Annotated in this window: 410 protein-coding genes and 6 pseudogenes (2 of these 416 only partly in view); 219 read left to right on the top strand and 197 right to left on the bottom strand. The window is 42.5% G+C overall.

Features of this window, described 5'->3' with window-relative positions; all coding sequences use genetic code 11:
* Positions 1-557 carry the 3' portion of an SMP-30/gluconolactonase/LRE family protein gene (locus tag JJQ94_RS04505; RefSeq protein WP_099029801.1) on the top strand. Its footprint begins 343 nt before the window's first position, so the window shows 557 of its 900 coding nt (coding positions 344-900); its start codon lies beyond the left edge, outside the window; its stop codon occupies positions 555-557.
* Between the two features lie 82 nt (positions 558-639).
* Here the strand turns inward: JJQ94_RS04505 and JJQ94_RS04500 are convergent, their stop codons facing one another.
* From JJQ94_RS04500 to JJQ94_RS04480, 5 genes are all read right to left on the bottom strand, one after another.
* Complete coding sequence (locus tag JJQ94_RS04500) at positions 640-1581, bottom strand: PD40 domain-containing protein (protein ID WP_099029802.1); 942 nt, start codon at positions 1579-1581, stop codon at positions 640-642.
* Positions 1582-2124: 543 nt separating this feature from the next.
* Complete coding sequence (locus JJQ94_RS04495) at positions 2125-3354, bottom strand: ATP-binding protein (protein ID WP_099029803.1); 1230 nt, start codon at positions 3352-3354, stop codon at positions 2125-2127.
* 7 nt (positions 3355-3361) lie between these two features.
* Positions 3362-4051, bottom strand: a complete 690-nt coding sequence (locus tag JJQ94_RS04490; protein ID WP_010375648.1) for a response regulator — start codon at positions 4049-4051, stop codon at positions 3362-3364.
* Positions 4051-4440: a DUF3019 domain-containing protein gene (locus JJQ94_RS04485; RefSeq protein WP_010375649.1), complete on the bottom strand. Its 390-nt coding sequence runs from the start codon at positions 4438-4440 to the stop codon at positions 4051-4053. The genes JJQ94_RS04490 and JJQ94_RS04485 overlap by 1 nt, the downstream gene beginning before the upstream one ends.
* Positions 4430-5305, bottom strand: a complete 876-nt coding sequence (locus JJQ94_RS04480) for a MipA/OmpV family protein (RefSeq protein WP_236596443.1) — start codon at positions 5303-5305, stop codon at positions 4430-4432. The genes JJQ94_RS04485 and JJQ94_RS04480 overlap by 11 nt, the downstream gene beginning before the upstream one ends.
* 210 nt (positions 5306-5515) lie before the next feature.
* On the opposite strand from JJQ94_RS04480, the gene JJQ94_RS04475 reads away from it, so the two are divergent.
* Complete coding sequence (locus JJQ94_RS04475) at positions 5516-7519, top strand: beta-propeller domain-containing protein (RefSeq protein ID WP_099029805.1); 2004 nt, start codon at positions 5516-5518, stop codon at positions 7517-7519.
* 91 nt (positions 7520-7610) lie between these two features.
* On the opposite strand, the gene JJQ94_RS04470 is transcribed toward JJQ94_RS04475, so the two are convergent.
* From JJQ94_RS04470 to JJQ94_RS04455, 4 genes are read right to left on the bottom strand one after another with little or no spacing between them, the layout of a single operon-like run.
* Positions 7611-8864 carry a sensor histidine kinase gene (locus JJQ94_RS04470; protein ID WP_099029806.1) on the bottom strand — a complete coding sequence of 418 codons (1254 nt, stop codon included), beginning with the start codon at positions 8862-8864 and terminating at the stop codon, positions 7611-7613.
* The gene (locus JJQ94_RS04465; RefSeq protein WP_099029807.1) at positions 8864-9556 is read right to left on the bottom strand and encodes a response regulator transcription factor; all 693 of its coding nucleotides are present in this window, start codon (positions 9554-9556) and stop codon (positions 8864-8866) included. Before JJQ94_RS04465 ends, JJQ94_RS04470 begins: the two co-directional genes overlap by 1 nt.
* A gap of 8 nt (positions 9557-9564) precedes the next feature.
* Positions 9565-9936, bottom strand: coding sequence for a DUF3019 domain-containing protein (locus JJQ94_RS04460; protein WP_099029808.1), 372 nt, complete (start codon positions 9934-9936; stop codon positions 9565-9567).
* A gap of 10 nt (positions 9937-9946) precedes the next feature.
* Positions 9947-10738, bottom strand: a complete 792-nt coding sequence (locus JJQ94_RS04455; protein ID WP_099029809.1) for a MipA/OmpV family protein — start codon at positions 10736-10738, stop codon at positions 9947-9949.
* 246 nt (positions 10739-10984) lie between these two features.
* Between JJQ94_RS04455 and JJQ94_RS04450 the strand changes: the two genes are divergently transcribed.
* On the top strand, positions 10985-12142 hold the full coding sequence (locus tag JJQ94_RS04450; protein ID WP_099029810.1) for a serine hydrolase domain-containing protein: 1158 nt from the start codon (positions 10985-10987) through the stop codon (positions 12140-12142).
* Positions 12143-12188: 46 nt separating this feature from the next.
* Here the strand turns inward: JJQ94_RS04450 and JJQ94_RS04445 are convergent, their stop codons facing one another.
* On the bottom strand, positions 12189-15224 hold the full coding sequence (locus JJQ94_RS04445) for a TonB-dependent receptor domain-containing protein (protein ID WP_099029811.1): 3036 nt from the start codon (positions 15222-15224) through the stop codon (positions 12189-12191).
* Positions 15225-15563: 339 nt separating this feature from the next.
* Here JJQ94_RS04445 and JJQ94_RS04440 point away from each other — a divergent pair, with 339 nt between their 5' ends.
* The 3 genes from JJQ94_RS04440 (at position 15564) to JJQ94_RS04430 (ending at position 19222) form a co-directional block, all read left to right on the top strand.
* Positions 15564-17633, top strand: coding sequence for a winged helix-turn-helix domain-containing protein (locus tag JJQ94_RS04440; protein ID WP_099029812.1), 2070 nt, complete (start codon positions 15564-15566; stop codon positions 17631-17633).
* 119 nt (positions 17634-17752) lie between these two features.
* Positions 17753-18226: a peroxiredoxin gene (locus JJQ94_RS04435; RefSeq protein WP_099029813.1), complete on the top strand. Its 474-nt coding sequence runs from the start codon at positions 17753-17755 to the stop codon at positions 18224-18226.
* Between the two features lie 201 nt (positions 18227-18427).
* Positions 18428-19222 (top strand): phytanoyl-CoA dioxygenase family protein, encoded by a 795-nt coding sequence (locus JJQ94_RS04430; protein ID WP_236596442.1) that lies wholly within the window; start codon positions 18428-18430, stop codon positions 19220-19222.
* A gap of 63 nt (positions 19223-19285) precedes the next feature.
* On the opposite strand, the gene JJQ94_RS04425 is transcribed toward JJQ94_RS04430, so the two are convergent.
* Together JJQ94_RS04425 and JJQ94_RS04420 are read right to left on the bottom strand one after the other, a co-directional pair.
* Complete coding sequence (locus JJQ94_RS04425) at positions 19286-19726, bottom strand: GNAT family N-acetyltransferase (protein ID WP_099029814.1); 441 nt, start codon at positions 19724-19726, stop codon at positions 19286-19288.
* A 164-nt stretch (positions 19727-19890) separates the two neighbouring features.
* Entirely contained in the window at positions 19891-22632 is a 2742-nt protein-coding gene (locus tag JJQ94_RS04420; RefSeq protein WP_099029937.1) for a methyl-accepting chemotaxis protein, read from the bottom strand.
* A gap of 197 nt (positions 22633-22829) precedes the next feature.
* Here JJQ94_RS04420 and JJQ94_RS04415 point away from each other — a divergent pair, with 197 nt between their 5' ends.
* A complete protein-coding gene (locus tag JJQ94_RS04415) occupies positions 22830-23555 on the top strand; it encodes a YebC/PmpR family DNA-binding transcriptional regulator (RefSeq protein WP_010375669.1) in 726 nt (241 codons plus the stop codon).
* 72 nt (positions 23556-23627) lie between these two features.
* Here JJQ94_RS04415 and JJQ94_RS04410 read toward each other — a convergent pair whose 3' ends face one another.
* Positions 23628-24440 (bottom strand): hypothetical protein, encoded by an 813-nt coding sequence (locus tag JJQ94_RS04410; RefSeq protein ID WP_099029815.1) that lies wholly within the window; start codon positions 24438-24440, stop codon positions 23628-23630.
* A 178-nt stretch (positions 24441-24618) separates the two neighbouring features.
* On the opposite strand from JJQ94_RS04410, the gene JJQ94_RS04405 reads away from it, so the two are divergent.
* From JJQ94_RS04405 to JJQ94_RS04365, 9 genes are all read left to right on the top strand, one after another.
* Positions 24619-25545 (top strand): hypothetical protein, encoded by a 927-nt coding sequence (locus JJQ94_RS04405; protein WP_099029816.1) that lies wholly within the window; start codon positions 24619-24621, stop codon positions 25543-25545.
* A gap of 18 nt (positions 25546-25563) precedes the next feature.
* Positions 25564-25935, top strand: coding sequence for an SH3 domain-containing protein (locus tag JJQ94_RS04400; RefSeq protein WP_099029817.1), 372 nt, complete (start codon positions 25564-25566; stop codon positions 25933-25935).
* A 573-nt stretch (positions 25936-26508) separates the two neighbouring features.
* Positions 26509-26730, top strand: a complete 222-nt coding sequence (locus tag JJQ94_RS04395) for a calmodulin (protein ID WP_010375679.1) — start codon at positions 26509-26511, stop codon at positions 26728-26730.
* Positions 26731-26789: 59 nt separating this feature from the next.
* Positions 26790-27011: a calmodulin gene (locus JJQ94_RS04390; protein WP_099029818.1), complete on the top strand. Its 222-nt coding sequence runs from the start codon at positions 26790-26792 to the stop codon at positions 27009-27011.
* A gap of 79 nt (positions 27012-27090) precedes the next feature.
* Positions 27091-27312, top strand: a complete 222-nt coding sequence (locus tag JJQ94_RS04385; protein ID WP_010375681.1) for an EF-hand domain-containing protein — start codon at positions 27091-27093, stop codon at positions 27310-27312.
* 68 nt (positions 27313-27380) lie between these two features.
* Complete coding sequence (locus JJQ94_RS04380) at positions 27381-27602, top strand: calmodulin (RefSeq protein ID WP_017218753.1); 222 nt, start codon at positions 27381-27383, stop codon at positions 27600-27602.
* A 50-nt stretch (positions 27603-27652) separates the two neighbouring features.
* On the top strand, positions 27653-27874 hold the full coding sequence (locus JJQ94_RS04375; protein ID WP_010375683.1) for an EF-hand domain-containing protein: 222 nt from the start codon (positions 27653-27655) through the stop codon (positions 27872-27874).
* A 49-nt stretch (positions 27875-27923) separates the two neighbouring features.
* Positions 27924-28145 (top strand): crotonobetainyl-CoA--carnitine CoA-transferase, encoded by a 222-nt coding sequence (locus tag JJQ94_RS04370; protein ID WP_010375684.1) that lies wholly within the window; start codon positions 27924-27926, stop codon positions 28143-28145.
* 9 nt (positions 28146-28154) lie between these two features.
* Positions 28155-28361 carry an EF-hand domain-containing protein gene (locus JJQ94_RS04365; RefSeq protein WP_010375685.1) on the top strand — a complete coding sequence of 69 codons (207 nt, stop codon included), beginning with the start codon at positions 28155-28157 and terminating at the stop codon, positions 28359-28361.
* Positions 28362-28464: 103 nt separating this feature from the next.
* Here JJQ94_RS04365 and JJQ94_RS04360 read toward each other — a convergent pair whose 3' ends face one another.
* Positions 28465-28980, bottom strand: coding sequence for a hypothetical protein (locus JJQ94_RS04360; protein WP_099029819.1), 516 nt, complete (start codon positions 28978-28980; stop codon positions 28465-28467).
* Between the two features lie 92 nt (positions 28981-29072).
* Positions 29073-29516, bottom strand: a complete 444-nt coding sequence (locus tag JJQ94_RS04355; protein WP_099029820.1) for a GNAT family N-acetyltransferase — start codon at positions 29514-29516, stop codon at positions 29073-29075.
* 166 nt (positions 29517-29682) lie between these two features.
* Here JJQ94_RS04355 and JJQ94_RS04350 point away from each other — a divergent pair, with 166 nt between their 5' ends.
* The 5 genes from JJQ94_RS04350 to JJQ94_RS04330 all read left to right on the top strand — a co-directional run bounded on the left by JJQ94_RS04350 (position 29683) and on the right by JJQ94_RS04330 (position 34406).
* A complete protein-coding gene (locus JJQ94_RS04350; protein ID WP_099029821.1) occupies positions 29683-30714 on the top strand; it encodes an NAD(P)H-dependent flavin oxidoreductase in 1032 nt (343 codons plus the stop codon).
* A 157-nt stretch (positions 30715-30871) separates the two neighbouring features.
* A complete protein-coding gene (locus tag JJQ94_RS04345; RefSeq protein ID WP_010603886.1) occupies positions 30872-31834 on the top strand; it encodes an LNS2 domain-containing protein in 963 nt (320 codons plus the stop codon).
* Positions 31835-32076: 242 nt separating this feature from the next.
* Entirely contained in the window at positions 32077-32994 is a 918-nt protein-coding gene (locus JJQ94_RS04340; RefSeq protein WP_017218747.1) for an esterase/lipase family protein, read from the top strand.
* On the top strand, positions 32991-33839 hold the full coding sequence (locus tag JJQ94_RS04335) for a lipase secretion chaperone (RefSeq protein WP_099029822.1): 849 nt from the start codon (positions 32991-32993) through the stop codon (positions 33837-33839). The genes JJQ94_RS04340 and JJQ94_RS04335 overlap by 4 nt, the downstream gene beginning before the upstream one ends.
* Before the next feature lie 111 nt (positions 33840-33950).
* The gene (locus tag JJQ94_RS04330) at positions 33951-34406 is read left to right on the top strand and encodes a hypothetical protein (RefSeq protein WP_099029823.1); all 456 of its coding nucleotides are present in this window, start codon (positions 33951-33953) and stop codon (positions 34404-34406) included.
* A gap of 79 nt (positions 34407-34485) precedes the next feature.
* On the opposite strand, the gene JJQ94_RS04325 is transcribed toward JJQ94_RS04330, so the two are convergent.
* Positions 34486-35418: a LysR family transcriptional regulator gene (locus JJQ94_RS04325; protein ID WP_099029824.1), complete on the bottom strand. Its 933-nt coding sequence runs from the start codon at positions 35416-35418 to the stop codon at positions 34486-34488.
* Between the two features lie 111 nt (positions 35419-35529).
* Between JJQ94_RS04325 and JJQ94_RS04320 the strand changes: the two genes are divergently transcribed.
* Positions 35530-36639: a VarG family subclass B1-like metallo-beta-lactamase gene (locus JJQ94_RS04320; protein WP_141557604.1), complete on the top strand. Its 1110-nt coding sequence runs from the start codon at positions 35530-35532 to the stop codon at positions 36637-36639.
* 300 nt (positions 36640-36939) lie between these two features.
* Here the strand turns inward: JJQ94_RS04320 and katG are convergent, their stop codons facing one another.
* From katG to JJQ94_RS04280, 8 genes are all read right to left on the bottom strand, one after another.
* Complete coding sequence (gene katG / locus JJQ94_RS04315; RefSeq protein ID WP_172439914.1) at positions 36940-39162, bottom strand: catalase/peroxidase HPI; 2223 nt, start codon at positions 39160-39162, stop codon at positions 36940-36942.
* Between the two features lie 310 nt (positions 39163-39472).
* Positions 39473-40246, bottom strand: coding sequence for a class I SAM-dependent methyltransferase (locus JJQ94_RS04310; protein ID WP_099029827.1), 774 nt, complete (start codon positions 40244-40246; stop codon positions 39473-39475).
* Positions 40247-40317: 71 nt separating this feature from the next.
* Positions 40318-41787, bottom strand: coding sequence for an amidase (locus JJQ94_RS04305; protein WP_172439915.1), 1470 nt, complete (start codon positions 41785-41787; stop codon positions 40318-40320).
* A 4-nt stretch (positions 41788-41791) separates the two neighbouring features.
* On the bottom strand, positions 41792-43567 hold the full coding sequence (locus JJQ94_RS04300) for an NAD(P)/FAD-dependent oxidoreductase (RefSeq protein WP_099029829.1): 1776 nt from the start codon (positions 43565-43567) through the stop codon (positions 41792-41794).
* Between the two features lie 30 nt (positions 43568-43597).
* Complete coding sequence (locus JJQ94_RS04295; protein WP_099029830.1) at positions 43598-45226, bottom strand: FAD-binding oxidoreductase; 1629 nt, start codon at positions 45224-45226, stop codon at positions 43598-43600.
* A 1-nt stretch (position 45227) separates the two neighbouring features.
* A complete protein-coding gene (locus JJQ94_RS04290) occupies positions 45228-46088 on the bottom strand; it encodes a class I SAM-dependent methyltransferase (RefSeq protein WP_099029831.1) in 861 nt (286 codons plus the stop codon).
* 2 nt (positions 46089-46090) lie between these two features.
* Positions 46091-46984, bottom strand: coding sequence for an N-acyl amino acid synthase FeeM domain-containing protein (locus tag JJQ94_RS04285; RefSeq protein ID WP_039496296.1), 894 nt, complete (start codon positions 46982-46984; stop codon positions 46091-46093).
* A gap of 27 nt (positions 46985-47011) precedes the next feature.
* Positions 47012-47785 (bottom strand): DNA alkylation repair protein, encoded by a 774-nt coding sequence (locus JJQ94_RS04280; RefSeq protein ID WP_099029832.1) that lies wholly within the window; start codon positions 47783-47785, stop codon positions 47012-47014.
* A 323-nt stretch (positions 47786-48108) separates the two neighbouring features.
* Between JJQ94_RS04280 and JJQ94_RS04275 the strand changes: the two genes are divergently transcribed.
* Both JJQ94_RS04275 and JJQ94_RS04270 read left to right on the top strand, forming a co-directional pair.
* Complete coding sequence (locus tag JJQ94_RS04275; RefSeq protein WP_099029833.1) at positions 48109-48633, top strand: MarR family winged helix-turn-helix transcriptional regulator; 525 nt, start codon at positions 48109-48111, stop codon at positions 48631-48633.
* A gap of 3 nt (positions 48634-48636) precedes the next feature.
* Positions 48637-49260: an FMN-dependent NADH-azoreductase gene (locus JJQ94_RS04270; RefSeq protein WP_039496302.1), complete on the top strand. Its 624-nt coding sequence runs from the start codon at positions 48637-48639 to the stop codon at positions 49258-49260.
* Between the two features lie 181 nt (positions 49261-49441).
* Here the strand turns inward: JJQ94_RS04270 and JJQ94_RS04265 are convergent, their stop codons facing one another.
* Positions 49442-51460, bottom strand: a complete 2019-nt coding sequence (locus tag JJQ94_RS04265) for a S9 family peptidase (RefSeq protein WP_099029834.1) — start codon at positions 51458-51460, stop codon at positions 49442-49444.
* A gap of 166 nt (positions 51461-51626) precedes the next feature.
* Between JJQ94_RS04265 and JJQ94_RS04260 the strand changes: the two genes are divergently transcribed.
* Positions 51627-52040, top strand: a complete 414-nt coding sequence (locus JJQ94_RS04260) for a VOC family protein (RefSeq protein ID WP_099029835.1) — start codon at positions 51627-51629, stop codon at positions 52038-52040.
* Between the two features lie 43 nt (positions 52041-52083).
* Here JJQ94_RS04260 and JJQ94_RS04255 read toward each other — a convergent pair whose 3' ends face one another.
* From JJQ94_RS04255 to JJQ94_RS04230, 6 genes are all read right to left on the bottom strand, one after another.
* Entirely contained in the window at positions 52084-54795 is a 2712-nt protein-coding gene (locus JJQ94_RS04255; RefSeq protein ID WP_172439916.1) for an Ig-like domain-containing protein, read from the bottom strand.
* 108 nt (positions 54796-54903) lie between these two features.
* Complete coding sequence (locus JJQ94_RS04250; RefSeq protein ID WP_069019961.1) at positions 54904-55440, bottom strand: GNAT family N-acetyltransferase; 537 nt, start codon at positions 55438-55440, stop codon at positions 54904-54906.
* The gene (locus JJQ94_RS04245) at positions 55437-55970 is read right to left on the bottom strand and encodes a GNAT family N-acetyltransferase (RefSeq protein ID WP_099029836.1); all 534 of its coding nucleotides are present in this window, start codon (positions 55968-55970) and stop codon (positions 55437-55439) included. The genes JJQ94_RS04250 and JJQ94_RS04245 overlap by 4 nt, the downstream gene beginning before the upstream one ends.
* A 62-nt stretch (positions 55971-56032) precedes the next feature.
* A complete protein-coding gene (locus JJQ94_RS04240) occupies positions 56033-56761 on the bottom strand; it encodes a 5-oxoprolinase subunit PxpA (protein WP_099029837.1) in 729 nt (242 codons plus the stop codon).
* 9 nt (positions 56762-56770) lie between these two features.
* On the bottom strand, positions 56771-57571 hold the full coding sequence (locus JJQ94_RS04235; RefSeq protein ID WP_099029838.1) for a D-glutamate cyclase family protein: 801 nt from the start codon (positions 57569-57571) through the stop codon (positions 56771-56773).
* Between the two features lie 12 nt (positions 57572-57583).
* On the bottom strand, positions 57584-59380 hold the full coding sequence (locus JJQ94_RS04230) for a glycoside hydrolase family 3 protein (protein ID WP_099029839.1): 1797 nt from the start codon (positions 59378-59380) through the stop codon (positions 57584-57586).
* Positions 59381-59548: 168 nt separating this feature from the next.
* On the opposite strand from JJQ94_RS04230, the gene JJQ94_RS04225 reads away from it, so the two are divergent.
* The 9 genes from JJQ94_RS04225 to JJQ94_RS04185 all read left to right on the top strand — a co-directional run bounded on the left by JJQ94_RS04225 (position 59549) and on the right by JJQ94_RS04185 (position 75476).
* Positions 59549-59893, top strand: a complete 345-nt coding sequence (locus tag JJQ94_RS04225; protein ID WP_099029840.1) for a VOC family protein — start codon at positions 59549-59551, stop codon at positions 59891-59893.
* Positions 59894-60240: 347 nt separating this feature from the next.
* Positions 60241-62466: an EAL domain-containing protein gene (locus tag JJQ94_RS04220; protein WP_236596441.1), complete on the top strand. Its 2226-nt coding sequence runs from the start codon at positions 60241-60243 to the stop codon at positions 62464-62466.
* 110 nt (positions 62467-62576) lie between these two features.
* On the top strand, positions 62577-65105 hold the full coding sequence (locus tag JJQ94_RS04215) for a TonB-dependent receptor domain-containing protein (protein WP_099029842.1): 2529 nt from the start codon (positions 62577-62579) through the stop codon (positions 65103-65105).
* An 86-nt stretch (positions 65106-65191) separates the two neighbouring features.
* Positions 65192-67477, top strand: coding sequence for a beta-N-acetylhexosaminidase (locus JJQ94_RS04210; protein ID WP_099029843.1), 2286 nt, complete (start codon positions 65192-65194; stop codon positions 67475-67477).
* A 142-nt stretch (positions 67478-67619) separates the two neighbouring features.
* Positions 67620-70364: a family 20 glycosylhydrolase gene (locus JJQ94_RS04205; protein ID WP_099029844.1), complete on the top strand. Its 2745-nt coding sequence runs from the start codon at positions 67620-67622 to the stop codon at positions 70362-70364.
* 97 nt (positions 70365-70461) lie between these two features.
* Positions 70462-71037: an RNA polymerase sigma factor gene (locus JJQ94_RS04200; RefSeq protein ID WP_099029845.1), complete on the top strand. Its 576-nt coding sequence runs from the start codon at positions 70462-70464 to the stop codon at positions 71035-71037.
* 23 nt (positions 71038-71060) lie between these two features.
* Positions 71061-72104 (top strand): FecR family protein, encoded by a 1044-nt coding sequence (locus JJQ94_RS04195; RefSeq protein ID WP_099029846.1) that lies wholly within the window; start codon positions 71061-71063, stop codon positions 72102-72104.
* Positions 72105-72178: 74 nt separating this feature from the next.
* Positions 72179-74851 (top strand): TonB-dependent receptor, encoded by a 2673-nt coding sequence (locus JJQ94_RS04190; protein ID WP_099029847.1) that lies wholly within the window; start codon positions 72179-72181, stop codon positions 74849-74851.
* A 109-nt stretch (positions 74852-74960) separates the two neighbouring features.
* Entirely contained in the window at positions 74961-75476 is a 516-nt protein-coding gene (locus JJQ94_RS04185; RefSeq protein WP_099029848.1) for a hypothetical protein, read from the top strand.
* 246 nt (positions 75477-75722) lie between these two features.
* Here the strand turns inward: JJQ94_RS04185 and JJQ94_RS04180 are convergent, their stop codons facing one another.
* On the bottom strand, positions 75723-76133 hold the full coding sequence (locus tag JJQ94_RS04180) for a GIY-YIG nuclease family protein (RefSeq protein WP_172439917.1): 411 nt from the start codon (positions 76131-76133) through the stop codon (positions 75723-75725).
* Between the two features lie 194 nt (positions 76134-76327).
* Here JJQ94_RS04180 and JJQ94_RS24415 point away from each other — a divergent pair.
* A pseudogene (locus JJQ94_RS24415) lies at positions 76328-76501 on the top strand (IS110 family transposase); the annotation flags it as partial.
* A gap of 29 nt (positions 76502-76530) precedes the next feature.
* Here the strand turns inward: JJQ94_RS24415 and JJQ94_RS04175 are convergent.
* Positions 76531-77478, bottom strand: coding sequence for a hypothetical protein (locus JJQ94_RS04175; protein WP_099029850.1), 948 nt, complete (start codon positions 77476-77478; stop codon positions 76531-76533).
* Between the two features lie 2718 nt (positions 77479-80196).
* Here JJQ94_RS04175 and cspE (JJQ94_RS04170) point away from each other — a divergent pair.
* From cspE (JJQ94_RS04170) to JJQ94_RS04160, 3 genes are all read left to right on the top strand, one after another.
* The gene (cspE, locus tag JJQ94_RS04170; RefSeq protein ID WP_010375758.1) at positions 80197-80409 is read left to right on the top strand and encodes a transcription antiterminator/RNA stability regulator CspE; all 213 of its coding nucleotides are present in this window, start codon (positions 80197-80199) and stop codon (positions 80407-80409) included.
* Positions 80410-80751: 342 nt separating this feature from the next.
* The gene (locus JJQ94_RS04165; RefSeq protein WP_099029851.1) at positions 80752-80955 is read left to right on the top strand and encodes a hypothetical protein; all 204 of its coding nucleotides are present in this window, start codon (positions 80752-80754) and stop codon (positions 80953-80955) included.
* Between the two features lie 656 nt (positions 80956-81611).
* The gene (locus JJQ94_RS04160) at positions 81612-82505 is read left to right on the top strand and encodes an alpha/beta hydrolase family protein (protein WP_099029852.1); all 894 of its coding nucleotides are present in this window, start codon (positions 81612-81614) and stop codon (positions 82503-82505) included.
* 211 nt (positions 82506-82716) lie between these two features.
* Here JJQ94_RS04160 and JJQ94_RS04155 read toward each other — a convergent pair whose 3' ends face one another.
* From JJQ94_RS04155 to JJQ94_RS04140, 4 genes are all read right to left on the bottom strand, one after another.
* Positions 82717-83028: a cupin domain-containing protein gene (locus tag JJQ94_RS04155; RefSeq protein WP_099029853.1), complete on the bottom strand. Its 312-nt coding sequence runs from the start codon at positions 83026-83028 to the stop codon at positions 82717-82719.
* Positions 83029-83147: 119 nt separating this feature from the next.
* Positions 83148-83744: a hypothetical protein gene (locus JJQ94_RS04150; RefSeq protein ID WP_099029854.1), complete on the bottom strand. Its 597-nt coding sequence runs from the start codon at positions 83742-83744 to the stop codon at positions 83148-83150.
* Positions 83732-83908: a hypothetical protein gene (locus tag JJQ94_RS04145; protein ID WP_172439918.1), complete on the bottom strand. Its 177-nt coding sequence runs from the start codon at positions 83906-83908 to the stop codon at positions 83732-83734. Before JJQ94_RS04145 ends, JJQ94_RS04150 begins: the two co-directional genes overlap by 13 nt.
* Before the next feature lie 92 nt (positions 83909-84000).
* Positions 84001-84378 carry a helix-turn-helix domain-containing protein gene (locus tag JJQ94_RS04140; RefSeq protein WP_010603855.1) on the bottom strand — a complete coding sequence of 126 codons (378 nt, stop codon included), beginning with the start codon at positions 84376-84378 and terminating at the stop codon, positions 84001-84003.
* A gap of 402 nt (positions 84379-84780) precedes the next feature.
* Between JJQ94_RS04140 and JJQ94_RS24290 the strand changes: the two genes are divergently transcribed.
* Positions 84781-84906 (top strand): hypothetical protein, encoded by a 126-nt coding sequence (locus JJQ94_RS24290; protein ID WP_269092895.1) that lies wholly within the window; start codon positions 84781-84783, stop codon positions 84904-84906.
* A gap of 73 nt (positions 84907-84979) precedes the next feature.
* On the opposite strand, the gene JJQ94_RS04130 is transcribed toward JJQ94_RS24290, so the two are convergent.
* The 3 genes from JJQ94_RS04130 to JJQ94_RS04120 form a co-directional block, all read right to left on the bottom strand.
* Complete coding sequence (locus tag JJQ94_RS04130) at positions 84980-85348, bottom strand: VOC family protein (protein WP_099029856.1); 369 nt, start codon at positions 85346-85348, stop codon at positions 84980-84982.
* A gap of 129 nt (positions 85349-85477) precedes the next feature.
* Positions 85478-86290 (bottom strand): response regulator transcription factor, encoded by an 813-nt coding sequence (locus JJQ94_RS04125; protein ID WP_099029857.1) that lies wholly within the window; start codon positions 86288-86290, stop codon positions 85478-85480.
* A 316-nt stretch (positions 86291-86606) separates the two neighbouring features.
* The gene (locus tag JJQ94_RS04120; protein ID WP_236596440.1) at positions 86607-87482 is read right to left on the bottom strand and encodes a trypsin-like serine protease; all 876 of its coding nucleotides are present in this window, start codon (positions 87480-87482) and stop codon (positions 86607-86609) included.
* Positions 87483-87895: 413 nt separating this feature from the next.
* On the opposite strand from JJQ94_RS04120, the gene JJQ94_RS04115 reads away from it, so the two are divergent.
* From JJQ94_RS04115 to JJQ94_RS04100, 4 genes are all read left to right on the top strand, one after another.
* Complete coding sequence (locus JJQ94_RS04115) at positions 87896-88804, top strand: TolB family protein (protein ID WP_216360646.1); 909 nt, start codon at positions 87896-87898, stop codon at positions 88802-88804.
* 562 nt (positions 88805-89366) lie between these two features.
* Entirely contained in the window at positions 89367-89861 is a 495-nt protein-coding gene (locus tag JJQ94_RS04110) for a hypothetical protein (protein ID WP_099029859.1), read from the top strand.
* 5 nt (positions 89862-89866) lie between these two features.
* Positions 89867-90193: a hypothetical protein gene (locus tag JJQ94_RS04105; RefSeq protein WP_099029860.1), complete on the top strand. Its 327-nt coding sequence runs from the start codon at positions 89867-89869 to the stop codon at positions 90191-90193.
* Between the two features lie 261 nt (positions 90194-90454).
* Positions 90455-91873, top strand: coding sequence for an MFS transporter (locus JJQ94_RS04100; protein ID WP_099029861.1), 1419 nt, complete (start codon positions 90455-90457; stop codon positions 91871-91873).
* A 211-nt stretch (positions 91874-92084) separates the two neighbouring features.
* On the opposite strand, the gene JJQ94_RS04095 is transcribed toward JJQ94_RS04100, so the two are convergent.
* Positions 92085-93098 carry an AraC family transcriptional regulator gene (locus JJQ94_RS04095; RefSeq protein WP_099029862.1) on the bottom strand — a complete coding sequence of 338 codons (1014 nt, stop codon included), beginning with the start codon at positions 93096-93098 and terminating at the stop codon, positions 92085-92087.
* A gap of 269 nt (positions 93099-93367) precedes the next feature.
* On the opposite strand from JJQ94_RS04095, the gene JJQ94_RS04090 reads away from it, so the two are divergent.
* The 21 genes from JJQ94_RS04090 (at position 93368) to JJQ94_RS03990 (ending at position 115302) form a co-directional block, all read left to right on the top strand.
* Positions 93368-95932 carry a TonB-dependent receptor gene (locus tag JJQ94_RS04090; RefSeq protein WP_099029863.1) on the top strand — a complete coding sequence of 855 codons (2565 nt, stop codon included), beginning with the start codon at positions 93368-93370 and terminating at the stop codon, positions 95930-95932.
* Positions 95933-96001: 69 nt separating this feature from the next.
* Positions 96002-96895, top strand: a complete 894-nt coding sequence (locus JJQ94_RS04085) for a peptidyl-prolyl cis-trans isomerase (RefSeq protein WP_099029864.1) — start codon at positions 96002-96004, stop codon at positions 96893-96895.
* The gene (locus tag JJQ94_RS04080; RefSeq protein WP_099029865.1) at positions 96892-97905 is read left to right on the top strand and encodes a HupE/UreJ family protein; all 1014 of its coding nucleotides are present in this window, start codon (positions 96892-96894) and stop codon (positions 97903-97905) included. The genes JJQ94_RS04085 and JJQ94_RS04080 overlap by 4 nt, the downstream gene beginning before the upstream one ends.
* 2 nt (positions 97906-97907) lie before the next feature.
* Entirely contained in the window at positions 97908-99758 is a 1851-nt protein-coding gene (locus JJQ94_RS04075; protein ID WP_099029866.1) for a DUF3604 domain-containing protein, read from the top strand.
* A 3-nt stretch (positions 99759-99761) separates the two neighbouring features.
* A complete protein-coding gene (locus JJQ94_RS04070; protein ID WP_099029867.1) occupies positions 99762-100826 on the top strand; it encodes a zinc-binding dehydrogenase in 1065 nt (354 codons plus the stop codon).
* 9 nt (positions 100827-100835) lie between these two features.
* Complete coding sequence (locus tag JJQ94_RS04065; RefSeq protein ID WP_099029868.1) at positions 100836-101825, top strand: NAD-dependent epimerase/dehydratase family protein; 990 nt, start codon at positions 100836-100838, stop codon at positions 101823-101825.
* 13 nt (positions 101826-101838) lie between these two features.
* The gene (locus JJQ94_RS04060; protein ID WP_099029869.1) at positions 101839-102342 is read left to right on the top strand and encodes a 2,4'-dihydroxyacetophenone dioxygenase family protein; all 504 of its coding nucleotides are present in this window, start codon (positions 101839-101841) and stop codon (positions 102340-102342) included.
* Between the two features lie 89 nt (positions 102343-102431).
* Entirely contained in the window at positions 102432-103991 is a 1560-nt protein-coding gene (locus JJQ94_RS04055) for an AMP-binding protein (protein WP_099029870.1), read from the top strand.
* A 754-nt stretch (positions 103992-104745) separates the two neighbouring features.
* Entirely contained in the window at positions 104746-105384 is a 639-nt protein-coding gene (locus JJQ94_RS04050) for a thermostable hemolysin (protein WP_099029872.1), read from the top strand.
* Complete coding sequence (locus JJQ94_RS04045) at positions 105377-106852, top strand: AMP-binding protein (protein WP_099029873.1); 1476 nt, start codon at positions 105377-105379, stop codon at positions 106850-106852. The genes JJQ94_RS04050 and JJQ94_RS04045 overlap by 8 nt, the downstream gene beginning before the upstream one ends.
* Positions 106853-106865: 13 nt before the next feature.
* Positions 106866-107549: a TenA family transcriptional regulator gene (locus JJQ94_RS04040; RefSeq protein ID WP_099029874.1), complete on the top strand. Its 684-nt coding sequence runs from the start codon at positions 106866-106868 to the stop codon at positions 107547-107549.
* A complete protein-coding gene (locus JJQ94_RS04035; protein ID WP_099029875.1) occupies positions 107549-108340 on the top strand; it encodes an SDR family oxidoreductase in 792 nt (263 codons plus the stop codon). The genes JJQ94_RS04040 and JJQ94_RS04035 overlap by 1 nt, the downstream gene beginning before the upstream one ends.
* Positions 108337-108993, top strand: a complete 657-nt coding sequence (locus tag JJQ94_RS04030) for a tetratricopeptide repeat protein (RefSeq protein WP_099029876.1) — start codon at positions 108337-108339, stop codon at positions 108991-108993. Before JJQ94_RS04035 ends, JJQ94_RS04030 begins: the two co-directional genes overlap by 4 nt.
* The gene (locus JJQ94_RS04025) at positions 108990-109652 is read left to right on the top strand and encodes a response regulator (protein ID WP_099029877.1); all 663 of its coding nucleotides are present in this window, start codon (positions 108990-108992) and stop codon (positions 109650-109652) included. Before JJQ94_RS04030 ends, JJQ94_RS04025 begins: the two co-directional genes overlap by 4 nt.
* Positions 109652-110983, top strand: coding sequence for an ATP-binding protein (locus JJQ94_RS04020; protein ID WP_099029878.1), 1332 nt, complete (start codon positions 109652-109654; stop codon positions 110981-110983). The genes JJQ94_RS04025 and JJQ94_RS04020 overlap by 1 nt, the downstream gene beginning before the upstream one ends.
* On the top strand, positions 110970-111329 hold the full coding sequence (locus JJQ94_RS04015) for a cupredoxin domain-containing protein (protein WP_099029879.1): 360 nt from the start codon (positions 110970-110972) through the stop codon (positions 111327-111329). The genes JJQ94_RS04020 and JJQ94_RS04015 overlap by 14 nt, the downstream gene beginning before the upstream one ends.
* Positions 111319-112050, top strand: a complete 732-nt coding sequence (locus tag JJQ94_RS04010; protein WP_099029880.1) for a hypothetical protein — start codon at positions 111319-111321, stop codon at positions 112048-112050. Before JJQ94_RS04015 ends, JJQ94_RS04010 begins: the two co-directional genes overlap by 11 nt.
* Positions 112040-112747, top strand: a complete 708-nt coding sequence (locus JJQ94_RS04005; protein ID WP_088532862.1) for a hypothetical protein — start codon at positions 112040-112042, stop codon at positions 112745-112747. The genes JJQ94_RS04010 and JJQ94_RS04005 overlap by 11 nt, the downstream gene beginning before the upstream one ends.
* 112 nt (positions 112748-112859) lie before the next feature.
* Positions 112860-113690, top strand: coding sequence for an alpha/beta fold hydrolase (locus JJQ94_RS04000; protein WP_099029881.1), 831 nt, complete (start codon positions 112860-112862; stop codon positions 113688-113690).
* Between the two features lie 350 nt (positions 113691-114040).
* Positions 114041-114250: a cold-shock protein gene (locus JJQ94_RS03995; RefSeq protein ID WP_099029882.1), complete on the top strand. Its 210-nt coding sequence runs from the start codon at positions 114041-114043 to the stop codon at positions 114248-114250.
* Positions 114251-114732: 482 nt separating this feature from the next.
* Complete coding sequence (locus tag JJQ94_RS03990) at positions 114733-115302, top strand: DUF4879 domain-containing protein (protein ID WP_236596439.1); 570 nt, start codon at positions 114733-114735, stop codon at positions 115300-115302.
* Between the two features lie 63 nt (positions 115303-115365).
* Here JJQ94_RS03990 and JJQ94_RS03985 read toward each other — a convergent pair whose 3' ends face one another.
* Entirely contained in the window at positions 115366-115812 is a 447-nt protein-coding gene (locus JJQ94_RS03985) for a hypothetical protein (protein ID WP_099029883.1), read from the bottom strand.
* Positions 115813-115978: 166 nt separating this feature from the next.
* Here JJQ94_RS03985 and JJQ94_RS03980 point away from each other — a divergent pair, with 166 nt between their 5' ends.
* Positions 115979-116320 (top strand): zinc ribbon domain-containing protein YjdM, encoded by a 342-nt coding sequence (locus JJQ94_RS03980; RefSeq protein WP_099029884.1) that lies wholly within the window; start codon positions 115979-115981, stop codon positions 116318-116320.
* A 417-nt stretch (positions 116321-116737) separates the two neighbouring features.
* Here the strand turns inward: JJQ94_RS03980 and JJQ94_RS03975 are convergent, their stop codons facing one another.
* From JJQ94_RS03975 to JJQ94_RS03965, 3 genes are all read right to left on the bottom strand, one after another.
* The gene (locus tag JJQ94_RS03975; protein WP_099029885.1) at positions 116738-117085 is read right to left on the bottom strand and encodes a RidA family protein; all 348 of its coding nucleotides are present in this window, start codon (positions 117083-117085) and stop codon (positions 116738-116740) included.
* A gap of 176 nt (positions 117086-117261) precedes the next feature.
* Positions 117262-117987, bottom strand: coding sequence for a substrate-binding periplasmic protein (locus JJQ94_RS03970; RefSeq protein ID WP_099029886.1), 726 nt, complete (start codon positions 117985-117987; stop codon positions 117262-117264).
* A gap of 19 nt (positions 117988-118006) precedes the next feature.
* Entirely contained in the window at positions 118007-118732 is a 726-nt protein-coding gene (locus JJQ94_RS03965) for a substrate-binding periplasmic protein (protein ID WP_236596438.1), read from the bottom strand.
* Positions 118733-118993: 261 nt separating this feature from the next.
* Here JJQ94_RS03965 and JJQ94_RS03960 point away from each other — a divergent pair, with 261 nt between their 5' ends.
* The 7 genes from JJQ94_RS03960 (at position 118994) to JJQ94_RS03930 (ending at position 127042) form a co-directional block, all read left to right on the top strand.
* Positions 118994-119668: a GntR family transcriptional regulator gene (locus JJQ94_RS03960; protein WP_172439923.1), complete on the top strand. Its 675-nt coding sequence runs from the start codon at positions 118994-118996 to the stop codon at positions 119666-119668.
* A 14-nt stretch (positions 119669-119682) separates the two neighbouring features.
* On the top strand, positions 119683-120561 hold the full coding sequence (prpB, locus tag JJQ94_RS03955) for a methylisocitrate lyase (protein ID WP_099029888.1): 879 nt from the start codon (positions 119683-119685) through the stop codon (positions 120559-120561).
* 78 nt (positions 120562-120639) lie between these two features.
* On the top strand, positions 120640-121761 hold the full coding sequence (prpC, locus tag JJQ94_RS03950; RefSeq protein ID WP_099029889.1) for a bifunctional 2-methylcitrate synthase/citrate synthase: 1122 nt from the start codon (positions 120640-120642) through the stop codon (positions 121759-121761).
* Between the two features lie 74 nt (positions 121762-121835).
* A complete protein-coding gene (gene acnD / locus JJQ94_RS03945; RefSeq protein WP_099029890.1) occupies positions 121836-124430 on the top strand; it encodes a Fe/S-dependent 2-methylisocitrate dehydratase AcnD in 2595 nt (864 codons plus the stop codon).
* Between the two features lie 2 nt (positions 124431-124432).
* The gene (gene prpF, locus JJQ94_RS03940) at positions 124433-125608 is read left to right on the top strand and encodes a 2-methylaconitate cis-trans isomerase PrpF (protein ID WP_099029891.1); all 1176 of its coding nucleotides are present in this window, start codon (positions 124433-124435) and stop codon (positions 125606-125608) included.
* Between the two features lie 120 nt (positions 125609-125728).
* Positions 125729-126352, top strand: a complete 624-nt coding sequence (locus JJQ94_RS03935) for a LysE family translocator (protein WP_236596437.1) — start codon at positions 125729-125731, stop codon at positions 126350-126352.
* Positions 126353-126436: 84 nt separating this feature from the next.
* A complete protein-coding gene (locus JJQ94_RS03930; RefSeq protein ID WP_172439919.1) occupies positions 126437-127042 on the top strand; it encodes a GNAT family N-acetyltransferase in 606 nt (201 codons plus the stop codon).
* Positions 127043-127108: 66 nt separating this feature from the next.
* On the opposite strand, the gene JJQ94_RS03925 is transcribed toward JJQ94_RS03930, so the two are convergent.
* The 3 genes from JJQ94_RS03925 to JJQ94_RS03915 form a co-directional block, all read right to left on the bottom strand.
* The gene (locus tag JJQ94_RS03925; RefSeq protein ID WP_099029893.1) at positions 127109-128710 is read right to left on the bottom strand and encodes a sensor histidine kinase; all 1602 of its coding nucleotides are present in this window, start codon (positions 128708-128710) and stop codon (positions 127109-127111) included.
* Positions 128711-128887: 177 nt separating this feature from the next.
* Positions 128888-129901, bottom strand: coding sequence for an alcohol dehydrogenase AdhP (adhP, locus tag JJQ94_RS03920; protein WP_099029894.1), 1014 nt, complete (start codon positions 129899-129901; stop codon positions 128888-128890).
* A gap of 145 nt (positions 129902-130046) precedes the next feature.
* On the bottom strand, positions 130047-133550 hold the full coding sequence (locus JJQ94_RS03915; RefSeq protein ID WP_099029895.1) for a S8 family serine peptidase: 3504 nt from the start codon (positions 133548-133550) through the stop codon (positions 130047-130049).
* Positions 133551-134114: 564 nt separating this feature from the next.
* Here JJQ94_RS03915 and JJQ94_RS24115 point away from each other — a divergent pair.
* The 12 genes from JJQ94_RS24115 (at position 134115) to JJQ94_RS03860 (ending at position 143425) form a co-directional block, all read left to right on the top strand.
* A complete protein-coding gene (locus JJQ94_RS24115) occupies positions 134115-134369 on the top strand; it encodes a hypothetical protein (RefSeq protein ID WP_236596436.1) in 255 nt (84 codons plus the stop codon).
* Between the two features lie 32 nt (positions 134370-134401).
* On the top strand, positions 134402-134557 hold the full coding sequence (locus tag JJQ94_RS24110; protein ID WP_236596435.1) for a GNAT family N-acetyltransferase: 156 nt from the start codon (positions 134402-134404) through the stop codon (positions 134555-134557).
* Positions 134558-134643: 86 nt separating this feature from the next.
* Positions 134644-134844: a hypothetical protein gene (locus tag JJQ94_RS03905; protein WP_236596434.1), complete on the top strand. Its 201-nt coding sequence runs from the start codon at positions 134644-134646 to the stop codon at positions 134842-134844.
* Positions 134845-135024: 180 nt separating this feature from the next.
* Positions 135025-135186 (top strand): I78 family peptidase inhibitor, encoded by a 162-nt coding sequence (locus JJQ94_RS03900; RefSeq protein ID WP_099029896.1) that lies wholly within the window; start codon positions 135025-135027, stop codon positions 135184-135186.
* A gap of 71 nt (positions 135187-135257) precedes the next feature.
* Entirely contained in the window at positions 135258-135542 is a 285-nt protein-coding gene (locus tag JJQ94_RS03895; protein WP_099029897.1) for a hypothetical protein, read from the top strand.
* A 20-nt stretch (positions 135543-135562) separates the two neighbouring features.
* Entirely contained in the window at positions 135563-135766 is a 204-nt protein-coding gene (locus JJQ94_RS03890) for a DUF1289 domain-containing protein (protein ID WP_099029898.1), read from the top strand.
* 201 nt (positions 135767-135967) lie between these two features.
* Complete coding sequence (locus tag JJQ94_RS03885) at positions 135968-137218, top strand: efflux RND transporter periplasmic adaptor subunit (RefSeq protein ID WP_099029899.1); 1251 nt, start codon at positions 135968-135970, stop codon at positions 137216-137218.
* A 12-nt stretch (positions 137219-137230) separates the two neighbouring features.
* Positions 137231-137947 carry an ABC transporter ATP-binding protein gene (locus JJQ94_RS03880; protein ID WP_039496409.1) on the top strand — a complete coding sequence of 239 codons (717 nt, stop codon included), beginning with the start codon at positions 137231-137233 and terminating at the stop codon, positions 137945-137947.
* 1 nt (position 137948) lies between these two features.
* Positions 137949-140345 (top strand): ABC transporter permease, encoded by a 2397-nt coding sequence (locus JJQ94_RS03875; protein WP_099029900.1) that lies wholly within the window; start codon positions 137949-137951, stop codon positions 140343-140345.
* 4 nt (positions 140346-140349) lie between these two features.
* Positions 140350-141732 carry a sigma-54-dependent transcriptional regulator gene (locus tag JJQ94_RS03870; RefSeq protein ID WP_099029901.1) on the top strand — a complete coding sequence of 461 codons (1383 nt, stop codon included), beginning with the start codon at positions 140350-140352 and terminating at the stop codon, positions 141730-141732.
* A 13-nt stretch (positions 141733-141745) separates the two neighbouring features.
* Positions 141746-143002, top strand: a complete 1257-nt coding sequence (locus tag JJQ94_RS03865) for a sensor histidine kinase (protein WP_099029902.1) — start codon at positions 141746-141748, stop codon at positions 143000-143002.
* Positions 143003-143113: 111 nt separating this feature from the next.
* Entirely contained in the window at positions 143114-143425 is a 312-nt protein-coding gene (locus tag JJQ94_RS03860) for a hypothetical protein (RefSeq protein WP_099029903.1), read from the top strand.
* A gap of 111 nt (positions 143426-143536) precedes the next feature.
* On the opposite strand, the gene JJQ94_RS03855 is transcribed toward JJQ94_RS03860, so the two are convergent.
* Together JJQ94_RS03855 and JJQ94_RS03850 are read right to left on the bottom strand one after the other, a co-directional pair.
* Positions 143537-144145 (bottom strand): LysE family translocator, encoded by a 609-nt coding sequence (locus tag JJQ94_RS03855; protein ID WP_099029904.1) that lies wholly within the window; start codon positions 144143-144145, stop codon positions 143537-143539.
* A gap of 37 nt (positions 144146-144182) precedes the next feature.
* Positions 144183-145010 carry an AraC family transcriptional regulator gene (locus JJQ94_RS03850; RefSeq protein ID WP_099029905.1) on the bottom strand — a complete coding sequence of 276 codons (828 nt, stop codon included), beginning with the start codon at positions 145008-145010 and terminating at the stop codon, positions 144183-144185.
* Between the two features lie 309 nt (positions 145011-145319).
* Here JJQ94_RS03850 and JJQ94_RS03845 point away from each other — a divergent pair, with 309 nt between their 5' ends.
* From JJQ94_RS03845 to JJQ94_RS03835, 3 genes are all read left to right on the top strand, one after another.
* Positions 145320-145865, top strand: a complete 546-nt coding sequence (locus tag JJQ94_RS03845; protein WP_099029906.1) for a DUF4410 domain-containing protein — start codon at positions 145320-145322, stop codon at positions 145863-145865.
* A 113-nt stretch (positions 145866-145978) separates the two neighbouring features.
* A complete protein-coding gene (locus tag JJQ94_RS03840; protein ID WP_099029907.1) occupies positions 145979-146302 on the top strand; it encodes a hypothetical protein in 324 nt (107 codons plus the stop codon).
* A gap of 273 nt (positions 146303-146575) precedes the next feature.
* Positions 146576-147184 (top strand): hypothetical protein, encoded by a 609-nt coding sequence (locus JJQ94_RS03835; protein ID WP_099029908.1) that lies wholly within the window; start codon positions 146576-146578, stop codon positions 147182-147184.
* Between the two features lie 246 nt (positions 147185-147430).
* Here the strand turns inward: JJQ94_RS03835 and JJQ94_RS03830 are convergent, their stop codons facing one another.
* On the bottom strand, positions 147431-147838 hold the full coding sequence (locus tag JJQ94_RS03830; RefSeq protein WP_099029909.1) for a hypothetical protein: 408 nt from the start codon (positions 147836-147838) through the stop codon (positions 147431-147433).
* Between the two features lie 115 nt (positions 147839-147953).
* On the opposite strand from JJQ94_RS03830, the gene JJQ94_RS03825 reads away from it, so the two are divergent.
* Both JJQ94_RS03825 and JJQ94_RS03820 read left to right on the top strand, forming a co-directional pair.
* Positions 147954-148367, top strand: a complete 414-nt coding sequence (locus JJQ94_RS03825; protein ID WP_099029910.1) for a hypothetical protein — start codon at positions 147954-147956, stop codon at positions 148365-148367.
* 61 nt (positions 148368-148428) lie between these two features.
* Positions 148429-149094, top strand: coding sequence for a hypothetical protein (locus tag JJQ94_RS03820; RefSeq protein WP_099029911.1), 666 nt, complete (start codon positions 148429-148431; stop codon positions 149092-149094).
* A gap of 387 nt (positions 149095-149481) precedes the next feature.
* On the opposite strand, the gene JJQ94_RS03815 is transcribed toward JJQ94_RS03820, so the two are convergent.
* From JJQ94_RS03815 to JJQ94_RS03805, 3 genes are all read right to left on the bottom strand, one after another.
* Positions 149482-151515, bottom strand: a complete 2034-nt coding sequence (locus JJQ94_RS03815) for a S9 family peptidase (protein WP_099029943.1) — start codon at positions 151513-151515, stop codon at positions 149482-149484.
* 308 nt (positions 151516-151823) lie between these two features.
* The gene (locus JJQ94_RS03810) at positions 151824-152864 is read right to left on the bottom strand and encodes a methionine synthase (protein WP_099029912.1); all 1041 of its coding nucleotides are present in this window, start codon (positions 152862-152864) and stop codon (positions 151824-151826) included.
* 28 nt (positions 152865-152892) lie between these two features.
* Positions 152893-153870, bottom strand: a complete 978-nt coding sequence (locus JJQ94_RS03805) for a DUF1852 domain-containing protein (protein WP_099029913.1) — start codon at positions 153868-153870, stop codon at positions 152893-152895.
* Between the two features lie 465 nt (positions 153871-154335).
* On the opposite strand from JJQ94_RS03805, the gene JJQ94_RS03800 reads away from it, so the two are divergent.
* The 3 genes from JJQ94_RS03800 (at position 154336) to JJQ94_RS03790 (ending at position 156143) form a co-directional block, all read left to right on the top strand.
* On the top strand, positions 154336-155145 hold the full coding sequence (locus JJQ94_RS03800; protein ID WP_099029914.1) for a sulfite exporter TauE/SafE family protein: 810 nt from the start codon (positions 154336-154338) through the stop codon (positions 155143-155145).
* Between the two features lie 72 nt (positions 155146-155217).
* Complete coding sequence (locus tag JJQ94_RS03795) at positions 155218-155583, top strand: DUF7674 family protein (RefSeq protein WP_172439920.1); 366 nt, start codon at positions 155218-155220, stop codon at positions 155581-155583.
* A gap of 74 nt (positions 155584-155657) precedes the next feature.
* A complete protein-coding gene (locus JJQ94_RS03790) occupies positions 155658-156143 on the top strand; it encodes a GNAT family N-acetyltransferase (RefSeq protein WP_099029916.1) in 486 nt (161 codons plus the stop codon).
* Between the two features lie 32 nt (positions 156144-156175).
* Here JJQ94_RS03790 and JJQ94_RS03785 read toward each other — a convergent pair whose 3' ends face one another.
* Positions 156176-157039 carry a LysR family transcriptional regulator gene (locus JJQ94_RS03785; protein ID WP_099029917.1) on the bottom strand — a complete coding sequence of 288 codons (864 nt, stop codon included), beginning with the start codon at positions 157037-157039 and terminating at the stop codon, positions 156176-156178.
* A gap of 27 nt (positions 157040-157066) precedes the next feature.
* Positions 157067-157531 (bottom strand): hypothetical protein, encoded by a 465-nt coding sequence (locus JJQ94_RS03780; RefSeq protein WP_099029918.1) that lies wholly within the window; start codon positions 157529-157531, stop codon positions 157067-157069.
* Positions 157532-157829: 298 nt separating this feature from the next.
* Between JJQ94_RS03780 and JJQ94_RS03775 the strand changes: the two genes are divergently transcribed.
* The gene (locus JJQ94_RS03775; protein WP_099029919.1) at positions 157830-158822 is read left to right on the top strand and encodes an LLM class flavin-dependent oxidoreductase; all 993 of its coding nucleotides are present in this window, start codon (positions 157830-157832) and stop codon (positions 158820-158822) included.
* Positions 158823-158937: 115 nt separating this feature from the next.
* On the opposite strand, the gene JJQ94_RS03770 is transcribed toward JJQ94_RS03775, so the two are convergent.
* On the bottom strand, positions 158938-159120 hold the full coding sequence (locus JJQ94_RS03770; RefSeq protein ID WP_099029920.1) for a hypothetical protein: 183 nt from the start codon (positions 159118-159120) through the stop codon (positions 158938-158940).
* A 226-nt stretch (positions 159121-159346) separates the two neighbouring features.
* On the opposite strand from JJQ94_RS03770, the gene JJQ94_RS03765 reads away from it, so the two are divergent.
* The 5 genes from JJQ94_RS03765 to JJQ94_RS03745 all read left to right on the top strand — a co-directional run bounded on the left by JJQ94_RS03765 (position 159347) and on the right by JJQ94_RS03745 (position 162944).
* Entirely contained in the window at positions 159347-159757 is a 411-nt protein-coding gene (locus JJQ94_RS03765) for a nucleotide triphosphate diphosphatase NUDT15 (RefSeq protein ID WP_099029921.1), read from the top strand.
* Between the two features lie 20 nt (positions 159758-159777).
* Positions 159778-160218, top strand: coding sequence for a DUF2214 family protein (locus JJQ94_RS03760; protein ID WP_099029922.1), 441 nt, complete (start codon positions 159778-159780; stop codon positions 160216-160218).
* Positions 160215-160631, top strand: coding sequence for a VOC family protein (locus tag JJQ94_RS03755; protein ID WP_099029923.1), 417 nt, complete (start codon positions 160215-160217; stop codon positions 160629-160631). The genes JJQ94_RS03760 and JJQ94_RS03755 overlap by 4 nt, the downstream gene beginning before the upstream one ends.
* Positions 160628-161287, top strand: a complete 660-nt coding sequence (locus JJQ94_RS03750; protein WP_099029924.1) for a YoaK family protein — start codon at positions 160628-160630, stop codon at positions 161285-161287. Before JJQ94_RS03755 ends, JJQ94_RS03750 begins: the two co-directional genes overlap by 4 nt.
* A 520-nt stretch (positions 161288-161807) precedes the next feature.
* On the top strand, positions 161808-162944 hold the full coding sequence (locus JJQ94_RS03745; RefSeq protein WP_099029925.1) for an MFS transporter: 1137 nt from the start codon (positions 161808-161810) through the stop codon (positions 162942-162944).
* Between the two features lie 102 nt (positions 162945-163046).
* Here JJQ94_RS03745 and JJQ94_RS03740 read toward each other — a convergent pair whose 3' ends face one another.
* From JJQ94_RS03740 to JJQ94_RS03730, 3 genes are read right to left on the bottom strand one after another with little or no spacing between them, the layout of a single operon-like run.
* A complete protein-coding gene (locus JJQ94_RS03740; RefSeq protein WP_099029926.1) occupies positions 163047-163853 on the bottom strand; it encodes a heme ABC transporter ATP-binding protein in 807 nt (268 codons plus the stop codon).
* A 1-nt stretch (position 163854) separates the two neighbouring features.
* Positions 163855-164910, bottom strand: coding sequence for a FecCD family ABC transporter permease (locus JJQ94_RS03735; RefSeq protein WP_099029927.1), 1056 nt, complete (start codon positions 164908-164910; stop codon positions 163855-163857).
* Entirely contained in the window at positions 164910-165827 is a 918-nt protein-coding gene (locus JJQ94_RS03730; RefSeq protein WP_099029928.1) for a heme/hemin ABC transporter substrate-binding protein, read from the bottom strand. The genes JJQ94_RS03735 and JJQ94_RS03730 overlap by 1 nt, the downstream gene beginning before the upstream one ends.
* Positions 165828-165890: 63 nt before the next feature.
* Here JJQ94_RS03730 and JJQ94_RS03725 point away from each other — a divergent pair, with 63 nt between their 5' ends.
* From JJQ94_RS03725 to JJQ94_RS03705, 5 genes are all read left to right on the top strand, one after another.
* A complete protein-coding gene (locus tag JJQ94_RS03725; protein WP_099029929.1) occupies positions 165891-166631 on the top strand; it encodes an energy transducer TonB in 741 nt (246 codons plus the stop codon).
* Between the two features lie 14 nt (positions 166632-166645).
* Positions 166646-167149, top strand: a complete 504-nt coding sequence (locus JJQ94_RS03720; RefSeq protein WP_099029930.1) for a MotA/TolQ/ExbB proton channel family protein — start codon at positions 166646-166648, stop codon at positions 167147-167149.
* Complete coding sequence (locus JJQ94_RS03715; protein WP_099029931.1) at positions 167142-167549, top strand: biopolymer transporter ExbD; 408 nt, start codon at positions 167142-167144, stop codon at positions 167547-167549. The genes JJQ94_RS03720 and JJQ94_RS03715 overlap by 8 nt, the downstream gene beginning before the upstream one ends.
* A 150-nt stretch (positions 167550-167699) precedes the next feature.
* Positions 167700-169817: a TonB-dependent receptor domain-containing protein gene (locus JJQ94_RS03710; protein WP_099029932.1), complete on the top strand. Its 2118-nt coding sequence runs from the start codon at positions 167700-167702 to the stop codon at positions 169815-169817.
* Positions 169818-169826: 9 nt separating this feature from the next.
* The gene (locus JJQ94_RS03705; protein WP_099029933.1) at positions 169827-170894 is read left to right on the top strand and encodes a hemin-degrading factor; all 1068 of its coding nucleotides are present in this window, start codon (positions 169827-169829) and stop codon (positions 170892-170894) included.
* Positions 170895-170940: 46 nt separating this feature from the next.
* On the opposite strand, the gene JJQ94_RS03700 is transcribed toward JJQ94_RS03705, so the two are convergent.
* Entirely contained in the window at positions 170941-171717 is a 777-nt protein-coding gene (locus tag JJQ94_RS03700) for a 2OG-Fe dioxygenase family protein (protein ID WP_172439921.1), read from the bottom strand.
* 276 nt (positions 171718-171993) lie between these two features.
* Here JJQ94_RS03700 and JJQ94_RS03695 point away from each other — a divergent pair.
* Positions 171994-173072 (top strand): IS3 family transposase gene (locus tag JJQ94_RS03695; RefSeq protein ID WP_201435418.1). Its coding sequence is split into 2 segments (ribosomal slippage): positions 171994-172246 and positions 172246-173072, totalling 1080 coding nucleotides; the frame shifts between segments, so codons are not numbered across the junction.
* Between the two features lie 339 nt (positions 173073-173411).
* Here the strand turns inward: JJQ94_RS03695 and JJQ94_RS03690 are convergent.
* The gene (locus JJQ94_RS03690; RefSeq protein ID WP_099032007.1) at positions 173412-174488 is read right to left on the bottom strand and encodes a hypothetical protein; all 1077 of its coding nucleotides are present in this window, start codon (positions 174486-174488) and stop codon (positions 173412-173414) included.
* A gap of 386 nt (positions 174489-174874) precedes the next feature.
* Between JJQ94_RS03690 and JJQ94_RS03685 the strand changes: the two genes are divergently transcribed.
* The 8 genes from JJQ94_RS03685 to JJQ94_RS03650 all read left to right on the top strand — a co-directional run bounded on the left by JJQ94_RS03685 (position 174875) and on the right by JJQ94_RS03650 (position 184454).
* Complete coding sequence (locus JJQ94_RS03685) at positions 174875-175303, top strand: hypothetical protein (RefSeq protein WP_099032008.1); 429 nt, start codon at positions 174875-174877, stop codon at positions 175301-175303.
* A gap of 146 nt (positions 175304-175449) precedes the next feature.
* A complete protein-coding gene (locus tag JJQ94_RS03680) occupies positions 175450-177651 on the top strand; it encodes a hypothetical protein (protein WP_099032009.1) in 2202 nt (733 codons plus the stop codon).
* A complete protein-coding gene (locus tag JJQ94_RS03675) occupies positions 177644-179779 on the top strand; it encodes a hypothetical protein (protein ID WP_099032010.1) in 2136 nt (711 codons plus the stop codon). Before JJQ94_RS03680 ends, JJQ94_RS03675 begins: the two co-directional genes overlap by 8 nt.
* Positions 179769-180407 (top strand): glycine zipper domain-containing protein, encoded by a 639-nt coding sequence (locus JJQ94_RS03670; RefSeq protein WP_158299154.1) that lies wholly within the window; start codon positions 179769-179771, stop codon positions 180405-180407. Before JJQ94_RS03675 ends, JJQ94_RS03670 begins: the two co-directional genes overlap by 11 nt.
* Positions 180407-180895 (top strand): hypothetical protein, encoded by a 489-nt coding sequence (locus JJQ94_RS03665; protein ID WP_099032012.1) that lies wholly within the window; start codon positions 180407-180409, stop codon positions 180893-180895. The genes JJQ94_RS03670 and JJQ94_RS03665 overlap by 1 nt, the downstream gene beginning before the upstream one ends.
* A 9-nt stretch (positions 180896-180904) precedes the next feature.
* Entirely contained in the window at positions 180905-181891 is a 987-nt protein-coding gene (locus JJQ94_RS03660) for a Calx-beta domain-containing protein (protein ID WP_099032013.1), read from the top strand.
* Positions 181892-182458: 567 nt separating this feature from the next.
* Positions 182459-183697: a class I SAM-dependent methyltransferase gene (locus tag JJQ94_RS03655; RefSeq protein ID WP_099032014.1), complete on the top strand. Its 1239-nt coding sequence runs from the start codon at positions 182459-182461 to the stop codon at positions 183695-183697.
* Between the two features lie 10 nt (positions 183698-183707).
* Positions 183708-184454: an autoinducer binding domain-containing protein gene (locus JJQ94_RS03650; protein WP_099032015.1), complete on the top strand. Its 747-nt coding sequence runs from the start codon at positions 183708-183710 to the stop codon at positions 184452-184454.
* A 447-nt stretch (positions 184455-184901) separates the two neighbouring features.
* Here JJQ94_RS03650 and JJQ94_RS03645 read toward each other — a convergent pair whose 3' ends face one another.
* The 4 genes and pseudogenes from JJQ94_RS03645 to JJQ94_RS03630 all read right to left on the bottom strand — a co-directional run.
* On the bottom strand, positions 184902-185366 hold the full coding sequence (locus JJQ94_RS03645; protein ID WP_099032017.1) for a hypothetical protein: 465 nt from the start codon (positions 185364-185366) through the stop codon (positions 184902-184904).
* A 335-nt stretch (positions 185367-185701) separates the two neighbouring features.
* Positions 185702-186790, bottom strand: coding sequence for an IS91 family transposase (locus tag JJQ94_RS03640; RefSeq protein WP_099032018.1), 1089 nt, complete (start codon positions 186788-186790; stop codon positions 185702-185704).
* Positions 186787-187620, bottom strand: a pseudogene (locus tag JJQ94_RS03635) (tyrosine-type recombinase/integrase). The gene JJQ94_RS03640 and the pseudogene JJQ94_RS03635 overlap by 4 nt, the downstream one beginning before the upstream one ends.
* 380 nt (positions 187621-188000) lie before the next feature.
* Positions 188001-188330 (bottom strand): annotated as a pseudogene (locus JJQ94_RS03630) (tyrosine-type recombinase/integrase); the annotation flags it as partial.
* Between the two features lie 77 nt (positions 188331-188407).
* On the opposite strand from JJQ94_RS03630, the gene JJQ94_RS03625 reads away from it, so the two are divergent.
* A protein-coding gene (locus JJQ94_RS03625) for an IS3 family transposase (RefSeq protein WP_201435417.1) occupies positions 188408-189588 on the top strand; the annotation gives its coding sequence in 2 pieces (ribosomal slippage) (positions 188408-188666 and positions 188666-189588; 1182 coding nt in all).
* A 458-nt stretch (positions 189589-190046) separates the two neighbouring features.
* Here JJQ94_RS03625 and JJQ94_RS03620 read toward each other — a convergent pair.
* The 5 genes from JJQ94_RS03620 to JJQ94_RS03600 form a co-directional block, all read right to left on the bottom strand.
* Positions 190047-190727 carry a hypothetical protein gene (locus JJQ94_RS03620; protein ID WP_036973829.1) on the bottom strand — a complete coding sequence of 227 codons (681 nt, stop codon included), beginning with the start codon at positions 190725-190727 and terminating at the stop codon, positions 190047-190049.
* On the bottom strand, positions 190720-191760 hold the full coding sequence (locus JJQ94_RS03615; RefSeq protein WP_099031943.1) for a GmrSD restriction endonuclease domain-containing protein: 1041 nt from the start codon (positions 191758-191760) through the stop codon (positions 190720-190722). Before JJQ94_RS03615 ends, JJQ94_RS03620 begins: the two co-directional genes overlap by 8 nt.
* A gap of 790 nt (positions 191761-192550) precedes the next feature.
* The gene (locus tag JJQ94_RS03610; protein ID WP_201435416.1) at positions 192551-193189 is read right to left on the bottom strand and encodes a hypothetical protein; all 639 of its coding nucleotides are present in this window, start codon (positions 193187-193189) and stop codon (positions 192551-192553) included.
* On the bottom strand, positions 193186-193665 hold the full coding sequence (locus JJQ94_RS03605) for a hypothetical protein (protein ID WP_201435415.1): 480 nt from the start codon (positions 193663-193665) through the stop codon (positions 193186-193188). Before JJQ94_RS03605 ends, JJQ94_RS03610 begins: the two co-directional genes overlap by 4 nt.
* On the bottom strand, positions 193587-196274 hold the full coding sequence (locus JJQ94_RS03600) for a PKD domain-containing protein (RefSeq protein ID WP_201435414.1): 2688 nt from the start codon (positions 196272-196274) through the stop codon (positions 193587-193589). The genes JJQ94_RS03605 and JJQ94_RS03600 overlap by 79 nt, the downstream gene beginning before the upstream one ends.
* A 157-nt stretch (positions 196275-196431) precedes the next feature.
* On the opposite strand from JJQ94_RS03600, the gene JJQ94_RS03595 reads away from it, so the two are divergent.
* From JJQ94_RS03595 to JJQ94_RS03585, 3 genes are all read left to right on the top strand, one after another.
* Entirely contained in the window at positions 196432-197208 is a 777-nt protein-coding gene (locus tag JJQ94_RS03595; RefSeq protein ID WP_099031941.1) for a complement resistance protein TraT, read from the top strand.
* A gap of 669 nt (positions 197209-197877) precedes the next feature.
* Positions 197878-199989 carry a TonB-dependent siderophore receptor gene (locus JJQ94_RS03590; RefSeq protein WP_099031940.1) on the top strand — a complete coding sequence of 704 codons (2112 nt, stop codon included), beginning with the start codon at positions 197878-197880 and terminating at the stop codon, positions 199987-199989.
* Between the two features lie 117 nt (positions 199990-200106).
* Positions 200107-201273, top strand: coding sequence for a DUF1624 domain-containing protein (locus JJQ94_RS03585; protein WP_099031939.1), 1167 nt, complete (start codon positions 200107-200109; stop codon positions 201271-201273).
* 289 nt (positions 201274-201562) lie between these two features.
* Here the strand turns inward: JJQ94_RS03585 and JJQ94_RS03580 are convergent, their stop codons facing one another.
* The 4 genes from JJQ94_RS03580 to JJQ94_RS03565 all read right to left on the bottom strand — a co-directional run bounded on the left by JJQ94_RS03580 (position 201563) and on the right by JJQ94_RS03565 (position 204353).
* A complete protein-coding gene (locus tag JJQ94_RS03580) occupies positions 201563-202009 on the bottom strand; it encodes a hypothetical protein (protein ID WP_099031938.1) in 447 nt (148 codons plus the stop codon).
* Positions 202002-202487, bottom strand: coding sequence for a hypothetical protein (locus JJQ94_RS03575; RefSeq protein ID WP_099031937.1), 486 nt, complete (start codon positions 202485-202487; stop codon positions 202002-202004). The genes JJQ94_RS03580 and JJQ94_RS03575 overlap by 8 nt, the downstream gene beginning before the upstream one ends.
* 520 nt (positions 202488-203007) lie before the next feature.
* Positions 203008-203298 carry a hypothetical protein gene (locus tag JJQ94_RS03570; protein WP_201435413.1) on the bottom strand — a complete coding sequence of 97 codons (291 nt, stop codon included), beginning with the start codon at positions 203296-203298 and terminating at the stop codon, positions 203008-203010.
* A gap of 338 nt (positions 203299-203636) precedes the next feature.
* Entirely contained in the window at positions 203637-204353 is a 717-nt protein-coding gene (locus JJQ94_RS03565) for a type 1 glutamine amidotransferase (RefSeq protein WP_099031936.1), read from the bottom strand.
* Positions 204354-204451: 98 nt separating this feature from the next.
* Here JJQ94_RS03565 and JJQ94_RS03560 point away from each other — a divergent pair, with 98 nt between their 5' ends.
* The 4 genes from JJQ94_RS03560 to JJQ94_RS03545 all read left to right on the top strand — a co-directional run bounded on the left by JJQ94_RS03560 (position 204452) and on the right by JJQ94_RS03545 (position 209144).
* A complete protein-coding gene (locus tag JJQ94_RS03560; RefSeq protein ID WP_099031935.1) occupies positions 204452-205243 on the top strand; it encodes an AraC family transcriptional regulator in 792 nt (263 codons plus the stop codon).
* 121 nt (positions 205244-205364) lie between these two features.
* Entirely contained in the window at positions 205365-207269 is a 1905-nt protein-coding gene (locus JJQ94_RS03555; protein ID WP_099031934.1) for a S9 family peptidase, read from the top strand.
* Positions 207270-207436: 167 nt separating this feature from the next.
* Entirely contained in the window at positions 207437-207838 is a 402-nt protein-coding gene (locus JJQ94_RS03550; RefSeq protein ID WP_099031933.1) for a hypothetical protein, read from the top strand.
* 196 nt (positions 207839-208034) lie between these two features.
* Positions 208035-209144: an alpha/beta hydrolase-fold protein gene (locus JJQ94_RS03545; RefSeq protein WP_099031932.1), complete on the top strand. Its 1110-nt coding sequence runs from the start codon at positions 208035-208037 to the stop codon at positions 209142-209144.
* Between the two features lie 51 nt (positions 209145-209195).
* On the opposite strand, the gene JJQ94_RS03540 is transcribed toward JJQ94_RS03545, so the two are convergent.
* From JJQ94_RS03540 to JJQ94_RS03515, 6 genes are all read right to left on the bottom strand, one after another.
* A complete protein-coding gene (locus JJQ94_RS03540; protein ID WP_099031931.1) occupies positions 209196-211142 on the bottom strand; it encodes a winged helix-turn-helix domain-containing protein in 1947 nt (648 codons plus the stop codon).
* A 111-nt stretch (positions 211143-211253) separates the two neighbouring features.
* Positions 211254-212129: an HvfC/BufC N-terminal domain-containing protein gene (locus JJQ94_RS03535; protein WP_099031930.1), complete on the bottom strand. Its 876-nt coding sequence runs from the start codon at positions 212127-212129 to the stop codon at positions 211254-211256.
* Complete coding sequence (gene bufB, locus JJQ94_RS03530; RefSeq protein ID WP_099031929.1) at positions 212129-213079, bottom strand: MNIO family bufferin maturase; 951 nt, start codon at positions 213077-213079, stop codon at positions 212129-212131. The genes JJQ94_RS03535 and bufB (JJQ94_RS03530) overlap by 1 nt, the downstream gene beginning before the upstream one ends.
* 13 nt (positions 213080-213092) lie before the next feature.
* Positions 213093-215408, bottom strand: a complete 2316-nt coding sequence (locus tag JJQ94_RS03525; protein ID WP_099031928.1) for a ferritin-like domain-containing protein — start codon at positions 215406-215408, stop codon at positions 213093-213095.
* 497 nt (positions 215409-215905) lie between these two features.
* Positions 215906-217003 carry an ISAs1 family transposase gene (locus JJQ94_RS03520; protein WP_201435412.1) on the bottom strand — a complete coding sequence of 366 codons (1098 nt, stop codon included), beginning with the start codon at positions 217001-217003 and terminating at the stop codon, positions 215906-215908.
* Positions 217004-217037: 34 nt separating this feature from the next.
* On the bottom strand, positions 217038-217175 hold the full coding sequence (locus tag JJQ94_RS03515) for a hypothetical protein (RefSeq protein ID WP_172439973.1): 138 nt from the start codon (positions 217173-217175) through the stop codon (positions 217038-217040).
* Between the two features lie 51 nt (positions 217176-217226).
* On the opposite strand from JJQ94_RS03515, the gene JJQ94_RS03510 reads away from it, so the two are divergent.
* Positions 217227-218237 (top strand): alpha/beta hydrolase, encoded by a 1011-nt coding sequence (locus JJQ94_RS03510; protein WP_236596433.1) that lies wholly within the window; start codon positions 217227-217229, stop codon positions 218235-218237.
* 1123 nt (positions 218238-219360) lie between these two features.
* Here the strand turns inward: JJQ94_RS03510 and JJQ94_RS03505 are convergent.
* A complete protein-coding gene (locus JJQ94_RS03505; RefSeq protein ID WP_172439974.1) occupies positions 219361-222612 on the bottom strand; it encodes a S41 family peptidase in 3252 nt (1083 codons plus the stop codon).
* Between the two features lie 144 nt (positions 222613-222756).
* On the bottom strand, positions 222757-223560 hold the full coding sequence (locus JJQ94_RS03500; RefSeq protein WP_099031523.1) for a putative porin: 804 nt from the start codon (positions 223558-223560) through the stop codon (positions 222757-222759).
* A gap of 170 nt (positions 223561-223730) precedes the next feature.
* Here JJQ94_RS03500 and JJQ94_RS03495 point away from each other — a divergent pair, with 170 nt between their 5' ends.
* The 9 genes from JJQ94_RS03495 to JJQ94_RS03455 all read left to right on the top strand — a co-directional run bounded on the left by JJQ94_RS03495 (position 223731) and on the right by JJQ94_RS03455 (position 235467).
* Positions 223731-224117 (top strand): STAS/SEC14 domain-containing protein, encoded by a 387-nt coding sequence (locus tag JJQ94_RS03495; protein ID WP_099031524.1) that lies wholly within the window; start codon positions 223731-223733, stop codon positions 224115-224117.
* 142 nt (positions 224118-224259) lie between these two features.
* On the top strand, positions 224260-224952 hold the full coding sequence (locus JJQ94_RS03490; RefSeq protein ID WP_099031525.1) for an SDR family oxidoreductase: 693 nt from the start codon (positions 224260-224262) through the stop codon (positions 224950-224952).
* A gap of 102 nt (positions 224953-225054) precedes the next feature.
* The gene (locus JJQ94_RS03485; protein WP_099031562.1) at positions 225055-225711 is read left to right on the top strand and encodes an ABC transporter ATP-binding protein; all 657 of its coding nucleotides are present in this window, start codon (positions 225055-225057) and stop codon (positions 225709-225711) included.
* A gap of 4 nt (positions 225712-225715) precedes the next feature.
* Positions 225716-228169 (top strand): ABC transporter permease, encoded by a 2454-nt coding sequence (locus JJQ94_RS03480; protein ID WP_236596432.1) that lies wholly within the window; start codon positions 225716-225718, stop codon positions 228167-228169.
* Complete coding sequence (locus JJQ94_RS03475) at positions 228159-229226, top strand: lipocalin-like domain-containing protein (RefSeq protein WP_099031527.1); 1068 nt, start codon at positions 228159-228161, stop codon at positions 229224-229226. Before JJQ94_RS03480 ends, JJQ94_RS03475 begins: the two co-directional genes overlap by 11 nt.
* A 177-nt stretch (positions 229227-229403) precedes the next feature.
* Positions 229404-232682, top strand: coding sequence for an MHYT domain-containing protein (locus tag JJQ94_RS03470; protein WP_099031528.1), 3279 nt, complete (start codon positions 229404-229406; stop codon positions 232680-232682).
* Entirely contained in the window at positions 232682-233665 is a 984-nt protein-coding gene (locus tag JJQ94_RS03465) for an HD domain-containing phosphohydrolase (protein ID WP_099031529.1), read from the top strand. Before JJQ94_RS03470 ends, JJQ94_RS03465 begins: the two co-directional genes overlap by 1 nt.
* Before the next feature lie 172 nt (positions 233666-233837).
* Positions 233838-234533 (top strand): hypothetical protein, encoded by a 696-nt coding sequence (locus JJQ94_RS03460; protein ID WP_236596431.1) that lies wholly within the window; start codon positions 233838-233840, stop codon positions 234531-234533.
* A gap of 247 nt (positions 234534-234780) precedes the next feature.
* Positions 234781-235467, top strand: a complete 687-nt coding sequence (locus JJQ94_RS03455; protein WP_099031531.1) for an outer membrane beta-barrel protein — start codon at positions 234781-234783, stop codon at positions 235465-235467.
* Positions 235468-235518: 51 nt separating this feature from the next.
* On the opposite strand, the gene JJQ94_RS03450 is transcribed toward JJQ94_RS03455, so the two are convergent.
* Genes JJQ94_RS03450 through JJQ94_RS03440 form a run of 3 tightly spaced genes read right to left on the bottom strand, consistent with a single transcriptional unit; the run spans position 235519 to position 237942 of the window.
* Complete coding sequence (locus JJQ94_RS03450) at positions 235519-236049, bottom strand: GNAT family N-acetyltransferase (protein WP_099031532.1); 531 nt, start codon at positions 236047-236049, stop codon at positions 235519-235521.
* A complete protein-coding gene (locus JJQ94_RS03445) occupies positions 236049-237383 on the bottom strand; it encodes an NAD(P)/FAD-dependent oxidoreductase (protein ID WP_099031533.1) in 1335 nt (444 codons plus the stop codon). The genes JJQ94_RS03450 and JJQ94_RS03445 overlap by 1 nt, the downstream gene beginning before the upstream one ends.
* A gap of 1 nt (position 237384) precedes the next feature.
* Positions 237385-237942, bottom strand: coding sequence for a GNAT family N-acetyltransferase (locus JJQ94_RS03440; protein ID WP_099031534.1), 558 nt, complete (start codon positions 237940-237942; stop codon positions 237385-237387).
* 215 nt (positions 237943-238157) lie between these two features.
* Here JJQ94_RS03440 and JJQ94_RS03435 point away from each other — a divergent pair, with 215 nt between their 5' ends.
* The 3 genes from JJQ94_RS03435 to JJQ94_RS03425 all read left to right on the top strand — a co-directional run bounded on the left by JJQ94_RS03435 (position 238158) and on the right by JJQ94_RS03425 (position 241392).
* Positions 238158-239597 (top strand): chitinase, encoded by a 1440-nt coding sequence (locus tag JJQ94_RS03435; RefSeq protein WP_099031535.1) that lies wholly within the window; start codon positions 238158-238160, stop codon positions 239595-239597.
* Between the two features lie 335 nt (positions 239598-239932).
* The gene (locus JJQ94_RS03430; protein WP_236596430.1) at positions 239933-241132 is read left to right on the top strand and encodes an RsmB/NOP family class I SAM-dependent RNA methyltransferase; all 1200 of its coding nucleotides are present in this window, start codon (positions 239933-239935) and stop codon (positions 241130-241132) included.
* 8 nt (positions 241133-241140) lie between these two features.
* Positions 241141-241392, top strand: coding sequence for a DUF2999 family protein (locus tag JJQ94_RS03425; protein WP_010369956.1), 252 nt, complete (start codon positions 241141-241143; stop codon positions 241390-241392).
* A gap of 53 nt (positions 241393-241445) precedes the next feature.
* On the opposite strand, the gene JJQ94_RS03420 is transcribed toward JJQ94_RS03425, so the two are convergent.
* Positions 241446-241868 (bottom strand): hypothetical protein, encoded by a 423-nt coding sequence (locus tag JJQ94_RS03420; RefSeq protein WP_236596483.1) that lies wholly within the window; start codon positions 241866-241868, stop codon positions 241446-241448.
* A 387-nt stretch (positions 241869-242255) separates the two neighbouring features.
* On the bottom strand, positions 242256-243245 hold the full coding sequence (locus JJQ94_RS03415) for a WD40 repeat domain-containing protein (RefSeq protein ID WP_099031536.1): 990 nt from the start codon (positions 243243-243245) through the stop codon (positions 242256-242258).
* A gap of 140 nt (positions 243246-243385) precedes the next feature.
* Here JJQ94_RS03415 and JJQ94_RS03410 point away from each other — a divergent pair, with 140 nt between their 5' ends.
* Positions 243386-244270 carry a DMT family transporter gene (locus JJQ94_RS03410; RefSeq protein WP_099031537.1) on the top strand — a complete coding sequence of 295 codons (885 nt, stop codon included), beginning with the start codon at positions 243386-243388 and terminating at the stop codon, positions 244268-244270.
* A gap of 171 nt (positions 244271-244441) precedes the next feature.
* Here the strand turns inward: JJQ94_RS03410 and JJQ94_RS03405 are convergent, their stop codons facing one another.
* On the bottom strand, positions 244442-245665 hold the full coding sequence (locus JJQ94_RS03405; RefSeq protein WP_099031538.1) for a NupC/NupG family nucleoside CNT transporter: 1224 nt from the start codon (positions 245663-245665) through the stop codon (positions 244442-244444).
* Between the two features lie 12 nt (positions 245666-245677).
* A complete protein-coding gene (udk, locus tag JJQ94_RS03400; protein WP_099031539.1) occupies positions 245678-246307 on the bottom strand; it encodes a uridine kinase in 630 nt (209 codons plus the stop codon).
* Positions 246308-246615: 308 nt separating this feature from the next.
* Between udk and JJQ94_RS03395 the strand changes: the two genes are divergently transcribed.
* From JJQ94_RS03395 to JJQ94_RS03375, 5 genes are all read left to right on the top strand, one after another.
* Positions 246616-247827, top strand: coding sequence for a phosphopentomutase (locus JJQ94_RS03395; protein WP_099031540.1), 1212 nt, complete (start codon positions 246616-246618; stop codon positions 247825-247827).
* Between the two features lie 14 nt (positions 247828-247841).
* Complete coding sequence (gene deoD, locus JJQ94_RS03390) at positions 247842-248543, top strand: purine-nucleoside phosphorylase (protein WP_010369942.1); 702 nt, start codon at positions 247842-247844, stop codon at positions 248541-248543.
* A 194-nt stretch (positions 248544-248737) separates the two neighbouring features.
* On the top strand, positions 248738-249703 hold the full coding sequence (locus JJQ94_RS03385) for a hypothetical protein (RefSeq protein ID WP_099031541.1): 966 nt from the start codon (positions 248738-248740) through the stop codon (positions 249701-249703).
* Positions 249704-249772: 69 nt separating this feature from the next.
* Positions 249773-250513, top strand: coding sequence for a ferredoxin--NADP reductase (locus JJQ94_RS03380; protein ID WP_099031542.1), 741 nt, complete (start codon positions 249773-249775; stop codon positions 250511-250513).
* 4 nt (positions 250514-250517) lie between these two features.
* Complete coding sequence (locus JJQ94_RS03375) at positions 250518-251420, top strand: hypothetical protein (RefSeq protein WP_172439975.1); 903 nt, start codon at positions 250518-250520, stop codon at positions 251418-251420.
* Here the strand turns inward: JJQ94_RS03375 and JJQ94_RS03370 are convergent.
* Positions 251398-252225: a TPR end-of-group domain-containing protein gene (locus tag JJQ94_RS03370; protein WP_442960325.1), complete on the bottom strand. Its 828-nt coding sequence runs from the start codon at positions 252223-252225 to the stop codon at positions 251398-251400. The genes JJQ94_RS03375 and JJQ94_RS03370 overlap by 23 nt on opposite strands.
* A 140-nt stretch (positions 252226-252365) precedes the next feature.
* Here JJQ94_RS03370 and JJQ94_RS03365 point away from each other — a divergent pair, with 140 nt between their 5' ends.
* A complete protein-coding gene (locus JJQ94_RS03365; RefSeq protein WP_099031545.1) occupies positions 252366-253091 on the top strand; it encodes a substrate-binding periplasmic protein in 726 nt (241 codons plus the stop codon).
* A 51-nt stretch (positions 253092-253142) separates the two neighbouring features.
* On the opposite strand, the gene JJQ94_RS03360 is transcribed toward JJQ94_RS03365, so the two are convergent.
* The 5 genes from JJQ94_RS03360 to JJQ94_RS03340 all read right to left on the bottom strand — a co-directional run bounded on the left by JJQ94_RS03360 (position 253143) and on the right by JJQ94_RS03340 (position 259980).
* On the bottom strand, positions 253143-253466 hold the full coding sequence (locus tag JJQ94_RS03360; protein WP_236596429.1) for a hypothetical protein: 324 nt from the start codon (positions 253464-253466) through the stop codon (positions 253143-253145).
* Positions 253467-254065: 599 nt separating this feature from the next.
* Complete coding sequence (locus JJQ94_RS03355; RefSeq protein ID WP_099031546.1) at positions 254066-257020, bottom strand: TonB-dependent receptor; 2955 nt, start codon at positions 257018-257020, stop codon at positions 254066-254068.
* A gap of 283 nt (positions 257021-257303) precedes the next feature.
* On the bottom strand, positions 257304-258209 hold the full coding sequence (locus JJQ94_RS03350; RefSeq protein WP_099031547.1) for a histone deacetylase family protein: 906 nt from the start codon (positions 258207-258209) through the stop codon (positions 257304-257306).
* A gap of 39 nt (positions 258210-258248) precedes the next feature.
* Positions 258249-258875 carry a response regulator gene (locus JJQ94_RS03345; RefSeq protein WP_099031548.1) on the bottom strand — a complete coding sequence of 209 codons (627 nt, stop codon included), beginning with the start codon at positions 258873-258875 and terminating at the stop codon, positions 258249-258251.
* Entirely contained in the window at positions 258868-259980 is a 1113-nt protein-coding gene (locus JJQ94_RS03340) for a sensor histidine kinase (protein ID WP_099031549.1), read from the bottom strand. Before JJQ94_RS03340 ends, JJQ94_RS03345 begins: the two co-directional genes overlap by 8 nt.
* Before the next feature lie 229 nt (positions 259981-260209).
* Between JJQ94_RS03340 and JJQ94_RS03335 the strand changes: the two genes are divergently transcribed.
* Complete coding sequence (locus JJQ94_RS03335) at positions 260210-262975, top strand: methyl-accepting chemotaxis protein (RefSeq protein ID WP_099031550.1); 2766 nt, start codon at positions 260210-260212, stop codon at positions 262973-262975.
* 124 nt (positions 262976-263099) lie between these two features.
* Positions 263100-263582, top strand: a complete 483-nt coding sequence (locus JJQ94_RS03330) for a DoxX family protein (protein WP_099031551.1) — start codon at positions 263100-263102, stop codon at positions 263580-263582.
* Positions 263583-263660: 78 nt separating this feature from the next.
* On the opposite strand, the gene JJQ94_RS03325 is transcribed toward JJQ94_RS03330, so the two are convergent.
* On the bottom strand, positions 263661-264407 hold the full coding sequence (locus JJQ94_RS03325) for an alpha/beta hydrolase (protein ID WP_099031552.1): 747 nt from the start codon (positions 264405-264407) through the stop codon (positions 263661-263663).
* 63 nt (positions 264408-264470) lie between these two features.
* On the bottom strand, positions 264471-267059 hold the full coding sequence (locus tag JJQ94_RS03320) for a M1 family metallopeptidase (protein ID WP_099031553.1): 2589 nt from the start codon (positions 267057-267059) through the stop codon (positions 264471-264473).
* 732 nt (positions 267060-267791) lie between these two features.
* On the opposite strand from JJQ94_RS03320, the gene JJQ94_RS03315 reads away from it, so the two are divergent.
* The 3 genes from JJQ94_RS03315 (at position 267792) to JJQ94_RS03305 (ending at position 270958) form a co-directional block, all read left to right on the top strand.
* On the top strand, positions 267792-268694 hold the full coding sequence (locus JJQ94_RS03315) for a LysR substrate-binding domain-containing protein (RefSeq protein WP_099031554.1): 903 nt from the start codon (positions 267792-267794) through the stop codon (positions 268692-268694).
* 168 nt (positions 268695-268862) lie between these two features.
* The gene (locus tag JJQ94_RS03310) at positions 268863-270569 is read left to right on the top strand and encodes an alkaline phosphatase D family protein (protein ID WP_099031555.1); all 1707 of its coding nucleotides are present in this window, start codon (positions 268863-268865) and stop codon (positions 270567-270569) included.
* Positions 270570-270721: 152 nt separating this feature from the next.
* The gene (locus JJQ94_RS03305) at positions 270722-270958 is read left to right on the top strand and encodes a hypothetical protein (RefSeq protein WP_099031556.1); all 237 of its coding nucleotides are present in this window, start codon (positions 270722-270724) and stop codon (positions 270956-270958) included.
* Positions 270959-270992: 34 nt separating this feature from the next.
* Here JJQ94_RS03305 and JJQ94_RS03300 read toward each other — a convergent pair whose 3' ends face one another.
* Positions 270993-271316 carry an MgtC/SapB family protein gene (locus JJQ94_RS03300; protein WP_236596428.1) on the bottom strand — a complete coding sequence of 108 codons (324 nt, stop codon included), beginning with the start codon at positions 271314-271316 and terminating at the stop codon, positions 270993-270995.
* Between the two features lie 388 nt (positions 271317-271704).
* On the opposite strand from JJQ94_RS03300, the gene JJQ94_RS03290 reads away from it, so the two are divergent.
* Positions 271705-271863: a YqaE/Pmp3 family membrane protein gene (locus JJQ94_RS03290; RefSeq protein ID WP_010369885.1), complete on the top strand. Its 159-nt coding sequence runs from the start codon at positions 271705-271707 to the stop codon at positions 271861-271863.
* Between the two features lie 160 nt (positions 271864-272023).
* Here JJQ94_RS03290 and JJQ94_RS24095 read toward each other — a convergent pair whose 3' ends face one another.
* A complete protein-coding gene (locus tag JJQ94_RS24095) occupies positions 272024-272233 on the bottom strand; it encodes a hypothetical protein (RefSeq protein ID WP_236596427.1) in 210 nt (69 codons plus the stop codon).
* Positions 272234-272352: 119 nt separating this feature from the next.
* Between JJQ94_RS24095 and JJQ94_RS03280 the strand changes: the two genes are divergently transcribed.
* The gene (locus JJQ94_RS03280) at positions 272353-273705 is read left to right on the top strand and encodes a hypothetical protein (protein WP_099031557.1); all 1353 of its coding nucleotides are present in this window, start codon (positions 272353-272355) and stop codon (positions 273703-273705) included.
* A gap of 359 nt (positions 273706-274064) precedes the next feature.
* Positions 274065-274457: a GNAT family N-acetyltransferase gene (locus JJQ94_RS03275; RefSeq protein ID WP_236596426.1), complete on the top strand. Its 393-nt coding sequence runs from the start codon at positions 274065-274067 to the stop codon at positions 274455-274457.
* A 12-nt stretch (positions 274458-274469) separates the two neighbouring features.
* Here the strand turns inward: JJQ94_RS03275 and corA are convergent, their stop codons facing one another.
* From corA to JJQ94_RS03255, 4 genes are all read right to left on the bottom strand, one after another.
* Positions 274470-275426: a magnesium/cobalt transporter CorA gene (gene corA / locus JJQ94_RS03270; protein ID WP_010603700.1), complete on the bottom strand. Its 957-nt coding sequence runs from the start codon at positions 275424-275426 to the stop codon at positions 274470-274472.
* Between the two features lie 85 nt (positions 275427-275511).
* The gene (locus tag JJQ94_RS03265; RefSeq protein WP_099031559.1) at positions 275512-276003 is read right to left on the bottom strand and encodes a GNAT family N-acetyltransferase; all 492 of its coding nucleotides are present in this window, start codon (positions 276001-276003) and stop codon (positions 275512-275514) included.
* Entirely contained in the window at positions 276000-276623 is a 624-nt protein-coding gene (locus JJQ94_RS03260; protein WP_099031560.1) for a TetR/AcrR family transcriptional regulator, read from the bottom strand. The genes JJQ94_RS03265 and JJQ94_RS03260 overlap by 4 nt, the downstream gene beginning before the upstream one ends.
* A 3-nt stretch (positions 276624-276626) precedes the next feature.
* A complete protein-coding gene (locus tag JJQ94_RS03255) occupies positions 276627-277487 on the bottom strand; it encodes an alpha/beta fold hydrolase (protein WP_099031561.1) in 861 nt (286 codons plus the stop codon).
* A gap of 207 nt (positions 277488-277694) precedes the next feature.
* On the opposite strand from JJQ94_RS03255, the gene JJQ94_RS03250 reads away from it, so the two are divergent.
* From JJQ94_RS03250 to JJQ94_RS03225, 6 genes and pseudogenes are all read left to right on the top strand, one after another.
* Positions 277695-278726: an IS110 family transposase gene (locus tag JJQ94_RS03250; protein ID WP_201435411.1), complete on the top strand. Its 1032-nt coding sequence runs from the start codon at positions 277695-277697 to the stop codon at positions 278724-278726.
* Between the two features lie 1216 nt (positions 278727-279942).
* Positions 279943-280818, top strand: coding sequence for a helix-turn-helix domain-containing protein (locus JJQ94_RS03245; protein WP_099031994.1), 876 nt, complete (start codon positions 279943-279945; stop codon positions 280816-280818).
* A gap of 272 nt (positions 280819-281090) precedes the next feature.
* Positions 281091-281363: pseudogene (locus tag JJQ94_RS03240) on the top strand (helix-turn-helix domain-containing protein); the annotation flags it as partial.
* A 313-nt stretch (positions 281364-281676) separates the two neighbouring features.
* Positions 281677-282297: a hypothetical protein gene (locus JJQ94_RS03235; protein WP_099031995.1), complete on the top strand. Its 621-nt coding sequence runs from the start codon at positions 281677-281679 to the stop codon at positions 282295-282297.
* 250 nt (positions 282298-282547) lie between these two features.
* A complete protein-coding gene (locus JJQ94_RS03230) occupies positions 282548-283411 on the top strand; it encodes a helix-turn-helix domain-containing protein (RefSeq protein ID WP_069020382.1) in 864 nt (287 codons plus the stop codon).
* A 46-nt stretch (positions 283412-283457) separates the two neighbouring features.
* Positions 283458-284336 carry a helix-turn-helix domain-containing protein gene (locus JJQ94_RS03225; RefSeq protein ID WP_099031996.1) on the top strand — a complete coding sequence of 293 codons (879 nt, stop codon included), beginning with the start codon at positions 283458-283460 and terminating at the stop codon, positions 284334-284336.
* A gap of 71 nt (positions 284337-284407) precedes the next feature.
* Here JJQ94_RS03225 and JJQ94_RS03220 read toward each other — a convergent pair whose 3' ends face one another.
* Both JJQ94_RS03220 and JJQ94_RS03215 read right to left on the bottom strand, forming a co-directional pair.
* Entirely contained in the window at positions 284408-284995 is a 588-nt protein-coding gene (locus JJQ94_RS03220) for a Fic/DOC family protein (protein WP_099031997.1), read from the bottom strand.
* Positions 284985-285140 carry a hypothetical protein gene (locus JJQ94_RS03215; RefSeq protein ID WP_165384137.1) on the bottom strand — a complete coding sequence of 52 codons (156 nt, stop codon included), beginning with the start codon at positions 285138-285140 and terminating at the stop codon, positions 284985-284987. The genes JJQ94_RS03220 and JJQ94_RS03215 overlap by 11 nt, the downstream gene beginning before the upstream one ends.
* Positions 285141-285372: 232 nt before the next feature.
* Between JJQ94_RS03215 and JJQ94_RS03210 the strand changes: the two genes are divergently transcribed.
* Complete coding sequence (locus JJQ94_RS03210; protein ID WP_099031998.1) at positions 285373-285873, top strand: DUF7000 family protein; 501 nt, start codon at positions 285373-285375, stop codon at positions 285871-285873.
* Positions 285874-286019: 146 nt separating this feature from the next.
* Here JJQ94_RS03210 and JJQ94_RS03205 read toward each other — a convergent pair whose 3' ends face one another.
* Both JJQ94_RS03205 and JJQ94_RS03200 read right to left on the bottom strand, forming a co-directional pair.
* On the bottom strand, positions 286020-286253 hold the full coding sequence (locus JJQ94_RS03205) for a hypothetical protein (protein WP_010369844.1): 234 nt from the start codon (positions 286251-286253) through the stop codon (positions 286020-286022).
* Between the two features lie 88 nt (positions 286254-286341).
* Positions 286342-287241, bottom strand: coding sequence for a LysR family transcriptional regulator (locus JJQ94_RS03200; protein ID WP_010369842.1), 900 nt, complete (start codon positions 287239-287241; stop codon positions 286342-286344).
* Between the two features lie 110 nt (positions 287242-287351).
* On the opposite strand from JJQ94_RS03200, the gene JJQ94_RS03195 reads away from it, so the two are divergent.
* From JJQ94_RS03195 to rsgA, 3 genes are all read left to right on the top strand, one after another.
* Positions 287352-288215: a type 1 glutamine amidotransferase domain-containing protein gene (locus JJQ94_RS03195; protein WP_099031999.1), complete on the top strand. Its 864-nt coding sequence runs from the start codon at positions 287352-287354 to the stop codon at positions 288213-288215.
* Positions 288216-288225: 10 nt separating this feature from the next.
* The gene (locus JJQ94_RS03190) at positions 288226-289380 is read left to right on the top strand and encodes an iron-containing alcohol dehydrogenase (protein ID WP_099032000.1); all 1155 of its coding nucleotides are present in this window, start codon (positions 288226-288228) and stop codon (positions 289378-289380) included.
* A 389-nt stretch (positions 289381-289769) separates the two neighbouring features.
* A complete protein-coding gene (gene rsgA, locus JJQ94_RS03185) occupies positions 289770-290813 on the top strand; it encodes a ribosome small subunit-dependent GTPase A (RefSeq protein WP_099032001.1) in 1044 nt (347 codons plus the stop codon).
* A 174-nt stretch (positions 290814-290987) separates the two neighbouring features.
* On the opposite strand, the gene JJQ94_RS03180 is transcribed toward rsgA, so the two are convergent.
* Positions 290988-291506, bottom strand: a complete 519-nt coding sequence (locus JJQ94_RS03180; protein ID WP_099032002.1) for a thioesterase II family protein — start codon at positions 291504-291506, stop codon at positions 290988-290990.
* Positions 291507-291899: 393 nt separating this feature from the next.
* On the opposite strand from JJQ94_RS03180, the gene JJQ94_RS03175 reads away from it, so the two are divergent.
* From JJQ94_RS03175 to JJQ94_RS03165, 3 genes are all read left to right on the top strand, one after another.
* Positions 291900-292721 carry an efflux RND transporter periplasmic adaptor subunit gene (locus JJQ94_RS03175; protein ID WP_099032003.1) on the top strand — a complete coding sequence of 274 codons (822 nt, stop codon included), beginning with the start codon at positions 291900-291902 and terminating at the stop codon, positions 292719-292721.
* A gap of 61 nt (positions 292722-292782) precedes the next feature.
* Positions 292783-293172: a hypothetical protein gene (locus tag JJQ94_RS03170; protein ID WP_099032004.1), complete on the top strand. Its 390-nt coding sequence runs from the start codon at positions 292783-292785 to the stop codon at positions 293170-293172.
* Between the two features lie 215 nt (positions 293173-293387).
* A complete protein-coding gene (locus JJQ94_RS03165; RefSeq protein WP_099032005.1) occupies positions 293388-295376 on the top strand; it encodes a spermidine synthase in 1989 nt (662 codons plus the stop codon).
* Positions 295377-296513: 1137 nt separating this feature from the next.
* Here JJQ94_RS03165 and JJQ94_RS03155 read toward each other — a convergent pair.
* Positions 296514-297592, bottom strand: a protein-coding gene (locus JJQ94_RS03155; RefSeq protein WP_442960323.1) for an IS3 family transposase whose coding sequence is annotated in 2 segments (ribosomal slippage) — positions 296514-297340 and positions 297340-297592 — 1080 coding nt in all. Because the reading frame shifts where the segments join, the coding sequence is not laid out codon by codon here.
* 204 nt (positions 297593-297796) lie between these two features.
* On the opposite strand from JJQ94_RS03155, the gene JJQ94_RS03150 reads away from it, so the two are divergent.
* The gene (locus JJQ94_RS03150) at positions 297797-297937 is read left to right on the top strand and encodes a HAMP domain-containing histidine kinase (protein ID WP_201435409.1); all 141 of its coding nucleotides are present in this window, start codon (positions 297797-297799) and stop codon (positions 297935-297937) included.
* 186 nt (positions 297938-298123) lie between these two features.
* On the opposite strand, the gene JJQ94_RS03145 is transcribed toward JJQ94_RS03150, so the two are convergent.
* The 14 genes from JJQ94_RS03145 to JJQ94_RS03080 all read right to left on the bottom strand — a co-directional run bounded on the left by JJQ94_RS03145 (position 298124) and on the right by JJQ94_RS03080 (position 311610).
* Positions 298124-298897, bottom strand: a complete 774-nt coding sequence (locus JJQ94_RS03145; protein ID WP_099031225.1) for a M48 family metallopeptidase — start codon at positions 298895-298897, stop codon at positions 298124-298126.
* A complete protein-coding gene (locus JJQ94_RS03140) occupies positions 298860-299246 on the bottom strand; it encodes a hypothetical protein (protein WP_099031226.1) in 387 nt (128 codons plus the stop codon). Before JJQ94_RS03140 ends, JJQ94_RS03145 begins: the two co-directional genes overlap by 38 nt.
* Before the next feature lie 19 nt (positions 299247-299265).
* Positions 299266-299490 (bottom strand): membrane protein insertion efficiency factor YidD, encoded by a 225-nt coding sequence (gene yidD, locus JJQ94_RS03135; protein WP_083229856.1) that lies wholly within the window; start codon positions 299488-299490, stop codon positions 299266-299268.
* Positions 299483-299707 carry a DUF4177 domain-containing protein gene (locus JJQ94_RS03130; RefSeq protein WP_010369821.1) on the bottom strand — a complete coding sequence of 75 codons (225 nt, stop codon included), beginning with the start codon at positions 299705-299707 and terminating at the stop codon, positions 299483-299485. The genes yidD and JJQ94_RS03130 overlap by 8 nt, the downstream gene beginning before the upstream one ends.
* Positions 299708-299817: 110 nt before the next feature.
* Positions 299818-300534, bottom strand: coding sequence for an aspartate/glutamate racemase family protein (locus JJQ94_RS03125; RefSeq protein ID WP_099031227.1), 717 nt, complete (start codon positions 300532-300534; stop codon positions 299818-299820).
* Between the two features lie 63 nt (positions 300535-300597).
* Entirely contained in the window at positions 300598-301731 is a 1134-nt protein-coding gene (locus tag JJQ94_RS03120) for a PepSY-associated TM helix domain-containing protein (RefSeq protein WP_099031228.1), read from the bottom strand.
* 173 nt (positions 301732-301904) lie between these two features.
* Positions 301905-304010, bottom strand: coding sequence for a TonB-dependent siderophore receptor (locus tag JJQ94_RS03115; RefSeq protein ID WP_099031229.1), 2106 nt, complete (start codon positions 304008-304010; stop codon positions 301905-301907).
* A 64-nt stretch (positions 304011-304074) separates the two neighbouring features.
* Positions 304075-304917: a helix-turn-helix transcriptional regulator gene (locus tag JJQ94_RS03110; RefSeq protein WP_099031230.1), complete on the bottom strand. Its 843-nt coding sequence runs from the start codon at positions 304915-304917 to the stop codon at positions 304075-304077.
* Between the two features lie 93 nt (positions 304918-305010).
* Positions 305011-306870: a S8 family serine peptidase gene (locus JJQ94_RS03105; protein ID WP_099031231.1), complete on the bottom strand. Its 1860-nt coding sequence runs from the start codon at positions 306868-306870 to the stop codon at positions 305011-305013.
* A 570-nt stretch (positions 306871-307440) separates the two neighbouring features.
* On the bottom strand, positions 307441-308226 hold the full coding sequence (locus JJQ94_RS03100) for an HvfC/BufC N-terminal domain-containing protein (protein WP_099031233.1): 786 nt from the start codon (positions 308224-308226) through the stop codon (positions 307441-307443).
* Positions 308219-309049 (bottom strand): MNIO family bufferin maturase, encoded by an 831-nt coding sequence (gene bufB / locus JJQ94_RS03095; protein WP_099031234.1) that lies wholly within the window; start codon positions 309047-309049, stop codon positions 308219-308221. The genes JJQ94_RS03100 and bufB (JJQ94_RS03095) overlap by 8 nt, the downstream gene beginning before the upstream one ends.
* A gap of 85 nt (positions 309050-309134) precedes the next feature.
* A complete protein-coding gene (gene bufA2, locus JJQ94_RS03090; protein WP_099031235.1) occupies positions 309135-309584 on the bottom strand; it encodes a BufA2 family periplasmic bufferin-type metallophore in 450 nt (149 codons plus the stop codon).
* 125 nt (positions 309585-309709) lie between these two features.
* Positions 309710-310702 carry a helix-turn-helix domain-containing protein gene (locus JJQ94_RS03085; protein WP_099031236.1) on the bottom strand — a complete coding sequence of 331 codons (993 nt, stop codon included), beginning with the start codon at positions 310700-310702 and terminating at the stop codon, positions 309710-309712.
* The gene (locus JJQ94_RS03080; protein ID WP_099031237.1) at positions 310702-311610 is read right to left on the bottom strand and encodes a GGDEF domain-containing protein; all 909 of its coding nucleotides are present in this window, start codon (positions 311608-311610) and stop codon (positions 310702-310704) included. Before JJQ94_RS03080 ends, JJQ94_RS03085 begins: the two co-directional genes overlap by 1 nt.
* Before the next feature lie 349 nt (positions 311611-311959).
* Here JJQ94_RS03080 and JJQ94_RS03075 point away from each other — a divergent pair, with 349 nt between their 5' ends.
* The 3 genes from JJQ94_RS03075 to JJQ94_RS03065 all read left to right on the top strand — a co-directional run bounded on the left by JJQ94_RS03075 (position 311960) and on the right by JJQ94_RS03065 (position 317729).
* Positions 311960-314749, top strand: a complete 2790-nt coding sequence (locus JJQ94_RS03075; RefSeq protein WP_099031238.1) for a TonB-dependent receptor — start codon at positions 311960-311962, stop codon at positions 314747-314749.
* Between the two features lie 174 nt (positions 314750-314923).
* Positions 314924-316183 carry a metallophosphoesterase gene (locus JJQ94_RS03070; RefSeq protein WP_099031239.1) on the top strand — a complete coding sequence of 420 codons (1260 nt, stop codon included), beginning with the start codon at positions 314924-314926 and terminating at the stop codon, positions 316181-316183.
* A 139-nt stretch (positions 316184-316322) separates the two neighbouring features.
* Complete coding sequence (locus tag JJQ94_RS03065) at positions 316323-317729, top strand: hypothetical protein (protein ID WP_099031240.1); 1407 nt, start codon at positions 316323-316325, stop codon at positions 317727-317729.
* A 76-nt stretch (positions 317730-317805) separates the two neighbouring features.
* Here JJQ94_RS03065 and JJQ94_RS03060 read toward each other — a convergent pair whose 3' ends face one another.
* The 6 genes from JJQ94_RS03060 to JJQ94_RS03035 all read right to left on the bottom strand — a co-directional run bounded on the left by JJQ94_RS03060 (position 317806) and on the right by JJQ94_RS03035 (position 325761).
* Positions 317806-318408 (bottom strand): hypothetical protein, encoded by a 603-nt coding sequence (locus tag JJQ94_RS03060; RefSeq protein ID WP_099031241.1) that lies wholly within the window; start codon positions 318406-318408, stop codon positions 317806-317808.
* A gap of 33 nt (positions 318409-318441) precedes the next feature.
* Positions 318442-319416: a hypothetical protein gene (locus JJQ94_RS03055; protein WP_099031242.1), complete on the bottom strand. Its 975-nt coding sequence runs from the start codon at positions 319414-319416 to the stop codon at positions 318442-318444.
* Positions 319417-319426: 10 nt separating this feature from the next.
* A complete protein-coding gene (locus JJQ94_RS03050) occupies positions 319427-320368 on the bottom strand; it encodes a hypothetical protein (RefSeq protein WP_099031243.1) in 942 nt (313 codons plus the stop codon).
* A 13-nt stretch (positions 320369-320381) separates the two neighbouring features.
* A complete protein-coding gene (locus tag JJQ94_RS03045) occupies positions 320382-324290 on the bottom strand; it encodes a hypothetical protein (RefSeq protein WP_099031244.1) in 3909 nt (1302 codons plus the stop codon).
* A complete protein-coding gene (locus JJQ94_RS03040) occupies positions 324287-325312 on the bottom strand; it encodes a DUF4150 domain-containing protein (RefSeq protein WP_099031245.1) in 1026 nt (341 codons plus the stop codon). The genes JJQ94_RS03045 and JJQ94_RS03040 overlap by 4 nt, the downstream gene beginning before the upstream one ends.
* A 233-nt stretch (positions 325313-325545) precedes the next feature.
* Entirely contained in the window at positions 325546-325761 is a 216-nt protein-coding gene (locus JJQ94_RS03035; protein ID WP_236596425.1) for a heavy-metal-associated domain-containing protein, read from the bottom strand.
* Positions 325762-325944: 183 nt separating this feature from the next.
* Here JJQ94_RS03035 and JJQ94_RS03030 point away from each other — a divergent pair, with 183 nt between their 5' ends.
* Positions 325945-328323, top strand: a complete 2379-nt coding sequence (locus JJQ94_RS03030; protein WP_099031285.1) for a heavy metal translocating P-type ATPase — start codon at positions 325945-325947, stop codon at positions 328321-328323.
* Positions 328324-328328: 5 nt separating this feature from the next.
* Complete coding sequence (cueR, locus tag JJQ94_RS03025; RefSeq protein ID WP_010369762.1) at positions 328329-328739, top strand: Cu(I)-responsive transcriptional regulator; 411 nt, start codon at positions 328329-328331, stop codon at positions 328737-328739.
* 76 nt (positions 328740-328815) lie between these two features.
* Here cueR and JJQ94_RS03020 read toward each other — a convergent pair whose 3' ends face one another.
* Genes JJQ94_RS03020 through JJQ94_RS03010 form a run of 3 tightly spaced genes read right to left on the bottom strand, consistent with a single transcriptional unit; the run spans position 328816 to position 332288 of the window.
* Positions 328816-330111, bottom strand: a complete 1296-nt coding sequence (locus JJQ94_RS03020) for a pyridoxal phosphate-dependent aminotransferase (RefSeq protein ID WP_099031247.1) — start codon at positions 330109-330111, stop codon at positions 328816-328818.
* A 49-nt stretch (positions 330112-330160) separates the two neighbouring features.
* Complete coding sequence (locus tag JJQ94_RS03015; protein ID WP_099031248.1) at positions 330161-331369, bottom strand: cysteine desulfurase family protein; 1209 nt, start codon at positions 331367-331369, stop codon at positions 330161-330163.
* Positions 331370-331427: 58 nt separating this feature from the next.
* Complete coding sequence (locus JJQ94_RS03010) at positions 331428-332288, bottom strand: hypothetical protein (protein WP_099031249.1); 861 nt, start codon at positions 332286-332288, stop codon at positions 331428-331430.
* Between the two features lie 635 nt (positions 332289-332923).
* On the opposite strand from JJQ94_RS03010, the gene JJQ94_RS03005 reads away from it, so the two are divergent.
* Genes JJQ94_RS03005 through JJQ94_RS02995 form a run of 3 tightly spaced genes read left to right on the top strand, consistent with a single transcriptional unit; the run spans position 332924 to position 338316 of the window.
* Positions 332924-334798 carry a flavin monoamine oxidase family protein gene (locus JJQ94_RS03005; protein ID WP_099031250.1) on the top strand — a complete coding sequence of 625 codons (1875 nt, stop codon included), beginning with the start codon at positions 332924-332926 and terminating at the stop codon, positions 334796-334798.
* Positions 334785-336548, top strand: coding sequence for an alpha-keto acid decarboxylase family protein (locus JJQ94_RS03000; RefSeq protein ID WP_099031251.1), 1764 nt, complete (start codon positions 334785-334787; stop codon positions 336546-336548). Before JJQ94_RS03005 ends, JJQ94_RS03000 begins: the two co-directional genes overlap by 14 nt.
* On the top strand, positions 336541-338316 hold the full coding sequence (locus JJQ94_RS02995) for an FAD-binding oxidoreductase (protein WP_099031252.1): 1776 nt from the start codon (positions 336541-336543) through the stop codon (positions 338314-338316). The genes JJQ94_RS03000 and JJQ94_RS02995 overlap by 8 nt, the downstream gene beginning before the upstream one ends.
* Positions 338317-339333: 1017 nt before the next feature.
* On the opposite strand, the gene JJQ94_RS02990 is transcribed toward JJQ94_RS02995, so the two are convergent.
* From JJQ94_RS02990 to JJQ94_RS02965, 6 genes are all read right to left on the bottom strand, one after another.
* Entirely contained in the window at positions 339334-339891 is a 558-nt protein-coding gene (locus JJQ94_RS02990) for a hypothetical protein (RefSeq protein WP_099031253.1), read from the bottom strand.
* Positions 339892-339942: 51 nt separating this feature from the next.
* Entirely contained in the window at positions 339943-340386 is a 444-nt protein-coding gene (locus JJQ94_RS02985; protein WP_099031254.1) for a DUF2000 domain-containing protein, read from the bottom strand.
* Positions 340387-340484: 98 nt separating this feature from the next.
* Positions 340485-341498, bottom strand: a complete 1014-nt coding sequence (locus JJQ94_RS02980) for a DUF5924 family protein (protein ID WP_172439965.1) — start codon at positions 341496-341498, stop codon at positions 340485-340487.
* A 246-nt stretch (positions 341499-341744) separates the two neighbouring features.
* Complete coding sequence (locus JJQ94_RS02975; protein ID WP_099031255.1) at positions 341745-342209, bottom strand: hypothetical protein; 465 nt, start codon at positions 342207-342209, stop codon at positions 341745-341747.
* 149 nt (positions 342210-342358) lie between these two features.
* Positions 342359-342940 carry an FMN-binding negative transcriptional regulator gene (locus tag JJQ94_RS02970; RefSeq protein WP_099031256.1) on the bottom strand — a complete coding sequence of 194 codons (582 nt, stop codon included), beginning with the start codon at positions 342938-342940 and terminating at the stop codon, positions 342359-342361.
* Positions 342937-343512, bottom strand: a complete 576-nt coding sequence (locus JJQ94_RS02965; protein WP_099031257.1) for a GNAT family N-acetyltransferase — start codon at positions 343510-343512, stop codon at positions 342937-342939. The genes JJQ94_RS02970 and JJQ94_RS02965 overlap by 4 nt, the downstream gene beginning before the upstream one ends.
* 96 nt (positions 343513-343608) lie before the next feature.
* On the opposite strand from JJQ94_RS02965, the gene pdxR reads away from it, so the two are divergent.
* From pdxR to JJQ94_RS02950, 3 genes are read left to right on the top strand one after another with little or no spacing between them, the layout of a single operon-like run.
* A complete protein-coding gene (gene pdxR, locus JJQ94_RS02960) occupies positions 343609-345066 on the top strand; it encodes a MocR-like pyridoxine biosynthesis transcription factor PdxR (RefSeq protein ID WP_099031258.1) in 1458 nt (485 codons plus the stop codon).
* Positions 345059-345376: a hypothetical protein gene (locus JJQ94_RS02955; protein WP_099031259.1), complete on the top strand. Its 318-nt coding sequence runs from the start codon at positions 345059-345061 to the stop codon at positions 345374-345376. The genes pdxR and JJQ94_RS02955 overlap by 8 nt, the downstream gene beginning before the upstream one ends.
* Before the next feature lie 17 nt (positions 345377-345393).
* Positions 345394-345798 carry a lysozyme inhibitor LprI family protein gene (locus JJQ94_RS02950; protein ID WP_099031260.1) on the top strand — a complete coding sequence of 135 codons (405 nt, stop codon included), beginning with the start codon at positions 345394-345396 and terminating at the stop codon, positions 345796-345798.
* A 72-nt stretch (positions 345799-345870) separates the two neighbouring features.
* Here the strand turns inward: JJQ94_RS02950 and JJQ94_RS02945 are convergent, their stop codons facing one another.
* The 4 genes from JJQ94_RS02945 to JJQ94_RS02930 form a co-directional block, all read right to left on the bottom strand.
* Entirely contained in the window at positions 345871-346560 is a 690-nt protein-coding gene (locus tag JJQ94_RS02945; RefSeq protein ID WP_099031261.1) for a DUF4386 family protein, read from the bottom strand.
* 159 nt (positions 346561-346719) lie between these two features.
* Positions 346720-347859 carry a S8 family serine peptidase gene (locus JJQ94_RS02940; protein WP_099031262.1) on the bottom strand — a complete coding sequence of 380 codons (1140 nt, stop codon included), beginning with the start codon at positions 347857-347859 and terminating at the stop codon, positions 346720-346722.
* Positions 347860-348199: 340 nt separating this feature from the next.
* On the bottom strand, positions 348200-349963 hold the full coding sequence (locus JJQ94_RS02935; RefSeq protein ID WP_099031263.1) for a sensor histidine kinase: 1764 nt from the start codon (positions 349961-349963) through the stop codon (positions 348200-348202).
* The gene (locus JJQ94_RS02930) at positions 349953-350648 is read right to left on the bottom strand and encodes a response regulator transcription factor (protein ID WP_165384138.1); all 696 of its coding nucleotides are present in this window, start codon (positions 350646-350648) and stop codon (positions 349953-349955) included. Before JJQ94_RS02930 ends, JJQ94_RS02935 begins: the two co-directional genes overlap by 11 nt.
* 180 nt (positions 350649-350828) lie before the next feature.
* On the opposite strand from JJQ94_RS02930, the gene JJQ94_RS02925 reads away from it, so the two are divergent.
* The 3 genes from JJQ94_RS02925 to JJQ94_RS02915 are packed head-to-tail and all read left to right on the top strand — an operon-like array spanning position 350829 to position 355313.
* A complete protein-coding gene (locus JJQ94_RS02925) occupies positions 350829-352085 on the top strand; it encodes an efflux RND transporter periplasmic adaptor subunit (protein ID WP_099031264.1) in 1257 nt (418 codons plus the stop codon).
* A gap of 8 nt (positions 352086-352093) precedes the next feature.
* The gene (locus tag JJQ94_RS02920) at positions 352094-352849 is read left to right on the top strand and encodes an ABC transporter ATP-binding protein (RefSeq protein ID WP_099031265.1); all 756 of its coding nucleotides are present in this window, start codon (positions 352094-352096) and stop codon (positions 352847-352849) included.
* Complete coding sequence (locus JJQ94_RS02915; protein ID WP_099031266.1) at positions 352833-355313, top strand: FtsX-like permease family protein; 2481 nt, start codon at positions 352833-352835, stop codon at positions 355311-355313. The genes JJQ94_RS02920 and JJQ94_RS02915 overlap by 17 nt, the downstream gene beginning before the upstream one ends.
* Before the next feature lie 86 nt (positions 355314-355399).
* Here JJQ94_RS02915 and JJQ94_RS02910 read toward each other — a convergent pair whose 3' ends face one another.
* Positions 355400-355687: a type II toxin-antitoxin system RelE/ParE family toxin gene (locus JJQ94_RS02910; RefSeq protein WP_099031267.1), complete on the bottom strand. Its 288-nt coding sequence runs from the start codon at positions 355685-355687 to the stop codon at positions 355400-355402.
* Positions 355684-355965: a type II toxin-antitoxin system Phd/YefM family antitoxin gene (locus JJQ94_RS02905; protein ID WP_172439966.1), complete on the bottom strand. Its 282-nt coding sequence runs from the start codon at positions 355963-355965 to the stop codon at positions 355684-355686. Before JJQ94_RS02905 ends, JJQ94_RS02910 begins: the two co-directional genes overlap by 4 nt.
* Positions 355966-356389: 424 nt before the next feature.
* Between JJQ94_RS02905 and JJQ94_RS02895 the strand changes: the two are divergent.
* Positions 356390-356686, top strand: a pseudogene (locus tag JJQ94_RS02895) (ISAs1 family transposase); the annotation flags it as partial.
* Positions 356687-357014: 328 nt separating this feature from the next.
* Here the strand turns inward: JJQ94_RS02895 and JJQ94_RS02890 are convergent.
* Positions 357015-357986 (bottom strand): transposase, encoded by a 972-nt coding sequence (locus JJQ94_RS02890; protein WP_099031269.1) that lies wholly within the window; start codon positions 357984-357986, stop codon positions 357015-357017.
* Here JJQ94_RS02890 and tnpC point away from each other — a divergent pair.
* Positions 357946-359090 (top strand): annotated as a pseudogene (gene tnpC, locus JJQ94_RS24090) (IS66 family transposase); the annotation flags it as partial. The gene JJQ94_RS02890 and the pseudogene tnpC overlap by 41 nt on opposite strands.
* Before the next feature lie 42 nt (positions 359091-359132).
* Positions 359133-359207, top strand: a complete 75-nt coding sequence (locus JJQ94_RS24410) for a hypothetical protein (protein WP_442960324.1) — start codon at positions 359133-359135, stop codon at positions 359205-359207.
* A gap of 438 nt (positions 359208-359645) precedes the next feature.
* Here JJQ94_RS24410 and JJQ94_RS24085 read toward each other — a convergent pair whose 3' ends face one another.
* The 3 genes from JJQ94_RS24085 to JJQ94_RS02870 all read right to left on the bottom strand — a co-directional run bounded on the left by JJQ94_RS24085 (position 359646) and on the right by JJQ94_RS02870 (position 362982).
* Positions 359646-360797 (bottom strand): InlB B-repeat-containing protein, encoded by a 1152-nt coding sequence (locus JJQ94_RS24085; RefSeq protein ID WP_236596481.1) that lies wholly within the window; start codon positions 360795-360797, stop codon positions 359646-359648.
* A gap of 476 nt (positions 360798-361273) precedes the next feature.
* Positions 361274-361927 carry a hypothetical protein gene (locus JJQ94_RS24080; RefSeq protein WP_236596424.1) on the bottom strand — a complete coding sequence of 218 codons (654 nt, stop codon included), beginning with the start codon at positions 361925-361927 and terminating at the stop codon, positions 361274-361276.
* A gap of 167 nt (positions 361928-362094) precedes the next feature.
* The gene (locus JJQ94_RS02870) at positions 362095-362982 is read right to left on the bottom strand and encodes a LysR family transcriptional regulator (protein ID WP_099031272.1); all 888 of its coding nucleotides are present in this window, start codon (positions 362980-362982) and stop codon (positions 362095-362097) included.
* A gap of 133 nt (positions 362983-363115) precedes the next feature.
* On the opposite strand from JJQ94_RS02870, the gene JJQ94_RS02865 reads away from it, so the two are divergent.
* From JJQ94_RS02865 to JJQ94_RS02840, 6 genes are all read left to right on the top strand, one after another.
* Complete coding sequence (locus JJQ94_RS02865; RefSeq protein ID WP_236596423.1) at positions 363116-364249, top strand: MFS transporter; 1134 nt, start codon at positions 363116-363118, stop codon at positions 364247-364249.
* An 85-nt stretch (positions 364250-364334) separates the two neighbouring features.
* Entirely contained in the window at positions 364335-364862 is a 528-nt protein-coding gene (locus JJQ94_RS02860) for a GNAT family N-acetyltransferase (RefSeq protein ID WP_099031289.1), read from the top strand.
* A 142-nt stretch (positions 364863-365004) separates the two neighbouring features.
* Positions 365005-365475 (top strand): energy transducer TonB, encoded by a 471-nt coding sequence (locus tag JJQ94_RS02855; RefSeq protein ID WP_099031274.1) that lies wholly within the window; start codon positions 365005-365007, stop codon positions 365473-365475.
* A gap of 63 nt (positions 365476-365538) precedes the next feature.
* Complete coding sequence (locus tag JJQ94_RS02850) at positions 365539-366003, top strand: GNAT family N-acetyltransferase (protein ID WP_099031275.1); 465 nt, start codon at positions 365539-365541, stop codon at positions 366001-366003.
* Between the two features lie 51 nt (positions 366004-366054).
* Positions 366055-366555 (top strand): GrpB family protein, encoded by a 501-nt coding sequence (locus JJQ94_RS02845; protein ID WP_099031276.1) that lies wholly within the window; start codon positions 366055-366057, stop codon positions 366553-366555.
* Positions 366556-366672: 117 nt separating this feature from the next.
* On the top strand, positions 366673-367344 hold the full coding sequence (locus JJQ94_RS02840; RefSeq protein WP_039491289.1) for an SDR family oxidoreductase: 672 nt from the start codon (positions 366673-366675) through the stop codon (positions 367342-367344).
* Between the two features lie 66 nt (positions 367345-367410).
* Here the strand turns inward: JJQ94_RS02840 and JJQ94_RS02835 are convergent, their stop codons facing one another.
* Positions 367411-370017, bottom strand: a complete 2607-nt coding sequence (locus tag JJQ94_RS02835; RefSeq protein ID WP_099031277.1) for an ExeM/NucH family extracellular endonuclease — start codon at positions 370015-370017, stop codon at positions 367411-367413.
* 297 nt (positions 370018-370314) lie between these two features.
* On the opposite strand from JJQ94_RS02835, the gene JJQ94_RS02830 reads away from it, so the two are divergent.
* Positions 370315-371049 carry a substrate-binding periplasmic protein gene (locus tag JJQ94_RS02830; protein WP_236596422.1) on the top strand — a complete coding sequence of 245 codons (735 nt, stop codon included), beginning with the start codon at positions 370315-370317 and terminating at the stop codon, positions 371047-371049.
* 196 nt (positions 371050-371245) lie between these two features.
* Here JJQ94_RS02830 and JJQ94_RS02825 read toward each other — a convergent pair whose 3' ends face one another.
* On the bottom strand, positions 371246-372196 hold the full coding sequence (locus JJQ94_RS02825) for an MBL fold metallo-hydrolase (RefSeq protein WP_099031278.1): 951 nt from the start codon (positions 372194-372196) through the stop codon (positions 371246-371248).
* Between the two features lie 269 nt (positions 372197-372465).
* Here JJQ94_RS02825 and JJQ94_RS02820 point away from each other — a divergent pair, with 269 nt between their 5' ends.
* The 6 genes from JJQ94_RS02820 to JJQ94_RS02795 all read left to right on the top strand — a co-directional run bounded on the left by JJQ94_RS02820 (position 372466) and on the right by JJQ94_RS02795 (position 378973).
* Entirely contained in the window at positions 372466-374469 is a 2004-nt protein-coding gene (locus JJQ94_RS02820) for an alpha-amylase (protein WP_099031279.1), read from the top strand.
* A 179-nt stretch (positions 374470-374648) separates the two neighbouring features.
* Positions 374649-375203 carry a type 1 glutamine amidotransferase domain-containing protein gene (locus JJQ94_RS02815; protein ID WP_099031280.1) on the top strand — a complete coding sequence of 185 codons (555 nt, stop codon included), beginning with the start codon at positions 374649-374651 and terminating at the stop codon, positions 375201-375203.
* 62 nt (positions 375204-375265) lie between these two features.
* A complete protein-coding gene (locus JJQ94_RS02810; protein ID WP_099031281.1) occupies positions 375266-375730 on the top strand; it encodes a pyridoxamine 5'-phosphate oxidase family protein in 465 nt (154 codons plus the stop codon).
* Positions 375731-375946: 216 nt separating this feature from the next.
* The gene (locus JJQ94_RS02805) at positions 375947-376804 is read left to right on the top strand and encodes a mechanosensitive ion channel family protein (protein WP_099031282.1); all 858 of its coding nucleotides are present in this window, start codon (positions 375947-375949) and stop codon (positions 376802-376804) included.
* 9 nt (positions 376805-376813) lie between these two features.
* Positions 376814-377635, top strand: coding sequence for a magnesium transporter MgtE N-terminal domain-containing protein (locus JJQ94_RS02800; protein ID WP_099031283.1), 822 nt, complete (start codon positions 376814-376816; stop codon positions 377633-377635).
* 3 nt (positions 377636-377638) lie between these two features.
* Entirely contained in the window at positions 377639-378973 is a 1335-nt protein-coding gene (locus JJQ94_RS02795; protein WP_099031284.1) for a magnesium transporter, read from the top strand.
* 56 nt (positions 378974-379029) lie between these two features.
* On the opposite strand, the gene cspE (JJQ94_RS02790) is transcribed toward JJQ94_RS02795, so the two are convergent.
* Together cspE (JJQ94_RS02790) and JJQ94_RS02785 are read right to left on the bottom strand one after the other, a co-directional pair.
* The gene (cspE, locus tag JJQ94_RS02790) at positions 379030-379242 is read right to left on the bottom strand and encodes a transcription antiterminator/RNA stability regulator CspE (protein ID WP_010369631.1); all 213 of its coding nucleotides are present in this window, start codon (positions 379240-379242) and stop codon (positions 379030-379032) included.
* A gap of 415 nt (positions 379243-379657) precedes the next feature.
* The gene (locus JJQ94_RS02785; RefSeq protein ID WP_172439968.1) at positions 379658-379813 is read right to left on the bottom strand and encodes a hypothetical protein; all 156 of its coding nucleotides are present in this window, start codon (positions 379811-379813) and stop codon (positions 379658-379660) included.
* Between the two features lie 99 nt (positions 379814-379912).
* On the opposite strand from JJQ94_RS02785, the gene JJQ94_RS02780 reads away from it, so the two are divergent.
* Positions 379913-381010, top strand: a complete 1098-nt coding sequence (locus tag JJQ94_RS02780; RefSeq protein ID WP_201435408.1) for an ISAs1 family transposase — start codon at positions 379913-379915, stop codon at positions 381008-381010.
* Here the strand turns inward: JJQ94_RS02780 and JJQ94_RS02775 are convergent.
* From JJQ94_RS02775 to JJQ94_RS02755, 5 genes are all read right to left on the bottom strand, one after another.
* The gene (locus JJQ94_RS02775; RefSeq protein ID WP_236596421.1) at positions 381007-381468 is read right to left on the bottom strand and encodes a hypothetical protein; all 462 of its coding nucleotides are present in this window, start codon (positions 381466-381468) and stop codon (positions 381007-381009) included. The genes JJQ94_RS02780 and JJQ94_RS02775 overlap by 4 nt on opposite strands.
* A 58-nt stretch (positions 381469-381526) precedes the next feature.
* Positions 381527-381913 carry a hypothetical protein gene (locus tag JJQ94_RS02770; RefSeq protein WP_099031703.1) on the bottom strand — a complete coding sequence of 129 codons (387 nt, stop codon included), beginning with the start codon at positions 381911-381913 and terminating at the stop codon, positions 381527-381529.
* A gap of 34 nt (positions 381914-381947) precedes the next feature.
* The gene (locus JJQ94_RS02765; RefSeq protein ID WP_099031702.1) at positions 381948-382640 is read right to left on the bottom strand and encodes a hypothetical protein; all 693 of its coding nucleotides are present in this window, start codon (positions 382638-382640) and stop codon (positions 381948-381950) included.
* Position 382641: 1 nt separating this feature from the next.
* On the bottom strand, positions 382642-383175 hold the full coding sequence (locus JJQ94_RS02760; protein WP_099031701.1) for a hypothetical protein: 534 nt from the start codon (positions 383173-383175) through the stop codon (positions 382642-382644).
* A 141-nt stretch (positions 383176-383316) separates the two neighbouring features.
* Positions 383317-383574, bottom strand: a complete 258-nt coding sequence (locus JJQ94_RS02755) for a helix-turn-helix domain-containing protein (RefSeq protein ID WP_236596420.1) — start codon at positions 383572-383574, stop codon at positions 383317-383319.
* Positions 383575-383907: 333 nt separating this feature from the next.
* Between JJQ94_RS02755 and JJQ94_RS02750 the strand changes: the two genes are divergently transcribed.
* Positions 383908-384141 (top strand): hypothetical protein, encoded by a 234-nt coding sequence (locus tag JJQ94_RS02750; protein ID WP_010604282.1) that lies wholly within the window; start codon positions 383908-383910, stop codon positions 384139-384141.
* A gap of 80 nt (positions 384142-384221) precedes the next feature.
* Here JJQ94_RS02750 and JJQ94_RS02745 read toward each other — a convergent pair whose 3' ends face one another.
* From JJQ94_RS02745 to JJQ94_RS02730, 4 genes are all read right to left on the bottom strand, one after another.
* The gene (locus JJQ94_RS02745) at positions 384222-385091 is read right to left on the bottom strand and encodes an MBL fold metallo-hydrolase (protein WP_099031699.1); all 870 of its coding nucleotides are present in this window, start codon (positions 385089-385091) and stop codon (positions 384222-384224) included.
* 233 nt (positions 385092-385324) lie between these two features.
* Positions 385325-386266 (bottom strand): alpha/beta hydrolase, encoded by a 942-nt coding sequence (locus JJQ94_RS02740; RefSeq protein ID WP_099031698.1) that lies wholly within the window; start codon positions 386264-386266, stop codon positions 385325-385327.
* An 18-nt stretch (positions 386267-386284) separates the two neighbouring features.
* Positions 386285-387460 carry a GGDEF domain-containing protein gene (locus tag JJQ94_RS02735; protein WP_201435407.1) on the bottom strand — a complete coding sequence of 392 codons (1176 nt, stop codon included), beginning with the start codon at positions 387458-387460 and terminating at the stop codon, positions 386285-386287.
* Positions 387461-387553: 93 nt separating this feature from the next.
* Positions 387554-388351, bottom strand: a complete 798-nt coding sequence (locus JJQ94_RS02730) for a substrate-binding periplasmic protein (RefSeq protein ID WP_099031696.1) — start codon at positions 388349-388351, stop codon at positions 387554-387556.
* A gap of 430 nt (positions 388352-388781) precedes the next feature.
* Between JJQ94_RS02730 and JJQ94_RS02725 the strand changes: the two genes are divergently transcribed.
* The gene (locus tag JJQ94_RS02725) at positions 388782-388985 is read left to right on the top strand and encodes a hypothetical protein (RefSeq protein ID WP_099031695.1); all 204 of its coding nucleotides are present in this window, start codon (positions 388782-388784) and stop codon (positions 388983-388985) included.
* Between the two features lie 47 nt (positions 388986-389032).
* Here JJQ94_RS02725 and JJQ94_RS02720 read toward each other — a convergent pair whose 3' ends face one another.
* From JJQ94_RS02720 to JJQ94_RS02700, 5 genes are all read right to left on the bottom strand, one after another.
* The gene (locus JJQ94_RS02720) at positions 389033-391201 is read right to left on the bottom strand and encodes a S9 family peptidase (RefSeq protein ID WP_099031694.1); all 2169 of its coding nucleotides are present in this window, start codon (positions 391199-391201) and stop codon (positions 389033-389035) included.
* 115 nt (positions 391202-391316) lie between these two features.
* Entirely contained in the window at positions 391317-393269 is a 1953-nt protein-coding gene (locus JJQ94_RS02715; protein ID WP_099031693.1) for a methyl-accepting chemotaxis protein, read from the bottom strand.
* Between the two features lie 182 nt (positions 393270-393451).
* Entirely contained in the window at positions 393452-394780 is a 1329-nt protein-coding gene (locus JJQ94_RS02710; protein ID WP_017217572.1) for a sigma-54-dependent transcriptional regulator, read from the bottom strand.
* Positions 394777-395313: a hypothetical protein gene (locus JJQ94_RS02705; protein ID WP_099031692.1), complete on the bottom strand. Its 537-nt coding sequence runs from the start codon at positions 395311-395313 to the stop codon at positions 394777-394779. The genes JJQ94_RS02710 and JJQ94_RS02705 overlap by 4 nt, the downstream gene beginning before the upstream one ends.
* Complete coding sequence (locus JJQ94_RS02700; protein ID WP_099031704.1) at positions 395310-396680, bottom strand: sensor histidine kinase; 1371 nt, start codon at positions 396678-396680, stop codon at positions 395310-395312. The genes JJQ94_RS02705 and JJQ94_RS02700 overlap by 4 nt, the downstream gene beginning before the upstream one ends.
* A gap of 362 nt (positions 396681-397042) precedes the next feature.
* Here JJQ94_RS02700 and JJQ94_RS02695 point away from each other — a divergent pair, with 362 nt between their 5' ends.
* Complete coding sequence (locus JJQ94_RS02695) at positions 397043-397264, top strand: EF-hand domain-containing protein (protein WP_010369619.1); 222 nt, start codon at positions 397043-397045, stop codon at positions 397262-397264.
* 43 nt (positions 397265-397307) lie between these two features.
* The gene (locus JJQ94_RS02690; protein WP_099031691.1) at positions 397308-397529 is read left to right on the top strand and encodes an EF-hand domain-containing protein; all 222 of its coding nucleotides are present in this window, start codon (positions 397308-397310) and stop codon (positions 397527-397529) included.
* Between the two features lie 1049 nt (positions 397530-398578).
* Here JJQ94_RS02690 and JJQ94_RS02685 read toward each other — a convergent pair.
* From JJQ94_RS02685 to JJQ94_RS02670, 4 genes are all read right to left on the bottom strand, one after another.
* Complete coding sequence (locus JJQ94_RS02685; protein ID WP_010379331.1) at positions 398579-399025, bottom strand: Hsp20 family protein; 447 nt, start codon at positions 399023-399025, stop codon at positions 398579-398581.
* 256 nt (positions 399026-399281) lie between these two features.
* On the bottom strand, positions 399282-399494 hold the full coding sequence (locus JJQ94_RS02680) for a tautomerase family protein (RefSeq protein WP_099031690.1): 213 nt from the start codon (positions 399492-399494) through the stop codon (positions 399282-399284).
* A gap of 10 nt (positions 399495-399504) precedes the next feature.
* The gene (locus JJQ94_RS02675) at positions 399505-399873 is read right to left on the bottom strand and encodes a nuclear transport factor 2 family protein (protein WP_099031689.1); all 369 of its coding nucleotides are present in this window, start codon (positions 399871-399873) and stop codon (positions 399505-399507) included.
* Between the two features lie 7 nt (positions 399874-399880).
* The gene (locus JJQ94_RS02670) at positions 399881-400495 is read right to left on the bottom strand and encodes a glutathione S-transferase family protein (RefSeq protein WP_099031688.1); all 615 of its coding nucleotides are present in this window, start codon (positions 400493-400495) and stop codon (positions 399881-399883) included.
* 124 nt (positions 400496-400619) lie between these two features.
* On the opposite strand from JJQ94_RS02670, the gene JJQ94_RS02665 reads away from it, so the two are divergent.
* From JJQ94_RS02665 to JJQ94_RS02655, 3 genes are all read left to right on the top strand, one after another.
* Positions 400620-401501: a LysR family transcriptional regulator gene (locus tag JJQ94_RS02665; RefSeq protein WP_099031687.1), complete on the top strand. Its 882-nt coding sequence runs from the start codon at positions 400620-400622 to the stop codon at positions 401499-401501.
* A gap of 92 nt (positions 401502-401593) precedes the next feature.
* Positions 401594-401752, top strand: a complete 159-nt coding sequence (locus JJQ94_RS02660; RefSeq protein ID WP_172439981.1) for a hypothetical protein — start codon at positions 401594-401596, stop codon at positions 401750-401752.
* A 99-nt stretch (positions 401753-401851) separates the two neighbouring features.
* Entirely contained in the window at positions 401852-402064 is a 213-nt protein-coding gene (locus JJQ94_RS02655; RefSeq protein WP_236596480.1) for a TIGR03643 family protein, read from the top strand.
* Between the two features lie 44 nt (positions 402065-402108).
* On the opposite strand, the gene JJQ94_RS02650 is transcribed toward JJQ94_RS02655, so the two are convergent.
* The 4 genes from JJQ94_RS02650 to JJQ94_RS02635 form a co-directional block, all read right to left on the bottom strand.
* Entirely contained in the window at positions 402109-403029 is a 921-nt protein-coding gene (locus JJQ94_RS02650; protein WP_099031685.1) for an acetoacetate decarboxylase family protein, read from the bottom strand.
* 237 nt (positions 403030-403266) lie between these two features.
* The gene (locus JJQ94_RS02645) at positions 403267-403812 is read right to left on the bottom strand and encodes a GNAT family N-acetyltransferase (protein ID WP_099031684.1); all 546 of its coding nucleotides are present in this window, start codon (positions 403810-403812) and stop codon (positions 403267-403269) included.
* A gap of 62 nt (positions 403813-403874) precedes the next feature.
* Positions 403875-405929 carry a S9 family peptidase gene (locus JJQ94_RS02640; RefSeq protein WP_099031683.1) on the bottom strand — a complete coding sequence of 685 codons (2055 nt, stop codon included), beginning with the start codon at positions 405927-405929 and terminating at the stop codon, positions 403875-403877.
* A gap of 133 nt (positions 405930-406062) precedes the next feature.
* Complete coding sequence (locus JJQ94_RS02635; RefSeq protein WP_099031682.1) at positions 406063-406368, bottom strand: hypothetical protein; 306 nt, start codon at positions 406366-406368, stop codon at positions 406063-406065.
* A gap of 96 nt (positions 406369-406464) precedes the next feature.
* Here JJQ94_RS02635 and JJQ94_RS02630 point away from each other — a divergent pair, with 96 nt between their 5' ends.
* Positions 406465-407370 carry a LysR family transcriptional regulator gene (locus JJQ94_RS02630; protein ID WP_099031681.1) on the top strand — a complete coding sequence of 302 codons (906 nt, stop codon included), beginning with the start codon at positions 406465-406467 and terminating at the stop codon, positions 407368-407370.
* Here the strand turns inward: JJQ94_RS02630 and JJQ94_RS02625 are convergent.
* Positions 407353-409953 (bottom strand): TonB-dependent receptor, encoded by a 2601-nt coding sequence (locus JJQ94_RS02625; protein ID WP_099031680.1) that lies wholly within the window; start codon positions 409951-409953, stop codon positions 407353-407355. The genes JJQ94_RS02630 and JJQ94_RS02625 overlap by 18 nt on opposite strands.
* A gap of 99 nt (positions 409954-410052) precedes the next feature.
* On the opposite strand from JJQ94_RS02625, the gene JJQ94_RS02620 reads away from it, so the two are divergent.
* A complete protein-coding gene (locus JJQ94_RS02620) occupies positions 410053-412158 on the top strand; it encodes a winged helix-turn-helix domain-containing protein (RefSeq protein ID WP_099031679.1) in 2106 nt (701 codons plus the stop codon).
* A 35-nt stretch (positions 412159-412193) separates the two neighbouring features.
* Here the strand turns inward: JJQ94_RS02620 and JJQ94_RS02615 are convergent, their stop codons facing one another.
* The 4 genes from JJQ94_RS02615 to JJQ94_RS02600 all read right to left on the bottom strand — a co-directional run bounded on the left by JJQ94_RS02615 (position 412194) and on the right by JJQ94_RS02600 (position 419229).
* Positions 412194-413522, bottom strand: coding sequence for a TonB family protein (locus JJQ94_RS02615; RefSeq protein ID WP_099031678.1), 1329 nt, complete (start codon positions 413520-413522; stop codon positions 412194-412196).
* A gap of 259 nt (positions 413523-413781) precedes the next feature.
* Complete coding sequence (locus JJQ94_RS02610; protein WP_099031677.1) at positions 413782-416358, bottom strand: TonB-dependent receptor; 2577 nt, start codon at positions 416356-416358, stop codon at positions 413782-413784.
* 280 nt (positions 416359-416638) lie between these two features.
* Positions 416639-417865, bottom strand: a complete 1227-nt coding sequence (locus JJQ94_RS02605) for a threonine/serine ThrE exporter family protein (protein WP_083229862.1) — start codon at positions 417863-417865, stop codon at positions 416639-416641.
* A gap of 353 nt (positions 417866-418218) precedes the next feature.
* Positions 418219-419229, bottom strand: a complete 1011-nt coding sequence (locus JJQ94_RS02600) for a LacI family DNA-binding transcriptional regulator (protein WP_010379361.1) — start codon at positions 419227-419229, stop codon at positions 418219-418221.
* Positions 419230-419366: 137 nt separating this feature from the next.
* On the opposite strand from JJQ94_RS02600, the gene JJQ94_RS02595 reads away from it, so the two are divergent.
* The gene (locus JJQ94_RS02595) at positions 419367-421850 is read left to right on the top strand and encodes a S9 family peptidase (protein WP_099031676.1); all 2484 of its coding nucleotides are present in this window, start codon (positions 419367-419369) and stop codon (positions 421848-421850) included.
* A gap of 280 nt (positions 421851-422130) precedes the next feature.
* On the opposite strand, the gene JJQ94_RS02590 is transcribed toward JJQ94_RS02595, so the two are convergent.
* From JJQ94_RS02590 to JJQ94_RS02580, 3 genes are all read right to left on the bottom strand, one after another.
* The gene (locus tag JJQ94_RS02590) at positions 422131-422979 is read right to left on the bottom strand and encodes an EamA family transporter (protein ID WP_099031675.1); all 849 of its coding nucleotides are present in this window, start codon (positions 422977-422979) and stop codon (positions 422131-422133) included.
* 167 nt (positions 422980-423146) lie between these two features.
* Positions 423147-423947, bottom strand: a complete 801-nt coding sequence (locus JJQ94_RS02585; protein WP_099031674.1) for a Rossmann-like fold-containing protein — start codon at positions 423945-423947, stop codon at positions 423147-423149.
* A 297-nt stretch (positions 423948-424244) separates the two neighbouring features.
* Positions 424245-424598 carry a hypothetical protein gene (locus JJQ94_RS02580; protein ID WP_099031673.1) on the bottom strand — a complete coding sequence of 118 codons (354 nt, stop codon included), beginning with the start codon at positions 424596-424598 and terminating at the stop codon, positions 424245-424247.
* A 359-nt stretch (positions 424599-424957) separates the two neighbouring features.
* Between JJQ94_RS02580 and JJQ94_RS02575 the strand changes: the two genes are divergently transcribed.
* From JJQ94_RS02575 to JJQ94_RS02535, 8 genes are all read left to right on the top strand, one after another.
* A complete protein-coding gene (locus tag JJQ94_RS02575; protein ID WP_236596419.1) occupies positions 424958-425134 on the top strand; it encodes a helix-turn-helix domain-containing protein in 177 nt (58 codons plus the stop codon).
* A 63-nt stretch (positions 425135-425197) separates the two neighbouring features.
* Positions 425198-425485, top strand: coding sequence for a hypothetical protein (locus JJQ94_RS02570; protein WP_099031672.1), 288 nt, complete (start codon positions 425198-425200; stop codon positions 425483-425485).
* Positions 425482-426057, top strand: a complete 576-nt coding sequence (locus tag JJQ94_RS02565) for a hypothetical protein (RefSeq protein WP_045962037.1) — start codon at positions 425482-425484, stop codon at positions 426055-426057. Before JJQ94_RS02570 ends, JJQ94_RS02565 begins: the two co-directional genes overlap by 4 nt.
* Before the next feature lie 294 nt (positions 426058-426351).
* Positions 426352-430185: a contractile injection system protein, VgrG/Pvc8 family gene (locus JJQ94_RS24075; protein WP_236596418.1), complete on the top strand. Its 3834-nt coding sequence runs from the start codon at positions 426352-426354 to the stop codon at positions 430183-430185.
* A 10-nt stretch (positions 430186-430195) separates the two neighbouring features.
* Positions 430196-431050: an immunity 49 family protein gene (locus JJQ94_RS02550; protein ID WP_017217977.1), complete on the top strand. Its 855-nt coding sequence runs from the start codon at positions 430196-430198 to the stop codon at positions 431048-431050.
* 238 nt (positions 431051-431288) lie between these two features.
* Positions 431289-432287, top strand: a complete 999-nt coding sequence (locus JJQ94_RS02545; RefSeq protein ID WP_236596417.1) for a polymorphic toxin type 15 domain-containing protein — start codon at positions 431289-431291, stop codon at positions 432285-432287.
* Entirely contained in the window at positions 432287-432973 is a 687-nt protein-coding gene (locus JJQ94_RS02540; protein WP_010377850.1) for a GAD-like domain-containing protein, read from the top strand. The genes JJQ94_RS02545 and JJQ94_RS02540 overlap by 1 nt, the downstream gene beginning before the upstream one ends.
* Before the next feature lie 178 nt (positions 432974-433151).
* The gene (locus tag JJQ94_RS02535) at positions 433152-433610 is read left to right on the top strand and encodes a YrhA family protein (RefSeq protein ID WP_236596416.1); all 459 of its coding nucleotides are present in this window, start codon (positions 433152-433154) and stop codon (positions 433608-433610) included.
* Between the two features lie 103 nt (positions 433611-433713).
* On the opposite strand, the gene JJQ94_RS02530 is transcribed toward JJQ94_RS02535, so the two are convergent.
* From JJQ94_RS02530 to JJQ94_RS02520, 3 genes are all read right to left on the bottom strand, one after another.
* Positions 433714-434796: a methyl-accepting chemotaxis protein gene (locus JJQ94_RS02530; protein WP_099030776.1), complete on the bottom strand. Its 1083-nt coding sequence runs from the start codon at positions 434794-434796 to the stop codon at positions 433714-433716.
* A 174-nt stretch (positions 434797-434970) separates the two neighbouring features.
* The gene (locus JJQ94_RS02525) at positions 434971-435813 is read right to left on the bottom strand and encodes a GGDEF domain-containing protein (protein WP_236596415.1); all 843 of its coding nucleotides are present in this window, start codon (positions 435811-435813) and stop codon (positions 434971-434973) included.
* Between the two features lie 67 nt (positions 435814-435880).
* The gene (locus JJQ94_RS02520; RefSeq protein ID WP_099030777.1) at positions 435881-436303 is read right to left on the bottom strand and encodes a DUF3429 domain-containing protein; all 423 of its coding nucleotides are present in this window, start codon (positions 436301-436303) and stop codon (positions 435881-435883) included.
* A gap of 228 nt (positions 436304-436531) precedes the next feature.
* Here JJQ94_RS02520 and ahpC point away from each other — a divergent pair, with 228 nt between their 5' ends.
* From ahpC to JJQ94_RS02505, 3 genes are all read left to right on the top strand, one after another.
* Positions 436532-437101, top strand: coding sequence for an alkyl hydroperoxide reductase subunit C (ahpC, locus tag JJQ94_RS02515; protein WP_099030778.1), 570 nt, complete (start codon positions 436532-436534; stop codon positions 437099-437101).
* Positions 437102-437198: 97 nt separating this feature from the next.
* Positions 437199-438767: an alkyl hydroperoxide reductase subunit F gene (ahpF, locus tag JJQ94_RS02510; protein ID WP_099030779.1), complete on the top strand. Its 1569-nt coding sequence runs from the start codon at positions 437199-437201 to the stop codon at positions 438765-438767.
* A 667-nt stretch (positions 438768-439434) separates the two neighbouring features.
* Positions 439435-439833 carry a DUF4177 domain-containing protein gene (locus tag JJQ94_RS02505; RefSeq protein ID WP_099030780.1) on the top strand — a complete coding sequence of 133 codons (399 nt, stop codon included), beginning with the start codon at positions 439435-439437 and terminating at the stop codon, positions 439831-439833.
* A gap of 50 nt (positions 439834-439883) precedes the next feature.
* On the opposite strand, the gene JJQ94_RS02500 is transcribed toward JJQ94_RS02505, so the two are convergent.
* Positions 439884-440372, bottom strand: a complete 489-nt coding sequence (locus tag JJQ94_RS02500) for a DM13 domain-containing protein (RefSeq protein WP_099030781.1) — start codon at positions 440370-440372, stop codon at positions 439884-439886.
* A gap of 639 nt (positions 440373-441011) precedes the next feature.
* Here JJQ94_RS02500 and JJQ94_RS02495 point away from each other — a divergent pair.
* The 3 genes from JJQ94_RS02495 to JJQ94_RS02485 all read left to right on the top strand — a co-directional run bounded on the left by JJQ94_RS02495 (position 441012) and on the right by JJQ94_RS02485 (position 444748).
* Complete coding sequence (locus JJQ94_RS02495) at positions 441012-442586, top strand: lytic polysaccharide monooxygenase (RefSeq protein ID WP_099030782.1); 1575 nt, start codon at positions 441012-441014, stop codon at positions 442584-442586.
* Between the two features lie 365 nt (positions 442587-442951).
* The gene (locus JJQ94_RS02490; protein ID WP_099030783.1) at positions 442952-443446 is read left to right on the top strand and encodes a hypothetical protein; all 495 of its coding nucleotides are present in this window, start codon (positions 442952-442954) and stop codon (positions 443444-443446) included.
* 12 nt (positions 443447-443458) lie between these two features.
* Positions 443459-444748, top strand: a complete 1290-nt coding sequence (locus tag JJQ94_RS02485; protein WP_099030784.1) for a hypothetical protein — start codon at positions 443459-443461, stop codon at positions 444746-444748.
* A gap of 88 nt (positions 444749-444836) precedes the next feature.
* Here JJQ94_RS02485 and JJQ94_RS02480 read toward each other — a convergent pair whose 3' ends face one another.
* The 4 genes from JJQ94_RS02480 to JJQ94_RS24070 all read right to left on the bottom strand — a co-directional run bounded on the left by JJQ94_RS02480 (position 444837) and on the right by JJQ94_RS24070 (position 448548).
* Positions 444837-445037 carry a hypothetical protein gene (locus tag JJQ94_RS02480; RefSeq protein WP_045989286.1) on the bottom strand — a complete coding sequence of 67 codons (201 nt, stop codon included), beginning with the start codon at positions 445035-445037 and terminating at the stop codon, positions 444837-444839.
* Between the two features lie 177 nt (positions 445038-445214).
* Positions 445215-445751, bottom strand: coding sequence for a YaeQ family protein (locus JJQ94_RS02475; RefSeq protein WP_099030785.1), 537 nt, complete (start codon positions 445749-445751; stop codon positions 445215-445217).
* Between the two features lie 177 nt (positions 445752-445928).
* Positions 445929-447839 (bottom strand): hypothetical protein, encoded by a 1911-nt coding sequence (locus JJQ94_RS02470; RefSeq protein ID WP_236596414.1) that lies wholly within the window; start codon positions 447837-447839, stop codon positions 445929-445931.
* On the bottom strand, positions 447799-448548 hold the full coding sequence (locus tag JJQ94_RS24070) for a PKD domain-containing protein (RefSeq protein WP_236596413.1): 750 nt from the start codon (positions 448546-448548) through the stop codon (positions 447799-447801). The genes JJQ94_RS02470 and JJQ94_RS24070 overlap by 41 nt, the downstream gene beginning before the upstream one ends.
* Before the next feature lie 247 nt (positions 448549-448795).
* Between JJQ94_RS24070 and JJQ94_RS02465 the strand changes: the two genes are divergently transcribed.
* Positions 448796-449689, top strand: a complete 894-nt coding sequence (locus JJQ94_RS02465; RefSeq protein WP_099030786.1) for a LysR family transcriptional regulator — start codon at positions 448796-448798, stop codon at positions 449687-449689.
* Positions 449690-449873: 184 nt separating this feature from the next.
* Complete coding sequence (locus JJQ94_RS02460) at positions 449874-450671, top strand: hypothetical protein (protein WP_099030787.1); 798 nt, start codon at positions 449874-449876, stop codon at positions 450669-450671.
* A gap of 157 nt (positions 450672-450828) precedes the next feature.
* On the opposite strand, the gene JJQ94_RS02455 is transcribed toward JJQ94_RS02460, so the two are convergent.
* From JJQ94_RS02455 to JJQ94_RS02430, 6 genes are all read right to left on the bottom strand, one after another.
* Complete coding sequence (locus JJQ94_RS02455) at positions 450829-451965, bottom strand: hypothetical protein (protein ID WP_099030788.1); 1137 nt, start codon at positions 451963-451965, stop codon at positions 450829-450831.
* 123 nt (positions 451966-452088) lie between these two features.
* Complete coding sequence (locus tag JJQ94_RS02450) at positions 452089-453597, bottom strand: hypothetical protein (protein WP_099030789.1); 1509 nt, start codon at positions 453595-453597, stop codon at positions 452089-452091.
* 11 nt (positions 453598-453608) lie between these two features.
* Positions 453609-454448 carry a GEVED domain-containing protein gene (locus JJQ94_RS02445; protein ID WP_039491818.1) on the bottom strand — a complete coding sequence of 280 codons (840 nt, stop codon included), beginning with the start codon at positions 454446-454448 and terminating at the stop codon, positions 453609-453611.
* An 11-nt stretch (positions 454449-454459) separates the two neighbouring features.
* Positions 454460-455707 carry an internalin gene (locus JJQ94_RS02440; RefSeq protein WP_099030790.1) on the bottom strand — a complete coding sequence of 416 codons (1248 nt, stop codon included), beginning with the start codon at positions 455705-455707 and terminating at the stop codon, positions 454460-454462.
* 56 nt (positions 455708-455763) lie between these two features.
* The gene (locus tag JJQ94_RS02435; RefSeq protein ID WP_099030791.1) at positions 455764-457710 is read right to left on the bottom strand and encodes a Hint domain-containing protein; all 1947 of its coding nucleotides are present in this window, start codon (positions 457708-457710) and stop codon (positions 455764-455766) included.
* A gap of 10 nt (positions 457711-457720) precedes the next feature.
* Positions 457721-461373 carry the 3' portion of a PKD domain-containing protein gene (locus JJQ94_RS02430; protein ID WP_099030792.1) on the bottom strand. Its footprint extends 25 nt past the window's final position, so 3653 of the gene's 3678 nt are visible here — the last part of the coding sequence; its start codon lies off the right edge, out of view — the gene reads right to left on this strand; its stop codon occupies positions 457721-457723.

Raw genomic sequence — 461373 nt, 5'->3', positions numbered from 1 at the left:
ATTTGTCACAATCCGTGACGGTATTTGCTCACGATAATCGCATGGATCAACCTAATGACCTTGCTATCATGGACAACGGAATTCTTTTCGCCAGCGATCCTAATTGGCAAGCCAGCAGCGGTAACCTTTGGCGTATAAATACAAGTGGAGAAGTAACCTTATTGGAAGCGGATATGGGCACCACCAATGGCATTGAAGTTAGCCCTGACAATAAAACGCTTTATGTGAATGAAAGCGTGCAGCGTAAAGTATGGCGCTATGAGTTAGATGAACAAGGCAATATTAGTAACAAACAATTATTTATCTCGTTTACCGATTTTGGCTTAGATGGCATGCGTACGGACAGCCAAGGCAATCTTTATATCGCCCGTTATGGTGCTGGTGTAGTCGCTGTGGTTTCACCTAAAGGCAAGTTACTTAGAGAAATTAAACTGAAAGGCAAGCACCCGACCAATGTGGCTTTTGGTGGCGAAGAGGGTAAGCGCTTATTTATTACCATGCAAAAACGCGGCGCTATCGAGATGGCTGAGGTGGAGTTTGCAGGACGAGAGAAATAGTTCGGCTCAGTGTAAATTAGCCGTCACCGATTAAAATCGGTAACTGGCAGTTCAAAGCTGAGCTGCCACATCTAACAAGGTTCTAAATCTGCTTAGTCGACTTTCCCGTAAAATAAGCATCTTTTAGCTTGGTAATAACCTCAGTGCTTACCCAATATATGTTTGATATATCACCGGGTTCATTATATCTGCCAAAAAATAGGTATTTACCATCGGGTGTAATTCTTGGAACGGTTTCTGAGTAACGGGTATTAACCCCTTCACCTAAATTTATAGGGCTAGACCAAGTGCCATCTTGCTCCTTAAAATAGACATATAGGTCGTTGTCTTTTCGACTCTTATCGCCTCTGTGACGACTATTAACCAATAGGTAATCGTTAGCGGGCGAAATAAAACCATGAAATCCAAACTCAATATCAATGGCTTTGGGAGTCGTAAACGCGCCGTTTGTATTTTCAGCGGTATACATTTTGCGTTCTGACATATTGGAGAAAACAGCTTCGCCATTTGCGCTTTGGTTGAAGTCTGAAAACTTACCCGTGTTTATTGCTGAATCGAACCTTTTAGCCTCACTCCAGCCACCTTTGCTACGGGTAACGTACCAAATTCCGGACGCTTTGGGGTCATCTGAACGCGCGGTAAAGTAAATCCGGTTGTCGTTCAGGCTTACATGGGGGACCAGTTCATAACTCATTCTTCCACCAGTAAAATTTGCGGCTTGAGGTTGAGTCCACTGTGCATTTTCTATTTTTGAATACATGATCCGTGGGCCTGAATCCACATTTTCTTGCTCTTCAAAGGCAGTGAAATACACTTCTGTAAGGTCGGGAGAGAACGACACTCCGAATTCATAACGGCCGTCAATCGAGATGATATCGGGGGCAAAAAGCTGCGCGGTTAACCCAGGCGGTGTCTGGCCAAGCCAAGGTCCTTGTAGCCTTGGCAAGGCTTCGTTAGCATGAACATGATTGGTGAGCATGACGGCTGCAAAAAGTAAGGGGGTGGCGGGTTTTATAATATTCATGCTGTTCTCCTTAAGCGCTAGATAAACCTGCTTACAGTAGCAGGGGGGTAGCGATTTACATTATTCTTTTGAACAGAGAACACTGTATCAGCTATGGGGTAAAGCTACGTGTAAACTAATGTAAAACAATAATTAAATTGCCTTTAGGAATTCCGAGCCTCCGCCGTTAAGGCCTCTACAGTGGTTGCTTTTACAAGCAATAAGTACGGTGCCAGCCGCTCTAGGTTCGTTGTGAGTTATTCGTATTTATCTTCAGGTTATCGTATAACTAACCGCAAACTACCCAAGCCTGTCCTTGCATACACGTCGTCCTTGCATACACGTCATTTTAAGCAAATTTGAGTCGTTGCAGCCCTTTTAGAGATTAGTATCGACTTACTAACCTATTTCAAAGCCCTGCATCTTGTAGTACCACAATCGAAGAGTCAACAAATTTGGGTATGCTCAGTCTTATCACTGCACCATCAAATAAGCGTTTACTGTTATTAGTTTGATGATGCGAGTGTATATGAACTCCAGCACAATTATATAGATCAATTAGCTTTACAGTGGCAAAGTCAGAGTAAACTTAGCACCGCCAAGTTCGGAGAATCCAACATGGCAACTGCCGCGATGCCAAGTGGCGATTTTGCGTACGATAGCCAGTCCAAGGCCATAACCACCGTTATCTTTGCTGCGACTTTCATCTAAGCGTGAGAAGGGAATAAAAACCGACTCCCACTGAGATTTAGGAATTCCATCACCGTCATCCTCAATATGGATATAGGCATTGCTTTTGTCACACTCAATATTAATCGCTATGGTTGAGCGACCATATTTATCAGCGTTTTGTACGATATTTTGCAAAGCTCGAGAAAGGTAATGTAGGTTGCCAGAGATGATGACCGTATTACTCATTTTCTTGAACGTTATTTTTTTATCGGTAAGCTTATTGAGTTTGCTTATCTGATCGCTGACAAGTTCACAAAGGTCAATTGGCGTTATCTCAAGTTTCTCTACTTCAAATTCAAGCCGTGCGTAAGCTAGCATTTCATCAATCATCGCCTCCATTTCGACCACATCGTCCGCCATATCACTTGCTTGCTCACGGCTTTGCTCTGGCAGCATAGCTAAAGCAAACTTAAGTCTGGCAAGTGGGGTGCGCAGGTCGTGAGAAACCGCATTAACGAGTAGTTTTTGGTTTTCAATTAGCCTTGCGACTTGAGATGCCAAGTCGCGGATCTGCTCGGTTAAATTTGAAATGGCAGAAAACCGGGAATGTCGGGTCGCTTTGGGCAGTTGGCCTTGAGTGAGATTTTCGGTGATATATCTCAGTTGCAATAAATCAAGCCACAAGGGTCTTATCCACAGCATAAGTAAAAACGCGAGCACGGCATAAGAAAGCAATTTGATGATCCATTGTTTATTGGCGGCAGAAGCCGCCGGTGCCAATGGCCCTAATTGCAGCAGCAACGTTGAATCGGGTACTTTGAAAGTCAGCCAAGCGCGGCCTTCATCGTCAAAGCTCGTTAAAATACCACCTTGAACTAAAGCGCTGGCTTGCTCAGGCAGCCAAGCGACATCATCCATGTTGAGTATTTTGACAGTTTCTGACTCTCGGGGTAGCTGGTCTGAGGAAATCGTGGATTTCAGTGTGTTGGCAACCGCTTTTGCGTGACGCAACTCATCGGGCGCGGAGAGCACCCAATGAGACCAAATAGCTTCGCTCACTTGGTTGATGACGACAATACTGGTAAACACAGCCAAATAGAGGCTGAGTAATAGTTTTAGCACAAATACACTAGCCCCAAGCAGACTTAGAGCAGAGGTAGCCCTTACCCCACACGGTAATAAGCCTCGCAGGTTGCTCTAGATTGTCGCCAAGCTTTTTACGCAACCGGCTAATGCGTACGTCAACACTTCTATCTAATCCGTCATATTCGCGGCCAACAACATGTTTATAGATATAGTCTCGACTCAGCGTTTCGCCCGCATGGCCTGCCAACGTCTTTAGTAAATCAAATTCATAGCTTGTGAGCTCAACCTCATCTCCAGCCAAATAGACCTTACGGTCCGATTTATCTATTTGTAATTCGCCTAAGGTAATGGAGTCAGACTGAACTTCATCATTTTGTGTACGTCTTAATAGCGCATTCAAACGGGCAAGTAGTACGTATGGCTCAACAGGCTTGATAATGTAATCATCAGCACCGATTTCAAGCCCTTTTACATGGTCGAAGTCGCTGTCTTTGGCGGTAAGAAATAAAACCGGCCCTTTAAACTCACCGCGCGCAGCTTTGCAAATAGAAAAACCATCAAGTCCGGGTAGCATAATATCTAAAATGAGAATGTCAGGTTTTTCTGCTTCAATCGCTTTAATGGCGTTAATACCATTGTGTAATTGAACGACTTCAAAGCCATTATGGATTAAGAACTTTGCGGTTAACTCCGCTAGTTTTACATCATCTTCGACAAGTAATACCTTGGCCATTAAAACACACTCCAATCGCTTCTGAGTTTGCGTCTATATTGTTGGTTGACGCTTGTGTGTACTTCAATATTTTGTTTTGCAACAACGTTATTTTTAGCATCTTTTAGGGTAAAGAGCATGGACTTTGAGAGTTGGATAATTTGTGTTGATTTTGCCTCCTTGGCCTGCTCCCAGCATTGTAATTTTTGTTTTTCCTGAAATAAACATAGGTTCATTTTAGAGGGCGATTGCCAAGCAATTTTTGCCGTCATTTCACAGCGTTGCCCTGCTTGTTTCACCATACATGTAATCGGTTTTATTTCTAAATTAATGCCATTGTTGGGTTTGGTTAAAGCTCTACTTGGTGCGCTGAAAATTATAATTATGATTAAGTACAACCTAAAATTCATATTTTCCCCCGACAAAGACCGTCGCGGTATAGCTATCCTCGACTATCGGGCTATCTGTCATTGTGCTATCAAGTTGCTGATATTTGGCGTTAAATTTAAAGGTCCAAGACTCACTTACGGGATAAGAGTAAGCAAAGCTAACATAAGGCTGGAAGCTTGAGCTGCCTTTATACCATAGTTCACTATTCGGAGTATCCGCTTTGTCTATGCCGTAGTAATAGTCCACCAGTTGTCGACTTTTCCATTTTAGCCCCGCTTTAATAAACACATAAGTGTTAGGTGTATTATCGAATCTAAAACGATAGCTAACTCCAACATCAGCATTGTAACCTTGATAAGTGTTGGTGATATCTGTGAGCCATGATGCGCTGATTTTTACGCTATCACTCATTATCCAGTGGGCTAAAACGCCGCCATCTATGGCCCATTTTCTCGACTCGATATCGTCTAAGGAGATAGCGGTTTGCTCTGCGGCGAATTCTCCGCCAGGGAGCTCATTGCTGGCATCAAACCCCATTTTTTGCACGAATATATTGTTTGGGTGAAATTTCTCGAAATAAGCCTGCTCGGTATTAAATGTGCCGATCAAGCTAAGATCAAATTTATCAGTATAGTGAAAGGTATAGCCCAAAGTCCCATTATCAAGAAAGAGGTGTTCACCGTAATAACTAATATAGGGCACAACAACCAAGGGAATATTTTCACCGTCATGGAGTGGGTTGGAGATCACGCCGCCGCCAAGTGCAATGCCAAATCGCCATTCATCGACTGGCGTACACTCGCTGTCATTGGCGTCACATGGCACCGCCGTGGCATTTACCAGAGTGCTAATCAGCAAGGTTAAGGCCATTAATAACTTATTCAACTTGGAACTCCAGTTCTGAATTTGGGCTTTGCACTGGCTTTTTAGAGGTGTCAATCAAAGCGCATTATTACTACCAGTGTAATTTACCAGTCGCTGTACAAATTACCAGAAAGGGTAACATTAAATAACAAAACAAGTAGCGAAGATAACAGAAATTTTAGTGTGAAAGTTTAGGCTTACGTTGGCACTTAACTTACAAGGAAACATATCATGAGATGCAAAATTTGGCTCAGTCTTCCGCTTGCCGCTAGCCTTTGCGCATGTGGTGGTAGTAACGACAATGATGAAGATAAATTACCAGAACTTAACGCGCTTAATAATAGCTCTGCGCCGTTGAAGTCAGCTTCATCAGCTCAGTTTAGTCAGTTTATCAAAAACGGTATTTTCGTTGCCAGCGGTGGGTTGAATAATGGCGATGATTTGGAAAATCCATCTGCAACCACAGATAGTGCACCTTACTCAGGCACCAATCAACTGGTTGAAGGGGTATCAGAAAGCGACCGGGTTAAATTCGATGGCCGTTACTTATTTATCGGCGGCTCGACCAGCGTTGCATATGCGGATACTGACAGCAAAACCTTCGTTAGGATCTTAGATACAGAGGCTACGGATGTCCCTACACAAGTTAATGAATTAGCGGTATCAGATTCAGAGTTTGCAAGCCAAAATCTTTACCTTAAAAACAATCAACTCATCAGCGTATTAATGGACTATGAGTATGATTTTGCTGATGATATGTCATCGCAAGAGGTACAACCTGAGATCAATTATCAAGGCGTGATTGAGCTTGCTTTTAGTAACGTATCCCTACCCGCACAGGCTGAGGTCGAAAAGCGCTTTCAAATTGATGGTTCACTAGTTGGCAGCAGATTAATCGGTGACAAACTCTATGTTATCGCCGACCACACTATACGCTACAGTGGTTTTAATAGCGCTGACAAAGTAGCAAGCTACAATCGCTTAATGGACACTAACATTAACGATTTATTACCTCAATTTAGAAATTTAAAGCAAGGAAGTGTAGCGCCACTGGTTGCCGCAGATGGCTGTTATTTGCCAGCAGATGCTACCGCGCAAGATGGATATAATGGCTTAACAACAGTGACTGAGATTGACATTCGTAATCCTGATGAGGTGAAAACAACTTGCGTTAGTACGCGCACCTTTGGTTTTTATATGTCTGCAACAGCAGTGTATCTTTACAATTACTCGTTTAATGGCAGTGATGGTGATGTCAACACTTCAATCTGGGATCCATCAGGCATAGTATTACATAAGTTATTGTTAACGGATGAAGGGGTGACATACCAAGCAACAGGTGAGGTGGAAGGTCAACTTGCTCGTGTCAGCGATACGATGGCCGCGACTCGATTTGATGAAAAAGATGGCGTTCTGCGCGTAGTAACGAGTCAGTATGATACAGATATCGGTAATAGTCATAAGTTGTATATGCTCAAACCACAAGGGAATGAACTCAACACCGTGGCGACGCTACCAAATAGCCAAAATCCAACCCCCATTGGTAAAATTAATCCGGATACGGGGCTTGTGGATGAAGACATTTATGCGGTTAGATATTTTAACGATACCGCCTATATCGTAACCTTTAGACAAATAGATCCTCTCTACGTTCTGGATTTATCTGACGCATCACAGCCTAAAATCTCGGGAAGTTTAGAGATCCCCGGTTTCTCTTCTTATCTGCACCCTGTCGGTGACGGTTTGCTTCTAGGGGTAGGTCAGCATCTTGGAGACCCTGATGGAAACGTGCAGCCCGGCACCAAAGTGAGCTTGTTTGATGTTGCAAATCCTGCTGAACCCAAGCTATTAAAAGATCATACATTTGCAGGGGGATTTACACCGCTGGAATATGATTATCGCGCTTTGGCCATGCTAAAAGACAATGCCTCAGTAACCCGGTTCACTTTGCCGATTGTTTACTGGAATACAGAACAAGTGAATGAAAGTAGTTATAACTGGTATAGCCAAAACGATCTCGCCGCATTTGAAATTATCCACGGCGTGGACTCAACACTCACTTATCGTGGGAGTAGCCGTGCCGAGGTAGCAACGCCCATAGCGAGTGACAAAGCACTCGGATATACCGAAGCAGATAGAGGACTTATTCAGGCTGATAAACTGCTTTATATCCATGGTAACTACGTGTGGCAGAGCAATTGGCAAACGCCTGCTGACAACAGCGGACCACATTAACCTAACTCCCTTTGAATATTAGGTTGTTGTACACTGTTTCGTTGCCAAGCGGTGAACTGTAGCACTGCTTACCACAGCTTCAGAGTTAACGTTACTTTTGCTGAGTCTGTATCAGCGAAACAGTGATTTTGGCCCCGCCCAGCGCGGGGCTTTTTTGAATTACAATGGTACCGCCAAAGCGAGTGACTATACGTTGCACAAAGGCCAAGCCAATTCCATACCCTGATTGCGATTGAGAATCGTCGCGATAAAACGGTAGTAACACTTTGTCTCGAACCTCGTTACTTATACCTATCCCGTCGTCTTCAATAATAAACTTAACCTTGTCATTATCGACTCGGGTTTCTAGTGATATTTTACCGTTGGCATATTTTATCGCGTTAGATAATAAGTTATTGATTAGCATGCGTAAGTACTGACCTTCACCGATTATCCAGCAAGGTTTTGACGAAAGTTTTAGTGTTAAGTCATGGACGTGGGCGTTATTGGCTAACTGGCGAGCCATAGCATTCAAGTCAACAGGCTGAAGTTCCACGTCGTCAAGACGGTGCTGCAATCTTGCGTAATCTAAAATAGCATCAATCACTTGCTCCATTTCATCAAGGTTTTGGTTGATCCTATCTTCGTACTGTGCCCGAAGCTCATCATCATGAGTTTCAACCAGTGTATCTAGCCCCATTCTCACCCTTGCAAGTGGCGTACGTAATTCATGAGAAAGTCCGCTGCTTAATAGTTTCATGTCAGTCATTAACCCGGCTATTTGTCGTGCCATTTGATTAAACGCTTGCTCAATATCCTTTAAGTACCATACCGTACCGACTTGCACGCGGGCGTTGAGTTCGCCTTTACCCAGCTGATGTGCGGCATTTTTGAGCTTTAACAGCCTAGCAATAAATGGGGTTAAAAAGGCGACGACAACAACGATAACGATAGCGTAAAATAACAAGGTCATGAGCAGAGCATATTTAGTCTGTAATTGCTTTTTTATTGTCAAAATATAGACATTTTCTTGGCTTATAAGTATGCAAGCACTTACTGAAGATTCGCTTTCGAGGTAAATAAACCGCTGCTGAGAGAGTTTGCGGCTTAAGCTCACAGGAAGTGGATAGTCGGCTCTTGGTACAAGTTGAGCGGTTAGTGTTTGGTGCAGTGGGATCGCAATAATTTGTGATTCAGGTATGTTGTCTCTAGCCATTGCGGCAATAATGGGTGCGGTTGTGCTAAGTGGATCGTAGTGGGCTTCATTATTCTCTGAGGATGAGGCGATAAGCGTGTCAAATATCAGACCTGTGATGACGCTTGCGAGCGTTAAGATGATAAGCAAAGCAAACACGAAGCGCCACATTACCACACGTCCTTCGCTAACTGATATCCTTTACCCCATACCGTCTTTATTTTAAATGGGTTTTGGCCATCATCACCTAGCTTCTTTCTCAGTCGCGAAACACGCAAATCTATAGAGCGGTCAAACCCATCATAATCAAATCCTCTGAGTGCTTTAGTAAGCTCATCTCGGGTAACAATTTTTCCGGCTTTACTGGCAAGTACCCAAAGCGCATCAAACTCATTGCTGGATAAGTTAACGGGCTGCCCAGCAAGAGTAACGCTTCTGTCTTCTTTATTGATATAGAGAGCGCCAAACTCAAGTGTTTGTTTGGGAGTGGTATCTTGAGTATGATGGCGCCTTAATAGCGCTTTTATGCGAGTTTCTAATAACCTGCCTCTTACTGGCTTTTTGAGGTAGTCGTCAGCACCCATCTCTAAGCCGATAATTTCATCAATTTCCTCATCCCTTGCTGTTAGCATTAATATTGGAATGCTTAGCGACTGACGAAGTTGCTTGCAGACTTCAAAGCCATCTAAACTTGGCAGCATGCCATCTAAAATCACCAAATCGGGAGGACAGGCTAAAACGTGCTCCAGCCCATCTTGACCATCATGATATAGCCGCACTGAAAATCCCTTGGTAGAGAGGTAATCACTCAGCCACTGGGCCAATTCTTTATCGTCTTCTATTAGGACTAACTCGGCTACCACAACTACTCCTAGAAAAGTCGCCAACGCACGGCGTTACTTTTTTGTTGTTTAAACACCCAAGCATATTGCAGCGCATAGCTTGCGAGAATATCCTTGTTATCTTCTAAGGTAATGAGCAAATCTTTCTCAACTAAAATCTCGCCTTGCCAACTCGCGGTTTTTTGCTGCTGCCAACAAACCAGCTCTTTTTCATCGGCATGGAGACAAAAGTTACCGGTCACTGAGGTTTGCCAGGTCACTGAGAGGTCGATAAAACATTGCTGACCTTGTTCGAGCGCAACACATTGCCCTGGTTTTACGGTCCATACGGGGACGTTAATTTCTTCTTTCGCTTGAGTTTGCATTGCGAGTAGGGCTAAGCCAAATAGTCGTTTTTTCATATTTAGCTCCTTAAAATACGTAGCTAAGTGACAAGCCAATGCTTTCACCGTGCTCAATTCTATCGTTAAAACTGACAATTGCCTTGGTGATAGGGCTATCCATAATACCTGATGCATATTTGGTGTAGCTGACGTGGCCATCGACTATCCAATTTTCTGTTAAAGCGCGTGAAAACCCGAGCTTTACCCCAAGATTAGCCCCGCCTTTGGCATCGTAACCTTTAAATGGTGCGCCACCGTAGTAATAATCTAAAATGGCCGAGTTTCGGTATTGTGCACCGACTGCGCTATAAAAGTGCCAGTTTTTGTATTGCCAGGGTTTAGAGATCCATAATGAAGCGTAGCTACCATCTGAATAGTCTGAGTTAATCACTTTTGGTGCAACAATAGCTCTAATTTGTAAGCCAAATACATCCCCTGTTGCTCTTATCCCAAGATAAGACGAAGTGTTTCGCTCATAGCGAGTCCCGCCAAAACGGTAATTTATCCGCCCATGAGCGGTTGAGAGTAGGGCATCAAATTCCCAATTTTCTGTCTCATAAAACTGATAACCGAGTGCAAGTGCTGGGTCAAACTTTTCAGAGCGGCCCGGAAACTCGATAAATAGACCGTTACTAAAATAGTACGCACCATGTAAAGTGGTTAAGAAAGACGTCTTGGCATTACTATAAATACCGCTGTTGTAGTTTACCCCGACTCCAATCGCTAAATAGCCATGACTTTCTTTTTTCGAGTCAGTGTCTTTTGCTTGCGCTGAACTTGCGGCCATAAGTGAGGCCGCAATCAATAAATGTGTTTTCATAGCAATTTCTATTAGTTATTAATTTGCTAGTTACTGTAGTGAGTGTAAGCGAGTATAGCTGTATCGATTTTCTGCAAGTTGTATCGAATTGTATCAAGCTTGTTCTGGCCTTCCATAATGGTCTGACATTATGCATGAAAATAAAGGAAGTCGTTACCGTTTGATACATTTTGAAAAAGTCAGAGACAGCATGGCGTACATACCTTAGTTATTGTTTTGTCACTTAAACGAAACGAGGTATTTCTCATGAGAACACTAAAACTGGTCACATTATTGTGTAGCGGACTGTCGTTATTTGGCTGTAATGATAGTCAGTCGACGTCGAATGATAACCCGAACCCTGTCTCTCCTTCTGTTGCGGTAGTTGATTTTCAAGGAATGCTTGAACAAAGTGTTGAAGCGGGTATTCCTGGAATTGTGCTTTATATCGATTCGCCTTCAATTCAATTTCAAGGTGCTGCAGGGTTAGCAGATAAAGAAAACATTATACCCATGACCACGGACGCTAGGATCCCAAATGGCAGTGCGGGGAAAAAAGTAACTGCGCTCTTAATGGCGATGTTGCATGAACAACAGTTATTAGATCTAGATGCACCGATAAGTGATTATCTGTCTGACGAACTTTTACAACAGATAGAAAACAGTGACGAAATGTATGTTCGGCAGTTACTCAATCATACGGCTGGATTATATGATTATCTCAATGATGCTAACGGTGAATTTTTTGCTGCAGTATTACAACAGCCAGACTTAATAAAAACGGACAGCTTTGCACTTCGGTTTGCCCTCAATCAAGACGCCAATTTCAAACCCGGAGCTGCGTGGAAATATTCTAATACCGGGTATTTATTGGCGGGCCTAATTATGGATAAAGTTTTGGGGGAGCATCACTCAAAGGCGATGCGTGAGTATATCTTTGAACCATTTGGCTTAAGTAGTATGAGTTATGGAGGAATCGAAAAGGCGTTTGGTGAAATTGCATCAGGGTACTTTGTTGATGATGAGGGTAATGAAATTAATACGCAGCCTTACTATGCCAATATCGGTGTGGCTGATGCACCGATTGTATCGACGGCTAAGGACCTTGGTGACTTATTTAAAATCATGATAACGAGCCCAGATATTCCCGCTAAGGTGCGTGAGCAATTGCTAGGCGAATCTGTATGGGTGGATACTGATGTCACCGGACAGCAATACAGCATGGGTATCTTTAGCGAGCAAGTCGGAAATAAACCTGTTTATCATCATAACGGTGCAGAGCTTGGGTATGCGACGTTAAATTGGTATCTGCCGTCAGAAAACATGGTTATGAGCGCAATTATTAATTGCCAAGGCTACAATCAATGCAATACAGAGATTGATAAAATCTCAGATAAGTTACGCGATACACTTTTTGGTTTGTAAAGATAAGGGGCTACTCAGTGGTAGCCCCTCGGATCAATGCAGAAGTCTAAAACTGGTATTTCGCACCAATAAATGCAAAACGTCCTACACCTGAGCCATAGGCACTATCAAAATTACCAGTGCCACCGACGATAAACGGACCTTTTTCATCAAATAGGTTATTCACACCACCATAAACAGAGAGAGTGCGGTTATCGCCTAGCTCCATGCTGTAGTTTACCGTTAAGCTATGAGTCGTTACTGATGGCAGTGCACCTTGCCATAGCGGCTCTGGATTGGCGATACAGGTTGTTTCGCCTGTTGCACAGCGTTCATTATTCTTCTCGATAGCAGCTTGCCAGTCTTCATATCTCGAACGGCTGGCTTCCACTGCGCCTTTATATTTTGTGCTAAAGCGTACACGCCAATCATTTTTATACCAAGTCAGTGAAATAGCGCCTTTGTCTTCAAAGATATCGGTGCTGAGGTAGCCTTCATAAAGGTCTTCGTATTGTCCATCAGGACCCGTACTGGTGATTGAGTATTCGATCACGTGTGTCCAATCGGCTTTCACCTTAAAGCTACCGTAATCGCTAGCGTCATACACATACTCTAATGCGATATCGTAACCTTTAGTGCGGATCTCATCCGTGTTGATGACACGTTGATTGACTTCATAAATCTGCCCTTCTTCATCGCGTTTAATATCACGACAAAACTCGTTACTGTCACCGAATTCCATAGACGAAGCGTAACAGAACTTAATGATGTCTTCGTTAGCAAGTGAGCTTACCGCATCATCAATTTGAATGTCGTAATAATCTAGCGCAATTCTAAAATCCGGTGCAAAGGAAGGCGCTAAAGATAAACCGATGGTGATGGTATCTGCTGTTTCCTCAAACAGCTCGCTATTTCCTGAGTTGGGTGAGTAGCCGTTATTTTCGTCTTCAAAAGTACCTTCAGCGGCAATAGCGGCTTGTATTCCCGCATCTTTACGGCAATTGTCGTGGCCTGCATCTGTTGACGTCGCGGTAACACCATCACAGATATCATCAAAGCTATCATAGTCGCCACGAGGTGGTGACATAAGTTCAGTTATTGTTGGTGCCCTCATGGCTCGAGCCCAGTTTGCACGAATGGAATAACCTTCGATTGGCTCATAAATAAAGCCAGCCTTGTAACTTTGGATTAATCCCGTATTTGCCCAGCTGTAATCTGCGATACGAGCAGAGACCTCGGCGCTAAGCGATTTTGCCATTGGTGCATCTTTTAATAACGGTAACGATAACTCACCGAAGATTTCACGAACACTTACATCGCCTTCAAATGTGGGCACATAGTTAAACGTTACGCCACCATTTGGCACGTTGGTCGATACGCTCTGCGTATCTTTTCTGTATTCAAAACCAAAAGCTGAAGCAACGGCGCCTGCTGGGAGTTCAAATAAATCACCAGTAACAAATCCAGATACCGTCACCTGATCAATATCCGTTGTAATGGAAGGATTGGCGCGAATATAGTCTGCCGCTTCAGGTGTGATTGAGCCTTCACCGAATAAATTAATTGGTACACAGCCTTGGCTACGTGCTTGCTCATCTTTACACTGAATTGTACCATCAGCAAGGCGCTCAGCATTTAGCGCCTGTTTAACTCGAGCAACGTAAATTTCGTTACTGCGGGTTTGTTCTTGCTTAAATTTGCCGTAGCCAACAGAAACATCCCACTCCCAGTCATCCCAAATATAACCGCGTAGACCACCCCAAGTTCTGATTGTTGTTCTTTCATTGCTATTCACTATGTTACCGACCTCTGTGAATAGTCGGTCCCAGGTCACGCCTTTTGAGCTTGCTTTATCTCGAATTGCTTCTGGCATATATGGATTATCATAAGGAATACGGCCCATACAGTCTGAGCCAAATTGATTACTGTTTGGGTCATAGGTAACAATTGCGTCGCACTCATCTTCGCTTTCAGGCGACTTTACATTGCGAGAGGTATTGCGGCTGTACTGCAATTGAAAGTAAGCTTCCGTCCCCGAGTCAAACTCATACTCAGTTTTTACTGCCGCTGAAAGGTCTTTGTCAGGCACCTTCAGCATAGTAAATTGCTCAAAATCGATGCCGTGAAGTTCTTCTTGCCAATCATCCCTCAAGGTTGTGCCGTCATACCAAAAGCCTGAATCGGGTTTAAAGCTGCTTGATTCGTTAAATACGCCACCGGGAATTGAATCGCTTAGGCTGGTCCACTGGGATTTATCAATATCCCTCATACAATGATAGGCACTTTTTGTATCAGGGTCGTAGTTGGCAGTGAGCATCACGTTGCACATACGGTCGTCATCATAGTCCCAGCTATTTTGTTGCTGTGCACGCTTTCTATCCCAGTAGCTTAGTCCTTTTTCTTCGTCGTAAGTGGCACTGACAAATAAGTAGCCTTTGCCATTATCGTAAGTCGTACCATAATCAGCATTTACCGTATATTCACGAGCGCCGCCTTCGGTACTTTCACCACCTCGAGCACTAAATGTAGCCCCTTCTTGATCTTGCTGAGTAATAATATTCACAACACCTGCAACTGCATCAGAGCCATAAGCCGCTGAAGCACCACCGGTAATGATTTCAACTCGCTCAACCATACCTTTAGGGATGGTTGATAGGCTCACATAGTTGCCTGAATAGCTGTTTGATACCACTCTTCGGCCATCAATTAACGTTAATGTCCGACTAACCCCTAGCTCACGTAAGTCGATAGTTGAAAGCCCGGTATTTTGCACGCTGCTTTGCGAGTTACCATTCCCTGTACCTTCACTCACTTGCGGCATTTCTTCATAAAGAATTTCTGAAAGTGAACCAAAGCCTGCATCATTGAGAGACTCGGCCCCCATTGTGGCAATAGGAGTTGGCACCGAAAAGCTATCGCGCTTGATACGAGAACCTGTAACGACAATCTTTTCTAATGACTTATCTTCACTTTGGGCTTTAGCCACTGCATTACTTTGTTCAACTTGTTGACGATCGATTTGTTGCTCTTCAGCCATTGCCGTATTGCTGCAGGCGAGCGCGATAGATAGGGCGAGTAATTTAATATTGTTATTAGGTGACACGGGCGTCCCTCTTTTAATTTCTGATTGTTGTTTATTTATTAGGTATTAGGGCTTGTAGAAAGAAGTGCGTATCCTTTGTTCTGATCTAAGCAATAAAAAGTACTGCACCTCATTTTAGCCATTGTGACCGTCACTATGATTCATGCAACGAATTGGATATCTATTCTTTGACGTTTTTAACTCTATTTAATATCTATTTAAAAATAAGATTAAAATTCAATGATTTACGTTTTTTCTTTGTTGTGATTGCATTATTGTCACGATGTTTATCGCGTTACTTTTGTCTTTTGGTAACTATTTTAGGTATGATTTACAACGTATTTACTCACGGTTAGAAAAATGCAGCACAGTGCGTCGTATCAGTTATTAGATGTCAATATTGATCCTGTTGGACATATGCTGTCCAGTGCCGGACAGGTGTGCTGTGTCCAGCCTAAATTTATCGAAGTGTTGACGGTATTAGCGCATGCATATCCGAGTGTGGTTACCCGAGAGGAAATCATTGAGCAGGTTTGGGGGGGGAATCTATTTGTTGGGGAGAAAGCATTAACTAATGCAATTTGGCATCTTCGCAAAACCTTTAAAACCTTACTTGCAAGCAACGAAGAAGAGAGCAGTGCTGCTGATTTTGATGTGATCGAAACCATAAGAAAGTCGGGATACAGATTAAAAGTACAGCCTACCTTTATCGATATCAAGGTTTCACCAAGTAAATCCAGTGCGCAAAATTTACCTTTCAAGCTCAAAGTGGCAGGGATAGTAGCGACATTATTCATTCTACTTAGTGTCTTTGTATATTTCCTAGTTGAACAGTCAAGTCATCAACTCGAAGGAGTCACTGATTACCCGGGGCGTGAGCTTTTTCCTAGTGTCTCCCCGAATGAGCAGTACCTAGCATTTGCTTGGCGAAAGTTTGGCAGTCATGCAGGACTATATTTAAAAAATCTAAAACGTCCTGATGAACCCCTTGAAGTATTAGTAGATGGCCCTGGAAATGTGTCGGTATCAGTGTGGGGGCGAGATAATCGCACGCTCTTTTACATAGAGAAGCGCTCAGAAGCATGTACGATTAAGTCACTGGATGTAGTGACCAAAAAACAATCAAATATAGCTAGCTGTATTGCAGATACGACCACTACCTTAAGCTATTCAGCTGAAAAAAACCTCCTTGGATTTATCGCAAAGCAAGGCCCTACGGATCCTCCAAAAGTAACCTTGCTAAATTTAAACGATAAAACAGCGACAGAATTAGGTTGTGAGCTAGATTGTGACGGGAGTGGGCTTGAAAGTATTGCGCTTTCTCCCGATGCCAAGCAAATCGCGATTAGCCGTAACTTGCCGAATGGACTTGAAAATCTCTATTTGAAAAATCTGGATACTGGTAAGGAAGTTAAAATATTAAGTGGGCATGATGATCTACGCGGCGTGAGTTGGCATCCCACTGATGATTATTTGGTTGTATCGTCTATTGAACATGGCGCACGCAGCGCGTATAAACTTTCACTTGAAGGTAAAGTATTGGGGACATTGCCATTTGATGGGTTGAGTTACCCAAGTTTTAGTCAATCGGGGCGTTTATATTTTCATGACTGGAACATTAATACTTCTATTATGAAACTTGACCTCAACGCGCAGGTCGCCAGTTCACCCTTTCCATTACTACAATCACAAACTAGCTTCCGTTATCCCAGTTATTCACCTGTGTCTGAGCGTTTACTTTTTGTCTCCAATCAATCAGGATTTGATGAAATTTGGATGTCGAATTTGGAAGGTGATCAAAGAATACAGCTGACAGAGCTTGGGTTACAAGCAATGCACCCTGCATGGTCACCTGATGGCACTAAAGTGATTTTTACCACAAAGTCACACCAAGGAAGCCAACTTCAACTTTTGGATATGGCCACTAAACAAGTAACTCAACTAGAAACTGGGCTAAAGTATCACGGTAAACCCAGTTGGTCTCAAGACGGTAGCTCAATTTATATTTCTGATGACAATAATGTATTTCGCATTTTTCTTGATTCAAAAAGCGCTCCAGTGAAGTTAACTACTGGCACCACCGCGTTTGAACATGAAGGGATGTTGTACGTATATAAAAGCGAGATACAAGAAATGTGGCGTATCGAGCTGGCAACCGGGGTAGAAACGCTATTGTTTAAAAATGCACACTTGGCTTCTAGCGCAAGCTGGTCTGTGTCTAATGCTGGGCTTTACTATTTATATGTTCGTCGTGGGGACTTCCGCATTAGTTATTTTGACTTTGCCAGTAAAGCGCATAAAGATATTATTCGAGTCCCAGAACGTAGCTTTAGCCGAAGTCGCGGCCTTGCGTTTATCGCTGAAAAACAATGGCTGCTATTTACCGGTTACGAAATCCCACAAGTAGATATAAAACGAATCGAAATGTAGTCATGAGTCACAATTTCTCGACTATCATAACCACAGGTTTGGATAAGAAATTAGCTATCCCAAGCTCAGGTTATATAACAAACTCAAGGCAATTAGCCCTTAGATGAAGGATTTAAACAATGATTGAAGTTGGACAAAAATTACCACAAGCAGAATTGAGCGAACTTACCGCTGACGGCATGGTTAATCACGAAGTAACAGCGTTGTTCGCTGGTAAGAAAGTAGTGCTTTTTGCGGTTCCTGGTGCCTTCACACCGACTTGCTCAGCGTCTCATTTACCCGGTTTTGTCGTGAATGCAGATAAACTTGCTCAAAAAGGTGTTGATATCATCGCATGTGTATCGGTAAACGATGCTTTTGTAATGAAAGCTTGGGGTGATGCACAAAATGCAGAAGCAATTATGATGCTTGGAGACGGCGATGCGAGCTTTACCAAAGCGCTAGGGCTTGAAATGGATACCGGTTCATTTGGCGGTGTACGTTCGCAGCGTTACGCTATGATTATTGAAGACGGCGTCGTGACAACACTCAATGTAGAACAACCTAAGCAATTTGAAGTCAGTAAAGCTGAAGTTATTTTAGATGCTCTATGACTGTAAAAGTAAATGACCTGAAATTCGGGTAAATTGTACCAGTTCGCTTTGAATGGCCTAAAGGTGCTCTTGTCTGAGCGAATTGGTATGAAAAAGAACGACTATTTTTACTTTTAGAAATCATCCAAAAATGATTAGAAAACGTGCGCCATGGCTGGAGACGAAAGTTTTCCTACTCTTGTAAAAGGTTACATGGAATTAATGTCGTTACAGTATTTTTCCGGCAATGTCAGAGGTCAATGTGGGATGGTAAAATCAGCCCATGATTTTGACGAGTGTGGCTACGTTATAAAACACAATTTTATTCCGTCCGCCGAACTTAACAAAATAAAACAAGTCGTTTTAGCTTTTCATCATGTGTGGCGGACTGACAATAATGACTTTTATCAAAACAGAGCAGTAAATTCTGCCTACCTTACTGCACCAAAGTACCTAGGCGAACAGCAAAGGCTTGTCCTTTTTCAATTCATTGCCTCTACTCCTCTGGTGTCTCTAGCTGCATCCATATTTTCGGGTGAGTTTAGGTTTATGAATACTCAGCTATTTTTTAACCCAGTGAACACCACTCAACTCAATTACTGGCACCGAGATCCGCAATACCATTTAACCATCGAAGAGCAAAAACAAGCGTTGTTGTCGGGGCCTGAAGTGGTTCATTTTCGGTTAGCACTGGAAGATGAGCCCGGAATAGAATTGATACCAGGTACCCACAAGCGTTGGGACACAGTTCAAGAGTTAAATGTGAGGTTAGAGCAATCAGGACATCATAATCATGAAAGTCTGTCAGAAGGTAAAGCGATTCCACTGAAAGCGGGTGATCTTCTCGCTTTCTCAGCCAATATGATACATCGCGGTATTTATGGCAAAAATAGGTTGGCACTTGATATATTATTTTGTGAGAGTGACCCCAAACTCACTCAATATATTAATCAAGAGTGTTTACCTGAGGGAGAAATGCTGACGTTACTTGACGTACCACATGTTTTTCACGGTTAAGTAATTTATTTCAAGGTAAGTAAAGCTCAACACGATTAGGTCCTGTTGAGCTTAAAATATGAATTAATTAGATTCTATAAGTCGCATTCGCAGGATTGGAAAAGGCTTGCCCATATCGTCAGTTGGTGAGCGTTCATATACCTTAAAACCTTTTGCTTTATAAAAGCCGACGGCTTCTGGGTTTTGCTCATTGACATCAACAAACTGCACATTTTGTGTTTCAAGCGCAAAGCGAAGCAGCTCAGTACCGACACCTTGTCCTCTGCTTTTCGCGAGTACAAACAACATCTCGATTTTTTGGTCATGGACACCGATAAAACCGACAATATTCGCGTCGCTATTTTTTACACAGTGTAGCGTAACATTTGGAAACGCCTGTTCAATAATAATAGGTTTAAAATAAGCGATATCCGCCTCAGTGATAAAATCATGAGTGGCTTGCACAGAGTCTTCCCAAACCGCCAGTAGTTCTTGGTAATCGCTTGGTGTAACTGGACTTATCATCATTTTTCCTTTTGTCTAATAAAACTGTCTAAATGGGGTAAATTGATAAACAAAAAGTGAGACTAGCCAGCCGGACAAGCTTAACATACCCGATGCATTAAAGGTACAACGGGTATATTCAGATAAATTACTTGTATGTGGTCGTGTAGATAGTGCGTCCTTAATTATTCATCTAGTTGAAAAAATGAAACTTGATCGGTAAGCAGTTTGGCTTGATTTTCCATATTTCTACCTGAACGAGATGTTGTTTCAACCAGAGTAACGTTTTGCTGAGTAATATTATCCATTTGCGCGATGGTAGTGGAAACGGCGGCTATCCCCTCAGCCTGCTCTTTCCCCGCACTGTCTATGTCTTCCACCATTTTGCTGACCTCAGCGATCGATTGCATTAGCTCATCGAAAGTCGTGCCAGACTCATATACAAGTTTGCTGCCTTGCGCCACAGCGTCAACGCTATTTTTGATCAATGCTTTGATTTCTCGTGCTGCTGATGCACTACGTTGAGCAAGATTCCTCACCTCTCCGGCAACCACGGCAAATCCGCGTCCAGCCTCACCAGCCCTTGCCGCTTCAACGGAAGCATTGAGTGCTAAGAGGTTCGTTTGGAAAGCGATTTCGTCAATGACGCTGATAATGTCAGAGATTTTCGTGCTGTAGGATTCGATTTTACCCACTGCGGTAATTGCATCATCAATCGATGCTTTACCTGAGTGTGCTTTTTCCCTGACAATAGTCGCTTTCTCTGATGCATTGCTTGCGCTACTCGCATTCTTTTTAACCGTAGCGGTAAGCTCTTCCATAGTGGCGGCGGTTTCTTCTAAGCTCGCAGCTTGATTTTCAATGCGGCTATTGAGTTCTTCGTTGTTACTCGCTATTTGTTTAGCCACATCAAACACTTGCTCTGCACCGCTGTTTATGGTGTTAACTAAGTCGCTTAATTTATCGAATAAGCCGTTCATCGCTTGTTGCAGCACCGAGAACTCGCCACCTAAGTGGTGGGTGACTCTATGTCTTAAATCGCCTTGTTCCATTGCCAAGATAGCATTTTTAATATGTTCAACCGCCTGTTTTTGTTCTGTGATATCCGTTGCATATTTAACGACTTTAAAGGGGCGGCCTTGTTGATCGAGGATAGGGTTATAAGACGCTTGGATCCATACCTCTCGACCTTGTTTTGCCAGTCTTAAGTATTGTCCTGAGTCGAACTCACCTCGGTTGAGCTTTTGCCAAAATTGCTGGTATTCAGGGCTAGTGGCTTGTTCGTGTGTAGCAAAAATACGGTGATGTTTACCTTTGATTTCGTCAAGTGAGTACCCCATCGTATCTAGGAATGACTCATTGGCCCATAAAATAGTACCATCCATTGCAAACTCAATTACGGCTTGTGACTTACGAATGGCTTGAAGCTGACCATCAAAATCAGCAGCAGTGGCCTTTTGCTCGGTAATGTCCGTTGCGAACTTAACGACTTTTATCGGCTTGCCTTGCTCGTCTAAAATTGGGTTGTAGGTGGCACTAATCCAGATTGCTTTGCCACCTTTCCCTAAACGGTGAAACTCTCCAGCTTCAAATTGGCCCTGTTTTAAACGCTGCCAGAATGCTTTGTATTCACTGCTTTGCGCATAAAAGCTATCGACGAACATGCTGTGATGCTTGCCAATGATTTCTTCTTTCTTGTAGCCCATGACAGACAGGAAGTTTTCATTTGCTTTTAAAATATTACCTTGCAAATCAAACTCGATAACAGCTTGCGAGCGATTGATGGCTTTGAGTTGTCCAGCAAAGTCGAAAGACGCCAGTTTTGTTTGAGTAATATCGGAGGCATATTTGACGATTTTGTCCAACTGGCCATTTTCGTCATAGATGGGGGTATACGTTGCTTGGATCCACAGAGTTTTTCCTGATTTGGTTAGGCGTTTAAATTCACCTGATTGATGTTTACCTTGTCGTAAAGCGTGCCAAAAGTCTTGATATTCGCTACTCTCAGCGTCTTGTTGTGCCACAAATAGCTGATGGTGTTGACCTTGTATTTCACCTAATGTGTAACCAACCGCATTTAAAAATAGCGTGTTTGCAGTCTTTATATTGCCGTAAGGGTCAAACTCAATAACAGCTTGAGTTTGCTTTATAGCATCAACCTGACCTTGAAAGTCCGCGGCTTTTGATTTTTGTGCTGTAATGTCTGAGGCGTATTTTACGACTTTGATAGGCCTATTCTGTTCATCAAAAATAGGATTATAAGTGGCTTGGATCCATATAGTTTTGCCTGATTTTGTTTGCCTTGCGAATTCACCTTCAAAAAATTCGCCATTATTTAAGCGTTGCCAAAATGCTTGATACTCCTCACTGGCTGCGTATTCATCCTTAACAAACAGGCTGTGATGCTTGCCTTGTATTTCCTCTAGGCTATAACCCATGACAGACAAAAAGTTGTCATTGGCGCTTTGCACTCTACCGTGCATGTCGAACTCTATAATCGCGAAAGAGGCAGACAAAGCACGTAAATTGGCATTCATGTCAGCGATGGTTGCGAGATAATCACTGATGTCTGTCGCAATGACTAAAATTCTACCTTCTTGAGTACGTGATAGCTCTAGTAATAACTTCTTCGGCTTGCCGTTCGCTGTATTGAGAGAGAGTGCTATCTTTACATGTGCTTGGTGCTCAAGTTGAGCGAGCCCACGCTTAAGTGCGGCAGTATCCTTTGAGGTGTGACATATAAAAGCGAGTGATTTCAGAGCGTGGGTAACCGGGTATCCGAGTAAGCGGTTAAAGGCCGAACTAACCTGAAAAATATCTGTTTGATAATCCACTTCTAAGTAAGGGGTTGTTGCCTTAAAGTGTTGAAATAGCGCTGTATCTTGTCCATCTTGCTTTTTTGCTTTGCCCAAGCCAAACGTGATCATATATAAGCTACCCGTAGCGGTAAATTTTAACAATATTAACTATAGTAAAGTTGCTTAGGTCCGCCACAAAATAGCCGCAAAACAAGCATATAATCGTGCGACTTAAAGCAAATTATCATCACGGATAATAAGGGTATAGCCGTAACTCAAATGTCTTGGTAAAATCTTCGCCAATTTTTATAAAAACGAGCATTAAGATGGGCAGAGCATTTGAAGTCCGCAAAAACGCCATGGCAAAAACGGCGGCGGCAAAAACAAAAGTAAACTCAAAATACGGAAAAGAGATTTACGTTGTTGCTAAAAATGGCGGCGCAGATCCTGAAACGAACTTGTCACTACGTCGTTTAATCGACAAGGCAAAGAAAGATCAAGTTCCTGCACACGTTATTGATAAAGCTATCGAAAAAGCGGCAGGCGGTGCAGGTGAAGATTACACGCCAGCGCGTTACGAGGGTTACGGTCCAGGAAACAGCATGATCATCGTTGACTGTTTAACAGACAACATGAACCGTACTATCAAAGATGTTCGCTTACCGTTTACCAAAACTGGTTCAAACTTAGGTAACCCAGGTTGTGTGGCGCATATGTTTGACCACTTCGCAATCTTAGGATTTGCAGGTGATGACGACGAGTCAGTTTTGGAAGCGCTAATGATGGCTGATGTTGATGTTACTGACGTAGAAGTTGAAGACGGCCAAGTTTCTGTTTTCGCACCTCACACTGAATACTTCAAAGCGAAAACTGCACTGACAGAAGCGTTTGAGGGGATCACGTTTGAGGTAGACGAAATCACTTGGGTTCCGCAAACTCACGTAGAAATCGAAGATCCAGAAGCAATCGAGACATTCGAAAAGCTAATCAATATGCTTGAAGATGTGGATGACGTACAAAACGTTTACCACAATGCGATTGTCAAAAGATAAGCCGCTTATCGATATAGCGCAGCACATTGCGCAAAAATAGTTAAGGCCGACATCGTTCGGCCTTTTTGTTGTCTATATCTTAGGTGTAACAACATTAGTTTTTATCATGGCAACAGGAAACAATAGTAGTAGCGTTTGCGAGCCAATATAGATGACCCAATTAACGTGCCTTGCAATAGGAAAGTAACCATCCCCTTGGTTTGCGAACAGCCAAAATTGACCGATAATAGCATCCGCTAGCATTGCTAGGATAAAGCCGCTGGCGACTGCGTAGTTGGTTTTTTCATTGAGTTTAAGGTTTTGAATAATAAGCCAGAAACCAAAAACACCGAGCAGGGTCACCAATAAGCTATAACTTGCGCTCAACAGCAGGGAGTATTGGCTTATCGTGGGTAGGTACATCATTTGATAGCTAAGCGACGATAACGTAATAGACACCACAACCAATACGGCTGCGGTTGCTAATGTTAATGCAAATTCCCGCCTTAAAAATCGAATAAGCAGTCCGAGTAAAAGCCCATAACCAAGGGCAAAAAACCAAATAGAGTCGATCAAGTAATCATGCTTTATGGTTTGATCTTGACGATGATAAAGCTCAAAGAGATTGAAGTTGACGATATCTCCGCCAGTACATAAGAGCAGAGCAATCCAGCAGAGTTTTATGTCTTTGTGCAAAGGACTGGGACTAGCAGCCAAGCTGGTTTGACGAACATGCCACCCTAATCGCAACACAAGAAGTAGTGAGACTGATGGTAAAACCCATTGAAATAAGGCTTGGTGACTTTGCCAAAGTAGGCTGCTGCCAAGCAAAGACGTCAAGGTCGCAATGCCAAGTAAAAGCAATGTGATAGGTTTATAGTGGACGGTTTGCAGTATATTATTCACAGTCATTCCTTGTTGGCAATTATGGCAAGCTGTTTAGAGGCTCGTTTTTTCACCTTATGCAAAGTGTAATAATTATCTGCGTAATTGCCTCTTGCTGTATCAATTTACAGTACAATCATTTACAGTATTTGTCTTGTAGATCTATTACATTGCTACTTTTTATAAGGGTAACTCGTTCATGTCTAATCTTAAACTCAATATAGCGCTTTCATGCTCAGTTCTTGCATTGGCTTTTTCTGGGTTTAATGTCATTCAAACTAAATTAGCAACCTCTCCTGTGGCAACACACGTATATTCGAGTCCTACTCAACAGCCTCACTATAATGCAACTCAGTATACGCAAGGTACTCAGATTTCAACTGACGAGTCTGAACAAGTTGCTAAGTTAATGGCTCGGATCAATAAACTTGAAACGAGGTTGCAGGCATTGTCGATGGAAAAGTCTGATTTACTCTCTGAGCAGGCGCCAGATGAGTTTGAGTCTTTAATCTTTTCTTTGATAGAAAAGCGTGAACAGCAGAAAATCGACGAGATGAAAGCAGAAAACCCGATTTATGGCTTTTATGAAGACTTACCCGAAGACTACGAAATGCGGATCAAAACCGATCCTGAGTACGCAAGTCAAATCAGCAACGATTTAAAACAGAAAATTCTGAATAACAGTTTACCGGCAGCGGAGCGCTTAGCTGCAATGAGTCAGTTGCAAATGAACATGTTTATGCTAAATCGCAATGAGTTAGAGCAATATGATTATCAAGCTGTAGAATCTATCCTCAATATGACGCATAACATGAGTGATGAAAAGTTGAGGCTACAGGCGCTTGAGCTCGTGTCGCGTACACCTATCGTTGATGAGCGCTTGTCGCAGTCGTTTGTGAAAATGTTAGAGCAAGAACCTAATGATTACGTGAAAAGTCTCGCCGCAGAAGGGCTGATGTCACAATACTTCCAGTCAGGCGCCGATCCAAAGCAGCAACAAAGGATCGCACAAGATTTGCTGTCTCTCTACGAAAATGCATCGGATCCTAAGATTAAAGCCATCCTCAAAAACTTGATGGGCGATGAGCGTATGCTAGAAGAGCTAAAACGTCAGTCTAATGGTTGATGTACATGGAGTTAAAACTTGGAAAATAAGCAGTTAGATATCGAATATCAAGTAATCAAGGAACATATCAATGAGTTTCCGACCCCCATCACGTTTAAACAAGGTGCCAGTTTAACCGTTGGTGAAGAATATAAAGGCGAAGAGGGGTGGGACAATTGGTTTTTCTGTGAAACTGAGCAGCAAGTATCTGGTTGGGTACCTGCTCAAGTGTTTCGCTTAGTCAATCCCAAACAAGGTATCGCATTAATGGACTATACCGCTCAGGAACTATCGGTAGTTCAAGGTGAACACCTGTTGGGGCATAACCAAATCAATGGTTGGGTGTGGTGCTCAAGTAAAAAGTCAGAGCTGCAAGGTTGGGTACCGCGTCGTAATCTAACACAAATCTAGTATGTGTTGCTTTTTAGCAACACCGCTCTCTTTTCTCTGCTATTTTTTTAAAATACTTCTGTTTTTCGCCAGTTTCCTGCCCACTCCGTCACTTTTATAGCAATTTCCCCAAGATGAAAGTGAATTTTAATCTATTGATTTTTAATTGGTTTTATTTGTTTTCTGGTTTCTTAGAAAAGATCAGTAAAAATTTTCGATATTTTTATAAAAATTTTTTCTGGTAGCTCTACTTAACACCGAATGTGAATGATTGTCGCCTGAAACTTAACCGCTTTGGGCTGCACTTACATCCTAATTTTTTAAAGTGTTGCTTTTATGCGACAGTTTAACTTTTTGAAAATAAATAAGTTTTAATTTTATCTCAAAATCGCCTGTTGCTAAATGGCAACAATCTCACTGAATCCATCCTTAATGAAAATCCATCTTTATTTTTAACTTGTTGATTTTTATTGTCTTTTAAACTTTGGCATCAAAGTTGGAATAGTTATCTCGAAAGCAAAAAACATTCGCTTCAACGCAAACCAACGTAGAGAAGCAGAAACGACAAGTTTAGAAATATGAGAGGAACTGATTATGAAAACTTTAGCAATCGCACTATCAGCAGCTGTACTTTCTTTCGCATCAGTAGGTGCTCACGCAAACTCCGAGTTTGATAAATACGATGTTGATGGAGATGGTTACATCTCACTGGGCGAATCAAAAGCAAATCCAAATTTGATGGCGCAGTTTAAAGACCTTGACGCCGACCAAGACGGCCAATTAAGCCAGTCTGAGTTTGATAACTTTGAAGGCTAATCACAAGCCGACGACATAATAGCAAAGTTTTAAATATACCCCAATTTAAGGAAAAGATTATGAAAAACGTATTAACAGCACTATCAATCGCAGGTTTATCAATGGTTTCAGCGTCAGCACTCGCTGGTGATGACTTCGCAAAATTGGATACTGATGGCAACGGTTCAATCAGTGTAACTGAAGCAAGCGTAAGCGCATCATTGAGTGAGCAGTTCGCGGATTTAGACGCCAATGCCGATGGCGAACTAAGCAAGTCTGAATACGCAAATTACGAAGGCTAATTTGGCACTGAAATCAGCAATGAGTTAGGTAGAACACCTAGCTCACCAAAATAGAATGACACAATTGAAGGATTAGATTATGAAAAACGTACTAGCAGCACTATCTATCGCAGGTTTATCAATGGTTTCAGCATCAGCATTTGCTGGTGGTGATTTCGAAAAACTAGATACTGATGGCAACGGTTCAATCAGCGTTACTGAAGCAAGCGTAAGCACTTCGTTAACTGAACAGTTTGCAGACTTAGACACCAATGCCGATGGCGAGCTAAGCAAATCTGAGTACGCGAACTACGAAGGTTAATTGCTAGGTGGGCATAGCGCCCACTGCCTTTAACACCATTACGAAAACGACAGAAGGATTGGACTATCATGAAAAACGTATTAGCAGCACTTTCAATTGCAGGTTTAACATTCGCTTCAGCTTCTGCATTAGCTGGTGAAGATTTCACTAAATATGATACTGACGGTAACGGCACCATCAGCATGACTGAGGCAAAAGTAAATCAGTCCCTTGCAGAGCAATTTACGCAACTAGACAGCAATGCCGACGGTGAGTTAAGCGAGTCTGAATTCGCAAATTACCAAGGCTAATCAAGCCGTCAAAAAGCAAATCATATTTAGGAAATTTTAGGAGCAGAACGATGAAAAATGTACTTATCGCACTATCAATCACAGGTCTAACATTGGCGTCAGCAAACACTATCGCTGGTGAAGATTTCGCAAGCTATGACACAGATGGTAACGGTGCTATTAGCATGAGCGAAGCAAAAGTAAATACAGCGCTTATCGAGCAGTTTAAAGACTTAGATGTAAACGCTGACGGAGAACTAAACGAAACTGAGTTCTCTAACTTTAAAGGTTAATTTGCGACTAGAGCCGCAATGAGAGACGGGCATAGTGAGGAGAATGGCTATGAAACTTAGAACGGTATGCGCAACGACCATAGGTGTATTGGTGAGTACGATGGCACTGGCAGCAACCTTGTCATTTCAAGATGTAGACAAGGATAAAGACGGGCAGATCAGCCAGCAAGAAGCATCAGTATCATCAACACTACTTGGTCAGTTCGAGAAGCTAGATGCAGACAAAAATGGTCAGCTAAGCGCTTCTGAATTCTCTAACTTTAAAGGCTAGGAGGTCACAATGAAAAAGTTAGCAACAGCAATTACAGCCGCCACAGTACTTTTTGCCGGCTCAGCAATGGCAGCAGAATTTAACGATTTTGATTTAGACAAAGATGGTTTTATCTCTAAAAGCGAAGCGTCACTGTCAGAATCTCTTGCTTCAATCTTTGATAAGCTAGACAGCGACGGAGATGGCAAACTGTCTGAGAAAGAATTTAATCAGTAAGCAAGTGGCAATCCAAAGCGCCACGCCTCCCCAAGCTCGACTTTGTAGTCGGGCTTTTTTTATTCCGAGCTACTAGGCAGCTAAGGTTTAGATAGGGAATGGATTAACTTAATTCATTAATCCAGCGATGCTCTCTGATCCATTTTTGCATTTTAGGAAAGCCTTGTTTTGGGCAAGTCATATCCCATGCATTGAGTAATGGGTAGCCGAACCCTTTTCCTTCCTTAAAAGCACTTACGAAGCTATTGCTTGCGCCTTTATAGCCATCCTTATGTAATACGACCTCTAGAGGCAAGCCAATATATTGAATGGCAGCAACCGACCAAGCAATGGCGGCCATTTCTTCGCCTTGCATTGCCTGTTTTTCACGGCCATTTTTTAGGCCATTTTTATACACGTCTTCATGGAGTTGGTCGCGGAATATCGGCTCACATACGGCGATATGGCCAGCTTCGTGCAATATATCACCGGGGTATAGCAATTTCTCGTTATCTATATAAAGTGTACCTTTTACTGTTTTTAGACCAGGTAAAAACGTATTTTCCTCGACTTCATGAAATCGAAAAGGTAGCTGAATTTCGGTGAGAAAATCACAAATGCGTTTTGTATGCTCGTGCATGTTAACTCTACTTCCCTTGAACAACCCTACTTCATTCTTAGTGAGTTTAACCTACGCTTCCAATTGCGCAAATTACTGGAGATTACAACTTGTTAGAGAGGCAGTTTGATCACAGCAAGCATTTCACCATCCTCTTCATTGATTCCAATTTCTTCAAAGCCAAAGCTCGCATAAAACGATTTTGCAACGGGGTTGCTCGGTACATAACAGATTTCTATGGTGGTAAGGTTTGGTGTCTGCTTGATTTCTTCGAGTGCGAGGGTAAGCGCTTTACGCCCAATCCCTTGTTGCTGAAATTGCTGATCAACCATAAAGCGCCAAATGGAGATGCGCTCTATACTCTCTTGTACCCACATTAGCATCCCAACAACTTCATCATCTTGATAAATTGCGCGTGTGGTATAGCCATCATTAAATTTTGATTCCACGATGGAAAACATGTTGCAGGCTACCAAATCTTGCTGCTCAGGGCTGACATCTAAATCGCAAATGGCTTCGTAGTTTTGTTTATCAATGGTTCTTAGAGAGATATTCATCACTGCGTCCTTGTATTGTTATAGAAACACTATTTCAAATATGGTTGTTTTGGCAAGAGAAAGTTTGCTTTATTAGCCGCACAATCATTGACCGTTAAGCGCTTCTTCCCCACACTGGAAAGCACCTTCGGCTTTATGTCGTTTTGCCTAAAACAAGGACCTTGTGATGCAGCTTACCAGATTACTTAATATCTCCATTCCTATGATCCAAGCGCCAATGGCAGGTGTGCAAAATTGGCGCTTAGCGGTCGCAGCGACCAATGCCGGAATACTCGGTTCAATCCCTTGTGGGATGCTGAGTAAAGAGCAGGTCGTTGTAGAAATTGAGCATTTTAAAGCATATGCTTCAGGCCCATATAACCTTAACTTTTTTTGCCATGAGATGCCGGATCCTGATCCTTATCAGCAAGACAAGTGGAAGAAAAAGCTGGCTTCATATTACGATGAGCTTGAGTTAACACCTACTGATGAAGTGGGGATCTTAAGACGCCCATTTGATAGGGAAATGGCTGAGGTCATTGCGCCTTATAAACCTCCCGTGATCAGTTTTCATTTTGGGCTTCCTGATACTGAACTGGTCGAGCTCGTAAAATCGTGGGGGACGACTATTTTGTCTTCCGCAACGACCTTGGAAGAGGGAATATGGTTAGCTGAAAATGGTGCAGACATTGTGATAGCGCAAGGGATTGAAGCGGGTGGGCATAGGGCAACCTTCACCGAGACAAAACTTGAGTCTCAACTGCATACTCGACAATTGGTAACTATCCTTAGTGATGCGCTATCTGTGCCTGTAGTGGCTGCCGGGGGGATTGCTTCTCATCATGATGTTACTATGATGCACGAATTGGGTGCCTGTGGAACACAAATCGGCACCTGCTTCTTACTGTGTGATGAAGCAAGCACCTCTTTGGTGCATCGTGATGCACTTAAATCACTGGCTGAGCCGTCTGCCGTGACCAATGTGTTTTCTGGTCGCCCTGCCCGTGGGATTGAAAATCGGCTAATGATAGATCTTAACTTCATTAACGAAGACGTACCGACTTTTCCATATGCATCAGCTGCTTTGACGCCATTGCGCGCTGCTGCTGAAAAGCAAGGATGCGGCGATTTTAGCCCCCTTTGGGCAGGCGTTAACCGCCAAGGTTGCATGGAAGTCAGTACACAAGAGATGGTAGAACATCTATGGAATGTTAAATAAAACATTTAAGTTAACAAATTTGACATATTTCGAGTTTATGCTCTAGCGTTTTATGACAAGGCCAACTCTGTTGTGCCTTGCTCTTTGTTACCTACGTAAGTCGATTATTTGCTTGGGTGACGTATTCGTTATGACAATAATAAACACGGAGTCGTGCATGAGACATTCTATTTTAACCGCAGCGTTATTTGCCTCTTTTTCATCACTGGCAACCCCTACTTGCCCAAGTATTACCGCATTAGAAACCCATTATGCTGCACCTAATATGGTCAAGCGTAGCTTTTCTAGCTCGTTTAACAAATACTTATCTTGGTTGCCGAGTTACCATATGGTGCACGATCAAGTAACCGCTGCCGGTGCTTCAACTCAGATCACTGCTAAATTTGACTACGGTAGCATCACTCATAAAGACTTGGAATTCGAGTCGGTGGAGTTTTACTACCGTGCTGAGTCGGACACAAATTGGCAGTATCTTGGTGAGCAAACAACCAATGGCGATGGCAAGGCGTTTATCACCTTGCCCGAGTTATCGGCAGGTCAGTATCGTATATATGCAGGCGTACCAGCTGATGGCACCGGTGCACAAGGTTATGTCACGGTTGTTGAGCCAGGCACTCAAGCGGTCCTGTTTGACATCGATGGCACATTGACCGAATCCGATGCCGAGCAAATTGGCGACTATACCGGAATAGATCATGCCGACCCCAAAGATGGCGCTTATGATTTAGTTCGCCACTATCTTGATTTGGGCTATCAACCCGTATTTTTGACAGCCAGAGTGTATTGGTATGCTAAAGGGACGCGCGGTTGGTTAAATTGGATGGGCTTACCGCAAGGCTTTCTACGCACATCACTCAGTAATGAAACCAGTTTGTTTAAAACAGCAGAATATAAAACTGCGGAGATTAATCGCTTAAAGGCGCAGGGCATTGATGTCGTTCGTGCTTATGGCAATGCCAAAACAGATGCTGAAGCCTTTATCAAAGCGGGGATCCCAGCTTCAGAGGCGTTTACTATTGGCTCTGATGCCGGGTATTACGGTACCACAGCTATTACCGGCAATAGTTACCAAGTGCATTTAGGTGAGCTCACAACTTATCCTCATGCTGACTGCTTGTAGACCTTACCCTCGATTGAATCTAATTTTTAGAAATTCGCGAAAGGAGCCGTATTTTGGCTTCTTTTGGGGGTACCCTGTGCGTGCTAACCTCTGGGCCTAGGTACTAACTTACACTGCCATTATTTACTTTTGTTTACGTAACATTCATCAAAATTTCATTTTTCACACTATTCTGGCTTGACCTCTGACCATTGTAATCTAAAGTTTATTTGTTACTAAATTGTAATAATTGGAGCAAGTACATGAAAAGGTTAATTCTCAGCGCCCTGCTTGGGTTGCTATCGGTCGTTACCTCTCCCGCCCACAGCGGTGAGGAATTAGAGTATCCCGTGGTATTAGTTCACGGTCTGTTTGGTTTTGATAATCTGCTCGGAGTAGATTATTTTTATCGCGTACCACAAGTGATCCATGATGAAGGAGGGCAGGTTTATGTTGCAGAAGTATCATCAGCCCATAATTCAGAATTGCGTGGTGAGCAACTACTAGAGCAAGTTGCGTTGGTTCGAGCATTAACGGGTAAAGACAAAGTTAATTTAATTGGTCACAGCCAAGGCGCGCAAACTATTCGCTACGTTGCCTCAGTTAAACCTGAGTGGGTGGCCTCAGCGACTAGTATTGGTGGCGTAAACTGGGGTAGCCGTTTTGCTGATGTTGTTCGCGGTGGAGTAGACAGTGGCTCATTTTCGGAGCAGTTTTTAGCGTCGCTTGCTAACGGCCTTGCGGGATTAATTGATTTGTTATCTGGTAAAGCAACCGCACCAAAAGACGCACTCGAAGCACTAGGTGCTTTGACCACGGCTGGCACATTAGCATTCAACCAAAAATACCCAGAGGGTGTGCCAAGTCATTATTGTGGCGAAACGCAAAGTCTAGCGAGCAATGGCGTGCATTATTTTTCATGGAGTGGCAGCAAAGCATGGACCAACGTATTTGACCCCGCTGACAACGCACTTGCACTGTTCTCTCAAGTTTTTGATGAGGCCAACGACGGCCTAGTATCAGCTTGTTCTAGTAATTTAGGTCAGGTGATCAATAACCAATTCAAAATGAACCATTTAGATCAGGTAAACCACACCATTGGTATTCATCACTTGTTCGAAACAGACCCATTAACCGTTTATCGCCAGCATATTCGCCGCTTAAAAGGTTTGGCGCTATGAAAAAGTGGGGCCTTTTGCTAATCATTTTGACTATGCTGTCGCTGGTTTATATCGAGAGTGAACAGCAAGAGACGCCGCGTCATGTTCCCCGGTTCGCGGTGGTATCAGAGCAGCAAAGTGATGTGCATAAGGTCCCACAACCCACAAGGAGTGCATCTGCAAGCGTACATTGTGAGACCATTAATAAACAGCATAAGCACCAAATCGACGATTGGCTTTTTGAGCTACAAAACCATAACCAAGCCGAGCGGTGGCAAGCTTATCTGGAATTATTACCACAATGCCTTCACGAAGTTACAGGTCTCTACGTGCAATTTAAGCAGGCCTTAATTGATGTGGATACGCATCTTAACCTACTAGAACGTGTTGAGCTGCTACACGCACTGCAGCGGCAATTTTTTACGGATGAAGTGATAGCAGTTTGGTTTGAAGATGATAATGCGTGGGATACGCAAGCTTTGAGTCGCTGGCAAATTTTGTCAGACGCATCTATATCTGAATCGCAAAAGCAGCAATTAATTGAGACGCATATCAGTGGGCTTCCAAAGCGTGAACAAGTGTTATTTCAAACCTCAGCCCAGTTACACACCCTAAACGCAAATTGGCAGCAAAAACACTATAACGAACTAAGTGCTGAATATGGCGATAAAGCCGCAACGCGTATACTTGAAGTCCAGAAGCAACAACAGCATTGGCAGCAAAAACTACAAAGCTTTATGCTGCAAAAGCAAAATATTCTAGCCGAGCTTGGTGATAGCCAAATCGCAAAAGAAAGAGTCGAGTTACTACTCAAACAAACCTTCACGGAGAACGAGCAAAAGCGAGTTGCTGTATTGGTTAAGTGATAATTTTTTAGTTATTGATAAGATGTATAGGCCGGTTACATGGAGCAGCCAAACCTTCAGCCATGAGCCCATCTTGATAACTGGTCAATACAATCAAACAAGCAGTAAAACATGAAAATTGAACCAAACCTGTGGCAGCTTTATTTACAAGTATATTTTCAACCAATACAACCAACCCGCTTTGATACACGGGGCGCTATCTTGAGCCTTTGGAATCCACATGGAAAGGTACTTTGTGAAGATAAAAATCAGCGCTTATCACGATTTTGGCAAGGGGCTTTACAGCGCGCAAATGTGCCTTATCAGTTGCTGTGGGGCGGTGATAAACAAATGCAATATCGAGAGTTAAGTATTTATATAAAGTGTGATTTAGCATCGGGGTTTCGGTGGGCGGCACGATTAAACCAATTGGGATTTTATTTTGTCGAAAATAATCACTTGCACCTCTATAACAGTAGCGATAAAGCACAAAGCGATGTGGTGACGGATAAGTTCGCATCTCGGCTTTGCTTTGTAGCATTGCCTAAAAATAACTCTGGGTGTCTAGCTGCGCGAGGCGCTGTTTAGCCGTTTAATAACAGAACTATCGAAAGAGCTAATGCTCAGTTAGGAGCTTGTGTGAAAGAGGCGATCCAATCAAGTCGCCTCACGCCGTTTCACCGATTTCTTCATCCACCAAGCTTTTTATTTCCTGCCTCACCCACTGGTGGATTGGACTATTGTGATGAATGAGATGCCAAAATTGTTCAACTTGAAAATCGGCAGTGTGGAACGGTAAATCGGCCACCGTGATGTCATAACGTCTACTTAAATGAGTGACCAGACGTTTTGGTAAAGTGGCAATCAGATCCGTGTTAATCAATAACTCCGGCACCATCGAAAAATGTGGTAAAGATGCCACTACTTCCCGCTGAGCATCCAACCTTTTCAGCTCATGATCCATATCCGTTTTGCACAAGCCAGTACCAGAAATGATGAGATGTCGGCTCTGGCAATAGCGCTCTAACGTCATAGGCTGATGAGCCCATTTATGCTGACAACACATTACTATGGCATAATTATCATTAAATAGGCGTTGTTTAAACACGTTGGTGGGTGTCTCATCTGTGGAGTACAGTAATAAATCCGCCACCTTTTCCAAGTAGTCATGAAGCGGTATAAACGAGTTGTAAGACACAATTTGTAATTTCAAATTTGGAGCACGCTGTTGAAAACGCGCCAACAATTTCGGCACAATCATCATCATTTCGAAATCCAGCGCCCCTATAGTGAACACGCCTGAATATTGCAGGGGATCAAACTCGTCATCCACCAACATATGACGAATAGTAGTAAGTGATAGCTCGAGTTCGCTACGAAGGCGCTCACCTTTTGCAGTTAAACGGTACTCATTTTTCACCTTTACCAACAATGGATCGGCAAATTGCTTTCGCAAGCGCATCAGGGCTCGGCTCACTGCTGGCTGGCTCATGTTTAATGCTTGAGCGGCTTGACTAATATGCTTGTGGATCAACACCTTCTCTAAGATCGTTAACAGATTTAAGTCAATACTGCGTAGATTCATCTCAGGTACACCCATGCCATCACCGTATAAAATTATGCGTAAATGATCTACATACTATAACAAACATGCATTTTTGATATGTTTGTTTTTGTTTTATCTTTTTTTCATCTTATTGAGGAGAGAAAAATGAAACTATCCACCCTAGCTTTAACCCCTATTGCTGCAGTGTTTACTTTTAATGTCAGTGCGTTAGGCCATGGCCATAATAACCAACACGCGATTTTATTCCCTGGTGAAACGGCTCAAATCGAAGTTGAACCATCAGCAAAGCAATCGCTGAAAATCGGCCAAAAAATCAATAATCTTTATGAACGCCAGTTTGATGACAGTAAATTCACTGTGCAAAAATTGGGTAAAAACACCTACTGGATCGGAGTAAATTACTACAATGCTACCGTTGTGGTGTCCAAAGATTCGGTGTTGCTGATTGACCCTCTTGGTGATGGCCGTATTGATGCGCTTTTTCGAGGCATTCAATCCATCACCAATAAGCCGATCACCGCTATTATGTATTCTCACTATCACCTAGATCATGTAGGCGGAGGTAATCAACTTATTGACTTAATTAAGAAAAATTACCCGAGGGTGGGGCATGTCCGCGTTATCGCGAGTCAAACCGTTGCTGACAAGATCAACCTTCACGCTGAATTGAACGAAAACGGAGTGAGAACCCCTAAAGTTCCTGCACCAAATGAAGTGTACGATTTGAAAAAAGCTAGAACGGTCAAATTTGGCTCAATAAGGCTGAAGATGATGGCACCAGAAGGCTCTGGTCATACACCGGATAACACGATGATTCTAATTCCAAGCGATCGCGTGCTGCATTTCGCTGACATGATTAACCCTGATCAACTGCCGTTTTACAATTTCGCGGGAGCGGAAGATTTCCATGGTTACGAAGTGGATCTACAAAATCTTCTGAGGAAACCGCTCAGTAAGCACTGGAACTTTATTAATGGCGGTCATGGCAATATAGGTTCAAAAAAGGACGTAAAAGATCTGCTGGAATACATTGCTGATGTTAGAACTGAAGTCGGTAAACAATTAGAAGTTGCACCCTACACCCCAATTTTTAGTGACGGCAACCACTTCATTTGGTTCAAACGCTGGCAAGAAGAGATCATCAATAATGTGCATTCCGAGCTAACGAACAAATATGGGCACATGTATGGTTTCAATTCAGGCGCGGTGGAAACCCACGCAGCCATAATCTTGGCAGATATGATTGATCATTAAGTTCACTCGGGTCATTCGGCGCGCTAAGCGCCGATTTTTTGTGCACCACCTAAATTGAAGAATCGGCTCTCTACCTATTACATAAAGCCAACCTTTCATGGCTGATTAGATAAATTATCAACCATATTTGTCTACTCATGGGTCTTTAGTACCTGAAGCTAATTTATAAATTGTCTGGTGAAAACACTGTGGACATGTGGTGCGAAAACGCATATTGGTAATCTTTTGACCTTGCTAGGCTTCCTGCACGAATAAAAAAACAGGGCCTAAATTAGGCCCTGTTTGCTCTGCTTAATTGGTTTATTTTAAGTCAAAACGGTCTAGTTGCATTACCTTCACCCAAGCGGCGATAAAATCGTCTACAAACTTCTGTTTGGCATCGTCCGATGCATAGACTTCGGTAATTGCGCGAAGCTCAGAGTTAGACCCAAAGATTAAATCAACCGGTGTTGCCGTCCATTTTATCTCTCCGGTTTTACGGTCACGGCCTTCGTATAGGCCTTCTTGACCCTCTACCTTTGACCATTTGGTCGACATATCCAGTAGATTAACAAAGAAGTCGTTGCTTAACTGACCTGGTTTGTCAGTAAATACACCGTGTTTTGCGCCTTTGTAGTTTGCGTCTAAGCTGCGTAGGCCGCCTAATAGTACTGTCATTTCTGGTACTGACAGGTCTAGCATGTTGGCTTTGTCTACTAACATTTCAGCTGGTGACATAAACGCTTCATCACTGTAGTAGTTACGGAACGCGTCTGCTTTTGGCTCCAGGTAGCTAAATGATAAGACATCCGTTTGTGCTTGTGAGGCATCTGTACGACCCGGTTTAAACGCTACATTTACTTTGTAACCTGCGTCGTTTGCGGCTTTTTCAACTGCTGCAGAACCACCTAACACAATCAAGTCGGCAATAGAGACTGCTTTTTTGCCAGCGCGCTTATTAAAGCGGGTTTGAATGTCCGTCAATTTAGCTAGTACTTTGTTTACCTCGTCAGGGTTGTTGATCTTCCAACTTACCTGAGGCTCAAGGCGTAAACGGCCACCGTTTGCACCACCACGCATATCAGTAACACGGTGGCTAGATGCTGCCGACCATGCCGTTCTGATCAGTTCTTGCTTTGTTAGACCCGAGTTCAAGATTGATTTTTTCAGGGCGTTTATGTCCTTACTATCAATCATCTTATAATCCGCTTTTGGAATTGGATCTTGCCAAGTCAGTACTTCGCTCGGTACTTCTGAACCCACATAACGGGCTCTTGGACCCATATCACGGTGAGTCAATTTGAACCAAGCCTTCGCGAACGCCAACTCATATTGCTTTGGATCTTTGCGGAAGCGTTCAATGACCTTGCGATATTCAGGGTCAAATTTTAATGCCAAATCCGTGGTGAACATTATCGGTGCATGGCGTTTACCTTCAATGTGGGCGTCTGGCACTAGGTTTGCCGCAGCTTTGTTGTCAGGGATCCACTGGGTCGCACCAGCTGGGCTTTTTGTCATTACCCAATTGAAGTTCATTAGGTTGTCGAGATAATTGGTTGACCACTGCGTTGGTGTTACCGTCCAAGCCCCTTCTAAGCCACTTGTTGTGGTGTCTGCACCTTTACCCGTGCCGCATTTATTTTTCCAGCCTAGGCCTTGCGCTTCAATCGCTGCAGCGGCTGGTTCTTTGCCCACACAATCAGATGGCTTTTTCGCGCCATGTGCTTTACCAAAGGTGTGACCACCCGCGATCAGCGCGACCACTTCTTCGTCGTTCATAGCCATACGGCCGAATGACATGCGAATGTCTTTTGCGGCAAGTAATGGATCTGGTTTACCGTGTGGACCTTCAGGGTTGACATAAATAAGTCCCATTTCTACTGCTGCTAATGGGCCCTTTAGTTTGCCTTTTTTGTCACGACGCTCGTCTTTTAAGAAAGCATCTTCTGGCCCCCAATAAACTAAATCAGGCTCCCAATCGTCTTGACGGCCACCGGCGAAACCAAAGGTCTTAAAGCCCATTGACTCAAGTGCAACATTGCCCGCTAAGACCATTAAGTCTGCCCACGATAGGCTACGGCCGTACTTTTGTTTAATCGGCCACAATAATCGTCTTGCTTTGTCTAAGTTTGCGTTATCAGGCCAGCTGTTTAACGGATCGAAACGTTGTTGGCCACCTGCCGAGCCACCACGGCCATCGTGTACACGATAAACCCCGGCGCTATGCCATGCCATACGGATCATAAATGGACCATAATGACCCCAGTCGGCAGGCCACCAGTCTTGTGAGTCGGTGAGTGTTTGCTCAATGTCTTTTTTGACTTGCTTAAGATCTAATTTATTGAATTCAGAGGCATAATCAAAGTTTGCGCCGTAAGGGTTGGACTCTGGGCTGTGTTGTCTCAAGGGGCTTAGGTTTAGTTGTTCTGGCCACCAAAATTGATTGGTTTTTGCTTCACTCATTGCAGCAAAGCTCGGGGCTGATAGCGTTGTTGTGACTGCGAGCGCTACGGCGGACAACATCGTTCTAGATTTTCTATTCATGGGGTTTTCCCTCGTAATTAAAGTGTGTCTCAAACTGCGTGTTAACTTTAGTTCACAAATTAAAAAGAGAAAATCCAGAAAAATAAATTGGTATATTCGGAAAAATAAATCGATAAAAAGGTTTTTTTATCAAAGGTTTATAATTAATTTGTAACGATGATATTCTTGAAGTGAAACTTTAATTTAGTATTTTGCAATAATAAACTTAAAACAATTGTATTTAGGTAGTTAAGAGGACGTGCAAAAAATTGTGCTCAATGGTCTCGTGATTGTATTAGATATGGAAAAATATATGGCGGAGTAGTAAGTTCTACTCCGCTTTATTCGCTAGTATTGAAAATAGCAAAGGTACTTGATGCCTTTTACTCAATAACTGAAAGCCTTGTCCAGACACCGCCTCTAAACCTTCAAAGCAGTTATATGGACTAAAAGGGTGCTCATCGAAGTGGGTAATTGTGAGACCTGCTAGCATTAATGACTGCATCACTTCGGCGATTGAGTGCGGCCAAGTTGCAATGGTTTGTTTGCTATCTTGCTGGTTTTCGGTATAGGTTGATTCTTCGCTAATATCAGGCTGAGTTTGTGGGAAATAAGGGTAACCTAAATGAAGGTCAATACTTGGGTGAAACTCCACGAAACAAAACTGACCGCCGGGCTTCAGTGCACGGGCAATAGTGGCAGCCCATTGAGATAAATCTTGCAACCAGCAGATGGTGCCATAGGATGCAAAGACAATGTCGAATTGTGTGGTATTCTCAAGCCCAAATTGCGCGATGTCCTGACAGATAAAACGGGCATCAAGCCCAGTTTGTTGAGCCAATGTATTTGCTCGGGTAATAGCTTCTGTCGAAAAGTCGACACCAGTTACCTTAGCCCCCAGCCTTGCGAATGACAGGCTATCTAAGCCGAAGTGACATTGTAGGTGAAGCAGACTCTTGCCTGATACATCACCAAGTAGCTCACATTCAATGGGATTGAGCGAAGAGGTACCTTGCAAAAAGCGATTGACGTCATAAAACTCAGAGTCAAAATGTGCCTTGGCTCGTTCTTCCCATGCCGCACGATTGAGAGAGACGTAATCCATATTGAATTCCCTATTTTTGTGGATTTTCTTTAACAATAAAAAAGTTGGCTCTGTTAGTCTAGCAAAGCAGTCTAATCAGCCGATTTGGTTAGACTGCTTTTGTACTTTTCTTCAATCAAACAGGCGGCAGCGATACATAGATGGTCCATGTTTTTTGCTGCAATTATTTGTGCTGACTTTGGCAATCCGTTCTCATCAAAACCTAAAGGTACAGATGTAGCTGGTAATTCTAGTGCATTGAATAAGCCTGCGTAAGCGAAATCGGCGGGATGGAAGAGCATTTTGCCATGTTTTGGCGCCGCGCTTGGAAATACAGGCATAATCAATATACCATTGTCTCCAAGCTGATTTTCGATGTCTTTTTGTAACCCTAGTCGTGTTTTTGGATCAAGGCTGACGCACTTTTTGAGGGTTGGGAGTGAGTACTGATAAGTTAGTGTTGCTAAAATAGCAGGAAGTGAATACTGGCTTTTATGAAGCATGTATTTAACTAACTCCTGAATTGGACGGATTCCTTGACCATCTGATATAAGTTCGGCAATGGAAAGGTGCTGTACTGCTTCAATCCATATCATCAATGCATCTTTAATGGCATGGTGGTTCCATGATTGTACATTGGCCCCCATTGAAGCAAACATTTGACCCAATACATCAATAGGCTCACTCACGTTTGCGGCAACAGCTCTTGCAAAGGTAACCTTAGGTGATGAGCACATAAATACAGAAATTTCTGTTATATTAATGTCGCAGCTAGAAAAAGCGGGTAAATGTTTGACGTTCTTATCCAGGCCATCAGGGCCTGCCATGATCTTTAATAGCGGCATTAAGTCTTTAGCTGTTTTAGCTATTGGGCCTGCGCAAAAAAATGCTGCGACTTTTTGAGCATCCTGATTTTCTAGTCCAGTATCATGAAGAGGAGGGTGGCCTGTTAATGGAACTAGGCCTCCCGACGGTTTATGGCCATAGACTCCGCAAAAAGCCGCAGGGATCCTTATTGAGCCACCACCATCGGTTCCTACGCCAAAAGGTACGATACCAGCCCCAACTGCGGCAGCATCACCTCCACTGCTGCCTCCAGAGGTGTAGTTCAAATTCCAAGGGTTAGAGGTTTTTCCGTAGACTGGATTACTACATTCAGGCCACAACGCCATTTCTGAGCAGTTTGAAAGGCCAATAACAATAGCACCAGCCTTTTTTAAACGGGCGACAACAGTGGCATCATTCGATGCGTATTTTTCTATGCGTTTCATTGATCCCACTGTATGAGGAAGTCCTTCAAAGCCAAGACTCTCCTTTACTGTAAACGGCACACCATGTAAAGGTCCAACAACCTTACCTGATTGGATCATCAAGTCCGCTGCCTTCGCTTCTTTCAAAGCTAAAGCAAAACGCTCAATGACAACTGCATTGAGTTTACTGTTGCGTAGACATGTTTGAATGGCGGCCTGTACGACTTGGAATGAAGTCACCTTACCATTCAAAATGTCTTCGGCAATAACAAATGCACCTCGTTTCCAGCATATGTAAGGTGTATCAGACATATGTTTACATTTCCATTTCTGATATTTCTCTTGAGTCAACCTGAGCCGGTTGGTCGTCATTTTTCATCATCGACTGCAGAGGGGGGGTGTGCTTTTTATCGTGCGTTAAGCAACGTAAATGATCACCCATATTTGTGTACGGAGAAGAAAGTGAAGAGTTTACCTTCGCTTTCTTCACATAAAACGAGGGAATACAGAAAATTACAGTAGACTTTATGAGGTCTGAGGCAATTGCAATAAGACTCTTGGTCATGACTACTCCATGCTTTATGTTGAATTGCCATTTTACTTTTTTCATCACATATAGGCGAAGTCGAGCTAGTTTAAAGAAATATCGAGAAACGAATTGAGCGCGATCTTTATCGTTAGTCGCCCTGTATAATCTAAAATTTATTGTTTTTTCATAGAGGTTAGGTATTAATTCAGGATCTAGTGGTTGAGACGGATCTATTTGTTCAGTTATAAGCTCTAGTAACTCTGGAAAAGGGTAGCATTTAGGAGCATTTTCTTTACTAAAGCGGGGAAGCAATTTTGCAAAATGGTTAGCAGAGCGGCCATCTAGGTAACTACCGTTGATGAAATTAGGTAGTACGACATGGAAATAGCCCATATTGGCGACTTTAAGTGTCCAAGCCATTTTGAGAGGGTCGTTCATAATGAGATACCAATTACTCCAACTATCTTGGAGTGCTAATTGAGCTTTTACATGACGCTCCATTGCGTCAACATAATCCTGTGTAAGTTCATGATTTCGATCCTTGCTAATCATAGATGCTATCTGAGTGATTTCATGTGCAACATAAGCAAGACCTGCACTGTTTGCAGGGTCAAAAGTGAAAGCGGCATCTCCAAGTAAATACCAGCCGCTTTTTGAGTAATATTGCTCAGCTTCGTACATGTAGTTGTTGTAGCTACATGTATCATCTATGCTACCCGAACGTATCATGGCTGAAATGGAGGGATGGTCATTGTCTAGAATAGTTAGTAAGGATTCTAACTGAACATTTTTTTGTCCTAATAGCTCTGGCCGATAGGTTATGCCTATACTTACGTGATCTTTGCCTGTACTCGCTTTGAGAGGAATAATCCAAATCCAATATCCTTGGCCATAAAAATGATGGGTAACATAGTATGGATCATAGCAGTGGTGGTTAACTCGAGTATCCGTCATTTCAAACAGTTTTGTACGGTCAAACGAATTCATCCTGAACCAAAAAGAGTTGCGTTGATAAGCAGGGGCTTTATGCAGTTGCAATTGTTTGGCTAGTAGTCTTCGTCTTCCACTCGCATCAATAACCCAGTCAGCGTCAATGTGGGTGGTCTCTCCGTTTTGCCCTTTGAGAACAACTTGATGTTTATGGTCATTATTATCAGATAAAATAACCTCCTGTACATCTTGATCTATTCTACGTATTCCTAATGTCGCATTGATATCTCTAATATCTTGATCGAATACGTTGCGATTTAGATTAAAAGACGGGAGTCGGTTTATTCCGGGGGCTTCATGTACAACATATTTGTTACACTTTTTGTCGTAAGATTGTTTAAAGTAATAAGACAAACCATATTTATGATAATGTTTTTCTTCTAGCAGAGTACTTAATCCAATCGCATTTAAAAATTGGACGGTCACTTCTACAGTGGATTCCCCAACCAAAGGAGAACGTGACTTTTGCTTACCTACTAATGTTACATTTATATCAGGGAATTTCTTTCTGAAGTACATAGCAGCTAGGTTACCTGCAATACCGGAACCCATTATGATTAAGTCGCTTTTCATTGTTTTTCCTTAATTACGATCTAACGAAAGCTAAACGTATCTACCTGGAGAGATAATGTGATTTGGGTCGATACTAGATTTTATGTTTCTAGTTAGCTTATGTGCACTTAGCTGTCGTTCATTAAATAGTTGTACTTGCCCAGAGCCAATTCGATACGGTACAAACCCATTGCGTAAACCGGCCTCATACAAAGCTTTATAGCAAGCTATCGCTTGCTCACTTTCGGTTGTGCTGCTCGCTGAAAAGAGTATTGGAAGCGTGCTATCAAAAGCAAAAGGTGAGATGCTCGTTAAAGTGATTGGAGCATCAAAGCCATAAACGTTACATATATCTGTAACCATCTTGACGTAACGATCACAATCCTTCCCTGACATAGATACTATTGGTGCATACCAAAGCAGTCCACACTTATCTCTCGCAGGGTTGAGGTTTTCATCGGGTGGAGGATTTCTTGCTCTCCAATATGCTAAGGGGAGGGCTACTTCGTCTGGCTTTCCAGCCATCATTGATAGGCCTTTACCCATTTTTTCAAGGAGTGTAGTTACGTTTTCTGAGCAAACCTTAGGCAAGTAGCTTACGGCTGACTGCAGAAAACTGAGTTTTGCTTTATTGATAAAGAGAATTCTTACAGTACTAGGGGACAGCTGTTTTTTAATGAATTTTTTTGCTGACTTTACACTGTCTTTAGTTCCGTATATGGCACCAAACCCAAACCAAGATTTGATATTGTGTACCGATGCATATTTTTCTATCTCATTTGGATCTAGTGGGTTGGTATTTCTATTATTTCTTAAAGATGCTAGTGTAGAATTCATCGTGATTGTGCGAGTTGAATTAATAATGTTAATCCCACCAACTCCTAAGCTGGGAATTGACAAAATATTTCTAACTGAATTTACAATGCTTTCGAGGCTTTCTGACTCAGGCAGCCAAAAGTAAAATGACATTACCTCAGGTGTTCTGCGGGCTAGAGTGATTGTGGCACTAGTGACTATTCCATAATTACTTTGGCAAAATAGGCCGTCTGAATATGGGCCAATTCCCCATTTATATGCGGCATGATATCCCTTTTCCTCCAAAATTTCCGACATGGGAGATTTATATTCTTCCCCATTCGGCAACACTGCATTTATTGAGATTATGGACTGAAAATGGTCTGAAATCGGTGTTATTCCATAACCTTTTTCAAGTGCGTTACCAAGTATACTGCAATCAGGTCCAGCCCCTGTAACAGGAACTAAAAAGTCAGCGTTTCTATCTTGGAGAAATTTATACAATTGACCTTGAGTAACTCCTGGCTGAAGTTCTATAAGTCCTAGTTCGGCGTCGAAATAAACAATTTCGTTTAACTTGGATAAATTAACTATAATACTGATTCGGCCATCGCATTCCGTTGGAGGAACGGCGCAACCATATCCCCAGTTTTTTCCTGTACTCACAGGATGTAGTACGAGATTATGAGTGTTAGCTATCTTGACTATATCTTTAATTACCTCAACGTTAAGTGGGTAAACAACTCCTTGTATCGAGCTCGCTCTCTTAATTGTGTCTGCTATAGAGAGCTGATCGATGTTGTTACCAAAGTGAGCTTCGACAGAGTCTGACAGCTCATCGAATAACGTCTCGAGCAGATCTGTTGAGTTTGTAAAGTCGTTCATTTTAAAAATTTAACCCTGAAATACGTAGGAATAATTTAAGTTGATTAAAATCCGACTTTCTGTCCTTTGGTAAACGCTGATACATTTTAGATATTGAATTATCTAAGCTATTATTTTTCTTTTTTTTCCCGTTTGTAATAACTACAGATACTGGACTGATTGGTGTGGAAAAGACTTTAAAATCACTACTTAGGTTATCACTTACAACTTTTTTGAACTCTTCTATTGAAAATGCTGCTTTAAGTGAGTAATAGTAATCTTTTGCCAGTATAGAATTTTGTTCCAAGCCAGAGCGGGATACAAAATAATCTATAGATTTTTCTTTTTTTAATTTTCCGAAATCATTTATGTATAGAAATCCACCAGGCTTTAATGCTCTAGATATTTGTTTAAAAGTTTCATTTAAATGATGTAAATCGGGAAGGTGGTGTAATGCCATCGAAGAACATAAAACATCAATACTATTATCTTTAATAGTGCTCAATTGACAAATATCCTCCTCACGAAAACTAATGTTAAAAAGCCCTTTATCATTAGATATCTTCTTTGCTTTTTCAAGCATCGGGAGTGATAAATCAACACCTAAAAATTGACATTGCGGATTTAACTGCGCAATCATGCTTAGCAAAATACCTGAACCACACCCTAAATCTAGCACTCTATCATTAGGGGATAGTAAAGAGCATGTTTTGGATAAGTGATATAAATAAGTGCCAGACAGAGTTCCTGAATCTTTACCACCTTCAGTGTAAGCTTCCACAGCCGGTATATTATCCATAATTAATTCAGGTTCAGCCTCTCGAACAAAGTCTGAGTGTCCAAGTAGCTCTCTATATGCTGTTTTAATAAGCCCAATGTCCATTGTTATCCATTCCTATTCAATGATTTAAAACTTTCAAAATAAAAATCTTTTATTTTCGACATGTTTTCAAAATTAATTTGAAACTCACTTAGTGCAAGTTCAGTATCCTCTTTACTCCATTGTGGTATTTTTTGAAACTCAGGCTCAAATGGAGAGCTTTCAGGAATGAAAACGTTGTCAAACTTTTTCTCACAAAAAAATTCATAAAGATTTGTGTTGCTATTTATCATAAAACCTGAGCGATTATATATTTCTTTAAATTTCTGGATTGCATTAGGTACATCGAGAGTTAGAGCTACCGCTAGAGCATTATTATATTTAGGATGATTTTTTATTTTTCCTAGCTGACTGAATAACAACACATCTCTGAAAAATCTTAGACTGCTTGGGTGAACAGATATCGCGAGGTTATCAATATATCGAGAGCGCTTAGCCCAGCGAAACATAATGTTATACAGCATCAATGAAACGCCAAATCCTTTTTTAACTGCCAATGCACCTACTTCTGCAACTCTCCTTTCAGCTTGACGAATCGACAATATCTCTTGTTGGTGAATGCTCTCCATTGGTAATCCAATGTATGAGTCCTCTATTAGAGATAAAGTACCAACAACTTCATCGCCTTTCTTTGCGATAAATACAGTCGAACTTGAACTAAGATTGAAGGCTGTAAGCTCAGGCATAGGCTGGTTTTTAGGTATAATGCCTCTCTCTTTATACATGTAATCAATTAAGTTTATCGCTTGCTTTCTTTCGTCATAACTATTTGCAAGCTTATATATGACACCATTGTTTTCTTTTATTGATTTACATATTTTTTTAAATGCTAAAGAACGATAAACTGAAGTTGGTATTAAGTTTTCTAAAGACAGCTTTTTATATTTCAACGTGTCCATGTGATACTTCCTTTGGTATAAAAATATTTAGATTTTGATAGAGCGTGTAGCTTTTTCTAGTAATCTATGAGAGATAGGTGTCTCACTTTTCTGCCACTTATTACATATATTTAAAACCCAATTTGGATTATCTTTTGCACAGTCATTTAACCAGTTAGCAACAGAGTCTATGACATATTTGTCTTGGTCAGACTTAAGGTTATTTAGAATTACTTCGGCTAATTCAGGAGCTTTCTTTAATTCAGGTATATGTTTACACCATACACCGCGGGGCCTAATACTCTCTGATGCAAATCGCCTAATTCTAGGTGAGTCGGAATATGTTAATGGTTCCAGTACGCTAATTGCTGCTGTAATATCGGAAGCTATGTCCGCCCTAACAGCAAGCCAAGACCATTCACGAACACCAAAGTGATGGTCATCAATCAATGGTATAAGTGAGCCTATTTTTTGTTCTAGATTAAGGTTGTTATCACAGCCAATAGCGTAGGCAACCCACCCTCGAACTGAGTCGGAAGGATGTTTCTGTAGCGCTAATTTATCTTGCGGAGACAGTTTTGAATTTAACAACACTCCCATGGCTGACATTCTTTTCGTGATCCCTAAGTTTCTCGATTCAGATATAGAAATAAGGTCATCGGAAGTGAACAGACGCAAAGATGTTGCTAACTCTGCAAAATCAACCTCCAAGCATTCGACTAATGTCTTAGATTCCGTAATCCCATGATTTAATTTATCTAATTCTAATTGGGTTAGTTGTCCTTTTCGGCTAGCCCCTTTTTCCCTTGTTGCCGTATTCATTTTTCATATAACCTATAACTGTTTAGCTATCTAATAACTTGACATCTAACTATTTGGTGCTACAGTAAATCAAATTATCAACTCAATGTAAATAAAAAACAAAAAATGTTTCTTTGTGTGAATTTTTGTTTTATTTGACGTTGTGTTTTCGGAGGCGCCTCATCTCTTAAGTTGATTTATGCTTTAGTGTTGGTTATCCGCCGATATTTTAGCTGTTTCAAGGCTTGAATCGACTCGACTCATGGTAGAATGGGTGGTTTGTTAAAAATTTATTCTCTTTGTGATGCTTCGTGTTGTGTAAAGTTAAAAAATTGAGGTGATTTATGTCTGAAAATAAAGAGTTCAGCTTTTCTGAAAAATATAAGCTACTCCTCTCATTAGAAGGTCGAAAGACTGACATTATAAATATGCAGTCCGTTTTTATTATTTTATCGATGGCAAACTTAATTAATTTAAGTTGCCAGAAAGAATTAGGTAAATACGATATGCAGGAGAATAGACTTGTAATACTTTTAAAATTATACAAAGAAAAAAAATCTTTACAGGTCAGTGATTTTTCAAAGCTACTAGATATTTCCTCTGCTACGGCGACAAGCTTATGTAAACGTTTGGAGAGAGATGGGTTAATAACAAAAGTTCGCTCTGAAAGTGATAATAGGCAGGTTTATACCACGCTAACAAAAGAGGGAATTAGCTTTGTTGAATCAATAGCTTTTTCTCATAAAGACTGGATCGTAAATTTACTTGATGGAGTAAATAAAGACGAGCTTAGTCAGTTTTTTACTTTGGCAAAAAAAATTAGTGTTGAACTCAACAGTAATATTGAAAATATATCAAAAAAGGAATGATAGATGAAGATTCTTTATATTTCTTCAAGTGTTCGAAGCGAACAGTCACTTACTAATAAGCTTGCAAATGAGTTTATTGCGAAGTTGCAAACTCGATTCCCTGAAAGTGTGGTCGTTTCTAGGGACTTGGGAGACCATCCGGTTAAAGGGCCTGATCTGCAATGGACTCAATCAAATACAATTCCAGATTTGGATAAAAGTTCACATGATTGGGATGTGTTGGCTCAATCAGATGCGCTTATTGAAGAAATTGTAAGTGCGGACAGAGTTGTTATTTCAGCACCTATGTATAATTTTTCCGTCCCATGGACTTTAAAGTGCTACATTGACAATATCGTACGAAACGAGCGTACTTTCACAATTGACCCAGTAGAGGGCTTTAAACCAAAACTATCAGCGGATAAAAAACTGGTATTAATTACTTCAAGTGCTGGTAGCTATGAGTCAGGTACGCCAATGGAAGCCTATGATTTCTGTACACCTTATATTCGTTCTGTATTTGGGTTCATGGGACTCACGGATTTTCATGCAGTATCAGCAGTTAATCAATGGGCAAGCGAAGAAATGAGAAATGAGGCGATAAACGAAGCACATGATGCTTTGGAGGCGTTGTCGGTCTCTTGGTAATATGGATGAGTTTTGACTAGAGAAAAATTATTTAAATCTATTCACTGCTTACTCTCTAATAACTAGGCTATGAAACTGTTCTAAATTAATATTGGAAGTTATCGATATAGGTCAGTTTATTCTGACAATATCGATAACTTTATCACCCTCAGAATTGTTATGCGCCTGAGGAATAATTGTTTTATTTCTTCGGGTCGTGCTTGTCGAACCACCACTGAATATAAGCTACTTTGTTTAGCAGGTTAGATGGCCTTTTGGTTATTCCGTGTGAGGCATCTGGAATTCTGACCATAGCTGTTTCTACACCCTGTAGCTTAAGCGCTTGATAATACTGCTCAGTTTCTGAGATTGGCGTACGATAATCCGCTTCACCTGTCAGTAGCATGGTTGGAGTTTTTACATTACCCACATAGCTAATAGGAGAGCGTTTCATATAATGTTCCATATGTTCCCATGGTTTTCCTGGGAACCAGTAGTCCGCAAAGAATGGATAGAAATCTGCAGTTAACACAAAGCTATACCAGTTGATCACCGGCTTTGCTACGACCGCTGCTGCGAATCTATCCGTGTGACCGACTGTCCACGCGGTGAGTACGCCACCACCTGAACCGCCGGTAACAAACAAGCGGTCTTTGTCTATATAGCCTTCGCCGATCAGATGATCCACACCTGTCATTAAGTCGTCAAAGTCATGACTTGGGTAGTTGTGGTGGATAGTTTGAGCAAACTCTTTGCCGTAGGAGTCGCTGCCTCGTGGATTCATGTAAAGCACTACGCTGCCTTGGGCGGCAAAAAGCTGTACCTCGGCGCTAAAGTGTGGGCCATAGTTTGCAACTGGGCCACCATGGATCTCAAGTACGAGCGGGTACTTTTTAGATTTATCGAACCCTGGAGGGTAGGCGACCCAAGCTTGAATTGGCAGTTGGTCATGTTTCGACTTTAGCCAAACTTCTTCAACTTTTGCCAATGTTTTATCACCAAGGGCATCTTCGTTAAGCTTTGTAATTGGTCTTGGCTCGCCGCGTTTTACAATTGCAACATCGGCCGGGCGCTGGGTATCTGCGAGGGTAAAAGCCACTAATCCACGATCACTGATGGCATAGTCACCACCTGAATAGGGGCGACCAAAACTAACACTACCAATGGCATCTGTTATCTGCTCAAAACGCCCTTTTAACGGCTGATGGCCGAGTGTGGTTTTCCCTTCACTGTCGTAACTCACATAGACGCCACGGCTGTTGGCGGCCCAAGTGACAGAGGAAAGGCTTCTATCTAAATCGGCTGCATAGGTTTTGGTTTCGCCAGATTTGAGATCTTTGACATAGAGTAGGCTATTCTCGTAATTGGTTTTTTTATCATCATAACCAAGGTAAGCCAGATAGCGGCCATTAGGTGACACCTCAGGGTGATTGTCTGGGCCAACTCGGTCAGTTACCGCTGTGATTTCAAGCGAGTTTAGGTCTAGCTTATAGACTTCGCTGTTGGTTGGGTTTAACTGGTTATCCTTGTGGCGATTAGCCGAAAAATACAGTGCCTTTGCGTCATCAGCAAAACTCAGTTCGCCGCCATGATCAAAGTTGCCTGAGGTTAACTGTTTTGCATTGCCACCGTTGGCGTCAATTTTGAAAATATGATTAAAGCCCGGTTCGGTATAACCAGCACCGTCTGCGCGATAATATACCTCATCGATAAATACGGGTGGTTTTGCCCATTCTGCCCCTTTGGGTTTCCCTGCAACAGATACCGGTGGTGCCTTTTGGCTGGGAACAAACTGGCTAAAGTATAGGCTTTTACCATCTGGAGACCAATGTAGTCCTGATGGTCCGTGGGCTAAATTGCTGATCTTGGCAATGGCACCAGTTGCTAACCATTTCACATAAATTTGGCTACTACCGTCGCGAGTAGAAACAAAAGCGATGCGATCATTACTAGGCGACAGCACAGGAGAATAATCCATGTGCAATCCTGAGGTAACTGGCTGCATTGCGTTGGTAGCAAGGTCTACAGACCAAATATTACCGACTTTTCTATCACTTTTGATATCCATGCGGTTGCGCACGAAGAAGACTTTGTCACCGTCATTGGTGATGTCAATTTGATTAGCATATTCAAGATTAAATATATCGGTTGGCTCAAGCGATGCGGCTTGCACAGCGCAAGCTGAGCTTGCAATAGCAACGCCTGCTAGAAAGTATTTCATGACTCATCCTGTTTCTAATTATCATTTCCACTATGCGCCATATTGCAGCTTAATCAACTCTTTGCGGTGAACAAATTAAAAATCCATAAAAAAGTGCTTTACCTCAACTTAGCTTGCGGTTTTATCGTTGCCAGCAGTTAGCGAAATTTATAATGAAGAGGATGATATGTACTTAGAACACGTAAATTTGGTAGTTAGCGACCTAGAAGAAGTACTTCACTTTTATCGCGCCGCATTTCCTCACTGGAAAGTTAGAAGCAAAGGGCAGGGCGAGTGGTACGGGAAAGCACGAACATGGCTGCATTTTGGTGATGACTATCATTATATAGCGTTTAGCGATCACGGTGAGGGTCAAAACAGAGCACTCGAAGGCCACCAAGTCGGCTTGGCACATTTTGCCTATGTGGTTAAAAGTATCGAGCGTGTCGTTAACAGGCTAACCGAAGCAGGTTATGCAGTCGATAAAGTCGGGGCGCAGCATCCACACCGAAAAAACGTTTACTTTATCGATCCAGCCGGATATGAAATTGAGTTTGTGGAATATATGAGTGATCTGCCTTCTGAGCGTAATAGTGATTAATGTAAAAAATAGGCCCAAACTAGGGCCTATTCGTGCGTTATATCTATTGTTGATAGTTTGACCAATGTTTAATTTGTTCAAATACCGCTTTCGGTGGTGCCGTTTCCTCGTGCACTAATTGAATGTCGGTATGCATGATGGACCGTTTAGGACGCATTTCAGTCGTTTGATGCGAATGACCGCTGTTCGCACCGCTCCAGAAGCGTGTAAAATTCAGTATTAAACTTGACCATTCATCGTAGTCAGTCAAAATGGATGCGTTTTCGCTGTCATCATTGAGGTTAAAGTTCACTAAAACATCAGAAGTGCTGCCATTACAGTTGAAATCAATGGCTTCTGAGTTGGGATTATTAAGGCCTTTTGATTCGTCCAATTTGGCTTCGTCTAATGGCAGGTTTTTACCATGAGAATAGTCAATAACAAAGTTCTTAATGTCGTCTGTCGGGCCGTTTAAAATTGCTGTGCCTTCCGGAAAGCAGTTTTCGTTATTACGGAACCAGCGACGTAAGTATCGATCGCCTTCGTTATTGCCAATAGTTGATAAGCCACTGAGTTGGTACAAATAATTCATCACGCTAAAGTGATTTGGCTTAAAGTTAGTATTTTCATTGCCGCCGTGATACAAACCGAGGTTATGCCCCAATTCGTGCATAATCGTTCCTGCTTGGTAGTTGTAGGTCACATTGGTCATGAGTTCTGACTCTAAGTTCAGTCCCCAATTCCCCAGCGAGATAATAAGGTCGTTGCCAAATAACTCAGCTAAACCAGAAGATCCGCCACTGCCGTCTGCTTCTTGACTGTTTGCCATCAACATATAGTGAAAAATTGGCCGGCGTTTAAGATCAAAATGCTTGGCTTTGTGATCAAGAATACTCGGCGCTTGCTCTGAACTTGCAAAGGTTGTGGTTTGTACAAACGGGATCTGCTCGCCGCCACCTAAATCATGTTGTTCAGGTGATAAGCCTTCTGTTTGGTGATACAAGTTACCTACGTCAAAGTGCACTGCTATATTTTGAGCTGCAAACGCCGCTTTTACTTTGTCGAGTGCGGGTTTGTGAGGCGTAATACCTGCATCATTACTTTCCATATAGTCAACTTCTATGAAAATATCTCTGACGCCAGCTCTTGCACCCCATTCGTATAAAGGTAAGCCTGCGAATGTGCCACCAGGCTGCTCTGAACAATCAGGGATCCCATCTAAGTCCTCATCTTTATCACAGAGCACATCATTATTGCCGCCAGGTGTAAAAAAGGCGGCAGATTGCCAATCGTTAATCGAATTGGTATCTGTTAATAGGCTTGTTCTGACAAGGCTTTGACCTAGTTGATTTGAAACTGGTAGTAACTCGGCACTCTCTTGCCATTCTGAAGGCGTTGCTGGTACTTTATCACTTTCGCCAAAACGGACAAAATCAACCGTTTCACCTTGCTTGTTTTGTAATTCGACATACCCAGATATATACCATGCCGGCGCAAACTGTCCATCGCCGACTAGCATCAACTGATTAGAGCTTGTCACGCTGCGCTGCCATGTTTGAGGTCCATGTTCATTTTGCACTACGATATATTCGCCTGGTTCAAGTAGCTGTGACTTCAACGGAAAGGCTTTAGTGCCGCCATCATTGTAGTTTTCCAACTCGATGCTTTCGGCAACAAGTTGATAATTACTCAAATCGATAGTTTCGTCTGTACCGTTGTAGATTTCTACCCAGCGGTTATCATCGATATACCTAGACGATGAAATCTCGGTGATAAGTAAATCTTTCTGTCCAGTAACAAAAGTAAGCTTTTCAGCTTGGGCGATGGCAGTCCCATAAAAGTTGGTCACCGTTTCTGAGATGGTTAATTCATATTCAGTGCCTGCTTTAAGGGACTCCATTGGTGTTAAAGAAAAAGCGTATCCATCTTCTTGCTGTGTTTGTCCTACTGAAAATTCTACGCAAGTTTGATTACCAGATTCTCTTAGTTGAATTGCGCCATTACACTCTGAAGTACCAATTTCACTTGACCAAGACGCGGACATGTTGTCGTCAAAGTGTAACTGGATCTCACCTGTTAAGCTAACCCGAGTCGCTGAGGACTCTGGCAAACTTGTCATTAGTCGTGGTGCCGTTGTATCGATAATTTCTATCTGAACTTCTGCAGAGTTTGTGAGGTCGCCATCGCTCACGCCGAAGTGCAAAATCTCTTTAGTTATGTTGTTATGAGTTGGGGTATAGCTGTATGTCTGCGTTGTTGCATTAATTAATTCAACAACACCCGAAAGTGCCGGCTCGAAAGTGACCTCCAGTGCATCGCCATCTTCATCTTTTACATCCAAAGTAAATTCTAAGGTGTTGTTATATTCAAGGCTGTGTTCTGAACCTGTAATTAGAGGGGCTCTATTTATTTGTTTGATGGTGACAGAAACTTCTTTTTCTGTCTTATCACCATCATCATCTGTAGCAGTTATCAAGAAGGCTACTTTGGTATCTTCAGTGACTTCTGGTGCAGTAAAAGAAAGACTAGAATCGCCCAAGGTAAGATCGATGACGTCTGGTCCTGAAGTTTGTTTTATAGTGCGAGACGAAATTGATCCATCACTGTCTGAAATTGTAACCCCACCACTTAGGAAGCTCCGCTCCCCAATACTTGCTTCGATTGCGGTTACGATTTCTGGTGGAGTATTCTTATCATCACCGCCAAAAAGGTCACAAGCACTCAGGTGTACTAATCCTAAGCTGATTAAAGAGAGTTGAAATACTTTTTTATTCATTATTATTTTCTCTGATTGTTACAATATACTTACTAAAAACTTACCCTTTTTAGGGTCTTTAAGTACAGAGGTTGATGTTAATGAATGTAAAAATAGTCAACGCGGGGTTTATTCTGCTCTTAGCTTGGCTGTTAAAACATGATCTTCCCATTTTCCAGCAATGCGTAGATATTGCTTAGCATAGCCTTCTTGTTCAAAGCCTAGTTTTTGTAACACTCGCGCGCTTGCCACGTTGCTGGGCATATAATTTGCCATGATCCTATGCATGTTTCGCTGATCGAACATATGTGAGATTGCGGCTTCTAAGATCTCGGTCATATAGCCTTGGCCCGCAAATTGTGATGCTATGGAATAGCCTAAATAACAAGCTTGAAACGGACCTCGTGCAACTTGGGTGAAGCTACATAGCCCGGCTATCTGAGGCCGTTCTGGCAATAACGCAATAAAGTGATAAGCGGTATCGGATCGTGCGGCATGTTCGGCTTGCTCTGCATGAACCAACCAATAATCCATTGAGTAGTAGCTTTCTGGTCGAGTCGGCTCCCACGGTGCAAAGTAATCGCGATTCTCTAAGTGATAAGTGACAAGCTTCTCTGCATACACTGAAGTGAGTGCAACAAGTTTTGTTCTTGCTGTACGGATCATATCCTCAATAATCCGAACTTCTCGTCATTTACCCACTCGCCGTTAATTTGGAAGTTATGTTTTAGCGTGCCTTCAAGCTCAAATCCTAGTTTTTTGAGTAAATGGTGAGAGGCATGGTTTCCTTGGGTAACGGTGGCGATGAGCTTGTGGTAATTACATTCGTGCAAGGCAAAATCAATGATGGCTCTAGAAGCTTCAAAGGCGTAACCTTTTCCTTGAAATTCGGGGGAAAGCATAAAGCCTAACTCGGCCTGTTGAAACGGTGTCCACATACTTAAAAATCCATGTAGCCCGATTGGGGTTGCTGTGGCCGTTTCTTCAATCACTAAGGTGAGCCAAGAGTTATCTTCTTTGTGCCACTGCCCAAGTCCGGCGCTTAAACCACGATTAAACTTTTCACGCAGCGTAGCTTCATCGGTAATCTCACCGATGAAACGCATGACATCTGGTTGTTGATGAAGTTCTACCCAAAGCGGCCAGTCTGTATTAAGTATGGGTCTTAAGGTAAGTCTTTCTGTTGTGAACTGCATGTAAAGTCCTTTCGCTTAGTTGACTTTCACTTATTAAACATGTACGGCCAGACTATCACAAATTATTGATTTATCACGTTTCTTATTTCTTCAATTAAGGCAATGCTCGCCTCATTGTCACCGTGAACACATAAGGTGTCGGCCCGTAAGGAAAGTGACTTCCCACTTGCAGTTGTAACACTGCCTTGCTGGTGTAATTGCTTAACTTGCGCAAGTAGCGCTGATTTGTCATGCACTGCGCCCGCTTCAGAGCGGGGAGTAAGTAAGCCTTCATCGGTGTACAGTCTATCGGCAAAGGCTTCAAAAATCAGTGATACATTATAGTCGTCAGCGAGTTGTTGGTGATTTGCTTGTTGCGCAGTGGCTAACACCATCAACTTAAGCTCACTTGGGTAGTGTGAAATGGCCTTGATTACACAGCTTAATAACCTTTGTGACTTCATCATATCGTTATAAAGCGCACCGTGTGGTTTTACATAACTTAGCGTCAAGCCTTGCACCTTTGCCATCCCTTCAATTGCGGCAATTTGGTAATGTAAGGCGTTGATGATCTCTTGCTCAGAGAGCTGCATTGAGCGGCGGCCAAACCCTTGACGGTCTGGATAGCTTGGGTGTGCGCCAAGTGTCACTCGATGCGTGTTGACCAGCTGTAGTGTTTGCGCGAGTACATCAGGATCTCCTGCGTGAAAGCCGCAAGCGACATTGGCCATGTCGATATGTGGCATTACGTGTTCGTCTAACCCCATTTTCCAAGCGCCAAAGCTTTCACCCAAGTCGCAATTTAATAACATGCTTATTTCCTACTTCGTTACTGCAAGCTCTAAATCTTGTCTATCTGTCACCAATAAATGGTGTGGACTATTCATAATACAAAACTCAGGTGCTGCTTTTGCTATGGCTAACTGAGCTGTCAGACTGGAACCCCAAAAAACCGGAAGCTGCCCCTCTTTACAAGTCAATGGCTCGCCAAAATTAGGCTTACTAAGATCTTTGATCCCAACCTCATTTGGCTCACCAAAATGAAGTGGCAACGCATAGGGAAGCCGACTTAGTGTTGCCGCTTGAATGGCACTAATAAGATTTTGCTTGGTTAATGGGCGCATCGCCAGTATTTGATTTGCCTCGTACTTATCTACTGAGTTGCAAGGCAAGTTACTGATGTAAAGTGGTAAAGGCGTGGTTGGGTTCGCCGATGGCGGGTTTATTCCGTACTGCGCGAGTAAGTTATCAAAAGAAAGATAACTGGCGAAAGCAAAGGTAACTAAATCGTCACGCCAATGCTCATCTATATTATGGCACTCTTGGACGAGCTGGCCATGTTTTAAAATCTGATATTTGGGGAGGTGGTAGCGAATGTCTATATCTTTCCCCAAAGTGTCAAAGTGGTAGTTACCGGGCTCGCTGGGCGGAATAATCAGCTTGCAAACAGATTGATTACTCTCACAAAAACGAAAGAATGAATATGCTTCGCTTTGTGGCAAAATAATCACATTACATTGTGTGAACCCAGGCACGAACCCTTTAGTAGGGCCCGTATAATCACCATCCTTGATCATTTTTCTTATTGCATGTGGCGCACTTAAAGAAGCACTGGGATCCATAGATTCCTCCAATTAGTGGTTTACTGTAACAGGCAGTGAACCTTCCGCTTTCGCTATTCCTAAAATCACTTTGGCCAGCGCCGTGTAGGCAGGCCCAGCCACTTTTGTATCATGATTTATGTCTACATTATAGGCATAACTTGCTAATACTGCGTTACTAAAAGGGCTAAAGGTACTAATTTCGTATGGTGCTCTTAGGCTGATAAATAGCTGCTTTTTACCCAGTTGCTGACCGTATTGCAGTAATGCTTTCAGCGCTTCGGGTTGAACATTACGCGCCACACCATGCTCTCGTAACTTTTTCACATCGTCCATGCCGCCAATTTCTACCGCACTTTGCGGTGGCGATGCATGTGCGGCGATTATCACGTCGGCCTGTTTAATTGCATCATGTGCAATGTTCGGGTCGTAGGCTTGTAGGCTTGTACAAGAAAGTGCGAGCGAGTTTTTGCTGAATGTTTGTAATGCTTGCTCAAGCGCAAAACATTTTTGCCTATCAGGCATGATAAGGTGAACAACTTGTGCGTTATCTCTGAGCGGCAATACACCATCATTTTTTACTTCGGTGATAGCCGCTAGTGCAAGCTCTGCTTCTAAACGACGATGGCTTGGATTGCCCAGCGTTGAATTGGCAATTGCCAAAGAAGCACTTGATTGCGGCAGCTTTGTTTTGAGCTTAGCGATACGCGTCATAGAACTGCTAAGTTGTTCTTGGTTTAGTTTATTGGTATCAAGCGCTTCTGCTAGCTGAGCCATATATTGCTCAAAGCGTTTGATGTCTGCACGATTGCGAATGGCAATAGGCATAAGCGCGATATCCACGCCGGCATTAAATGTTTCAATTGTCGCATCGACAGGATTAAAAAAGTCGCTGATCCCAGCCATGTCTAGTGCATCTGTGACGGTCACGCCTTGGTATCCCAACTCGTGTCTTAGTAGTTTCGTCATGATCTGATAAGACATAGTCGCAGGCCTTATCATGCTCTCACCTTGAGAGTTAACGACTTTACTGTTGTCGAGCGCCGGATATTGAATATGAGCGGTCATTATCATGCCAGGAGGCGATGCTTTGATTATTTCGGCAAAGGGTAATAAATCTTGCTGATTAATTTTGTCGCGGTCGTGATCAACACGAGGTAGTCCCGTGTGGCTATCAACATGTGTATCACCGTGGCCAGGAAAATGCTTTAGCGCAGAGAGAACACCTGCGGCCTCAAATGCTTTTACCTGAGCAAGACCTAATTTGGCGACCACTTTTGGATTTTCGGAGAATGAACGTACATTGATCACCGGATTGTTCGGGTTACTGTTCACATCCACCGTTGGGGCGAAGTTTACGTTGATGCCTAAGCTATTTAGCTCCTTTCCAATTGCGCTTGCCACTTTGGTTGCGTAAGTATCGCCCTGTTTTGGATAGGTTGCCCCAATACTCATATTGCCGGTAAACGACGTTGCTTGTTCACGGTTTATTCGCGCAACACGGCCACCTTCTTGATCGATGGCAATAAATAAAGGAAGTTGACTTTTACTTTGCCGTGCCGCACTTTGTAAAGCATTAGTTAGACTGACGATTTGCGCGGTGTTTTGCACATTTTCGGCAAACAAAATAGCGCCGCCGATGTCGTATTTACTAATCAATTCGGACAGTTCAGGCGGTAAAGTTGTCATCGCTGCTCTACAATCTCCACTTGGCTTTTTGCTTTCACCGCAGTAATAGCGGAAATCGAGCATAAGCTTTTGTCCAAGCATTTGCGAAGTGGTCAGTGGCACTTGTGCTGCTGTTGCGTGAGCTGAAGTGATGAAACTCATGAATGTGATAGTTCCTAAAGTAGTGAGCAGAGATAATAATCGCACAATCAATAATAAACGCTGAATAAAATTGCCTACACTTTAACATTGATTTAGAAGCGACTACAAAATGCTTTCTATTAGGCGATAACAGCATAATAGAAGCACATATTTTAAAAGGAATGAAAAATGAACAATCATATAAACTATGTAGAATTAGCAGCAAAAGACTTAGTAGCAACACAAGCTTTCTTCGAGCAGGTGTTTGATTGGCAATTTGAATCTTACGGGCCAGATTATATTGCGTTTGCAAATTCAGGCCTTGACGGCGGCTTTTTCCGAGCCGATGTGTCTTCTAAACAAGCGCAAGGCGGTGCGCTAGTGGTGTTGTACAGCGATGAATTGGAAGCCGTGCAAAGCAAAGTAGAGCAAGCGGGCGGAGAGATAAGCAAGGCTATATTTGAATTTCCTGGCGGTCGTCGCTTTCACTTTTTTGAGCCGAGCGGCAATGAATTTGCGGTGTGGTCTAAATAACCTGGGTTTAAAAATAATTAGTTGACACATTCCTTATTCAAACCTCAGGTTAAATAAGGAATTAGTGTGTTGTAAAGCCCCTTTACAGATCACGTAAATACTGGGGTTTTACTGCAATAATCTTTCGTTTTCGGATCAGATAAAAACTTGAATTCGTTGCTATTGTGAACAATAGTTAGTAAACACTGATGCAAACATCTCTTTGTGTTTGATACCTGCTTACTGCGTAATCGCCAATAGACTTATCTAACGAGTTTAGATTCAGCGTAGACGTGCCGGTGGCAAGGGCAATCATTGTACAAAACACCGCTAAATGCATCATCACCATACTTAGGTTTGATTAGGCAATGAGACGGATATTCTTAGTTGTTGGTATTTTACTCTCCTTAACCATGCTTATGGCCGATAAATTGGGCCTATTCTTATTGTTGCCTGTTACTTTTATTGCCATCAGCGCTTTAGTTTTTTTGTTTGTAGCACTGCTTTGGTGGCAAGTACAAGATACTAAAAAAATTATGGTTGATGATGGCTCTAGCGTGCCACAAATGGTGTTAGACAGCGACGGCGTTATCCTACAAGCCAATGACCAAATGCAATCCATACTGGGTGTTGGCAGTTCAGTAATAGGGTTAAAGCTTGAAAATTTAATCGCTGTGAGCGGTAACATCCATAGCGAGGGCAAGAGTGGTGAAACAAGCATGTTCGAAGCGCTTGTTACGCAAAGTTATGGTAATTGCACGACCAAACACAGTGGCGAAGTTATTAGTCCTGTTGCTTTACCAATTAAAGTCGCGGATACCGTTACAGGATATCTCTGTTATTTTAATACTAGCAACAGAGAAAATCGCCTCGCTCAGGCACTAGAAGAAGAAAAAGAATTGCTCGAAGTGACGCTGAGCTCTATTGGTGATGGCGTGATCTGTACAGACGTAAATGGCGTGATCACTTATATTAATCCAGTCACAGAAGCCATTCTCGCGATGTTAAATGAAGAAGTGGTCGGGCGGCGATTTGATGATGTTATGTCTATGTATCACGAAGAAACCAAAGCTTCGGTGAATAAATTTCCTGAACTTTGCCTAAAGCAAGGCCATACCATTTGTTTACCTGAACTCACTTCCATTACCAATCATCTTGGTCTTACCTTTGCTATCCAAGATTCCTTCTCTCCTATTATAGCTAAAGACGGCAGTTACCTTGGCACTGTAATGGTCTTTCAAGATGTGACAGAGTCGAGATTGATGGCAAAAAAAATGAATCACCTTGCTCATCACGATGCATTAACTGGGTTACCCAATCGCTTATTGCTGCATGACCGTTTAGTGCAGGCTTGTAAACGAGCCAAGCGCATGAGTCACCAATTTGCTTTGGTATTTATTGACGTCAACAAATTCAAAAAAATCAACGACTCACTGGGGCACGATTATGGCGACTTATTACTCAAAGAAATTGCGAGTCGATTAACTCAGCAAATTCGAGGGTGCGACACCGTTGCCAGAATGGGAGGCGATGAATTTGTGTTACTCATTGACGGGATCCAAGATAAAAAATATGTACGTAAGGTAGTGAGTAAAGTATTGAGTATCGTTAATGGACAATATTGTTTGCGCCAAGTTAGCCTAAAAGCCACGGTGAGTGCTGGCGTTGCAATTTACCCTGATGATGGTGACAACACGGAAGCTTTGTTAAAGCATGCTGATACCGCAATGTATCGAGCTAAAAAAGCCACACAAACGGAATTTCAATTTTATAACGCACGTCTAGATCACGAGTCGGAACAGCGTTTAGTGCAAGAAAGTCGGATCATTCAGGGGTTAGATAATCGAGAGTTTATTCCTTATTACCAGCCTATTGTTGATGCGCATACACGCAAGATTAAAAAACTTGAAGTGCTCGCAAGGTGGCAACAAGATGAACAATTGTTGGTACCTGAAGACTTTTTTGAAACGGCATGTGATGGCGATCTAATGGTAGAAATTGGGCAGCAGCTCAGAACACTGGCCTTTCAGGCGATGAAAACATGGTTTTACGAGTACGATAATCTGGTGGTTAGCTTTAATTTTTCGCTTGCTGAACTCACCAATAAAACAGTAATAAAAAACTTTATGGAGCAGGCTGCACAACATCAGCTACCATCTCGGCAAATTGAAATAGAAATCAAAGAAGTTGACCTGATAGAGCTACTTGATAAAGCACCGGAAGTGATGGCGGAATTAGAGCAAACCGGCATGCGGATCTCAATTGATCATTTTGGTGTCGGGCATACCAGCATGCTGTACTTGCAGAAGCTCACGTTTGAAACCATTAAAATTCCACCTGCTTTCCTTGCGACCCCTCAGTCAGTTGCTTCACAAAATGATATTGCAAAATTGATTGTACAGATGGCAAAGAGCTTGGATGTAGAATGTGTAGCGGTAGGTGTTGAGACTGCGTTGCAAGCTAAGTCTCTCAATCTCAATGGCTGTCACCTTATCCAAGGCAACCACCTTTTTGCTCCCGCCCCAGAGTCCGAGATCACCCTGATTCTCAGTACCCACATGAGCGTAGAGAGGCGCAGATTAGGTCAAAACTAGTATTGATAAATTTATCTAAAAAATATTCCTAAAACTTTCCCTTCGTTCGTTTATAGATTTACAGAGCTTCACTCACTTGCTCTGCCAACAACAAGAATGAAGGGAATACCATGAGCAACAATACATCTCGTTATAACAAACACCTTATTGCGCTTGCTATCAGTGGCGCGTTATTGGGTTCGCACACTGCGGTTGCACAAACAAAAGCAAAAGAAACGCAAGAAAATACAGAAAAAAAGAAACTACTCGACCTTGAGCGAATTGTCGTCACTGGCAGCGGTGGGCGTGGCCAAACTAAGTTGGAATCATCGGTCTCAATTACCACATTAAATGCTGAACAGTTGGCGCGAGAAGCACCTTTAGGTACGGCGGATCTTCTGGAAAGTGTGCCAGGCTTTTGGGTTGAAGATTCAGGTGGTGAAACCAACAATAATGTTGCGCCTAGAGGACTACGTGGCGGTGAAGGCTTTCGTTATATCGGCGTTGAAGAAGACGGGCTACCTGTGGTGTACGACGGCGTATGGGTTGATTTCTATCAGCGTCAAGATATCACGATTGAACATATGGAAGCGGTTCGTGGGGGCACCTCAGGCCTACTGACCACCAATGGCCCCGCAGCGTTAGTAAACTTTATTACCCGTAAACCGGATGATATTGAAGAAGCGACGATCCGCTTAACTGCTGCTGATTACGGCATGTATCGCGGCGAGTTCTTTTATGGCACACCCATTAGTGACAATTGGAAAATGTCGATAGGTGGCTCTTATCGTCGTTCTGATGGCGTAAGAGACACAGAGTTTACCGCAGATCATGGCGGCCAACTTCGACTCAATTTAGTGCGTGAGTTCGACAAAGGCCAACTCACATTATCTGCCAAGCACCTCAATGACCATACCACTTTCTTTGTGCCTATTCCGCTTAGAGATCAAAGCGACCCTAAAGGCATTGCTGGTGTTGATCCACAGCATGGCACCTTAATTGGTAATGGTCAGCGCTTTTTACACTATTTACAGCCTGATGGCAGCTATAAAACACGAGACCTTAAAGATGGGCAGCATACCAAGTTTAGTACGCTAGGCTATCACTTAGATTGGGAGTTAAGCGACCGTTGGCTGCTAAATACAGCTGGCCGTTACTCACAGTTTGAAAACGACATGTATATTTTGCTTAACTTCGATAACTCGACGCTCGTCAATGCCAATACCCGACTTGGGCAGCAAGATGTGCAAAATATGCTGGACCAGTTTGCCGGTGATGGCGCCGTTGCCGCACGGTATCGATATGTAGATAGTGGTGAAATACTGACAGATGTCAGCAATTTAAACGGAAACGGCTTAGTCACCACAAGCTACCCGCTTTATTCGCGCTATGATGCCGAGCAGTTTGTTAATAAGCTCAATTTTACCTATGAAGGTGATCAGCACACGCTGACCATAGGGTGGTTATTTGCCTATGTAGATGCGGACTCCTTACCCGTTGATAAATGGGAATCGCAGTTTTTAACGGAAGTAAAAGACAATGCTCGATTACTCGATATTGTTGCAATTAACAGCAATCAGCAAGTGGTTGGTCAACTTACCGACCACGGCTCAACGGGTTATGCACCAGGTTGGGGTCAGGCAACCGCTTTTGGTACCAGTACTTCCAACTCTTTATTTATCAATGAACAATATCAAGCAACCGATAACCTTCGTATTGATGGTGGGGTTCGGGTTGAGTGGTTGGAGCTAGATAGCACCGCCTCCGCGACCACATTTGCACAGCCTGTTGCTGGTGCTTTTGACAGCGCTGGTAATGACATAGATAACAATCTTGCCAACAATTACGTCGACATACCGTCAAACAAATTCTTGTCAAAAACTCGTAGCGAAACCGAAACCGCGTGGACGGTGGGATTCAACTATACCTTCTCGGATGACGTGTCAGTATTTGGTCGTTATGCCGATGCCTTTGAAATGCCAAGGTTAATGAGCTTTGGTCAGAACATTCACTCAGGGGTTGATGCCGACTTTAATGACAGCGTTAATTTAACCTTTAGCGAATTGGGTACTCGCTATGCTGGCGATTCAATTGGCGCGTCACTGACCCTGTTTAGAACTAAATTTAATGACTTAGTGGAACGTAATTTTACCGGCAGCAATGGCGAGGTGGCGAATCAAACGATAGACACAGTCACCGATGGTCTTGAGTTTGAAACAGTGTGGCAGGCGCATGACAATTTACAGCTTGAGCTGACAGGCGTGTTGCAAGACCCAAAAATGGAAGGGTTTACCGGAGCATTTGCACATTGGGAAGGCAAGCAAGTGAAGCGCACACCCAAAGTGCAGCTTAGGTTAACGCCAACCTACTACTTTGACGATGGTGATATCTATTTAACTATTCACCATTTAGGAGAACGTTACTCAGATGGGGAGAACAAGTTTGAGCTCCCTGCCTACACCACAATCGATATGGGGGTGAATTATCGCTTTACCGACGCGGTTGCGCTGCATGTGAAAGCGACAAATATCAGTGATGAGCTCGGGTTAACCGAAGGAAACCCGCGTGCCATCAACGATGTTCAAGCAGGATACGACTATTACTATGCTCGGCCGATCTTAGGACGCACCATCAGCGCCTCGCTGACGCTTAATTTCTAGTATTTCCCTTGCTAATTTGCACACTGCCCAGTGCTCATTAGTTCACTCAAGCCCGCTAAAAGCGGGCTTTTCTCAGGAAGTTATTTATGAACCAGAGTGTCTTTTATACATTTTTGCAAAGCAGTTTATTACTGTTTTTTTTGTTGCTCACACCACTTTGTGCAGCGCTACAGATCACCCCAAAACCACTGAGCGCTAGTTTTGGTAACGGTCACTTTAACCTTACCCATGACAGTAAAATTACCTTTAACCAGCAGCAAGCTCAAAGCGTTGCGCAGCAATTAGCGACCTTTTTGCGCTCGCCTACGGGCTATCAGTTGCCAGTGTCTCAGGCTGATAACACAACTAAAAATAGTATTGCCTTCAAGATTGTCGATACACCGCTATCTCAAGAGGGATATGCGCTGAGCGTGACACCTGTAGGGGTTGAAATACAAGCTAATACTGCGACTGGATTATTTTGGGGGATGCAGTCGCTGCGACAATTACTCCCTGCTGAGATAGAGTCGCGTATGCCCATCAATCAGGCGAGTTGGGCAATACCTGCGGTAGAAATAAAAGATCAGCCTAGATTCTCATACCGTGGCATGCATTTAGATGTGAGTCGGCATTTTTTCGATGTGGCTTTTGTGAAGCGTTATATCGATTGGCTGGCGATGCATAAATTCAACGTCTTCCAGTGGCATCTAACCGATGATCAAGGCTGGCGAATTGCCATTGATGCGTACCCTAAACTAACCGAGATTGGGGCAACGCGGCCTCATACCGTGGTTGGTCATACCTATGATTATCAACCATTGTTTGATAATAAAACGGTATCGGGCTTTTATACCAAGGCGCAAATTAAGGAAGTGATTGAGTATGCGCAGGCGCGACATATTGAAGTGATCCCTGAAATTGATATTCCGGGGCATAGCAGTGCGATGCTTGCCGCATATCCAGAGTTATCTTGCCACCAGCGAGCAGTAAAGGTGCAGCCGCAGTTTGGGATTTTTGAAGATGTGCTATGTCCCCGTGAAGACGTGTTTGCGTTTCTTGGTGTTGTATACAAAGAGGTTGCCGAGCTATTTCCGAGCCAATATATCCACATTGGTGGCGATGAGGTGATAAAAAAGCAGTGGTTAGAAAGCCCCGAGGTGAAAAAGTTGATGCAACAGCATCAGTTAACCACACCTGAGCAAGTGCAAAGCTATTTTATTAAACGGGTCGCTAAAATCGTCCAAAATCTTGGCAAAACGGTGATTGGTTGGGATGAAATATTAGAAGGAGGGGTAGCGGATGACGCCGTGATCATGTCTTGGCGTGGCACGGAAGGAGGCATTCAAGCCGCAAAAATGGGTCATCAGGTGATCATGAGCCCTTATCAATATATTTATTTTGATGCCTATCAATCGCGCAATCTTGACGAGCCCAAAGCCATCCACGGGCTTTCAAGTTTAAAAAACGTTTATCAATATGAGCCACAGCCCAGCCACTTAACCGCTGAGCAACAAGCCTTTATTATTGGTGCGCAAGGGGCACTTTGGACTGAATATATAAAAACGCCTCGTCATGCCGAGTATATGCTGTTTCCGCGCTTGAGTGCGCTGGCCGAAACATTGTGGTCGGATAAAACACAAAAGTCGTGGTCTGATTACAGCCAATATCGTTTACCTGCGCTTTTAAAACGGTACCAGCAGATGCACCTTAATACCGCTTATAGTAGCCATAAGCCTATCATTTCCAGTGAGATTAATGGGCAGCAGCTCATCGCCACCATCACCTCTGAAATTGCCGACACGGCTATTTACTATACCTTAGACGGCAGCGAGCCAACGCTACAATCGCAGCAATATCAAAAGCCGCTAGTGATAACTGACGAAACGCAGCTTCGCGCCCGCAGTTATGTAAGTGATTTAGGGCAATTGGTAGGCGATGCGCGTTTAACGCTTTCACCTCATTTAGCGCTTGGAAAAGAAATAACGCTTGCCTCGCTAGCTGCCGAAGGCTCTGCGACTAAGCTGCAGGATGGTCAATTTGCCTATGACCAATTTTACAGCGTTGATGATTATGCGATTTTTTACGATACCGATCTTGAGGCGGTTATTGACTTAGATGCGTCAACGCAAGTGCAGCAGGTTAAGCTGGGCTTTGACAGCGGGCGACATAGACAACTGCACCCGCCAACACATATTCAAGTGCTGGGTTCAAGTGATAAACAGCAGTGGCAAACGTTAGCTGAGGTTAATAATCCGCGTGGGCCAATGTCGGTGTTGTCGTTTACTCCCGTAAGTGTGCGCTTTTTAAAGGTGGTGGCCATTAATAGTAAGCAATCTGACGATATTCAAATCCCCAAACTTCCCCTGTATATCGATGAAATAGCGGTATATTAATCACACAAGCCCTAATACTAAATACGTAATTAGGGCATTATTTATGATTCTATTCCCAACTTCCTCGGCTCAAACGTTTACATAGGTAGAGTGGCAGCAGTACGCGCTCTATCCGAACAATAACAATATTTTAGGAGCCAACATGTTTGCAAAAAAACAGATAATTACTGCCTCACTGTCAGGCTTAGCCTTGTTGACTGCGAGCCACTATAGCGTCGCACATCCTCACCCCGATAACTTAGCATTACGCTGGCAAGTCGTGGATCATGGCATTGGAGAGAATATCTTTCTTGGCAGTCTAACGATTACTAACAATGGTTTTGAGCCATTAGGGGAGTCTGGCTGGGCGCTTTATTTTAGCTCGGTAAGACCGCCTGCAAGCGTACTACCAGACTCAGATCCAAATGGTCAGTATGCGCGCCAGCATATCGCCGCGCAGAATCTAAGTTTAGAAAATGCCGATGAAGCAAAAAGTGGTGATTACTTTGTACTTAAGCCCGCAGTGGGTTTTGCCCCTATTCAACCGGGTGAGTCTCGTACTATTGAAATCGTTGCACAGTATTGGCAAATGCTGAAAAACGACTCACCATCGGGTTTTCACATTAGCTACAATAATCAAGCGCCTCAAGCTGTGCTGGTGGACGTGATGATGGACCCAAGCGATCCAAAACAAACAAAGCAAGCGGTTAACGATAATATGCCGGTGCAAACGTCCGCCATCCGATTCGCCGAAAACAGCGCAACGCACATGGCATTGCCGCTGAAAAATCGCTTGGTTCCGCAGCCCCATTCAGTGGTAACACCGAATGATGAATTCTTAACTTTGATGAGCCAATTAACCAGTATTTCAGCGCCAGCTTCATTGGCTAAAGAAGCCACCTTCTTACAAACTGCGCTGCGCGATATTCTGAGCGGCACATTTGCGATTAATAGTACTGTGCAAAATGGCCCGAACTTCATCAAGTTGCAGCTAGACCCAAATCTCGATACCAATCAAGACAATCAGCCGGACTCAAGTGGTTATAAACTTGAAGTCGATGCATTCTCGGGGATCACCATTACCGGAAGTGACGCCCAAGGGGTGTTTTATGGCATTCAAACACTTCGTCAAATGATCCCCACCACTGTGTATAAAACGGCTAAAAACTCAGCCACTTTGTCCGACAATGCCGTACTACCCGCTAGCACCATTTTGGATGCACCAAGGTTTGAATATCGAGGCATGATGCTGGATGTGTCGCGTAATTTCCAAAGCAAAGAAACGGTATTTAAGTTGTTGGACTTGATGGCATTTTACAAGTTAAACAAATTTGAAATTAACATTGCCAACGATGAAGGTTGGCGACTAGAAATACCGGGTATTCCTGAACTCACGGAGTTTGGGGCAAAGCGGGGATATGACCTGAGCGAAAGTACGATGCTGCATACTTTTATGGGAGCTGCCAATGGTTTTGGGCCAGGAGATGGGATTGAAAATAAACCCACGGATGAAACCGCAGCAAACTTAGGCACCGCGCCTAGTTATCAGGGGTTTGAAATTGCTCAGCAAAACTTTCTCGGTAAAGGCTGGGGCTACTACACGGTGAATGATTTTAAAGAAATTCTTCAGTATGCCGCTGATCGTCATATTGATGTGATCATCGAATATGATTTTCCAGCCCATGCGCGCGCAGCAATCAAAGCGATGGAATATCGCTACAACAAATACAAAGATAGCGACCCAGTTGAAGCAAATCGTTTTAGATTGATTGATCCGCTCGACCAGTCGCAGTATTACACCCCACAATTTTATACCGACAACTTTGTGAACCCGGCACTTGAGAGCACCTTTACTTTCCTAAACCATGTAGTGAAAGAAACACGCGCAATTTATGATGCTGTGCCCGATGCGACACTGACTCGGCTGCATGGCGGTGGTGACGAGCTGCCACATTTAGGCCCGAATGAATGGTGGGCGCAATCTCCAGCGGTCGATCAAAACCCAGCTACGTCGGGTAAAACGGATGCAGAGTTGTTTGACTACTTCTTTTTACGCTGGAAGCAGATAGTCAATCAGCATGGTTTTGATATGGCAACTTGGGGCGATGTGTTATCGCACAATGGTACGGGTAATGTAAGTTACGGTGAGATATTCCCCGTGTTTTGGAATAACGTGTGGGGTTGGGGCAATGAGCATCAGGCCTACAAATTTGCGAACCAAGGTCACAAAGTTGTGCTGGCCCACGCGACAAACTTGTATCTTGACCTTGCATATAACAAGCATCCTGATGAAATTGGCTACCACTGGGCAGGTTACACAGATACCAAAAAGGCGTTTGAATATCGTCCGTTTAATATCTACGCTAATGCCGAGCGTGACAAGCTGGGCAATCCAGTACCATGGGACCCAAAATGGGTGTTACTGAGCGAAGCGGGTAAACAAAATGTTCAAGGTATTCAGGCGCAACTATTTGGCGAAAACCAAAAGTCACCAGAAATTCTTGATTATATGACTTTCCCGAAATTACTGGGTGCTGCTGAGCGTGCTTGGGTGCAAGATATGCCAGCGCAAGGCGCAGCGACTACCGAGGCTTGGCACACCTTTACCAACACTTTAGGACAATACGCTCTACCACTATTGGATTATTACCAAGTGGTCGATATTAATGCTCAAATACCACAGCAGGTAGGGGTAAATTATCGTATTCCATTACCTGGAGGCGCGATTGAAGGTGGTAAGTTAATCGTCAATACCCGGTTTGTTGGCATGGCTACGGAGTATTCGGTTGACGAAGGCGTAACATGGCAGCGCTATGAAGGGCCTGTGACATTGACTGCGTCATCTAAAGTACAACTCAGAACGGTGAGTGATTCGGGCAAAGTAAGCCGAGTCGCGACGGTTAATTAAGCAAATTGGTTTAAGCAACGCCAGCGAACCCATTAATTTTTGGCTATTTATGGGTTCGCTGCACGCTAACACAAATGGAAGAGTAGGATGCGTATTCATGCCACCGTTATTATCTTTTAAGCGTAAAGCAGTCGATACCACTAAGGTAGCTGCAAACGACGACCTTGCACGTCGTCAGCAAGTAGAGCAGCTGTTTTTAAAACAACAGCAAAAGCTGATCCGCCACATTATGGGCAAAGGGTTAGACAAACGTGAGGCGGAAGATGTTGCCCAAGAGGCGTTTGTGAAGTTGCTTGGACTTGAGCAGGATAATGTCAGCAACTACATCGCCGCGTACTTGTATAAAATTGCAACCAATTTGGCCATTGATAAGCTGCGGCGCAAAGCGCGTAGCCCATTTGATGATCGTGAGCACGATAGCGATCGAATGCCACAGCCTTACGCAGGTGCTAACCCTGAACAAAACCACCACAACCAAGAGCTACTTAAAGAAATGGAAAAGTCTCTCGCAAGCTTACCCGAAAAATGTAGGCTGGCTTTTTTGTTGTATAAAATACGTGGTCAAAGCTATGAGGAGATAGCTTTGACCTTACAGATATCCCCAAGTATGGTAAGAAAATATGTATTACGTGCAGTTCGTCATTGCTACCAGCAGTTACAGCATGAGCTTTGATCATGAGTGTTAAGGATATAAACATGACTCCATTATCTGACGATTTAGCAATAATTGAAGAACAAGCCGCTGATTGGTTATTAGTCTTAGACGAGCAGCAGATCTCACCTCATGACAGCACTCAATATCCACAGCCGCTAAACGCTTGGTTAGCTGAACATCCGCAACACAGTGACGTGTTCAACAAAATGTTGGAGCTTTGGACGCTTTCAGCCCAACTTGACGATGACTATGTTACTCAGCAGCTTGCACAGCTGGATGCACAAAACACCACGGCTGTAACTGACATTAAGCCACCATCCAAACGCCGCGCTCAGCCTTGGTATCTTGCGATTGCCGCGACTTTGCTGCTGGTTGGTTTGGTGACTTTTATGGCACCAGAGCAGCCACTACAGCAAGCACCTGTTGCCAGTGCTAAGCCAGCACCAGTCGATACAGTGTACAGCGAGTTCTTCCAAACTAAGGTCAATGAGCATCGCACCATTACCCTTGATGATAATAGTCAGGTTGATTTAGGGGCCAATAGCCAATTGGCTGTACGCTACAGCAACACTTCAAGAGAACTACTGTTGTACCAAGGTGAGGCGCTGTTTAGCGTGAGTAAAGACAAGCAGCGCCCGTTTATCGTGCGCTACCAAAACAGCCAAGTTGAGGCGCTAGGCACAGTGTTTAATGTTCGCGCCAATCCGGCTTCAATTAGAGTCGATGTGCTTGAAGGCAGCGTGGCTGTGACTCAGCAACAAGCAATCAAATTGACCCAAGGGCAAGCGGTAGAAGTCACGCAGCAAGGCGAAGTTACCCGCAGTAAAGCCCAAGGTGAAGCGTTGACCATGGCGTGGCAGAAAGGCTACTTGGTGTATCAAAACGCACAGTTGGGCAATGTGCTTAATGATGTGTCGCGATATAGCGAAATCAAAGTGAAGTTAAGCGATCAACGCCTAGCAAAACTGACCTACAATGGCACCTTTTTAACCACTGAAATAGGCGATTGGCTCAGCAGTTTAGAAAAAATTTATCCAATCACCGTGATGCAAAAAGGCGAGGAATACACCCTAATCGCAAATTAGCTAAAAGTGTCATAGCAAAGTCACAATATAAGTGGTACAAAGTTTATACAATAATAAAGACATTGATTTAAACTATGTTATTCAAGCTATTAATCCCGCTGTTAGCGTGGTTAATATGGTTTGGTGGCGTTGCATTTGCTACCACGGATCATCAATTTAACTTGCCTAAAGCGACTTTGCAGCAGCGTTTACTCGATATTGCTGCGCAAAGTGGCTGGCAGTTAAGTGCAGCTGAAATTCCAGATAACATTAGCGTTGAGCAGGTAACTGGCCGCTTCACCCTCGAACAAATCTTGCTCACCAGCTTTCAACAAGCCGCCTACGACTTTTCCCTAGACCCAGAGCAGCAGCGTATTTTTGTGACTCCTAAAAAACTTGAGTCTGCACAACACTTTGAGCGCATTATCGTAACGGGTGTAAGCGGCAAAAACCGTAGCATTTTAAACTCGTCTATTTCAATCACTCAGCTTGCAAGCCTACAACTTGAAAAACAAACACCGTATTCCAGTGCAGAAGCGCTTAAAAATATCACCGGCTTTTGGGTTGAAGACTCGGGTGGTGAAACTAACAATAATGTTGCACCAAGGGGACTTAGAGGCGGCGAGGGGTTTAGATTTATCAGCCTGATGGAAGATGGATTGCCCGTGACCTATGACGGCATTTGGGGGGACTTTTTTTTACGTCCAGACTTAACCCATCAAGCTATTGAAGCGGTGCGTGGCGGCAGTAGCGGTATTTTTACAGTGAACGGGCCTGCGGCAATGGTGAACTATATCGGCAGGCGAGGCTCAGAAAATCCTTTTAATTTAGTGAAAGTGAGTCAGGGATTGAGCTATGACTACACTCGTTTTGATGGCGTGTTTAGCGGAGCTTTGAATGATGAATGGTTTTATACTGTAGGCGGGTTTTATCGTACTTCCGACGGTATTCGGGAGCCGGGCTATCAAAGCGACTTAGGCGGCCAGGTGAGTGCGCGCGTGAGCTGGTTAACCGATGCATTTGAGCTTGATTTTAGCTATAAACATTTAAACGATAAAACCAGCTTTTACGCGCCTTTAGTGATGCAAAACAGCGATGAAATTCGAGAGCTGGCGAGCCTGCCTTATGACGATGGAACCCTACTGAGCGACGACCTAAGGTCGCTCACCTTCTTCACTCCGGAAGGACGTGTGCAGCGTGACTTAGAAGACGCTCAGCAAACACGCCTAAATAGCTACACTTTACTGTTTAATACGCCGCTTTTTGAACACCTTAACCTGAGCAATCGTGCGCGATTTTCAAGCCTAAACAATGACTTGTATACCTTAATGAATTTGGGCAACCAAACCATAGTCGACGCCACAAGCCGATTGCAACACGCTGATATCATGGAATTTAAACGCCATTTTGCAAATAGCGCATTGCGTCCTCGATACTTACGTTATTCAGATAACACCTTAGTTGCCAACCCCGCAACGCTTAATGGTAATGGTCTCGTGACTGCTAGCTATCCTTTATATTCACGTTACAAGCAACAGCAGCTGGTAAATCATTTTAGTGTGGATTATCTCGACGCGCAGTGGTCACTGACCCTCGGCCATATTTACGCACGAAGTAATTTCGACGAGTTACCACTAGATAAATGGCTTGGCGCGTTACTAACGGATGTAAAGCATCAACCAGAGCGGCTGGACATCGTACTGGTTGATACGCAAGAAAAGGTGATTGCCAATTTTACCGAGCAAGGCTTTTTATCTTACGCCGGCCCCGTTTATTTAAGCGGTAGCGGCTTGTCTCAATCACATTCGCTGTATGCCAATATTGACTGGCAGCTCACTGAAAACCTTAGGGTTGACTTGGCGCTTCGTAATGAACACCTGAATCTCACCAGCACGCTACTAGAGGGGGTAAAGTCGTACACCGACTCATCAAAAGCCGCTTATTCTCACTATCTCCCGGCTGCCACTTTACGTGATTCCTTTACGCAAAATGCGCTCAGTATTGGCGCAAATTACCAAATCGGCGACGCTATGGCGATATTTGCACGTTATTCCGATGCCTTTGAAATGCCACGGCTCATTAATTACGGCAATGGCCGCGGGTGGGCCAAAAGTGAAGAAGCGCGCGTACAACAAGATTTTGGTCAACCCATTCGCTTGGCGTTAGGTGAAGTTGGACTGCGTTATCAAACCGCTGATTGGCAGTTTAGTGGTGCGTTATTTGAAACCAAGTTTGATCCGCTCCCGCTTACGGTATATCGCGGCGCGGCTACGACTCAACAAGCCGTTTCAATCAATACCCAAACACGAGGGTTGGAGTTCGAATTTGACTATCAATATAGTCCGGCCTTGCAATTTAGAGCGATAGGTGTGTGGCAAGACGCTGGGTTTTACGGTATTCCTACGCAATTGCCACAAAGCGAATTTAATGGCAATCAAATAACGCGGACGCCGGAGTTACAACTACGACTGACGCCGGAATACAAAGCAGGACCTATTACCGCGGCCATCACCTGGTCGTATGTTGGTAAGCGCTATTCGGATATCGCTAATCGGTTTGCCTTACCAGCCTATCAAACATGGGACTTATTTACCGAGTTGGCAATTAATGAGCAGCTCAGCGCACAGCTTGAGGTTAAAAACCTCACCAATGCTTTGGGATTGACTGAGGGCAATCCTAGGGACGATCTAAGCCATCAAGAGGCCATTTTTTACGCTAGACCTATTTTTGGTCGCACCATCAAACTTTCGTTAAGTTATCAGTTTTAAACAAAACCGCTCTTATTCGAGTGATTCTATTCCTTGACTTAAAGTGAACTTGAAGTTGTATGCTCCTCTTTAACGAATCACAGTGAACAAACGATAAGAGGCAGAGGCAATGCAAAATAGCTTAGATAAAATCGTCAATGATATAAAAGCCAACTGGAGCGGGTTAAATTCAAGCACCACAGTAACAGTACGTGAGTTGTTAAGCGAACTTACTCAGTCTTCACCGCACGAGCCTTGGCTTGCGAGCATTATGCGTGAAAGGCTGGCATCAAAAACACTCTACCAAGACCCTGAATATGGTTTTATGCTGCTAGTCCATGCCGAAGAAAAGGGCACGTACCGCCCGCCCCATGATCACGGCGCAGGTTGGGTATTTTATGCCGTGCAATCTGGTGAAATGAAAATGACAACTTACAAACCCATCACCACAGCAAACGGCGAAACCCACCTCGTATCCAGAGGAACAGACACGCTCAAAGCCGGCGATTGCCGAGTGTTTCTACCCGGCGATATACACGACACCCGCTGCTTAACAGATAACTTCGTTCAATATCGTTTAACCAGTTGTGACTTTAAAGAAGAGAAACGCTCAGGACGGATGATCCAGTATTTGAGTGAGGTGTAGTGGTTTGCAAAAACTCAAGGCGATAGTTGGTTTAATTGTCGTTGCTGACATCTAATCATGCAGTTTTGAAGGGGCTATAAACAATAAGTTGTATCTACTGATTTAGGTAGCGATTGGAACGCAATAGGAGATTATGGCGTAACGCCCCTATATGTGTTTGCCGTAAGCGATTTTAACGGCTAACTGACATAACGAAGTTGAACAGGTTTAAGCGTTGGCAACTTGACCGGAGAAGGTTCATATGTGTTAGGTTCTTCTGCTATTTTTCCCTATACTATTTGCTGGGGGTCGCAATAAATCAATTAAATACGCCTCGATAGCCACAATTTCAAACCACGAATCCCTTGGGACTGGCAGAATACCGATTGTTTTAACCTCATCATACCACTTAGAGTTTTTAGCGAAGTGCTTACTCATGCGGTAACCGAGGATCTCAGCTTTACCAATATACTGTAGTTCTTCTTTATTATTAAAAAAGAAATACACACAAGGCTCATCAGTATAAGTACGTAGTAATCCTTTATCAGCCCAAAGCGAGGACCAGTTGCTTTGAGTCACAGTAGTTGATTGAAAGCATTCAACTAGGGAATCTATCCCTGGACGTTTAAATTTAGTATCAAATTCAGCTATTGCTTCTTTTACAGACTCAACGTTCATTTTTGATTCCATGCTCCATGAATCTAAAGCCTCGCTTAACCGGCGCAAAATAGCAGGCTAAAATTAGCGACGAAGGAGCGCTAGCCTGCTGTTTTGCGTCCTTGGTTGAAGCGTTTGATACTTATTGAACCTTCTCCCCGAAGTTTAGCGAACAGCTAAACTTCAAGGCGACGAAACCCAAAGGAGAAAGCTCAATGAAATTCTATACTACTTTTCATAAATATTATTGTGGAATTGACCTTCATGCACGCACTTTATACGTTTGCATTATTGATGAGCGTGGTAATAAAGTTGTTCATCAGAAAATAAAAGCTGATAAACATGAATTACTTAGACTGATTTCGCCCTATCTCAAAGATATCGTTATGCTTACTTGACCGGATAAGGTTCATATGTGTTATGTTTCTTCTGCGATTACCTGTTTTGTAATTCTTCTACTTTTTAAGCTTTTAACCACTACAGGCATAGCAATTTGAAAGGAGCCTTCGGCATTTACTTCACTTATTGCTTTTTTAACGAAAGAAGTCATCTCGCTTTTTAGCGACAATCCATTTTCAATTGCTGATTTAGCAGCATCTTGCGCTAAATCACCAAATCGAGAAGTCATCCCAATCACTGCGACATCACCTTCTTGGATTTTCTCCCCCACAACATATACTTCAATCATCCCCTCAAGGGTTATCCGCTGCTTCATTGTGTATTTGATTAAAAGGTCAGATTCAGATGAAGGACAATTCACACCAAGAATGAACTCTGTGTACATTTCCTTCAGTGAGTTTTCATCTAGCTTATGTTTTTGAGCTGAACTTAAAGCCTTGTTTATTGAGTGCTCGACAACTTCAGCGATGTATTCTGCAGTCAATATACCGCGATAGTGTTTTTCAGGAATAAACATATTATCGCCATACACTGAACTACGAGCATTTTTTATTAAGTTATTGGAGTCACAGATTTTTTTTACAACATACTTACCATCGGTTTCAAAGTTTCCACTTTGAAAATCTATTCTTAATGTTGCTAAATGATTAGATATTAAATCAATCACATGCTGTGCAGTTAAGGTGCTCCCAGCGAAAGCGACAAAACATTCAAACTGCAAAAAAACATTGTTATATGACTTGAAGTTTTCCCCTATGAAGTAAGGCTGCCAAAGCTTGACAGGTATTTCTTTAATTTTTTTGAATCCAGATAATAGTGGAGAATGTCCATTTGAACTAAGGCTTGTAATTATACTGTCAGCTATTGCAAATAATCCTTCCTGCCTTACCCCTGTATTTTCTTTAATATTATCAATGCTTCGCCATGGGTTTTGATCAAAATTATATCCGGCAACAACTAATGTCATCGATACTCCTTAGAAACATAACATTTTAGTATTTATGCGACACGCAGTTTGTGTTGCATAATCGCTTGTTGGACTGAGCCGCTACCTGCTCGGTGTGTCAGAGTTGGTGTTGTTTATGCTATGGCTTACTTAGAAAAAACAGGCTTTTTGGAGGCTCTCACTTTCCTAGCTAGTGTAATCAGTTTAGCTAGTGTTATGTAAGCTTCCCTGCATCGCTCAGCGTTTGTTATGTATTCATTACACCTAAATTGGCCTTAATAAGCAATTATATTTTTTACGCGCACAGAGGCCGCTAGCCTGAGCAATTAAGTAGGTTAACTACTTGATTTTATAAAGCAGCCCTAATCAAGCATCCCCTCCTTGGCTAATATCAAAGCGCATCCATGCGCTTCTCGTTCATTCTTTTTAAACGACGAAAAAGAACGAACCAAGAAAACGTCGCCCCAGCATCACACTCAATCCTCAAATCCTAAGCCGATATAGTGCAACCGTCTTGTAAGGCACGTCCCTGTGCCAGACAAGACTTGGCCGACATCCTGTCGGCACATTGCATATCGGCTTACGCTTTTCGGGTGTGATGGAGGGGGAATAAGTTGCTTGTAAGATCTTCTACGTTTTTACGATGAAGCTGTTTGCAAGGGTTACAAAAACTATCAGCATAGTCTCCTAACTCACAATCTGAATCGTTTTGTGGGAGGCGGTTCACCCGCCGAGAAGTTACGCTTTTCGGGCGTGGTATTGACCGTTGTTTCTGGTTTTATCTACTAAAGCAGCAAATTTGCCTGCAAGCACCAAACAACACTATCAGCACCGTTTTCCTCCCTCATCACACCCGAAAGTAAAGTGCCAATGAGTCATTTCAACGCATGGATGCGTGAAAAGCTGTGACAGGGCCAAGGATGGCCCTTACACAGCGGTGACGTTCATATTGGCGATTTACTTGAGGAGTCAGTGTGATGTCGGGAGTGCCCTTTCTTTTGCATACTTGTTCTTTGGGCATCAAAGAAAAGTATGTCGTAGCCCATGGATGGGCGTCGAAACCAGTCAGGAGGACGGGCTGACTTAACTCGTCGTCTCGAGTCTTTTGGAAAAATCACCTTCCATGGCTCGTATCAAAGCGCATCCATACGCTTCTCGTTCATTCTTTTTAAACGACGCGATCGAGCGAACCAAGAAAACGTCGCCCCAGCATCACACTCAATCCTCAAATCCTAAGCCGATATAGTGCAACCGCCTTGTATGGCACATCCATGATGCCAGACAAGACTTGGCCGACATCCTGTCGGCACATTGCATATCGGCTTATGCTTTTCGGGTGTGATGGAGGGGGAATAAAGTTGCTTGTAAGATCTTCTACGCTTTTCGGGCGTGGTATTGACCGTTGTTTCTGGTTTTATCTACTAAAGCAGCAAATTTGCCTGCAAGCACCAAACAACACTATCAGCACCGTTTTCCTCCCTCATCACACCCGAAAGTAAAGTGCCAATGAGTCATTTCAACGCATGGATGCGTGAAAAGCTGTGACAGGGCCAAGGATGGCCCTTACACAGCGGTGGCGTTCATATTGGCGATTTACTTGAGGAGTCAGTGTGATGTTGGGAGTGCCCTTTCTTTTGCGCAACGATTCTTTGGGCATCAAAGAAAAGTAAGTCGTAGCCCATGGAGGGGCGTCGAAACCAGTCAGGAGGACGGGCTGACTTAACTCATCGTCTCGAGTCTTTTGGAAAAATCACCTTCCATGGTACGTATCAAAGCGCATCCATACGCTTCTCGTTCATTCTTTTTAAACGACGCGATCGAGCGAACCAAGAAAACGTCGCCCCAGCATCACACTCAATCCTCAAATCCTAAGCCGATATATAATACCAATTGCACTAAGTCTCCAATCAATTTGAAGGGTGAAATACCATATTAGCGTCGTTAAAAATTTCTCATTTAGAACAACTAAATAGCAAAATTTTTGCCTTGCCTATATGGATATAGGTACCTTGGCGGTAGCAGGACGCGAGAGCGGAGCTACTAAAGCTATTTCTCCGCTTCAAATTGCTCATTTACCTAATACAATTGGTATCGCAACCGTCTTGTAAGGCACGTCCATGATGCCAGACAAGACTTGGCCGACATCCTGTCGGCACATTGCATATCGGCTTACGCTTTTCGGGTGTGATGGAGGGGGAATAAGTTGCTTGTAAGATCTTCTACGATTTTTACGATGAAGCTGTTTGCAAGGGTTACAAAGGAAAATAACTGACACCCATCACAATTAGCAAACGGCGAAACCCACCCTGTATCCCGAGGAACAGACACGCTCAAAGCCGGCGATTGCCGAGTGTTTCTACCCGGCGAAATCCACGACACCCGCTGCTTAACAGATAACTTCGTTTAATATCGTCTAACCAGTTGTGACTTTAAAGAAGAGAAACGCTCTGGACGGATGATCTAGTATTTGAGTGAGGTGTAGTAAGCACCTATAGTCGAGAGTCTAATACTAAAGGTTTTGCTGTTGATTTTGTTGAATAAATAAAATAATAAAGAAACTTATATCTATTAGTTATATTTCGTGTATAGTGGGTGACTCAATAAGTTACCTATTAATGTAACATTTAGTTCAAGTTCTTCTCAGTTTCCTTTCGAACCAGTTCGTCATATATGCTCTGCGATATCTTTTCCTTTATTACATACTTAGTAACTAATATTTTTTAATATATCGAGGTATATATGTCTAACAAGATTTTAGGTTCAGTAAAATGGTTTAATGAGTTAAAAGGTTTTGGCTTTATTACACCTGAAAATGGTAGTCCAGATGTTTTTGTTCACTTTAAATCAATTGTAAGTGAAGGCTTTAAAACACTGAATGAAGGTCAAAAAGTGGCTTTTGATGTTGAGCAAGGGGCTAAAGGTCCAAATGCTGCTAACGTTACTTTGGTATAAGTAGCGAATAGACTGGAGAGGACTTCCAGTCAATATCCATCTCTCAAAGTAAAAGTCCATTTCAATATTAACACCATAATTTCATAAAACTCCATTTAATCGATGTGCGTTTTTTAACTCACATTGATAGGGAGTTTTATGCGTTTTTCGTTCATATTATTTTGTTTTGAGAGGTAGGATTTTAAATTGAAAAAACAGTCGAAAAAAAAGAGTGGCGAAGATGCGACTCTTGATAAAAGTAAGTCAAATAATATTCACGTTGTAAGAAGAAAAATCGAAGATATTCTGTCTGAACGAGAGCGAAAGAAATTATTGGGACTTTGATTTAAAGAGAAGTGAGCTATGGCTAGACCAAGAAGACAAAGTAGTAAAAGAACACGGAAAGAGGATTTTGAAGGTAAACTTGAACAAGTGGTAGGTGAATATCGTCAAGCAAAAGAAGTGCTTGATGCTCTTACGGAAGATTCGGTCGAATATAGCGAGCAAAAAGATAAGTGTGACAAGCTCTTTGCGCGTGCTGAACGTTTCATCAATAGACAGTCTTAAGACTCATAAACTTCAACATTAAAGCAAATGACAAGGCATGTATCTGCCTTTAATCCCGCTTTAAATTTGCTTACCTGAGTTGCAAAGTTCAAGGAATGAACCAAAAGCTAATATAGCAAAATTAGCGTTTATCTTAACTAATTCATCTGAACAAACCCTACATTAGTTCGCTCATCTAAACCACTTCTTTGTTTGTCTAAATAAAGGTAGTGGATCATAGCTACACTAATTTTTTATACACTTCCCTCTGATTCTATGACCAAAATTCTCGCCTTTCCACGAGGATGGGCAATATGCTCAGTGCCAAATGACGCATAAAAAAACCACCTGTGTGCAATAGGGCAAGTTAGTGGTGAGTGTCAGCGATTTCTTCTTGCTACAAAATCCGTTAGCATAAATGAACTAAGGGTCAGATTTGAGCAATGAACGGGCATTCAAAATATCCCTTCGTGTAGTTCATTTAGGCATGGACTTACATTTTCAAAAAACGACCAATTTCACACGGGTTTTCAATAGGTGGTCAATATGACTAATTAGTGGTTCTATTGAGTAATCTAGTCAAAAGTGAGAATGTTAACGTTATGAAATCATTGGTTTTTATGTTGGCGCAAACCTTGCTGTCTCAAGGTTTCTTTAATTTCATTATGGATTAAAAAATGAGAAACCTCGGATATTTTTTGTTTTTACTAATTTTTGCGTCAGGTTGTACTACAAACAATAGAGACCAAAGTCACACTCTCAACGAAGAAAAACACCAACCAAATGACGTTACTATTGTAGAAGAGGTCGTTTTTGAAAGCGAAGGTGTACAATTATCAGGGAGCATGTATATACCTAAAGATGCGCGAGCTGCGGTAGTATTAGTGCACGGCTCTGATCCTGTCCCACGAATGACTAAGTTAGCACAGTCACTGGCTAAGAGAGACTTACTAGTTTTGACGTACGACAAGCGTGGGGTTGGTGAATCTGGTGGCGTTTACGTAGGGCCTCAGGTGGGAACCAATAATATAAGTGTTGATAATTTAACTTTGCTTGCGAAAGATGCAAGTGCTGCGGTAGATGTCGTTCATGGCTATGACAAAGAGTTATCGATTGGACTTATTGGCGCGAGTCAGGCTGGCTGGATTATTCCAATTGCCGCACTCAATAATCAATCAGTAGAGTTTATGGTTCTCTTCAGTAGCCCTACAATCACAACTCTGGAACAACTTAGATTTCAGTTTTATACAAATGGTAGAGAAGACTTTTGGAAAACTCATACTGATGAAGAATCGCGTGAACATACTTTAAATGATCCTGACAGATATGATTTTAAAGCAACGGACCCGAAAATTTCTTTGAATTCTTTATCGATACCTGGGCTCTGGCTCTTCGGAGAGCAGGACATACAAGTCCCAGTCAAAATGTGTATCGAGCAACTGAATAGGATGAAAGCTAAAGGCAAGCCTTTTGAATATGTATTATTTCCATCGCTAGGCCACAATACTAATAAAGCAGAGCCTCTAGATATTGCGATACAATGGATAAAGCAAAATAATTTTTCCCACTAATTCGCAATTGTTGTTTTGCTGATGTTGATCAAATAGAAGAGCGTAGTTAACTAATGGCTCAAATGTGACGAAGCGGCTATGCCGAGCGTCACTGAGCTCTCTTGCTGCTAGGTCGACTATATGAGCACCCTAAATGAATCTCCGCTTCTGATAGTTCAAGTTTAGACTTGTCCAGTTTAACGGGTATCGGTGTTTAACACCGGCCCAAACCTTATACGCTACCTTCTGATTCTATGACCAAAATTCTCGCCTCGCCACGAGGATGGGCAACATGCTCAGTGCCAATTGACGCATAAAAAATATCACCAGTTTGCAATAGGGTTGATTGCTCAACGCCATTCTCTTTATAAAACATGTCAACCGTGCCATCTAACACGACAAAGACTTCTTCACCGTCATTAACATGCCACTTATAAGGCTGATCAGTCCAATGCAGGCGGGTTGTAATACCATTCATATTGGCGATGTCTTTTGCGCCCCAAGCGCGTTGTGCTGTGAATGTTTTGCTTCTAATTATTTCCATGATGCTTCCAGCTAACTATATGGTCTAAACCCATAATGACTCCCGTGCTGCGTTTAGTAGAGTAATGAGTCCTATGTGGGAGCCATTACTCTACTGTTTTTATATCGTGAGTAAGACACTTAACCTAAGCGTTTTTTGGCGTTTCTTTTCTCTTCCATCGCTCGCATTTTCCTAATGGCCCAGCCATCAATGGTCATAATAAATAAGATTAGTATTAGCAAATATGTAAGGGCTGTTACTATTAAAGGATATGAGTCGTACAGTAAACGAATTGGAATAGCCAAGCTTTCTGAGAGGCCTATCAATTCTGGATGCCTAAGAATATGTTCACCAATCATTCCAAGGCAGAGTATGGCGACAAAGCCATAAATATACGAGATCGCAATTTGTTCTTTGGCTGTATTATTGTTATTGAAAAGCTTGAATTTGAAAGGCGTGATACTGCGTAAATAATTAATGAGTGAAACACGATAAACAATTAAAAGCAGAGTCATGATGTTTAGAGAAAAATATACGCTTTGAGATATGATTAAATCCCATGGCAAAATAGGCTTTATCGATAGGTCGATAATCTTTTCAAAAAATAGCACCCAAGCCAAATATACTCTATGTCCATCTTTGCGGCATAGGATTATTATATTGATGAGTAAAATAAAGAAGATTATTTCAGTAACTGAAATTCTCGGACTGTCGAATAAGCTCGCTAAATATTGCATTTTTTATCCCACTGTACAGTTGGAAAGGTCACTGTTTCAGTCACTTTCTTGTAAACAGCTTGAGGGTCTCCACCGACATCTCCGCCGCCACCAACACCGCCAAATACATGTTTACATTGTTGTATGTTTAACTTTGTTTTTTCGTGTCTTGAATGAGGTTTCATTGCGGTAAGTCTCCATTAAACTCTGCAAAAACATATTCACATTGCCGCGCCTTTAGATTTTCTTGTTGGTTTTTACGCATGCAGTTCATCGCTTAGCGGTCTCCATCGTCTAGCTTATCTAAAAATTGTTGGCGTTCCTCTTTCGAAACCGAACTGAGTAACGATTTTAAGTATCGCACAGTAGCTGGGTTTAGTAACAGTACTCTAGCAGGGTTTTGTTTTACTTTATGTTTTTTAGCCAAATACTTGTTTACACACTCCTCATAAGCACCATGAGAAGGTTTGCAATATTCGTTTTCCCAATTACTGATTGTTTGGTGAGAGACACCCATATTTAAGAATTTAGCAAAACCTCGAAGACTAAGGCCGAGCGATAAACGCATGTAGAGAATATTTTCACCACTGAACTTAGAGCCAATTAAGCTAAGATCTTCGATCATTTTCGTCTTGCCTTTTTCCTGCTCTGTCATCGTCCTTGCCAAATTTATGAATGGGTGAATATGTATAATTGTGAAATTTATGTTTCTTACTGTCAATGTTTTATTTTTAACTGTAACCACTATGAATCGTCAAACACATTGGACAAAAGCTCATATATTCTCTTACTTCTAGAGCATGTGATAATTATTAGTGCAGGTGAGTGCAATATGCGTTCAAGTATTCATAAGACTATTTATTCACACTTTTTTAACTTTTAAGATGGTGAGCGATGAAGGAACAAACTCAGAAAGTAAAACCAAAAGAATCATACTTTAAGTTGCTGTACATCATGCTAAGCGGGCAATGCAATTACTTTAGTCTTGAGCGAAAACATGCAAATCTTCACTGCCCTTTATGTGCACTTCGAAGAGGTCATACTCGAGGGCACAATAATGATTAATCAAAGTCAACCAACAGAAAGACGGGAAAAAGTAGTAAAGCCCAAAGCGGCGCAAAAACAGCACTATCCAAGCAAAGTATTATGGGATAAGCGAATATGGCAAACTTACCTCTGTTAAAAATTAAACTCTGCTTATGGGCAGAGTTATATCGCAAGTATTAACTTATTCCAATTACCATGAAAGCGCGAATTCACTTCGGTGAGTGCAGACCTAAGCGATTACCTTCTGTATCTATAAATAACGCGAAGAAACCGCTTTCGTCTGCATGTGGGGTTTTGGGGGTCAGTATTTTCCCACCGCTTTCTTCTACTTTTGATAGCACTTGCTGTAAGTCTTCACCCGCGTTTAAATACAGAGTGACGCCAGTGCTGGAAGGAGTGTAACCTTCGCCTTGAACAATCACACCTACGGTAGATTGCCCTTCGTACGGGAAGAGTGCCATTGTCATTTCAGGCATATCTATGGTTTCAATGGAGACCGCAAAAATGCGGCTGTAGAACTTTACGGCGCGCGTTATGTCGGTTGCTGGAATTTCAAAAATTGATGCGAAGCTGTGCATGTTGTCGTCCTTATTTTCTATGTGTGTCGGCTAGCTATTGGTGATTAGGCTGGACTCGTTTAAGATTCAACGAGTTCGACTTTAAGATAGCGTGGGGAGACAACAATTAATTGTAAAAAAGCGACAGGACTATTTATAGAAAAGCCGTGAAAGCGTCATGCTTTCGTCATCGAGAAACTCTCGCGGGTTTACCCCTGTAAGCGCTTTAAAGTCCTTAATAAAGTGAGACTGATCATAATAATTGCTTTTATAAGCGATGTTGGTGAGATTGTCTTCACGATTTATGATGAGTGTTAAAGCGCTTTGCAAGCGCACAAGTTTACTTAAATGTTTTGGACTGATACCGACAAGGTCTAAAAACTTCCGCTCTAGTTGGCGCCTTTTATTGGGATTTGATTTGGTGATTGCATTAACCGATATATCGCCATTTTGTGCAAAGATAATGTCTACCGTTGCTTTTACAATGTGCTCAATTGTCCGCGGGTCGCTCAGCTTGTGAAGGAGAAAGGCCTCTAAAATCTCAATCCTTTGGCTTGTGTTTCGCGCTTGGATGATATCGCTTTCAAGCTTTGCGGCCTCATCGTGTTTAAATAATTCGTAAATCGATGTTTCCTGATTTTTTAAGTTTTTTATAGGTTTCGAAATAAAGTGGGAAAAGGCATAAGGAAAAAAGCTGGCTGCAAAGGTGTGAACGTATCCGGTTGGTTGAATATAAAAAGGTGAAACGGTTTGTCCTAGTACCATTGCGCGCGGTTGCAGTATGTAGTCATGTTCTGATGTATAGCGCTTAATATCGTCGCCCAATATAAAGGCCAGCTCAATGCAGCCGTCGGGGACAATGCGTTGCTTTGCAGCATTTTTATCTACAGTAATTTCCAATGTCCAAAAGCAATTGATAAATGAGGATAAATTTTCACTAGGTAAAAATTTTTTGTAATCCATAAAACCTCCGCATCTAGCTATGGACGGTTGAAATTTAGAGCAAATAAAAACTAACCTGAGGTTTGGATAAGGAATGAGCTAATTCATTGTTTTTAATATTACATTAAATTATTTCCTTATCTAGCCAGAGAGTTTTGGGGATAACAAGGCGAATTTACGTACCAATAGCTGGCTATTGGTACGTAAATTCAACGCTGTTAGCGCAAAAACTGGCTGCTAGAAAGGCATTAATTATCCGAAGCTCAGGTTAACTAGATTAGACTCTGGTACACTTAACAACCGTCTTATGGTCTGCTTTTTAGACGCGCTATACTTGCTACTGGCCTTTATTGATATGCTTATTTATCCAATCTTGGTAATAAGATACACGCGTTAATACTGCGGTTGACCCGTATTTGCCTAAAGTATAATTTTCCAAATCGCCTTCAATTTCTCTCCACGCTGCTAATCCAACCAATACCGGTGTTGAGCCTTGATAAATGATTGCTGCGCCGCCGCTATCTCCAGAACCGATGGTGCCTTCTAATGGCAACGCATCGGCTCCTTGTTCGAAGGTAAATCTGAGCCAGTGTGCTTTTGCTTCTGTGATCACGTTGTTGTAAACATGCATTTGATAGTCGTCTTGAGTGAAAGCCCAATCTGAGAAATATTTGGTGACTTGATACCATGCATAGGTAGTTAAGCTTGGTCCTTCAGAGTCGTGCTCTTCACCTGTTATCCCCGTTCCGATAGCGCCGCGACCAAACCCGGTTATTTCCATGCCTAACTCTTCATTTCCCTCATATATGGCGATGGGTTGAATGTGTGTTACCGGCTTACTTAAGCGAATTAATGCAATGTCTTTGGCGTTATTTAGCTGCTCCATAAGCGGTGCTGGGTCGCCTTCACTCCAATCACCTTCCACCTTTTTGTAATCCGGATGAATAATGATTTGTGCAATTTGATTTTCAACGCCATGCACCATGATAGGTTTGTCTTGGTAGTCATACATAAACGTATAAATTACGTGAGCTGGTGCCAATAACCAATGCTTATCGATTAACACCGATCCGCCTTGAAATGGCATATCAACATAAAACTGCGGGATGCTTTTAACCTTATACAAGTCAGGGTCAACATCATGTCTTTTGACAACCGCATGGTTCTGAAAAGAGGCAAACATGAGCAAAAAAATGGCAAGGTATTTCATCATTATTCCTTATTTATTATGTTGTTATTATTTCCAAAGAGGCCAATAAATCATCATACTGAAACTTTCTTTTCAATGCATTAATAAATGTACCTATTTTTTTATGATGCTCTCTCCTTCAAAAATATCTGTACGCTCACGAGATTAAAAGAAATAAAAACAAATGGTTATTGTCATGCTATGACGCCAAAAATATTGCAAATTAGTTGGGGGAAGTTAGCAATATGTTCTGCAACCAAACCAGCTACAGTGTCGATTTACACCTTACCCGTTGAATGTTGCCGTCAGGGAAACGTCAGCAAAAATCATGAAGAAATCACCAATATTACAAGTGCTTAAAGGTCGGTTTTATTAGGCTGAGCAGCAGCTTTTGAGGAAGCTTTACAAATAAACTCTATTAAATAAAGAGGCACGTTATGACCAATAAAATAGTACAAAAAAGCTTTGTCACTCTAGCCATACTTATGAGCAGCTGCGAAGTGGCAGAAGCTAAAGGACCGTTTGAAGCGACTTCTGGAATACTCAAAGGTCCTTATCTTGGGCAAACGCCACCAGGCCTAATCGCTAAGCCTTTTGCTCCTGGTATTGTGAATACCGAAGAATGGGGAGACTCTGGTGGCTTCTCTCTTGATATGAACAAATTCTATGTTAGCAGGTGGAAGCACACCTCTGATGCCAAAGAGCCTGAGTCTCTTGTTTTTACAAGAGTGGGTGATAGCTGGCAAAGGGCAGTGATGGCAAAAGGAGAGCGTAGGCCATTTTTCTCGCCAGATGGGAAAACGCTCCGTTATGGAGCCAAATATAAGGAGCGTACCGCTGAAGGGTGGTCCGAGATGAAAAGCTTAGGCCCCGAATTTGAAAAGTACCCCATCATGGGGCTTTCAGCATCGGCTAAGGGCACGCTAGTTTTTGATGAGAGAACTTCAGATGGCAATGGGGTGCTCCGTTATTCGCTGCTAATTGACGGGAAACGACAACCACCTGAACCGCTAAGTAAAGCAATCAATACAGGTAAATGGAATGCACACCCTTATATTGCGCCAGATGAAAGTTACATCATGTGGGATAGTGTAAGAGAAACTGGCTTTGGTAGTAGTGATCTTTATATTAGTTTTCGTGCAAAAGATGGCTCTTGGGGAGAAGCTATTAATTTGGGAGATAAAGTCAATACGGAAGCTGAAGAAGGTGGACCACATTTTACACCTGACGGAAAGTATTTCCTTTTTAGTAGAATGGTGCCGCATGCAAACGGTAAAAAAGGTTCTCAATCAGATCTTTATTGGATTGATGCGCAGTTTATAAAGGATCTGAAACCAATAGATTAAGTATTAAGCACTATATTTAAAGCTGCTTGACAACTCTTATATCTTTGTTCCTTCGTTATGATGTATTGCTAATGCTAAACTAAAAGGCTTGGGGGCTACTTACATATTACAAATGCGGTAGCGTACCCAAGCTAATTCCTTGTTAGTCTTTAACTTTCCGTTATTGTCGTTAGTTTAATATTCCCGATAGAATTAGAGCCAGTATGATAGCTATGTATGTTTTGTTATTTATATTGTCAGCGTACGGGTAAGCTGCACATACTGGATAAGGATAGTCAGGGCCTACCAATTGTGATTTTCCTAGTGATGCGGGTGGATCTATTCTAGGTGGTAATGGACCGATAAATAGCTTTCTAAAAAGGGTATCTCTCATATTTCCCTACCATGGAATAAAACCGAACTCTGAAGTGTCAGAACAGCATTAAGGTTAAGTTAATTTATGTGCTCATAGCATGTCAAAGTTAAGGTTTTTGTAATTAAGGGCGAGTTATTGATAGAGGAAAGTCAGTAACTCGTTAACCTAGCGCTATACTATTTTGAATTAATTTAAAGGAGTAATGGTATGATAAGGACCGTATTTACACTCATTTTTTTCTTTTGGGCAACCAGTCTTAGCGCTCAAGAGTTGATCCTATCGAAGGTCATCAAGTTAAATGTCGACTCACCTATTATTATTTCGCATGTATCTGAAACGTTAGTGTTGACGTTTGAAGATAATAAGTTGCTTCACGAAACGTTAGATCCGCAAAAATTTATACCTGCTGTTGATTTATCTGGGCATGAACATCAATTTATACGGAGTTTGTTTGAGGTCGATTCAAGAATGAAATTGCCTGCTTGGCTCCAGGTACTTTCAGAAGAGATCGCAAACTCTTTTCCAATACAGAATGTTCAGCAGAAATCAATTGACGATATTACGATATTTAGTAGTTACAACAAAGAGGAAGCGCATGGAATAGTGTTTGTTCTTGAAGCACAAGTTATTCATAAAATAGAGGTTTTTGGACAACAAATACAGTTTCAAAATGTGATAAACAAAATAGTTAAAAGGAGTTAGTAATCATGGCATTAAGTGATAAAGAAAAAGACAACTTGAGAACTTTTCTCTCAAGCCTTTATGGAGCACAAGTAGACAGCTGGGATATAAACGACGCTGTGTTTGATCAAACTGTTAAAATGCTGCAACAGTCGAAGAAGTGTTCCGATTTGATGGATTTGGTGCCTAGGCCAATGACCATAGGACAATCCCCAATTAATTATATTAAAAAGTCTGCGCGAGAGTTGTTACTCAGAAAACTAAAAAATGAAAAGCAACACTATAAAGTATGCGTGAGCGCAGTTGCGGTAAAGACAAAATCAAAAATGCATATGGCCGCAATGGGGTTGTAAAACTACTTTAATCTCAAAGTACCAACACAGTGTCATTTCTGTAGTTGCAAATAAGAAATGGCACTTGACCCACTCTTCATTATTTTTCGCCACTTTATCTAATAAATATCAAACTTCTCTTGTCGCTAACCTTATTAATAAGTTGTCAAAAACCTAATTCATACAAAAATGTGTAGGCTCCTACCACACTTGACCTCAAGTTCACTTGAAGTAGTACAGTCACCACTTGTTAGCATGGCACAATGGTAGGAGTGGTAACGCATGTTAGAAGATACGGTAAATACAGAGGATAAAACTGCCCTGGGAGCCGGACAAAAGCGGGTGTTGTTCAGCTTGGCTGTGGTACTCATTTTGCCAACGCTTGGCATGAGTAGTATCAATGTCTTATTGCCAACACTTGCGGAGGAGTTTGGCGTTGGGCAGGCATTGGTGAATTGGGTAGTTGTGGCATATTTGCTTTCGCTTACCGCGTTTATTCTTGGTGCTGGCGCTGTTGGAGATAGTGTTGGCCGAAAAAGGGCACTTCGCATTGGGATTGGTGTCTTTTGTGTGGGCTCCATTGTCGCTGGGCTGAGTGTAAATCTTTGGATGTTGATTGCTGCTAGGCTGTTCCAAGGCATTGGTGCTGCGCTGTTATTATCCCAAGTATTTGCACTGGCAAGCGTTGCGATGCCAAAGCGTAAAGTTGGACTTGCAATGGGGTTACTCGGTACTACCGCTGCAATTGGCACGGCACTGGGACCATTGCTAAGTGGCGCAATGCTAGAATGGTTATCATGGCAGTTCACTTTTTGGTTGATGATATTGCTCGGTGGTGCAGCTTACTTTTTAATAGCAAGGTTTCTGCCTGATGATGTCGCAAGTCCACCTGAGCTACAGCGTTTTGATGTTATTGGAAGCGTGTGGCTGTCGGCGTCATGCCTATTTTATGTGTTGGCTATGCCATCGAGTAGTTCGTTTAGTCTTGTCTTGCATAGCATATTTTTCTTATTTTCTGTGGCTTTTATCTACTGGTTTGTACAAAGCCAAAAGCGTGCTCAATTTCCACTTGTGAGTTTGGCTTTTCTTAAACACAAGCTACGCAATACCTCGTTAATCGTGAGCTTTATTGTTGACGCCATCGCGATGTCGACATTAGTTGTCGGGCCTTTTTATCTTACTTATGCGTTAGAGCTAAGCCCAGTCACGGTTGGTCTTATTGTGTCTATTGGACCTTGTATTGCTGCTGTTGCTGGTTATCCGTCAGGCGAGGTGGTTGATCATTTTGGTATCGCGTTTGCTATGTTTTTGGGCTTGCTGATGATCCTCATTGGGACAATTAGCTTTGCAATCTTACCTTCATTATTTGGACTTTATGGCTATGTTGTGGCGTTATTTGTATTAACTCCCGGAAGGCAGTTGTTTCTAGCGGCCCACCATACCTTTGTGATGACGACAGTAGCCGAAAAAGAAAAGGGCATGGGATCTGGGCTCATTAATTTATGTAAAAACTTAGGGCTAATGACCGGAGCCTCATTACTTGGTGGTGTATTTAGCGTGTTGTTGCAGGTAAAGAGTGCGGCCTTAGCAAGCTCTGCACAACTTAATATGGCATTTTCACTGACTTTTTTACTCGCTGCACTGTTTATTTTGGTTTCGCTCGTTGCCGTATTTGTGATTAGCCGAAAGCAAGCGTTTTAAAAGTAGAATTTAACCTAAGCTTCGGATAACTAATGTCCTTCTAGCTGCCAGTTTTAGCGCTAACTACGTAAATTCGCCTGGTTATCAGTAAAACTCTCTGGCTAGACAAAGATGTAATTTAAGGTGAACTTCAAAAACAATAATTTAGCTCATTCCTTCTCCAAACCTCAGATTAATTAATAACAGTTTTTTATCCGCTGATAGCTTTATTTTACTGGATATCCTTTACCCGGTTTTTATAATGATGCGGTGATACACCAAACCATGTTTTGAAGCTACGGCTAAACGCCGAGAGCTCGGAATAACCTAAGTTTAATGCCAATGTTGTCATCGAAACATCTCCTAATTGTAGCATTCTTAAGGCTATTTCCTTTCTCGTTTCTTCCAATAAACCTCTATAAGATGTTTGATGCTCTTGAAGTGTTCGTTCAAGTTTTTTTGGGTGTAATCCTAAGCTCAAGGCGATATTTTTCTTATTGCAATCTCCCGTAGATAGTAGCATGTTGATTGCATGACGGATCACGTCAATGTTAATCAGCTCTGTGGTGGGGCCATTTTGACGAAATTGATTGGCAACGATGTCATTTATCAAGTTTATCGGCATTTGAGGTTTGTACGTTAATACTTTTGACGGGAAGCGTAATGCATCCATTTCTTTCTCAAACTGAATTTTTTGTCTGCATACGGATAAAAAATCATGATTATTGAAAAAGGGATTTGGCTGGCGAAAATAAATGCAATCAGCTTTCCAATTGTTGCCAACCATATCTTGAATTACGCGGAAAATTAGACCCAAACTGAGTTGAACAAGCTGTGTGTAATGCTGTTCTTTATCTATTAGCAGCTCAAACTTAATCATACAATAGTCTGATGCCTCTTCTACGATATCAAAAGATGCACCTTGTGCATGCATATAAGTATATCTGCGTGCAACCCTTAGTGCGTCACCAATTGTATTCTGCTGACACATATAAGCACCGATTAGCCCTATGGTAGTGATATTTTGCTTTAAACTGAGTGCTGTACCAAAAGTAGGAGAATTGAGATGCTTTGCTGAGTTTTCAAGTAAATCACCAAGTTGGCGATACAAAATCATGTTGTCTGGATTATTTAACTGTGCAGGAATAATGTTAGCAGCAGTGAGCAGCGCGATGGGATCTCCACCCAGCTCATTGACCAATTCAACATAGCCAGATAGAGACGCTGATCTAACAAAATACTGCATTATCCCTCCTTATTTAGCAACCCTTATTTCTTATAATTAATATTATTTATCATTATATTTTCTAGTTTATTTATTTTAAGTTGCCTTTCTGTCTCTTAATGTCAATTTAATGTCTCAAATTGTCAAGTAATTATTGTGATATTGGTGCTAACAATAGAACCGTTGTCATTTTTAAAAAAATAAAACCAACTAATAAGAATCGCATCACTTTTTCTAGTGAAATAATGATGGCTACGTCAAATGCGAAAGACTAAGGTGGAGTAATTGCTATGATATATAACCAAGGTTTAATGGCTAGAAAGACATTAGCAAGTGCAGTAATTTTAAGTGCGCTGAGTCATAGAGTCATAAATGCTGAAGAGCTCGAAAACACCAAGTCTAATAAATTAGAACGGATCATTGTTACATCACAGAAGCGTGTCCAATCTTTGCGAGAAGTGCCCTTATCAGTTTCGGCAATGAATGCTGAAAAAATGGAGCAGGTAGGCATTGAGCGCATGGAAGATTTATCTTCATATATTCCCAATTTTAAAGTTGCAAAAGATTCCATCGCTGATCGTATTAATATACGTGGTATGCAGTCAGGTAACCTAGCAGGTTTTGAACAGTCAGTTGGTACGTTTGTTAACGGTATTTACAGGGGGCGTGGTGCTCAATCACGTTTCTCATTTGTTGATGTTGAACGTGTAGAGGTAATGCGTGGGCCGCAGAGTATATTATTTGGTAAGAATACCGTCGCCGGTGCTTTAAACATTACAACAGCTAAGCCAGACGAGACTTTCAATGGCAAAGTCTCAGTGGCTTATTCACCGACGTTTGGGCAAACAGAATTGAGTGGCATGGTAACTGGTGCATTGTCTAGCGGCCTCCGAGGTAGAGTATTTGTTATGTCAAGGGAGGTGGATGAGGGATGGGTATACAATAAGTACTACGATAGCGACACTCCCCAAAGTGAGGAGATGATGGGGCGTTTAACCTTAGAGTGGGATGCCGCGGACAACACTCTGGTTACGCTTGTTTATGAGACCAGCGACTTTGATATCAATAGCTTTCCACACGCCATGAAAAAACCTGGGCCTCTAGCGCCATTAGGTTCATTTTCAAGTTATACCGGGTCATTTATTGGTAATAGCAATCCGGTGATTGATTTTGGTTCCAATCAAACAATGATTGGAGATGCAAGTGAATTTACGTTAATCAGTGAATCTAACTTTGACGCTGGTGATTTAACCATTACGGCGGGTTACTCGGCTTACCAATTTGACCGTAATTTAGATGCCGATTATTCAGGGTTGGACGGTTTGCGTTTCAGCGATAGTGAGGATTTTAGTCAAACTAGTCTAGAAATTCGTTTTGCCTCAACAATTGGCAGTCAATTTGAGTACATGACGGGGCTATATTGGCAGCACCAAGATTTAGTGCTAGACGGATTGTCACTCTTTAACATTCCAACTTTACAGCAGGTATTAATGGCGGGCTGTAAGCAAGGGATTAGTGCCTTTGGGGGGGATTTTAATAAGGTCTACGTTTCAGGAAATGTGGAAGCCACCGGAGCTGGTGTTATCGGTTTAGGTGGTTTCGCTTCATTAGTTAATGTGTGTGGTACCGCAGCGGCATTTGACGGCATTCCAACTGGAGTTGGGCGTTATGCATTGTTAGATCAAGACACTGACACTTTGGGTATTTTTGCCCAAGGTACTTGGCACATATCTGAGCAATTGCGTGCAACGGTTGGTGTGCGATACACCAAAGAAGATAAGTCGGGCGCCAAAGACGGTTATGCAACAGACTTTACTGTAAATAACCGCACAGAATCTTCGAATCCGCTTGTGATCGCCGTTTCTCAACAAGTCGGTGAATTTGCAACACACCACTTTACCAGTTCAGACCCGGGTATGAAGCGAAATGAGAAAAGCCCAACTTGGTCAGTCAGCATCCAATACGATGTAAGTGGCGACTCCATGACTTATGCCACCGCAAGTACAGGTTTTAAGTCCGGTGGTTTTAACTCGTTTTATATGCGTAGCTCCAAGCGTGACAATGTCGCTGACTCCAGAGACGTCTCATTTGAAGATGAAAATGTGTTGGCTTTTGAACTTGGGTTAAAAACGGAATTGTTTGAGGGGACTGCGGAGTTAAATATGGCTACATTTCACTCAACTTTTGATGATATTCAGGTGTCGGTATTTAGTGGAAATACGACTTTTGAGGTAAAAAATGCAGCGAAAGCGGTGAGCTATGGTCTTGAGGTCGATGGTCGTTGGCGCGCAACGGAAGCATTAACTTTGACCGGGGCGATAGGGTTACTTAATTTTGAATATGATGAGTTTATTAATCAAGCCTGCACCAGTGATCAATTTATTGCCCAAAGACAGGCGTTATTTGACTCCGCTACTGATGATATCGCTTCACAAATTGGTATTGCCATGGGTTATAGCAATGCTAACTGTGCAAATGCAGGTATCAACGATATGTCGGGGCGCACTGCCTCAAATGCCCCTAAGTTTACTTCATCATTAACCGCGAATTACGTTACTGACTTTGGCGACTTCGAACTAAATTCAAGTTTAGATTTGAACTATCACAGTTCGGTATATCGAGTAGATGACCTTGATCCTATTGGTAAAGAGCCATCACAAACATTCCTCAATGCCAACGTGACGCTTTCAGATTTACAGGAAGGCTGGTCTCTTTCATTAACGGGTAAAAACCTAACAGATGTAGAGCATTTTGACTACATAAATGATGTACCGCTATTTGCTGGTGCACATAACTTCATGCCGCTTGCAGGGCGTTCTTTTGCATTACGATTCGATTATACATTTGGCGAATAACCAAGGGGTAGTTCTGGTTTTATGGGGATGGACTTTCTTCAATCAGTAAACTTTTAAGGTCTTGTGATTATGGTTTCATTATTACGTCAACCGCTTGCTCAGTTTCTACTTGTTGGTTTTACATTATTTATCGCGTATCGCCAGTATGTCGCTCCTGATCAGATCCAAGAGCGGACTATAGAGATCAGTGATCAACGACTAAAAAATTATTTGCAATTCCGAATCAAACGCTTCGACGCGGAGGCGGTTGAGGCAGAATTTGGCATCTTATCTTCGACACAGAAGCAGCAGTTAGTCCAAGACTATGTTCGTGAAGAAGTGTTATTTCGAGAAGCAAATAATTTGGAATTAGCAAAAAATGACTTTGTTATTCGCCAACGTCTTGTTCAGAAAATGGAATTTCTCAGTCGTGACTTTTCTGAGACGGAGCTGTCTGAAGTGCAGGTAAATTCATACTATCAAAGCCATCAACAAAATTACCGTAAACCTGCATCATTAACATTTAGCCATATATTTTTTAGCAACACTGCTGACACTGTGCAACAAGGAAGCCTGTTTGAATTACGGGAGCAACTAAATGGTGAGCTGGTGACGCCAGATCGTGCAGGCGAACTTGGTGAAGCATTTCTATACAACCGTCATTATATGAAGCGTAATGTTGATGTGGTTAAAAGCCACTTTGGCTCACTATTTATCCAAAACCTACAACAGCTACCGGTTGCGAGTGGAAAATGGTTAGGACCAATCGCATCGGATCATGGTTGGCACCTAGTATTTTTGTTAGATAGAGAAGCCGCGAGGTTACCAAAGCTTGACGAAATTAAAGATGACGTTATTGCTGATGCCCGCAACTTTTATCGTAGGAAGGTTTCAGATGAACTGATAGCAGGACTCATTGATGGTTACCATATCGTCAATTTAAGCGACGTAATGGGCAACGAAGTCAAGGGGGACACTCAATGATGTTGATCAGTCGAATTTTGATACTGTATTCGACCCTGTGTTTGGTTGCTTATAGTCAGCAGATCTGTGCTCATGACGCTCGGCCCATTGTGATTGAAATAAATCAACGTGCGCAATTGGTAGATATTAATATTAAAGTACCAGCGTCAATGTCAGCTGATTCCTTACCGAGAATAACCATTGATGCTCAGTGTAAGGGAAAATCGGAAAGTCGCCTCCGACATCAGTCAGGCGCGTTTCTCATGTCACAAACTGTGCAGTGTGAACAGTCTATAGCTGGTCGTCAACTCAATGTCCACTTTCCAGCCAGTAACCCGTCATTATCGACTCTTGTTACGCTGAACCTAGAAAATGGTCAACAGCATTCGCAATTATTAGCACCACAGCAAACTGATTGGCAGATACCAAGCGAAGAAAGCGCTAAAGGGATTGCTTGGCAATATACTCAAATGGGCGCTTTACACATTTTAGCAGGCTGGGACCATCTATTATTCGTGTTGTGTCTAATAATACTGGCCGGCAGCCCGCGTCGTATTGCTATTACCGCTACGGGCTTTACCTTTGGTCACTCAGTTACGCTGATCGCCACAGCGCTTAATTGGATTAGTGTACCAACAGCGTTTTGCGAGATATTAATTGCTTTGAGCATTGTGTTCATGGCGGTAGAAATTGCAAAGGAAGACAAACAGTTATGGGGCTATCGCCAACCAGTATTGGTCGCTACTAGTTTTGGCTTGTTACATGGCTTTGGCTTTGCTTCAGTTCTTGATGAAATTGGCTTACCGCAAATAGAGCTATTTTGGGGATTGGTGTCTTTTAATCTTGGTATAGAGCTGGGTCAACTCGCTTTTATTATCACGGTTGTTACTGTCTTCAAGATGACTTCTCAGATCCCATTGCAGCAAAGGGTTAAACATATTCCATATCAGACTTGTATCTACGTAATTGGCAGTGTTGCGGCATTTTGGTTTTGGCAACGCTCAATATCACTTTTTTATCCAGAGGTATAAAAATGCACAAGATAATTTCTTTAAAACTGATAGTGCTTTCTCTATTTATTCTCGCAGGGGAGGTGAAAGGAGGCGAACGCCAGTTATTATGGGGTGATACACATTTACATACCTCATATTCTATTGATGCCTATTTAATGGGTAATAAAGATGCCACGCCGGACACAGCTTATCGCTTCGCTAAAGGTTTACCTGTGGTGCACCCTTACTCTGGGGTTAAAGTGCGGACAAATACCCCTCTCGACTTTCTAGTTGTGTCTGATCACGGTGAATATTTGGGGATCATTCAAAAAGTGTTTGCGGGCGATCCGTTATTGATGCAAACGGAAATAGGTCGACGTTGGAACCAGTTAGCGAATAGTGGCAAAGGGCGACAAGTATATTTTGAAGCTTTGGGTGAGCATGCCAATAAGCGCAAACCCTCGCCAGAATTGCAGCAAGAGGATGTACGAGCGAGCGTATGGAGTGAAATTGTTGACGCGGCTGAGCGTCATTATCAACCGGGTAACTTCACCACCTTTGTTGGTTGGGAGTGGAGCTCAATAACAGATGGTGCCAATTTGCACCGAGTCGTAATTTCTGATGCGGATAAAAGTTCGGCAAAAACATTTTTACCTTACACCTTATTTGACAGCGACAAACCAGAAGATCTTTGGCAATGGTTAGAGCAAACATCGGCACGAACAGGTGTTGATTTTGTGGCTATTCCACATAACTCAAATATCAGTAAGGGGTTAATGTTTCCGATAACAGACAGTAACGGTAGGCCAATTGACAAAAGCTATGCCAAAACCCGTATGCGCTGGGAGCCGATCGTAGAAGTTACGCAAATTAAAGGAGACTCGGAAACGCATCCAAGTTTGTCACCAAATGATGAGTTTTCAGGGTATGAAAAGTATGAACAAGCGATGCAAGTAGGAGTGAAGGAATCAGGCCTACTGGTAAAAGAAGAAGATACAAAAGCTAATTATGTTCGTTCTGCGCTGCGCCGTGGTATTGAGCTGCAAGAAGAACTCGGCGCTAACCCATATAAAGTCGGTATGATAGGAGCGTCTGATTCACACACTGCGCTTTCTACAGTAGAAGAAGATAACTTTTGGGGAAAAATGGCGATAGATTCTACCCCTGTCAATACGTTAGATCCTTCTAAGATTATTATCCCACCTCATTCAACAGGTATGGATATGAGTGCTGCGGGTATCGCAGGTGTATGGGCTGAAGAAAATACCCGTGAAAGTATCATTGCTGCATTTAAGCGTAAGGAAGTATACGCAACCACAGGCCCACGCATTAAGTTACGTGTGTTTGCCGGTTATCAATTCACCGAACAAGATGCAAGTCACCCCAATTTAGCGAGAATTGGTTATGCCAAAGGTGAGCCCATGGGCAGCGACTTACCGGTAGCGCCAGAGGGACAGGCACCAAGGTTTTTAATTGAGGCCGTTAAAGACCCAAAAGGGGCAACACTTGATCGTGTACAAGTGATAAAAGGTTGGGTTGATCCTCAAGGACATAGCCACGAAAAGATCTTTGATGTCGTTTGGTCGGGCGATCGCAAAAGAAACGCCAGCGGCAATGTACCTAAAATAGAGAACACGGTAAATCTCACCAACCTCACTTATGACAATCGAAGCGGCGAGCCTCGTTTAGCGAGTGTTTGGCAAGATCCCGAATTCAAATCAGAGCAACATGCGTTTTACTACGTACGGGTGTTAGAAATTCCAACACCTAGGCATACCTTATATGACGCAGTCGCTTTAAACGTTAAACACCCCGAACATTACCCTGCAACAATACAAGAACGCGCTTATAGCTCGCCTATTTGGTATACGCCATTGAATAAGGAGAAGTAGACGATGACTTCAATGAAATCCATTTGTATGCGTGAGGGTGCAATCATTCTCAATGAAATAGATATACCAATACCAAAATCGGGACAGGTGCTGGTGAAGAGTCTGGCGTGTGGTATTTGTGGTTCAGACTTACATATCACACGTCATGGAGATGAAGTATTCGACATATACAAAAAGCTGGGAGTCATGTCCGATGTTGCAGGTGCAAGTACAGATATTATGTTAGGTCATGAATTTGCGGCTGAAGTGGTATCTTTCGGTGCGAATACTAAAGGCAATATTGCAATAGGTACTCGAGTCACATGTGTGCCTTTACTAATGACCCAAGGAGGGGTTGGAGTCGGTGTTACCCCGGGTGTATATGGCGCTTATTCTGAGTATTTTATCGTTGATGAAGCATTGTTGCTTCCGATACCGGAAACAGTCTCTTCGGAAGCGGCTGCGCTTACTGAACCTTTGGCGGTAGGGCTGCACGCAGTGAATCGTTCAGAGATTAAAACCGAGGACGTTGCGTTGGTTGCTGGTTGTGGCTCTATTGGTTTGGCTGCTATCGCCGCATTAAGAATTCGCGGGGTAAAGCATATTATTGCATCAGATCCCAAAGAGAATAAAAGGAAAGTGGCGCAGCAGTTTGGAGCCACTCACACCGTGGATCCGATTCAAACAGACGAGGTTACTTTTGCCGCAAAACTTGCCGGCGAAAATCGTGTTGTGATCTTTGAGTGTATTGGTGTTCATCAGTTAATAAATAGCTTTATTGTGCGTGCGCCAATGAGAGCAACTCTTGTAATTACGGGCATTCACACCGCGGACACGCAAGTCAACTTCGGCTATGCAACGGTAAAAGAAATGGATATTAAATGTTCTTATTACTATAACCCCGAAGAATTTTCTGAATCTTTACAGCACATTGCAGATGGTAAAGTTGATTGGCAAAAAATGTGCACCGGTAAAGTCGGTATTGACGGTGTTACTGAAGCGATTGACACATTATTGAAGCCAAATGATCACATTAAAATAATCATTGAACCATGGCGCAATGGAACATTAATGCAAGTTGGAAAATAGGGAAACAAGATGCGAAAGATATTTATTACAGGTGCAGGTGGCTTTATCGGTCGTCATTTGGTTGCTGAACTATTAAAAAGGGACTTGGTGATCACGGCATTAATGTTGCCGGGTGAGTCTGTACCGACAGAATGGAACAGTAAAGTACGGATTATTACTGGTGACGTAAGGGAATTGGTTGAGCTTGGTGATGAAATAGGCTCGTTTGATACTATTTTTCACTTAGCCGCGATTGTTAGTGATTGGGGAGGGAAGCAAGAGCATGTTGACATTACCGTCAATGGCACAGAGCAGGCGATCAAACTGGCAGTTAAAAACAGTGCTCGTTTTGTCGTTACTACCAGTGTTGCGGCATTTGGTAGTGCTATGGGAAGTGGCTTTTTAGACGAAAGTACTCCATGCGGTAAACCGGCATCAAATTATGAATATGTTAAACAGCTCCAAGAGCAAGTAACGCTAGATGCAGTCAAGCAAAGCGGGCTAAATGCCGTCATTATTCGCCCTGCCAATGTCTATGGGATAGGCAGCGTATGGGTAACACGTTTTATTGATTTAATGAACAAGCAAAAGCCCGTGTTAATGGGAGATGGAAAATGGGATGCAGGTTTAGTTCATGTCCAACACGTTGTTCAAGCGCTTATTCTTGCAGCGGAAAAGGCAGACATAGCCAGTGGAGAGATTTTTATCATTGCTGATGAGCCAGGCGTTACTTGGCAAAGCTATTTAGCCGCGTTATCAGAAGCACTGGAACTGCCAAAAGCAAAGGGAATTCCGAATTGGCTAGCGAAAATATTAGCACCGATATTGGAAGGGGTCGGACATCTAGTTAATCAAAAGAATGCCCCTTTGGTGACCCACTTGGCTTATCGCTTATTGGGTGTCGAAAGCATTTTTGTTAATAAGAAGGCCAAGCAAAAATTAGGCTATAAGCCTACCATAACGCTTGATAAAGCTATGGAAGAAATAAAGCAGTATTACTCAAAAAAGAGTTGTAATTAATTAGGAGAGAGTTATGCAACTACCTACTGTAATTAATCATCAAGTATCATTATTAACAGTAAATACTATTGATGAAGGATTTGTAAGAGATGCATTGCCAGGTGTGCATGTGTCACCATTATTTCTGGATACTGAGAATGGGGTCTGGGTATTAAGGGTCTTATTTGAACCGGGTGTCACATTACCCAAACACTTTCACACGGGTGTTGTGCATTTGTACACTATGAGTGGCAGCTGGCATTATCTCGAATATCCTGATCAGCCTCAAACTGCGGGCAGTTATTTATATGAACCTGGTGGTTCAATACACCAGTTTCATACACCAGAATCTAATGAGGATGTGACTGATACGGTTATGTTCATACAAGGTGCAAATATTAATTTTGACGAAGATGGAAACTTTATAAATATCATGGATGCAGGCTGGATAGAAAGGGTGATAATTGAAGCCGCAAAGCGCAATGATGAGAAAGTAAAATATATTAAACCTAGCGGTCTTGCTAATTATAATGAATAAAAGTAGTCATCTTTTTTCTGCTTCCTTAATTTCTTTTTATAAAAAGTTATTAAGGAGGCTGTATCAAGAGAAAATGTAGAGGTAATTAAATGCTTTCCAGTATTAGTAAATATAAAAATCTCAATCAGTTTATCTGTGATGCAATGGAACGTTTCGCTAAACTGCCGTCATTCAGTTGTTTGGGTCAAACCGTAACGTTTGAATACATTGATAAAAAGTCAACTGCTCTAGCCGCATACTATCAATCACTAGGTTTACAGGCCGGAGATCGTATTGCTATTCAGTTACCTAATTTAATTCAGTATCCTATTGCGACCTATGCTGCATTTAAAGCTGGACTTATTGTTGTTAATACTAATCCCTTTTATACACCTAGAGAAATGAAGCATCAATTTAATGATTCAGGTGCTAAAGCGATTGTTATATTGACGGATTTATATCCGACGTTAGCAGAAATATACGCTGAAACACTTATCGAATACGTAATTGTTACTGACGTCTTTGATTTGATAAGTGGTGGAAGTGAAATATCTAATGATAAGGTGGTTAGCTTTAACTACGCGATTAAAAAGGGCGAAGCTTTACCGTTACTTAGCCCTAATGCAATGCTTGATGATGTAGCTATATTACAATATACCGGAGGTACCACAGGGGTATCAAAAGGAGCACAGCTAACGCATCGCAACTTAATTGCAAATACTTTTCAAGCATCCGAACGCCTTGGTGAGTATTTAAAAGAAGGGCAAGAGGTTTTTGTTTGTCCACTTCCTTTGTATCATATATACGCGCTTATGGTAAATATGTTGCTGATTTTCTCTAAAGGTAACTTGAACGTACTTATACCAAATCCGCGTGATTATGATGCATTTATTGACGCGATAGAACCATTTTCTATTACTGGATTCTCTGGTATCAATACTTTATTTGTTGGTTTATGCAATCAATCAAAATTTCGTCAGTTGGATTTTAGTAAGCTAAGGTTAACTCTTTCTGGCGGTACAGCATTAACGAGCACTGCCGCTTCAATTTGGCGAGACGTTACGGGCTGTAATATTGCTGAAGGATTTGGCTTATCTGAGACTTCGCCCGTGGTGACATTAAGTACGCCTGGTAGCGAAGAAATTGGCACGGTTGGTTTTCCTGTTATAGGTACTGATGTTGAGTTCTGGGATGAAAATGATGTTCCAGTACCCGACGGCAAATGTGGCCAAATAGTTGTGCGAGGTGAACAGGTGATGAAAGGGTATTGGAATATGCCGGAGCAAACCGCTGAGGTAATGACGGCTGAAGGCTTTTTTAAAACAGGTGATATTGGTCTGAGATTATCGAATGGTCATATTAAAATTGTTGACCGATTAAAGGACATGATAATCGTTTCTGGTTTCAACGTTTACCCCAACGAAATAGAAGAAATATTGGTGTCTCACCCAGCAGTATTAGAAGCAGCTGTAGTTGGTAAAGCTGATGAGAAAACGGGTGAATCAGTACACGCTTATGTTACATTAAAGTCAACTGTTGAAGAGAAAGACATTATACTTTTTTGTCGCGAGAAATTAACAAACTATAAAGTACCAAAAAAGGTAACGATTATGGAAAAATTACCAAAATCTACCGTGGGTAAAACATTGCGCAGAGCGCTACGTAAATAGTTCACCTGGAAACAATTAAATGCTTTGAATTAATTTAAGATCTCAATGATTTTACTACGCTCAAGTTGCAACTTTTTTGAGTCACACAACCAAAGCATTGCAATTTGATTAAAAAATTGCAAAGTCGAACGAAATTACTGCTATACACGCACTGTCGGATAAACCTGATATCAGCGGTGCACTGATTTCTATTGAAATCATGGGTTGCTAAACAGCAATTGCGCGCACCATAGTAGATAAAGAATGCGACTATCTATTGACACTCAAAGCCAATCAATACACGTTATTTGAGACAGTGAAAGTCGATCTAACGCACAAAAACTCTAGAAAGACATGGGAGAGTTAGGGCACCTGAGCGATTAGTGTTTTAGCTTCCTGGAGTGTTTGTGGAACCCAGATGATAAAGAGCTGGGCTAATTCATTTAAATGGGCGATGGTTTCTTGCACATACAACGCAGTATCGCCTATCAGGTAACAGCCTGCTTTCAAAATATTCGCTTTACATGTGCTACGTACGGCTAGTAAAGCCAAGACCATTGAACAGCATAGCAACAAACAGCTGACCAAAGCTCACCTTTCGCTCGTTGTAATATTCGTAAATAGCCGAAAGCAAGGGTATTAAAATTTTGCAGTCAAGCTCATGAGTTGATTTGTACAGACCGCAAAATTTTTTTCCTACTTTTTTCAAACTTAAGGTTTTCTTAATTTTCGCCTTTTAAAGTTTTTACATCAGAACGGGAAAGGTGTGAAAACGATGGGCGAAGCACTACAAGCAGTAAACTCCCAAAGTCGTCTTAGATGGGCAAACAAAACTTGCGGCGCGCGCGGTGAATTGGAGCACGCTATCCACAGTGGTTTTGCCCATGCTTTTGGCGCTGATATTCATGAGTATTATCCCCTTTTAAGTCATTTAAACTACCGCCAAAGCGATTGTTTTTTAGGCCTTAGATTTGCAGCCAAAGACACTTTATTTGTGGAGCAGTATCTTAATCGTCCGGTAGAGCAGTGCTTCTCAACGGTTTCAGAGCGTAGTCATATCGCAGAACTTGGCAATTTGTTCTCAACAGGCCGAATGGCAACGTTAAGCCACTTTATTGTACTGACTCAAGCACTGCTTGAGAGTGACATCCGCTACTTGGTGTTTACGGCGACCAAACAAGTACGCGCATTGATGAAGTTATGCCAAGTCGAGGTTAACAAGATTTCTTTGGCACATGGCACTATCGCCTCAGCCAAAGATTATGGCAGCTATTACCAATGTGCTCCCATGGTTTGTTCGGTGGATTTACATCAAGCCCTGCAAGTGATCACAAACACTGAAATGTATCAACACTTACTACAAGGACTCGAGGTGGAAATTGCGAGCTTAAAAGAGGCATTTTTATATGTGTGATTTCTTAAAAAAACTGCCACATCAAGACAGTGATGTGATTTTACAACAAGGGCAAACTCGTCTCACTTTTGCTGAGGTAAAATCTTACACGCAAGCATTGGCAGAGCGCTTTATTGTGATGAATGGCGAGAGTGTTGCGGTTTCTCTAGACAACTCTATCGCTTGGCTATTGGTAGATTTTGCACTATTACAAGCGAATAAAGTGTCTATTCCTGTACCTCATTTCTTTACCACAGCGCAAGTTGAACACACCCTTGAGCAATCAAAAGCAAACTGGTTTATCAGCGATACCAAGCTTGAAAATAGCGCTGAATTTTCGGTGTTAGATGTCTATGGTCAAGCAATCTATGTGTATCAAACTAGGTGCGAAAGCACAGGAACCTATTTTCCTAAAACGCAAAAGATCACCTATACGTCAGGTTCAACAGGCGCACCAAAAGGTGTATGTCTGTCGGTTGAAAACCAGCTTGTCGTGGCGAGCAGTTTATGCGAAACCATCGCACTTAATCGCCCTAAGCACTTGTGTTTATTACCGCTACCTGTGTTGCTAGAAAACATCGCGGGTGTGTATGCGCCGCTACTGAGTGGTGGCATGGTTGAGGTAACCGAACTTGCGTCTCTAGGCTTTTCGGGCAGCCAGTTGCTATATCCACAAAAGTTACTGCAAAAGATAAGTGAAGTACAACCAAATAGCTTAATTTTAGTGCCTGAGCTACTGCGTTGCCTGCTAAGTGCCACGCAGCAAGGATGGCAACCCCCTGCAAGTTTACGTTTTATTGCGGTCGGTGGCGCGAAAGTTGACACTGAACTGCTACAGCAAGCTAAACAGCTGGGCTTACCTGTGTTTCAAGGGTATGGGCTTTCCGAGTCGGGGTCTGTTGTTGCACTGAATACGGGTGAGCAAGATGGCAGCGTTGGTAAGTTACTGCCCCATATTCAGGCACGTATTGTGGCAGATGAGTTAGAGATCAAAGGTAATAACTTTTTAGGTTACTTAGGCGGCGAAGCGATAGCCCAAGATGCGTGGTTAAAAACCGGCGACAGAGTGTCCAAGCGTGAGCAGCATTTTGTCATCGAAGGCCGGCTAAAAAATCTTCTGATCAACAGCTTTGGACGCAATATTTCTCCTGAGTGGCCGGAGTCCGTTTTGCTTGCCTATGTACCTTTACTGCAATGCGTTGTGGTGGGTGATGGCAAGCCATTTTTAACGGCGCTTATTTACACCCCGACACAACTAACAGCAGCTGTGATTGACAACGCCATTGAGCTTGCCAACCAGCAACTCCCTGATTACGCAAAAATAAAACGTTATGTGCGCGTAGATGAAGCCTTTTCGGTAGGTAACGGCATGCTTACCGCGAACGGTAGACCTAAACGCGACGTGATTTTAGCTAATTTCGCGCAGCAAATTTCAGCGCTTTACTCCCAGAATCAATACGAAGCGGCAGAGCCTGCGGCTTCGGTTTAAAAGGAAAACAACGATGAGCAATTTTTACCAAACCTTACAATTAGAAACGGAACAAGCGCGCCAATATCTACTAAGCGCACCAATTATTCATGATGTTTTTCATGGTCAGATCACCAAAGGCCAATACGTTTCATTTTTGCAACAGGCATTTCACCACGTAAAGCACACAGTACCACTCCTTATGGCGTGTGGCGCAAGGCTAGATGACAGTAAAGAATGGTTGCGAGAAGCAATAGGGCATTACATCGAAGAAGAAATGGGACACCAAGAGTGGATCCTTAATGATATTGCCGCCTGTGGTGTGGATAAAGAAGTAATACGTCATAGTATGCCAAGCTTCGCAACTGAAATGATGGTGTCTTACGCCTACGACAGTATCGCTCGTAAACACCCATTGAGCTTTTTTGGCATGGTTAATGTGCTTGAGGGCACTTCCATCGCACTTGCCGATGATGCAGCTCGTCAAATTGCGAATAAACTTGGTCTGCCTCGTAGCGCATTTTCCTATTTAACATCTCATGGCGCGTTAGATGTTGAGCATATTGACTTTTTTGCAGGGCTGATGAACAAGATCAGCTGTGAAAAAGAGCAAGCGATCATTATTCACAGCGCTAAACAGTTTTATCGCTTGTACGGCGACATATTCCGCAACATTGAAGCGGTGCCTGCAGGTGTTGAATTTGCGGAGGTAGGCTGATGAAAGCAACAAAACTTGCCGTTATCACTGGGGGATCTCGGGGGATCGGTCGGGCCATTAGTAAACAGTTGGCCATGCATAATTGGCATTGTTTGCTGATTGGTCGGGACAGCGAAAAATTAAAGCAGGTGATAGCGGGGTTATCGGGAGAACACGATTATCTTGCTTTAGACATCACAGCTGAGGATGCAGCGACACAAATCGCGAGAAAAGCAGCGACTATGGGTGGGGTTGACTTACTCGTCAACAACGCGGGCATTAATACCATGGCTGGGTTTGCTGAAATTTTACCTACTGACTTAAAAAAGCAGATGGAGACGAATTTATTGGCGCCCATGCTAGTTAGCCAAGCGTGTTTACCACAGCTGATCTCCAGTCATGGCACCATAGTTAACGTAGGTTCAGCGTTTGGTTCTATCGGCTTTCCATATCAAAGCAGCTATTGCGCTAGCAAGTTCGGTCTGCGTGGTTTTACAGAGGCACTGACGCGGGAACTCGATGACCAAGTGGCGGTTAAATATCTTGCGCCGCGCGCAACCACAACTGAAATGAATGACGACCGCGCGACGGCCGTAAACCATGCACTAGGCAATCAGATGGACTCGCCAGAAGTCGTTGCACAAGCCTTTATGAAATTGCTCCATAGCAACACCAAACGCGCTGCCATTGGTTTTCCTGAACGGTTTTTTGCGAGACTCAATGGCTTGATGCCAGAGTTTGTTGATAACGCATTAATCAAAAAAGTAAAAACCATCCAAACCATTTTTTCCACTAAGGAGTCATTACGATGAACGCACTAAAAACCTTGTTAGCTTCAGCAACATTACTGGTATTCAGTCAAGGTGCTTGGGCAGCATTTGACGATGATCTTAGCCAAGTCCAAACTAAATGGGCAACGGTAAATTATGAAACCGAGGGCGATGCCCAAGAAAAAGCATTTGAAGAATTGGTTAAGCAGTGCGTGGCATTTGTTGAACAATATCCAGATCGCGCAGAAGCTTACATCTGGCGTGGTATTGTGCAGTCGAGCTTTGCTGGAGCGAAAGGTGGCTTGGGGGCGCTTGGTCTTGCCAAAGATGCGAAAGCCTCATTCGAAAAAGCCATTGAACTTGATAAAAACGCACTGTCTGGTTCTGCATTAACGAGTTTAGGGACGCTCTATGCTCAGGTCCCAGGCTGGCCAATTGGGTTTGGCAGCGATAAAAAGGCGAAAAAGCTGTTCCAAGAATCATTAGCGCTTAATCCGGCAGGAATTGATGTAAACTATTTCTATGCACAGTTTTTATATGACGAACGTGATTATAGTGCCGCGCTTGCACACTTAAAAAAAGCGCAGAATGCGCCAAGTCGTCCGGGTAGAGAAAAAGCGGATGAATACCGTCAAGAAGAAGTGGCACAGCTATTGGCGAAAGTCGAAAAAAAGCTAAAAAGAAGGAATAAATGAGGCTATTACTTGTAGAGGACGATGAGCTACTGGCACAGGGGCTCATCGCATCACTTAAAAAAGAAGGGTACGCCATCGAGCATGCGCCGACGCAAAGACAAGCAATCAGTTTTGTTGAATCTGGCGAATTTGAGCTGGTGGTGCTTGACCTAGGTCTACCCGATGGAGACGGTTTGGCGGTACTCAAGGCGCTAAAGAAAACCAAATCGCAAACCGCTGCGCTCATTCTAACGGCAAGAAATAGTCTTGATGATAAAATTGCAGGGCTGGATTTAGGGGCTGATGACTATTTGGCTAAGCCGTTTGAGCCTAAAGAACTATTTGCGCGTTTACGGGTGATTGGTCGACGCTTCACTAAACAAGTGAGCAGCACGTTGAGTTGTAATGACGTGGTGTTAGATCTCGCCAGTCACGAGGTGCTTGTAAGTGGTAGCGCTCAAGAATTACCTCGTAAAGAATATATGCTACTCAAGGCGCTGATGGAAAACAGCGGCCGTGTGCTTTCAAAAACTCAGTTAGAATCTAAGCTCTATGATTGGGGAGAAGCTTTGGGTTCTAATGCTATTGAGGTGCATATTCACCACCTACGCAAGAAAATGCCCGACGGATTTATTAAAACGCTGCGTGGCATTGGCTATGTTGTTGGCAAGGGGGCTTAGTGGGCACGAAAAGCTCGCTTGGAGGTGCTTCAATAACGAGAAAGTTGACCCTAATTTTAGTGTCAGCTTTGGTGCTGAGTGCATCCATGGCGCTGCTACGGGGTTATCACTCCAGCATGGCGATGGCACAAGCACAATTAGACAGCCATTTAGAGTCCATCGCTATACTCGTTAATGCTCAAGTCACCGCGACTACCTTGCCCAGTGGTGCGGGTAATAGCGCATTTTACTTTTTAGTCCTTGAGCGCAATCAAGTTGTCGCAGGCAGTGAGCTACTTGCTAAGTACAAAAATAAGCTTAATTATCATGCTGGATTTAGCACCCAAAATGTGGGGGCGACTAGACTCAGAACCTTCAGTGAAGCGTTTGGTGACAGGCAAATACTGGTAGCAGAGCCGGTACAAAAGCGTTTTGCCCTTGCTGAAGGCATGATTGTCTCCGCAATGACGCCGCTGGTGGTGATCATGCCGTTTCTTGCGGTGTTTATTGCATGGATTATTTATACGGCGTTAAAGCCTTTACGAGATCTTTCTAAAGAGCTTAGACGACGTAACCCCAAAGACTTTACGCAGCTGGAAGTGCAAAGCGACAAAGCGGAAGTGGCAATCGTTATCGCGACGCTAAATGACCTCTTTCAAAAAGTTGAGGTCGCGTATCTTAAAGAGCGTTATTTTGCTTCCGATGCCGCTCATGAGTTAAAAACGCCGATCGCAAGCTTAAAAATCCATCTGCATAATTTAACGCACGACACTAAGCATCCCAGTGCCATTGCTATGTCAAAAGGGCTTGAGCAGCTAAACCATGTGGTTGAGCAAATGCTGACTTTAGCACGTACAGAACCAGAACTGTGGCATAAACAATTTGCGCAGCAAGACTTAGTGGCATTAACTCAACACTTGATTGCTAACTGTTACCCGAGAATTGAACAAAAATCACAAAATATCAGCTTAGATGCATCAGAAGCGACCTTAGAGGGCTGTGAGTTCACATTAACCACATTATTTTCTAATCTAATTGGTAATGCGATTAAATACACGCCAATTGAAGGTGACATAGAAGTAAAAATTCAGCAGCATGCGCAGCGGGTTGTATGGCAAATCGATGATTCGGGTTGTGGTATGTCGGATGCGGAAATAGAGCGGATTTTTGACAGGTTTTATCGCGTTGGTGGAGATAAACACCCTTCAGGGGAAAAAGGGGCTGGTTTAGGAATGGCGATAGTCAATCATATAATTGCAATTTATCATGCAGATATCTCTTTTGCTCGTAGTCATTTAGGCGGGCTTAGAGTTTGTGTAAATTTACCGAGGGGGCAGGATGCTAAGGACTAAGGTCTCTTCGCTGTCTTTCGCGCTTGGTTTGCCTTTGGCGACCTGTAGTTTCGCCTTGTGGGCGGAAGAAAGTTTTACCATTATTCTTAAAAATCATTTATTTACACCTGCACAAGTTGAGGTGCCTGCAAATCGCAAAGTAAAGCTCATCATCGAGAATCAAGACCCTCAGGTTGAAGAGTTTGACAGTTTTGATCTTAATCGTGAAAAAGTGCTCTTTCCAAACCGTAAAAGTGTGATTTATATCGGTCCGTTAGCACCCGGTGAATATAGTTTTTTTGGTGAATTTTCACCAAATACAGCACAAGGTATCGTTATCGTGAAGGAGCCAAACAATGCTTCTTAATGCGGTGGTGGTGAGCGTGAACCAATTATTACCAGTAACTGTACTTTGGGTACTATTAGCACAATGTACCAATGCAGCTTTACCGCTTAAAACGACACTCATCGCGTTAAGTGCGGGGCTAGTCGGCTGCTTTGGCATATGGTTTTTGGGTGGAGAAATAGCCTCGAGTTTTGATTATCGCGGGTTTGAGTTATTGCAAATAGGTCTGTTGCTCAGTTTATTTTGCTTAATGATTGCAACAAAACGCACCGGACATACGGCACTTGCTGCATCGGCTTTTGGCTTAGCCGTGGTACTGTATTTGCACCATTTGGCAAGCTTTGCGTTCTCTTATTCAAAGCCTGCGGATGGTCAAACCCTCGCCATTGGCACCTCGCTCGGTGTAGGGATCTGTTTGAGCTTTTCTATTCTACTCTTCTTTTTCCTAGATTGGCTGAAGAGTAAGCACTTACCTTGGTTGTTGCTGTTGTTACTGGCTTTACACGGTGCGAGTAAGGTGTCGATTGCATTGGACTTAGCGCTTCAAGTGGACTTAATTAGTGCCGCTAGACTTGAAATAGACTTGCGACAAATTGTGGACGAACACAGTGTTATTGGTCGAGTGCTGAGAGTATTAGTGGGGTATGAAGCAACACCAAATGCTGCGACGCTTGCAGGGTTTGGAGGCGCGTTGATTACGTTCTTGGGATGTACATATTGGAGAACAGCGCATGCGAAATAATGTTTTACTCGCGCTGCTGGTGAGTGTTTTTGGGGTTGTGGCGTTTAGCGCAAAAGCGGATGGTATGGTGGTGGACAAAGTTTATCATCCTTATGTGATGCCGCTTGAACGTGAGTTGGAGTGGCGACTACTATCTCGCCAAACCGAGCAAGGGAATGTGTTGGCACAGCGCTTAGGGCTTGGTTGGAGCCTCACCGAGACGATGACCATCGAAGGTTACGCGATAGGTGAGCGCGACGATGAGGGCAACTTTGACTTGGCTGCTTACGAGTTAGAGTCGCGGTGGCAATTTGTAGAGCAAGGGCGCTACTGGGCGGATATTGGCATGTTGTTTGAGCTTGAAAAACGCCATAAGTTCGATGCCTATGAAGCTACCGCTGGGTTTTTATTTGAGAAGGAATTTGGTCGCACGAGCCTCACCATGAATGCATTTTTGGTGAGGGAGTGGGGCAAGGACATTGAGGATGAGTGGGAATCTGAGTTTAGAGCGCAACTGCGCTACCGCTTGTATAGTGCTTTTCAGCCAGCAATTGAAGTCTATGTCGGAGAAGACTTCTTTGGTGTTGGTCCAGGGTTTATCGGACTACATCGATTCGAAGGTCAAAAACAGCTGAAATGGGAAGCGGGTTTTATTTCGGAGATCAGCCAATCCGGCAAAGATCATAGCTTTAGACTCGCATTGGAATTTGAGTTTTAAGTGTTGCTTTTACTTTGTTTAAAAGAGGGGGAGATGCAGCAAAAATGTCATTGGCTTATGGTGCATCTAGCTGCTAACTTTAGAGTCGAACTATAGATATCAAGGAAACGATATGTATCGCACGCTAACTTTATTGGGTTTTTTGTTTGTTAATAGTGCCTATGCACAAGTTGCGCTTGAACGCGATATTCAAGAGCATATCGTGGTTGCGAACAAAGTATCTTTGCAGGTTTATCATGTTGCAGGCAATGAACCTGCCATTGTTTTTGAAAGCGGTTCTGCAGCGCCTGCAATTTATTGGACACCAGTAATGATGGGTCTCGCACAGCAAGTACCCAATGCGTTGGTGGCCTATAATCGCGAAGGTTATGGTAAAAGCGAGCTTAGCCGCAGAGCCTATAGTGTTGATACGGATAATCGTAATCTTCGTGAAGTGCTGAAAACGCTTGATATTCGGCCGCCGTTTATCTATGTCGGTCATTCATACGCATACTATGTAATGCAAAACTACATCACCTATTATCCTGAGCAAGTTGCAGCCTTGTTGTATGTTGACCCTGTGACTGTTTACTTCATCGATAAAACCCACGCCCTAGGGCAGGATAAGCTACTTAAGCCCTTAAGTACACTGCCAGAAAATACCTTCGGTGAAGCACTACGTCGTGAAACTCAAGCGCTAAGTGAAACCGTTGCGAGTGTTCGGGCGCATCAAGCTCCTGATCATATTCCGTGTCGTGTCATCGTTGCCCAAAGACCATTTGATCCAACTCAGCGTGATGTTAAAGCATGGCGAGAAGGACAAGAAGCGTTGGCATCACATTGTGATTCTGAGCTAATTATTGCCAAAGGAAGTGACCATACTGTACCTATGAATGCCCCGCAAGTGGTCGTGGAGCAAGTGGTGCAATTAATTCGGGAATTAGAGTCAAAAAAGCCTCTTTAGTTTTATGAATATTTTATTGCAATCTCTATTGTTTACGGGGGGTTAGCGGAATAATATTTTTAAAAATAGGGTGTTGAAAAAGCGGTCAAAAAAATATTGATATTTGTCATTAGCAAGTCATATTGATGATTAAAAATACATTGACTTAGGGCGGAATCCCTATATGATGTTCATAGACAGAATTTGAGTCAGTGTTTTAAAATCTCCATTACGTTGTTGTATAAGTGTTTGCTTGTAGTAGTACCGTCCTGAAGTTTTATCCACTCTACAAATTTAGGTCTATGCGCCCACATGGGCATAGCTCATCAATGCGCAGCATTGGTTTTTGTTTTTATATCAGGATTAGTATTATGTCTAGCACTCTTACAGGTACCGTTAAGTGGTTTAACGAGTCTAAAGGTTTTGGTTTCATCGCTCAAGAAAATGGCCCTGACGTGTTCGCACACTTCAGCGCAATCAAAGGTGACGGTTTCCGTACACTTGCTGAAGGCGAGAGAGTAGAATTCACAGTAACTGACGGCCAGAAAGGTCCTCAAGCTGAGAACATCGTTAAGCTTTAATCGCTTAATTGATGAAGAAAAAGCAAGCTAAGGCTTGCTTTTTTTGTGCCTGAATATCAAGAAACCTTCCCGCTCAGTCGATAAATGTAATTGCTTCAGTTTTGACTATTACTTATTTCTTCTCGACTTTATAACGCATTGGCATTACTGATGTCGTACGTGCTTGGCTTTTTATCACTTGATCCAGATCCTGTTATAAACATAAATATGTAAATATATTGGTTTGTTTTGTTGTTTGGTGTTATTTTCGTGTTATTGTTTGTAACTGCCAGCGGCGGTTTATATCAATCCTCGTAATGAAGTTATCTATCTTTAAGTAGATAATGCTTTAATTTTTGCTAAGCCATATACATTTCAAGATTAACCTAAGAGCTTGTTTTAATTTTGAAAGCGTCATCCATAGCTTGCTAATGTGAATAAGCTAAAACGAATTGACATAACTGGCATCGATAACTTAAACAGTGTTTAAAAGGACAATTAAGATGAAGAAAAAAAGCTATTCAATGCTACTAATGTTGGCTCTCACCTCCGCATTTTCTGCTGTTGCTGGAGATATTGAGCAAGGTGTGATGAAAAATCCGACTACTTACTATTCGTTAGACTTTGAACAAACCCCACTTGCCATGCATGCACCTGTCGCTAGAGATGAGTTTTCAACGAGCAGTGCTGAGATCACGCCAATGGCTCCGGCTCAAGGGATCACGTATTTTGAGCTGGGTATCGTACGTTCGCAATTAGGTGGCGATCAGACTATTTCACAAAGTCAACTTTCTACAGGAACCAACCACGGCGGCAGCTATCTATTTATCTACGCTTGGCAGTTTGGTTATGGTAATCCGAATAATGCTGTGATGAATGGGATCTCTAAATCAACTGGATTGAGTGAAGTTCGGTGTGGCAACGATTTACACCGTTGTTCGGTTGGGGAAACTGTCACGGGTTGGTTGTACGGTTGGGACTTCTCAGGTCAAGAATCTGGTCAAGTTAAAGTTTCGTCAAATTCAACAGCTTCGCCATTTGGTACGTCAAGCGACTCGCTTTATATTAATTAGTTTGGTTTGAACTAAACGCTAAGGTGCATTTGAATAATACTAAATGCACCTTTCTAGAATATTTTAGCCATTTAGTCCCTTTCTTTCACTGTTGAGCCTTTCCAAAATCGATATCGAATTTAAATAGTTGGCCCTAGCCTCTTTGGTTGGAGCTGAAAGCGAGTTTGATAAACTAAAAGTATGCTTCATGTCATTAAGTAGATTGTATTTTTGAGATGGATTTTCCACCATGGAAGTTGGTGCACCGATCGCCATCATTTGACCAGTACTGATAAACCCCCCTTCAAACAAATCTTTAGACATAGCGCGAGTTTCTTGAGCTGAAATATTATTTACATCATATTTAGAGGCAATATTTTGCCAGTTCTGGTGCGCTTGTTTGCCAGCCTCACTGATTGCTACAGTATCTGTGGCTACTACTTCCTGTTTCTCATCTTGTCGAGACGTGGACTGCTGTTGTGCAAGTTGAGAGTATACGGCACTGACATTACTAGATTGATTAATAATCATTGAGAATTCCTTCCATGCATTTGGTTAAATACGATTATTAGTTTGCAAATTGAGTGCCAAAAGCTCACCCTAAAGTCTCGGATCGAAAGAGTTGACATTATCCCTATTAAATTCAGAACGTTGATATTACTATGTGCTTTAAATTGAATTAGCGAATGGACAGTATATGTCTTTACCTTCTTGCCCCAAGTGCAATTCTGAATATGTTTATCAAGATCAAAGTCATCTAGTATGCCCTGAATGTGCTTACGAATGGGATCCAAACGTGACTGCTACCGAGGACGACATTCAAGTAAAAGATGCCAATGGCACATTATTAGCGGATGGCGATAAAGTCACTGTGATTAAAGATCTTAAGATTAAAGGCAGCTCACAAGTCATTAAGATTGGTACTAAGGCTTTGGTAAGACGCGTGCTAGATAAAAAAGACCACGAACTTGACTGCAAGGTTGATGGCGTTGGTGAAATGATGGTTACGGCGAAATTTGTTAAGAAAGCAAATACTTAAGTGAATAAGTTGAAAAAATTTAGCCCAAATCTAGGCTGATAGTCACCAGATTGAAAAACTGGTAACTGTCAGGTCAAGTCTGAGCTAGTACAAGATTCAATGTTAACACCAAGCGATTTTGTCGTACTTTAATTACCACGCGACTTTGTCGTAATCGCTAATTACCAAGGGAAATTGACGGTTATCTTTAACCGTGTGTGTGTGAACAACGGTGACATATATGTCATACTAATTCTTATACTAATTCTTATACTAATTCTTTGGTCTACGTTGCTCACCATTTAATGCAGCGTTGGTATGTCTACCATCATACGCTGCAGCTACAAATACGTCTGTCAAATTTGATTAACATCTAAAAATCAAATCTGACAGATTAACGGCAAGCCTTGTCTAAATCAGATTTATGTCCTTAATAGACTAGATTTCCGCAGCTACGACCGAAATCTCAACAAGCAATGCATCACGAGCCATGCTCGCTTCTACACAAGCGCGAGCTGGTGCATAACCTTCAGGCACCCATGCATCCCAAACCTCGTTCATTTCTGCAAAATACTTCATGTCTTTAATATAAATTGTCGCAGAGAGAATGTGTTTGCGGTCGCTGCCTGCTTGAATAAGTAGCTCATCAACTTTCTCAAGCATGGTTTCAGTTTGTTCCTTAATTCCTTGCTCGGCGTCTTTACACACTTGGCCACATAAATAAATGGTACCATTGTGTTTTACAATACGGCTCATTCGTTGTTTGGTGTCAATTCGTTCAATCACTGTTTTTCCTTTCTAATCGTTACTGTAATCGGCAGGTTTAGGCTGAAATGTTATCTCTTTTTATTGAGATGAGCTACTTGCTTGGTATTGGTTTTTATGAAAAGCAGCACGGTTAAGTGCTACCCATACAAACCAAGATACGTGAGAGTATTTTGAATTAAAGCAATTGGGTTTAGCTAGAGCTCCAATACCTTACGGTAAGCTTCTGTTTTACTTACTTTCGCAAACGCAATACGTAATCGTTCGACAATATCGGCTGGTAACTGATTATTCGTTGCAAGGTAACCTTGTACCGAGAGTGCTTCCACATCGTATAAAAAGGCAAAGTGGTCGGCTGGAAGATTAAGCTCCATGGCCATGGTTTTGATATAACGCGGGTCATCAATCACCAAATCAACGCGATTTGCGACGAGTAATTCATATGACTTTTCGATGTCGCTGGTTTGAACAAAGTTAAACCCGAGTGCTTTAAGTGTGCCTTCGGCGATATCACCACGCTGAACTGCTATTTTGTATTGTTTGGCATCCTCAAGTGATTGGATTTTTATGTCCTCACGATAGCGATTGGTAACAAACCCTAAATGAAATACAGCAACAGGGCCAATCCAATGAAAACTGTCTTCTCTCGCGGGGGTCTTTGCGATGCTATAAATTAAGGTATGTTTGTCATGCTGCGCTAATTTAAAAGCTCTAGCCCAAGGGTAAATAGAAAATTGTCCCTCGAGTTCAGCAGCTTTTAAAATCGCTTTGACCAGATTGGTACTTGAGCCCGCAACTTGGTGGTTTTCTATGGTTTGATTGGGTGGAGAAAGTTCCGTAACAACCTGTAATTTCGCCCATAATGGCAACGGGCTAATCAGCAAAATAAACAGTATTAGACGTCCAACAACAGTAATCGTCATTACCAAACAACTCCACACGTTAATGCGTTAATCTATACTTAGCATAGATGGATTTTATTTTTCCGTCATTAACCATTCGTCGCAAGGCGATATTTATTTCCGTTTGTAACTCAGTTAGATGAGGCTGCAAGCGCATATGTACAGGTAATCGGCTTATTTCATAGCAAGACTGAAATTTGCGATACTTTGGTTGTTGTGAAATATAGTAGTCTGCTGTCACCGAGCCAATCATGATGTAGTCTAAACGCTCATGTTCAAGCTGTGCTAACAGTTCTTTTTCCGATACATTTTCATAAACTACGATCTTGTCTTCACCTAAGTGCGCTTCAAAGTTATCGTAACGATATCCTCTTACTTTGCCGATTAATGCGCCATAAAACTGCTCGGGCCTATGCTTGCCCACACAGCGAGATTGATAACCAAGCAGTACTTCTGTTGAGAAGGCGTAGTCGATGCTGTAAATTCCAGGAACGTCCGCTTCAGCCCGCCAAACTTTGTTTATCCCCGGTTCAATATCTATTTTACCTTGGTCGAAATAGCGCTGTCCTCTGGCGACAGAGAGCGGCGTAAACTCAAATTGGTGTGAAGTCAGTTTTGCCAACTCTTGAAAAATGTCGACAAAAATACCTTTGGGTTTTCCCTGTTCTTCAAAATAGTAAGGAGGATTGGCACCGTGATAGACCAGTACGGTATAGGTTTTCGCCTGCGCTAAGCCGGTTATTAGTATAAGGGTAAGCATTACCATTTGAAAACACCGCATCGCAATCTTCAGGCTAAAGTAAAGGTATCTTCATAATATGCATGATTTTTAAGCGATGCAATTAATCCTGACCTGATCCCGTGTCGAGATAAATACATCAGACTGATTATTCGCGACAAACTATAAATATGGTGAATACTGCTTATATTGAAAATTGTCGACAATTTGTGGCGGGGCTGGTTGACGTTCACGTCAACCAGCACTATATTGTCTACAACTTAAATTACTAAGACTGACTAACTAATGATGAGCTTTTTTGACGAGCAAGCGGTTACTTCTTCTGATAAAGCATTCTTTCGCATGCGAAAGGAAATTGTAGAAGGTGAAATAGCTGCAGGTTCTAAGCTCAGCGAAATGGAATTGTCGACAAAGTATGAAGTCAGCAGAGCGGTTGTCCGCGAGGCTATCAATCGCTTGGAGTCATGTCACTTAGTTGAGCGTAAAGCCAATGTAGGAGCACGCGTTGTTACCCTCACACCGGAAGGGCTGATGGAGCTTTATCAGATCCGTGAAGCACTAGAAGGTATGGCGGCAAGACTTGCTGCACAGCACATGACTGAAGCTGAAATCCAAGACTTAGAAGGTTTGTTGTCGAGTCAATTCGATGAAGTCAAAAACCAACATTCTTATTATCAAGAAGCGGGCGATCTCGACTTTCATTACCGCATTATTCTTGGTAGTAAAAATGCGAGCCTTATCTCAATGCTAGTCAATGGACTGTACCACTTGGTACGTATGTATCGTGTGCAGTTAGGGATGGCCGGTCCCCGCGTCACCACGGCATTTGACGAGCATAAACATATCGTTCGTGCGATCAGCAACCGCGACCCAGAACTGGCAGAAATACTGATGCGTCGACATATTCAATATTCTAAAAATAATATCGCAACCAAGTTAGCAAGCAATCAATCACACTTTTAAGAGAGAGCATCATCATGAGCGCAGGAAAAAAATTTCGTGAAGCACTAAAAGCCAATAAACCGCTTCAAATCGTCGGCACTATCAACGCATATAGCGCGATGATGGCAAAGAAAATCGGTCATCAAGCTATCTATCTTTCTGGTGGTGGCGTTGCTAATGCATCTTATGGTTTACCTGACTTAGGAATGACATCTCTAAATGATGTAATTGCAGATGTAAGTCGCATTACCTCGGCTTGTGATCTACCTTTAATGGTCGACATTGATACTGGATGGGGCGGCGCATTCAATATTGCAAAAACCATCCGAGATATGGAAAAAGCAGGTGCAGCCGCGGTACATATGGAAGATCAAGTAGCGCAAAAGCGTTGTGGTCACCGTCCAAATAAAGAAATCGTGTCGACCGAAGAAATGGTTGACCGCATTAAAGCGGCAGTCGATGCGCGCACTGATCCTGACTTTTTCATTATGGCGAGAACGGATTCGTTTGCGCAAGAAGGGTTAGAAGCGGCAATTGAGCGTGCAAAAGCCTATGTTGCGGCAGGCGCTGATGGCATTTTTGCAGAAGCGGTACAAACTGAAGAACACTATCGCGCATTCAGCGAAGCACTTGATGTGCCCATCCTCGCGAATATCACTGAGTTTGGTAAGACAGAACTTTGGAACAAAGCTGAGCTGGGTGAGTGGGGCGTAGATATGGTGCTTTACCCATTGAGTGCGTTCAGAGCGATGAACAAAGCGGCAGAGCTGGTGTATCAATCTATTTTAGAAAATGGAGACCAGAAAGCGGTACTCGATACCATGCAAACCCGTATGGATTTGTATGATTACCTTGGCTATCACGGTTATGAGCAAAAGCTTGATGCATTATTTGCCGAAGGTAAAAATAAGTAAAAAATTAAAGCTGTTCAGGGTTGCTCAGCAGCACAAAATATCAATACCCAGCAGGTAAAAAATTCAGGAGATAATAATATGGCTAAAGTACTAAGTGGCGCGGGTCTTCGTGGTCAAGTAGCAGGAAAAACAGCACTATCAACGGTAGGTAAGTCGGGCTCAGGTTTGACTTATCGTGGTTACGATGTAAAGGATCTAGCTGAAAATTGTCAGTTTGAGGAGGTTGCTCACCTTATCCTTAAAGGTAACTTACCAAATCAAACTGAACTAGACGCTTATAAAAGCGAGCTAAAAGCAATGCGCGGTTTGCCGCAGGCGTTAAAAGAAGTATTAGAACGTATTCCTGCTGACGCACATCCAATGGACGTATTACGTACGGGTTGTTCAATGCTTGGCAATCTTGAAGGTGAAGCAAGCTTTGATGAGCAAGGTAAAGTAACTGATCGCATGCTAGCAAGCTTTCCAAGCATTATTTGTTACTGGTATCGCTTTAGCCATGATGGCGTTCGTATCGATGTGGAGACGGATGACGATTCAATCGGTGCACATTTCTTACACTTATTGCACGGCGAAAAACCAAGTGAACTCCATGAACGTGTGATGCACGTATCACTTATCCTTTATGCAGAGCACGAATTTAACGCGTCGACCTTTACTGCTCGTGTTTGTGCCTCAACGCTTTCTGATATGCATTCTTGTATTACCGGTGCAATTGGCTCTCTACGAGGTCCTCTTCACGGTGGTGCTAACGAAGCGGCAATGGAAATGATTGAGCGCTTTGAATCTGCGGATCACGCAGAGCAAGAAATGATGGGTATGCTTGAGCGTAAAGAGAAGATCATGGGCTTTGGCCACGCTATCTATTCAGAATGTGACCCTCGTAACGAAATCATCAAACGTTGGTCTGAAAAACTAGCGGCAGATGTCGGTGACACAGTACTTTACCCTGTGTCTGTACGCTGTGAAGAAGTCATGTGGCGCGAGAAAAAACTATTCTGTAATGCCGATTTCTTCCATGCATCAGCCTATAACTTCATGAAGATCCCGACTAAATTGTTCACACCAATCTTTGTTATGTCACGCTTAACTGGTTGGGCTGCACACGTTATGGAGCAGCGCGCAGATAACCGTATCATTCGTCCATCGGCGGAATACACCGGCGAGGAGCTACGTCCAGTTCCTGCCATTTCTGAGCGTTAATCGAACACTGTTCGAATCTATTCTGGCGGTCGCCATGGCCGCCTGTTCTCCGTCACAGATTGTTGGAAGTTGTTATGAATACTCAATTCCGTAAACGTTTACCTGATTCTGAGCTTTGCTATTACGATACAAAAGAAGCGGTAGAAGCCATCAAACCAGGTAGCTACGAGACTTTACCTTACACCTCGCGCGTCCTTGCTGAAAACTTAGTTCGCCGCGCTGAGCCTGAAAAACTGAATGATTATCTTGAACAGATCATCGAGCGTCGTCGCGATTTGGACTTTCCGTGGTTTCCTTCACGCGTTGTGTGTCACGATATTTTGGGACAAACCGCGCTAGTCGACCTTGCGGGTTTGCGTGATGCTATCGCTGAAAAAGGCGGCGATCCGGCTAAAGTCAACCCAGTCGTACCGACTCAGCTGATTGTAGATCACAGCTTAGCTGTAGAGCACGCCGGTTATGAAGAAGATGCTTTTGAGAAAAACCGCGCGATTGAAGATCGTCGAAATGACGACCGTTTTCACTTTATCAACTGGACCAAAACGGCATTTAAAAACGTCGATGTGATCCCGCCTGGCAACGGTATTTTGCACCAAATCAATTTGGAAAAAATGTCGCCGGTTATTCAAGCGCGCGACGGCGTTGCGTTTCCTGATACGCTTGTTGGTACCGACAGCCACACGCCACACGTTGATGCACTCGGTGTTATTGCTGTTGGTGTAGGTGGCCTTGAGGCGGAAAGCGTGATGCTCGGTCGTGCATCCTACATGCGACTGCCGGATATTGTCGGGGTTGAAATCGTTGGCAAACGCCAACCGGGGATCACCGCAACGGATATCGTCTTGGCGATCACTGAGTTTTTGCGTAAAGAGCGTGTGGTTTCTAGCTACTTAGAGTTTTTTGGTGAAGGTACGCAAGACCTTAATTTAGGTGACCGTGCGACAATTTCAAACATGACGCCAGAGTATGGCGCAACAGCGGCCATGTTTTACATCGATGAGCAAACCATTGATTATTTGAAGCTCACAGGCCGTGATGACGAGCAAATCAAGTTGGTGGAAAAATACGCTAAGCTAACAGGGCTTTGGGCTGATTCCCTAGAAAACGTGCAGTACGAGCGTGTACTTAAGTTCGATTTGTCAACGGTGACGCGTAATATTGCGGGTCCTTCAAATCCGCATCGCCGTGTTGCAACCAACGACCTTGCTAATCAAGGTATCGTCAAAGAGATTGAAGCGCCAAAAGAGGGCTTGATGCCAGATGGTGCCGTGATCATCGCTGCGATCACTAGCTGTACCAATACCAGTAACCCACGTAACGTGGTTGCCGCAGGTCTGCTGGCGCGTAATGCCAACAAATTAGGCCTTGCCCGTAAACCTTGGGTGAAAACGTCATTTGCACCAGGTTCAAAAACGGTACGCTCCTATATGGAAGAAGCAAATCTGTTATCTGAACTTGAGCAACTTGGCTTTGGTATTGTCGCTTTCGCTTGTACGACCTGTAACGGCATGAGTGGCGCACTTGACCCGAAAATTCAACAAGAAGTGATTGACCGCGATTTATACTCAACGGCAGTGTTATCGGGTAACCGTAACTTTGACGGTCGAATTCACCCTTACGCAAAACAAGCCTTCTTAGCTTCACCGCCACTAGTTGTGGCCTATGCAATTGCTGGCACCGTGCGCTTTGATATTGAAAATGGTGTTTTAGGTCGCGACCAAGAGGGCAATCCGGTCACGCTTAAAGATATCTGGCCAAGCGATGAAGAAATCGATGCGGTGATTAAAGAAAGCGTAAAACCAGAGCAGTTCCGCGCTGTTTATGAGCCAATGTTTGACCTCACGGTAGACTATGGTGAAGACAACGACCCACTTTATCAGTGGCGTCCAACGAGTACCTATATTCGTCGCCCTCCTTATTGGGAAGGGGCACTCGCGAGCGAGCGTACTATGAAAGGCATGCGTCCATTAGCGATTTTAGGTGACAACATCACGACTGACCATTTGTCGCCATCGAATGCGATTTTGGCAAGCAGTGCGGCGGGTGAATATCTAGCCAAGATGGGCTTACCAGAGGAAGATTTTAACTCATACGCCACACACCGAGGTGATCACTTAACGGCGCAACGTGCGACATTCGCCAACCCTAAACTGTTAAACGAAATGGTGGTTGAAAACGGTGAAGTGGTACAAGGTTCACTGGCGCGTGTTGAACCTGAGGGCAAAGTCACCAGAATGTGGGAAGCAATCGAAACCTACATGGAGCGTAAACAGCCACTGATCATCGTCGCTGGTGCAGATTACGGCCAAGGTTCGTCTCGTGACTGGGCTGCAAAAGGTGTGCGTTTAGCTGGGGTAGAAGTTATCGCAGCAGAAGGATTTGAGCGTATTCACCGTACCAACTTAATTGGTATGGGTGTACTACCGCTTGAGTTTAAAGCGGGCACTACCCGTAAAACGCTTGAACTCGATGGTACAGAAACCTATGACGTTGAGGGTGAACCTGCACCAGGTGCTACATTAACTCTCGTGATTAACCGTCAAAGTGGTGAGCGTGTAGAGGTGCCTGTGACTTGTCGATTAGATACCTTTGAAGAAGTCTCTATTTACTCTGCTGGCGGCGTGTTACAACGCTTTGCTCAAGACTTCCTCGAAGCGGAAGGCGTATAACCATGAGCCAGTTTAAGCCTCAAATTAAAATTCCCGCTACTTATATGCGTGGCGGCACCTCTAAAGGGGTGTTCTTCAATTTAACGGATTTACCCGAGTATGCTCAGCAACCGGGTGAAGCGCGAGATAACTTGCTGTTACGTGTGATTGGCAGTCCAGATCCCTATGGTAAACATACCGATGGCATGGGTGGCGCAACTTCCAGTACCAGCAAAACGGTGATTTTAAGTAAAAGCGACAAAGCCGACCACGACGTGAATTATCTTTTTGGTCAGGTTGCTATCGACAAACCTTTTATCGATTGGAGCGGAAATTGCGGCAATTTAACAGCCGCAGTGGGGGCGTTTGCGATTAGTAATGGCTTAGTCGACGCCGATAAAGTGCCAGAGAACGGCGTCGCCGTCGTTAAAATCTGGCAGGCGAATATTAGCAAAACCATAGTGGCGCATATTCCAATCAGCAATGGAGAAGTGCAAGAGACGGGCGATTTTGAACTGGATGGTGTAACCTTTCCAGCGGCGGAAGTGGTTGTTGAGTTTATGGATCCAAGCGACCCGGATGTTGATATGTTTCCATCGGGCAATCTCGTCGATACGTTAACAGTGCCTGATGAAGGCACTTTTGAAGTGACCATGATAAGTGCCGGGATCCCAACGCTTTTCTTCCGTGCTTCCGATTTAGGTTATAAAGGTACAGAGTTACAAGAAGCGATTAATGGAGACTCAGCTGCACTAGAGCGATTTGAAAAGATCCGTGCTTATGGCGCAGTTAAAATGGGTTTAATAGGTCATATTGACGAAGCGAAAGTTCGCCAACATACCCCAAAAATTGCTTTTGTTGCACCAGCTAAATCTTATGCTGCGTCGAGCGGTAAAGCAGTGGAAGCCAATACCATCGACTTAAACGTTCGTGCGTTATCTATGGGTAAGTTGCACCATGCGATGATGGGAACCGCTGCTGTGGCGATAGCAACCGCGGCGGCAATTCCTGGCACCCTAGTTAACGAAGCCGCTGGTGGTGGTGATCTTAACTCTGTGACCTTTGGACATCCGTCAGGCACCTTAAAGGTTGGCGCTGAAGCACTACAAGAGTCGGGTCGCTGGCAAGCTAAAAAAGCCATTATGAGCCGTAGCGCTCGCGTGTTAATGGAAGGCTTTGTTCGCGTCCCTGAGGCGTAGCTCGATACTAAATCAAAGGCTCTAACCCCAGGAGCCTTATTTTCAAGATAATAAAACTCCCGAGTTGTTGCTTGGTCGTTAAGGTGTACCTGTCATTCGGCTTCATCTTTGGTTTCCAGCATGCGGACTCGTCATAAGGACGATATGATGTTTGAAGCTTTACTTTCGGTAGCGGTTACAACCGCGGTGTTACTTGGCTCTCCCGGACCTGCGCCGCTTGCACTTGCGGCAGCTGGCGCCAGCCAAGGAGTGAAAAAAGGTTTCCCGTTCTTAGCTGGTATTTTGGCGGGGTTGTTAGTAGCAGTGATCTGTGCGGCTACGGGAGTGGCTGGATTGCTGGTAAGTCAGCCTCAGGTGACGCTCGTGCTAAAGTGGCTTGCAGCCGGCTACTTAATTTACGTCGCCTATAAAATTGCAGCAAACAACTCGGCGCTTGGTAATACTGGCGCACAGCTACCTAGCTTTAAAGATGGGTTTATTCTTAACCTCCTTAACCCCAAAGCCTACGCGGCTTGCATCGCTATTTTTGCGACTGCTTCGGTGCCTGCAGGCTCAAACCTAGTTGCTACCTTGCTTGCCGCTAGCGTGTGCTACGTGGTGGCGATAGTGGTCGACACAATGTGGCTGGTATTAGGTGGTGTGATTTTTAAAACACTGAATGATGAGGCAGTACTCAAGCGGATCCGAGTTGGCTTTGCGTTGACTTTGGTTGTGCTTGTTCTTTACGGCTTATTTGTTGTTTGAGGTTGATGGGAATTCACAGGCATAGCTTTTAGACTTGAATAGATGTAATAGTCTGGGTTATGCATCCGTGACTCAGAAAAGCCAATGATCGTCCCACCAGGTGAAAACAACGTCCCCATAAGTGACATCCGTGTTGAGTTTTCGGGCTCGGCATTTGCTTTGAGAACGTTAAGAGCGGGTGAATATCAACGGTTGGAGCGTCTGTTTTCGCTCAGGTATGGTGATGAGTATGAGGCTCAAGAATTATTACAGTTGCGACAACAAAGAGTGCTAGTACCTTTTTTACAAGCAGCTGAAGATAAATCAAAGCACTGTATTTGTGTGCGGCAAACTCAAACGCGCGAAATGCTTGGCATGATCTTAATTACAGTCGATGATTCAGCGGCCAAAAAAGTGCTGGTAGAAGAGAGTTGGCTTATCCACGATACTCTGTTCGACAAGGTGTTTTGTTTATTCGTAACAGAGTATTTGAATACTCTAGGCTTCGCTTTGGTTGAATTTAGAGTCGACGAGCGTAATGATTTAGTACGCCGGTTGGTTGAGCAGCTTGGTGCGCACTTTGATGGCATATTACGTCGTGAAGGTGTTTATCGGAACGGGTGCTTCAACCTTGCTGTGTACTCTATTTCTCAGGACGAGTGGCAGTGTGTTGTTCCTCTGTATTCTATTTACAAAGCATTGCCGCAATAATAATGAAGCTTAAAGTGTGCATTTATGGAAAGTAAACCAAAGTATCGGTTGGGTCCGTTAGCGCGACTAGCTCGGCAACTTGATAATGATGCATGTTCCGGAATTAGATTCCGTTTCACACTCAATTACACCATTAAAATACTGAGTGACGATAGCGAGCGCAACACTTAGCCCTAAACCCAAGCCTTTTTGTGTGCGATTACCGACGACAAAAGGATCAAATACTTTATCTTTGATTTCATGTGGAATACCGCCGCCATTGTCCGTGACTTTAATCGTATATCCAAGTTTTGAGGCTTGAGCCGATATAATCACGCAGGGGCTTTGCACTGAGTTATCAGCAAAGGCGTGGTAAAACGCATTTTCGATCACCGGAAGGAAGATCTGCTGTAACAACCTTTCGGGGGCGGTGATAGCAAATGCTTCGGGAATATCTAAGGTAATATCAATATGTGGGTGTTGATTGGCAAGCTCACTCACACAATGTGCGATAAGCGGTTGTAAGTAAACAGGCTTTACTTCTCCCTCAAATCCAGTATTGGTGATAATTTTGAGCTTGTCGATAATACCGGTGATCCGCTCGGTACTATTGACGACGAGCTTGGCACAGCTTTCAATATTTTCTATCGAATGCAATAAAGCAGACTTGGCGATTTCATTTTTATTTACCCTTTGTCTTACTCCTTCGACAAGTAATAGTTGGTTACTGGAAGCGGTCATCGCGATGCCAATTGGCGTGTTAATCTCATGGGCAAGTCCTGGGATCAATCGCACCAGCGTTGCTGACTTTTCAGCGTTTATCAGGCGCTTTTGAGTCTCACTGAGTTCACTGATCGCGTGATTAAGTGCTTTATTTTTTTCTATTAACTCTTCAGTTTGGCTTTTTACCTCCGTATTTAGATAATCAATAATACTTTTACGGATGGCCGAACGAGAGTTGTACAACGCGATGAGACTAAGTAATAGCAAGATAAAACAAACAAACGCGGCGCCATAATAGGACTTTACCTTTTTATTGCTGCTTGCAAGGAGTGAGCTGAAATCCTGCTCTCTGCGTTCTAAAAAGGCATTGATGTGCGTCATTATTTGTACTTTACTTTGGAGGTAAGCCTCGCTGTACAAAATCTTGAGGGCCTGTTGATTTTTCCCTGCTGCTACTAGTTCAAAGGCTTCACGCTCAAGTGACACGAGTGCTTCACTTTTATCCTCTGCATTTCGCAACATAGTTAATTCATCCGTAGAAACCCCGTTTTCTAATAATAATGTCAGCAGCGCTTTTGGTGCTTCTTTTTCAAATGGTGCTTGACCCTCTTTGACCAGCAACATGTCCCAATAGACGCGGTGCAAATGCTTAGGGCGGGGGGAAGTGCCATTACGGATCGTTAAGATCTCATCAAAAAATTGCTTAAACTTAGGGTTGCCCGTGGCGGCATAAGCCCGAGCCATCATGGTGAGTTGATCTGAGCTGAGTCTTAACTCTTGGGATAAACGAACAAGATTAAAATTTCTTTCTATTTCTTGCTCTTGCGCTTCTTTATTGACGAATGCCAAAAATGTGAACACCACAGAAAGAAAAAAAAGCAGCATGGAGAGCGCTGATATATGGTAGAAGTACTTAAAGCTAAATGACTGACTAGGATGAAGCATGTTGCTTTGACTGGCTGCCATGTATTCAACGTTGTTAGAACTCGAATACACAAAGTATAGTTAAGCTGAGTCCGGAATAACAATTTGTTCTTTAGCCGTTATCATCCCACGCTCTGGTTGGTCGTTTTAGGCTTTTGTAACTTTGCCGAAGTGAGAAAGCAGCCAAATGGCTATCAAGTATTTGGCTGCTTGATGGGTCTAGTCGAAGGTAAGTACGATCCTGCCGTTAATGTCGCTATTGAGCATATCGTCAAATATATCGTTGATTTGCTCAAGTGGTTTGGTTTCAATAATGGCCTTTACCTTGCCCTCAGCGGCAAACTGCAAGCATTCAGTGAGATCTTGACGAGTACCAACTATGCTGCCAACAACACTAATACCTTTAAGAACGGTATCAAATATAGGAATAGGCATTTCTTCAGGTGGTAAGCCAACGAGCACGCAAGTACCACCCCGCTTCACGCTGTTAAACGATGTCGTAAAGGCAGGCTTCGAGACCGCGGTACAAACTACCGCTTGGACGCCCCCTAGCTTATTTTGCATCAACTCTGCGGGATCGCTGTGCTTAAAGTCGATACATAAATCGGCGCCAAGATCTTTTGCCAGCGCTAACTTTGATTCGCCAGTGTCAACCGCAACCACGTTCAGGCCCATTGCTTTGGCGTATTGAACTGCTAAGTGACCAAGGCCACCTACACCAATAATGGCAACCCATTCACCGGGTTTGGCTTTTGATACTTTTAGTGCTTTGTAGGTGGTGACGCCCGCACAGAATAGAGGTGCGGAATCGACAAATGACAAGCCTTCAGGGATTTTTACCACGTAGTTAGCATCGGCTTTACAGTACTGCGCGTAACCGCCGTCGACGGAATAGCCACTATTTAACTGCTCTGGACATAAGTTTTCGTTGCCTTTTAGACAGTGTTCACAATGACCACAGGCGCTATGTAGCCAAGGTACACCAACTCTATCTCCAACGGCCAGATGTTTAACATCGTCAGCTTTTGCTATAACTGTACCAACACCTTCGTGACCGGGGATTAGTGGCAATTTAGGTTTAACAGGCCAATCACCATGACAAGCGTGTAAATCGGTGTGACAAACACCACAGGCTGCTATTTCAACGATTACCGACCCTTGAGTGAGTTCCGGTTTATCAATTTCTTGAATGTCTAACGGTTGCTTAAATTGGTGCACTAACGCTGCTTTCATCTTTTTGCTCCTTGATTGAGTTAATAGTAGCTTAGCAGCTATAACTAGGAGCAATTTGATCCGAAACAATTAATACAGTGAGAGCAAACAAAAATGGCGAGCACAATGCTCGCCATTTCATTACTTAATTACAAAAAATAGGGTGTTATTTTCTTCTACGTAGCAGCGCAAGTGGTGCAGCTAGTAGTAACCAAAATAGTGAACCACTTGAGGATTTTGATGGTGTAGGCGTAGGTGTTGGATCTGGAGTCGGCTGTTCTGACTCTTCATCCATTAAGTTTGTTACCTCGACCATAATTTTCGCAGGTTCAGACACATTGCCTCCGGTATCAGTCGCCACGACTTCAAGCTCTACGATTTCTAATCCAGCATCGAAGTCCAGTTGCTCGCTGTTGGCGACAATGACCTGTCCTGATGAATTAACAGTGATCGCTGAAGAAGTAGAAGCAATAACAATAAACTCAGAAACCGGGTTCGCAAAGTCAGATGCATATTCAACCTCTAACTGGCCAATAACGGTATCTACCGCCGTATTTTCCTCGACTGAGAATGACTGATCAGCGGTAATGATTGGCGCTTTTGTTGACTCTTCTGACGGAGAAACAATAACTGGCACCGCCCCGTTACTTGATAGGATCATGAAATCATTGTCGGAGAAAGTTAGATTTGCTGACTCACCAGGAGCAAGCTCTGTTACTTCATTACCAGCATTATCAACGAGCATAGCTAAACCTTCCGCTTCAGTTGTAGCTACTTCCATTGCTGGTGCTTTGATCATAAAACTATCAGCGAACATTTCGTCTAGAGAATTTGATGGGATCGGCGTCCAAGTCTCTTCTTCCGTGCGGAAGCGAATTTTGGCTTCCACTCCAGTTGCGACCTGCTCTGCTGTAAGTCCAAATGCGTCGGCACAACTGCTCATGGTGACGAAATTATTACCTGATGCAAAATTAATATTAGTAATAAAACCGCTTCCTGAACCATAACCATGAGTAAATGAGATAGCGCTACCAGATAGGAAATCGCCAAACCATTCTTGCTTGCCGTTTTGAACAGTTACATCATAAGTGCCATCTGGCGATGTCCCTCCTTCTGCTGGCAAATCGAAATCAGCCATAAATCCACCTTGATAGGTGTGGATAATAGGTTGATTAGTGACCATGGTAGTGAATAGCATGTAACCGGTATCACAAACGCTAGTTGGAACTGAAGTTGTTTCTACAGAAGCACCAATTATATCTAAACGTTCGCTATCATCTACTTCATCTTTTGCAACAGTTGGAGCAAAAAATGGCTCTAGTGTCGCAGCCCCTGTATTGGTTAATACGTGTCTAGCACCTTGGTCATCAACGACAGGCATGACTTTAGCGTTAGCGGCAGCTTTTGGTAGCACATGATAAACCAAGTGTAGCGCTTTTTCGTCGCCAGACATAAAGTTCAATGCACCATCAAGCTCTAACGTTGTAAGGTCGCGTGTTGCATCCAAGAATGCCATATTGGCAGAAGTTAATGTCCACTCAGGCAGTTTAGTTGGATCTATAGTTGCCGTAACGTCAAACGAAATGGTTTGTCCTGCAGGAACGGTGATCGACTCAGGAAAGGTCATACTAAGTGCACCACGCTCTGCGTCGTCAGCAAATCGCTGCTCATATGCCAATGTATAGGTCTGTTCTTGATTCGAGAAATTTTTAACGACTACCTGCTTGGTGATAGATGAAGTTTCAGATAGTGAAACCAAGCCAAATGATAGCGCCGCTTGCATCGTATCTTCAGCCCATGCTGCAACCGGAAGGTTTGCCGCTTTTTCAACATCTACAAGACCTGAACCAATAAAGCTGATTGGTGCAAGCGCTGCATTTGGGTTTTGCGAGCGAGGTTCCATGGTAACATCTAGGTTAGCCGCATTCATTAATGTTGCTTTTAGCTCAAAGCCATTACGGTTAGGCAGTGCCTCTTTAAGCATACTCATGGCACCAGCTGTAATAGGGCCAGAGAATGAAGTTCCGCTTGCTGGAGTAAGTCCATCACCAAGGCCTGGATGTGCAGTCATAATGCTAACACCCGGTGCTGTGATTTCAGGTTTTAATCTTCCGCTGATAGACGGGCCGCGAGAGGTGAATGACGCGATCATGCCTTCTTTTAGAATGATTGTGGCACTTACATTATAGGCAACATTGTTTCCAGCTAGTAACTGTTGTTTAAGTGCTTTACCCTGACTGTAGCTCAAACCAATTGTCGGGATCTCAATACCTGGAGCACTGCCACCCGGTTCAGTTGGACCACCACCTTCGACATTATTGGCGATCATCACCAACTTCGCGCCTTTCGCTTGGGCGTTTAGCACTTTTTGAGTGAAGTTACAGCCGCCTCGGTCTACAAGGACCGCTTTGCCCGTAAAGTCGACGTCGTCAGCAAAAGGATCACAAGCAATAGATGTTGCATCTCCTCGGTCGTTCTTTTCAGTCTCAACAAATGCTAGCGGGGTTGTGTCACTACTAAATTCAAACTCTTCAAAGCCCTCAGGGTTAAAACCTGCCGCACCTGCTTCAGTGGTTTCACCCATCAAGGTTGCTAAAATGTGCTGACCTTTAATGACAGAGTGCTCCATTGCACCGACAGAAAGTGCATTATCTGTTGTACTAGGACCACCAACGATAAATGGTGTAGGGCCATCATTACCTGCTGAGATAACAACGTTAGTACCTAGCATCACGGCTTTATCGATAAGTTCTTGAACCGCACCTGCACGATTATCGCCGAAGTCTCCGCCTAGTGACATGTTAACAACATCTACTCTGTCAGAAATATCACCGTCCCCATTGGGATCCATTGCAGATTCCAACGCTAAAAGTTGAGCCAAGCCAGGGCAAGTTTCTGCACAGACGGAGTAAACAAATAATTCAACGTTTGGTGCGATACCTGTTACTGAATGAGAAACGTGTGTACCGTGGTTAGTACCTGCATCAATTGGATCTGGATCGTTGTTGATAAAGTCATATCCACCTAATACTAAGCCTTGTGGCCAAGCCGGCGTATCTGCAGGGTTGCTTGCAGCCGCTTCATATGCTTCAACTGTGCCAGCGCCACCAAACGCTTGATGGGTGTAATCAATACCCGTATCAAGTACCGCAACACGAACTCCTTCACCTGTAACTTCACCAGTAGAAACTAAAGGAGTTGCCTTTATGTAGTCGGCACTGTCAGCCACATTCAATTTATAATCAAATACAGGTAACACAGAATGTACCAATGGATTGTGTAGTAGTTTGTTAACTTCAGCTTCTTCGCCATTGACGATAATTGCATTAGATAGCTTAGACGTTTTAGCGACAACTTGCAGTGTTGGGCTAGTGTTAGCGATTGCGGCTTCTACGCTTTGTTGAGCTTGCTGAATACTTGATGTTGCATTTTTGAAGTTAATACCAGCAAGGCTTTGTTCTGCAATAGAAGGTGTGTGTAATTTAACTAACCATGTTACAACGTTCTGTGTAGATTTCCTTGTCTGCTTATCCTTTAATTCTGGATATTGACTTTTTAGAGATGGTTTATTTTCAAAGTTATATTGATTGTACGTCGCAGCAGCAACTGTAGAAGACGATAAAGCAGTCACTACAGCGATGGTGAGTGCTGACTTATTTAGAGTTGACATCGGATTTCCCCATCATACTTGTTATGGTTTTTAATTGTTTTATTTACATCCTGTTTCAGGATTTGAACAAATATAGTTCCTTTTTGGGTGGCATTTCAACTTTTTGTTACGAAAAACGGAATTTAATTTGTGGTTGTTTTTAAGTAACGGTTAACTGTTATTGCATTTTTTAATAGGTTTCAGTGATATAGCTGTTCATTCTTGCTGATAATGAAATGTTGATTAAAACAAATCGTTTTGGTTGGTTTGGATGTGTTTTGTTCACATTAGCCTTTTTATGCCGCCAAAGTATCGTGCAAACAAATACTGTTTCATAGTCGATACTAGTCCTTGAAGAGCCATATTTCATATCTTCGGTATACGTTATATAGGTTCGTTAGTGCGCATCGAAACCAATCGGCTATTATTTTACTTCTCGATTTGATTGCAGTAAGTATAACGTTCGCCTCGAATCTTTGTTGTTGTAAATACTGCATTAATCACTCTGCATATCGCTTTGTGATTTGAGAATCAAATTAATTGGCCTAAGATAGGGAGCGTCAAATGTTAAATGTAAGGAACCATATGCTTAGACTCACACCAAGCGAAGGCGTACACCTTAGCAGGTTTGTTACTATAGAAAGTGCAGCAGATAATAGCCAATTTATAATAAGCAGCCCGCTTTCGACACACCAATCTCAGTTCGCTGATACCAATTTACGCTACTTAACTATCTATTTAGGTATTGAAATAGTTGGCTTTATTATTTTAGCCGTTGAGTCAGAACTGAAAAGTGTTGAATTTCGCCGTATGTGGTTGCTAAAAAGGGATTGGGAATAGGGCAAGAAGCGATAAAACAGATGGAAAAATACGTGTTAGAAGAGTTGCGTATAACACGTATTTGGCTAGATGTTTTTGCAGATAATACGCGAGCGCAGCACATATACCAAAAGCTTGGATATCAGCAGTTCGATACGATACCTTACGACAATAGAATCCTGTTACTATTTGAAAAGCACTTACACTAATGTCTAAATCAAGTAAAGAAAATTATCAACAATGGTTAGCTGTATACGGGTGGCTAGTTGACTTCTCACTTGAGGATTGGCTACTTATGGCTCCGTATATAAAAATCGGTCATATCACAGCCGATACGATGCTATTCGAACAAGGTGAGAAAATCTCGAGTGTTTATTTCTTATTAGATGGATATGGACACTATTTCTACCTAGATGAAAAGGATAATGAACGGAATAAATCTCTGCTACAAAAAGGCGGGGCATTTTCTTGTTTATCTTGTTACCTTGAAGATTAGCCGAGTCCATTTTCAACGCAAGCGCTAACAGACTGTGTGATTGCTTTTTTACTTATCGCCGACAGATGGTACATTCGGTTTGAAGAAAAGATGATGGAACAAACTTTTGGCGATGCCTATTTACGCTATCGAGGTAGAGTGCGTCGTTGGCTTTAAACTCCCAGCATAAATGAGGGTAAAATGGTGCAAGATATCGATTATTCAAAATCCCTACAAACAATTGTTGGTAAAGTAATTAGGGTGTACCAATCTGGAGATATGCTTACCCAAGATCATCAACCTCAGCGACTCAATATTGAGTTAAACGACGCGCAACAGGTCGTGCGTATGTGGTGGGGATAGCCCCACCCAGTTCGTATATTGATTGACTAGCATGGTGTATTTCGTCCAATAAAATGACTAAAGGTATTAAGATGTACATTGGTCTAGTTAAGGTATTTTTTGTTATAGCCACGTTCACGAGCTTAGCTGTCTATGCCGTTAGCTACGATGAAATAACAGATATTGATGCGCTAGCGGCGCATTTTGATGAGCCCACTTTTGAACAGCACTTCTTAGAAGATGACATGGAGTTCATTTGGTTTTACTTTAAGGATATTGACCATTCCTTTTTAGTTAATACCGAAACGGGAGAGGTCTGCCATCATTTTAAAGGCAAAAAGAGAGAGTCTTGTTTTCCGGCAAGCTATTTTGAGTAAATCTATTGAAAGGAGCAGCGATGTCACACTCTAGTTGTAATTTAATCCAGTCCCCTTGCATCAGAAAGTGTTGTTTGGATGATAAAGATGTGTGCTTAGGCTGCTTTAGAACGTTGGACGAAATCACCAGCTGGACAAGTTACAGCGAAGATGAAAAGCTCAAAGTCTTAGCGCATTGCACGAGGCGCAAACAGCAACATGCTCAGAAATATAATAGGAATTGACGTCTCAATCATAACAAAGTAGAAATCACATAGCTTTTGTTTCGCTTTCGACACAGTTATTAAGGTGAACAGTGTCTCGATTTCGACACATATTTTATCGAAGACGAACTTGGTTTTATTTTATTTTATTGATTTTAATATAAAAAATATTTGGCCTGAAATTTGATTCGTCATCTGTATTCTCAAAGTGGAGTACAGAGTATGGATATAAAACTGGCGAAAACAAAGCGCATGCCGTTTAAGAAGCTCGCATTGCTTGTTATTGTGCTACTTGTGGTCGGTTTGGTGTTTTTTGCCAAAGCATATACCCAAAGTGCATCAAACGTGGTTTTCCAAGAAGAGTTAATCGTTGCTAAAGTTCAACAGGGCGAGTTTGAACTGAGTGTTAAGGGACTTGGCAGTCTTGCATTGGAAAAACGCCATTTGGTTACCAGTAGTAGTGGCGGAAAAGTAGTTGAAGTGTTTGTTAAACCGGGTGAAATGGTCACTCAAGGTACGCTACTTGCTCGGCTTGAAAACCCATCACTGCGCGAAGCGCTCATTCAAAAACATAGCCAACTTACCAAAATTTCAGCACAACATGAGGCCGAACTTGCAGAATTAAAGGCCAAAGTGCAGGAGGCCCACACCGCACATTATGATGCTTTGTTGGCGTATAAAGCCGACAAAATTCAGTGGCAGGCGCAAAAAACCTTAATAGAAAAGGGCAATAGCACTATCTCTATGCTTGATCATCAACGCAGCGAGTTTGCAATGCAGCGTAGTCAAAAGCAAGTGGAGTTACAGCAAGCTAGGGTTGTCACTCAGCAAGAAGTGCAACAGGCTAAAGCCAAAGCGCACCTAGCTGAGCAAGCAAGCCTGCGATCCGAAATTAAGCTACTTGAAGAGAATATCGCAGCGCTTGATGTGCGCTCGCCAATTACTGGACAAATTCAGGATGTGCTGATTGAAGTGGGCATGCAATTGTCTAATACCAGCTCGGTTGCAGAAGTGGCAGATCCGCGTTTGCTGGTTGCTAAGATAAACATCGCAGAACTAGATGCGCCGCATGTACAAGTTGGGCAGTCGGCGACAATCGATACTTACACTTCGCGTTTTAACGCCATCGTAAAACGCGTTTCCCCAAAAGTCACCAATAGCCAAGTCGAAGTAGAGCTGAGCATTGAAGGCACTTTGCCAAGAGAAGCCAGAGATAAACTCAACATTGAAGGGGTTATTGTAACGAGCCATAAGCCCGACGCGGTATTCGTCGCAATGCCAGCCAATGCTGTTGCAAATAATCAAGCGAGCGTGTTTGTTGTTGATGAACATCTCGCCACCAAAAAAACGGTTAAATTTGGTCAGCGTTCGGTAAACTACATCGAAGTGCTTGAAGGACTTAATAAAAATCAAACTATCATTATTTCCGATATGGAAAAGTATACTCAAGATAGCCAAGTGCTAGTGCGTTAACAGGACATCATTATGAACTCAGTCATTCAACTTAATAATATCGAAAAGCGGTTTCAGACGGACGAAATTGCAACTCAAGCGCTAGACGGCATTAATCTCGTAGTAGAGCCCGGCGAGTTTGTGGCTATCACTGGACCTTCAGGGTGCGGCAAGTCCACGTTACTATCAATTTTGGGCTTGATTGATGAGCCAAGTAACGGCGAATACTTTATTAGTGGTAACCAAGCATTTAATTTAAGCTCGGACGAGCGTGCTCATATTCGTGCTAATCATATCGGTTTTATTTTTCAGGCCTTTAACCTTATCAGTGATTTAAACGTGCTTGAAAATGTCATGTTACCGCTGACTTATATTGGCGGCATTAGCCAAAAAGAAATGGAGCAAAAAGCCAAAGACGCGCTGGCGATGGTGGGGTTAGAAAATCGCATCAATCATTTTCCTTCTCAGCTTTCAGGCGGTCAGCAGCAGCGCGCTGCAGTTGCAAGAGCCTTGATTAACTCCCCAGACCTCATCCTCGCCGATGAGCCGACCGGTAACTTGGACTCAAATAATGCTCAGCAAGTGCTAGGGTTATTAAGCGAGCTTCATGCTGCTGGCAAAACGATTTGTATGGTAACGCATGATATCGAATCTACGACTTACGCTAGCCGTGTTATCTCTATGCTAGATGGCACAATTTTAAGAGACAAAAAGCAGCTTGAGCGCGCAAGCAAAGTCGTTGGAGCTTAGTATGGGATTACTTTTAGACTTTCGTTATGCACTGAGAAACATCGCAAAATCAATGCGTTTTACGCTATTGATGATGTTTATAATGGTTGGCAGTTTGACCATATCTTTGATTGGTTTTAACTATATTTATACGGTGGCATTTTCACATAGCCAAGTGGGTAATGACAGCCCAGAGATCAGGATCTTTAAGGTTCGTAACCCTATCAGCATGCAAAACCGGTTTGAATACAGCATGCTGCCACAACTACGAGAACTTGATGAAGTTAAACAACTTGAGGAGTGGCTTTATATTGCGCCAGCAAGTGTTTGGGTAAGTGATGCTGAGCGGGGCAATCATTATCGAGGCTCCTATGTTGGTGAGCGCTTTTTTCAGTTTCTGGATATTAAACCTGCGCTTGGGCGATTTTATACTGCTGAGGACTTTGTGGGAGCTGCCCAAAATGTGGTCGTGATTTCAGACTATCTCTGGCTGCATCTATTTCAAGGTAGTAAAGATGTCATAGGGCGCACAATTGTCGTTGACCAAAAGCCTTACGAGATAATCGGTGTGATGCCCAAACACAATAACTTCCCGATATTTTCTAAACTTTGGCTGCCACTTAAAGGCAATAACACAGCACCTGCTGATGCCATCGATATTATTTATAAGATGCCAAATGAGACGACAGAGGCAAAGCTTGAGCAGCGTTTAAGTTTATTCTTCACTGATTATGCAAAGCAACGCGTTAGTCAGTCAGCGCTTGAGGTGGATAAAACAGTTCGTGTTGAGTCTATGACCTTGGTGGAATACAACACCGACGGTGAAGCGGTATTTATATTTACTCTGTTTATGGCCGGTATCGTACTCATTTTGCTTATTTCCTCAATCAACATTGGTAACTTACTCTTTGCCAAAATCATCGAGAGACAAAAAGAGTCGGCTATTCGCGCCGCGATTGGTGCGAAAAAATTAAGGGTTGTTCAGCAGCATGCTTGTGAGGGTTTGGTTTACTGCGTTAGCAGTTGGGTCGTGGCGCTATTGCTAACGGATCTTGGTTTGCGAGCGCTGAACTTTTTTATGAATATGATGTTTGGTGGCAAAATGCCGTACTGGTGGTATTGGCAGCTAAATACAATCACCATCTTGGTGTCACTACTGCTGATAAGCTTGGTATTTGCTATTGCAGTGCTGTTACCTGCGGTGAAAACAGCTAACTTTAACATCAATGATGTACTGCGAGACGGCACACGAGGTGCAACCGGAAAACAAGCGGGATTGATGTCAAAACGCCTACTGTCTTTGCAGGTGACCTTAGTGAGCTTTATGCTGATGGCGTCGAGCACCATAGGCTATGTGATGTATTCTATGGCGGGAAATATTGACGGAGAGACCCTCAAAGGGGTGTACTCAACTGAGCTGCAATTTCAAACTGAAAGCGAGTTTTCGAGTGATAAAGCGGTCGAAATGGCAAGCGCATTGGTCGTGGGAATGACACTGGACCCTGCCTTTAAAGAAGGGCGCGTGTATCAACGTGAGATGGAGCTTGATGTGCTAACAAACGAGGGCGAAGTTTATACCGATAAAATCATAAATATTGAAGCTGTATCTCATCTTTTTAAGCGCGAACTGCAAAGCGGTAGGAACTTCACGGCACAAGACAACACAGAAGCGGCGCCCGTAGTGATCATTAGCCAGTCTCTCGCACACGCTCTGTTTGGCAGTGAGGATGTATTAGGGCGCTCACTGATGTTACGTGATGCAAAATGGCCAAGCGCTAAAATAGTTGGTATTGCAGTGGATGAGATGAGCGTTGTTGCCAGCGATCGTCGTCATGAAGTCTATTTTAGTTTTCGTCAATATGTGCCAAAGGAAAATGCAATGGCGGTTAAGTTCATTACTGAGTTGCCGCCAAGTCAAAGTTACGAAGCCTTCTATCGCGTGTTAGGTAGGCTCTCAAGCAAGCTCGAAACCAGCTATATTTTTGATCACTACGACAACCATCGCTCTATGATAGGGGCTTTCACCAGTATCATTTATGTGTTTTTGATTGTGGGTGGATTTGCCTTGACGCTTTCTTTAATTGGTATTTATGCCATGGGCCTGAGTAATATCAACAAATCTAGCTATGAAATAGGCATTCGCCGTGCGCTTGGCTCCAAAGATCGCCAGATCATGTTGTTATTTATCAAGAAAAATCTAACCCATACCGTTACTGGGCTGACTATTTCTGCATTAATTTTCTATATCTTGTGTTATCTTGCTGTAGACTTTTTCCGCGGTATTGTGCCGTTTAGTGTTATGTTTGGTGCGGGTAGTATCACTTTACTACTGGTATTTGCTGCGGTATGTCTTGCGCTTTATATCCCAGTGAAACGCAGCATAAAAGTCCAACCTGCGGTTAGCTTAAGAATGGAATAATAATTTGAAAAAGGTGCTAATAGTAGACGACTCGCTTGATATTCAAGCGAGTCTGAAGTTTTTACTTGAGGATGAGGGCTACGCTTGCCATGGTGTGGTGACGCCGGAGGCGGCATTTGATTATGTCAGTACACAGGAAGTGGACTTGGTGCTATTGGATATGAACTTCACCCAAGACACCACCAGTGGCAAAGAAGGGCTGATGGCGATTGCTAAGCTCATTCAAATCGATCCGCTTTTACCCATTGTGGTGATGACTGGTTGGGCGACGTTAGACCTTGCCGTTGCTGCCCTAAAGCAAGGAGCGGCCGATTTCATTGAAAAGCCATGGGATGATGAGCGCCTTGCTCATAGCATCAAAGTACAAATCGAGAAGCGAGCAGACAGACAACATTTAGCGCGGCTATCTGCTGAAAACGAACGCCTTAAAAAGCCCCAACAAACGATTAACTTTATTACGCAAAGTGAGAAAAAGCAGCGTGTGCTGACACAGCTCACCCAGTTGGCACAAAGCGATATGAACATCTTGCTGACCGGTGAAAATGGCACAGGAAAGAGCTATTACGCGCAGTATGTACACGAGCATTCAAGTCGTGCTGGTGGCAGCTTTATCTCAATTAATATGGGGGCGGTGAGCGACGAGCTATTTAACTCTGAGTTATTTGGCCATAAAAAGGGGGCATTTACTGATGCGAAAGCAGATCGAGTGGGTGCATTTACACTCGCCAGTAATGGCTCGTTGTTTTTAGATGAAATTGCCAATTTATCTCTGCAATCTCAAGCAAAGTTGCTTCAAGTGCTAGAAGAGCGAAAGTACGCGGCGGTTGGCAGTCACAAAGTCTTGGACAATACTGCGAGGATTATTTCTGCTACTAACTGCCAACTCAATGAAGCGATTGCCAATAATCAGTTCCGCCAAGACTTATATTATCGATTAAATACTGTAGAAGTAGAAATACCGCCATTAAGAGCGTGTCCAGAGGATATCTTGCCATTAGCAGAGCGCTTTTTAATGCGCTTTAGTCATGATTATAAAAAACCACCACCGAGCATTATGCCCTGTGCTGCTAAAGCACTGACTGTATACGATTTTCCAGGTAATGTGAGAGAGCTTAAGCATATGATGGAGCGCGCGGTGTTTACTTGTTCAAATGCTCAAGTATTTGCTAGTGATTTGGCGCTCAACCTTACACCGCACTCAGCGTTGCAATCGATGAATACTGCTACTGCGAGCGCACCAGAAAATCATGATTTAACGCTGGATGAAATTATTGAGCAAGCACTCTTTAAAAGACTGGAATTTCACGGTGGTAACGTATCAAAAGCGGCGAAGAGCTTGGGACTATCGCGCAGTGCGTGGTATCGCAAAATGGACAAATATGAGTAGGAGATAAGCAAACTTGTTTTATCGATTTGGACATTGGCTGTTAAGTGCATTACTACTTGTAATTACTAACGTTTTACTCCTTGCGCACGACTACCCTGCAACACTTATTATGTTGATAGACTTAGTATTTGCACTATGTTTTGCTTTGCTCGCTTATAAATATGGTTCGACTAGACAAAACACCATTAATCTCATTGATACCTTGTTGATATCACTTCGCCAAGGCGATTATGCCCTAAGAGCGGTACACGGCAAAGACGCACAATTACGTTCAACGGTGGAGCACTTAAATGCGCTTGCGCAAACCATGCAAGCCGATCAGCGTGCGCTGGCGGAGCAAAGTGACCTGCTAAAGCAAATTATTGAAAAGCTTGACTGTGCACTTATTGTGTTTGACAGCCAAAGCATTGCATTTGCCAACAGCTACGCAGTGCGCACCTTTTTTGACAGCTATAAAGACGATGCTTGGCGCTGGTTTCAGTCATTACAAGCTCAGCAAAAACAAGGAAAGGTTTCGGTGATGCTTGACGGTACCGAGCATGCTTTTTTGCTTGAACACGACAGCTGCTACATTGCCAATAAACCTCACACTTTACTGGTTTTAAAACAGCTAGATAGCATTTTATATCAACAAGAAAAAGACGCCTTACAGCGTTTTGTTCGTATTTTAAGTCACGAGATCAATAACACTTTAGCGCCGATCGGCACGGTAGCGCGCAGCCTTACCAAGCGCTTAAACGGTGAATTAGATATAGAAAGGTTTAATAGTGGACTGTCACTCATCAACGAGCGCACCAATTATCTTAAATCTTTTATGGGTAACTATGCCTCCCTTGCCAAACTGCCTCCTGCACATAAGCAAATTGTCGCGCTTAGTGAGTTTTGCGCTCAGCTACAAAGTATCTACCCTCAACTAAAGGTAGAAAGCACAGCCGATCTGCTCGGTTTTTTTGATACGAGCCAAATCAAACAGGTGCTTTGTCACCTTATTAATAATGCCCAAGAAGCGCATACGCCTTCGCCAGAAGTCACACTCAATATCACCCCCGATGCTGACAAATTAGTGTTTTCGGTTACAGACACTGGCCCCGGTTTTTCCAACCTAAACGAAGCCGCTGAAGCATTTTACACCACCAAAGCCGATGGCAACGGCATAGGCCTCATGCTCTCTCGCATCATCATAGAAAAGCACGGTGGACAACTTAAACTGGGCAATAACCCAAACGGCGGCGCAAAAGTCGGTTTTAGCGTAGAGCGTGGTGGGAGTTGAGTAAAGGTGGCGCGCAAATTGAAATTACAGTTAGGGCTGTGTGTTAAAAAATGAAATGACTAGCCGCATGTGGAAGTCATTATTTCTATACAATCTAGGAGAAAGAAACGAATGGAAGTAGTCGCAAAAAGGATCTCAAAAATATCTCTATTAAAAATTTTATTCATTGGCTTTACCGTGAGTATGAGCACTTTAACCACAAGCTTTGGGATCGCAGCATTATTTGGTTTTAATACAATAGAGTGGTTTGGTGAATATAAAACAGGTATTGAGGGTGTTTTTTATGGTGTATTAATGGGACCAATATTCGGTGCTATTTTATCATGTATGTCATGGGTAGCTATAACTCTAGGGCTTTGGGTATACTCCTTTTTTAACCCTATAAAAGTCTCTTTTAGGCATGTTATTGAACACCAAGAATGACAAAACCACCAAAATGACAAGACACCCACCTCAAAGATACAGCAAAAAATGGTTCAAGTTTGTTGAGTTTGTTGTGGGTGTCAGCCATTATCCTTACTACCTACTCATTTGTTATTTCACTATCCAAGGCACTATGACATGGTCATAGCCAATGCTTAAAGACACGTAGACTAATAGCGCAGCCATTACTAAGTTAAAAGCTTTAAAATACTTGGGATCGGAGATCTGTTTACCCATCATTGAACCCACTATCGAATAGCTAGTGGGGGCTCCGAATGCAAGTACAGCAAGGAGCATTGACCATATGACAACGGCGCTGCCGGTAATGCCAACGCTTGGAAACTGAATGGTAGAAACCGGCAACGTCGCGATTAGCGCTTTGGGGTTGAGTAGCTGCATGAAAAGTCCGTCTCGAAAGCTCAACGATTTGGCCGCACTTTGCTTATCAGAGAGCTCGACGTTAGCATGTACCACTTTCCAAGTAATATATAGAATATAAAGGCACCCTGCCAAGCTGATAAAAGGCAGTAGCTGTGGATTGATAAACTTGAGCCCGACAATCCCTAAGATAACGAACAAGATGAACATTGCCATTCCAACGCCGGCGAAAAAACCGAGATGAACACGTGTCTGTTTGTTTAGACCACTATGTAGACCAAGCAAGTTGATAGGCCCAGGGGTATACATTACCCCGATAGCATAGGCGAAAATTTCTGACATGATTTACTACTCCGATATAAGCAGTCGACGAGCTAATCTAACGGCCCAACTGCAACTGAAATTGTTTTGGTGTCATGCCAAATACGCGTTTAAAGTTACGATTTAAGTGACTGGCATCAGCAAAGCCGGACTCTACCGCTGCGGTGGTGGCGCTACGGCCTACAAGTAGCTGTTTGCGAGCATAGTTGATACGACAATTCAAAACATACTGGTGTGGAGTTATGCAAAAGTGTTCTCGAAAAGCTCGAATAAAGTGATATTTAGACATATTGGCGACCTCAGCGATGTCATCAACCGAAATATCGTTGGCAAGATTAGCCAATATATAGTCTTTAGCTCTTAGTACTAAAATTTCGGCCCTTGTTTTACGAAGTGGTAACTCTAAACAGCCATGCAAACGAACCAATGATTGAGCCAACTGAAACAAAGCGGCTTCGTGCTCAATTTTGGAGTAGGATCGTCCCAAAAGTTGCTGAGATATAGTAAGAACTTGATAGCGCAACAGTGGGTCATTGAACAAGGTGTCGTTAAGTCTTAGTACTGTTTCTTGTTTATAACCAAGAGAGCGAAACAGTGGTTGCAATTCTCTTGGGTGCACGTAAAGCATCACATATTCTAAGCTGTGTTCGCCCCCAGAATGACCGTCATGAATATCTTCGGGATTGAAAAGCATTACGCAGCCAGGCTGACTTTTATAAAAAGCACTGCGACAGAAAAAGTCTTGTCTGCCTTTTAGAGTGAGCCCGATCGAGTACTCTTCATGAGCATGTTTGGTGTAGGTGAAATCACTCATGGTTGCGCTCAGCATGGACACATCATCCTGCTGAGCACTATGGGTATATATAAAGTGATTATTTTTACTCACACTCCCTCCTTTTTTTGAGCACGTTTGCAAAACTACCAAGTCAATATATTCAAGCGATCAATAAAAAACTTGAACGAAATTGCGGATGTATCCACTACAGAGTTTGCTAAATACTCTTCACAAGGAAACTTAGTTAACCCGAATTCAGGCCATTAAACCTATCAAATAAATCACAATCGATGCAAAGCCAAAGAACAAGGGTGACTCAACTGCTTACCCATTACTGGAAAATATTTGATACCATGGCTGCCAACAAAGGTTAGAATGTCGTTAACCGAATATATATTGAAGGTCGGAAATTTACCCCTAATGAAACATTTTAAAATATTTGCCGTAATAATCTCCGTGCTTATTTTCAGTGGCTGCGCCGCCCACATTCAAGAGACTAGTAAAACAGCGAATAGAGCTGTAGGGAACACGCCACAAAGTGTATTTTTGGATATTACTTCATCGCACTCAGTTTCTAAAAGTAAGTCACTTTCTAACAGCATTAATGAGCTAAAAGCGCTAATAGCCAAAGACTTTAATGGCAGTATTGTTGAGTCTGGAAGTGCAGCTCAAGCACCTTTATCAGTCGAGATCACCATCGAGCACTTTCGTTATGTGTCGGGATTTGGCCGCTTTATGGTAGGTGTAATGGCGGGTGATGCCGAGCTGAAGCTCAATGTAAAGCTAATAAACACTGACACTAACGAGGTGGTTGGTGAGTCGATACTAGATACTCGATCTGAGTTTATCGAAGGCATTTTTGGTGCAACTACTTCTAGGCAGCTTGAAGCAGTATCTAAGAAAGTGGTGAGTATGATTGGCACGGTGGAGCGCGAAGGTAAAACTGATAATACCGCTAACTCTTAGTCGATATTGAAGTTCCAAATGCTCAAAGAAACCTAGTTTTTGACGATGGGGCTCCTGTATACCCTTTTGAGCCCCACTGATACGCATTACAAACAAAGGGACGTGAAGCTAATATGAAAACGAAGTTTTTTGATATTACACTTGTTCTAAAAGCCTTGATGTTAACTGTCGCGATCGGCATATTTTTTAACGCGAAAGCGTGGGGTGATAACAGCCCACAGCTGTTGCGTGATAGCGCAGTTAGCGATGTACAAGCGCCCTTGGAAAATCCGGATTATGACAAGACATCTACCTCAAGATACAGCAAAAAACGGTTCAAGTTTACCGTGGGTGATGTCAGCCGTTATCTGCCAACCGGGATAACAAAAGGCATATTACAATTAACGAATAATGTTGGAACGAGCAATAAGGTCCGGTATCGGCTGCAAGCGTGCTAAAAAATAAAGGGCAATAGCAGACTAAAGAAGATTAGAAATCCACCTCAAAGATATAGAAAAAACGGTTCAAGTTTGCCGTAGGTGTCGGTCATTATCTGCTATCTAGCCCACATGTTGAAGAGATTACCATGCAGCAGTTTATCAATTTGCAATACCCAATTTACTTAACTCGTCTCTAAGACATGTTACTAGTAAGCCGCCAGTAATTTTGTGGCATAACTAATTGGATTGATTTAAGTTGTAATGTACATAACAGTGTTTAGGGAAAGCAATATGACCAAAGTCAAACTCAATAAAGAAGAAGTTTTAGCGGATCTAAATCGGCAGTTAAAATTTATGAATAGATCATTCACCGAATTTGATAATGGCGATATTGATGAAGCCATACGTATCGCCCAAATCATCAGAGTTCTTGTGCATGATACTAAAGTAAGCACATCGATACTAAACCATTTAAAGCTCAAGTCAGGCTTTAAATTTCTCGACACCTCTACACACTATCCAAAGAATGAACTCGCACCAAAGGTTGGCTTATTATCCATAAGCTTTGCAGGTCCAAAAGTCAGATTTACACCACATCTCGCAGGTGCAATAGAGAAAAATCATCGTCCATATATCGAGTTCTTTGATTGGTGGAGTAAGCAGGTAGTACTATCGTGTGGAGGGCAAGAACTTACACGGAAAGATATAGTGCTGTTTACCTCAAACAAAGCAGGAGGTGCCCATCTAGATATAGATATGCCCAAACACCTTTATGATTTACTCAATCATAAAGGTATCGGGTTGATCACAAATGACGAAGAGGAATTGAAAAATGGATTGCACTGCTCTGTGCGGCAGATTGGGTTCGAACTTGAGCACTCAATAAGGCGCATGATCTAGCTTAAGTAAAAAGCGTGGTAACTCTTACCGCGCTTTTTACCACCCAATCACCAACCCAACACATTCAACCGCAACCATGTTTAAAACACGTTTAAACCACTTTGAGACGAATCAGTCTACTGCAAATGAGTTAGCGCCTGTTAGAGAGCATCTGAGGCGTTATTTTTAAAGTGTGGGGGTAAGAAGGGGAATTGTGTCACTGAATATAGAATTTGAGGGCGGTTAAACGTGAACCGCCCAACTAAACTAAAACCACTCGTTCAATTTGCTATCTAGCCAATAACCACCAACTACAATAGCAACAGAGATTAGTGCTTTTACATACCATAATGTGTACCATGGGTCTTCAGTTACGTATCTTAAAACAGAGTCCTCAGTCAGCCCTCCCCAGTAATTAAATGCTGGAAAAAAAGACCAATAAACTCCAACGGCAAATAGTGGCCATATAGTAATAGCGCTGTTTGATTGTCCAAATAAATAACGCGCAGCACCAGCCAGCACAAGACTAAACAAACAAAAGCCAGAAACTTTTGCACCAACATCCCAAGGCAAATTGGTAAGTTGTGAAAACTCCCAAGTGAGAAAGCCACCTATCGCCAAAATAATAAAGGTAAAGGCACCTGCTGTATCAGAACTACTATTGTATCTACTCATTTAACTATCCTTATATTGATTGCTTTTCGAACAAAATAGTATTGTATTTAGATTCAATAGCAAGTCTATTGGATTGCTTTTGTCATTATTTTTAATATTAATTGAGTAGAAAACCATGAAAAAAGAGATCCACGAGTTTAACGAGCAACTCGACAACTACCTAAAAGCCCGTTTTAACTACAAACGTAGAGTAAGTGAAGTCTGTGTACTCGACAATAGAATCCATGCATGGAACAAAAAAGTAGATCTATACATAAGATATAAGCCTAATTACAAACCTTACTTACCTAACACTCTGGTACTTGCTCGAATTGGCTTTTACCAATCACGCAAAGGTCACGGTACAGATTTGCTCAAGTTCTTAAAAGAACACAGCACTCAATACGGCATAGAGCATATCGCGCTGGAGTCTGTAAATGAAAACTCCAAAGCCTTTTGCGAGACGTCAGGATTTGAAGAAGTAGCAAACGACGTATGGAGCATTCCAGTAGCTGAAATACAGCTCCCAGAGCCTGAAATCACTGAATAACCGTTGCAACACACAGGCTAGCAAATTAGAATTGCAACCTAAATGATAACAAGGATTTTACATGTTTAAGCGCATCCTTTTGATAGTCTGTTTTATTGCACCTCTTTTTACTTACGCATTTGGGCGCTACCAAGAGCCAGACTGGGACAACATTAAAGAACCAACCACACCAGAAGAAATCGCTAGAGCCAAAGAGATCAAAGAAAAAATTGATAGAGTGGCAAACTATTTTGCTCTCAGTTTGTTACTCGCACTTGGCTTTGGCGGTTGGCTATATCTCTATCGAGCAGGTAAGTTTGACAAATCAACAATGGATAAATGGCACTATTCCTTTTTGCGTTATCCTGACCATATGAATTTTACTATCAACGCTACAGCACAAATGGCTATGGAGTGGGAGAGGCCAACAAACAGGTGGGTGCTAAGCTACGTCACAATGTGCTACTGGTGTGCAATGGAGAGTTTGCTTATTAAACGAAAAGTAAAGTCTCCAGCATTGCAAGAGGCCTTTGTCTCGCTGCTTCAAAAGCTAGAGTACCAGAGTGGCTTTTGGCAGATCCAGCCAGAGCACATACAACACTCAATGAAAGAAAGCGTTGATATTAGCGATCCTCGTTTTACCGCAATCAAAAACCAATTTAATGAGATAGAAGTACTACTCGATAAAACCGACTACCCAGAGCTTAAAGAGGCAGTATTGAAACTAAAAGCAAAAGAAGGGAATTAGTTGACCACTACATAGCTTATCTTAATAAAAGGAAAATGCATGTGGATATAAGTCATGGAAAGCGTATTTAAACTTGTAGAGCCACAACAGGGAGAGGCACCACAGGGATTGAGTAAGTTTCTGGCCTAGAAGCAATAGTGGTTCAAAGAGTGAGAGTCATATGACACTCGTGAGACGCGCCTATTTTTTAACTCTATTGCGACGGTACTGGTAACAAATAACAAACACCCACCACGTTAGTTTTATTCGAAGCAAGCATACAAAATGAGACTAAGTGCTTTTATGTCTCTCTAAAATAGTGTCATTTCCAGAGTGTGAGGTCTACAGGATACATGAGTAATGTGTCTATAGACCTCAAGCTAGATTATCGAAATAAGTAAATTACGTTTACTTCTTGTACTTTTCAAACCAAGCGAGCGTGTGCTCGATTTTGCTGATCATCCGAGAAGGACGGCCTGCAATTCCATGTGGCGCACCTGGAATTTTTACCAGTACAGAGTCAATTTTACGTAGCTTAAGCGCTTGGTAGAACTGTTCGGTTTCGGCCATTGGCGTACGCAAGTCTTCTTCACCCGTCATTAGCATGGTTGGTGTGGTTACGTTGCCAACGAGCGAAAGCGGTGAGCGCTGCCAATAGTGTTCCATATGCTCCCATGGCATACCCGGGAATTGCGTTGGAATTTGACCAAGGCCACTGTCAGCGGTAAGCACTTTACTCAGCCAGTTGATCACAGGCTTTACGACAACAGCAGCGTTAAAACGGTTAGTTAAGCCAATCGCGTAGGCTGTTGCGATACCACCTGCAGAGCCGCCAGCAATAAACAGATTATCTTTGTCGATAAAGCCTTTCTCAAGCATAGCGTCTACCCCTGAGTTATGATCGGCAAAGTCTTCTTTCGAGCTGTATTTGTACTTGAGCAACATCGCAAAGCGCTCGCCGTAAGAGCTGCTGCCTCTGTGATTGTCGTAAAATACCACATAACCTTCAGCGGCATAACGCTGTAATTCTGCTGAGAAATGGGGGCCGTAGGCTAAGTGTGGGCCACCGTGAATTTCTAGTAGTAATGGATATTGTTTTTTCGGGTCAAAATTTGGTGGCGTAATATACCAGCCCTGAATTTTCTCACCGTCGAACGATGAGCTATACGTGACCTCATGCACTTTACCAAGGGTTTTATGTGCAAGTAGGTCTTCGTTAAGGCGGGTTAATTGCGTTACTTTGCCTTTTCTTGTTGTAATAGCGATGTCTGCAGGGCGCTCACTCGAACCTTGCGTAAAGGCAATTTCTCCATCAAAGTTAGCACTAAATTCACCGCTTAGATAAGGGCGACCAAGGGTTGTGCCTGAGAGCGTATCTGTGATGTCGGTAATTTTGCCTTTTGTGGTGATGCTCGCGAGCTTTCGCTTGCCGTGGTCATCGTAAGTCATCGCTAGTCTATCACTGCCAATCCAAGTTGGATCTTGGATTGAGCGGTCGAAGTCTTTGGCAATCATGTGGGAGGTTTTGTCCTGCCAATCCATAATATTCAGTTTGCTATTACGGTAAGGGTTTAGCGCGTTCGACGCACTAAGATAAGCAAGCTGTTTACCATTTTCGGAAAAACTAGGCGCGTACTCACGACCAGGAGCTGACGTAAGCTGGGTGATATTACGGTTAAAATCAACTTCGAATAAGTCGCCTTCTAGGCGCTTGTATTCCCAGTCAGCGATGCGGTTTGCTGAAAATACAATGGCCTTAGCATCTGCTCGCCACGCGAGTTTCCCACTATGGTGATAATTACCAGAGGTTAATTGGCGTGGCGTGCCGCCTTCACTCGGTAACACGAAGATCTGGCGATAGCCGGGTTTGATAAGGCCACTGCCATCAGCTTGATAGTAGGCTTTGTCGATAACAATGGCAGAGTCGGACCACTTCGCGCCTTTTGGTTTTTCTGGCATTTTGGCAATGACGGCAGGCTTTTCGGCAACTTTTTGGCTAAAAGCCAGCCATTTGCTATCTGGTGACCAAGTTAAGCCACTGATCCCAGATTGCAACTGTGTAAGTAGTGCGGTACGGTTTTGAGCAAGATAATGCACATGAATTTGTGTACTGCCAGATACATTGCTCACAAAGGCGATTTTGCTACCATCTGGCGACCAACGAGGTTGACTGTAATTGTTTTCATCAGAAAAGAGTGGCGATTGTGCGCCCGATTTTGTATCGACCAACCACAGGTTTTGTCGCTTAGCATCCTTCATCACATCATTGCTGTTACGCACATATACCACTTGAGTACCATCTGGTGATATTTGCGGGTCGTTTGCATATTCCAACTCAAAAATATCTTTAGCCTGTAATCCCACCTCAGTCTGTGCGACTGTTGGTAATGCAGCGCAAGCCAGTAAAGTGCAAATGAGCGTCCGTTTCAATCCAAAAGGCATATAGCCACCCTCTATATAATTTTTATTTAGGGTTACATAGTTATTCAGGTGCAATTCAATGTCACCTAATACGCGATAGAACGAAATAAAAACTCGATGTGTCAAATAGAATGGGAGTGAGTGGCTGTTTTTTGTGTGAAATCGGATGAAAGTAGCGGATGTTTGAAGTGAGTGTCTGTAAATTATCTGAAAAAATGAGTGTTCACCAATAATGGAAAACCGCTCAAGCTGTGCCACTATCATTCCTTGAAGGCGACACATAATTTAAGTTTTATTTAGCTGCTAGCGTTATTATTAACCTAGCTTGATTAAGCTGATTTTTTGGCTAATAGCTCTTGGCGCACGAGTTCAGCCCCTGCGCTCAATGCAGCGAGCTTACCTCTTGCTACTTCACGAGAAAGTGGCGCCATACCGCAGTTAGTGCATGGGTAGAGTTTGTCGGCGTCAACAAACTCAAGCGCTTTGCGTAGCGTGTTGGCAACTTCTTCTGGCGTTTCGATGGTGTTGGTTGCAACATCAATCGCACCAACCATCACTTTTTTACCACGGATCAACGCTAACAAGTCGATTGGCACGTGAGAGTTATGGCACTCTAAAGAGATGATATCGATATTGGATTTTTGTAGCTTAGGAAACGCCTCTTCATATTGACGCCATTCTGATCCTAAGGTCTTTTTCCAATCGGTGTTGGCTTTAATGCCGTAGCCGTAACAGATATGCACAGCGGTTTCGCATTTGAGTCCTTCAATAGCACGTTCAAGCGCCGCAATGCCCCAGTCGTTGACCTCATCAAAGAATACATTAAACGCCGGCTCGTCGAATTGAATGATATCGACTCCAGCAGCTTCAAGCTCTTTGGCTTCTTGGTTAAGGATTTTAGCAAATTCCCATGCTAGCTTTTCACGGCTTTTGTAGTGGTCATCATACAGCGTATCTATCATCGTCATGGGACCTGGCAATGCCCATTTGATAGGTTTGCCTGTTTGGCTGCGTAAAAATTTGGCATCTTCAACAAAAACCGGCTTTTGGCGAGACACTGGGCCAACCACAGTCGGAACACTGGCATCATAGCGGTCGCGAATTTTTACGGTTTGACGCTTCTCAAAATCCACACCGCTTAGGTGTTCAATAAAAGTGGTTACAAAGTGTTGACGGGTTTGCTCGCCGTCACTCACGATATCAATCCCTGCAAGTTGTTGCTCTTGCAAAGCAATACGTAGCGCATCGTTTTTGCCATCAATAAGCTCGTCGCCTTCTAGTTTCCAAGGTGACCACAGGGTTTCTGGTTGAGCAAGCCAAGCGGGCTTAGGTAAACTGCCAGCAGTAGACGTTGGTAATAGTGTTTTCATAATAAATGCTGTTCCATATTCCCGTTGATTATAAAGCGTAATTTGCAGACCACTGTTCAAGCACGGCTTGGTAAGGCTTGATAAAATGCTCTTCGGCAAATCGACCTTGTGCAATCGCCAACTGGCTGCGCTCTTCGCGGTCATAAACAATCTGCGTTAATGAGTGATCTAGGTTTTTCAAGTTTGGCTGATAGCACTTGCCTGCAACCGCATTGGCGTTGTAAATCTCTGGGCGGTAGATCTTTTGGAATGTTTCCATAGTGCTGATGGTGCTGATCAACTCCAGATTGGTGTAGTCATTCAGTAAGTCACCAAAGAAGTAAAAAGCCAAAGGTGCAACGCTATTTGGTGGCATAAAGTAGCGCACCTGTAAGCCCATCTTTTTAAAATATTGCTCAGTTAATGATGACTCATTTGGCTGATATTCAAAGCCAAGCACAGGGTGCTGATTTTCAGTGCGGTGATAGGTTTTGTTATCCGATACACTTAGGCAAATCACCGGTGGCTTACTAAAGTGACTCTTATAAGCTTCTGAATCGACAAAGTATTTAAATAGCTTACCGTGTAAGTCGCCAAAGTTAGCTGGGATGCTGAATGTAGGTTGATCTTTATTATGATCAAGCAATAGCACGCTAAAGTCGTAGTCACGTACGTAAGATGAGAAGTTGTTACCAACAATTCCCTCAATGCGCTCATTGGTTTTATGGTCAACAATATTGGTTTTTAACACCTCAATTGACGGGAAAGTTTGCCCACTGCCCGCAATATCCATATCAACTGAGACTATCTCAAGCTCAACAGAATAACGATCGCCTTTAGGGTTATCCCAGTTAGCTAATGCGTTAAAGCGATTATCAATCATCTTTAGGGCATTGCGTAAGTTTTGCTGGCGGCTTTCGCCTCTTGCTAAGTTAGCAAAGTTAGTGGTGATCCGCGTGCTGTTTGACGGATGGTAATTCTCGTCAAGACGAATGCTCTTAATAGTGAAAGTAAACTCGTTATTCATGTTCTTCAGGTATCCAATTCTAATGCTGACGCGCTCGGCAATTACGTTTCACTGCGGTAAACAGATATCCACGGGGACGCAGTGAGAGTGCCGAACATTAAGTGATGTGAGATTTATACGTGGATCACAAGATGAAGAAAAACGGTTTTATTTCACATAAAACATGAGTCTGATTCATGAGTTACAAAAATAGATGCCGCTTGTTGAGTCGTATATGAAGAAAATATGAGCAATTGCAGAGTGAAATACTTTGGAAATCTGAAAGTCTAGACTGCTAAATATCTAAGTTGCATTTGTTTCAAGTAAAACGTGAGGAATATTCAAGGCTTATCTAAGTCAAAATCACCAATGGCAAAGCGTTATGTTGTTATACTCGCCAGCGCTTAGGTGGCACAAAGGCTGAAAGCAACGCCCATATTGCTCACTTAGGTGATAGCGCCTCAATTAAAAGAAGAGATAAGTGGAATGAGTGAGTTGATATTGTTGTTTGTGTATTGTGCACTACTCGGTAGTGTTGTCGGTTTTTTAGCCGGGTTGTTAGGTATTGGCGGTGGGCTGGTTATTGTTCCGGTGCTTAGCAGTATTTTACTGTACTTTAACGTGTTACCACCGGAGCAAGTGGTCATAGCCGCCGTAGCGACATCGCTGGCATCCATTTTATTTACTTCTACCTCATCGGCAATCGCGCATCATAAAAATGGCAATGTACCGTGGGATTTAGCGCCGTGGATAATGACGGGCGTTGCACTAGGCGCGCTTATCAGTGGTTTTTTGGCAGCGCTATTACCCGAAAACGCAGTGCGCATCGTATTTGCAGTAAGCGTGGTATTGATAGCAATTAAAATGTTTTATAGCAGCAAAAATGAGAGCACAACCCAAAGGCAGTTGCCGAATAAAGGCATACTCACGGTATTAACGACGATCACTGGTGGTTTATCCGCCATGATAGGCATTGGCGGTGGAGCGCTTTTGGTACCGCTGTTGACGTTTTTCTCTCTTGATATGAAAAAGGCCATAGGATGCGCTTCTGCATGTGGCATTGTTATCGCGCTTTTTGGTTCCGTTGGCTACATTAGCTCGGGCAGTGCGCACTTTGCACTTTCGGATGGTTTCGCCGGATTTGTGTATTTGCCAGCCCTGTTAGGGATTGTGTGCACGTCTTGGTTTACCGCTCCAATGGGGGCTAAAGCCACGCATCACTTGCCTGTTGCCACGATTAAAAAAGTATTTGCGGTGCTGCTGTTAGTGATGGCTGTGAATATGGCGGTGAATTAAAAAGCTAGCGCTGGTAATGAGTTCTTTTTTTGGGTAAATTTCGAGTTTTGTTTTATCAAGCGCTATCAACCTTTGGCAAAAATTGAAATTAAAAGGCTTATCAAAGAGATCCAACTCTTATTCCCTGAAGTTGTTCCTTTGATGGCTGAGCATGAAAAGTGGGCAACAAGCTTTCGCATGGAAGCGTTTGCAAACCTGACTACTTACGCCTTTAACAACGGTGAGTTAGAGGCCGCAGCGGCACATCTAGACTATATAAACAACAAGCTAACTGACGCAAGTCTACCACTGCGCAATTTTATTAGTGCGTATTACGTGGAGCATCTTTTTTGGCGTGCAACACAACGAGGTATAGATTTAGGATGGCCGCTGCTCCCTACCAACTTAAAACAGTTTTATCTCGACTTTCATGGAAACATACCTACCCCGAGGACTTAATTCAAAACTGGCGCAAGTTCAATTGAGTGGGTATATTCAATCGTGATCCACAAGTCGAATGCACGGGTAAAGAGATGATAAGAGAGATAACTCGGGAAGATTTTGAGTCATTTTGGCCAACATTTTCAGAAGTGATCCAAGCGCAAGAAACGTATGCATTTGACTCAAACATGAGTATGGAGCAGGCATTTTTACTTTGGTGTGAAACGCCGCTCAAAGCTTTTGCATATGTTGAAAATGGGCAAGTACTTGGCACCTATTATTTGCGAAAAAATGCGATGGGTCCTAGTAGCCACATATGTAACTGTGGTTACATGGTGTCGAGTTTGGCTCGTGGTAGAGGAATTGCACGGCTGATGTGTGAACATTCCCAGCAGCAAGCGTTAGCGCTGGGGTTCGAAGCCATGCAATTTAATAGTGTGGTATCGACTAATGAAGTGGCTATTAAACTTTGGCAAAAGCTTGGTTTTACCATTGTGGGCACCATTCCCAAGGCATACAAACATCCTCGTCTGGGTTTGGTAGATAGCTATGTTATGTATAAATGGTTAACTGATTAAAGTGGACAGGCTCTAAACTAACATGGCGAATGTTATTTTGCGCAGTCGATCAGTATTTGTTTACTGCGCATAGCCTTAAGTAAAAAGCTGATAAGCCGCTTGACGTTGGGTAAGGATTTTTTTGTTGGATGGGTTAAGATCCATAAATCTGCATAGTGTTCACTCGCTGATGCAAATTCAATTAAATTAGGGAAATGCTTTGCAATATAGTGCGCCCCTCTGATCATACCGAGCCCTTCGGATGCAGCCTGATGACGCAGCACTAAATCTTCAATTGATAGAGAAATTGGGGCGTTTGGATAGGGTGTATCAAGTAGCCACATCGGTCTTTCTGTTACGCTGGCGGTTATCCAAGAAACGCTTTCACTCGTGCGTTTATCGAGATAGTCTTTATGCATGAAGTAGCCAAGTGAAATTGGAAATAGCCGGTGACCAACTAAGTGCTCATCCGGAACGTGAGAAGCTCGGATCACGACATCGGCTTCTGATTTCTCTAGATCGGAAAGTGCATAGGTAGTATTAATCGACAGCGTGAGAAAAGGATTGTTTTGCTGAAATTTATGCAATTCGTCTAACAAGACAAACTGCAAAATAGCTGGGGGGGTAGATAAGTTTATTTGTTGCTTTAACTGCTTAACTGAAGTTTTAATTTGGCTTAAGTGAGGGGCAAGGCAGGCTTCCATGTTTTCAGCGGCACTGAGCAGCTGCAGCCCCAATTCAGAAAACGTGACTTTGCCTTGCGAAAGCATGCATATATCAAGACTAAAGCGTTGATTTAAAGCATGTAGCCTGCGAGATACCGTCGTGTGGTTTACGCCTAGAACTTTGGCCGCACCTCTGAGTGTATTGGTACGCTTTAATGCAAGTAGTAATTGAAAGTCGTCCCAGTTTTCCATGCCTACAACACCAAAGTTTAGATGCAATTAAAGTAAAGTGTTTTTCGCATCATGTACAGCGAACGCAGATATTTTCCATTCACCATCAACTAAATAGACATAATAGCTTGCGCCTACTTTATTAAAAAGTGCGCCTGATTGGGTATATCGTTCAGCGATGTTGCTCACCAACGCAATATTTTTATCAAGAAAATGAATACTGACTTTGCTCCATTTTACGTGACTGACACCTTCTTCTTTCAGGCGTGTTAAGAATACTTGCACCTGTTTATTCATTTGCGTTTGTGTGATCACGCTTGGCTTTGAACTTGATGACATTAACATAAGCGTATCTGTGTACAGTTGAGGGCTGGTTGGTAAATCACCAGTTTGCAGATAATGGTTGTATTTACTCATGTAGCTGTCGAACAGTTTATTGATTTTAGTTGTGTCCGTCTCTGCCAATAACTGGCTACTAAAAGTAAATAAAATAAACAGGATAGCTGCTCTCATAAGATGTTGCTCCAAGTCAGTTTTTTATGAGTCTAGCAGGCAAAAGCGGATTTTATGTGGATTATTATGTGATTACTATGTTGCGCTTACGCACCACGAAACTAAAGAATTTTACCTTCAGCCTTTTCAAATATAGGGTTAGCCTAATTGCCTAGTCATCAAATCACAGATGAAGCAGGCTTTTTATCTGCAACACAGCGATAGTCGAAAATCAGCAACAATGTAGTGCGGAATTTCGGATTGAAATGGACGCTGCAACCTTTACTCTATGGTGTAACTCAAACCGTTAAGGATTGTTATGACTTCACTTGCTAACATGCCATTTTCTTTGCTCGAATTAAGCCCGATGAAAGAGCAAGATACCGTTTCACAAACCCTCGCTAACAGCGTGGCTTATGCGCAAAAAGCGGATGAACTTGGCTTTAAACGCTTTTGGATGGCTGAGCATCATAATATGCGTGGCATTGTCTGCGCAGCAACCTCCGTATTGATAGGGCATATTGCCGGACACACTCACAATATTCGGGTAGGGGCGGGTGGCGTGATGTTGCCAAACCATCCACCGTTAGTCATCGCTGAGCAGTTTGGCACCTTAGAAAGCCTCTATCCTGGACGCATTGATTTGGGATTAGGGCGCGCGCCTGGCAGCGATCCTACTACCAGCAGAGCACTGCGTCGCGATGACAGACGTGCAGAACAATTTGACGACGAAGTCGCTGAATTACAAGCCTTGCTCGGTCCTTATGATGGCAGAGCTTCAGTACGAGCCATTCCGGGCGAAAATACCAAGGTACCGATTTGGTTGCTTGGTTCGAGTCTTTATAGTGCCCAGCTCGCTGCAAAGCGTGGTCTACCATATGCGTTTGCGGGTCATTTTGCGCCACGATTCGTGCATGATGCTATCGCGCTTTATCGCCGCGATTTTCAACCATCAGAGGTATTAGATAAACCTTATGTAATGCTTGGTTTACCCGTAGTTGCAGCAGATACCGACGAGCAAGCGCAGTATTTAGCTACCACGTCAAAGCAACGTATCTTAGCGTTGATGCGAGGTCAGGCGTTATGGTTGAAACCCCCCGTTGACTCGATGGAGGGGCTGTGGAATGCCCAAGAGCAAATGCAAGTAGAGAGCTTTTTAGGCCTATCTGTGGTTGGAGGGCCCGCGACTGTCCATCATAAACTCAACATGATTAAACGTGAGTTAGCAGTCGATGAGTTTATTTTTACCAATGATTTATACGAGTTAAGCGATAGAAAACATGCGCTTGAGATCTTGGCGAGCTTAACATAGCTTTAGTAGGTCCTAAGCAAGCAGCTTAGGTTACACCACTGATTTTAAGAATGATTATAGATAGGCCACGGTAGTGGCCTTGTCAGTCTCTATACAAAAGTACAAAAATCGTACTTTACATAATCACACAAGGAAGGTGAACCGCAACAGATGCGCAATCTATACGTGTTCTGGTAGCTTGAGGACGATCTTGGTACTCTTGCTTCCCTCCTGCGATGTTTGGTGTTTGAGCAAGGTTAAGCTGAAGCGACTGAGATGAAAGCGATTTCAAACTTGACTTTTTTATTTTTAATTTCATTACTTATTCCTTAGTTATCAGTATGTTATTATAAATTCATTTACCCACTATATCCTATTGGGTCGAACCACATTTTCATGTTTTTGCAATGATGTCAAACTTTTGAGTTTTGTGTTTTTATGTAACTAAGTTGTTTGTCATTGTGTTGTAACTTTGTAAGCTGAACTACATTGATTCTTTAAGTTATGATTACCTAGTAGTCAATAGATAATGGTAAGGAAAAATGATGGATCAAGTTGTACGCGTCGGGGTTGGCGTGGTCGTAATGCACGACAATAAAATTTTACTTGGTGAACGCATCGGTGCTCATGGCGCACATACTTGGGCAACGCCGGGTGGTCATTTAGAGTATGGAGAGGACATTGAGGCATGCGCAATAAGAGAGGTGCATGAAGAAACGGGGCTAGATGTTGTTAACGTTGAAAAGCTGGGTTTTACTAATGATTATTTTGCCGATGAGCATAAACATTATGTCACTCTGTTTGTCATGGCAAGGTGCGATACTCATAATGCAGAAGTTAAAGAGCCAAATAAATGCAAACAATGGCAGTGGTTTTCGCTTGATGAATTGCCACAGCCTCTGTTTTTGCCTTTGGTGAACTTTTTAGAAGAAAACAACACGCTTTATCAACGCTAAAATAGCAATTGGAGCACAGCATGGAAGAGATAGTCGTTAGATATATTCACTTTCTCGGTATTATATTTTTGGCATCGACGCTCGCGATTGAAAACGTGCTACTCTCCAAATCAATGAGTAGTCAGAGCATTAAGCGGTTAGCAGTAATAGATGGCTTGTATGGTGTCAGTGCGCTTGTAACCCTTGGCGCAGGATTAACGCTATGGTTTGCAGTTGGCAAGCCCAGTGAGTTCTACACTAAAAACCCGATTTTCCATGCCAAAGTGGGACTATTTTTGTTAGTTGCTTTGCTATCTATCATCCCGACTGTGTTTTTATTGAAGCACCGTAATACAACAGAAGCTAATTTGTCTGTGCCCCAGCGCATCATCGTCATTAAAAGGCTAGAAATGCTGTTACTTTTAGTTTTACCGCTACTTGCTGCACTTATGGCAAGAGGCTATGGGTTGCCCTCATCGTGAAACAAAATATTGTCAATATTGCGCTCGTCGTCAAAGACTACGATGAAGCCATCGACTTCTATGTCAATAAACTAGGTTTTGAATTAATAGAAGACACCTATCAACCCGAGCAAGATAAACGCTGGGTGGTGGTGGCACCGCCTAATTCTCATGGTACTGCGTTACTACTTGCCAGAGCTTCTACGCCAGAGCAGCAGAAGTTTATTGGTGATCAAGCTGGTGGGCGGGTATTTTTATTTTTAAATACCGATGATTTCTGGCGTGATTATGAGCGCATGAAGTCTATTGATATTCAGTTTATTCGCGAGCCACAAGAGCAAGATTATGGCACGGTTGCTGTATTTGAAGATCTCTATGGCAACCGTTGGGACTTATTGCAGCTAAACCCTCATCACCCCATGGCAAAGAGATGATCTCTAAGTTACCAAAATGGGTTGAGATTGGCGCTTTTATATTGGCGCTCGTCGCTGGGTTTGTGAATGCAATTGGCCTACTTAGCTTCGAGCACCAATCTGTTTCTCATTTATCTGGCACTGCGACTATGCTCGGAACCAGTTTTTTGGGTGGTAACCTTAAAGAAACCCTGCACTTATTTGGTGTGTTAATCGCGTTCTTGCTTGGCTCTGCACTTGCGGGGTTTTTGCTGCATGGCACCACGTTAAGGCTTGGCAAACATTACGATACCGCGTTGGTAATCGAAGCTATTTTGCTTACCGTGTCTCTAGTGTTACTGATGCAAGGCTCATTTTATGGTCACTTTTTTGCCTCCGCGGCTTGTGGACTGCAAAACGCATTAGCCACTACTTACAGTGGGGCTGTGGTGAGGACAACCCATGTAACAGGAATATTCACCGACTTAGGACTGATGATTGGGGCACTGTTTAGAGGCGAGCCACTGGATACCAGAAAAGCAAAACTGTTTGTGTTGATCATCTCAGGGTTTGTGGCAGGTGGCGTGTTGGGTGCTTTGCTATACAGCAAGTTTTATTTTCAGGCGCTGTGGTTGCCGATAACCATTTGTTTGCTGATCGCAGGTGTTTACCGTTTTGCGCTTAGGGATAAGGGATAGTATGCCGTTGTGTTGATGTATCTTGGTTTGGATTATTGACTACTTAATCGACATCGTATAAATTGGCGCGCGGTTTTAATTTGGATCTTTCCACGATGTTTTACATCCTATTTAAGAATTTTGTTCGAAGGCTTTGCTCCGCGCATTAACACGATGAAGTGTTGCTCGGAGCTTACTTTCTGAATCTTCATCAGAGGCATTGGCGACTACCTGAATAAAGGTGGACAGCGGCAGTGTATCTGATGATTGGAAAGACGAAGCCGGCGATGATACTTCATCGCCGGCTTTTTTGTGCCCGAAATTCAGTGGCACACATTTTCAAAATTTTTTGAAACGGGAGGTCGGTATCACAGCCGATCTCCCGTTTTTTATGGATGTAATTTAATGAATTTGCTTTTAAATGACCTGATGACGTCAGGTAGTGACTTGTACAAAGATAAGCTTAATTTTAGCTTTATTTCTTTTGCTTTGCTGAATACCTGCAAGGTAAACGTTTGCTGCGCAAAAAAGGGGTAATGAGATGTTATTGACTTTATCACTCGCCTTTATTGCGTTTTTAGTCGGCGCCGATGAGCTGATGCTTGGGCCTATTCTTGAGCCTATTGGACTCGAATTAGGTGTAAAACCTGAGCGAGTTACACTGTTTATTACCACTTACAGCGTCGCCCTTGCGATTGTGGCTCCGCTATTTGGGGCGCTCTCGGATAAAGTAGGGCGCCGCGCTATCATCTTGCCTGCAATCGTGGTTTTTGGTGGTGCCTCTATCGCGACAGGGCTTGTCACTTCATTTGAGTTGGGTTTGGTTGCTCGAGTGATCACAGGTATTGCCAGTGCTGGCATGCTACCGATTGCGTTTGCCATCGCGGCAAGCTCTGGTGGAGATGCGCTAAAGCGGATCGGTTGGGTGCAAGCTGGTTTAACTCTTGGCATGATCTCAAGCCCTGCGTTTGGCGCGTTTTTAACGCATTTAATGTCGTGGCGAGCCGCTTTTATTGCACTCGGGATCGCCACTTGGGTTGTTGCGTTATTACTGACTGTAAACCGCCGTGCGATCCCAAATGACAAAGCTGTAGAAGGCACCAAGATATCAGTCAAGCTATGGCAAATACCAGGTGTTGTTGGCGCGTTACTTACCATGTGTATTGGTTTAGGTGGTGGTATTGGCTTGTTCAATTTGATTGGTCAGCACTTAAGAGATACACAAGCACTGTCAGTGTGGTTTATTGGTGTACTGTATGCCTTATTAGGCTTAGTGAGTGTTGCTGGAAATCTGATGATGCCAAAACTCGCAACCCATTTTGAAAGTGGGCGGCAGGTAATGCGTGCGTCACTGGTGGTCTGCCTCATCGCCAGTAGCGGTCTTTATTGGTATCAAGGTATCTCTCTCATACCGTTATACTTTTTGATGACACTTTGGGCATTGGCTGGCGGCATTGGTGCTCCAGCATTACAGGCATATATTTCAGAGCTTTCGCCTGCACATCGTGGTGTACTTATCTCACTGGCCATGAGCATGATGCACATTGGTGTGGCGATTTGGTCTGCCGTCGCGGGTTTTGCTTACAGCCTTGGTGTGGCTGCGATGGCGCTGCTTGCTATTATTTTGTTTAGTCTTGCCATTTTGTGTTTGCGCCCCGTAAAAGGCGCATCAATTTAGGAGGTAACTAGCAACTTGCTTAATTTTAGCCTCAAAGTTGGGAGCTGAGTTAAGCGAGTTGGCTTTGCAGGCTGGTGTATGCCAGCACTGTTTAAGTGCGGGTTATTTTTCTGCCGCAAGTCCAAATGCCTTTGCAACACCAAGGGTTGGTAAAAACATATCTGAAAGTGTGATCTCTGCATCAATTCCATAGGTACTCATTAATTGAGCGTTACTGAGTACTTCCTCTGGGGAACCGGTGGCAACTAATTCGCCCTGTTGTAGCAGATATACCTTATCGGCAAAGCTTGCAGCGAGGGCTAAGTCATGTACCACTGCGACTACGCCCGCCCCCTGCTTAGCTATTTGCTGAGCTAGCTTCATGACTTGATACTGATGATATAAATCTAGGCTTGCGGTAGGCTCGTCAATCATAAGGTAGCAGGGTTTGTTCGCATGTAAAGTGGGTAGCAGCTGGCAAAGTACCCGCGCAAACTGAACCCTTTGCTTTTCTCCCCCTGATAGCTGAGTAAAGCAGCGCTTTGCTAAATGCTCGACTGATAAAGTTTGCATCGCTTGCTGTGAATATTCGCGAAGCGAGTCTGGTGTACACTCACGTTGATGTACATAATGCGACATATCCACTATCTCTTGCACGCTAAATGGGAACTCACAATCATATTGCTGCGTGAGTACGGCGCGGATATGAGAGAGTGCCAAGGCACTTAAGTCTTGCACCCGTTGTTGATGATAGATGACATCGCCCTGTGTTAGCGAGATATCGCCGCACAGCGCTTTGAGTAGGGTAGACTTGCCTGCACCGTTGGGGCCAAGAACAACGGCAAATTCCCCCAGGTTGATTGAAAAATCAATGTCTTTGAGCAGCAACTTTTGTCCCACTTGGACACTGGCGTTATTCGCTTCTAGCATGCTAAAGCTCCTTTATACGATACGTTTTCACCAGCATGATCAGGAAAAAAGGGCCACCTAAAGCGCTGGTGATAAGGCCTATCGGTAATTCTGATGGGAGAATGAGTGTGCGAGCGAGCAAGTCCGCTAGACACAGTAAAATTGCCCCACCCAACATCGAAGCAGGTAACAAATAGCGGTGATCTGGGCCGATTAATAAGCGCACTATGTGAGGAACAATAAAGCCAACGAAACCAATAATACCAGTTAGCGCAACCGCCGCACCGGTGCACAATGCGGTATAAGCAAACACTTTCTTTTTTAGGCGCACGACATCGACCCCGAGGTGTCTAGCTTGTTGCTCGCCAAGTAAATAGAGGTTGAGCGGTTGAGCTAAGCGGCTAAAACCAAAGCAGCATGCCAACATTAAACACAGCGATGGGATGATAGTTGTGAAACTATTGCCTGCAAGTGATCCCATGCTCCAAAAGGTTAGATCACGTAATTGTTGATCTGAGCTGATCAACGTCAGTATTCCGATGACCGCACCAACAATGGCGTTTACTGCAATACCCGCTAACAACAAACTGACAATCGTGAAGCGATTGCCTTGGCTGGATAAACGGTAGATTAAACTACACACACCAAGACAGCCCAGAAAAGCACCGATTGGAACGGCGTAAATTCCATAATAATCAGCAAATCCACTGAGTAACGTAGAGCCTAATACGATGGTACTAATTGCGCCAAGTGCGGCACCACTAGAGATCCCAATTAACCCTGGATCTGCCAGCGGGTTTCTAAAGATTGCTTGCATTGCGGCGCCGCATGCACCGAGTCCTGCACCCACCACAATTGCGAGCACTAATCTAGGTAATCTAATTTGCCAGATCACCGCATGTTCTAAGTTACTTGATTGACCAGCAAAGAGAATATCCATCAGACGACTGTAGCTAATGCTCACTCCGCCGCTGGTAAGGCCAATAAAGCTCACCACGATACAGCCGATAATCAGTCCCAACAACATCCATTTTCTGGCAACTTCTGCGGGAATTAAAGATTGCTCGAGTGCTAGCATTACAGAGACTCATTTTCTGATGCAGACTGTGCTGCTCTAAATCGATAACCGTTGGGCAGCGTGGCGTCTGGGTGGAGTAAGGTTGCGAGCTCAACTACGGCTTGTGGAGTACGTGGGCCCATACCAAGTAAATACGTCCCATCGATAAGTATAACTCGGTTGTTTTTGACGGCGTTTGAGAACTTAAAGTGGGGAACTTGGCTTAAATCCGTTGCTTTTTGCTCGCCATGGCGGCCCATACTAATGATCACATCTGGATTCATGGCGATGGCCGCTTCGGTTGCGAGCGGCTTCCAACCGTCAAAATGCTGTGCTGCAACATTAACGCCGCCAGCTGCGTTGATAACCTCATCTGCAGAATTTCCAGCACCCGCAACAATTGGTTGGCCACTACGCAGGCTCAAAACAAATAATACCTTAGGTTTGTTGTTCACTTGTTTTAGGACATGAGTTAAGGCCTTTCTGTCGGCTTGAATATATTCGACTAGCGCTTGGCCTTTTTCTTTAACTGCCAGTAACTCGGCGATTGTTGTTATTTTTTCTTCGACGCCAGCAAGATTATCGTTATCGCTGAAAATATAAGTGGGTAATCCGGTGTCTTGAAGCTGTGTTAATACCTTGTCTGGGCCTGTATCTGCTTCACCGAGTAATAAATCTGGGTTAAGGGAAAGGATCCCTTCAACGTTGATTTTTCTTACGTAACCGATTTGTGGTTTATGGCTCGCAGCAACCGGAAATACGCTAGTACTGTCCACGCCAACAATACGATTTTCCTCGCCAAGTGCATAAATAATTTCTGTGATAGAGCCTCCAGAAACCACAATGTTTTTGGCACCTTGATCCGCATAGGTAGGTTGTAGAAGAGAAGTGAGTAGTAGCAAACTAGAAGTTAGCAGTGTCGTAATTTGAGCTTTCATTACCAATCCAAACTTGTTAGTATTTATTGCGAATAGTAACAGTTATCATTTGTCTTTATCAATATGAAATTAATTATCTGCATCACTGTCTCCGCTTTGCTGCATGGCTTGTGGTGGTTATTTCCTGCAAGCTCTGCGCTGGTGTGGCACTCAGGCGTTGCTGCAAATGAAGTGAGTAAAGTCACCAAACCACTCATGATTTCGTTTGCGGCACAACCCTCCCAAGAGCCAGCTCCAAAAGTGGTAGCAGAGCAAGCGCCATCTGATTTTAATGGCACCACGCACTTACTTAAAAAACCACAAAAGCAAGAGCAGGAAGCCAAGCCTGTATCCAAACCCAAGCAACAGGCCAATGAACGGACGCAACCTAAAAAGCTTAATAAAGCCATAGTGACTGAGAATAAAAAAACTATCGAAGCAGCAGAGCCTACCTCAACACGAGAAAATACGTCGCAGCAAGAAGCGACACAAATGGCCTCAGCGAGGCATCTCAGTGAAGCAAATAGTACCGATGACTCTTTTGTTAAATTAGATGCTTTACCTTTATTCAAAGCACCAAGACCTGCGCTTAGCTACCCACTACGTGCCAAGCGAAGAGGGCTTGAAGGCGTGACTATTTTTGAAATTGAGCTGGATCAAAAAGGTGAAATCGTGAACTTAACTTTGGTTAAAAGTAGCGGTCATCAATCTTTGGACATGGCTGCTCGCAAGAACGTTGAGCAATGGCAGTTTCATCCCGTTTTTCGTGACGGTAATGCTGTAAAAGCCTTGTTTACCGTACCCATTAAATTTTCCCTTTCTTAGAGAGTATTACTACGATGCAGTCTTGGTTTTCCCAACTCGGCCCTATGCAATGGCCATTTTTATGTATGTCGATTACTGCGCTTGCGGTGATCATAGAGCGTCTTTGGGTGCTTAGCCACGCTTGGTTTACCGTTCTTGAAATCAAGCGTAAACCCCACTTTTTTCATAGCAAAGCAGTCGGCGCTTTACGGTTACAAGGGTATGTTTTTGAGTGGCGTAAGCGGTTAGTGATCTTAAGTATTATCGGCACGTTAAGCCCTTTAATGGGACTCTTTGGCACAGTCTGGGGGCTGGTATTGATGTTTAAAACCATCGCCGAAACTCAGCAAACTGTGACACCCGCGTTATTAGCGGATGGATTATGGGAAGCCATGTATTCAACCATGGCGGGACTGGCGATAGCCATGCCATGTTTACTTATTTATGGCGTTTTGCAAGCGATGGTTGAGCGTTTTCAAAGCGAGCTTGTGCTTTATATGAATACCCAATTTACCTTAGTGGAGGCGGATAATGCTTGAGCTGCCTACACCTAAACCTCATCACCTAGGCGCTGATTTAACCGCGTTACTCGATGTACTTTTTATCGTCCTTGTATTTTTGCTGCTCAGTGTGGCCGTAAAACTCAACGTCTTGGAGGTGAGCTTACCAACAGCAGGAAAAAATGGCGAGGTTGTGCTGGAAAAAGCACCGAAGGTTGTGAGTGTCATGTTCAATCATGGCCAAATTGGCTATGCCTTGGACGAGCAGCCGTTTAGCGCGGAAAACACGCTGATACAAGCGCTTGGTCATTTAGACAAGTCAGACGTGATTTATATCGCCGTAGATAAACAAGTCCCCAGCGAAGCACTGGTATCACTTTTTGCACAGCTTAGTACACTCAATATTCAGGTAGCGAATCTAATAGTTAAAAGCGAATAAAAATAATTACTATTTAGATTGGTGTGTGTTATATTGCGCCGCGACAATCGCATTTCATCTTGGAGAGCCTGTTTAAATAATACAGGACTAAGGAAGAACAGGGGCAAAGTTGAAGTGCGTGTAAAAAATAACGACACTCGGAGTATTCTTATGCGTTTATCTAAATTAACCCTTTTTATCGCGCTTGCCACTTCTGCCACCTGGGTACAAGCCGCCTCTTCTTCCAATAACGAGGTATCTCAGTCGACGGTTGTAAAAACCGACCTAGATGCAGTGACCGTGACGGCAACGCGTACCGCAAAAACCGCATTGCAATCATCACAAGCGGTGAATGTCATTTCGTCGGAGCAAATTGAGCGCAAATTAGATAGCAGTGTATTTGAGGCCTTAGATACCATTCCTAATGTTTCCGCCAATGGTGGACCAAGATCGACAGGACATAAGTTCAATATTCGTGGCTTTAGTGACGCGGAAGACGTGATGGTGACGATTGATGGCATGCTGCAAACCTTTGAAAAATATCGCATGGGTAGCCTGTTCACTGATCCGGAATTATATCGCTCAATAAGCATTAAACGAGGCACCAGTACCGTGCTTCATGGCGGTGGTGCGCTCGGTGGTGTTGTTCAGTTTGAGCTAAAAGACGCCGCTGATTTTTTACAGGATGGTGAAGTCGCTGGTGCTAAAATTAAACTTGGTTATGACAGCAACAACGCTCAAAAAAATGCGTCAGTGATCGCTTTTGCAAGGCCGAATGATTCGCTCGACTTGCTTGCAGGTGTGGTAAAGCGCGACAGCGATGATTGGGAGCTGTCTAACGATGAAACCTTGGATAACTCGGCAATCGAAAACAGCTCTATTCTGTTAAAAGGGGAATATTTCTTAAGTGATGATGCTATTGTGGGGGCAAGCTACACCGAGACCACAGATAATCAGCGAACCGAGTTTAATACAACAGATCCGGGCGCATGGGGGACGGTGTACCGTGAGGTAGAGCAGTCAGTTGCTAATCTGAGTTATGAACTCAACCCTGCGAATAATCCCTACCTGAACCTAAGCGCTAAGGCCGGTTATACCAGCAGTCAAGTCACTGAATCCGATGGTGTCGGTATGCTTGAGGACTACATCGGTATTGAATCAAACTATGAGTACAACATTACGACACTGGATGTAATGAATACCAGCGTATTGGACTCACATACTTTGACCTACGGTGTGCAATATACCGACAAAGAGCGTATTGGTGAAAAGACCGCATTACCGTGCATAAAACTCAACTACGAGACCTATGCCTGCGAGCAATACGGCTCGACTCCAACCACCGCTGAGATGACATCCCAGCCGGGTGGTACACAAAAGCGCTCCGGTGTGTATATCCAAGATGAATTTACTTGGCAGCAACTTACTGTGATCGCAGGGCTTCGCTATGAACGCTATAGCACCTCACCAACGGCTAAATTCCAACAGACGTTTGCAGCATTAGATAGTAAAGTGACACACAGTGATTGGGCGGGTGCCTTGAGCGTAAACTATCAACTAACGCAACAGTGGGCGGTGTTTGCAAACCGCCAAGAAGGTTTCCGTGCACCACTCATTGACGAGTTATACGATCAATACGGTGGCAGACAACCGGGATTAGCGTTAGACGTAGAATATAGCAACAACACCGAAGTTGGCGTGACCTATCAGGCAAATAACATACTCACCGACAATGACACATTAACTGCGCGTTTTATCTATTTTGATATCTCGGTAGACGATGAAATCACGTCGGTCACCAGTAATTTGACCAACCCCGTACCTGCGCCGCGTTATGCTAATCGTGCTAGCAATGATAGAGAAGGCATTGAGCTGGAAGTAAACTTTGCAACACCACGCTTTTACAGCAACTTTTCTTACAGTGACATAGACGGCAAAGATCAAGACAACAAGCCTTTATGGTATTTGCCTGCAGACAAAATGGCTTTGGATTTAGGTGCCTCGTTATTTGATAAAGCCGTTCAAGTTGGTGCGCAAATAGTCAGGCGTGGCGATCGTGATGTGCAGGTGATGAACCGCGCAACAAGACAATACTCAACGCAAACACAAAAAAGCTACACTCTGACCGATTTATACGCGAGTTGGGATATTAATGCTGCGTTTAATCTAAGAGTTGCTGTCGATAATGTCTTTAACAAAGAATACAAACTGATGGCTGGTACTGGTGGTGGAATAGGCGATTACGGTTTTGGCCGCAACATTAAAACCCAGATCAGCTGGCGTTTTTAAGGAGAGACTATGAAGCAATTAATTCAAGACTATAAAACCTTGTTAGCAGGCGAGCCAAGACTGCGGCCCGTTGACGCTGCGATGCAACTAGGCGTGAGTGAAGCCGAATTATTGAATGCCCAACTTGAAGAAGCGGTGACTGCCACAGTAACGCGCTTAGACGAAACGCAACTTGCCGATATCCTTAAGAGCCTGAAAAAACTGGGTAAAGTGATGGCGCTGACGCGTAACGGCAGCGTGGTAAATGAAATTAAAGGGTTATACGAAAAGCTCTATGTTTCAGACAATAATGGCAAACTAAGTGGTATTGCAATCAATCCCGGCGGTATCGACCTACGGCTATTTTTGTATCGTTGGCAAAGCGTATTTTTAGTTGAAACCGAAAGTCACACGAGCTTTCAATTTTTTGATGAAAACGGCCGTGCGGTACATAAGGTTTATACCACGGCTGAGTCGGACTTTAACGAATTGGTGAATATAAAAGCGCGCTACCAACTAACATCACAGCGCCCATTTAGCGTGAAGCCATTTGAACTTGTGGAGCCTACAATTACTCAGCCGAGCGCTGAGCAACTAGATAGCTTTAGGAGTCAGTGGAGTGAGCTTGAGGATGTGCATCATTTTCCAAAGCTTTTAGAGACATATAACCTTGAACGCTTGCAGGCTCTTGAACTCGTCGGCTCACCATGGAGCTTCGAGCTACAGAGCCTTGACCTTGCAGATATTTTTCAACAAGCAAAAACGTTTAAGCAAGAGATTATGGTATTCGTTGGCAACCCAGGTGCGGTACAGATCTTCTCTGGGAAGGTTGAAAACCTCAAGCAAGTTGGCCCTTGGTTTAACGTCTTAGATCCTGAGTTTAACCTGCATATAAAAGTTGACGATTTGACCCGCGCGTTCGTGGTCAGAAAACCTACGGATAACGGCAATACAGTGGTCACCTCTATTGAGTTTTTTGATGCCAATCGCGAAACGGTATTAACGCTATTTGGCCGCAGAATTGAAGGCAAAAAGCAAACCAGCGAATGGCAAGCCCTCTGTGAGCGATTGATCCACAGAGGAATGGTTGCGGCGTGATATCTAAGCTGTAGAAAAGGGCTCTATAAAAGAGCCCTTTGAATTTCTAGTGCCAAATAGGCGTGACTTCTGAGACTAAGATTATTCGTTTAGAGACGGTATTTTGTTGCGCATTCTCCATTCTTGTCGCCATTGCACTATGGCAAAGTGGGCGGGAAGTACCACGTTGACACTCGTCCATAATCACTCCTGACCCCACAGGTAATTCAGTAAAGAGCCGAAGATCTTGGGTACTAACATTATCTATAGGGGTGTTTACCGCGACACCGTCAGCTATCACAAACTCCCCGCCTGATACATTCTCTCTGGCCAGCGTAAGGATTGAGGTAATTGTTTGATGACTTAACCCGTCGAAATGAAGCGTATTTGGGGTTACCAAGCAATTCGCGTAAGGTGTCGGATAATAGCCAATAAACTGATGCTCAACATGGTACGACGGTGCCGAAATTGAATGTTGGATCAAAAATTCAGTCAGCGCTGTGATCACTGGGTGGTTGCAAATCAATGTACCGTCAGTGCAATGTGTTATTGCTTTGAACCACCTTTGTTTACCCCCTGCGTCCGGGTTTAGTTGTTGAGATAAGCCATAAACATAATATTGACCTCCTTGTCTATCCTCAGGAGTGATAAGGTATGTGTTAGCGTCCTTGACGGTATAACGCACGATACCTCTTGCATTTTGGCCGGATGGAATATAAGTGTCTAAGCCTAATTCAGGCTCCACCTGTTTCAGTAACAACTCAATATCTTGTAGTGAACCAACGTTGAAATTTGGCAAAGAATATTGGCAGAAACCATTTCTTAACAATGTAGTTTTAGTCATTTTTGATTCTCCTATTTGTCTTTCTTGATTTGTTTTCATAAAAATTTCAATAAGCTTTTTCATATTCACCTCATCTGGTTTGTTTTGGTGTTTATAGATTTGCATTTAATTTATTGATTTTGAAGGAAATGAAAGGAATCTAAACGGAATGAAAACTGAATTTATGGTGAGTTTTAATGTGAAAGGTCTGTTTGAACGAATGGTTGTGTAACTCCCCCAAAAAATGAAACAGTTTATAAGTAGAATTTTCCATTAACTAAAATAGGAAAATTTACGATGAGAAAAAGCAAGTTCACCGAAACCCAAATTGTCAGCATGATCAAAGAAGCTGAGGCGGGTATTCCTGTTCCAGAAATCTGCCGCAAACATGGTATCGGCCAAAGTACGTTTTATAAATGGCGCTCAAAATATGGCGGGATGGAAGCTTCAGACGTTAAGCGACTTAAAGAGCTTGAAGAAGAAAACCGTAAGCTAAAAGATATGTTTGCAACGCTTAGCCTAAAGCACTCGATGCTTGAGGATATCATCGCAAAAAAGCTGTAAAAACAAGTAGGCGCAGAGCTTGGGTAGAGCATTTAAGAGCTCAATTTAACGTCAGCGTCGCATTTGCTTGTGAAGTGGCAGGGCTAAGCCGCTCAGTTTTTTATTACAAACATAAACGGCCGTCAGATGATGAAGTTATCGACGCATTACTTGCGCTGGTAGAGCGCCATCCTAGGTGGGGGCTGCCTAAGCTATTCAAAAGGCTTCGCAATAAAGGTAAGCCGTGGAATAAAAAGCGTGTTGAACGCGTTTACAACATGCTAAAACTAAACTTGAGACGTAAGGGGAAGCGCCGTGTTCCAACAAGAACACCTGAACCATTAAGTGCACCGACACAATATAATGAATCGTGGTCAATGGACTTTATGAGTGACGCATTAAGCTATGGACATCGTTTTAGAACACTGAATGTGCTGGATGATTTCAACCGACAAGCACTGGCGATTGAGGTCGATACAAGCTTAACTTCTGAACGAGTTATTAGAACGCTACAACAAATTATTGCTTGGCGAGGAAAACCAAAGCAGATTAGAGTGGATAATGGTCCAGAATTTACTTCAACGGCACTCGAAGATTGGGCAATGAAAAATGACATCAAGTTGGAATTTATAGAGCCAGGCAGTCCTTACCAAAATGGTTTTGTGGAAAGGTTTAATCGGAGTTACCGTGAAGAAGTGCTAGATTTATACTTGTTTGAGTCACTGCAAGAAGTACGTGAAATCACTGATGAGTGGTTAGATATTTATAATTATGAGCGACCTCATGATTCACTAGGTGATATGACACCGGTTGGTTACCTTGAGGCTGCATAAAATTCTACGAAATAGCTGTACTAAATTGGGTGGAGTTACAGTTGCTGTACCGTATGCTTCATTCAGTTTTAGCTTAGTGGAGATTAATTGAGCTGGGTAACTCGAATTAATATCAATCCATGCTTTCTCTATGGTTTAAAGGGCTGTGAGCAGTACAAATGGAAAGCCTTTTGGGCTAGCACATCGAGGATGCATATTTTCTCTTGCGCTTTGGGGAAGGCTGTGAGTAAAAGTAAGCAGGAACAAGTAGTCATCGGTAGAATCTGAATAAATCCACGAAAACTACTTGAGTAGTGAGCGATTTTTTCTATTTACAGTAGCAATTGAGTGGTTACTTTGTTAATCCTCAAAAAATGCAAGTATATTAGGAATTGTACGGCCATAATCTATTTTTTTACTATTCGAATCATTTAGATACAACTTTAAAGAACCTCCACTGTCTAGAGTCATCACGTTAGACATATTGAGTCCATACATCTCTAGCACATCCTTCGCGTATCCATAATTTTGACACTGGCTTACCAGAATGACTAGCTTTTCATGCTTGTTTCTTGGGTTGTTATCAGCATCAACTGTGCCGACAAATCCTCTTGGATAACCACCTCCAAAGCTGCAGTTGTATCCTTTTATGGAACTTAAATGATTAGTAGTAAAGGCATATGCGTAAGATACTAAATTACTGCGCCGATATGTTGCATTATCAAAGTCAGTTAATGCTGCAAAATAATCTCTTGAATCATTGGGTTGGAAGGAAGTGACATCATCAAATTCATCAACACGCCCTACAAATGCTTTACCGCCACCGATTTCAAGCTTAGCTAAATTATCAAGAGCGTAGCCCCAAGTTTGGTCAATACTATCTTCGTAATACCCAGAATCTTCATGATAAAAGGAATGTTTTAATTCTCCTCCTTCCATCCAAATTGAATGCGAGCGGCTAGGAAATAATATCCCTCTCTTTTCACCTATGTTTGAACTAACAGGGCCAAAGTAACTTAAGTTAGTGAAACCGACATATGATTGAGCCAGATCAGTGTCTAACGCTTTTAAAGCATTATGAAATCCGTATCCGCTGGCTGCTTTGAAGTAATAATATGGGGTACTATCTTGGTTTGAATTTCCTCCCATCATCCAGGAGTTGGTCACAGAATGTTTTTCAGAGCTAATTATTAGTGGGTGTCCGCCTCTATCTAAGTTAACAATTATCACGTAATCGTCGGCCCCGCCGCTATAACTGATTTTATACACATCAACACCTGACCCAATAATGCCATCAGTATTACTAAAGGTTTGATAATTGACGGCATTAACAGGGGCGCTAGTCATAGCGTCATGAGTAGGTAGTGTGAAGTTAGCTTCTGATTTGAGTGAGTAACTAGATAAAGCGATAACACTCAGTATTGGTAGAAATTTCATATTTAACTCCTTTTGTTAATTTTTCTTAACTTTATTGTCTTTTAAAAACTCCGTTAAGGGTGGTTATTTCTACCTTGACGCACCTGTTTGAACTAGTAAACAGTGCTAATTCTTGCTTGCTAGATGAGAGTGTTTGATGTTGCTTAACATGGTTTTAATTTCTATTGTAATGATTTTAAATGGTTTTTTATTTTGTTGAAAAAGGTTGCGTAAAATTCACAATGATGCAGGTAACCTAATGATGGTTACTTCATCATTTATATTTAAGTAACAAAGTGAAATTATATTTGAAAATTGTTCCCTAATTGTATAGAAATGTAATCTAAATGTGGTTTTTAGACCCGTAAGTGAGATTTTTTGGTATGCCTAAGGGTAAGGAGCGCGAAATGGAACAAGTTTATAACTTTGCGGATGAGGTGCAATTAGAGTCTTTAAGGCAGCTGATTGTTGAGAAGATTAATCAGAAAGGACTGTCCGAACAGCAAGTTACAGACAGTGCTTACATGAGTGATAGAAGTCTTCGAAATTATAAGACGGAAGGCTACTTAGCCAGTTTAGCGCCACTCTCGTCATCGACGGTAAGTAAGCTAAAGAATCTATTGACTGCGCTTAATATTGAGCCTGAAGAAGCGCTGGAATACCACCAAAAGCGAATAGAAAATCAACAAAACAACCACCACTCAGACCCTACAAATCAAAATGGCCAGCAAAGCAATACTCAGTTTCAAGGGTGCACCTTTAACGGCGGGGAGAATGGCCCAAATGTTATCACTGGTAATAGGGACATTACGCTTAACTTTGGTGCTAAAGACTAAAGGTAACCTTAAATTCCGTAAGGGGTGGTTTGACCCTGTAAATCTAAGCTAGTTAAGAAGCTTGTATCTCTATAGCGAAGTGCTCGCTATTTGAAGCTCTTAAGGCCTAATTGCTCCCATTTTTAAAAAATTAAAAGTGATTTTATATGAGTGCTGATCCAAAGGAAGCAGAAGCTGGTTCAAGCATTGACATCGAAACCAATGCATATGAGAATGATATTCCTCAGCAACTGAGCCAATTTGACAGTAGTACGTTTGAAGAAGCTGTGATCCAAGGGAACAGAGATGTTCAGGTCAATAACTATTTTTCAAACGCTGATAAGAAACCACTGAAGTATGAAGCACTTCAGTTAAGAACGTTTCCAAAAATTGCGAGTAATGAGGTCATTTTAGATGACATCAAGTTAGCCGAACTTAACAACTTCCTCGTTTGTCACAACTGGCTGATTATTGAAAAAAATAACGAGAATGCCTTTTATCTCTCAGAGGCTATCGCTGCTGCTTTACAGCACACCGACATATCATCTTACTACATACGTCACAATTCATGTCGAATGACTGAGTATTTAGAAGCAAGATTTCCTTACGTAGAAAGTCAACACGCTTATGTTATTAGGCAACCAATAGAAGACCTAGAAAGTTTCGAGCGCTTTATCGAAACCCGTGAAAATCTAAATGCACTGACGTCTAAACTAAAAGCACGTAAGGCAACGCTGCTTATGGTATTGGATAGTAAAGGCGATAGTGACTGTCCTAGAAGGATCCAGGAATACCTGCGTTTCAACTCTGTAAGTTCTATGCTTGGTTATTGGCAGCCTGCAGTTCACTTTACACATGACCCATTACCTGTGGCAGCACTAGATAACGACGACTGGTTGGACTGTTTAGTTATTACACTAACTTGTTGGTTTAACAATATGCCACTGGTGTTGTTTCAAAATGCAATTGCTAAGGCATTTGACCATAAATTAAAACAAGCTAAAGAAATAGGAGAAGGAGTCGAAGCGTTAACTCATGCTTATGCTCGTTGGCAGCAAGATCCTGATGCGTTTTTAAAATTAGCTGGGCTTGAGCTCACATCACCGTCGGGCTTAGGTATTTGTTGTATCAGGCTAAGTTCGATTAAGCAGGCAAGCGTATATCGAGAAAAGTTGCTTACAAACAATCCATTCCAACTAGCTGTACTCTCGCCAATTATTGAGGAAGTCATTTTTGATCAGGATATAACAAATAAACTCATTGACATAGATGCACTTTTTTCAGACCTCGCCTACTTCTACTTAAAGCTTTCTGAAGTCGGGGTAATTACTATTGACAGTGACTACCTATTAAAATTATTTGAACGTTATCGTCAGTGTCCAAATTCAAAAATAATTCATTTTATCTCATTTGTTAGGGCGCTCTCTTATCAAGATAGATTCAAAATAGCCATCGATGAATTTATTTATCAACTACTAGGGCAAGTGGAAAAGAAAGAGAAAGATTTAATATCTATTTCAGACTTAGAAATTCATATTGACAACTGGGTGCCAGTATTTAAATCAACCTATGAAAATAAGCTTAAAGAGATGGTGTGTGATTTCAAAAATCACCTCTATTTTTTGTTTAATACTCTAGCCTATTCAATTGAATTTGAAAGTGAGTCTGAAGTTTTGTCATTAGAGTATATATTTTCTAAAAGCTATGAGCTTGGGTTGGATAAGAGTAAGAAATGTCCTAGCTTTGCGCTGCTTCGCTACTATTTTTCAGGGTATTTATATAGCGACTCCTTTCACTTATTAAAAATACTAAAAAGTATACCTTCCGATAGTGAGAAGTGTGTTTTAACTTTAATGATTGTGAGACTTTTTGTTTTTAGTCTTATGCATCGTGTGTTAGAGGGAAATAACCAAGTTGATGATAAGGCTACCTCCTACTTGATTACGTTAATGTTTGAAGAGGGGGCGGAAGAGTTAATTTACCAATTGCTCGCGATGCCAAGTTTGAGCGAAAGTCTAAAGAAGAGAAACATCACAGCATTTTTAACCACATCAATTTATATAAAGCAAACGCTGCTCCAAGCGCAATATATCACCGATGAAAGCGAATATGAGCATTACGACATGATGCTTACGGAGTTAAATGAAAAATTCAAACGATTGAATCAATTGTTTGCCATTGCTTGCACCAGAAAACAGTACGAGCAAATTAAAGCAGATTTAAGAATTCAGCGAGATAAGGCGGTAGAGCAGTACAGAAATTGTAGATCAGATAAAGAGTTGAGGATGCTACTAAAGCTAAAAAAAGGCGTGTTAAGCGAAGCTATTAAACAATTTAAAAAACCTAGAAGAGAATCCTACCATGCATGAAAGCATCTCTAATTTGAGCAACTTAATCAGAAAAGTCGATACTAACTTTCACAATCCGAGAGTTCATGGAGAAGGATTTGTTGTCACTTGGAATAAGAAAACCAACCAAATCGTAACCAAGCAAGGTTTGCTATCTGATTTATTTAATAAGAAACATTATGAATATTTCTTTGTTAAATCTCATACAAAACCAATCGTCATTAGCAAAATTCCATTTGAATGGCATGAAGGTGCAAGTGAGATTGCACTAGAGTTTTACGCTACCTTTCAGCTTAAAATTACAGATCAAACTGAAGCACATAAGTTAGTCGAAATCTTGAGTATGTCGGGCACGCCGGAAAAAGGATTATTTAATTTAATAGATAAGCACCTGCATCACTGCATGTCGAAAATGTATAAGAAATGCTTGGACTCACAAAATAGCAACTTATTGGATGAGTTTTATCAGCAAGAGCTACAGCGTGGAGAAAGCAGTGAATTAAACACTTCGGTGTGCGAGCAAATGCAGCAAGAATTAAAAGGAATGGATTTTAATATTGGCTTTACGTTGCGTAATGCACCAGAGCGATATGCCGAATTTAAATATAGTACCAAGATAAAAGAAACGGGCTTAGAAGTAACGTCCGAATGTCAAATGACATTGAATAACTATCAAGCCTATCGCAAGTCTGAAATTAGCGATATCGAGGGGGTGGTAGCACACATGAAGGCGGGTATTGAGAGAGCAATCCGTCAGCATATTTTGGGCAAATCTGAAATGGATCTGCTGAGCAACTTCAAAACGGCAACGAGTCAAGACGTCTCTATCTCCGATCAGGTTAAAAATAGTGTTAAGCAACAAGCTACTGCGATTGGTTATGAACTTAATTCATTTCATACATTACCAAACATTGCTCCGCTGAGGTTATTAAATGGGTTGATGCTCACGTTTGATAAAGAAGATGGCGCATTTAAAACGGGGATGTTTGGTAGCCGTGTACGGTTAAATATTCGCATGGAAGTTAAGGCGAAAGAAGGAGAGTTTGAGAAATACCGTCACTTATTTGCAAGTAGTGAAAACGACAATCAGATTGATTTGTTAGCAATAACGCAAGCGCAAATTCTCGACAGAATAAAAGTATTAGTACACGACATTTGCAAAGAAGTGATGTTGAATGACAAGTTTAATCATTACAAAGCATTAAGTCAGTTTGAAGAATTAATCCGGCCTCAACTTGAAGATGAAATTGGCAAACTATTAAGTGAACAACATGGCTTGGTGGTAAGTATTAAGTCACTTATGGCAGTTGAATCTGAAGATGCCATGAGGCTTGAAGAGCTAAGAGGTAAAAAAATACCAATCCAATTTAAGCATTTTTTTGGTGGACAAGACGGGATTGGTGCCGAGTATTCATTCAGTGGTGCATTTGAAGTGCTCGGTCTAGTCGTCAGTGACGCCGGTGGTGAACATAGTTGGGAAACGTTTGAAAAATGGGATTTTGGTTACCGAATTGATTCTCCTGAGCGTCATACCAACACCGCCCTTAAAGGGAATGACGATAGAGTCTGTAAAAAATTGGCGATTGAGAATGAACTAGAAGATATAAAACAGGAAGTTATTAGGCTTTTCAAGGCATCAACATTACTTATCCCTTCCATTACGCTTTGGGTGAATAAACGCGAGTATAACGCAAAGTTACAAGATGAATTGCTCTGTGAGGTATCGGCTCTGTTGAGGCGCAGCCGAGGAATGGATCTACTGATTGAAAGACTAGAAATTAAAGACGAAAGCCTGATCCAAGCGCAGCTTGATAGTCGAGATCGTAAGCTCAAATCAATTGCCGATGTCGATAGTATGCGTTTAGAGCAGCGTTTAGTTGATTTAAAACAAAGCAAAGACGAAAAGCAAAAGCTTGCGGACGAAGTTACAGAAAGAAGATTGAGTTTCCTGCGCGACAGCGATGATTTTGAGGACTTACTAGACGAAAAAGAGCGTATCGAAAATGATTACCGTCATTTAAATACTAAAGAGTCGACCATAGAAGAGCTACTGCCAGCCCCTAACAGCCATGCCTCGAGCGATATCGAAGAATTAGCTGATGTACTTACTAAATCCAATAACCAGTGGGAAACGAACGATGAAAAGTAGAAAAAACCTTGTTGCTGCTTCAATCATGACAGCTTTGCTATCCGGGTGTGCAATGACTGACGACACTAAAACTCGAGCTGAGGGAGCATCGACAGGTGCACTCATTGGTGGTGCGCTTGGTTTGGTGTTAGGTGACAATAAGCAAGCCGCTATGATTGGTGCATTGATTGGTGCTGTTGCCGGTGATCTTTATGCCAAGAGTGTGGTTAAGAAGAAGCAGGATTACGCTAATACTGAGTTATATATGCAAGATGTGATTAAAGGGGCACAAGAGAAACTTATCGCAGCAAAAAATGAAAGAGAAAAAATTCATTTGGAAATAGAAGGTTATACCGCGCAGTTAGAAAGCATTGAGGCAGAGTCTCAAAAACGCAGTGCTGAGTATAGTAGCTTAGAAACGCAAAAAGATAGTCTGTCTAAAGCGGTTTCCAAGTCAGCTAAGTTAGTCGAGATATTGACTGAAGAAATTCAGTACCAAAAGGACGTGCTGGCACAAGAAAGAGAAACCGTTTCTGTGCAATTAGCCTCACATAGTGAAACGGTTATTCAACAACTTCTTGCTGAAAAGAACGAGCTAGAAGTCATGCAAGCCCAGCTAGCTTCATTAGATAGACGGAAATTATATTAATGCTGAAGCGGGTTATATATTGCTTGTTTTTGTCTTTGCTATCAGGTTGTAAGACGACAGGTGATCCGACAACTGGTGGGTTGTATGGATGGAGCGAAGAAAAAGCAAAGCAACGACAGGCACAGCTAAACCGAAGAGTAGTGGATATCGAAGCTCAAATGAATGCGATTGAGGAAGAAAATCAAGAGCTTGAAAGTGACAAGGTACAACTAACACAGTTGATAGTAATACAAAGTGAGAAGTTAAACGCTTTAATTGCAAGCCATGATGCGTTGCTGGATAAGATAGAAACATACAAAGGTCTTGAGCATATTAATCAGACAAAAATTAGCCAGCTGAAAACACGTTACCCATGGCTCGGCCTGAGTCGAGAGGAGGTATTGAGACAATTTCAGGAAGCGGCAAGCGAATCACGACAACAGCAAATGCTAAACCAGCTAGAGAGTGAGCTTGAATCACTAGCACAAGAAATAGATATGATACTTTGAGTAATGTAGATGTCGATTAAACCAATAAAAGCACAATATTATTGCAACAATATAGAACACTGCAGCAATGCTCGGGCGCATAAGTTATTTACTAAATCATATGCCAACAAGTGTAGTGTTTGTGCTCAGCCATTACTGTTTGCGCGTTGGCATTTTTCGTTTGTCACTTCCTTTAGTTGGGTACTTTGTTTATCAACATTGGCAGCGCTATCTTATCCATATTTTTTTCCTAAAGAATATGAAAATATTACTTTTTCTGGTGTGAAGACTGAAGTTCAAGAGTCTAATGCCGTTGTGGAAGTTACTCTTCATCGAACAACAGGCATTGATTTAGTACAACAGATAGAGTTGATAACAGAAGATGGTACTGCAAAAGCAGCTGAGGACTATCGAGCCCTTGATATTGCTTTACAGTTCCAGCCTGGTGAAGTGCAAAAATCAATAAATATTCCTATTATTCCTGACTCCGATGTCTATGAAAACAATGAAATGTTTTACATTAAGCTGAAAAATGTGAAAGGGCAGCCGTCACATATCGTGATGATTGTCGAAGCTGGAGTAAACAAAGACTTAGTGGAAAAAAGCAGCCTTTTGGTAAGTAACCTTTCAGCTCTTGCAGCGGACCTTTCGAATGATTTGAAACAGCTTGAGATCCTTGGTAACTATCTGTCAACCAAAGAAAATCCAAAGGCGAACTTGGTCAAGAATTACCGTAATACTCAAGATAATATTCAAAGAGCGAGAGAAAAATACATTGTTCTTTTTAATGACGCTTTAGATTTGGACCCTAATGTTTTGAGAAATGCATTGGATTCCCACCTTGAAGCGCTGAAAAAACAACAGTTTCATACTCAATATGAAGCAACAACTGTGATGAAAGCTCAGTTACTTGACTACTTGAGTTCCAGAGTTTCTAACTCGCCTAAGTGGCTCGAGGAGTTAGGTGAGGTAGTAAAGCTTGAAGTGAAAGCAAATAACAATGGTAGTGTTATCTAATCTGAGTTGCTTATTTATTGGGCTAACTTTCAACTAAGCCAATGGGCAGCGCACTCAGCGCTGCTGCATACTCCCCATCAACAGAAGTGAAAATCGAGAGAACTTTTGTTCATTATTCGATGAGTTAGCAATAGCTCATTGAAGCACCCTCAAATACTGCGAGTCTTTGGTTTACGGTGTTTAAGTTCAACCATTACATCGAACTACAATATTTACCTGTAAAACTTTCAAACAAAACGATTGCTGACTAAAGAGCTGGCAGAGGGTTGTCTGTAACTGACGTTTGTAAAAATACAGAGCTAATTTGAGATCCTTTTATATCAAGTGCTACAAGTAGCATCTTTCTTTACTTCCAATCTATTTCCTATTTCTTTCCTAATCCATTAACTAATTGATATTAAATAGCTTATTGGTTTGTGAATTTTCCAAATATCGGCCTCTGGCATCTGCCATTATCGCCTTAACCTTATGTCTATCGGGCAAACAAGCAAACGCCTGATGTAAGGTGAACTCTGGCTGCAGACAGATTTTACCTCTCCTTTAAAAACAGAATGAGAGGAATTTACTATGTCTTTTAAAATAGAAGCGTGTAATTTAAATAATATTGATGTCGCAGTTAAAACGTTGAAAGAAAACTATGTGGAAAACTTTCCAGCTATCAGAGTTACTAAAGATAAAATCTTAGGTAAAGGTATTTCTCTATACCTACTTAGTGATATAAGCCAAGTTCCACATAATCCAATAGCTACTTTTGGACTGAGCAGTGCGTATGAAGATGAAGATGTTTGGAAAGAAGTAAGGGCATCATTAAGCGATGACTTTGACCCTAAAAAGGATGCAGTTGTAGGCCAGCTTAGTATATCGAGTAAAGATGTCGCAATTACCAGAGTCGTTTATGGCCTGTTATTAGATAAAGCACAACAGATGGGTTATGAGCGGTTGTTTTTTATCCTGAGAGGGAATGTTGATTTTTATAAAAAGTTATTTAACGCTATACTGATTAAAAGTGATTGCAACTATGATATTGGGGTTGATAGAAAAATATCTGCTCTAGTTGTTGAAACGAAAGAAATAAAGCAAAGGGGCCTTCGCTTCCTAAATCGAAACTTATCATCTTGCTTTAATAAGAGTGATAGTATAATTAAAAGGGAAATTATGAATAAATCTCATTGGGATGAATATAGTAGTGCATTTGACTCTATTATTACTCCACCACAGGTTGAACTTTATAATACAATTGCTCCGCTGTTGTCAGGAGTTGTACTGGATGCTGGATGTGGAAATGGAAACTTAGCCGCTTTTGTTAATGGTGAGGTTTCTACTTATCACGGCGTCGATACATCTCTTGATATGGTGCAAAAAGCCAACGCCAATCTGCAGAGACTTAAAGAACCACAGCGGTTTCAAGCATTTCATGTGCAACTCGAAGAATTTGTAAATACACATCAATACGACGTGATTACATTAATAAACAGTGTTTATGCGATGGATAATCCTTCTTTAGTTTTTAAACACTGCTATAACTTACTTGCTCCGGGTGGCCTGTTAATTATCGCAAACCCCAATGAAAACATGACAAAATCTCACATGGAAATGATGATTGAGCTGTATGAATCGCAATTTAGTGGCAATCCTGCTGTTGCAGACTTTAAGAGATTGAATTTACAATTTGTCACACAATACCAACATTCGTTTTATACTTTAGATAAAATTGAAGGTTGGCTAGAACAAGCTGGACTGTCTGTAACAAACCGAGACTGCACTCACTTTCATGGTGCAATGAATTTAATCGTAGCTAAAAAGTAGGAAAATAAAAATGCGCTATCAAGATCTAGTCGATTTGTTGAATGCTTCGAATCAAGCAGAATACACTGCAAGTTTTTATCGTGCCATATCACATATCGGATTTGATAGCGCAATTTATGGTTTTTTGCCAAGCCATGAATTTGTTAAACACTTGAACCAAATGCCTATCATACTAGCCACCGAAAACGCCCCTCTCGATTATTTAAAGTACTATCAGGAAAATGAAATTTTTAAGCCTGAGACAGATATCTTCGTAGCTAAAATACTTGCCGGTCATCGAGATCCAATAAACTGGTGGCGGGACCTACATGGTTTCAACCCCACAGAGTTACAAGTTGCTACCTTGACCCATGCAAAAAACGAATTTGGTCTCAATAACGGTTTTGTCGTCCCTCTCATGTGCGACCACAGAGGCTACGCTTGTGTTACTTTGTATAGCAATTTAAGTGATAAAGACTTTAATCATCTGGTACAGGAAAATGAAGAACAAATCGGATTATTTTGCTCGGCGTTGAACAGCAAAATCTTCTCAGATCCAAACTTAGTTGCCGAGTTATACGACAATTATATAAAAATGAGCGATACAGAGCGTCAAGTGATGCGATACTTGGTTTCGGGGAAACCGATGAAGCAAATTGAAGATCATATTGGAATAACCTATCGCTACGCTGCAAAAGTAATTGATAAGTTTAGAAAAAAGCATGGAAATGTGCCAAAAGACAAATTGCTCTATTCGCTAGGGCACTACTTTAGTTGATTTAACGCTAGTATTTCATATCTGACTTATCGTACTAACGGACGAGTTTGTCTTCAATATGGCAGGCTCCTCTGAGCGAGGAGTGGATATTAATGCTAACTTATTTTTGGACAAAAACGTGTTGAGACGAAGGGCAGTTGTGTGCCAACTACTGTCATTCGTAACGCCCCAATAAGGGGCTGATAATGCTTGGCTAAACTGTGTAGAGGAGCTGAACTAAGCCAAGCTTTAGCAATCCCGTGCTTAATTGGCTTGTTAGGCTACTTATCTTTTGTGAAATAGTAGCCAATTATGATTCCTACAAAACCGGAAGTTACGCCACTGAACTGGGCAAGAAGTTGCAAACCTCCCTCTAATCCAACTTGTTGAGTTACAATTAGAATTAATACAATAACTAAAGTTATCGCCCAAATTCCAAGTACAACTAACGTTATTAGTTTTCGCACATCATTCATTATTTTTTATCTCATTAATTGCTTGACGTATCAAAGAGTCGAGTTCCGCTAGAGCTTGCTCACCTTCAAGACGCCTGCTATTAGAAATTGATTCCACTAGTTCTTTATTTCCTATAGGTGGCTGTCGCCATACTTGAATTTGGACAAGTAGTTTTACTTCGGGAGTTTGAAATGGAAGTTCCTGTGCAATGATAGTTATCTCCTCCCATTCCAAGATTTCAGATCCGAAAAAGTTAGTCGTTTTCCTTACTTCCGATTTACCAAATACTTTGTAATTTTTGACCTCAGACGTCTGAACGGTAAAATTGTTATCGACGAGGTATTTTTCTGAAATATTCTTAACAGTTTTCCCTTCCACATTTTTGTAGACAAAGCGAAGCTCGGGAGAAGCGCAGCTTGATATAAAAAGAATCAAACTTGAGACTAAAAGAAATTTACCAATTGCAGCATTTTTCATTACTTCTCCTTGTAGCCTAACATTTTAGTATTTATGCGACACGCAGTTTGTGTTGCATAATCGCTTGTTGGACTGAGCTGCTACCTGCTCGGTGTGACAGAGTTGGTGTTGTTTATGCTATAGGAATTTGCTTTTTAGAGGCTCTCACTTTCCTAGCTAGTGTAATCAGTTTAGCTAGTGTTATGTAAGCTTTCCCTGCATCGCTCAGCGCTTATTATGTCTTCATTACACCTAAATCTGCCTTAATAAGCAATTATATTTTTTACGCGTACAAAGGCCGCTAGCCTGAGCAATTAAGCAGGTTAACTAATTGATTTTGAGCAGCTATCGAGCTGCTAACTCGTTCGTTCTACTTTGGTCGGTGTTGCATCTAACTTGAATACGCCAATTAGCCGCAAGATACCTGCCTTACAATGCTGACAAGGCCAACGCGGTATCAGTGTCACGTTTTCTGTCTTTGCCTTCTCCACTTTACCTGTGTGTGATTCTTGTGACTTTATTAATGCTAACTTTCGCTTGCGACATGCATTGGCTAAAAAACCGTAATGCCGAATACGCATAAATCCTTTCGGTAGTACATGCTGCAAATAACGCCGTAAGAATTCATCATTACTCAGTGTCATCACTTTATCACGATTATCATCTGCGTAATCTCGGTATTTGAAGCTCACCGACTGTGCATTCGCTGTCACTAAACGTGATTCAGACATTACGCCTTTTCGGGTATACCTTGCTAGGTAACTTACTAGCTTTTCACTGTAAGCTAAACAGGCCTTGCTATACACGCACCACTTTGTTGGCGTGTTTATCTTCACGAGTGAAGTATTAAAATCACTAAGCGCCGCTAGCATTTTTCCTCTAAAGACCGTTGATAACGCTTTAACGGGATATAAATAGCCTTTTTCTGTCTCATTCCATTGAATCTTATTGAGCGTACCTGCTGGGATTAAACAGTGTAAGTGAATGTGCTGACTTAAATTTTGCCCCCAAGTATGCAAGACGCTAGTCATTCCTAATTGGCCATGCCCTTTTCGGTTGGCAAATTTACTCAGGGTTTGCCATGCTGCCTTGAATAAACACTGGTATAAGGTACTTGGATTATAGTGAGCAATTATATTAAGTTCATGAGGAAGCGTAAAGACAAGGTGGAAATAGCGGCATGGCAATAAGTTCTCTTGCTGCTTTTGTATCCACCTTGCCGTTGCCATTCCTTGACACCGTGGACAATGGCGGTCTCGGCAGCTACACCCAATCTGCTGTGACTCACCGCAGTTATCGCACTGCCACGTTTGATAACCGAGCTGACCCGTTCTGCATGATTGAAGATGCTGGCAGACGCGTAGCTGCTGATAGCTCATTGTATGGTGTTGCCGATAATGCCCAAGGCTTGAATTTAAAATATCAGCGAGATGTAAAGTGCTCATGGTTTAACCCAACTTGCGAGTAAATCAACACCGCCATGCCCCAATTCGGGTAACCAATGTAAGTAGCTTTGCGTGGTTTTAATATCACTGTGTCCAAGCTGATGTTGAAGTTGATGCAACGGCATGCCTGATTCAAGTTGATGTGTTGCATAAGCATGGCGTAGTGCATGTGGATTACAGCGCACTAAACCACAATGTTGTGCATGTTCACGTAATGGTCTCCTGAAGCTTGATGCTGACATGGGTTTATCCATTAATCATCGTGAGTAAAACATCCACTCCCTTGGGTGATACATTTTCCAGTAACTGCGTAATTGGTTGAGTACACTATCGGAGGCCACTACATAGCGTGACTTATCTCCTTTACCTTGTTCAATCAAAATGGTTTTTCGCTGTCCATCAATGTCTTGCACTTTAATATGTAAAAGCTCACCAATACGTAAACCACAGCCATAGCAAACCACAATTAACGTTTTTAATCGCATATCCATACAGTTTTCTATCAGCCGCCGAATATCATCTCGAGATAAATAGGTTGGTGCGCGAGTCTTTGCTTTTGGTAATGCGATATCTAGGTTCAGCGGTCGATGTAAAATATGCTTAAACAAAAACCAAATACTATTTATTTGTACTTTTTGGCTTGCTCTAGAGAGCTTACGAATAGCCGGATCATTAAAAAAGATATTCAGTTCGTCATCGGTAATGGAATCGAGTGGTTTCTTGAAATAGTGACTCAGTTTAAGTAGATGCTCACAGTAACTTTTACATGTACGTTGCGAATACCCTCGGTAGGCTATTTCTGTTTTAACTTGTTCTATGAGTGGGTTCATGACTTACCTCCAAGTTATGGGATAACCCCAAGGTAAGTGTGGCTCAGTTGGTGAGAGTAGGATCTCCGCGTAGCGGCTTAGTTCAACATGTTTATAGCGAGCTAATCGCGCGTTTTTCTATCACAGCTTAGCTCGTATTTCTTATTAGATTATTTTTAACAAACTTGTTAACTAATCGCCAGTTTAATTAAAATTTAGGAGTTCTCGCTTTTACCTCAGGATAAAAACGAGTGATTGGGTCGTTTTCTTGACTATGCGAGAGATTGAAAATGAAAACTCGCTCTCCTTATTTTAAATTACATTTTAGACTCTATACTTACTTGAAGGTATTCATTAAGAACTATTCTTGAACGCTCAAAGCCGTCTTTAGAGCATTTACATTAGCTCGTTTTGGGGCAAAGGCAGCATAAGAATACTGCCTGCGTTAAATCAACAATAGGTTTCTCTCGATTTTTAATGGCGTCTTCAATCTCTATACCCAAATATCTGATGGTGTTATCAATTTTTGTATGACCAAGTAGTAACTGAACGGCACGTATATTTTTGCTTCGAGCATAAACCAAAGTCGCTTTGGTTCTTCGCATTGAGTGAGTTCCATAAAGGCCAGAATCAAGTCCTAATTGCTCAGCCCAGCTCCTGATGATAGAACTGTAATATGAATAGCTTATTGGTTGATTAGAGCGACGTATACTCCGAAACAAATAATCACTGTGTAGTGGCATAGTTAATTTGGCCACCCATTAAGAAAGAAATGTTATGCTATTTGCATACAAATTTGGGTGAAAAAATGACGAAATTAAAACGCGCAACGTATTCTGCTGCAATCAAATTAGAAACAGCTCAGCTTGTAGTTGATCAAGGCTACACGCAAGAAGATGCAGCCAAAGCTATGGGGGTTGGTAAATCAACTGTAAGTAAGTGGGTAACTCAATTAAAGCAAGAACGGAATGGCCAGTCCCCATTAGCTTCACCAATGACACCCGAACAAATTGAAATCCGCGAACTTAAAAAGCAAATCCAACGTATTGAATTAGAAAAGGATATATTAAAAAAGGCTACCGCTCTCTTGATGTCAGACTCCCTGAACAATTCTCGTTAATTGAGAAATTAAATCAACGAGAGCGTTACCCAATTAGCGTGTTGTGTAGCGTATTCAATGTGCATCGCAGCAGCTATAAATATTGGGCCATACGGGATACAACGCCAACACCAGAGCAAATAAGGCTAGAAGCTGAAGTTAAAGCCATACATGCAATGAGCGGCGGTTCAGCTGGGGCACGGACAATCGCAGCAATCGCAACGAATAACGATTTTGAATTAAGCCGTTATCGCGCCGCTAAGCTAATGGTTAAACTAAAACTAGAGAGCTGCCAAGTACCACAACATCAATATAAAAGGGGTGGTAATGAGCATCTTGAAATCCCAAATTTGCTAGATAGGCAGTTTGATGTTGTTGAGCCGAATACGGTGTGGTGCGGTGATGTGACGTATATTTGGACAGGCAATCGCTGGGCCTATTTAGCGGTCGTTGTTGATTTATTTGCACGTAAAGTCGTTGGTTGGGCAATGTCGTTGTCGCCAGATACTAACTTAACGCTAAAAGCGCTTGAACTCGCGTATGAAAGCAGAGGTAAACCAAGTGGATTGATGTTTCACTCAGACCAAGGAAGCCATTATACAAGCTTGAAGTACCGCCAACGTTTATGGCGCTATAAAATTACACAAAGTATGAGCAGGCGCGGAAATTGTTGGGATAATGCGCCAATGGAGCGATTTTTTAGAAGCTTTAAAACGGAGTGGATGCCAAAGGTTGGATACGAAAACTTTAAAGATGCTAAATATGGTGTGAGTGATTATATCAACGGATATTATAACAACGTTAGGCCTCATCATTATAATGCTGGTTTAGCGCCAAATGAATCTGAGGTTAGATACCAAGATTCTAAAACTGTGGCCAAAATTAGTTGACCACTACACTGGGTTGCAACTTAACTTCTTGAACCCAATGGATAATACTTTGTTGTGTTCTCGGAGTTATCTCAAATTGAACTTCGATCCCTGTTTTCTTCTGCGTTAATTGAACCCTTTCAAATACTTGATCAAGAGTAGCAACGTCTCGAACTTTTAAAGAGAGTAAGTCACATGATCTTAGCTTGCTATCTATAGCCAAATTCAGTAAAGCTAATTGCATCAAGTTGTTTTGAATTTCAATTAGAGTGCGAATACGCCAAATCTCTTCAAGCTTGAAGGACGTTTCACACCAGTAGCATTGTGGTTTAGTTCTGGTTTCATAGTGACCTCCTATTTAAAAGTCACTATGAGGATAGTGGATGTATTACTGATTAGGATTTGGAAAGAAATGAATTTCGAAAAATCGAGCATTAGCAATCCATGAATAACTACTGGTATGGCAAAGCAGTTGCTTTTTATGCCACAGTATCCGCAACAAAATATCGTTTTTCAGCACAATAGGAGGCAAACGAAGAAGTAATGTGAAGACATAAAAGCTTTATACTGCGTGCTTTATTATCTAACTGCGTAACGTTAAACCTTCGCCCTATAGTAATTGCGGTCTCTCTACCATGAGCTATCGCGTTACGGTGATCCTTGACTTCGGTTAAGACAAAGTGCTGCACACCTTCTGGCAGTGGTGAGCGTTCTAAATCAAAAAAATTCCACACGTTCTCTAGCTGTTTAATAGAAATATTCATTGAGCCACCTGATGGAAAAACAGAACTGTCAACATTAGTCACTTCAGTATCACTTGTTACTGCGAGAACAAGTTTATGACGATTTTCCCACACTTTGGAGGCTCCGCACTCTCGAAGAGCTTTAAAATGAGAATCAAACAGCGAGCACAATACCGCACTTTTAAAATGATTAGCTGGAGCTTCTTCTTGCCCAATAACTTCTAATGCTCGTGTGACTGATTGTGTAATTGCGAACTCAAGTGCTGCATACATTGCAACAAACACCAAGCCTTTCTGAGCACGATAGAAGTCTGAATTTTTAGTTTCTTCAGTCAGTGCCTCATCTGACAAATACTCTAGTATTGAATCTAGTTGCCTCAAGCGATTCATAACACCAGCATCAATATCATTAAACATTATCTACAAACCTAACTCGACAATACTCGACTCTTTCGCGTAAGCGAGGCCCTGAGTTTGTGGCTCCTGTTGTCAAGCGGCGTAACTCTTCATCATCAATCCAATTGGCTACATTTGATCCGCTAATATCAACTCCTTCTTCAATTGCATCGGCAGCTCCAATAGCAATGGCTTCAAAAAGCACTTGTGGTGTACTTCCTTTATTGCCGCGTTTAATTCCATTAGGTAAGACAGCTCTTAGTGATTCAAATGTTTTTTCAAACAGCTCTCTATACTTCTTATAGTTAAAATGTATCGATGCATCGGCCATAAAGTCATTTAGAAATATCTCTACACTGTGTTTGAAATCATCACGTTTTGTTTTGTAGGCCAAAAACTTCAAAACAAGCTCTTCTCTGGTACCGTCTTTCGCTTTAGTTGATGACACATTAACAACTTTGTTGAAGTCATCATTTTTTGCAAGTTCAATGATAAAATCATTAAATTGCCCTCTAAATACACAAGCTCGAATTTCTTGAGGAGTTAATTTGATTCCACCAGTATTCAATCTCTCAAAGAGGTCGAATCGTACTTTTAGATCACTTTTATCGCTTAGTGTTGTTACCTTAAGCGGACGTAAACTGAACTTCAAACGAAGTGAATGAGGCAGATCATTAAACGTTGCTCCATTGAACTCAGACAGGATATCTAGCCCCTTAAGTTTAAGAGGCTTATCCAGTCCAAAACGTTCTATTTGCTCTGGGGTCCCACAAAAATGAATCAATGAGTTAAGCCTTTGTACGCCATCTATTAACTCCCAAGATCCATCTCTATTTGCAGCCATGAACAAGTTAGGAATAGGTATTCCCAATAAAACAGATTCTACAAGTTTAGACTGGTTATCTTCAGGCCAACGAAATTGCCTTTGGTACTCAGGAGCAATGTTGATAATTGATTCATTCGCCATAGAAATCAACTCTTTAACAGATATATCAAATGAATCAAAATCTACTTTCCTAGTCTCTTGATCGAGTTGATTCATATAATCTTTCATGTGTTCTCCAGTGAGCTATCTAAGTTTATTCCAGTGTAACAACAACTCATATTTTAGTCGATATTAGTCAATAGGTTAGTGAATGGTGACTAGAAACACTATCTAACAATTCATGGAGGACTGAGGGCTAAGCTCACGTCGATATTCTTGTAAACTCTCACATCACAAGACACCACAACGATTAGAAAAAGCATTCATAAAGTGCAAAGAAAAAGTGTACTAGCACACAATGGGGCAAATGCGAGTTAGTACCAAGCGTCCGCTTTTTGACACACATACAACAGCCAGGTTTAATTTAGCCCTGTTAATCTGGTTTATTAACGTCAGGTGGTCTAGCTGTGGTCTCTAATTAAATCGACTAGGGCTAGATTTTATGGCCCACTCATCAAATTGTGCATGAGTGGGCCTGCTTTATTTTTAGTTTGTTGAGCGATCACTTACGATAGGTGATGGCGGGTTTTTGGGCTTATTACTCTGGTGTAGCATAAGTAATATTGTTGGCGTTCATTGGGTTGATTATTGATATCAATACGTGCAACTCCTGCGATTACGTCTAACCATCGGCACTTTTCACCAAGGGGTAGTCGTTTGGACCGAGAGAGAGTAGTGATACTCTGTTGAACACTAAAGTTTCTACATTCTGAACTGTTTGATGTTGGTTATCTTCACTGACATCAAAATAATGGTCGCCGCCGTATACATCTTTCCAATGTTACGCATAAATGCCCCCATACTGATAAGGAAGTTGTTTTCAACTTCAATGCCTTTTAGCCCATAGAACAGCTCGTGCTCACCGACAAATACAATTCTTCCCCCCTGTGCAGCAAATTGTTTTTAAGCGACTGACTTCATCCGGAGAATATGAGTTAAGTGGAGTCCAGAGTACGATAAGTTTTATTTGTGGGTCATCAAGATCCCAATCTTCTAGAGACTGATATGTAATAACTTCAAAGCCTAAATCTTCCCAAGTACTGTACAGGTAATTAATAGATTGGCATGACCAACTGCAGCGAGAATCATGAGATCGATCTAGGACTATTTTAGAACCTTGGGCACGGAGGCTGTTTCCTGAAAAACTGGCTAGGTTTTTCGCAAATTGCGTGTTATCAGCTTTGTAAATCCGCTCATCATCTAGAATATTGACATCATTGAATACGATTAAATCTCCACCAGCTGCAGGTGCGACGTTACTGTCAAACGTAAAACCAATAATTGAATTTGCTCGGCTCCCCTGACTATCTGTCGCATAGAGTATAATGTTGTTTTCACCTTGAACAAAAGACTCCGCTGGTTGAGTGAGTGCGAAACTGCCACTATTAAGCGCAAAGCTAATGTCTCTTTTAGCTTCTCCATTTATAGAAATAAATAATTTGGCGATACTTGATTGAACTGTTTCAATCTTGCCTTCTATTAAGATGTTACTACTCAAAATTGCGCCAGGTTTGGAGACAATATTGTGATTTGTGGTGGAACTTTTAATGTTAACTCAGATGTTGGCTCCGAAATTGCGCGATAAGCGCTTAAATCGCTTTCGTTTCCTGTTAAAGCAACATCTATGATACATGCTTCAAGCCTGCTTTTTATGCTTACATACTTTTGGCACAATTCTTTAACCCGTTGATATTCCGCACTACCAATTTGTGCCTCTAACCTCGCTTGAGTTAACAATGTTCGTGGAAAGTTAAGGTCAACGAAGTTTTCAGGGGTCTCATCATTGAAGTAGTCGAACAAAGAGGATTCGGATGTTACACGCCAACTATTGCCGTAAATATCATAAAGTTGATTGAAGTTACCTTTGTCTTCAATTTGATTGCCGTTAGCATCCGTTAAGTCATTGTCGACGTTGCCATCAAAGTATCCAAGTAACCCATTAACGCTGCCTGCACGAGAGTTTGGTAAAAGCACTTCTGTCTCGACAAACTCACCCGCCGATACACTTTTAGTAATGAGGTGTCTGGCCAAGTTATTTCGTAATGACGATTATTTTGTTTAAAGATACTTGCTTGATTAGAAAGCTCACTAGCACCGTTATTCAATGTTTGTAATTGACCATCAATAAGCACGGCAAGGCCTTCATCATTGGGGTAAAAGGTGACTCTTGTTCCTGCGACATTTGCGGCGACAGCGGCATTGAAAGACACGTGTTGATTGCCAGGGACTGCGACATAACGGCCCTGAATCTCAAAAGTGTCGATATTGGACTTGGCTAAGATATACTCACCAACGCCATTAAATCCATAGTTTAAGCCGTCAAACGTACGTAAGTTTGGGTCTCCTGTGACACGAGCCTGCTTGCGCGGGTTGCCTAGGTTGTCGTCAATTGGGTTGCTACCATCTACGGGCTCACCACTGAGCAGAATTAATTGAACTGGTTGGTTGGTGTCCTCGGTAACAGTGATTGTAATGCGCTCTGGTTGAAAACCCGATTTAGAAGCGATCACATGATAATCACCAACTGCGAGTGGTGGAGAACTAAAGGCGCCACTGGTATCGGATGATAATTGTTGAGAAAGCCCAGTGCTTACGTTTGTGAGTGACACATCAGCGTCTGATATGGGGCTACCGTCAACGTCGGAGATAGCACCTGTAAGCGTATTGAATTGAGTCTCAAATGGGCATACTTCAGAGCCCCAAATTGGTTGCTCCAAATCATAAAGAGGAATCTTTTTCTTCTTAGCTTTACTTGTCAGCCCAAGAATATCGCCTACAAAGCCGTAATCTAGGTTGGCATTAACTCCTAATCCTACTGAGAGTTCAAGTTTACAATTTGGCTCATGATCTGCGCTTTTGTAGTTTGCTTTAGCAGCATATTTTGCATATGGGCCCATTGCTAACCCTGCTCCAGGGCCATCTAACTCTATCTTATTCCCAAATGGTAATGGTACAGACAACTCGTAAGCAGAAAGCATAAACTGTAGCTCTGCTTTTACTTTTGCTGATGTTTCACCTGATAGTTGGTATTCAGGTCCAATTTGAGATATGACAGGCACAAAGCTGTGAACTGGGCTCAGTTTTTCGTTTTGATATTTGAATCCGGTTCTATAGTTTCCTGATGCACTAATACCCATCTTTAAATTTGCTTTACCAGCAACAATAACATTAGCGCCAAGTTGTGGGTGTAATTTGACGTTTAAAAATAAAGGAATAGGCCCCACGAATAGCTTAACATTTTTGTTAATAATGGGATTGAATACCTTGCTTTTGTTCAGGCCTCCTTTGTAACTGTAGTTCGCTTTTAGATAAGTATTAGTGAGGTAATCTGCTTGAGCAATTGTAGAAAAGTGAGTTACCTCACCACGAATAATTGAAAACTCTATTCCTATCTGAGCGCTTGAGTTCATCTTTAGTTCTACAACAGACGTGACTTCAGGGCTTAGTTTTTGTTGCAGTGTTCTTGAGAACGTTAAGATAGGAACATCTACACTCGACTGTACCGTATTATTAGCAGTTGAAATCGACTGATTAAGTGTCGCTGCTTGGTTCGTGATAACAAGGTCTAGTTTAACGTCTGCATCTGGAAAAGCTTTGTGTAATGGTGCTTGCGAGGTAGTTAAAATATTACCATTAATATCAAGAACCTCACGCATAAAACCGGTGTCGCCATCAGTGGTGACACCGACTATAATATCACCGACTTGTATGTCGCTTAACGCACCTGCGGTGAGTGTGAGCCTACCCATCTCTGGGGTAATTTCTACTCCCGATTGGCCATCAACGATGAAGGTTGTGTAACCGTCAACGGCTCTTGTTGCCGGCTTCAATTCGCTGCTCGGGTCTAATGTAGCGATGACTTCAGCATCTTCAAGCGGTTGCTCATCATGGTCACCTGTGTAGTCAACAAAATCTATTGCTTCAGCAACTTCTACATTGGCGCTTGCAGAGGTAGAGTAGCCTGATTTATCTGAGACAGTGACCGTAAGCTCAAGGTTATCTCCAGTGTAGTCTTCAGGGATTTTTAGTGAAGCAAAATCAGGTTTATCGTTATCAATGTTAAGCTCTATATCTGTTGATTCTTCCCATACGATGCTGTCAATTTCAACGGCACTCGATATATCTGCTTTTAATTGTGCCCACGATCCTTTCGCGATGCTCTGAGGTACTTGCAATTGAATCGTTATGTTGTTCAGGTTGTTTACGGTGACAACTACCTGATCAGTAGCACTTCCTCCTTCATCATCAATAACTGTTAATTCGAAGCTTAACTCCTCGTTTTCTGTGACATCTGGAGCCACAAATGAGGAAATTGCGTTGCTTTGGTCCGATAGCAAAACTGGGGGGCCTGAAAGTTGCTGCCACTGGTAGCTTTTAATCACCCCATCGTTATCTGTGCCACTACCATGTAATGTGACGGTTGCCTTTTCATCGACCGTTTGATTTTCTCCTGCTTGAGCAATCGGTAGGCTGTTCGTTGGTTTATTTATATCGTTATCTGAGTCCCCACCACATGCGACTAAAGCGCCTGTTAACAACGTAATTAGGGTTGTGCGTAGAGGAATGTATTTATGCAGATCCATAACCATCCTTATGTATTTGAGCGAGAGCAAGTTGCTTTGAAAAAATAAGAATGCGTGAAAAAAACAGCATGAGACAGGGTCGAAATTTCCACCTTGTTCAGTATCGGTTCATTGAATAAATTAACTAGGTGTTAATAAAATTAAAAGGGTTATGGACATGGAACACGGCACTATATCACAACAATCTACAGGAAAATCTATATCAGGCGTTTGGAATTTGCCTTTACTGCTTTGTTTGCTCTTTCTGTTAGTGCAGCTGGCTGGGTGTAATGCGATGCACACTGCGGTGAAAAAGCGAGATTTAAGAGTTGAAACTAAAATGAGCGACTCTATATTTCTAGATCCAGTCAGTCAGGACAAGCGCACAGTGTTTTTGCAACTCAGAAACACATCGGATAAGCAGGATTTGGTCATCGCTAACGAGATACAAACTGCATTACTGTCAAAAGGCTACAAGGTTGTTAATGACCCAGATGCAGCGCACTTTTGGATCCAAGCGAATATTCTCAAAGCAGGCAGAACAACCGCTGATGAAAATCGAGGAATTTTAGCCCAAGGCTATGGTGGGGCTGTAGCGGGTGCTATTGTTGGTGTTCAGTTTGGTAGTGGTCGAGGACAAGCTGCTGCTGGCTTGCTTGGCGCAGCTGCGGGCTTTGTTGCTGATGCAATGGTGGAAGACGTTTATTTTAATATTGTTACTGACTTACAGGTTTCTGAGCGCGCGAAATCGGGTGTCGAAGTACAAGAAGGTAATAGAGCTAAACTAAAGCAAGGTAACTCAGGTTATAAATCGGTGACTTCAAACGAGGTGACCGACCGTAAAAAGTATCAAACACGGATCGTTTCTACAGCGAATAAAGTAAATCTAGAATTCGTTGAGGCTCGACCTAAGCTAGTCCAAGGTTTAGTAAATTCTATTTCGGGTCTGTTGTAGCAAGGTGTGCGGTAATAATGGAAATATAGTATTAGCATGGATGTGAGGCGGCAATACTATATTTCCAGCTATTTTTAACTGTTATCGGTCGCTTTTTACAAATACTGCAACCAAGGTGATGGATTAGCATGTTTATAGTGGTTAATTCATTTTGTAGGCCAATACAATACCCCAATCAAAGTGGTCAACGCTTAAATATTCCCCATGATTTGTGCCTAATAATTTGGCTAGTGTGTAACGTAAAAGTAGCGCGTACAAATGCAGAAAATAAAGGTGTGCTGGGAACCGAGCCTATTCTCTTGGTGTACGGGTTACGTTTTTGCGTAGCCTTTCTAGCATAGCTAAGCTTAAATTCATTGCAGCGAATGTGATGAGAATAAAGTGAAGTGATGGTGGGCACTTCGTCACATTAAATACTGACCTTGCTTTCGGTATCACTGAGCTAAAGTGTCACCATGCCACCGTTTTACCGTAAACATTCCCGCCTTGTAACAGCACAAATAGCATGAGGAAAATACTACCAAGTGTCAGTGCTGCGCGCTCAAGCAAGTGAGAGCTTTCGACCAAATACACAAAAAAAGCGTCAATTGACAATTTATTAAATAACAATAACATGTGGTGGTATGTTATATTGTATCAAAATATAAATTCCAGAAAATAGAGATACCAGTGAACAAAAAATTACTTCTCTCACTCATTTTGGTGGCTAATGGCACCTCTGCGCAAGAATCAGCTTCAAATCATAGCCCAAACGGGGAAATCGAACGTATAGAGGTTAAACAGTTTCGGCAGCCCTATCGTGGTAATGTACCTTTAGTTCAAACGCCTCAAGCAGTCGATACCATTAGTTCAGAACTGCTTGAAAGCGAAAGTATTACTCGCTTTATGGAAGCGTTAGAACTCACACCGAGTGTTGTTAGGCAAAATAACTCTGGAGGCATGTTTGATAGCTTTGCTATCCGTGGTTTCTCGGGTGATGAAAATAATCCATCAGGTTATCTTGTCAATGGTTTTAATTCTCGAGGCTACAACGGCAATAGAAGTACAGCCAATATCGAAAGCATTGAAGTCATGAAAGGTCCAGGCTCTGCGTTATATGGGCAAGGGGAGCCCGGTGGCACTATCAATATCATTACCAAAAAGCCTCAGTTCGAAGAGCAAGGTTATATTCAAGCAACGTTTGGTAATTACAGTAAAAAACAGTTTGAATTTGATTACACAAACTCAGCTACCAAAGAAACTGCTTATCGACTAAATGGCGCATATGAAGATTCAGACACACATAGGAGCCATGTTTCAATCAATAGCTTGCACTTATCGCCGTCGATACTGTGGAATATTTCTGATGACACGAGTCTGAGCTATGAAATGGAAGTACTCGATCAGAAAAAGCCGTTGGATAGAGGTGTGTATATTCTAAATTATGACTTTGATGACGTTAACACGGACGCTTTTTACGGTGATATTCGTGATGGTGCGCACCAAGTTGAAGCCTTAGGTCATCAGTTAGTGTTAAATCATAAGGTAAGCGATGATTGGCACATACTCACCGGGTTTGCTTATCGAGATTCTTCATTTGAAGGTGTATCTTCAGATACCGAATTATCAGATGGTCGACAGCTGATATACACAGACGCGAGCCTACTTTCTCGTCAAAGACGTGCTCGAGACTACCAGGCTTTGGATGTTTCTGCGCGTATTGAACTCAGTGGTGAAATTGAATTAGGTAGTGTAAAGCACAACATTCTAGTGGGCGTTGATCACTATAATTTTGACATTGATACTGATTATAAAGTATGGCGTACGGCATGGGGGTCGGGCGATACCACCTATAGCATTAACCCAAATAACCCAGACTACACGCAAACACAACCAGAACCTGTATTAAAAACGTTGACCGAAGAAAACCAAAAAGGTCTTGGTATTTATGCTCAAAACTTGATCGAACTGACCGAAAAATCGAAAGTATTAGTGGGTGTCCGTGTTGATAAATTTGAGCAAGACATTCTTAACCTTCGTAGTGATGAAGCGCAAAGCCAAGAGCAAACCGAGTTTACGCCACGCTTGGGTTTTATTTATAACGCGAATGACAAAGTTAATCTGTACGCAAGTTACGCAGAAGGGTTTAGGCCAAACCCAGGTTTAGATTCTGATCGTAATGCGTTTGAACCAGAGGAAACTAAATCATTTGAGATTGGCGCTAAATGGCAAGGTGTTGCGGATCGTTTCTCGGGTAGCATTGCACTTTTTGATGCGCAAAAAACCAATATGCTTACCGCTGAACCTGACACCGGCTTATCAGCAACCTTGGGCGAAGTAGAAAGCCAAGGTATTGAATTTCAATTAACGACTGAATTAACCGACGAGACTGTGCTCGCGCTTGCTTATGCTTATACCGACGCAAAAACCGCAAATGATTTGATTAATGCAGACTGGGGCGTGCCTATTCCCAAAGGCTCACGCTTGATCAATATTGCAGATCATATTGGTCATGTTTCACTAAAGCATTACACCACTTTTTTAGGAAAAGAATCCTATCTTGGGGCAACTGTGAATTATGTGGGTGATCGTCTAGGCGAAACAACAGACGCAAACTTCATTTTGCCATCCTATACGCTAGTTAATTTATCGGCCTCGGTCGAATTAAATGACAAGGTAAGTGTGAAACTAGACATCAACAACCTGTTTGATAAGACTTATTTTGAAAACTCCTATCACAAACTATGGACCATGCCGGGATCACCTACAACATACAGCGCAAGTGTGAAGTATCAGTTTTGATCCCTAATACGAGCGTAAAGTCTTAGCATATTTTAAGTCTTCTGCTTGTCGAGAGAGTAACAGTCTGAGTCATTTTACTTGGACTGTTTTTTCGTTTTTAACACGAGAAAGAGTGTAATGAATAATCTTCAAAACAGTAAAACACGGTTGTCTTCTATCGATATACTGCGTGGCATCGTGATGTTATTTATGTTGGTTGACCATGTGAGAGAGCGGTTTTTCTTGCATGTACCAGTTCTTGATCCAATGGACATTCATACCACGAGTCCAGAGTTGTATTTTACCCGTTTAAGTGCCCATTTTTGTGCGCCTATTTTTGTCTTTTTGACAGGTTTATCGGCTTGGTTGTATGAAAACCCCGCGAACGGTGCGAAGCGATCGGCCCAGTCATTTCTTTTAAAGCGTGGCCTATTTTTAATTTTACTTGAAATGACACTGGTTAATTTTTCTTGGTTTGGCGCGTATCAAACACTGTACTTGCAAGTTATTTGGGCAATTGGCGTCAGTATGGTGTTATTGGCACTGATGGTCGCTTTACCTCGCAGCGTGATAGTAATATTGGGTGTAAGTATTGTGGCTGGTCATAATTTATTGTCGCCCATCGAGTTTGCACCGAATGAAATAGGTTATACCGTTTGGACTATTCTGCATGACCGAGGTTATTTAGTAGCAGATGCTGTAGTTAACGTAAAAGCGTCTTATCCGGTTTTACCTTGGATTGGCGTTATCTTGTGTGGCTATGCGGTAGGGCCTTTATTTTCAGGCTCAGTGTCATCGCAAGCACGTAAAACCATTTTATTGCAAAGCGGAGCAGCGCTATTAGTCGGGTTACTGGTTTTAAGAGGATTAAATCTATACGGAGAAACACTTGATTGGTCTCAACAGGCAACAACACTTCTCACCACAATGGACTTTTTTAACTTTACTAAATATCCGCCGTCTCTCGATTTTATTTTACTTACCTTGGGAGTTGGTGCATTCGTATTAGCGTTTTTAGAGACTAATGCGCTCAGAGTATTAGAGCCGGTTCGAGTATTAGGGTCAGCGCCGATGTTTTTCTACATTACGCACCTATACGCGCTACTTGTTCTTAGTATATTGGCACAATGGCTATTTGGTGCGAATCAGCACTATGGTAGCAGTCAAACAGCATATTTTGGCTTTTATTATGTTTGGCAGATATGGCTATTCGCAATGTTTTTAAGCGTGCTTTTATACCCATTATGTAAATGGTTTGCAGGTTATAAACGGAAAACATCAGCGCGATGGGTAAAGTATTTTTAAATATCAAAATACTGTTTAAGTTTTTGTTTTTAAAATGAAAACCTTTGGTTGGCAGAGCTGGTAAGCGAATGGAAGACACCCACCATAATATAGATGTAAATTATTGTGGGGGTCTTTTATTTATGTGTTTGATTTATTATGCTTTTTAACCTCACTTTTCCAGTATAGATACAAATATGAGTGGGTATCATTGATTTGTATTACTACTCAGTGATTTAAGTGTTTTGATACTTCTTAAGCTAAATTTTTCAGCATTAATGCAAATAGTGATAGGTGTCCAGCTGGTGACCTAAATTTCCCACTCAGCCAAATCACGCACAATAGATTTTGCTTCTGAAGGTGCCCACTCCATCATTTTTGACCAAAGAACTTCATCAAACCGCTCATCCAAGTACGCATAACGTAAAATTGTAATCAATTTTCCTCTCTCACCTCGCCCATCAAAGTGGGTTTCTAGCTCATAAAAGTTATATAAACGGTCTTCAAGCCACTCTTCATCTATGTAGTTAAGGACTTCACTAATATCATTTTCTGAAATTCGGTAGCAGTCATAGTAAGGGTCTATCAGATTTTCTTCTGGTATATGTACTGATTGAAAAAATGGGTACAAATCATTTGCTATCGCATAAACATAGGATGGACTAAATCCACAAACGTCACCATGAATGCGATAGTTCATGGTAATCATTAGTTTTCTATTTTCGTAGAGGGCCAGTAGTTGTAGGTCATTAGTCATTTTTGTTCGCCTCGTGGTCAATAGTTACTGCTATGGTATTTAGGTGTTCAATTAGGCTACTAATTGCCTCAATTCTTTCTCTCTCTTCAGCGTTCTTAAAGTCTATTTTTGTAAGCAAATTGAATATTTCATCAAGTTCTATTTTAAACTTTTCAGAATGCTTAAATGACCCCTTAAAGTCATTTCTAAAATCGGTAACTTCTGCAAGATCGTCTTCGATCGAAAGCCCTTGTCGACTGATATTCTGACCGCGCCTAACATACCGCCCTAGCTTTTTAACTAGGGCTTTGATCTTCTCTACTTCTTTTACCAAGTCTTTTTGCCTCATAACATCCATGAGGCGGATCTCGATTTTAGATGCTTCATCAGCACTATTTCTAGCTTTTCGATACTGAAGCCAAGCGATGCCTGCACCTAAAACGGAGCCCACTGCTCCTAAACCTGATATAAAGTCTAAAATGTTGCTACTTTCTTCCACTTTATACCTCAAAATTCAAATATATACGCTTGTGTGCTAGCTCCCAAATAATAGGCTAAACTGACACGGAGCGGCAAGCTTGCAACTTTTTTGTCCTGATTAATTTGCTTGCTATAGCTCATTTATATTTCATCTTATCTTTAACTACTAATCCAATAGCTAGAGCTGCAGCACCTTTCGCAAGAGAGCCCCTGATTTAGCAAAATCTTCAGTGCAAAACACACAAAATTCGTCATCATAATATTCGCCACCCGTAACATAATTATCACAACCAGAATAACGACATATGTATACGTCTTTGGAACAAGAAGGACATTTGCATTTATCTCTTCGTAGTGTGTTTTCTTCTATGACGTTAGGCATAACACGTTCTTTGCAGAAAGAACACTTACCTTTAGGCTTTGTGGGCATAATTATCCCTATCACTAATGTTCATTTGAGCTATAACGCCAGATTAACGGGTAAATAATCGTGGTCTAAAAGTGAGCAGAGCGAAAAGCCCGCAAGTTTTTTATCTCAGTTAAATGGCTTGTATGGTTTTTACGGCGATAACGACTGTAGCAAGTGCTCCAACTAGAGTAGCAATTGTTAAAACCACATTTAGCCAGAAAAGTCTATTACCAACTTTATCAGATGATGTTGCATTTTTAGCCAGCTGACTTTCTAATGATTTAATTGATGATTCTATATCTTCGGTACACCTGACAGTAATCGCAGCTTTCTGTTGTTCATGGACAGCACTGTTTGGTTGAGCAGTTCCAATGAGATCTTCAAGAATCTCATGTTTACTTTTTCCTTTTACATAGCTCACAAAACTCTCCTAGAAACATTACAATTTAGTATTTATGCGACACGCAGTTTGTGTTGCATAATCGCTGGTCGGACTGAGCCGTCACCTGCTCGGTGTGTCAGAGCTGGTGTCGTTTATGCTATGGCTTACTTAGAAAAAATAGGCTTTTTGGAGGCTCTCACTTTCCTAGTTAGTGTAATCAGTTTGGCTAGTGTTGTGTAAGCTTTCCCTGCTGCATTGCTCAGCGCTTATTATTTATTCATTACACCTAAATTTGCCTTAATAAGCAATTATATTTTTTAGACGTACAGAGGCCGCTAGTCTGAGCAATTAGGCAGGTTAAATAATATGATTAACGCTCAGGACTGTGATTTATAAAAGCTTTCTAACTTATCTAAAAAGTCGTGCAGTTTTTGGTTCATTTCGTCATAGTTATGATTCAGTAAAACCTCTGGCTCATCTACAAATCGATACTGTAAAGCGTCATTGAGGTCGTCATTTTCAATTAGTAATGCGACGATATCTTTGGTAAATTCCATATGGCACTGAAAACCGTATACTAGGTCTTGATAGGCGACAATTTGCCTTGGGCACCCTTCGCTATATGCAATCACTTGTGAGCCATTGGTGAGCCCCGGCATATCATTATGCCAGTGACCGACATCCAACACTTTTCCAAAATGACTAAATAGTGGGTGTGTCATCCCGGCTTCCGTCAAGGTTATCGGATATTTTCCTATTTCACGTTCAGGGCTAGGCTCAAATGCGGCACCTAACGCTTCACCAATTAGTTGCGACCCTAGGCATATACCAAGCACAACTTTTCCAGCGGTAATCGAGTTCAAGATGACTTTTTGCTCACCTTTTGTATCGAAGTGTGGGCATTGCTCAATAGTTGTTGACGGATCTTGAGGTCCTCCCATTACAATCAAAAAATCTAAGCCTTCGATATTTTTTGGGAGAGATTCGCCTTGATAAACTCGCGAATAGGTAACGGTATGACCGCGTTTATTTGCCCAAGATTCATAGGCGCCGGGCGCTTCAAAATGTTCATGAACGATAAAGTGAATATGCATCTTTGTGCCTTTTAATTAACGATAGGCTGTAGATGGTATATTAAATTTGGATGGCGTAATTTATACTAACAGACGTTTAATATTGATAAGTCGCCAAGATGCAAGCTAATGACCTCATCAAAGGTTCTCCTGATAAACAAATCGTAACTAAAACGATTAATATGGCTTCTGGCTATATTGATGACTTCCATTCACATTCGTGGCATCAAATTGTGTTTCCTTTGCTGGGGCTATTACAATCGAGTATCGGCGATAAAAGCGGGATCGTTCCTCACAACGGTATGCTTTATATACCCGCAAATACAGTGCATAAATCCATAGCGATTACAGATACACAGTTTTTGGCGATTTACCTTAATCCCGACAAATATGTTCAGTATGGAGACAAACCAAAATCCTGTCTGGTAACGCCATTTATTAAAGCGCTTATTTTGTTGCTATTTGAAAATGAGACGCTCACTCAAGCACAATCCAATATCACACATTTGTTAACGGTATTGCGGGATCAAATCACGATCGCAAACCATTATGAAATACCCCTACTCATACCTACCGATAAACGCCTTTTATCCATTTTCTTACAGCTTAAAGAGCAACCGGATTTACCATTTACTTTAAAGGAATGGGCAACAAAAGTGGGCGCTTCTGAGCGCACTTTATCGCGATTGTGCTCAAGAGAGTTTTCTCAATCATTTTCACGGTGGAGACAAAATGTGAGGTTAGTTTTATCTTTGCAATTGTTAGGGTCGCAAAAGAGCATACAGGAAATTGCCATTGAGTTGGGGTACGCTTCTGACTCTGCATTTGTACAAGCGTTTAAGAAATTATTCAATCAAACACCGAGAAAATACCGAATTGCCAACTTACAGCACAACGTAAATTTATTTTGAGCAACTTCTGCTGCTTTTAGGTTACCTGCGCTAGAGACGAAAGTATCTTATCGTGAATGCTTTTAAGTTCTTCCCGCTTTATGTAGTCTAGGTGGGATTTAATTATTGGAGGCATTTCGCGATGTTGCGAATTCTTTTATGTGCTAGCTTAGGATTAGCACCAAGTTTTGGGTTAGTTGCCAAAGAGGTAATGACCCCTGACAAGCTTTGGCAAGTAAAGCGCGTAAGTGCGCTTGGGTTATCTAAAGACAACACCCATGTAATTTATCGAGTTACAACGCCAAGCGTTGAAAACAATGACTTTGATAGCAAAGTTTATCAAGTGCCGTTAAAGGGTGGGACGTCTCAGCTTTTAAGCGCGTATCAAGGAATATTGTCAGACGACAACATTTCACCAGATGGCAGCAAAAAACTATTTCATGACACCGTCAATGTTGAAGCTGTGTTAGCCACGGATAGACACAAAGCGCTTACGCAAGCAGATGCTTATGTATTTGATGATTTAAATTACCGCCATTGGGATACTTGGAAAGACGGCAGTGTTAAACATGTGTTCTATCAGGATCTAATCACAGAAGAAAAAGTCGACATCATGAAAGGGATGCCTTTTGATAGTCCGACGTCACCATTTGGTGGTTCAAGCGATTATGTTTGGGGTCCAAAGGGTGAGAATATCTACTACGTCAGTAAAAAGCTGACTGGTGCAGAATATGCGAGCAGCACCAACACGGATATTTATCGTTATAACTTAGCGAGCAAGAAAACCACCAATCTAACCGAGCAAAACTTGGGGTATGATAAAAGCCCAGAGTTTTCATCGACAGGGCTGCTGGCTTTCTTACGTATGGATGAAGCGGGTAACGAGGCGGATAAAAATGACATCATCGTTAAGTTGGGTGACAGAGAAGTCAACCTAACTGCGCATTGGGACGGCACGGTAAGCAGTTTTGAGTGGAGTCATGATGGTAAGCATATTTATTTTATTGCACCAGTTGACGGAACAATCCAGCTATTTCAAGTAGCGGTGAACACCAAAACCAAAGCTAATCCAAAAATTAAGCAGCTAACTAAGGGCATGTTTGATGTAAATGGCATTGTCGCTGCCCTAGACGATCAGTTAGTTGTTACTCGCAATAGCATGAATCAAGCAAAAGAGATCTTCCGCTTTGATCTAAATAGCAAAAAGCTCGTTGCGCTGACAAATGTGAACGAGGCGCTTTATGCTGATTTGGATTTACCGAATGTTGAAAAACGAATGGTGAAGACAAAAGACGGCGAAGACATGCTAACTTGGGTTATCTACCCACCGAATTTTGATAAGCGTAAGCAATATCCAACGCTGTTATACCTTCAAGGTGGCCCACAGTCGCCGTTATCACAGTTCTATTCCTTCCGCTGGAACTTCCAAGTGATGGCATCACAAGGCTACATTGTGGTTGCGCCAAACCGTCGTGGTATGCCTGGACACGGCGTGAAATGGAACAAAGACATCAGCCAAGATTGGGGTGGCAAGGTAATGCAAGATTACCTTGACGCAATCGACGATGTTGCGAAAGAGTCATACGTTGACAACAAACGTATCGCGGCAGTTGGTGCGAGCTTTGGTGGTTACTCTGCGTTTTACTTAGCTGGCAATCACGATGGTCGTTTCAAAACCTTTATCGCGCACTGTGGCATTTTTGATTTGCGCAGTATGTACGGTACGACCGAAGAAATGTTCTTTGTGAACAACGAATTGGGTGGCGCGTACTGGGAGCAAAACAATGCGGCAATCAGCAAGGCATACAATCAGTTTAACCCAATCAGCTATGTGGATAAGTGGGATGCGCCTATGTTCGTGATCCATGGTGGTAAAGACTACCGTGTACCGCTGAGCCAAGGGATGCAAGCTTTCCAAGCCGCTAAACTACGTGGCTTAAAGAGCCGTTTCCTTTATTTCCCTGAAGAAAACCACTGGGTACTGACACCGCAAAACGGGATAGTCTGGCAGCGTGAATTCTTCAAGTGGTTAGAAGAAACTTTATAATTGATGTCACTGCTATCAGCAATGAGTAGTTAAGAAAATGCCAGATCGCACAGTGTGTAGTCTGGCATTTTTGTTTTGTAGTGTAGCCTTGGCGCTGCGCAAGTATTGTTGTGCCCAAAGATTGGCGGCATACTGAATTAGTCAAAGGAAAATAGAAGGAAAATTAAATGATTAAAAGGATAATAAGTGGTTTTTGGTTACTTATGTTGGCTGTGAATACACAGGCAGCTGAAGAAGCGTTAACAATTGATAGTGTAGTGCCTAACAATATGGAATTAGCGTTTCCAAACGATGCCAATATTTACCCAGAGATCAGTGACTTCAAGGTACTTAACGCGGTACTGATGAGTAATGAAGGTGGTGAACGCTGGGCAATGATCACGATTAAAAATCAATCGAGTGGCCGCCGCACGTTAACACAAAAACATCTGCTGGCACTAACAGCGAACGGTCAAAGGATCGCACCGATGAAGCTTTCTGAAAGTTTTGATGGCGGTGAAACGCTTTCACTCACACTGGCTTTCGGTGAGAACAAGTTTCCGTTGCTTAACGTATATACGCGTAATTAATAAGCCTTACCATCACTTTTTACAATTAGTGGCATTGTGCTAAACGTCGCGACCTAGGTAACCATGTTAGCACCTGATATTTAGCCTCTGACAAACTCGGATTGATCCACATCAGCAATTGATCAATTAAAAATAAGCAATGCATCAAGTTTTAAAAGTTTTTATTTCATAAGCTTACCCAAAAATGGAGAAAAGCATGAAAATACTTTTAAAAAGTTTGATGTGGTTAAATTGCGCGTTGTTTGCGTTAGTTACTCACGCTCAGATAGCCTCAAAATTACAGCATATCACTGTGAGTTCAAAGTTAGTGGGAGGGCCTGTTGATGTGCAAATATATCTGCCTTTTGATTTTGATGTTGACCGAAAAGAGCCATACTCAACGCTTTATACAACTGCGGGAGAAAGCCGTTTTGATTTACTGAAAGCTGAAGTGGATTGGTTGAGTCACACTAGTTTTTCACCTATCCCGCAACTTGTGATTGTGCGAGTGCCCAAATTGAATTTTGCTGTGGCTGACAAGTTATCTGACCAAGCGTATTTTGCCTTGCTAGCTCGCGTGTTAGCAAGTGAAGTTGAACCAACACTGATACGGCAATTTAATCTTTCGCCGTTTAAAGTCATTGAAGGGTACTCAAGCAGAGCGGCGATTGCTTTGAATTTATTAGGAGAAATGCCCGGGTATTTCCAAGGCGCGATATTGTCTGCGCCAATTTGGAGTCAACTCCCCAAGCAACTAAAAGAAGATATTAGTGGCAACATCGCCAAGGGAAAACTCATCAATAACCTATATATCAGTCTTGGCAGCTTTGACGAAAATAGGCCGTTTTTTGCTGCGCTCGCCGTTTCAAAACGACACCAACACCTGATGTTAGAAGACTTAAGTCAACATCATTATCATGTAGGCGCACAATTGGGGCTAAGACATGGATTACAATATATTTTTGGTGCAATAAAGCTTCAAGATTATGCTCAATTTGACAAGTCAGGCCTAAATGGGTTGCGAGAATATCACCAAAAACTAGAACAGCGCTATGGATACTCGATTGATATTAAGGCCAACCAGCTTGCTCTAGGGCAATATTTATTCGCGCAAGGCAATACAAGGCTTGGAAAAATAGTGTTCGATGAACTACTTGCGACTATTCCTAACTCTGTTATTTACAATTTACGTTATGGGCAGACTCTTTTGAATGCGGGTGATACAACACAAGCAACACTTCAGCTAAAGCGCGCCTTGCTGCTAGCAACAGAGCAAAGAAATGAAGAAGCTAAGCAGTATATTGAACAAGTATTGTCTCGGCTTTAGCATTATTAAGAGTGATATAGAGGTGGCGAACATGTGTGAGCTACCTTTATATTAGTGGTTTTCTGGTTCTGCTATTTTTACTTTAACTTGGTTTGCGCTAAGTGTTTTTGGTGAGTCAGCTAAAACCTTAAAAGGATGTAATTGAATATCTGTGAGCAAGCGAGTCTGCTCGTCGGACTTGCCCAATATATCCAACGCTTGCGTGTTGATGTTATAGCGCCAGATGGTCGCCTGTTTGTCAGGAATAATCAGCTCATTCCCACGTAGGTAAAAACGCCAATGCAAGGTGATTTTGTTTGTTATCGGCTGTGGTTTAAGCGAACTGTTGACGAGTACTTTTAAGTTTGGCTCATCTGGTGTGGCTATGTAGACAGTACCGTTTTGCTGTATTTGTGCCCAGTGAACCTGCCCCTGATAAAGTGTCTGTTTATGGTTGGTTACAGGGTCGAAAAGTACTAGCTGTTCATCGCCAAGATCATTGATGAGAAGGTGGTTATTTCCTTTTATTTCAATTGATTGCATTATAATTTGCTTTTCAAATAAAGCAGGGAAAACTTCAACGCCAGTGACTAAATTGATTTTCAGTAAACTTTGTTTTGATGCTGCCCACAATTGTTTACCATCGGCTGCCCAGACAAAAGACGAGATATGTTTGTTATGGGTGAGCGGGATCTCTTGCTGTTCTTGCTTTAACCACACTTCATTGGTACCTGTACGATTGGAGAGAAATGCAATGGCATTTCCACTTGGTTGGAATTGCCCTGATAGTTCGTCGTAGTGGCTGATTGTAAGTCGGCTTGTTGAATGGCTGTCCTGAATATTAATCTGCTTTTGTTCTCTGACTAGTGTCGCTAAATAATTGTTATCTTTAAGGTATTCAGTGATGTAAAACGATTCTGAGCCGATTGCAGGAATGGTTTGTACAAGCTGGAGGTTTTGGTAAATGTAGAGCGCAGATGCGGTTGAAAGTATATGTGTTGTATCTGGCCCATCTACTAGCACCAGCGAACGATCCAATTCTACACCAGATAATTTTTCTTGTTGAAGAAGAGAAAGCTCGTTTTCTTTGCTAATCATATAACTAGAGAGATAAGCCTCCTCATCTGGATCTTGGGTGAGTAAGGTAAGTTGATCCTCATTAAACGAGGACGCTAAAATTGTTGCTGCTATAGGTAAAGAAGTAAATGTTACTGAGTCTGAGTGCGGAGTAAAAAGGGCATACTCGTTATTGGCGATAAGTAACACTTGATGACCAACCCAGTAGGCTTGCTGCACTTCGTTATTTAAGCAAGGAGAGATCACTTTTCTGGCAGCAAACTTTGGTAACACGACGATAACTTGATGACACTTAGCTTGTGATTTTGTTTTGCGTGTTTCAATGAGTACTGCTTTTTTACCATCTTTGTTAAGCTGAGGTTTGCCAACAAAATCCAATGCACGGGTAACTAACTTGGTTGTTTGGAAATCCAAATCCTTTACTTTTAGTTCCGCTGCTTGCGGCGTTCTGGCCACATATAACAACCTTCTACCTGAGGTGAGTGTCGCAGTGCTTTCCAACTCCAATCCGTAACTTACAGGTGTAACCTCTGAAAGTTGGAAATTAGCTTTTGGCATAGTTGAATAGATAAACAACATACCGGAGAGGGTGATGAAAGCTGCGAAATAGAGAATATAGGCTCTCAGCTTTTGGCTTAAATTAGTATGCTGATCCCCAACTTGTAAACGATAGCCCTTTTTATGAAAAGTCTGGATAATACGTTTATCACTATCCCCAAGTAGTTTTCTAAGCTGAGCGATACATCGTTGAAGGGCATTTGGGGCGACGACGGTATTTTGCCATACAGAATTAAGTAGGTGTTCTTGCGTAACAAGCGTTCCGCGATGCTGATACAGTATTTCAAATACTGCCAGCACCTTCGCCTCTAATTTGATTGTCTCATCAAGGTAGATAAGTTCACCCGTGGCTAAGTCTAGCTTGCGGTTATTGATTGTTATCATTATTATTTGGGAACAGCAGTCGATACAGCTAGTCTATCTTGTATTGCCTATAAAAATAACCCATCAAGAGTTATTTAACTTTAGCAACCGAACCCTTATTAGAAAATTGGATCAGCAGGGTACTGGTTCGTTTTGCACTATAAACAGCCCCCTATTAATCGCGCTTGGCAGCCAAACCGCTAACTGCGATCTCAATACTTGAGTCTCCATATTCATGCGCTTAGCACAGTAGGTTATTGCTTCTTGGTAGCGCAGCGGCTTTTCTCTCAAGTGTAGTAATAAATCCGCTTGCCAGTCATTTAATACATTCATTTTGATGCGATATTGTTGGCGCGATATTGCAATATGCGTTTGCTCAGGCGTTGGCAAGGTGTACGGCTTTGCTTGCTCAAGTTGGGTTATAAGCGGCAGTAAAGGGTAATCGGTTTGAATAAGTTGTACGGATTCTGGCACCGACATGACAAAATTTTCTGCGATACCGCAAAGGAGCTCAATCTCGTTTATTAGTGCGGTTGATTGCTCGGTTTCTGGTCCAGGTTTTAACAGTGCAAGCGCCTTTGCTCTTTCAAACATAGCCAGCTCTGAAGGCAAGCTAAACATAGCTTGCTGGTGGGCATTAAAATCACCGCTAGGTTTAGTGTGTGCTAAAAAATCAGCAAAGCGCGAGCCTAGTTGATGTAGTGTCCAAGACTCTGAGGGTAAGGTGACGATAAAGGCTTTGGCGAAGGTGTCGAATACTTCGTCGCCCATAAACCGGAGAAGTAGTGCAAACTCTCCCCGAAGACATTCGACTAAACGCATCACATAGCCCGCAGCATAGATGTCTACTCTTCTCATGGCTCCCAGTGTTTTACTACTTTTTACACAGTCATGCAGCGTTAAACCATGCGGATTTGCAGCGGTATTGAGTTTTTGTGGTAGGTCGCCTCGTACCATTAAAACGGTGCTAAGCCACTGCTGAGTTTGCGTTAAGTCTGGCGTTTTCATTATGTTAATTCTGCTCGCTCTTTGACTATTGGAGTTGACAGCGCGTTGGTGTTAGTAACTGTATCTTGCTTTGGAATATGCCCTGTCAGTACCAGTTTTGCTTTGTTTAACTCATCAACGAGCTCAGGAAAGCTGGGAATATTGGCATCCCATTCTAGTAGGGTAGACACGCCACCCGTTAAGTGCTGCGCCAGTTGGTAAAGCTGCCAAACCTTGGCGGGCACCGGTTGGTCATGGGTGTCTATCAAACAATCACCGCAGTCGCTAGGACCGGCCAGATGGATTTGAACGATGTGCTCATGGGGGAGTTGACGAATAAACGCTTCTGCGTCAAAACCATGATTAAAGCTACTAACAAAAACATTGTTTACATCCAACAGCATACCGCAGCCTGTTGCGGTGACTAACTCACTGAAAAACTCGCTTTCAGTGAGGGTTGAATGTTGAAATTCAAGATATGTTGATGGGTTCTCAAGCACTAAAGGCCGTTCTAAAAAATCCTGTACTTGATCAACACGGTTGATAACGTGCTGGAGGCTTTCGCCGGTTAATGGCATAGGTAGGAGATCGTGACTATTCAAACCAGCAAGGCCTGTCCAACACAAATGATCGGAAATAAGCTGTGGCTTAACGAATTCACTTAACTCCTTGAGCTTGCCTAAATATTCAAAGTTAAGTGGGTCGCTGCTACCAATATTCATTGACACACCATGCATCACTAACGGGTATTGCTCCTTCAACTGAGCGAGCACATGCCGGCCATAGCCGTGATTATCTATATAGTTTTCACTGATGATTTCAAACCAATCGACGCCAAGTGATGTACCGCGCTCTAAATGGGACATAATAAAGGGATAGTGCTGGCTTCTCAGGCCAACACCAAACCCCAAGTCGGTTAGTTTTTCGATAGCGGACGCAGCAAGCTGCTGCGTCCGAGTTGGATTTGTCATGCTATCTTTCCTATCAAGTTGATGGAGGAAGAGCTAGACGAATATCTGAAGGTTTTGGCTTCTCTTTAGGTTCGCCATCTTCGTTCAATAAACCATTGGCATTGCAGTATGCTTGCCAAGCAATATCGTATACGGCATCCCCTTTTTTATAAGGCATTAGCACGTGTTCTGTAGGTTCGCCTGTTGGAGTTTGTTGGCCTTTCGGATAAGTATAATCGATAGCAGAGAAGCTGTTATCTTTTAAGTTAAACTTAAATAGTTGCATATCGTATTCTTGGTCTTCACCAGAAAGTTCAGGGAAGAGTTGAGAGGCTGAGATAGGCACTGCACACCCACCCAAGTTATTACACTTATTATCAGCAGGGGCACTTTTTGGCCCTGTTGATACGCTACCACCACAGCTACCGCCGGGCGTTGTGCTATGAACAAAACCACAGCCACCCTGTGCTTTACAATCATTACTGCCTTTACAACTGTGATAGACCTCAGGAGGTGGTAAGTCATTCGAACCTATGTTGGTATAGCTCATTCCTTGGCAGGCGTGATAAAGGATGTTCGGATTTTGCGGGGCGATACCCGTTACTAAATCTGGCGCAATTCCCGTGGTTGCCCAGCAAATCGAAATCCTATCGCCTGAGCCACCCATTGCAGGGCCCGGAAATTCACTGGTTTTACCCGACCAATAACGATCAAGTGCTGTAGTTAGACCTTTAATTGTGCCTACCGCAGATTGACTAAATAGCTTGTTTGTTTCCTGCGTTTTTTTGCCTGTTTCCCTAAGATTGTTGAGTGCGTGCACTACGCTATCTACTGGCGGAAGTTGCGGGTTACTTACGTGTGCTTCATCACCGCCGTTGGGATCCAATAATGCCTCAGTCCAACTATTCCCCTCAGCAAACCAAGTTGGCCAAGTCAGGTAGCGTTCTTTATGAGCCGTTGTTGGTTTTTCATAACTAACAATGAGCTTCATAGTATCGGTGAAAATTTGAAAGTGGTCTTTATATTTATTGGCTATTCGGGCACAGGCTGAACCGGATAATGGTTTGTCATCTGTGCTCGGATAGTCGTGCTCTATGGCTTTTTCATTTGGTTGAAAACGTGCATCTACAGTGCTTGGGTGAGCAGGCTTGGCCGCACTTTGTAATTTACCCAAGACATTTTGGGCCCAAGATTCTTCTGCCCAGCGTAAACATATCATTTTTGCAACGCCGTCACCTTCACCTTGATCTGTGATTGCATTCACATTATTCATGAGTGCTTCTTTTAGCAAATTGTGTTCATTATTTGTGTCAAGAGAGCCCTTTATTTCAGGAAATTGGGCTTGATATGAAGCATCACCGGGACGTTCATTAAAGTAGTTTCTCTGTGCTCTAGCGTCGTTTGCTTCAGCCTTTGAGAGCGCATAATCGAGTAGGCTCGTGTTATCATCGTACTCAATTTGAATATAGTCCCAATAACTCAAGTACATGTGTCCAATTGAGCCGAATAGCGGCAAATCACTTTCGGTGTAATCCGGTTTCCACCAGTCGTATGGGGCTTGTTCAAAATATTTCGGCTGTTTTGTTTTTGCGTCTGGCTCTAAAAACTGCGGCTGAATAATTTTTTTTGCGTTTTCTTCAGTCTCTTCTATTAGCATAAAGAGTAATGTCTGTTCTTTATTCAGCTCTGTTGCGTTAACGCATAGGTCTTGTAATGTTTTATCGGGAAAAATTTGTTCGAAATAAGCTTGAACTTCTGGGCTTAGCTTAGATAAGTCTGTAGTACAGTCTGCAAAGTCCAAAATATGTGGAATTCCGCTTTGGTTGTTGTAGCACTTCCAACCGAATTTTTCGTCAATTAACGCCTGACTGGTAAAGCTCGGTGTGAGCCCTAATTTACTCGCCATATTAGAAGCGAGTTGCAGATGCAGCATCTCTTCAATAAATACACTATAAACGCCGTTAAACACCTGCTCATTGACATTAAGTTCAGAATCACTACCAATAAACCTGTCTTTTAAATCGTAGTCGTAAGGAGATAATCGTTCTGAAGGAATGTATCCTGCAGTCGGACCAAGCCCAGGCCAGTAACGGCCGGGGTAGAGATTTGAAGAGTCCGCAATCTGGTGTGTGCCTTGAATCGAGTAGAGACCTGTCATATAAAGTGGGATTGTGAATAACTCCACGTTAATCGCAGCTTGTGCAATTGCTTTCAGACAAGATAAATCAGCAGCCTTATACTCGCTACTGCGCGCTTTAATTTGTTGTTTTTGTGCACTGCTTAAGAGGATGTTGGCATCAATCTCTTTATCTAATTCTACCGATGGGCCTGTTTTGTTCTGCACATTCATGGTTTGCTCCTTTGTGACGGTATGTGGTGTACGATATGGTTTGCTGACGACAAAAGGTAAATAGACCCAAGGCCGTAAAATAGAAAGTAGCTGTAAATTGTTGATAAGGCGATTACACTAAATTACAGGGAAGGGGAAGCCAAATATGAGCGACAAATGAAAAGTTTGCCGCTCAACTTTCACTTATCTTTCGCAGTAGTCACCTGGATTGGGTACCGGATACTCTGGTGATCCTTCACATCCTTCAAAAGCGATATGAGCAGATTCAAACAAAGAGACGCTCTGATACTTGCCAGATACTGAAAAACGGCTTGGTGACGTAATTGTTCTTGGTGAGGGGTTAAAGTTTATGTTAAAGCCATCAGATTGGGATTCATATGGCTTAGCCCAATTTGAAAATGCTGATGGTGATCGCAGCTTGTAACTGCCACCTAATTTATACACATCGAACCACTTATGAGTTAATGCAGGGTGAGAGCATACTTCGTTAACGACCATTAACCGAAGATAAGCTCTGCCCTGAATTCATCGTCAAAGCTGGCCCGAACACACTTACCACGTATCGAATCTTTACGGCCTGTGTGCTGTTTTACCAGATTGCGAACGACCCGTCTGAACAGCGCCATGTTTTCCGCGGAAATCGGCTCACTGATCTGGCAAGCATCTTCCTTAAACACGACATCCAACACCCAATGCTGCTGGTTCTCGATGTGCCAATGGTGGCGGATAGCTTTTTGTAACATCTGTGCATCAGGCTCAACTGAAGTGACATAAAAGTGCGTGTCTATTTTTGTTATCGACTCGGATTTTTTGTGTTTTTCAACCGCGACCAGCGAAGTAAGCCCAGGCCATTTTTCTCTTATCTCTTCAGGCAGATTGTCGGCCTTCAGAACATAAGTGATGCGTGTTTCCTGACGTCCATGACCATTGCTGACTTGTACATCTTCAGGCAAATTCTTTTCTTCTTCAAAGGCTGTTTCAAAACATGAAGTGACTGCTTTATAGAGTGTTTTCTGATTTGCTTTGACCTGAACCAGATAGTCAGCCCCTCTTGAAATCAATGCTGAAAGTGTCGCTTTCTGACAATGTAGTGCGTCTAGTGTGACGATAGAATCTGAAATATCGAGCACATCTAATAAGGCCCTAACTGCCGGTATCTCATTGGACTTATTTTCTACCGTTCGCTGATACAAAGTTAAACCAGACTCACAATCAAAAGCGGACACCAAGTGTAAGTTATCCTCACGCTTTTTACTGGCACCGCGCAGAGTTTTACCATCAAACGCAATGATTGGCTTACCAGACTGAGAGCGCTGTTCGTTGACCCAACTGAACAAGGCCAAAACCAGAGAGTCAGTTTCTACTGTTTTAAGAATTCGTGCAATGCTATGTCGCGTTGGAATACCGTGCTTAAATGCTCTGAACTGCCTGAGCCAAGGCAGTTTACTGTGCCCGAACACCTCAATATCTTTCCAGCCTTCACAACCAGATAAAACCGCCGAGATGATAAGAAACAAAACATCAGCAAGATCATGATGTTGATTGATAGAAGAACGCTTATCTTCAACAAGTTCAAGGTGGCTAAATAACGACATAATTAACAAGTAGATAGTGATAATGTGGGCGTTATTAGATCAGAAAAAGACCGAGTGTTAAAGCCTTTTTACAAAGTGTGATCCCGCCGTGGATCCCGCCGTGTGTTTCACAACCTGATAATGAAATAATTAAAGCCGTAGCAATTAATGAACATCTAATTTTACAATTCATAAAATATCCTTTTTAATATGAAAGTTAGTACTTCAAGGAGGGTGTTAGTTTATGGATTTTATTAGATCAATTTTTATCTGTATTTTTCTTGTTTCAATGGTTTCTAGTTGCACTTCAATAGGTAGAAGTATAATGCACAGCTCTTTGAATAATAGAGCTAAATTTGTAATTAACTATGATTATGATTATTTGGGGGTGGTACGGTTAGAGAAGGTACTTAAGAGCGAGTCAAGCTCTTTGATATATGATTTTTATCCAGCTGATCGTTCTGTGAAAGGAGATTTTAGCCTATCTTTTAAGGCTGGAGATTTAGATCATGAGTATAGTGTTGTCCGAAATAGTGAGGATCGTCCATTAGATTTGAGTCAACAACTCACAATATTGATCCCAGGCTTTGCTATAGATAAATCTTTTTTAATATCTTATGCAGTTTGGTTCTCGTCAATGGGTTCTGATGTTGTTGTGATGGATCTTTATGGGGTAAAGGAAGATAGTTTTACGTTTGGAAGTAAATTGGCTGACTATTATCCAGAAATAACGAATGGTTATGATAAAGTCAATATTGTTGGATTTTCAATGGGTTTTTTACCTGTTTTAGATATTGCTAATAAATATAGAGTAAATTCATTAATTGGTGTGGTGCCATTACTAAGTCGAGAAGATTTGAATCTTGCTGCAAGTGAAGCCTCCTCCTATGTTGAGCTTCTTCCAAATAGCATCATTAAAAATGTTATTGACGAGTATATTAGTGAAAATAAAATTAATGATTACTTTTATGGTGCACTAAATAGTATAGGTGCGCAAAGTAAAATGCTAATTATTCAGGCTGAAAACGACAAAGTTTTACCCGACTCTAGCCTTGTAGTTTTTGAAGGTGATAAAGCGGATAACTTAGTTTTATCAGGTTATAACCATTACATTCTTGCATCAATGCCAACTCCAGAAACTACAGGTGCCGTTATTGAATTTTTAAATAACTCTGTAGGCACAGGTTCAGTCTCTAATTCAGATCAAAAGTACACTACTCATAGTGAAGCTGAGGTGAAAAAAGAACTTAACTGATGGGTTCTGCTACAGAAAAAGGTAAGTTTCGGTCTTACAAAATGCTGCTGAGGCCCCAGTTTTTCTTACTTTATGGGAAACAAGTAGATATGGAGCCTGAAATGAATTATGGCGTTATAAGTCCTTAATCGAGTTATGATAGTGCTCTTAGCAAAACTATCGACGGGATCCCTCATGTAAGTATGTAAGGCCCAGGAAGTATTTAAGATTACATACTTCTGATTATATTCGATGAATTACGTAAAGAAAGTTAGTTTAATTAAAGGTGTTTTTTGTTTTTAATCATCGGGTTATGCAATATTGAGGTTTTTTGGTGTATAGGAACGTGAATTTTAATAAATTTTTCATTTGTTATCTCTTGTTTTAATTGAATAAGTCGAATTTTATGGGTGGATGAATTAGGGTTTATATTGATTTTAGTATCGGAATTAACGGTGTCAGTACTGATTGTAAAATAGTGAAAGAAGAGCAGACTAGGGCTTTCGATATGAATGGGAAACTAACTCTCTTGAAACCGGGTTTGCGGTGGATAAATCTAGGCTAACATCTTATGCGATTTGGCTTTTCTTGATGGTTTCAGGTGTTATTTTAACGGATTTAAAAGCAGCCTAATTTAGCGAGTGGTACACTTCGGACTTGAATTCGTGGGTAGTTAACGTTGTTGAGTTTTCATTGGTGTGTTTTCCAGTATTGCATATTTCAGGAAAATATAATCAAATTAACTTTATTGATATCACGCCATTTTTAAGTAAGAAGTAATTAATTTTTCCTTCATAAAAATGGTTTAATATATTAAATTCCTATCGTAAGGTCTAATCTAGAAGGTGATGGAGTCATATTCAATTTAAAGTTATTTAAATAGATTTTTTAAAAGTGCCCGGATGTCATTGGTTCATTATAGTTAGCTGCTGGTAATTAACTAAGGAAAGGATGATTTATTGCCAGAATAAAGTAAGTATGTATTGAAAATCCGCTGTGCAAAACAGTTTTTTATGTTTGGTTATCAACACTATTTACTCGCATCTTGTGCAATTTCTAGGAGAACAATCGCACAAAGACAGATATCGAGGTTATTCGAAAATATAAAAGGCTGATAGTCCAGCCTTTTATATTTTTACAATAATCAGAACTTAGATGGTGCAGGAGGCACTGTCAGTGTTTTCTTCGGGCTATCTTTTAACTCTTGCAATAGCTCCTTCACCGCACGTTCGACAGAAGGATCTTTACCTGCATGAACAAGCTCAGGTCTATCGATCACTTCGATATCAGGGCTGACGCCTTCATTTTCGATGATCCAATTGCCTTCGTTATCTAGAATTCGGAAGGTTGCAGCGATCACCTGACCACCGTCAACTAGGCTCGGGTTACCTGAGATACCAATTAGACCACCCCAAGTGCGAGTACCAATCAGTTTGCCAAGACCCGCCTGACGGAAGTAGTAAGGTAAGGCATCACCGCCCGAACTTGAATAACCATTGATAAGCATGGCTTTTGGACCATCGTGTGCAAACGAAGGTGTTTTTGTTGGCTCAACACCACGGCGTTTCCAATAGTTCAGTGGCTTACGAGCAAGCCAAGTGATCATGTGCTCAGGGATAAAGCCGCCACCGTTATAACGGTCGTCAATGATCAGCGCATCTTTGCTCGTTTGTGGCATAAAGTTCTTAAATAATGAACGGTTACCATCATAATGAGTATTTGGTAGGTGAACGTAGCCAATCTTACCATTTGATAGTTTGTCCACGTAGTCTGCACGTGATTGAACCCATGCCATGTAACGTAAGCCTTGCTCGCTGGCGACAGGTTTTACCGTGGTTTTCCAGCTATCATCAGAATTTGGTGATTTACTCAATACCAACTCAACTTGCTCGCCTTGGGTGTTTTCAAGTAGCTCGTAGAAGTTAACCACGTCTTTTACCGAGCGGCCATTTACCGAGATGATGTAATCACCCGCATTGGCATTCACGCCAGTTTCATCGAGTGGTGAACGGTAGTCTTCATGCCAGTTCTCACCTTTGTAGATACGCTCAATTTTTACGTAGCCAGACTGATGAGCGCTTATTTCTGCGCCAAGTAAACCATGCTTTTTGCGCTCAGCTGTCGGGGCGTCACCAGATTGTACGTAAATGTGACCTGCGTTGATTTCACCCGCAATTTCGCTAAGTACATAGTCTAAATCGCTACGGTGTGCGACGGCGCTGGCAAGTGGTTGATACTTCTCCAAGATAGCATCCCAATCTTGACCATGGTGATGCTCGTCGTAGAACCAATCGCGTAAGGTGCGCCAGCCTTCTACATACATTTGTTGCCACTCAACTTGCGGGTCGATTTTCAGTGTCATCTTAGATAAATCAAGCTGACTGGCTTTTAAATCTTGCTTTGGCTTTGGTGCAATTACACTGAAGTTGTTACCAGCGCGAGCGATCAGGTGCTTACCACCAGCGGCAACTTTATAGCTGCTTACGCCGTCGGCGACGGTTTCTAGTTTGCTATCCGGCTCGGTGCCGAGTAACTTTAACGCACCGCCAGTTAAGGTCAGTACGCCCCCTTCAACACCTGTGAGTGAATTATAGTTACCAGCTGGGGCTGAGAGTGATACAACCCGTGACATAAAGCCGTTGGCCTCAATGTGATTTTCTTGTTTGTCGCTGTCCTTTTTCGTTTCTTCGTCTGATTGAATGCTTAACTCATCACTTTCAAAGGCATTAAGTGGTTTGATCTGACTATTCACCGCAACGCTATAAATGCGCGTGGCATTATTAAACATATAATCAAATTCATAGCTGCTAAAGGTAAGGTTATAGTCGCGCTCAGAAGTGAAATAAATGTAGTTGCCGTCAGGTGAAAAAGTCGGGTTACGCTCACTGGTCATGTTGTCAGTCAGTCGAGTGACCTTTTTATCCTTGATATTATAGTGCCAAAGTGAGGCGTAGCGGTTCTCGTTGTTTTTAACAAAAACAATATCTTCACTGTTTGGTGACCAAGTATACTCGGTTAGACCATCTTCGTCGTATTTGGCGGTGTCAATTTTATGCATATCGCCAGATTTCGCATCGACCCACCATAGCGTGTGGTTTTTATCCGCAAAGAGCAGTTTGCTGTTATCAGCCGACCAAATTGGCGTGAAGCGCCAGATGGTACCATTGTCGGTTAACTGAATGGTTTTGTTGTTATTTGCTCTATCTTTGAGATAGATCTCATATTCACCTGTTTTATCGCTCATGTAGGCAATATAACGGCCATTCGGTGACCAGCTAGCTTCAATTTCACGGCCTTCTGGCGTGTAAGAAAGGTTGCGAGTTGGGCCCTGTTTTACTGGGACTGAGAATAGCTCACCACGGGCAGTAAACAATGCGCGCTTACCATCGTGTGATATATCCATAGAATCGATAAAGTCGCTAACGTTTTTACTATATGGCATGGCATATTGACGCACACCAGCGACATCGATTTTTAGCTTTTTAGTTGTCTTTGTCGCTTCGTCAAAGCGATATAAGTAACCGCCATTCTCGTAGACAATGGCATCTGGTCCGGCTGATGGCCACAGCACGTCAAAGTCTTTATGGTTAGTCATTTTAATTGGTGACTTACCATCGCGATATTTATAAAGGTTGAGCGTGTAGTCACGATCAGACACAAAGTAAATACTGTCGTTCACCCAAGTTGGTTGCTGATCAGTGGCTTTGTCGGTGGTGAGTTGTTTGGATGTATTGTTTTCTAGGTCGTAAATCCAGACATCCTGTGCACGACCACCACGAGAGCGCTTCCAGGTTCTAAACTCTCTGTCGATTGGCGTGTAAACATACTTGCTACCATCAGGGGAAAGCATACCACCGCCAGTTTCTGGGATGGCCATTGGCTGCTCAAGTCCACCCTCTACCGGTACCATATAAGGGCGACCCATACGTTTGCCCCATGGTGTTCGATTTGCTCTAAAAACGATATGTTTACCGTCAGGTGTCCAATCCATCACACGATAGTCGAAACCACCACGAGGTGGCATTTGCCCAACATCGTTATAATAAGTGAGTTGTTTTAATCCTGAACCATCAGCATTGATCACATAGATTTGGCGGCTGCCATTATACTCAGCGGCAAAAGCGATTTTGCTGCCATCAGGGGAGAACTTAGGGAAGGTTTCAAAACCGATGTGGTCAGTCAGACGTTGGCTTTTACCTGTGTTGGTATTAGCAATATAAATGTCGCCAGCATATACAAAAGTGACTTTATCTTTGTGAATATCTGGAAAGCGGAGTAGGCGGGTATCTTCGGTCTGATACGCTGAAACAAAAGGCGCGGCTGCCGCAGCAATGGCGAGCACGAGTGTTTTTATCTTCATCATAATATAGGCATTTCCGTTATTATTTTGATACATAATAACGATTGATAAGTGAAATGCACCCAATTTAGATGAGTAGCTTGTTTCAAAATGTGAAAAAACACCCCAACGCGGAGTGTGGTCGCGAAGAGGTGTTGAGTAGTTGGGGGAGGTACAGATGTACCTCAATCATGTGTTGATTTAGAACTGAGCAACAAAAGTTAGGTTGCTTGTTTCACCGCCGTCTGTGTCAACGACACTGCCTTTAAGGTAGTAAGTGTCGTTGAAGAAGTATTTAGCTTCTACCGCTAAGTCTGAATCATATGAACCTAGACCAAGCGCAAAGTTGCGAGTGAAGTAGTAGTTTGCAAGCACGTTTGTTACGTTGTCGTCAAAACCATCAGTATCGATGCGGTTGTGCTCTACGTCGATTGTGAAGTAGCTGTCACCACCAACGTGCATGAAGTAACGTGCACTTAGGTTTAGGTAATCAAACTCGTCTTCAGTTTCAACTGTGAAACCGATGTAATCTGTAGAATTTAGTTCGTGATTGTACTCAGCTTTGAACCAAGTGGTATCACCGTTTTCAAACTCTTCTTGGCGAACGCTTAGCTTTAGGTTGTCATTGTAAAGGTAACCAAAACCGAAAGAGTAATGGTCGTCAACTTCGCCAAGATCTGAGATGCTAGCAGTTACAAACCATTCTTTAGTGATAAAGCCTTCACCATGTGCTGCGAAAGCATTCGAGAAGTCATCGTTAAAGTAACTTACGCCTACATTGCTGTCCGTATCAAGGTAGCCAAAGTCATCCCATACGCCTACTGATTCTTGAGGTGCGAAGAAATAGCGAGAAGAAAGCATCAGTGCGCGGTTGTCAGAGCCATCATAGTCATAATCTGTGTAACTAGCGGCGTTGAACCACTCTTTTTGTACGTTACCAGTGTTAGCCTGAGCTGCTGCTGAAACAAGTAGTGAAACAGCTGCGATAGATAGTAGTTTATTCATAGTCATCCCTTTAATTTCCATATATTGAGCTACATCGACTCAACGGCGCGCATGGTAGTATTAGAAATCTGAACGGAAGCTGACAATAATGAAAAAAGTTTGGATATTGGCAAAAAAGCTGAGACTTAATTATGCTTTTTATCTATAAGATAAATATAAAGGAAGTGAAAATGAAGAATTCATTCCATGGTATATCAATAGGCACTGAGCGCTTTGGAGATGATATTTATCTCACACTTAAGCCTACAGGTAAACTCACTCATGAAGATTATGTTGTTATTACACCAATAATCGAGAGTGCACTAAAAGCCGTAACAACGCCTAAAATCTATGCATTTCTTGATGCGACTGATTTTGAAGGCTGGGAACCAAGGGCCATGTGGGATGACTTCCGACTCGCCTTTGAGCATAGCACTGAATTTGCCAAAGTAGCAATATATGGCGGCAAAAATTGGCATCGACTTGCTGCAACAATAGGTAACTGGTTTGTTACTGGTAAAGTGAAATATTTTGATGATAAAGAAGATGCACTGAATTGGCTTAATGAGCGAGATTGATTAAAGTTGAATTAAATTCATGATTTATGCGTTGTGACTCAAGACGCTAGTCACGCGTCCAAAAAGTGGATTATTCAACCTATCATCAGTATAGTGAATTAACACCATTGGCTTTTGTCATAACGGCTTAGGAGCTTCAACTGTGAAAAAAATACTGATCACTGGTGCAAACCGCGGTATTGGACTTGCGTTAACTAAAACCTATCTGCAGGCTGGTTGGCACGTATTAGCAACTTGTCGAGACCCGCTTATTGCTTCAGAGCTGAATTCTCTCGCGCCAACTTTTCCTGAACTCCAAGTGTTTGCCTTAGATGTGACCAATTACGACCAGATGGAAGAATTAAGTGAGAAACTGGCTCCCGTAGCTATCGATATCGTTATCAACAATGCGGGTATTTATGGGCCGAAAGACTATGCATTTGGTGAAACAGATATAGAAGCGTGGCGAGAAGTGATGGAGGTTAATGTATTCTCCACCATGCGACTCGCAGAGCTATTTTACACCCATCTTTGTAACGGCAATGAAAAAATTTTTGCGGCCATTTCCTCTAAGGTAGGCAGTCACACCATGAATACCAAAGGCGGCGGCTATATCTATCGCAGCTCTAAGGCTGCATTAAATTCAGTGGTAAAAAGCTTATCAAATGATTTACTGGGTGAAGGGATCCGCACCGTCGCTATTCACCCAGGCTGGGTCCAAACGGAAATGGGTGGCCCTAACGCGTTAATTACCCCAGACGAGTCTGCAAATGGGATCTATTCCGTGTTATCACATTTTGTGGATGCACAAAGTGGAGGTTTTTATGATTACGGCGGCGATGCTATTCCATGGTAATAACAGCTAGCTAAGCTAACACCAGAAATAAAAGGTTTTGGCTAATCAATGAGACAGATGCGTTGAGTAGCGTCCACACAGTAGTAAAGGAATGTGCAAACAGTGGTAGAAGTTCAAAATTTGGTCTTTACGCGTCGTGATGGTGAAGTGAATCGAGCTGTATTAGATAAGCTTGGTCTCAGTATTGCTGCTAAGGAACAGGTCGCGATTGTTGGTGATAGCGGATCGGGTAAAACCACACTTATCCATCTGATTGGTGGTTTATTAAGGCCCGATAGCGGCAGTATTATTATTGATGGCCGGGATATTACTCAGTTTAATGATACCGAACAGGCGCTATATCGCCGCGAGTTAGGGATGATATTTCAACACTATCAATTGCTTGCACCTCTATCCGTCTACGACAATATTGTCTTTCAAGCACAGCTCAATCAATTGAACCCCAAACCAAACGATGTTAATGCGCTGGCAGAGCGCTTGGGGATTTTACATAAATTAACAGCCTTGCCTCAGCAATTGTCAGGTGGCGAGCAGCAGCGAGTTGGTATCGCACGTGCCATGATCAACAAGCCTAAGTTATTGCTGGCCGATGAGCCGACGGGAAACTTAGATGCTGCGAAAAGCGAAGAAGTGGTATCACTTCTGCGTGAGCTGTGCGAAGAGCAAGGCGTTAACTTGCTTATGGTTACGCACAGCCAACACCTTGCTGACAGCCTAGATAGAAAAATCACCATTCAAAATAACCGTGCTTATGGCTAAAACGATGGAACGGCTGAGCGCGTTATCAGAAATTAGGCTGGTACTCACGGTTTTTATCCAGTTCTACAAAAGGCATCTTTGGTTGTTTTTACTATTCGTTTTTGGCTTATCTTTGGGTAGTGCTTTGCTTGGCTCAATTCGAGGACTAAATCAAGAAGCAACAGATCGCTATCAGCAAACCAGCGCACTTATTAACAATCCAATTAGTCATTTTGTTCGGCCAAGCGTAGGTCGCGAGATGTTGACTGGCGATGTATGGACGGCGCTTCGAAACGCAGGAGTCGTATCTGCTGAGCCAGTTTTGGAAGGCGTGCTGACCCTGCCGAGCGGGAACAGGCTCCGCATCAAAGGGGTTAATACTTTGCAATGGCTGTCTGTGCCTAAAGCGCAATTACAGGGAGACAAGTCAGGCAACCAAACTGCATCATTACAATTTGGATTTAACACAATTTACGTATCTGACACGATGGCTCAACAGTTGTCGCTCAGAAGGCATGAAGTGATCAAGCTTCTTGATACGGATGTACACTTCATTGTTTTATCGGAACTGACTGGTGATACCGCATTAGCCGATATTGCATTAGTTGACCATTTACTGAATTCATTAGGTCGGATGAGTTATATAGAGATCTCAAATGCAGTATTGGATGAGGCAAAAGTTAGGCAGATTTTACGTGATGAAGCACAGTTGCAAAGTGCACAAGCTCAGTCATTCGACTCGTTGTCGAAGGCGTTTTTCTTCAACCTGCAAGCACTTGCATTCCTGGGCTACGTGGTTGGCGCTTTTTTAAGTTTTAACGCCATAAAGCTTTGTCTGCACGCGAGAAAAAAACTACATCAGCAACTCACACTACTCGGATGTGTTCAAGCAAATGTAGTCGCAGCGGTAGTCATTGAGGTGCTCGTCTTAAGCTTGATTGCCGCACTGGTGGGCGCAGGTGTGGCTTTCTTGGGGGCGAACTTATTGGTGAGCGAGATCTCTATGGCGTTAGAAAGCTTGTTCGCGTTAGATAGGCGTTTACCGGTTAATTTCAGTTGGTTAGTCGTGCTGCAAGCATTTGTGTTAAACCTTTTGGTACTCGCAAGTGTGGCATATTGCCAAGTAAAGCCTCTTACTTTTTATAAATCTTGGCAGAGTAAAATAGTGAGTGGAAGTCTACTGGCTGTGGCCGCTGGGTATTTTTATCTTGGTAGCGAAGCGCCATTTCATGCACTTGGGTTATGCGTTTGCCTTCTGTTACTCTCTTTTATGATAACACCAATGGTACTACGAGCCGCGTTTAAAGGTATTCCAACTCAACATCCACTAGTTAAATGGATGAAAGCAGACAGTGGCGAGCAGATCAGAGTTCTTGCAATCAGTGTTTATGCCGTATTGCTTGCGGTTGGCACTTCCGTAGGGTTACAAATTATGGTGAGCAGCTTTAGTTCAGCTTTGCAGATCCATTTAGATGGTCGCCTTAGCGCAGATCTATATGTGAGGCCTAGTGAAGTCTCTGATGTGCAATATCAATGGCTCTTAAGCCAACAGGATATTGAAAAGGTCGGTGTATTTTGGCGTGCAGAGATAAGTTATGGCCTGAGCTCACATCAACAAGGTACTCAATCAGCGAGCTTGATAAGCTTCGGTCGCTCTGGCGAACATCACTACAATCTGATGTTGCTTTCGGGATCGCCACCTAATAACAAGGTGCTTTACTATGATGCGAATAAGAACGTGAGTGGGTGCCTTGCTAATGAGCCAAGCAAATTATTGTATGGCGTAAAGTTGGGTCAGCGTATTCGGTTGCAGCAAGGCAAAAAGCATATTAACTGTGAGATAACGGGTTTTTATTACGATTATGGTGAACAGCGTGTGGTGTTCGTTGCCGTTAGTGACGCAATTGAAAACGCAGGGCTTAACTATGAAGAATATGGTTTTTCAATTGTTCTAAAGCCAGATATTGATACCGCTTTATTTAAGCAAAAGGTCATACAGCAATTCCATTTAAACGACTCTCAAGTGGTTCAAAATCAGCGCTTTAAACAATACGCTACGCGTTTGTTTGAACATACGTTTTACGCAACACACGCGTTAAATTTAATGATAGTTGCTATCGCGTTATTTGGGCTATGGGTATCATTACTGACTCTCGGCGCTAAGCAAATTCAACCATTGGCCATCTTAAAAACATTAGGCGTTACAACTTGGCAAGCGTTTGCCATTAAATTAGGGCAAAGCGGTGTTATTCTGCTGGTGAGTTTAGTGCAGGCGACGATACTTGGGGGAATGCTCGGGTGGATCTTGCTTAAATTTGTGATGCCAATTGGCTTCGGTTGGACGATCCCTTTTCTATTACCTTATCTTGAGATCGCAGTTTTTATCACCCTAATTTTTGGTTTAGCTTTGCTGGTTAGTGTACTACCTCTACTCAAACTGAGTCGTTACGATACTGCGGATCTGTTGTATGAAGACTAATTATTTTATCGTTTTATTACTGTTAATCGTAGGAGTCGGCTGCACACCGGAATCATCAGAAGCCCCTAATTCAAAAAATGATTTTTTCAATCTTGAATTAGGTGATCCCGTTTCTCCTTCATACCAATTACGTTTTCCACTTGATCATGGCAGTCATCCGGACCAAGGCATTGAATGGTGGTATGTTACTGCAAACTTAAAAAGTGCTTCAGGACAAGAGTTTGGTGTTCAATGGACGTTATTTAGAACCTCAGTTGTCAGCGGTCAATATGCCAGTCCATGGTGGGATGGTGAGTTATACTTTGCGCATTTTGCAATTCAAGATAATACAAGGCACCAAGCCTTCGAACGTTATGGCAGAGCAGGACAAGTAAAAATTCAAGCAGACCCATTTATCACGCAACTAGATAATTGGTATTTGCGCAGCGAGACGGAAACATTTTTTCCGTTAACGCTCCATGCTGAGGAAGAAAGCAGTCGTGTTAATTTAACACTGAGAGAAAGTCCGATAGTACTACATGGAAAGAATGGCTACAGTGAAAAAACGTCCGACGGCCATGCCTCCATGTACTATAGCTATCCTTTTTTAAGCGTTACGGGTGAGCTTAATTTTCAAGGTGAAACACATCAAGTCAGCGGTGACGCGTGGCTCGATAGAGAATGGTCTTCCTCGTTTATCAGTAAAGCACAACGCGGCTGGGACTGGTTTAGCATTCGGGGTCAAGACAGGTCGAATGGCGCACTAATGGTATTTTGCATTCGTGATAGCAAACAAGTCTACAAAGATTGTCGAGGCACTGAAATTACAGCTGAGGGTAGAGCGACAGAAATAGCGCATAAGGATATTCAATTAAGTGTTTTGGAGCAGGTTTCGGTAGATGGAGTAAGCTATCCATTTAAATGGCAACTACGGCTAAAGCACGGTCCTGTTATTCTGATCGAAAGTACCAATCGTGATGCGAGAAACCAGCTGACTATCCCGTATTGGGAAGGAAGAGTAAAAGTGTCCGGCGGCTATACCGGTGAAGGGTACGCTGAGCTAGTCGGATACGAATAGCCCGCATTGGCTATACCGATAGCTTGTACCTATATTGTCTTTAAATCTCCTAGTGAGATAGTACTAGCCCACAATAAACATGAATTTATCCTGAAATCTTGTTTTGACAGCGCTTTTTTCTGTCAAACTCAGTCCTAGAAAGCTAGACTCTAAGAATATCTTACTATCTGTGTTGCTATGTTAAATACGTTTTTTGTAACCGATCCCGCACCAGAGTTGCTACTCAACGGAACTTATGATGCTACGCTTGTGGCATTATCTGTGCTTGTGGCCGTTATTGCCTCATTTTTTACGCTTATCCAGATCGACTTTGCTGAGCAAAATCAAAATAGCCGTATAAATAGACTCGCAAAATTTGGCGGTGCTGTGGCCATGGCTGGTGGTATTTGGAGTATGCACTTCATTGGCATGTTAGCGTTCTCGCTCTGTGTTGAAGTGGATTACGATCCTTGGCTTACTGCGGCGTCTATCTTCCCTGCTTTCTTAGGCTGTTGGGTTTCGTTTGATTTGATAACACGACCAAATGTCACACTTGCAGTTAAGGGGCTTGCCGCTGTCATTTTGGGGGCCGGTATTGGCACCATGCACTATAGCGGTATGGAAGCCATGCAGCTTGGCCCTATGTTGGGCTATGACCCTACACTTTTTGGTTTATCAATTATTGTTGCAGTGTCACTCGCTTTCATTGCAATTCAAGCGAGAAGTAAGCTGCGCAATTATGTCAGCGATAACAATACGAGTATCGTCAGATGGTTAGGAGCTTTGGCGCTTGGTGCATCGGTATCGGGAATGCACTACACAGGTATGCAGGCGGCAAAATTTGTATCTGACTCACCAATAATCAGCCAAGAAATGCAAGATCAGCACACACAGTCACTCGCATTGTTTATTGCTGCTGTCAGTATGATCATTAGCGCTTTATCTGCGCTTATTCATACCGCGAGCAAGTACCGTTCGGTGGCTGCAGACAAAGCCGCTAATGAATCTAGGCTTGCGGCGATCCTAGAAACGGCCGTTGACGGGATCATCACTATCAATAGTCACGGTATCATTAAGAGCTGTAACCCGTTAGTTGAACGAATTTTAGGATGGTCTGAGCGAGAAACGCTTGGTCGCAATGTTGCGGTGTTTTTACCTAAAGAAGCGCAAACGAAAGTATCATTCGACAGTACTTACCTTGAGCAATTTAAAGGGGTTGGTCGTGAAATCAAGGCGCGACACAAGCAAGGGCATTTGGTGCCTATCCGATTGGGGATAGGAGAGGTTGAGCTAAAAGACCAAAGTGCGTTTTATGTGGGTTTTATCACTGACCTAACAGCCCAAAAGCAAATGGAAAAAGCGCTGATTGAGCAGGAAACGCGTTATCGAACACTATTAAATAACATGCCAGGCGTGGCGTTTCGCTGCCGGATTGATAGCGAATGGACAATGTCGTTCGTAAGTCCCATTGTCGAGCAGCTTACAGGCTATCGAGCAGAGGAGTTTATTTCTGGGCAAGTTCATTTTGCCAGCTTGATTATTGAAGACGATAAAAGCTTAACGCACGATGTGGTTGAACAAGCACTGCAATGCGGCAAAGCGAGTTACTCGCAGGAATATCGAATATTACACAAGTCAGGCCATACCAAGTGGGTGCTTGATAAAGGTTCATTTGAATACGATCAAGCGGGTAAAGTTGAGGGCATTGCGGGCGTATTACTTGATATTAGTGAGCGCAAGAACATGGAAGACGAACTACGTGCCGCGAAAAGCATCGCTGAAAGCGCAGCGGCTTCCAAGCAAGCGTTTTTGGCGAACATGAGTCATGAAATTCGCACGCCGATGAACGCCATTTTAGGATTCAGTGAAGTATTGAGAGAGTCTGAACTGAAGCCTGATCAAAGTAAGCATGTAAATACGATACTTACCAGTGCAAAGGCGCTGTTGCATTTACTTAATGATATTTTAGACTCTGCTAAGCTGGACCAAGGCAAGCTCGACCTGATTGAAAATGATTTCTGTATTTCTGAGCTACTCGACAACGTGGTATCGACGTTTTGGTATCAAGCAAAGAAAAAGGGCTTAAAACTAGAGCTCACGATGAGTCACAGTTTGCATCAAACTTATCATGGTGCTTCAGACCGCTTACGGCAGGTATTGGTTAATTTATTGGGTAATGCCATTAAGTTTACTGCACAGGGCAGTGTAGAGCTTTGTGTTGAATCCTCTCATGACGATTATGTACTGTTTAAAATTGCAGACACAGGTATAGGGATTGCCAACGATAGACTAGATTCTATTTTCAACCCCTTTGAGCAGGCCGACGAGAGCATGAGTCGCCGCTTTGGTGGCACAGGCCTTGGGACGACCATTAGTCGCCAGCTAGTCGAGTTAATGGGTGGAAAAATATGGGCTCACAGTGAGATTGGAAAAGGGTCTACTTTCTACTTTACAGTGCCTCTTAAGAAAATAGCGGCATTCACAATAGCGCAAGATGTTCATGTTGAACTTCCCCCGTTAAATATATTGGTTGCTGATGATATTCAACAAAATACCGAATTGTTGAGCTTATTACTTGAAAAGCAAGGTCATAGTATAGAGGTCGCAGGAGATGGGCTTGAGGCCATCGAAAAAGCAAAAGCGCAACAATACGACCTTATTCTAATGGATATTCATATGCCGGGTTGTGATGGACTTGAGGCGACGCGCGCTATCAAAGCATATGAACGAGAAAATAGGCAACAAGAGACACCGGTAATAGCACTCACCGCGAGTGTGTTGGGCGAGGATAGAGCCGCTGCAAAAGCTGCTGGTATGGCTGCATTTGCCTCAAAACCGGTGGTGATAGAAGATTTAACTCGCACCATTGCTGAGACGCTCAATATCAATATTGCTCATACGGCGATTAGAGTAAGGCAAACCACCAACAAACAGCTTATAAATAGAGCTAGAGCAATAAATTTGTGGGGCAGTGAGGCTCGGTTTTTAAAAGAGTTGGCGCGTTTTTGGGAAGGTAAAAGAGAAGAAGTGATAGCGCTCTTTGCGCACGAAGGTCAGTTTACGAATGATGTACTACAGAGTATTCATACTATCAAAGGCGTTGCCGGAAACTTGGCTTTGGAGACGCTATTTGGTTTGCTTGAGCAAATAGAGCGCAAAAAGGAAATTGACGAGCGCTTGAGAGCCAAAATGGCGCTCATTATTGAAAAGTTAGACGACGTGGTTGGTCTGAGTGATGAAGAAGTCGTGACCAACGCGTTGAGTGAGGGCGACGTTTTTTTGTTTAAGCAAAACTTGCCACAAGTAAAAGAGATGATAGATGAGGCACAAGTCGAGGATGATGTGCTTGACGCTTTGCTAGAGAGTGCCCCCCTCACTTACCGAAGCCAGGTAGAGGCGTTGAAACATGCATTGGATGATTTTGAATTTGAACGTGCGGAGGAAATTCTCGCACAATTAATGAGTACTGATGTGTAATGATAAATGACCACAAGCCTCTGATCCTAGCTGTTGACGATGAAGCGACAAATTTGCAAATTCTAAAGCAAACGCTGGGCAATCAATATCGTATGAAGTTTGCAAAGTCAGGAAAATTGGCGTTGGAGTTAGTTGATAAGGAACTACCTAACTTAATTTTACTCGATGTTATGATGCCGGAAATGACAGGCTTTGAAGTCTGCTCTAAATTAAAAGAAGACCCTACCACGGCGAGGATCCCAGTGATTTTTGTGACCGCCTTAAGTGAAGAGTTTGACGAAGCTCGAGGTTTTGAGTTAGGTGGTGTTGATTACATTACAAAGCCTATCAGCCCTGCAATAACTAGAGCTCGAGTGAAGACGCACTTGTCTTTAGTCAGTGCCACTGAGCTTAAAAGTGCATACGTTGAACTGATGCAACGGCTCGGTCAGGCGGCGGAATACAAAGACAATGAAACAGGCCAACATATTGCAAGAATGAGCCGCTACTGCTTTGTGCTTGCTAAAGCTTGTGGTTTACCGGAAGCGTATGCGGAAGATTTGATGCTCGCCGCCCCGATGCACGATATTGGCAAGGTCGGAATTGCCGACAGCATTTTACTGAAACCCGGACGTTTAGATGCCGAAGAGTATGAGGTGATGAAACAACATGCTGAGCTGGGTGCAAGTATACTCGCGGACTCTGATTCAAAACTCGTCAAGCTTGCATATTTAATGGCAATGGAGCACCACGAGAAATTTGATGGAAGCGGTTATCCAAAGGGATTAAAAGGGGAAGAAATCTCACTTGAAGGACGGATCTGTGCACTTGCAGACGTGTTTGATGCACTTACTTCAAAGCGCCCATACAAAGAGGCTTGGCCTATTGAAAAGGCATTGGCCTTCATTCATTCTGAAAGCGGTACGCACTTTGACCCAAAATTAGTTGAATTGCTCGATGAAAACCTGCCTGAAATCCTAAAAATTAAAGCGCAGTATGACTAAGGGTAGTTTATCTTTGTTGGTTAATTGAGATAGCTTGGTTGATACTTTTGAGCTTAGAAAGAGGGAAGTGGTGGGGCATTTTTAGGCGGCTTATATTGTAAAGCATTTGCTATGTAAATAATTTGTATCTATATTGGGTTTTAACCATGGAACTATCAGCAAGGATACGATTGTGAATTCAGTTTCAATTATGGCAATAAGTCTTACCGCCATGTTAGCTTCACTACCTAGCATCGCCAGTTCAACAAATTTCATGGAGCTTGGATTTGGTCGGGTAGCATTCGATAGCGTCAGTGAGATAGAGCCTAAAGGCTTTGTCATTACAGCAAATATAGAGTTTGGCGGGCTTTACCTAGAAGGTTCTTCTGCTCTTATGGCTGATGACGTCGCGGTTACCGGATTAGTTTATGGTGCAGAAGAAGACGTTTTAGCCACTTTAGATTTCGATGTTGACTCTAGAACTTATACCCTATTGGCCGGTAAACAGTTTGATTTGAATGATCATAGCCTTATTGATATTTATGGCGGCTATTCTAGGCATAGATTAGAGATAGCTTATTCAGGCTTGGTCAATACGACGCACTATGATGGTTACACCAATAAAGAGCTTATATTATTTCTTGATCAAGGGGCAAATGAGTCAAGTGATCATTATCATTTAGAAGCTGCTTATGACTATACACATGTAGACCTTAATTTTAGGGTAGGTGTTGGCTTTGAGCGGATCCAGGATGATGTAAGTGAGAATAATTTAGTGTATCTGGCTGAGGTTGGATATCGTTTTACCAATAATATTTCCGCAAACGTGAGCTATAGAAATGCTGAGGTCTACAATACTCTCAGTCTGAATTTGAGGTATAGTTTCTGACGACAATGCTCTTGTCATGCCGTTAATCTTATTGTGAACGGTATGGCATCCACTTCCAAAGCGCCTAGCTAATTTTCTTCCGCTTGGTTTACGACACTGAGTTGAACTCGAGCAAGTTAACGCATTGATTAATAGTAACAAACTTTGTTACAAAATCATTTTGTATTTATTTTGGGTTCTGATTGTATTTATATGTAATTGCCGTAGTATGCGCCACGAATTAAATACGAGAATGATGGAGTGGATCGTGAATTCAATTTTAAAGCAAGTGGCATTAGCATCAGCATTATTTGCATCAACAGCCAGCCTAGCAAACTCAACAAACTTCGTTGAACTAGGTTATGGAAAAATCACGCTTGATGGCGTTGATGAATTCAAGCCTACGGGTATCGCAGTTACGGTAAACAAGGCATTTGACGGCTTTTATCTTCAAGGTACTTATGCTGCATTAAGTGATGACTTTAAAGGTACTTTAATCGAAAGCGATTATTACGCAAATATAGAAACAACGGTTGAAGTTGAGACAGATTTAAACTATCTTACCCTTTTAGTTGGTCATCAGTTTGATGTAACAGATGTTGGCTTTGTCGATGTATATGGTGGCTATTCTAGATACAAATTAGAACTGGATTATTCAGGCATCGCAGATATTGCTTATAACGATGGCTACAGTTATCAAGAAAGCTTCTCTGATAAAGAGAGTGACACGAGCGATCATTACCATATTGAAGCAGCCTACGAGCATTCATTCGGAGCTCTGAGTGCACGTGTTGGTCTTGGTCTTGAACGTATTCAAGATGATGAAAGCGAAACTAACTTTGTATACTTAGCCAAGCTTAGTTACCAATTTACCGACAGCATCTCAGCTAATGTTAGCTACAGAAATGCAGACGAATACGATAACTTTGGTGTAAACTTAAGATATAGCTTTTAAGCTAGCGGGATACAGTCGCTAACCGGCGGCTGTAACTACTCCCCCTTGATGTTAGCTTTGCCTGACATTCGACAAGTGTTTTAAAGTGTCAGATGAACGAAAAACGTTATTTTCAATTTCCCATTCGTAGAATGTAAACGTGAATTTTCCAACGTTAGTTAACCCATACTTCTCATAAAATAGGTTTGCTTGATTCTCGACCCATGTATAGAGCCAAAAACGAGGACCGAGCTTTATAGAAGCATAGTTCATTAGCTGAGAGCCTACACCTTTCCCCTGAAAATGTCTTAACACATATAGTTTTTCAATTTCGTAACCATAATTTTCGTTATTATAATCTGAGTTGTGATTGGTCAAAATGAAACCTAAAAGGTGGCCGTTTTGCTCAGAAACGCAAATACTAAATTCAGGATTTTCAATGCGCTCTAAAAAGTAAGCCGATGAAAAAGTTTCCAGTGCGAATTGAGCATACTCATGGCGGATCCCTTTTTGCGCATAGGTATCAAGCCAAACTTGAATAGATATCGCGGCAAGTGTCACTGCATCAGAAGGAGCAGCCGGACGAATGGTGGCGTTAAGCATTACGTCACCCTATCCATTATTTGTGCATATTGGTAATACGCGAGTTGGCCTACTCTTCTTAATTGTGGCATTGGAAACTTGGGTAGTGGCTTAGTATAGATGGGTAAATCAGGGACTTTAAGACCCATTAATTTTTCAGCAAGGCGAATACTTGCCTGAGCACTAAACGCTACACCTGAGCCGCAATATCCAAGTACATACCCGGTATTGTTTTCGCTGTAGATATGGGGAAGATCATCAAGCGCGGCGGCAATATAACCACTCCAAAAGTAATCAACTTTAACATCGAGTTTAGGAAAGCAATCGTTAAGTGCTGAGCGCAAGTTGTATTGATATTTTGCATTGTCCTGATCATGGCCAAACACCGCACCTCGCCCACCAAACAAAATACGGTTGTCAGGAAGGCGACGATAGTAGTATTTAAGCCGTCTGGTATCCATGACGACTTGCTCTGTGATTAAGCCATTGGCAGCGAGTTGCTCATCGCTGAGTGGTTCAGTCACGATAATACTACTTAAAATAGGCAGGTAACGGCCTTGAGTTAACGGCGAAAATTGTCGCTGAGAATAGGCATTCGCTGCGATCACTACCTTATTTGTTGAGACTTTGTGGCCATTCACTTCGAGCTGGTGGTTGCCACTTTGATTCTGATGGTGGGTGGCCAGACTGTTTTCATAAAGTTGCACACCGGCTTGCTGAGCTAATGCCTTGTAACCTAGCAACAGCTTCAAAGGGTGAATACCAAACGCGTTGTCAAATCGCAATGCACCAAACCCTTGCTGGTTGTGCATATAGGTTTCGGTTAGTTGTTGCTGAGACAGTAACTGATGGCTCTTGCTACCCATGGTTGCAGTGAGAAATTCGGACTGTGCTTTTAGTAACGAAAATGCTTGCTGGTTGTGTGCAACTTTCAAATACCCGGATGCCTGCACATTACAATCAATGTGATTGGTGTCGATATGTTCTCGCACTAAAGCAACGGCGTTGTTGTACTCTTGATATATGGCTTTACTGACATCCAAGCCATACTTTGTGGCCAGTTGTGCATAACCAAGCCGTCCTGTACTTGGTAGCACAAACCCCGCATTTCTCGCGCTCGCGCCAAAGCCAACTTGATTTGCTTCAAATAGGGCAACGCTTTGATGATGAGTGGTTGCCAAATGGTAGGCGGTAAGTAAGCCCGTAAAGCCACCACCGATCACTGCGATATCTACTTGTAATGGTTTATCTAGCGAAGGAGTGGGCGTACCTAAAGGGCAGGTTGCAGCCCAGTAGCTGTTGGCAAAAGCTTGGCCTTGGCAATGTGGCTGAGTGAGTGGGTCAAACCCTGACATCTTAAAACTCCAATACCATTTCTGCTGCTTGGCAGTGACATTCAGTACCACAGATAGTACAAACATAGCCGTGATAGATACAGTCATCTAGCCACTTATCATCATGGATTTTAATCAGTTTGCCACCGGCTTTGGTGAAGTATTTAACGGCACCGTTACCTGGGCTTTGTTTCCAAAGATGAGCAACGCCGGCTCGTGCGCCTTGTTGTTTTAATGCTGTTATTGCATGTTTTAGTAATTGGGGTCCAATACCTTGGCCCTGTGCGTTCGGCGATACCGCGATACATTTAAAATATGCCATATTATTTTGATCAACAGGCCACAAAGACGGTGAGCTCCACTTATCTATAGGCCATTGTCCGGCACTATATGATGTTCTAAAGCCGAGCAACTCATCTTCATCGTTTAGGGCAACAAAGGAAGCATTTATACCGTCTTTACAGCCTTTTTGGCGCATTTGTTCAATGCCCGCGTTATCAAGATAATTATCACCATGAACGAGATTACCAAGTGCGATAACGCGCTCGAAATGTTCTGGTTGTAAAGGAATAATTTTCATAGGCTCTCTGTTGTTGTTATTTACTGTGAGGCATTTTGACTAGCATACCACGTTGGATTATGTACCAAAAACGCTAAGGTTCATCGGTTTTTGTGAACGTTATTATATGTGTTGTAAGAATAAAAAAGTGAACAAAATTTGACAGCGATGTCATTTTGTTAATAATTGTTGAATTGGTGGGTTCCACTATTAACAACAACATGTAAAGGAAGAGTATGAACAGTCTAAAATTAGCGACCGCAGTTTCGCTTGCCATAACTGCAAGTCAAGTGATGGCCATGAGTCCGCAACCCGATCCACAAAACCCCAATGGTTATATTGTTTCTCGAATAGAATTGAATAATGCCCAGAGCGCGAAGACCAACAACCCTATGTATGCGATTTGGTCTAAAGCACTGGAAACAAGAGATAATGCGGTTGTAGAGGCAATTGCGCCGGGGCTTGCCAGTAATCCAGATAATGTAAAAAGAGCTGAGCGGGTATTTGGTCAAACCCAGTGGCAATTTCTTACGCAAATGGCGGCGCCTGAATACACCTACACTCGTTTTTTGCGTGCTATTGGCAAGTTTCCCGCATTTTGTGGCGACTATACAGATGGCCGAGACGCCGACGCAATCTGTAAACGCTCAATCGTGACTGCATTTGCGCATTTTGCCCAAGAAACGGGGGGGCATATTGCCAAAGACAACACTTCTGATAACCCTCTCGGGTTAGAAGAGTGGCAACAAGCATTGGTTCATGTGCGTGAAATGGGTTGGTCAGAAGGGCAAGCTGGTTATACCACAGGGTGTGGACAAAATGACTGGCAAAACCGCCGCTGGCCATGTGGAGCGGGGCAAGGGTATTTTGGCCGAGGCGCTAAGCAGCTTTCATATCACTTCAACTATGGCGCATTTAGTGAAGTTATGTTTAATGGTGATGCAACAGTGCTACTAAATAACCCAGGTCTAGTAGCCGATTCTTGGCTAAATTTAGCGTCTGCAATTTGGTTTTTCTTAACGCCGCAAGCACCAAAACCTGCAATGTTACACGTTATTGATAGAACTTGGACACCATCATTGCGTGAAAGTGAGGCGGGGATTGGTTATGGCTTTGGTACCACGATTAATATTATTAATGGTGGTATTGAATGCGGCGCGCAAAATAAAGACAAAGGTCAGCCCGTTAACCGCATTCGTTATTGGGAAGGACTCTCGCATTATTACAACATCACCATTGAAGCTGATGAAGAAAATACCTGTTGGCAGCAAACACCATACGGTAGCTTAAACCTCGACGGCGCTACTGATGTCCTTTACACCAACTGGGAAGGTGATTGGGCTTATTATGCAGACCGCCCAGGAGGTTATTCATTTGAGTGTAAACTCGTGGGGTATCAAACAGCTTATTCAGCGCTTGTGCCAGGAGACTACGAAAAATGTGTGACAAATTTTTATCAATCACACGCAAGTTGGCCTGAAGTACGAGTTGTCGATGATTTACCAACCAACCCGACTGAACCGCCTGTTGACGGTGTACTCGCTTGGGATGCCGACAAGGTTTACTTAAAAGGTGATAGAGCGAGCTACAATGGTGTGATCTACGAAGCCAAGTGGTGGACCAAAGGAAATATCCCAACTGCCGATGGCTCGGGTCCTTGGTTAGCGGTTAACTAAATAACCTGAGCTTCGGATAATTAATGCTTTTCTAGCAGCCAGTTTTAGCGCTAACTGCGTTGAATTCACTTCCAATAGCAAGCTATTGGTGCGTAAATTCGCCTAATTACCCCTAAAACTCTCTGGCTAGACAAGGAAATAATTTAATATTATTTTAAAAACAATGAGTTAGTTCATTTCTTATCCAAACCTCAGGTTAAATAAGCTAATAGCTGTGGGGCTGGTTATGTTAGTCCCACAACTTTTAAGATTCTATGGCAAAGATCATAAACTCTAATTGATGCCCTATGGTATGCGCGCTAAAATAGTGTTTTAGCAATAATCGAGACCATATCGTGTCTGTAACTCGCTCGTTAGTCCAAACTCTGTCTGAGTGCATTGAACATGTGCTAGATACTTCTCTTCATGCCGATAAAGCATTAACTCAATTACTACAGAACAACCCTCAGTGGAACCTTGATGAAAGGCAGTATGTGGTGAGCAATTATTACCATATCTTCCGCTTTAAACGGTTACTGGCTTACCTACTTGAGCATGAAGAAATGCCGCTAGATGGCTTTGGCTACTGGTTAACTTGCCAAGTTGTTACAGCGCAGCCGCTTCCTGAGTGGGTGGATACTGAGCGTTATAATTTGGAAAAGCTACAAAGCTTAATTGAGCAGGCGCCTCAAGCCGTTCGTTTATCTTTACCTGATTGGTTAAACGAGGTTGCAAATGAGCAACTCGGTGAGCAGTGGCCAGCGGTTGCATCCGCGCTAAATCAAAGTGCTCAACAATATTTGCGAGTAAATAGCCTAAAAAGCGATATTGCGACTGTGACAGAGTCCTTAGCAAAAGAAGGGATCAAGGTTTCACACGTTGCGCTTGATTCTCATGTCGCGCTAAAAGTTGAGTCCAATAGCCATCTGTTCCGCTCTCAAGCATTTCAGTCTGGTTGGTTTGAAATGCAAGACGCAGGTTCTCAGCAAATCGTGCCTTTTTTAGAAATACAGCCTGGTCATAAAGTGGTTGATGCCTGTGCAGGCGCTGGTGGCAAGAGTTTGCATATAGCGGCGCTGATGGAGAATAAAGGTCGCTTGTTGTCTATGGACATCCATGAACATAAGCTCGAAACGCTGAAACAACGAGCGAAACGTGCAGGTGTGCATGTTGCTGAAACGCGCGTTATTCAAAACAATAAAACCATTAAACGCCAAAAAGAGAAGTTTGATCGCGTGCTATTGGATGTGCCGTGCTCAGGCCTTGGTGTATTAAAGCGTAATCCAGATACAAAGTGGCACTTGAATTCGCAAAATTTAGACACACTTATTGCTTTGCAAACCGATATTCTAGCGCGTTACAGTCAAATGTGTAAGGTGGGTGGCAAACTGGTGTATGCAACATGCTCAATTCTCCCTTCTGAAAATGAGCAGCAGGTTGAACGCTTTTTGGCAAATAACCCCAATTGGCGGTTAGAAGACTCACTACGTTTACTTCCAGGAGTAAATTCAGAGTTTGACGGTTTTTACGCCGCACGATTAGTAAAAAATAGTTAGGAAACAAGATGAACCCAATCATTGCATTACTTAAAGAGCACAATATTTCGGATGAACAGATCCAAGCGGTATTTACCCAGTTGACTGAAAATCCAATGATGGCGATGGCTACTATTCAGCAACTAGGTATTCCACCCGAAAAGCTTCAACAGTTGATGGGTTTGGTAATGCAAAATCCTGCATTGATCAAAGAAGCAGTTAACGAATTAGGTCTTGATTTTGAAAAGGTTGAGGCTGCAAAAGCACAGTTAAAGCAGTAGTATTAACGGCTAGACAAGCTCAGCCTTGTCTAGCTAAATAATTCACATGCAGATCAAATCTTGTGAGTAAAACCACCGTATACCCCAAATAAAAATCCGAGAATACCAGAAAATAGTGTCGAGCCTATTGCATAGGCAAGGACTGCCTTACCCCAATTTTTCCACTTTACCAGCTCATGTTCCGCCATTTTATAGTTAAGTATTATGCTGTACAAACCAGAAAATAAGAGCGAAAAAATTGCGTAAAGCTGCTCGCCGAAGATACCAAGCATTAGTGGAATTGAGAATATCAGTATGCTTAGGGTAAGAATGAGTAGGTGCCCTATAGCGTACTCCAGTACTGTGTAGGGCGCAGAACGATAAACTAGCTTAGAGGCTAATCCTAGTAAGAATGCCAGAATAAAGACGCGATAAATGTGCGTTGCTTCATATAGTGCGATTTCAGATTGCCATTTGAGCTGATCTTTCGATTCCAAAAGTTGACTGCTGGATATGAAGCTGATTTCAAGTAGATGCGAGGCAAGCACGATCACGGTGAGTAGAATAAAACTAAACTTGAAGGGATTACCAAAACGGCTTCTCTGTCCATTCAAATATCCAAGAATGGTCTTAAAGGGTCGAAGTAATAATCCTAAAAGCAATTTAAAAAAGGGGGACTCGAGTTCAAGCAGTGCGCTTTGAAGCAAAATGCCTAAGTGTTTAAAGGTCAGTCTTGAGGCTTTTTTCTGTCCGCAGCCTGAGCAGTACTCGCCAACAAGCTGAGTGTGGCAGTTCAAACAGCGCGATTGATTGTCAAAATTTGAGTGATCCATAGGTGTATTTATTATGTTTTTATTATCGACGAATGCTACCTTTTTTTGTCTCTAATAATCAAACAAAATAGGTGTTAATGCCCACTTTTCCAATACGCCGTCTGAACTTATCGTTGTGAGCACATTGCTATCGGAGATGTGTACATCATAAACGGTGCTGCCCAAATTCAGTTGTGCAACTGGCCAACTGACAATCTCTTTTCCAGACGCTAATTCCCATAGCGAAATATACTCCTTGGAAGAGGTTGTTAGTAGAAATTCGTCGCCAGCTACGAATTGCGCGCTACGAAAAAACTTGAAGCGCTGAGGGTAGGATAGGGACAACATAGGCTCACCTGTACGAGTATCAATGAATTTTTGGTCTTGCAGGGCGTCTGAAACGAACAGCCAGTTTTCATTTTGTGATAATGCCAAACTGGTAATACGATGAGGCAGCTCATAATCCACGGTGATTTTTTTACTCTGTAACTCAAGTCTTTTAGCGTGACCATCTAAAGAGGCCGAGTAGAGCGAGGTCAAGTTACGATTAAAAATCAAATGTGTAATGCTGCTTTCATGAAGTTTTATTCTGGTGATGGTTTGCTCATCTAAACTTAAAAGCAGTACGCCGCCGTCATTGTAGCCAAGGGCGATAAACTGCTCGTCACTGGACCACAGGGCCTTGGTAACGCGAATGAACGAGTCAAATTCAGGTAATGGATAACTGACAACTTCGTTTGAGTGCAATTGCCAGATGTTAAGTTGGGTGTCCGAAATACTCAAAATACTTCGCTTGCTCGGCGCTATTAAAGCGTCACGAAAAGTAAGTTGGTATTTACTTCCTTCGATTTGTTTAATGAGCTGTTGGCTTTGGTTATCCCATACTTGTAGTAAATGATCGTCAATGAGTAGTAAGGTTAACGCCGCGTCACTTGAAAGTTGGGCGAGACTAACCGGCAACTGAGTCAATTGTATTTGCTCTGTTGGCTCTAGAGTTTGCCTTTTGCTACATCCGGTGAGGATAAGCAAAGTGACTATCATTGCGTAAAAAGCGAGTTTCATTCTATACCTTAAGTCTTAGCCTTTCCCTCTTTCTCAAAGAAAGTTAAACACATCCTAATGACAGTACCAAAAATGGCTTGTGCTGTATTTATATATCGGCGTAAGGTAAAGCTCCATTAATATTAACCTTGGAGTATGGAGTGAAAGGGTTTCTTGGCTTAGTGTTACTTGCCGCAATTTGGGGTGGCTCATTTTTATTTATGAAAGTGGCTGCCGGTGTCCTTGGTCCTGCTGTACTCATTGAATTTCGAGTCTTATTTGGTGCGTTAACGCTCGCCGCGGTTGCTTTAGTATTAAAGCGTAATTTACATTTTTGGCAGTACAAAAAGCACTTTTTAATCCTCGGACTGTTTAACTCAGCGTTACCTTTTATGTTATTCGCTTATGCTGTGCAAACGCTTGACGCTTCCATGCTCTCAATTTTAAATTCAACCGCACCATTTTGGGGTGTGTTAATCAGTGTGTTTTGGCTAAAAGTGCCGACTCAAAAGTCGGTGTGGCTAGGATGTGGATTTGGGATTGCAGGTGTTATCACGCTAGTTGGGTTGGATAGCACCGTATTGGACGAAGGTGCATGGTTACCTATTATTGCAACCCTGTGTGCGACTCTGAGCTATGCGGTGGCCTCTCATTACACCAAAACTGCACCAAAAATAAGCGCATTCAATCATGCTCATGGTAACTTATGGGGCTCTGCGCTATTGGTATTGCCTTTTATTTGGTTTATGCCAATGAGAGAAACGCCTGACTCTACAGTGATAAGTGCGGTAGTTGGACTTGGCATATTATGTACGGGCTTTGCCTATATTCTCTATTTTAAGTTAGTCGAAGATCTCGGCGCTGCGTCTGCTTTATCCGTTACCTTTTTAATTCCTGTGTTTGGGATTTTATGGGGACATCTCTTTTTGCAAGAGCAAATCGGTGCTAACACAATCCTTGGCAGTATTTTAGTCTTGCTTGGAGTCAGCCTAGTAACTGGGCTACAAGAAAAGATATTCCCGCCAAAAGCGATGAATGAGCTGTAGGTGAGAGGTGCTGGTCCCTTAACGAAGGGCGGTCAAAAAAGCGTTTCTCAGAAACGATAAAAGGGCCTAAAAGGCCCTTTGGTGAAGTATCGTTCAAGTTAGTGTGGTCACTTTAACCCCTTAAAGCAACCAACCAATTGTTTTGCAACTGCGGCTTATCTCAATAAGTTTCTAAGCTAGCGAGAGGAAGAAACCTGCAATTGCTGCACTCATGAGGTTAGCCATAGACCCTGCTAACACTGCTCTGAGCCCTAGGCGAGCGATATCCTTTCTACGACTTGGGGCCATACCACCAAGTCCGCCTAGTAAGATGGCAATCGACGATAAGTTAGCAAATCCACATAAAGCAAATGTGACAATCGCTTGAGTGTGCGTGCTCAACGTATCGCGATAATTCATATAATCTAGGTAGGCAACAAACTCGTTAACTACCAATTTTTGGCCGATAAAACTACCTGCCGTCACGGCTTCCGACCAAGGTACCCCAAGTAGCCAAGCGACAGGGGCAAAGACGTAGCCTAAAATTTCTTGTAGCGTCAGTGTTGGGTAATCAAAAATTCCACCAATACTGCCTAGTAAACCGTTTAGTAGCGCAATTAGTGCCACAAACGCAAGTAGCATCGCACCGACGTTCAGTGCCAAGTGCATACCGCTTGATGCACCAGAAGCTGCCGCATCAATTACGTTTACTGGTTTATCATCACCGCTATCTACATCAGATAGGTTTTCATGTGGTGTCTCGGTTTCTGGCACAATCATTTTTGCCATTAAGAAACCACCCGGTGCTGCCATAAAGCTCGCGGCAATGAGGTATTTAAGCTCAACACCAATCGCAACATAGCCCGCCATAACGGAACCTGCCACCGTCGCCAAACCGCCCACCATAACTGCAAACAACTCTGATTGCGTCATTTTTGGAATAAACGGTTTTACGATCAAGGGCGCTTCAGTTTGGCCGACAAAAATATTTGCCGTAGCTGAAAGCGACTCTGGTCGTGACGTTTGTAGTAGCTTTTGCAAGCCACCACCCAAAATTTTGATTATCCAGTTCATAATACCAAGGTGATACAACACAGCAACGAGCGCTGAGAAGAACACGATCACTGGTAACACCTGAATAGCAAAGATAAACCCTAGCGAATCTTGTTTGGCCAATGGTCCGAACAAGAAACCGATACCGTCATTAGCATAGCTAATCACTTTGGCAACCGCGCTAGACATTGAAGCTAATACATTTTTACCCGCTTCAATAAAGAGTACAAAGCCACCAATAAGGACTTGCAATAAAAATGCAACGCCTACGGTACGCTTATTAATAGCACTGCGATTTGTCGAACACGCAAATGCTACGCCTAGGAGCATCATCATGCCCACTAAGCTCATAATTGTTGTCATGCCAATTTCCCGTTATTCTTGTAGCAAATATTTTATTTTACTTTTAATAATATCAATCGCAACGCGATTCATACCGCCACGGGTCACAACCAAGTCGGCATTATGCTTGGATGGCTCGATAAACTGATAAAACATCGGTCTTACCGTCGCCTGATATTGTTCTACCACAGATGACAGACTTCTTCCTCTGTGCTCTATATCTCTTTGCATGCGACGCAGCAAACAAATATCCAAAGGTGTATCAATGAACACCTTGATATCAAACTCTTCACTTAATGCAGGATCGCTTAGTAGTAATATCCCCTCGACGATTAGTATCTTAGCAGGGTTTACTATTCGGGTTTTATCACTACGTGTATGCTGTCCGTAATCGTAGGTAGGAACCTCTACGGATTCACCTAGGCGAAGCTTAGTTAAATGCTCGCGTAACAACTCGTGTTCAAACGCATCAGGATGATCATAGTTCGTTTGAGTACGATGCTCTATAGGTAAATACGATTGATCTTTATAATAGGCGTCCTCTTCGATTACCGCGATAGTGCCTGAGGCAAGCTCATTCACTAGTTCGTTGTAGATCGTTTGACTAAAAAGAGACTTACCAGACGCAGATGCGCCAGCTATAGCTATAATAGTTCGTGTCACTAAAGTTCACACCCAGCAGTTGTTTATGTTGGAAGATCACAATAGCAAAAAAGACACGATTAATCTCTTTTGCCTCGCTTAATGAGCAAATTTAACGGGTTTGGTGGACTCGAAACAGGACTTATGTCCGCTTGAGGGCGACAGAGCTAAATTAGCAAGATCGCAGATTTTCGTGAATTTTGTGACTATTTTATGACAGCGGACTTATGTCCTGTACGATTTTTTTAACCAAACATAAAGTAACCAACGCTTAAGGTAACCATGTATTTAAGAATAAATAATAGCCTAAGCGGTATAGAGAGGTATCTATGGCAAGAGCAATCATTTTAATGGCGGATAGCCTAGGCATTGGCGCAGCACCGGACGCAGAAAAGTTTGGTGACGTAGGCGCTAATACTCTCGCTCATTTACTACAGGCATATAAAGAAGAAAAAGGACAAGCGTTAGACTTACCTAATCTTTCTAAGCTAGGTCTGATCGCAGCATGTGAAGCTGCAGGTAAAGAAACCTGCGTCGTGGCGCAAACCATTGAGCCAAGTGCTGCTTGGGGATATGCAAAAGAATTATCGAGTGGTAAAGACACGCCGTCTGGCCACTGGGAAATGGCAGGGGTGCCAGTATTGTTTGAGTGGGGTTACTTCCCAAATACTAACCCGTGTTTCCCACAAGAATTTATAGATGAATTGTGCAAACGTGCAGACATCCCAGGCATTTTGGGTAACTGTTACGCATCGGGCACAACGATTTTAGAACAGCTGGGCGAAGAACACGTGCAAAGCGGTAAGCCGATTTGTTACACCTCAGTTGATAGCGTCTTTCAAATAGCCGCTCATGAGCAATCGTTTGGACTTGACAAGCTTTATCAAGTATGTGAAATCGCACGGGCACTGCTTGATGAAATGAATATAGGACGAGTGATTGCGCGGCCATTTATAGGCACTTCAAGTGCCGACTTTATTCGTACCGGTAACCGCCGAGACTATTCGGTATTACCGCCTTCGCCGACTGTGCTAGATAAGCTAGCCAATGACGGTGGCGAAGTAATTAGTATTGGTAAAATTGCAGATATCTATGCGCATCAAGGGATCACGCAAAAGCACAAAGCGCCGGGTCTTTTGAATCTGCTAGCGAAGACAAGCGAAGTGATGGACACAGCGCCAGACCATAGTCTTATCTTCACCAACTTGGTCGACTTCGACGAAAAGTTTGGTCACCGCAGAAATGCAGTGGGATATGCAGAAGCACTTGCTGAGTTTGACGCATTTTTACCGGAAATTATTGCCAAACTAAAAGCTGATGACTTGCTTTTAGTGACTGCCGACCATGGTTGTGACCCAACCGCAGAAGGCACAGATCATACTCGAGAGTACGTGCCTGTATTGGCATATACACCGGGTATGAACAATACTCCGTTAGGAGAAAGACAAAGTTTTGCTGACATAGGTCAAACGCTTGCCCAGTGGTTTGATTTAGATGCAACGCAGTACGGTGAAGGCTTTAAGGCCGAGATAAAAGCCTAACTAAAGGAAACAATATGAGCACTCCACACATTAGCGCAAAGCCAGGTGATTTTGCAGAAACGGTATTAATGCCGGGCGATCCACTAAGAGCAAAATACATTGCAGAAAACTTTTTGGAAGATGCTCGTCAGGTAACTGACGTTCGCAACATGTTTGGTTTTACTGGTACTTACAATGGTAAGCCAGTTAGCATCATGGGTTCAGGCATGGGTATTCCATCTATGTCAATCTATGCTCGTGAGCTTATTGTTAGCTTTGGTGTTAAGAACCTGATCCGCATCGGTACATGTGGTGGTATTAGTCAAGACATCAAGATCCGCGATGTGATCTTTGCACAAGGCGCAAGCACAGACTCAAACGTGAATCGTGCTCGTGTACGTGGTTATGACTTCGCTGCAATTGCTGATTTTGGTTTATTAGAAAATGGCGTAAACGCTGCTCGCCGTTTAGGTATTGAAGCAAAAGTTGGTAATGTTTTCACTACAGATACTTTCTATCAAGCCGATGGTGAATTTTATAAAGAATTAGACAAGCTAGGCGTAATGGCTGTTGATATGGAAACAGCTGGTTTATACGGCGTAGCGGCTGAATATGGTGCAAAAGCGATGGCACTATTCACAGTAAGTGACCATGTTATTACTGGTGAAGCAACGCCACCAGAAGAGCGTCAAAGCACGTTCAATGAAATGGTTAAAATTGCACTAGAATCAATTTAATACAATTTAAAAAGTTCCTTGGTAACGTAATCGCAGAGTTTTGGAGACACGCCTAAAACAACGCGAATCACACCCAAAAAAGCCGCTTGAAGCGGCTTTTTTTTTGATCTTTGTCCATCCGAAATTCCCTCGACTAGTTTAAACTGAATAAAGGTGGTAGAGTTTTTCTAATAGTAAAGTACTGGTGTTGGGTGATGACGATTCTTGTTCTGGGCTTTTTAGCACTGATGGCGAATGTTGAAGTGGACTTAGATGCGTTCGAGTCTTTGGTCAAAAACGCGCCTGACGAAGCACTTAAGGTATACCAAAACGCGATTGCTCAACAGGGCCTTGCTATTACAGACTCATATCAACTTCACTATCTAGCGATTAGAGCAAGTGCAAATACATTCAATAACGCCATTTTTATTAAGGCGCTAGATAGTCTTAAAGCGCCACCCTTCAAGACTTTGGCGGACGAAGATAAGGCAAAAATTCTGACTAATATTGGTGTTGGCTATCGTCGCCGTAACCAGAATGAACAAGCTATCTGGCATTATCGATGTGCAATGAACGCTCCGGCTAGCTTCCAACATAAGTCTGCACTTAAAGTGAATATCGCGATTGCGTACACGCGCCTAGATCAACCCGCTATCGGTTACAATCTCTTAAAAAGCGTAGATAAAGAAATGTTACCAAGCTTTATGCAAGCGGGGCTGTTAACTGCGCTTGGCAATGCAACATTTGCAATGGGTGAAGCCGATGAGGCGCTGAGCTACTACGTTGATGCGGCGACCCATTATGCAAAAGATGAAAACTATAGGGCTGTGAAGCGAGTATTAATCAATAGTCTTGGGATATATGTACTCAACTCAGACTTCTCCAACTACCACAAGGCGCTTGCTGATATTACAGCGGAACCTTCCCTAATAGAAGATAATCAGCATTATCTTGGTTGGTTGCGAGAGCTGGTACAACAGCTAGAGCAAAACAAACAAGCCTTAACCGTGTCGACAACAATGAAAGCCTATTCGCTCGGCGCTGCGAATACAGGATATGCCTCCATGGTGAATGCGCATATCGACAAGTTTAATCTGTCGCTGCCGAAAGTCACTTCACAGATCATCGTCAGAGATCCGCTTCCTGTTGAATTGGGTAAAACTTGGTGCCCGAAACTTTGACAAAGCCAATTTTTTTGCCATGGTTATGTTATCGTTAAATAAATACGGCTTGTGAGTTTTGGAGAAATAATGTCGCAATGGGTAAAAGGAGAAATCGTCGAAATCACACACTGGACGCCAACATTATTTAGTATCAAATTTAAAGCAGACATCGCACCGTTTAAGGCTGGTCAATATACTAAATTGAGTTTGCAACAAGGGGATAAGCGCATTGCGCGAGCATATTCCTTTGTAAACCCACCATCAGAGTCAATTCATGAAGTCTTGTTAGTCGAAGTACCAGACGGTAACCTTTCTGTGCCTTTACATCAGCTACAAGTCGGTGATGAGCTCGATGTAACTTACCAAGCAAACGGTTTTTTTATACTAGATGAACTACCACCTTGCGATACGCTTTGGATGATAAGTACAGGTACAGCGATTGGCCCATTTTTGTCTATGCTCAGAGAAGCCGAAGTGTGGCAAAAGGTTAAACAGGTGATCCTTATTCATGGTGTGCGACTAAATGCAGATTTGTGTTACCGCGAACAGCTTGAACAATTGCAACAACAAAGAGACGACTTTACTTATGTGCCGCTCGTAACACGTGAACAACCTGAGCTCGGTTGCCAAGGGCGAGTCACTGAATTGATAAAAAACAAGCAATTATTAACTCACCTTGGCTATAAGCAGTTTCCGAATAATAGTCATTTTATGCTTTGTGGTAACCCCGAAATGGTAAAGGAGCTAAGTGCTCAGTTGCAGATTATGGGATATGAACGCCACAGACGGGCCAAGCCTGGGCAGATCACCGTTGAGCAATATTGGTAATCTTATGCGGGCTCGTGTTTTTTATGTCCTGTACTTGTTGCTTATGGTAGCCGTTTATACTGTTTCTGCAGAATCAAAGGTCATCAGAGTGGTGGATGCCGCAAAGGAAAATGGCACGCCGCAGAACCAGTACTTTTTGTCAGTCTTACGTTTAGCATTAGATAAATCACGCGAACGTTATGGCGAGTATTGGATAGAGCCGATTGATTTACCAATCAATCAGTCACGGCAATTTAAGGAATTGCTAAAGCACAATGTCGATGTGTTTTGGACGGTTTCTACCGCAGCTAGAGACACTCAAGCAAAGCCGGTGGCCATTCCCATCGCGTTTGGCAGCTTTGGTATAAGGGCACTGGCAATGAACGTGGCCGACAGCGGCAAGCTGAATGTGCATTTATCATTAGCTGAGCTACAAAAGTTCAACGTCGTCTTAGGGAAGGATTGGCCCGATGTTCATATTTTTGAAAAAGCGGGCTTTACGGTGGAGAAATATGGTGATGGGTTGTCAAGTTATCGAGTGCTTGCAAATAGTGCTGGTAAGATTTTTCCACGAGGTGTCATTGAGTTAGTACCTGAGCTTAAGGCGTTCGATAACAAGCAAGTGACTTATGGCGAGAAAAACCTGTTGCTCTACCCTTCAATGGTGTACTTCTATGTCCGCAAAGAGGATATTAAACTTCATAAACGTCTGGAGTATGGTTTAACACAAGCATTTGAAGACGGCTCTTTGGCTGCACTTTTCTATGACAGCACGATGATGGTTGAGCTGAAAAAAAACTTTAATTTGCAAGGGGCTGCAATCCATCAAATTGAAAATCCGTTAATTATCTCTAAGAAGCAGCTCGACGTGATTACGCAATTACAAATCGAGCTGCTAAAACAACTTAACTATTCACCAGCTCGTTAAAACTCTGGTTGTCTGCAAGGCTCGCAAACGCTGGCTCATGCTGTAACTCATTCTTTAAGTTAGGCGCATATTCCAAAGCCATACGGATGTCGGCCATCGCATCTGCATGCTTATATAGCATGGAGTAAGCACACGCGCGCTGCCAATAGGCATAACCATAGTCACTGTCAATTTCTAATGCTTGATTACACAAAGCAATTGCTGTGTTGGTTTGGCCAAGCTCTAATAAAGCATCGGCTTTGTAGGCAATCGCCTCGACATCTTCCGGTTTGCGATTTAGGATCTCATCGTAAATTTCAATTTTAGAGTTCATGTCACTCTCAAGATTTGCCCGCATCCACAGAGAGTGTACTTCATTCGTTATAGAGATTTTCTTCTGGTTATTGAGGATTTCCTCAGAACGTTCGCGTAATTTCTCTTCAATAACCTGAAGGCGCTTTTCATATTCGTCGGTGATCGTGCCAACGCGCAGACTAACGATATCTTCAACTTTACTCTTAATATCTCTAAAAGAAGTCCAACCAACGACAACTAAAATAGACGCAGCTGCTGTGATCAAAAAGAGCACATTATTGATGGTATCCGTGGTGTAGGTAATTGCGCGATCTGCAGTATCTAGCTGAGAGTGGCTGATTTTCTTCTCTATATCAGCTCTTAAGCGCATTTGATCTTCTCTGACTGCTCTTAATTCATCCAGAATGTAGCGCTCAATTAAGGGCCTATACATTGGCTCTTGTAATTGTGACAAAGCCTGTTGTTGTTGGTTTTCTGTTGGCTTTTTTTGCGTTGCTTGTTCATTCGCCATGCTCGTAAAACTACAAGCGACGAGAAGGATAAATAGTACTATGCTTTTCATATTGATGTTCTTGAAACTTTGTATTTTTAATATGGTGCATGAGTTAAGGTGGAATTGCAAAAAGCGGAGAAGAAATATTGGCTTATGTAATGAAATTAGCGATTTATAGCCTGATTATACTCTCTTTAACGAGTTTGAGTGCCTCTGCAAAAGATCTACTGGTGGTAACCGAAGAGTGGAAGCCGTACAACTTCACCAATGACAAAGGTGAGGTTGTTGGGAGAGCAACAAAAAAGGTAAGGGAAGTGCTCGCAGCTGCTGAAATTGACTACGAGATAAAAGTTTACCCTTGGGTACGGGCAATGAAAATTGCCAAAGAGCGACCAAATACAATGATTTACTCTATTTATCGTACCGCTGAGCGTGAAGCTGACTACGAATGGGCATGCCCTTTGATCCGCCCTGTGGGCGTGTATTTCTTCAAACTTAAAACGCGCAAGGATATTCAAGTTGCTTCATTGGAAGATGCCAAGCAATACACTTCTGCAGTAGTAAAAGGCAATATCTATTATGATTTTTTGATTCAACACGGGTTTACTCAAGGAACTCATTTGGTGGTCGCCGCCGACTCCAAAAGCTTTTACAAACTCTTTTTCAAAGGGCGGATAGATATTGTAATGTCAACGGAATACATCATGAGTGAGGAACTTAAAGCCGCTGGGCTTAACGATGATGAAGTTACACCGCTTTTAGAAGTGACGAAGGCAATTCAGCAGCGTGGATGTATGGCATTTAGCAAGGATACAGATCCGAAGCTCATAGACCGAATTAGGCGTGCACTGGTAAAGCATAATCAAGAATTTGTTGGACCATAATGGGCAATCCTCAGGGAAAGATTGCCCATAGTGTTAGGGCACTACTCAATATTAGTAGCTAAGCTCAATTTGACCAACTGCCACGCTGCCTTTATCCCACGTTGTTCTGCACTTGAGGTCCAAAACAGCGCCACTTTCGTAGTTATTATCTAAAGTGGTGGTATGGCTAACAAATTGCTCTTCTGCTACGTTTGGATCAGATATATCTGTCCAATAAAAAGCTTTACCAGTTTTAAACTTGAACCATTTATCGATACCGCCATCACTTACTTTACGTATTCTTGAAATCGAACAGAAGGCATTAGTACCAGTTAATCCTTTAGTTGTTCCATGAACGGTTAGCGTAAATTGGCCAATATTGGCATTTAGCGGCACGCTACAGTTGAAGTAACGATCAGTTCTTAAGTAGGCTGGATTGAAAATAAAGTAGCCATTTCCCGTGGCACCCGCTTGTTCGCTGTGTTTTTGTGTTAACGCCTCTAAGTTACCAACCGCATTTGCATGTTTAGTGAAAGCAGCAACCTCTAGTTTTGTGTCTAAAGCACAGTTATACCAATTTCACTTAATACATGTTCAATTTGAAGGAGTAAATCTGACGCTGACTATGTTAAAAATTTCTCATTTAGAACAAGTAAATAGCAAAATATTTTCCTTGTTATCGACAAGATTTTCTTGCTTCAAAATAGACCACTTAATTAAGCAGGTTGGTATTGGTTGGTCAAGTAGGTATGTTATCAATAAATTTAATTTTAGTAATAAAACTGTTTTTTATTTTTATAAGTTGTTGTGGTTTCCTTTCTGCGGTGATAGTGGTGTAAAGAAAGGAATATGGCGCTAAACAGTTGGAAAGTAATTGAAGCAGCTTAGAGTTAGACTGATGTGCAGAATAATAATATGCACCTCATACCCAACTTTAGTTAGTTGGAAAAGCTCGATGCTAGGATTAGCAACGCATCGAGCTTGATTTTATTTTTTTAGAATTTATAACTAACAGATAATTCAACTCTTCTAGGCGTTAAATAGTTTGAAGCATTCAAATAATTAGGGTTTGCCTCAGGAGCCGATGCAGAACCGATCTCACTTGTCTCTGTATACTCTGTAATTTCTTGAGAGTTAAATGCATTTTTAATATTTGCACGTAACGTTAGGTTTTCTGCCCACTCAGGTCTGTATGTCACACCTAAGTCAACAGTTTTAACCCAAGGTGTTCTTCCTTCGTTACCGCGACTACCTAGCTTACCTTGGCAAAAGAACGAAGATGCGCTATAGCTTGCGAGCCCACTATAATCAACACCTAGTTCGTCTTTGTATTGCTCCAATGGTAGATATCCATAGCAGCTTACAGGTCTACCAGACTGAACTAAAATATTTGCAGACACTGCAATTTCTTCTGTGACGTTATATCCACCAAACAGTTTTAATGTATGACGTCTGTCGTTCGGTAAATAACCATATGCCCCTTTTTGGAATAACGCATGATCTACGTCCTGCGTAGCTCCTGCATCATCCTGCTCTAGTGTTGAATTCACATAGCCTTCCGCGTTCCCTTTACTCTTCGCATAACTGTACGATCCCTTTAAATACCAATTGTCCTCAAATGCTCGTTCCCAGAAAAACTCTACTGCGGTATAGGTACGTTTATATTTATCTAGGTCAAAGTAGCTGGCAGGAATTGAAACTGCTTGATAGTTTCCATTGTTTTCAAGATCCATGGCAATTTCAACGTCATTACCTGGGTTCATCATCATGCAATTTGCCATGCTGCTGTAGTCGAAGTTATCGTAGCCATTATCGTTTGCATAGTTTATAAATGCTTGGTGACCACAGTAGTCATCCATACCATCTTTTATTTCACGATAAATAGCTTTAACGCCGACTGTCCAAATATCAAACTCTTGCTGATAGCCTAAGATGAATTCGTCTTGGTGCATTGGTTCAAGGTTAATAGCGGCAATAGAGCCGGGATGAGGAGGATTCTCATCACCGTTATATGATGTCTCACCTAATTTAGCACCTAACTTGGTCGGCGCACTTGTTGTTGGATCTTCATCAGCACTATCGACAAGGAAGTACTCTTCCGTGGAGAATTCTATACCAGAACCACGGATGTTAGTATTGGCTGAGATAGGGATGTAATAGCGTCCCGCCGTGGCAAATAGCTTTTTATCACCTTCACCGAATACGTCCCAAGAGAATCCCAGTCGAGGAGCATATTTAGTGTCACCTTTCACAAAGGATTCACCTTTTGAGTTAAAGTTTTCGAATCCTTCAGCACGAATGCCTAATCGAAGGATGATATCATCTGTAACTTGCCATTCATCAGTAAAATAAAACGCCGTATTCTCTACGAGATACTTGCCTGAAGCTTGGGTGAGAGTCCGGTGGCGAATATAATCTTGTCCTTCAGGCACCACGACACCTCTAACTTCACTTCCTGTGCCTCTATGCCAGCGCCAGTAATCACCACCAGAGTACTCTCGTCCCAGTTTGGTTGACTCAAATTCTTCTTTGTCATAACCAAAAGAGATACTGTGCGCGCCGATGTCGTAGCGTAATCCTAATCGAATCGAATCGCGAGTATCAGATTCTGTTTTTCCTTCGGGGTCGTAGCGATAATATTGATTTGAATCTTTACCCCAACAACCTATTCGTTGTGAAGATGTTGGAGTTTCGCGACGATCGTAAACTAATGGGCATTCGGCTCCAGGTCCTTCAAGCGGATTTCTCACATTAGAGTCAAACTCCATACGGCCAATAAGTGCATTTACAGTTAGATTATCAGTAATGTATCCCGTGTAGCTAAGGATATGAATATCGCCACTATCACTTATTGAATATGGATCTGCTGGTGTGCCATGCTTACCTGTGTAATATTCGTCTTCAGGGTTGGTGTATGGATGAATCGTGTACTCATCATCATTAAGAATATAGGTATATTCTAGTACCTGACTGTCAGTAATATTCCAATCTAACTTAAACAAACCTAGAGGCGACTCATCGGTATTACGTGTACTTCTGTCGACATTAAAATCATTCCATTCATCGTCGTGCCATTGGTACATTGCGAAGAAAAATAGTTTGTCTTCAATGATAGGGCCAGAACCGTAAACGTTATATTTCAAGTAATCGTAAGTATTGTCAGAATTGTAGACATGGTACTTTTCGCTTGGAGATGGGTCGGTTTGCTTGCTCAAGTTATCGGTACGTTCTTCACGTAGGCCTTTTGGTGTCCAATATGCTGAACCTCCAAATTCCCAATCGTTGGACCCTCGTTTTGTTACTATATTAACTACGCCGCCGAGTGAACGGCCATACTCAGCCCCATAACCACCAGTTTTAACTTGTTGTTGTGATACACCATCGTAGGGAAGGTTGGCAAAAGAAGTGAATTTTCGAATATTTGTAACATCGAAGCCATTAATATAATAGCCATTTTCAGCAACTGAGGCACCACCAAATGATGCTAGGTTGCCAAAGCCTGAGTCACCTTTAGTCGTACCTGGAGCAAGTAATGCAACACTCGTTAAGTCTTTTGTAATTGGTAATCGATCTATATCTTCCGCTGTAAATACAGTTGCTGACTCCACTGAAGTCAAATCCAGAGGAGAAACTCGGGAACCGACTACACTGAGGACTTCAACTTTGTCTGTAAAATCGATAGATCGCGTGCCACCGACAGTTACAACGATATCGAAGCTTTGTTCACCATTAGAGACCGTATAATTACCTGTAGGTAATTGTCTAAAGTGAAACTTCTCATTCGTCGATACTGAAAAAGTTCTTGATAGGCCTGTATCTGTATTTTTGATTGTTACAACAGAGCCTTGGCTGGCAATGCCCGATATTGAACCTGTCGAGTTATCGGCGAACGCAGGGTTTATTGATGATAGCGCAAGAACTACGGCTAATGTTACTAAGTTTATTTTCATTATTATTCCTTAACATATTTGCATAGATGCACTTATTTTGTAACAAGGTTTGTATAACATTACAAATGTAAAATTAAAAAATTTATTATAAGTATAAGAAACATTAAGTTAGGTATTTTTTTTGGGAGTGTTGTTAACTTTTGTTGTTTTTTGTCTCATTTTTTTTACTTTTATCCAAAAAGATAAGTTATTTTTGAAATTCAAATGAGGTTTTTGGGTGTTTTATGAATTATTTATCTATTGGAAGTGTACGAAAAGCTTGTTGCATAATCGATTGGTTAGATTAAAGCTTTGCAGCTTGCTGCACCACAATCGCGTGGCGCTTTGCTAGTCTTTGGTGATCTTTATCGTATCCGCCACCAATCACGGTTGCGACAGGGACACCATGCTTTTGACATAATGTCAGCACCAATGCATCTCGTTTCGCAATGCCAAGCCATGAGATATCCAATTTACCTAAGTTATCACCTTGCCAAACATCGACACCAGCGTCGTACAGCACAATATCTGGATTTAGATCAATCAATAATGACTCAAGCGTATGTGCGACAATTTCTAGGTAGTGTGTGTCACTGATCCCTATTTCTAAGCCAATATCTAAATCGCTAGCATGTTTACGAAAGGGGAAGTTTTTCTCGCAGTGGATTGAGCAGGTATAAACATACGGGTTGTGCTTTAGCATAGCGGCGGTACCGTCGCCTTGATGAACATCCAAATCAAAAATTAAGGCATTGGTGATCTGATTGTTGTCGAGCAAATGCGTAGCTGTAAAGGCAAGATCATTCACCATACAAAAACCAGAGCCAAAATCATAGTGTGCGTGGTGCGTGCCACCGGCTAAATGGCATGCAATACCATGTTTAAGCGCAAGTTCTGCAGTTTTTAGCGTTCCAAGAGGCGCAGTAAAAGTACGCGCCATAAGCTGCTCTGACCAAGGTAGACCTATACGGCGCATCAATTTAGCGTCGAGTTGATTACGCCATAAGTCCCAAATATATTGCTCGCAGTGCACGCTTTCAAGTGGCGATGGGTTGCCTGACTCTGGGCTATAAACATTGTTGTGAATTAGCCCTAGTGCATCTACTTCTTGGTAAAGACGCGCAAATTTACTCATCACAAAGCGGTGCTTTGGGTCAAAATTGAATGAGTAATTAGAGTGATAAACTAGTGGTAAATTTGGGTTGTTCAAAAACGGCTCCGGAAATGGCGATATGGCAGTGTAGCAATATCAATCCCCGAAGCCGAGCGCTTTAGCTTTCAGTGTTGCTTGGGTTCTGTCTCGTACTTGTAGTTTTGCAAGCAGGCAAGAAACTGAGTTACGGATCGTACCTTCCGCTTTATATAACGTATTGGCGATTTCCTTATTGGAATATCCTTTCGCGATTAGTTTTAAAATATCCTTTTCTCGTGTGGTGAGCTTATCTAAAGTGGGGTCAGGTTTTAGTAAGGTCTCAGCCAGTTCTTCTTGGATGATGAGTTCACCTTGATGGACTTGTCGAACGGCATCAATTAACTCTTCTAAGTCCACGTCCTTAAGAAGACAGCCTTTAGCACCAAGCTCTAGGGCTAATTTTAGCTTTGCAGTATCGTTGAAGGTAGTGAGGATAATGACTTTAAACTTGATTGCCAAAGGCAAAAGCTCGGTGAGCACATCGACACCATCTAGCTCAGGCATTCGCATATCTAAAAGTACAATGTCAGCTGTAATTTGGTTTAATTGAACCTGTTGGATGAACTCACTGCCGCTGCCACAACTTCCAGAACAAATAATGTCACCACTTAGCGAAAGAAGTGCTTGCATACCCTGGCGCACAAGCGCCTGATCATCGACTAGGTAAACTGATATTTTAGCCATTTGTCGTCCCAAAATGGATAGTTAATGTTACGCCTTGATGAGTTGACACATCAAGACTGCCGCCGAGTTCTTGGATCCGTTCCTGCATACCAGCCAGACCATTTCCAAATCGAATACTATTTAAGGTAATGCCGTTGTCACTTATTCGTACTTTTAACCCTTGTTGACAATACACTCGTACTTGCATTTTATCCGCCTTGGCGTGCTTCAAGGTATTGGTGATGGCCTCTTGGCAGCATTTTAAAATGCAATTGGCATAACTTAATTTCTCGAGTAACGGGTGATGTTCATAGTCGAGTTCAATGTTAAGACGAGGGATAGATTCAGTAAGCCTCAGCAATGCATCATGGAGATCGATATGCTCGTTGCTACGCTTGTCGCTGACTAAATCGCGAATACATTTTAGGGTGTCTTTAGCTTGCAAATAGCAGCTATCTAATAGCTCGGTTAATGGTGCAGCCGCAGTTCGTCTTGCGACATCTAAATTTACAATCAGACTGGTTATTTGATGTCCAACATCGTCATGTAATTCTCGTGCTAACTGAAGGCGTTCTTGTTTAGCAATACTTTGGCTTAGCAGGGACTGCGTTGCAGATAGCTGACTGTGGGCAAGTTGTAGCGCTTCTTTGGCTTCTTGTTCTTTTTGCATTCTTTTACACACCACGTACGCAAATAACTGAAAACAAGCAAATAACACAGCGTTGAGATATTCAAAGCCATGTCCCCAAAAAAAGTATTGCGACGCAACATATAAGCAGGAGGTAACTAGGATATACCCAAGCGCAAAACTTAAAGGAACATAAAAAGCAAGGATCCCAACGAGTTTTACGTTGTAAATAAGATGAATTGCGGCGGGGGAAGTAAGGTTAATTGACTGGATCAAAAGCGCCAATACAAACAGCATTGAATATCTAGCCTTGTAACCATAGTATTTTTCGGATTCATTGATACATAAAAGTACGAGGATCAAAACACCGATATGCTGTACCCAAGGCAGCCATTGTGCTTTCTGCTGAGCATAAACCAAACTTGGTATTGCAACGGCTAACCAAGTGAAAATGGTTGTTACCAACCAAGCCGTCGGATAGCGAAAAAACGCCGACATCTACTTACTCCGCTAAAAACCTGCTCTGCAGGTATTATTCCTTTATTCTCTTGCGAACCTATCCTAGCAGATATTTGTGACTCTGTGATGATGACGAATGTCATAAGTTTTACATTGTAAATCAAAGTGCAATAACGGTTTTTCACCCTTGATGGTGCATTGATTTGTGACGCCACTATTCCTGTTCTATCTTTATGTAACAATCTTTTCATAATTAGGGATACTCAGAATGAAAAGTGTTAAGGCAAAACTTATTTCTGCGGTAACAGCGGGTTTAGTGGTAATGCTCATCGGTGCGATGATTACTGTTTTGGTGATGAAACGCGTCGCGGAGCAGTATGACAGCATGATAGACAATGAATTGGCTGCCCGTGAGCAAATAAATATAGTGCTCGATGATTTCAAAACCCAAGTACAAGAGTGGAAAAATGTACTCATTAGAGGAAGAGATCCTGCCCAGCTAAATAAATATTGGTCAAGATTTGAAACCAAAGAAGCTGAGGTACAAAAGCAACTCAGTTCAATTGTTTCAGCCTATGTGTTACCAACTACCCTAGAAAATAAGTTGCGTGAATATCAAAAAGAACACCTCACCTTAGGACAAAAATATCGTGAAGCGGTGGAGCTATTCAAAAGTTCAGGCTTTGATATTAACCTTGCTGATGCTTCAGTGAGTGGAATAGACCGCCAAGCAAGTGTTTACTTACTTGAAATTAATGAGCAAATTAACGCGTTAGTAGACACGAGAACGAGTGAAATTGTCGCGACAAAAAACCAACTTATCTTTTTCAGTACTCTAGGACTCATCATTGTTGCGCTTGTGACTTTAGGATTACTGACTTGGTATATGCAGCATTTAATCACTCGTCCAATCCGCCGCGCATCTGATGTGGCCAAGGCAATTGCGAGTGGTCGATTAGACAACAAAGTTGTTGTACACAGTAACGATGAAATAGGTAACTTACTGGCAAATTTACGGCAAATGCAAACTAGCTTACTTGATGCGACTCAAAAACTAGAACTACAAGCAAGAGAAAACTTACGGATCCGTTATGCGCTAAATAACGTGGCCGCACCTGTGCTTTTGTGTGATGACAGTAATCAAGTGATCTATGTGAACGCGCAGTGTGATTCTTTATTTGATGGATACCGCATCGCGTTAAGCGTGCCGGCTGAAGTCGTTAATCATCCAATTCCCGAAGCGTTACTTCACAGCTCTAAAGCACTGCAGCAGGCTGCCGGTCAATTAGTACGCCAGTTAGAGTGGGAGTGGCGTGTGGGTGACATAATCATCGAGGCAACCGCTAACCCGGTTTCCGATCAAAATGGTAGGGTGCTAGGTACGGTATTTGAATTTAAGGATTTAAGTCAGACAAGACGTGCAGAGCAACAGGTTGAACAGCTCATTAAGTCAGCTTCCGATGGCAAACTAAGTGAACGTCTAAACCTTGAGGGATACGTTGGCTCCATGAAATTAATAGCCAGCGGACTTAACAAACTACTTGATGCTGTTGAGCAACCCATTAGCCAAACAAAACAATATCTAACTTCGCTTTCAAAAGGAGAAATTCCCGAGCAGATTAGCGGTGAGTTTAAGGGCGAATTTGCGCAAATACATAAGGCCTTACAACGCGCCACCTCATCACTATCGTTACTTATTGAGGATACTTACAGTTTAGTTGCCGCCGCAGGAGAAGGGGAGCTCTCTACTCGCGCGGATGAAGCCAAACATCAGGGTGAATTTCGGAAAATCATTCGTGGTGTTAATGAAACGCTTGATGCGGTCTCTAAACCCGTAGCCCTTACTAGTGGGTATCTAGAAAGTATCGCAAAAGGAGAATTACCCGCCTTAACGAATGATGGTTATAAAGGAGAGTTTAATAGCATCTATCAAAGCCTTTTTGCTTGTGTTGGTGCGATAAAGTTGATGCTAACCGATGCCGAGAAGCTTGCTGATGCGGCCAGCGAAGGAGACTTGCATCATAGAGCAGACGCTAGCAATCACCATGGCGCATACGCCTGCATAATTACAGCCATGAATGAAACGCTGGACTCGATAGAAGCGCCGCTTAAGGAGTGCATGAATGTGATGGATGGGCTGTCTCAAGGCAATTTAACTCGCCAAGTTGAAAAAAGCTATGCGGGTGATTTTGCGCTGCTGAAACAATCGGTGAATACCAGTGTTGGCAACTTAGCCAATATGATGCAAAAGCTGCTGGCCATGGCGGAATCCATCACGGTTTCGGTACAGCAGATCACCACAGGCATCGAAGAGTTAAGTGAACGTTCCTCTTCTCAAGCCGCATCTATTGAAGAAACACGAGTATCAGTCGGTGAAATCACCGAAACCGTGCACTCAAACGCCAGTAATGCGCAATCGGCTAATCAGTTGGCTATAGAAGTTAACCAGCAAGCACAGCAAGGTGGAAAGGTAGTTGAGTCAACGATTGAGGCAATGACCGAAATTAGTAAGAGTGCCAAAGAAATACTTACCGTCATTGAGGTTATTGATTCTATTGCGTTTCAAACTAACTTATTAGCGCTGAACGCCTCTGTTGAAGCTGCAAGAGCCGGAGAAAAAGGAAAAGGTTTTGCGGTCGTCGCCTCAGAAGTGAGAAATTTAGCGCTGCGCAGTGCAAGCGCCTCAAAAGACATTTCTGAGTTGCTGGGAAGCAGTAACATCAAAGTGAAGCAAGGGTCTAAGTTGGCGTCAGAATCCGGTGAGACGTTAAAAACCATCGTGGAAAGTGTGTATGGACTTGCATCGCAAGTGCAGACGATTGCTGAAGCTTGCAATACGCAATCAAGTGGTATTGAGCAAATTAATCTAGCGATTAAACAAATTGATGGTATCACGCAACAAAACAATACCTTGGTAGAGATGACGAATGCATCGGGGCTGTCATTGTTGAGTAAAGCCAATGAATTGCGAGAGATGGTTGAGCAGTTTGATATCGGCAAGACTAAAGCGGAATTGATGAAAGTGGTGAGCTAAAGATCAGCAAAATCTAGCACATACGGTTGCTAACTTTATTGTTTTTAGGAACATCACGTGACATGATTGGATAAACTTGGTGGCTTTTTAGCTGCTAACAATGTTTAGGGATAAGGCATAAACCATGGTTACACCAATCATCATTATACTGTTACTTTGCAGCCCGTTATTACTCGGTATTATCTATTCAAAGGTAAGAGGCGTACAGGTAGAGACAACAACGCTTGCCTGTTGGGGTCTCGGTATCGCATTCATGTTCTTTTTTATTGGCCATATCGTAAAAGCACAGGGAATGGTAGAAATGTTACCTAGTTGGGTGCCGTATAGGCTTCCTTTGGTGTACTTCACTGGTGTCATCGAACTCGCAGTAGCGATTCTGTTATTTATACCTAAATATCAGTTGCCTACAGCAAAAGCGGCTATTGCCGTTTTTATCCTGTTTTTTCCTGCAAATGTGTATGCAGCGCTCAACAGCGTTGGCTTGGGGGGACATCAGTGGGGACCAGTTTATTTGCTAATTAGAGCACCACTGCAAATCATATTGATTGCTTGGGCATATTTTATGTGTGTAAAACCGCTATCAATACCAGTGGCTGAAATTAAATAAAGCTCAGCTCAAGCAGAACACATAAACAGAAAGGGGGGTGAGATTGACCCGCTTCCCTTTCTGCATTTCGCGACTAGACTATTGGTCGTTTGCTTTTTCATTCTCTAAGCAAGGTTTACCAGCCAAATGATCAGCCAAAATTTGTGCTATTTTGTCTGTTAGCCAGCTCGGACCTTCGTCAGTCATGTCGTTGTGTTTTGCGCTCGCTATCGTGACAACACAATCCTGATATTTGTGCTTTTCAGTACGACTTGGCAACACCCCTTTGTCTGCTGGAAAGTCACTTGCTCGTATCGACAATACCTTTACATCAAGGCTTCTCGGTAATGGCACTCTGCGATGATCTAGCGTAATGATTTGGTTTACAAATTTAGCACCGTGATTGATTAACCATGCTGAAATGTCGCCGCCATTAGAATGGCCAATTAAGAGGATATGCTCAAAGTCAAAGGTGGTGAACTTCGGCTTAAAGTAATCGTGAATAAACACCAGCGTATCAGCGCCCCGTTGCCAGTTTTCTGCGCGTGTTTCGTATAAGTTTCCCTCGACGGAAAGAGGAGGATCAGTTGCAAGCTCATGGCCTACAGTAATAACCAAATATCCAGCTCGGTTTAGCGTCTTGACCAAAAATTGATAGTCAGTATGTGAGACACCATAGCCGGCGCTTAGCAGTGCAACAGGACAAGGTGCCGCTTCTGAACAGTGATTGATGTCGGTTGGCAAATGAGTTTCTACTGGAATTGCTCTATCACGAGCGGAGTCAATCACGGTTTCAGCGGCCAAGGCGAATGGCAGACATAGCAATAATAAAAATGAACGTAACATATTTATCCTAAAAAATAGTGGCGCTCAGCAAAAGCCAAAAGCGCCACAACTGGTTGGAGTCTTTTACAAGTTATTCAAAAATTGGTTAACTGAAGCTAGCTCTCTTTGCTTTTGCATGATGCAGGTATTTGTTGCCAATTCCAGTTGCTTAAGTGATTTACTTAGGCCTTCTATCTCGTTTTGCATTGGTCCAAAAAACTGCTGCGCCTGTTTTAGTGCATCTGCGTCACAGTACGAAAATAGGTAAAAAGGTAGCTGTGGCTTGGCAAAAGGAGGAAAACGTTCCTTTACGCGCTCAAAGTGCTTATAAAACCACTTTTGATAAAGCGCTTTTCGCTCATCGCCTTTACCATTCCCGCTTAATATGTAATTAAAGTCGGAGGCAGTTACATGCTCGCTTAGGGCATAATCTAGTACTTGTTGTTGCAATTCTTGAGGACCAAAATAACCCATGGCAAGCAATAGATTAGTACGTTGAGTTGGGTTATTAGTAGTTTCAAATACTTTTTTGTACGACTTCAACAGCTCAGCATCACCGTAGTAAGCGGCAATTTGCAGGAAACTTCTTGCCAAGTAGGGGTCAACTTTATCAGGTGACGTTAAATATAAACTCGCTTGTTTTTTTGCATGCGTAATAATGGTTTGATGCTTTGTCTCGAAAGCCAGTGCTCTAACCAATGCTGCACGTATTTCCGATGTGGCAGCTGGTTCATTTGCATTTGCCTCAAGTCCATATCGAGAAAACGCAGGCTCAACATAAGTCGTAAAAAGTTTCTTCCAAAGTAACTTATTTGAATCGTCTTCATACTGTTTATGTTGTGATAGTAATTGAGTGAGAGCGGCCTTTGCTACCTTGGGATGAGTGTCGTTAATAAACTCACTGAGTGTTAACATCAACGCATTGGCGTTTATTTTTCCAGACTCCATCAGCGCGTCAACATTGCTTAGTAAGTCTAATCTCTCCCGCTCGTTTAGCTTGTTTGGGGCATGTGATATTAGGCTTGCGAGTTGAGACTCAGAAAGATCCCAGCGGTAATAACCTGTCGCATTGTCGTTTGGTAAGATCCACTCAGGCTCAAAGTCTAATTTAATCTGTTGTGTCTTAGCGTCTAGAAGTATTGTCTTAGTGGCCGTTTTGTCACCTTTACCATAGCGCAACGTGATGGGTATATGCCAAGTTTGTGCTGCCGCTTCTTGCCCTTTTATTACAAAACGTTGTTGGGATACGATGGCATTCTGACCATCTAACTTAATCGTCAAAAGTGGAAATGAAGCTTGTGATACAAATGAGTTTAGCACTGTAGCAACATCTTTATTAGACACTTTACCCAGCTCATTCCAAAGATCTTTAGCTTCTGCATTTTTATAAGCAAATTTACGGATATAATTGCGCATGCCTTGCTTGAATACCGCTTCCCCAAGCCACTGCTCAACCATGTAAAGTACCGCGCTACCTTTGCTGTACGCAAGTCCCAAGCCATCTGTTACATCAGACTCTGTAATAACCGGTTTGCGGATCGGTGAGGTAGTTGCTTGAGCGTCATAGGGCATGGCACTGTGTTGAGATAAGGATAAATTGGTCTCTAGCTCAGGAAACAACTGTAATGTGATCTTTGCAGCCATCCAAGTGGCAAATGCTTCGTTTAACCACAGATCATTCCACCATTTCATCGTAACTAAATTACCATACCATTGGTGTGCGAGCTCATGAGCAATAACGTTCACATGCGAAGTTTGGGCTTGTCTTGTCGACGTTGGCGGATCGATAAGTAATATATCTTCTCGGTAAGTCACAAGGCCTGCATTCTCCATTGCTCCGAACGGAAATTCAGGGACTGCGACTTGGTCTAGTTTTTTATAGACATAGGGTAAGTCAAAATAGTCTTCAAGTGCTTTGAGTATCTTTGGCGTGTTTTCGATGGAATAAGCGGCAAGATTTGATTTCTTTTGTGGGGTAATAATGTTACCTGGAACCGACATCCCTTTAACATCAAGTACTTCGAATGGACCAACGGACAAGGCAACTAAATAAGAAGGAAGAGGCGGTGTCTTGTCGAAGTAGTGGGTGGTCATGCCATTTGACTTTTTGGTCTCTAAAACAAGCGTGTTGGCGAATACTTTTTGATCGTCAGGGGCGGTAATAGTGAGTTGGAATGGAATTTTATACTCAGGTTCATCAAACGTTGGTATTGCTCTTCTTGCATCACTCATCTGAAACTGAGTAAATAAGTAAGGCACGCCATTGTCTATGGTTTTATAGAGACCGACGCTATTGCGATTGTAAGGAGCGGTATAGTCAATAGTAAGCGTGTAGCGACCCGGTTGCAGTGTTTTTTCACAACTCAATCTCACTTTACCGGTTTCGAGCATTTTATCTCTGAGCTCACACGACGCTTTTCCGACTAACTCAGCAGTGTTGATTGCATAGTCTAATCCGTTGAGCTCAATAAACTGAGTGGCTTTGAGCACCTCAAGTTTTATAGTCGTGTGTCCTGAAAAACGCTCCTTAGACGGATCTAAGTTAAATGTGACAGCTTGTTCTATCGGTTTAGCTACGGTGGCTAAACGATGAAGTTCAGCATTAGATTGGGCATCAACAGAAGCGCTAGTAGCTAGTAAAATAGCACTGCATATCAGAGATTTAGATAGCATAAAAATCCTTTATCCATATTTGTTATTGTTGTAATCAATGTGCCGTATGTTGTCACTAGGTGTAAACAAAACATAATGAGCGCAGTGTTCCGTTTATTTTAACAAAACTTGTTGCAAAATAGTGAGGGTAAAGGTTTACTATCCGGTTGATATTTAAAATATTAAGTAATATCAATAAATTGTAGCGGTGGGTTAGTCGACTTTTTGTGTAACAAAAATTGTAACAGGCTCCACCGTACTTAATTAACCTGAGGTTTGGATAAGGAATGTTCCAACTCATTGTTGCTAAAGCACAACTTAGTTTTTTCCTTGTCTAGCCAGAGAGTTTTAGGGAAAACACCGCTTCCGCGTCCTGCTCTCGCTAAGGTACCTACATCCTGTAGGCAAGGCGAATTTACGCACCAATAGCTGGCTATTGGAAGTGAATTCAACGCAGTTAGCGCTAAAACTGGCTGCTAGAAAGGCATTAATTATCCGCAGCTCAGGTTAATTATGTTCCCACATATTGAAACTACTTATGTTTCACTGTGTGTTCTAACTTCAGATAGGCCCCGATTATATTTAACCAGTGTAATAACCGTGACTTTGGCTTTGGTTTGCAATAATTCATTGTTGCTCCTGTCGTAGTCGTGAGTAACCTGAGTTCAGGTTAAGTAATTTATGACTGTATCTTGGGTCAAAATATGGCAGGATACCAACGATAGTTAATTACAATTAATATAAGTTGAGCTTATGGATAAGAGGTTAAGGCACTTAAGTGCACTACGCTGTTTTGAGAGTGCAGCTCGGCTCCAAAGTTACACTCAAGCTGCACTCGAATTGAACATTACGCAAGCGGCAGTAAGTCAACAAATGCGGCAACTGGAAAATGCACTTGCAGTTAAGCTTTTTGTAAGAAAAGGCCGTAATATGCACTTGACTGAAGCCGGTGAAGTGTTGCTAATGTCTACTCAAAGTGCGTTTAAGCGCATTATTGGGGGATTAAATCAAATTCAAACACAAGAATTGGCTGGTAGCTTAACTATCACGTCAACCCAGTCTTTTTGCTCATTATGGCTAATGCCTAACTTATGTTCGTTTTACGAGTCTCATGACGACATCCAAATTCGTGTGCTTGGCTCGAATCGCTTTGAAGACATTCGTTTAAACCATATTGATATTGCGATCCGATTTTCTACCAAGCGAGAGTTAGCGTGCCCAGCCGGACTTGAGCAGTTATATCTTGGGGAAGATAGCAACTACCCTGTTTGTTCACCAAGCTACAAAGAAGCGCTGCAAATTAAGTCTCCGAGTGATTTAGCAAGATGCAACCTTATCCATCACGACGATGACAAAGTAAGCTGGGAGCAGTGGTTTGAGACTCAAGGGATATGCGGTTCAAGTATTTGTGCCAAAGGCCCACACACTCGAGTCTCTTCTAATGACATGGCATTGAGTGCAGCGCTTAAAGGCCAAGGTGTGGCAATCGTCTCCAAAGAGCTATTTTTAGACTTTCAACAAGCTGGACTTATTGTGCAGCTTTTTGATATCCCTCACCCTGTGGTATGGCAACGCTATGTGTTATTTGATCCCTATTCACCAAAAAGAGCTCGGATCCAAGTATTTATTGATTGGCTTATTAACCACTTGCCATAAGGCCTAGTTATGGCTCATTAATTGAGCCTCTTTCGTATTATTTCATGAATGTGGAAGTAAATGTGAACTTGAAATAAATATTAAACTAAAATTTAACATTTTCGAATTAGACTCCGTTCCCGCAAGGAAAACTAGCAAGGATGCCAACATTCAAATACCGAGGAAACGATGAAAACTTATACTCTCACGCCAGTCGTGTTGATGCTCATGAGCAGCGTCACCAATGCAGAACCTGAAGTTCACTACGAGTCTTGTAAATCCACTTTTAACTATCTAGCCGCTCAGTATCAAGGGACGACGGATAAAAATAATTCAGGTTCGCAGTGGTGCTATTTAAAACAAAGCATCGAAGGCGCAACATGGGGTCATGTCAGAACAGAAACCATCCCGGAATTCAAAACTATAACCGGAAAAGCGTGTAAAACGCCATCGGAGTATCAGGGTGAAAAATTTTATGGCTGTACAACCCGAAATCACACCGCACCTTGGTGCTATGTTGAAGAAGGCGGCTGGGAAGAATGCCAGCCAGAAGCGCCGCCAGCGCTTTTAGCTCACACTCAACCCCTACAAAGTAAGCGATTAGATAGAGTTGCACTTGGCTCATGTTTCAAAACCAAAGGAGATATGCCTGAAGCGCTCGCTAAACTAATTGGTCAACAACCGGATCTATTTCTTTGGTTAGGAGACAATATCTACGCAGATACCACCGATATGGCAGTGATGCGCCAGAAGTACGATGATAAAAAGAACAATAGTGAATATCGCAAGTTTTTAGAGGCAAAGATCCCGGTGATGGCGACTTGGGATGACCATGATTTTGGTTGGAACAATGAAGGCAAACATTATCCACAGAGAGTAAACGCACAGAAAGAATACTTGCGTCACTTTGATGTTGATAAGGCTGACCCAAGACTAAACGGTCAAGCTGGTATTTACGAAGCAAAAATGCTGGGTGGCTCGGGCGAAACCACACATGTGATCACATTGGATGCCCGTTACTTCCGTTCTCCAACTTTTTCAAGTTACGGTACGTGTGAAGGTGAAAGTAGCACCATATTGGGAGAGGCGCAGTGGCAATGGCTTGAGCAAGAGTTACAAAAACCTTCAGAAATCAAGCTCATTGCAAGCGGCATTCAAGTACTGCCTCCACTGCATCAAGGCAGAAGTAAAACTAACTACTGTGCTTATGGAGACGGCAAAACATTTAATGCTGCCATCGCGTCATTAGAAGAAACAAATATGTCTGGTACTAGTTATGAGTCTTGGGCTGAAATGCCAGCACAAAGAGAGCGTTTGCTTAGGTTAGTACAGAAATCAGTGAACGAAGGTAAGACTAAAGCCGTTGTATTTTTGTCTGGCGATCAACATTGGGGAGAGCTTTTGCAAAAGACTATTCCCGCAAGCAGCACATATGGTCAAGCAGTTAACGTCTACGAAGTGACGGCATCTGGGTTTGGTCAAAACTGGCCTTATCATATCGAAAACCCATTAAGGTTACCGATTTACGCAGATGACAAAGGGGATGGCAATTTTGCCAAAGTATGTCAGTTACCGTTCAAATATGCAGGTGTAACCTACCAAGGTTGTATCACGCGAGACAACGATAAGCCTTGGTGTTATACCCAAGTGGATGATAACCAAAACGGCATCGAAGGTGAGTGGGGCAACTGTGCGCCAGCAGGTGCCAGTATTCCAACCGGACGAGTTGGTGCGATAAGCAAAGACATCGCAAAGTTGACAACATCTAACCGCCATTTGATTAATAAATCGGGAAGTAACTACGGCTTGATAGATATAGATTGGCAAAATCGTGAACTGAAAATGTCTATTGAAACGGCAAACGAGGAAGCGGTTTCAACTATTATCAAGTTTTGATGTTTCGTTATTAGCTGAGCTTAGTGCTCAGCTGATAAGATAGTAACTCTTTGTAAACTATCGAAATAAAATGTATATTGCGTGCAATCTAGGAAGAAAGCAGGTAAACTGCACTTCGGATAGTACCTCAGGCAAATTAAAAGGACATTAATTTGAAATTTGTTATTTCACTTTTACCCGCACTTTTTTTGACTAAGTTAGTTTTTTATCTTACTGATTTTGAATATTTTTTATTCGAAGAACCCTTTGACTTCGGTAAATTGCTTATTGATATCAGCGTTTTTGGATTCTTTTATTTTATCGCTATTTTAGCTTACGAATACTTCTTTGGTGAAAAGTTAGAGCTCAAGCGCCAAGTCTCGAGCAAAAGAACGAAAGGTTCAACGTAAGTCTATTGAGAACTCGAAGGCTTTTTATAAGACTCTAGCAAGCGAAACACCAAAACCCGACCGCGCTTAATACAATTGCGATTTCATATCGTTGACATGCGCTTGAGATCCCTATTGCCCCGGTTAACCAAATACCTGCAGCGGTTGCTGCGCCATGTGTGGAGTTATCATTTTTCACAATTGAGCCGCCACCAATAAAGCCAATTCCAGTAATGACACCGTACATTACTCTTGCTTGCGCTTCATGTGATTCAAAGACGTCCATACTTGTTAAAATAAAAGCACAACAGGAAATAGCGACTAATGGGAATGTTCTTAGCCCCGCGCTATCAGAGCGACTTTCTCTATTAATAGCCAAAGGTAGAGTGGGTAACCTGGTCTCGGAATAACAACTTGTTCTCTAGCAGTTGTTTTTCCTTACTACTGCGTTAAATTTGTTTGCAATAGGCTGGCTATTGACGCACAAATTTGCCTTGGATTAAGAAAAAACACCAAGCTAGAGTGGGAAGATGTTTTTTGAACTTATCGCTTTTAATAAGTTAACTAACTTCTTATCCCAAGCTCAGGTTAACTAAAAACGCAAAAATAATTTGGTAAAAGTGATACCAAATGAGTGCTAAATCAAGATTAATCCAATCTGGCATTTTTTATCTCCTATACTGTTAGTGGGTTAATGCAAAAGGCATTCTTTTGAGTTGGCATAACCTATGCACCATGTAAGCGTCTATAACTTTTAGGAGAGAACAATGGATTTATTGAGGATCATCATTGCAATCCTGCTTCCACCACTCGGCGTGTTCTTGCAAGTCGGTCTTGGCGGGGCTTTTTGGTTAAATATTTTGCTGACATTGTTGGGTTATATACCAGGAATTGTGCATGCAGTGTGGGTGATCGCCCGTCGGTAAAAAGCGGACAACAAGTAACAATAACACGGTAATCTTTGCAGGGGATTATCCTGCAAAGATATCCAGCACGATTGGCATTACTGAAAGCACAAGTAATGCAGCCATCACAAAATTAAACCATCCAAGGCTTTGCTCATTTTTTTAATACATGTTGCAGCGACTAACCAAACACCAACCAGATCCCAACACAAGGAAATGACACCAATAGAAAGACAATGGTGATCATCAAGTTTTGACTCATAAAGTCTGCACCAGTGGAGGTATAAGTTGAAATAGTACCTATTGCCACAATCCATGCTTTTGCGTTTACCCACAGGCATTTTGTTATCTGCAGTTTAGCCTTTGTTTGGTCGTGACAATTGGATTTCATATTTCACGATTGGGTTTGTGTGTAAAATAGGTGATTAGTCGAGGTGTTGTTTTTGGTTTTGTTATAAGATAACATATTTAAAGTTATGGTATAACATAAATAAAAATAGGATCTCTCTCATGGTATTAAAAGGTAAACTTTTGGCAGTTGCCATTTCCGCAATTCTTCTTTCTGCATGTGGTGGTACTGAACACACAATCGTAAAAGTAGACCCGCCAGCACAAGATAACGGCAATGATGACGATGGTCATGATGATCACGATCATGGAGATACGATCGCAGACGCAAATGGTCGTCTGTTAGTCACTAGCGCAGAAAGTAACGTTGTGAATGTGTACTCAACGGCGGATAAATCACTTATCGACTCGATTGGCGTTACCCACTATCCAAAATATGTATATAGCTCTGAAAATCACCGCTTTGCTGTCTTGGTACAACGTGACCAAGGTTTAGTGGAGTTTATTGATGGCGGTTTGTATGAAGAGGAGCATGGCGATCATCACCATACTCATGAAGAAGCGCCTGCACTTGCTTCGTTCCATTTAGAATCAGTGAAGCCAACACACGTTACGGTGGGTGAGTCTGGTATTGCTGTATTCTCTGATGGCGACAAAGACAGCCAACAAAATGCTAGTGCCGCGATGTTTAGTGAAGCGCATATTAGCGGCGAGCAAAGCGAAGTCGCTGTATTACATTACGACACTTACATGCACGGTGCGGCGCAAGCTCGAGGTGAATTTTTAATTAGCACGATCAGAGACCCTCAAACCGAAACTTCTCTACCCTCGCAAATTGGTTTATATCATGCGCATGGTGACCATTTTCATCAAGAGCAAGTATTTAACGTAAGTTGTCCAGCACTTCACGGCAGCGCTCAAAATGAAGAAGCAGTGGCATTTGGTTGCGGTGACGGTGTTGCGCTTATCACTCAGCAAGGCGAAAGCTTTAGTGCAGTAAAACTAGCTAATCCAGATTACTTTGCTGACGGGCAGCGAATTGGCACCCTTAAAGGCCACCATGGTGCAGAGCAGTTTATCGCATCAGCAGGTAATGATGTGCTGATGGTTGACCCAGAGCACGGCCATATCGAGAAGCTTGAATGGCAAGTAAGTGATAACTATCGCATTGCTAGTTTTGGATTTAGCTTTGCGGGTGAGCATGTTGTGGTGATGGATACCGCAGGTAAACTCAGCATTTTTGCCGGTCATGAGCATGATGGCGAGCACCATTTTGAAGCTGCAGGTGAAGTACAAGTAAGTGATGCTGATTTAACTACGATGCCAGAAGGTCATGGCTTCCAAATTACATTCTCTCATTCAGAGCAAGCGGTATATGTGAGCGATCCAATTGCAAAACAAATTAAAAAGTTTGATTTAGAAGAAGCCAAACTGGTAGACACGTTTGAGCTAGATTACGTGCCAGAAAAACTAGTATGGCTTGGTATTGCAGCTGAGGAGTCTCACGACCATTAATACTTAGCTTACTCATGTAGTCCCTGACAATTTTTAACACTGTAGATAGTGGCTTTGCCACCTTAGTTAAGCTAAGGTGGCTTTTTTTAAGGAAAAAATATGAAAATTAGAGCAGCCACTATCAACGACTTAACTAACCTTAGGTTTGGATAAGGAATGTTCCAACTCATTGTTGCTAAAGCACAACTTAGTTTTTTCCTTGTCTAGCCAGAGAGTTTTAGGGAAAACAAGGCGAATTTACGCACCAATAGCTGGCTATTGGAAGTGAATTCAACGCAGTTAGCGCTAAAACTGGCTGCTAGAAAGGCATTAATTATCCGCAGCTCAGGTTAACTACACTTCTAGACTTAGAACAGCAAGTGGTTGAAGCAGAGCGTCCGTATAACGCAGCAATCAAATCGCAAGACGCCAAATACTATGATCTTGAGAAATTACTCACTTGTTCGAATACGTTAGTGGTTGTTGGTGAAGTGTCAGAGCAAATAGTCGCAACAGGATATGTGCAGATAAGGGCGTCTAAACAGCAGCTACAGCACACGCAGCATGGTTATCTTGGGTTTATGTATGTAACACCGGAGCATCGTGGTAAAGGTTTAAATCAAGAGATCATGGAGCACTTAATCGCTTGGTGTAAAACCCAAAACGTCAACGACTTTTACCTTGATGTATACAGTAGTAACGCCGCAGCAATTCGCGCTTATGAAAAAGCGGGATTTACACCTTGCCTGCTGGAAATGAAGCTACACCTCTAGATTAACCAAAGATCACAGCCAACCTTTATGTTTAAAGAATAAATAAGGCGCAAAACCAGAGAGCAGCATAATAGCAATCGCAAAAGGATAGCCCCAAGCCCAGTTTAGCTCTGGCATATTATTAAAATTCATTCCATACACACTGGCAACCACTGTGGGTGGCAAAAATACGACAGAGGCAATGGAAAAGGTTTTAATAATTTGGTTTTGTTCGATATTGATAAAACCCTGCGTAGAATCCATCAAAAAATTCACTTTATCGAAGAGAAAGGCGCAGTGCGACATTAGCGTTTCGATATCTCGTGTGACTTCCCGTAGCGTTTCTCGCTCTTCAGATTGCACCCCCACATGACGCATTAAAAACGAGATATTGCGCTGCGTGTCCATCAAACATAAGCGCACTTTACCGTTAGCATCTTCTAGTCTTGAAATACGACTAACAGCTTCTTCTAGATCTGAGTCTTCTTCCTCAAGCACATAGGCACTGAGCTTTTCAAGCTGGTGGTGCATATCCTCAAGCATATCCGCATGGTTTTCGACTTTTTGGTCGAACAAAGTCACTAACAGCTGTTTTGGGTTATCGCACGCCACTTGCCCTTTACGCGCACGCAGTCGCAGCAACCTAAAATCCGCAAGTTCGTCATCACGAATGGTTAATAAGCAGTTTTTTTGTAATAAGCAGGCGACGGTCACCGTATTAAAACGCCCGTCATTGGGAGACATAAACAAAGCGTGTACATGCAGACCTTCGCTGTCGATAAAACAGCGTGAAGAGGCTTCAATTTCCTCTACGTCATCCGCACCAGGAAGGGTAATATTTAGCGTGTTTGCCAGGGCAACTCGCTCCTCCTCAGTGGGATTAATAGTATCTATCCAATGGGCGTTTTTGATTGCTATTTCAATCGGGGTGTCGGCGCTTGGTTCCATTTCGGAAATTACACCGTGTTCAATCGAAAAAAACCTCAGCATCTCATTACTCTACACGACGACTCTTTGGCAAAGTATAAGAGTGAATGTATTAATCAACAATGACAATCCAAGGATTATCCGCAGATTATTCAGCTTGATAGGTGTAGATATTACGCGCCGCAACCGAGTTATTCATAATTGTTGTGTAATTAGCAACCAATTTAAAGCCATGGCGCTGAAATAAATGATTCACTGCTAAGGCATCTACTCGACAACGAGTGTGGATAGGTTGGCGAGTAGCGGCTAAGGTGTCTTGCAGTAATTGCTTGCCAATTCCTTTACCGCGAATATTCGCATCAACCATAAAGTTCGAAATATAGAGGCCTGATGTAAGATCAAAGCGCGCCTTATCTTTAAAATGCGCGATTGGCACTAGCGACAAACTGCCTATAAGTTGCTTTGTTGAGTCATCAAAAATAACACGCACTTCGCCTTCTTCGATTTCCTTTTCCATAAGCAAGCGAATGGCTGCTTGGTCTATTTCTTCATTACGTGGCGGCGCTGAAAAAGTCGCGATGTATAGCTCAGTAAGCTGCTCAACAATATCAGGGTTTGGGGTAGAGATTATTTCAATCATGCAGATACGCTCCGTGCTTTTGGATCAGCTTGGTAACTTTCAAGTAAGTGCTCAATATTACGTTTAAACAACTCGCTGGCATGTTCTGTTAGTACCGTATTTTTCGCTATCGCATGGCCTAGATACAAATTGTATAGCTCGTACGCCGCGCATTGTGCATCAAGCTCAGGATGAAAAATACCGCTTTCTATCCCTTGCACGATTTTATGCTTAATATAGCTAAATAATCGGTTATGTTGCTCGGTAACTTTGGTATGAATAGGGCTGTCTGTATGGCAATTAAATTCAACCAACGCTTTGATAAACGGGCAAGTTGAATGTGGTTCATTAAATAATTCGCGAGTCCAGTCTGCCCAAATAGAAAAGAGCATTTTGAGTTGTACAAGGGGATCTTGGTGTCGTGCCGGTGCGACGACATGCAGCATAAATTGATCTTCACAGTAATCGAGGATCGCCAACTGCATATCTTCTTTACTGTCAAAATGCGAGATAAGCCCGCTGCGAGACAAGCCACAAAGCTTTGCCATAGAACCAATAGTGACTTCTATCAAGCCATATTGGCTACTAAAGCGCATACCTTGCTCTAAAATGGTTTGTCTCGTTCTCTCGCCTTTATTCATCACTTATGCAGTTATTCTTTGAGTAATACGTTGAATAACGCCAGTATCGCCTAAAATGCGGCGATGTCCAAGGCCTGAGGTTTGGATTAAACGCTCAGGGGTGGCAGCGATAAGCGACTCTACGTGTTCAAATGGCGCAAATCGGTCATCGGTATCGTGGATAAATGTCGGCTTAAATTTAAGTACACCGTCGTGGAATTTATCTCGGATCAAATGCCAATGCGTGCCATACCTTGTGGTGATAGCTCCTAACACTTGGTGCAGCATTTTTTCAGAAATGCCCGCTCGCGCGACGCGCTCAAACATCAGCTCAAAAAACTGCACGGGAGTTGCAACATTAATAACCACGCGATTTTCTAGCCGATAATCTGGTAAGTTCATCAGCGCCACAGCGCCCATAGAATGGCCCACCAAAGCCACGATATCATGGCGATCGGCTTCTAGCTTCTCAATCAGAGTATCCAGCGCTTCAACAAAAGCCAGCAAATGGGCTTGCTTACCATGAGATTGTCCATGACCAACATGATCAATCGCCACAACGCAAAATCCCGCCGCAACGAGTTCTGGGATCAAGGTATCAAAGCAACTGCTGTTATCGGCCCAACCATGACTTAATACAACGGTCTTTGGGCCGAGACCAAACACGTTTACATGAACGCGACCAAGCGAGGTAAGAATATTGAACTCACCATTGGGTTTTTTATTTTTAAACTGATATTGACGCTTACCATGCGGGCTCATCAGTAATACCTGACCTAACCTCGAAGTGATAGGTGGCGCAAGCGTGCACATAAGCCCTGTGACACGCCGGCTTATCTTGGTGATAAGCGAGCCGTCTTTGTCATTAAAGTAGCTGAATTTCATCCTGACCTCTAAAAAAGAACACTTGTACTTTTATTAAAATAGAACAGTTGTACTTTTTTGTAAAGCATAACAATCACCTTTTAATGTTGCAGCTGGTTTACTATGCGATACACCCCCATGTAGGAGATGTATGGACTCCTCCCCCTTATCGGGAGAGTACGGTATAAAGATATTGCAAAACACTTTTACCAAATAAGGAGTCCATACATGACACAGTCTAATTTAATTGCTATCGACTTGGCAAAAAACATTTTCCAGGTGGCACAGCTGAAAGGCAATAAACTCAAGTTTAATAAGCCAATGAAACGCGAACCTATGCTTGAGTTGCTAGCAAAAACCGAGGGTTCAAAGGTCGTGATGGAAGCTTGTGGTAGCGCCCAGCATATTGCTCGCAAAGCACTGTCACTGGGGCACGACGTCATGTTGCTTCCCCCTAAGTTCGTAAAAGCGTTTAGGCAAGGCCAAAAAACCGATGCAAACGATGTCCTCGCCATTGCCAGTGCAAGCCAAGCATACAACGTGAAGCCCTGTAAAATCATGGCAGTTGAAGAGCAAACGTTGCAGTCACTGAGCCAAGCGAGAACCTTAGTAGATAAACAAAAGACCCAGCTTTCAAATCAAATACGTGGATTGCTATTAGAGTTTGGTGTTGTCATTAATCAAGGCGATGCAGCGTTAACACAAGCGGTTCCAGATATTTTAGAAGATGCTGAAAATGCGCTCCCTATCGCATTAAAACAAGCACTCGCGGTGAGTTATGACCTATATAAAACACAAAGCAACGCTAAAGCACAGCTACATAAACAAGTTGAAGCGATAACCAAGCAAAATGACAGTTGCCAGCGTTTAATGGCATTAGAAGGCGTTGGCCCAATTACCGCGATAGAGCTGCTATCCTTTTTAGGCAATACTTCACAATTTAGTGATGCCAGAGGGGCTGCAGCATGTGCAGGTGTTACACCGACCCAGCACTCATCAGGCGGAAAAGCCAAGATAGGGCATATCCCCAAAAGACGAGGCAATACATTAAGGAAAAACCTGTTTCTCGGTGCAAGAACGGTAGTCAGCAGGCTAAAACATAAAGAAGCGACCACAGAGAAAGAACGCTGGATAAAAAACCTACTCGCCAAGAAAAGCGTGAAATGTGTTGCCATTGCATTGGCCAACAAAACGGTTAGAACTGCCTATGCCTTACTTAAAAACGGTTCAACATACGAGCCAAAAATCTTAGCGGCATAGCACTGAGTAACAGAAGAAAAAATCAAGATAAACAGAAAAAGAAAGCAAAAAGTATACTGAGATTACCCCCAGTATTGAACAAGCCAAGATAGAGCATTAAGCGGTGAGACCCACCCTTGAGAGCCTGTTAAACCGCAGGTGTATACAAATACCGCGTAGGAGATAAGGCACAAGGGCGCGAATACATCAAAGAGGCCGAGGTAGCACCTCATCAAGAGCCCGGATATAAGCACGCAATCACACTAATAATGCTAAAAATGGCTTGTACAATTGGAGGAGTCCATATTAGCTGGTTCACCCAGCGATCTTTACCAAGCACCAACCGCTGCACAAAGCACCTTATACTGACTCCACACCCCCGCGTAGGAGCTGGTTCACCCAGCGATCTTTATAAGGCACCAACCGCTACACAAAGCACCTTATACGGACTCCACACCTCCTCGTAGGAGCTGGTTCACCCAGCGATATTTATAAGGCACCAACCGCTGCCAAAGCACCTTATACTGACTTCACACCTCCTTCTAGGAGCTGGTTTACCCAGCGATCTTTATAAGGCACCAACCGCTGCACAAAGCACTTTATACTGACTCCACACTTCCTCGTAGGAGCTGGTTCACCCAGCGATCTTTATAAGGCACCAACCGCTACACAAAGCACCTTATACGGACTCCACACCTCCTCGTAGGAGCTGGTTCACCCAGCGATATTTATAAGGCACCAACCGCTGCCAAAGCACCTTATACTGACTTCACACCTCCTTCTAGGAGCTGGTTCACTCAGCGATCTTTATAAGGCACCAACCGCTGCACAAAGCACCTTATACTGACTCCACACCCCCTCGTAGGAGCTGGTTCACCCAGCGATCTTTATAAGGCACCAACCGCTACACAAAGCACCTTATACTGACTCCACACCACCATGTAGGAGCTGGTTTACCCAGCGATCTTTTTAAAACGCCGGCTGCGGATTACCCACAGCTTATCTGGTTTTATAAATGCTCACGGCTATGAGGGTTGTACCCTCAATAAGGTTTATCTTTAAAGAACGGTTAAGCGTGAAAACGATGAAATATTTCAAATTACGTAAAGTTGGCGGAGTATTGAGTGTTTTATTGTTTTTTAATTGCAATTTATCGAGAGAAGCTTGTCTTTATATTTAACTAAATGTAATGTTTGGGTTAATTTCAAGGGAGCTAACGTAAAACAATGGTGGACAGATGCAAACGCCAGAGGAATATGAGGTAAGCCAGCGGATAGGTAGGTTAATACTTGGGTTAAAGCGTACCAGAGGTATGACCCGAGAAGATGTCTGTAAACGTTTAGGTATAGGCTCGCGCACGTTAGACAATTACTTAAACGGAGTGAGCTCATTTAAACTTGGGACATTGTTAAAGTTTGCGGATCTTTGCAAGGTAAAGCTGGCTGATATTTTGGATGATACCGAGGCGCTGAAGCGCTTGTATCCTGAGAATATTAAAGACAAAGGCAATATCTTTTTACTATTTATGAGTTCTATTGTCAGCGTTTTAGTATTTGAAGTTATCTTCATTGGACTACTGATCTTGTTATTTTTTTATGCGCGTAATGACAAGAATAGTCAAAGCATTGTTGCAATTTTTATATTTGCTTTTTCGTTGGAAATCGCCGTTGTTTACTGGCTTACATTTGTATTGATCCCAGCTATTGAAAGCTATTACATTGAAAATATCTATGCTTTTGCAACTCAACTTTTACTGAGTTTACTGCTTGCGCTAATGATCAAATACAGAATGTTTTTAGGTGCGTGTTTTACCAAAGGGAATTCAGCCAGCATTTTTGAGAAGAACCAAGTAGACGCGCCGCTTTATGCACTCGCATGTACGTTAGCTTTGATTGATTTTGCTGCACTGATGGAAAACTTTATCCGTAACCTAGAGCATTTAGGTATAGATGAAGAAGTTGCCAAACCATTTTGGGAGCTGACCTTTATGTTTGATTACTTTGCTTATATTAAGGCCGTGCCTTATCTGCTCTGCATGTTTGTGTTATACGCAGGAATAACTGCGCGCCGTAAGCAGGCTTTAAATAGAGCAAATGCTGCACCCATACAATAATGTGAAGATATTCCCATAAAAATAGAGAACTCTGTGTGTTTTTAATTATTGATTTTTTATGATCTGCAAAAGAACAAATAAGCGGGTGTAGTAAGGGTTGCTTAAATCAATTGATACCAAAAATTCAAATATAATGGTAAGTTTGTTTCTGTTTTGGGTTGTTTTGCGAGTGTGCACCTAAAAATAGTACTGTCATCTACTTGTCTTTATATTTAACTGGATGTAAACTTTTAGTTAACTTGGTTGGGGTGATTGAGAGATATGGTGGGGCGATGCAGACGCCAGAAGAATACGAGGTAAGCCAACGTATCGGCCGATTGATACGGGGGCTAAAGCGCAAAAAAGGGATGACCCGAGAAGAGGTTAGCCGACGTTTAGGTGTGGGTGACAGGACCCTTGATAACTATTTAAATGGCTCTAGTTCCTTTAAGCTTGGGACATTGCTTCGGTTTGCTGAAATCTGTAAAGTAAAGTTATCAGATATTTTAGAAGATACAGATAAGCTCTCAGGCCTGTATGGAGAAAAACATGAGGAAAAGAACAATGAAGGCTGCACAGAAAAAGCCGATAAAAATAGCCCTTAGTCACTTATTGTGTAAACAAGTTTATGGTGGTTTGGGCTTGAGGAAAGGGGATAGCATAAAGCCTCTCCACCAGAAAAGTTGAATTGCTGAGGTGTATCTTGAAAAGTTTATTTAGCCTGATTTTGTCAACGGGTCGAAAGAAGCCCAAAACCTCAACACTTGAACGTTCACTCTGTAAGAAAGTTTATGGAGGGTCGGGCATGAGCACGGGAAACGGTCCAAAGAATGAACAGGCTTCTGCAACAAAAGAAAAGCCTAAAGTGTAGGGTTTGTTATGAAAAGTTTATTTAATTTAGCTTTGCTAACTAGCATTGTAGCTACAGTATCAGTGTCGTTTGTAAGTGTAACGATCCTTGAACTTTTGATTCCGATTGCATTAATTATCTTAGTTCTTTTATCAAAGGATGATGTAAATAGTCAATTATTGACTTTGTGTTTTACATTTGTATTTACCGTGTCAGCTGTGGCGTTATTTATACTTAAAACAGTGGTTTTTCAGCTTGTTGAAAGCTATTTTATACAAAATATTTACGCATTTTCTATTCAGCTTACACTTAGTTTATTAATGCTTTTTCTACTAAAGCACAGAATGACAATTGCTGTGATACTAACCAAAGGAAAATCAGCTTCTGTATTTGAAAAAAATTATGCGGAGGGGCCACTTTATTTTCTGGTTCTTACAATGGTCTTTATTGATTTCGCTGCATTAATGGAAAACTTCCTTCGTAACTTAGAGCTACTTGGTCTTAATGAGGAAACTGCAAAGATGTTTTGGGAAGTAACCTTCTTCTTCGATTACTTTGCTTATTTAAAGGCTGTTCCAATATTTTTATGTGTGCTCCTTCTTTATATTGGTTTAATCGTAAGAACCAAAAGACAACCAATTCAAAACTAGTTTGATATCTGAGTAAGCGTAATATATCTCCGATATTACGCTTATTTCTATATTCTAACTTCTCCTTACGATAAAGAATACATTACGTTACCTTATCCTCTTAAGCGTAATTGTGACAGGTGTATCGTCGCTACCTATTTGAATATGTGCGCTATTTCATAACTGAAGTGTTATTCCACTTGTCTTTATATTAAACAAAATGTAATGTTTGGGTTAATTTTGTGGTTTGGTTAAAGGGAAGTGTAGGGCGATGCAAACGCCAGAAGAGTACGAAGTAAGCCAGCGTATAGGACTGCTAATAAAAGGTCTAAAGCATAAACGCGGGATGTCACGAGAAGATATATGCCGCCACCTCGGGATTGGCATGCGAACGCTAGACAACTACCTTAATGGCGTTAGCTCCTTCAAGCTTGGTACGTTAATGAAGTTTGCCGACCTCTGCAGAGTCAAGCTTGCCGATATTTTAGATGATACTGAAGCGCTCTCGCGACTATATCCAGACAATATGAAGGACAAAGGCAGTATTCTTACATTGCTTTTTGGCTTAGGTACAACCGCTATGCTGTTCGAGTCGGTTTTCTTGCTTTTATTAATTGGGCTGCTTTGCTATTCATATAAGGACAAAAACAGTCAATGCATGGTCGCAATTTTTGTCACTGTTTATATATTAACGAATGTAGCTAACTACTGGCTGCATTTTGTTCTTTTTCCCGTGGTTACTAATGTCTTCTATCAAAATATTTATGCTTTCTCAACTAACTTGTCTTTAAGCTTACTTTTATTCATTTTACTTAAATATAGAATGAAATTTGCTGTATTTATCACGCGAGGCAAGTCTGAAGATGTCTTCGAGAAAAACCCTATAGAGGCACCTCTGTGCTTCCTAGCAATGATGATAGCGCTCATTGATTTTTGCGCATTGATGGAAAATTTTATTCGCAACTTAGAGCATATCGGTATGGATGAAGATTTCGCTAAAACATTCTGGGAATTAACTTTCTTTTATGATTATTACGAATACATTAAAGCCCCGCCGATCTTACTCAGTTTAGTACTCCTCTATGCAGGAATACTCGCACGGAAAAGAAATACGCAGCAGCCCCAAAGTGCGTAGTAATAAGTCGATAAGTAAATCACGGAAATAGAAGGATAGCGAGGCGATGCAAACGCCAGAAGAGTACGAAGTAAGCCAGCGCATAGGGCTATTGATAAAGGGCCTCAAGTATAAACGCGGGATGTCACGAGAAGATATATGCCGGCACCTCGGGATTGGCATGCGAACGCTAGACAACTATCTCAATGGTGTTAGCTCTTTTAAGCTTGGTACGTTAATGAAGTTTGCTGACTTATGTAGAGTCAAACTCGCTGATATTTTAGATGATACCGAAGCGCTCTCACGACTATACCCAGACAATATGAAGAACAAAGGCAGTATTCTTACGCTTATCTTGGGATCGGCTTTTGGCGTAATTATTTTTGAATCTACTTTATTTATCTTATTGTTAGTTTTGTTCTTTTACTCTTACAAAGACAAAAATAGTCAGCTACTGACGTTATGTTTTGCAGTGCCTTACTTTCTTGCAATTGTAGCGATATACATGCTTCGCATCGCGATCTTCCCTGTTGTGGAAAGCTACTTTATAGAAAATATATTTGCGTTTTCAATTCAGTTTTCTCTCAGCCTACTGTTGCTCTTTTTACTCAAGCATCGTATCGAGATAGCTATTATTTTAACTCGGGGAAAGTCGGCTTCTGTCTTTGAGAAAAACTATGCTGAAGGGCCATTATATTTCCTAGCAATTATTTTAGCTTTCGTAGACTTTCTGGCATTGATGGAAAACTTTCTCCGTAACCTAGATAGAATGGGTATAAACGAAGAAACCGCAAAGGTGTTCTGGGAAGTAACCTTCTTTTATGACTATTTTGCTTACTTAAAATCAGTGCCTATGTTGCTGTGTGTCGCGGTACTTTATATCGGGTTTATAGCTCGAAGAAATGCTCCGCTACAAGTTGGGTATCTTGAGTCAGCACCAAAATAGGGCTGTTAACATATCGTGCTGTATGTAGATTAGCACTCGCTACAATTCAGGCATTAAACGTATGGGGTAAGCTATCTCGTCGCGAGTGTTAGGATGGTGTGTAGTGGATTTAAATTACCGTAATAGCCATCTATATTTGCTTGAACCCATTCATCTTTTGATATATCTGGCCAATTGACAGAAAAGCCTAAGAAAAATAGTAGCTCCTCAAAGAAAAAACGTTGAGTTCTACCATTGCCCTCTCTAAAGGGATGAATAATATTTAATTCACAGTAGATATCCGCAAGTTGGGTTAAGATTTCTGGTTTAGCTGCGTTTATATCCAATGTTTCAATTTGCTGGAACTGCTTTTGTACTTCAACATTGATTCGTGAACAAGTACAAAACCGAGTTTCCCCTTTGGAAATGTCAACAGTTCTAATCTCACCAGCCCAATCATATACATCTTGAAATAAATACCAGTGGAGATGTCGTAAATGATTTAAACTAAATTCGTGGAGGGATTTGATAGTAGAAGAGTATTTACTATATCTAAAGGCGGTAAACGCTAGCTCAGCTTCCGCTAACTCATTTGCATCTGTAATATTAAGCTTATTAACTAGTACGTCAGATTTTGGATAACAATAACTATCCTGAGCAACGCCGTATTTATCTCGCATATTTTGCTTTTAAATCAGCAATTGATTTGCTCAAGCTCTCTTTTTTAAAACTTAGACCTTCGTATTTAGCGCTTATTTCAAAGTTGCTCATTTTAGGTATAAATGTTTGAACATTTTTTGCTTTTTTCACCGAAGTAACAGCCATAAATACACCTCTTGTCTGACTTCTTAAGTATAACTTAGCACTATAGTTATGCCAATAGTTCAAAACAGTCCGCTTCTTTTATTTACACCCTAGCTTGGCGTATATGAAGCGCCATTCGACTTTGATTGTTTGATATGATATTTGACAATCTAATGATGACTCAGGCTCCTTGCAAAGCTAGCTTCGTGTGTGGGTCATTTTGTCTATGTGCCTGAAAAACTCAGAGGACAACATGTCTAATAAAAGTCTTAGTGCTCGAATTCCAGCCTATAAAATGGTATTTGCAAGTGGCGAACTGCAGAGAACCTATAAGGATCTCGTCTCTATTGTTCAAAGTCTCAGAGCTGAATTCAGTAAGCAGTATAAAGGCCAGTTTACAGTCGCAAACGTGTTACACGGATATATTGACTTTACATACTTTTATCTACAAAACGATTACCTTAAAAAACACAAACTCAAATTGGCAGTGGTGTTGAACCATCAAGAGGTGCAATTCGAACTTTGGCTCCTTGGGCAAACAAAGGATGTTCAAATTGATTATTGGACAAAGTTACAGGGGGTTAGGTGGGTGGATCAAGATGTTATGCCTGAGTGGTCAATCTTTGAAATTTTAATGCTTGCTGACCCTGATTTCGACAATGTAAAAGCGCTATCAGAGCGGATCCACGGTGTGTTTGCTGAACTGTCTGAGGAGATCTTTGCTACATTGAAGGCCTATCAGCAGCACACATAACATTCTGAGTTTTCGCAGGTTATCTGCGCCGTAAAGCTTAAGTTGCTAATTTCTTTTCAAACTTTAACTCTATTTCTAGCGAAAAAAAGAGTGCTAGTAGTAGCACTCTTGTCAATGCAAAACTCAACAGCAATAACCCTTAGTTGCTAGTCCATGCTTGGGGCACTGGAGTACACCAACTCAATTAGGTTATTCATCGTTCTTGATTTTTGCATATAAGCCTTTTCCATATGGGCAAGCTCTTGTAGTTCAAATAAGGTTGTTTCTACGAGTGCCAGCCATTTTTCTGTGGTGTCTGGTACCGCTTCACTTTGCTTTGTTGCTTTTTTTAGTGCGTCGTAATAAATAGTTAAGTCACGATATTGGCTTTGATAGTCCATTGTTGTTCCAACCCGTCTCTTTTAATTTACAGCAAGGTAACAGGAATTCTCAGCAGAAATCTGCGGAAAATAATTTTTTTACAACTTTTTAATTCGAAAGATAATTAATATTAGCAAAGGCGGAGATCACATCTTTTGCAAAAGCAATGCGAGGGTGTTTTAACGCGCCCTTTTTCCATACCAAATAGATGTTGTTTTCAGGGCCTACGGGGCCAAGTTGGATCAGTTCACCTGCTTTTATGAGATCTCGGCAGAGATAATCGGGGAGAACGGAGTAACCTATTCCAGAGCGAATGATGTTAGCAATTGCTCTAATGTCTGGACAAATAGCGATGACGTTAGAGTTGCAGCTCGCATTAAATACACGGTCAAAGTATTGTCTAACTAAAGGTAAGTCTTGATCGTACGTGACGACGTTATAGCTTGAGAGTAAGTCGGCGGTAATATCGCTGTCTTGAATTTCTCGGCCCTCTAAACGGTTCATCACTAGCCACAATTGCTCTTTGTCTAGAACGAGATAGTCAAAGGTTGTGGGATCTGGCGCAGAGGCGGCAATGGCAATGTCGGCGGTGTCGTTTATTAGTGCGTCGAAAATGTTAATTTTATTGCCAATATGAAGTACCACGTTAATGTTGCCCGCTTGCAATAAGTTGGCGATTTGTGGACCAGAGACAAAGCTTAAATACTCCGCGGGGCCGGCAATATTTAGTGTGCCAAACACCGCATTGGAGCGAGCCCGAATTGAGGTGATCTTCTGCTCTAAAATATCGATATGACCAGACACCTGCAGCGCTAAGTCATGTGCTGTTGGCGTTGGCTTTACCCCTCTTGCTTGGCGTTCAAACAGGGCTTTTCCTACTACCGCTTCCATGGTTTGAATATGTGCCGTGACAGCTGGCTGCGACATCCCCAAGTTGGCCGCTGCCTTGGTGATATTTTTGCAGCGGTATACTTCCACAAAGGTTTTTAGTTGGGTGAGATGAGACATAAATTACTTGAGCCATAAATATTCTGATTGCTCCTACCAATTTATCCGAATTCTCCTGTGTCCGCAAATCGCCTAAACTCGTCGATATTGAACTGGTATGAGGAGCCGGGATGAAAAAGAGTATACTGAATACGATGGTGTGGGTGTCATCGTTATTGGGTGCAACACATGTGCTTAGCGCTCATGCAAGTGAAGGTGAAGTATTAGTGTTACTTTCGAGCGAAACCTCTATGGAACTTGCCAGTGGTGAGACAATAGAAACAGGTTATTATCTCAATGAGTTTGGGATCCCAGCAAAGGCGTTGGTGGATGCTGGATATAAACTAGTATTAGCAACACCAAAAGGCAATGCCCCTGCTGTTGATCAAAAGTCAGTGACGGTTGATTACTTTGGCGGTGATGAGACTAAATTACAAAGCATCAAAAAATTTATTGCTAATCTGCCAGACATTAACGATACCGCAAGTTTTAGCGAGATCCTTGCTGCGGGGTTAGACGAGTTTGATGCGGTATTTATTCCAGGCGGACACGCACCGTTAATTGACTTGGCGAATAATCCGCAGGTGGGTGAAATTTTGCGCCATTTTAACCGTGAGAATAAACCAACAGCCGCGATTTGCCACGGCCCAATTACGTTGCTGTCGGCACAAAGTGAACCAAAAGCGTATTATCAGAGTTTAACAACACAGTCACCTGTTCAAGCGAAAAACTGGATTTATGATGGATATCAAATGACGATATTTTCGAACCCAGAAGAACAGGTATTTGAAAGCACGTTAAATGGCGAAAAGCTCAACTTTTACCCAGCAGCAGCGATGTCTCAGGCTGGAGGAAAGATGCAGTTTGCAAATGCATGGCAGCCAAAAGTGGTTGTTGATAGAGAGCTAATTACAGGGCAAAACCCGTTTTCAGACACATTACTAGCAGAAAAGCTGCTAGAAATGTTAGCGAAAGAACCGAATATTAAACAGTAAGGAATTGAGCATGCTTAATTTTGTATTTAAAAATCAAACCGAAATTCTTTTTGGTAAAGGCCAAATGCGTGAAATCACCTCACGATTACCGGAGGCTGCAAAGGTGCTGCTACTGTACGGTGGCGGCTCGATTAAAAACAATGGTGTATACGACCAAGCAATGAATGCATTGACAGGTGTTGAGGTTGTGGAATTTGGTGGTGTGGAGCCAAACCCAACATATGAAACACTAATGCAAGCGGTCGCGACAGCAAAGCAAAACGATGTGAACTTTATTCTTGCGGTTGGCGGCGGCAGTGTGATTGACGGCGCAAAGTTTGTGGCGGCAGCTTTTAATTTTGACGGTGAGCCTTGGGACATTTTGGTAAAAGGCGCAAGCTTTAGCAACCCATTGCCGATTGGTGCTGTACTTACTTTACCTGCGACTGGCTCTGAGAGTAACGGCAACTCAGTAGTTACTAAAAAGGCAACTTCGCAAAAGCGTGCATTTTCGTCACCGACGGTACAGCCGCAGTTTGCGGTACTCGACCCAGAGTACACCTATTCACTACCGCCCCGCCAAGTGAGTAATGGGGTAGTGGATGCGTTTGTTCATGTAATTGAGCAGTATTTAACATATCCAGTAAATGCGCCACTGCAAGACAGATTCGCAGAAGGTATTTTACAAACGCTTATCAGCGAAGGGCCAAAGGCGTTAAGCGAGCCTAACAATTATGATGTAAGAGCAAACGTTATGTGGTCTGCAACTATGGCGCTAAATGGCCTTATTGGTCAAGGCGTGCCACAGGATTGGTCAACGCATATGATTGGTCACGAGCTAACGGCATTGTATAACCTTGACCACGCGCAAACGCTTGCGATTGTATTACCTGCGCTGATGTATGTGCAACGAGGCAAAAAAGCCGAGAAAATCAAGCAACTGGGTGAGCGTGTATTTGGTATTGCAGCCGCAGACGAAGCACAGCAAATTGACCAAACAATAAAAGCAGTTCAAGACTTTTTTGAGTCGATGGCGGTGCAAACGCGTTTAGCTGATTATCAATTAGACGAAAAAGCAGTACAAGAAGTTATCGCTAATCTAGAAAAGAACGGCATGACGGCGCTAGGTGAGCACGGCGATATTGATTTAGCGAAGGCGAAAGAGATTTTAATGCTTGCGTTGTAAAGCTTATTAAAACCACAAGAGCAGGCGAGCGTCTGCTCTTATTTTAGCCCAGATAACATACGAAAAAATTGCGTGATTGATATCGCTTTAAACACAAAACTTTTATCTATTATTGAAATTAGTTGCGTGAAATACTTGGTTTACCTCGCCTATCTTCAGTGCTAACCTACGGCAGTATTCAAAAAAGTTTAAGGAGAATTTGATGATTGTTTTATTGAGCCACCCGGTAAAAGTTGTAGCTAGGTGTGATTAGTAGACGCTAACTTTCGTCTCTTCTAAATTTTTACTCCTTTTACCCGGTGTGATGCCTAACGGGCTTCTCCGGGGTCAATGATATTCATTAACCCTGCTTGATTTTTGCAGTCTTTCTGCATTTTTGAGATTTTATAATGAATACATCTTATTCGCCGACACAGCTTGGTTGGCAAGCATTTTTTCAACAGCAACTGACACTAACAGAACTAGAATCATCAAATCTTGGCCGCGTGATAGCGCACCACAGAAGTAATTATTTAATCCAGTTGCAATCACGGCAAATTTCTTTAGCTACTCATGTATCACTGCCTAGTATGACGGTTGGTGATTGGGCTTTGTTAGATGAAAATTATCAATTTATTAGGCTATTATCCCGCAAATCGGTTATTTCAAGGAAAGCTGCTGGTAGTAAAGTCGCGGAGCAATTGATAGCCGCAAATATCGATAGCCTGTTTATTGTTTGCTCGCTAAATCAGGATTTTAATCTAAACCGGATCGAGCGTTACTTAGCACTGGCTAATGAAGCGCAAGTGGAGCCAATTGTTGTTTTGACTAAGAAGGATTTGGTTGACGGTTGGCAACAGCAAGTACAACTCGTTCAGGAGTTGGACCCATTTTTGACAGTCGAAGCGATAAATGCGTTGGAGCCGAGCTCCGTTGAGTGTCTAAAAGCTTGGTTTAGCACGGGAAAAACGTTGTCATTTGTAGGTTCATCAGGTGTGGGTAAGTCCAGCTTGGTGAACACGCTGTTAGGGTGTAAAGAACAGCTCACTGGTTCAATCCGTGAAGATGATGCAAAAGGGCGGCACACAACAACTGCTCGCTCGTTACATTTTATGGACAATGGTTCAGTGTTGCTCGATACGCCAGGAATGAGAGAGATCCAACTAGCCGATTGCCAACAAGGGATCAGTAAAACATTTGCAGAAATTGAAGTGTTAGAAAGCGCCTGCCGTTTCAGTGATTGCTCGCATCAAAATGAGCCCGGATGTGCTGTTCAGCAAGCGATAGAGAGTGGAGAACTTGAAGTTAGGCGCTTCAACAACTTCATAAAACTAAGAAGTGAACATCAAAGAAACAACGCCAGCCTAAAAGATAAGAGAGATAAGGAAAGAGCACTTGCAAAGAAGTATCGTTTTGTACAAAGCGATACTAGAAGACTAAAAAAGGGCTACTGAGCAGTACTAGCTAGTTCTGTTTTATCTTAAACCAAAGTGGACTCGCTCCACTTTGCTTTCGTTTTTCTACGCTAAAGTACAGCAAAAGGGAAAAGCGGCTAAAAAGACACCCATTTAAATTAGAAGAAATAGGGTGAGGCATTTAACGCTGTGACTACTCAAAAGCTATGTAAACTAAAAAGTAAACTCTAGATCTTTAATAACTCTTGATTGGATACCCCTAATTAAACTATTGTCTTTAAGTTCACCGGAAAAGCGGCCAGTTCTAACTCTTTGAATTTCTAATTCAAATTCACATGGTTTTGAAGTTGCAATCTGTTCTAGATCTATGAGGCTAGCGCTTTTTGCATTGAATGTATTGCTTGTCGAGTTTCCAAATTGTGTTGAGAAAGAGCCTGTCACTAACCCGCCCGTATTATTCGGGCATGCATAGTTAACGATAAGAGATGTCTCACTCGCTAAGTCTATTCCATCAATATGAATTTCAATATCTTCATCATATCGAAAAGTTTTCTCTGCGAACGGTGCAAGCTCGAAGTTTGATCCTCGGCCTGGAGGTTGAACAATACACAGTTCTATATGCGGGTGCAGCAGCTGCTGCCATGGGATAAATACGTGTGTACCTCCGCCTGCATAGGGAAAACATATCAGCTTAACTTTGGCTGCGGGTTTTTTACTGGTCTTATAATCCATTTATTCATTTTTAAATCAACTTATAGAGCTGACGTATTGATAATCATACATTGAGGCAATGCCTGACACTCATTATGAACTGCTTATCCAATGTAAAAAATATCGCGAGGATTCAACTCCTGTGACAAGAAATTCATTCATTGCTGACCTGAGTGAGCACAGATTAAATAAAAGACGTGTTTATTGTTCACCGCAGCTCAGTTGACTTGCTGCAACAAAAATTGCTGTGTTACTTTTAATTGCCCGAAAAATGTTAGAGCAAGTATCTACTGTAAGTTTATGAGTTTGTTTATCAAACTAACTTGTACTGATATTAGGCTATGGTAATACAGGCGAACGTCAGTATTATCAGTACAAAGCAGGCTGTAAGGCAGACGACACGGTTAGGTATAAATGCGTAGTGAGGTTTACACGGAACAGAATATTAAGGACAGCATTGAAAGACACAAGCGTTCCACATCCGGGCTTCAGGTAAAGCGTTTATTACTGTGTGCGGTTATTTGCTTATCACTGCTTGGCTATATGTTCTTTCCAACTGTACCAGTTATCAAGAAAGAAGAACTGAGGATCTCCAGTGTAAAGCAAGGAGAGCTGAAAATTGAAGTCGCAGGTTATGGCAAACTTCGCTCCCGAGATCTGCGCGTGATTAGCAGCGATGACAAAGCGATTGTTGAAAAAGAATTTTACTATCCCGGTGATCGTGTTGAAGCCAATACCGTGATCGTAGCAATGAACAACCCGGAATTGGTGCGCAAGGTAGACCAAGCGAGGTTTGAACTAGTCAAGCATAAAGCGAGCATGGAAGAAAAAAAGCTTCAGGATCAATACACGCTACTCGAGCAAGAGCAGACGATTCACAACTTGCGTAACCAAATTCAGCTGAAAAAACTCAATCATGGCGCACAGCTTGAGTTACATAAGAAAAACATTGTTTCAGACATTGATTTTGAGCGTACAACGTTAAAGCTGTCCGATCTTGAGAAGCAACTTGAAACCAGTATTGGCCGTCTAGCGTTTTTAAAAATTCTTCATGCAAAACAAATTGAGCTACAACAAAAAATTGAAGAGCAATTCCAGCTTAATTATGATACGGCTAAACAAATGCTGGATAGAATGCAAGTGACCGCGGGCATTGCGGGTATTCTCCAGGAACTGACGGTGGATATCGGCAGCAGCGTATCTGCCAGGGGAAAAAATAGCCTTGGTGGGGTCTGACAGCGATCTGGTCGTAAGGTTAAAGGTTCCTCAATTTAATGCGGATAGGATCAAGTTAGGTATGCCTGGTCATATCCAGACCTTGGCGGGCAAGGTAGGCACTGTGGTACAGCCGATCGATCCGACGGTCATTGATGGCAAAGTGAACATTGAAATGGCCTTGGTCGGCCAGTATGTTCCTGGGCTGAGGCCTGAACTCACGGTCGATGGTAATATTGAAATTGATACTATCAAAAATGCCCTCTACATTGAGTTACCTGAAAGTGTTAGGGCAAACTCGGAACAAGATTTGCTCAAAGTGGTCGATGACACCGGACATTGGCAAAAGCTCCGGTTTGGTATGCAGTCAGACAACCTTATCGAGATTAAAGGCGGTGCGGCTGTTGGGGATCGGTTTGTATTATCTCCCTTGGCTAATTTTAGTGACGCGGGAAGCCTGAAATTAGAATAACAAACGTTCAGATATAAAGACGCATCTAAATTGATATTAGCATGCGTTTTGCTAGCTACTTGATGTGTCTGAATTATGAGCTGGAATATGCAGTGTTAAAGTATGCTATCTATAGTATTATAAATAAAATTTAAAAATCAATAGTTTAAGGCATGAAGTATTTTTTTATAACAACAATATTTTTAAGCTCATTTTTGCTATTTGGGATCCAGCCGATGGTAGCAAAAATCATATTACCGTATTTTGGCGGGGGGAGTGCGGTGTGGACTGCCTGTATGCTTTTTTATCAGAGCTTATTATTGGTTGGTTATCTTTATTCATTTTGTATTAGTAAGCTGAGAACTGTTTATCAGCAGCTCGCGGTGCACAGTGTGTTGCTGGTTGTCGGAATGGCACTGATGCCGCTTAGTCTGGAGTCAATTGCGACGACGGAAATTTCAACACAGCCGTTTTTTGATATCTTCACTTTACTGTTGCTGGGAATAGGTGCGCCGTATTTTGTGCTGTCGGCCACTTCGCCACTGCTTCAGTATTGGCTTAGTCATTCGGTAAAAAACGTCCAGGTCTATCGGCTGTATTCAGTTTCGAACGTTGCAGCCATGATGGCACTGTTTTGCTATCCATTGATCATCGAATATAACTTGGTGCTGTCTATGCAGGTCTGGATGTGGTCAGGTTTGTACATCGCATTTTCTTTGTTCAATTTTTACTGCCTTTATCAGGTCTATCGCAATACGGACAAGACAGCCATTCAGCCAGTTCAAACAGCGCAATCTAAGCTGGCATCAGGGGCAAATATCACCAGATGTATTAAGTGGTTTTTACTCTCTGCGACAGGTGTTATTCTGCTTGTATCGACGACCAACAACCTGACGATCAATGTCCCACCGATCCCTTTCTTATGGACTTTACCGCTGGCGTTATATTTACTGACATATATATTGTGTTTCTTCGATGAGAGAGTGTATCTTAAGTGGTACTGGAACCTTATGTTTTCTGTCGTATCCTTGGTGGCACTGTTTTTATTCTCTATTGGCTCGCAGTTTGCGATCACCGAACAAATCTGCCTGTATCTCGTTGTGTTGTTTGTTGCTTGTATTATCTGCCATGGTGAAATAGCCAAATCTAAACCAGGCAACGAAGACATGACCCTGTTTTACCTGATACTGGCTGCCGGCGGATGTGCAGGTAGTGTATTTGCGTCCATTCTAGCCACTGAATTGTTTACTCAGTACTATGAGTACATAGTTGGTATATGCTTGGTCTTTGTGTTGTCCATTGCAATGGAATGGCAAAAACAGCAAGGGAGAGTAGAGCGCAAATTGGTCTACCTAAATGTTGTAGGTTGCTTGGTGTTTGTCAGTTTGTTTTACCTGATGCAAAGTCAGTTTAATAGATACAATGTTTACGAATCTCGTAATTTTTTCGGTATTATACAGGTTAAGGATATTGTGAATATCGATAATCCACAACGCAGGCTAATCGATGGCTACACGTCGCATGGGGCGCAAGCATTGGCTCATCAGGGTAAGCCCATGCCATTAAGTTACTATCGTCCGGAAACTGGGGTAGGCGTTATGCTCAACCTGATGGCCAATAATGGCTCAGGTAATAAAGTGGGCATTATCGGTCTGGGTGTGGGGGCATTAGCCTACTATGGGCAAGCACAGGATGAGTTTGTATTTTATGAGATCAATCCGGATGTTGAGTATGTTGCTAAAAGATACTTTAACTACCTGACAACCTCGGCGGCAACTATAGATGTGCGCTCCGGTGATGCGCGGGTGAGCTTAGCTAATGATTACCAGCAAAATGGTGCTCATGGGTTTGACATGCTGATTGTGGATGCGTTTTCAAGTGACTCTATTCCTCAGCACCTGTTAACCAGAGAAGCGCTCGCCTTGTATGAGCAGCACCTGGCAGCTGATGGGGTGCTGGTGTTCCACATTTCCAACAGTTACCTAGATCTGAGAGCGATTATGTCTGGTATCGAAGCGCAAAGTGGCTTGCAGTCTCGGTACTTTAAAACATCGGACTCCGCGACCGATACAGATCAAGCTGAGTGGGTGATATTCACTAGCAATATGCGCTATTTAGCTGATCCTCAAGTGGTGAGTAAGAGTATGCCGCTGCGGGAAGTGAGTCAGAATGTGATCCAATGGAGCGATAACCATTCCAGCCTCCTTTCGGTGATCAAGCTATGAAAGCGGGGCGCCATCACAAAAGGGTGGCGCCTGAAATAGAGAGGTTTTTTTAATCGGATATTCGTGCAGTTTAGAGCTGACCATGTCTGGCGCAACTCTAAGCTGTCCTTAAATGTAGTACTAGTAGGTAAACGCTGGTTGTATCTGACTTATGTTCAACAAGTCGCATGCACTATCGTGATGCCAACGCCAAAACGATACCTGGTAAGCCTTGCCCTAGCAATAATTAGGGGAGAATGCAGGTGAAGTTCGGGAGAGTTATTTTTCTCAGGAGAATTTATGGGGTTTGTTTTAAAAAGGTTTGTGCTTTTGCTGCTGATTATTCTCGGTATCGCATTGACCTATATTTTCACTACGTTTAAGTTTGATAGCGGCAAAGAAGTTGAGCTCATATATGGTCTCCTCCCTTATTGCGAGGTTTCTTTAGTAAATAACAGGGACAGGATTGCTGTCATATATACGGTCTGTTAATGAGTTCTATTTGAAACTCTGACCTAGATGTAAATCGCGCATATTGCCCTAATCAGGTTATCGGTATTTAGCTACCCCTGAACTCGACAGGTTTTCAATATGTCGGTTTGACCTGTTATGTCATCTACTTCAGTCACTTTCGCAATTCGGTGAAAGAAATCTACTTATCTTGCTTGATATGCCTCTTTTGATACTGTAATTGCCCAAGCCACTCTAGCCATTTTATTCGTATAAGCGACACAGGCTTTATTATGCCCTCGCGTTTGTACAAGTCGATTTATCCAAAGACTCAGTTGGTCTGTTTTATACTTTGCTCTCGATACAACCGATTTCGCTCCTTGAATAAGTAAACACCTCAAATATCGATTACCACGCTTACGTTGTAATCATTTTTATTCCCCGTCAAAAAATGGCTTCACGTGTTGTGGTGGTATGAGTTCAACTTGAAAACCTAATTGGCTAATTTCACGCCCCCAATAATTAGAGGTTCCACACGCTTCCATGACTAATTTACAATTTGGCATTTGTGCCAAATAAGTCAGTAGTTGACGACGTTTAATAGCTTTCTTTACTACAATCTTATTGGATAGGTTACATCCAATAAAATGAAAAATATTTTTTGCGATTGTAACTCCACCCAATTTAGTACAGCTATTTCGTAGAATTTTATGCAGCCTCAAGATAACCAATTGGTGTCATATCGCCAAGTGAATCATGAGGTCGCTCATAATTATAAATATCTAACCACTCATCAGTGATTTCACGTACTTCTTGCAGTGACTCAAACAAGTATAAATCTAGCACTTCTTCACGGTAACTCCGATTAAACCTTTCCACAAAACCATTTTGGTAAGGACTGCCTGGCTCTATAAATTCCAACTTGATGTCATTTTTCATTGCCCAATCTTCGAGTGCCGTTGAAGTAAATTCTGGACCATTATCCACTCTAATCTGCTTTGGTTTACCGCGCCAAGCAATAATTTGTTGTAGCGTTCTAATAACTCGTTCAGAAGTTAAGCTTGTATCGACCTCAATCGCCAGTGCTTGTCGGTTGAAATCATCCAGCACATTCAGTGTTCTAAAACGATGTCCATAGCTTAATGCGTCACTCATAAAGTCCATTGACCACGATTCATTATGTTGTGTCGGTGCACTTAATGGTTCAGGTGTTCTTGTTGGAACACGGCGCTTTCCCTTACGTCTCAAGTTTAGTTTTAGCATGTTATAAACGCGTTCAACACGCTTTTTATTCCACGGCTTACCTTTATTGCGAAGCCTTTTGAATAGCTTAGGCAACCCCCTCCTAGGATGGCGCTCTACCAGCGCAAGTAATGCGTCGATAACTTCATCATCTGACGGTCGTTTATGTTTGTAATAAAAAACTGAGCGGCTTAACCCTGCCACTTCACAAGCAAATGCGACGCTGACGTTAAATTGAGCTCTTAAATGCTCTACCCAAGCTCTGCGCCTACTTGTTTTTACAGCTTTTTTGCGATGATATCCTCAAGCATCGAGTGCTTTAGGCTAAGCGTTGCAAACATATCTTTTAGCTTACGGTTTTCTTCTTCAAGCTCTTTAAGTCGCTTAACGTCTGAAGCTTCCATCCCGCCATATTTTGAGCGCCATTTATAAAACGTACTTTGGCCGATACCATGTTTGCGGCAGATTTCTGGCACAGGAATACCTGATTCAGCTTCCTTGATCATGCTGACAATTTGGGTTTCGGTGAACTTGCTTTTTCTCATCGTAAATTTTCCTATTTTAGTTAATGGAAAATTCTACTTATGAACTGTTTCATTTTTTGGGGGAGTTACACGATGTCGATACTGATTGTTGTAATCTGCATTTGGTCTTCTCCCATTTTGATTGTTTGCAATTCAATCATGGCACACCGATGCCGAGTGTGGGAGGAGACCATTACATCAGGTTACTTAGTAACGTAATACAGCATGCTAAGCCTAAAACAGCATTTACCATTCACGCTGTATATTCATGAATATACAGCGTATTTTGAAATTGTGATTGTGGATAATGGAATTGGGGTAGAAGCTGATATTCGCAACAAGATATTTGAGCTGTTTTATACATAGAGGCGTCATACTGGCAATGTTAGCCTTTGGCTAACTTATTAGTGGTGCAACAGCTCTGTGGCAAGATACATTGTGAGGAGTCTTAATTAGGGGGCGCAAAACTCCGTTTTTCTGTAGCTAAACATGTGGGCAAAGTGAGTGCATGTTCATTGCAGTCAGAGTCAGAGAGAATAAACACAGTCAATGTTAGAGGCTTTGCTTTATTCGCTCTATCCGTTGCTCGAAGCTTGGGTGTGTGCTTAACCAACTATGCTGTTCATCGCTTTCCTTGGCGAGTTTTTCAAATATAGAGATCATCGCATCATTATTACCATACAGCGCCATTAGCTTGTTGTGCGCGTACAAATCAGCCTCGAGCTCAGCTTGTTGAGAGTAATTTTGGTTGATACCTAACATTGCGCCCTGCATCATAAGATCAGAGAGCGCAGAGATGTCACCCAATACGACACTCAAACTGACAAATACGATAGACGAGCTCACAAGGGATTCCATGACGTGATTATGTTCCACATGGCCAATCTCGTGGAGTAACACTGCGCTAAGCTCTTGCTGAGTCGATGCCAGTTCGACCATGTTATCGGTGATCACTATGCTACCATTGGCCAGTGTCATGGCGTTGGCTTTATCTTTCCACTGCCTAAATTCAAGTTTAAATTCACGTTCACTCGATGCATTGGCGCCAAGCAACGAAACGAATAAAGCTCGAGTCTCTTGCTGCTTGATTTCACTTAATTTTGATTCAGAAAATTCCGAATTATCTAGCTCGTTTAGGCTTCCTTCGTCGATGATTTGGTAGATTTGTTTGGGCAGTGAGGCTGAGATCTCTTCAGCGAAGTAAGGCACGCCTTTGGTATAAAACTGATAACCACTAAATAAAACGACCACAACCGTGGCCGCTATAATCCAAAGCCACTGCGTTTCTTTAGATTGTTTGATTCTGCTGTGTATCTTTGAGCTCATCTAGCACTTCTCGCATCACATCGATGTTGTATTTTCTCACTATTTTTTGGCTATTAAATAACTGAGGTAGCTCAATTAAGCACACTAAAATTAGCAGTATCCAGCCATAAAAGAGAATCAGCGCAAGCCCTATTAGCATCAAGGTTAGATTAATAGCACCACGTGCAGTTTTACCCAGATAAAAGTGATGTAAACCTGCGGCAAAAAAGTAATTGAGTACGGCGTAAGTATCAGGATCTTTTACTAGCTGTTCTTCTAGTTGGTAGTATTGCTTGCGCGCTTCAGGATTTAGCTGAGCAACTTGGTTTCTCAACGCTTCTTCTTGTTCTCTTAATGCTATTTCGTCCATGCAAACTCCTAGGATTAGGTTATGGTAGGGGGTCTGATTTTACTTCAATACAATCTGGATCATTGCAGCGCCTGATCCGACAAAAACCGATACGCACGCCTTTAAAGAAGCCGTATTTTTCGATTGCTTGATAGGTATATTCAGAACATGACGGCGTAAAATTACAACTTATATTGAAGTGGGCTTTTGCTCCACCATTCGCTTGATAGCGGCGAATGGCAGACAGAGCAAAGCGTTTAAGCACGTTTACGACCAAGTGTTAAGATCACGGCTTCGCGGCTCCAAAATAGCATAAAGCGTTTGTTTTCGATAACTTGGAAAACAAGCTGCCAGCCATCTTGCGCTTCCATGTTTAAAGTTGCTTCAAGCTTTTTTAACGGTAATCCACTTGAGCCAAGTAATAGTGTGCCGCAGCCACCTTCAACTACATGGATAACTTTATATTCGTCGTATTGGGTCATAATACATCCCTGATTTAATTAGAATAAGTGAGATTTTATTCTATAGGAGCCAAGTAATCGCGACAATAGTGATTTCGCTGTTATGTCTTTATTTTCAACAAAGTTTGATATTACTCATGAATAAAGCAAGACGTTACCCCAAGTGACCACTCTACAACGGCTTCAGCATGAAGTTTGGTCGTGTCATAAAGAGGGACTTGAGTATGGATTTGTTGAACGAGCAAACCTATTTCTGTGCAACCTAAAATTACCCCTTCAGCCCCTTGTTGATAGAGTGCGTCGATGATGTCTAGATAAGTTTGCCGTGAGCTTGCGTTGACTTCACCGCGACATAATTCGTCATAAATTATGTGGTGAACTAAAGCTTGTTGGTCCCCATCAGGCGTTATGACCTCAATGCCGTGAAGGTCTTGCAATCGTGCTTTATAAAAGTCTTGCTGCATCGTAAATCTCGTACCTAACAGCGCGATGCATTTTACGCCGTCATCTTTAAGTCGCTTCGCGGTTGCGTCGGCAATATGCAGTACCGGTAATCCTGACGCTGCGCTAATTTCACCTGAAATTTTATGCATGGTGTTGGTACAGATCACAATGGCATCTGAGCCAGCAAGTTTCAACGAAGTAGCCGCGCCTGCCAAAATGGTCGTCATTTTCTGCCAATCACCAGCTGCTTGAAGCTCTGCAATTTCGGCAAAGTCGACGCTATACAAGCAAAGCTTTGCGCTGTGTAGTCCGCCAAGCTTTGCTTTAACGGTTTGATTGATAAGCTGGTAGTAGCTTTGTGTTGACTCCCAGCTCATACCGCCAATTAGCCCAAGTTGTTTCATAGTGATTGCTCGTTATTTGCTGATAATAACGACAATAACGGATCTGGATTGAAACTTGAACAGTCAGCTTAACGCGAGTTGACGGTTTTTCTTACTCTTGAGTTTTTTACGCTTTCTTTGCCACCATAAATATAACCCAGTAAAACCGAGCAATACGGGGGCGAGTCCCATAATGCACCAAATTATTTTACTGGTAAGCCCTGCAAAGTGGCCAAAGTGAAGTTTTCTAAAACTGTCGATTACCCGGTCTAAAGTAGACGCCGTTCGAATATCGTAGGCAAAGGTTTGTTTACCAGATTGCGCGTCAAAACTAACCGTTGCTGCATAGTTACTAATGAACGGGTTGGCATCGACCACGCTGCCAAAAATGGTAATGTTGGTTTGCTCTGGCTCAAATGGAAATAGCCAGTAGGTTGGTTTAAGTCCGTCAACTGCACGATGGCTTTGGGTCATCATGGCATCAAAATCTAATGAGTGATTAAACATTGCGTGGCTGACAATATGGTGCTCATCTTCTTGATGCTCAAAAGCCTCGTGATAATACTCCACTGCATTAAAGTAAACGCCGGTAATACCGAGCGCGAGCAATACTGGCGCACTCCAAATGCCAATTACCTTATGCAGGTCGCTCATCATGACGAGCCGAGGAGCCTGTCGTCTAAAGCTAAAGAATCGCCGCCAAAAGCGCCGGTATATCACTAAGCCGGATACACCAAGCAAAGTAAAAAGTATAGCCACAGCTAAACCAATAACGACACCCATGTGTGGAAAGGTTTTACTCACATCATCAAGTAGTAAGGTGTAATGTAGGTGAAGAATAAAATCAGTAAAGTCGCTGTGAATACCCACAGGCTCGCTTAGCATTTTGCCTGCGTAAGGATCTAGATACGTTTTAAACCACGTGTCTGTACCATGCTTTAATAAATAGACTCTATCAGCTTCATAACCGTCATCGAATATTTCCCAGCTACCAATTTCATAATTTGGATGGGTGTCTGCGACATAATTAACGAGCACCTTCATGGGCTGACGTTGGACGTTTTGGTCCTGATAAGTCAATGTCGCTTGCTTTGGAAGTAATAGGCTATCTATCTCGAATTTAAACACCAACATGCTACCTGTGACTGACATAACGGCGAGCGGCAGTATCGCGATTAATGCCATTGCACTGTGCCATTTAAATAGTGTTTTACGCATTGTTTTCCTTTGAGTTAAAGCTAAATGAGAATGAATAAAGAGAAGAATTAACAGGCTGAATTAACAAGTGAATTAACAAGGACACCCACCTTAATGCTTGCAGGCGCATTAAGGTGGGTGTCCGTTTAAATCTTTCAGTCTATGTCCTTCCGTAAGCTCTCCTAGATGAATGACTAAAAGCGATAGTGAAGACCAACATCGGCTTTGCGCTCTGCCCCCATCCAGCAGTTACTTTCGTCATAGCATGCACCAACGTATCGCTTGTCACTGAGGTTACTAATACTAAAGGTGATCCTGGCTTGCTCGCTGAGTTCATAATCAAAGGCGATGTCGAATAAGGTATAGGATGGCACAGTATCAGAGTTGTATTTGCCAACATAACTCTCGCCCACATACCGAGCACCAACACTTACTTTAAGTGCGTCTAGCAGGTTTGGATAATAGTTCAACCAAAGCGATGCGGTGTTATCTGCAACCCACACTAAGCGTTTCCCCACCAAATCTTGGTCTAATTCATTTTTAGTGACTTTCTGGTCTAGATGCGTGGCATTGAACTGCACATCAACTTGTTCGTTAAAGGTGTGAGAAGCCTCAAGCTCAATACCTTTGGACTGGATTTCACCAGCTTGAGTTTTCGTGACAAAGTCTTTGCTGTTAATGATTTCGTTCTGCTTGGTGAGATCGAATAGCGCAAATGTTAGCTGTGTATCGCGAGATTGATATTTAACGCCAAGTTCCCATTGTTCTGCTTCAGTTGGCTTGAAGGCTTGTTGAGTTACGCTATCTTCACCTGCAACGGGTTCAAATGACTGACTATAGCTTACGTAAGGTCGCCAACCAGAATCCAGCTGATAAAGTGCGGCAATTCTTCCGGTGAGTTGGGTGTCATCAATATTTGATTCCGTTTGCCACTCGGTGCCAGCGTAGTTTTTATCAGCAGTAACATCACTGGTGAAACTGTCGTATCTAAGACCTGCCAAGAGGGTCAATGCTGATATTGTCACTTCGTCTTGGATGTAAAACGCACGGTTACTTTGTTCAATATCGTGCGCTTCGGTATAGAAGTTAAGTGGCAAAGCGCTGACATCAAACGCTGCATAATTGGGCGCTGCTAGATTGATGTTTGGTGTGCCTGTCCCGAGTGTATCCCAATATCCTACGGTTGAGCTTAAGCTTTTGTATTCAAAACCCAAGAGCAAGTGATGTGATGAGTTGCCAACCGTAAAGTGAGTAGACAATTGGTTGTCTAAAACATAGCCGTGTTGCGTTTCATCGGTTTTATATGCTGCACGGGCAAGTATGGTATCGCTATCAGCAATTAAGTTTTGGTTGTAGGTATTTTGCTGCAGGCCTTTTGCATCGGTGTAACGCCAGTTGGCAAACAAAGACCAATCGTCAGACAAACTGTGTTCCAGCTTTAGCCCTGCCATTAGCGTTGTTCTATCAAAATTAGACCAATTGATATCGCCTGCAAATGCATCGGTATCTAGATAACCATAACTTGCGCGCGTAAGCGTACCAACACTATGTAAGGGGGTAGATGGTATGGCTTTGGGATCGTCTTGGTAATAAAGCTGTGTAGTTAACGCCGTATCATGGTTCGGTTGCCAGCGCAGCGAAGGTGCAAATACAGTGCGCTCTTCTTCCGTTGTTTTTTGCTGGCCATCACTTGTTCTTGATAGCACAATGGCTCGATAGCTTAGTTCATCGGTGATCACACCTCCATGATCAACGCCGATTTCTTTGAGCGCTCTACTACCGACTCTCAGGCGAACCTGTGTTTGCTCAGTGCCATTGGCAAGCTTTGCGATTTGGTTCACCATGCCACCTGGCGGTGCTGAGCCGTAAAGTACTGACGCAGGGCCTTTTAGCACCTCAATGGTGTCGGTGGCAAAGGCATCAACTTGAGGATATAAATTCCAAAGATTGTTAGATTGCAGTTCTAGGCCATCGTAATAATTTCGATAAGATTCAAAACCGCGAATAGTGTATTGGTCAAAAATGGTGACCGTACTGCGGCTTTCTGGTGTGATACCAGAAACATAGCGTAACGCAGCATTGACGGAGTCAGCTTGGCGTAGCTGCAGGGTGTCTTGATCTATATGAGAAATAGAAAAGGGCGCGTTGATTGGTGTTAAAGACGACTTTGTTCCGGTACTTTTATATTGGCTGCCCTGAACTTCTATTCTTTCTAACTCATCTTTTTGGTTTTCATTGGCACTGGTGGTTTGAGAAAGCAGTGAGAGGCACACTGCAGCATAGAGCGTGTTGATTTTCATTGTTCTACTACTATGGATAATGAGAGTGATTCTTATTATATATATTTGAACGCTTCAGTTTTGTCTAAGAGTGCACTCGTTGTGAAATTTGCTTGGGTGAAAGAGAGAATAATTGTTTAAAACGACGGCTGAAGTGTGCCTGATTTTTAAATCCACTATCAATAGCGATTTGATTTAATGATGCGGAGCTATTGAGTAACTCAAAATAAGCGTGAGTGAGTCTGGTGCGGATCAGATATTCACTGGCACTCAGATCAGATCTGGCAAATAGTTTGTGGATATAACGTTTTGACCAGCCAGAATGCTCACATAGCATGTCAATACAAAATGCTTCATCACTTGCATATGTAGAGATGAGCCGTTTTAACTCCGCCAGTGGCGACCTTGGTACTTGGGTCAGCTGGCAAGCACTTAGATGCAGTACAATTTCATCTTCCAGCCACTTTGCCGCTGTTAAATTTAGCGTTGTGGCGGTTAAGGCGGTTTTGAATAATATTGACAAGCCAGAGGGAATTGTCAGCGTTTGACCATGCAAAAGCCGCTTGCCTGTTCGAGATGCTAACCAATTAATTGGAAAGTTGAAGCTAACGGCGTGGTATTGTGTAGGAAGGTGAAACACATGTTTTTGATTTGCTTCAAGATAGACTAACTGCGTTAGATCAGCACGCTGCAAGGATTGCTCAGTCAGCCACCAACCTTTTCCTTCAGAGATAAGGATCAAACTACCATAGTTTTCAGGCATCATCGCCGCAGTTTGCGCAGTGCGATGGTAAATAATGCCATCGAGCTTTACTTGCGAGATACTACTGGAGATGAGCGGCACTTCGGTGTGCAGTTCACCGTCAGACACATGGTCATAAAACCCTTGATGTAATAATTGGCTGTAGAGATCTAATACAATACTCATTAAAAACAAAAATGGCGGCTCAAATGAGCCACCACTGTACTTGTTTTTTCAATAAATCCCAAACGAAATGAGATTTATTTGTAATAAAGCCAATTAGTAACTTGCAACAAGTGTTACGCCAGAGAAGCTAGAGTAGCCACGCAACTTGATGTAATAGGTTGCACCTTGGCCTGAACTTAAACTACAAGATTCATTATTACCATTTAAGAACGGACGGCAGTCATAGGTTGATGTCGTTGGTGCTGCACCTTTACGAACATATAAGTCTGCATCGCCAGAGCCACCAGAACTTGCTACTGTCAATGTTACATTTGCTGGAACATCAATGGTGTATAGCAACTCTTGGCCAGATGCACCAGCCAAACCACTTACTGGGATGCCATTTTCTAAGCAGTTGCTACCACAGCCACCTGGATCAGATGAGTAAGTACCAGTGAGGGACGCATTTGCATACGCAGCGTAGCCATTTAGCATCACATACCAATCACCAGCAGTCGGATTGGTGAAATCGCATGATTCATTATTACCATCCTGATAGGGGCGGCAAGCGTAACTATTTAGTGTTGGCTGAGTGCCTTGCTGTACATACAGGTCGGCATCGCCAGTACCACCAGCAAGTGAGAAGTTCAGCGCACTCGCGCCTGCAGGAACAACCAACTTATAGAAGGTTTGCTGACCAAATGCACCAGATGCACTGACGCCTTGGCCATTAACTAGCTCTGTGATTGGATCTGGGTCCGGATCAGTGCCACCTGCGAGCGTGTAAAGTAGTTCATTAGGCGAACCGTTTTGTGGGTTAGAGACTTTACCTTTTGATGAACGTTGACTCAGTAAGCTATCAATTTGTGATGGGCTTAAACCTGGGTTTTCATCCAAATATAGCGCAACAGCACCCGCAACGTGCGGTGCGGCCATCGAAGTTCCACTGATGGTATTGGTCGATGTATCTGAGTTATACCAAGCAGAGGTGATGCTTGAACCGGGCGCATAAATATCTAGACAGTTACCGTAATTTGAGAAGCTAGAGCGGGCATCGCTGCTTGTGGTTGAACCCACTGTGATTGCATTGGCTGCACGTGCAGGTGAGTAATTACAGGCATTACTATTGTCATTACCCGCCGCGACAACAAAGCTAACGCCTGATGCAACTGCGTTATTAACCGCGTCATCAACAGCTTGAGAAACACCACCACCCAAACTCATGTTAGCAACGGATGGGCCTGATGCATTGTTTTTAACCCAATCAATACCAGAGATAACGCCTGAATACGAACCCGAGCCGTTACAACCCAATACTCTTACCCCAACGATATTGACGTTTTTCGCTACCCCATATTCACCGCCACCAATTGTGCCTGCAACATGGGTACCATGACCGTTACAGTCTGTTGCATCATTGTCATTATCAACAAAGTCATAACCATGTGATGCACGGTTACCAAATTCATTGTGACTAATGCGAACACCTGTATCGATAACATAGGCTGTTACGCCAGTGCCATCAAAATCATAGTGGTAGTTTGAGTTTAGTGGTAGATTACGTTGATCGATGCGATCTAGACCCCAAGTTGGATTAGCTTGGTCGCCGCTTGCTGTGATAGTTGGGGTCACCGTGACCACTTGGTCTTGTTCGATATAGTCAATATTTGGATTATTAAGCAGACCTTTTAGTTGCTTTGCAGATGCATTAATCACCACACCGTTTAGCACGCCACCAAACTCTTTTGTAATGCTTACGTTATGTTTATTCTGTAACGCTTTAGCTTGCTTATTAGCGAAGGCTGCAACCGCTTTACTGTCTTTGACATTTAAAACAGAAGGTGTTGTGAACACCACAATGTACTGATCTTCGATTGCTTTGTTTGACTCTACGCTAAGTATTTTAGCGGCTTGTGCGTTGACTGAAGTCAAACCCGCTAATACTGCAAAACTAATAGCACTTAATTTACGCATTTTGTTGTTCCTTGCATGTTGTTTTGTTTAATTGTGTTTACCAATCTCAAGGTTACGAACTTATCTAGCTGCTGTAGACGCGTTATTCACCAAAGTTCAACGCTTGATTGCGTTTGTTTTGAGATAATGAACAACGCCAGATAAATAAAAATTGCACATAATTTCGACTGGTTACACTAGGATAGAAGTAAAGTTTAAAAAATAAACAAAAAATACAAAAAAAATTTACAATGTGTTTTTTAATGCATAGATTAGCTGACCAAATAAGCGAGAGGTTTAGGCTTGTTCTTTATACATTATCAATAAATACAGTTGGTTAATTTTGATTTTAGAGAGGGGTAACGCTACCGGGAAAGGTGGAATAAATAGGCTGAAAAAATTCCAAATGAGTATAGGGTATGTTATTTTTGTTAATTTATCTTTACATTTAAGCTTGGTTTTTGACTTTTGAATTGTAAACAAGGACAAAGCCAATCAAGGTGAAAACCATGCTTATTATTAAACTTGGTTGATACAGCTTTAACTTCTCTCTGATCCTCATTTTCTATGCCGCTTTGTTGAATATCGCGGTTATATGGCAACTTTAAAGCCACTAAACCATCCCAAGTTAAGCCCTTTTTGCAGTAACTGCATCACCATTGCTGTGCCTTGTGCTAAATCATCACTTTGCTCAGCCGCGTATTCACAGACAAAACTAAACGGCAGCGCACTCTTCATGTTTTTTAGGCAAGCAAATTCTGCTTCCGTTAACGGGTGATACCCAGTGCGCATATCGCGCTCTCTGGCGAGTATCCAGTAATTCGGTGTAGTGGACACTTCAGGGACTGGCGTGCTGTTTTTTAAAGCTTGCCAGCTGTCGACCGCATTATGTGTAAATCCCAATATGTGAACGCTGGGGTGCAAGGTAAACTGCAAGTTTGGAAATTGTGCAGCTGCAATTTTTTGTAGGTGCACAAGTCCCAATTGAGGCGCATCTTCTGCGTCAAATGCACTGAGTAATGTACGTTCAAATTGTGCGATTTCAGTGAGAATAGGGTAGAGCTTAAATGGCTCAAATTGACTTAAATATTCAGGAAGCGCGTCGCCAAACTGGCGCAATGAGGTCGAACGTGAAGGAAAGTGCTGTAGATAGCCCGAGAACATCTCATCAAACAGGGCATCACCCAAGTAAAAGCCAAGCATTTCGTGATCTTGTTCTAACACTTTTTTTAATCTGATGTGGTAAGCGTTAGTGTATATTTGCGCACGTTGCGCGACATTCAGGCCACTTTGATATTCAATTTCAGCCATTAATTGGCTGTCATTGCCTTTTAGCATTGCAATAAAGGCGTGTTGCAGCGCGGCGAGATCAGCCATATGTTCTCCAACTGCTAGGGGTTATTCCTTTGGCCAAGTTCAGCTCTTGTAACAATCCCGCGAGCTCAGGAAAGTTATCATCACGCTCAATCATGGTGTTAATGGGAGATCTGTTTTGAGTATATTGTCGATATAAACTCCATACCTCTTCGCAAATTGGTTGGTCGTGCGTATCAACAATATGTGTCCCAAAATCGCTATGGCCAGCCAAGTGAATTTGTGCGACCGCTTGTGATGGTATGGCGTTTAGGTAAGTCATTGGGTCGAATTGATGATTGCGTGAGCTTACATATACATTGTTGATGTCGAGCAATAACTGGCATCCGGTACGCTGGTGTAATTCGCTCAAAAACGCCCACTCTGTCAGTTCAGATTGTTTGTAGTTTAAATAACTTGAGACATTTTCGAAGATCATTGGACGCTCAAGGTAGTCTTGTACTTGTTTGATTCTTGCGGTGAGATGTATCAGCGCTTCTTCAGTGTAGGGAAGTGGCAATAAATCATGGCTATTAAATTCGCCTAAGCTGCTAAAGCAGAGGTGATCTGACACCCATTCGGGTTCAACCCGTGCGATGGTGCGTTTAAGTTGCGCAAGGTAATTCATATCTAGGGGCGAAGTACTGCCTATCGACATCGATACTCCGTGCATCACAATGGGGTAGTGCTCTTTAATCTGCGAGAGGTAATACCAAGGCTTGCCGCCGTCGACAAAGTAATTTTCAGAGATAATCTCAAACCAATCTACTTGGGGTCGGGTGTCGATAATAGCGTCAAAATAACACGTGCGTAGGCCAAGACCAAAGCCCAGAAAGGGTACTGACATAATTGCGCTCTTTTAATGCATAGTGCGTGTTTATCTATTGCAATAATAATCTTGATAGATAAACACGCGCCGAGGTTAAAGCCTATTAGCTTTTCGCTTTGCCGCCAATATCAGCACAAGCCTTTGCTGGCATGCTGACAAATCCAGTCCCTTTGCAAGAAGCGTGTCCCGCACAAGCATTACTTGCGGTTTTACAATCGTTATGGCCTCCGCAAACGTTGACATCGTGACAGTGCACAAGGTCGGCCTTTGCGACACTGCCAACCCATGCGTCTTTTTGATTGCCACCGACATCACTACACGCTTTACTCGGCATGGCAACAAAGCCTGTGCCTTTGCAAGAAGCTTGTCCTGAACAGGCATTACTCGCGGTTTTACAATCGTTATGTCCACCACAAACATTGACATCATAACAATGCACTAAATCTGTTTCAGCTGTCGCAGCTTGTGCGCTTGTAGAATTGTTCTCTGTGCTATTACAACCCACTAAACCCGCTACCATCATCGCCATTGCAGCGCCCGTTAATGCTTTCATGTTTTTAATCCTCTTTGTTATCTATTAACGTGCTTAGCTTCGGCCAAGCGAAACGCAGTCACGTTATAAAAGACCTAGTAACCGCAAGATCCATTTCAGTGTAGAAGAAAAAATGGGGGATAAAGTTAAATCTTACGAAAATAGGAAGGCGTTAATCCCGTCCAACGCTTAAATGCACGGCGAAAATTAGTGATGTCGCTAAACTGTAAAGCGGTTGCAATCTGTTCATTGGAATAGCCTTGCTCGGTCACGTAAAACATGGCTTGTTGACGATGCAGTCTGTCTTTTTCGTTAATAAAAGTAGTCTGATGTAGCTTGAGTTTACGTTTGAAAGTTGCAGCGCTCATGCCCATCATTTCGGCGATTTGCTCACTATGATATTTAGGATATTTTAATTGTAAACGGTGCAGCTGGGCGAGAAATCCACGCTGTGGTGAGGGCAAAGCTTTTAACTGCCGGGCCACTAAATAAGGAAAAGTGCCAATTTGTTGCTGAGCCAAAGCTTGGTTACTCATTACAACGGCAAAATCACTGTGATCAAAGCTGTAAGCTAGGTGTATATGGCTCAGGTATTGCGCGACTTGTTTTGGCTTTGTATACGGAAACTGCAATGTTAATGTGGTTTCTGGGCTGCGCCACTTAAGGTAGCCACAACAAAGGCTTGCCATTGCTTCGCATAAAAATCGCGTGACCGCAGGCTTACCTTCTGCAATGGCGGGTGAAAACAGTAAATGGCAGCTTGTTTCTGTCTGGAGTTTTCTAACGTGGTAAAAAGGCAATATATTCAAACCTTTAAGCAGTAGTACTTTGAGCAATTGCTGTATGTTGTGGCAATTAAATAACAGCTCGGCATGGTGGCTGATTAGCGTATTAAGTAGGTATTGGCCGTAAATAAAACTGACTTCCTGACAGCTCGCCTGACTGACAAGGTTGCTTACTATTGTTTCAAACTGCTCATAACTAATGCAGGTTGGATTAGCGTGCAGGTCGGTATAAAACAACTTACTGCCTTTCAAAATGACATCTGCATGTACACCGCGCTGGGAAGCCAACTCCACTAAGGGGAGTGCAAAATAGCGACTCGCAAGTTGTTTTGTTTGGCACTCAAAATAGGACATTAAGCCGCAGCTACCTTGGTCTGATTCAGCTCGTTCACAAGCGCTGCTATCAGAGGTTCAAATTCACAGTGTTTGTCATTAACTTCGATACAGCTCCATCTCACTGCACTATATTGCGGCTGGTTTTCACCGTCATCATAGTTGGCATGGCGAGCGATAAATTCAGCCACACGGTTGGCAAAAGCTTGGGCTTGAATATGGTTGGTTTGTGGGTGAACGACCACAAATTTATCTGCCGCAAAACGACATAGCAGATCACTCTCTCGCATGCTCAAAGAGAGCATATCGGCAATATCGCGTAGTAACTGATTACTTTTTTGCATACCATGCTGGCGAGAATAAGCGGCAAAATCACATATATCGAATAGCGTTAAGCAAAATGGGCTATTGCCATTGGCAAGGCGAGATTGTTCGTGGCGAACTTGATTTTGCATATACTCTACGCTGTAGAGGCCGGTGACAAAGTCGGTCATGCTGTGGTCACGATAAAAACGCTCTTTTTTCATTAAGGTTTGATTGAATATGCTTTGTTCTTTGTACCAGTAATAGGCTGAAATACTCATCAGTACCATGCCAAAGCAAGCTGGGATCGCTTCAAAACTGGTTAAATAATGGGGCGTGAATACCACCATCTCATCCAAAAAATCCCACAGCATAGAAACATACATGGCACTCAACCCTGCAAACAGTAGGTTAGTAACGAGCCCTTTTGGTCGAGTGAGCAAGGTCACCGCAATCCAAATCAATGTCATCAGCGTGAGGCCACCTTCACCAAGGCTATCGAGCCAATTGACGTCCGACAGTGGTCGCAGTACTGAGGTATAGGCCGTGATGGTAATGGCAACCAGTGTGAGTAGCACTAGTAGCAACCACCGCGATTGATGAAGTAAAAAAGGCTGAAGTTTCATGTTTGTTGTCTAGTCAAAATGTAGAGCGATATAGTAAAAATTTGCGCTTGGTGCTGATAGGGTCAATTTAGCTCAGTAAAGGCGATGTTTTTATGACAAAAACCGCAACATTTTTGCATAACAGCAGCTAGCAAACCGATTGTTATTCAGAGTTCAGGTTAAATATCGTTGCCAAAATCCTAAAGGCTGGGGGTCATATCGGCTCAAATTCACGAGTTCGGCCGGCATAAACGCCCTGTTAAAGGCTGCAGCGCACTCAAGTGAAATAAAAACGTCACGTTTTCGCACTAGGGTAGCCGCGACGTTTTAGCGGGGCGCTAAAATTCTACTCAACCTGTGCGAGCAAATAATGAAAAAAAATCTACCGACAAGCTTTACGCTTTCTGCCGTTGCGATGATCTGTGCTGGACTGACGTTAAGCTCAGTTGCAAATGCTAACACCCTAACAGGGCAAGTTAGTTCCGTATCGCAAAAGAGCCACTTTCAAGGGGCAAAAGTGGTGATCAAAGAATTAGACAGAGCCCTTATCTCTGAGCGAGATGGCCGCTTTACGGCAACTAATCTCCCGGCGGGTAATTATACGCTTGAGATAAGTTATCTTGGCGCTGAAACAGTGACTAAAAGTATCACAATTACTGATAACCAAGTCACCGATGTTCAAGTACAGCTTGGTTCTCAATCGGGCCAAATGGACGATATTATTGTTGTAGGGCAAAGAGCCGGACAAGCAGGTGCACTAAACCGACAAAAAAATGCTCTGTCACTTAAATCGATCGTCAGCGCGGATTCCATCGGTCAGTTGCCGGATCAAAACGCAGCAGAAGCACTGCAACGTCTGCCTGGACTTTCTATTCAACGAGATCAAGGTGAAGGCCGTTTTGTGGCAATTCGTGGGATCGACCCAAATCTAAATAACGTGACTATCAATGGAGCCAACGTGCCTTCTCCTGAAGCGGGCGTGCGCTCAGTGGCGATGGATGTCATCCCAAGTGAGTTAGTGCAAAGCCTAGAGGTGAGCAAAACAGTCACACCGGATATGGACGCATCAGCGGTGGGTGGTAGCATCGAAGTAAAAAGCCTCAGTGCTTTTGACCGAGAAGGGCAGAGCTACAGCGTGACGTTACAAGCGTCACACAATGAACAGGTGAGCGAGACCAGCCCAAAAGCGTCGTTTAGTTTCACCGATATTTATGCCGCAGGCAAAGAGTTGGAAGTTGGGGTTGCAACGGCGGTATCTTGGTTTGAGCGTGAGTTTGGTTCTCATAATATGGAAACCGACGGCGGCTGGATGGAACTAGAAATGGACGATGTGAACTCAGGGGAAGAAGTGAGCTTCTTTGGTGCTGAGGAAATGGAACAGCGCCACTATCGTATTACGCGAGAGCGTTTAGGGGCGGCACTGAATCTTGATGTGCATCACAAAGGGTTTAACAAATACTACTTACGCACGCTCTACAGCAAGTTTTCTGACGATGAATTTCGTCAACGCAATGAGTACAAGTTTGACAAAGGCGATTTATTTGCCGATGAGCTAAGCCAAAATGCGGCCTATTTCTCAGGTGCAGAAATGGATAGAGATACCAAAGACAGATATGAAGAGCAAAGCATTTTATCTGTGGTTTTGGGCGGCGAAAACTTAGTGCAGGATTGGTTTATTGAATACAGCATTGGCTACTCGAAATCGGATGAAAGCGAGCCAAATCGCTTGGATACCTCATTTGCTGGAGAAGATTTTGCGCTAGGGTATGTACTGGATGGTAAGACGCCAACGCTTGCAGCGGATGAAGCTTCTAAGAAGCTCAGCAATTTTGAAATCGATGAAATTGTCTGGGAGAACAACCTCAGTGAAGATGAAAATACCAGCTTTAGACTGGATTTAACTAAAGACTTCACTTTACTTGGTCACAATGCGCAAATTAAATTTGGTGGTAAATATGCCGACCGTGAAAAGTTTAACCGCGTTGACGCCAAACTATATGATGGCGGTTTTGATGATCTAACGGCGAAAGACTTTGCCGCCAATGAGCCTGAGTATGAGCTTGGGGCCTTTGGTCCGGGTTTAAGTCGCGGCCAGATCCGCGACTACTTCTACAGTAATCGCAGTGCCCTTGAGCTAAACCAGCTTGAAACTGACATTGAAACACAAGGTCGCTCATACACCAGTGAAGAAACCGTCACCGCGCTCTACGCCATGCTGACGGTCGACATTGATAAACTCAATGTTATTGCAGGCTTTAGATACGAAGACACAGATTATGCAACGAGTGGTAATCGCGTTGAACTCATTAATGATGAAGTGAATGACGTTGAGCGCGTCGAGATCAACCAATGGCAAGTTGAAGATAGCTACGACCATTTATTACCAAACTTAACATTACGCTATGAAATCAGCGACAAGCTGATCACCCGTTTTGCCTATACACAAACTCTTGCGCGTCCAAGCTTTGAAGATGCAGCAGCATTTCAAATCATAGAAACAGAGACCACAGAAGATGATGGCGAAATTGAAATTGAGCGTAAAGCCGAAGTCGGAAACCCAGACTTAGACCCATACAAGTCAACAAACTATGACTTTTCGGTAGAATATTACCCCGGCGCGATTGGCGTGTTATCTGCAGGCGTTTTTCACAAAAACATCGATAATTTTATTGCCAAAGCCGAGGTGCAAGATAACGGTCAGTGGCAAGGCTATAAAGAAGTTATTCAAAGTGTTAATGGCGGCGCTGCTGAACTGACAGGGGTAGAACTTGCGTACACGAAGAACTTTCAAAATGGTTTGATGCTCTCAGTCAATGGTACATTTATTGACGCTGATGACAATCTACCAAACCAATCCGACACCGTGGGCAATCTGATGTTTGGTTATGAAAATAGCCAAATAAGCGCAAGGTTAAGTGCGTCGTACAAGAGCAAAAGCTTTTTGTTTGAAGAGAACAAGCAGCGCGTTTTCCAAGACGACCATCTGCAACTCGATTTCAGCATGAAGTACTTTTATACCGAGCAAACTCAACTTTATTTCAACGCGATCAATTTAACCGACGAGCCGATGAGCATTTATCAAGGCGACACTCGTTACAACTACCAATACGAAACCTATGGCCGTTCATTTGAGCTTGGAGTAACGGTAACGTCCTTCTAAGAGAGAAGTAAAAGTGGGTGTCCTTGTAAAAGCTTTTGTAAAAGCTTGTAAAAGCACCCACCGAATCGAGCTAGGGTATTAGCAGTATTAGCAGGACACCCACCTTAGGGTATTAACAGGACACCCCCTTATTTATATGCAGGAGGATGCAGTGGTAACACTGTGTCGGTAACAATGAAAATAACATCAATAGCTTTACTATTCGCGCTTAGTGGTGCAGCACAAGCCGCAGAAAATATTAACTTTCTGGCCTTTGGTGATGGCGGCTATCACCCAGATTATCCAAAAACAAAGCACATTAAATCGCCTAAAAATAAGGCCGAGTTTATTGCTGCTGAAAAGGCGGATTGGTTAGAAGAGCATCGCCCGCTCGAAGAATTTAATCATGCGCCTATCTATGTTTATCCGGGAACCGAAACCGCAACGGAGGAAACCGGTGCGTTGGTGGTTGGACAGGCAATGGCCTCTTTGTGTGAGAAAAAGCCATGCGACTTTGCTATTCAGCTTGGTGATAATATCTATCCTGATGGTGCGGCGGCTAACGATGGTAAAGACGACCAAAAGCGTATGGATGACTTGATTTTAGGACCGCTAAAGCCGCTACTTATTCAAAACCCAGAGTTGGTTGTGTATTCAGCATTAGGCAACCACGATTGGAAGACGTCTCGTCGCGGCGTGAAATTACAGACCGAGTGGATGGCTAAGCAAGCTAATTTTCATATGGATGGCAAAGGTTATTACAGCTACACCTTTGGTGAAAAAGGCAATGACGTAGAATTTTTTGTGCTCGATACCAATATGCTACTCTCTGGCCAGCATTATTACGAAATTCCACTAAAACCGGACGGTAGTGAACAGGGATTGGCAAGCGCACTGGCGAGTGGTCAAGCCGAAGTTGAAGACATTGAAAAACACGAGCAACCTGTCAATGGGGAAGATCACAGGCAATTGGCTTGGCTTGCAAATGGGCTTAAAAACTCAACCGCAAAATGGAAAATTGTATATGGACACCATGTACTTTGGTCTATTGGTGGCACCAAGTACGATGAAGCACATGTATTACGCCGTCTAATCTTACCCGAACTGTGTGAGTACGCAGATGCATATATCGCAGGCCATGAGCATGATTTGGAACTGTTAACGGACGACTGCTCACGTGTACTCCCTGGAAACACAAAGCCTAAGTTACCACTTGTTATCAGTGGCGCCGCATCAAAAATGCGCGGCACGCATACACCGCTTGCTAACTATCAAGAAAAGCGTTACCCAGAGTACGACCTAGTCTGGAATAAAGCTTTTACTTGGGGCTTTGCGCATATCGAATTAGACAACCAAAAAGACATGCTAAATGTGTCGTTTTACTCAACGCTAAACGATTTAAGCGGTCAGCTGGTGCCAGAGCAAAGCTTTAGTTTTGCTCATCGTAGTAAGTGAGGAATCAGCAGGTGATAAACATGCGGTTTTAAGCATTTAAAAAGGGTGAAATACAGATTAAATGTAATGCTATGTAATTGATAACTTCCGTTTTGATGAACTAGATTTAACAGGAGTTTTACATCTTAAGGAAAGCATCATGCTACCGTCATCAATTACACGCACTAAACTCCAACTACTTGGAATGTCATTATTGCTTGCTACAAGTACACTGGCTGCGCCAAGTGCGCTTGCTTACTCGAACGATACTTCTTGTAAACCGAATAACGATTGGTTTGGCAGCCCTGTGCCAAACCCTCCTGAAGGTGCAAATAGTCCGTTTGCATTTAAAGGTGGTAAAGATCTCTCGACAAACTGCGATTTTCATCAGTGGTCGTGGAATAAGTTTCTCTATTTAACGCAGCCTGACAAGCGTGCTCCTGGTGGCTTGTTGATGTTTGGTTCTGGGTTTTGGCAGGTTGATAATGCGCTAAAACCTTATTTTGCCCCTTGGAATGATTTATTAAATCCAACCGGACTTCGCCCTGCAAATGTGTTGATCCTGGAAGATATAAACCAAGCAGGATCAGATGGCGTTATTTACAGCAAGTTTGGCGGGACGCCCGTACATTATTCGATCCACGTTAACGATACTTATATGAAGTCAGCAACCTCTCACCCTAAAGCAGATAGCAAAGCTGAATTTGCTGTGGGGTCGGTTGAGTTAAAGGTTGCTTGGATGGATGTAAAAGCGCTGCAACAAGTCTATCCAAAGCTTGATTTAGCTGAGCATTTTTATATTCGTGAAGCGGTTTACCAAAAAGACAATAAATATAGCGGTACGGGAGAAGTGGCGCTCGTTGGTATGCATGTTGTCGGTGTGGTTGAAAATCACCCAGAGTTTATTTGGGCGACGTTCGAACATAAATTGAGTGCACCAGATTACTACAGCTCTGAGGGGAAGTTTAAGAAAAGCACGGCTTACTTACAGCAAGATAAAGTAGTGAGTAACAGTCATGAGCTGCTATTTTATCGGGGCGGAACAGAAGTGCAAAATGCACATTTAACGTATCCAGCTTCTGAAACTACGACCAACACGTTTCGTTTATATCAATACGGCGTGCCAAACGGCAATCCATATATAGCGGGTAATAACCCTGAGCTGGTGGGGAGTCAGACACAACAAACTCAAGATGAAACTAACTTCAATAATATTACTGAACTAAATAGCTTAGTGAATGTAAAACTGGAACAAAAGAATCCAGTTTGGAGTAACTACTTTTACGCCGGATCAATCTGGCTGAGCACGCAAGATTACGATTTTGCAAATGGCATTAGTGGCAATATCGTGGGTAAGGGAGCCAACGAGGCGTTACGCGGCTCATTAGCGGTTGCCAATATCACTATGGAAACTTATACCCAAACTTTCAGCGATGTCACTGGCAGCGAGCCACAAATTAAACCAGCTAACTGTTTCAGCTGCCATGGTATAAGTTCAGGTAAATCAACCATGCAAGTAAGCCATATTTACAACAACTATTTAAAGTTAATGCAAAAGAGTCAGTAAATTAGGTTTCCTGAATGCGCACAGGCTCAAAATAGTAAGCCACCTATTTTAGCGGTGGCTTACTACTTCAAGGAGTTTAATCAATTTGCTTTGTGGGTTGCTTTATCTTTTGCATTAGAAAGAACAAAAGTCCTATAAAAATGATATTGATGAAAGCCATGATAAGGGCTACTTGATCCTCTGAGTGCCCGCGAAAGTCGGACAGTAAATCAGCAAAGATAAATAGGCTATAAAACGTACCTGCTATATTTAAGCCCCATCCTACAAAACGGGATGTCTTTACAAGCTGAGTGTAATCGCCAAGCTTTGCCATAATAAAGTGATACCCATACATCACACCAACGGCTGCCATCATTAAGCCGACAGCTGCATTGTCGCCTCGTTTATTTAAATAATATGCATCGAAACATAAAGCACCAACTGCAAAGGTGCCTATCAAAATAACAATGGCTTTAATCAAAAATTCAGCGACTGGGTTGGGCTCTCGCTTTGTTGAAACTTGAGATCTTGTTATCGTAACTTGCTGACCATTCCGTATTACTTGTTGCGGCTGTTGTTGATAAGCTTGACCATATTTGGGTTGTTGATTTTGCACACTCACATCACTGATTGCACGAGTGGGCGTTCCTTCATCTAGAATATGCTCAACGCATTTCTTAATTAACTTTTTTATTGTCATAAAAGCTCCTTGTTATAGAGATTAATTCGAGTATCACCAAATCACTTTGTCTAACGGACGGTTATTTTTTAGGTCATAAAAGGGGGCTTGTTTTACTAAATCTTCACCTAATATGATTATTTTATCTTGCTCCGTAAAGTCACTGCTTTCGATTACCTCTTGCCAGCCTTTGTAAAAGGATGCAGGTATAGGTTGAGTGTTATCCATAAAACGATGGATTTCACTCCACAGCTCCATGCTATCTTCTAAGTCTCTTGGCTCCCAGTCGACAGGGTACATAGGTTGATGGCGAAGGTGTTTGGGGTAGCGCTTTGGTACCAAATAGGCCATGTTAAACTGCACCCCTCGACCTGCGGAAACTTTACCGATATACAAATCAACCTCATCTAACGCTAACGAAAAGGTACTAACATTGTTACCAACGGGAAAGGTAACAAGGCCACTATGGCGAAAGAAATCAACACGGAGTACTTCAGCTGAAGTGCGTTTTACGTAGCCAACATGAATGAAGATCGGGATGGCGATACTCAGCAATACAGCAATGACCTTGATGTAAACGACTTCTCTGGTAGCAAGATAAAAATATAAGGTGATAAATGCACATATTGTTGCCATATAGGCAAAGAATGCGTTAGCTAACTTATCAATACGATCAAGGTCAACACTCATCAATTTTATATCTCTGCTGGAGGCCATTAGGTTATTTTGCGCGAGTAAGAAGCGGCTGTTTAACTGTATAGGCACTCGTTCAAATCCTCCCTTTACTTTTTTACGTCTTGGTACTGAGTCTGCTATTGGTAGTAGAGGAGTCTCTTCCACCGGTCGACCAAAATCAATCGGTGGTAAATTGTCCTCTGTATGCTCTTTTATCTCTTTAGGTGCTTTGGGCGCTACCTCGGTTTCCATTACCTTACTTACTATTTTTTGCAGACCTAAAGCGAGTAAGGCCACCACTTTTTTCCGAGTGCGGTTATGGGTAGGGCTGACTTCCTTATGGCGTGCTTTCATTATGTTATTGCTACCAAAACACTTTATCTAACGGACGGTTATTTTTTAGGTCATAAAAGGGGGCTTGCTTTACTAAATCTTCACCTAATATTTGAATATGGTCTTCGTGGTCAAGATAGGGGCTTTCTATCGTTTCTTGCCAACCTCTATAAAACGAACTTGGTATGGGCTGAGTGGTATCCATAAAACGGTGTATTTCACTCCACAGCTGCACGCTGCTGTCCATATCCTTTGGCTCCCAATCGGTTGAATAAAGTGTCTGGCGCTTAAGTGTTTTTGGGTATCGCAGTGGGGCTAAAAACGCTAGGTTATGCCTCACACCTTTACCCGATGAGACCTTTACAATATATAGTTCAACTTCATCAAGTGTTAACGAGAAGCTTCCTTCGTTATTGCCAATGGGAAAAGTGACAAGGCCTGTATTTCGGAAGAAGTCGACCCGTAGCACTTCAGATGTATGGTGTTTAATTCTATGAACTCGATAAAAAACGAAGCTTGCAAACACCACTAACCCAATCATAAGGTAAAGGATATGAGGCTCAGACTCTTTCAGGTATACGGGGAGACAAACAAGCGCAAATATTGAGGCCATATAAGCAAAAACGACATTCGCAAGTTTCCCAGCTCGCGCAAATTCAGCTCCGCCTAATGCGATACGTTGGTTCGATGAGAGCACGTTATTATCTTGCAAGACAAAGTCTGCTTTACTATTTACAGCCACTTTTTGCATGCCTTTACTAATTTTAAAGTCTCGTGGTATCGAGTCCTCTATTTTTAGCAGCGGTGTTTCTTCTATTGGCCGATCATGCACTACCTTATCTACAGGCGCTTGAGGAGTTAACGTTTGCGTCTCCTTTTTACCCTCAGTTTCCATCACCTTTTCAACAATTTTTTTTACCAAAATTGCTATAAAAGCAAGAGCTGATTGATTAGATTTTAACTTGTCTCTCATGGGTAGCCTTTAGTTAATTTAGGATTCGCTGCAACACGCCCGCAGGGCTCATGCCATAATCTTCGATTTCGACGTTAATGACTTGCTCAGCCCAAAGATCTGGCTTTTCTACCTTTCCTTCTTCGTCTCTTTCTGACGCAGGTAACCTTAACTCTTGAGATGAACCTGAGTATATTGTTGCTCCTTTGCCTCTAGGATATTTTCGACACCGCATTCTGATTTGAATTTTAGAATGATTGAATTTATCAAAATAGGGATAAAGTGCACTTTCTTCAAATTCAATAATTAAACCCGTTAAACTAGGATTAACGATGATATTGGTATTTTTCCAAAAGTAATCCAATGTTGTTTGAGCTTGTCCCGTGGGTGCAACAGCAATTAACGAGCTCCAAGGTTTTCCAGCTAATAGTGGGCGAATGTCTAGCTGAATGTCTAAGTAACCAAGCTCTGATTCTGGAATATGACCTGGAATTTGCACATTAAACTTTGCAACTTGGAACTTGCCTTTGGACGTTACCTTGTCATATATCCGAGAGGGAGTGTGTAATTGTACAACAGATACGTCACTAAATATTTTTGGAGAAAATAACTGATCATAGAGACTATGAAGTGCATATTCAGGGTTTGTCTTCCAGCAGTAATAGGGGTTGTCACCAAACCAATCACGCTCGCCACCACCATATGCGTCACTGCCCCAAGGGCACGCTTTAATCCAAGCTTCTAGTGGTTCATCGCGTAATAGATAATAAATACCGTATCCAAGTACTACCAGAATGAGTCCTACATAGCCCAGTTTACTCATGGGGTTTAAAATAACGCCTCTGGTAATCGTGGCAAGTATGGTTGGCGCGGTTTCAACTGCTAGCGCGACAAAGCCTGCAGTTGCAATACTAAGGCCTGCAGCGGCACCAGAATCTCCGCGCTTAAACGCGTAATAGGCATCAAAGCCTGACAACCCGGCACTATATGCAGATGCTAGGAGGTTTAATCTAGCTGTCCATGTAATGATGTTTGCTTTTTTTGCAAACTCAGGACCAAACTTACGAACGGCGCTGAGATTTCCTTTCGCCATTTTGTACTGTTGAAATTCTTGATATTGGCGCAGGCTAGGTAACCCAACTTTCATCTCTGTGACCATTGAGAGAGTAGAGAAATGAATCGCTGCTAGATCAGCAATACTACCCATGAAGTCAACAAGTTTTCTATCTCCACTAATATCCCAATTCAAAAAGGCTTGTCGAAAGTTAGCGACTTCAAAGATATATACAATACCGAGTATACCCGCCATTCCTCCCTTTAATGACTGCCCAGATACAGACTCCGTAACAGCCGCATTTTGCCATTTTTGTAAGTTTGCGAGCCTATCAGATAACTTTTTAAGTGTTGCATGTTGATTATCTAACTCTGTTGCATACTGTTTTGCCTCTTCTACAGCCGTATCATATATTGCTTGGGCTGTTGATTCTGCTGACTTGGCTGAGACATCAGCACCCGTAATTTTTATCAAATATGCAATGGTTTTGTTTTTACTTTCTATCGTTGTGATGGTTTCCGCTTGATTGAGAGACTGGGTTAGAAATTCAAGTCGTTTGTTTAAATTTAGTACGTCTTCTAACGATAGTTTGAGCTTAGAGCCTCTATATCCAACGTCTATTTTGCGTTTATTACTGCCGCGAATAATTTGGTTGAGTTCTTTAATTTGCTTCTCTGCAGCCAATTTTCGAGACTGAGGATCAAGTGGCATATACCCTTCAGGAAAATTCCCGTTGAGGTAATCCTGCACTCTCATTTCTACTTCAACTAAGTACCCCGGTGCTGAGATATCGACCAAGCGCATCAAAGGTTGCAACACATCCGCTTTTGCATCAATGAGCTTTGCAAACGGATACTTCTTCCAAGCATTATTTACCTTCACAAAAGAGTTGACCTGTTTTCTAGAGCGACTGACGGCAACTTTTGCTTTAGCAAATTTAGCCTCTAACTCTCGTAGACGCGCACGCTCCAGCTCTAATTGTTGATCAAGCTGCGCTTTGCTCATTCCACGTTCTTGCTCTGTTAAGTTTTCAAGCACACTCTTCTTATACTCATATTCAGCACGCTTTTCTTGTAACTCTTTAAATGCTTTTGCTTTTTCTCTTTCAGCGTTGATAAGGGCTTGTTCTGACTGCGCTATCTCATGTTGTGTTGCATCCATTGCCTCACGAGTTTGGGCCTTTTGTTCCCCAAGCGTCCCCGGATGTGTAGAGAGGTTATAAGCGGCCTCTGGAATTTCGAATAAACTGCCTGCTAAACCCATAATCACTTGGGAGAGGCGGCGCCCCATTTGCTCACTCTCTTCTTGTGGCAAAACGGCTTCTTGATCATGGATCTTTTGTATTTTGGCGCTAGTTAAAGGCAATGCAAAGCGATCATATTCCGCTTTTTCGTAGTCGTGTAGTTTGTCGCCTGTGGGCTTTGGAAACAAAAATTGGGTGATTTGCTTAGCTGGTTTTGTTGGGTGTTGACCCAGACATTGCAGGATAAAATCTTGCCCCTGATAGCCTGAACTTAACTCATGCCAAAACTCTTTGTCTGTATTAAGGTGTGCAAGCGGTGCGGCTGGGTGAGGCTTTAACGCGAGAAATACATCGGTGACCAAGTCGTATGCTTCAAAGAACCTCAGATCTGATTGGTAGGCATAGTCTTTGAAGCATTCAGTAAAACCTGCACTAAGAGATTCTTGGTTTAAGAACTCGACTAGTTCGTCAGAGATTTCTGCAATGCGGCGAGCAAGTTTTTGGAAGGCCTTTTCTTCCAAAAACTTAAAGAATTTATCTTCCTCTAAATGAGAAGTGCGCCAGTCTTTTAATTTATTGGCAAAATCGACCGCGTCTTCATCTGACTCTACAAGCTTCTCTCCACTGCTTTGAATTTCAATGTCTTTATCTAAAATCGAATCGGCTTGATGGTAAAAAACCTGTACCATAAAGCTGGCGAGCTCATATTTAGCTTGTTGTTGCAGATCAATTTCACCGGTTGCACTATCTAACCCTGATAATTTATTGAGTAAGTGCTGAATATCCGTGGTGAGATCTTGAATTTGTGACATGAAATATCGAGCCATATGGATCCCGTCAAAAATCGGCACTTGGGCGATTTTATCGCGCTCTGGAAGGTGCAGTTTTTGATGAAGTGTCGGGGTGTTAACTACTTTGCCTTGGTCGTTATAGCCTGTGGCAAATTGCCCTAAGTTATCCAGCTTAGTCATGCGCTGTGCTCTGAGCGCTGCTGCATCTCCTGGGGCGGGGCAATGTCTTTCTTCGTCAGCGAGTGGTGTGCCGGTATTTAAGCGCGGATCCTGTTCATTAAACCCGCCAAACAACAAGATCTGCTCCCATGACCACTGCACTTCAGACCATGCGATTTCTACGCTTACTTCGTTGCCATTTAGTTTATGCGGGACGAGAATGCTGCTGGTTGGCTTACAGGTTGCTGCACGCGTGCCTTGCGGTCGTGAGTTAGGTTTATTGGCCGACTTTTTCCAACTTAAAAAACCTTTTTGCCAATACAAATTCACATCTGAGAATAGCGCCGGAGCGTCAAAGTCTTCAGGTTCGATAACTTGTAGTTCACGCCATAAAAAGCCATCGACATAAATATAGATAAATCCACTGGTTACCGGAGAGGCCGATTGTAGTTGCTGCTCTGGCGTGTCGTATAAAAATGGATAAATGTGCACCAGCTCAATGTCGGCATCGCTGCTTTGTTGGTCTACCGTGTTTGAAGTGTAAAGGGGGACCTTATAATAGCCTTCTTTTGTGCCATCAACCGAGGTGTCTTTGAGCATCAAAGACACCACTTCTTTGTCGCTTGCATAGCCCTCAAAAACAAGTTCTCTAAAATTACCGTTAGCATTGGTTTTGGTTGGTAAAGTGTGGCTCATCCTATCTTCACCTCTTCATCGCTAGGTTTACTACTGCCCGACACTTTTATATTGATCTTATTCGTACCGGCTTGGCTTAGTGGCTCTGCGCCAAGCACAACATCAAGGCCTGCAGGAGTCGCACCACCGGGCTGGTTCAATGGTGCGGGGGGCGTATTTTTATTATTAGATACCATTAAATCTCCTTGTCTAACCGCCGGTTTTCCCTCGATGTAAACATCAAAGCTGCCTTGCAGAAACTCCGCTTTTTTACCCAATGTTCGACTAGCGATACCTTTTTTATTACCGGGTTGATCTCCCGTACTTTTTGAAAAGTTAGACTTGATATTGGCCGCACCGTTACCTTGAATTTTTACGGAGCTGGCAACGCTTGCGGCGTCTGATGAGCGGGCGATGTTGCCATAAGGAATAGGCACAACCACTTTGCCTATCTTAGTCAAACAAACGTCTACTGTGCTTAACACACCGCCGCTGCCGCTATGCACAGCGGTTCTACCGTTAATGAGAACGTTCGCGTTTGACACGATAGACGCTTGTCTGGCTTCGGCTTCAAAATCTCTGGCAACATCACTCTCAGTTCCTACTTGCCAACCCAGTTTAAGGGTTACCAAGTCTAAAAATGCTTGTGGGTCGCTAATTGGCAGGTTAACATCCATTCCCGTTATTGGCTCAAGATGCGGTAGAACAGCCGTTTGGTTTTGTTCATCCCATTGTGGTGGGTCGATGATGTAGTCAGGAATAAACGCATTGACCATTTGGCCTAAGGTAAAATCGCCGTATTTGGCTCTTTCGATTTCTTCTAAAAAGGCTTGCTCTCCCGCAGCACGGTCGGGAAATATTGCAATACGATAGGCTTGTCCAAGCGCTTGATTTCGCTTTGCACTAATATTTAATGGCAGTAAGGCTGGATTGTTGTGTCGCCAAGAAGCAGAACCTGAGGTTCGTAATTTGGCAGTTTGCGCGTCGACATTGTATTGCACGCTCTGGGCTTCGTTGCCTGCACCGGCGCCGATAAAGCTCATTGTGTTGTCCTTAAATTATTCCTTTAGTCGCAGTTGTATTGATTTTATCTAATACAAACGGCGTAATTGTTCCGCATTGTCTGCGCTTTGTCAAAGTGTGAATTATTGTGAGCGTTTATTAACGTGAGCTGTATAAAACAAGTGCGAGAGGCAATGAAGGTGGAAGTGAGTGGATAAACCACCTTACTAGGGCAAAGTGGTTTGGGTCGACTTGGATTGATAACTTCTGGGAGTTAGGCAAAGCTTTCGTTGATGAGTTCTGCGCTATAGCCTGCATTACGAATAATAGCGATAACGTCGCCTTCTCCTTTGGTGCTTGAAATTTCAACGATTTTATCATCTAGGCGGACATTCACTTGCGCTTGGCTATCAGCCGCCTGCATCGCTTCTGTGATTGCTTTTACACAGTGACCACAGACCATTTTTTCTACTCTTAGTCTTAACATCATTATTTCCTTTGTGAATTAAAGAGTTTGCACTGTGAAGCTTCCCTTGATGGTAAGGTCAACTACTATTTAACTATGAAAACTCCTTTTTCTTCTGTTAGATGAATGAACAATTTTGTTTGACCTTACCATGAGGGTAAGGGTTAGTGTCCAACAATGAGAATGAACGCGTTTGCGGAGATAGAAATGGACAAGGTAATAAAATTTAATGTTTCGGGCATGACATGCGCCTCGTGCGTTGGCCGAGTTGAGAAAGCCTTAGAGAAAGTGTCTGGCGTTGTCAGCGCCAGTGTTAACTTAGCATTGGAAGCTGTGACGGTAGAGGGCAGTGCGGAAGTGTCGGCGTTGGTGAATGCGGTAAAAGATGCCGGCTATAAGATCAATACCAGTGAAGTGCAATATCAAGTTAAAGGCATGACTTGCGCGTCTTGTGTGAGCCGAGTTGAAAAGGCGGCGCAAGCATTACCTCAGGTAATTAAGGCTGAGGTCAATTTAGCGACCGAAAAGCTAACCTTAACTTTAGTGGCAGAGTTACCGTTCGCTGAAATAGAAGCCAAGCTCAATGATGCTGGTTACACTGTGGTACAGCCACAAGCAGACTCGGATGAGTCAAACGAACAAGTGGCAGCAACTCCCTTTTATCGCGCCGATTGGTTCCCAGCAGTGGCGTCACTGACGCTCACTCTACCTATGGTGTTACCCATGTTTGCCATGCTGTTTAACCAAAACTGGATGCTCCCGGCGTGGATGCAATGGGCACTGGCCACGCCTGTTCAGTTTTATTTTGGTGCGCGCTTTTATCGTGCCGGATGGGGAGCAATAAAAGCGGGGACGGGGAATATGGATTTACTGGTGGCCATCGGCACCAGTGCAGCGTATGGCCTGTCGCTTTATTTGTGGTGGACATTCAGCGGTGAGCATGGCGCTCCACATTTATACTTTGAAAGCAGCAGTGCCGTGTTGAGTTTGGTACTGTTGGGTAAGTATCTTGAACACCGAGCCAAGCGGCGTACAACCAGCGCTCTTAAAGCGCTTGAAAGCTTAAGGCCAACATCGGCTATGGTCTGGCGTGATAACAGTTGGCAAGAAGTCCCAGCTGCGGCAGTAAAAAGCGGCGAACGACTACTGATCAAACCTGGTGAGCGTATACCGGTTGACGGCGTTGTAGTTGAGGGTCACTCACAGGTAGATGAAGCGCTTATTAGCGGTGAAAGCGTGCCTGTTTATAAAGCACAAACAGATAAAGTTACTGGTGGTTCGGTGAATCTTGATGGCGTGCTTGAAGTGGATGCAACCAGTGTTGGCGCGGAATCAACTTTGGCCAAAATTATTCGTTTGGTAGAACAAGCACAAGGCGCGAAAGCACCAGTACAAGCGTTGGTGGATAAAGTGAGTGCGGTATTTGTACCAGCGGTATTGGTGATTGCGCTCTTTACGTTTTTTGCATGGGGGCTCAGCACTGGAGATTGGCCAACTGGTATTCTTAATGCGGTGGCTGTTCTCGTTATTGCTTGCCCGTGTGCGCTTGGTTTAGCAACACCTGCCGCGATTATGGCAGGTACTGGCACTGCCGCGCGCTATGGGATCTTAGTAAAAGATGCTGGTGCATTGGAGCAAGCAACCGCCATCAATATGGTCATTTTTGATAAAACGGGCACGCTTACGGTGGGCAAACCAGAGCTTAGCAATATGCACACCTTTACGTATCATCAAGATGATGTATTACAGCTTGCAGCATCGTTACAGCAATATAGTGAACATCCGCTTGCCAAGGCTGTGGTCAATAAAGCACAAGAAAAGCAATTGTCGTTACTTCCTGTAAGCGACTTTAAAGTGGTTGCGGGTAGAGGCGTCAAGGCACAATACCAAGATAAAACAGTCTATTTGGGGAGCGGTTTTTGGATGCAGGAGTTAGGCTTAACCTTGTCTGCGCTACCAGAAGAAATACCGGGCGCTTCTTTATCTTGGTTAGTGAGCCAAAATAGTGAACTGAGCTGCGAGTTTTTGGCGCTATTCTACTTTACTGACGAGCTTAAAGCTCATGCCTTTACGGCGGTCAAACAGCTTAAGCAGCAGGGAATTAAAGTTGCAATGTTGACCGGAGACAGCCAAAGTAGTGCACAGTACAATGCTAAATTGCTGGAACTGGACGATTATAAGGCGCAAGTACTGCCAGAGCACAAAGCTGAGTATATTGCTAATGCCCAACAGCAAGGTTACTGTGTAGCAATGGTAGGCGATGGGATAAATGACGCCCCTGCGCTTGCACAGGCTGATCTGGGTATCGCAATGGCTACCGGTACGGAAGTGGCGGTAAGCGCGTCGGCAATGACGCTGATGCGTGGCGAGCCAAGCTTAGTGGCATCTGCTTTAGCGATGGCAAAATTAACCTATCGCAAAATCAAGCAAAATCTATTTTGGGCATTTATCTTTAATGTCATTGGCATTCCATTGGCAGCACTGGGTTACCTTAACCCTATTTTTGCAGGTGCGGCGATGGCGGCCAGTAGTTTACTAGTCATTAGCAATGCGTTGTTATTGCAACGTTGGCAACCAAAGGAGTAAACGTCATGGAAAAACTGATCACAATCGGCGAAGCCGCGCAGCGTACTGGACTCTCTGCAAAGATGATCCGCCATTATGAAGCAAGCGGGCTACTAAAGTGCAGCAAACGAAGTGAAGCGGGTTACCGGCTGTACGACTCGCAACAATTACAATTGCTAGGTGTGATAAAACAAGCACGAAAACTGGGGTTTCCTATTGCGCAGATCCAGTCTTTACTCGATTTGTTACAAAACCCAGACCGCACTAGTCGTGAAGTCAAATCGATAGCGCAGCATCACTTGAATGAGATTGAACATAAAATCAATGAACTACAACAGATGCGTGAAACCTTAAAGCAGTTGTCGGATAACTGTAGCGGTGACGAAAATGCAAACTGTCCAATCTTAGATGGGCTTTGCCAAAATAGTTTAAAGTAGCCGAGGGCTAGAACAATTAAACGTAAAAAAGCCAGTCTTCAATTATGAAGACTGGCTTTTTTTGTAAAGAATAGCGCTAAGCCTCAAGTAATAGTTTTGACTGGGTAAGTGCGAGCAGTGCACTTTGTAATCTTGGCAGCGCCGCTTCAATTTCACTCGGCGAAATAGTACAAACGGCAGCGCGATACCACAGTTGTGACGCTTTAGAGCGACAGCCGAAACTGGCGAATGGCACCAGTGCTAACCCTGCGCTATCAATTAAATACCGACTGACTTGATCTGCATTTTCGAGCACGTTTCCATCGGGCGTTTCCATATTGATGGCGTCGATCTTCAAGGTCATATAAATGCCGGCGTTTGGTATAAATGAATCGATTGCCATGCCTGCGCCTTTCATATCTTGAACACCCTGATGCAGTACCGCCATTGAGGCTAGTATTTTTTCTTTAAAGCCGGCTAAATAACTTTGTAGATAGGCTTCATTTTGAAATAACACCGCGGTGGCAAGTTGCTCTGCCGTCGGAGCCATTGCACCTATATGTTCTTGGATCACCTGCATTTTTGCTATCACTTCGTGTGGGCCTGTCGCCCACCCAACTCGAATGCCTGTTGCGGCAAAAGCTTTGGTGCCGGCATCAACCACAATTAAGTAAGGCTTGATATCAGGGCAAAGCGACGCCGGATGATAATGCTCAACCTCTTGCATTGTCAGCATCCAGTACACTTGGTCGTAGATAACGTAGAGCGGTTTGGCGTTTATCGCTCTGCGGCGCGCGTTTTCTGCCACAGCCATATTGCAGATTTCACTGAGCTGTTGCTTTGAAAACATGGAGCCGTTAGGGTTTTGCGGTGAGCATAAGGTGATAAGGCGCGCGTCAGATATATGCGCTTGGATCTGTTCCGCTGTAGGTAAAAACTGATTTGCTTCGCTGGTTTCAATTGGCACGTGCTTGCCACCACACATGGTGGTGTAAAACATGTTATTCCAAGAAGGCACAGGGTAGATCACCTTGTCTTCTGCGCTCACTGTGGCGAGCATCGCAGAATACAGCAAAGGCCTTGCACCGCCAGAGATCAGCATCTCCGTATCTGGATTGTAGCTGACGTTAAAGCGCTTTTTAGTTTGTTTTGCTACCTCATCGCGAAGTGATAACACCCCCTCAAGCGGGGGATAATCATTTTGCTTATTCTCGTAAGCTTGCTGGATCTGTGCGGTAAGGTAGTCGGGCATCGGAAATTGTTGCGTGTCAAAATCTCCAATGATCAAATCACATATTTCTTTCCCCTTTGCAAGCTGCTCCTGCACGTAAAACTCAAGGTGAATAATGTCCGAGTAATCAAGTGCATTGGCTAAATTTGATAGGTTTTCCATTGTTATATTTTTCTCCTTAAGTATTTGAATGGGAATAATTTAGTATTATTTAAACGAGTAAAGTTAGCGCAGCGACTTCTCTAACCTTGTTGAGTGCGAAGTCAATTTCGGCTTCTGTAGTATGCCTGCCTAGGCTAAAGCGTATGGTTGCCTGCGCCAGTTCATCCGATAGCCCAAGTGCGGTTAATACGTGGCTTGGCGATAGGTTGCTTGACGAACAAGCTGAGCCGGTACTGACTGAAATGCTTTTCTTTAATAAGCTCAGCATTTTTTTACCGTCGGTGTCATGAAAAGAGACGTTACAAACATGCGGAAGTCTTTCTTCGCTCATGCCATTGACTTGCACCTGTTGTAGCTCCAATAAACCATCTTCTAGCTTGTCTCTTAACCGCTCTACTTTGTCAATTGCGCCATTGCTCAGTTCTCGCTGTGCAAGTTCCACTGCCTTAGCAAAACCAACAATGCCAGGTACATTTAGCGTGCCACCGCGTAGCCCTTGCTCGCTTCCACCACCTGTGATCTGCGGTCTAATATCAACCACTCTGTTGCCATGCTGATGTCTTAAATACAGGCCGCCAACCCCTTTAGGGCCATAAATCTTGTGTGCCGAGCAAGTTAAAATATCAATAGGGCAGGTGGTCAGATTGATATCGACCTTGCCAAGCGCTTGTGTGGCGTCAGACATAAATAGAATGTCATGTTGCTTTGCAATAACGGCGATGTCGTCGATTGGATTAATGGTGCCGATTTCGTTATTTGCGTACATCACGGTGATTAAAATTGTTTCAGGCGTGATTGCGGCCTTCATTGCATCGATATCAAAGCTGCCATCTGGTAGCGGCTCAAGATAAGAAACGCTAGCGCCTTCCTGTTCTAGATCTCTAAGTGTTGCAAGCGTTGCTGGGTGCTCAATCGACGAAGTAATAATGTGCTTGCCTTTGTGATTACAAGCACGAAACACGCCGCGGATCCCTAAGTTGTTGCTTTCAGTCGCGCCAGAAGTAAAGATAAAATTTTCAGGTTGTGCGCCAAGGGCATCTGCAATTTTTTCACGCGCTTGTTCGACCGCTTTATGGGCGTTCCAGCCATGTAAACCATACATGCTCGCAGCATTACCAAAGTCGTTACAAAAGTAAGGTAACATGGCTTGTAACACTGCTTCGTCGCACGGTGTTGTGGCGTTATGGTCTAAATAGATAGGAAAGCGTAGCGACGCTTCCGTGGTGGACTTACTCTCTAGTGCTGTAATGAGTGACATAAAAAATCTCCGTATAAAATTGGGGCAACAGTCAAATTGAAGCGGATAAATGCATGCGTTACGCTTCGCAAGCTTCGGCTAGGGTGCTGGTTTGGGTGTTAATGGAATAATCTTCCATATCAAAGTCAGACAAGAAGATATTGGAGATCTTAACGATATTGTCGCCAAGGCTTTCGTCTTGTAGGAAAAGTCCTAACGCTACTTCAGTACCGTTCACGACTTTGTGAAAATCATCCATTTCAGAGAAGTCCATAATGTGGAATACCCCTGCCTGAGGGTTCATTTTCAGTGCTTTTTGGTAAGTGTCTTTATAGTGTTGCGCCATGATAAGCGGGCATTTTGCAGTCCATACATCCTTATCTTTTGATTCAGCTAAAACGATGTCTACTCCCTTACTGTTTTCGAATAGAATTTTCGTCATGCCGTTGCTCGTTGCAAGTGACAATTGTGGGAAACTTGCTAAATCTTGCGAGATGATTTTACGTAAAGATTGGATCCCACGGTTTTTACAATTGCGCTCACCCTGAAGTACTAAGCGGTCGCGTTTTACAATGCTGTAATCACTTAATACGGCTTCTAACTCCTCAGGTAATGGCGCAAGCCCTTGGCTGTCGGTGGTCATTGCTGGGGATGCAGAAATATCACAAGACTCACTACCGCACTGCAAGCCCAGATCGTCTATCAACACGCCAAGCACCACTTTAAGTTTTTTCTTGTGCTCTAAAATCGCGTTGTTAGCGACATTTAACACCTTTACCATTGAATCTATTGAGAATTCGGTAGCGGAATAACGCGGATCAAAATGCCCACCTTCTAGATAAAAGGCGGAGACAGTCGGGTAGTGTTCAGCGACATCCATACGGATCATCTCTAGGAGTTTTTGCTCTACTTTTCCAACTATTTTTTCTTTTAATTTCATTTCGTTAGTCTCTATCTATATGTTGAGTTAAAGGTGTTTAATACCTTTGAGTAACGGCCTAATTAGTTTGTTTACCGACAAGCATGTGCCAAACCGGTAACGCACGAAGTAATTAATTTCCATGCCCTACTAACAAAGTGAGGTTAATAAAAAGTCAACTTCACCTTAAGGATGAATCTACCAAGTTAAATAACTGTAAAGATTGCCACGGTGGTAAGGTCAATGTTTGTTTGCGTAAAAATTGAGTTTTTTAGAAGTTTTTTTGTGAAACTTTCATTTCAATTGTTTTAATTGAGTCAGCGTTAACGGGTGATAAGGAAAAGCAAGAACATGCTAAGTGACTTGTTTAATTAATAAACATATTTTGGACGAAATAAGTAATAAATAGGACTATGCCGATTTATTCACCGAGTTGATTCATGGCCGTTTGTACGGCATTTGCGTTAATCAAAACAAATGCGATTAGCTAAGCGCTTTGGCTAAAAACATTGAGTTACATATCTATACGTGTTTAGTGAAAAGTGGTTTTTGTAGTTGCCGTAATGTTTCTGTAATCTGTTGTAACTCGGTGTAATAGATAAAATCATCACCCTTAAATATGCTTTTAAAGTAATTGCCTAAAGGAGCATATTAAAATGAATAAAGAACTAGATATTGCCATTGTGGGTGGCGGTGTATCAGGTGTGTATAGTGCATGGCGTCTTCAACAAGAACTTGGTGATACTCATCGCATAGGCTTATTTGAATATAGTGATCGTATTGGTGGTCGTTTGTATAGTCGCACGCTTCCGGGGTTGCCCAACGTTGTGGCTGAGCTAGGCGGAATGCGCTTCATTCCTGATGATCATGTGATGGTGAGTATGCTGGTGGATGAGCTAAAACTCCAAACCAAAGACTTCCCAATGGGCTCAAAGTTGCCGTTATACCCCTCAAATGTAGAAAGCTCTCCTGAAGCGGGCAGTGAAAACAACCTTTTTTATCTGCGAGGGCAATATTTTAGATATCGTGATTTCGCCGAATGTCCAGACAAAATCCCATACAAGCTTGAAGAAACCGAGCGAGGCTATGGACCGGAAGATCTTCAAGTTAAAGTCATGAACCTTATCTGCCCGGGCTTTGCCGATATGTCTCTCGCAGAGCAGATGAAAGTCAAAGTATTTGGCAAGGAAATCTGGCGCTTTGGCTTTTGGAACTTGCTTGAGCATGTGCTGAGTAACGAAGCATATCTCTTTATGAAAGAAGCGGGCGGCTACGATGCCAATGTGGCGAATGCCAGCGCGGTTACTCAGTTACCTGCCACTGAATATAGCGATGATACGGTATTTAAAACCCTCAAAGATGGTTTTCAGGCATTACCGCTGAAGTTATGTGAAGAGTTTGCAGCGGCACCAGGCTGCCTTGACCGCTGTAAGCGCGTTAACATGTTGCATCGACTTGCAAAAATTGAGCTGCATCATTGTGGCGAGTATCGTTATGAGCTCACTTTTCAACCAACGGAAATAAATAGCATTGGGAAAGTGGTTGATAAAGATGCGCCAGCATATAGCGTCAAAGTGAAGCGGCTTATTTTGGCTATGCCAAGACGCTCACTTGAGCTAATTGAATCGCCGTTCTTTGACGACCCTTGGTTGAAAGAAAATATTCCGTCTGTGCTTATCCAAAAAGCGATTAAGATGTTTATGGCTTACGAGCAACCTTGGTGGCGCAGTTTGGGCCTTGTTGCTGGTCGCTCTGTCACTGACTTACCGATCCGCCAAACCTATTACATGGGAACGGAATGCGATCAAAAAGAATGCCTTGAATACGAGACCAACGAAAAAGGCGAACGGGTGTGTAAAGTAGAGCACACTTATGGTGAGTCTAATACCAACTCGCTGCTAATGGCTTCTTACAATGATATTGGCACCATCCCTTACTGGAAAGGCTTAGAAAAAGGCGAGCACTACCAAGGCTTTATGCCAGCCTATGGTGCAGAAGGTTATACCGAAAATGAGATAGTACCTAAAAACCAGTATCAAATTACCACTGGGATGGTTGAAGCGGCACATCGCCAAATTCAAGCGTTACATAATCAAAAAGCGCTCCCAATGCCATATTCTGCAATCTACCAAGAATGGGGAGATGACCCTTATGGCGGTGGCTGGCATGAGTGGAAAGCTAATTATCGTCTCGATGAGATCATGTGCAGAATGCGCCACCCTGTTGCGAGTGAAGAAATCTATATTGTTGGCGAAGCGTACTCCTATGAACAAGGCTGGGTAGAAGGGGCGTTAAATACGGCTGAATCGACATTGGCTGAGTTTTTTGCTTTACCAACACCTAATTGGTTATCTAAAGACAAAGCCCAGTATGAACAGTGGCTTGAGTCACACCATAATTACTTACCAGTAGATTGCCGTAAAGGTGGATGCTCGTGTCAGCACTCAGCGCAACAGCCAAATGCCAGTTCAGACACGCTAGACGAAGTCACTGAGTTCGCTTATCGAGGTATTAATCATGAGTACCGCTAACTTTACGGTTGCCGATCATTTACTGTGGCGGCTAAAGCAGTTGGGCCTAGATAAGGTGTTTCAAGTGCCAGGTGACTATGTGCAAGATTTTATGACTGCCCTGGATAACTTTCCTGGTATTGACGCGGTAGGCGATGTAACCGAACTGGGGGCAGGTTATGCAGCAGAAGGATATGCACGATACCGAGGCATTGGCGCGGTATCGGTGCAATATGGCGTTGGGACGTTCAGTGTATTAAACGCGATAGCTGGCGCTTATGTCGAGCGCAATCCTGTGGTAGTGATATCGGCAAGCCCGTCGGCTGAAAACCGTGTAGATATTGAAGAAACAGGCGTATTATTTCATCACTCTACCGGCGACTATAGCGCTGATAAAAAGGTGTTTGAAAATGTCACTGTCGCCAGTGAAATTCTTTCGGATCCCGCTTCTGCTCCTGAGATTATTGATAATGCGTTACGCCTTGCCATGAGTGAAAAGCGGCCCATTTATTTAGAAGCATGGCAAAATGTGTGGGGCGCGGCTTGTGATAAACCAGATGGTCATTTAGTGATCCCAAGACCTGCTTCTAATCCTGCGATGATGGCAAGTTTACTCGATAAAGTAATCAACCGACTCAAAGAGGCTGAGAAGCCACTGGTATTATTAGGCATTGAGATTGCGCGGCTCGGTATTCAAAGGGAAGTCGAGAACTTGCTCTGTAATCTCAATATTCCGTATACCACGACCACGCTAGCCAAATCAGTATTAAGTGAGGCGCAAGGGCTTGGGAAGGAACTGTTTGTTGGCACCTATGCGGGTGAAGCGTCATGGCCTGAAACGTTTGATTTTGTTAGTAAACGAGATTGTATTTTAGCGTTGGGAGCGATATTCACCGACGATTACCTGACCATGTTAAAAACGCAAGGTAACGAATTGATCCGCGTGAATATGGGAGAAGCAAGAATTGGTAACTGCGAGCGTTTTAGTGGTATTGATTTAGCACAGTTTATTGATGATTTAACGGTGTATATTGAGCATTACCCGATGCAGCATCGTGCGCTTTGCTCGGTGCCGGAAAACCCCTATTTGAACAGTCCCGTACAAGATTGCGATGCCATCACCTACGAAAACTTCTTTTGCACATACCAAAAGCAGCTAGCCCAATGCCAAAAGGTACGTGACTTCAACCTTATTTTAGGTGAGAGCTCATCGCTTTATATGGCGGCTCGTTTAACTGGCATTGAAGAAAGTCACTTTATTAGTGACGCTGCTTGGGGGTCGTTAGGTCATGAAACCGGTTGTTCACTTGGCATAGCCTTGGCTGACAATCGACGTAGTGTTGTGGTTGCAGGCGACGGCGGGTTTATGATGATGTGCCAAACACTGTCTACGATTAGCCATAACAAACTCAATACTGCAGTGTTTGTAATGAGCAACCAAGTGTATGCAATTGAGCAGTCGTTTGTTGATATCTGTGCGTTTACTCCTGCGGGCGCATTTGCACCATTTGATGATCTTCATCGTTGGGACTATAAATCATTAGCGAGTGCGTATTCTGTCGAATATTTGAATGTAGAGACCGTCGCGGATCTAAATGGGGTTTTTGCTACGCTTCATGAAAACCCATGTAAGCCGTACCTCATTAAAGTCAATATTGATAAAAAAGATCTCGCACCGGCGATACAAGATCTCGCCGAAGCCATTACGGGTAACAAAGTGGACGACTGTCCATGTGGAAATAGCACAGCGCAAGGAAACAATAATGCCTAAACAATCCAATAAACCTATCCCTGAATCTCAGTTAGAAGAAGCACAAAAGCGTATCGACCGCTACTGGCGTGCGACACAAGGATTTATACTCGCGTTAGAAAGCAAACACGGCTTTTCTGCAAAGCAGCTACTGACTTTATTGCCAACGGGTGATACCTCGATGGAGCGCTTTAGAGAATATCAAGCTAAAGCGCTTATCTTTAACACAAGATTGCAGTTTTCGCCCTCGGTGATAGTGATGTGTAATAACACCGATGATGTAATGCGCGCCTATCAAGAAGCGATAGCGTTTAACTTACCCATTCGGGTGCGCTCTGGCGGCCATGATCATGAAGGGGAGTGCAGTGGCACAGATGTGGTGCTACTGGATTTAAGCGGTTTAAAAGACTTCTCTATTGAGAAAGAAGGCGATGACTATATTGCTCACATTGGCTCGGGCTATCGCTTTTATCAATTAGTCCCAAAGCTTGCGGAATCTGGTTATAAAGATATTCCGCCGTTAACCATTCCGCACGGCACTTGCGCTACAGTCGGATTAGCTGGGTATATTCAAGGCGGCGGTTGGGGCCCGTGGACGCGAGCAAAAGGGATGTGTTGTGAGTCACTCGTTGGTGCGACCGTTATTTTGCAAGATGGCTCGAGGGTTGAGGTCTCTGAAACTGAAAACAAAGATCTCTTATGGGCGCTACGCGGAGGCGGGGCGTTAAGTTATGGAATAGTGACGGAGTTTAGAGTCAAAGCTTTTGAGCTACCTGAAGAAATCCATCGCTTTGAAATTAACTGGAATAATGGGGCGGTTGGCTCTACAGACTTAGCAACTTGGCAACTGCTTGGCCAGTGGGAAGATGCGATTAACGACACGGGAAAGGATACCGAGAACTTAGTTGGTACTAATCTAAAAATCAACGCGATCCCAGATATAAGCGAGTGTAAAAAGTCATCTGGTTACGAAAAAACGTTAAAGCACCCAAGCACCATGTATGGTTATTGGCAAGGCTCCGAAAAAACGCTGATTCAGTTTGCAAAGCAGTATTTCCCTGCCGCTAAGGTGCGAGTTACGGGTACGGACACCAAGCAGAATTATAGCGAAGCATTGATGTCTGACTGGTCACGAAACTCTTTGGCTAATCTCAAAAAACTGGGGTTAAAAGGGACACTTGCCAGAAGCCTTGATGGTGAACCATTCACACCAGACTTCGATGCCCCAGCGCCACACAAAATTACCTCAAAGCTAGTGCGTGACTCAGGTCTTACCGAACAAGGCAAGTTGGAGCTGTTACGCTCACTTACATCGCCTTTACTGTTTGCACAAAATGCCCCACTTGGACTATTTAGTTATGTCACTCTAGGTGCCATTGCGGGTAAGTTTTACGCCAATGATACTTGTGAAGATGCTAAGGATCGTGTTGCCTTTCCGTATACTACCGCGCAGTACACCATTCAATATCAAACTTGGTGGAATACCGAATTACAATACGACGGCAGCTACGATAGCAAACGCCTTGGTCAAGCAAATCCGGTATACCGTTACGTAAACCGTGCACTTGATTGGATTGAAGTAAGCCGCGACACCGCCATAGAAGGGGCATACGGCGCGTTTATCAGCTTTAAAGACGCATCCATACCGACAAAAACCTACTTCCAAGAGAATTACGAAAAACTCATTGAAATCAAAGAGGAGTATTCGGGTTTCACAGTTAAATTAGACTGTGGTGAAGAGGCTTACGTCAACTTTAATCGCCTAAGAACCCGTAAGACAATCATTTAACAGTATTAAATGTGAAGAGCAAAAAGCCAGTATCGGCTTTTAGCTTGGTTTCACCTTGAGGTAGGAGCTGTTTTACACAGCGATCTTGTTGTTTTTGTATTGTATTTTTCGCTGGTGAGATGAGAGGGTTTCTTCAACGAGTATCTGTCGAAACACTTAAACCCTCGGCGGGTAAACCGCCTCCTACACGCGTATTTACGCTACGGGGTAGGAGCTGTTTTACACAGCGATCTTGTTGTTTTTATGTTGAATTTTTGGCTGGTGAAAAGAGACGCTTTCTTCATCGAAAATTCGTTGAAAAGCATAAACTGCTCGGCGAGTGAATCGCCTCCTACAAGCATGATTTCACTATCGAGTAGGAGCTGTTTTACACAGCGATCTTGTTGTTTTTGTATTGTATTTTTCGCTGGTGAGATGAGAGGGTTTCTTCAACGAGTATCTGTCGAAACACTTAAACCCTCGGCGAGTGAATCGCCTCCTACAAGCATGACTTCACTACCGAGTAGGAGCTGTTTTACACAGCGATCTTGTTGTTTTTATATTGAATTTTAGGCTGGTGAGATGAGGGGATTTCTTCGTCAAAAATTCGTTGGAAAACATAAACTGCTCGGCGAGTGAATCGCCTCCTACAAGCATGATTTCACTATCGAGTAGGAGCTGTTTTACACAGCGATCTTGTTGTTTTTATATTGAATTTTAGGCTGGTGAGATGAGGGGATTTCTTCGTCAAAAATTCGTTGGAAAAGCATAAACTGCTCGGCGAGTGAATCGCCTCCTACAAGCATGACTTCACTACCGAGTAGGAGCTGTTTTACACAGCGATCTTGTTGTTTTTATGTTGAATTTTTGGCTGGTGAAAAGAGACGCTTTCTTCATCGAAAATTCGTTGAAAAACATAAACTGCTCGGCGAGTGAATCGCCTCCTACAAGCATGACTTCACTACCGAGTAGGAGCTGTTTTACACAGCGATCTTGTTGCTTTTATGATGTATTTCACGCTACAGAGATAGAAAGCATTTAAATATCTAACACCACCACTTCCATTTGGTCTTGCGTATCGTAAGGTTGGATCTGCATTTTTATTTGGCTCTCAGAAAGCAACTCCAGCTGACCTTCTGCAGCTTTGTATTTGCTATGAACGACCTTTACTGCATGAATACCAAATCCGATTTCTCGCTCTAAGCGTAAAACTAAACCATATGAGGTGGTGGCTCCGCGGTCGGTTCGGTAAAGCACATAGTTATCATCATTGACATTCAGTCGATTAAGTTCGGCAAAGGAGTGGTCGACGCCGCTTTGTTTGATCTCGGAATAATCACCAGCGGCAAAGATGAATACGATGAAACTCGGCACAGCTGCTGCCAAAGCGACTAAGAAGCCAGACACTTTGAGTAACTTGGTGCGTCGACATAACGACCACAACAACACTGAAGCGGGTAAGATGATGGCCAGTATCATAACGAAAAGGTAATTATGCTGAGGAGCCGCAAATCTTAATTCCCAAGGCAAATTACTCATATTTAGGGTGACTAGTAATACAACAATTACCAACGCAATACTTGAAAATCGTTTCATAAATTAAATCTAAACTACAACAAAATCAGTAATACCAAAATAAGCCTATTACTATTTAAACAAGCTGAATTTCCCAGTAAATTCTTTAAGCTCTGCGCTATCGCCAAACATGCAAATGCCAAAGTACTCTAAGTCTTGTTCTGGTGTTTCAGCGGTGGCGCTTACTTGCTGTTCGGATGTGCCAACAATCATGGTATTTGTAAAATCAGTAAAGGGGATGTTACGAGCCACAAGCTCTGCTCGCACTTTTCTGATTTTATTACTGTTATCTGCTTTAAGCACAATAAAAGGGTAGTGCGAAATAGAAGGGTGAATGCCGCCATCTTTGTCTTGATACGGTAAAAAGCAGAGCTCATCGGTATTACCTATTTGGTCAATGAGCCCAGCGGTCATATGGCCAAGCGCATTAAAAAGCCGACCAAGTTCAACTTTTTTATTGAGCACAGCAACAAATCGCTTTGAGTTTTCGTCCGGTAAAACGGTAAAATCAGTCATAGATTTCCTTGAGTTAGAAAAGAGGCGCTAAACCATATCATAATAAAACTATCACCGCGCCTCGGTGTCGGTAATTGATTGTAATTTCCTAAAACTTCCTAAGGACAGACAGTAAATTTTGTAAGGCCAATCAGTTGTCCTGAACTGGTGACAACGTGCACCTCCCACTTACCCGTTGAGTCGGCCGGAAAGTTGGTCTTATGGCTCCAAGCTCGATAGCCTTCCTCGCGTCCACCGCTAATGTTTAACGGAATTCGGTCAACTACTTGTTTGTTGTGTACCCACACGTGAAAGATCTTTTCGTTTAGTCCCCGAGGTGCTTTTACCGCGCTCCAACTGTATAAGCCTTGTTCGTGAAGCGAATGGGTATCGAGGTGTTGGATACTGTTCATCGGTTTTCGTTGCTGCCTATCAACCTCATAAGCCAGTGCTATGTCGGTGAGTCGTAAGGCTGCAGGGGGGACCCAGCTACGTAGCTGCCACAAACCTGCGCTAAGCGCACTTAGCAGCAGAGCCAATAAGGGAAAACGCCACCATCTTGCGTGTGGCATGACATTACCAAGACTCGGTAGGGTAAGAATAATGGCGGTGACTAGCACTATTTGTATACTTTGGTCAGTTGTCAGGTGAAGCAAAATAGGAAGCGTAACTGAAATCACAACAAATAAGGCAAAATTGTGGAATACCATAAACAGCACATTGTGCCGGGCTAGCTTTTTGTAATATATCGGGTCCACAACGGAGATAAACGCGCAGAGTGCAATTAAGCAGGTAAATGCAGCCTGTGGATGATTCCATGTCGTGGCAGCCAAGAAAAAAGGCAGTGCGAAGAATAGACTTTCCTGTTGCACCATTTGTAGGGCAAAGCGCATAAAGTTGGGTGACAACACAATACCAAAGCGTTGCTCCACTTGGTCGCGTAGCCAGTTATCAATAATGAGCCACAGCCAACTGGTGAGTAATAGTAGAGCGATGATCTGTGAAAACGACTCTTTCCGTTCAACCAAAATAAAGCTTGCTATACCGCTACAAAAAGCTAGCACAGCCATCAGGCCCGGCCACTTCTGCATCATCAAAATAAATTTTGTTATTAGGTTTTTGAAATAACGCATTGAAATAGAAATTGCTTGCTGATTTTACCATTGAAGCATCTTAACCATGAATGCAATATGAGCTTGAATGCTTTAAAGATTTGTACGTTTAGCATTCGCAAGGGGAGGTTTTCAGTTGTTGACTTTAGATGCGCGAGATTTTTAGTGTGATCACAAAGTCTATCAACCTGTGTTTTCCGTTGATGCAAAAAGTGATTGGCTGGAGCACAAAGTTGACATGTTGCGCTTTGACTCCAGTCTAGAGGGTTATAGTTTGCTGGTTAAGGGTTTAGACTGGCCAATCAATTCGCTTGAGTTTTTGCCTGTTTTTTGATGAATTGCAACAAAGTATTCAATTGGATACTTCAGTTTTGATAGTACCACTTTAGGTGCGTTGCGGCTTATATCTACAGGTGTAGGCCAAGTAATAGAAACGCTTCCAGTCGTATTGTTAAGAATGCAAGGGTGGCTTGTACCTCTGAAGCTAGTTACGGAGGTTCCATCAATATTGGCAAACAAAACTGAGCAAGTATATAGCTTGTTTTCTGGGCTGAAATTTTCAATAGCGTAATCGAAAGAAACCTTAATTTCATGTTTTCTTTGCTGTAAGTTGCCAACTTCTTCAACTTCTAGATTGGACAGTGATGCAGTGCTTATTTTTATTTTTGAATAATCTGTTGTTGCGCAACCACTGAGGATGAGCAATGATGCTAAAATAGGTAATATTTTCATTATTTTCTCCTTAAAATAAAGTCAGTAATAAGTAGTTAAAACCTTCCATAATTTGCTCTTGTCCAAAGCTTATTTAATGAAAGATAACGTGACGTGTAGATTTGCATTATAGGAAAAGGTAACTAAAAATTAAACTTTTGTCACTATATTTATACAAATAAGCTGTGCATCGCAGGTTTTAGCGGCTGTAAATGTATTTTGATTTTTTCGCGAATATCACTCGACTGGTTTTGGCTTAACTTAAAAGCGCCATGCATCGAATTGATTTTAATCTTGAAAAAGTTAATGGCGTTAAACAGCGATTGGCGCTGATTAGCAGACACGCTATCAAGCTGCCAATCACTATTTGAAAACTGCTCAAAATGCGTTATTTGGGCTTGCATTGAAGCGTATTTTTCATCATCAGTAGCAATAATCGCGAGTTCACCTTCAACTATCACATTTGCGTACAACCACGTGGGGAGCTTAATGTCAGGGATAGCTGCGGGTGAGAGGTAATGATCTTCACAGTGGAAAATTGCTTGAATAACACCGTCCGCGTGGAAAATTGGGTTATCTTTTGTAGCGTGTCCAAGTAAATAAGCATGGTCATCACTTAATGTTAGCGGTACAAAAACCGTCTTTATCTTGCCTTCCTGTATCACCGTCAGCGTGGCCAGCGGGTGTTTTGTGATCACAGAGCTGAGTATGTTTGGATTGCTTTCAACGTAGTAGTTTCTTGGGTAGCTCATAATCTTTCCTCCAACCTTGCTTTAACTTCAGGCCACATCTCGTCGGTGATGGCGAATCGTGCTGTATTACGGTAACTTCCGTCGGGCAGGCGTCTATCTTTTAACGACAAGCCTTCAAAATGGGCACCGAGGCGTGCGATGGCATTACGAGACTTATGATTACATTCATGCGTTTGAAATTGCACACGTACCAATCCAATCGCCTCAAAGGCATATTTGAGCAACAGGTACTTGGCGTGGGTATTAACATGCGTGCGTTGAAATTCAGTACCAATAAAAGTGTGGCCGATTTCGGCACTTAGGTTGAGTTTATCAAGTCTAAACAAGCGGCTATTACCAGCCAGTTTACCTGAGTCTTTATCTATGATTGCAACAACAAGTTGTTCGCTTTCGTCAAACTGTGCCGAACCGTAAAACCATTGCTCTATGGTTTTTTGATCGCGACAATAATTGTTAAATACCCACTTCCAGATCTCAGTTTTTTTGCCTCGAGCCAATAACTCAGGTAAATGCGCCGCTTCAAGAGGAGTGAGCTTGACACGATTGGATTCTAGCGTTTGTTTTGAAAGCATCAATATTCCATTCATTCTGTGTTTTTAATGCTTGCATATTGCGCTGATTTTGGTTGATATAAAACAACCAGATTTATTAATTTAATTAGACCAGATTTGATTTCTATTAGCCCAAAAACACAGTCTCAAGATGCTAAACATAAGCGCTTAGCGGATGTTTTACGCAGCGCCATTACTGAAGGTAAGCTCACACCCGGTGACAAACTTCCTTCTGCTCGAAAGCTGGCAGAGTTACATGGTATGAATCGGCACACGGTGATGAATGCCCTACAAAACTTGGTAGCTGAAGGCTGGCTAGTGGTTAAAGAGCGTAGCGGCTATCGAGTCAATACTGAACTACCTATTTTCAGTAGCCAACAGATAGACACTAAAGTGCCTTCTACACCACAAATCGTGCCGCAATTTGCTAAAACACTGACTCCAGTAAGCAGCACTAAGCGTACGGCCTACCGCTATAGTTTTGCAGGGGGCTTACCAGATCTTCATGCCTTTCCCTATGATGAATTTAAGCGGTTTTTGGTAAAGGCGTGTCGCAAAACCAATGTCAGTCATTTTCACTATTCAGACATTGCTGGGTGCGAGTTGCTGAAATCCCAAATTCAGGCGTATTTGCGCCGAGCAAGGGGGCTAGTATGTGATGACTTGCTGATTTGTAATGGCTCCCAAGAAGCGCTTTCTTTGGTGGCAAATGCATTTATTAATCCAGGTGATGGTGTTGCCATCGAAATGCTTGGTTATCCACCTGCTCGGCATACTTTTACCAATGCAGGTGCTGAAATTTTTGCTTTAGCACAAGACGCAGAAGGCATTAAAGTGGAGGCTTTGGCGCGCTGTCTTGAACAAAACAAGGTGAAGCTGCTGTATTTAACACCACTGCATCAATATCCTACAACGGTCACATTGTCCGTACCGAGGCGAATGGCGATTTATCAGCTGTGCCAGCAGTACGGCGTGTTTATTATTGAAGACGATTACGACCATGAGTTTCATTATCTCTGCCCGCCGTTACAGCCTATGGCGGCAAGCGATCCAAGTGGTATTGTGATTTATATTTCTACCTTCTCAAAAATCATGTTTGCCGGTGCTCGTGTGGGTTATATGAGTGCGCGGGCAGATGTGCTTGCGCAATTGGTGGCTCGTAAGCAGCTACTTAATCACAAAAATGATGCGCTTACCCAGTTGGCTGTGGCTTACTGGATGGAAGAGGGCGGGTTTGAGCGCCATTTGCGGCGCATGACCAAAGCCTATCAAGTACGCCATCACGCGATGGCTCAGCACCTAAGCGAGCTTAAAGCCAAGTTAGATATTGACTTTGAAGTGCCACAAGGCGGTATGGCGTATTGGGTAAACAGCAAACGCGACGTCTCGAGATTATCTGAAAAAGCTCTTGAAAACGGGATTTACGTACAATGTGAGCCTGAATTTACCCTCGATAAGGCTAGCAGTTTAAGTCATATTCGCTTAGGCTTTGCGGCGCAAGAAGTCGAGCAACAGCAAGCGGGGCTGAGAGAGTTATTTGCTTTGGTCGCAGAGCTGGAGAAAAATAATGAATAAGCAACAAGCACTGGCCGAATTTGTTACATTCGGCCCACACAAAGCGCAGGCGTTAAATATACTATTGAGCGATAACAGCGCAGTATCGCTTGCTATCAGCAAGGCGATGTTAAGTGTGGTATTAGCAAAATATCTCAGTGGTGAAATCGACGAAGATGAGCTCGAAAATTGGGCTGGGTTTGTTGAACTGCGTGACGAGGTTGACTGCACCTTGATAGAAGATTACCTCTACGCGTTGAATAATCCAGAGCTGATGGGTGGAATTAACCTCGATTCCATCGGTAATATGTTGAAACTCATTAAAGGTTAAACACAAAAGGAAATACCATGAGACTAATAGCGGCCGCATTGTTTTTATTAAATTGCCAAATTGCGTTGGCGGGAGGAGATGTGTGTGAAAACCCTATCTCAACCATAGACATCAACGAGTGTGCAATGAGTGAGCTTAACGCGAGAACTGAAACACTTGAACGTTACTACCAAAAAAGCCTTGAACATAATGCTTTTGATGAGCAACTGGTAGAAGCGATTAAAGCCTCGCAGTTGGCGTGGCAAAGCTATCTCGATGCTCACTGTGACGCGGTATATACCCAATGGCGAGAAGGCACTATTCGCGGTGTGATGGCAATAGAATGTCGTAAGGAATTAGTTAAAACCAGAACCCATACTCTTTGGGCTAACTTTTTGACTTATATGGATAGTACGCCCCCAGTATTACCAGAACCTGAGTAAAATGTGGTTCTGGTAATTACCTCACAATATCCACTGTGAGTACTATTCTGAGCTTAGGCTATCTACCTTAACTTAGTCGGGAACAACCTCTGATGATGTCTTATTCCTCAATAGCATCACGCCTAATCCAATAAACCATAGGATTTGTCCGAGACCAAATATAGCCGTGGTAACCTCAAAAAATGGGTTCTCGGCAAGGAAAGATACACCTGAAAATAAAGTTAAAATCCCAGCTAGACTCACAAGCAAGCCCCAATAATGAAGTAGTGGGCTAAATATTTTATGTTTGAGACCGGCGTAACTGATTGCCAGCACCCAAATCGCGCCTACTAGTTCAATGCCGCCCCCTAGTGCATCTACCACTATCGAGATAGTACGGTTTATTGTTAGTGCAAGCGCCGGATCTGTATCATAAAATTTTGCAATCGCTTCAATGCTGGTTAAAAAAATCATGGTACTGGCAAGGACAATCGCAGCCCAAATATACCCCACTACACTAGTAAACTTCATAAACTCAGGTGACACTGTGTTAAAGCGTTGATGAATTGCTTGCACCAACACAATCAGGGCAAAACTGAAAATAATCCCAATCACGATATAACCAAGAAAAAAGGTATCGCGATTTTGCACAAAGAAATCTAGATAAAGCGCTGGCGTATTGTGCTCACTTGAGTCCAAAACCCCAAAAAATAATACAAAGCCAAACAAATAAGTCGCGGCTTCTGTGAGTGCTGCGACACCTCCCCATTTTTGTAATGACATAGTGATTCCAGTTAATTTGATTGTTATTGTTGTGCTCAGTTTAGCAACATATTAAGCATCAGCTCCAGAATAGGGCGTGTTTATTTGTAACAATAGTTTATTGAGCAGGGAAGGGGGTTTGGGAGGGAGAAGAGCACCTTTAGGTGCTCTTAAGCCATATTAAAGATGAACGATGCTATCTGCATTGCCATCAGGATCGTTTGATGCTATACCATCAGTACCTGGGTTACCATTTCGCATCATGATCACAGCACAGGCGGCAGGTGAAGCCATTGAAGTGCCTGACATCGTCGTTGTTCCGCCACCATTTTTAAGTGATAAAATGCCAACACCAGGAGCTGCATAGTCTACAGGTGGATTGCCATAGTTTGAGAAGCTTGCAAAACGGTCATTTGAGTCGGTCGCTGAAATAGTGAATACACGGTTGTGTGAAGCACTAGCTGGAGACACATTTGCTGCGTGCTGGCTTTCGTTACCAGCGGCTACCACAAAGAAAGCACCAGATTGTTGAGCTGCGCTTTCAACGGCATCATTTAGCTCTTGGTTGAAGCCGCCACCCAAGCTCATATTTGCGCAGTCGCCAGGACTTGCATTGACCGCAACATGATCAACACCAGCTAAAACACCTGACCAGCTGCCTGAGCCGCGAGCATCTAACACTTTTACTGGAACTACAGTGGTGCCAGCTGCAACTCCCACTACATCAATATCGTTATCGAGCGCGCCAATCGTACCCGCTACGTGTGTGCCGTGGCCGTTGCCGTCGTCCATACCTGCATTTCTACCGCTAGAAAATGCTGAGAAACCGCGGCTTGCGTCAACGTTTAAATCTTGATGATCTAAGTCGATACCGGTATCAATAACCCAAGCGGTATAACCGTTACCATTCACAGGACCGCCAACACGCGTTACGCTCCAAGGTGTTGTTTGTGGGTTACTACCACCACCTGGTTTTCCCTTTGCCTTTGCCGGGCTTGCATACACTTTACCATCGGGAGTAAAGCGCATCACATCGCTATTTCCTGCAAACGCAGATTTAGCTTTGTCACAGCTCATGTTCACAGCCATGCCTTTGATGGTATTTTTATAGACATGTTTCGCTTGTGCATTCGCTTTTGCGACCATGCCACGCGCTTTACCTTCAACATCAAACTTTGAAACATCATCTTTAAAACGCACGATGCAGGTATTCGCAATTTCTGCATCCACGGCTGCGCCTTGATACGTTGCATCTTGTGCAAAAACTGTAGTAGCACCAAACGTCGACATGATAGACAAAGTAAGTAGTGTTTTTTTCATCTTATTGTTCCTATTTATAATTATTTTAAAATTAACCTTTGAAACAGGTTGGTAACAAAGTTAGCTGTATATTAATAATTGTCAAAGGTGGAATGAAAAAAATATCTACTTTTTCCTATTTAGGTGCATAAATGAGTAGTATTTTTATTTTAACTTATCAAATCAAGTTGAGTTTATGCGCTATATTGGAGTGGGTGTGTTGTAAGTATTAAGTATTAAGTGTTAAGTATTAAGTATTGAGCTGCTTTCTAGTATTTAACCTGAGGTTGGATAAAGAACGAGCAAACTTATTGTATTTAAAATTTGCCTTAATCACCCGCAGCTCAGATTACTTGATACATTAATGAATGGGGTTGATTGGAAAAGTGATATTGATTGCTAAGCCAGGGTTTCTTCGAACCGCTAAGACTTCCCCACGATGTGCATGGACAAGCTCGTGAACAAGCGCCAGACCAATTCCGGTTCCTTGAGTCGCTCTTGTGAGCTCGTTACCAGCACGGTAGAAAAGTTCGAAAATTCGTTTTTCTTGGGATTCCGTAATACCTGCACCATAATCGCGGATCTCTAGTTCTAGCATATTTATTTGGCCGGATTGGCGACGGAATATAAAATCGACTTTTTGTCTTTCTATGTCGTTAATCTTAGCTTGGTCATAAAATTTAATCGCATTGTCTGTGATATTTATTATTATTTGTGAAAAAGCATCTAAATCCATGTTTAACATGGTTTCTTCAGGCGCAACAAGCTCTGTACTTATATGTTGTTTAAAGTTGTGTTTCAGCATCAAAGAGGATGCTTTTGAATGGATGATATCCATTAAAACAGCAACGCTAACTGGTTGTGGTTTAACTGTTTGCTTTTGGTGATGCAACTTTGTAAGTTGTAAAATATTATCTATCAATCTACTTAACCGTTCGCTTTCGCTGTGTATAAAGTCATAGTATTCAGCTTGATGTGTTGGCGATTGTACGATACCAGCCTGTAGCATCTCACTGTACATTTTTATGGATGTCAGTGGTGTTTTTAACTCATGACTAATAGAAGAAACAAAGTTTAACCGTTGTTCAGCAAGTTGCAGTTGCTCAAGGCCAAGTCTATAGAAACCAAAGCAGCCAATAAGTAAGGCGCTAAAGAGTACAGCAAGAAAAGCACCTCCTAAAAACATATTCTTCGAGAAAGGCAGTGCTTTTGTCGAAATTGATATATCGTAATTCGAATAAGGCCACTTTAGCGTACTCGAGTCAATTATTTGTTGCTGAAGGTTGATATTTGTTTGTTCCGGATTACTTACGATGACTTCATTCGTTTCAGTTTTTTGATAGAGGAAATATTCATCGCCGGCATTCCCCTCATTATCTGTGAGTTTCACGAGCACAGAGTCAGAAAAGCTGCGTAGCGCCAAAATATCATTAATGTGTCGTTGTAAGTAGAGTGTTCTTTCGACTAAGAAACCTTGTATTTTGGCGCTCTCAGAGTTGGTTATTATTCTGTAAAATAGTAAGTTATCAGGCACATCAAATGTGATATTCCAATGCTGCTTTTTGAGATTTAGGCTATTACCCAATAATGCATTGATGCGCGATGATTGAGAAACCAATTGCAGTATTTCGAAGGCTTTTTTTTCAAACGGTGATGTGGAATTTATTTGTTGTTCCATCCCAGCATAGAAATTAATTTCTTTGATCCAAATCGGGCTACTAAATTGGTGATCTGCATTTATTTGAAAAAAGCCAACCAACCCGGGAATGTTTGGTTGAGTCGCTGGAGATACTAACGGTGAACGTAATTTATCCGTTTGATTAGTCTGTGAGTTATATGAGTAACTGTAATAGTCGAACGCAGTAGCGGGAATAGAGTCATGCGCTATGAGCTTTCGAAACAGTTTTGTGTTTGTAACTTGAATCAAATTACGGGCTTCTTGGCGATAACTATCTAGCTGAGACTCTCGAGCAGATTGATAGCTAAAGTACAATAACAGAGCCATAAGAATCATAATTAACAGCGTGATTAAGCTAGTTAGCACCCGAAGCTTTTTAACACCTTGAAGATAGTTCAAAGGCGTATATGTTGGCTCACGACTAGAGGTTAGCCACTTAATCAGCATGAAGTTGGTATCCTTCTCCACGATGGGTCACTAAATATTGAGGAGATTTGGCATCATGTTCAATTTTCTTTCGAAGTTTTGCGATGTGTATATCAATCGTACGAGTGTCTATATCGCGAGTCTCTTTATAACCCCACACTTCTTTAAGCAGTTCGTCGCGAGAAACAGGGTGCTTTTGACGATGTAGGTAACACAGTACCTCGACTTCTCTACGTGTAAATTTTGTTTCATTGTTTCCTAACTTGCCCGTTAAAGTTTGCGTGTTGATTGTGATATCAGGGCTTAATACAAGCGTTTGCTCTGCTCCTGTCCAACCCGAACGACGAACAAGGGCATTAACTCTCAATACCAGCTCTGATGTGGAAAATGGCTTTGCAACATAGTCATCAGCGCCTAAAGAAAGACCGTTGATGATGTCTTCTTCACTATTTTTAGCTGTCAACATTAAAATAGGTTGTGAAGGAGACGACTGCCTTAAATTATTACAGATATCGAAACCATTCATGGATGGAAGCATTACATCAAGGATAACGCAGGCATAATTTTCGTGAATTGCGCATTTTAACCCTAATACACCATCAGATTCACTATGTACATCATAGCCGTGAAAAACGAAAAGGTCGGTTAATCCGCGTAAAATAGCTGGTTCGTCTTCAATAATGAGTAATTTGGGTTTGATATTCAACTACAGCATCCTCCCTAGATAGTCCTAATCCTCATTATACCTGTTAACTCGCTGAGTTAAATGCAAACTTTTGTAAACTTTTAGCGCGGTTTATTTTACCTTTCTTGTCTTATTAAAATTCATTGAAAGACCTACATTGGATGTTAAAGGTCGATGATTTCCAAATTTTTAGGATAAGTAATGGATATAGTTCGAAAAGATAACAAGAAAGGGGTTAGCAGACGAGTTAAGTGGGGCCTTGTTACGGTTACCTGCCTCACTTTAGCGACCATATTTATGTTAAATACAAGTAATGCCTCCTACTTAGCTAAGAAGGAAAGTTTGTTAATTGATGGTGTAAAAAGAGGTGAGCTGAACATCAATGTGAGGGGAACAGGCGTACTGGTACCAAAGGAAAAGCGTTGGATGGCGGTGAGTGTTTCAGGACGAGTAGAAAGAATACTTAAAAAGCCTGGAGCAGTAGTGAAGCAAGGTGAGCTTATTTTGGAACTTAGTAACCCTCATTTATCGCAACAAATGGAAGAGGCTAAATGGGAACTACAAGCGTTGCAATCAGAAGTACAAGCAAGAAAGGTTGCGTTGGAATCTGAGTTACTCGATCAAGAGATCAGAGTAATGAATGAGAAGCTTGGTTTTGAACGCAGTAAGCTTACCTTAAATGCGCAACAAGAACTGTTGGAAAAGGGGTTCGATGCAATTTCGAAAATAGACTTCGAGGAAGTCAAAATGGATGTGATGCAGTATGAACAACAATGGATGTTGGAAAAGCAGCGTTTAGAGAAACGTAAAGAGAATTTAGCGGCACAGATTGAAGCTAGTGAAGCGCGATTAACTATGATGCAAAAGGCTGTAGATAGATACGCTCAACAAGTAGATAGTCTAAAAGTGACAGCAACGATGGATAGTATAATTCAAGAAGTACCTATTGAGCTTGGGCAGGAGGTAAATGCAGGGACCAACTTGGCATTGCTGGCTAGAAGTGACATCTTTATTGCTGAACTTAGAATTCCTGAAAAACAGATAAAAGATGTTGTTGTAGGCCAACGCACTATTCTCGATACACGAAGCAGTAAAATTGAAGGTAGTGTACTTCGTATTGACCCCATCGTATCAAATGGGTCCGTTCAAGTAGATATTGAACTCACGAGCGCATTACCTAAAGAAGCTCGCCCTGAGTTATCAGTTGATGGGGTGATAGAGATTAATACCATTCCCAATACTTTGTTTGTTAGAAGGCCAATGTTTGCTAATAGCTTTAGTCAGATGGAAATTTATGTTTTGGAAACATCGGGAGATTTTGCGGTAAAGCATCCAGTGAACTTTGGTTTTATGTCGAGTCAGTATATTCAAATAGAAGGTGGTTTGAAGGAAGGAGACCAAGTCATCGTTTCAGACGCCTCGGGTTGGAAACAACACGAACGTATTCAAATTAATTAGGAAAGCCAATGAGTAAGAATAATAAAACTCTAGTTAAACTAGAATCTTTAGACAAAGTTTTTTATACCGATGAAGTAGAAACCCATGCGTTAAAAAACATTAACTTAACAATATATTCTGGAGAGTATATTGCCATTACGGGACCTTCTGGTTGCGGAAAATCCACATTACTTTCTCTGCTTGGTTTGTTAGATACGCCAACGAAAGGAATGTACCAATTAGCAGGTCATGACGCATCTGATATTGATACTGATGAGCGAGCTAGAATTAGAAATAAAGAAATTGGTTTTGTCTTTCAATCATTTAATCTTATTAGCGATTTGACAATTGAAGAAAATGTAGAGCTACCATTAACATACCGAACAGACTTGACCGCTGACCAGCGAAGACAGTCAGTAGTATCCGCGTTAGAAAAAGTAGATATGGCGCACCGAGCAAAACACTACCCATCTCAATTATCGGGAGGACAGCAGCAACGAGTAGCAGTCGCGAGAGCGATTGCAGGTAATCCCTCTATTATCTTAGCTGATGAGCCTACTGGTAATTTGGACTCGAAAAACGCTGAAATGGTGATGAAATTGTTGGAGGTTTTAAATAAAGAGGGCGCGACTATATGTATGGTTACTCACGATCCTGCATCAGCGAAAAGAACACAACGTATTATAGAAGTGTTTGATGGTGAAATTGTAGGGGACATATCAAATAACATCAGATCAATGGGGACTCATGCGTTAAAGGGATCGGAATATGAACTATTGGATTGATATAAAGTACGTATTCAGGGGGTTGTTGAAAAAGCCACTATTTTCATCAATGTCGATACTCATAGTCGCGATAGGATTGGGGCTTTCTATTTATACATATACGCTTCTATCACAGTTAATATTTAAACCTTTAACGTTAAATGGCGACACTCCAATCGTTGCAATTGAAGGTGAATATAGAGAAGCGCATGGGCGAGGGCAGAGAACGGATCCTTTCCATTTGAACTATATTAGTCAAGAGTCAAAACTCATTGATAATATGAGCTTGTATAGGACGGGAACATCAACCATTAGTAATATTAACAATGGGCAAGGTTCAATAAAAGTTCACTCTAGCCATAGTGACTGGAATCTTTTTGAAGTTGCGAAAACTCAACCAGTTTTGGGTAGAGGTTTTAGCCCTGAAGATCATGAGATAGGCGCAGAGCCTGTGGTTGTAATAAGTTTCGAATTGTGGGACCAATACTTTGCTCGAAGTAATGATATTTTAAACATGAACCTTAAGGTTAATGGCATTTCTAAACAAGTCATTGGCGTGATGCCTGCTGGGTTTTCATTTCCGGCCTTTGCTCAAGTTTGGCAACCATTAGCTGTTAACCAGTTCGAGCCTACTCACCCTTCTGATGCCTTTCGAGACTCGCTTAATGGTGTGGCTCGATTAAAGCCTGATGTCTCTTTGAGTCAGTTTGAAAAAGAAGTAGGTAACTTAGTTACACGCCAATTCCTCGCCTTACCGCAAGAGTTTAGTTGGCGAGCAGATTCTCCAGGTGGCTATATCAGAGTTTTTAACTTTAAAATGACTGATGACGGTGTTGCGCATCATTACCCCATATTTATCGCCATGTCCTGTGTTGTTGTTCTGATATTATTCTTGAGTTGTATTAACATTGGCAATTTGCTTTTGGCTCGAGTGAATGAAAGGGCAAAAGAAGTTGCAATTCGAATTTCTCTTGGGATCCCTAGAAAGAGATTGATCTTACAAATGCTGTGGGAAAGCTTATTCATTTGTGGTTTGGGTGCGATCCTCGCCTTTATATTCGCATCTTTCGGTACAAGCATTACAAATGATGTGTTAGACGAGATATTTTCAGTCAATGGAGAACGTCCTTTTTGGTGGGTGTTGTCACTAGAAATGGACGCAATTTTGGTTCTATTACTGTCAGTGATCTTTATGGTTTTTGTAACCGGCTTTATTCCCGCAATGAGAGCATTGGCACAAGATGTTAATGCCGTGCTAAGAGATGGAACAAGAGGTGCTCTTGGGAAAAAGGCTGGCAGAATGAACAAGTTGCTTGTCATATCAGAAGTCATCTTATCCTCAGTTGTGTTAGTCGTTGCGACGCTTCTTCTAAGCACTGGCTATGCGGCTCAAAATGCAGACTATGGGGTAAAAACGGAGCAGCGATTGACTGCCACTATTCAATTACCCAGCACTAGCTATCCAACATCGGAGCTTAAAAAAAGAAACGATTTTTATTATCAGCTCAAAGATAAACTGGAACAGCAGCCAAACATCAACGGTGTAGGATATTTTACCAGTTTACCTGGCACTGGCGGAGGGAGTTCACATTTTGAAATCCAAGGTAGAGAAGCGCTTGTTTATAATGAAAATCCAATGTGGAACTTTGAAGTTGTTAGCCGAGATGCTTGGCAAGTCGTTGGTATGAACATTATTGAAGGCAGAAGCTTCGAGCTGAGAGATGTTGATAGTGGAGAATCTCCAACAATTATAAATGCTTCAATGGCAGAGGCGTTATTTCCAAACAATGATGCGCTTGGTCAAAAAGTAAGAACGGTTGATGAAGGTGGCTGGCATACAGAATGGCGAACAATTGTTGGAATTGTGTCTGATAGTGTTCATGGACCAACAATGCAATCGACGAGTGCTTGGCATACTGGCTATGGATTAATGGATCTAAGAGGGTGGACCATGGAAATTGTGATTCACTACAGTGGCTCACTTAATGCTGCAGAATCGGCTCTCAGGCAAGCTGTAAATGGCATGGATAATGAGGTGACGCTATATCATGTGCAAAGCTATCAAAGTTTAATCAAACAGCCGATGCTATTAGTGAATGCAGTAAATACGATTTTTCTTTGGTGTGGCGTTGTCGCATTAATGCTAGCCGCAAGTGGCATCTATGCCGTTTCCTCAAACAGTATCATTATCCGTACGCAAGAAATTGCTACGAGGCGTGCGTTAGGAGCCAAAAATTCAGACGTAATTAAACTGTTTCTTAAAGAAGCTTCTCTTCAATTAGGCGCTGGGCTGGCTTTCGGTATTCTTATGTCTTTATGGGTTATAAGTCAGATCACGAAATCAATGATTATCGACGGTAATAGCTATGTGATTGGTTTGGTAGGAATACCAATTTTCATAAGTTTAATCGTACTATGGGCGACCTATTATCCTAGTAATAAAATGGTTAAGCAGGAACCTTGTGAAGGGTTAAGGCAAAGCTAATATGAATAAGTGTGATCACCTAGGGATATTGACGGTATAAGTGCCAAACTCGGCAGTTCAATATAACGTCGCGTTATAACACAGTTCTACAGGTCATCTTCCGACAACATTTGACGACAATTACGCACTGTTAGTACGCGGATCTCATGACTTAAGCTATAGATAATACGATAGTGACCAAAAATGATTTCGCGATAATTTGTATGGGGCATTTCAGGAACAAAGCGCCCCATTTCAGGCATACTTCCAAGTAGTTCAGTTTTATCAAAAACTTCGTTCACCCACTTTTCTGCGGCAGATGGATTATCCAAAGAAATAAATTCAGCTGCATCGCCTAGCTTCTGAAGCGCTAATGGAGACCAAACCACTTTCATTTCTTAATGCGCCCCAGTACTTGAGTACGAGCATCATCATTGGAAACACCAAGGCCTGAAGCTAATTGAGCTTCAGCGGTGCGCATTTCTTCTAGTAATTCTATTTTCTCTTGCATTGCTTCATACTCTGCAACATCGAGAACAACAGCTACACCTTTACCATGTTGTGTGATTACCAATGGACGGCGAGTCTCATTGATTTGTTTGATGTAAGAAGCTACACCAGCACGAAATTCAGATAACGGCTGAATATCTTGATCGAAATGAATACGACTCATATTGAACTCCAAATGGTACAAAATAACGTACAGATAATAGTTCAACTAACCGTTTAGAGCAAGGAGTTGATTCTGTGTTGTGCGCCCTGTTAAGGTGTGAGCAACGCAATACCGAAGCCGCCGCAGACCACCTTAAACACTAAACGCAACGCACAGTAAAAATGCCACGCGCTGCGAATCATTCTTGAACAGTTATGTTTACAACTCAGCTTTGGAGCACCAAAACTCTGAATAACAGCCATCAACCCACTCTATACCACGGCGGGATCACACTTTGTAAAAAGGCTTTAACACCCGGTCCTTTTCTGATCTAATAACGCCCACATTATCACTATCTACTTGTTAATTATGTCGTTATTTAGCCACCTTGAACTTGTTGAAGATAAGCGTTCTTCTATCAATCAACATCATGATCTTGCTGATAACAAAAATAGACACGCACTTTTATGTCACTTCAGTTGAGCCTGATGCACAGATGTTACAAAAAGCTATCCGCCACCATTGGCACATCGAGAACCAACAGCATTGGGTGTTGGATGTCGTGTTTAAAGAAGACGCTTGCCAGATCAGTGAGCCGGTTTCGGCAGAGAATATGGCGCTGTTCAGACGGGTTGTTCGCAACTTGGTAAAACAGCACACAGGACGTAAAGATTCGATACGTGGCAAGTGTGTTCGGGCCAGCTTTGACGATGAATTCAGAGCAGAGCTTATCTTCGGTTAATGGTCGTTAACGAAGTATGCTCTCACCCTGCACTCTATACGAATTGTTCCAAACTCTCGTTGTGTGTTTAACTCTTCAGATATGATTACCTTTTCTGATTAAGTAAAATAAGGAGTAAAATAAGTGACTCCCATCACTATTAACATCAAAGCTGAGAAATTTAGCTTGAAAAGTATAAAATACTTAAATCACTAGGTAAAAAAACGGTTATCGATAGGCTAATTTTTAGCGCCAAAGCATATCTCTACACCAAAACTGAGTTATCGCGCCCGACAACGCGCTGCTAATACAACAGTAAGAAATTCTAGAATTGAGAATGTGAGTTTTGCTAAGCCAACAAGCGCTCGCAGTTTGTTAGGTTTGTCCGTCGTCGTTTTTGCAGTGTTTCACAGTAAGCGGTTATTGTCCGCTCTCGACCAACTGCACCGTGGAATACCCGAGAAAATTGCGTGGTGAGTTTTATCCAGTTCTCAGGCTCTATATTTAACCGAGTGAGTATAGGCTGAGACTCAAAGATATAACCGCGTTTATCGGCGCGAATACATTGGCCTGTGAGTTCAACTAATTCAATATAGGATTTGAGATCAAAGGGCAGGCCTTTAGGCATATGTTTTCGTGGGCTGCCAGCAAAACGTAGTAGACTTTTTGGTTGATTACCCAGTTTAGCGTGGTCGATGCGCTTTTTGATGCTGGTGTAGTCTGAGGTCTCGGGCGTTGCTGCGATTTTGGCTCTAATGGGGTTTAGGTATACGTAAGCGAGACAAGCAGCCAGTGCAGCCTCGTCCAGTAATGCTTGGGATTTGAATCGTCCTTCCCAAAACCGACCTGTACAATTATCTTCTTTATTTGCTCGGCGGGCGATATCTTCGTTGAGTACTCGCATAAACCAGCTAATATCTGCGAGCCTTTCTCTGTACTCATCAACCAGCTCATCGAGTATCAATTGCTCCGATTCATTGAGTGGCTCATCTTCAATAAATTTTTGGCTTACCCAATTACCTTTAAACAGCTTGTGCCATCGTATCACAATCGCTTTATCCGACAGGCGCTTAGCCTTTTTATCATCAACATATAAAACAATGTGAGTATGATTACTCATCACGGCATAAGCACAGACATTAATACAAAACACAGACCCCAACATCAAGAGCTTTTCTTCAACCCAACCCCGGCGGTGCTCGTATGATTTGCCAGTAAGTTTATCTTCACCGCAGAGAAAGGCGCGCCTTACGCAACGGGAGATACAGTGGTAGTATTTGGTGTCGGTTAGACTGATTTGTCTTTTACGGGCAGTAGCCATAGTTGGTTTCCTCAATCCTTTGAGTGCAGAATTAAAGCTTAGGCGGTATCTTTGGAAGGTGCAAATTAGTGATGGGTGTCTGCGATTTGTTTCGTTATGCGATTTGTTTCGCGATTTGTTTCGTGTCAGACCTAAATATAGCTGCCGACACTGTGAAAAAACGCACACTCAAGTTGAGATAAAACAAGCTCCAGTACCACCGAGCCCAATCCCGAAAGGCATTGCCACGGCGAGCTTGCTGAGCCAAATCATCACCAGTAAATATCAGTATGGCTTACCGCTGTATCGACAGGAAAACTTGTTCAAGCAATATGGTATCGCGCTGGGAAGGCGAACTATGGCGGATTGGGTGATACGCTGCGCCAGCTTATTCAAACCGCTCTACGACAGGTTGCACGAAGTGTTGTTACAGCAACCGGTACTGCATGCCGACGAAACCACGGTTAAGGTGGTAAAAGAAGACAAACAGACCAGTTACATGTGGCTGTATTGTAGCGGCACGGACTCGGCTGTGGCTGAGTCAAAAATCCCCAATATCGCACTGTTCGACTATCAGAATAGTCGTGGGGTCGCTGTCCTGTGGAATTTTTACAAGGATATGATGGCTACTTACAAGTAGATGGTTATGCAGGCTACGAGCAAACACAGGCGACCCTTGTTGGCTGTTGGGCACATGCAAGACGCAAGTTCAAAGAAGCAGCAGATGCACAAGCCAAAGGCAAAACCGGTAAAGCCGGTAAAGCCGATTGGGCACTTAACCATATTCAAAAACTATATCGAGTTGAAACTGCGCACAAAACAGCAAGCGCTGAAGTGCGGCAGATTGCACGGGCACAACAAAGCGCACCGCTGCTGGCCCAGTTTAAAACCTGGTTAGATAAATCAGCACAAACGGTGGTACCAAAATCGAAGCTAGGTGAAGCCGTCCATTACACGCTAAGACAATGGCCGAAACTCATTCGCTACCTTGAAAACGGCCAGTTAAGCATGGATAACAATCGTGCTGAGCGTGCCATTAAACCGTTCGTCATAGGCCGAAAGAACTGGCTGTTTAGCTTCACCACAAGTGGTGCAGAGAGTAGTGCAATCCTCTACAGCGTGATCGAAACAGCCAGAGCAAACGGCCACACCCCATTCGACTATGTGATGCATTGCTTAAACAAATTAGCCCAGCCACAGTGCGATATCGACAGTTTACTGCCCTGGCATGTTAGCCTCTAGGTGTAAGGTGTAGTTCGCTGCACGCTTACACAAAGTTGAAATAGATGGAAAAGAGAGAACTAAATACACTATAGATGACGATATGGGGAAGAGATTCATAACTTTCTCTTTTCAATCGCTTAGTTCAGTTTTTTGCAACTCTAAATGTTAACCTAAGCCAGACAAAGACTTGTGCGATACTCCAAGGTTAGAAAAAGTAAGCCATTACACTACTTGACTCATTTTACTGATAGATTTAACTAAAAAGAAATGGGGCAGAAATGAGTTGGCTGAACGGCCGCTTTGTAGAATAAAAGTAACATTGATAGTGTTATTACGTCAAAATCGCTTAGTACTTATACTGTCAGCATCCCTTGGCAATCACACTACTACAGCTAAATAGAATAGACTCAATCGGTTACTCGGTTGAGTCTATTCTTCCCTTAAGATGTTTTCCAGTTAGCGCGAGCGTAATGTTCTGCGTCTAATTGCCACCATGACGCTACTCAATAGAATAAACAAGTAACCTAACGCACCACCTGAGCTGCCTTTATCTTCCTTATCGGTCGTCGTTGGCGTTGAGTTCGCTTTGTACTGTGCTTTTACAACCAGCTCACTGGTGACTTGGTCAAAAGCTAGATCCCAACCGGTAAATGTATAACCATCTCGTTTTGGCTCAGTGGGCGGCGTTGCTGCTTGTCCATGAGCAACTTCTGCTGCTTTGATGACGGTGTCATTCCAATCCACAAACTTCACTTGATACTTATCAATCTCAAATTGTGCCGTAATGGTAAGATCTTGATTGACATCATTAAAGTCGGTATTCCAGCCAGTAAATGTATAACCTTCCCGGGGCGGAACTTGAGGAGCCGTTGCAGCACTATTTTCTTCAATAGTTTGAGTAGAAAGCACGCTTCCATCCCAGTTCTTAAACACGACACTAAATTGCTGTGGTTCATAGCTTGTTACCTGAAATGCGACTTTGTTGTCTGTGTAGTCTAATTCAGGGGCTTCTGATGAAAAGCGAACAGTGGGTGCAAACACGCCAGCTTCGCCTGGCGTTACAGTAAATGAAACTTGAACAGATTTAATATCAGACGCGCCAGAAAAACTACAGAAGCGACTGTTACTCAGGTCGATGCAGTTAACTGTATATCCTTGATCTATAGAATGGAAATCAAATTTGACTGCGGCGTCAGCATCGAGGTAGAGATCAAATCGGCGCGGTAAACTGGACAATGTGTTTTCAGTTATTTCCAGCGTAACTCGATTGCTTGCTCCCGTTTTTACCTGTTTTGCTCCCGTTATATCTTTTACTGAGATTTTACTGATCTGTTCTTCATCAACAAAGATATAAGGCGTGGCACCTAACGTTGTTAATTCTCGTGCTTTTGCACCTTGGCTATAAATGCCAGCAGAATCTATTTGAATGTTGGCATCTAACTGCCAAACACCTTGACCTTTTTGCAAGTCATCTGTGCTGAAATTTAGGCTTGTAGTGCCAACAGACGTATTTTGATCACTACCTTGTTGCCACTGTTCTATGGTAAATAGTTTATCTTTTGCCTCGGAGCCTTCCGGTGCCCTGAGAGAGTAGTAGCCTTTGGCCATACCAGATATATCTGACGCAGTGACGGTTAAAGTAACGTTTTGCTCACCATTCGTTGAGGTCAATTGATTTGATGAAAAAGCGATATTGTCAATGCTTGGTGGCACAATATCTAGTTCAGTTTGATTTTTAACCGTAATAACGGAAGGTAGACCGAGTTGGTTAAAGTGACCTCGATTGTAAGCCCCCATATTTCCATTGCTATCAGTTAGCATCGCAGAGGCAACAAACCACTCACCTGGTAGATCTTTATCAGTAAAGGTAAAAGAGTAATTCGAACGATATACCCCTTCGACGTCTGTTTCTTGCCAATCAGATGACTCAGCCTGTTTTATCGCAAGTGACTTATACTGGCTAGGTGGTGAAACCCTAATTACACCTTTAGACATCGTTGAGTGGTCATAAGCTTCTATGGCTATATTTACCGTTTTATCACCTGTGTTGACATCAACTTCAGTGTCAGAAATCGTAATAGATTTTATTTCAGGGTTAACGCCCTCGGTAACCTTATCATTTGTGACAACGATATTTGGGTTAAATCCCGCTGCTTCAATTTCACTCTCGCGCAGCCAAAAGCGAACAGCGTTGGTATATGGCCTAGGGTTAAAAACCATTTACCATTGATGTCAGCATCCGTGAAAGTGAAACTAACCTTACTTTCGTAAACCCCCGGTTCGTTCGTTTTCTGCCAATTAGCAGCGGCTGCAGATTTATTGCCACCCCAACTGAAGCCTGTTGGTGGTGATAAATAAACGCGTGCAGCTTTTACACCGCTTTCATCGTAAAATCTTAATGTAATATCAACGGTTTTGTCACCGTTATTGACATTAACTGAGTTGGAGCTCAACTGGATTGATCTTAACTCTGGTGGATTTCGTTCGGTTTCAGTTGTAGTTTTTTGTTCTTGGTAGCAGTGGGTATTGAGTAAATCCAACATAGACTCGGCGGACAATAAATTGTCACTTGCGCCATTTTCAGCATTTGCCATCAATAATTCAGTTTTTGTGTCACAGTTTATTTTTGGGTTAGTGATGGTATCTAAACTAAGCGGTTGGCTTGCTTGTACATTCATTGCTGCTAGCCCAGAGACTAGCGTTGCCAGTGTGGTTTTCTTAAAGAGATTAAAACTCATAGTTAGTCCTTTAAAGTGATTATGTGTAGCACGATATTAGCGAAATACTCGGTTAGTACCGCTTATAACTACAAAATTGAGTAAACATCCTAAATTACCATGTAGTTCTATATCTTTAGAGGATTTTTTGTACTTAAATTGTGAACAAATGTGAAAGCCAATCTTATCTACTTTGTTGAGTTAAGGTGATTTTTAAGATGTTCGATAAAAAGTTGGGTTTTATATGGGGTGTAGTTTGTCTTGGGATAATACGCCCATAATTGTTTTGTTTCAGATTTTACTTCAGGTAATACAGGTATAAGTAAACCTTGGTCGAGTTCTCTTTTCACATAGCTAGGCGCAATAAATACCAGTCCCAAACCTTGTACTGCTGCTGTCAGCATAGCGTCAAGTTGATCAGAGACGAAGTTATAGTTGTCAAACTGGAAGACATCGCCATTTTCTAAAATAATCCCGCCTAGTTTGTGGTAATAACTGCTTAACAACATTTTATGTTGGCGCAGATCATTAAGGGACTTGATAGGCTCATGTTGTTTGAGATAGTGAGGAGCACCAAAGATCTGCATTTGATAATCAATGAGTCGGCTGCCTTTATGAGAGGCTGAGTCAAAAGCTTCATAGTAGCGTGTGATCACTAAATCGTGAGTAAGATCTGGGTGTGCGCCCGGGGCGATGACATTAAGATGAATTTTTAATTTGGGATATTTGGCTAAAAATGAGGCGATATTTGGCATTAAAATGGTGCTGCCTACCGCGAGTGTTGAAGCGATTTTTAAGCTACCAGATGGCGCTTGATTCAGTGCTTGTCCGTGATCAGTTAAACATTCAAATTGCGCTAGCCATAGAGAAGCCTTCGGTAAAAAGTGCTCCCCAGCCTCAGTGAGATTGACTTGGCGAGTCGTACGAATAAATAGCGTTAAGCCAAGCTGCTGTTCTAACCAGTCAATTCGTTTGCTCACCGCAGATGCTGAAACACCCTCTTCATCTGCGGCACGCGTAAAACTGCCAAACTCTACAACTTTGCTAAAACTCCGCACTCCGGTTAGCCAATCCATTAATTGTTTCCTAGCAAGAATAAGTGTTTTTATTATTACCTTGTTTTTTGGATATTAAAAGCTCGATAAAATCATCCTCAGTAAATTCAAGGGGGTTGACGTGTTTCAAGTTGTGTTTTTAGCTGTTTTGCTGATGTCTTGCTCTCAAATCGCAAGCCAAATCTACATCCCTGTTTTACCTAATATCACGGATTCCTTACAGCTTACGCCTAGTCAAGGACAGGCAGCAGTAATTAGCTATTTCACTACACTAGGAGCTGCGCAACTGCTGGTTGGGCCGCTACGAGATAAGTTTGGTGATAGGCCGTTATTTTTTAGTGGGCTGGGTATTTTACTGCTAGGCACAGTTTTTTGTTCAGTTGCATCTAGCGCCGAGGTATTTTTTATCGGTCGGGTGTTGCAAGGTATTGGTGCTGCGTCGCCGGTGTTAATTGGTAGAACGCTTCTTGCTGCAAGATTATCAGGTAGTGAACTTAAAAGTGCAATGGCGACGTTATCAATGTCGGTGAGTGTTACTGCTATTTGTAGTCCATTCTTGGCTGGAGTGTTATCTGGCTGGGTAGGGTGGCAGGGGATGTCATGGTTTGCATTCGCTTACTATATTTTGATACTGATTTATGGCTATAAAACTATGCAGCAGAGCAGTAAAATTACCATGTCATTACGGCCAAAAGCGCTCTTTAATGAATATCAAAGTCTATTGTTAAACCGCTCGTTTATTTCCCTCGCGTCGCTCAAGTGGTTGCCTACTTTTTTGTATCTCACCATTCAACTGTATCTGCCGTTTTTATTGGCACGGCAGTTTGGCTTGGAAGCCAATGCAATAGGTCAGGCGATGATGATCCCCATGTTTGGCTTACTCATAGGATCAATATTAACTAAGGTATTGCAGCGTAAGCGCGCTTATTTGGATATCGTAATTTGGACTTGGCCTGCGCTCGTTGTCAGCGTGTTATTGCTGCTATTTGCAAGTGGTAGTGCGCTTGCTGTTTTGCTTGCTTATGCTGCGATTATGTTTGTATTTGGCGCTTATTTTCCAAGTTATATGCATCTTATTGGCGTTTTACATCCAGAGAAAGCAGGAACAGCAAATGCGCTAGTCGGCGCGGTTGAGCTGTTATTTTTCTCTTGCGTGGCGTGGTTAGTCAACCGATGGCTACTGAGTGGCCTTGAGTCACTTGCGGCACTCGTTTTTGGTTGTGCGCTGTTACTGTTTATGACCTGGCGGCATTTACGCACTGTCCTTATGCCGGTTTGTAAAGAGTAATAGAATGCATGTGGTTTCTGCTACATAGCGTTTATCTATGAGACTGATGGCTATGTATGTGATCTTATGTTTGGGAAAAATAACAATGCAGTTTGAAACAGAACGTTTATCCATAAGACGAATGACAATGGATGACTTAGATGCGGTTTACAGCCATCGGAAAAACCCAAATACGTCAAAATATATCGGTGCGCCTGCCACGTTTGAATCGGCAAAAGAGAGGCTAATTCAAGCTTGCCAACCTTGGAAAGGTGGGGTCGATGAGCGTTTGATCCTTGCGATCGTTAAAAAACCACAAGCTCAACTTATTGGTGAACTCGTTTTTAAATATGTCGATGCAGGAAAACGGGTCGGTGAGATTGGCTTCCGGTTAGCTGAGGTCGAGATTGGTAAGGGTTATGGGGAAGAAGCCGCAACAGCACTGATGAAGGAGGCTTTTCAAAGTCTCTCTGTAGATACAATTCAGGCCATATGCGCCGTTGAGAATCTGCAGTCGCAGCGGTTGATGCTGAAGTTAGGGATGAAACGCGAAACTCATTTAAAAGCCTTTTTGGATATAGGCGGTGAAAAGCACGATATCTATATCTATCAATTAAATAACCTGAGTTGCTAGATAAGGAAATAATTTAAGGTGATTTTAAAACAATGAGTTAGCTCTAAACTTCCAGTTAAATAGAAATTAACTTGAGTTTATGAAGCTTGACCTATAAAAGGGAACTAATTACAGTGCTTGATTTTAAAGGATTAAATGTGACATGAAAAGAATAACCATTCTGGCGTTGCTGCTACTCTCTGGATGTCAAACAAGTAACACTTCTGTACCGTTAACAGCTGAAGAGCTAAAACATATTCGCTATGTAGATATGCGACATTTACCCATCAAAACTCAAGCGGATGGTTATTGGATTCAAAAACGCCGGATAGAACCCATATATCCAATAGAGGCGGCCAAAGGTGGGATATCGGGATGTGTTTCTTTGACGTTAGGTATAACCCCTGATGGGAGAGTGGGAAGCTATAAAATCACCAGCAGTTATCCCGAGGGCGTTTTTGATATCAGCGCACTTCAGGCTATAAGAAAGTGGCGTTGGAACCCCGATGATAATAACCTTGCGCGTCAGGCTATATTAATCGATGCGAAGCTTGATTATTTTGTAATTCAAGGGCAAAAAAATTTGGATGAAGCAAAACGAAACTGTGAATTTACCTCCATTCCGGGGCGTTAAGTGTAGCGTTTTACTGCATAGCGCGCGAACGTATCCGCGCTTTTATGATTTGAGGCAATGAAAATGGAATTTGAACTTTTAGTGCAGCACAAAGCGCTGATACCAATTATTGCTAAGTGGTACTTTGACGAATGGGGGAGCATTGTTGAAGAGGCCTCTGTAGAGCGTTTTGAGCAAAAGCTTTTAGACTATCTTAACGAGTCAGCCATTCCTTGTGTAATCGTCGCGCTGGATGGCGACACAATCGCAGGAGTCGTGCAGCTTAAATTTCATGAAATGAGTATCTACACAGATAAAGAGCACTGGATTGGTGGTGTCTATGTGGACAAGCCTTATCGTGGAAATAAACTAGCGCCACGCTTAGTCAAAGAAGCGGAGCGACTAGCCATTAAATTCGGTGTCAAAACGTTATATTTACAAACGGAACACCCAGAAGGTGGACTTTATCGAAAACTCGGCTGGCAACCGCTCGAAAACGTCAATTACCGAGGCGTTGATGTGGTAGTGATGAGCAAAGCTTTGCTTTAGCTATATACTGTTCCAAACCAAACCGAAAGCAACTACAGGACCTTCCTTTCAATGGCAGACCAAGCGATTTCACTCTCTAAATATAATCAAGATTGGCCACGGATGTTCCAAGATGAAAAGCTAAGGTTAGCGCCTTTGCTATGCCCTTGGATTGAAGGTGATATTGAACATGTGGGTAGTACAGCTGTGGTTGGTATGGTTGCTAAGCCTGTGATAGATATTATGGTGGGTGTTAAGTCACTAGTGGCGTCAAAAGAAGCCATCAAAGTTCTCACTCAGCACGGTTATTGTTATTACCCCTATAAAGCTGACGTAATGCACTGGTTTTGCAAACCAACGCCTGAGTTTAGAACCCATCACTTACACCTTGTTCCTTTCAACAGCCTACTTTGGCAAGAGCGTATTTCTTTTAGGGAAAAATTAAGAGCATCATCAGATTTAAGAGCAGAGTACTGCGCGTTAAAGCAGGCGTTAGTACAAGAATACAAAGATGACCGAGAGCAATATACTCAACAAAAATGGCCGTTTATTAAACGGGTATTGGGTTGTTAATTTAATGTTGATTTTTTTGGTTCTAAGCCCAATATAACGTAAAGCAGTAGTCGAGTATTAAATAGATGAGGCTTGGCTCTGCTGTGATTTTTACGTTAGAGGAGTTGAAGAAAAGGAATGAAAGGAAAAAAGATATTAATTGTTGGTGGGAGTACAGGTATTGGCCTCGCATTGGCAAAACGCGTAAGTGAAGATGGAGGTGAGGTATTAATAGCCTCGAGATCTGCATTTGACAAACAAGCTAGCATTAAAAGTCAGCCATATCTTGAAAGTTGTACTTGTTATTCGGTTGATATCACAGTTGAAAGTGAGATTAAAAACCTACTTGAGAAAATAGGAAAAATTGATCATCTAATTTTTACTGTTAAGTCTCCACTCATTGTTTCTCCATTTTTAGAACTCGATCTCAAAGAGGTTCGTCATGCTTTCGATACTAAGTTTTGGGGGCAGTATAGCTTTGCTAAATTGGCTCACGAATATATTAACGATGGCGGGAGTATTGTGTTTTCGTCGGGAACATTAGGTAAACGGCCTTACAATGGGTACTCAACATTAAGTACGATAAGCGGTGCAGTTGAATCACTTGGGAAGGCTTTGGCAATTGAACTTGCTCCTATTAGGGTCAATACCGTTTCACCAGGATTTAAAACATTGAAAGAGTTGGAGGAAAAAATTCCTCTAGGCCTTGGAAGTGATTCTCAAATTTCCAACTCATATTTGTTTTTGATGAATGACAGTTATATAACGGGCGCAACGATAGTGAGTGATGGTGGGGCTATGCTCGTTTAGGGTTGACCTATAATGCCAAGAAAAACCCAAGAGACTTGGCTCTTGGGTTTTACGTTAAAGCTGCAATTAATTCGCTTTTGTCGCTTTATATTTGATAGTTACATTGTAGTAAGGGAATAGGCCGCGCAGGCGGAAATTCCATTTACCTTCTGCAGGCTCGTCAAATACACAGCTTTCTTCACTACCCCAAAGGTATGGACGACAGTCGTACTTGAAGAAGTTTGGCATTTTCTTATGGCGCACATACAGGTCAGCTTCGCCTTGACCTGTGATTGATACTTCTAGTTTATCAAAGCCCGCTGGTAGCTCGATTGAGCGATGTTGCCACCAAAACCAACCTGCAAGGCCTGTAAACTCGCCTTCGATAATCGTTGGCTCTTTAGCAAGGTTAAGGTCGATAACCACTGGGTCATGATCCGATGCGCGATAAGCGTGTGTTGCGTAAAGACTTGCTTTGTGAGTATCTGACTTGTACTCAGTGTTGTAATCTAGCGCAACGGGTTCGTCAGCATTGATATGCCAATCCGTTACTGACTTTACTTTCTCCATCATCGTGTTTGAAGCAAAGGCGTGATCTAGGCTACCGATACGTCCTTGATACACGTATGAATAATCTAAGCTATTGCCATGAAGCGTTTGCTTGATGTTGGCGTAACCATTCTCGACATAGGTGTTGATTGGATCTTCCTGAGCGTAAGCATTCATGTCACCCAGAATAATCACATCATCTTCTGCAACTCCTGTCGGATTTGTGCCAAGCCAAGTCGCTAGGGTATTAACTGCAGTGACTCGAGTTTGGTTCCAACAACCTTGACCATCATTTTGGTCTTGATCTAAGCCCTCAGCTTTTGAACAACTGCCTTTAGAGCGTAAATGAGCCATTACTACCGTGAAGATTTCTTCACCGTTTGCCTCTTTGAAAGTTTGTACTACAGGAGGACGGTTACCGTAATCAAATGGTACTGTTTCGGTAAATGCTGGCGTGCCTACTTCAGCTACTTTGTTACTACGATAGATAATACCTGATGTAATTGCATCCCCGCCCACTTGGTCAACATTTAGGTTTACAAAGGCATAGGTATTAGCAGAATCTGCTGCATTTAAAGCGTTAACGAGGTCGGCAATCGCACTAAACTCACCAAAGCCGTCGTTTTCTACTTCAAGTAGACCAATAATATCTGCATCAAGCGCTGAAATTGCAGCAACCGTTTTTGCTTTTTGGCGTTCAAACTCTTCTAGATTGTCAGCTCCTCGTGAAGTTGGGAAACCTGCACCTTGACCGTCACCATTGAAGTAGTTTAATACGTTGAAGCTAGCAATACGTAAATCTCCACGCACTTCTACTTGAGGCGCTTCTGTACGTAGATTAGTATGAACGAAGTTTGGTGTTGTCGTTGGGTGAATACGGTATTGGCTATAACCATATCCCATTACACCCTCAAGGCCTGTCACAGAATCGCCCAGTCGTAAGGTGTTATAGGCATCTAGCGTGGGTGATGGGTAAGGAATAACGTCAGGGTTTTGTACTGATGAACCATCATCAAGTAAAATTTCTTTGCGCTTGTTCTCAGCTTCTAGCTGGTTTGCTGCATCACCAGGAGTTGCTACTTGAGTGCTTTGGTACAAACGTTCAGTACCTAAGCGTACTTCGCCGTAACGTGCAAGTCCGTATGTATCGTTAACGACCAACTCATTTGAAATCGAAACCAACATGCCTTCGTAGGCTTCAAGACCATTCTCTGCAGGTAAAGTAACGATAGTAGCTGAAGCCGTTGCAGAACCGCATAGCTCGATTGCGTCGACGTTAATAAGTTGAGTTTGGCCGTACTTCTCTTCAACTTTACCACGTAGTTTAACCACATCTCCTGTGCTTACTGGTGTTGCGGTATATACGACAAAAATACCTTCGGAAGTATTACTATCAGCATCATAGTCAGTGCTTTCTTCTTGAATGAAGAAGCCGCCAAGCCCTGCATCTGATTGTAGGCTTGCAGTGACAACAGCTTGAACTTCAACCGTTTCTCCAGCTAATGGACTTGCATCGCCTGCGCCCTGAATGGCACTGATCAAGGTGTTATTTTCGCCACAGATAACAGGCTCTGGCTCAGGTATGTCACCGCCACTAATGTGGATACCTAGGTTACTAAAATCGTCTTTAGCAAGTGCAAGCCATTGTCCAGCGCCAACAAATGCAGAAGTTGCATCGGTGCGGCCGGTTGTTATTGCAGGATCTCTGACAAGCGTTTTATCTTTTGTTCTAATATCGCCATCAATCCATTCACTACCTGGGTCGACACCAACCTGACCTAGGCTATCAACAACTGCACCATTGAGCGTAAGCGTAACGGCGTCATCACCATTAAACCAGCTACTTGTGTTTGTTAACTGTGCCTTTGCGATGATCTCTGCTGCGGAGTCAGCATGAGCAATAACATAAGTTGATTTAGCTGCAAGTTCACCACTTAGTTCTATGTTAGTGCGAGCTTCTGTTGCGCCATTAAAGAAGAAATTGACGGAGTAACCACTTAGACTAACAGCTTCGTCACTACCATTGTAGAGCTCAATGGCTTTGTTATAACTGCTACCTTCAACATACTCAGAGATAATCACCTCTGCTTGTGCATTTAGGCAAGCTAATGCAATAGCTGAAGTTAGGATAGATTTTTTAATCATTTTTTATTTTCCCGTGTATTAGAATTATCCGAATTTTTATTCGGACGCAGTATTTTAAGCGCTATTGATGACAATTCAATTAAACTTCACTGTTTGTTTACATTGGTTTACACTAAATTGTGTGTTGAAGGACAAAAGTCGTTGAATTTTATGCCATATTCAAACGTTGCCAGTGAGAAATTATGTGTATATTTCGAGATGCAACGGTTGCGCTATACTCAATTAGGATCGGAGCAAATATTTGTAGCAAAGTTGCCAGTCAACTTAGTTTGAAAGTGAAGGCGGGAGTGCGTAAACATGGCGATAAAGAGTTTAAAACAGTCATGCCTTCTGTTTATTGCCCTGTCATGCACATCATCTGCAAATGATGCCATAGTGGGAGCGCATAATGTTTGGCCTCCCTACGTCATTAACGAATATTCAGGTTTTACCGTTGATTTAGTTCGCGCGGCATTTAAGGCCGAGAATCAAGATTTTGAAATGCTCATTATGCCATTCAGTCGTGCCATGCGAATGGTGGAGAAAGGGCAGGTCGATATGATCCCCGCTTTATGGCGTTCTGAAAGTCGCGATGAACGCTTTATTTTTAGCAAAGCTTATTACAGTAATAGGCTGGTACTTATTTCACGTACAGAGCCTACCATTCATTTTAAAGAGTTGGACGATCTTAAAGGACTAAGTGTATGTGCTATTCGGGGCTTTCGTTCTGAAATTGCGCTCGCGCAGATCCCACAAATTCGCCTAGAAAAGCTCACAAACCTGACTTCCTGTTTGTCGCTTCTCAATAAAGCGCGAGTAGATGCTGTCGTTAGCGATGAGCTTGCTTTTGTGTATTTACAATCTCAGCACGCTGAATTTCACAGCTTCAAAGTACATCAACCGACCATAGCACAATGGCCGCTTCATATTGGCGTTAGTAAAACTCATCCGAATGCAGTAGAAATAATTGAGTTATTCAATAAGGGTTTGATACAACTTAAGATGAATGGTATTTATCAGGCAATACTTAAAAAGTATCAATTAGATGAGTGAGCAACCAGCCTTTACTGCACTTTATCGCAAAAAAGAATAGATAATGAAATCTCACTTCACCCCCCCCCTTTAATAGAGTGTCTTTTAACCGATTAAGGTTGCTAACTCGCTAGCGCTTGCCAGCAGCGAACCACCACAAGCACTAGGCCAAATAATAGCAACCACAATAATACTCGGCCTCAGGACTTGTTGTTAGCTAAGGGGTCGGTAGGCGCTGCTTGTCTATCATCATTTCCAATAGGTACGAAATACTGGTATCAAAATCTTGATACGCTTTGCCGAACTTTTTACGCAATGTAGCTTGTAATGATGCTTGTATCCTCGCTGGCGTTGTACCTTTTGCTAGTGCCTCATGTACTGCATTCCAGGCAAAGGTTAAAAATTGAATATCTCTAGAAACTGATTTCACCGAGGTATTTTCCCCGTGTCCGTTTAGTACGAGGAGAGGGCTTAATTGTTCCACTTCTTTGAGTATAGAAATGAGCTGGGTAATGTTACCTCTAGGTGTCATGATGGGCATAAAGTTGGAGTTTACTACGTCACCTCCAATTAGAATGCGTTGTTTGGGCAGCCAAAGCATAACATCACCTGGCGAATGGCCATCGTTGGCGAGTACAAATTCAACTTCAGTATCACCAAAAGTACGAGCTTGTTGATGTGAAATGGTTGAGGTAGGTATGGCGAGTGTGCTCTCACCAGTTGCGCCTTTAGTCATATTAAAAAACGCCTTAACATCAACCGGTCCATCGCTTTTCATCGTCTCAGCGGACAAAGAGGTGGAGATAAGCTCTGCACCGAGCTTTGCAAAAGCAGCATTGCCAAGCCAATGATCGGCATGGCTATGAGAGTTGACTACCCAGCGAATTGGCTGTTCAGTTACACGTTTAACTGCCGCGATAATAGCGTTACCAATGTGCTCGGATGAACCAGAGTCGAACACTAACACACCTTGAGTCGTAATAATAAAATGACTGTTTGAATTCCACCCTTTATTCTCAACTGTTGGTCTGCCATAAAAAGGAGAGATTACGCTATAGACATTCTTTGAGACTGAAACGGCTTCTAACTCAAGTGATTGAGATTGTGCACTGACGTGAGCACAGAAGAGCCCTACAATTATAAGCCCTGATTTGATTCGATTTAGCATAGTTTATCCATACTTTTATTCTTATTTATATCTGTACTTGAAGCTGTTCACTTCAAAGGCCCAATCGAAACTAACATTTTCTCCAAAATCAGTTCAAGCGCTTACGCTGCTTAAAGTGTAAGCAAGCGTGTCACCTCATTAATTTGCTTTTTAAAGCCTCAAATCATCGTTCAGCAGTCAATCATCAATGAACTTATGCATACGTATTCAATAGATTGTTTAGCTAGGAATTCTATATTGTTAATCTTGTGTGAATAAGAGGCGCAATAATGAAAAATATAAAACTAAACCAAATTGCAGCGGGAGTGTTGTTAGCATCCAGTTGCGTTACACCTGCATATGCCGCTGAAGGCGATCCAACCACATTCGTTCATTTATTCGAATGGTCTTGGGCTGATGTTGCGGTGGAGTGTGAAACGTTTTTGGGGCCAAATGGCTACGCGGCTGTGCAAGTATCACCACCCAATGAGCATATTACAGGGGATCAATGGTGGACTCGTTATCAGCCAGTCAGTTATGAGATTGTGAGTCGTAGTGGTAGTCGAGCCGAATTTGCCGATATGGTCGCGAGATGTAAATCTGCCGGAGTAGATATCTATGTTGATGCGGTTATAAACCACATGGCTCATGGCAGCGGCACCGGAGTTGCGGGTAACACTTTTGGCGACAAACAATATCCTATCTATAGTCCACAAGATTTCCATGAGACCTGCGCAATAAACCCTGAAGACTACGGTAATAATGCATGGAGAGTACAGCACTGCGAACTCGTAGGACTACATGATTTAGACACCGATGCGAGCTACGTACAAAATACCCTAGCGGGCTTTTTGAACGATTTACAGTCTCTGGGCGTGGCAGGGTTTAGGTTGGACGCAAGCAAGCACATGCCCGCAAGTGATATTGGCGATGTGTTAGCCAAGCTAAATCAACCAGCGGTCGTTTTCCAAGAGGTGATTGATCAAGGAGGCGAGGCGGTTTCTGCTTCTGAATATCATCAAAATGGTTTAGTCACCGAGTTTAAATACAGCATTAAACTGAGCGAGACATTTAAGCAAGGCAAGTTGGCTTGGTTAAAAAGCTTTGGCGAAGCTTGGGGTATGATGCCAAGTTATAAAGCCGTGGTATTTACAGACAATCATGACAACCAGCGCGGCCATGGTGGTGCAGGGTCTATCGTTACCTTTCATGATGGTAAACTGTATGATCTTGCGAATGTATTTATGCTGGCATACCCTTATGGTTATCCTAAAGTGATGTCTAGTTATGAATTTAATGGCGACACTGATGCTGGTGGTCCTTCGGTTTCTGTTCATCAAAATGGTAACCTTAATTGCACTAGTCAACTATGGCAGTGTGAGCATCGTCGCTCAATGATTGCAGGTGCAATGCAGTTTAGAAATCATACTAATGGCAATTGGACAGTGGCAAATTGGTGGGACAATGGTAATAACCAAATTGCATTTTCTCGAGGTGAGTTAGGCTTTGTCGCCATTAACCGCGAATCTTCTAGTATGGTCCAAAGCCTGAAGACGGGGCTCCCTGTCGGAACCTATTGTGATGTGCTGAGTGGAGGTATCGGCCAAGAAAGTTGCGCTGGCCGAAGCATCGAAGTCGATACCAATGGTTACGCTCAAATTAATTTAGCTGCTATGGATGCCGTAGCCATTCATCATCAAAGTAAACTGGCAACACCACCAGAGACCGGTGATTGGCAACGCACATTGGTCTTTATTAAAGCAGAGACTCAATCTGGTCAGGATATGTTCGTCCGAGGTGGTCTTGATCATGCTGCAGCATTGCAGCGAGGGATTGATTGTAGCGCCGAACCTACTCTTTGCTCTTTACCTATCAAACATTTGAACATGCGAAACATGACAACTGCTTCTTGGAAAGTGGCTGATACCAGATTGGATTGGCTAGCGGCTGAAGCTGGGCAGTCTAGTGACGCCGAAGGGAGTCCGCTGGATTGGACAACCAATATGTGGCCTGCTAACTGGGGCGCGGAAAAGCGTTACGACAGCGATGGTTTTGGCGTCATGTCACTCAACCAATGGGGAGCACATTACTGGTTGCTGGAAGTAGAAATGGATTGTAGCAAAGCATTCAACGGTTGGTTTGAAGTAAAAGCATTCGTGAAAAATGGTCAAGGTTGGGAAGGGGATATTAACCAACAAGGCACGCCATATACGAGCAATAATCATTTTGCTCAATGCGGAAAGTTGAATGTGTTTGAGTTTGGCACAAACTCAGCCTCTATTTCTTCATTATAACAAAGATGGACTAGGGTTAACCTAGTCCAGATTTACATTCCTCAGTTCTGTAAAGATTACACCCAATCAATATATTAGTCTTTAATATTTATATATTTCATAAGGTTATATGATGGTATTGATTCTGCATAAGTATCCGCATCTACCTCTACACCAGCAACGTATTGAAGGAGAGAATGATGACGGAGTCAGACAATATTTCAGTCGCGATCTTAGCCACTGACGGATTCGAACAAAGTGAACTGATTAAACCCAAGCAGGCGCTTGAAAGCGCGGGATTTAATGTTGATATCATTTCATTAAAAAAGGGTGATATTACTGCGTGGGATGAAGACAATTGGGGTGAGAAAGTCGCCGTTGATTTAACCTTGGATGAAGCCATACCCAGTAAATATGCGGGGCTCGTTTTACCAGGCGGGTTGTTTAACCCCGACAAACTAAGGCAGGAAAAATCGGCGGTTAAATTTATTCAGGCCTTTTCACAGTTTGGGAATAAGCGTCCAATCGCGGCGATATGCCACGGCCCTTGGCTGCTAATCGAAGCGCAGCTGGTAGAGGGCAAAACGCTTACCTCTTTCCCCAGTATCAAAACTGACCTTAAGAATGCCGGCGCAGACTGGATTGACCTTAAAGTTGCGGTAGACGACAACTTGATCACAAGTCGCAATCCAAATGATCTTGATGCTTTTAATGAAGCAATTATTGAGGCTCTGCAACAAGATACTATCAATTAATCGAAAGAGTGGGTTTGTGCCGTTTCAAACAGACACTAATTGGTATAAATGAGGAGAAGATAATGTCAGATATAAAGAAAACTTTTTGGGAAGCGCTAGACAGCAGCCCCAATGTGATGATTGGTTTGAGTGATGATAATAATCACCATGAGCCAATGCGAGCACAGTTGGATAAAGACGCCAACGGCGAGTTTTGGTTTTTTACTAGTAAAACAAATCGTATTGCCAAGTGTGGCAAAGCGACTGCTCAATTTTCCAGTAAAGGGCATAATGTATTCGCTTGCATTCGCGGACACTTAATTGAAGAAACACGACAAGACGTACTTGATGCCCATTGGTCAAGGCAGGCAGAGAGCTGGTTTGAAAAGGGTAAAGATGACCCCGAGCTTATCATGCTCCGTTTTGAACTGGATGATGCTGAAATTTGGCATGTTAGCCCTGACTTGAGCAGCTTATTAAAACTAGCCGTGGGCAAAAATGTGGAACCGGAAGAAATGGGTGAGCGAGAGACCATCCGCTTCAGGTAGCTATATCACCTAATGTAAAAAAACAACTAGGGCGCAATGGCGGTACTTGTTTTTGCGCCTTAGTTGCTTCTATTCACACAAAAATGTTCCCAAACGTATTGTTAGTAGTTTAAATATTTAGGACTTCGGGGAATTCTCTGGACAACGGCTAACACTGTGATAACAATGAATGTATTGATTTAAAAGTAAGCTGTTTCAGCGAATTCAGGAGTTTACATGGCCACCGAGGATACCTTTGATAATTGGCAACACGCCTTATCTGCCAGTTACGAGCAATTAATCAATCAACTTGTGACTCATACGCCGCAACTATTGGGCGCGGCACTTATGCTGCTTGTCGGTTGGGTGGTGGCTTGGCTATTGAGCAAGCTGACTATTTCGTTATTTAAGCTTTGCAATCGTGCATTGGCGGGCTTGAGTCAACGAGTGCAAACCGAACAAACGCTTCAGCTAAATCTAAAACACGCTCGATTAATAGGGAGAACCGTGTTTTGGGTTACGATGATGTTTTTTATCGCGGCAGCCACATCCAGCCTTGGCTTAAACTTTTTCAGTGATTGGATCTCCTCGCTACTCAGTTACTTACCAAACCTTCTAGCTGGGATATTTATTATTGTTGGTGGTTATCTGCTTGGCAATTTGGCCAGTGCCATGGCAAGAGCCGGTGCGCAGTCCGTTGGGTTTGCGCGAGTCGAAGTCGCGGGTAACATAGCCAAGCTCGCGATTCTATTTACCGCAACGGTAATAGGTATTGAGCAATTAGGGATCAATATTCAATTTGTAACCAATATGGTGGTGGTGCTGACAGGCGTATTGTGTGCGGGAGTTGCATTGGCCTTTGGTCTTGGGAGTCGAGAGCTAATCGCAAATACTGTTGCGGCAAAACAAGCGCTGCGTCACTGTCGAATTAACGATCAAATTGAAATTGCAGGCGTTTCAGGCACGCTCACCGAAATCACGGCAACGATGTTAGTGATTGAAACCCAAAAAGGTAGAACCCTAATACCGGCAAGGCAATTTTTAAAGGACTCGGCACATATTACCGCGACACACAGCCATTCAAGTAAGCAGTAGGGAGGCTCTATGTCAGCGTTAAACCTCAAAATTGCGCAACACTTTTTACAAGAAGAGCCAGCTGGCGCCGCGCGTTTGCTTTCTTTGCAAACGCCAGATGTAGCTGCCGAGTTGCTAAAAACCTTATCAAATGAAGTTGCTTTAAACGTGCTTAAAGTAATGCAGCCCCGCAGTGCGGCAGAAATTCTGATAACGCAAACGGATGTTGATATTGCTAGGTGGCTTGGCAAAATGAAGTTGGCTGATATTGCTGCTATCTTTAGGCATTTACAGGACGAAGAACTTGCACGTTTTCTTAACCTCATCTCAGTAAGACGACAAACACTCTGTAAGATGTTGATTAGCTACCCTGATTATACTGTGGGAGCATGGGTTGAAACGGACGTATTAATTCTTGAAGAAACAATGACAGTCGAGGAGTCACTGCTGCGCTTAAAAAAACGTGACTATATCGGGTTTGCGCTAGTTTATGTGGTAAATCAACATCGCCATGTGGTTGGCCAGTTGTCGCTATACCATCTGCTTCGAAAAGCGCCGCAGCAGAAAATTGCAGATTTGATGGATATTCACGTCGTTTCTCTAAGTGGTTATACCGAGTTGCATAGTGCATTGAAATCGCCCGTTTGGGCGCAACAAGATCAGGTTGCGGTTGCTAATCGAAGTGGCGATTTTATTGGGGTGTTACCACATCACAGAGTGAGAAGTGCACTTGGCAGAATGGATGAAACACAAGATAAGCCAAGCGAATCTTTAGATTTATTAGATGCCTACACCAGTTCGTTTGCCAGCATGTTAGATACATTGGTGCCAGTTAAGGTCAAGGGGAAATAAGCGATGAGCGTAGCAAAAGATACATTAGATTCAGCGGTAGAGCAGCTCAGCGATGAGTTTTTAAGTAAGTTTCCGCTCAAAAGTGCGCAGCTCCTTGGCACTTTACCTCCAGACGAAGCCGCTGAATTATTACGACAGCAGGCGCAGCATATCATTTATCGTTTATGGAAATATTTGCCGCCGGGAGCCGCTGAACAAATTTTCCTGCAATTCCCTGTGGATTATCAAGCGCCGTTTATCGCGAGCCTTGATAGCCATATTGCTGTTGGGCTATTAAATAAACAGTCACAGGAAGCGCAGCAGGCACTACTTGCTAAATTAAAAGAGCAGTATTCCACCATAGCGGATGAGCTCAGTGAGTTGTTGATTTTTCCTGAAAATACCGCTGCGAGAATGATGAACAAAAAGGTTCAAGCGTTTTATGGAGACACCACACTGCGTGAAGTACTCGCGCAGCTGAAGCGATTAGACGGTAAAGTGCCGGATGTCATCTATGTTTTAAACGAACAGCAGGACCTTGTGGGAGAAACAACACTCAATGTGTTAGTAGGAAGCTCCTCAAGTAAAACCCTAATGCAAGTTGCGACACCGATCCGAGTCACGCTAAATGTGATGGATCATAAAGATCAGGTAGTGGAAGCGTTTGAAGGACACAAAGTGCGAGCAATTCCAGTACTAGATGCTCAGCAACAGCTAGTTGGGCAGATCCGATTTTTTGATGCCTATCAGTCAACCAAAGAAGATTTAGCGAGTGATATGCAGACCATGGTGGGTGCGAGTAAAGACGAAAAGGCCCTATCAAGTAGTTGGTTTGCGGTAAAGAAACGGCTTCCATGGTTACAAATTAACTTATTAACAGCATTTGCAGCCGCTGCCGTTGTGGGTGCATTTGAGGGCTTAATTGCTCAAGTTACCGCTTTAGCTATTTTACTGCCAGTAGCTGCTGGGCAGTCGGGAAACGCGGGGGCTCAAGCTTTGGCTGTAACGATGCGAGGCTTAACGCTACGAGAAATTTCAACGCGACACTGGTATCAGGTGATGCTAAAAGAAATGATGGTTGGTCTGTTAAATGGTATAGCAATAGCGGTTACTTGTGGCATTGGCGTATATTTGTGGAGTCAATCACTCGGTCTTGCACTTGTTATTGCGCTGGCGATGATATCGTCTCTTGTCATTGCGGGAAGCTCAGGTGCCATTGTACCAATAGCATTGAAAAAATTTGGACTCGATCCTGCGCAATCTTCATCAATTGTACTTACGACAATTACTGATATAGCGGGTTTTATGTCATTTTTGGGGATTGCGTTGTTACTGTCAGATATGTTGCCGAAAGGCTAAGTGAGGAGTGGGGAATTCGTAGAGCTAGTGCAGGCACTAGCTCTGAGCAATACGTATTAGTTAACTACTACGTTGCTTGCTTGAGGACCTTTCTGGCCTTCTTCAACTGTGAAAGACACTGATTGGCCTTCAGTTAAAGTTTTGAAACCGTCAGAAACGATAGCGCGGAAGTGTACGAATACGTCTTTACCGCCGTTTTCTTGAGTGATGAAACCAAAACCTTTCTCTTCGTTGAACCACTTAACTGTGCCGTTTACTGTGTTAGACATAATTGAAACCTTTTTTAAAAAATTAATTGGGTGGTGAAAATCACCGATAAAGCGATAGATAAAACTTAGCTAGTAACGCATTGGTATATCTATAAACGACTTTTTAAAAAAAAGAGTATCAAGAAAAAACAGTGCAGCAGTAGTAAGTGCTCTAAGTATCTAAAGCCTGCATATAGTATAGCGTTCTGACGGCGATGTCCAATGAAGTTTGCAACTTTTTGTTTAAAAAGTGAGCAAAAATAGATTTTGAGTGGATTTATTGGTGTAACTTTGATCGGGATGGACGAATTTGAAACATGTGTTTTCTAGTCTTGTGTGTTTAAAAGCTACTGTTGTATAAGACTTCACTTAGCGGTATTTGAGTGAATACATATTTGCTCGGAAGCGCTGAGATATAACGCTTCCAAACTTTTAACTACTTGTATCTGTTGATCTCGACTCGGATCACCCCATCTTCGGGCGTTGAATTAAAATAGAAGGGGTGGTCTTGCCAGCGTTCATCACTCCCAAATATTTCACCAACAGCTGCTGCGGTTTCGATTGGTTCGTCTTTATTGATATATATATCCACTCTACAGGCACGGCGGGATCACACTTTGTAAAAAGGCTTTAACACTCGGTCTTTTTCTGATCTAATAACGCCCACATTATCACTATCTACTTGTTAATTATGTCGTTATTTAGCCACCTTGAACTTGTTGAAGATAAGCGTTCTTCTATCAATCAACATCATGATCTTGCTGATGTTTTGTTTCTTATCATCTCGGCGGTTTTATCTGGTTGTGAAGGCTGGAAAGATATCGAGGTGTTCGGGCACAGTAAACTGCCTTGGCTCAGGCAGTTCAGAGCATTTAAGCACGGTATTCCAACGCGACATAGCATTGCACGTATTCTTAAAACAGTAGAAACTGACTCTCTGGTTTTGGCCTTGTTCAGTTGGGTCAACGAACAGCGCTCTCAGTCTGGTAAGCCAATTATTGCGTTTGATGGTAAAACTCTGCGCGGTGCCAGTAAAAAGCGTGAGGATAACTTACATTTGGTGTCTGCTTTTGATTGCGAGTCTGGTTTAACTTTGTATCAGCGAACGGTAGAAAATAAGTCCAATGAGATACCGGCAGTTAGGGCCTTATTAGATGTGCTCGATATTTCAGATTCTATCGTCACACTAGACGCACTACATTGTCAGAAAGCGACACTTTCAGCATTGATTTCAAGAGGGGCTGACTATCTGGTTCAGGTCAAAGCAAATCAGAAAACACTCTATAAAGCAGTCACTTCATGTTTTGAAACAGCCTTTGAAGAAGAAAAGAATTTGCCTGAAGATGTACAAGTCAGCAATGGTCATGGACGTCAGGAAACACGCATCACTTATGTTCTGAAGGCCGACAATCTGCCTGAAGAGATAAGAGAAAAATGGCCTGAACTCACTTCGCTAGTCGCGGTTGAAAGACACAAAAAATCCGAGTCGATAACAAAAATAGACACGCACTTTTATGTCACTTCAGTTGAGCCTGATGCACAGATGTTACAAAAAGCTATCCGCCACCATTGGCACATCGAGAACCAGCAGCATTGGGTGTTGGATGTCGTGTTTAAGGAAGATGCTTGCCAGATCAGTGAGCCGATTTCCGCAGAGAATATGGCGCTGTTCAGACGGGTCGTTCGCAATCTGGTAAAACAGCACACAGGCCGTAAAGATTCGATACGTGGTAAGTGTGTTCGGGCCAGCTTTGACGATGAATTCAGGGCAGAGCTTATCTTCGGTTAATGGTCGTTAACGAAGTATGCTCTCACCCTGACTCTACAGGCCGTTTCACGGCAATCAATATTAGTTACGCGCAGCTTGTTTAGGATTTCGTTTTCCATGAAAAAATAATGAATTTGATCGGAAAATTCGAATGCCCAGGTTTCGTCTACAGATTGCTCGTTAAACCCTTTATCTTTTGAGGGCGTGATTGTTCTTTCGTCACTTTCTTTAGGTGTTTTAATTTCAGTATATTGGTTAGTGCTATTCTCATCTGCAAACTTACCAGTAGGCTTTGGCTTGCTGATAGCTACTTCTTCGAGGTGTGGCTTTACATTGTCGGAAGCCTTAATGTTGCTGGAGAGAGCTGCGATACGCTCCTCCAAATTATCTCGCTCAAGCTCTAAGTCTGAGATTACCGTATTCAGATAGATAGAGTAAGCAGCTAATAAAATAGTCCCTATTGCTGTAAGGTATCGCATAGTAAATCCTTGTTTATTTTTAATTATTATATTTTTAATAGTTTTTTATATCGTTCAGTCATGGTAAACGGAACTGAGCTAATAGTGTTTTAGCTTCTAAACTATCAAATTGCCCACCAATATGCAGTATGTGTTGGCTAGATTTGTTAAAGATAAAAAGCTCATCAAAACTACGAGTGTTGTTGGTTAGCGATACGGCCAGCCAATCTCCAGTGTTAAATATGCCAATGTCGTTAGGTGATAGAAGCTCATGGACTTGATAGGCAATATTGTAATCAATGGCTGGCTTATCTTTGTTTTTCAATGCGATAAAATAAGACGCAAGATCAAGTTCATACTTGCTATGTAGACCACCGGTAATATTCTCAGCCGTTTGTAACTGAAAAATGAGTTCGCCATGCTCCGTTGTAACGGTGAATGAGGGGTTTGGGCTTAACGCTGGCAATAGATGATAACTAGATACCTAACAACAAAAGCCATTACGGCTTTTGTTGTTGATCTGTTTTATGTATTACCTCATCGCTGTCATCTTCATCATCGTCTTCCTGTTCGGGCCGTTGATTTTCTACAAAAATGGTGGCGAGTAAGATAGTTACAACACAAGAAAGTAGAATACTTTTTGCGTAGGGGTAACTTTTGTAAACCCAATTCCAGCTCCAGAAGGGCTTAGCCGTTGCCTCTGAGACGCCAAAGATATAATCCATATTTCTCAGTAAGTGCTCACCTAAAACAAGTAAATCCACCACGATAAAAGCTAAGTAGACACCATATAAAAGGATATCTGCATGAGTGGTGTAAATGTATTGCCATTTCTTTGGTTGAAAACGTTTAACAAATTGAAGCGAAAATCGAACTCGGTATTTAAGAATGTAAAAAACGATAAGATCTAGAATGAGTTGCGCTCCAATTACAAGGGTATTAGTAATGTAAGGAGGTGTACCTTTTTCAGTTAATTCAACTGCAACGTTGTATGTTAGGTACTCAAGAAGAAGAGCTAGCGAAACTAATGCAATAAGATGCTTCATATTTTCTTGATGTTTAGCAAGGAAAGTTACTAGTAAAAGCGAAACTAGAACGATCGAGTGTATGTAGCCAAGAAGTTCGAGGTGCACAAACGAAAAGAATATGGTTGATACCAAACAAAACAGCAAGAAATAGTTAGAAGTAGTCATATTAACTCCCATTAGTAACCACAGCTTTCCGAAGACTATTTTGAGTAATTGAAGAGACGGTTTCACTCTCTGCTCTTGGATCCTTTATCAGTGCACCTGTACTTCCCCCTACAATTTTTACCAGTTGTGTGGCATTTAAAGTATGTTGAGTCAATGCTGGAGCTGTGTTGCCGCGGATTAATTCCCCGTTTTTGTCGACTCTGCGTGGATCATCATAGTGATGCCCACCAGAGCCACCACTAACCTTATGCAGCTCTTGTGCATTAAGTATTAAGGGAGTTGCATTGTTAATCTGTTTACCTCGTGGATCTTTGCTCTGGTCTAAACCCGAACCACCCACTATTCGGTACAGTTGTGACTCCGCCATAGTATTACCGTTGCGATGGTACTGAGTTGCTACAGCGCGATGTTTGTTACGACTAGCGCCATTTACTAAGCGCACGCTAGTGCCTTGTTTTATTTTACTTACAAATTGTTTTATCGTGATAAAGCAAAAGGTTAGTATGCCTACTGTCACATTTTTGAATAGCTGCATGTTGATTTCCCTTCAGGATTATTTTCGGTGTTTTGGTTAGCACTACTCTATCGCGAAACGTCAAAAATGAGAATAACTTGTTGCTTGTTTTGTAAACAAGTGAAACTAAAGATGTTGTATTAAAAGGTAGATGTTAACACACTAATCTTCCTGACCTTTTTGGCTTTTGCGCTTTTTTGCAGGAGAAGGGCTTTCTCGCCAGAGCTTTACGTCTTGCATCTTTGTGCGTAGGTCCATAAAGTAGTCTGTAATTGGATTAACATCCATACCACAGTATGTACTCCATTCTAAAAAGTACTCGAATGAAAATTTCCGAATACCTTTTTCATACTCTTCATAGGTTTGTCGCCGGATCCCTACTAAGTCAGCCATCTGCTGGGTGGTTTTATCAGCCGACATGCGCAGTCTTCGAAGATCATCACCTGTACACTTAAATCGGGTTCTGCCCACTCACTTAATCCTTTTTCACTCGGGCTCGCGGATATGCGAAAGTTAAATTTTAACGCCGTTACTGTTTCTATTTTGTAAAATTTGGATTGTAACCGCATGTACCAAATTTGCAAGCTTGTTTTGTTTTTATGTTGCTAAAATGATTTTATTAAATTGTAAGTTATTGAATTGTGGTGTTTATTTAAATTTTTATTGTGAATTTTTTTGTTCGACAGAATTTTCAGGCGAAGTTTTTGATAAGCTCAGCTTTATAGAATATCGGTTGGTGACAAGGATTATTATATGGATTACTTACGTCAGTATAACGATCTTAATATTTATTATGAGGCGTTAAAAAAAGCAAGTAAGCAAGGCTCAGATGTGCCAGAGTCCACGGCTAAATGGTTAGCGTTAGTGGAGACCACACTATTTGAGCTACAAGAGCTTGCCTATATGGAGAAAGCATATATGCAAAAGTCTAAAACAATGAGTAATTTAGTCGACCTTGTTTATGCCAGTGCACCAACGATGGAGTAGTGTTTTTAAGCTAAGGATTTTCGGTGGAGGGGATGTGCATTACTGGCATCCCCTTTTTTAAAATAGGTTAGCAGCTTATTTTACTGGGGGGATTTCAAACTGCGATAAAATAAAGTGGTAACGCGCTCTTCTGGTAGCCAATTAGCATAGTTAAGATTAAGTATTTGTAGCGGACGCGCGGCTACAACTTCTTCCAAGCTTGTATTATTTTTCATTGCATCTAGCATAATCGTTTTCGCTTTTTGTAATAGTGCCAGATAATCTTGTAAATTTTGTTTATCTGTTACAGGGCCATGGCCTGGTATGACGGTGGTCTTGTCGCCTATTTTCTCTATCACATCTTGTACTGCTGCAATGACTCCGTCTAAGGAGCCGCCGCTGTCGACATCGACAAAAGGTAAGCTGCCTAAATTAAAATAGATATCGCCCATATGTACGGCATTTGCCCGGTCAAAAAAGATCACTGCATCGCCATCGGTATGGGCGTGGTGATAATGCCACAAGTGAGCATGCTCTTGGTTAAAGTGGAGCTTCATATCACTGCCAAATGTCAAGGTTGGCAAGTAGTCAGAACCGTCACCATGTTTTTGTTCTAACCGCTTGTATACATTGTGATGCGCGATAACATGGCTGCCCGCTTGTGCGAAATTTTCGTTGCCTCCAGTGTGGTCACCGTGATGATGGGTATTAATAACAAACTCAGGTGCATTGGGTTGGATTGATTTGATTTTTGCTTTAATTTGTTCGCTGAGTTTAGCGAACTGATCATCGACGATATAAACGCCATCTGAGCCCGAACTTATCGCAATATTACCGCCTTGCCCAAATAGCACATGAAGGCCCTTTGCTACCTCTTGCAACTTGAATTCAACATCATCAGCTTGGGCATTCGACACGAACATTAAGCCGAGCACTATCGCTACGAATGAATTTTTTGTTAGTTTAATCATATTCCATCCTGTTTATTTTTACATGTATGAAAGCCTGACTATGCTTCAATTAAGCTTAGCCTTTTTCCTGTATTAGGATTAGGGGGGAACTCCAAAACCCGTAAAATCATTGATATTTATGACTCTTCAAACGAGCTGCTTACTGAACAATACTGATGTATATATCATAAAATTCACTGTTACATTTTAAATGTACATAGTATTGATTGAGTTCTTCCCAAAAGTTCTGTTGCTTAATTTGTTACAACTACCGCGTTTACATTATGAATAAACTTAACAATTTTTCTCATCGCTTGTTTTCCCTCCTGTGTGTACAGCCCCAAAATTTGAAAACTATGAAAAAGGTGATTCACTTCATCTGTGACTAGAGTCACATGCTCCTTGCGGCTTTGGTCAATAAAATCTCTGATCTGTTGGGCTAGTATTTCGTCACTCGCAAATTGTATAAAAACAGCGGGTAATGCGTGGAATGGAAAGTCATACACTTGATTTGCTAAATGAGTATCATAACTATGTTGGTAGTAAATATTAAACCATTGCCTTAGGTTTTGATGACTAATACAATCGTTGTGAGTTTCATTTTGCTTAGGTTTTATATAAGTATGTGCTGCTATCCATGGTGAAAGTAAGAGTAAACTCGCTACATTTTTATGCTTCCCTTGAGATGCTAGTTGCTGGAAGGTTGTCAACAGCAAAGCAGCTCCCGCTGAATCACCAATAAAATGAAATTGGTGATTTGCTTTGTTGGTAAGGTATGCTTGTGTCATTAATAAGCAATCTTGATGCGCTGTAGGGTAAGTATATTCAGGTGCAAGCCGATAATTTAATAGTAACACGCTCATTTTACTTTGCTCAGCGAGTGTGCTACAAAATTTCTGGTAGAAATGACCTCCATCAAGAACAAAACCACCGCCATGAAAGAAAATGATTTGCTGAGTCGGGTAGCGGTTTTCAACCGGAGTGATAAGAATTGCTTGCCTGTCTGCTATAATCTGAGGCTGTGAATAAGTGGCAGTATCACGGTAAAAAAACTTACTTAAGAAGTTTGTCCTGCGCCGCAACCAAGCTATAGAATGATCTTCAGAACTGCGAAGTAATCTTCTTGCTACTCTAAAAATAATTTCGCTGTATACACTGCGTTGTAGTCCTGAGAAAAGCTTAGTAAAAGTAGACATTAAAATCTCGTAATAAAATTAAAAAGTGCCAGTAGTGTCAATACAAAGCTGATTTCTACCATTAGCTTTTGCTTGGTAAAGCATTTTATCTGCTCTGGCTATTATGTCGCGCGAATTTTCTTCTGGTTTTAAAAAAGCTAAGCCAAAACTCGCTGTTATGGGGTAGTTAATTTCAGGTATAGTAAAAACTCGCTCATTTAGTTGTTTGATTATACTTCTTATTTTTTCTGTTGCTTCGTGCGCTTTGATGTTTTGCAATATCATGATGAACTCTTCACCGCCGAAGCGGTATACCGCATCATTAGGGCGAATAGATTCAGCTAGAAACTGAGAAAATTTGACTAGTACTATATCACCAACATCATGTCCGTAGGTGTCATTTACTTTTTTAAAAAAATCAATATCAGAAATTATAAGGCAGACGTTTCTGTGCTCAGCGGCGAGTCGTCTTGCGCTTTTTTGATGATTTTCGAAACTATCATCAAAGGAGCGTCGATTGGGGATGTTTGTTAGCGCATCACGAAATGCAAATGACTCCATTTTCAGTGCAGCGTCTTTTAGTTGCTCCTTACGAAGAAATAACTCTCGTCTTAGCCTGTGTTCTAATTGGGAAATTATTGTACCTACAAGATTTGCAGACAGATAAGCCACCAATACCATTCCTACAGTATGAGTGTCTAATGTTTTGGTAAAAATGATATTCAAACTACCAATTATCGCATAGCCAACACAAAGCAAAGAGGATAGCTTCAACGATAACAAGGTTGATGAATAAATGATAACAATTATAATCACGTCAAAGATCACATGCAGGACGTAGTGATCTTGATAGGTAAGCACTATCGCTTGCACGTTGAAAAGAAAAAAAGCAATAAATGCTAGTACAAGTTTTTTAAGTTGTTTGCTCGTCTTCTGATGAATAACACTGTATGCGGAAACAATACAAACAACGACAATTATAATACGCCATTCAAATGCAGGATGAGGCCAATGTTGTGGTTTAATTATTAATTTGTCAAATGGCAATATCAAAAGCAGTACAGTAGCAACAGCAATAGCTAGAAAACGCGCTACTTTTTTGTCTTGTTGCAATTTACTCTCTAAATATCTTTGCTCCCTCGCTTTTTCTTTAAATTCTGACCTCCATTGGCATATTTCTTCGGAGGTTGAACTTTCATCAATAACACTCATCATTTTTTGCATAAGCCAAGAGGGATTATATTTAAAATATAGATGATAAACGCGCTTTTTGTCAGTTGTGAAACGAAAAGGTTGTTATAGTGGTTTTTACTCATCTGCTGTAGCGTTCGTAGTAACTACCTTCCTCAATGCAGTATCCATCTTTAGGATAAAATCTTGTTTAAATGGATACTTCTCTTCAAACCCTTTTAAGTACCCAATGTGGGCAGTGCGACGCATTACTATTTTATCTTCAACAATATTACTGGTGTTCAAACTTGGTGTTATCTGCGACATTTTATTGATACCGAGTAAGGTAGAAAGCCGATCATTGACGTAACAATCAATACGTCCGCGTGCTAGCTTTTCGATGTTTGAACGTGTGCTTTTGTTTTCCCAGAGCTTAATAAGCCCCTTTTTTTGCGCTTCCATAAGGCTTTCATCTAATATGATATAACCGGCATTAATACCAATATTAAGAACTCTGTCTGGTGTTACATGAGGCAAGTGCTTTAACGTGATCCCTTGATTGCAAAAGGCAACCACCACCTCTTCTTGAAGGGGAATTGAATACGGCCAGATATAGGGGCGTTTTTTGATATGAATATAAGGTGGCATTAAAGCCATTGCTTCACCGGATGCCATAGAGGAAACACCTCGCTTCCAAGGTACCGCTTCCAAATTAACTTGATATTCATGACTCAGCAAACGCGCGGCTTGCTTCACTATATCTACATAGATGCCATAGAGCTCGCCGTTAATTTGATAACTATAAGGCGGGTAAGCATCGTCGACCAAAATGGTTACTTTGATAGGTGCTGAGTATTCAGGTTTATGTGGAGTGGCAACAGATAAAAGCGGCAGAGAGATGCAGCAGCAAATAAAAACCAAGCGAAATAAATTCATTTTTCACTTATGCATGTAGTAGTCATTTTTTAAATATAGCCAACAAATAGCGAGTTTGTTAGGTGAGGGTACTAAACTTGTGTTATGGAGAGCTTAGGCTATAAATGCCTAATATTTACGTATTTGATATGCTTCATTGTTGCTTGATTGAAGCACTTAGGTATTGACACTGCTAAAGTATATTTACCTGAGCTCGAGATAACAACTTGTTCTCTAGCAGCTGTTATCCCTTACTACTGCGTTAAATTTGCTTGCAATAGGCCAGCTATTGACGCACAAATTTGCCTTGTATTAAGAGATAACTTCTGGCTAGAGTGATATTAGGCTTTTGAACTTTGTGATTTTAGTGGATTAACTTACTTCTTATCCCGAGTTCAGGTTATTTAGAAACTTTTTTAGAGCAGATGTCTACTAACGAAAGGGATAACAGATGAATATACACGTTGATTTTGCCGCTCAGATCTATTTTTTTCTAGTGATAGTCTCTGCAGGGATCAGCATACTACTGGTCAAAAAAGCGAAAATGGGAAAACTTGAAATGTTTATTGGCTTATTTATGAGTTTACTGCCACCGTTTTCGTTTATTCTCGTCATGCTTTATATCGCGAACTCAAACAAAAAGTTAGTTAAGTAAGGATGCGAAAAGGAGGCTCAAGCCTCCTTTGTGTAATGTGACTGTTACTACAGCTTATTTTCAGCGAGTGCGATAAAGAAACTATAGCTTAATGCGACATCGTGAATACGCTTAAAGCGACCAGACGCTCCACCGTGGCCTGCTTCCATGTCGGTTTTTAGCAGCAGTAGATTATCATCTGTTTTATATTCTCGTAGCTTTGCGACCCATTTTGCTGGCTCAAAGTACTGCACCTGAGAATCATGTAAACCCGTGGTTACAAGCAGGTTTGGATAAGCTTGTGCTTTAACTTGATCATAAGGTGAGTAAGATAGCATGTAGTCAAAATACGTCTTCTCATTTGGGTTGCCCCATTCGTCGTACTCATTTGTGGTCAGCGGTAGGGTTTCGTCCAGCATGGTATTGATCACGTCCACAAACGGAACTGCTGCATGTACACCATCGTATAACTCTGGCGCTTGGTTAATCACCGCACCCATTAATAGGCCTCCTGCGCTACCTCCTCTGGCATAAATACGTGAAGGATCACCATATTTTTGCTCAACAAGTGCTTTTGTGACATCAACAAAGTCGTTAAAGGTGTTCTTTTTATTTAACTTTTTGCCGTTATCATACCAAGGACGGCCAAGCGTTTCTGAACCACGAATATGCGCAATAGCATAGACAAAACCACGATCTAAAAGGCTTAATCGGCTTATAGAGAAAGTTGGCTCAACATTAGAGCCGTATGAACCATAACCATATTGTAGTAACGGGTTAGAACCATCTTGCTTAAACTTATCTTTACGATAAACAATTGAAACCGGTACTTTTATGCCGTCACGTGCGGTGATAAAAATACGTTCAGACTGGTAGTTTTCAGGTGCAAAGTCGCCCAATACTTTGTCTTGCTTTAATAGTGTTTTATCTAAACTAGCAAGGTTGACATCATACACAGAAGCCGGGGTCGTCATACTCTGATAACCAATTCTTACCGCATTTGCATCTAAGTTTTCGTTACCAGTTAAATAAACAGCATAAGCCGGGTCGTTAAAGGTTAAACGCTTGCTTTCGTTATTATCTAAATTTAATACGGTGATTTGGCTAAGGCCATTTTCCCGCGTTTCGTAAACAAGGTGCTGATTAAATAGCTCAAAGCTATCTAGTTTTGCATCGGCATTGTGCGGCACGACGGTTTGCCATTTTGAAATATCACTTGCATCACTGGCTTTAACGCGCATCAGCCTAAAGTTTACGGCACCTTTGTTGGTGTGGATGTAATACCAGTCGCCAAGTTTAGCGATGCTATATTCGTGACCACTTTCTCTTGGAATAAAGCGCTCAGGGGTTGCTTTTGCATTATCAGCGTCTAATAAAGAAACACCAGATGCCTCGGTACTTGAGTGGTGAATGTATATTTTGCTCTTGTCTTTACTCTTTGAGATATACGTGTAATAGCTGTTATCTTTTTCTTCGTAAATTAATTCATCTGTGCTTTGCGCTGTGCCCAGAGTATGGCGGAACACCTGATAACCAAGCAAAGTAACCGGATCTTTTTTGATGTAATAGATAGTTTTGTTGTCATTCGCCCAAACGATAGGACCCGAAGCGCCTTCAATCGTATCGTCCAATAACTTTCCTGTCGTTAAATCTTTGATTCTAATAGTATAAATACGACGACTTAATGTATCTTCAGCAAAAGCTAACAGGTTTTCGTTGGTCGAAATGGAAAGACCACCGACACCATAATAGTTTTGACCTTCAGCGCGGATATTCGCATCAAAGATAGCTTCTGCATTTTTACCATCTTGGTGTTCACTGCGGTAATAAGTGAAGTATTCTTTGTCACCCTCAGTGGCACTAAAATAATAATAACTGCCGTTTAGTACTGGCACGCTGCGGTCATCTTTGACCACTTTGTTTTTAATTTCGTCAAATAAGGTTTGTTGTAGTTGCTCTGTGTTTATGAGCTTACTGTCGGTATAGGCATTTTCTTTGTTTAAGTGTGACAACACTTTTTCGTCACTTCTAGTATCGTCACGTAGCCAGTGATAATTATCGACAAGTTCTTGACCGTGAATGGTCGTCTTGTGTGGGATCTTTTCAGCTACAGGTGCCGTTACAGCTGAGGCTTGCTCAGCTGTAGCTTCAGACTTTGTGTGTTGTGACGGCGCTTCTTGACAACCGAGTACAGCAACCAAAGATGCTGCTACTAATGTAAATTTAAATTTCTTCATTTTTATTCTTCTGTAATAAATCAATCCACCGAGTCTAACTAGTTCTTATTATGAGGACAACTAATTGAGACGATATTTTGTAACAATTGCGAAAAACAAGATATTAGTTTTCTATTCAGTCAATATCAAAGCGGCCAACCAAACGCTCTAAGTCTTTGGCTAAACTAACCAATTGGTCAGCACCTGCGTTTAATGCTGCCGTTTCTTCTCCGACTTGTCGTACAGAAACATCCACCGAGTCAATCAAACGCCTTGTGTGACCTGCATTTTCTCCTTGTAATGAGGCCTGTGACGCTATATTTGAAACCGAAGTTTTAATTCTTGATACTGCCTGAGCGATATCAGTAAATGCTTGTTGAGCGCTTTGTGATTGTTTGATAGTCGTCTCAGATTCGCTTACGCTTGATGTCATTTGGGCTGATACCGTCCTCGTTTGAGCGATGAGGTTGGTTAACACTTGCTCTATTTCCTGCGTGGCGTCATGTGAGCGCTGCGCAAGCGTTCTTACTTCATCAGCAACCACCGCAAAGCCCCGACCTTGTTCACCTGCACGGGCAGCCTCAATCGCTGCATTTAATGCTAAAAGATTAGTTTGCTCTGCGATAGAACGGATCACGCCTAAAATATTAGTGATATCTTGGCTTTCACTTTCGAGTTGGTTCATGGCGTTGGCGGACTCAGCCAACGAATGATTAAGCCTCGCAACCTGCGATACTGTACTTTCTATCGTGCTGTTACCACGCTGAGCGTGATCGTCTGCAGTGACGACATCCTCCAAAGTATGACCGCAGCTTTCACTGATCTGTGCAGCAAGCTGCTCCACAGTTTCAGTGGTCGTGGTAGCACTGGCGGAGTCTTCAGCCTGCGCATGGCATTGATTACGGATATCATTGATACTCTTTTGTGACCCTAATGCAGCATCATTCAATGTTGAGGCATTACTTTGAATATCTTTTACGAGTGCATTAATTGAGTCCAAGAATTTATTGAACCATGCGGCCAGCTCTCCAATTTCATCATTGGTGACGACTTGTAAACGTTTGGAAAGGTTGCCTTCACCCTGTGCTATTTCTTTTAGACCGTCAGACACCATTTCAATAGGTTCAACTATCTTGTTGGCAAGTGTTATTGCAATAATAATAAACAAAATCACCATGATGACCGCGATAATAGTGATACTAATCGTCATATCGTAAGCTGAAGCTAAGATTTCATCTTCATCGATCACCGCGATAAATTGCCAACCGAGTGTGTCAGAGCGATAAATCTTAGCATCATAGGTCTTGTTATCAGTTTCAATAGTGAGGTAGGGTTCGTTTGTGGCGCTGCGAATGGCCTTGTAAAGTGGGCTGGTGAGATCTTTAATGTGTTTAAAGTTATGATTTTTATTTTTGGGATCGGCAAGTACAGTGCCTTCGGCATCAAGAAGGATTAAATATCCCGACTCCCCGAGACGAATATTGCTAACGATATCGGTCAGTGTAGCAAGCGTTACATCTAATGATTGCACACCAATTACTTTGCCGTCACGTTTTATACCTGTGGCAACAGAAACCATGGCTTGCCCCGTTACTCCTTGATAAGGTTCGGTAAGGATAACCTTGCTGGGATCTTTAGAGGCGTTTTGATACCAAGGGCGCTTTCTTGGATCATAATCGCCAAGAGGCTCCGCAGGATACTGAATAAAACCACCGGATCCGGTGCCAAGATATACAAACAATAATTCTTCGTGGGTTTGCCCAAATGCGCGGTAAAGTTCAAAAATATTGCTTTCGGTTTGACCGTTTTGTAGCGGAGTCATCGGTTTCTCTGCACCAAAATAAGTGGTAGTGTCCTGACTCACTTGTTGTACAGCCTTGGACTCGGCGAGGAAGCGAGCATTTTTCTTCATCTGCTCAAAAAACAGTACAAAAGACTGCTCGGCTTGCCTTATCTCATTGCCAGAAGCATCAAGGAATTTATCAAGAGAGTCGCTTTTGGTCTGAGAAATGCTGACCACAGAAATCGCTAAAATAGGAATGATCACAGTGAGAACAAAGCTAATAATGAGCTTTTTGCGCATTTTCATACAGACAACCCTTAAATATCCGAGTGTTTTTATTATGCTCCTTGAAGGAGCGCATATTCTCAGGGCAAAATATGAGCCACGGCGTGGCCCGTTAAAGTCCGCATTGCAAGCACTTTGCAGTGGTAAATTTGACCAATCAACGCGCCTCAGAAATTAAAACTAATGTTACCCCTCTAATAGGTTTAGCATTGGATCTCATGTTTTTTAAGTAATTTGTAAAAATCAGAGCGATTACGTTGCGCAAGTTTTGCAGCTTCCGACACATTCCCTTCGCAAAGTGCCAGTACTTTTTGGATGTAGTCATACTCAAACTGGCGTTTCGCTTCATTTAATCCCGTAAACGCATTCTGCTCTTTATCCTTAGGCAGGGCTTTTTGTACGATATCTTCAGTGATCATTTTACCTGGCGTAATAGCAACACAGTGCTCCACAATATTATGGAGCTGACGGATGTTGCCCGGCCAATGGTAATTCAGCAAATGCGTAATACTTTGTTGGTTAAATTGCTTTTCGCCATCGCTAAGTGCACTTAAGAAGCGTGATGCAAGTAGTGGAATATCTTCCAATCGCTCTCTTAAGCTTGGGATTTCAACAGACACCACGTTTAAGCGATAGTATAAATCTTCACGAAATTGCTTTTCCGCAACGGCGCTTTGAATGTTCTTATGGCTTGCAGAGACAAAACGAACATTGACCTTATGCTCGGTTTGGCCACCCACCGGGCGAACGGTTCGCTCTTGTAAAACACGCAGTAATTTAACTTGCAAATCAAGCGGCATATCACCAATTTCGTCAAGGAATAGGGTACCGCCATCTGCTGCTTGTACTAGACCTTCTTTGTCGCTCACCGCGCCGGTAAACGCGCCTTTTTTATGGCCGAATAGCTCAGACTCCAACAGGTGAGCGGGCATAGCACCACAGTTAATCGCAATAAATGGGCCTTGCGCTTGATTACTGGCTAAATGGATTGCTTTTGCCGTCACTTCTTTACCGGTACCGCTCTCGCCTTGGATAAGAATATTTGCGTTACTGCTGGCAAGCGCTTGAATTTGCTGTACCAATTGACGCATTGCGGCACTTTGGAATAACAACCCATGGAAGTTATTTGGATCCGAAGTTTGTGCGGTTCTTACTTTTCCTGCAAGCGCCTCATTGATGACATCGAGCATTTGCTGAGAGTCAATGGGTTTGGTTAAAAAGCTCACAAAGCCTTGTTGCATGGCATCTACAGCATCAGGAATAGAGCCGTGAGCGGTCATCATCACAACGGGCATGCCAGTATAATACTTCTTTATTTGCTCATTAAGTTCAAAGCCATTCATGTGCGCCATCTTCAAATCGGTGATGACCAAGTCGATAGGCATTTGCTTGAGGATATTTAACGCTTGCGTACCGCGGTGCGCAACTTCAACTTCGTAGCCGTGACTTTCTAAACGCATTGCCAGTAGCTCAGTTAAAGACGTATCGTCATCCACTAAAAGTAACTTTGCGCCTTGTTGTGTTTGACTCATAGTGAATCCTCCTCAAGTGATGGGTTTTCAGAAAGATCGGTTTCTAAACGTTGTTTTTCTATGTCAGCAAGCTTTTGTTTTAGCTCGGCAAGCTGTTTTTGTGTCTGTAACAATTGCTCTTGGTGCTGTTGCGCCTTATTGTCAGAGTAATAATTACTGATTTTTTGCTCACGAAGGCTTTGAGTATGCCAAGCTAACGATTCAAACCAAATGTTGTAATCGTCTGGCCAATAATCTTGTAGTTTTACTTCTTCAATGGCTTTAAGTTGTTTGGTGGTTGAGTCTGTACCGCAATAGGTGTGAATAAAGCCTTGTAAGTGCAGCGCGCCTTTATAGTAATCGTTAAATGTCACGTTATGTTTTTTGGCGCATTGGCTGACTAAGGCTTTGATCACCTCAGCTAAAGGCACAAACTTAGCGCTGGTTTCTGTTTTTACAGGGCCAATAAACTGCTTTGTTTGCTTGACGTTTTGCTCCGTTGTGGCGCAACCACCGAGCAAAAATAGCGTGATACTTAATACGATGTATTTCATTTTGGATCCCTTTTTGGAAAGGCGACTTGAATACTGGCGCCAGATTCTACTGATAGCCATTTCACATAGCCTTTTAATTGCTTCACACACTCAGAGACAATGGCTAAACCTAAGCCACTGCCATTATTATTTTTATTTTTCTCACCACGAACAAATGGCTGGAATAATGAATCGGCTTCATTGATGTCGATGCCATCACCGTCGTCACGGACTATCAACAATACTTCGCCATTTTGTTCTTCAATTGAAATAGTGACATTGCTTTTAGCGTGATCAATGGCATTGCTCACTAACTGAGTTAACACTAATTTGCACGGAAGATAAGGTACTTTTAGGTCATCATGATTTTGCCAGTTCACTATCACATCAGTCTTTCCTAGCTTATCGCTAAGATGCTTTGAGACCTCTTCTTGGATAAGATTCATTTCGGCGTCGTGATGTAGGCTATCGGGGTGACTGGCCGCGCTATAGCTGAGCAAATCATCGATCAAGGATCCAAGCTTTGCAACAGAGTTTTCCATAATGATGAGAATACGTTGTTGTTTTGGATTAACATCTCCAAGCAATCCACTATTTAATAAGCTGCTTCCTTCGTTTAGCGATGCTAAAGGGGTTTTAAGCTCATGAGTAACATGGCGCAAGAAGGTTTCCTTTTGTTGTTGAATACGCTTAAGTTCGAGCCTTAACCAATTTAACCTGTCACCCAATTGCTGCAATTCATGGCTGCCAGAGAGTTCTACCGACTTATCTAAATTACCTTTACCTACCTCAGATACTGCAGATTCTACCTGATTAAGCTGCTGACAAATCCGATTGATCAAAAATATGCTGATCACGATAAGGGTGGGTAGCAAGATAACGAGACCAAACATAAACCATGTTTGCAGCTGCACGAAATGAGCTTCTTGATCAGACAAGCGCTTATTAAGTGTTTGCTGAAAGCTTTCCTCGAATTGATTAAGCACCTTAACCAATTGTTGGAACTCTTCAGCTTTTGAAGTGGCATTGATCTCATCGGGAGCGAATTGTCGCCATTTAGCAACAAACAGCGAATCGGGTAGGTTTATTTTTAATAATTGAATGCGTTTTTTGGTGTTTTGCCACTTCTGCTCGATGCTTTCTTGCAGTGTTTCACTTTGCAGCAGCTGATTATTTTGCAGTGCTTTTTCAAGCGCACTGATATCTGCTTTTATAAAGTTGTATTCAAGAATAAGCTTTTGATTCTTATTATAAATACCCTGTGTTTTTTGTTGATTTTTGGATAGTGCTTGGGCGTACCACAAAGTCAGTGTGAGTATAGGAAGCACACCAATAAACATGGCAATAAGTGCCTGTTTTTGTAATGACTGAGAAAAAATTTTTTTCACGATGCTAAATCCTTTAAAAGGGTGCACAAATTTCAATCAAATGACGTTGCGAGATTTGCAAAATTTTCCATCCAAAAATTTACCTGTTGCAAAGCTGCGACAATCTAACATTAAGAAAAATAAAGACTTTTTATTTTTCTCTTTTTTAACTGTTGCCATTTAGCAACAGCCAGCCTTAATCCAACCTTAATCTTTTTAAGTGATTAAACTTAACTTATTGATAAACGGTGTTTTTTCAATGTTGGCATCAAAGTTGGAATAGTTATCTCGAAAGCGAAAAACGAAACGCAAAATCAGTTTTTAGCTTTAATAGCAAAACGTTTAACACAGAATTTAGTTTTTAATTTTATGAGGAAAGCACGATGAAAAATCTAGCAATCGCAGTATCAGCAGCAGTAATGACTTTGGCATCAGTAGGTGCACATGCAAACACGGATTTCGACAAACTAGACATGAATGGTGACGGCTACATCTCTATTGAAGAAGCAAAAGCAGATGAAGGCCTTCTTGCTCAATTTAACGAGCTAGACGCAGACCAAGACGGTCAACTAAGCCAAGCAGAATTTGATAACTACGAAGGTTAATTTGCCGAGTTATCACATTATTTAAATCGTTAAGGAGAAGATCATGAAAAATTTACTAGCAGCACTATCAATCACAGGTTTATCTTTCGCGTCTGTTAATGCAATGGCGGGTGAAGACTTCGCTGCGCTAGATACAGATCAAAGCGGCACAATCAGCATGAGTGAAGCGCAAGCGCATACTGCACTGGCAGAGCAATTTAAAGAATTAGACGCTGACGCAAACGGCGAGCTAAGCGAAACAGAATTCGCAAATTTTAAAGGCTAATTAGAGCTGGAGAAATAAATTTACCTGCGCAAGGGAGTGACATAGGAAAAGGAACTGATGTCAGGGAGCAGGGAATAGAGTTCAAAGATTATGATTATTGTTGAGTAACTGGCAACATTACTGATTTGTTCAATTAAGCGTCTTCTTTCGGGCAAGTTTAAACAAACTGGTATAAAGGAATACTTACAGCGAGGCATCGCTATCAGAATTTTTGAGCTCCAAATTGAGAGTTTGGATGTCATTAGGGAAGTAAAGTGAAGGATCATAGTCGGTAAGAGTAAGGCGGTTATTCGCACCGCACCCAAAGCTTGGCTTAATAGCCAAGCTTTTTTGTTTTTGGGTTTTCGTTATTTTTTATGCTCAGCGAGCCGCAAACGCCCATTAAGACGGCGAGTATTAATTTTTTGTCTCATATAGAGTGAAACTTGATTGAATAGATAAACATTAAGCCACGCTTAGATATTCTTTTTCCCCTAATCGAAAGTCTGATAAACCTGCTTTAGCCATGTAAAAGTTAGCATCTAGCTTTATTTAACGTTACAGTCGATCTAAACAACAACTCCAATTAAGTTGTGCTAGCATCATAAGCGTAACTTTATTACGCAAAGGAGAGTAACATTGGCTAGACGAGGAAGCGATTTAAGAACTGCAATAAAGGTTGTTAAAGCAATCGACAGAGCTAGTAAACAAGCTGCTCGTGAAGCTCAACGTAGAGAGAAAGCTAGGCAACATTCCTCTTCCGGTTGCTGTCAGTATAAATGGTTATCTACATAAAAATCACAGCTCAATCTACCCAGCAAGTCGGTTTTACTTATCGCAACTCCATACCAATTAAAGTGCCACCTTTAAAAATCCAGCACTGCGAAGTAGGAGATGCTTTACGCAGCGATCTTTGTGTTTTTATGTTTGATGGTTAGTCCTAAGTCGCCAATCAGGTGGTATAGATATATACGCTGCTAACTCAAAACGTACTCAAAACAAAAAAGTCGCCCGAGGGCGACTTGGAAACGTGACATCATGTAAAAACAGGGGGAAGTGACCTCAATCGATTATTTATTTTCGATGAGATTGCCTTTGCCAATTTCAATCTTTCTTGGCTTGAGTGCTTCTGGAATTTCGCGTTCAAGGTCAATGACTAACAAGCCATTTTCAAGTCCTGCGCCAATCACCTTGACGTGATCGCCAAGTTGGAATTTACGCTCAAAGTTACGCTCTGCGATACCTTGATGGATAAATTTACGCTCAGCTTTGTCTTCTTTGTTTTGCTTTTCGCCTTTGACTGTCAGAGTATTGTTTTCTGACTCAAGGCTAAGCTCTTGCTCGGTAAATCCGGCAACAGCCATGGTAATTTGATACTTGTCTTCACCGGTGGCTTCAATATTATATGGTGGAAAGCTTGGTTGCTTTTCATTGCGTGATGCTGCATCCATTAACTGTGCTAAATGGTCAAAACCGATGAATGAACGATAAAGTGGAGATAGGTCTACTGTACGCATAATTTGTATCCTCATAAAGCGATAATTAAGCTATCTATTGCTTCAATTAAAGCCAATAAATAGCATATAAAACATTTACTTAGTTTGGGTTGGGACCCTGTCGGCGTCCTCACAATACTATCTATGGACGAGGCAAATACTTTTCAAGAAACTTTTTTAAAAAAGTTTTTATTTACCTGAATTTTATAAGATTCTTTTTCAAGAAAATTGTCTTTGCAGGTGAAGAAGCACCATTTGATGCCTCTTTCTTAGTGCGTTATTTAGGGCTTAAGTTTTGCTGCCGCAACATAGAGACTTGATCAAATCCTATTCCCCAGTCGTCAGTTTCAACTTCCTCTATGATGACAAAAGTAACTTGTGGCGCTTTATCTAGGACATCCACCATAAGCTGAGTTGCACCTTTTATTAAGGCTTGCTTCTGAGCAGGTGTAATGCCTTCCTTAGTGATTTTAATATTGATGATTGGCATTGATTATCTCCTACAGATCATCATACATTTTGTTGACGATACGCCATTGTCCCTCTTCTTTAAGTAAACCGATAAAGTCGATATAGTGATGTTCAAACAGTGGGCAATGCAGCTTGACCATTGCTTGATGGTTTACAACATCCACCGACAAAATACGGTAATTAAAAGCAGCGCTTTGGCTTTCGGGCGTTTGTCGAGATGAAACCAAATCTAGCCACTGTGATTTGGTGCGCCTCATCCCTGGAGCTTTGAGCACCGCGTCAGCATGGAAAACCGCATCCAACTTTTTAATATCTCCGTGGTGTAGTCCTTCAAAATATTGTTGAATAACCGCTGCTACTTTGTCTAAATCCTGCTGTTTGAGAATAGGCTTAGTCATATTAAGCTTATGCGCCTGTACTGTGTGCTTGTTCAGCTGCTATCGAGGCGATAAAGCTGGGCCTTGCCTCAACTGCAGCTAACATCTTGCTGACTTTTTCTGGAATGACAATGTCGACTGGAAAATAGGTGCCCCAACGCGCATATACAGCCAGCATGATATCCGCAGTGGAAACCTGATCGCCGCCTAAAAATGCTTGCTGCGCTAACTTTTTCTCGACCAACACCCATAATTCGTTGATGGCAACCGCTGCCGCTTCTAAAAGTGGCTGGCGTGCATGCTCATCAGCAATTGCGCCTGTGGCAAAAAACAGACGATTGTAAGCCGGGTGCATCGTGGCATTGGCAAACAGAATGTTTTCTATTGCTTGTTGCTTTTGAAAAACATCAGCTTGAGGAAGAAGGTTATTTTCGTGTTTATTGAGTAGATAAAGTAGGATTGCAGCTCCTTCTACCAAGCTGTTTTCGCCATCGTTAAGAACCGGGATTTTACCTGTTGGGTTAATGACTAAAAAGTTATCTACACTGCGTTTGTCAACCAGTTCGAAGGGTTGTTTTAATTCTCTTAATATGACTTGCGTTGCTAGCGCACAAGCACCTGGTAGGTAATATACCGTATACATAATGGTTTTCCTTATTTGCTTCTTGGCTAAAAGACAAGCTCAGTGTATAAACTAGATGCTGTTTGATATATAGCTACAATGAGAACCAAGAGTTCACATGGTGGAAACAATAATCAAGGAAAGTATGAACAAGCTACGAGCGATAGAAATGTTTGTAAAACTAGCTGAAGTACGCAGTTTTACTCGTGTTGCAGAGCAATATAGTACGTCCAAATCCATGATCAGTAAGGAGATCAGCCGACTAGAAGCTGAGCTTGGTGCGCGGCTTATACATCGCACCACGCGTAATTTGCAGCTCACGCATGTGGGAGAAGGCTATTTGCAACGTGCTAGGGATATTCTCAATAAGTTAGAGGATGCAGATATCTTCATACAAGAATCGCAGCAAGCACCAAAAGGTAAGCTAAAGGTGAATGTGCCAATGGTGCTTGGGATCACTGACTTGGCAGCAATGTTCGCCGATTTTATGCAAGCGTATCCCGATGTCGATCTTGAAATACATTTAGGAGATGAGGATATCGACTTAGTTGAACAGGGATTCGATTTAGGTTTTCGAGCTTCCAGTCGCCCGTTTGACTCAAGCTATGTAGGTAAAGAAATTACTCAATTTATCTATCATGTATGTGCCTCGCCGCAATATTTAGCTAGTCACCCTGCGATCGACTCAGCACAAGATTTAATTCATCATAATTGTTTTGAATACAGCTATTCAAAACGCAAGAACTTATGGCCATTAGACGAAGGTGTGCGAATAAAAGGCTCCCTTAAAGTTAACAATGTCCTTTTTATGTTGCAAGCAATAAAAAGCCATTTGGGAATAGGAGTTTTACCTGAATTTGCCTGTAGAGAAGCCCTTGAAAAGGGCGAGGTAGTTAGTATTTTACAGCATGCTGATAAACCTACTCTAGCCTTATATGCACTGTATCCAGCACGCCAATTTGTGCCAGCCGCGGTACTTCAATGTATCGAGTTTTTACAGGCTTGGTTTAAGCATGAAGGGCACTGATTGTTAAGCAAATAGGTATTACTTTTTAAGGTGGTTTACATTACTTCATTACTTTGCCACATTAACTACTGGTTTAGATGATGGAACAGTCAATGAAATGTGATAAACAAAATGCCAATCGAAAAATAGGTTTGGGGCTCGCTATCGGCTCGGGAATAGGCACAGCCGTGGGCGTTGCATCAGGGCAAATCATGTACGCCTTGCCTATCGGCATTGCTATGGGAATATTGATTGGCCGTAAGTATTTTTAATCTATTTTGGCACTCGGTGCGTATGTGTGATTCTGATTAGAACACAACAAGATTAAGCAAGTGCAATTTAGTGACTCAGAAATTTCCAGGATCATTGAAATGGCGTGGGAAGATAGGACGCCATTTGAAGCTATCGAGCGACAGTTTGAGCTTAGTGAGCCTGAAGTGATCAAGTTGATGCGCCATAGCCTAAAACCCAGTAGTTTTAGGCTATGGCGGCAACGAGTAAATGGCCGTAACACTAAGCATATTAAACTTAGAAGCAAAGCGGTCAATCGCGGATACTGCAAAACCCAATACAAGCAAAGGTAATTTAAAAGCAGAGGCCGTTAAGCCTCCGCCTATACTAATGAATGTTATCTATCGTAAAGTGGTAGCGCAACGCCTTCAACGTTAGTGAATTCTAATACCGCGATAGGAGTAAACTGCGTTTTGCGTAGAAATCGTGTGGTGACACTTTTTGGTGAGTGAATCGTAAACTTACCAACGAAAGGCAAGATCCAGCCGCTGGCAGAGGTCAATACGCCACTTAGTTGAGGGATCTTAGACTCATCGGGAAGGTTAAAGCTGGGCACAACGTTGTCACCGACCGAGTACAGTGGCGTGTTTGTGCCAATTTTGCGCTGATATTCAGCACTGAGCAAAGGCTTACCATTTTTCTTGGCCAGCTCGAGACGATGTGTATTTTCACTCAGGGTGATGTCAACTTGAGCCAATTGTTTGGGGTAACCCCATATTTCACCAGCCTCAACCGCTTTTGCATTGTCCAGCATCAAATGAAAGTTGAATGAGGCGTAGTCGTGAGGGAGCCCCAGCGACTGCTTTTCAGCATTGGCAGTATTGATAGTTGTAAATGCAGCCATTGCAAAGTTTACTTGTGCTTCAACGGAGTTCAGGTCGCTTGGACAAGGTAAATCGAGATCTGGCGCATTTCTGCGTTGAATAAAAAACGTTGCAACCGTTTCGTTGTATGCTCCTGCTGGACTTTCTGTGATTTTTTGAATGTAAAAAGCCGCAATACCTTTTCCAGAGCTTTTGCCATCACATTTTGGCGTAACAACTTTCCAACCGTCATTCCATAAAAATCGTTTTGCTCGTTTTGCATTAATTAAACCCAGGACTGCACTGGTTGCTTCTCCCTTGACATGAAAAGGCACAGAGATTTCAGTGCCGTCATCCAAGTATTTTATTTCAGTGGTTGGGTATGTATTTTCGAGGTCAAAGGCGAGAGTATGGGCGCTAAAGATGAGTCCTAGCACGACTGCATTTTTTATCATTTTGCTTTCCTTAAGTAGTGAGATCAACAAAGTAGATTGTCTAATTCAAGACAAGTTGAGAAATTGTTTCCTTTTTGGGACTTTATGTTAACAGTGGTATGTGAAAAATCAAAGTGCTTTAGTTGATAGAGTGTATTGGTGGTTAGTTCTCAAAGCGACATTAAGTATGTCGCTGATTTAAAGTGAGTAACTAACTTAAGTAGCTAATTTAATTTAGGGAAAAGGCTATCACTTTGGTTAGTTTACATCGCTTGCAAGTAAGCCATATAGTGCAGAGTCTGAAACTTCGCCAGCAATTTCCCAGCGAGCACGTAAGTGACCTTCTTTAGTAAATCCAAGTTTTGTTAGCACTTTGGCTGAGCCGGTATTAGCGGGATCAATCTCTGCTTCAATACGCCTCAACTTTAGTGTTGAAAAAGCATAGTTAATGAGTGCAGAGCCCGCTTCTTGAATGACACCTTTCCCCCAGTGAGATTTGGCAATACCAAAGCCAATTTCTGCGCGACGTGACTCTTTATCCCAGCTAAAAAGTAAACACTTGCCAATTAATGTTTCATCAATTTTCGAAACAATGGCCAGTGTGATCGCTTGTTGAGTAGTCAAATCTTCATGTGATTGCTTGATAAATTGCGTTGCATCCTCAAGGCAGTCCCAAGGTGGCGTGTTCCAATAGCGCATGACGTCTGCGTCTGAGAATATGGCAAATAGTGCTTCGGCGTCTTGTGAAGTTAAGGGTCTAAGTGTGAATCGCTCGGTGTCGAGTTTGATTGTAGTTAATTGCAATATCTTTTTTCCTTGATAACAAAGGGCGCAAATTAGCGCCCTAAAACAATAAGTTAGCTTACTTATTTATTCGCGTCTTTAACGGCTTTTAGCTTCGCCGCATGGTCAATTTCATAATCTGGCATGTCTTTTTTGCCTTCGATTAGGTAGTTGTCCATCCAGCGCATCAAGCGCAAGCTGTAGTCGTATTGAGCCGCAGCTTTGCGGTTACCGTGACCTTCGCCTGGATAGTAAACTAGACGTACGTCTTTACCTTGCACTTTCATGTAGCGATATAGCTCCATAGATTGTGCTGGGTGTACACGTGGATCATCTTTACCATGCATAATTAGTAATGGCGTCTTCGATTGACCAGCCCAGTAAATCGGACTGCGCTCTAGGTACCACTGCCACTTATCCCAAGGGTAAGAGCGAGCGTGCACTAAGTACATTTCGTTTGAGATATCGGTAGTACCAAACTTAGAAAGTTGGTTAGTTACCCCAACAAACATCACGCTTGCTGCGAAGTGTTCTGTTAGTTTTGTAGCACCCCAAGCAGAGGCATAACCGCCGTAAGAGCCACCAGTAATACCAACACGCTTAGTGTCTACTAAACCTGTATTGACTAGGTATTCTTTCATATCTACCAAGTCGTCAAACTCTTTACCAGCGTAGTCGCCTTGGCCAAGTTTTGAGTAATCAACGCCTTTACCTGTCGAACCACGGTAGTTTGGATAGAAGACTGCATAGCCGCGTGCTGCGCCCATTTGGCCTGGATCTGAATAGCTCGTGAGCCAGCCATTCTTATCGTGGCTTTCAGGACCACCGTGCACCGACATGATCAGTGGATAACGTGTACCTTCTTGATAATCAAGTGGATAAATTAATACGCCACCAATTTCAACGCCATCGCGGGCTTTGAAGTTAATAGCCTCTTGTTTTGCAAAACGTTTGTTGTCTAACCATGGGTTTGAGTTTGATAGACGAGTAGCTTTGCTTGAGCGGATCACAAACACTTCATTTGGGTGCTTAGCTGTGTTTGCACGTAGGGCAATGGTTTTATCTGAATCAGAGATAGATAGATTCGATGCGATGAATTTACCTTCTTTGATAAGTTTCTTGTATTTGTTTGAGCCAACTTTAATTTGGCCAACAAAACTTTCCGCGCCGACATTTGCGACAAAAGTCAGCTGATTTTTACGGTTTGACCACTCAAAATCACCGATGTGACCCATAAAGTTCGGGATCCATTCTTCTACTTTGCCGCTTTGTGCATCGGCAAGGTATAAGCGGCCAGTTGCCGGGTCGTGCTTATCTTCAGCGCCTAAAATCGCGATGTATTTACCATCGTGAGAAAACTCTGCGGTACCAAGCTTACCTTCTGTTTTGAATGAAGTGGTAATTTGTTGTGTTTTTGCATCAAGTACATGCCATTGTGACTTCATATACTTGTCATCAATAAGCGCTGTTGGCTGGGTTTTTACCAGTAATTTAGAGGCATCGTCAGCCCAGTTGATTTCACTTACATAGCCTTCGATGTTCAGTGCCGCTGGGGTCAGCGGTTTTTCTGATGCTGCAAGATCAATGATATGAAGCTGTTTGTTTTTTAAACCCAGTTCATACACTTCAGCCATAAAACCAAGCTTTTTCAGCTCTTTTTCTGACTTATCAGCAGCTGGCATTGCAAGGATCGCAACCTGTTTGCCATCAGGGCTTAGGCTATAAGCCGAGATCCCAGTTCCTTTTAGTGAAAGCACTTTCTGTGCTTCCCCACCGTTTACCGCGATGCGATAAAGGGCGCGTTGCTTGTCTTCTTTTTTCTTGGTTAGGAAATAAATGAACTGACCGTCGGCCGACCAAGAGATGCTTGAGATGCTGACTTTGCCGGTGATAAATGGGCGCTCTACCCCTTCGTCATCAATCACATAAAGTTCACTGTAATTAGAACCATTTTGGTCAACGTAAAGCTCACGCGGTACCGAGCGAGTAAAAGCAACGAGTTCGCCGTCAGGACTCACCGACGTTGAGCTTACCGATTGGATCTTTGGGATGTCTTCAATGGTGATGGTATCGCTTGCGAGGCTTGCGGCACTGGTGAAGCCCATTGCTAAAGCCAAAGCAGACTTAAGTAGTTTCATTATTTATCCTAAATTTTCATTCACTTGTTGTAACTTCAAGATGAAGTTTTTAGGCATTCTACTTGTCACCAGAATAAAAACCAATGTTTGCGATTAATTGTCGGTTAAGCCTGATAAAGTGAAGAAGCTACCCTTATAGGCCAAAATTCAGCGCACCTGAATAATCAGCCTGAAACGGCGTAAGGTGATTAAGTGCATAAGAAACGTTACCTTTGTCATCCATGATGTAGATAGAAGCACCACAGTGTTTGCAAAAACCATGCTCTTGGATGGTTTGCGTTTTTGAATGCGGCACCACAAATCGTTCGAGAGATTTACAAGGATTTTCGATAAGACCGAGAGCCTGAATAAACTGCACACCAGTGCACATTTCAGAAGCTGCTGTTGTGGTGAAAATACGATAGTGGATCCGCTCGCAGTGGCACGATGTGGTGATCATGTGGATGTCCTTTATTTTCTTTTGAGTTAAGTTTACTTTTTATTTTTAGTTAATATATATTCATTTGGTGTAAAGACTTTTTCCTAAGAGGAAATAATGAGAAAGGAATATGATAAACTTCACTTACTTAAAATATTGTGTTGTGTCGCTGAGCAGCACTCGTTCAGCCGAGCTGCAGAGCAGCTCGGTACCACGACATCAGCGGTGAGTAAATCGATAGCTCAGCTAGAGTCGTCTTATGGACAAGTACTTTTAAATCGAACAACCCGTAAACTCGCATTGTCTGATGCTGGTAAGTTGGTTTACGAAAAAGGGAAAAAGATCCTTCGCGCGCTACGCGATTTGGAAGAAGAAGTCGAACAGGTTGGAGTGCATCAATCTGGTCACCTAAAAATAACCTTTCCAAATACGATAGGGCGTATGTTATTGAGCCAAATTTGTATCGACTTTCAAAAGCGCTATCCGCAAATAAAGTTAGAGCTGATGTTTACCGCAGCAAATCAGGATCTAATCGAAGATGAGATTGATGTCGCTTTTAGGCTTTCTGCTACACTCAAAGACAGTCAATTTTATGTCTTGAAATTAATCAATATAAACTCGACTTTTGTTGCCACGCCCAGCTATTTGGCCACTCATGGGAAGCCTGAGCAATTAGACGAACTGAGTAGGCATAACATGTTGTTATCTAAACTTAACCATGTTGAAGATAGTTGGCATGACGGAACTCGAAGTTATGCTCTGCAAGGCAATTTGATAGCGAATAGTCGCTTTCACATTCGAGAGGCGGTGTTGGCAGGATTGGGGATTGCCATGCTACCGTCTTATTTCTGCCAACGGGATATCGATTCGGGCGCTTTGGTTGAGCTGTTTCCCGAGCAAAATAGGCCCGAAGTTACTTTGCATGCCATATATAAAGTGAAACGAGAGCACTCTGCAAAGCTAGATTTATTCTTAGGGTTTGTACAGGCGCAATTATCATGCAAATCAGAATTGGTATCTTAGCCCCGCGTAGTAGCGCTGACCATTCACATATACCCCTGTTGGTGCGTACTCATTGCGATCATAGGTATAGATTTGTTCGTCGGTTAAATTAATAAACTCAAATTGCGCATCGAGGTTATCACTTAATTTCACCGTGAGGCTGCCATCTAATTGGCCGTAATTATCCATCATGGTCTCGCCTACACCGGTGGCAAACTGGGTTCGATAATTATAGCTAAGCCGCGCGCTAAATTGGTGGTTCTCGTAGTAAGCGGTGAGGTTAGCGCTGTGTTTTGAGGTGCCTGGCACTTTGTCCTGTAAGCCAACGTCAGCGTTGTCACGTTCTCCATCAACGTAGGTGTAATTGGCGATTAACCCAAATCCGTACGCTAGTGTCTGCTGGTAACTTAGTTCAACGCCACGGATACTGCCGCCAGCGCCATTACTGGGCCTATCTATAGACATCAAAATGCCTTCATGACGCTCAAGTTTTCGCTCAAACTCAATAAAAGACTCCACATCTTTGTTAAATAAGGCGATTGAGGCGAGTCCTGCATCGTCAAAGTACCACTCAAGGCTGGCATCAAACTGCGCCGCTCTATATGGATCTAGGCTGGCGTTACCACCTTGTCCTTGAGCTTGGGTCACGTTGTAATTGGTTGAGGGCATAAGGTGGTGAAATTGCGCTCGAGACATGACGCGTGCAACGGAAAAACGGCCAACCAGACTTTCGCTTAAATCAAACTTGATATTGGCACTGGGCAGAATATCGATGTAATCCCGAGATTCTTCATGCCAAATATAGCTGTCGGGCGCTTCGATGGGGGAAGCGACACGTTTAAATGCGGCAGAGTCTTGAAAGGTTTTGACCACCCGGACCCCAATGTTGGCAGCATAGGATTCACCAGCGAGTTGCATTTGACCGTAAGCGGCGGCGGTTTTTTCTGTAATATGAAAACGACTGGCTTTTTCTATCTCTTGTTCAAAATTGAGCGTATCGAAGTCTTTGGCGAGCAGCGTAATGTCGGCATAACTGTAGTCCTTTAAGGTGTTTGGATTACCTACACCGCGCAAATAATCGTCCACAAAAGTGCCTGGATAGGCGGCCAGTGTAGTGCCAAGCTCGCCGGCTAGGCCATCAAGCCCTCCATCTTTTGAGCGATAGCGCAAAAAGTCCCGTTGATGGTCCTTGAGTTTAATGCCAAATTTAATCGCGTCGACCTGTTTAAAGTCGATATCGTACGCAAAATCGGCTTGCGCGAAGTATGATTTATCTTTGCCATCTTGGCTGTCATTTCGAGCTTCGGTGATAAACCAGCTCGGTGCATCTAACGGTGAAATCCCATAACTTGCGACGATATTTTTTCGCATTGACGTATCAACATGAAAACGGGTGTTAGCAGAAAACTGTGACGTGACGTCTTCTTTGGTGCCACCTGAGCCGTGGCTTAGGCCCACTTGAAACTGGCTCGACCAATAAATGCCATCATAGACTAAGTCTAGATGAGCGCTTTTGGTGCTGATCTGCGAGTCTCGCCAAATGGCTTCCATGCTGGTATTGAACGGTGCTGCTGTGGGTAAATAGTGGGCGCTTACCAAAGTATCATCTTGTACTTGTAAATCGGTTACCCCGCCGCCTAGATCGATAGACTTTGCACTTTGCCAGAGAAAGTTTTGATTGTTGTTGTCTGCGTTTAGATGAGAATAAAGTAAGTGACTATTTAACCTAAGTCGTGGGGAAAGCTGGAACGCGGCATTGACTGTATAAGCCTGTAATTCTCTTTGCTGCTGAAAAATCGCCGAACCCCCACCTCCTGGAAACCACAACGTCCGGCTTTTGTCTTGTGGGGTCTGCTGGGTGGCATACCAATTATCATCATCACCTTGGTATAACGTTCTATCGTGCCATCCCCACGATTCTAGGCCGTCGCGTCTGAGGCTGCGATCTCGTCGTGTTGCGGTAAAAAGCACAGCATAGTCGCCACTTTCACTATGGTAGTTATAAATTGCAGATAATTGTGGGTCGAGTTTATCGCTCAAGTCACTGTATTGGAACTGGGCTGTTACAACGCCATAGCCTGAAGGCGTAAGCAGAGGGTCGCGGGTTTTTATATTGATTGCACCACCTAATGAGCCTTCATCCTGCATGGCTTGTGGCGTTTTGAACACCTCAAGGCTAGAGACGATTTCACTGGGTAATAAGGTAAAATTAAAGCCTCGGCTTGGCTGACTTGAGATCCACCAATCGGCTGAGGCGAGATATTGACCATTCAAATAAGTTCTATTTTGCTCGGGGGTTGTGCCTCGCACGCCGATCCGTTCACCTTCACCTTGTGCTCGAGAGAGTGAGATACCGGTGATCCGTTGCAGCGCCTCTGCGACGTTTTTATCTGGAAACTTACCTATGTCTTCAGCACTGATCGTATCTGAAACTTGTTGATTGTGGCGTTTATTACTGAGAGACTTGACAACGCTGTCATGGAAGGCACGAATTTCGATGCGTTCTATGGTATTTTCAGCTGTCTGATTTTGCTCAACGGCATAACTTGCAGCTGTGATAAAAAATGCGCTACAAGAAACTGTTCGGATGAGAAATTCTGACATTGTGCTCAACTTATAATACGAGTAAGTTACCTTTAGTTGATACTCATAATACGCTTTTATTACGAGCCTAACCATAGTTTTACAAATTTTTAGTAGTTGATGGTTGAAAACTTAGATAAACGTTTTTTAATCAATGAGATACTTGTCGACCTGAGTAATTTATCTGTGTGTGTTGACGGTTCTTGGAGAAGCATCGAAGCGAAGCATGCGGCATTATTGCGTCTTTTGATTGCTAACAAGGGACAGGTTGTTACCAGAGACGCTATCTTAGATATCGTATGGCCCGGTACTATCGTCAGTGATAACTCTGTTAGCCAGCTGGTGGTACAGCTACGTAAGCTGCTTGGTGACAGTTCAAACGAGCCAAAAATAATTAAAACGGTACCACGCCTAGGTTATCAATGTATTGCACAAATCAAAAAAGCCCCGACGCTACTTGAGCAAGTAGAGGAGCTGTCTCGTGGGCGTGGCGCGCAATTTGCGATGCTCGGATTTTTTATGGGTCTTGTGGTGACTTTGCTTGGCGTTTTTATCGCCAAGCAGTGGCAAAGTGAATTGCAGCAGCAGCCCGTCACAGCAACTCGGATCACGTCCTCTCCGGGTGCTGAAGTCTTTGTGCGCTTTTCTCCAAATGGTAACTATTTAGCCTACAGCTATTTAGCTGAGGGAGCCGATCAATTTGATTTGGCGGTCTATGATCTTGAGACTAAAACAACCCATACGATAAAAAGCAGCGGTTATAGTGAAGAGTCAGCAAGTTGGTCTTTAGATGGTAACTGGCTGATTTATTCGCGCTCGGATCCGGTTTCCTGTGAAGTACGGGCGTTACACGTTAAAGGTCCAATAGAAATGTGGCGACTAGCGCGCGATAGCGTGCTTGGCAGCTGTAATAGCGCACAAGACTCAGCACCTTGGCTTGAATATCGAGCGGGCCATTTTATCACTAAGTCTTGGGATAAAGGTGGGACCTATTTGCAATCTGTAGCGGTCACTTTTGCGGATAATCATCCTAAAGTGCTCAACACTACGGCGTTGCCTATTCGCGATGTAACACATTATCAAGTTAACCAACAAACGCTGTTATATCAGGTAAAAGAGCAGGGCGTTTATCGGCTAAATCTGGGACTACTTGGGGACCCTGAAAGGCAAATCACCACACTCTCCAAGCAGTCTTTTTCGGCATTGAGTCATGGCTATCAGGACGATACGGTTATTATCGCCAAACAAAACTTGAGTGTACTTAAAGGTCGTGAGCAGCAGTTGTTATACTCCGGATTTGGTGCGATATCTGAGATTGATGTCAATACGCACTTGCGTGCTTCGGCGCACACTGAGGGCGTGGCTGAAATTAACTTTTATCAGCTTGCTGTAGACGCACAAGGCGAAGCACTGCAAAAGCAGTTAACGTCGCCCGCTAGAATGGACCTACTTGCCGCTTTGTCTGATGATGGCGCACATTTTGTGTATGCGTCGGTGACAGCCAAAAATAATGATGCGCCACAATTTGAGCTGTGGCATAAACATGCTTTTCGGCCAACGTCGAGTTTGCTTGGTACTATGCCGCTGGGAGAAGTGCCTATTTTGTTATTGTTGTCGCCTAATAACGAATATCTCGCCATATTATCAAAGTCGCACAAAGTGTATTTAATAAGCTCTTTTACTAAAGAAGTGAAAAAAGTAGTTGATAACTTTGCCGAAATTGCCGACTTGCATTGGTCACAGGATGGTAGAAACTTGTATTATCGAGCGAAGCTCTCGACGGAAGCAAAATGGCAGGCGTGGCAATTTACCGTATCTCAAGGGCGCAGTGAGCAACAACCTCTTGTGACCCATTCGTCTGATTTATCCCTGACCCAGAAGAACTCAAGCTTTGTGGGGTACAAAGAACAAGTTAGGGAATACCTAGTTGCTGCGCTAACTGAAACAATTGATGTAGAGCAGTTACGTGGGTCTTTATCTCTTTACCAGCCAGCAGTATACCGAGACGGGGTTTACTTTGTACTGAAAAGAGGTCACCAACTGGTGCTTTATCGCTATTTAAGTAGTGAAAACAAGGTCGAAGAAATTCACCCAATTGGGTTACACCTTTACGCGGGGTTTACGGAGTTACAGGTACTAGCAAGCTTTGATGGCAGTCAGGTAATATTCAATCGGATCAATAACTATGAAAGTGACATAGTTTTACTGGAGTACGGTGACCGATGAAGACATCAATGTTACGAAGCTCAGGTTGGGTACGGTTAGTTAGCTAGTTTTTGCTGGAATAAGCGTATTGCTTTACTACTCCAATTGCGCTGTGATGCCGACTTCAACGCTTGTGAGGCAAGCTTTTTGGCTTCTGATTGGTTATCTGTAAGCTTGGCAGACAGTAGCAGCAGTTCAGGGTGGTCGGGATCGATGGTGAGACCATGACGCAGCCAAGTCTTGGCCTGAGTTTTGTCGTTGAGACGAGATAAATAAGTGTTTGCTAATAAAAGTGTGGAGCGCAAATGGCCGTTATTCGAGGCTTCGGTAAGTACTTGTAGCGCACGAGGAGCATTCTGCTGCTCTCCGTCCGTAAGCAGTGATCGTGCTAAGCGATATTTTGCGATATCCATGGTTTTTGCTGCGTGTTCTAGCCAAAGTACACTAAGTTGATGCTCTCCCACATTGATAAGCTGAGTTGCTAAGCGATATTGTGCCAAGTCCAAGCCATTTTTGGCTGCGGCTAAATACAGCTCATTTACCGGTTCTTCTGAGCGCCAGTGATAGCGCAGCAGCTGATACGCGTTGTAATCTTTCATACTCAACCAGTTAGCAATATAGTATTGTACTTGAGCCACACCACGCTCTGCAGCGTCGATATTCTGCCTTAGCTGTTTTTCGTAGGCCTTCTTTTGAATGGCTAGAGTTTCGCGATATTGGTCGCCTTTATATGTCGCAAAATGGTAAATCAAGGTGTGTGCTTGCTTTGGACCACTATACCGCCACTTCTCTACAGCATTTAGCAGGCTTGCGGTGAATATATGCTTCGGGTAGCTATCAACGACCTCAATATTGGTTGCCTTACCGCTTTGGTCAATATCAAACTCTAACCAAACCCAGCCCTCAATCCCTTGTCGTACGGCCTCATCAGGGTAGTCAGGTAATACATCGTGAGTTTTACTCGGCGTAGAAACGATATTGGGTTGTTTGAGCCGGGCAAGTGTTGAATCAAGTAAGTAGGTGTCTGCCAAACGATTTTTTTGAAGTGTTACGAAATCTTTTAGGCCACTTTTGTCGTCGGACTGCTGCAAAACGAGTTGCGCAGTTTGAAAGGCTTCAGCAATACCGAATTCTTTAGCCAATGAAAACCAAGCAAAGGCATTTGCGGCACTTTGTGCGGTTCCTTGACCGTACAAATACATCACCCCAAGATTATACATGGCGTCTGCATTACCTAATTGAGCTAGGCGATTGAATTCAGAAAATGCAAGAGTGAATTCTTCATTCTGATAGGCGAGGGTGGCATCGTAAAGATCGGCTTTTGTCAGCCAACTTATGCTCAGAAAAAATGAAAAAATAAGCCCAGAAATGAGATTGTTGCGCATTTTATTGATTACTCATCCTCGGACTGCTCTTTGGGGTTGCTGTGGTCATTTTTAATAGGCTATATAACCACAATATAAGGGAAATTTAAATAATAAAAGCTGATAGCAAACGCTATCAGCTTTTTGGAACTCCGGGCAGGGAGTTTACTAAGTCGAACCTGTGTTAGCTTGGAAGCGACTTAATTCGAGTCATGAAACTATTTTCTTTACGGCTATTAAGACCAGATTTAGCGGTAAAAGTTTCATTCGCTATTTGGTGTTAAAAGTTAAATCTAACCCCAGCGCTAAAACGCCTTCCATCGGCATAGACACCCGTTAGTGCCTGCTCAACTCCCTTTTCCTGATAGCTAAATGTATGTTCATCCGTCAAGTTGATGGCCTCGAGAATAAATGCCACATTCTCATTGTAATTATAGGTAAGGTTGGCATCTACTTGACCATAATCGTCAATGTATCCCGGCCAGTCTCGACCTGTATCATACCCTGTTCTGAAGTTGTATGAGATACGGGCACTAATGAATTCGTTTTCATAATAAGAACTCAAGTTAACGGTATGCTCGGAGTTGCCAGGGATAGTGATATCGTTACCTTCATCGTCTTTGGCTTCACCATCTACATAGGTATAGTTAGCTGCAACGCCAAAACCTTCGTATAGCTCTTGTTGATAACCTACTTCTAGACCTTGAATACGGCCCGCTTTACCATTAACAGGACGGCTGATCAGTACCTCTTTACCTTCGTGAGTTTCAAGTGCTGGTTGGCTCTCGATAAACGACTGAATATCTTTGTAGAAAAATACCGCAGAAAAAAGACCTGCGTCGCTAAAGTACCACTCGATACCGGTATCAAATTGCGTCGCTCGATATGGGTCGATGTCAGGGTTACCGCCAGTGCCAGTTTGTGTTTCTAGGTTGTATGAAGTTGATGCCGTCATATCGGCGTAATCTGGGCGAGACATAACTCGTGCCGCAGAAAAACGCATTAATAAATCGTCATCTAAGTCAATTGCCAAGTTAATGCTTGGAAGAATGTCGAAGTAGTCCTTTTCTTCCGTTGTCCATACCTCAGCACCTGACTCACCTGCAAATGCGGATGAGGTTTGTTTGGTGTTTACCAGTCTTACACCTAAATTACCGCGTAGACCATCCGCATCTAGATTGGCTTTAATGTAGCCTGCGGTAATTTTTTCATTGATATCGAAAGTACTGGCCTTCAACACTCGGTAATTCCAACCCAGCGCATCACCTTCTTGGCGTATTTTGTCTGAATCAGTAATCGCATAGCTGCGCGTTGTGCCTGTTGAGCCTATGCCTGATAGGTAATCAGATGGCATAGCTTTGGAGTAATCAGCCAGACTCCAGTTTAAGTCGGTACGATTATCCGTTGTGTGTTTGGTATTAAAACGACTGTGATCACGATATTTAAAGCCTACCTTGATCTGGTTAAAGATAGCGACATCAATTGGGCGTTTAAAATCGGCTTGAAAATAAGTTTCATCATCTTTCGCATCATTGCTGTCATAGCGTAAAAAACCTAAATTCCATTTCTCACCATTGTTTGGATCGGCGGCATAACTGGTCTTTACATCTTCCTCTTGTGACGCATCAAAGCTGTGAACATAGTTGCCTTCCCAACCAACGGAGCGATCCGCTTGTGAACCACCCGAACCTTCTGTGTAACCTAAGTGGTACGAGGATTCCCAAAGTTGCCCTTGATGTTCAACTTTTAAGTCGTACGATTTGGTTTTGAGCTCAGAGTTACGCACTTTGGTCTCATCCAGAATGTTATTACCATCTGGTGATAAGCCGAGTGTACCGCCGACGGCCATCTTTCCAACTACGGGATGGTCGATAACGGTAATGTCAGTGTATTGTGAGCCGCCATAACCGGGTAACCAAAGGAAGTTTTGGTTTTCATTATCGGCTTCAAGCGTAGAGTCTAACGCATTGAATACAATGTCCATATTTTCACTTGGACGATATTGCAGGGCGAGGTTTATACCCGTGCGCACGCGTTGTTGTGAGAACATGGCCGAGCCGCCACCGCCAGGACTGTAGACATCGTCGACGACGGTACCATCTTCAAGTGTGATATCACGATAGGTCCAAGACCATGCTTCAATACCATCACGACGCAAGTTACGTTCTTGGCGAACGACAGAAATTAAAGCGCCAAAAGATTCATCATCGGTCTTAAAGTTGTACATAGCGGAAAGTTGCGGGTCGGTTTCACCTGACACTTCGCTGTGCTGTGCGATAATTGAACCTGCAATTTTATTTGCTTCTAAATCAAGCGGCTTACGTGTTCTAACAATCACGGTTCCACCTATAGAGCCTTCGTCAATATCGGCTTCTGGTGATTTGTAAACTTCGAGCCCAGAAATGATTTCAGAGGGTAACATTGTATAGTTAAAACCACGGCTCGCCGCAGAGTTGGTCCACCAATCCGCTGAGCCAACGGCTTGACCATTTAATAAGGTCCGGTTTTGGCTTTCACCTGTGCCTCGAATGCTAACGCGTTCACCTTCACCAAAACTACGCGTGATTGAAACACCGGTAATTCGTTGTAGTGATTCGGCAACGTTTTGATCTGGAAATTTGCCAATGTCCTCGGCGGTTACTGCATCGACAATGGCGTCTGAGTATCTTTTTGTATTGAGTGATTGAACAACGCTGCCACGGATCCCTCTAACTTGAATAACTTCAACTTCACCATTTTTAGCTGCTTCTTGATTGTTGTTTTCTTCAGCGAGTGCTAGACCCGGTGCAAAAAGTACCGAGCCGAGCAAAGATTGGCTGATTAGTACAGCCAGTTTTTTCTTATTATTGCGAAACATAAATTCCCCTTGAGTGCTTACTTGTGATTGAGTGATTGACCACGAGAAAGATTAAACACCAGCGGGGTTTGTTAAATCTTGAATTGAAATGAATAGTTATGAATTTAACGATTTTCTACTTTAATTATTTTTATTGTATTGAAATATATGGATATAAAATAATTTCTATTGGAATTTTTGTAGTTTAAATTAAGTTTACTGGAGTGGTTTTACTTTGTTTTTTGTTAACATTCACAACTACAAAGAACTGGAAAGTCGCCTTTCCAGTTCTTTTTGCGCGTTATAAGCTCTTTTTAGGTGGCAGCACAACGTTTGAGAAGATAAGGCCAGCGATAAGAGACATAAATATTAAGAAGGTTTGTTGGCCAATATGATCCGCATGAACAAAGCTTTGGCCTTCGATCAATGAATTAAGTCCAATATAGGTTTTAGAACCAGGGACCAACACAATCAAGCCTTGCATCGCAACAATGGACGCAGGGGCATTTACCACACGGTTAAAGATATTACTAAAAACACCCACTGCAAATGCACCCACAAATGTACCAAGTGCATAGTCAAAGTAAACCGCAGAGCTGATACTGGCTGCGTAGGCGATAAAGCCAGATGCTAGCGACCAACTTGCATGGCGTAATTTTGTTCTAAAGATAACAACTAGGCTGCTACAAAGTAATAGCACTGCAAGCCAAGCCGTCCAGCGTGGTAATGGTGATGGTTGAATAAAATCAACTTGACCAAAAAACGCAAACCCTAAACTGATCCCCAAAAATGCACCGAAGTAGAGCTTAAAGAGCAACATAATAGAGTCCATGACTCTTGCGGTACCTGACACTAAGTGCCGAGCTGAGAGCTCAGCAAACCCAAGTGCCAGTGCCAAGCCAGGTATAAACACGATAATGGCCGAAAGTACCACCAAACGGATATTGATCTGTGGGTCAATGTACACAGACACGGCACAAGCAGCAACCGCTGATACGATGGCTACCAAAGGTTCAAGCATATGTGTTACACGTTTGGAAATACTCGCCCAAAGCACAAATAAGTAAACCACAAGCGACAATAGCGCTGACCACCAGACGTCATTCCAGCTAGTTCCCATCAGCATTGCAAATGCGCCGCCTGAGGTTGCAAATGCAAGACCCGTCATTAATTTATTATACGGGGGCTTAGCGTGCAAAATGGCTTCAAGGCATTGTTCGGCTTCTTGGATTGAAAGCTCACCAGATAACACGCGTGTTGCGACGTCATCCGTATCTGCTAGTGAACCTAAGTCATGATCGCCAGGATCAACACGCGCCACATGGGTATATTCTTCTTCATGACCTTCGGTCCAAATCACAAAAGTGACAGACGTCGGAGACATGACAAAGGAAGACTTTAACCCTAAGTGAGTGGCTACTTCCATTAAGTGTGCTTCGAGTCGATAGGCTGGGGTACCGTATTTGTGAAGCATTTTGCCTAACTTCACAATAAAGCGGCGTTTCTCTGTAAAGGTTGCGTTATTCAACGAAAGAGAACCTTAAATATGTAATACCAATTCTACTGAATGCAGTGAATTGGCGAAAATGTTAAAAAAGTATGGTGTTTGAAATTAAAAAAATCAAACTGAGCTCATCATGGGTACGCGCTGCTAGTAAGATACATATCATTGCTTTTACTAGATTTTAGTTATGTTTTTGCACACGAATTTGATATTCGCAACAGACTATTTGCATAGGTAAATTTGGCGGCCAAGATTGCTGCGAATTCTATCCAGATTCTCAGTAATGTCTATAGTTTTGGCCGCAAATATTTGCATTTTTTATAAACAGGTCTCAGCGCTACATTTATTGCTAAGCGCTAAGCGCTAAGCGCTAAGAGTTACGATGATTCTCTGATCTGCAATGAAACATCCACCAAGGTTCTAACGGCAGGTTGTGATTTGTTTAAAATTTCGGACAGTGTATGGCATGTCCGCTTACCGATGTCGTCGGCATCAATTCTGACACTCGTTAATGCGGGTTTCATCAGCTGGGAGTCTTGCAAGTCATCAAAACCGACAACTTTGATGTCTTCACCAGGTACCAGTCCGTGTTCGCGCATGGCTTCAATTGCACCGTATGCAATGACGTCACTAAAGCAAACGATAGCTTTTATCTCTTTATGGTCGGCGATGAGGGTATTAAACGCTTCTCTGCCCCCTTGGCGATTTGTTGGAGCAGCGATCGCAGGTTGTGCTTCATTTAATCCGTTGAGTTTTAGAGCGCTTTGGAAACCAGACAGTCGTTCATGGTAATCTGAAATTTCGGGAGTACCACCCAGAAAAGCAATGTCTTTTATGCCTTGCTCAATGAGGTGAGTCGTTGCTAGGTGAGTCCCTTTTTTATTGTCAGGTAGAATACAGGGGGCTTTCGCGAAGGCCACTTCACGCATAATGGTAATAACTGGAAATCCAGAGTCAGCCAATTGGTCGAGCCACTCTCGTGGGGTACTTGGTGCGGGCACCATGACAAAGGCACAAACGTTGTATTCTTTAAGTGTGTTAACCACCTGGCGTTGGCGATTAAAGTCTTCACCTGTATTTACCAGCATAGGCACCATACCTAATGCGTAAATATGCTTTTCTAATCCGACAGCAAGCTGAGCAGAGTACGGGTTTGTTAAGTCGTTAATAACAACAGCAACAAGATTAGACTTTTTACTACGTAACGCTGCTGCGTCGCGATTATAAACGTAGCCCAGTTTTTCGATGGCTTTTAATACTTTTTCTTTACTTTTATCGCTGACTTTATCGCTATGCGTTAGGACAAGGGATACTGTTGATTTAGAAACTTGTGCCTCTTCGGCAACATCGAAAATGGTAACCTTAGCGAGTTTTTTATCGTTGTTCATGCTAATTCGTATCAATTATGGCTGGTTAAGTGGCTAAGTGTACATCAAGTTTTCATCGCATTAAATCGCAAATCTATGCACATTTCCCGATAATCGTTATATGATCATCCGTTAAACGCCGAAGATAGGTAAATACAGTGAAATTATTAAAACAAATCACATTTATCATATTAATGACTACCGTATCATATACGGTATGTGCACAAGAGCAAGGCTACATGACACCTTCTCCAGAGCTGGCAAAGCTTGTTGATGCACCATTGATCCCCACATCTAAATTGAGTGCGAACGGCAATTGGTTGGCCCTGTTGCAGCGCAATAGGGTACTTACGCTCGAAGAGCTTGGGCAGCCAGAGCAAGCGCTTGCGGGGATAAAGTTCAACCCGCAAACCTTTATGAGGACCTCCAGCCGCCAATATAGCTCTATTGAGTTTAAACATGTCGCAACCGGTGCCTTAATTAAGGTGACTGGTCTACCTAAAGGCAAGATCAAGTCGCCAAGCTGGAGTGCAGATAGCCGCTATCTCGCGTTTATTCTTGAACAAGAAAATAGTGCTACGCTTTGGGCTTACGATATTGAGCAGCGCAACCTTAAACAGCTCACTCAATCAACTTTAAATGGCGTGGTGACTTCAACGCCATACCAGTGGTTGCCAGACAGTACTGCGATTATCGCAAATATTGCTATTAATCATGGCAAACAGCCAAGCGCAAAAGATAAATCCAGCCTAACGCCAATAGTACAAACCACATCTGGCAAAAAAGCATCAACACGTACTTATCAGAATTTATTGTCTAGTCCCTATGATATTCAGCTATTTAAATTCTATTCTGAGGGACAGTTAATTAAGCTAAATCTTAATGCCAGCGCGCAGCAAATTGGTAATCCAACGTATCTTAAACATTTCTCTGTTTCGCCAGATTCTACCAATCTAGTGGTTGGTATGATGGCCGATCCTTTTTCATTCCAAGTGCCTTACAGCCGTTTCCCTGCGGTATGGCAAGTGTGGGGAATGCGCGGTTATCCATTATTTGAAGTGGCAAGACAACCACTAGCCGATGCACTGCCCGCGGGCTTTGATAGCGTGAGAGAAGGGCCCCGCGAGATCCAATGGCGTGACGACCATGGCGCGACGCTGATATGGGCCGAAGCGCAAGATGGTGGGGATATGAGTGTGAAGGTTGACTATCATGACCACCTTTACACGATTAGTTCGCCGTTCAAGAAAGAACCTGAACTTTTCGCAAAAGTAGAACGTCGTTTTTCGAGTATTGAGTGGGCCAATAACAATGTTGCGATTTTGAATGAATGGCGCTTTGCCGATCGTAGTGTTCGCTCTTCTGTATTTTCTCCGCGCAATCCAGAGCAAAATCGCGTGGTGTTTTCAGAGCGCAGTTATAATGATGCATACAAAGATCCTGGCAACTTTGTATATGAAAATAGTGATTTAGGTTCAAGAGTATTGAAGCTAGTTGGAGGCAGGTATTTGTTTTTAACGGGCAACGGTGCATCTGAGAAAGGCAACATTCCTTTTTTAGATCGTTTTGACGTAAAAACCAATACTTCAACTCGTATTTGGCAGTCAAGCGAGCCTTATTATGAAAGAGTGCGTGCAATGTTAGATGACGAAGGGATGCGCTTTATTACCGTGCGTGAGTCACGCCAAGAACAACCTAACTTTTTTGTCCGTGACTTGCAGTTTGATACTTTGGAGCAGCTAACTAAGTTTGCGCACCCTTATCCTGCATTTAAAGGTGTTGTAAAAGAACAAATCAAGTACAAACGTGATGATGGCGTTGAGCTATCCGGTAATCTTTATCTTCCTACAGATTATGACCCATCAAAAGGTCGTATACCCGTGTTGATGTGGGCTTATCCTCTCGAGTTTAAAGATAAAGCCGTTGCCTCGCAGGTGCGTGAATCGCCTTATCAATTCCCATATATTGGTTATTGGGGGCCAATGCCATACCTAGCAAAAGGTATTGCTGTTTTTGATGATCCGACGATGCCGATTGTGGGGGCTGGTGATACGCAACCTAATGATACATTTAGGCAGCAGTTGGTTGCGAGTGCGAAGGCTGCTGTTGATACCTTAGTAGAAAAAGGTATAGCAGATCCTAAGCGCATTGCAATTGCAGGGCATTCGTATGGAGCATTTATGGTGGCCAACTTACTCGCCCACAGTGACTTGTTTGCTACTGGCATTGCGCGAAGCGGGGCTTATAATCGCACCTTGACGCCATTTGGTTTTCAGGGGGAGCCGCGTAACTTTTGGGAAGCGCAAAACGTCTATGCCTCTATGTCTCCTTTCTTCCACGCGGAAAAAATCAACGAACCTATGTTGATGATCCATGGAGAGGAAGATCCAAACTCAGGTACTTTTCCTATGCAATCTAAACGTATGTTTGCAGCAATGAATGGCTTAGGTGGTAATGCTAGGTTAGTGATGTTGCCAGAAGAAGGCCATGGCTATAAAGCGCGAGAGAGTATTTTACACGTACTTTGGGAGCAAGAGCAGTGGCTTGAAAAGTATCTGTTCCCTGAGAAGGAAGACGCTGTTCCTGAAGACGCGTCAACAGATGAAATGATACCGGTCGCAACGGAAGCGACAGTTAACTAACAATAAATCGATACAATAAAGGGAGTAGTAGATCTACTCCCTCTATTTACCTGACTCAGTTATACGAAAATTAAGTTAACCTGAGGTTTGGATAAGGAGTGAGCTAATTCATTGCTTTTAACATTACATTAAACGATTTCCTTATCTAGCCTGAGAGTTTTGGGGATAACAAGGCGAATTTACGTACTAATAGCTGGCTATTGGAAGTGAATTCAACGCTGTTAGCGCAAAAACTGGCTGCTAGAAAGGCATTAATTATCCTAAGCTCAGGTTAAACTACCTACTCTTTACTGGATACTGAACTGCCGACGGAAGCGGTAATTACCATAAAAATGGCAAGCCATTGCCAAACAGTCAGTAGCTCTCCAAGAATTAAAAAGCCAGCCAACGCCGCAACAGCAGGTTCAACGCTCATTAAAATACTAAACCCTTGTGCGGGCATTTTTCGAAGCGCTACCATTTCTAGGCTATAAGGTAGGGCGCTTGATAATAAACCAATCGCGATACCTAATGGGATCAGTGCCCAATCAAGCAGTGCAGCACCTTGGGACACCACGCCAAACGGCACGATAGCAAGGGCGGCAACCGTCATACCAATTGCCACAGTCGCCCCTCCAGAGCTTTCATTGCCTGAGCGCTTACCATAGAGAATATATCCTGCCCAACAAGCGCCAGCAACCAAGGCTAAAGCAACACCGACTGGGTCTAAACCATTGACATCGCCAAGATCCGGTAACAATAGCAAGATCCCCAAAATAGCAAATGCAACCCACAAATAATCACGTTTCCGTTTAGATGAAAACAGCGCTACGGCGAGCGGCCCGGTAAACTCTAATGCCACACCAATGCCAATAGGGATACGCTCAATGGCATAGTAAAAGGTGATATTCATGCCGCCCAAGCATAGGCCATAAACGATGAGTGGTCGCCAGTTAGTCGGTAAATGACGCCAAGGTTTGAACACTAAGCATAAAATAAGAGCTGAAAATCCAAGGCGATATGCTGTGGTACCCTCGGGCCCCACAGACGGAAATAACTGCTTGGCAATAGAGGCACCGGATTGAATGGTGACCATAGCGCAAAGTAGGCATAAAATCGCAATGACAAAGTCGCGGCTAAGTAGTGGCATTGAGACCCCAATAAGATAAATAACAAGCTTAAAAATGGCGATATAAGGCTAGTCTAATCGTGTCTAAATAATGGCTCAATTACTTTTGTATATTTTATGCCTTTCTTGGTTTTTGAAATGGTTATTTGTTGATTTGTTTACTTTTAATTTTCAATGTTTTCTTTTTATTATCGTTCCAATTTTTCTTGCGTGCTCAGATAGCTAAGCCAAGCACTTTCATGCCTTTGCATATTTTTATGCTTTTTCGAGCTCAAGTGCGCGAGTTTATCGCGGTCATTGATAAAAGGGCCTGCCCTACAGACAGTGCAGTAATCATCACCCAAATAATCAGGTACTTTGAGCTTTTCTTTGATGGCGTGAGCTGGGTTAACAGACCAGTAATAGCTAATACCGCTGGTGTCTTTTACGTGTTTATCACGGTCGACATTGCGAATTTGATATTCTGGGAATTGTGAAATCTCAAATCGAGATTGGCCGAGGTAATATTGCTCAAGTCCGTTGACAAGGCTGCCTTCTAGATTCCACTCAATATAGGGCTTTACGTCCTTTGAGGTAATGATCCCTAGCTGAGCGCCATTTGGGTCAAGTGCATAAGCCGCTGCGTTTATTAAGAATTCTCGCAGCAATTTCCGATTGAGGCTGTTAACGCTCAAAGTCTGGTTTTGGAAGCTTTCAAGCGAGTCAAACGCAGGAATGAGAGGAAACTGAAAAATTACCGCATCAAAGGCATGCGACGGCACTTTTTGCCAACAATGTGCCTCTGTGACATCAAATTGAGTCACTACATCAATCCCTAGAGCATGTAGCTTATCAAATGCATTATCTTGATATTTATGCTTAAGTTCACTTTCACTGTCGTAAACACTGGCAGTAAGATGGGCTGGAGCAAAGTACTTTGCTAATGAATATGAGAAGCTTAAATCGCCGTCGCCAACGGTAAGAATACGCCAGTTTTTATCGAGTATCATGGAACTGTCTAAATAGTAAAACGAGGAGTTTATCAAACTAGGCAGTTATCTTGTAGCAATTGGCTCTTTTATTAGTTTAAAGCCAACTAGACAAAATACACCAGCCAAAAACCAAACCCCTCCAGCCACAATTGCAAAACTGGTGGTTTTATCAGGGAAAACAATGGCTAGCGGCAGTGTAATTGCTCCCCTTACTAAACATAACGTTGAAATAGTAAAGATGGCGGGGCGAAGCATAGGTAATGGTTTGATCAACTTGAGGGCGGAAAGTGCGTAGGCGGTCAAACGTACGCAAAGTCACTCTAAATATTTCCCCCAGTCTTGTGCTTGCCATAGCATTTTGTGCGGTTTGGGTCGTTGGTTTATCTGTCCGTTTTGCTTGTCAGCTATAAGTTTTCGTTGCATACCTTTTTGCTCACGTTCGCGATACGCTAACGCACATAATGGGCACTTAGTATCTTGATGCAGTCCAGAGAGACTAAAAAAAGAACACTTTCCAGATAAAATATAGATGAGTAATCTGAAGGATATAATTTCGATTGCGTCTTGAGTCTCAACGCGTAGCTTCATGGTGCTTAAATCAGTTGAACTCTCAGGCTCACCAATTTGCGTCATGCTTGTTTCAAACGTTTCAGTCTTACGTTTTCTCATGTTGTTGTCCTTTTAAATATGCTGAAAATGCCAAAAAGGAACGTGATATGTGTAACGCATTGCTTTTTTAGTGTGCGTTACTTCAAGTACAGCGCCTTACTGTTCCTTCTAGTGTCAGATCTTACAAAGGTATGACTCCAAAAGCTTAGACTGTTTCAGATTTTCACACTTGACCGTTTCATTTGTTTAACACAAAATACACAAACAAGGCTCAGGCAGGACTATAGCGTTGTCATTGTTAGTAAAAGAATATTAATGGAGTACCCTAAGGGAAAAGATAAATGACAATTAAAGCAAGCAGTTTAGTATAGCAACTGAGGTTTGCCGCAGGATACTCTGTAATTCAGTTTGCAAAGAAGATGGGCGTTTCAAAACAAACCATCTACAACTGGGAGAGCGGCCTGACAACACCGGATTTAAACCAAGTAATTAGAATGTACATTGTTTGTGGATTGAACCCCAAGTCTTTACTACCAAAGCGAAAAAAAGCAGTAATGATGAACTTGGTGATACCGATACCAACCTCGATTAAATAGCGCAATTTGCAATCAAGATTGTTACACTATGCATACAAATGTTATTAACATAAGGAATACAAAGTGTATAAAAAAGAACCTAATTACATCTCAAAACAATTACTTCTTGGCGAGCACTTAGGCAGTATTATCGGTTCGAGTGGTGTGGTCGGTGATGGCGCTCAAATTAACCCTAGACAAGGAAGAGACAATATAGCGACTTCTGTAGTACAAGTCATTTCTCACAAGTACTTGCGACTAATTACAGGCTCTGGCGGTGTAGCAGGTGGTGGAGGCGGTCAAGTTGATCCTCAACAAGTGGAAGGTGCGATACAAACGCCTTACTTTAAATCTAGCAACGAGAAATCATGAGTACGTTATATCAAGTCATAATGGAAAATAACCACCTAATCAATATTTCGATTTGGGTGGTTTTGATAATTTCAGTCTTTCTAAGTAAAGACAGCCCTAATGTTCAGTGGTTAGCAGTCAATATTTTATTTGCACGCACATTAGACATTGCACTGTATGAACCTGCTTTAAAGTTGGGCGGATGGTTTTACTTTATAATGGCGACGCAAAATTTGCTTTTGATGGCGCTCATCATAAAACGCAAACAGATTGCAAACTATATAGCGCAGTTCAATTTAAGCTTTATCAGTCGCTTTGCACAAAAAAGCGCAAAAGACTTTTCCCTAACACCAAATGAGCTCACTTACATACTCATTTTAGCAAGTGCTGCTCTCATTCAAACTGCGTCCCTTATAGAGCGAGGGTTCAGAAAGCTAACTGACTTTAACCCAATGTTTATCTATAACGCGTACCCAAGTTTGATGCACATACTCACTATTCTTTCCGTGCTGGTTGTATTTTCATTAGTCATTGATGCTTATCGTGGTTTCTATACTCGTCGTGACTCTACAAGTCGCAGCAGCTCAATGTGAGAGCATGGCTCGGAGTGAATTAGCTTTGTATTATCACATAACGTGCAGAGGTTACTTTTATTAAAATTGGAGAATTCTCATGATATTGTTACCCAATGATATAGCTAAAAAAATAACAGGAGCAGCAGGCGGTGGAGTAACTAGTCCTGACCTACCTGAGAGAAAAGAGTAAAGTTTGGGTGTAGATTGATTTATATACATGATAAAGTATTAGAAGTAGCCGATTACGTGTTCTAAGGAAATAGTACTGTGTATTGGTGGAACGGCTTTAACCAACAACAGTGGACATAAAAAATGCAAACAAGGATTGTGGTGTATGGTACTAACCATCCTGTACATGTCGTCGATTTTGAACTCACGACCTGTATCAATAGCGGCTTTTTACTCAAAGCGAACCTAGAATCCCAATTTGACCTTGCTGATGAATTACTCGTTGGCAATATGCTCACGTTTGAAATTGAGTCACCGGACGCAATATCGACGTATTTCACTGGGACTTTGTTTGATATCCAATCTGGTTTTGTGTCTGAGCACACCTGTGGTGCAGAGGTGGTCTTAAAGCCTCGCCTTGAGTTACTTAAGCAAACAGAAAAAAGCCAAATCTTTGTACAAGCCAATGTCCAGTCTGTCCTCAATAAGTTGATACAAAAAGCCGGCTATTCACAAGACCGGATAAAATGGCGAGTCACTAAAGATTTACCCACGTTACCGCAGTGCGTGCAAGCGCTAGAAAACGACTACACCTTTTTCACCCGACTCTTGGCAAAGTACGGGTTAATTTATTGGTTTGAATGCCATGATTTTATTGAGTCGATAGTGATTGCCGAGGGGAATCTTGCAAGCCCGTATATTGAGCGAGGCTTGCTGTCGGTGACGGATAAAGATGGTCTAGTTCACGAGCATAAAACCGGCTTTGTTGGGTTTACGCAGTGCCAAAGCCGCCATCGTTTTAGAATGGGTGGCTCACAAGTGCATGTGAATGCCCATCCACCAACCTCGGTCAGCTCCGCGCAGCGCAGTTATTTTGAGCCTGCTGCACAAAATCCTGCAGAGCAATTTGAGCGCACCGGTAATCTCGAGCTTGCCTACCAACAAGGTAAAAATGAAGTCACGCTGGTAGGGAACGTAGCCGAAGCCAATGCCGGTTATTCGTTTTCGTTAAATGGTAAATTAGGCACAGCGAAAGGTGGCGATTATACTTGTATTCGCAGTAAACAGGTGTATAAGCAAGGCAGTGCCAATGACCCTAAGCAAGTTGCGTATCATAGCGAGTCGGTTTGTGTGCCACGAGGCGAGCCAATACGTATCGCGCCCCCAGAGCATAGCCCCAAGCCGATGGTGTTTACCGCCACAGTGCGCTCGCTGTCGGGGTCAAAGGCCAACCCTCACTTAGATACCCAAGGGCAATATGCCACGCAAGTACATTTTGATAGTCAGGTGACCGAGTCGGTAAAGCGCCTCACACAATATGCCTGTCGCGGTCAAAAGCAACCGACGGGGTTACACTTTCCACTCCTGCCAGACAGTAATGTGCTCATCGGTTGTATGAACAACGACCCAGACCAAAGTTACCTGTTAGGGTTTGCGCTTAACGACACGCAACCATCCGTTGTTACTAGCGCCAATAACACCCAAAACGTGTTGTGCTCTCGCGGCCAAAACCTATTGATGTTTGATGACACCCCAAATACCCCGCATATTGTGTTGCAAACCCTAGCGGGCAACCAGCACTTGGTGTTACATGGGGATAAAAAGCAGCCTTATATTCACTGGCTTGCGCAACTTGGCGCGATGAATATTTTTGCGGCCAAAGACATTCAACTTGGCAGTGTTAAAAGTGCAATCCGACTACTTACCAATAAAACCTTTATTGCCAGCGCCAAACAACAACTGGCACTGGAGAGTAAAAAGTCAGTCATTGCTGATGCAGCAACCAACCTAGACGTCACCGCCAATCAAATTGGCGTAAGCGCCAAACAAAATATCACCCTTAAGGCGGGCCGCAGCCATCGCAGTGTTATCCAAAGTGATATAAAGCTCAAGGCAGACAACAACCTCACCATCACCGCCCCAGCGGGAAGTCAAATCATTCAAAGCCAAGGTAATATCACGATTAAAGGCAGTGGCTCTGGCAACCTCACCCTTGCCAATGGCGGCAGTGAAATCAGTATTGACTCAAGTGGTAACGTCAACATCTTTGCAGACAAGTTACTGACCTTAAAAGGCAAAGCCATGACCGTGTTTGACGGTAGCATGGAGCAAGATATTGGCGGTAAACAAAGCGCCACTATGCCGAGTGTACCGCAAATAGCGCAGATAGCAGCAAATCAACGCTTGTCGTTAACTGCTGATGGCGCGGCATCACTTGCTGATAAAACCATTGACCTTTCGTATTTCTATAGCGATGGCACACCAGTAGAAGACATTGATTACGAAGTCGTGATGGATAACGGCCAAATATACACAGGCCAGCTTAGTCGTGGCACTGCAGAAATCATTGATGTGCCTGCTGGGAATTATACCGTGAGTTACATCGGCGAGGACGAAGAGAAGATTATCTCGTTACGCCAAGAGCTTCGCACGGCCCTTGACCAAATGGTTGCAGAAATCCGCAAGCAAGCTGACATTCAAGAGCGCCTGATTGATGACGAAAACCTTGGGATGCAAGGGCTTATTTATAGCGGTGCATTCTTATACGGGCTTTATCAGCAAGGAGAAAGCATTGTAACGGGTGTCGCAGATTTAGTAGAAGGCACAGCTGGAGCAATTTATGATGTTGGCGCAGCAACTTTCCGTATTTTGGGCCATCTTGCAACTGGCGATGTGGAAGCTATGCGGGCAGAGTTACAGCAAATTATGTCAACTGCCTCAGAGTCCATTAATGGCATTGTTGAAGCGTTTGAGACATTAGTTATTATTGCAGAAGATGAAGAAGCGCGTACTTTACTTGCAAATTTCCCAGCACGTTACTTTAATGCTCATTCCAGTGTTGAACGCACCAGAATGGCAGGTCGCTTGTCGTTTGAAATACTGCTTGCCCTTGCCACCTTTGGTAGTGGTGCAGTGGTTTCTGCTATTGCTAAATCCAATTACTTTGTTAAAGCAACCCGCGCACTGGAAAAGCTCACTCAAGCCACCAAGTTAAAACGCTTAAATTACACTCGCTCAGGTACAACTGAAAAAGTACAACTAGACCGGCTCCCAAAGGTCGAAACCGACATTGACGACGTTAAAAGAATTGAGTCTGTTGCACCCGCCTCAGTTGCATTAAAAGTTAACCCAAGGACGCATGTTCAAATATTATTGGATGACTTTTTAAGTGATGCCCCAGAGCATATAAAGAATAATTACCGGGTTGCATTACGAGATGGAAAACCGTATATAACAAGACGAAACCAAACGGTCAGTGACCAATTGCAGTATGTTGACGGCCAAATTGTTTTCGCCTCGAATAGAATTGATACACCTAATAAAGTCTTGCAACGCTTGAAGGTTGACCACAAGTCACTCACTCCAGCGGCAAAACAAAAGCTTAGGGCGCTAGAGGCACAAAGAAATCAAGCCATCGCCAAACGCGATGCCGCATTAAAGTCTGGTAATGCAGAGCACCTTAAAGCAGCATATAAAGATATGCGTGCAGCCAGTGAAGAGCTGGGTGAAGAAGCCGCCCGGATCTTCGTAGAACAAAATTACCCAGGAGCAACACCACTGAGGTCAAAGTTGCTCACAGATGGTAAGCAAGGACAATTTGACCAATTATATCAAACCGAAGACGGTAGACTCCTAGTTATTGAAGCCAAAGGCGGTAGTGCAACTTGGGGAAGTCGAATGGCCGGAACAAAGCGTGCTCAGCAAGGGTCTAGAGCCTATATGGATTCAATTTTTAAGAATTATGAGAAGAAACTAACAGAATATATAGCTGACCCGAAATATGGTGACCCAAATGAGGCTAAGTTTAACGAGCAGGTTAAAGAATTGAGTAAAATGCTTGATGAGTATGAGAGCGCTATTGAAATGGAAGATTTTATTGACAACCCTATCGAATATATTGGTGTACAGCAAAAAGTCTCGGGTACAGAGGTAAAAGGAGCTATTGATGCAACCATTTTTGATATTAAAAATATTTGAAGGATAGAAAATGATTAAGAATCATTACACTTATGCACCTGACACCTATAAAAGAAGTCAAGAACTTTACAATAAATTGTCAGATGACAGGGTTATTGAGGGGATCAAGAATAAACCTCACACTGCCATTTCTAGGCTGTATAAAAAGAACTTAAAAACGCTTTTTATTGAAGCTCTTGAGCATCCAAATAGCCAAAATGCGTGGAAATATCTAGTACGTGCACAAGAACTAAGCTTAGGAATTTTTCAATCCAATGATAACCCTGGAAAGCCATTCAAACTTTACTATGATAACCAACTAATTGAGCTCAATGGTGCACTAGACTCGGAAGAAGCCGATATATTTAACTGGCCTACCGCCATGTATCTCGCAATAATTACGCGAAATCAAGATGCGATTGATTATCTAATTCAAGTTGATGATTCAGTTTTTAAAGCGGCTAACTATGCTGAGCAATTCACTCCTTTTGATTACGCCCTAGTTGATTTGCTCAAAGCCATTTTTACGCCTGACGCAGACTTAGCCTCGGCAATTGAAAAAGCATTAATTACCAGTAATCCAGACGATTACAAATACGATGAGGCTTATCACTATGCTAGTAGACTCTACTGGCCCGTAGTTTCTGTCATTTTAGGTATATTTACCGATGATGGCGGCGTAGAGTTTAATCAGGCGATTGAAAAGGCAACGCTACTTCATAAAGAATACTACGATACCAAAGAAGAGAAATTTGAAATTGATGGCGCATTATCCATTCCCCTCACTGCCATGGCTTCATTAGCAAAAGACATTAAAGGTTACGACTTGACCACAGAAAATGGCTATATACCTGAGTGGTTGGTAAACCCTAACCCACCAAAATGATAAAGGTAAATTAAAAAAGAAGTCTAATTTGCTAAACCACACTCTTTAACAACATGGATGTTGCAAGGCTGGGTTCAATCATCTTCCTAGCCTACATTTCTCCACCAAACTTCTTTTGCTGCTTTCATTTACATTTTTAATTAGAGAAACCGAGGTAGCTAATCTTTAACTACGCTACTGAGATGGTATGTAATGGTAAGACGAAGTCACAAATAAAGGCCCAAGACATGTCACAACCATGGTCAAAGTTATCTTAAAAAATACCGGAGAATCCCTCTCTGCTGCGCTTGCCGTTTTACGCAAGCTAGGTAAAGGCGACCCAGTTAAATACCTAAGAGACATCAACTGGCAAGACCTAGGAAAACAATCCGCCACGGAAGTTAAAAACATCGTCAAAGGCCTGCGTGATTCACTTGATGACATGTCTACCAGTTGGCACTACGACCTACTACTCCCAGACGCCGCTATCGAAGGCATGCAAGCCACGGTAAACCGCCTAGACGACGTCACCCCCAAAATCGACCAGCATATGCAACAAGCCGCCCAAGAAATTGGACAGCGAGTTAATAAAGCACTGGATGAATATCAAGGGGAATTACCAATTCGAGGCGTTACCGACAAGCCCACCAAAGCCAAAGCTGATGAGTTGGAGCCACCAAAAGGGAATGAGTTACCGGGGGCGGCAATAAAACGTATGCCGCAACATAAAGTAGCTTGCTTTAAGAAGAACGATAAAGGCACTGTACAAGAATACGACCGACAGTTAGAAGGCCAAATGAAAGGGCTTAATAACATGACAGTAAAAGAATACCTTGATAACCGCGACGCTTTTAAAAAGATTGGACGAAAAGGAACTGGGAAAGCACAAAAGAAAGCAAGAGAAGACTTTAAGAACGAACTTATTTTAAAGTACGAGGAAAAGCTTATTAATAGCGGTGAGTATTTTGGAGATGAAGCCATCAAGCAAGCCAAGCAGCTCGCGAGTAAAGATATGAAAACCCTTCATGCGCTACATAACCCTGATATGATAGCGGGCGGATTAGATGAGGTCGTTGAATTAGGGGATGCAAGTGTGAACCAATCTATTGGCGCGCAATGGAATAATAACGGCTTTGACGACAACGGTATGAAGACTACATCGAGTCGAGTTGAAATAATGGATATTGAGGCAAAAAAGGCACTCTCTACACTTGGTCCCGATACAAAGTTAAATATGAACCTACATAGGTGCAAATAATGAATAAGTTTTTTGACAATTTTTATAACTATAAAGGTTTTGGGCCGGCTACTCACTCAATTGAAACCTCACAGGAGGTTTTGGACTTTTATCATGATAAATTACCCAAAAAATTACTCGACTACTGGCTAGAGTATGGCTTTTCCAGTTGGGGGAAAGGCATATTCTGGACCGTAAATCCAAAAGAGTATGAAGAAGCTTTAGCGTATTGGTTGCGCGGTACTGAGTTCGAAGAGAGACAATTACGAGGGGTTGATAAGTACCACGTAATCGCAATTGGAGCTTTTGGTCGAATGTTTATTTGGGGTGAAACATCGGGTCAAAGTATTAAAATCAACCCAGGTTATGCAATGATTTTACCTACCAACAAAACTGAAGACCTTAATAAGTTTGGCTCTGAACGATGTATAGAGTTATTTTTTGCTACGATGTCAAAGGACCTTGTTGATGAGAAAGACCTTGATGATAGGCTTTTATTTGAACGAGCTTTGGAGAAGTTAGGTCCTCTAGAAAATGGAGAAATCTATGGCTTTGTGCCAGCTCTTGCCCTTGGTGGCGAACCTAAGCTTGAGAATCTCCAAAAGGTAAAAGCCACGGAACATTTAGCTTTCTTAGCAGACCTTGGAGAGAAGCGTGTTATGGCCGATATCGTTGCGCTATCTAACCAATTACCCCATAACCAATAGCACTTTTTTAAGTCCTTTAAATACATAGATGTTGCAAGGCTAGGTTCAATCATCTTCCTAGCCTACACTCCTCACCAAATTTCTTTTGCTGCTTTCGTTTTAAAAATGACGCACTATGAAACAATAAACGTCGATTGGTCAATTCCCGAAGGTTTGGTTTATCCTAAGTGAGATGATGATGAGCGTACTAATCAATTTGATCGAACAGAAAAACAAAATAGAAGAATCGCAATACCAAGAAGGTTTTTTACTTCCTCCTGCAACTGAGAAACAACTTATAAAGCTGCAAGAAAACTCATTAAGATTTTTTAAGAGGAAAATATCAGACCAGTTTATAGAATTATTAAAAATTTCAAATGGTTTTTCTGTAAATGGTTTAAACGTGTATGGTGCAAACACCATCGAAAGTCCAATTTATCTACCAGGTATAATTGAAGCCAATGAATCATTTTATGAAGAGTGCTCCCTGAAGCAATTTATTGCATATGCAGATGAAAACATGAGTCGTGTAGTTTTCAATTTGAACACCCGACTCTATGCTGTCATAGATAGAGTTACTTGGGAAATAATTGATGAGTATGAAACGTTTGAAGAAGCGTTACTTGCATTAATTGAGGAGAGTTGTGTGTTTGAATAATGCATACCGACCCAGGATTACATGAAAAGTTACCCGCTTTCAATCGGTGACTGCCAGTCTACGTGTTAAGCGGGTAAATTGAAAAGCTTTGTAGTGCTTCTTATCAATGCCCTAGTTGGTCGAGTAAGTCCATTACTTCAACGCTGGCATGTTCCATTTGGTTAAGCTGTTTTACTGCGCCTTGAGAATCGCCTGCTTTAAACTTTTTCATTGCTTCTACACCGGCTCTATGGACTTCTTTATGCGGAGCTTCTAGGCGTTTAAACGCGTTGTGACCGCCAAACTTTTGGGCGCCATCGCCACTAAACCACTTACCTAAGCGGCACATTGTATGATCGGCAAAGTCGCTGATATTTTTATGGCTATTGCCAATAATAACGTTGTATACGTCTCCTTTCCAAACGACATGATCGAGCTTTACTGTCTGGATAAAAGTTTGGGTGGTAGAAACCAAAATGGTGTCTTTCATTGAATCACAACAACTTACTATTCCTTCGTATTCATCGTTTAGGTGTCCAATACTGTCAGATAGCGTGATATTAGACGCTTGAATTTCTTCCACAGCGCTCACGGTTGTATGAGTCGTATCGATGATCTTTTTGACCAGATCGGAGACTTCGTTGGCGGATTCGTTGGTGTTGGTTGCCAGTGCACGTACCTCATCGGCGACAACCGAAAAGCCACGGCCAGCTTCACCCGCCCGGGCGGCTTCAATAGCAGCATTAAGCGCTAACAGATTCGTTTGATCTGAAATCTTTGAAATCGTCGTAACAAAGGTATTAATACTATCTGCCATCTGTGATAAGCCTGAAATATTGGCAGTCATTCTGTCCATATTGCCGCCGAGCTGCTCCATTCCTGCGAGTATTTTACGCAATGCGGTTTCAGATTTAGAAAAGGCGGAGTTTACTTGCTCAATTGAATGGCTTTCTTCTTCAATACTCATAAAGCTTGCAAGAACGGTTTCACGGATCCCTTGCACTTGGCTTAATCCAGTCAATGCACACTGCAGTAGCTGATTGTCAGTATTATCATTGAGCGCAGCTTGTGAACTTACAACTTCTTGTTTTAATGATTCATTTTCAGCAATTAATTGCGCATTAGCATGCTTTAAACTAGCAATCTCTTGTTGCGCGGCTAATAAGGCTTGTTGGGTTTCATTGTTTGTAAATAGTTTTGCAAACACGTTATTTTCCCTTGTAACTTGATATTAACGCAAGCTTAGCAATCATTGAAAAATAGTGCTACCTCTTTAGGTTTTAAAAAAGCTATAAATTTAGAGAAGTTAGCGTAGAATTGTGATTGGATTTTGGTGCGCTGAGCGTCATTGAAATTTAATCAACAAAACAGTGTTATGGCGTTATCCTCTAGCACTAGATCTGAGTGATTTACCGCGTTTATCGCCATACATATGCTCATCGGCTTCGTGGATGATGAGATCTGCTTGTTTAGCCGGGTCAACTTTGACCATTCCAATACTGACGTTAATTTTGTAATCGAGTAATCCCTTTAGTAATGCCGCTCTTACTTCGTCTGTATCCGGAAGCACTGCATTAATATAGGCAATAAATTCGTCTCCCCCGATACGAAAGCTGTAGTCTAAGCCAAAGTAATCTTTCATATTCTGAGTAAACTTAATCAAAACCTCGTCGCCAATATGATGGCCATAGTTGTCATTCACTTGCTTAAAATTATCTAAGTCGAGGTAGAGCAGCCATTGATTATCAAAGCGATGTGTTTGCAAGCCTTCAAAACATGCGCGACGACTGCCCACCCCCGTCATCGCATCATGGTTAGCTTCATACCGCATCCGCTCCTCTAACAATCTTCTTCTCTCTACTTCTTTTTTTAGCTCTGTAATGCTGGCTCTTTTATTGGTGATCATGCAGTAAAAACCAAAGCTGATGAGTAAAAAACCGATATTTTTCAAAGAAGTGTCAAAATTAAGTAAGGGAATGGAAAAACCGTCGGTAAAATTATCAATAATATCAAGGAGTAGGCCCGCACAATACACAAGTAGGGCAAGGCGTAAGAACGGATTAGCGATTTCTCTGGTGATCAAATTGAATAAAGTGAAAGAAATGCCGAACCAGAACAACTCTTCGTAGCTCTCGTATTCGTAGTGACCAATATAGTAGATGTAGCCACCAAAAAAGATGATGGCTATCCATATAACTAAGGGAGGTAACGCGCTTTTGATCAAAATACTTTGGCTTCTGGTACTTCAGTTATCTTTAGTTATAGTTAATTGAGCTTAAGAAGCAAGCTACTTATGCGTTTAACTCAAGTGCTTGAGCAATCATAAATAGATGACTAACAAAAACGAGAGAAGTCAGTACCGTTCGCATCTTTTGATAGTCTTTATGATAGTCACCCCAGCGAGACGAACTGCGCTCTATAAAATACACAAGCCAATATGCGATTGCGAGGTATAAGAGCATCCATTGTGGTGTTGCAATACTAAGTAGGGGGTAAGGGATCACCACAATCACGGCCAGTATTGCTTGTTTGTAGGTTTGCTCTCCTGCACGCCATAAACTTCCGGCCATAAAAGCTAAAATCCCCAGACTGTAAAATTGAAAAGCATGAAGCACATCACTTGACGCTCCTGTCATTAGCGTCCAAGCGATACAAGCCAAAAAGGGAACGAAGCCAAAGTAACCAAGTTGAATGTGATTGAAGTACGGGTGCATAGTTACGCTCTGCTGTAGTTAATTGCTGGGATCATACCGTAATTATCTTATTTTTATACTCTTATGCTGAATTAGTTGATCACTTAAAAGAGAGTTATCATTTTTTTCGATTACAGTGATTCAAACAATCCATTTTATTTAATCATCGCTTCCCCTTATCTTTGTACTCAGTCAAGGCGAACAGCAATCGCCAATATTATTTTAAACTAAACAACAGTGAGGAAAGCGATGAGCACTTCATTAATCAATACTAAAATTCAACCATTCAACGCAACTGCATACCACGGCGGCGACTTCGTAGAAGTTTCTGAGCAAGACCTATTAGGTAAATGGTCAATTGTATTCTTTTACCCAGCGGATTTCACCTTTGTATGTCCAACAGAGCTTGGCGATTTAGCTGACTACTATGCACAGCTACAAGAAATGGGTGTTGAAGTTTACTCTGTATCAACAGACACGCACTTCACACACAAAGCATGGCACGATGCGTCAGACACCATTAAGAAAATTCAATTTCCAATGATCGGCGACCCAACAGGCCGTATTACTCGTAACTTCGGCGTGATGATTGAAGAAGAAGGCCTAGCACTTCGCGGTACTTTTGTTATCAACCCTGAGGGTGAAATCAAAGTTATCGAAACGCATGACCTAGGTATTGGCCGCAGTGCGAAAGAGCTAGTGCGCAAAGTACAAGCTGCTCAATACATCGCATCTCACGATGGTGAAGTATGTCCAGCTTCTTGGCAGCCAGGTGAAGAAACATTATCACCTTCTCTAGACCTAGTTGGCAAAATCTAATTTGCCTTGGGGAGTGCCGCGTGCACTCCCATCTAGATGAATCAAATTCATCGTTTTTGCGAATTTTTACTGTAGTTTCTGCAGAGGGTTACCTTATATGTTAGACAACCAAATTAAAACTCAACTACAAAGCCATTTTAGCTCTCTACAACTTCCGATTGAACTCGTCATTACTGTTGATGACAGTAAAAAATCGCAAGAGCTAAAAGGGTTGGCGCAGGACTTAGCGTCATTGAGCGACAAAATCACATTATCTGAATCAAGTGAAGGTGAACGTACCCCACAGTTGGTGGTGCGTGGCGTTGAAACAAAGAGCGAAATTACGTTTGCTGGTGTTCCTATGGGGCATGAGTTTACCAGCTTGGTACTTGCATTATTACATTCAGGTGGTCATGCTGCAAAAGCTTCGGCAGAAGACCTTGAGCAGATCCGTAATATAGACAAAGCGTTAAGCTTTGAGGTTTACATCTCACTGAGTTGCCAAACTTGTCCGCAAGTCGTGCAGGCATTGAATCTCATGGCGGCTGTTAATTCAAATATTACGACTACCATGATTGATGGTGCCTTGTTCCAAGAAGAAGTGGAGTCACGCAACATCATGGCTGTGCCAACCGTGTACTTAAATGGTGAGCAATTTAGTCAAGGCGCAGTGAGCTTAAGCGATATTTTATTAAAACTTGATAGTAAAGCCGGCGAAAAGCAGGCGGCTTTACTTAACGAGAAAGACGTGTTTGATGTGCTCGTTGTAGGTGGTGGCCCTGCTGGTGCATCAGCTGCTATCTATGCTGCTCGTAAAGGGCTAAATACAGGGGTAGTTGCGGAGCGCTTTGGCGGCCAAGTTGCCGATACTTTGGGTATTGAGAACTTTATCTCAGTGCAAAAAACCGAAGGTCCTAAGCTGGTTGCACAGTTAGAAGAGCATGTTAACCAGTATGGCGTTGATGTGATGAAGAACCAGCGTGCAGCGGCAATTAATAAAGGTGACACCATCGATATCACGCTTGAAAGCGGTGCGGTATTAAGGGCCAAATCTCTAGTATTGGCAACAGGTGCACGATGGAGAAGCATGAATGTACCCGGCGAAACCGAGTACAAGGGTAGAGGTGTAGCATATTGTCCACATTGTGATGGTCCATTATTTAAAGGGAAACCTGTCGCGGTTATTGGTGGCGGTAACTCGGGTATCGAGGCGGCTATCGACTTGGCAAATATCGTTGAACACGTCACGGTATTAGAATTTGCCGATACGCTCAGAGCTGACGAAGTGCTGATCAAAAAGGCGAAAAGCCTTGCTAACGTTACCATTATTAAAAACGCACAAACCACCGAAGTAGTTGGTGACGGCAATAAAGTAACGGGTTTGAACTACACAGATAGAGTGAGCGGTGGATCGCATTCACTACCATTGGCCGGCATTTTTGTACAAATTGGGCTTGTACCAAATACTGAATGGTTAAAGTCGAGTGATGTTGCACTTAGCCGCTTTGGTGAAATCGAAATTGATAGCAAAGGTGCGACAAGTTTAGCGGGCGTTTACGCCGCAGGCGATGCAACCACCACACCGTTTAAGCAAATCATAATTGCGATGGGTGGTGGAGCGACAGCAAGCTTAGGCGCTTTTGATTACCTAATTCGGTTAGGACAAGACGACGAGCAAGCTGCTTAACTTCTCGCATTACTGGAAAGAATCATTGCAACCATACACCCATGCAATGCTCCCAAGCCACACTTCAACAGTGTGGCTTTTTTTGGCTTAGATTTCTAAGACTCATCGCTGCGTGAAGCAGCTCCTACTCCAAATTGTATAGTGCAGTGCAGGAGGCGGTTTACCCGGCGAGTTGTTACTAGCCTAGCAGAGTGGATTATCTTCCGGTGAAGAAACACAAGATCGCTGCGTGAAGCAGCTCCTACTCCAAATTGTATAGTGACTTGTGGGAGGCGGTTTACCCGGCGAGTTGTTACTAGCCTAGCAGAGTGGATTATCTTTCGGTGAAGAAACACAAGATCGCTGCGTAAAGCTGCTCCTACTCCAAATTGTATAGTGACTTGTGGGAGGCGGTTTACCCGGCGAGTTGTTACTAGCCTAGCAGAGTGGATTATCTTTCGGTGAAGAAACACAAGATCGCTGCGTAAAGCTGCTCCTACTCCAAAGATTTAAAGCAGCTCCTACTCCAAAGTGTAGTGTGTCTTTGGGCTTTCTATAAAGCAAAAAAGCTTTGAATTGTCCCTGCTGTCGCCTTTTTGTCGCCAAGCTTTCACTTATTTGGCGTTTTAAATTTCATATTTTTAGGGTATTACTTAATAACGTGAGGGAATAGATATAAGTGTAAAAAATGAAAATTGATGCCGCTTTGATAATCAGGCAAAGGATGCTCAAGGGGTGGACCCAAGAGCAATTAGCTGGTGCTTCTGGTTTAAGCAAAAGAACCATTCAGAGGGTCGAAAGAGAGGCGAGTGCTTCCATGGAAACTCAGAAGGCACTAGCTGCAACTTTTAATTTAGATTATGCGAGTCTTACTCTTAAGGAGGCTAGAGTGGTGAAAAAATATGAATATAAAACAGTTGAATTACCATTTAAATTGCGCTTTTTTAAATCTGGGACACCAGACGTGCAGTCGCTATTAAATGCTGAGGGGCAAAATGGCTGGCAATTAAAACAGGTTGTTATTCCTGCATCAGGCTTTGGTGAATCTGATTCCATGGTTGTTATTTTGGAACGAGAGACAGCATAACAGAGCTAGTGTTGGCTCGTTTGTTTACCTTTCGCACCATCACTTCAGATCTAGTTACTATCCATGCGTTGTAATGGCGCTGCCGATATAAACTGCTCAAAATGCTCACACCAAATAATAACGCTCTGAAACTGGGCCAGATCAACTTGGCGATACTTGGGCTGCACGAACCGCGAAAATTGGTTTATGTTAGCAATTTCCACCATGGTGTGTTTTTGTGCTTTAAAGTCGGCTTCTGTCTCTATAAAGGTTTTGGCGAGGTAAAGTCGGTAGTCTGGTCCTGGGGCTATCTCACCCACAAATGCAATGTGGTTATCCGTAAAATAAATCTCACCGGTGGCGTAGTGTAATGCGTCTGAGTCTTTAAGTCCCTTTTTGAATTGGCCTTTATGCGTTGCGGCTTTACTGATCGCCAGTATTTCTGTGTGGCTAGCCGCTGGAGGTTGCGTCATTATCGGTAAAGTGTACACACCCATGATAAACCCTGTGATAAACACCACAATGAGCAACAGTAACGTAAATAGCGTTCGCAAAATCATTTCCAAGTGAGCAGTAAAGTCAAAGTATAGCCAAATTATAAGGCTCTAGTAGAAAAAGCGACTGCGTAAAAAGGGTTGTTTTTAATTTTTTTGATAAGAACAAAGTGTTTTTATTAAATGTAATTTAGTACCTAATGTAGATAAAACTTTACACAGAGTAGCGCCTTCTGATTGTTGATTATTAGAGAATAAAGTATTTCAATTGTTTTAATTATTGTAATAGTCAGAGTGAACAGGTGTTTAGGCGTGAATTATGGCGTAAAGGTGTTTTTTAATCTAACTATAAAGTATTGAATGTAATTAATAATCTCATCTATTGTTATTGATTTGTGCTTGGGTAAAATGCCTCGAATTCGAGTTGGTGCTTATAATAAAATTAACTTGGATACTTTTTTATTACAAAAAATGAAGGCGAGCATGCCATGGACGTGCAAGAATTTATCAGTTGTTAAAAATGACAGCGTTGTTTTTTACTGTCGAAGTACAGTGGCGTGACCAAGATAAGTTGTGTTTATCAACGAGTAAAATCTTAGTGCGCAGAGCAAGACTGAATTTCGTGTGACAAGCAACGATAGACTCTCGCTCATTCTAATCTTAATCGAAGTGGCGGCAGCTACTTCCTAATACGAGTAGAAGAAAATGAAAAACTCTATGTTAACAGTCAGTATTGCCATGGCACTTGGCATGGCAGCATCGAACGCATTTGCACATGGTTATATGGATAGCCCAAAGGCAAGACAAGCGATCTGTGAAGAGCAGGGCGGATTTTGGTGGCCAAAAGATGGAAGCAATATCCCAAACGCGGCATGTCGAGCAGCTTACCTGGCATCTGAGCATGTGCAGTTTGTTCAAAAGCATGAGTTTGCAGCAAATGTTCCTGATTATTTTAATCTGCAAGCGGTACAGGCTGCTGTTCCTGACGGACAACTTTGTGCGGGTGGTGACAGAAACAAAGCGGGCATGAATATCGCGTCGAGTGAGTGGCAAAGAACCGCGATAACGCCAGACAATAAAAATCAAATTAAAGTGAGATTTCGCGCAACAACACCTCATAATCCCAGCTTTTGGCAATTTTATCTCACCAAACCGGAAGCGGATATTCAGTCAACGCCCCTAGGGTGGCAAGATTTAGAGTTGGTGCAAGAGTATGGCAATGTTGAGTTCTTCGTTGCGCCAGATGGTAAACGCTATTATGAAATGCAGGTCGCGGTTCCGAGTAAATTTAGCGGAGATGCTATCTTATATACGCGTTGGCAGCGTGATGATGTTGTAGGTGAAGGCTTTTACAATTGTAGCGACGTCACCATAGTACGAGATACTACACCGACTGAGCCAGTAAGTTGGACGTCTGCTGGCTTTTTTATCAAACAGGGTCAACTAGCCAATGTAGGCGATACGGTATGGCTACGAGTTTTTGATGGTGATGGCCAAGAATTGGTACAAGAAAAGCTGTCGATAACACAAAGCAATATTAATCATTGGGCTGCGCAATTTGCTAGCACACTTAATAATAATCATGCGAATACGTTACAAATTGGCGTACAACAAAGTGACGGCAATATTGTATTTGATGCTGCGCAACTCGCTGCTAATCAGCTATTTGTCAGTGATACCCAGTACACTTTTAACCTTTCAATTTTAGCTAAGCCACAAAACCGTGCCCCTGTGGTTCATACCCCCGCCAATATCACGCTAAAAGAAGGCTCAAGCACATCACTTCATGTTCATGCGTTTGATGATGACAAAGGTCCACTCTCCTTTGCATGGCAGATCCCTGCACCACTGAGCTATAGCGGTAGCGGTGCAACTATCACGTTGGCTGCACCTGAGGTTCAGCAAAATACCGACTATCAGGGGCAAGTAACCGTTTCTGATGGCATGTTTGAAAAAACCGTTAGCTTTACCATCACAGTGACTAACCAAACCGCACCACCAAATGGTGATACGTGGCGTGCCGATCAAGTTTATACCGCTGGCGATACCGCAGTGTATCAGGGAAAAAGCTATCGTGCTAAATGGTGGGTAAAAGGTCAGCAGCCCGATCAAAGTGATGCGTGGGAACTGGTCGATAAGTCCGATGCTAGTAACACATGGAATGCCAATAAGGCATATACAGGCGGCGACAGAGTGAGTTATCAAGGCGTTGAATATCAAGCGCGCTGGTGGACCAAAGGTCAACAACCAGACAAGCACTCAGTATGGCGCAAGCTGTAGTCTAAAACCCGCTGAAAATCACTGGTAGATACCACTGCCAGTGACCTTAATCTCAAGTGCAAGTGTAGCAGTGTTGGCTTTTCGACAGACGTAAATTTATAAAAATGCAATATAGAAAATTTTTTAGTAGTTTTATTTGAGTTTAGTTGTAAGAAATATTTTCTCACTCTTTAGCTGAGTTTTTAAACTTATTAAATAAGGTGTTGTTGTTATTTTGTTAATTTTATATTTGTTGTGGTATTTTAATTTATGCAATTTATGGATTTTTGCGCATTTATAGGGGGTAATTTATATTTTTGTGGCTGGGTTGAATTTCCTGTTTTCAATGTTATTATTCTGTTGTTTTTTAATTAAAAGGGAATTTCATGAAAGTTTTATCTACTGGTGCATTATTATTCGCTATAAGTACAACAGCTTTTGCTGGCAATCCAACGAGTGTAGGTGATGTTGTTGCTCGAGATCTATCAATTTCAGGCCTAGGTTGGGCTGGGCACGTTGGGATCTGGGACGGTTCAAAAGTACTTGAAGTATTGAATGATAACACTGTTATTCACAAAAACACGCTGAGTAGCTTTAAAGGTGCTTCCTCATACTGGGGCGCGAAGTACGGTCGTGGTACTAGGCATGGAGAAATCGTTGAAGCTGGGTGGGCACAACGTAGCTTTGATCCAGAATATACAATCACAGCACAATATACAGAAGGTAAATGGGTATATCAAAATGGTAGTTTTGTAAAAGTGAAGGCAAAGTTCCGTTGTGATACTTTTGTGAACTACTCATACAAAAAGGTTACTGGCGAGAATTTAGTTACCGTTTTCACTCCGAGAAATCTTTATAATAGCTTCCCAAGCACTAGATAATTTGAGGTGGATATGAAACTAATTGCAAAATATGTAGCATTATCTTTATTAGCTGTTTTTTTGGTTGTCATTTATTTTGTATCCACAGCAGAAAAGGAAGTAAATAAAACTGCAGAAAATAATGAGACCGTTCCTTTTATTAGTCAGTCCGAGCTCATAGATACACTTCCCGATTTTTATGATATGGATGTTAAATTAACAGATAAAGAAAATAATAAAATGTTAGAGTTAGCAGATACGCTTACTTTAACATTAAAGGATAGTTTTGGTACAAAGGCCATGCTTGATTTTGAAGCTGAGCTAATAGAGCTATTAAAAGATCCGACTATATCAAGAAAAGATAAAATAAGTATATTGTGGAATATGGTACAGCAGTTAGGCGTGGAATCAGAGCAAGGCTTGTATGTGCTTGAGTATATGAGTACGTTGGCTCCTATTGAGCTGTCCAATGAGTTAATTTCGCTATTCGAAAGTGCATCAGAGCGGGCAAAATTTGGCTTACTAAATGTACTTGAGACTATCTTACTGGTTAATGGAGAAGAGGCGAAAGTTTCTGCCATGCATTTATCAGAAGTAAAGCAGCAATTACTCGATGTAATTAGTGGTCAGCTAGCCAATGTGGAAGATCCTGCATTAGGCTTTTCAATTCTTGAGGCTGTTGTTGGTCACCTTCCTTTTGAGAAAGCCAAACTACTGATAGATGACCAGTTTGTGATATCAGAAAATAAATCTAATAACATATCAAATGATGCTATCAGAGCAACAAAAGCTGGAATTTATAATCGCCTCGCATTAGCTAACCTTCAGTCAAGGGCTGAATTTTTGCCGCAATATATTGAAACTCTTAATAATGAGTCGTCACAAACGGTAGAGCGAGAGTCGCTAAGACAAGATCTTTTTAATATTATCAGAATAGATGAGTTTATGAATGAGGCACCGCATGAGTTTAAGCAAACGGTGAATGCATTTTTGGCACGAGAGCTTCCTGTGATGGACATCGACAGTGCTGAATTTGATTACGATGCCGTAAAGCTGTATTCAGATTTGTCAATTGCGATGGCAAAATTGAGTGCATCGGCTCAACGCTCTAGTGAGAGCATATATACACAACAGATTTATGCAGCTAAAAGCCCACTTGAGCAAGCGATTTTGATAAGTCGTTCACCGTATCAGCTAAATGAATTATTAACTGATGAATTTACCCGAGCAAGAATTAGCAATGACTTGCGAGCAGAGGCCAAACGGATAGGTGCAGATTCTGTCTATGCTGATTTGCTAAATGATGCTGCATCGCGGTTGTAGGTAAACGCGTTGTAGCCACTTTTGGTTGGCTACAACACTTACTACGTAATCACAAATTACATTAACTTGTTGTGATTTGATTTCAATATTAGCAAATCGTTGTACCACAGTCCCATTGACATGAGAAACCGTAGTCAACAGTCATTTGTGTACCACATAATCCTGTTTCGCATGGAAAAAATGTCGGATTTTTACCTGCTCCTTGGATCTTTGGCGTCATGTCTAGGTTGATATGTTTGTTACTTAGAGAAAGATTTTTGACCTGTTGCTTTTTTAGCTTAAGTTTCATTGCTAATTCCTTTAGTTTTATAATTATAAATAAGAAGTTAAAAATCAATGTAATTATGATTAACTAACTTCAACGCTATAATTTACCCAAAAAGATATCTAAGTCAATGGAATACTTTCTCGTGTCAGGACATGAGTGACGTCAATGTAAAGCTATTCAGTATTATAGCCGTTTGGTTTACATTAACTGTTGTGGTTTGATTTCAATATTAGCGCTATCAGAACTTACCCATACTTCGCCATCTTGAATGGTAATAGTGAGCTTGATACTGCGTTCTGCTAACTGAGCTAAAGCCTGAGTCGCGCTATAATCCAAACTGAAAATACTTAGATTTTTAAAGTCGTATAATTTGGGCTGGTGTTTTTGCCACCAAATCGCCTGATTATTTTCGCCATAAGTATAGAGGACCACTTGCTTTGATTTATTACACGCTTTTTTAAGGCGTTTTTCATCAGGCAGTCCTAGTTCAACCCAAAGTTCGATCTCTTCGCTGTAATTCTTAACCCATAGCTCAGGTTCATCGTCAGCGCACAAGCCTTTAGTAAACTCAAGTCCCTCACAGGCATTTAGTGCATAGGCAAGTAAACGGATCATTAACCGTTGTTCGTTTTCAGAAGGGTGTTGAGCTAGCGTTAAATTAAAGTCTTGGTAAACATGTCTGTCCATATCACTGAGTGATAGTTGGGCTTTAATGATAGTGGATTTGAGCGCCATAAATTTGCTTAAAAAATTTTTGCGCTAGTATAGCGGATTTTAAGCCTAGGAATGAGATAAAAATTTACAGAATGCTATTGTAAAAGAAATGTGGTGCAGAAAGAATAAACCAGAGCCAAAGCACAGCCTCACAATGAGACTGTGTTTATTTGAGTAACTTAATGCTTGGCGTTAATATTAATTACAGCTAGTCGAAATATGCCAAATATTGGGTAACGACTCTTGTAGTTTGCTTACTTGAGCACAGTCGATATTTGGGTTTCCATATAAACTTAAATATTCCAGATTGGTCAAATCGAATAGCGGTGACAGATCTGAAATGTTGCTATAGTTCAACTCTAAACGGGTAAGTTCGGCGTAATTTTTAATTGCACCATAGTTTTTCAGCTTGGTTCTATCCAAGTCCAAATAAATTAAGGTAGTAGGCAAGCCAAAAAGCGCGAAGTCATATACGGTTTGGCTATTTGTATTTAACTCAAAGGAGGTCAATGATTGAGGAAGTGTAGCTTTAGCCGTTAGTTCACCTGTAAGTCTATAGATGTCTAGATTCTGTAAGGTGTGGAGCTGAGCTAAGCTAGGATCTCGTAACAACGAACTGTTAACTGAGCCATCCAGTGTTAAAGTTTTAATTGCTTCAAACTGTGTAATTCCATTTAATGATTCAATTGCTGAGGCATCGCAAGAGAGTGAGGTATTACGCACAGCATCTTGGTATCTTCGATTTTCAATACATTGCTTAAATGCTTCATCGGTAATTAAGCTCAAATCGACCGGCTTCTTAATACAGTTAGAGTTAGAAAGATTTGCTGTTACACCATCGAGAGATTTTAATAGCTCCTGATCATCACAATAAATGGCACTACTTTGTATTTCAAGTCTTTCCAGATTGTTTAAACTGGCAAGCATGTCTGCTCTAAAAAACGTAGAAAAGTTGCTTAATGCTAATGACTTCAATTTGTTTAATGATGCGATGTCAGAGATGTCAGCCGCTAGAGAGTAGTTAATAAACAGAGTTTCTAAGTTTTCAAATTGAGATATCTGAGTGATATCTTCTAGCTCTTTAAAGCCGCTGAGTTTGAACGATTTCAGGCTCGAGTTTGAACCTAGAGAATCGAGAGTTGTGATTTTCTCTTCATTATCATAATAGTGACCTTTTGATAGCTCAACTGACTCGAGCGCGGGGAAGTTAGTCAAGTTCACCATGTTTGAATAGCTGCTGCCCTTCACGTTTAGTGTTTTTAAGCTTGGAAATGTTGTTTCACTTGAAGCTTCAAATAAACTAACTTCAAGGTTAAGTGTTTCTAATGCTTGCATTTTACTTAACGTATCTAGTGCAAAGTTTGAGTAATCGCTGTCGACGGTGAGGTCGCGCATATTTTTAAGCTCAGACAATGCGCTAAAATCCGCGTTATTATCCAATTCACGAATGTACAATTCGGTTAGGTTTGGTGTGAAACTTAGCCAGCCTAAATCATTAATGTTATACAGGCTATTAAGCTTTAATGATGTTAGCTGCGGCATCGATTGCAAAAAGCTCAGAGAAGAAAGGTTTAATTCCTCCAAAGACAAAGATTGCAGCTCCGTAAAGGTTGATAGCTCACTGACATTATCAACACTTAAATTGTTTAATGACAGAGAGGTTAGCTTCGCATTACTACTGATGTCCGCAATATCAAACTCAACATTGCTATAATAAGTACTAAGACCTAGTTTTTCCAACTCACTAAATTTTTCTAAGAATGAGAAATCTTCAATCCGCGTTCTGCTGAGTACGAGTGTTGTCAGATTTGTTTTGGCTTCTATTGCTGTTGAATCAGCGGCTTCGATAGTATCAAGAGTTAATGCTGTGAGGTTAGGTATGGCGCTTAAAAATGACAGTGAGTCCAGATCATTTATGTATGTCAAAGATAAACTCTGCAAGTTACTAAAGCGTTTTAGGGTACTTTTATCATCAATGCTTAGAGAACGTAGGGTCAAACGGGTGAGCTTATCACTTGGAAGTTCACTGAGCTGTATAGTTTCATATTGGTTACTATAGTTTTCTATTTCAAGCGTCTGAAGCTGCGTAAAGCCTGATAGATCTAGCATCTGGAACGCTAGGCGTTTGCCTGAGCTTATTAATTTGTTCTAAACGTGCATCATTATTTGAGCTGTTCTCAGCTGCGGCAAATGCGTTATCGAGCTTTAACACGGTGAGCGGAGAAATTTGAGCTAACTCGTCGAGATTATTCAATTCTGCGTTTTTAATAGACACGGTTGATAAGCCGCTAATACCTGATAGCCCCTCTAACGTTGCTACTGGGTAGTCTGTACAATCAACAACTGAAATACCCACATCTGGATGTGTATCGGATAAACATTGCGCGAGCGCCGCGTCTGAAATCGTTAAGCTTGAAAGTGGAGCGTAAGCACTTAGGTTGACAGTTAACTCTTGTGAGCTTGAGGCCCCTTTGTCGTCTGTCGCGGTTAGCTTAAATGTGAGCGTGGTCGCTTCATTGATGTCAGGCGCACGAAATTCGAGCGTTTCATTATTATTGTTAGTCATTTCGACTGTTGTTCCAGCCGTTTGCTCCCAAAGTAACGTTTCAATCGCACCATCTTCATCTGTTATGGTCGCAACAGCTGTGATTGAGTCTCTTTCCATTGCAGTAATTGGTGCTATGGTCGCAATTACTGGTGCTTTATTTGTTGATGTGCCTGATGTATCGCCTTTGTCACTACCACTACCGCCGCAAGCTGCTAGAGTGGAGGTGAGTAATGAGGCTACGATTCCCTTGTATATAGCGTTTTTAATCATCTTGATATCTTATTTTGTTTTATTGAATAATCAGTGAGCGTGGGAGTGTACTTTATTTAGAAACTAGTTTCCAATAGTTACACTAACAAATAAGTAGATCTTTTTTGATTATCAAGTGGATAATAATTAAATAGATATATTACTAAGGCCTGTGAAATTTTGCGTTGGCAGGCTTTATCTCTCGATAGGCCTATGTCAAAGTGTCATGAAGCGCACTGACTGAACGCTATAAAATTAGGATAGGTATATGGACAAGCTAAAAGCAATTACAGTATTTAGGCGCGTTGTCGAGCTTGGGAGCTTTAGCGCGGCAGCCGATGATTTGTCGTTATCAAAGGCCGCGATAAGTAAAAATATCAATGAACTTGAGGCGTATTTAAAAAGCCCACTTATTCATAGAACCACACGTAAGATGCATGTAACTGAGAACGGACAACAATACTATGACCACGTCAGGACTATTTTGGATGAATGGGCAAGTGCTGATCTTTCTATCATAGAGTCTTCACAGCAACTTTCAGGGCTCTTAAGGATCAATATTCCAATGTCGGTAAGCATATTAATGTTAAATCCAGCCATTTGTGAATTTATGAAACAGTACCCCGAAATATCGGTAGAAGTTGTCATGAACGATCAGTATATCGACTTGGTCGAACAAGGGATTGATATCGCAATACGTGGAGGAGAAACACTAACAGATTCCACGCTTAGATCCAGAAAACTAACCACTATGGATCGCATCCTTTGCGCTTCTCCATCGTACTTAACACAATATGGTACACCTACAAGCCCTCAACAACTGATATTGCATAATTGCTTGGTTTATAGTCTATCTTCTTCAGCAACTAGGTGGACATTTTGGCGAGAGGACGACACTCAAGTTGTCAATATTCAAAAGAGCAATTATTCCGTTAATAACGGTTTAGCTTTAAAACAAGCAGCATTAGCTGGGCTTGGAATTATGATCCTTCCAGAAGTGTTTGTTGCAAAAGAAATAAACTCTGGTGAATTACTACCAGTGTTACCGGATTGGAAAATTAATCCCCATGCGCTCTACGCGGTTTATCCCTATCATAAAGCGCAGTCACAAAAAGTGCGTGTATTCATTGATTTCTTAACTTCCTACTTAAAATATGAATGACTCAGAGAATAGTCGAAACTCCACATAATACGCACGTACGCTGCTGTTTTATTGTTTACCCTCAGTGTTTAATTTGTTTACTGTAACTATGTTTTTCTACTCATTATTAATATTTAGACTTGGAAAATAGGCTCGACAGTGATGGTTTTGCCTTACTTGTCTAATTGTTTGAGGAGAAATTAATATGAAGAAGTTTTCTAATTTAGTGCTTGTTGCGCTTGTTTCGGTATTGCCCCTATCAAGCTGTGTCGTCAATGCTACCCAAAGCGAGGGGCAGCTTATACTGTCGTATAGTGATGGCAGAGCCGCGTCGAAGGGGATTGCGCAGGTAAATAAAGTATTACGTCGTGTTGGGGTGAGGGTGAGCACCGTGAATATTCCAGAAGAGGCTCGGCCTATTCTGGAGGTGTCCAAGAAAAGGGCGATAAACGAACAAGAAAGCACGCAGTTACTGTCGCTGTTTTCATTACACCGAGGTGAGCTACTAAACGAAATCAAGCAAGCAGGGCGTCAACCGGAAATGCATCGTGGCGGATTTCTATCTACTTCAGAGATAGGTGTTGCACCTTATCCTAAGATATACGACATGAAAGCGATGAGCAGCGAAGTTAAGTTCTATCTACAAGAAAAGTTTGGGAAACTACATGTCAATAGCGCCGAAAATGGCGTTGGCATCGATGAAGTGATGACAATTGTATCAGGTGGTCCATGGACCTGGTTCTTTTTATTACCAGATAACGTGATCGCTAAACTAACGTTAGGACAGGTAAGTAATCACAGTAACGCATGGCGTATTAGCTACCCGGGACTTGTTCCACACGGAGGCTTTTTTGACTCTGAATATGGCTTAGTAGTGGCCTACGCGCACGGGCCAAAAAATTTCGTCATGCGATATGAAGATCCGAGTGTGGTGGGTGCTGAATTATTAGGCACTAATGCATGGATTGATTTTACGTCTGAGACGCCAATATTATTAGATTAAGAATATCTCAGCGGTTCCACAGCGCTTTTTGAGGTGGCGCTTAATTGCGACATAAAAGAAGCGAGGCTAAATAGCCTCATTGGTTGGAGAATAGAGTGGTAAGGACAACGGGTTAAGGGCGTGTGCTATCGCGCTCCCTTTCCTGAAGTTGGCTCGCCTAATCAACGTTTGCGATTGCGGATTCTATGCGATTTTCACAAAGGGTAGTGCCGGGCAGTGTCGCACAGTATTCGCCAGCTTGCTCGAGTCCGATGCGCTGCGTATTGCGGGCAGAAATACGAGCTGTAAGCTGTTCGATTTCAAGCGGGTCTTCAGACACAGCTTTAAATGCACTCAACCTTTCTATTTCGTCATAAACTAAATCTTGATAACTTCTGAGTCTGGCGGACAATGCAATATAGCGGTTAGATATTGCGGTGTGACCAGCATAGGCGAGGTCATAATGGCCAGAGTCTTCATAGCTTTCGACTTCGTACTTTAAAACGTTTAAATGTTCGTCTTTAAGGTCGTCGACATACTCTCCACCGTCTAGTAAGTAGCTAAATAAATTGTCGGCGTATGTAATACAGGGAGTTAGATTATCGGTTTTGCAGTGCATGGTGCCATTTTTACTGAGTCTAGCGAGTTCTGGCGTCATACCCCCATCGGTATTCACCTGAATCGTATAGACTGCATCTTTGGTTGCCTCTTGAAATACTTTAGTTTTAGTAAAAGTTTTACTGAAAAAAAGAAATTTCACTTTGATTTTGGTCTGAAACCATTCGTACTTTGTGCGATCTTTAAAATGGAGCTTAGCGGTAACATAGATACGAGAACCAAGTTTGATATTGTGGATAAAGCTGTCACCACAGCGGCTTCTTACTTGAGTTGGATCTGTACTGAGCAGCTCGACAAAAGCGGGTTTGGTGGTTCGATTTTCAAAGTTATAACTTCCTTTTTCATAGGTTAACTCGACCGCTGAGGCAGCTGAATTTCTATTTTTGGTTACTTTCCTGCGCATGGAAAACTTGGCTGAGCCACCAAAAATAACTAAGTTGATACCAGCCTTTACACTACCTGTAATGGTATTGATCATGGTGTCGGAGTCAAAATCGCCACGATAAGCCAAGTCGCCCATGCTACCACCCTGAAATTGCCACTGACCATCGAGGCACGATTCAAGCGGTATGCCTAATTCCTGTTCAAATCCCTGTCCGAGTTGTTCATGCTCAGTATTTAAAGAGTAATAGGTATGTGCATTTGCATAAAAGCTTAACAGGCCAAAGAGCACTATTAATATGGTTCTTAAGTGCATACATAAATTCCTGTAAATGGTTTACTGTGGGAAGAGGCGAGGAAGTAATAACTCAATATTCGATTGTTTATTACTTGCCACACCTCAATTGAACTAATTGAATCTTAGTGTTTTTACTACTTACTAATTTTCAAAAGCGGTTCCATAGGTTGGCAGGGCTGATTTACATGGTAGCCAGACCATCACGCCCGCAGCAGGGTCATTTGCATCAACAAAGGAAGGTGCCCAGCCTAATTGTCTAAACCCAAGTGATACATGATTTTCTTCAACCCCAAAGTTTGCTGTTGCTTCTCGGGCATTTTCACATTTGAAGTATTGCGTCATGTTATCAGCTGGTATATTCAGATCGGCAAGCGTGTAGTTTTGTATGCAGCCGACGCCACTACCACTACAGGTATTTAGATAATCGTTCCACGCATCTGTACAAGCTGTACCATAAGGATTATCGCGACAAACTCGAGCAAATTGCTCATAAATCCAAGCATTGTTGTAAGCGGCTTCTTGTACGCCTTCTGCTTTTTGACGTTGTACATCCGTCATCCAACTAGCGTATTGCGCAAGTACACCACGCGCACGATGTTCATGATTAACCGACTTTTTGAATTGATCTTCAAGCCATAAAGTACGGTAAGTGGTTTCAAAGCGAATATCCTTATTACCTGAATCTAAACGACGTACATCTTGTGAGCTGATCTCGTAAGGCGTTGCCTTGTAGCGCACTACGTTGTAATCAGATAGCGCATTAAACTGATTACCAAAGTCGTTCTTCGCATAGTTCACCGCTTGCTCAAATAAAGTAAAGCAAGGCTCGTAGTTATCGAGCGAACAAGTGATAATATTGTTAGGGATTATGCTGAGAAGCTGTTTAGGATCACCGCCTTTTTGTAAAGCTCTGACGGTAATACGCACACTTTTCTTAAGGTCTTCGTCGATATAATTAAGCTTACCATCGACGCTAATGCCAATATTACCAGCACCGTAACTTACCCCTAAGTAACCACCAATCTCACTTTTGTGCTGCTCACTTAAGTATTCAATTTTCATGTTAATGAGTAGCTGTGCACCGTATTCAATCTCACTGATAAATCCATCGCCAGCCATGCTCATTAGCTTACTTTGGTACTCATTTGCTAGTGTATTACCCGACGGGGTTAAGGTGTAACCAATGTTGGCATCCGCTGGCATAAGTACACGTTTTTTCGGTGTTAACGATGCTTGGAAAGTATAAGTATTAGAAAACTCAGTCGAGGACATTTCTTTGGCTAAGTGACCGCCAGCTTTCACACGAATGACTGGAAAACCAACATCAACATCAACATTACCGTTGAGTTGACGGAGTACTTCGTCATAGCTGCCATTGTTTACTAGTTCAAATTGCACTCGGGTATTACCGAGAGTCTCAACTGTTTCCCCTGCGACAGTTTGAACATTCAAAAAGCGTTTTTGGTCGCTGTTATAAGCCGTACCTAGCACAATGTGATCGTTCATCAATCCAGGGATCTCGCTTTGAAAGGTATTCACATTCTGTGCTTTTTGCATTAATTCCGCTTCGTTCACAAAACTGGAATCTGCGAATGCGAAAGGTGTAGTGCCGGCAATAAGTGCCGCGATAGTCTGTTTGTATAAGTTCATGTTGCCACCTATTACTTCACGTAAAGGAGGTAATCTTCTACCTCTCCGGAGTCTACTTCTTTACATGCGTCATTGCTGCCACCCAAATAATCCATGGTAACGCGCATTTTCGTCATGCCCTTTTTAGCGCCCGTTGGCGGTGTAATTTCTACCTGAACGGCTTGTTCTGAAACACCTGCAAATAAGGTTTCTTTTGTATCGTTAAAATCACCATCTTGGTTCCAGTCAATAAACACATGCCAAGTTTCCGGGTATGTTTCTGCGCTACTAAATCCTGGGGTTAACGTTAACTGGTAGCTTCTATCGGCATATATTTTCGCAGTATCGCCAACATAGTTACTGTAAAAGGTGTTGCTACTGGTATTTTCAAGATTAGAAAACTTGACTGACTGGATAAACTCATAGGCACGTTCACGAGACTTAGTGGTGCAGTAGTTCGGCATTGCAGGTGTAACCATCACCGCGCTTATGCGATAATCTGATGGGATCTGCAAACAAGAAGTCGTTGGCGATTTACCCGCAAACCAGTTTTTTGGATTCGCATTGTCTTCATCTCCAAAGGTAAGGTATTTTGCATCAGTCCTGAGGGTACTATTTTTGTATAGCATTACTTTTTTAAGATTTGCTATTTTCTCATCATTTGGAATGGGAGTTGTGGGATCAAAGATATTATCAGAGACTTCAACCAATAACCCTGGGTAGCACTTTTCCAACCATTGAAAGCGTCCTAACGCTTGCTGTGGCGTAAGTACATCTCGAGATTCAAATAAAGTCGTATTTGCCTGCGCTGATGGTGCTATTGTGGCAGCGAATGAGGCAATTAATGTGCTGGTTAGCATGACTTTTAACATAGTCTTATTCCTTATAATTCTAGCCATTTACGGTCATACTGATGAACGCGGCCACGAGTCTGTAGCTCTCTATCGCGACAGTAATTACCAATTGGATTACGCTTACAATAGTCAACGGCGTCTGCCAGAATAAATGAGTTAAAGAGTGCATTATCGCGAATGGTCTCTAATGCAGTTCGATGTGAGTTATTCAGCTCACTGGCGTAGTAATTGAGTAGGTTATCGGCACGACGATTGTCGAGAATTGCCTGTACCCAATCATCACTCATGTTTTTTAATGCCAATTTAGTCAAGATGCTTTTGGCTGGATAGACATCATCAGGTACTAAGGGAGATAGGCTTGGTCCTGAGTCGGTATAACTTTGTGTTAAGACTCGACCAACGTTGTATTTATCTAAGGTATCAAACTGAGTAACGTAGTTAGTTTTGATGTAATCGATGCTGTTTTTAAACACATCAAAGCATGGTGCTGGGTTTTCCATTGTACAGTTGACGAGTTGATTAGGGATCACCTTCAGTAGCTCAGTTGGATCACCACCAAGTTGTAGCGCAGAAACGGTAATTTTGATGTTACGCTTCACATTTTCGTCAACTTTTTGCAGTTTACCACTGACACTGACTTTACCCGCCCAGTCTACACCAAGTTGACCACCCCATTTGACTTTGTCTTCGTCATTTTTATATTGGAATTTGAGGTTGATCATAACTTGAGAGCCGTACTCAATCGCTGATACAAACTCATTACCAATATTATTGAATTTATCTCCAGGGTTAGCATTGACCAAATCAAGCGCCGCTTGTGTTGGTTCAAATCCTATCTGAGGATCCGCAACTAACAGCCGTTTTTTCGGTTTTAAGGAGAGAAATAGGGTGTAAGTGCCGGTGTAGTTATCTGCGGCGTTTTGTTTTGCGTAGCTTGCGCCAACGCCAACTTTTATGACTGGAACATCAAGTGCAGCGCCTAAGTTACCATCTAGCATGCTAGATAGTTGGCTATAGCTCATATCTACACCGACGACAAAATCCATTTCGGTATTGCCATAGGTTTCATCAACTCGACCAAGCACACTTTGCAGTGCATAAAAACCTTCTTTTTCACTATGGTAAGCAGTACCGAGTGTCACTGAGTCTAAATCAGAGTTATTTGCTTGGGTAGTGAACTCTGGATTAGCAATTTGATCAGCAGTAGCTGAAAAACTGCAGGCAAAAAGTCCCACTACCCCCATGGCACGTGCCAATGGAGAATGTATAAATTTCATGTTGAATTCCTTACTGAGAAGTATGGCCCCTCAATAGGAGAGGCCAGATGCAGCGATTAGTTCAGGCTGTTGATGTAGTCTGTTTTCCACTTTTCAGGAAGACGTTGAAGGATCTCTTCTTCTGACATGCGTACGTCCTGATCTTTGTAGTTGAACTCATCTTGTGTAGCAAGATCGCCTACCGCCATACCATTGGCAAACATGGCAAAGTTACGTGACTCAGCTAGTTTAGAATCTGCTGTTGGAGCAAGTTTTAGGTTATAAATCTTGTCGCGATACTTCTCTTTAGTCACGCTTGTTACCAGCACCGACCCATTCTCAGTTAAGATACGATCGCCAACTTTAAGTTCTTTCGCCCAAATAATTCCTTTATTTGACGTCGAAATTGGGTGAGTCTCAGTAGTTAAGATATCAGAGCCATCTGCGCCTTTTACGCGATACATCTTGATAGCTTCAATCCCAACCGACACATCAATAACTTGCATTGGTTCTTTAACTTGGGTATTCGAAGCAAGCGCACCTAATACCAAATCGCCTTTTGCAATGTCTTCAATAGCAAGTTGTTTGCCATCGGCCATGGTGATCATTGTGCCTGTAGCAAGACAACTGTAACCTAGCTTCATCATAGGTAATACTTCACTATAGAAGTTACCAAAACGCGTTGATGTTTCTGACGTTAGTGAAACTTGGAATGCAACGGCACCACCACGTCCTTTCTTAAAGTACGGATAACCTTTAACAGCAAAGGTCATATACCAGTTTGCTTCAGCGATATTTGAGAACAGTTTGGCATTACCAAAACGGCCCTCAGAACGTGGAATATTCCAACGGATAATCGACTCTTGGTTTACTGTATCAACTTCGAACTCCAAGTAATCGGAAAATTGCTTAACCGCGTTTTCGAGCCCTTTATAGCTTTGCTTTGTCGCGCCGCCATAGATACCTTCTTGTAGATAGATATTCGTTGGTTCATCTATACCGTTTGGCAAATCGCCTACAGTCGGATAGATTTCAGTGATCTCGTGAGGAACACGTAACTCGCCGTTGAATGGGATATTTACATCGGTAATTTCATTCGGTTCACGGTATTGATCTGCTGCATAGTCACAGTCAGTGTGACTACGGTTTAAACAGATTTTAATAACCGCGTCGTTGTTTTTATCTATAGGCGCAGTTGCATTATATTTCGGACGTGTATCCAAAGATGAGCTGATCCCTACGTTAAGTGCAGAAGCCTCACCTTTTGCAGCTGGTGCTGCAGAGCCATACAGCGCTTCAAAGTGCTCCCATGAGAATGGGTATTCAGTGTACTTCATCGTCGTACTGATAGTGCCATCTTCTTGCTCTAGTTCAACGTATGAACTTGCGTAAATGGTATCTAGGTTGGGAAAGTTTGCTTTCAATGACTTCAGTGAAATAGTCGAAGTTGCTAGTGTGTCTTTACCATCTAATACATTAAATGTAGAACCTAAAGGCGCAAGCTGATTACCATTTGCATCTTCTAACAACAAGTCGATGTAGGTCGCTTTTGTACCACCAAAGCGTGAGCTTTTTGCACGTACAATGAGATATGGTTCGTTTGTATCAGATGAGATAGCTAAGTTCATATCCAAGAAGAAATGTGCTTCTTTAATGATATCCACTTCAGTTTCACTAACTGGCGGCACTTCAGAGGTGGTCATTTTCATCTTGGCTGATAAGTGCTGTCCTTTTGCTACATCTAGCGTTTTGTGTAGCTGTGGGAACTCGCTCTCAATACGGTTTGCTTTGATTAAGCGTGACTTCGCCAATTGATAGTGCTGCGGATTGGACATATCGAGTTTACGGATCCCGAATTGGTCTGGCTGAGTTACTGCGATACCCTGAGTTGCAGCAGGCCCAGACTTCTGTTTCGACGCCGTGGTAGTTGGTTGTTCATTAACACTGTTGCTAGCAGCTACCGCATTGCTGACTGCTAACGCGATTGCAAGCGGCATGAGCACCTTTGTGTTTAGTTTTTTCATTTTATTTTCCTTAATTCTTATAGATTTCTACAAGGTAGTCTTCAATTTCTCCGCTCCCCGAGGTCGCGGCACTGCTATAGTCAGAGCAAGGATCGATACTATTCACTCTGCTAAATCCGTAATACTGCAAAATTCTCATTCGAGTCGTTGTGACAGGTTGTGACAGCTTATTGCTTGGAATGCTAAATTCACCCTCAACATAGCCTTTACCGTAGTCTTGGTTAGTTTGGTCAAAGTCCATGACCAGCAACTCTGATTTGTTGTTTCTCCAATCGCCATCGCCAAATTGACCGTCGCCGTTTAAATCTATCCAGATGTGGTAGTTTTCAGCGAAGGCTTCATTGCCTGCATAACCTGCCTCAATACGATAAGTATTATTCTGTGTGGCATAGAGCTTGATTGGACTGTTAGGATTAACGACACCTGGTTGCTGTGCATTGCTAAATGGACCATCTTGATTAAAAGTCACGTTACTGATGTGTTCATAATCGGTCAGACCTACAGCCGTGCAATATTCAACAGGTTGTGTTGATTTAAGCTCTAGCAGCATATTTTTGGTACCAGTAACTCGGCTTCCCCAATCATCCCAAATAGGTTTGTTGTAACTAATAGTTAGGCTTGCGCTAAAGTTACCTGCGGCTTGATAAGTGTGTTCGGTGTCTTGGCCAAAATTACCAGTTTGCGTAAGTGTTGAGCCATCTCCAAAGTTCCATTCCAATGTTACATCTGGGTATCTTGAAGCATTATCAGGTTTTGTGGTGGTATTACTGAAGCTGACCTTAAACGTACCGTCTGCTTGTTCGCTTACCGTGTAGCTCACATCAGGCGTAAAGCTCGTCTCGCCAATTTTCACTGTTTCAGTGGTAGATTGTGTGCCATCAGCATGATTAATTGTGAGTGTGATCGTGTACTCGCCATCGGCTTGATAGGTGTGCTGAGTGTCTCTTACCGAGGATGTGACACCATCTCCAAATTGCCACTGTATTGTGCTACCTTTAGGGATAACACTCTGATTCGTATCTACATAAACAGTGCTACCGGATTTACGTGGTGTGAATCTTGCCGTGATAGTGGTGTTAAACTGAACTTGTTTGTTCCAGCTTCCAATTACTTTGTTGAATCTGTCATATGCTTTTAGCTCGACTGCATAGTTGCCAGATTGCGCATATTGGTGAATAGGCGACTTTTCACTACTGGTTGTGCCATCGCCAAATTTCCAGTGCCAACGTTTAACACGTGCATCGACTGTATTGTTATCAAAGCTAATCTGATTGATGCCTTGGTTTGCGGTGACCCTTAAATCAACAGGGTCCGTGTTTTCAATGAGCTTCACAGTGTAGTCTTCAACTTCACCCCAAGACATGTCTCCACACGCGGATTTCACTAGACCAAATGACACCATAGTACGAAGGCGGTAGCTTTGGTTTAGCTCACCACTCAATGAGATCTCGCCAGTCAATTGCGTTTTACTGCTGCCAAAAAGTGCGAGTTCTTCCGCCTTATGGAATAAACCATCGTTGTCTTTGTCTAACCAGACATAAAAGTTCTTTGTCTTGTCTTGAGTATCTGGGTGTGGCGCTGCGGTTAGCGTTACATTGAGCGCTTTACCATCCTTCACTTCGACTACATCATATGAGTAGTCGCTATAATTGCTTGATGTAGAATCATTTTTGTAGCTGTTCAACGAAACTGATGATAGGTAGTACTTGCTATGATTGATGCCTTGCGCGGGGCAATAGTCGTCAAAAACTTCAATAGGCAACATAAAAGTATCAGACTGACCTGAGGGGGCGATGGCGGTCAGTTCAACATTGTATTCGCCCGCAGTAGTATAGTTATGTGTGGGCTCAAAGGCGCTACTTTGTGCACTTCCATCACCAAAATTCCACTGCCATTGCCAGCCTTCGCTGCTACTAGCCGAAACTTGCTGGCCATCACGACGGGTTAAGTTCTTAAAGTCAAAAGCTAAGAATTGACGATCAAAACCAAGTTCGCTCTCGAGTCCACGGTCAACCTTCAGACCTATACCGACTTGTGCAAATGCCTTACGTACGTGGTTTTGTAATTCAGTGGCTTGCCAGTTGCTACCATCTTGCTTTTTAACCCCATCTTGAGTCAGCTGATCAGTCACCGTGTGGGTTTGTCTCATTACACAATCAGCACCAGTAAGATAAGTACTATTGCTGGTCCAGCAGTTTTTATTTGCGTTAGCAAACAAGATAAAGGCGTACTTTGTATTCCACGGTGAGGTTTCGTTGTCTAGGTCAGCGGTAGTGAGATAATAAAAAGCTTTGTTAAATACGCCTGCGCCATGGTGAGAAGTGACTGAGTCGTCATAGTCCTCAACATGATCAATCGAATTTCCATCTAGCGTAGGAGTTTTGAAGTAACGCAGTGCATCGTCAAGGCGGAACGTTTCGTGATTACTTTTCCAATCATTCGCTCCAGAGTAGAAGAATTCAGCTGCTTCACCCGCCATATCAGAAAAGGCTTCATTGATGGCACGAGCTTGGCCTGTCAGCATTGATTTTGGCGTATTTGAGCCATACTCTTCGGTAAAACCGTGAGCGATTTCATGGGCAACTACATCCAAGGAAACCATAGGGTAGAAGAGGTAGTCGCCATCACCAAAATAGACCTCGCCGTTTTCGTAAAATGCCTGATCCATGTTTAGACCGTAATGGACATTTTGAATTATCTTTTTATTAAAGTAGGGTTTATGTCCAAGATACGCCTCGAACATCAAGCTTGCTGTTTGTCCATGATGATGAGCATCATTTAAGGCAGAGCGAGCGCCGTGATATTCTTTATAGTCATTGCGAGTTGAATCTGAGCAGTTATAGCTATAAGGCGTATTAACTTGCGCTGTACCGTGATTGTAGTTTCTGGTCTCAACGTTTTTTGCATCAAATAAGCAGTTAGTTTGCTGAGCATCAGTTTCCATGGCGACAACAAAGGTCTTTGGTGGGTAGGAAACGTAATCTGCTTGTTGATAATCTGGACGTGAAACCTTGTCATTACCAGATGGCCCGCTTCCGCCTTCATACACAACGCGCTGCAATACATCAGATTGGCTGATAAGCTCGTTTGTCGTTAAATCTACAAAAGCAAGGATCCTTTGTGGCTTAAAAGGACCAGACTTAAAATCGGTGAAAAAAGCAAGCTTGGCAGCGTGTCGGGCTTTGCCCTGAGCATCTATATATATGACTTCTTCTGCCGATGTACGTCTAAAAATCCTAGGACGTTCACTGGTAAACTGAGAAATGACTGAGTCTAAAGTCGCACTAAGTTGTTCTTCTGAAGCAGGAGTTAGCGCAGGTATATCTTTAGCGACGTTAACAATGAGATCGCCATAAACTTGTTCAACAGCGCCATTTTCGTCTGTCAGCACAACAAGGTCATGATTCCAGATTGGAATATTCTGGTACTTTTGAGTTATGGTATGGCTTTGCTTCGTTTGACCTACTTGGCTTTGATGAAACGTAAGCGTGTGACCTGTGTATTGCGCTGCAAATGTTTTCAGCGTGAGTAGATAGTTTTGATTAGAATCATCACCAAATGAGGATTGTTTTTGTTGTAAAGTTGGCGCAATTTTCTGTGTGTCATTGAATAAAGAGACGCGTTCAGCGCCGTGACAATACATACTTATCGCTGATGCTAAAA

It is taken from the genome of Pseudoalteromonas sp. GCY (assembly GCF_016695175.1).
Classification (GTDB): Bacteria; Pseudomonadota; Gammaproteobacteria; order Enterobacterales; family Alteromonadaceae; genus Pseudoalteromonas.
Note: the sequence above shows the minus strand (reverse complement) of the source record. Positions and strands in the feature narration are given on the sequence as shown.

Coding starts and splice junctions, on each gene's coding strand:
- JJQ94_RS04500 (WP_099029802.1), bottom strand. CDS start 1,581: ATGAATATTATAAAACCCGCCACCCCCTTACTTTTTGCAGCCGTCATG.
- JJQ94_RS04490 (WP_010375648.1), bottom strand. CDS start 4,051: ATGGCCAAGGTATTACTTGTCGAAGATGATGTAAAACTAGCGGAGTTA.
- JJQ94_RS04485 (WP_010375649.1), bottom strand. CDS start 4,440: ATGAATTTTAGGTTGTACTTAATCATAATTATAATTTTCAGCGCACCA.
- JJQ94_RS04475 (WP_099029805.1), top strand. CDS start 5,516: ATGAGATGCAAAATTTGGCTCAGTCTTCCGCTTGCCGCTAGCCTTTGC.
- JJQ94_RS04470 (WP_099029806.1), bottom strand. CDS start 8,864: ATGTGGCGCTTCGTGTTTGCTTTGCTTATCATCTTAACGCTCGCAAGC.
- JJQ94_RS04460 (WP_099029808.1), bottom strand. CDS start 9,936: ATGAAAAAACGACTATTTGGCTTAGCCCTACTCGCAATGCAAACTCAA.
- JJQ94_RS04455 (WP_099029809.1), bottom strand. CDS start 10,738: ATGAAAACACATTTATTGATTGCGGCCTCACTTATGGCCGCAAGTTCA.
- JJQ94_RS04450 (WP_099029810.1), top strand. CDS start 10,985: ATGAGAACACTAAAACTGGTCACATTATTGTGTAGCGGACTGTCGTTA.
- JJQ94_RS04440 (WP_099029812.1), top strand. CDS start 15,564: ATGCAGCACAGTGCGTCGTATCAGTTATTAGATGTCAATATTGATCCT.
- JJQ94_RS04435 (WP_099029813.1), top strand. CDS start 17,753: ATGATTGAAGTTGGACAAAAATTACCACAAGCAGAATTGAGCGAACTT.
- JJQ94_RS04430 (WP_236596442.1), top strand. CDS start 18,428: ATGTCGTTACAGTATTTTTCCGGCAATGTCAGAGGTCAATGTGGGATG.
- JJQ94_RS04425 (WP_099029814.1), bottom strand. CDS start 19,726: ATGATAAGTCCAGTTACACCAAGCGATTACCAAGAACTACTGGCGGTT.
- JJQ94_RS04420 (WP_099029937.1), bottom strand. CDS start 22,632: ATGATCACGTTTGGCTTGGGCAAAGCAAAAAAGCAAGATGGACAAGAT.
- JJQ94_RS04415 (WP_010375669.1), top strand. CDS start 22,830: ATGGGCAGAGCATTTGAAGTCCGCAAAAACGCCATGGCAAAAACGGCG.
- JJQ94_RS04405 (WP_099029816.1), top strand. CDS start 24,619: ATGTCTAATCTTAAACTCAATATAGCGCTTTCATGCTCAGTTCTTGCA.
- JJQ94_RS04395 (WP_010375679.1), top strand. CDS start 26,509: ATGAAAACTTTAGCAATCGCACTATCAGCAGCTGTACTTTCTTTCGCA.
- JJQ94_RS04390 (WP_099029818.1), top strand. CDS start 26,790: ATGAAAAACGTATTAACAGCACTATCAATCGCAGGTTTATCAATGGTT.
- JJQ94_RS04385 (WP_010375681.1), top strand. CDS start 27,091: ATGAAAAACGTACTAGCAGCACTATCTATCGCAGGTTTATCAATGGTT.
- JJQ94_RS04380 (WP_017218753.1), top strand. CDS start 27,381: ATGAAAAACGTATTAGCAGCACTTTCAATTGCAGGTTTAACATTCGCT.
- JJQ94_RS04375 (WP_010375683.1), top strand. CDS start 27,653: ATGAAAAATGTACTTATCGCACTATCAATCACAGGTCTAACATTGGCG.
- JJQ94_RS04370 (WP_010375684.1), top strand. CDS start 27,924: ATGAAACTTAGAACGGTATGCGCAACGACCATAGGTGTATTGGTGAGT.
- JJQ94_RS04365 (WP_010375685.1), top strand. CDS start 28,155: ATGAAAAAGTTAGCAACAGCAATTACAGCCGCCACAGTACTTTTTGCC.
- JJQ94_RS04360 (WP_099029819.1), bottom strand. CDS start 28,980: ATGCACGAGCATACAAAACGCATTTGTGATTTTCTCACCGAAATTCAG.
- JJQ94_RS04355 (WP_099029820.1), bottom strand. CDS start 29,516: ATGAATATCTCTCTAAGAACCATTGATAAACAAAACTACGAAGCCATT.
- JJQ94_RS04350 (WP_099029821.1), top strand. CDS start 29,683: ATGCAGCTTACCAGATTACTTAATATCTCCATTCCTATGATCCAAGCG.
- JJQ94_RS04345 (WP_010603886.1), top strand. CDS start 30,872: ATGAGACATTCTATTTTAACCGCAGCGTTATTTGCCTCTTTTTCATCA.
- JJQ94_RS04340 (WP_017218747.1), top strand. CDS start 32,077: ATGAAAAGGTTAATTCTCAGCGCCCTGCTTGGGTTGCTATCGGTCGTT.
- JJQ94_RS04335 (WP_099029822.1), top strand. CDS start 32,991: ATGAAAAAGTGGGGCCTTTTGCTAATCATTTTGACTATGCTGTCGCTG.
- JJQ94_RS04330 (WP_099029823.1), top strand. CDS start 33,951: ATGAAAATTGAACCAAACCTGTGGCAGCTTTATTTACAAGTATATTTT.
- JJQ94_RS04325 (WP_099029824.1), bottom strand. CDS start 35,418: ATGGGTGTACCTGAGATGAATCTACGCAGTATTGACTTAAATCTGTTA.
- JJQ94_RS04320 (WP_141557604.1), top strand. CDS start 35,530: ATGAAACTATCCACCCTAGCTTTAACCCCTATTGCTGCAGTGTTTACT.
- katG (WP_172439914.1), bottom strand. CDS start 39,162: ATGAATAGAAAATCTAGAACGATGTTGTCCGCCGTAGCGCTCGCAGTC.
- JJQ94_RS04310 (WP_099029827.1), bottom strand. CDS start 40,246: ATGGATTACGTCTCTCTCAATCGTGCGGCATGGGAAGAACGAGCCAAG.
- JJQ94_RS04305 (WP_172439915.1), bottom strand. CDS start 41,787: ATGTCTGATACACCTTACATATGCTGGAAACGAGGTGCATTTGTTATT.
- JJQ94_RS04300 (WP_099029829.1), bottom strand. CDS start 43,567: ATGAAAAGCGACTTAATCATAATGGGTTCCGGTATTGCAGGTAACCTA.
- JJQ94_RS04295 (WP_099029830.1), bottom strand. CDS start 45,226: ATGAACGACTTTACAAACTCAACAGATCTGCTCGAGACGTTATTCGAT.
- JJQ94_RS04290 (WP_099029831.1), bottom strand. CDS start 46,088: ATGGACATTGGGCTTATTAAAACAGCATATAGAGAGCTACTTGGACAC.
- JJQ94_RS04285 (WP_039496296.1), bottom strand. CDS start 46,984: ATGGACACGTTGAAATATAAAAAGCTGTCTTTAGAAAACTTAATACCA.
- JJQ94_RS04280 (WP_099029832.1), bottom strand. CDS start 47,785: ATGAATACGGCAACAAGGGAAAAAGGGGCTAGCCGAAAAGGACAACTA.
- JJQ94_RS04275 (WP_099029833.1), top strand. CDS start 48,109: ATGTCTGAAAATAAAGAGTTCAGCTTTTCTGAAAAATATAAGCTACTC.
- JJQ94_RS04270 (WP_039496302.1), top strand. CDS start 48,637: ATGAAGATTCTTTATATTTCTTCAAGTGTTCGAAGCGAACAGTCACTT.
- JJQ94_RS04265 (WP_099029834.1), bottom strand. CDS start 51,460: ATGAAATACTTTCTAGCAGGCGTTGCTATTGCAAGCTCAGCTTGCGCT.
- JJQ94_RS04260 (WP_099029835.1), top strand. CDS start 51,627: ATGTACTTAGAACACGTAAATTTGGTAGTTAGCGACCTAGAAGAAGTA.
- JJQ94_RS04255 (WP_172439916.1), bottom strand. CDS start 54,795: ATGAATAAAAAAGTATTTCAACTCTCTTTAATCAGCTTAGGATTAGTA.
- JJQ94_RS04250 (WP_069019961.1), bottom strand. CDS start 55,440: ATGATCCGTACAGCAAGAACAAAACTTGTTGCACTCACTTCAGTGTAT.
- JJQ94_RS04245 (WP_099029836.1), bottom strand. CDS start 55,970: ATGCAGTTCACAACAGAAAGACTTACCTTAAGACCCATACTTAATACA.
- JJQ94_RS04240 (WP_099029837.1), bottom strand. CDS start 56,761: ATGTTATTAAATTGCGACTTGGGTGAAAGCTTTGGCGCTTGGAAAATG.
- JJQ94_RS04235 (WP_099029838.1), bottom strand. CDS start 57,571: ATGGATCCCAGTGCTTCTTTAAGTGCGCCACATGCAATAAGAAAAATG.
- JJQ94_RS04230 (WP_099029839.1), bottom strand. CDS start 59,380: ATGAGTTTCATCACTTCAGCTCACGCAACAGCAGCACAAGTGCCACTG.
- JJQ94_RS04225 (WP_099029840.1), top strand. CDS start 59,549: ATGAACAATCATATAAACTATGTAGAATTAGCAGCAAAAGACTTAGTA.
- JJQ94_RS04220 (WP_236596441.1), top strand. CDS start 60,241: ATGAGACGGATATTCTTAGTTGTTGGTATTTTACTCTCCTTAACCATG.
- JJQ94_RS04215 (WP_099029842.1), top strand. CDS start 62,577: ATGAGCAACAATACATCTCGTTATAACAAACACCTTATTGCGCTTGCT.
- JJQ94_RS04210 (WP_099029843.1), top strand. CDS start 65,192: ATGAACCAGAGTGTCTTTTATACATTTTTGCAAAGCAGTTTATTACTG.
- JJQ94_RS04205 (WP_099029844.1), top strand. CDS start 67,620: ATGTTTGCAAAAAAACAGATAATTACTGCCTCACTGTCAGGCTTAGCC.
- JJQ94_RS04200 (WP_099029845.1), top strand. CDS start 70,462: ATGCCACCGTTATTATCTTTTAAGCGTAAAGCAGTCGATACCACTAAG.
- JJQ94_RS04195 (WP_099029846.1), top strand. CDS start 71,061: ATGACTCCATTATCTGACGATTTAGCAATAATTGAAGAACAAGCCGCT.
- JJQ94_RS04190 (WP_099029847.1), top strand. CDS start 72,179: ATGTTATTCAAGCTATTAATCCCGCTGTTAGCGTGGTTAATATGGTTT.
- JJQ94_RS04185 (WP_099029848.1), top strand. CDS start 74,961: ATGCAAAATAGCTTAGATAAAATCGTCAATGATATAAAAGCCAACTGG.
- JJQ94_RS04180 (WP_172439917.1), bottom strand. CDS start 76,133: ATGAACGTTGAGTCTGTAAAAGAAGCAATAGCTGAATTTGATACTAAA.
- JJQ94_RS04175 (WP_099029850.1), bottom strand. CDS start 77,478: ATGACATTAGTTGTTGCCGGATATAATTTTGATCAAAACCCATGGCGA.
- cspE (WP_010375758.1), top strand. CDS start 80,197: ATGTCTAACAAGATTTTAGGTTCAGTAAAATGGTTTAATGAGTTAAAA.
- JJQ94_RS04165 (WP_099029851.1), top strand. CDS start 80,752: ATGGCTAGACCAAGAAGACAAAGTAGTAAAAGAACACGGAAAGAGGAT.
- JJQ94_RS04160 (WP_099029852.1), top strand. CDS start 81,612: ATGAGAAACCTCGGATATTTTTTGTTTTTACTAATTTTTGCGTCAGGT.
- JJQ94_RS04155 (WP_099029853.1), bottom strand. CDS start 83,028: ATGGAAATAATTAGAAGCAAAACATTCACAGCACAACGCGCTTGGGGC.
- JJQ94_RS04150 (WP_099029854.1), bottom strand. CDS start 83,744: ATGCAATATTTAGCGAGCTTATTCGACAGTCCGAGAATTTCAGTTACT.
- JJQ94_RS04145 (WP_172439918.1), bottom strand. CDS start 83,908: ATGAAACCTCATTCAAGACACGAAAAAACAAAGTTAAACATACAACAA.
- JJQ94_RS04140 (WP_010603855.1), bottom strand. CDS start 84,378: ATGACAGAGCAGGAAAAAGGCAAGACGAAAATGATCGAAGATCTTAGC.
- JJQ94_RS24290 (WP_269092895.1), top strand. CDS start 84,781: ATGATTAATCAAAGTCAACCAACAGAAAGACGGGAAAAAGTAGTAAAG.
- JJQ94_RS04130 (WP_099029856.1), bottom strand. CDS start 85,348: ATGCACAGCTTCGCATCAATTTTTGAAATTCCAGCAACCGACATAACG.
- JJQ94_RS04125 (WP_099029857.1), bottom strand. CDS start 86,290: ATGGATTACAAAAAATTTTTACCTAGTGAAAATTTATCCTCATTTATC.
- JJQ94_RS04120 (WP_236596440.1), bottom strand. CDS start 87,482: ATGATGAAATACCTTGCCATTTTTTTGCTCATGTTTGCCTCTTTTCAG.
- JJQ94_RS04115 (WP_216360646.1), top strand. CDS start 87,896: ATGACCAATAAAATAGTACAAAAAAGCTTTGTCACTCTAGCCATACTT.
- JJQ94_RS04110 (WP_099029859.1), top strand. CDS start 89,367: ATGATAAGGACCGTATTTACACTCATTTTTTTCTTTTGGGCAACCAGT.
- JJQ94_RS04105 (WP_099029860.1), top strand. CDS start 89,867: ATGGCATTAAGTGATAAAGAAAAAGACAACTTGAGAACTTTTCTCTCA.
- JJQ94_RS04100 (WP_099029861.1), top strand. CDS start 90,455: ATGTTAGAAGATACGGTAAATACAGAGGATAAAACTGCCCTGGGAGCC.
- JJQ94_RS04095 (WP_099029862.1), bottom strand. CDS start 93,098: ATGCAGTATTTTGTTAGATCAGCGTCTCTATCTGGCTATGTTGAATTG.
- JJQ94_RS04090 (WP_099029863.1), top strand. CDS start 93,368: ATGATATATAACCAAGGTTTAATGGCTAGAAAGACATTAGCAAGTGCA.
- JJQ94_RS04085 (WP_099029864.1), top strand. CDS start 96,002: ATGGTTTCATTATTACGTCAACCGCTTGCTCAGTTTCTACTTGTTGGT.
- JJQ94_RS04080 (WP_099029865.1), top strand. CDS start 96,892: ATGATGTTGATCAGTCGAATTTTGATACTGTATTCGACCCTGTGTTTG.
- JJQ94_RS04075 (WP_099029866.1), top strand. CDS start 97,908: ATGCACAAGATAATTTCTTTAAAACTGATAGTGCTTTCTCTATTTATT.
- JJQ94_RS04070 (WP_099029867.1), top strand. CDS start 99,762: ATGACTTCAATGAAATCCATTTGTATGCGTGAGGGTGCAATCATTCTC.
- JJQ94_RS04065 (WP_099029868.1), top strand. CDS start 100,836: ATGCGAAAGATATTTATTACAGGTGCAGGTGGCTTTATCGGTCGTCAT.
- JJQ94_RS04060 (WP_099029869.1), top strand. CDS start 101,839: ATGCAACTACCTACTGTAATTAATCATCAAGTATCATTATTAACAGTA.
- JJQ94_RS04055 (WP_099029870.1), top strand. CDS start 102,432: ATGCTTTCCAGTATTAGTAAATATAAAAATCTCAATCAGTTTATCTGT.
- JJQ94_RS04050 (WP_099029872.1), top strand. CDS start 104,746: ATGGGCGAAGCACTACAAGCAGTAAACTCCCAAAGTCGTCTTAGATGG.
- JJQ94_RS04045 (WP_099029873.1), top strand. CDS start 105,377: ATGTGTGATTTCTTAAAAAAACTGCCACATCAAGACAGTGATGTGATT.
- JJQ94_RS04040 (WP_099029874.1), top strand. CDS start 106,866: ATGAGCAATTTTTACCAAACCTTACAATTAGAAACGGAACAAGCGCGC.
- JJQ94_RS04035 (WP_099029875.1), top strand. CDS start 107,549: ATGAAAGCAACAAAACTTGCCGTTATCACTGGGGGATCTCGGGGGATC.
- JJQ94_RS04030 (WP_099029876.1), top strand. CDS start 108,337: ATGAACGCACTAAAAACCTTGTTAGCTTCAGCAACATTACTGGTATTC.
- JJQ94_RS04025 (WP_099029877.1), top strand. CDS start 108,990: ATGAGGCTATTACTTGTAGAGGACGATGAGCTACTGGCACAGGGGCTC.
- JJQ94_RS04015 (WP_099029879.1), top strand. CDS start 110,970: ATGCTAAGGACTAAGGTCTCTTCGCTGTCTTTCGCGCTTGGTTTGCCT.
- JJQ94_RS04010 (WP_099029880.1), top strand. CDS start 111,319: ATGCTTCTTAATGCGGTGGTGGTGAGCGTGAACCAATTATTACCAGTA.
- JJQ94_RS04005 (WP_088532862.1), top strand. CDS start 112,040: ATGCGAAATAATGTTTTACTCGCGCTGCTGGTGAGTGTTTTTGGGGTT.
- JJQ94_RS04000 (WP_099029881.1), top strand. CDS start 112,860: ATGTATCGCACGCTAACTTTATTGGGTTTTTTGTTTGTTAATAGTGCC.
- JJQ94_RS03995 (WP_099029882.1), top strand. CDS start 114,041: ATGTCTAGCACTCTTACAGGTACCGTTAAGTGGTTTAACGAGTCTAAA.
- JJQ94_RS03990 (WP_236596439.1), top strand. CDS start 114,733: ATGAAGAAAAAAAGCTATTCAATGCTACTAATGTTGGCTCTCACCTCC.
- JJQ94_RS03985 (WP_099029883.1), bottom strand. CDS start 115,812: ATGATTATTAATCAATCTAGTAATGTCAGTGCCGTATACTCTCAACTT.
- JJQ94_RS03980 (WP_099029884.1), top strand. CDS start 115,979: ATGTCTTTACCTTCTTGCCCCAAGTGCAATTCTGAATATGTTTATCAA.
- JJQ94_RS03970 (WP_099029886.1), bottom strand. CDS start 117,987: ATGACGATTACTGTTGTTGGACGTCTAATACTGTTTATTTTGCTGATT.
- JJQ94_RS03965 (WP_236596438.1), bottom strand. CDS start 118,732: ATGGTAATGCTTACCCTTATACTAATAACCGGCTTAGCGCAGGCGAAA.
- JJQ94_RS03960 (WP_172439923.1), top strand. CDS start 118,994: ATGAGCTTTTTTGACGAGCAAGCGGTTACTTCTTCTGATAAAGCATTC.
- prpB (WP_099029888.1), top strand. CDS start 119,683: ATGAGCGCAGGAAAAAAATTTCGTGAAGCACTAAAAGCCAATAAACCG.
- prpC (WP_099029889.1), top strand. CDS start 120,640: ATGGCTAAAGTACTAAGTGGCGCGGGTCTTCGTGGTCAAGTAGCAGGA.
- acnD (WP_099029890.1), top strand. CDS start 121,836: ATGAATACTCAATTCCGTAAACGTTTACCTGATTCTGAGCTTTGCTAT.
- prpF (WP_099029891.1), top strand. CDS start 124,433: ATGAGCCAGTTTAAGCCTCAAATTAAAATTCCCGCTACTTATATGCGT.
- JJQ94_RS03935 (WP_236596437.1), top strand. CDS start 125,729: ATGCGGACTCGTCATAAGGACGATATGATGTTTGAAGCTTTACTTTCG.
- JJQ94_RS03930 (WP_172439919.1), top strand. CDS start 126,437: ATGATCGTCCCACCAGGTGAAAACAACGTCCCCATAAGTGACATCCGT.
- JJQ94_RS03925 (WP_099029893.1), bottom strand. CDS start 128,710: ATGGCAGCCAGTCAAAGCAACATGCTTCATCCTAGTCAGTCATTTAGC.
- adhP (WP_099029894.1), bottom strand. CDS start 129,901: ATGAAAGCAGCGTTAGTGCACCAATTTAAGCAACCGTTAGACATTCAA.
- JJQ94_RS03915 (WP_099029895.1), bottom strand. CDS start 133,550: ATGTCAACTCTAAATAAGTCAGCACTCACCATCGCTGTAGTGACTGCT.
- JJQ94_RS24115 (WP_236596436.1), top strand. CDS start 134,115: ATGCTTAGACTCACACCAAGCGAAGGCGTACACCTTAGCAGGTTTGTT.
- JJQ94_RS03905 (WP_236596434.1), top strand. CDS start 134,644: ATGGCTCCGTATATAAAAATCGGTCATATCACAGCCGATACGATGCTA.
- JJQ94_RS03900 (WP_099029896.1), top strand. CDS start 135,025: ATGGTGCAAGATATCGATTATTCAAAATCCCTACAAACAATTGTTGGT.
- JJQ94_RS03895 (WP_099029897.1), top strand. CDS start 135,258: ATGTACATTGGTCTAGTTAAGGTATTTTTTGTTATAGCCACGTTCACG.
- JJQ94_RS03890 (WP_099029898.1), top strand. CDS start 135,563: ATGTCACACTCTAGTTGTAATTTAATCCAGTCCCCTTGCATCAGAAAG.
- JJQ94_RS03885 (WP_099029899.1), top strand. CDS start 135,968: ATGGATATAAAACTGGCGAAAACAAAGCGCATGCCGTTTAAGAAGCTC.
- JJQ94_RS03880 (WP_039496409.1), top strand. CDS start 137,231: ATGAACTCAGTCATTCAACTTAATAATATCGAAAAGCGGTTTCAGACG.
- JJQ94_RS03875 (WP_099029900.1), top strand. CDS start 137,949: ATGGGATTACTTTTAGACTTTCGTTATGCACTGAGAAACATCGCAAAA.
- JJQ94_RS03860 (WP_099029903.1), top strand. CDS start 143,114: ATGGAAGTAGTCGCAAAAAGGATCTCAAAAATATCTCTATTAAAAATT.
- JJQ94_RS03855 (WP_099029904.1), bottom strand. CDS start 144,145: ATGTCAGAAATTTTCGCCTATGCTATCGGGGTAATGTATACCCCTGGG.
- JJQ94_RS03845 (WP_099029906.1), top strand. CDS start 145,320: ATGAAACATTTTAAAATATTTGCCGTAATAATCTCCGTGCTTATTTTC.
- JJQ94_RS03840 (WP_099029907.1), top strand. CDS start 145,979: ATGAAAACGAAGTTTTTTGATATTACACTTGTTCTAAAAGCCTTGATG.
- JJQ94_RS03835 (WP_099029908.1), top strand. CDS start 146,576: ATGACCAAAGTCAAACTCAATAAAGAAGAAGTTTTAGCGGATCTAAAT.
- JJQ94_RS03830 (WP_099029909.1), bottom strand. CDS start 147,838: ATGAGTAGATACAATAGTAGTTCTGATACAGCAGGTGCCTTTACCTTT.
- JJQ94_RS03825 (WP_099029910.1), top strand. CDS start 147,954: ATGAAAAAAGAGATCCACGAGTTTAACGAGCAACTCGACAACTACCTA.
- JJQ94_RS03820 (WP_099029911.1), top strand. CDS start 148,429: ATGTTTAAGCGCATCCTTTTGATAGTCTGTTTTATTGCACCTCTTTTT.
- JJQ94_RS03815 (WP_099029943.1), bottom strand. CDS start 151,515: ATGCCTTTTGGATTGAAACGGACGCTCATTTGCACTTTACTGGCTTGC.
- JJQ94_RS03810 (WP_099029912.1), bottom strand. CDS start 152,864: ATGAAAACACTATTACCAACGTCTACTGCTGGCAGTTTACCTAAGCCC.
- JJQ94_RS03805 (WP_099029913.1), bottom strand. CDS start 153,870: ATGAATAACGAGTTTACTTTCACTATTAAGAGCATTCGTCTTGACGAG.
- JJQ94_RS03800 (WP_099029914.1), top strand. CDS start 154,336: ATGAGTGAGTTGATATTGTTGTTTGTGTATTGTGCACTACTCGGTAGT.
- JJQ94_RS03790 (WP_099029916.1), top strand. CDS start 155,658: ATGATAAGAGAGATAACTCGGGAAGATTTTGAGTCATTTTGGCCAACA.
- JJQ94_RS03785 (WP_099029917.1), bottom strand. CDS start 157,039: ATGGAAAACTGGGACGACTTTCAATTACTACTTGCATTAAAGCGTACC.
- JJQ94_RS03780 (WP_099029918.1), bottom strand. CDS start 157,531: ATGAGAGCAGCTATCCTGTTTATTTTATTTACTTTTAGTAGCCAGTTA.
- JJQ94_RS03775 (WP_099029919.1), top strand. CDS start 157,830: ATGACTTCACTTGCTAACATGCCATTTTCTTTGCTCGAATTAAGCCCG.
- JJQ94_RS03770 (WP_099029920.1), bottom strand. CDS start 159,120: ATGAAATTAAAAATAAAAAAGTCAAGTTTGAAATCGCTTTCATCTCAG.
- JJQ94_RS03765 (WP_099029921.1), top strand. CDS start 159,347: ATGGATCAAGTTGTACGCGTCGGGGTTGGCGTGGTCGTAATGCACGAC.
- JJQ94_RS03760 (WP_099029922.1), top strand. CDS start 159,778: ATGGAAGAGATAGTCGTTAGATATATTCACTTTCTCGGTATTATATTT.
- JJQ94_RS03750 (WP_099029924.1), top strand. CDS start 160,628: ATGATCTCTAAGTTACCAAAATGGGTTGAGATTGGCGCTTTTATATTG.
- JJQ94_RS03745 (WP_099029925.1), top strand. CDS start 161,808: ATGTTATTGACTTTATCACTCGCCTTTATTGCGTTTTTAGTCGGCGCC.
- JJQ94_RS03740 (WP_099029926.1), bottom strand. CDS start 163,853: ATGCTAGAAGCGAATAACGCCAGTGTCCAAGTGGGACAAAAGTTGCTG.
- JJQ94_RS03735 (WP_099029927.1), bottom strand. CDS start 164,910: ATGCTAGCACTCGAGCAATCTTTAATTCCCGCAGAAGTTGCCAGAAAA.
- JJQ94_RS03730 (WP_099029928.1), bottom strand. CDS start 165,827: ATGAAAGCTCAAATTACGACACTGCTAACTTCTAGTTTGCTACTACTC.
- JJQ94_RS03725 (WP_099029929.1), top strand. CDS start 165,891: ATGAAATTAATTATCTGCATCACTGTCTCCGCTTTGCTGCATGGCTTG.
- JJQ94_RS03720 (WP_099029930.1), top strand. CDS start 166,646: ATGCAGTCTTGGTTTTCCCAACTCGGCCCTATGCAATGGCCATTTTTA.
- JJQ94_RS03715 (WP_099029931.1), top strand. CDS start 167,142: ATGCTTGAGCTGCCTACACCTAAACCTCATCACCTAGGCGCTGATTTA.
- JJQ94_RS03710 (WP_099029932.1), top strand. CDS start 167,700: ATGCGTTTATCTAAATTAACCCTTTTTATCGCGCTTGCCACTTCTGCC.
- JJQ94_RS03705 (WP_099029933.1), top strand. CDS start 169,827: ATGAAGCAATTAATTCAAGACTATAAAACCTTGTTAGCAGGCGAGCCA.
- JJQ94_RS03700 (WP_172439921.1), bottom strand. CDS start 171,717: ATGACTAAAACTACATTGTTAAGAAATGGTTTCTGCCAATATTCTTTG.
- JJQ94_RS03690 (WP_099032007.1), bottom strand. CDS start 174,488: ATGAAATTTCTACCAATACTGAGTGTTATCGCTTTATCTAGTTACTCA.
- JJQ94_RS03685 (WP_099032008.1), top strand. CDS start 174,875: ATGGAACAAGTTTATAACTTTGCGGATGAGGTGCAATTAGAGTCTTTA.
- JJQ94_RS03680 (WP_099032009.1), top strand. CDS start 175,450: ATGAGTGCTGATCCAAAGGAAGCAGAAGCTGGTTCAAGCATTGACATC.
- JJQ94_RS03675 (WP_099032010.1), top strand. CDS start 177,644: ATGCATGAAAGCATCTCTAATTTGAGCAACTTAATCAGAAAAGTCGAT.
- JJQ94_RS03670 (WP_158299154.1), top strand. CDS start 179,769: ATGAAAAGTAGAAAAAACCTTGTTGCTGCTTCAATCATGACAGCTTTG.
- JJQ94_RS03665 (WP_099032012.1), top strand. CDS start 180,407: ATGCTGAAGCGGGTTATATATTGCTTGTTTTTGTCTTTGCTATCAGGT.
- JJQ94_RS03660 (WP_099032013.1), top strand. CDS start 180,905: ATGTCGATTAAACCAATAAAAGCACAATATTATTGCAACAATATAGAA.
- JJQ94_RS03655 (WP_099032014.1), top strand. CDS start 182,459: ATGTCTTTTAAAATAGAAGCGTGTAATTTAAATAATATTGATGTCGCA.
- JJQ94_RS03650 (WP_099032015.1), top strand. CDS start 183,708: ATGCGCTATCAAGATCTAGTCGATTTGTTGAATGCTTCGAATCAAGCA.
- JJQ94_RS03645 (WP_099032017.1), bottom strand. CDS start 185,366: ATGAAAAATGCTGCAATTGGTAAATTTCTTTTAGTCTCAAGTTTGATT.
- JJQ94_RS03640 (WP_099032018.1), bottom strand. CDS start 186,790: ATGAGCACTTTACATCTCGCTGATATTTTAAATTCAAGCCTTGGGCAT.
- JJQ94_RS03620 (WP_036973829.1), bottom strand. CDS start 190,727: ATGTTTAATGATATTGATGCTGGTGTTATGAATCGCTTGAGGCAACTA.
- JJQ94_RS03615 (WP_099031943.1), bottom strand. CDS start 191,760: ATGAAAGATTATATGAATCAACTCGATCAAGAGACTAGGAAAGTAGAT.
- JJQ94_RS03600 (WP_201435414.1), bottom strand. CDS start 196,274: ATGGATCTGCATAAATACATTCCTCTACGCACAACCCTAATTACGTTG.
- JJQ94_RS03595 (WP_099031941.1), top strand. CDS start 196,432: ATGGAACACGGCACTATATCACAACAATCTACAGGAAAATCTATATCA.
- JJQ94_RS03585 (WP_099031939.1), top strand. CDS start 200,107: ATGAATAATCTTCAAAACAGTAAAACACGGTTGTCTTCTATCGATATA.
- JJQ94_RS03580 (WP_099031938.1), bottom strand. CDS start 202,009: ATGACTAATGACCTACAACTACTGGCCCTCTACGAAAATAGAAAACTA.
- JJQ94_RS03565 (WP_099031936.1), bottom strand. CDS start 204,353: ATGCATATTCACTTTATCGTTCATGAACATTTTGAAGCGCCCGGCGCC.
- JJQ94_RS03560 (WP_099031935.1), top strand. CDS start 204,452: ATGCAAGCTAATGACCTCATCAAAGGTTCTCCTGATAAACAAATCGTA.
- JJQ94_RS03555 (WP_099031934.1), top strand. CDS start 205,365: ATGTTGCGAATTCTTTTATGTGCTAGCTTAGGATTAGCACCAAGTTTT.
- JJQ94_RS03550 (WP_099031933.1), top strand. CDS start 207,437: ATGATTAAAAGGATAATAAGTGGTTTTTGGTTACTTATGTTGGCTGTG.
- JJQ94_RS03545 (WP_099031932.1), top strand. CDS start 208,035: ATGAAAATACTTTTAAAAAGTTTGATGTGGTTAAATTGCGCGTTGTTT.
- JJQ94_RS03540 (WP_099031931.1), bottom strand. CDS start 211,142: ATGATAACAATCAATAACCGCAAGCTAGACTTAGCCACGGGTGAACTT.
- JJQ94_RS03535 (WP_099031930.1), bottom strand. CDS start 212,129: ATGAAAACGCCAGACTTAACGCAAACTCAGCAGTGGCTTAGCACCGTT.
- bufB (WP_099031929.1), bottom strand. CDS start 213,079: ATGACAAATCCAACTCGGACGCAGCAGCTTGCTGCGTCCGCTATCGAA.
- JJQ94_RS03525 (WP_099031928.1), bottom strand. CDS start 215,408: ATGAATGTGCAGAACAAAACAGGCCCATCGGTAGAATTAGATAAAGAG.
- JJQ94_RS03520 (WP_201435412.1), bottom strand. CDS start 217,003: ATGTCGTTATTTAGCCACCTTGAACTTGTTGAAGATAAGCGTTCTTCT.
- JJQ94_RS03515 (WP_172439973.1), bottom strand. CDS start 217,175: ATGAATTGTAAAATTAGATGTTCATTAATTGCTACGGCTTTAATTATT.
- JJQ94_RS03510 (WP_236596433.1), top strand. CDS start 217,227: ATGGATTTTATTAGATCAATTTTTATCTGTATTTTTCTTGTTTCAATG.
- JJQ94_RS03505 (WP_172439974.1), bottom strand. CDS start 222,612: ATGTATCAAAATAATAACGGAAATGCCTATATTATGATGAAGATAAAA.
- JJQ94_RS03500 (WP_099031523.1), bottom strand. CDS start 223,560: ATGAATAAACTACTATCTATCGCAGCTGTTTCACTACTTGTTTCAGCA.
- JJQ94_RS03495 (WP_099031524.1), top strand. CDS start 223,731: ATGAAGAATTCATTCCATGGTATATCAATAGGCACTGAGCGCTTTGGA.
- JJQ94_RS03480 (WP_236596432.1), top strand. CDS start 225,716: ATGGAACGGCTGAGCGCGTTATCAGAAATTAGGCTGGTACTCACGGTT.
- JJQ94_RS03475 (WP_099031527.1), top strand. CDS start 228,159: ATGAAGACTAATTATTTTATCGTTTTATTACTGTTAATCGTAGGAGTC.
- JJQ94_RS03470 (WP_099031528.1), top strand. CDS start 229,404: ATGTTAAATACGTTTTTTGTAACCGATCCCGCACCAGAGTTGCTACTC.
- JJQ94_RS03465 (WP_099031529.1), top strand. CDS start 232,682: ATGATAAATGACCACAAGCCTCTGATCCTAGCTGTTGACGATGAAGCG.
- JJQ94_RS03450 (WP_099031532.1), bottom strand. CDS start 236,049: ATGCTTAACGCCACCATTCGTCCGGCTGCTCCTTCTGATGCAGTGACA.
- JJQ94_RS03445 (WP_099031533.1), bottom strand. CDS start 237,383: ATGTCAGGGTTTGACCCACTCACTCAGCCACATTGCCAAGGCCAAGCT.
- JJQ94_RS03440 (WP_099031534.1), bottom strand. CDS start 237,942: ATGAAAATTATTCCTTTACAACCAGAACATTTCGAGCGCGTTATCGCA.
- JJQ94_RS03435 (WP_099031535.1), top strand. CDS start 238,158: ATGAACAGTCTAAAATTAGCGACCGCAGTTTCGCTTGCCATAACTGCA.
- JJQ94_RS03425 (WP_010369956.1), top strand. CDS start 241,141: ATGAACCCAATCATTGCATTACTTAAAGAGCACAATATTTCGGATGAA.
- JJQ94_RS03415 (WP_099031536.1), bottom strand. CDS start 243,245: ATGAAACTCGCTTTTTACGCAATGATAGTCACTTTGCTTATCCTCACC.
- JJQ94_RS03405 (WP_099031538.1), bottom strand. CDS start 245,665: ATGACAACAATTATGAGCTTAGTGGGCATGATGATGCTCCTAGGCGTA.
- JJQ94_RS03395 (WP_099031540.1), top strand. CDS start 246,616: ATGGCAAGAGCAATCATTTTAATGGCGGATAGCCTAGGCATTGGCGCA.
- deoD (WP_010369942.1), top strand. CDS start 247,842: ATGAGCACTCCACACATTAGCGCAAAGCCAGGTGATTTTGCAGAAACG.
- JJQ94_RS03385 (WP_099031541.1), top strand. CDS start 248,738: ATGACGATTCTTGTTCTGGGCTTTTTAGCACTGATGGCGAATGTTGAA.
- JJQ94_RS03380 (WP_099031542.1), top strand. CDS start 249,773: ATGTCGCAATGGGTAAAAGGAGAAATCGTCGAAATCACACACTGGACG.
- JJQ94_RS03375 (WP_172439975.1), top strand. CDS start 250,518: ATGCGGGCTCGTGTTTTTTATGTCCTGTACTTGTTGCTTATGGTAGCC.
- JJQ94_RS03370 (WP_442960325.1), bottom strand. CDS start 252,225: ATGGCGAATGAACAAGCAACGCAAAAAAAGCCAACAGAAAACCAACAA.
- JJQ94_RS03365 (WP_099031545.1), top strand. CDS start 252,366: ATGAAATTAGCGATTTATAGCCTGATTATACTCTCTTTAACGAGTTTG.
- JJQ94_RS03355 (WP_099031546.1), bottom strand. CDS start 257,020: ATGAAAATAAACTTAGTAACATTAGCCGTAGTTCTTGCGCTATCATCA.
- JJQ94_RS03345 (WP_099031548.1), bottom strand. CDS start 258,875: ATGGCTAAAATATCAGTTTACCTAGTCGATGATCAGGCGCTTGTGCGC.
- JJQ94_RS03340 (WP_099031549.1), bottom strand. CDS start 259,980: ATGTCGGCGTTTTTTCGCTATCCGACGGCTTGGTTGGTAACAACCATT.
- JJQ94_RS03335 (WP_099031550.1), top strand. CDS start 260,210: ATGAAAAGTGTTAAGGCAAAACTTATTTCTGCGGTAACAGCGGGTTTA.
- JJQ94_RS03330 (WP_099031551.1), top strand. CDS start 263,100: ATGGTTACACCAATCATCATTATACTGTTACTTTGCAGCCCGTTATTA.
- JJQ94_RS03325 (WP_099031552.1), bottom strand. CDS start 264,407: ATGTTACGTTCATTTTTATTATTGCTATGTCTGCCATTCGCCTTGGCC.
- JJQ94_RS03320 (WP_099031553.1), bottom strand. CDS start 267,059: ATGCTATCTAAATCTCTGATATGCAGTGCTATTTTACTAGCTACTAGC.
- JJQ94_RS03315 (WP_099031554.1), top strand. CDS start 267,792: ATGGATAAGAGGTTAAGGCACTTAAGTGCACTACGCTGTTTTGAGAGT.
- JJQ94_RS03310 (WP_099031555.1), top strand. CDS start 268,863: ATGAAAACTTATACTCTCACGCCAGTCGTGTTGATGCTCATGAGCAGC.
- JJQ94_RS03290 (WP_010369885.1), top strand. CDS start 271,705: ATGGATTTATTGAGGATCATCATTGCAATCCTGCTTCCACCACTCGGC.
- JJQ94_RS24095 (WP_236596427.1), bottom strand. CDS start 272,233: ATGAAATCCAATTGTCACGACCAAACAAAGGCTAAACTGCAGATAACA.
- JJQ94_RS03280 (WP_099031557.1), top strand. CDS start 272,353: ATGGTATTAAAAGGTAAACTTTTGGCAGTTGCCATTTCCGCAATTCTT.
- corA (WP_010603700.1), bottom strand. CDS start 275,426: ATGCTGAGGTTTTTTTCGATTGAACACGGTGTAATTTCCGAAATGGAA.
- JJQ94_RS03265 (WP_099031559.1), bottom strand. CDS start 276,003: ATGATTGAAATAATCTCTACCCCAAACCCTGATATTGTTGAGCAGCTT.
- JJQ94_RS03260 (WP_099031560.1), bottom strand. CDS start 276,623: ATGAATAAAGGCGAGAGAACGAGACAAACCATTTTAGAGCAAGGTATG.
- JJQ94_RS03255 (WP_099031561.1), bottom strand. CDS start 277,487: ATGAAATTCAGCTACTTTAATGACAAAGACGGCTCGCTTATCACCAAG.
- JJQ94_RS03250 (WP_201435411.1), top strand. CDS start 277,695: ATGACACAGTCTAATTTAATTGCTATCGACTTGGCAAAAAACATTTTC.
- JJQ94_RS03245 (WP_099031994.1), top strand. CDS start 279,943: ATGCAAACGCCAGAGGAATATGAGGTAAGCCAGCGGATAGGTAGGTTA.
- JJQ94_RS03235 (WP_099031995.1), top strand. CDS start 281,677: ATGAAAAGTTTATTTAATTTAGCTTTGCTAACTAGCATTGTAGCTACA.
- JJQ94_RS03230 (WP_069020382.1), top strand. CDS start 282,548: ATGCAAACGCCAGAAGAGTACGAAGTAAGCCAGCGTATAGGACTGCTA.
- JJQ94_RS03225 (WP_099031996.1), top strand. CDS start 283,458: ATGCAAACGCCAGAAGAGTACGAAGTAAGCCAGCGCATAGGGCTATTG.
- JJQ94_RS03220 (WP_099031997.1), bottom strand. CDS start 284,995: ATGCGAGATAAATACGGCGTTGCTCAGGATAGTTATTGTTATCCAAAA.
- JJQ94_RS03215 (WP_165384137.1), bottom strand. CDS start 285,140: ATGGCTGTTACTTCGGTGAAAAAAGCAAAAAATGTTCAAACATTTATA.
- JJQ94_RS03210 (WP_099031998.1), top strand. CDS start 285,373: ATGTCTAATAAAAGTCTTAGTGCTCGAATTCCAGCCTATAAAATGGTA.
- JJQ94_RS03205 (WP_010369844.1), bottom strand. CDS start 286,253: ATGGACTATCAAAGCCAATATCGTGACTTAACTATTTATTACGACGCA.
- JJQ94_RS03200 (WP_010369842.1), bottom strand. CDS start 287,241: ATGTCTCATCTCACCCAACTAAAAACCTTTGTGGAAGTATACCGCTGC.
- JJQ94_RS03195 (WP_099031999.1), top strand. CDS start 287,352: ATGAAAAAGAGTATACTGAATACGATGGTGTGGGTGTCATCGTTATTG.
- JJQ94_RS03190 (WP_099032000.1), top strand. CDS start 288,226: ATGCTTAATTTTGTATTTAAAAATCAAACCGAAATTCTTTTTGGTAAA.
- rsgA (WP_099032001.1), top strand. CDS start 289,770: ATGAATACATCTTATTCGCCGACACAGCTTGGTTGGCAAGCATTTTTT.
- JJQ94_RS03180 (WP_099032002.1), bottom strand. CDS start 291,506: ATGGATTATAAGACCAGTAAAAAACCCGCAGCCAAAGTTAAGCTGATA.
- JJQ94_RS03175 (WP_099032003.1), top strand. CDS start 291,900: ATGCGTAGTGAGGTTTACACGGAACAGAATATTAAGGACAGCATTGAA.
- JJQ94_RS03170 (WP_099032004.1), top strand. CDS start 292,783: ATGCCTGGTCATATCCAGACCTTGGCGGGCAAGGTAGGCACTGTGGTA.
- JJQ94_RS03165 (WP_099032005.1), top strand. CDS start 293,388: ATGGTAGCAAAAATCATATTACCGTATTTTGGCGGGGGGAGTGCGGTG.
- JJQ94_RS03150 (WP_201435409.1), top strand. CDS start 297,797: ATGCTAAGCCTAAAACAGCATTTACCATTCACGCTGTATATTCATGAA.
- JJQ94_RS03145 (WP_099031225.1), bottom strand. CDS start 298,897: ATGAGCTCAAAGATACACAGCAGAATCAAACAATCTAAAGAAACGCAG.
- JJQ94_RS03140 (WP_099031226.1), bottom strand. CDS start 299,246: ATGGACGAAATAGCATTAAGAGAACAAGAAGAAGCGTTGAGAAACCAA.
- JJQ94_RS03130 (WP_010369821.1), bottom strand. CDS start 299,707: ATGACCCAATACGACGAATATAAAGTTATCCATGTAGTTGAAGGTGGC.
- JJQ94_RS03125 (WP_099031227.1), bottom strand. CDS start 300,534: ATGAAACAACTTGGGCTAATTGGCGGTATGAGCTGGGAGTCAACACAA.
- JJQ94_RS03120 (WP_099031228.1), bottom strand. CDS start 301,731: ATGCGTAAAACACTATTTAAATGGCACAGTGCAATGGCATTAATCGCG.
- JJQ94_RS03115 (WP_099031229.1), bottom strand. CDS start 304,010: ATGAAAATCAACACGCTCTATGCTGCAGTGTGCCTCTCACTGCTTTCT.
- JJQ94_RS03110 (WP_099031230.1), bottom strand. CDS start 304,917: ATGAGTATTGTATTAGATCTCTACAGCCAATTATTACATCAAGGGTTT.
- JJQ94_RS03105 (WP_099031231.1), bottom strand. CDS start 306,870: ATGCGTAAATTAAGTGCTATTAGTTTTGCAGTATTAGCGGGTTTGACT.
- JJQ94_RS03100 (WP_099031233.1), bottom strand. CDS start 308,226: ATGGCTGATCTCGCCGCGCTGCAACACGCCTTTATTGCAATGCTAAAA.
- bufB (WP_099031234.1), bottom strand. CDS start 309,049: ATGTCAGTACCCTTTCTGGGCTTTGGTCTTGGCCTACGCACGTGTTAT.
- bufA2 (WP_099031235.1), bottom strand. CDS start 309,584: ATGAAAGCATTAACGGGCGCTGCAATGGCGATGATGGTAGCGGGTTTA.
- JJQ94_RS03085 (WP_099031236.1), bottom strand. CDS start 310,702: ATGTCCTATTTTGAGTGCCAAACAAAACAACTTGCGAGTCGCTATTTT.
- JJQ94_RS03080 (WP_099031237.1), bottom strand. CDS start 311,610: ATGAAACTTCAGCCTTTTTTACTTCATCAATCGCGGTGGTTGCTACTA.
- JJQ94_RS03075 (WP_099031238.1), top strand. CDS start 311,960: ATGAAAAAAAATCTACCGACAAGCTTTACGCTTTCTGCCGTTGCGATG.
- JJQ94_RS03070 (WP_099031239.1), top strand. CDS start 314,924: ATGAAAATAACATCAATAGCTTTACTATTCGCGCTTAGTGGTGCAGCA.
- JJQ94_RS03065 (WP_099031240.1), top strand. CDS start 316,323: ATGCTACCGTCATCAATTACACGCACTAAACTCCAACTACTTGGAATG.
- JJQ94_RS03060 (WP_099031241.1), bottom strand. CDS start 318,408: ATGACAATAAAAAAGTTAATTAAGAAATGCGTTGAGCATATTCTAGAT.
- JJQ94_RS03055 (WP_099031242.1), bottom strand. CDS start 319,416: ATGAAAGCACGCCATAAGGAAGTCAGCCCTACCCATAACCGCACTCGG.
- JJQ94_RS03050 (WP_099031243.1), bottom strand. CDS start 320,368: ATGAGAGACAAGTTAAAATCTAATCAATCAGCTCTTGCTTTTATAGCA.
- JJQ94_RS03045 (WP_099031244.1), bottom strand. CDS start 324,290: ATGAGCCACACTTTACCAACCAAAACCAATGCTAACGGTAATTTTAGA.
- JJQ94_RS03040 (WP_099031245.1), bottom strand. CDS start 325,312: ATGAGCTTTATCGGCGCCGGTGCAGGCAACGAAGCCCAGAGCGTGCAA.
- JJQ94_RS03035 (WP_236596425.1), bottom strand. CDS start 325,761: ATGATGTTAAGACTAAGAGTAGAAAAAATGGTCTGTGGTCACTGTGTA.
- JJQ94_RS03030 (WP_099031285.1), top strand. CDS start 325,945: ATGGACAAGGTAATAAAATTTAATGTTTCGGGCATGACATGCGCCTCG.
- cueR (WP_010369762.1), top strand. CDS start 328,329: ATGGAAAAACTGATCACAATCGGCGAAGCCGCGCAGCGTACTGGACTC.
- JJQ94_RS03020 (WP_099031247.1), bottom strand. CDS start 330,111: ATGGAAAACCTATCAAATTTAGCCAATGCACTTGATTACTCGGACATT.
- JJQ94_RS03015 (WP_099031248.1), bottom strand. CDS start 331,369: ATGTCACTCATTACAGCACTAGAGAGTAAGTCCACCACGGAAGCGTCG.
- JJQ94_RS03010 (WP_099031249.1), bottom strand. CDS start 332,288: ATGAAATTAAAAGAAAAAATAGTTGGAAAAGTAGAGCAAAAACTCCTA.
- JJQ94_RS03005 (WP_099031250.1), top strand. CDS start 332,924: ATGAATAAAGAACTAGATATTGCCATTGTGGGTGGCGGTGTATCAGGT.
- JJQ94_RS03000 (WP_099031251.1), top strand. CDS start 334,785: ATGAGTACCGCTAACTTTACGGTTGCCGATCATTTACTGTGGCGGCTA.
- JJQ94_RS02995 (WP_099031252.1), top strand. CDS start 336,541: ATGCCTAAACAATCCAATAAACCTATCCCTGAATCTCAGTTAGAAGAA.
- JJQ94_RS02990 (WP_099031253.1), bottom strand. CDS start 339,891: ATGAAACGATTTTCAAGTATTGCGTTGGTAATTGTTGTATTACTAGTC.
- JJQ94_RS02985 (WP_099031254.1), bottom strand. CDS start 340,386: ATGACTGATTTTACCGTTTTACCGGACGAAAACTCAAAGCGATTTGTT.
- JJQ94_RS02980 (WP_172439965.1), bottom strand. CDS start 341,498: ATGCGTTATTTCAAAAACCTAATAACAAAATTTATTTTGATGATGCAG.
- JJQ94_RS02975 (WP_099031255.1), bottom strand. CDS start 342,209: ATGAAAATATTACCTATTTTAGCATCATTGCTCATCCTCAGTGGTTGC.
- JJQ94_RS02970 (WP_099031256.1), bottom strand. CDS start 342,940: ATGAGCTACCCAAGAAACTACTACGTTGAAAGCAATCCAAACATACTC.
- JJQ94_RS02965 (WP_099031257.1), bottom strand. CDS start 343,512: ATGCTTTCAAAACAAACGCTAGAATCCAATCGTGTCAAGCTCACTCCT.
- JJQ94_RS02955 (WP_099031259.1), top strand. CDS start 345,059: ATGAATAAGCAACAAGCACTGGCCGAATTTGTTACATTCGGCCCACAC.
- JJQ94_RS02950 (WP_099031260.1), top strand. CDS start 345,394: ATGAGACTAATAGCGGCCGCATTGTTTTTATTAAATTGCCAAATTGCG.
- JJQ94_RS02945 (WP_099031261.1), bottom strand. CDS start 346,560: ATGTCATTACAAAAATGGGGAGGTGTCGCAGCACTCACAGAAGCCGCG.
- JJQ94_RS02940 (WP_099031262.1), bottom strand. CDS start 347,859: ATGAAAAAAACACTACTTACTTTGTCTATCATGTCGACGTTTGGTGCT.
- JJQ94_RS02935 (WP_099031263.1), bottom strand. CDS start 349,963: ATGCTGATTAAGTGGCTAACCTCTAGTCGTGAGCCAACATATACGCCT.
- JJQ94_RS02925 (WP_099031264.1), top strand. CDS start 350,829: ATGGATATAGTTCGAAAAGATAACAAGAAAGGGGTTAGCAGACGAGTT.
- JJQ94_RS02920 (WP_099031265.1), top strand. CDS start 352,094: ATGAGTAAGAATAATAAAACTCTAGTTAAACTAGAATCTTTAGACAAA.
- JJQ94_RS02915 (WP_099031266.1), top strand. CDS start 352,833: ATGAACTATTGGATTGATATAAAGTACGTATTCAGGGGGTTGTTGAAA.
- JJQ94_RS02910 (WP_099031267.1), bottom strand. CDS start 355,687: ATGAAAGTGGTTTGGTCTCCATTAGCGCTTCAGAAGCTAGGCGATGCA.
- JJQ94_RS02905 (WP_172439966.1), bottom strand. CDS start 355,965: ATGAGTCGTATTCATTTCGATCAAGATATTCAGCCGTTATCTGAATTT.
- JJQ94_RS02890 (WP_099031269.1), bottom strand. CDS start 357,986: ATGGCTACTGCCCGTAAAAGACAAATCAGTCTAACCGACACCAAATAC.
- JJQ94_RS24085 (WP_236596481.1), bottom strand. CDS start 360,797: ATGGCCAAAGGCTACTACTCTCTCAGGGCACCGGAAGGCTCCGAGGCA.
- JJQ94_RS24080 (WP_236596424.1), bottom strand. CDS start 361,927: ATGAGTTTTAATCTCTTTAAGAAAACCACACTGGCAACGCTAGTCTCT.
- JJQ94_RS02870 (WP_099031272.1), bottom strand. CDS start 362,982: ATGGATTGGCTAACCGGAGTGCGGAGTTTTAGCAAAGTTGTAGAGTTT.
- JJQ94_RS02865 (WP_236596423.1), top strand. CDS start 363,116: ATGTCTTGCTCTCAAATCGCAAGCCAAATCTACATCCCTGTTTTACCT.
- JJQ94_RS02860 (WP_099031289.1), top strand. CDS start 364,335: ATGCAGTTTGAAACAGAACGTTTATCCATAAGACGAATGACAATGGAT.
- JJQ94_RS02855 (WP_099031274.1), top strand. CDS start 365,005: ATGAAAAGAATAACCATTCTGGCGTTGCTGCTACTCTCTGGATGTCAA.
- JJQ94_RS02850 (WP_099031275.1), top strand. CDS start 365,539: ATGGAATTTGAACTTTTAGTGCAGCACAAAGCGCTGATACCAATTATT.
- JJQ94_RS02845 (WP_099031276.1), top strand. CDS start 366,055: ATGGCAGACCAAGCGATTTCACTCTCTAAATATAATCAAGATTGGCCA.
- JJQ94_RS02840 (WP_039491289.1), top strand. CDS start 366,673: ATGAAAGGAAAAAAGATATTAATTGTTGGTGGGAGTACAGGTATTGGC.
- JJQ94_RS02835 (WP_099031277.1), bottom strand. CDS start 370,017: ATGATTAAAAAATCTATCCTAACTTCAGCTATTGCATTAGCTTGCCTA.
- JJQ94_RS02830 (WP_236596422.1), top strand. CDS start 370,315: ATGGCGATAAAGAGTTTAAAACAGTCATGCCTTCTGTTTATTGCCCTG.
- JJQ94_RS02825 (WP_099031278.1), bottom strand. CDS start 372,196: ATGCTAAATCGAATCAAATCAGGGCTTATAATTGTAGGGCTCTTCTGT.
- JJQ94_RS02820 (WP_099031279.1), top strand. CDS start 372,466: ATGAAAAATATAAAACTAAACCAAATTGCAGCGGGAGTGTTGTTAGCA.
- JJQ94_RS02815 (WP_099031280.1), top strand. CDS start 374,649: ATGACGGAGTCAGACAATATTTCAGTCGCGATCTTAGCCACTGACGGA.
- JJQ94_RS02810 (WP_099031281.1), top strand. CDS start 375,266: ATGTCAGATATAAAGAAAACTTTTTGGGAAGCGCTAGACAGCAGCCCC.
- JJQ94_RS02805 (WP_099031282.1), top strand. CDS start 375,947: ATGGCCACCGAGGATACCTTTGATAATTGGCAACACGCCTTATCTGCC.
- JJQ94_RS02800 (WP_099031283.1), top strand. CDS start 376,814: ATGTCAGCGTTAAACCTCAAAATTGCGCAACACTTTTTACAAGAAGAG.
- JJQ94_RS02795 (WP_099031284.1), top strand. CDS start 377,639: ATGAGCGTAGCAAAAGATACATTAGATTCAGCGGTAGAGCAGCTCAGC.
- cspE (WP_010369631.1), bottom strand. CDS start 379,242: ATGTCTAACACAGTAAACGGCACAGTTAAGTGGTTCAACGAAGAGAAA.
- JJQ94_RS02780 (WP_201435408.1), top strand. CDS start 379,913: ATGTCGTTATTTAGCCACCTTGAACTTGTTGAAGATAAGCGTTCTTCT.
- JJQ94_RS02775 (WP_236596421.1), bottom strand. CDS start 381,468: ATGCGATACCTTACAGCAATAGGGACTATTTTATTAGCTGCTTACTCT.
- JJQ94_RS02765 (WP_099031702.1), bottom strand. CDS start 382,640: ATGACTACTTCTAACTATTTCTTGCTGTTTTGTTTGGTATCAACCATA.
- JJQ94_RS02760 (WP_099031701.1), bottom strand. CDS start 383,175: ATGCAGCTATTCAAAAATGTGACAGTAGGCATACTAACCTTTTGCTTT.
- JJQ94_RS02755 (WP_236596420.1), bottom strand. CDS start 383,574: ATGTCGGCTGATAAAACCACCCAGCAGATGGCTGACTTAGTAGGGATC.
- JJQ94_RS02750 (WP_010604282.1), top strand. CDS start 383,908: ATGGATTACTTACGTCAGTATAACGATCTTAATATTTATTATGAGGCG.
- JJQ94_RS02745 (WP_099031699.1), bottom strand. CDS start 385,091: ATGATTAAACTAACAAAAAATTCATTCGTAGCGATAGTGCTCGGCTTA.
- JJQ94_RS02740 (WP_099031698.1), bottom strand. CDS start 386,266: ATGTCTACTTTTACTAAGCTTTTCTCAGGACTACAACGCAGTGTATAC.
- JJQ94_RS02735 (WP_201435407.1), bottom strand. CDS start 387,460: ATGATGAGTGTTATTGATGAAAGTTCAACCTCCGAAGAAATATGCCAA.
- JJQ94_RS02730 (WP_099031696.1), bottom strand. CDS start 388,351: ATGAATTTATTTCGCTTGGTTTTTATTTGCTGCTGCATCTCTCTGCCG.
- JJQ94_RS02725 (WP_099031695.1), top strand. CDS start 388,782: ATGAATATACACGTTGATTTTGCCGCTCAGATCTATTTTTTTCTAGTG.
- JJQ94_RS02720 (WP_099031694.1), bottom strand. CDS start 391,201: ATGAAGAAATTTAAATTTACATTAGTAGCAGCATCTTTGGTTGCTGTA.
- JJQ94_RS02715 (WP_099031693.1), bottom strand. CDS start 393,269: ATGAAAATGCGCAAAAAGCTCATTATTAGCTTTGTTCTCACTGTGATC.
- JJQ94_RS02710 (WP_017217572.1), bottom strand. CDS start 394,780: ATGAGTCAAACACAACAAGGCGCAAAGTTACTTTTAGTGGATGACGAT.
- JJQ94_RS02705 (WP_099031692.1), bottom strand. CDS start 395,313: ATGAAATACATCGTATTAAGTATCACGCTATTTTTGCTCGGTGGTTGC.
- JJQ94_RS02695 (WP_010369619.1), top strand. CDS start 397,043: ATGAAAAATCTAGCAATCGCAGTATCAGCAGCAGTAATGACTTTGGCA.
- JJQ94_RS02690 (WP_099031691.1), top strand. CDS start 397,308: ATGAAAAATTTACTAGCAGCACTATCAATCACAGGTTTATCTTTCGCG.
- JJQ94_RS02685 (WP_010379331.1), bottom strand. CDS start 399,025: ATGCGTACAGTAGACCTATCTCCACTTTATCGTTCATTCATCGGTTTT.
- JJQ94_RS02680 (WP_099031690.1), bottom strand. CDS start 399,494: ATGCCAATCATCAATATTAAAATCACTAAGGAAGGCATTACACCTGCT.
- JJQ94_RS02675 (WP_099031689.1), bottom strand. CDS start 399,873: ATGACTAAGCCTATTCTCAAACAGCAGGATTTAGACAAAGTAGCAGCG.
- JJQ94_RS02670 (WP_099031688.1), bottom strand. CDS start 400,495: ATGTATACGGTATATTACCTACCAGGTGCTTGTGCGCTAGCAACGCAA.
- JJQ94_RS02665 (WP_099031687.1), top strand. CDS start 400,620: ATGAACAAGCTACGAGCGATAGAAATGTTTGTAAAACTAGCTGAAGTA.
- JJQ94_RS02660 (WP_172439981.1), top strand. CDS start 401,594: ATGAAATGTGATAAACAAAATGCCAATCGAAAAATAGGTTTGGGGCTC.
- JJQ94_RS02655 (WP_236596480.1), top strand. CDS start 401,852: ATGGCGTGGGAAGATAGGACGCCATTTGAAGCTATCGAGCGACAGTTT.
- JJQ94_RS02650 (WP_099031685.1), bottom strand. CDS start 403,029: ATGATAAAAAATGCAGTCGTGCTAGGACTCATCTTTAGCGCCCATACT.
- JJQ94_RS02640 (WP_099031683.1), bottom strand. CDS start 405,929: ATGAAACTACTTAAGTCTGCTTTGGCTTTAGCAATGGGCTTCACCAGT.
- JJQ94_RS02635 (WP_099031682.1), bottom strand. CDS start 406,368: ATGATCACCACATCGTGCCACTGCGAGCGGATCCACTATCGTATTTTC.
- JJQ94_RS02630 (WP_099031681.1), top strand. CDS start 406,465: ATGAGAAAGGAATATGATAAACTTCACTTACTTAAAATATTGTGTTGT.
- JJQ94_RS02625 (WP_099031680.1), bottom strand. CDS start 409,953: ATGTCAGAATTTCTCATCCGAACAGTTTCTTGTAGCGCATTTTTTATC.
- JJQ94_RS02620 (WP_099031679.1), top strand. CDS start 410,053: ATGGTTGAAAACTTAGATAAACGTTTTTTAATCAATGAGATACTTGTC.
- JJQ94_RS02615 (WP_099031678.1), bottom strand. CDS start 413,522: ATGCGCAACAATCTCATTTCTGGGCTTATTTTTTCATTTTTTCTGAGC.
- JJQ94_RS02610 (WP_099031677.1), bottom strand. CDS start 416,358: ATGTTTCGCAATAATAAGAAAAAACTGGCTGTACTAATCAGCCAATCT.
- JJQ94_RS02600 (WP_010379361.1), bottom strand. CDS start 419,229: ATGAACAACGATAAAAAACTCGCTAAGGTTACCATTTTCGATGTTGCC.
- JJQ94_RS02590 (WP_099031675.1), bottom strand. CDS start 422,979: ATGCCACTACTTAGCCGCGACTTTGTCATTGCGATTTTATGCCTACTT.
- JJQ94_RS02585 (WP_099031674.1), bottom strand. CDS start 423,947: ATGATACTCGATAAAAACTGGCGTATTCTTACCGTTGGCGACGGCGAT.
- JJQ94_RS02580 (WP_099031673.1), bottom strand. CDS start 424,598: ATGAGAAAACGTAAGACTGAAACGTTTGAAACAAGCATGACGCAAATT.
- JJQ94_RS02575 (WP_236596419.1), top strand. CDS start 424,958: ATGGGCGTTTCAAAACAAACCATCTACAACTGGGAGAGCGGCCTGACA.
- JJQ94_RS02565 (WP_045962037.1), top strand. CDS start 425,482: ATGAGTACGTTATATCAAGTCATAATGGAAAATAACCACCTAATCAAT.
- JJQ94_RS24075 (WP_236596418.1), top strand. CDS start 426,352: ATGCAAACAAGGATTGTGGTGTATGGTACTAACCATCCTGTACATGTC.
- JJQ94_RS02550 (WP_017217977.1), top strand. CDS start 430,196: ATGATTAAGAATCATTACACTTATGCACCTGACACCTATAAAAGAAGT.
- JJQ94_RS02545 (WP_236596417.1), top strand. CDS start 431,289: ATGGTCAAAGTTATCTTAAAAAATACCGGAGAATCCCTCTCTGCTGCG.
- JJQ94_RS02540 (WP_010377850.1), top strand. CDS start 432,287: ATGAATAAGTTTTTTGACAATTTTTATAACTATAAAGGTTTTGGGCCG.
- JJQ94_RS02535 (WP_236596416.1), top strand. CDS start 433,152: ATGAGCGTACTAATCAATTTGATCGAACAGAAAAACAAAATAGAAGAA.
- JJQ94_RS02520 (WP_099030777.1), bottom strand. CDS start 436,303: ATGCACCCGTACTTCAATCACATTCAACTTGGTTACTTTGGCTTCGTT.
- ahpC (WP_099030778.1), top strand. CDS start 436,532: ATGAGCACTTCATTAATCAATACTAAAATTCAACCATTCAACGCAACT.
- ahpF (WP_099030779.1), top strand. CDS start 437,199: ATGTTAGACAACCAAATTAAAACTCAACTACAAAGCCATTTTAGCTCT.
- JJQ94_RS02505 (WP_099030780.1), top strand. CDS start 439,435: ATGAAAATTGATGCCGCTTTGATAATCAGGCAAAGGATGCTCAAGGGG.
- JJQ94_RS02500 (WP_099030781.1), bottom strand. CDS start 440,372: ATGATTTTGCGAACGCTATTTACGTTACTGTTGCTCATTGTGGTGTTT.
- JJQ94_RS02495 (WP_099030782.1), top strand. CDS start 441,012: ATGAAAAACTCTATGTTAACAGTCAGTATTGCCATGGCACTTGGCATG.
- JJQ94_RS02490 (WP_099030783.1), top strand. CDS start 442,952: ATGAAAGTTTTATCTACTGGTGCATTATTATTCGCTATAAGTACAACA.
- JJQ94_RS02485 (WP_099030784.1), top strand. CDS start 443,459: ATGAAACTAATTGCAAAATATGTAGCATTATCTTTATTAGCTGTTTTT.
- JJQ94_RS02480 (WP_045989286.1), bottom strand. CDS start 445,037: ATGAAACTTAAGCTAAAAAAGCAACAGGTCAAAAATCTTTCTCTAAGT.
- JJQ94_RS02475 (WP_099030785.1), bottom strand. CDS start 445,751: ATGGCGCTCAAATCCACTATCATTAAAGCCCAACTATCACTCAGTGAT.
- JJQ94_RS02470 (WP_236596414.1), bottom strand. CDS start 447,839: ATGCTAGATCTATCAGGCTTTACGCAGCTTCAGACGCTTGAAATAGAA.
- JJQ94_RS24070 (WP_236596413.1), bottom strand. CDS start 448,548: ATGATTAAAAACGCTATATACAAGGGAATCGTAGCCTCATTACTCACC.
- JJQ94_RS02465 (WP_099030786.1), top strand. CDS start 448,796: ATGGACAAGCTAAAAGCAATTACAGTATTTAGGCGCGTTGTCGAGCTT.
- JJQ94_RS02460 (WP_099030787.1), top strand. CDS start 449,874: ATGAAGAAGTTTTCTAATTTAGTGCTTGTTGCGCTTGTTTCGGTATTG.
- JJQ94_RS02455 (WP_099030788.1), bottom strand. CDS start 451,965: ATGCACTTAAGAACCATATTAATAGTGCTCTTTGGCCTGTTAAGCTTT.
- JJQ94_RS02450 (WP_099030789.1), bottom strand. CDS start 453,597: ATGAACTTATACAAACAGACTATCGCGGCACTTATTGCCGGCACTACA.
- JJQ94_RS02445 (WP_039491818.1), bottom strand. CDS start 454,448: ATGTTAAAAGTCATGCTAACCAGCACATTAATTGCCTCATTCGCTGCC.
- JJQ94_RS02440 (WP_099030790.1), bottom strand. CDS start 455,707: ATGAAATTTATACATTCTCCATTGGCACGTGCCATGGGGGTAGTGGGA.
- JJQ94_RS02435 (WP_099030791.1), bottom strand. CDS start 457,710: ATGAAAAAACTAAACACAAAGGTGCTCATGCCGCTTGCAATCGCGTTA.